318 protein-coding genes, 5 tRNA genes and 1 pseudogene are annotated in these 351008 nt (G+C 38.6%); 170 read left to right on the top strand and 154 right to left on the bottom strand.

Translation table 11 applies throughout. From position 1 onward, the window contains the following. Window positions 1–59 precede the first annotated feature (59 nt). The 7 genes from H3R33_RS05890 to cydD form a co-directional block, all read right to left on the bottom strand. Window positions 60–1460 carry a hypothetical protein gene (locus H3R33_RS05890; RefSeq protein ID WP_198185165.1) on the bottom strand — a complete coding sequence of 467 codons (1401 nt, stop codon included), beginning with the start codon at window positions 1458–1460 and terminating at the stop codon, window positions 60–62. Between the two features lie 268 nt (window positions 1461–1728). Further along, window positions 1729–1926 carry a hypothetical protein gene (locus tag H3R33_RS05895; RefSeq protein ID WP_110439310.1) on the bottom strand — a complete coding sequence of 66 codons (198 nt, stop codon included), beginning with the start codon at window positions 1924–1926 and terminating at the stop codon, window positions 1729–1731. A 16-nt stretch (window positions 1927–1942) separates the two neighbouring features. After that, the gene (gene cydB, locus H3R33_RS05900) at window positions 1943–3079 is read right to left on the bottom strand and encodes a cytochrome d ubiquinol oxidase subunit II (RefSeq protein WP_198185164.1); all 1137 of its coding nucleotides are present in this window, start codon (window positions 3077–3079) and stop codon (window positions 1943–1945) included. A gap of 1 nt (window position 3080) precedes the next feature. Beyond that, window positions 3081–4682 (bottom strand): cytochrome ubiquinol oxidase subunit I, encoded by a 1602-nt coding sequence (locus H3R33_RS05905; RefSeq protein WP_155571535.1) that lies wholly within the window; start codon window positions 4680–4682, stop codon window positions 3081–3083. A 190-nt stretch (window positions 4683–4872) separates the two neighbouring features. Then, window positions 4873–5343: a hypothetical protein gene (locus tag H3R33_RS05910; protein ID WP_155567547.1), complete on the bottom strand. Its 471-nt coding sequence runs from the start codon at window positions 5341–5343 to the stop codon at window positions 4873–4875. 115 nt (window positions 5344–5458) lie between these two features. After that, window positions 5459–7156 carry a thiol reductant ABC exporter subunit CydC gene (gene cydC / locus H3R33_RS05915; protein WP_198185163.1) on the bottom strand — a complete coding sequence of 566 codons (1698 nt, stop codon included), beginning with the start codon at window positions 7154–7156 and terminating at the stop codon, window positions 5459–5461. Beyond that, on the bottom strand, window positions 7153–8829 hold the full coding sequence (cydD, locus tag H3R33_RS05920; protein ID WP_198185162.1) for a thiol reductant ABC exporter subunit CydD: 1677 nt from the start codon (window positions 8827–8829) through the stop codon (window positions 7153–7155). The genes cydC and cydD overlap by 4 nt, the downstream gene beginning before the upstream one ends. A gap of 365 nt (window positions 8830–9194) precedes the next feature. Between cydD and H3R33_RS05925 the strand changes: the two genes are divergently transcribed. The 7 genes from H3R33_RS05925 to H3R33_RS05955 all read left to right on the top strand — a co-directional run bounded on the left by H3R33_RS05925 (window position 9195) and on the right by H3R33_RS05955 (window position 16299). After that, window positions 9195–10226 carry a sulfate ABC transporter substrate-binding protein gene (locus H3R33_RS05925; RefSeq protein ID WP_198185161.1) on the top strand — a complete coding sequence of 344 codons (1032 nt, stop codon included), beginning with the start codon at window positions 9195–9197 and terminating at the stop codon, window positions 10224–10226. An 18-nt stretch (window positions 10227–10244) separates the two neighbouring features. Further along, window positions 10245–11111, top strand: a complete 867-nt coding sequence (gene cysT / locus H3R33_RS05930; protein WP_198185160.1) for a sulfate ABC transporter permease subunit CysT — start codon at window positions 10245–10247, stop codon at window positions 11109–11111. Next, a complete protein-coding gene (locus H3R33_RS05935; RefSeq protein ID WP_198185159.1) occupies window positions 11112–11954 on the top strand; it encodes a sulfate ABC transporter permease in 843 nt (280 codons plus the stop codon). 1 nt (window position 11955) lies between these two features. After that, complete coding sequence (locus tag H3R33_RS05940; protein WP_198185158.1) at window positions 11956–12939, top strand: sulfate/molybdate ABC transporter ATP-binding protein; 984 nt, start codon at window positions 11956–11958, stop codon at window positions 12937–12939. 296 nt (window positions 12940–13235) lie between these two features. Beyond that, on the top strand, window positions 13236–13988 hold the full coding sequence (locus H3R33_RS05945) for a phosphoadenylyl-sulfate reductase (protein ID WP_198185157.1): 753 nt from the start codon (window positions 13236–13238) through the stop codon (window positions 13986–13988). 26 nt (window positions 13989–14014) lie between these two features. Further along, window positions 14015–14929 (top strand): sulfate adenylyltransferase subunit CysD, encoded by a 915-nt coding sequence (cysD, locus tag H3R33_RS05950; RefSeq protein ID WP_198185156.1) that lies wholly within the window; start codon window positions 14015–14017, stop codon window positions 14927–14929. Between the two features lie 38 nt (window positions 14930–14967). After that, window positions 14968–16299 carry a sulfate adenylyltransferase subunit 1 gene (locus H3R33_RS05955; protein ID WP_198185155.1) on the top strand — a complete coding sequence of 444 codons (1332 nt, stop codon included), beginning with the start codon at window positions 14968–14970 and terminating at the stop codon, window positions 16297–16299. A gap of 45 nt (window positions 16300–16344) precedes the next feature. On the opposite strand, the gene H3R33_RS05960 is transcribed toward H3R33_RS05955, so the two are convergent. Then, on the bottom strand, window positions 16345–17466 hold the full coding sequence (locus tag H3R33_RS05960; protein WP_198185154.1) for an alpha/beta fold hydrolase: 1122 nt from the start codon (window positions 17464–17466) through the stop codon (window positions 16345–16347). Between the two features lie 66 nt (window positions 17467–17532). Here H3R33_RS05960 and H3R33_RS05965 point away from each other — a divergent pair, with 66 nt between their 5' ends. The 3 genes from H3R33_RS05965 to H3R33_RS05975 are packed head-to-tail and all read left to right on the top strand — an operon-like array spanning window position 17533 to window position 21134. Continuing rightward, window positions 17533–17733, top strand: a complete 201-nt coding sequence (locus H3R33_RS05965; RefSeq protein ID WP_122122852.1) for a zinc-finger domain-containing protein — start codon at window positions 17533–17535, stop codon at window positions 17731–17733. A gap of 8 nt (window positions 17734–17741) precedes the next feature. Next, a complete protein-coding gene (polA, locus tag H3R33_RS05970) occupies window positions 17742–20522 on the top strand; it encodes a DNA polymerase I (RefSeq protein WP_198185153.1) in 2781 nt (926 codons plus the stop codon). Between the two features lie 3 nt (window positions 20523–20525). Further along, window positions 20526–21134 (top strand): SCO family protein, encoded by a 609-nt coding sequence (locus H3R33_RS05975; RefSeq protein WP_198185152.1) that lies wholly within the window; start codon window positions 20526–20528, stop codon window positions 21132–21134. A gap of 77 nt (window positions 21135–21211) precedes the next feature. Here H3R33_RS05975 and fghA read toward each other — a convergent pair whose 3' ends face one another. The 3 genes from fghA to H3R33_RS05990 form a co-directional block, all read right to left on the bottom strand. After that, window positions 21212–22048, bottom strand: coding sequence for an S-formylglutathione hydrolase (fghA, locus tag H3R33_RS05980; protein WP_198185151.1), 837 nt, complete (start codon window positions 22046–22048; stop codon window positions 21212–21214). A 27-nt stretch (window positions 22049–22075) separates the two neighbouring features. Continuing rightward, window positions 22076–23188, bottom strand: coding sequence for an S-(hydroxymethyl)glutathione dehydrogenase/class III alcohol dehydrogenase (locus H3R33_RS05985; protein WP_232342173.1), 1113 nt, complete (start codon window positions 23186–23188; stop codon window positions 22076–22078). Window positions 23189–23591: 403 nt separating this feature from the next. Continuing rightward, complete coding sequence (locus H3R33_RS05990) at window positions 23592–24362, bottom strand: energy transducer TonB (protein WP_198185150.1); 771 nt, start codon at window positions 24360–24362, stop codon at window positions 23592–23594. 161 nt (window positions 24363–24523) lie between these two features. Here H3R33_RS05990 and H3R33_RS05995 point away from each other — a divergent pair, with 161 nt between their 5' ends. Both H3R33_RS05995 and H3R33_RS06000 read left to right on the top strand, forming a co-directional pair. Then, window positions 24524–24973, top strand: a complete 450-nt coding sequence (locus H3R33_RS05995; protein ID WP_198198885.1) for a DUF2946 domain-containing protein — start codon at window positions 24524–24526, stop codon at window positions 24971–24973. Between the two features lie 74 nt (window positions 24974–25047). Beyond that, window positions 25048–27255: a TonB-dependent receptor gene (locus H3R33_RS06000; RefSeq protein WP_198185148.1), complete on the top strand. Its 2208-nt coding sequence runs from the start codon at window positions 25048–25050 to the stop codon at window positions 27253–27255. Here H3R33_RS06000 and H3R33_RS06005 read toward each other — a convergent pair whose 3' ends face one another. From H3R33_RS06005 to tkt, 9 genes are all read right to left on the bottom strand, one after another. After that, on the bottom strand, window positions 27256–27798 hold the full coding sequence (locus H3R33_RS06005; RefSeq protein WP_198185147.1) for a gluconokinase: 543 nt from the start codon (window positions 27796–27798) through the stop codon (window positions 27256–27258). It abuts the gene before it with no gap. Between the two features lie 12 nt (window positions 27799–27810). Beyond that, window positions 27811–28509, bottom strand: coding sequence for a ribose-5-phosphate isomerase RpiA (gene rpiA / locus H3R33_RS06010; protein WP_198185146.1), 699 nt, complete (start codon window positions 28507–28509; stop codon window positions 27811–27813). Between the two features lie 41 nt (window positions 28510–28550). Further along, window positions 28551–29303 carry a 6-phosphogluconolactonase gene (gene pgl, locus H3R33_RS06015; protein ID WP_198185145.1) on the bottom strand — a complete coding sequence of 251 codons (753 nt, stop codon included), beginning with the start codon at window positions 29301–29303 and terminating at the stop codon, window positions 28551–28553. A gap of 105 nt (window positions 29304–29408) precedes the next feature. Continuing rightward, a complete protein-coding gene (locus H3R33_RS06020; protein WP_198185144.1) occupies window positions 29409–30218 on the bottom strand; it encodes a Cof-type HAD-IIB family hydrolase in 810 nt (269 codons plus the stop codon). A gap of 196 nt (window positions 30219–30414) precedes the next feature. Then, window positions 30415–33990: a pyruvate:ferredoxin (flavodoxin) oxidoreductase gene (gene nifJ / locus H3R33_RS06025; RefSeq protein ID WP_232342172.1), complete on the bottom strand. Its 3576-nt coding sequence runs from the start codon at window positions 33988–33990 to the stop codon at window positions 30415–30417. A 49-nt stretch (window positions 33991–34039) separates the two neighbouring features. Further along, window positions 34040–35668 carry an NAD(P)-binding protein gene (locus H3R33_RS06030; RefSeq protein ID WP_198185143.1) on the bottom strand — a complete coding sequence of 543 codons (1629 nt, stop codon included), beginning with the start codon at window positions 35666–35668 and terminating at the stop codon, window positions 34040–34042. 257 nt (window positions 35669–35925) lie between these two features. Continuing rightward, on the bottom strand, window positions 35926–36909 hold the full coding sequence (gene gnd, locus H3R33_RS06035) for a phosphogluconate dehydrogenase (NAD(+)-dependent, decarboxylating) (protein WP_110439283.1): 984 nt from the start codon (window positions 36907–36909) through the stop codon (window positions 35926–35928). A 72-nt stretch (window positions 36910–36981) separates the two neighbouring features. Beyond that, window positions 36982–39822, bottom strand: coding sequence for a bifunctional transaldolase/phosoglucose isomerase (locus H3R33_RS06040; protein WP_198185142.1), 2841 nt, complete (start codon window positions 39820–39822; stop codon window positions 36982–36984). Window positions 39823–39892: 70 nt separating this feature from the next. After that, entirely contained in the window at window positions 39893–41947 is a 2055-nt protein-coding gene (gene tkt / locus H3R33_RS06045) for a transketolase (protein WP_198185141.1), read from the bottom strand. 392 nt (window positions 41948–42339) lie between these two features. Between tkt and H3R33_RS06050 the strand changes: the two genes are divergently transcribed. The 3 genes from H3R33_RS06050 to H3R33_RS06060 all read left to right on the top strand — a co-directional run bounded on the left by H3R33_RS06050 (window position 42340) and on the right by H3R33_RS06060 (window position 45587). After that, the gene (locus H3R33_RS06050) at window positions 42340–42873 is read left to right on the top strand and encodes an ankyrin repeat domain-containing protein (RefSeq protein WP_155564806.1); all 534 of its coding nucleotides are present in this window, start codon (window positions 42340–42342) and stop codon (window positions 42871–42873) included. Between the two features lie 31 nt (window positions 42874–42904). After that, window positions 42905–43975, top strand: a complete 1071-nt coding sequence (gene hisC, locus H3R33_RS06055) for a histidinol-phosphate transaminase (protein WP_198185140.1) — start codon at window positions 42905–42907, stop codon at window positions 43973–43975. Window positions 43976–44045: 70 nt separating this feature from the next. After that, window positions 44046–45587 (top strand): carbohydrate porin, encoded by a 1542-nt coding sequence (locus H3R33_RS06060; RefSeq protein ID WP_198185139.1) that lies wholly within the window; start codon window positions 44046–44048, stop codon window positions 45585–45587. Window positions 45588–45653: 66 nt separating this feature from the next. On the opposite strand, the gene dhaL is transcribed toward H3R33_RS06060, so the two are convergent. The 5 genes from dhaL to H3R33_RS06085 all read right to left on the bottom strand — a co-directional run bounded on the left by dhaL (window position 45654) and on the right by H3R33_RS06085 (window position 50569). Continuing rightward, window positions 45654–46298: a dihydroxyacetone kinase subunit DhaL gene (dhaL, locus tag H3R33_RS06065; RefSeq protein ID WP_155564803.1), complete on the bottom strand. Its 645-nt coding sequence runs from the start codon at window positions 46296–46298 to the stop codon at window positions 45654–45656. Window positions 46299–46303: 5 nt separating this feature from the next. Further along, window positions 46304–47302, bottom strand: coding sequence for a dihydroxyacetone kinase subunit DhaK (locus H3R33_RS06070; protein ID WP_155564802.1), 999 nt, complete (start codon window positions 47300–47302; stop codon window positions 46304–46306). Between the two features lie 35 nt (window positions 47303–47337). Further along, window positions 47338–48093, bottom strand: coding sequence for an SDR family oxidoreductase (locus H3R33_RS06075; protein WP_155564801.1), 756 nt, complete (start codon window positions 48091–48093; stop codon window positions 47338–47340). 18 nt (window positions 48094–48111) lie between these two features. After that, entirely contained in the window at window positions 48112–49389 is a 1278-nt protein-coding gene (locus H3R33_RS06080) for an MFS transporter (RefSeq protein WP_347400718.1), read from the bottom strand. 64 nt (window positions 49390–49453) lie between these two features. Then, complete coding sequence (locus H3R33_RS06085; protein WP_155564800.1) at window positions 49454–50569, bottom strand: alcohol dehydrogenase catalytic domain-containing protein; 1116 nt, start codon at window positions 50567–50569, stop codon at window positions 49454–49456. Between the two features lie 209 nt (window positions 50570–50778). On the opposite strand from H3R33_RS06085, the gene rpiB reads away from it, so the two are divergent. Continuing rightward, window positions 50779–51237, top strand: a complete 459-nt coding sequence (gene rpiB, locus H3R33_RS06090) for a ribose 5-phosphate isomerase B (RefSeq protein ID WP_155564799.1) — start codon at window positions 50779–50781, stop codon at window positions 51235–51237. Window positions 51238–51304: 67 nt separating this feature from the next. Here the strand turns inward: rpiB and H3R33_RS06095 are convergent, their stop codons facing one another. Then, window positions 51305–51628, bottom strand: a complete 324-nt coding sequence (locus tag H3R33_RS06095; RefSeq protein WP_110439274.1) for a DUF1971 domain-containing protein — start codon at window positions 51626–51628, stop codon at window positions 51305–51307. 71 nt (window positions 51629–51699) lie between these two features. After that, a complete protein-coding gene (locus H3R33_RS06100; protein ID WP_196424069.1) occupies window positions 51700–52755 on the bottom strand; it encodes a Gfo/Idh/MocA family protein in 1056 nt (351 codons plus the stop codon). Between the two features lie 288 nt (window positions 52756–53043). On the opposite strand from H3R33_RS06100, the gene H3R33_RS06105 reads away from it, so the two are divergent. Further along, on the top strand, window positions 53044–54087 hold the full coding sequence (locus H3R33_RS06105) for an NAD(P)-dependent alcohol dehydrogenase (protein WP_198185138.1): 1044 nt from the start codon (window positions 53044–53046) through the stop codon (window positions 54085–54087). 88 nt (window positions 54088–54175) lie between these two features. Continuing rightward, a complete protein-coding gene (locus H3R33_RS06110; RefSeq protein WP_232342171.1) occupies window positions 54176–55447 on the top strand; it encodes an MFS transporter in 1272 nt (423 codons plus the stop codon). Window positions 55448–55545: 98 nt separating this feature from the next. Here the strand turns inward: H3R33_RS06110 and H3R33_RS09075 are convergent, their stop codons facing one another. The 6 genes from H3R33_RS09075 to H3R33_RS06145 form a co-directional block, all read right to left on the bottom strand. Continuing rightward, window positions 55546–57093, bottom strand: a complete 1548-nt coding sequence (locus H3R33_RS09075) for a hypothetical protein (protein WP_232342170.1) — start codon at window positions 57091–57093, stop codon at window positions 55546–55548. A gap of 182 nt (window positions 57094–57275) precedes the next feature. Then, a complete protein-coding gene (pbpC, locus tag H3R33_RS06125; RefSeq protein ID WP_198185137.1) occupies window positions 57276–59606 on the bottom strand; it encodes a peptidoglycan glycosyltransferase PbpC in 2331 nt (776 codons plus the stop codon). Between the two features lie 84 nt (window positions 59607–59690). Further along, entirely contained in the window at window positions 59691–64469 is a 4779-nt protein-coding gene (locus H3R33_RS06130; RefSeq protein ID WP_198185136.1) for an alpha-2-macroglobulin, read from the bottom strand. Window positions 64470–64672: 203 nt separating this feature from the next. Then, window positions 64673–65335 (bottom strand): DUF421 domain-containing protein, encoded by a 663-nt coding sequence (locus H3R33_RS06135; protein ID WP_110439269.1) that lies wholly within the window; start codon window positions 65333–65335, stop codon window positions 64673–64675. Between the two features lie 151 nt (window positions 65336–65486). Next, a complete protein-coding gene (locus tag H3R33_RS06140) occupies window positions 65487–66464 on the bottom strand; it encodes a COG2958 family protein (protein ID WP_198185135.1) in 978 nt (325 codons plus the stop codon). 162 nt (window positions 66465–66626) lie between these two features. Then, the gene (locus H3R33_RS06145; protein ID WP_110439268.1) at window positions 66627–67373 is read right to left on the bottom strand and encodes an SDR family NAD(P)-dependent oxidoreductase; all 747 of its coding nucleotides are present in this window, start codon (window positions 67371–67373) and stop codon (window positions 66627–66629) included. A 131-nt stretch (window positions 67374–67504) separates the two neighbouring features. Between H3R33_RS06145 and thiM the strand changes: the two genes are divergently transcribed. Continuing rightward, complete coding sequence (gene thiM / locus H3R33_RS06150) at window positions 67505–68326, top strand: hydroxyethylthiazole kinase (protein WP_198185134.1); 822 nt, start codon at window positions 67505–67507, stop codon at window positions 68324–68326. Window positions 68327–68391: 65 nt separating this feature from the next. Here thiM and H3R33_RS06155 read toward each other — a convergent pair whose 3' ends face one another. Continuing rightward, the gene (locus H3R33_RS06155) at window positions 68392–69015 is read right to left on the bottom strand and encodes a glutathione S-transferase family protein (RefSeq protein ID WP_198185133.1); all 624 of its coding nucleotides are present in this window, start codon (window positions 69013–69015) and stop codon (window positions 68392–68394) included. A 47-nt stretch (window positions 69016–69062) separates the two neighbouring features. After that, window positions 69063–69692: a TVP38/TMEM64 family protein gene (locus H3R33_RS06160; RefSeq protein WP_196424189.1), complete on the bottom strand. Its 630-nt coding sequence runs from the start codon at window positions 69690–69692 to the stop codon at window positions 69063–69065. Window positions 69693–69889: 197 nt separating this feature from the next. Here H3R33_RS06160 and H3R33_RS06165 point away from each other — a divergent pair, with 197 nt between their 5' ends. Together H3R33_RS06165 and tldD are read left to right on the top strand one after the other, a co-directional pair. Continuing rightward, entirely contained in the window at window positions 69890–70930 is a 1041-nt protein-coding gene (locus tag H3R33_RS06165; RefSeq protein ID WP_155566184.1) for a COX15/CtaA family protein, read from the top strand. A gap of 40 nt (window positions 70931–70970) precedes the next feature. Further along, window positions 70971–72422 (top strand): metalloprotease TldD, encoded by a 1452-nt coding sequence (gene tldD / locus H3R33_RS06170; protein ID WP_198185132.1) that lies wholly within the window; start codon window positions 70971–70973, stop codon window positions 72420–72422. Window positions 72423–72508: 86 nt separating this feature from the next. Here tldD and H3R33_RS06175 read toward each other — a convergent pair whose 3' ends face one another. Then, window positions 72509–73111 carry a YigZ family protein gene (locus H3R33_RS06175; protein ID WP_198185131.1) on the bottom strand — a complete coding sequence of 201 codons (603 nt, stop codon included), beginning with the start codon at window positions 73109–73111 and terminating at the stop codon, window positions 72509–72511. Between the two features lie 205 nt (window positions 73112–73316). Here H3R33_RS06175 and H3R33_RS06180 point away from each other — a divergent pair, with 205 nt between their 5' ends. Both H3R33_RS06180 and H3R33_RS06185 read left to right on the top strand, forming a co-directional pair. After that, window positions 73317–75755, top strand: coding sequence for a DUF3772 domain-containing protein (locus H3R33_RS06180; protein WP_155564787.1), 2439 nt, complete (start codon window positions 73317–73319; stop codon window positions 75753–75755). A gap of 141 nt (window positions 75756–75896) precedes the next feature. Beyond that, window positions 75897–77345: a glycosyltransferase family 2 protein gene (locus H3R33_RS06185; RefSeq protein ID WP_198195057.1), complete on the top strand. Its 1449-nt coding sequence runs from the start codon at window positions 75897–75899 to the stop codon at window positions 77343–77345. A 70-nt stretch (window positions 77346–77415) separates the two neighbouring features. On the opposite strand, the gene H3R33_RS06190 is transcribed toward H3R33_RS06185, so the two are convergent. Both H3R33_RS06190 and H3R33_RS06195 read right to left on the bottom strand, forming a co-directional pair. Further along, window positions 77416–78009: a uracil-DNA glycosylase family protein gene (locus tag H3R33_RS06190; protein WP_155567513.1), complete on the bottom strand. Its 594-nt coding sequence runs from the start codon at window positions 78007–78009 to the stop codon at window positions 77416–77418. A 9-nt stretch (window positions 78010–78018) separates the two neighbouring features. Then, complete coding sequence (locus H3R33_RS06195) at window positions 78019–78732, bottom strand: NAD-dependent deacylase (protein ID WP_198185129.1); 714 nt, start codon at window positions 78730–78732, stop codon at window positions 78019–78021. A gap of 179 nt (window positions 78733–78911) precedes the next feature. Between H3R33_RS06195 and H3R33_RS06200 the strand changes: the two genes are divergently transcribed. After that, the gene (locus H3R33_RS06200) at window positions 78912–79739 is read left to right on the top strand and encodes an SDR family oxidoreductase (RefSeq protein WP_198185128.1); all 828 of its coding nucleotides are present in this window, start codon (window positions 78912–78914) and stop codon (window positions 79737–79739) included. A gap of 82 nt (window positions 79740–79821) precedes the next feature. Next, window positions 79822–80382, top strand: coding sequence for an adenine phosphoribosyltransferase (locus H3R33_RS06205; RefSeq protein WP_198185127.1), 561 nt, complete (start codon window positions 79822–79824; stop codon window positions 80380–80382). A gap of 4 nt (window positions 80383–80386) precedes the next feature. Here the strand turns inward: H3R33_RS06205 and accC are convergent, their stop codons facing one another. From accC to aroQ, 3 genes are read right to left on the bottom strand one after another with little or no spacing between them, the layout of a single operon-like run. Continuing rightward, window positions 80387–81742, bottom strand: coding sequence for an acetyl-CoA carboxylase biotin carboxylase subunit (gene accC, locus H3R33_RS06210; RefSeq protein ID WP_110439255.1), 1356 nt, complete (start codon window positions 81740–81742; stop codon window positions 80387–80389). A gap of 1 nt (window position 81743) precedes the next feature. After that, complete coding sequence (gene accB / locus H3R33_RS06215; RefSeq protein WP_198185126.1) at window positions 81744–82220, bottom strand: acetyl-CoA carboxylase biotin carboxyl carrier protein; 477 nt, start codon at window positions 82218–82220, stop codon at window positions 81744–81746. Beyond that, entirely contained in the window at window positions 82220–82672 is a 453-nt protein-coding gene (gene aroQ / locus H3R33_RS06220) for a type II 3-dehydroquinate dehydratase (protein ID WP_110439253.1), read from the bottom strand. The genes accB and aroQ overlap by 1 nt, the downstream gene beginning before the upstream one ends. 327 nt (window positions 82673–82999) lie before the next feature. On the opposite strand from aroQ, the gene H3R33_RS06225 reads away from it, so the two are divergent. Then, entirely contained in the window at window positions 83000–83515 is a 516-nt protein-coding gene (locus tag H3R33_RS06225; protein WP_196424188.1) for a septal ring lytic transglycosylase RlpA family protein, read from the top strand. 10 nt (window positions 83516–83525) lie between these two features. Here the strand turns inward: H3R33_RS06225 and H3R33_RS06230 are convergent, their stop codons facing one another. The 3 genes from H3R33_RS06230 to H3R33_RS06240 form a co-directional block, all read right to left on the bottom strand. Next, a complete protein-coding gene (locus H3R33_RS06230) occupies window positions 83526–84473 on the bottom strand; it encodes a YihY/virulence factor BrkB family protein (protein ID WP_198185125.1) in 948 nt (315 codons plus the stop codon). Between the two features lie 265 nt (window positions 84474–84738). Further along, window positions 84739–85341 carry a methionine biosynthesis protein MetW gene (gene metW, locus H3R33_RS06235; RefSeq protein WP_122122823.1) on the bottom strand — a complete coding sequence of 201 codons (603 nt, stop codon included), beginning with the start codon at window positions 85339–85341 and terminating at the stop codon, window positions 84739–84741. After that, window positions 85331–86518, bottom strand: coding sequence for a homoserine O-acetyltransferase (locus tag H3R33_RS06240; protein ID WP_198185124.1), 1188 nt, complete (start codon window positions 86516–86518; stop codon window positions 85331–85333). Before H3R33_RS06240 ends, metW begins: the two co-directional genes overlap by 11 nt. A 189-nt stretch (window positions 86519–86707) precedes the next feature. On the opposite strand from H3R33_RS06240, the gene H3R33_RS06245 reads away from it, so the two are divergent. After that, window positions 86708–87262, top strand: a complete 555-nt coding sequence (locus H3R33_RS06245) for a hypothetical protein (protein ID WP_198185123.1) — start codon at window positions 86708–86710, stop codon at window positions 87260–87262. Between the two features lie 46 nt (window positions 87263–87308). Here H3R33_RS06245 and H3R33_RS06250 read toward each other — a convergent pair whose 3' ends face one another. The 3 genes from H3R33_RS06250 to H3R33_RS06260 form a co-directional block, all read right to left on the bottom strand. Continuing rightward, complete coding sequence (locus tag H3R33_RS06250) at window positions 87309–88784, bottom strand: SulP family inorganic anion transporter (RefSeq protein WP_347401053.1); 1476 nt, start codon at window positions 88782–88784, stop codon at window positions 87309–87311. Window positions 88785–89098: 314 nt separating this feature from the next. Then, window positions 89099–90694 carry a lycopene cyclase family protein gene (locus H3R33_RS06255; RefSeq protein ID WP_198185121.1) on the bottom strand — a complete coding sequence of 532 codons (1596 nt, stop codon included), beginning with the start codon at window positions 90692–90694 and terminating at the stop codon, window positions 89099–89101. A 137-nt stretch (window positions 90695–90831) separates the two neighbouring features. Further along, window positions 90832–90905 (bottom strand) — tRNA-Gly (locus H3R33_RS06260). Window positions 90906–91060: 155 nt separating this feature from the next. On the opposite strand from H3R33_RS06260, the gene H3R33_RS06265 reads away from it, so the two are divergent. Both H3R33_RS06265 and folE read left to right on the top strand, forming a co-directional pair. After that, complete coding sequence (locus tag H3R33_RS06265) at window positions 91061–92269, top strand: PLP-dependent aspartate aminotransferase family protein (protein WP_198185120.1); 1209 nt, start codon at window positions 91061–91063, stop codon at window positions 92267–92269. 211 nt (window positions 92270–92480) lie between these two features. Next, window positions 92481–93080 carry a GTP cyclohydrolase I FolE gene (gene folE, locus H3R33_RS06270; protein WP_198185119.1) on the top strand — a complete coding sequence of 200 codons (600 nt, stop codon included), beginning with the start codon at window positions 92481–92483 and terminating at the stop codon, window positions 93078–93080. On the opposite strand, the gene H3R33_RS06275 is transcribed toward folE, so the two are convergent. From H3R33_RS06275 to fabI, 5 genes are all read right to left on the bottom strand, one after another. Beyond that, window positions 93081–93422: a hypothetical protein gene (locus tag H3R33_RS06275; protein WP_110439244.1), complete on the bottom strand. Its 342-nt coding sequence runs from the start codon at window positions 93420–93422 to the stop codon at window positions 93081–93083. A gap of 27 nt (window positions 93423–93449) precedes the next feature. Next, on the bottom strand, window positions 93450–94388 hold the full coding sequence (locus H3R33_RS06280) for a DnaJ C-terminal domain-containing protein (protein WP_198185118.1): 939 nt from the start codon (window positions 94386–94388) through the stop codon (window positions 93450–93452). Window positions 94389–94400: 12 nt separating this feature from the next. Continuing rightward, window positions 94401–94574 carry a hypothetical protein gene (locus H3R33_RS06285; protein WP_198185117.1) on the bottom strand — a complete coding sequence of 58 codons (174 nt, stop codon included), beginning with the start codon at window positions 94572–94574 and terminating at the stop codon, window positions 94401–94403. Window positions 94575–94700: 126 nt separating this feature from the next. Next, on the bottom strand, window positions 94701–95795 hold the full coding sequence (gene aroC, locus H3R33_RS06290; RefSeq protein ID WP_198185116.1) for a chorismate synthase: 1095 nt from the start codon (window positions 95793–95795) through the stop codon (window positions 94701–94703). Between the two features lie 27 nt (window positions 95796–95822). Further along, window positions 95823–96662 (bottom strand): enoyl-ACP reductase FabI, encoded by an 840-nt coding sequence (gene fabI / locus H3R33_RS06295; protein ID WP_110439241.1) that lies wholly within the window; start codon window positions 96660–96662, stop codon window positions 95823–95825. A 333-nt stretch (window positions 96663–96995) separates the two neighbouring features. Between fabI and H3R33_RS06300 the strand changes: the two genes are divergently transcribed. From H3R33_RS06300 to H3R33_RS06335, 8 genes are all read left to right on the top strand, one after another. Continuing rightward, window positions 96996–97871 (top strand): universal stress protein, encoded by an 876-nt coding sequence (locus H3R33_RS06300; RefSeq protein ID WP_155566172.1) that lies wholly within the window; start codon window positions 96996–96998, stop codon window positions 97869–97871. Between the two features lie 125 nt (window positions 97872–97996). Continuing rightward, on the top strand, window positions 97997–98317 hold the full coding sequence (locus H3R33_RS06305) for a DUF2849 domain-containing protein (protein ID WP_196424186.1): 321 nt from the start codon (window positions 97997–97999) through the stop codon (window positions 98315–98317). A 6-nt stretch (window positions 98318–98323) separates the two neighbouring features. Then, window positions 98324–100036, top strand: coding sequence for a nitrite/sulfite reductase (locus tag H3R33_RS06310; RefSeq protein WP_198185115.1), 1713 nt, complete (start codon window positions 98324–98326; stop codon window positions 100034–100036). Further along, window positions 100023–100508 (top strand): DUF934 domain-containing protein, encoded by a 486-nt coding sequence (locus H3R33_RS06315; protein WP_155566170.1) that lies wholly within the window; start codon window positions 100023–100025, stop codon window positions 100506–100508. Before H3R33_RS06310 ends, H3R33_RS06315 begins: the two co-directional genes overlap by 14 nt. A gap of 149 nt (window positions 100509–100657) precedes the next feature. After that, window positions 100658–101332 (top strand): lysophospholipid acyltransferase family protein, encoded by a 675-nt coding sequence (locus H3R33_RS06320; RefSeq protein WP_198185114.1) that lies wholly within the window; start codon window positions 100658–100660, stop codon window positions 101330–101332. Further along, entirely contained in the window at window positions 101329–102624 is a 1296-nt protein-coding gene (locus H3R33_RS06325; protein WP_198185113.1) for a 3-deoxy-D-manno-octulosonic acid transferase, read from the top strand. The genes H3R33_RS06320 and H3R33_RS06325 overlap by 4 nt, the downstream gene beginning before the upstream one ends. Beyond that, complete coding sequence (lpxK, locus tag H3R33_RS06330) at window positions 102621–103601, top strand: tetraacyldisaccharide 4'-kinase (RefSeq protein ID WP_198185112.1); 981 nt, start codon at window positions 102621–102623, stop codon at window positions 103599–103601. Before H3R33_RS06325 ends, lpxK begins: the two co-directional genes overlap by 4 nt. 100 nt (window positions 103602–103701) lie before the next feature. Then, a complete protein-coding gene (locus H3R33_RS06335) occupies window positions 103702–104646 on the top strand; it encodes a lysophospholipid acyltransferase family protein (protein ID WP_198185111.1) in 945 nt (314 codons plus the stop codon). On the opposite strand, the gene H3R33_RS06340 is transcribed toward H3R33_RS06335, so the two are convergent. Beyond that, a complete protein-coding gene (locus H3R33_RS06340; RefSeq protein WP_198185110.1) occupies window positions 104643–105926 on the bottom strand; it encodes a penicillin-binding protein activator in 1284 nt (427 codons plus the stop codon). The two genes, H3R33_RS06335 and H3R33_RS06340, sit on opposite strands and share 4 nt — an antisense overlap. 104 nt (window positions 105927–106030) lie before the next feature. Between H3R33_RS06340 and rsmI the strand changes: the two genes are divergently transcribed. After that, the gene (rsmI, locus tag H3R33_RS06345; RefSeq protein ID WP_110439232.1) at window positions 106031–106954 is read left to right on the top strand and encodes a 16S rRNA (cytidine(1402)-2'-O)-methyltransferase; all 924 of its coding nucleotides are present in this window, start codon (window positions 106031–106033) and stop codon (window positions 106952–106954) included. 3 nt (window positions 106955–106957) lie between these two features. Here the strand turns inward: rsmI and H3R33_RS06350 are convergent, their stop codons facing one another. The 4 genes from H3R33_RS06350 to H3R33_RS06365 form a co-directional block, all read right to left on the bottom strand. Continuing rightward, a complete protein-coding gene (locus tag H3R33_RS06350; RefSeq protein ID WP_110439231.1) occupies window positions 106958–107611 on the bottom strand; it encodes an outer membrane lipoprotein carrier protein LolA in 654 nt (217 codons plus the stop codon). Between the two features lie 33 nt (window positions 107612–107644). Then, the gene (locus tag H3R33_RS06355; RefSeq protein WP_232342168.1) at window positions 107645–108808 is read right to left on the bottom strand and encodes an iron-containing alcohol dehydrogenase; all 1164 of its coding nucleotides are present in this window, start codon (window positions 108806–108808) and stop codon (window positions 107645–107647) included. A 90-nt stretch (window positions 108809–108898) separates the two neighbouring features. Then, entirely contained in the window at window positions 108899–110284 is a 1386-nt protein-coding gene (locus H3R33_RS06360) for a glutamate--cysteine ligase (RefSeq protein ID WP_110439230.1), read from the bottom strand. A 53-nt stretch (window positions 110285–110337) separates the two neighbouring features. Continuing rightward, entirely contained in the window at window positions 110338–111072 is a 735-nt protein-coding gene (locus H3R33_RS06365; protein ID WP_110439229.1) for a 16S rRNA (uracil(1498)-N(3))-methyltransferase, read from the bottom strand. A 133-nt stretch (window positions 111073–111205) separates the two neighbouring features. Between H3R33_RS06365 and ubiA the strand changes: the two genes are divergently transcribed. Then, entirely contained in the window at window positions 111206–112123 is a 918-nt protein-coding gene (gene ubiA, locus H3R33_RS06370) for a 4-hydroxybenzoate octaprenyltransferase (protein ID WP_198185109.1), read from the top strand. Beyond that, a complete protein-coding gene (locus H3R33_RS06375) occupies window positions 112120–112770 on the top strand; it encodes a methyltransferase (RefSeq protein WP_198198887.1) in 651 nt (216 codons plus the stop codon). Before ubiA ends, H3R33_RS06375 begins: the two co-directional genes overlap by 4 nt. Here H3R33_RS06375 and H3R33_RS06380 read toward each other — a convergent pair. The 4 genes from H3R33_RS06380 to H3R33_RS09080 all read right to left on the bottom strand — a co-directional run bounded on the left by H3R33_RS06380 (window position 112767) and on the right by H3R33_RS09080 (window position 115062). Next, complete coding sequence (locus tag H3R33_RS06380; protein WP_110439226.1) at window positions 112767–113300, bottom strand: 6-carboxytetrahydropterin synthase; 534 nt, start codon at window positions 113298–113300, stop codon at window positions 112767–112769. The two genes, H3R33_RS06375 and H3R33_RS06380, sit on opposite strands and share 4 nt — an antisense overlap. Further along, window positions 113293–114024, bottom strand: a complete 732-nt coding sequence (queC, locus tag H3R33_RS06385) for a 7-cyano-7-deazaguanine synthase QueC (protein WP_110439225.1) — start codon at window positions 114022–114024, stop codon at window positions 113293–113295. Before queC ends, H3R33_RS06380 begins: the two co-directional genes overlap by 8 nt. Beyond that, window positions 114024–114659: a 7-carboxy-7-deazaguanine synthase gene (gene queE / locus H3R33_RS06390; RefSeq protein WP_198185107.1), complete on the bottom strand. Its 636-nt coding sequence runs from the start codon at window positions 114657–114659 to the stop codon at window positions 114024–114026. Before queE ends, queC begins: the two co-directional genes overlap by 1 nt. A gap of 250 nt (window positions 114660–114909) precedes the next feature. Beyond that, window positions 114910–115062, bottom strand: a complete 153-nt coding sequence (locus H3R33_RS09080) for a hypothetical protein (RefSeq protein WP_232342166.1) — start codon at window positions 115060–115062, stop codon at window positions 114910–114912. Between H3R33_RS09080 and H3R33_RS06400 the strand changes: the two genes are divergently transcribed. The 5 genes and pseudogenes from H3R33_RS06400 (at window position 115007) to H3R33_RS09230 (ending at window position 118402) form a co-directional block, all read left to right on the top strand. Further along, window positions 115007–115786, top strand: coding sequence for a LysR family transcriptional regulator (locus tag H3R33_RS06400; RefSeq protein WP_370552779.1), 780 nt, complete (start codon window positions 115007–115009; stop codon window positions 115784–115786). The genes H3R33_RS09080 and H3R33_RS06400 overlap by 56 nt on opposite strands. A gap of 255 nt (window positions 115787–116041) precedes the next feature. Beyond that, on the top strand, window positions 116042–116596 hold the full coding sequence (locus tag H3R33_RS06405; protein ID WP_198185105.1) for an alcohol dehydrogenase catalytic domain-containing protein: 555 nt from the start codon (window positions 116042–116044) through the stop codon (window positions 116594–116596). A 442-nt stretch (window positions 116597–117038) separates the two neighbouring features. Then, window positions 117039–117656, top strand: a pseudogene (locus tag H3R33_RS06410) (SDR family oxidoreductase). 153 nt (window positions 117657–117809) lie between these two features. Then, a complete protein-coding gene (locus H3R33_RS06420) occupies window positions 117810–118157 on the top strand; it encodes an SDR family NAD(P)-dependent oxidoreductase (RefSeq protein ID WP_198185103.1) in 348 nt (115 codons plus the stop codon). Window positions 118158–118312: 155 nt separating this feature from the next. Further along, window positions 118313–118402, top strand: a complete 90-nt coding sequence (locus tag H3R33_RS09230; RefSeq protein ID WP_370552734.1) for a hypothetical protein — start codon at window positions 118313–118315, stop codon at window positions 118400–118402. Window positions 118403–118454: 52 nt separating this feature from the next. Here H3R33_RS09230 and H3R33_RS06430 read toward each other — a convergent pair whose 3' ends face one another. The 3 genes from H3R33_RS06430 to H3R33_RS06440 all read right to left on the bottom strand — a co-directional run bounded on the left by H3R33_RS06430 (window position 118455) and on the right by H3R33_RS06440 (window position 120597). Beyond that, window positions 118455–119774 (bottom strand): MFS transporter, encoded by a 1320-nt coding sequence (locus H3R33_RS06430; RefSeq protein ID WP_198185101.1) that lies wholly within the window; start codon window positions 119772–119774, stop codon window positions 118455–118457. Window positions 119775–119987: 213 nt separating this feature from the next. Continuing rightward, window positions 119988–120260, bottom strand: coding sequence for a SemiSWEET family transporter (locus H3R33_RS06435; RefSeq protein ID WP_198185100.1), 273 nt, complete (start codon window positions 120258–120260; stop codon window positions 119988–119990). A gap of 64 nt (window positions 120261–120324) precedes the next feature. After that, window positions 120325–120597 carry a hypothetical protein gene (locus H3R33_RS06440; RefSeq protein WP_155564751.1) on the bottom strand — a complete coding sequence of 91 codons (273 nt, stop codon included), beginning with the start codon at window positions 120595–120597 and terminating at the stop codon, window positions 120325–120327. 226 nt (window positions 120598–120823) lie between these two features. On the opposite strand from H3R33_RS06440, the gene H3R33_RS06445 reads away from it, so the two are divergent. After that, complete coding sequence (locus tag H3R33_RS06445; RefSeq protein WP_198185099.1) at window positions 120824–121603, top strand: hypothetical protein; 780 nt, start codon at window positions 120824–120826, stop codon at window positions 121601–121603. A 78-nt stretch (window positions 121604–121681) separates the two neighbouring features. On the opposite strand, the gene hemJ is transcribed toward H3R33_RS06445, so the two are convergent. Genes hemJ through hemE form a run of 3 tightly spaced genes read right to left on the bottom strand, consistent with a single transcriptional unit; the run spans window position 121682 to window position 123947 of the window. Further along, window positions 121682–122131 (bottom strand): protoporphyrinogen oxidase HemJ, encoded by a 450-nt coding sequence (gene hemJ / locus H3R33_RS06450; protein ID WP_110439218.1) that lies wholly within the window; start codon window positions 122129–122131, stop codon window positions 121682–121684. Between the two features lie 2 nt (window positions 122132–122133). Continuing rightward, the gene (locus tag H3R33_RS06455; RefSeq protein WP_155564749.1) at window positions 122134–122868 is read right to left on the bottom strand and encodes an HAD family phosphatase; all 735 of its coding nucleotides are present in this window, start codon (window positions 122866–122868) and stop codon (window positions 122134–122136) included. Window positions 122869–122882: 14 nt separating this feature from the next. Beyond that, window positions 122883–123947, bottom strand: coding sequence for a uroporphyrinogen decarboxylase (gene hemE, locus H3R33_RS06460; protein ID WP_198185098.1), 1065 nt, complete (start codon window positions 123945–123947; stop codon window positions 122883–122885). A gap of 469 nt (window positions 123948–124416) precedes the next feature. Here hemE and H3R33_RS06465 point away from each other — a divergent pair, with 469 nt between their 5' ends. After that, on the top strand, window positions 124417–124857 hold the full coding sequence (locus tag H3R33_RS06465; RefSeq protein ID WP_110439215.1) for a carboxymuconolactone decarboxylase family protein: 441 nt from the start codon (window positions 124417–124419) through the stop codon (window positions 124855–124857). A gap of 216 nt (window positions 124858–125073) precedes the next feature. Beyond that, window positions 125074–125149: transfer RNA gene (locus H3R33_RS06470), tRNA-Ala, on the top strand. Window positions 125150–125395: 246 nt separating this feature from the next. Here H3R33_RS06470 and H3R33_RS09140 read toward each other — a convergent pair. Then, window positions 125396–125572, bottom strand: coding sequence for a hypothetical protein (locus tag H3R33_RS09140; protein WP_255520032.1), 177 nt, complete (start codon window positions 125570–125572; stop codon window positions 125396–125398). Continuing rightward, on the bottom strand, window positions 125523–130373 hold the full coding sequence (locus H3R33_RS06475) for a type ISP restriction/modification enzyme (protein WP_255520031.1): 4851 nt from the start codon (window positions 130371–130373) through the stop codon (window positions 125523–125525). Before H3R33_RS06475 ends, H3R33_RS09140 begins: the two co-directional genes overlap by 50 nt. A 280-nt stretch (window positions 130374–130653) precedes the next feature. On the opposite strand from H3R33_RS06475, the gene dalD reads away from it, so the two are divergent. The 8 genes from dalD (at window position 130654) to H3R33_RS06515 (ending at window position 138508) form a co-directional block, all read left to right on the top strand. Further along, on the top strand, window positions 130654–132030 hold the full coding sequence (gene dalD, locus H3R33_RS06480; RefSeq protein WP_232342164.1) for a D-arabinitol 4-dehydrogenase: 1377 nt from the start codon (window positions 130654–130656) through the stop codon (window positions 132028–132030). Between the two features lie 99 nt (window positions 132031–132129). After that, a complete protein-coding gene (locus tag H3R33_RS06485; protein WP_155564745.1) occupies window positions 132130–133032 on the top strand; it encodes a glycosyltransferase family 2 protein in 903 nt (300 codons plus the stop codon). A 142-nt stretch (window positions 133033–133174) separates the two neighbouring features. Continuing rightward, window positions 133175–134068 carry a BadF/BadG/BcrA/BcrD ATPase family protein gene (locus H3R33_RS06490; protein ID WP_198185097.1) on the top strand — a complete coding sequence of 298 codons (894 nt, stop codon included), beginning with the start codon at window positions 133175–133177 and terminating at the stop codon, window positions 134066–134068. Next, window positions 134068–134856: a glucosamine-6-phosphate deaminase gene (gene nagB, locus H3R33_RS06495; RefSeq protein ID WP_110439211.1), complete on the top strand. Its 789-nt coding sequence runs from the start codon at window positions 134068–134070 to the stop codon at window positions 134854–134856. The genes H3R33_RS06490 and nagB overlap by 1 nt, the downstream gene beginning before the upstream one ends. A gap of 36 nt (window positions 134857–134892) precedes the next feature. After that, on the top strand, window positions 134893–136194 hold the full coding sequence (locus H3R33_RS06500; protein ID WP_198185096.1) for a sugar MFS transporter: 1302 nt from the start codon (window positions 134893–134895) through the stop codon (window positions 136192–136194). A gap of 2 nt (window positions 136195–136196) precedes the next feature. Next, on the top strand, window positions 136197–137312 hold the full coding sequence (nagA, locus tag H3R33_RS06505) for an N-acetylglucosamine-6-phosphate deacetylase (RefSeq protein ID WP_198185095.1): 1116 nt from the start codon (window positions 136197–136199) through the stop codon (window positions 137310–137312). 159 nt (window positions 137313–137471) lie between these two features. Then, on the top strand, window positions 137472–137741 hold the full coding sequence (locus H3R33_RS06510; RefSeq protein WP_197037451.1) for a DUF333 domain-containing protein: 270 nt from the start codon (window positions 137472–137474) through the stop codon (window positions 137739–137741). 74 nt (window positions 137742–137815) lie between these two features. Beyond that, window positions 137816–138508, top strand: a complete 693-nt coding sequence (locus tag H3R33_RS06515; protein ID WP_198185094.1) for a pirin family protein — start codon at window positions 137816–137818, stop codon at window positions 138506–138508. 50 nt (window positions 138509–138558) lie between these two features. On the opposite strand, the gene H3R33_RS06520 is transcribed toward H3R33_RS06515, so the two are convergent. Then, window positions 138559–140490 carry a S9 family peptidase gene (locus H3R33_RS06520; protein WP_198185093.1) on the bottom strand — a complete coding sequence of 644 codons (1932 nt, stop codon included), beginning with the start codon at window positions 140488–140490 and terminating at the stop codon, window positions 138559–138561. 168 nt (window positions 140491–140658) lie between these two features. Here H3R33_RS06520 and H3R33_RS06525 point away from each other — a divergent pair, with 168 nt between their 5' ends. Continuing rightward, window positions 140659–141237: a DedA family protein gene (locus tag H3R33_RS06525; RefSeq protein WP_155568668.1), complete on the top strand. Its 579-nt coding sequence runs from the start codon at window positions 140659–140661 to the stop codon at window positions 141235–141237. Here the strand turns inward: H3R33_RS06525 and H3R33_RS06530 are convergent. From H3R33_RS06530 to H3R33_RS06555, 6 genes are all read right to left on the bottom strand, one after another. Continuing rightward, the gene (locus H3R33_RS06530; RefSeq protein ID WP_198185092.1) at window positions 141232–141984 is read right to left on the bottom strand and encodes a tRNA (guanosine(46)-N(7))-methyltransferase TrmB; all 753 of its coding nucleotides are present in this window, start codon (window positions 141982–141984) and stop codon (window positions 141232–141234) included. The two genes, H3R33_RS06525 and H3R33_RS06530, sit on opposite strands and share 6 nt — an antisense overlap. An 11-nt stretch (window positions 141985–141995) precedes the next feature. Further along, a complete protein-coding gene (gene metK, locus H3R33_RS06535) occupies window positions 141996–143183 on the bottom strand; it encodes a methionine adenosyltransferase (RefSeq protein ID WP_198185091.1) in 1188 nt (395 codons plus the stop codon). A gap of 97 nt (window positions 143184–143280) precedes the next feature. Next, window positions 143281–144078 (bottom strand): 4-hydroxy-tetrahydrodipicolinate reductase, encoded by a 798-nt coding sequence (gene dapB / locus H3R33_RS06540; RefSeq protein ID WP_198185090.1) that lies wholly within the window; start codon window positions 144076–144078, stop codon window positions 143281–143283. A gap of 34 nt (window positions 144079–144112) precedes the next feature. After that, on the bottom strand, window positions 144113–145249 hold the full coding sequence (gene dnaJ / locus H3R33_RS06545) for a molecular chaperone DnaJ (protein ID WP_110439202.1): 1137 nt from the start codon (window positions 145247–145249) through the stop codon (window positions 144113–144115). A gap of 129 nt (window positions 145250–145378) precedes the next feature. Beyond that, window positions 145379–147316, bottom strand: coding sequence for a molecular chaperone DnaK (gene dnaK, locus H3R33_RS06550; RefSeq protein WP_198185089.1), 1938 nt, complete (start codon window positions 147314–147316; stop codon window positions 145379–145381). A 234-nt stretch (window positions 147317–147550) separates the two neighbouring features. Then, entirely contained in the window at window positions 147551–148168 is a 618-nt protein-coding gene (locus tag H3R33_RS06555) for a nucleotide exchange factor GrpE (RefSeq protein WP_198185088.1), read from the bottom strand. Window positions 148169–148424: 256 nt separating this feature from the next. Between H3R33_RS06555 and H3R33_RS06560 the strand changes: the two genes are divergently transcribed. The 15 genes from H3R33_RS06560 (at window position 148425) to H3R33_RS06625 (ending at window position 163668) form a co-directional block, all read left to right on the top strand. Continuing rightward, complete coding sequence (locus tag H3R33_RS06560; RefSeq protein ID WP_110439199.1) at window positions 148425–149135, top strand: response regulator transcription factor; 711 nt, start codon at window positions 148425–148427, stop codon at window positions 149133–149135. 43 nt (window positions 149136–149178) lie between these two features. Beyond that, complete coding sequence (locus H3R33_RS06565) at window positions 149179–150939, top strand: ATP-binding protein (RefSeq protein ID WP_370552696.1); 1761 nt, start codon at window positions 149179–149181, stop codon at window positions 150937–150939. A 366-nt stretch (window positions 150940–151305) separates the two neighbouring features. Beyond that, window positions 151306–152172 (top strand): OmpW family protein, encoded by an 867-nt coding sequence (locus H3R33_RS06570; protein ID WP_110439197.1) that lies wholly within the window; start codon window positions 151306–151308, stop codon window positions 152170–152172. A gap of 18 nt (window positions 152173–152190) precedes the next feature. Continuing rightward, window positions 152191–153555 carry an oxygen-independent coproporphyrinogen III oxidase gene (gene hemN / locus H3R33_RS06575; protein ID WP_198185086.1) on the top strand — a complete coding sequence of 455 codons (1365 nt, stop codon included), beginning with the start codon at window positions 152191–152193 and terminating at the stop codon, window positions 153553–153555. A 14-nt stretch (window positions 153556–153569) separates the two neighbouring features. Further along, window positions 153570–154226, top strand: a complete 657-nt coding sequence (locus H3R33_RS06580; protein WP_198198889.1) for a 2OG-Fe(II) oxygenase — start codon at window positions 153570–153572, stop codon at window positions 154224–154226. A gap of 84 nt (window positions 154227–154310) precedes the next feature. After that, window positions 154311–155957, top strand: coding sequence for an electron transfer flavoprotein-ubiquinone oxidoreductase (locus H3R33_RS06585; RefSeq protein WP_198185085.1), 1647 nt, complete (start codon window positions 154311–154313; stop codon window positions 155955–155957). Window positions 155958–155996: 39 nt separating this feature from the next. Beyond that, complete coding sequence (locus H3R33_RS06590; protein ID WP_198185084.1) at window positions 155997–156746, top strand: electron transfer flavoprotein subunit beta/FixA family protein; 750 nt, start codon at window positions 155997–155999, stop codon at window positions 156744–156746. A gap of 2 nt (window positions 156747–156748) precedes the next feature. Further along, window positions 156749–157696 (top strand): electron transfer flavoprotein subunit alpha/FixB family protein, encoded by a 948-nt coding sequence (locus H3R33_RS06595; protein WP_198185083.1) that lies wholly within the window; start codon window positions 156749–156751, stop codon window positions 157694–157696. 97 nt (window positions 157697–157793) lie between these two features. After that, window positions 157794–157925 carry a hypothetical protein gene (locus H3R33_RS09145; RefSeq protein ID WP_255412377.1) on the top strand — a complete coding sequence of 44 codons (132 nt, stop codon included), beginning with the start codon at window positions 157794–157796 and terminating at the stop codon, window positions 157923–157925. Window positions 157926–157973: 48 nt separating this feature from the next. Beyond that, window positions 157974–158876 carry a metal ABC transporter solute-binding protein, Zn/Mn family gene (locus H3R33_RS06600; RefSeq protein ID WP_122124186.1) on the top strand — a complete coding sequence of 301 codons (903 nt, stop codon included), beginning with the start codon at window positions 157974–157976 and terminating at the stop codon, window positions 158874–158876. Next, entirely contained in the window at window positions 158876–159634 is a 759-nt protein-coding gene (locus H3R33_RS06605; RefSeq protein ID WP_110439190.1) for a metal ABC transporter ATP-binding protein, read from the top strand. Before H3R33_RS06600 ends, H3R33_RS06605 begins: the two co-directional genes overlap by 1 nt. A gap of 23 nt (window positions 159635–159657) precedes the next feature. Next, on the top strand, window positions 159658–160467 hold the full coding sequence (locus tag H3R33_RS06610; protein ID WP_232342162.1) for a metal ABC transporter permease: 810 nt from the start codon (window positions 159658–159660) through the stop codon (window positions 160465–160467). Window positions 160468–160557: 90 nt separating this feature from the next. After that, window positions 160558–161484 carry an RNase adapter RapZ gene (gene rapZ / locus H3R33_RS06615; protein ID WP_198185082.1) on the top strand — a complete coding sequence of 309 codons (927 nt, stop codon included), beginning with the start codon at window positions 160558–160560 and terminating at the stop codon, window positions 161482–161484. Between the two features lie 49 nt (window positions 161485–161533). After that, entirely contained in the window at window positions 161534–163108 is a 1575-nt protein-coding gene (gene purH / locus H3R33_RS06620; protein ID WP_198185081.1) for a bifunctional phosphoribosylaminoimidazolecarboxamide formyltransferase/IMP cyclohydrolase, read from the top strand. Window positions 163109–163122: 14 nt separating this feature from the next. After that, on the top strand, window positions 163123–163668 hold the full coding sequence (locus H3R33_RS06625; RefSeq protein WP_155566098.1) for a hypothetical protein: 546 nt from the start codon (window positions 163123–163125) through the stop codon (window positions 163666–163668). A gap of 29 nt (window positions 163669–163697) precedes the next feature. On the opposite strand, the gene H3R33_RS06630 is transcribed toward H3R33_RS06625, so the two are convergent. From H3R33_RS06630 to gmk, 4 genes are read right to left on the bottom strand one after another with little or no spacing between them, the layout of a single operon-like run. Then, window positions 163698–165203, bottom strand: a complete 1506-nt coding sequence (locus H3R33_RS06630) for a replicative DNA helicase (protein WP_347401051.1) — start codon at window positions 165201–165203, stop codon at window positions 163698–163700. A 4-nt stretch (window positions 165204–165207) separates the two neighbouring features. Further along, complete coding sequence (locus tag H3R33_RS06635; RefSeq protein ID WP_198185080.1) at window positions 165208–166419, bottom strand: AGE family epimerase/isomerase; 1212 nt, start codon at window positions 166417–166419, stop codon at window positions 165208–165210. Between the two features lie 34 nt (window positions 166420–166453). Then, entirely contained in the window at window positions 166454–167899 is a 1446-nt protein-coding gene (rfaE1, locus tag H3R33_RS06640; RefSeq protein WP_198185177.1) for a D-glycero-beta-D-manno-heptose-7-phosphate kinase, read from the bottom strand. A 7-nt stretch (window positions 167900–167906) separates the two neighbouring features. After that, the gene (gene gmk / locus H3R33_RS06645; RefSeq protein WP_110439182.1) at window positions 167907–168563 is read right to left on the bottom strand and encodes a guanylate kinase; all 657 of its coding nucleotides are present in this window, start codon (window positions 168561–168563) and stop codon (window positions 167907–167909) included. A gap of 67 nt (window positions 168564–168630) precedes the next feature. On the opposite strand from gmk, the gene H3R33_RS06650 reads away from it, so the two are divergent. Together H3R33_RS06650 and H3R33_RS06655 are read left to right on the top strand one after the other, a co-directional pair. Further along, window positions 168631–169431: an SDR family oxidoreductase gene (locus H3R33_RS06650; protein WP_232342161.1), complete on the top strand. Its 801-nt coding sequence runs from the start codon at window positions 168631–168633 to the stop codon at window positions 169429–169431. Between the two features lie 71 nt (window positions 169432–169502). Next, window positions 169503–170864, top strand: coding sequence for an MATE family efflux transporter (locus H3R33_RS06655; protein ID WP_231504029.1), 1362 nt, complete (start codon window positions 169503–169505; stop codon window positions 170862–170864). Window positions 170865–170873: 9 nt separating this feature from the next. On the opposite strand, the gene H3R33_RS06660 is transcribed toward H3R33_RS06655, so the two are convergent. Then, a complete protein-coding gene (locus tag H3R33_RS06660) occupies window positions 170874–172367 on the bottom strand; it encodes an oligopeptide:H+ symporter (protein WP_198185078.1) in 1494 nt (497 codons plus the stop codon). A gap of 145 nt (window positions 172368–172512) precedes the next feature. Here H3R33_RS06660 and H3R33_RS06665 point away from each other — a divergent pair, with 145 nt between their 5' ends. From H3R33_RS06665 to H3R33_RS06700, 8 genes are all read left to right on the top strand, one after another. Further along, a complete protein-coding gene (locus H3R33_RS06665; RefSeq protein WP_198185077.1) occupies window positions 172513–173277 on the top strand; it encodes a hypothetical protein in 765 nt (254 codons plus the stop codon). 76 nt (window positions 173278–173353) lie between these two features. Further along, window positions 173354–173665 carry an AtpZ/AtpI family protein gene (locus tag H3R33_RS06670; protein ID WP_198185076.1) on the top strand — a complete coding sequence of 104 codons (312 nt, stop codon included), beginning with the start codon at window positions 173354–173356 and terminating at the stop codon, window positions 173663–173665. Window positions 173666–173693: 28 nt separating this feature from the next. Further along, window positions 173694–174461, top strand: a complete 768-nt coding sequence (locus H3R33_RS06675; RefSeq protein WP_110439177.1) for a F0F1 ATP synthase subunit A — start codon at window positions 173694–173696, stop codon at window positions 174459–174461. A gap of 45 nt (window positions 174462–174506) precedes the next feature. Further along, a complete protein-coding gene (locus tag H3R33_RS06680; RefSeq protein WP_110439176.1) occupies window positions 174507–174740 on the top strand; it encodes an ATP synthase subunit C family protein in 234 nt (77 codons plus the stop codon). A gap of 13 nt (window positions 174741–174753) precedes the next feature. Then, window positions 174754–175365, top strand: coding sequence for a hypothetical protein (locus tag H3R33_RS06685; protein ID WP_122124174.1), 612 nt, complete (start codon window positions 174754–174756; stop codon window positions 175363–175365). Window positions 175366–175380: 15 nt separating this feature from the next. After that, window positions 175381–175890: a F0F1 ATP synthase subunit B gene (gene atpF / locus H3R33_RS06690; RefSeq protein ID WP_230873476.1), complete on the top strand. Its 510-nt coding sequence runs from the start codon at window positions 175381–175383 to the stop codon at window positions 175888–175890. Between the two features lie 23 nt (window positions 175891–175913). Next, a complete protein-coding gene (locus tag H3R33_RS06695) occupies window positions 175914–176639 on the top strand; it encodes a glycosyltransferase family 2 protein (RefSeq protein ID WP_122124173.1) in 726 nt (241 codons plus the stop codon). A gap of 33 nt (window positions 176640–176672) precedes the next feature. Then, window positions 176673–178358, top strand: a complete 1686-nt coding sequence (locus H3R33_RS06700; RefSeq protein ID WP_198185075.1) for a glycosyltransferase family 39 protein — start codon at window positions 176673–176675, stop codon at window positions 178356–178358. Window positions 178359–178453: 95 nt separating this feature from the next. Here the strand turns inward: H3R33_RS06700 and H3R33_RS06705 are convergent, their stop codons facing one another. Then, the gene (locus H3R33_RS06705; protein WP_110439173.1) at window positions 178454–178756 is read right to left on the bottom strand and encodes a YggT family protein; all 303 of its coding nucleotides are present in this window, start codon (window positions 178754–178756) and stop codon (window positions 178454–178456) included. Between the two features lie 109 nt (window positions 178757–178865). Here H3R33_RS06705 and H3R33_RS06710 point away from each other — a divergent pair. Then, window positions 178866–178941, top strand: a tRNA-Ala gene (locus H3R33_RS06710). Window positions 178942–178981: 40 nt separating this feature from the next. On the opposite strand, the gene H3R33_RS06715 is transcribed toward H3R33_RS06710, so the two are convergent. Further along, a complete protein-coding gene (locus H3R33_RS06715) occupies window positions 178982–179707 on the bottom strand; it encodes a helix-turn-helix transcriptional regulator (protein WP_122124171.1) in 726 nt (241 codons plus the stop codon). 379 nt (window positions 179708–180086) lie between these two features. On the opposite strand from H3R33_RS06715, the gene H3R33_RS06720 reads away from it, so the two are divergent. The 4 genes from H3R33_RS06720 (at window position 180087) to H3R33_RS06735 (ending at window position 187038) form a co-directional block, all read left to right on the top strand. Then, a complete protein-coding gene (locus H3R33_RS06720; protein ID WP_122124170.1) occupies window positions 180087–181256 on the top strand; it encodes an efflux RND transporter periplasmic adaptor subunit in 1170 nt (389 codons plus the stop codon). Window positions 181257–181279: 23 nt separating this feature from the next. Further along, window positions 181280–184441, top strand: coding sequence for an efflux RND transporter permease subunit (locus H3R33_RS06725; RefSeq protein WP_283949376.1), 3162 nt, complete (start codon window positions 181280–181282; stop codon window positions 184439–184441). A 4-nt stretch (window positions 184442–184445) separates the two neighbouring features. Further along, a complete protein-coding gene (locus H3R33_RS06730; protein WP_198185074.1) occupies window positions 184446–185975 on the top strand; it encodes an efflux transporter outer membrane subunit in 1530 nt (509 codons plus the stop codon). 163 nt (window positions 185976–186138) lie between these two features. Further along, window positions 186139–187038, top strand: a complete 900-nt coding sequence (locus H3R33_RS06735; RefSeq protein WP_198185073.1) for a DMT family transporter — start codon at window positions 186139–186141, stop codon at window positions 187036–187038. Between the two features lie 36 nt (window positions 187039–187074). On the opposite strand, the gene glpK is transcribed toward H3R33_RS06735, so the two are convergent. The 7 genes from glpK to trpB form a co-directional block, all read right to left on the bottom strand. Further along, window positions 187075–188574, bottom strand: coding sequence for a glycerol kinase GlpK (glpK, locus tag H3R33_RS06740; protein WP_155566088.1), 1500 nt, complete (start codon window positions 188572–188574; stop codon window positions 187075–187077). A 27-nt stretch (window positions 188575–188601) separates the two neighbouring features. Further along, window positions 188602–189390 carry an MIP/aquaporin family protein gene (locus H3R33_RS06745; protein WP_110439166.1) on the bottom strand — a complete coding sequence of 263 codons (789 nt, stop codon included), beginning with the start codon at window positions 189388–189390 and terminating at the stop codon, window positions 188602–188604. Window positions 189391–189415: 25 nt separating this feature from the next. After that, a complete protein-coding gene (glpD, locus tag H3R33_RS06750) occupies window positions 189416–190924 on the bottom strand; it encodes a glycerol-3-phosphate dehydrogenase (RefSeq protein WP_122124166.1) in 1509 nt (502 codons plus the stop codon). Between the two features lie 192 nt (window positions 190925–191116). Next, entirely contained in the window at window positions 191117–192421 is a 1305-nt protein-coding gene (locus H3R33_RS06755; protein ID WP_198185072.1) for a folylpolyglutamate synthase/dihydrofolate synthase family protein, read from the bottom strand. A gap of 5 nt (window positions 192422–192426) precedes the next feature. Further along, window positions 192427–193287, bottom strand: coding sequence for an acetyl-CoA carboxylase, carboxyltransferase subunit beta (accD, locus tag H3R33_RS06760; protein ID WP_198185071.1), 861 nt, complete (start codon window positions 193285–193287; stop codon window positions 192427–192429). A gap of 41 nt (window positions 193288–193328) precedes the next feature. Then, window positions 193329–194141, bottom strand: a complete 813-nt coding sequence (trpA, locus tag H3R33_RS06765; RefSeq protein WP_155572369.1) for a tryptophan synthase subunit alpha — start codon at window positions 194139–194141, stop codon at window positions 193329–193331. Beyond that, on the bottom strand, window positions 194138–195364 hold the full coding sequence (trpB, locus tag H3R33_RS06770; protein WP_198185070.1) for a tryptophan synthase subunit beta: 1227 nt from the start codon (window positions 195362–195364) through the stop codon (window positions 194138–194140). Before trpB ends, trpA begins: the two co-directional genes overlap by 4 nt. Window positions 195365–195749: 385 nt before the next feature. Here trpB and rho point away from each other — a divergent pair, with 385 nt between their 5' ends. Beyond that, window positions 195750–197021 carry a transcription termination factor Rho gene (rho, locus tag H3R33_RS06775; protein ID WP_110439160.1) on the top strand — a complete coding sequence of 424 codons (1272 nt, stop codon included), beginning with the start codon at window positions 195750–195752 and terminating at the stop codon, window positions 197019–197021. Between the two features lie 78 nt (window positions 197022–197099). On the opposite strand, the gene H3R33_RS06780 is transcribed toward rho, so the two are convergent. Both H3R33_RS06780 and H3R33_RS06785 read right to left on the bottom strand, forming a co-directional pair. After that, complete coding sequence (locus H3R33_RS06780; protein ID WP_198185069.1) at window positions 197100–197552, bottom strand: methylated-DNA--[protein]-cysteine S-methyltransferase; 453 nt, start codon at window positions 197550–197552, stop codon at window positions 197100–197102. A 106-nt stretch (window positions 197553–197658) separates the two neighbouring features. Beyond that, window positions 197659–197976, bottom strand: coding sequence for a hypothetical protein (locus H3R33_RS06785; RefSeq protein WP_122124160.1), 318 nt, complete (start codon window positions 197974–197976; stop codon window positions 197659–197661). A 199-nt stretch (window positions 197977–198175) separates the two neighbouring features. Between H3R33_RS06785 and mnmE the strand changes: the two genes are divergently transcribed. Genes mnmE through H3R33_RS06810 form a run of 5 tightly spaced genes read left to right on the top strand, consistent with a single transcriptional unit; the run spans window position 198176 to window position 203746 of the window. After that, window positions 198176–199510, top strand: coding sequence for a tRNA uridine-5-carboxymethylaminomethyl(34) synthesis GTPase MnmE (mnmE, locus tag H3R33_RS06790; RefSeq protein WP_155567422.1), 1335 nt, complete (start codon window positions 198176–198178; stop codon window positions 199508–199510). A 21-nt stretch (window positions 199511–199531) separates the two neighbouring features. Further along, window positions 199532–201427 carry a tRNA uridine-5-carboxymethylaminomethyl(34) synthesis enzyme MnmG gene (mnmG, locus tag H3R33_RS06795; protein ID WP_232342159.1) on the top strand — a complete coding sequence of 632 codons (1896 nt, stop codon included), beginning with the start codon at window positions 199532–199534 and terminating at the stop codon, window positions 201425–201427. Next, window positions 201417–202037: a 16S rRNA (guanine(527)-N(7))-methyltransferase RsmG gene (gene rsmG / locus H3R33_RS06800; protein WP_347400766.1), complete on the top strand. Its 621-nt coding sequence runs from the start codon at window positions 201417–201419 to the stop codon at window positions 202035–202037. Before mnmG ends, rsmG begins: the two co-directional genes overlap by 11 nt. Window position 202038: 1 nt before the next feature. Continuing rightward, window positions 202039–202827, top strand: coding sequence for a ParA family protein (locus tag H3R33_RS06805; RefSeq protein WP_198185068.1), 789 nt, complete (start codon window positions 202039–202041; stop codon window positions 202825–202827). 16 nt (window positions 202828–202843) lie between these two features. Then, on the top strand, window positions 202844–203746 hold the full coding sequence (locus H3R33_RS06810) for a ParB/RepB/Spo0J family partition protein (RefSeq protein WP_198185067.1): 903 nt from the start codon (window positions 202844–202846) through the stop codon (window positions 203744–203746). 96 nt (window positions 203747–203842) lie between these two features. Here the strand turns inward: H3R33_RS06810 and H3R33_RS06815 are convergent, their stop codons facing one another. Next, a complete protein-coding gene (locus H3R33_RS06815) occupies window positions 203843–205543 on the bottom strand; it encodes an alginate export family protein (RefSeq protein ID WP_198185066.1) in 1701 nt (566 codons plus the stop codon). 206 nt (window positions 205544–205749) lie between these two features. Between H3R33_RS06815 and H3R33_RS06820 the strand changes: the two genes are divergently transcribed. Further along, the gene (locus H3R33_RS06820) at window positions 205750–206502 is read left to right on the top strand and encodes a HesA/MoeB/ThiF family protein (protein WP_198185065.1); all 753 of its coding nucleotides are present in this window, start codon (window positions 205750–205752) and stop codon (window positions 206500–206502) included. Here H3R33_RS06820 and H3R33_RS06825 read toward each other — a convergent pair. From H3R33_RS06825 to H3R33_RS06835, 3 genes are all read right to left on the bottom strand, one after another. Continuing rightward, the gene (locus H3R33_RS06825) at window positions 206499–207155 is read right to left on the bottom strand and encodes a response regulator transcription factor (protein WP_198185064.1); all 657 of its coding nucleotides are present in this window, start codon (window positions 207153–207155) and stop codon (window positions 206499–206501) included. The two genes, H3R33_RS06820 and H3R33_RS06825, sit on opposite strands and share 4 nt — an antisense overlap. Window positions 207156–207173: 18 nt before the next feature. Continuing rightward, the gene (locus H3R33_RS06830; RefSeq protein ID WP_155580998.1) at window positions 207174–209063 is read right to left on the bottom strand and encodes a histidine kinase; all 1890 of its coding nucleotides are present in this window, start codon (window positions 209061–209063) and stop codon (window positions 207174–207176) included. A 62-nt stretch (window positions 209064–209125) separates the two neighbouring features. Further along, window positions 209126–211306 carry a TonB-dependent siderophore receptor gene (locus H3R33_RS06835; RefSeq protein WP_198185063.1) on the bottom strand — a complete coding sequence of 727 codons (2181 nt, stop codon included), beginning with the start codon at window positions 211304–211306 and terminating at the stop codon, window positions 209126–209128. 276 nt (window positions 211307–211582) lie between these two features. Between H3R33_RS06835 and H3R33_RS06840 the strand changes: the two genes are divergently transcribed. The 9 genes from H3R33_RS06840 (at window position 211583) to moaA (ending at window position 222854) form a co-directional block, all read left to right on the top strand. Continuing rightward, on the top strand, window positions 211583–212965 hold the full coding sequence (locus tag H3R33_RS06840; RefSeq protein ID WP_198185062.1) for a NarK family nitrate/nitrite MFS transporter: 1383 nt from the start codon (window positions 211583–211585) through the stop codon (window positions 212963–212965). Window positions 212966–212997: 32 nt separating this feature from the next. After that, window positions 212998–216696, top strand: coding sequence for a nitrate reductase subunit alpha (locus H3R33_RS06845; RefSeq protein WP_198185061.1), 3699 nt, complete (start codon window positions 212998–213000; stop codon window positions 216694–216696). A gap of 10 nt (window positions 216697–216706) precedes the next feature. Then, complete coding sequence (gene narH, locus H3R33_RS06850) at window positions 216707–218263, top strand: nitrate reductase subunit beta (RefSeq protein WP_198185060.1); 1557 nt, start codon at window positions 216707–216709, stop codon at window positions 218261–218263. Then, window positions 218263–218919 carry a nitrate reductase molybdenum cofactor assembly chaperone gene (gene narJ, locus H3R33_RS06855; RefSeq protein WP_155567413.1) on the top strand — a complete coding sequence of 219 codons (657 nt, stop codon included), beginning with the start codon at window positions 218263–218265 and terminating at the stop codon, window positions 218917–218919. The genes narH and narJ overlap by 1 nt, the downstream gene beginning before the upstream one ends. Beyond that, the gene (gene narI, locus H3R33_RS06860) at window positions 218903–219589 is read left to right on the top strand and encodes a respiratory nitrate reductase subunit gamma (RefSeq protein ID WP_155569702.1); all 687 of its coding nucleotides are present in this window, start codon (window positions 218903–218905) and stop codon (window positions 219587–219589) included. Before narJ ends, narI begins: the two co-directional genes overlap by 17 nt. A gap of 18 nt (window positions 219590–219607) precedes the next feature. Further along, window positions 219608–220384: a molybdate ABC transporter substrate-binding protein gene (gene modA, locus H3R33_RS06865; protein ID WP_198185059.1), complete on the top strand. Its 777-nt coding sequence runs from the start codon at window positions 219608–219610 to the stop codon at window positions 220382–220384. Between the two features lie 6 nt (window positions 220385–220390). Further along, complete coding sequence (gene modB / locus H3R33_RS06870) at window positions 220391–221068, top strand: molybdate ABC transporter permease subunit (protein ID WP_198185058.1); 678 nt, start codon at window positions 220391–220393, stop codon at window positions 221066–221068. A gap of 32 nt (window positions 221069–221100) precedes the next feature. Beyond that, window positions 221101–221733 carry an ABC transporter ATP-binding protein gene (locus H3R33_RS06875; RefSeq protein ID WP_232342158.1) on the top strand — a complete coding sequence of 211 codons (633 nt, stop codon included), beginning with the start codon at window positions 221101–221103 and terminating at the stop codon, window positions 221731–221733. 131 nt (window positions 221734–221864) lie between these two features. Beyond that, a complete protein-coding gene (gene moaA / locus H3R33_RS06880; protein ID WP_347401050.1) occupies window positions 221865–222854 on the top strand; it encodes a GTP 3',8-cyclase MoaA in 990 nt (329 codons plus the stop codon). Between the two features lie 10 nt (window positions 222855–222864). Here the strand turns inward: moaA and mog are convergent, their stop codons facing one another. Genes mog through H3R33_RS06905 form a run of 5 tightly spaced genes read right to left on the bottom strand, consistent with a single transcriptional unit; the run spans window position 222865 to window position 225963 of the window. Further along, window positions 222865–223431, bottom strand: a complete 567-nt coding sequence (gene mog / locus H3R33_RS06885; RefSeq protein WP_155569698.1) for a molybdopterin adenylyltransferase — start codon at window positions 223429–223431, stop codon at window positions 222865–222867. Window positions 223432–223455: 24 nt separating this feature from the next. Next, complete coding sequence (glp, locus tag H3R33_RS06890; protein ID WP_198185056.1) at window positions 223456–224664, bottom strand: gephyrin-like molybdotransferase Glp; 1209 nt, start codon at window positions 224662–224664, stop codon at window positions 223456–223458. Next, window positions 224648–225262, bottom strand: coding sequence for a molybdenum cofactor guanylyltransferase MobA (gene mobA, locus H3R33_RS06895; protein WP_198185055.1), 615 nt, complete (start codon window positions 225260–225262; stop codon window positions 224648–224650). The genes glp and mobA overlap by 17 nt, the downstream gene beginning before the upstream one ends. Continuing rightward, window positions 225255–225713: a molybdenum cofactor biosynthesis protein MoaE gene (locus tag H3R33_RS06900; protein WP_232342157.1), complete on the bottom strand. Its 459-nt coding sequence runs from the start codon at window positions 225711–225713 to the stop codon at window positions 225255–225257. The genes mobA and H3R33_RS06900 overlap by 8 nt, the downstream gene beginning before the upstream one ends. 1 nt (window position 225714) lies before the next feature. Beyond that, window positions 225715–225963 carry a MoaD/ThiS family protein gene (locus H3R33_RS06905; RefSeq protein ID WP_110439136.1) on the bottom strand — a complete coding sequence of 83 codons (249 nt, stop codon included), beginning with the start codon at window positions 225961–225963 and terminating at the stop codon, window positions 225715–225717. 56 nt (window positions 225964–226019) lie between these two features. Between H3R33_RS06905 and moaC the strand changes: the two genes are divergently transcribed. Both moaC and H3R33_RS06915 read left to right on the top strand, forming a co-directional pair. Then, window positions 226020–226493, top strand: coding sequence for a cyclic pyranopterin monophosphate synthase MoaC (gene moaC / locus H3R33_RS06910; protein ID WP_122124141.1), 474 nt, complete (start codon window positions 226020–226022; stop codon window positions 226491–226493). 77 nt (window positions 226494–226570) lie between these two features. Next, window positions 226571–226646 (top strand) — tRNA-Lys (locus tag H3R33_RS06915). A 193-nt stretch (window positions 226647–226839) separates the two neighbouring features. Here H3R33_RS06915 and H3R33_RS06920 read toward each other — a convergent pair. After that, window positions 226840–228168 carry an oligosaccharide flippase family protein gene (locus H3R33_RS06920; protein WP_198185054.1) on the bottom strand — a complete coding sequence of 443 codons (1329 nt, stop codon included), beginning with the start codon at window positions 228166–228168 and terminating at the stop codon, window positions 226840–226842. Between the two features lie 128 nt (window positions 228169–228296). After that, the gene (locus H3R33_RS06925) at window positions 228297–228956 is read right to left on the bottom strand and encodes a histidine phosphatase family protein (protein ID WP_198185053.1); all 660 of its coding nucleotides are present in this window, start codon (window positions 228954–228956) and stop codon (window positions 228297–228299) included. Window positions 228957–229114: 158 nt separating this feature from the next. Here H3R33_RS06925 and rfbB point away from each other — a divergent pair, with 158 nt between their 5' ends. Genes rfbB through rfbD form a run of 4 tightly spaced genes read left to right on the top strand, consistent with a single transcriptional unit; the run spans window position 229115 to window position 232553 of the window. Continuing rightward, on the top strand, window positions 229115–230170 hold the full coding sequence (gene rfbB, locus H3R33_RS06930) for a dTDP-glucose 4,6-dehydratase (RefSeq protein ID WP_198185052.1): 1056 nt from the start codon (window positions 229115–229117) through the stop codon (window positions 230168–230170). Beyond that, window positions 230167–231072: a glucose-1-phosphate thymidylyltransferase RfbA gene (gene rfbA / locus H3R33_RS06935; RefSeq protein WP_110439131.1), complete on the top strand. Its 906-nt coding sequence runs from the start codon at window positions 230167–230169 to the stop codon at window positions 231070–231072. The genes rfbB and rfbA overlap by 4 nt, the downstream gene beginning before the upstream one ends. 29 nt (window positions 231073–231101) lie before the next feature. Continuing rightward, window positions 231102–231662 carry a dTDP-4-dehydrorhamnose 3,5-epimerase gene (gene rfbC, locus H3R33_RS06940; protein ID WP_198185051.1) on the top strand — a complete coding sequence of 187 codons (561 nt, stop codon included), beginning with the start codon at window positions 231102–231104 and terminating at the stop codon, window positions 231660–231662. 12 nt (window positions 231663–231674) lie between these two features. Further along, window positions 231675–232553, top strand: a complete 879-nt coding sequence (gene rfbD, locus H3R33_RS06945) for a dTDP-4-dehydrorhamnose reductase (RefSeq protein WP_198185050.1) — start codon at window positions 231675–231677, stop codon at window positions 232551–232553. A 31-nt stretch (window positions 232554–232584) separates the two neighbouring features. Here rfbD and H3R33_RS06950 read toward each other — a convergent pair whose 3' ends face one another. The 5 genes from H3R33_RS06950 to H3R33_RS06970 all read right to left on the bottom strand — a co-directional run bounded on the left by H3R33_RS06950 (window position 232585) and on the right by H3R33_RS06970 (window position 238055). Further along, window positions 232585–233250 (bottom strand): RluA family pseudouridine synthase, encoded by a 666-nt coding sequence (locus tag H3R33_RS06950; protein WP_232342156.1) that lies wholly within the window; start codon window positions 233248–233250, stop codon window positions 232585–232587. Window positions 233251–233267: 17 nt separating this feature from the next. Continuing rightward, window positions 233268–235964 (bottom strand): DNA translocase FtsK 4TM domain-containing protein, encoded by a 2697-nt coding sequence (locus H3R33_RS06955; RefSeq protein WP_347401049.1) that lies wholly within the window; start codon window positions 235962–235964, stop codon window positions 233268–233270. A 70-nt stretch (window positions 235965–236034) separates the two neighbouring features. Further along, window positions 236035–236592 carry a 16S rRNA (guanine(966)-N(2))-methyltransferase RsmD gene (gene rsmD, locus H3R33_RS06960; protein ID WP_110439128.1) on the bottom strand — a complete coding sequence of 186 codons (558 nt, stop codon included), beginning with the start codon at window positions 236590–236592 and terminating at the stop codon, window positions 236035–236037. A 4-nt stretch (window positions 236593–236596) separates the two neighbouring features. After that, complete coding sequence (locus H3R33_RS06965; protein WP_198185049.1) at window positions 236597–237373, bottom strand: pseudouridine synthase; 777 nt, start codon at window positions 237371–237373, stop codon at window positions 236597–236599. Continuing rightward, entirely contained in the window at window positions 237354–238055 is a 702-nt protein-coding gene (locus tag H3R33_RS06970) for a gamma-glutamyl-gamma-aminobutyrate hydrolase family protein (protein WP_198185048.1), read from the bottom strand. The genes H3R33_RS06965 and H3R33_RS06970 overlap by 20 nt, the downstream gene beginning before the upstream one ends. 234 nt (window positions 238056–238289) lie before the next feature. Between H3R33_RS06970 and H3R33_RS06975 the strand changes: the two genes are divergently transcribed. Then, complete coding sequence (locus H3R33_RS06975; RefSeq protein WP_198185047.1) at window positions 238290–238721, top strand: nucleoside deaminase; 432 nt, start codon at window positions 238290–238292, stop codon at window positions 238719–238721. Between the two features lie 89 nt (window positions 238722–238810). Further along, window positions 238811–240364 carry a trypsin-like peptidase domain-containing protein gene (locus tag H3R33_RS06980; protein ID WP_198185046.1) on the top strand — a complete coding sequence of 518 codons (1554 nt, stop codon included), beginning with the start codon at window positions 238811–238813 and terminating at the stop codon, window positions 240362–240364. A gap of 143 nt (window positions 240365–240507) precedes the next feature. Here the strand turns inward: H3R33_RS06980 and H3R33_RS06985 are convergent, their stop codons facing one another. Next, the gene (locus tag H3R33_RS06985; RefSeq protein WP_155567399.1) at window positions 240508–240816 is read right to left on the bottom strand and encodes a TRL-like family protein; all 309 of its coding nucleotides are present in this window, start codon (window positions 240814–240816) and stop codon (window positions 240508–240510) included. Window positions 240817–241147: 331 nt separating this feature from the next. On the opposite strand from H3R33_RS06985, the gene H3R33_RS06990 reads away from it, so the two are divergent. The 4 genes from H3R33_RS06990 (at window position 241148) to H3R33_RS07005 (ending at window position 244238) form a co-directional block, all read left to right on the top strand. Further along, a complete protein-coding gene (locus H3R33_RS06990; RefSeq protein ID WP_198185045.1) occupies window positions 241148–242443 on the top strand; it encodes a radical SAM protein in 1296 nt (431 codons plus the stop codon). 111 nt (window positions 242444–242554) lie between these two features. Next, a complete protein-coding gene (crcB, locus tag H3R33_RS06995) occupies window positions 242555–242941 on the top strand; it encodes a fluoride efflux transporter CrcB (protein WP_110439121.1) in 387 nt (128 codons plus the stop codon). A gap of 91 nt (window positions 242942–243032) precedes the next feature. Next, window positions 243033–243479 carry an META domain-containing protein gene (locus H3R33_RS07000; RefSeq protein WP_122124129.1) on the top strand — a complete coding sequence of 149 codons (447 nt, stop codon included), beginning with the start codon at window positions 243033–243035 and terminating at the stop codon, window positions 243477–243479. 21 nt (window positions 243480–243500) lie between these two features. Then, complete coding sequence (locus tag H3R33_RS07005; protein ID WP_198185044.1) at window positions 243501–244238, top strand: dienelactone hydrolase family protein; 738 nt, start codon at window positions 243501–243503, stop codon at window positions 244236–244238. Window positions 244239–244302: 64 nt separating this feature from the next. Here H3R33_RS07005 and H3R33_RS07010 read toward each other — a convergent pair whose 3' ends face one another. Then, on the bottom strand, window positions 244303–244545 hold the full coding sequence (locus H3R33_RS07010; RefSeq protein ID WP_198185043.1) for a DUF3297 family protein: 243 nt from the start codon (window positions 244543–244545) through the stop codon (window positions 244303–244305). A gap of 133 nt (window positions 244546–244678) precedes the next feature. On the opposite strand from H3R33_RS07010, the gene H3R33_RS09235 reads away from it, so the two are divergent. Next, window positions 244679–248044 carry a S41 family peptidase gene (locus H3R33_RS09235; protein WP_198185042.1) on the top strand — a complete coding sequence of 1122 codons (3366 nt, stop codon included), beginning with the start codon at window positions 244679–244681 and terminating at the stop codon, window positions 248042–248044. A 124-nt stretch (window positions 248045–248168) separates the two neighbouring features. On the opposite strand, the gene H3R33_RS07020 is transcribed toward H3R33_RS09235, so the two are convergent. Next, the gene (locus tag H3R33_RS07020) at window positions 248169–248531 is read right to left on the bottom strand and encodes a hypothetical protein (RefSeq protein ID WP_155568589.1); all 363 of its coding nucleotides are present in this window, start codon (window positions 248529–248531) and stop codon (window positions 248169–248171) included. A gap of 130 nt (window positions 248532–248661) precedes the next feature. Here H3R33_RS07020 and H3R33_RS07025 point away from each other — a divergent pair, with 130 nt between their 5' ends. Beyond that, a complete protein-coding gene (locus H3R33_RS07025) occupies window positions 248662–249027 on the top strand; it encodes a copper resistance protein CopC (protein ID WP_198185041.1) in 366 nt (121 codons plus the stop codon). Between the two features lie 6 nt (window positions 249028–249033). On the opposite strand, the gene ccmB is transcribed toward H3R33_RS07025, so the two are convergent. Together ccmB and ccmA are read right to left on the bottom strand one after the other, a co-directional pair. Further along, a complete protein-coding gene (gene ccmB / locus H3R33_RS07030; RefSeq protein ID WP_155569685.1) occupies window positions 249034–249696 on the bottom strand; it encodes a heme exporter protein CcmB in 663 nt (220 codons plus the stop codon). A gap of 12 nt (window positions 249697–249708) precedes the next feature. Next, the gene (gene ccmA / locus H3R33_RS07035) at window positions 249709–250329 is read right to left on the bottom strand and encodes a heme ABC exporter ATP-binding protein CcmA (protein ID WP_155569684.1); all 621 of its coding nucleotides are present in this window, start codon (window positions 250327–250329) and stop codon (window positions 249709–249711) included. 183 nt (window positions 250330–250512) lie between these two features. On the opposite strand from ccmA, the gene acnA reads away from it, so the two are divergent. The 6 genes from acnA to rbfA all read left to right on the top strand — a co-directional run bounded on the left by acnA (window position 250513) and on the right by rbfA (window position 259525). Beyond that, window positions 250513–253197, top strand: coding sequence for an aconitate hydratase AcnA (acnA, locus tag H3R33_RS07040; protein WP_198185040.1), 2685 nt, complete (start codon window positions 250513–250515; stop codon window positions 253195–253197). 213 nt (window positions 253198–253410) lie between these two features. Further along, the gene (gene rimP / locus H3R33_RS07045; RefSeq protein ID WP_155568585.1) at window positions 253411–253953 is read left to right on the top strand and encodes a ribosome maturation factor RimP; all 543 of its coding nucleotides are present in this window, start codon (window positions 253411–253413) and stop codon (window positions 253951–253953) included. 61 nt (window positions 253954–254014) lie between these two features. Continuing rightward, window positions 254015–255544, top strand: a complete 1530-nt coding sequence (gene nusA, locus H3R33_RS07050; protein ID WP_155572340.1) for a transcription termination factor NusA — start codon at window positions 254015–254017, stop codon at window positions 255542–255544. 92 nt (window positions 255545–255636) lie between these two features. Then, window positions 255637–256221 carry an RNA-binding protein gene (locus tag H3R33_RS07055; RefSeq protein ID WP_155568583.1) on the top strand — a complete coding sequence of 195 codons (585 nt, stop codon included), beginning with the start codon at window positions 255637–255639 and terminating at the stop codon, window positions 256219–256221. Window positions 256222–256280: 59 nt separating this feature from the next. Further along, window positions 256281–259100 (top strand): translation initiation factor IF-2, encoded by a 2820-nt coding sequence (infB, locus tag H3R33_RS07060; RefSeq protein WP_198185039.1) that lies wholly within the window; start codon window positions 256281–256283, stop codon window positions 259098–259100. Next, complete coding sequence (gene rbfA / locus H3R33_RS07065) at window positions 259100–259525, top strand: 30S ribosome-binding factor RbfA (protein WP_198185038.1); 426 nt, start codon at window positions 259100–259102, stop codon at window positions 259523–259525. The genes infB and rbfA overlap by 1 nt, the downstream gene beginning before the upstream one ends. Window positions 259526–259530: 5 nt before the next feature. Here the strand turns inward: rbfA and H3R33_RS07070 are convergent, their stop codons facing one another. From H3R33_RS07070 to H3R33_RS07085, 4 genes are read right to left on the bottom strand one after another with little or no spacing between them, the layout of a single operon-like run. Further along, window positions 259531–260124 carry a membrane integrity-associated transporter subunit PqiC gene (locus H3R33_RS07070; RefSeq protein ID WP_155566041.1) on the bottom strand — a complete coding sequence of 198 codons (594 nt, stop codon included), beginning with the start codon at window positions 260122–260124 and terminating at the stop codon, window positions 259531–259533. After that, a complete protein-coding gene (locus H3R33_RS07075; protein ID WP_122124116.1) occupies window positions 260121–261071 on the bottom strand; it encodes an MlaD family protein in 951 nt (316 codons plus the stop codon). Before H3R33_RS07075 ends, H3R33_RS07070 begins: the two co-directional genes overlap by 4 nt. Further along, entirely contained in the window at window positions 261068–261859 is a 792-nt protein-coding gene (locus tag H3R33_RS07080; RefSeq protein ID WP_122124115.1) for an ABC transporter ATP-binding protein, read from the bottom strand. The genes H3R33_RS07075 and H3R33_RS07080 overlap by 4 nt, the downstream gene beginning before the upstream one ends. Before the next feature lie 3 nt (window positions 261860–261862). After that, complete coding sequence (locus tag H3R33_RS07085) at window positions 261863–263002, bottom strand: ABC transporter permease (RefSeq protein WP_198185037.1); 1140 nt, start codon at window positions 263000–263002, stop codon at window positions 261863–261865. A gap of 219 nt (window positions 263003–263221) precedes the next feature. Here H3R33_RS07085 and truB point away from each other — a divergent pair, with 219 nt between their 5' ends. The 4 genes from truB to H3R33_RS07105 all read left to right on the top strand — a co-directional run bounded on the left by truB (window position 263222) and on the right by H3R33_RS07105 (window position 268395). Next, entirely contained in the window at window positions 263222–264148 is a 927-nt protein-coding gene (truB, locus tag H3R33_RS07090) for a tRNA pseudouridine(55) synthase TruB (protein ID WP_198185036.1), read from the top strand. A gap of 19 nt (window positions 264149–264167) precedes the next feature. Next, window positions 264168–264437 carry a 30S ribosomal protein S15 gene (gene rpsO, locus H3R33_RS07095; RefSeq protein ID WP_110439101.1) on the top strand — a complete coding sequence of 90 codons (270 nt, stop codon included), beginning with the start codon at window positions 264168–264170 and terminating at the stop codon, window positions 264435–264437. 238 nt (window positions 264438–264675) lie between these two features. Continuing rightward, window positions 264676–266844, top strand: coding sequence for a polyribonucleotide nucleotidyltransferase (pnp, locus tag H3R33_RS07100; protein WP_198185035.1), 2169 nt, complete (start codon window positions 264676–264678; stop codon window positions 266842–266844). A 132-nt stretch (window positions 266845–266976) separates the two neighbouring features. Then, entirely contained in the window at window positions 266977–268395 is a 1419-nt protein-coding gene (locus H3R33_RS07105) for a nitronate monooxygenase family protein (RefSeq protein WP_198185034.1), read from the top strand. Between the two features lie 110 nt (window positions 268396–268505). On the opposite strand, the gene H3R33_RS07110 is transcribed toward H3R33_RS07105, so the two are convergent. Then, complete coding sequence (locus H3R33_RS07110; protein ID WP_198185033.1) at window positions 268506–270296, bottom strand: FAD/NAD(P)-binding protein; 1791 nt, start codon at window positions 270294–270296, stop codon at window positions 268506–268508. A gap of 183 nt (window positions 270297–270479) precedes the next feature. Here H3R33_RS07110 and H3R33_RS07115 point away from each other — a divergent pair, with 183 nt between their 5' ends. Beyond that, window positions 270480–271514 (top strand): nitronate monooxygenase family protein, encoded by a 1035-nt coding sequence (locus tag H3R33_RS07115; protein WP_198185032.1) that lies wholly within the window; start codon window positions 270480–270482, stop codon window positions 271512–271514. A gap of 164 nt (window positions 271515–271678) precedes the next feature. Here H3R33_RS07115 and purD read toward each other — a convergent pair whose 3' ends face one another. Beyond that, window positions 271679–272953 carry a phosphoribosylamine--glycine ligase gene (gene purD, locus H3R33_RS07120; RefSeq protein ID WP_198185031.1) on the bottom strand — a complete coding sequence of 425 codons (1275 nt, stop codon included), beginning with the start codon at window positions 272951–272953 and terminating at the stop codon, window positions 271679–271681. Window positions 272954–273005: 52 nt separating this feature from the next. Between purD and xseA the strand changes: the two genes are divergently transcribed. The 4 genes from xseA (at window position 273006) to H3R33_RS07140 (ending at window position 276716) form a co-directional block, all read left to right on the top strand. Beyond that, window positions 273006–274457 carry an exodeoxyribonuclease VII large subunit gene (gene xseA / locus H3R33_RS07125; RefSeq protein ID WP_198185030.1) on the top strand — a complete coding sequence of 484 codons (1452 nt, stop codon included), beginning with the start codon at window positions 273006–273008 and terminating at the stop codon, window positions 274455–274457. A gap of 158 nt (window positions 274458–274615) precedes the next feature. Further along, complete coding sequence (locus H3R33_RS07130) at window positions 274616–275053, top strand: YcgN family cysteine cluster protein (RefSeq protein WP_155566031.1); 438 nt, start codon at window positions 274616–274618, stop codon at window positions 275051–275053. A 163-nt stretch (window positions 275054–275216) separates the two neighbouring features. Continuing rightward, a tRNA-Leu gene (locus H3R33_RS07135) sits at window positions 275217–275303 on the top strand. Window positions 275304–275429: 126 nt separating this feature from the next. Further along, a complete protein-coding gene (locus H3R33_RS07140) occupies window positions 275430–276716 on the top strand; it encodes a RelA/SpoT domain-containing protein (RefSeq protein WP_198185029.1) in 1287 nt (428 codons plus the stop codon). 91 nt (window positions 276717–276807) lie between these two features. Here the strand turns inward: H3R33_RS07140 and H3R33_RS07145 are convergent, their stop codons facing one another. The 3 genes from H3R33_RS07145 to H3R33_RS07155 are packed head-to-tail and all read right to left on the bottom strand — an operon-like array spanning window position 276808 to window position 279470. Continuing rightward, window positions 276808–278322 (bottom strand): efflux transporter outer membrane subunit, encoded by a 1515-nt coding sequence (locus H3R33_RS07145; protein ID WP_370552695.1) that lies wholly within the window; start codon window positions 278320–278322, stop codon window positions 276808–276810. A gap of 11 nt (window positions 278323–278333) precedes the next feature. Then, window positions 278334–279245, bottom strand: a complete 912-nt coding sequence (locus tag H3R33_RS07150) for an HlyD family secretion protein (RefSeq protein WP_110439091.1) — start codon at window positions 279243–279245, stop codon at window positions 278334–278336. A 30-nt stretch (window positions 279246–279275) separates the two neighbouring features. Next, window positions 279276–279470 (bottom strand): DUF1656 domain-containing protein, encoded by a 195-nt coding sequence (locus tag H3R33_RS07155; RefSeq protein WP_110439090.1) that lies wholly within the window; start codon window positions 279468–279470, stop codon window positions 279276–279278. A gap of 668 nt (window positions 279471–280138) precedes the next feature. Between H3R33_RS07155 and H3R33_RS07160 the strand changes: the two genes are divergently transcribed. The 3 genes from H3R33_RS07160 to H3R33_RS07170 all read left to right on the top strand — a co-directional run bounded on the left by H3R33_RS07160 (window position 280139) and on the right by H3R33_RS07170 (window position 281735). Continuing rightward, window positions 280139–280396, top strand: a complete 258-nt coding sequence (locus tag H3R33_RS07160; RefSeq protein WP_198185027.1) for a hypothetical protein — start codon at window positions 280139–280141, stop codon at window positions 280394–280396. 30 nt (window positions 280397–280426) lie between these two features. Continuing rightward, window positions 280427–280864 carry a hypothetical protein gene (locus tag H3R33_RS07165; protein WP_122124104.1) on the top strand — a complete coding sequence of 146 codons (438 nt, stop codon included), beginning with the start codon at window positions 280427–280429 and terminating at the stop codon, window positions 280862–280864. A gap of 181 nt (window positions 280865–281045) precedes the next feature. Next, the gene (locus H3R33_RS07170; RefSeq protein WP_155566027.1) at window positions 281046–281735 is read left to right on the top strand and encodes a response regulator transcription factor; all 690 of its coding nucleotides are present in this window, start codon (window positions 281046–281048) and stop codon (window positions 281733–281735) included. Window positions 281736–281761: 26 nt separating this feature from the next. Here the strand turns inward: H3R33_RS07170 and H3R33_RS07175 are convergent, their stop codons facing one another. Further along, a complete protein-coding gene (locus H3R33_RS07175) occupies window positions 281762–282544 on the bottom strand; it encodes an NAD kinase (protein ID WP_198185026.1) in 783 nt (260 codons plus the stop codon). Window positions 282545–283025: 481 nt separating this feature from the next. Between H3R33_RS07175 and H3R33_RS07180 the strand changes: the two genes are divergently transcribed. Continuing rightward, window positions 283026–283529 carry a helix-turn-helix domain-containing protein gene (locus H3R33_RS07180; protein ID WP_122124102.1) on the top strand — a complete coding sequence of 168 codons (504 nt, stop codon included), beginning with the start codon at window positions 283026–283028 and terminating at the stop codon, window positions 283527–283529. 13 nt (window positions 283530–283542) lie between these two features. Here the strand turns inward: H3R33_RS07180 and H3R33_RS07185 are convergent, their stop codons facing one another. From H3R33_RS07185 to H3R33_RS07210, 6 genes are all read right to left on the bottom strand, one after another. Beyond that, window positions 283543–284205: a tyrosine-protein phosphatase gene (locus H3R33_RS07185; RefSeq protein ID WP_370552694.1), complete on the bottom strand. Its 663-nt coding sequence runs from the start codon at window positions 284203–284205 to the stop codon at window positions 283543–283545. Window positions 284206–284239: 34 nt separating this feature from the next. After that, complete coding sequence (locus H3R33_RS07190) at window positions 284240–285022, bottom strand: succinate dehydrogenase iron-sulfur subunit (protein WP_110439083.1); 783 nt, start codon at window positions 285020–285022, stop codon at window positions 284240–284242. A gap of 19 nt (window positions 285023–285041) precedes the next feature. Further along, window positions 285042–286853, bottom strand: coding sequence for a succinate dehydrogenase flavoprotein subunit (sdhA, locus tag H3R33_RS07195; RefSeq protein ID WP_122124100.1), 1812 nt, complete (start codon window positions 286851–286853; stop codon window positions 285042–285044). Between the two features lie 27 nt (window positions 286854–286880). Continuing rightward, window positions 286881–287294, bottom strand: a complete 414-nt coding sequence (sdhD, locus tag H3R33_RS07200) for a succinate dehydrogenase, hydrophobic membrane anchor protein (RefSeq protein WP_230873110.1) — start codon at window positions 287292–287294, stop codon at window positions 286881–286883. A gap of 64 nt (window positions 287295–287358) precedes the next feature. Beyond that, entirely contained in the window at window positions 287359–287811 is a 453-nt protein-coding gene (sdhC, locus tag H3R33_RS07205) for a succinate dehydrogenase, cytochrome b556 subunit (protein ID WP_230873473.1), read from the bottom strand. A 351-nt stretch (window positions 287812–288162) separates the two neighbouring features. Next, window positions 288163–289185, bottom strand: coding sequence for an aspartate-semialdehyde dehydrogenase (locus H3R33_RS07210; RefSeq protein WP_155568566.1), 1023 nt, complete (start codon window positions 289183–289185; stop codon window positions 288163–288165). 216 nt (window positions 289186–289401) lie between these two features. Here H3R33_RS07210 and zapE point away from each other — a divergent pair, with 216 nt between their 5' ends. The 6 genes from zapE to H3R33_RS07240 all read left to right on the top strand — a co-directional run bounded on the left by zapE (window position 289402) and on the right by H3R33_RS07240 (window position 297929). After that, complete coding sequence (gene zapE / locus H3R33_RS07215) at window positions 289402–290505, top strand: cell division protein ZapE (protein ID WP_198185025.1); 1104 nt, start codon at window positions 289402–289404, stop codon at window positions 290503–290505. A 134-nt stretch (window positions 290506–290639) separates the two neighbouring features. After that, the gene (locus H3R33_RS07220) at window positions 290640–293495 is read left to right on the top strand and encodes a 2-oxoglutarate dehydrogenase E1 component (protein ID WP_198185024.1); all 2856 of its coding nucleotides are present in this window, start codon (window positions 290640–290642) and stop codon (window positions 293493–293495) included. A gap of 44 nt (window positions 293496–293539) precedes the next feature. After that, a complete protein-coding gene (odhB, locus tag H3R33_RS07225) occupies window positions 293540–294745 on the top strand; it encodes a 2-oxoglutarate dehydrogenase complex dihydrolipoyllysine-residue succinyltransferase (RefSeq protein ID WP_198185023.1) in 1206 nt (401 codons plus the stop codon). A gap of 45 nt (window positions 294746–294790) precedes the next feature. Continuing rightward, window positions 294791–296515 (top strand): dihydrolipoyl dehydrogenase, encoded by a 1725-nt coding sequence (gene lpdA / locus H3R33_RS07230; protein WP_198185022.1) that lies wholly within the window; start codon window positions 294791–294793, stop codon window positions 296513–296515. Window positions 296516–296597: 82 nt separating this feature from the next. Next, window positions 296598–297608: a L,D-transpeptidase gene (locus tag H3R33_RS07235; protein ID WP_198185021.1), complete on the top strand. Its 1011-nt coding sequence runs from the start codon at window positions 296598–296600 to the stop codon at window positions 297606–297608. A 93-nt stretch (window positions 297609–297701) separates the two neighbouring features. Beyond that, entirely contained in the window at window positions 297702–297929 is a 228-nt protein-coding gene (locus H3R33_RS07240; protein ID WP_110439075.1) for a DUF3126 family protein, read from the top strand. 11 nt (window positions 297930–297940) lie between these two features. Here the strand turns inward: H3R33_RS07240 and H3R33_RS07245 are convergent, their stop codons facing one another. Continuing rightward, entirely contained in the window at window positions 297941–298471 is a 531-nt protein-coding gene (locus H3R33_RS07245) for a DUF2939 domain-containing protein (RefSeq protein ID WP_158523886.1), read from the bottom strand. A gap of 454 nt (window positions 298472–298925) precedes the next feature. Here H3R33_RS07245 and H3R33_RS07250 point away from each other — a divergent pair, with 454 nt between their 5' ends. Beyond that, entirely contained in the window at window positions 298926–299606 is a 681-nt protein-coding gene (locus H3R33_RS07250) for an SH3 domain-containing protein (protein WP_158523885.1), read from the top strand. 88 nt (window positions 299607–299694) lie between these two features. Then, the gene (pyk, locus tag H3R33_RS07255; protein ID WP_110439072.1) at window positions 299695–301140 is read left to right on the top strand and encodes a pyruvate kinase; all 1446 of its coding nucleotides are present in this window, start codon (window positions 299695–299697) and stop codon (window positions 301138–301140) included. A 31-nt stretch (window positions 301141–301171) separates the two neighbouring features. Here the strand turns inward: pyk and H3R33_RS07260 are convergent, their stop codons facing one another. The 3 genes from H3R33_RS07260 to H3R33_RS07270 all read right to left on the bottom strand — a co-directional run bounded on the left by H3R33_RS07260 (window position 301172) and on the right by H3R33_RS07270 (window position 304871). Further along, window positions 301172–302791 carry an ATP-binding protein gene (locus H3R33_RS07260; protein WP_198185020.1) on the bottom strand — a complete coding sequence of 540 codons (1620 nt, stop codon included), beginning with the start codon at window positions 302789–302791 and terminating at the stop codon, window positions 301172–301174. Between the two features lie 85 nt (window positions 302792–302876). After that, entirely contained in the window at window positions 302877–303779 is a 903-nt protein-coding gene (locus H3R33_RS07265) for a prephenate dehydrogenase/arogenate dehydrogenase family protein (RefSeq protein WP_155566012.1), read from the bottom strand. A gap of 39 nt (window positions 303780–303818) precedes the next feature. Then, a complete protein-coding gene (locus H3R33_RS07270; protein WP_198185019.1) occupies window positions 303819–304871 on the bottom strand; it encodes a flippase-like domain-containing protein in 1053 nt (350 codons plus the stop codon). A gap of 156 nt (window positions 304872–305027) precedes the next feature. Here H3R33_RS07270 and hpnA point away from each other — a divergent pair, with 156 nt between their 5' ends. The 7 genes from hpnA (at window position 305028) to H3R33_RS07305 (ending at window position 313230) form a co-directional block, all read left to right on the top strand. Next, a complete protein-coding gene (hpnA, locus tag H3R33_RS07275) occupies window positions 305028–306020 on the top strand; it encodes a hopanoid-associated sugar epimerase (protein ID WP_198185169.1) in 993 nt (330 codons plus the stop codon). A 49-nt stretch (window positions 306021–306069) separates the two neighbouring features. Further along, window positions 306070–307326 (top strand): glycosyltransferase, encoded by a 1257-nt coding sequence (locus H3R33_RS07280; RefSeq protein WP_155567364.1) that lies wholly within the window; start codon window positions 306070–306072, stop codon window positions 307324–307326. Between the two features lie 3 nt (window positions 307327–307329). Continuing rightward, window positions 307330–308217, top strand: coding sequence for a squalene/phytoene synthase family protein (locus tag H3R33_RS07285; protein ID WP_198185018.1), 888 nt, complete (start codon window positions 307330–307332; stop codon window positions 308215–308217). Window positions 308218–308345: 128 nt separating this feature from the next. Continuing rightward, window positions 308346–309221 carry a presqualene diphosphate synthase HpnD gene (hpnD, locus tag H3R33_RS07290; RefSeq protein ID WP_198185017.1) on the top strand — a complete coding sequence of 292 codons (876 nt, stop codon included), beginning with the start codon at window positions 308346–308348 and terminating at the stop codon, window positions 309219–309221. 11 nt (window positions 309222–309232) lie between these two features. Then, the gene (hpnE, locus tag H3R33_RS07295; protein ID WP_198185016.1) at window positions 309233–310522 is read left to right on the top strand and encodes a hydroxysqualene dehydroxylase HpnE; all 1290 of its coding nucleotides are present in this window, start codon (window positions 309233–309235) and stop codon (window positions 310520–310522) included. Between the two features lie 90 nt (window positions 310523–310612). Further along, complete coding sequence (gene shc, locus H3R33_RS07300) at window positions 310613–312577, top strand: squalene--hopene cyclase (protein WP_198185015.1); 1965 nt, start codon at window positions 310613–310615, stop codon at window positions 312575–312577. Continuing rightward, on the top strand, window positions 312577–313230 hold the full coding sequence (locus H3R33_RS07305) for a hypothetical protein (protein WP_198185014.1): 654 nt from the start codon (window positions 312577–312579) through the stop codon (window positions 313228–313230). Before shc ends, H3R33_RS07305 begins: the two co-directional genes overlap by 1 nt. A gap of 64 nt (window positions 313231–313294) precedes the next feature. Here the strand turns inward: H3R33_RS07305 and H3R33_RS07310 are convergent, their stop codons facing one another. Then, window positions 313295–313855, bottom strand: a complete 561-nt coding sequence (locus tag H3R33_RS07310) for a TIGR00730 family Rossman fold protein (RefSeq protein WP_122124083.1) — start codon at window positions 313853–313855, stop codon at window positions 313295–313297. 24 nt (window positions 313856–313879) lie between these two features. Beyond that, a complete protein-coding gene (locus tag H3R33_RS07315) occupies window positions 313880–315085 on the bottom strand; it encodes an MFS transporter (RefSeq protein WP_198185013.1) in 1206 nt (401 codons plus the stop codon). 63 nt (window positions 315086–315148) lie between these two features. Between H3R33_RS07315 and H3R33_RS07320 the strand changes: the two genes are divergently transcribed. Then, window positions 315149–316525: a dipeptidase gene (locus tag H3R33_RS07320; RefSeq protein ID WP_198185012.1), complete on the top strand. Its 1377-nt coding sequence runs from the start codon at window positions 315149–315151 to the stop codon at window positions 316523–316525. On the opposite strand, the gene H3R33_RS07325 is transcribed toward H3R33_RS07320, so the two are convergent. Beyond that, window positions 316522–317268: a methylenetetrahydrofolate reductase gene (locus tag H3R33_RS07325; protein WP_198185011.1), complete on the bottom strand. Its 747-nt coding sequence runs from the start codon at window positions 317266–317268 to the stop codon at window positions 316522–316524. The two genes, H3R33_RS07320 and H3R33_RS07325, sit on opposite strands and share 4 nt — an antisense overlap. A gap of 108 nt (window positions 317269–317376) precedes the next feature. Between H3R33_RS07325 and H3R33_RS07330 the strand changes: the two genes are divergently transcribed. Further along, a complete protein-coding gene (locus tag H3R33_RS07330; protein ID WP_232342155.1) occupies window positions 317377–317880 on the top strand; it encodes a lytic transglycosylase domain-containing protein in 504 nt (167 codons plus the stop codon). A 36-nt stretch (window positions 317881–317916) separates the two neighbouring features. Here H3R33_RS07330 and H3R33_RS07335 read toward each other — a convergent pair whose 3' ends face one another. The 6 genes from H3R33_RS07335 to H3R33_RS07360 all read right to left on the bottom strand — a co-directional run bounded on the left by H3R33_RS07335 (window position 317917) and on the right by H3R33_RS07360 (window position 322494). Continuing rightward, on the bottom strand, window positions 317917–318510 hold the full coding sequence (locus H3R33_RS07335) for a hypothetical protein (protein ID WP_110439056.1): 594 nt from the start codon (window positions 318508–318510) through the stop codon (window positions 317917–317919). 174 nt (window positions 318511–318684) lie between these two features. Beyond that, window positions 318685–319554, bottom strand: a complete 870-nt coding sequence (gene folD, locus H3R33_RS07340) for a bifunctional methylenetetrahydrofolate dehydrogenase/methenyltetrahydrofolate cyclohydrolase FolD (protein WP_198185010.1) — start codon at window positions 319552–319554, stop codon at window positions 318685–318687. A 51-nt stretch (window positions 319555–319605) separates the two neighbouring features. Continuing rightward, window positions 319606–320916, bottom strand: coding sequence for a dicarboxylate/amino acid:cation symporter (locus H3R33_RS07345; RefSeq protein ID WP_198185009.1), 1311 nt, complete (start codon window positions 320914–320916; stop codon window positions 319606–319608). A 68-nt stretch (window positions 320917–320984) separates the two neighbouring features. After that, a complete protein-coding gene (locus H3R33_RS07350) occupies window positions 320985–321587 on the bottom strand; it encodes an NUDIX hydrolase (RefSeq protein WP_110439316.1) in 603 nt (200 codons plus the stop codon). Between the two features lie 26 nt (window positions 321588–321613). Further along, window positions 321614–322117, bottom strand: coding sequence for a protein-export chaperone SecB (locus tag H3R33_RS07355; RefSeq protein WP_198185008.1), 504 nt, complete (start codon window positions 322115–322117; stop codon window positions 321614–321616). 77 nt (window positions 322118–322194) lie between these two features. After that, window positions 322195–322494 (bottom strand): hypothetical protein, encoded by a 300-nt coding sequence (locus tag H3R33_RS07360; RefSeq protein WP_198185007.1) that lies wholly within the window; start codon window positions 322492–322494, stop codon window positions 322195–322197. A 193-nt stretch (window positions 322495–322687) separates the two neighbouring features. Here H3R33_RS07360 and H3R33_RS07365 point away from each other — a divergent pair, with 193 nt between their 5' ends. From H3R33_RS07365 to H3R33_RS07375, 3 genes are read left to right on the top strand one after another with little or no spacing between them, the layout of a single operon-like run. Next, window positions 322688–323080: a LapA family protein gene (locus H3R33_RS07365; protein WP_198185006.1), complete on the top strand. Its 393-nt coding sequence runs from the start codon at window positions 322688–322690 to the stop codon at window positions 323078–323080. A gap of 52 nt (window positions 323081–323132) precedes the next feature. Beyond that, on the top strand, window positions 323133–323834 hold the full coding sequence (gene pyrF / locus H3R33_RS07370; RefSeq protein WP_198185005.1) for an orotidine-5'-phosphate decarboxylase: 702 nt from the start codon (window positions 323133–323135) through the stop codon (window positions 323832–323834). Between the two features lie 4 nt (window positions 323835–323838). Continuing rightward, complete coding sequence (locus H3R33_RS07375; RefSeq protein ID WP_198185004.1) at window positions 323839–324471, top strand: phosphoribosylanthranilate isomerase; 633 nt, start codon at window positions 323839–323841, stop codon at window positions 324469–324471. A 37-nt stretch (window positions 324472–324508) separates the two neighbouring features. On the opposite strand, the gene H3R33_RS07380 is transcribed toward H3R33_RS07375, so the two are convergent. Next, the gene (locus H3R33_RS07380) at window positions 324509–324700 is read right to left on the bottom strand and encodes a heavy-metal-associated domain-containing protein (RefSeq protein ID WP_155580912.1); all 192 of its coding nucleotides are present in this window, start codon (window positions 324698–324700) and stop codon (window positions 324509–324511) included. 109 nt (window positions 324701–324809) lie between these two features. On the opposite strand from H3R33_RS07380, the gene H3R33_RS07385 reads away from it, so the two are divergent. After that, a complete protein-coding gene (locus tag H3R33_RS07385; protein WP_198185003.1) occupies window positions 324810–327032 on the top strand; it encodes a cation-translocating P-type ATPase in 2223 nt (740 codons plus the stop codon). A 50-nt stretch (window positions 327033–327082) separates the two neighbouring features. On the opposite strand, the gene bioB is transcribed toward H3R33_RS07385, so the two are convergent. Then, window positions 327083–328090, bottom strand: a complete 1008-nt coding sequence (bioB, locus tag H3R33_RS07390) for a biotin synthase BioB (RefSeq protein WP_198185002.1) — start codon at window positions 328088–328090, stop codon at window positions 327083–327085. 209 nt (window positions 328091–328299) lie between these two features. On the opposite strand from bioB, the gene H3R33_RS07395 reads away from it, so the two are divergent. The 9 genes from H3R33_RS07395 (at window position 328300) to mltG (ending at window position 336773) form a co-directional block, all read left to right on the top strand. Beyond that, window positions 328300–329289 carry an enoyl-CoA hydratase/isomerase family protein gene (locus H3R33_RS07395; protein ID WP_198185001.1) on the top strand — a complete coding sequence of 330 codons (990 nt, stop codon included), beginning with the start codon at window positions 328300–328302 and terminating at the stop codon, window positions 329287–329289. A 101-nt stretch (window positions 329290–329390) separates the two neighbouring features. Next, window positions 329391–330218, top strand: a complete 828-nt coding sequence (locus H3R33_RS07400) for an acyl-ACP desaturase (protein WP_155565984.1) — start codon at window positions 329391–329393, stop codon at window positions 330216–330218. A gap of 34 nt (window positions 330219–330252) precedes the next feature. Then, window positions 330253–331014: a glycine betaine ABC transporter substrate-binding protein gene (locus tag H3R33_RS07405; RefSeq protein WP_198185000.1), complete on the top strand. Its 762-nt coding sequence runs from the start codon at window positions 330253–330255 to the stop codon at window positions 331012–331014. Next, window positions 331014–332267, top strand: coding sequence for a bifunctional 2-polyprenyl-6-hydroxyphenol methylase/3-demethylubiquinol 3-O-methyltransferase UbiG (locus H3R33_RS07410; RefSeq protein WP_198184999.1), 1254 nt, complete (start codon window positions 331014–331016; stop codon window positions 332265–332267). Before H3R33_RS07405 ends, H3R33_RS07410 begins: the two co-directional genes overlap by 1 nt. 24 nt (window positions 332268–332291) lie before the next feature. Next, the gene (gene fabD, locus H3R33_RS07415) at window positions 332292–333248 is read left to right on the top strand and encodes an ACP S-malonyltransferase (RefSeq protein WP_198184998.1); all 957 of its coding nucleotides are present in this window, start codon (window positions 332292–332294) and stop codon (window positions 333246–333248) included. 24 nt (window positions 333249–333272) lie between these two features. Beyond that, entirely contained in the window at window positions 333273–334016 is a 744-nt protein-coding gene (gene fabG / locus H3R33_RS07420; RefSeq protein WP_110439040.1) for a 3-oxoacyl-ACP reductase FabG, read from the top strand. A gap of 191 nt (window positions 334017–334207) precedes the next feature. After that, window positions 334208–334450 carry an acyl carrier protein gene (locus tag H3R33_RS07425; protein WP_110439039.1) on the top strand — a complete coding sequence of 81 codons (243 nt, stop codon included), beginning with the start codon at window positions 334208–334210 and terminating at the stop codon, window positions 334448–334450. A 48-nt stretch (window positions 334451–334498) separates the two neighbouring features. After that, window positions 334499–335779 (top strand): beta-ketoacyl-ACP synthase II, encoded by a 1281-nt coding sequence (gene fabF / locus H3R33_RS07430; protein WP_198184997.1) that lies wholly within the window; start codon window positions 334499–334501, stop codon window positions 335777–335779. 34 nt (window positions 335780–335813) lie between these two features. Beyond that, the gene (mltG, locus tag H3R33_RS07435) at window positions 335814–336773 is read left to right on the top strand and encodes an endolytic transglycosylase MltG (RefSeq protein ID WP_198184996.1); all 960 of its coding nucleotides are present in this window, start codon (window positions 335814–335816) and stop codon (window positions 336771–336773) included. Window positions 336774–336811: 38 nt separating this feature from the next. On the opposite strand, the gene H3R33_RS07440 is transcribed toward mltG, so the two are convergent. After that, window positions 336812–337672 (bottom strand): lipid-binding SYLF domain-containing protein, encoded by an 861-nt coding sequence (locus H3R33_RS07440; protein ID WP_232342154.1) that lies wholly within the window; start codon window positions 337670–337672, stop codon window positions 336812–336814. 70 nt (window positions 337673–337742) lie between these two features. Continuing rightward, on the bottom strand, window positions 337743–338531 hold the full coding sequence (locus H3R33_RS07445; protein ID WP_110439035.1) for an inositol monophosphatase family protein: 789 nt from the start codon (window positions 338529–338531) through the stop codon (window positions 337743–337745). A 166-nt stretch (window positions 338532–338697) separates the two neighbouring features. On the opposite strand from H3R33_RS07445, the gene H3R33_RS07450 reads away from it, so the two are divergent. After that, on the top strand, window positions 338698–338994 hold the full coding sequence (locus tag H3R33_RS07450) for a putative quinol monooxygenase (protein WP_110439034.1): 297 nt from the start codon (window positions 338698–338700) through the stop codon (window positions 338992–338994). A gap of 13 nt (window positions 338995–339007) precedes the next feature. Next, on the top strand, window positions 339008–339898 hold the full coding sequence (locus tag H3R33_RS07455; RefSeq protein WP_198184995.1) for a formyl transferase: 891 nt from the start codon (window positions 339008–339010) through the stop codon (window positions 339896–339898). Window positions 339899–339958: 60 nt separating this feature from the next. Here H3R33_RS07455 and H3R33_RS07460 read toward each other — a convergent pair whose 3' ends face one another. The 5 genes from H3R33_RS07460 to H3R33_RS07480 all read right to left on the bottom strand — a co-directional run bounded on the left by H3R33_RS07460 (window position 339959) and on the right by H3R33_RS07480 (window position 344780). After that, the gene (locus H3R33_RS07460; protein ID WP_198184994.1) at window positions 339959–340732 is read right to left on the bottom strand and encodes a nucleotidyltransferase family protein; all 774 of its coding nucleotides are present in this window, start codon (window positions 340730–340732) and stop codon (window positions 339959–339961) included. A gap of 17 nt (window positions 340733–340749) precedes the next feature. Continuing rightward, the gene (locus tag H3R33_RS07465; RefSeq protein WP_230873472.1) at window positions 340750–341574 is read right to left on the bottom strand and encodes a sterol desaturase family protein; all 825 of its coding nucleotides are present in this window, start codon (window positions 341572–341574) and stop codon (window positions 340750–340752) included. Then, window positions 341571–342668: an LptF/LptG family permease gene (locus H3R33_RS07470; RefSeq protein WP_155565976.1), complete on the bottom strand. Its 1098-nt coding sequence runs from the start codon at window positions 342666–342668 to the stop codon at window positions 341571–341573. The genes H3R33_RS07465 and H3R33_RS07470 overlap by 4 nt, the downstream gene beginning before the upstream one ends. Next, window positions 342668–343825, bottom strand: a complete 1158-nt coding sequence (locus H3R33_RS07475) for an LptF/LptG family permease (protein ID WP_198184993.1) — start codon at window positions 343823–343825, stop codon at window positions 342668–342670. The genes H3R33_RS07470 and H3R33_RS07475 overlap by 1 nt, the downstream gene beginning before the upstream one ends. Before the next feature lie 67 nt (window positions 343826–343892). After that, window positions 343893–344780, bottom strand: a complete 888-nt coding sequence (locus tag H3R33_RS07480; RefSeq protein WP_198184992.1) for a metallophosphoesterase — start codon at window positions 344778–344780, stop codon at window positions 343893–343895. Window positions 344781–344975: 195 nt separating this feature from the next. Here H3R33_RS07480 and H3R33_RS07485 point away from each other — a divergent pair, with 195 nt between their 5' ends. Together H3R33_RS07485 and H3R33_RS07490 are read left to right on the top strand one after the other, a co-directional pair. Continuing rightward, window positions 344976–345950, top strand: coding sequence for a diacylglycerol kinase family protein (locus H3R33_RS07485; protein WP_198184991.1), 975 nt, complete (start codon window positions 344976–344978; stop codon window positions 345948–345950). Window positions 345951–345966: 16 nt separating this feature from the next. After that, window positions 345967–346905: a hypothetical protein gene (locus H3R33_RS07490; RefSeq protein WP_198184990.1), complete on the top strand. Its 939-nt coding sequence runs from the start codon at window positions 345967–345969 to the stop codon at window positions 346903–346905. Between the two features lie 5 nt (window positions 346906–346910). Here the strand turns inward: H3R33_RS07490 and spt are convergent, their stop codons facing one another. The 3 genes from spt to H3R33_RS07505 form a co-directional block, all read right to left on the bottom strand. After that, window positions 346911–348110 (bottom strand): serine palmitoyltransferase, encoded by a 1200-nt coding sequence (gene spt, locus H3R33_RS07495; protein ID WP_198184989.1) that lies wholly within the window; start codon window positions 348108–348110, stop codon window positions 346911–346913. A gap of 12 nt (window positions 348111–348122) precedes the next feature. Next, window positions 348123–348365 carry an acyl carrier protein gene (locus H3R33_RS07500; RefSeq protein WP_122124053.1) on the bottom strand — a complete coding sequence of 81 codons (243 nt, stop codon included), beginning with the start codon at window positions 348363–348365 and terminating at the stop codon, window positions 348123–348125. A gap of 158 nt (window positions 348366–348523) precedes the next feature. After that, on the bottom strand, window positions 348524–350257 hold the full coding sequence (locus H3R33_RS07505; protein ID WP_347401048.1) for a fatty acyl-AMP ligase: 1734 nt from the start codon (window positions 350255–350257) through the stop codon (window positions 348524–348526). Between the last annotated feature and the right edge of the window lie 751 nt (window positions 350258–351008).

The raw sequence follows: 351008 nt of genomic DNA on the forward strand, positions 1-351008 counted from the left end.
TCTCAATGCCTGGTATACACAATAGCTGTTCAAAAAAAACGTTCGCATTAAATACATCGCTAACCATCCATGTCTATTTGAAAATTCGTCGTCAAATTCTTATAAGAGGGAGCAGGATTATTGATGATCTGAACAGAATTACAAAATGCACTATTTCGACTAAGAAAAGCAATACCATTAGACTCTATAAGTTCAAAATTAGGAAAACCACTAAGTTTTTGACCTGCCACTCTATCTTCTGTAATATCTAGATCCCATGTTCCTGTTCCCCAACTAAAAAATGCGCCTTCCGCAATACTTGTATCGAAATAAATGCTATATGTAAAAGATACTCGCATTGGAGCGGCCGCACCACCTCCAATAATTGGATGTAAATTTCCTATAGGCAATTGACCAAATACACATCCAGCAAATACAAAATCACCTCCTTGATTTAAGAAAGTAGTCCACATTGGTAAAGAAGAATCATTTAAATTATCTATATCTGGTATTATAAACTCAACTCCATTGAATACAATTTTATAGCGATCATATTGCCCTGTAAAACCATACATATAAACAAAATTTATATTTTGCCCGACAGCTTTTGTATTCCATAATAAATGAATAATTGGTCTTGTAATACCTATAAATGAATTAGCCCAGCCTGAATCTTGACCATTATTGGTCAATTCATTTTTTGCATTTTCGTAAAATACATCTCCATAGGATTGGAATGTAATATATCTTGATCCAACATTAAAATATTTTATATCATATCCAATCCATTCATTTTCAGGTTCTACATATGGAACTCCATTCAAAGACAAATTAAATATATCCCCAGATTTTAAATAAACAGTAATGCCCCCTCCATCAGGCGTCACAGATATAGCTTTTGTAATTGAAAAAAATGGCTTGTTTCTTGTCCCATCACCAGTATTATCATTCCCTTCAGTAGATGATACATAAACCTCAGTAATAACCGTAGGTGATGCAATTAGCATTTTACCATCATCACTATAATATAAAGTATTACCCTCTCGTTCTGAAATCACAGGATATCGTATCCAACCGTTTTGAGGGTTGATTATGTTAACTTTATTCTGGTTGGGATTAAATCTGTTATTATCCTCCAAACATTGCCATAAAACCCAAGGCCTGTTTGGATCATCCCCCTGCACGATGGTTCCTTTTGAATAACCATTGTTTTTATTACAAAAATCCTGGTTGAAACTTGGCAGACCTCCCGCCTGCATCCACTGTATAGCCTCTGTAATCTGGTATAAAATCCCGTTATGATCCTGTCCCCAAGGTGGAACACCACCTTTCAGGGCAGAAATCATAGTTTGTTTTGGAAAACCTTTTTCAATATCCGCACGTCCATTTCGATGATCTGCACCAGATTCAACAATATCAAAACGCTCGCCTTTTTCTGCCCATTTAGAGGAGAAAAGCTTTCCAGGTCTTTGAATAGACATATATAATCCCAACCAACTTTATTGTAAAATAACTAATTAATCATAATAAGAAATTAATTAATTACTTATTGATTGAATAGGGATTATTTGCCTTAGTTAATTAACTTATCAATATTATTCATTTACAAATTTTAATATATCACTTTATTATTTAAAATACATCTATTACATTAGGAAAAAATTCTTTTAGTAATAAAATAAAATATCAAATAAACAGCCAAATAAATAAAAGGAACACAAAATATGATTAATTCAAGATAACCACCCATTAGAATTCTCCTGTTGAATCACGTAAATCTGATTGGGCATCAAATAAAACTGCCCCTGCCACTGATATGAGAATAATCATCACTGTACCAATTAACCATGCAAAATACCAAGGTCCCTGATCACCCACAAAAACAGCGATTAATAATGCGACTATTAAAACCAAGCCTAGTCCAGTGAAACGTAGAAATGTAGACATAATAACACCTTATTATTCAATAACTGTGATGATCATTTATGATATTAGAAGTTTTAACCTTACCCCGCATGACATAAAAGCACCATGACGTATAAGAAAGGATAATAGGCACAAAAAGACAAGCCACAACAGCCATGCAAATTAGTCCGTATAAACTACCGCAACTGTTCCATATTGTCAGACTTTGATTTGGAATTGTTGTTGAAGGCATAAAAAACGGAAACATGGCAGCCCCAACCGTACCAATAACACCAATCCAGGAACCAAGCCCAATCCACCAGGCAGCAACAGGTCTATCAGATTTAACCATTAATGTTCCCAGTAACATACATAAAACACCCAGCAAAGGTAAACCCCATAAAATTGGATGTTCATAAAAATGATGTAACCAGGCCCCTTTATATAATGCAACATTCTGACCAAATAATGGATTTGAAGGCATTGCAGGATGACCACTGACTAAAACAAATCCTTTAATTTGCGTAATCCATAATCCTCCCAACACAAATAATATTATCGCTATCATCCCTGCAATAGTGGCATATTTTTTTGCCCGTAAATAAATGGGATCTTCACCACGTATCATCAACATGGCTCCACCTTGATAAATACTTAACGAAACCGATAATAAACCACATAAAACAGCAAATGGATTAATCAGATAACTCCAGAAAGATTCATCTTGAAAATACTGTCCATTCCAAATGAAATGATATCCTACACCTTGCAAGATATTACCAAAGGCTGCTCCACAGACAAACATTGGAAAGAAACCAGAAATCAAAAAAATCCAGTCCCAACTCGAACGCCATAATTTTGCATCAACTTTTGATCTAAATTCAAAAGCTACAGGTCGCAAAATCATGCTGAACAACAGTAAAACCATAACAACATAAAAAACAGAAAACGCCGTGGCATACAAGGTTGGGAAAGCAGCAAAAATGGCACCTGCTCCCAAAATAAACCATACCTGATTCCCTTCCCAATGGGGTCCGATAATATTAAGGGCTGTACGACGCTCAACATCATTTTTGCCAACAAAACGAAGAAGCATACCAACACCCATATCCATACCGACCATCAGGCCCAATCCAATAAGCAGGATACATAATAATGTTGCCCAGATTAATTTGAGAATTACATAATACTCCATATCAATCTCCCCAGCCTTCTTGATATGTAAACACTTTTTTCGATAAAGAATCCCTATCTTGATATTTTACCGGCCCAAGTCGAGCAAATTTAAACATCAAATAAAATTCCACGACAATAAATACACTGTAAAATAATAAAAAGCCAATCAAGGAAAAAACCATATATCCCGCACTATGTGTTGACGAAGAAACAACGGTCGGCAGAATTTCATAAACGGACCATGGTTGTCTTCCTACCTCTGCTGTGATCCAACCGAACTCGGATGCAATAAAAGGAAGCGGAATTGACCATGTAATTATCTTTAAAAACAAACGGTTTTTTTCAATTTGTCTTTTCAGACTTACATAAGATCCCATGGCAAAAATGACAAAGAAATAAATTGCAAGGAAAACCATAATTCTGAAGGCCCAGAATGTGACAAAGACATTAGGGACAATATCATTCTTGGTTTTTTCAACAATAGTCGATTTATACTCTGGCGTAATCTTTGCTATATCCTGATCCGGAGCATATTGACTTGCCAGAAAACCATATCCCATATCTTTTTGATGAGCCTTAAATATATCAAGATCGGCCTGTCGATGGTCTTCCCCATAACGTTTTAAAGCCGATACCGCCTTTATGCCCGACTCAATCCTTGGAACCGCCTGATTTTTTAATTCCTTAACACCAGGAATAGAGGTTGTAAAATCATGGGTTAACAAAGGGGTTAAAACAAAAGGAACTCCAACCTCCAAATGGTTTGTCTGCTTTTTATCATCGGGAATACCAAATAAAATCCATGGTTCATAAGGAGGTTTGCTTGTTTCCCACAACCCTTCCATTGCAGCAACTTTTGTCGGTTGATGCATATAATCCAATCGGCCAAGGACATCCCCAAGCGTTATGACTGCAATTGTTGAAATAATTCCAAATAATGCGGCCATACGAAAAGAACGTGCGGCAAATTCACGATGCTGTTTACGTAATAAATAAAATGCGCTGATCCCCATTACAAACATTGATGCGGTTACAAATCCTGCCACAGAAGTATGTACAGCTTTTGCCTGTGCATCAGGATTGAAAACCAGAGCAACAAAACTTGTTGAGGTTAATCGCATGGTCTCTGGATCAAAATGAGCCCCTGCAGGCATATTCATACATGCATTTGCCACTAAAATCCATAAGGCGGAAATATTTGACCCCAATGCGACAAGATAGGTAATTGCCAGATGCGCACCACGGCTCAACCGGTCCCATCCAAAAAACATTAGTCCAATAAATGTTGATTCCATAAAGAAGGCCATTAAACCTTCAATCGCAAGAGGTGTTCCAAAAATATCGCCAAAGAACCTTGAATACATTGACCAGTTCGTGCCGAATTCGAATTCCATGGTTAATCCTGTTGCGACACCAATCGCAAAATTAACACCAAATAATTTTCCCCAGAATTGTGTCATTTCCTTGTAAATTTCTTTACCAGTAATGACGTAGGCAGTTTCCATGGCAGCCAAGATAAATGTTAGACCCAGTGTCAAAGGAACAAACATGAAATGATACAAAGCTGTCAAAGCAAACTGAAAGCGGGAAAGATTTACAACCAGAAGGTGTATCCCATCCATTTTATATAACTTTCATTTTTTCAAAAAAATGTTCTAGTCTAATATCTGGCTAAAATAGAAAATCATAGAAAAAGACAGCAAAAAACCCTGTACCAAATAAAAGAATGATTATTTGATTGCTTTATAAACTATTTTATCAACGAGGTGTTTTCTATAATAGCCAAACACAAATATTGTTTGAATATTTTACTTATGAATATGTTTCATAAAATGGAGGCGCTCTTGCCCCATTTGCCTTGTAAAAAATATTGAGTGGAGCCTTAGCAAGATATATCCGATATAAATATGAAATAATGGATATTAAAATCGAAGGTAATAAAGGCTCATAATTAACAATCGATATTGGCAACCAAAAAATACTACAATAAAGACAGAAAAGTATCCCTTTTTGTTTTGAATGAGAAGTTGAACCGTGAGAAGAGGAAATTTTCTCATCCATTGGCATAATGGCGTTATTCATACTCAACATACTGTTCATATGTTGCATATGCATCATGGCCTTTGGCGCAAATTGCCCATTATGCATTGGGCAATGCCATATTTTCGTAAATGTCAGGGGCGTAGTGAATAAATGAAAAACAAAGAAAAACAAAACTGTCAGTGCTGTATAGTTACAAGCCCTATCTATATTTTTTTCTTCAATTTTCCGTTTTGGATACATTATCAGACAGCTAAAAACAATATTAATTCCTTATAACATATCCTGTTAAAATCGATTGATAAAAAAACTGTAATTATACGTAAAATATTCGTGTAATTTAATTTTGAAATTAAGATTATTTTTTATAGTCATCCATGATAACTTTATTAAAACATCCATTTTCCAGCGAAAAAACAAGATTCATCAAAAACAATATACTTGTTTCATGAGTAATGATTATTAGAGTTTTGTCAGCATATAGTTTCAATAATTCCTGCATCATTGTATATTTTGTTTGCTGATCCAAACCATCTGTTGGTTCATCAAGAATCAGCCAGGGGGTTTTACGTAAAAGAGCAATAGCAATAGCCAATCTTTTTGCCTGTCCTCCCGACAATTCTATTGCATTATTGCCTATATGACTGTGAATATTCTTTGGTAGTCGTTTAACAAAATCATCAAGTTGCACAATTTTTAACACATCATAAATTTCATTTTCAGTTGCATCCGGTACAATCAATCTAAAATTATCCATGATGCTTCCAGAAAAAAGATGAAAATCCTGGGAAACAACAGTGATAAAAGAAGATAAATTATCCGTATTCAAATTCTTGACAGATTCACCGGCAAACTTAATTTCTCCAGCCTGGATTGGATAAAACGAAAAAATCAAATTGATCAAACTACTTTTACCAGTCCCGGACTCGCCAATAATCGCCACTTTATCACCTTGTTTGATTGTTAAAGATGCATTCTGTAAAATCATTCTTGGGTTATGGGGATAACTGAATTGAACTTTGTCAAATACGAGACAGGTGGAAGAGGATACGGAATTGATGACCCTACTGCTTTGTTTCTTTTTCCCTGCATTTGATAGAATCTGTAACCGTTTTTGTGCCAGGCGTGCTTTTATATGAGCATGACAAGCCTGTGGTAAAGGAAGTATAACATCAAAAGCTGCCATTACACCCAAAACCAACATGGGAATTTCAGCTGCATTCAGTCCCATATCATGATGAGCATTACTGGCCTGAAACAAAACGGCAATAACACAAATCATCATAATAAATGTAATTAATGACTTGGCCACACTTTCAATACAATCCAGCATCAATCTGCTTTGATCAATAGATTTCTGAGCAGTCTGAATTTTTTTAAAATACTGATCAATAACCTTAAAAATATATAATTCACCAAAATGACGCAGAATTTCACCCAGATCAGCCTGTAAATTGTTTCTTGATTCAAGAATATGACAAATATACTTGTATGAACAACCGTAAACTCCAACAGAAACCAGACCGACTGCCATGATAAAAGCTATGGCCAAGGAGAAAGCCGCCACAGGCAAAAAGAAATAAAAGGTAACAATAAATATAATCCCACAACATAAAGCCCGAATAAATGGAAGCAATGCATCAGTATAATAATTTGCTATATTTTCTGAATCGGAAACAAATTGTCCCAGCAAGTCACCCCCTCTTTTATTCATAAGTCCTGCAGGTGTTAAGGGGATCAGACATTCATAAACCTTTTTTCTTGCCAGGCTTATAACCCTTAATGCGCCATCATGCGTGATCACACGTTCCAAATATCGTGTCACAATCCGTGTTATGGCAAAAAAACGGACCCCTGAGGCTGGAACAATAATATTAAATGCCTGAACGGCAATAATCCCGGTTAATCCAACTATGGCTGCACTAGCTATCAACCATCCTGATAAAAACAGCAACCCAAAATTACTCAGGGCCGCGATACAAGATAAAAATAGACCCAGCATTAAATGCCATTTAATCGGTTTAACCAATTGAAAAAAAGAAAAATTAAAATTCATAACGACTTGCCACCACCCCTTGAATTATGAAGCAGTTGTCCCCGATCTATTTGTACAGAAACCTCACCATAAGAGATTAAAAGGGGATTGTGCGTTGCCACAATAACAATCCTGTCCTTTTTAAGAAGTTGAATAGTCTGAATAATCTGCAAGGCATTTTTTTGATCCAACCCGGAAGTGGGCTCGTCAAGAATCAGAATATCTGGATTTTTTAACAGCGCTCGTGCCAACATAAGGCGTCTTATTTGTCCACCCGATAAATTCTGCCCTTCCTCCCCTATATGAGTTTCAAAACCCTGTGGTAGGGTTTCTATAAAAGACAAAATACCGACTTGATTGGCTACACTACACAATTGTTCAAGAGAAGGTTCAAAAGCTTTCAGGGATAAATTATCCCCAATCGTCCCATATAGCAATAAAGGTTCTTGAGGAACCCAGGCAATATCAACCATATTTATAGATTGCGACTGGTTTTTTAAATCAACCATTTTAAGCGTGCCTGATTGTACAGGTAAAAAACCAAGTAGAATATTTAATAACGTCGTTTTTCCAGCACCGCTATGACCAAATATAATATTGAGCCTATCTCTTAAAAATGTACAAGTGATATCCTGCACTAAATTTATATTTTCTTTATTCTTAACCGTTACATGATCGAGAATGATTTCCCTAATACATGTATCTGTTCTTTTATTTTGATAAGAAAATTTAATTAATTTTGGTAAACTATATATTTTTTTTAATTGATCCAAGGCTGCATTTGCATTTTGTCTGGCATGGTAACTCGATGAAAAGTCTCGTAAAGGCATGAAATATTCTGGCGCCAATAACAGGACAAGAAAAGCAGAGTGAAAATGCATGGTTCCATTTAACAAACGAATACCAAATGTCACAGCGACAACTGCAATTGATAAACTTGAAAAAAATTCCAACACCGCTGACGTTAAAAACGCAACCTTCATAACTGACAGCGTTGTTTTACGATATTCATCTGAAAGTTTTTCAATAAATTTCAGACTTTCACCAGCCCGTCCAAATAACCGTAAGGTCTTCAACCCTTTCAACATGTCAAAAAAGTTTCCGCTTAACAGGGATAACTGCCGCCATTGTCTATCCATAATCACCTGTGCCGTATATCCAACCAAAGCCATAAAAAGCGGAATTAAAGGACCCGTACATAACAAAATCACAAAACCCCAAATATCAAAGTTTAAAACAGTGGCCAAAATAAACAGGGGCAATATGACCATCATCACGGCACTGGGGATATAGCGTGCAAAATAGGGAAGCAGATTATCGACGGCTTCTGTTAGGCTGTTAACCATTTCCCCCAAAGAAATATGACTGTAGGAAATTGGACCTGTTCTAAACAGTGATTGATAAATCTCCAACCTTATAGCTTTTGTAATTTTTAATGCCGCTTTTATGCCAGTAATATCAGAAACAGATCTGGTACAAATTTGAAAAAATACACAACATATAAAATAAATAACTTCGTTATCAACAAAAGAAATATTCGCTTTATAAAATATGATTGAAGTAATGATTTTTGACAACAACACCAATTCTAATATTAATAATATTGATGAAATTGAAGATAAAAAAACAGTAATAACAAACCAATTTACTGATAATTTAATAAATTTGTTAAGCGTTATTGATATATTATTCATTTTTATAAAACATATAAAATTAATCTAAATTTTATACTAATCTAAATAATGATTATTTAAATTGGCGGCAACATGATGATAATGATATAAAATGTATTTTATATTGACCCCTAAAATTATAAAACAAACATTTTCGCGAAAATTGAAGTTTGTTGTAAAACAGAAATAATTGATATATATATCAAAATTAATGTCATCAAATTTATCTTCTAGATAAATCTGAAAATTTATATTTACACAGATTTAAAATACTTTATAAAAAAGTAATTTATTATATTTTTTAAAAATTAACTTTTATTTTTTGTTAAAATAGTTCATATTCACATTTACGCAAGTAATTATTCCCCTTTCAAAGCCATATCCCTATGTTTTTATTCAGATATATTACTCAAATATTACATTTATATATAGCTTTGATTATTGCAGTTTTTGCCGTCACAACATCCACCGCCCGTACTAAAACCATAACTCTATTGAATTCTTCCTATGATCCAACACGAGAATTTTTTCATCAATATAACCATTTTTTTCAACATTACTGGAAACAAAAAACAGGTCAGGATGTCATAATATACCAATCCCATAGTGGTTCAGGAAAGCAGGCCAGGGCCATTATTGACGGTATGCAAGCCGATATTGCCACACTAGCTCTTGCCGGAGATATTGATGCAATCAATAAATATCACCCCTTGCTGACCAAAAACTGGCAGGACAATTTTCCCAATCATAGTGTTCCTTATACATCAACCATTGTTTTTCTTGTTCGCAAAGGTAATCCCAAGCATATCCATGACTGGAATGATCTTGTCAAACCTGACATTGCTGTAATTACCCCCAATCCAAAAACCTCTGGTGGGGCAAGATGGAATTTTCTCGCTGCATGGCTTTACAGTTATACCAAAAATCATGATCCACAAGAGGCCTATGATTTTGTCAAACAGCTTTATAAAAATGTTCCCATACTTGATGCCGGGGCAAGGAACGCCAGTCTTACATTTACCCAACGCAACATTGGAGATGTACTTATTTCTTGGGAGAATGAGGCCTATATGGCAACCCGTGAATCAGGGGCAGGACAATTTGAGGTAATAACCCCATCCACATCTATCCTAACGGAACCCCCCGTTGCACTCATCGATACTGTTATTGACCAAAAAAAAACAAGGGAAGTAGCAAAAGATTATTTGCTTATGCTTTACAGCGATGAAGGTCAAAAAATTGCCGCTCAAAATTATTATCGTCCCATTAATCCACGTATAGCATCCCATTACATCATGTTTCGTTCCCTTCACCTTTTAAAGATCAATGATTTCTTCAAAAACTGGGCAGAGATTAACCAAGAGTTTTTCAAAGATCATGCCATTTTTGACCAAATCATTCACAGTATTAATCAATAAAGCCATAAGGAAAAAATTATGTCTTTTTCCCGATATTCAATTCTTCCAGGGTTTTGGCTTAGTTTTGGATACAGTCTTTTCTGGTTGTCCTTTATCGTTTTATTACCATTGGTTGGACTGATTCTTTACAGCACCCATATCAATAGTCATCAGCTTGTCATGATCTTAACCGATCAACGCTTATTAAGCGCATTAAAACTTTCTTTTTACACCTCTTTCTGCGCTTCTTTACTGTCCTCTATCCTGGGCGGTTTTTTGGCCTGGAATTTAATGCGTTACGAATTCAAGGGAAAAAAAATAATTGATTCAATGATTGATCTTCCCCTGGCATTACCTACTGCAATTGCAGGCATTGCATTAACAGACTTATATGCGCCCAACGGTTTATTCGGTACAATTTTACCCTTCAAGGTTGCCTACACACCCCTGGGAATTATTCTTGCCCTCATATTCGTTACAATTCCCTTTGTAATCAGAACCTTGCAACCCGTTATAAAAAAGTTCCCCCCCTCATTACAAGAAGCGGCTTACACACTAGGTGCAACCCGTTTACAAACATTTATATATATCTTTCTCCCCATTTTATTTCCTGCATGGCTTACCGGTTTTTCGCTTTCTGTTGCAAGAAGCTTGGGAGAATATGGCTCCGTTGTGTTCATTGCCGCGAATATTCCTTACAAAACGGAAATTTTACCTATCTTAATCGTATCAAAACTTGACCAGTTTGATTATACGAGTGCCACTGTAATCAGTCTCTTAATGTTGCTGGTTTCTTTTTCTTTATTATTTTTTTTCAACCTGTTCCAAAGACATTTTAAACCTTACCGCCTAATTCTATCCACATCCCAGCTTTCCCCTTTTAATATTTTTCAGAGGAATACATAAATGCCCCTTCATTCCTCCAAACCTTTTGTAAATTGGCAAAAAAACAGCCTTATCTTTATTACTTGGCTCATTTTCTTAATTATTTTTATCGCACCTCTTTCTATCATTCTAATTGAAGGTTTAGGCAAGGGTATTGTCTTTTTCTGGGTCACCTGTACTTCGTCAGAAGCCCTGGCGGCACTAAAATTAACAATAATAGCGACTTCCTGCGCCGTTTTTTTCAATGGAATCTTCGGACTGATGGCTGGATGGTGTTTATGCAAATATGATTTCAAAGGGAAAAATATACTTTTAACCCTCATCGATCTGCCTTTTTCCATTTCTCCTGTGATTGCAGGTTTGATTTATACCTTACTCTATGGATCGCAAGGTATTTTACATACTCTTTTAATGCATTATCACTTACAAATTATTTATGCAATTCCAGGAATTATTCTTGTAACCATTTTTGTGACTTTTCCCTTTATCGCACGTTCTTTGATCGCCTTAATGCAAACCCAGAGCAATCAAGAAGAGGAAACCGCCCGTTTGTTAGGGGCATCAGGATGGCAAATTTTTAAAAAAATAACATTTCCCAACATCAAATGGGCATTTCTGTATGGTATTGTTATGTGTACCGCCCGTGCCATGGGAGAATTTGGTGCAGTTTCAATTGTTTCAGGCCATATACAAGGCCTGACCAATACCTTACCCCTTCATATCGAGATTTTATATAATGAATATAATGCCGCGGCCGCATTCAGTATTTCCATTCTCCTTCTTATCATGGCCCTATTCATTCTCATTCTAAGATATTGGTGTGAGAAACAACTTAAACCGTCCCAAAAGAAGGGAAATAGTTAAAATGGGTATTCAGATATCTCATCTCAATAAATGGTTCAATCATTATCATGCACTCAATAATATAAACCTCACCATTGAAAAAGGTGAGCTTGTTGCACTCCTAGGACCATCGGGATGTGGAAAAACAAGCCTGTTACGAATTATTGCAGGATTGGAATTGCCCACCTCGGGACACATCTTTTTTGAAAACCAGGATATAAGCAAGGAAGATATTCGTAATCGACATATTGGGTATGTATTCCAGAATTTCGCTTTATTCCCACATATGAAAGTTATTGACAATATTGCGTTTGGTCTACGCATTAAACCAAAAAAAGTAAGGCTTTCCCCCAAAGAGATCACGAAAAAAGCTCAATTTCTTCTGGAAATGGTACAACTTGAACATGTGGCCAATCATTATCCACATGAACTCTCCGGCGGACAATGCCAAAGAATTGCCCTGGCGCGTACCCTAGCCATAAATCCCAAAATTCTATTACTGGATGAACCTTTTTCCGCTCTTGATACAAAGGTCCGAAGAGAATTACGACGTTGGCTAACCCGGTTTCATCAAGAAATTCACCTGACAACCATTTTTGTAACGCATGATCAGGAGGAGGCCATGGAAATTTCTGATCGTGTTGTCATCATGAATAGGGGTGTCATTGAACAAATTGGCTCCCCGATTGAAATCCTCAATAATCCGGTCAATGATTTTGTCTATAATTTTCTGGGCGATTCGAATAATTTACGCATTGGGGAAAAAAGCTTTAATTTTCGTCCCTATGAAATTGATATACAAATTAACGATATATCCCCTATAGGATACTATCCAGCAGAAGTCATTGATATACGACCTCTTGGTGCTTTAATGAAACTAGTTTTAAAACCTCAACAATGCACCTCTCACATTGAAGCCCAAATTCCAAAAACAATTCCAAAAATTCAGAATCTAAAAAAAGGCCAAATTATTTATTTTAAGCCAATTTTAGATTTTGAAATATGAATATATACAAGGAAATTATAAATTTTATATATAAATCAATAAATTACAAATAAAATATACAATATTTTATAGTTATTAATTGACTTTATTTACTTAAATAATACAAATTATATTGCTTAAATTGAAAATATTCTATATTTTACAGTTAATTAAAGTAATTTGAGGAATAGTTTTATCATGGATCAGCCCCCTATTGCAGATTATCCTGTTTAGTCATTAACACCAGAATTTCTAACCGCATCTTTTTCAAATTCCTAATAACAGAATTATTATATCAACTTAGGTAACAGTTTACGATGACACCACTTGAATTCTATTCCAAACATCCAAGCGAGCAATATGAACAGAAGCTGGAACAAACAAGATCATTCCTGCAAAAAATAAATCGGGATTATTCACCATTGGTTCAGGCAACCAGTTTAGGGGTGGAGGATATGGTAATCACAGATCTTATCCATCAGCTTGATTTACCCATTCAGGTTTCCATGCTGGATACACTAAAACTGCATCCTCAAACGCTAGCCTTAAAAAGACAAGCTGAAATTCATTATAGTATAAAAATAAAAAGCTACTATCCAAACAAAAGAACAATCCAGAATTATGTTCAAAAAAATGGTGAAAAAGCGATTTATCGATCAACTGAGCTTCGTAAAGAATGTTGTCACATCAGAAAACTGGTCCCCCTGACCGACCTTTTACGAAACTATAAAGGTTGGATTACAGGATTACGCAAGGAACAATCAAATTTCCGGGCCAATCTTCAAGCGGTTGAAACTGAAAACAAAGGGAATGATCAACCTGAAGTAAAGCTAAACCCTTTACTTGACTGGACAAATGGAGATGTGTGGTACTACGTTAAAACATATCGCGTTCCCTACAATACGCTTCATGATCATTTTTTTGTCAGTATTGGCTGCGAACCATGCACTCGCGCCATCACTCTTGGCGAAGATTTCAGAGCTGGACGCTGGTGGTGGGAACATGATGAAGCGAAGGAATGTGGTCTTCATGTGAGTGCACCCATTTCTTTCAACTCTCATCAGTCTTAACATATTTTAATTATGGTCATTTTATCATGAATTTTCTCATATCATCCTCGAACCCTGCCTTAAATGATCTGGAAGAAGAGGCCATATTCATTATGCGTGAAGTGGCTGGTTCCTTCGAAAAACCAGCCCTGTTATTTTCTGGCGGCAAGGATTCATGTATTTTATTAAGGCTGGCTGAAAAAGCCTTTGGGCAGGGACGCTTCCCCTTTCCGCTTCTTATGATTGATACAGGACATAATTTTCCAGAAGTCATCCAATTTCGTGATCAGAGAGCAAAAGAATTAAAGGCAAATTTAATCATTCGATCAGTAGAAGAATCAATGAAACGAGGTACGGTGAGGCTATCTCATCCTTTGGAAAGCCGTAATCCCCATCAATCAGTAACATTGTTGGAGGCTATAGAGGAATTTGGTTTTGATGCATTAATTGGAGGGGCCCGCCGTGACGAAGAAAAGGCCCGTGCCAAGGAAAGAATTTTTTCACACAGGGATTCTTTTGGTCAATGGCAACCCAAAGATCAACGGCCAGAATTATGGAACATATTCAATACCAGAATTCATCCGGGTGAAAATTTCCGTGTTTTTCCAATCTCTAACTGGACGGAATATGATGTATGGCGTTATATCGAACAGGAAAATATTCCCTTACCCAGCCTTTACTACGCTCATCAACGGCAAGTCATTCCCCGAAAAGGGTTGCTTGTTCCTGTAACAGAGGTGACACAGCCTAAACAAGATGAAGAAATTCTTACCAAAACTGTCCGCTTCCGCACGGTCGGTGACATGACCTGTACTTGCCCTATTGAAAGCGATGCAAAAACAGCACGCGATATTGTCAGGGAAACAGCTACCGTCACGATCAGTGAACGTGGTGCAACCCGTATGGATGACCAGACCTCAGAAGCCTCAATGGAAAAACGTAAGCTTGAAGGTTATTTCTGATCTCTCTATCCCCGTTTTTATTTCTTAAGGAATGCAACATGATTTCTTCTCCCGTAAATTCCACCTCTCATTCACATCATACATTAAAATTCCTGACCGCCGGAAACGTTGACGATGGCAAAAGCACATTAATCGGCCGTTTATTACTCGATAGCAAGGCAATTCTTGCCGATCAACTATCTGGTATACAACAACAGTTTTCGACAGACCGTTCCTATGATCTCGCCCGGCTTACAGATGGATTACAAGCTGAACGAGAACAAGGTATTACAATCGATGTGGCATACCGTTATTTTACCACACCAACTCGTAAATTCATTATCGCGGACGCACCAGGTCATGAACAATACACAAGAAACATGGTAACCGCCGCCAGCAATAGTGACGCTGCCGTCATTTTGGTCGATGCGACAAAATTAAACTGGGAGATGGAAAATGTTGACTTGTTGCCTCAAACCCGTCGACATACATTACTTGCCAACCTATTAAAAGTCCCTTCGCTGCTTTTCGCCATCAATAAACTTGATGCTGTCAAAAATCCCGATATTGCCTTTGTGCATATTAAAAAAGCACTGAAAAAATTCACTCAGGAAGCAAATATACCTGTTACGCACATCATACCCATTTCAGCATTAAAGGGTTATAATATCATCTCCACTATAGCTGATAACGAAAGATATCGCTTATGTGAAAATGTCTATCACGGTCCCTGTCTTTTAGACGCCTTGACCGAACTTCCCTCCCAACAACATATTGTCAAATGTCCTTTATATTTCCCTGTCCAATATGTACAAAAACCATCTGAAACCCAATCCAGCCCCACCCAACATGGTCAAAGAATTTTTTGGGGGAAAATAGCGGCAGGAACTGTCAAGCCAGAAAATGAAATTATTGTGCAACCTTCTGGACTAAAAGCAAAAATTGCTAAGATTTTTGCCGATGCACTACAAAACGAAATACCCTGTGCTGAAGCGGGTAAATCCGTTGGATTAATTCTTGACCGGGAAATAGACATTTCCCGAGGGGACTGGATAACCTCTCCTTCCATATCTCCATTACAAAAAGAGGTCCAAGCCACCCTGGCATGGTTGGATGACGAACCTTTGATTATTGGAAGACTTTATTGGTTGAAACATGGTCACCGCTGGATCAAGGCGAAAATCTCATCGATTCATAATCATCTAAATATACATAATCTGGAAAAAGAACCTGCCAAGGATTTACAGAAAAACAGTATTGGACAAGTTTCCCTAACCTTGCAACAGCCAATTCCGGTTTTACCCTATAACCAGGCAAAAGATGTGGGTGCAGCCATTTTGGTAGATACGGCCACCAATCGGACTGCTGGAGCTGTTCTCCTCCAAGGCTAGCCGGCAAGCTGTTATTGCACTATCACCCATAAGATATAGAGACTTTTATTTTTTAATAAAATTATCAACCTGGCTTGGCAAATAAACCGGTATTTTTTCCTTTCCCTCAATCGATAACCATGTGGAGGTTGAAATATCTCCACCTGATGGCAAAAACTGATCCGGACTAAAAATCCAGCTCAGTATATCCTGCACCACAATGTTTCTATTTCTACCACGCAACAATAAATGATATCCTCCAGGAATATAATCCTTTCTTACCCAAGAAGGAAATTGTCGCCAGACCTTTTTCATTGAAGAATCAGGGATGAGCTGATCCATATCACCATACATTACAAGGATTGGAGAATGAATATAAGGAGCAGCCTTTGCAGCCTTGCTCATCAAATTGACCAACCCATACAATGCCTTTACACGGGCTTTGTGCAATGATAACGGATCAAAATACAAACGTAACAGGGATTCATCATTATCACTTGCCCTGATGGTTACCGGGGCGCTTTTTCCACTTAACCGCCAATTCGGGGCGATCGTATTGATCATGCGCAAGATAACATCGGCAACCAGTCCCAGCTGTTTATGACCCCACACGGCTGGGGCCAGTAAAATATAACCATCGACTTTTGGAACATTGGGACGTGAGGCCAAACACATGGCGACAGCCCCCCCCATACTCTCTCCCATCACATACAAGGGTGTATCGGGATATCGAGTTTTTAAAAATGATATTTCCTCAATAATATCATCAATCATCCGACGGCTACCCGCCCAATTTCCTCTTAACGGTGCTTGTCCAAATCCTCTCTGATCCGGGGAATATAAAGTTACACCTGACTTAACAAAATGATCTGCTGAATCTTCCCACGCATCGCGACTATCATTAAATCCATGTAAGGCTAGAATAATTGCCTTTTGTTGTATTGCCCGCCATATACGCACGGGAATACGGGCATGATCCGACATTTCCCACCACAAATCAGGAGGAATCAGCTTTTTATAACGTGCATAAGGATCAGAACCGATAGAGGATGTATTCAAAACAGAACTATTCACTTTAACTTCTGCATAGGCTATATTACAATGTTGGGTCAGGAAATAAATTCCGATCAGAAAAAAATAGCAAACTTTATGTAAATAGACAGAACTTAAACGGTTTAAGAAAAACATATTTGTCCAAGATAAATTTTATTTTTATAAATGACAAGTTCTGAACCACTTAACAAGGGTATATTCATGAATTTAGAAAAAGATTCTACAACAACCTTACCGGCAAAACCTATTGAAACCATTTATACTTCTTCCCAAACCGTTGCTTGTGAGGGTAATCACACACTGTTCGGTCATCCACGGGTTTTTCTAAAACTAAAAAACGGACAGGCAACCTGTCCTTATTGCTCAAAATCATTTGTCTACAAACTATCTGAATCAAATTAACATCTTTCATGACTTCATCTTCTGCATCAAATCAAAAACACTTAATCCTCATTGATGGATCCGGGTTTATTTTTCGTGCTTTTCATGCCATTCCCTTAATGACTGATCCATCAGGAACACCTGTCAATGCGGTTTATGGTTTTACTAACATGATGATAAAACTAATCCGTGATCGTGTGGCCAGTCATATGGCTGTCATTTTTGATGCAGGAAGAAAAACCTTCAGGAATGAAATTTATCCAGCTTATAAAGCACATAGACCTCCTCCTCCTGAAGAGCTTGTTCCCCAGTTTTCACTTGTTCGGGAAGCCTCTGAAATTCTGGGATTACCAACAATTGAAATGGCAGGATGGGAAGCTGATGATCTTATTGCAAGTTACGCAAAAGCAATCGTGGCAGATGGGGGCAAATGTACAATTATTTCTTCCGATAAGGATCTGATGCAATTAATCAACGAACATATTCAAATGCAGGATCCCATCAAGGAAAAATTCATCAAGATTGAAGAGGTACGAGCTAAATTTGGTGTGTCCCCAACAGATATGATTTCCTTACAAGCATTGATGGGAGACCCGGTAGATAATGTCCCTGGAGTTCCTGGCATAGGTCCCAAAACGGCAGCCGCTTTAATTCATGAATATGGACAGTTGGAGGATATCCTTGCTGCCATTCCTATGATGAAACCCTCCAAACGGCGCGATAATCTTGAAACCAACAAGGAAAATGCACGAATTTCATACCAGCTTGTTCAGCTAAAAGATGATATTCCTCTACCCACCCCGATTGATCAGTTAAATTGTTGCAAGGCTGATCCTGAAAAAGTTACCGCATGGCTTCAAAAACATGGATTCCGCTCCATATTAAATCGCTGGACAAAAAATTCTCATAATACAGGCGACATTCCTCATACATCTCGCAGACAGGAAACACAGACCGGTCCCGAACCAAACAAAGCGGTTCTTGCCGCCCCGTATCATCAGTATGAGACCATTCTCAATAACACGCAATTACAGGAATGGATTCACCGAATTCAAACAACCCATTTTTGTGCCTTGGATACTGAAACCGACAACCTTAATGCATTACAGGCAAATCTAATCGGGATTTCCCTAGCTGTAGCCCCGGGTAAAGCCTGTTATATTCCCATCAATCATCAAATAGATGGAGAATTATTAAAACCAGAACAAATTTCATTAAAAAGCGTCATTCAGTATCTTGGCCCCATTCTGACAGATCCTTCCATCCTCAAGATTTTTCATAATGCTAAGTATGATTTTCTTGTTTTGGAACATAACGGGTTCCCGCAACCTGCCCCCTATGATGACACAATGATTATTTCTTACAACCTAGCGGCAGGAGAGCACAGACATGGAATGGATGAACTGGCAAAACGCTATTTGAATCATCAAACAATATCTTATGATGCATTAACCGGAACCGGTCGTAAACGTATCCCTTTTGCGCAAGTTTCAATTGAAGAGGCAACAACCTATGCAGGTGAAGATGCAGATGTCACTTTGCGTTTATGGAAAATATTGCGACCTCAATTAAGAACCGCACATGTTCTAGGTCTTTATGAAGAAATAGAACGTCCCCTAATTCCAATCCTGACCAGGATGGAACAAAATGGAATTATGATTGACGCTTCCCTTCTTCAAAAGCTTTCTACTACTTTCACCGAAAAAATGTCAGAAAAAGAAAAAGAAATCTATCATGTTTCCGGTGAAGAATTCAATTTGGCCTCACCAAAACAACTTGGGGAGATCCTTTTTGACCAGATGAAGTTGCCTGGTGGAAAACGTATGAAATCTGGTACATGGGGAACAGATGTCAAGGTATTACAGGAACTTAGCGATCAGGGTTACGAGATTGCTGAAAAACTGCTGGCTTGGCGACAATTGGCGAAACTTAAATCCACCTATACGGATGCCTTGGTTAAGGAAATAAACCCGGAAACAAAACGTGTACATACCAGCTTTAATATGGTTGGAACCGTTACGGGACGTTTGTCTTCCAATGATCCCAATTTACAAAATATACCTATTCGAACAGAAGACGGTGGAAAAATCAGGGAAGCATTTATTGCCAAGCCTGGCCATGTTCTTGTTTCCGCAGATTATTCACAAATAGAATTGAGGCTTCTTGCACATGTTGCAAATATTCCCCAATTAAAAGAATCCTTTATTCATAATGAGGATATTCATGCCCGTACAGCCTCAGAGGTCTTTGACGTTCCAATCAATGAAATGCAACCTTTGCTGCGTCGACAGGCCAAAGCCATCAATTTTGGTATTATTTATGGAATTAGTGCCTTTGGGTTAGCCAAACAATTGAATGTTTCATCATCTGATGCCAAACAATATATTGAGACCTATTTTAAACGTTACCCTGAAATAAGGGCATATATGCAAAATACCCAGGAAGAGGCAAAGGAAAAGGGATTTGTTCTAACACCTTTTGGCAGAAAATGCTGGATTGCTGGAATTAAAAATAGCAAAGGTCCACAAAAGGCTTATGCCGAACGCCAGGCCATAAATGCTCCTATTCAGGGGGGCGCCGCCGACATTATAAAATGCGCAATGCGGGATATGGACAAAATCATCACAGAAAAAAAACTCCCCGTAAGCATGTTATTACAAGTTCATGACGAGTTGCTTTTTGAAGTGCGAACAGATTATGCTGAAACATTCGTTAATCTTGTAAAGCAAACAATGGAAAACACTGTTAATCTTTCCATTCCCCTTGTTGTTGAGGCTGGAATAGGTAAAAACTGGGCAGAAGCACATTAAATCATGCCACAAAATCAAAAAAAATCTATTTGGATTATTTCATTCCTATTTATCGCTTTCATTATTGGCATGATGTTCCTCGGGATTAAATTCACTGCCAATCATACAGCCGTTGCGCCTGAAAATTCCAATGTAATCGGAGGGGGTTTTCAACTTATCAGCCCTGCAGGAAGTATCGTCAATGACGGAATATTCAGGGGAAAATGGATGTTGATGTATTTCGGTGCAACACGTTGCCCGCATAATCAATGTCGTAAGGATCTTATAAAAATGGGTGAGATCATTAACCATTTAGAGAATAAAGCATCTCAACTTGTTCCAATTTTCATATCCTTTGATTCTAACTATGATACACCCAGCCGTCTGATGTTAAGTATGAAAACCTATAATGATAAAATTATAGCCCTGACCGGTGGTGAACTGGCGCTTCGTGATATTTCAATTCTTTATCATGTTTCCATCAAAAAAGCGCCAATCAATAGTGATATAAGCCTTGTTGAACCTTATGATCAGTTCATTCTCATGGATCCAGAGGGAAAATATAGAACCTCCATTCAAACAGGAACAGAAACGCATCGGATTGTGGAGACCCTTGAATCAATAATCCATTAAATATAGTTTATACAAACTGTCCTCATTTCAAAAAACGTGAAACTGCATAAATTCTTGATATGATTATTCACATATATTTACTTTAAATATCTATAATGAAATAACAAATGATCACGGATAAAACTTGAAACAAAAAAATAGCTGTGGTCATAATCTTTCTGCCATCGCAATTGAAACGGCCAATTCTTTTTGAGGGCAACAGTTTCCAAAATTTCTGGTTTTAACTGTTTTAATAAAAATTCATCCTTTGTTCCCTGATCAATCAATATGGGAAAGGGTTGGTCAATATAATGCTCCATTAGAAAACAGCTATCATAGACTTGCCAAGTTTCCTTGCTATCTCCAAGATAATGACAAAATGCCTTCCGCCCAAACGGCACCTGCATTGGATTAACAATTGGTGCAAAAGCCGAAACCGAACAAAATCGACCAGGATGTTTTAGGGCAAACATCAAAGCACCATGACCACCCATTGAATGTCCAGCAATAGATTGCCTGCCATTCGATTTAAATTGTCGCTTGATCAATTTGGGAAGCTCAATGGAAATATAATCAAACATTTGATAATTTTGTTTCCAGGGTTCTTGTGTCGCATTAACATAAAAACTCGCTCCCTGTCCCAGATCATAAGAAGGCGCGTCAGGAATTATATCACCTCGGGGACTTGTATCAGGGACAACCAGTATAATTCCTAATTCTGCAGCATATTTTTGCGCCCCTGCCTTAGTCACAAAATTCTGGTCATTACAAGTTAAACCGGAAAGCCAGTATAATATAGGTAAAGTTGTATTCCTGTAATCAGGTGGCAAGTAAACTGAACAACTCATTTCGCAGTCCAGTGTGACTGACCAGTGTCTGAACCGTTTTTGCTGTCCACCAAAAGATTGATGAGTTTCCAATTCAACATATTTCATAATATTTCCTGTCAAACCTATCTGAAACTAGTAATGTAAAACAGTTCGAATAGACTTTCCCTGATGCAATAAATCAAAAGCCCTATTAATCTCATCAAATGCCAAGTCTTGTGTTATAAAATCCTCCAAAACAAATTTGCCTTGCAGATAATCATTTACAATAACAGGCAATTGTGAACGCCCCTTAACACCACCAAATGCTGATCCTCGCCATACACGACCCGTCACCAATTGAAAAGGACGGGTGGAAATTTCCTCACCTGCCCCGGCAACACCAATGATAACAGATTCTCCCCAACCTTTGTGACAACATTCAAGAGCAGAACGCATTACCTGAACGTTTCCTATACATTCAAATGAAAAATCTACTCCACCTCTTGTTTTTTCAATTACAACTTCCTGTATTGAGGCGGAATAATCTTTAGGATTTATAAAATCGGTAGCACCTAACTTCCTAGCCAATTTAAATTTTTCTGAATCAATATCAATTGCGACAATGCGACCTGCACCCGCCATATGGGCTCCCATAATGACCGACAAACCAATCGCACCCAACCCAAAAACTGCAACACTATCACCTTTTTGTACTTTTGCCGTATTTTTTACAGCTCCCATACCAGTTGTAATTCCACAACCCAATAAACATACTTTTTCCAAAGGTGCCTGTTTACTGATCTTTGCTACGGAAATCTCCGGAACAACCGTATATTCGGAAAATGTAGATGTTCCCATATAATGATAGATAGGTTCGCCGTCTTTGAAAAAACGGTTCGTACCATCAGGCATCAACCCTTGACCTTGAGTGACACGAATAGCCTGACAGAGATTGGTTTTACCAGAACGACAATATTCACATGTTCCACATTCCGGAGTATATAAGGGTATAACATGATCACCAACAGAAACACTTGTTACCCCTTCACCAACAGCCTGTATAATTCCCGCCCCTTCATGACCTAATATTGCTGGAAATATACCTTCAGGATCTTTTCCTGAAAGCGTGTATGCATCTGTATGACATACGCTGGTTGCAATTATCTTTATTAAAACTTCCCCTTTTTGTGGCGGCATTAAATCAACTGTCTCAATTGAAAGGGGCTGATTGGCTCTCCATGCAACAGCAGCCTTCGTTTTTATCATCTCCATCTATGATCACCCTTCTGATACAAAAATTAATTTATTCAATTAAATATTAAAACCCAGGATTTTATAAACCAAACAAACAGTTTCAAAGTAAAGATTATATCTATGAAATGGAATTTCATGACTCAATTCAAATTAAAATAATTTAATATAGTCTTCTGGTCCCAACATTTTGAAAATAATCAATCCATAAACCCCAAACAGGCATTGATAGAATTTTCTTTCTTGATATATTCTTACTTCAGATAATCTTCCCGAAAAAGTATTTTTAATTTAAACCTGTTTCAATTTATAAGTAAAATGGCAATAATCAAATAAACTATATAATATAAAAACAAATATGTTGGCTGAACCGATCATAAATATTATTCAATTACACATGAATACTACTCACATATTTTTAGTTGTATCTTAACTCAAAATGAACCCTGGTTGTTGTCTGAACAAGCGTATCATTATCTTCCAATGCACTGCATTTTATTTGTTGGACTGCCTCGATTGCAGCCCGATCCAAATCAACAAAACCACTTGTCTCAACAATTTTTACCTGACCAACCTGTCCATTTGACAAAATTTGCAATGCAACCTTTGCAACACCCTGTTCATGTCTTCTACGGGCAGCCAAGGGATAATTACCTTTTGGTGATGAGCAGCGTTGCAATGGAAAATTGTGGCTGACTAAAGGTATTGATGGTTTGGCTTTCTGCTCCATTCCCCTATCCTGCCTGTTCTGCTGTCCCATTGCTGATTGAGCAGCCATTTTATTTTTGGAAATATTACGATTACTCGATTGGTCTTTAGTGGTTGGTACTGAAATTTTTTGCAATGCGTTCATGGCTGGCAAAGCATTGACAGGACTTCTGGCCACGGGGATGGTTACTGCCTTCAGATCATCCGTTTTATTTTCTGCAATTGCATCCAATGAAGAAAGAGATTTCATCCCTTCTTGAAATTGAACCACAACCATTGAAGAGAGTGGGAAAACTTCTTTCTTTACATGTAAACAAAAAAACATTAGCAGGAAAACAATTATATTAAATAGAACAGCAACCGTACAGGCCAGCTCTATCCCTACTGAATTGACATGTTCGGAAAAAACCAACGTCCTTTTTGGAAATGATGATAAAATCGTTTTCTGTTTCAGAGAAGGACAGATAGGTTCCTGTTTCATAATCCTTGATGCCATATTTGCTCAAATATATTAAAGGTAAAGAGCCTTTATTCTATTCTATCTATAAAACAAAACATTCAAATACTAAAAAGAAATTTGACTTTATTCTTAATTTTAATCAAATAAATAATAATGATCTTCAATACTTGACCAAGGCATTAATGATTTTATCCTCTACAACAAATATATGGGTAAAAAAAAATAAAGATTCTTATCCTGTATCTTTATATTCTGTTATTATTGTCCTGTTTCTGTTTATAAGTCATTTAATTCTTTTACCTTTTACATTTACCTCGCTTTGGCATTGTCCAATGATGCAAAATCAGCATACATCCATGTCAATGACGATGTGTGACACTGTCACTTTCTCCCACTCTAAGATAAGCAAGAAAACGGATCAACATTCCAAACACAATCAACAACATCATGGAATCTTTGTTTGTCCCCTCTGTAATGGATTGGCTGTTCCAAGCCCCTTGTTAAATTTATTACTTATCTTTCCCCAATTGACAATTATTCATCTTTTTTTGAAGCGCAAGGTTTATCAGGCTCAACCTCCCCCGATATTACCCTTGAATACGCAGCTACCCCGTGCACCACCCCTTTATTAACACTGATAGTTCTAATGGTCATACAGATATTATGACCAAATTATTCCTTTGTCATTATTATATCAGGTTAATCTATGTCTTATCGATGGCATTGTACATGTAAATTTTACCTTTTTTTATTATTGTGTTCTCTTTACCCCTATAATGGAAAAGCACAAAAAAACATTACACAAAATAAAACCTCTCTTTCAAGAACCAATACCACTGCACCAGTTCCAGAAATACATATTGAATCAGAAGACATCCCAGACTTTTCCACAAATCCACCCAATTCAATTTTTTTAAAAAAGGATAAATTAAAGGATATTGTGAATAACAGTCCAAACCCAATGGATCTTTTCAAAAATCAAATGGGTATCAGCCAATATGGTGCGGGTCGTATTGCCTCTTTACCCGTAATTAACGGAATGGCGGATGATCGGGTGGCCACGTTCATTGATGGTATGCGTATCAATGGGGATTGTCCAAACCATATGAATCCTGCCATTTCCTATCTTAATCCCCATGATGTTGCAACAGCCAAAATCATGGCCGGTATCACACCCGTAAGTATGGGAGGGGACAGCCTGGCCGGATCAATTGATATCCAACGAAAAGATCCTCTTTTTGCAGAAAAAAACAAAAAAATTCTCATCAAAGGAGAAGCCTCAAGCTTTTATCATAGTAATGGTTCAGGCGTAGGAACTGCTGGAAACATTACTGTTGCCAATAAACATTTAAGTCTCCGCTATAACGGGTCATGGTCTCAATCCCGCAATTATCATGCAGGCAGCGAAGGTGGAAAAGTGTATTCTTCTGCTTATAAAACATTCAATCATGATGTGACCCTAGGTTATAAAAAGGATAACCATTTATTCTCTTTGACCTATGGACAATCTGACACACCCTATGAAGGTTTTCCCAATCAATATATGGATATGACCAATAATCGCTCCATTTTTGTCAATGGAAAATATAAGGGTGACTTCGATTGGGGAACAATTGAAGCAAGAGGCTATTGGCAACGTGTCACCCATGCCATGAATATGCTCAGCAATAAAGGCGGCCATTCCGCCACGAAAGGAATGCCCATGAACATTGATGGTCGTACAGCTGGATATAATGTTAAGGCAACGGTATTCATAGATAATCATAACACGTTACGGATTGGCAGCTCTTTCGATCATTCAGGTTTAAATGACTGGTGGCCCCCCCTACAAAAAAACATGATGATGGGACCTCATACCTATCACAATATCAATAATGGCCATCGGGATCGATTGGGAAATTTTGCTGAATGGGAAGCCCAATGGACCCCAAAAGTCACAACCCTTCTCGGTTTTCGAAATGATCTGGTCATGATGAATACAGGGAGAATATCTGGATACCAGGGCATCAATGGAATGAATGCCGAGGAACGGAAAGCCATTCATAATTTCAATACTGCAAACCGTGGCCATACCGATACCAATTTTGATGTTACAGCCATGGCACGATGGACAGTCAATAAATCCTTTACCTGGGAAGGTGGGTATGCCCGGAAAAGTCGTTCTCCAAATTTATATGAACGTTATACTTGGGGCACATCTCCTATGGCCATGCGCATGATTGGCTGGTTTGGTGATGGAAATGGTTATATCGGCAATCTCAACCTCAAACCGGAAGTAGGCAATACCGTCAGCACAACCTTTGACTTTCACGATCCACACCAGGATATATGGGAGGTCAAGGTTCAACCCTTCTATACCTATATTCACCATTACATCAACGTTAATTACCTTGGGAGTATGCGAACACGTCAAAATACAACTGTCTCAAAATTACAGTTTGATAATCATAACGCCCAAATCTATGGAATTAACACTGCTGAATCCTATAAATTATGGAACAATAAGAAATATGGTCAAGGCATATTGAAAGGAAATATCAACTGGGTTATAGGTCAAGATCGAACCAATCACAACAGCCTTTATCACATGATGCCATTAAATGGAACGTTAAGCCTTAATGAATATTTTGGCCCATGGGCTGGCAGGATCGAGGCAAATTTCGTCAATACAAAAAGTCAGGTTGACCCTATGCGTCGTGAACCGAAAACACCTGGCTATGTTTTGTTCAATATCGGGGGGAGTTATACATGGCGTATGCTTCGCCTGGACGCAAGCATAGAAAATATTGCCAACAAAAAATATTATCTTCCTTTGGGGGGAATGTCCTTAGGGGATTTAATCACAACTAACGAATTGCATGCCCTGCCTGGTCTGGGTCGTTCTTTTAATATCGCCCTAACTGCCAGCTTTTAACTAAAGTTGCTGTAATTTCATTAGTGTATCTCGAATAACCGTTTCAAGCGGATGGGACATGTCAATTTCTATATGAGGCTCATCCACCTGGAGCGGTTCAAAGCTTTTCAGCTGTGTATCCAGTAAACTTGCGGGCATAAAATGCCCTTCACGTTTTTCAATACGATGAAGAAGAACATCATATGGAACTTTTAAATTTACAAAATAGAAAGGTTTCCCAATGCCCTTGCGCAAAAAATCACGATAGGATCTTTTTAGGGCGGAACATGTTAACACCCCTTTCCCACCATGTTCTTCCGCACATGCCTTCAACCATGCATGACATTTTTCCAGCCATGGCCAACGATCGCTATCTGTTAGGGGTTTGCCTTCTGACATTTTCTGGATATTATGTTGTGAATGAAAAGAGTCCCCTTCCTGAAAAGGCCAGTCAAGATACTGATCCAAACCTTTTGCCAATGTCGTTTTTCCACATCCCGAAACACCCATTATCACCAATAAACAAGGTCTAATCTGTACATTATCATTCGTGGACAAAGACATTGATGTGTTCCTTTACTTATATAAATGCTGAACCCCGTTATAGCCTGCGACTAAAGCCTCATCCGTACAATTAATAAATAAACCGCTTTCGATAACCCCAGCAATCGAAATGATATCTTTCTCTAGCCGTACAGGATCGTCAATAATTCCAAAATCACAATCCAGAATCATGTTCCCACCATCCGTCAGGAAAAAATCAGGATGATCATTCTTGACCCGAACTTTTATTGATGCTCCAATTTTTTCCAAATGTTTCATTGTGGCTTCCCAACCGAAAGGGGTAACCTCAACTGGAACAGGTGTATGCTCACCAAGCTTATCGACTAATTTACGTTCATCAACGACTATAACAAATTTTTTGGCTGCATAGCGAACAATTTTTTCTCGTAATAAAGCGCCACCCAACCCCTTAATTAACTGTAATCCTTGATGCGTAACCTCATCTGCCCCATCAATAGCAATATCCAATTCTGAACATTCCCCCAATGTTGTCAGTTCAATTCCGTAAGATTCGGCCAGCTTGGCCGACGCAATCGAGGAAGGCACACCTTCAAAACGCAACCCTTCCTCTTGCCACCGCTTGCCTAAAGATCGGATAACACATGCAGCGGTACTCCCACTTCCCAATCCAACTTTCATCCCTTGCGAAACTAATGAAGCCCCTATTTTTCCAAGTTGCTCTTTATATTTAACGATTTGTTGTGCATCCATCTCTATCTAGTATTCTTTCGTTATCCAATTACCGACCTCTTTTATTCACCACCGGCCGCTTTATCCAAAATCCAGTGAACCTCTCCTTCCGTTTCAATTTTTGAAGAGGGATATATTGCATTCTCTTCCCTTACCTCACGGAAAATCTTAACCTTGTTTTCTCCACTCACTACAAATATAATCAAACGGCTAGAAGCAATTGCTGGATAGGTTAATGTCATTCTTCTATGAGGGGCGTCTTTTGGTTGACACCAAGAAACCCACTTCTGTTTTTCCTCCAAAACAGCTGTGTCAGGGAAAAGTGAAGCCGTATGACCATCTGTCCCCAGTCCCAATAAAACGATATCAAATAAGGGTTCCCCATTCTTCAATACCCTTGATCCATATTCATGCTGTAAATTTTCTTCGTATAATCGCGCAGCTTTTTCCACATCTTCTAAAATAGGCATCGGATGAACATTCCTAAATGGAATATTCACATGATTAAGCAAAGCCTCGGTAACCATACGAAAATTGCTGGCTTCATCCGTATAGGGCACCATTCTTTCATCACCGAAAAACAGATGCAACCGTTCCCAAGGCAGTCGATGACTGTAAGTCTCTCCCCCTAATAATTCGTATAATTTTTTAGGTGTGGATCCTCCTGATAACGCTATCCTGAAAACCGCATCCTTTTTTTCCTCAATCTGGTGCAAAATGATATCAGCCAGGTAATTAGCCTGTGCATTTGCATCGGGTAAGACAAGAACATATCCGGTTTTCGCATTATGCCCTTTTTCCATATTGTCTGTCATAGATAACTCGTTCTTTATAATTTTTATGTACCCTTGCCCGGGATTCAACAATTCAGGTTACAAAATTAAACCATTATTTCATAACTTAAAATATTTTCATTTAAATTAAAGTAAAAATTGATTAACAGCATAAGCCCATCCATTTTCCTCATTTGTACGTGCAATATGATGAGCATATTGTTTTACCCTTTGACTTGATTGTCCCATAACAATCGGCATTCCTGCAATTTTCAGCATCGTAATATCATTATCCATATCCCCTATACAGGCCGTTTTACTTAACGGAATTTTAAGTAATTCCGCTATTTTCTGAGCTGCAAATCCTTTATTTGCCTTTAAATGAGAGATATCCAGATAATTTTTTGAAGAATGAACTGCGGAAACTTCCCGGCCATGACGTCGTTTTATCTGTTGTGCTAGATTATCAAGTAAAACAGTATCCTGGGAAATACCCATGATTTTTATTGTATCCGTTACATGATCTTGAATGTTTTGAATAATTTTCGGCTGCAATTGCAAGGCTTTTTGTTCATGCTCCACAAAGGCGCTTTCAGTAGTAAATACGAACCATTCAAGACTACTATAAAGCCATATTTCAATTTTATGCTTCTGGAGCATATTGCATATATCGAGAATCAGGACAGGATTCATGCAAATTCTGGAAAGGATATTTCCTTTTACATCAAGAATTTCTCCGCCATTCAATGCGGCAAAAGGCAACTCTATTTTCAATTGCTCCAAATACAAACGCATACCCAAGGCAGGCCTGCTACTTACCAGGGACAATCCAATCCCTGCCTGTTTCATTTTATGAACAGCATGAATGGTTTCATTTGTGACAATTTTATTGTTTGGTATCAATGTTCCATCAATATCCGAAATTAACAACCGAATTGCTGGAGTTGTTTTATTCAAGATTGACACTTTCCAACTGTATTAAAATGTTTTAAAAGCATCCAAAAAGCCATTTTTGATTTTCTAATAATCAATTGGAAAAATATTATATTCACAAATTGATAAAAATATGACGATATATAATTATCAAAATATAAAAACACCCCTTGACCGCAATCGTCAAGGAGTATCATCAATCACATATTTTAATTTAGTCTCAATGTTTTAATCCCAATACAACAGGATTGACTTCATCCGTTTCAATTGATGCTAGGGCCTCATATTGTTTATAACGACGGTCAATTGCCTTTTGTGCATTTTCCATAATTTCCTCGGCATCATTCGGACGTATCCGTTTTAGATTCCGATATCTGATTTCATTACCCGCATATTCTTTTAAAGCAATACGTGGTCTGGCTGAATCCAGTTGGAAAGGATTTTTACCAATTTTCCGCATCATAGGATCAAAACGGAATAATGGCCAATAACCGGATGCTGTCGCCAATTTTTGTTGGGTCAATCCATGGCGCATATCTATTCCCTGTCCAATGCAGTGGCTGTAGGCAATGATCAACGATGGCCCATCATAAGCTTCGGCCTGGCGAAATGCTTTTAGGGTATGTTGCGGATTGGAACCTAGAGCAACCTGGGCAACATAGACATTATCATATGTCATGGCCATTAACGCCAAATCTTTACGAATTGTTTCTTTTCCCTTTGATGCAAATTTGGCAATTGATCCGAACGGTGTCGCCTTTGAAGCCTGACCTCCTGTATTGGAATACATCTCTGTATCCAGCACGAGGATATTGACATTTTCACCTGACGCTAAAACATGATCCAAACCACCGTAACCAATGTCATAGGCCCAACCATCTCCACCAACAATCCAGATACTGCGGCGGATAAAATAATCAGCCAATGCCAATAAACGTTTTGCATCATCACTGTTAAGGCGAGCTAAACGTGTCTTCAGCATTTTTACCCATGAACGTTGGGCCTGAATTTCAGATTCTTCTTTCTGTGATGAATTCAAAATCGCATCAGCCAGTTCCGTACCGACCTCTTCCCTCAATCGCTTCAATAAATGACTGGCCACTTCTAGCTGTTTGTCAACAGCAATCCTAAAACCCAATCCAAATTCGGCATTATCTTCAAACAAAGAATTGGACCAGGCTGGGCCCTGTCCTTCTCCATTTACAGACCAGGGCGTTACAGGCAGATTGCCACCATAGATTGATGAACAACCAGTCGCGTTGGCAACTTGCAAGCGATCTCCAAACAACTGAGTCAATAATTTCAGGTAAGGCGTTTCCCCACATCCGGCACAGGCACCAGAAAACTGAAATAAAGGTTCCAGAAACTGCACACCCCGTACATTCGAAAAATTAACTTTGCTACGATCATCAACCGGTAAAGTTTCAAAAAACAAAATGTTCTTTTTTTCTCTTTCAAGCAGGGATTCCTTTGCTGTCATATTGATTGCCTTGGTTTCGGGCTCAATAGGACTTTTCGCTGGACATACATCAACACACAAAGTACACCCTGTACAATCCTCCACGTAAAATTGCAAAGTATAATTAATATTTGGATATCCCCTAACTTTTAAAGGTGCCGTCTTAAATCCCTCTGGTGCTTTTTCCAGATAACGATCATGGTAAGTTTTGGAACGTATCACACTATGTGGACAAACATAGCTGCACTGACCACATTGCACGCACAAATCCTCTCGCCATTCAGGAACAAAATCCGAAACGTTACGTTTTTCATAAACGGCTGTTCCGGAAGGAAAAGTTCCATCGGCCGGGATCAAGCTTACTGGAATTTGATCCCCCTTGCCCGCAAACATAGGAGCAATAACTTTATGAACAAACTCTGGTGCATCTGCTGGAATAGGATATTCAAGATCGATATTGCTTGATACACGGTCTGGAACCCTTACTTGCTGTAAGCTATCGCAGGCTGCATCAACAGCCCTGTAATTTTGCTGTACAACATCCTCACCTTTTACAAGATAGGTTTTCCTGATCGAATGTTTGATATATTCAATCGCTTTATCCCTTGGAAGAATATCCGAAATCGCAAAAAAACAGGTTTGCAAAATCGTATTGGTACGCATACCCAACCCAACTTCCTGGGCAACTTTTGAAGCATTAACAACGTAAAATCTTAATTTCTTTTCAATAATACGCTGTTGTACCAAACGAGGTAAATGTTGCCAAACTTCATCTGCATTATAATGCGCATTCAGCAGAAAAACTCCACCTTCCACCACATGTTCAAGAATATCCTGACGATAAAGGAAATGAAAATGATGACACCCGACAAAATCGGCACGTTGAACCAGATAGGCCGCCTTGATCGGAATTTTACCAAAACGTAAATGGGACACGGTCTGCGCACCGGATTTATGAGAATCATAAACAAAATACCCCTGTGCATATTCCCCTGCATCCTCAGCAATAATTTTCACGCTATTTTTGTTGGCCCCAACAGTTCCATCCGCACTCAATCCAAAAAACATGGCGCGTTTAATTTGATCACTATCAATTGTAAAGGATGAATCATAAATTAAACTGTTATGGGTTAAATCATCCTGGATACCGACTGTAAAACCATGTCGAGGATTCTCTGTCTTTAACTCATCAAATACGGCCTTGACCATTGCAGGGGTGAAATCCTTGGATGAAAGACCATACCTACCACCGATAATCAAGGGCAAATCCCTTCTTTTCCCCCTTGAGACAGCCTCGGCCAAAGTCGCCATCACATCTAAATATAAAGGTTCCCCCAACGCACCTGATTCTTTTGTGCGATCCATAACTGCAATTCGTTTGACTGAAGTAGGCAGGAATTCGAGAAATTTTTCTGAAGGAAAAGGACGATAGAGACGAATTTTTAAAACACCAACAGATTCCCCCTGTTTTATGAGGGCTTCAGCTGTATTGTCAGCAGTTTCGGCAGCGGATCCCATCAATACGATAACATGTTCTGCCCGAGAATCCCCAACATATTCAATCAGATCATGGTAACGCCCTGTTAAATCCCCTAAACGCTTTACGTATTTTTCAACAAGTTTGATAACCCGGTTGTAATATGGATTAACCGCTTCACGTGCCTGGAAAAATGTGTCAGGATTATGAGCCGTTCCTCTAATAAAGGGTTTTTCGGGATTTAGGGCCCGTTCACGATGTGCAATGACAAATTCATCATCGATCATTTTAGCCATAATCTCATCAGATATGATATCCAATGTGTTTAATTCATGAGACGTACGAAAACCATCAAAAAAATGAATGAAAGGCACACGTGCCTCCAATGTAACAGCATGCATAATCAAAGCCAAATCATGGGCTTCCTGGACTGATGCAGAACAGCACATGCCAAAACCTGTCATTCTGCTTGCCATGACATCAGAATGATCCCCGAAAATTGACAGGGCAGAAGTTGCAACAGAACGTGCTGCCACATGAAAAACCGTCGAGGTCAATTCACCAGCGATCTTGAACATGTTTGGCAACATCAACAACAATCCCTGTGATGCCGTAAAGGTTGTTGTTAACGCCCCTGTTTGTAAAGAGCCATGTACTGCTCCTGCAGCACCACCCTCACTTTGCATTTCCTGAACAAGGGGAATATTTCCCCAAATATTTTTAATTCCCTTTGCCGCCCATTCATCAATATGCTCAGCCATCGGGGATGAGGGCGTAATCGGAAATATGGCACAAACCTCATTAACACGATAAGCAATATGGGCAACTGCAGTATTGGCGTCCATTATTGTATTAGTCATCTATAACCATCCTCTCTTGAGACGTTATCTGCATATAATATTAATATATTTAGATATTTTCAGCTGTCATATCAATTGCTTGGCATGGACAGGATTCAAAACAGACCGCACATCCCGTGCAACGATCCATATCCAGTAAATACCCTTTTCCCACTCCGGCTTTGGTTAAAGCATCCTCTGGACAAGCTGCCAGACAGTTATCACACTCATAGCAATTTCCACAGGAAAGACAGCGTTTGGCTTCATACAGAGCTTCCTTTTCATTAAAACCGATTAATGTTTCCGTAAATCCAACACGCTTTTCAACAGGCAATTCCTTTTGTAGGATCTGAGGTGTATCCTCCAATAAGGGAAGATGTAAATCCGTATAATAGGTAATCGGATTTTTTGGGGATACAATAAAGGGTTTATTATCCAGCCAAGCATTAATGAACCGAGCAGCCTTTTTACCAGAACCCACAGCATTCGTGATACTTCGAGGACCGTCAATAGCATCCCCGCCCGCAAATATGCCAGAAACCCCAGTCATCATCTGGGCATCAATAACCAGAGTCCCCTTTGAATCAAATTCTATTCCTTCAATATTTTGCAAAAAATGATTATCAGGTTGCTGTCCCAATGCCATAATAACGGTATCCATCTGTATTTCCTCCATCTCCTCGGATGGTTCCGGACGAGCATCCTGGCCAATGATCATTTTCCGTAAAATCACCCTGTCTTTAAAAACAGAATCAATTGTCCTCATACATTTAAATTGAGTACCTTCTGCCTCTGCATCCTTAATCTCAAATTGATGCGCCTCCATATGCGAACGATCCCAAAAGAAAATAACCGTTACTTTTTGCGCCCCTGCACGAAAGGCTGTTCGAGCGGCATCCATCGCTGTATTTCCGGCTCCATAGACCAAAACGTTCTTACCGATTTTTGGATTTTTCCCAGCACTGACATCACCCAAAAACTCTATGGCTGACAAAAGATGCGCTTCCTTATCAATTGGAATATTTAACAAACTTGGTTTTGTAGCCCCTATTGCCAAAAAGACCGCATCAAACCGTTCCTCCTGCTTTTCTTTCAATAAGTCCCTCACTGGATCATTACATCTGATCTTGACCCCCATCTGTTCAATCCGATAAATATCAAGCTTTAGAATATCTCTCGGTAAACGATAAGCGGGAATGCCATAACGCATCATGCCTCCAGGTTCAGGAAAAGCCTCACGTATTACAACTTCATGCCCCATACGACACAAATGATAAGCTGCAGATAACCCCCCAGGTCCAGCTCCAACAATTAAAATACGTTTACGATTAGGATTATCTGCAACGGAAACTTGCCATCCCCGGTCATTAGCCATATCCCCCAAAAACCGTTCAACAGCGTGAATGGTGACAGATCCATCCAATTCTTTACGATTACATGAACCTTCACATGGATGATAACATGCCCGCCCGTGAACTGCAGGCATGGGATTATTATCAAGAATATGTTCCCAAGCCTCTCTAAACTTTCCCTCTTGAGCAAGAGAAAGCCACCCTTGTATATCCTCACCGGCGGGACAAGCATAATTACATGGTGGTAAATGGCGATTATAAACAGGATATAATTTCCTTACCGGCCCACCAAACTGTTGTTGAGTCATATCAATGACCGGACTCATATCGTGATGTTTTGTTCCCATTAGATGATACCCTTAAATTATATCTTGTAGATTTTTATAATCTTTATGAAAAACCATTATGCTTATGTATGTTGTTAGAAAATTATTATGTCATAAACCATTCAATAGCGAATTTTGTTTAACGTAATGTTAGTAAAATAAATTTGATTTATTTCACTAACTCTATATATTCCTTATATATTTTGTATAAAATTTATAAAAAAAAAGCCTTAATCCTCACGATTAAGGCCTTTTCCAATAAAATTGGAAAATTTATATTATTTCTTTTCTACATGGCCACCAAAACCAAAACGCATTGCTGACAACATCTTTTCGCCAAACGTATTTCCTGAACGGGAACGAAAACGAGTGAATAAAGCGGAAGTTATAACGGGGGCAGGAACAGCCTCTTCAATTGCGGCTTCAATGGTCCAGCGCCCTTCTCCCGTATCTGCAACATCACCTTTAAAACCTGCAAGAGTACCATCCTTTGCAAGCGCATCCGCACATAAATCCAACAACCACGACGGAATAACGCTGCCACGACGCCATACTTCTGCAATATCTGCCATATTCAAATCAAAACGTTCATCTTCGGGTAAACGATCTGATCCTTTGGTACGCATGATATCAAACCCTTCTGCATAGGCCTGCATCATACCGTATTCAATACCGTTATGAACCATTTTAACAAAATGTCCAGAACCTGCGGGACCACAATGAAGGTAACCTTTTTCCGCACGGGGATTCAAATTGGCATTACGTCCCTTTGTACGTGGAATATCGCCCATTCCAGGAGCCAAAGAGTCCAAAATCGGATCAATATGGTCAACAGCTTCCTTACTGCCACCATACATCATGCAATATCCACGTTCCAGACCCCAAACGCCACCGGAAGTTCCAACATCAACATAGTGAATACCCTTTGCTTCCAGCATTTTTGCACGACGTATGTCATCTTTATAGAACGTGTTTCCACCGTCAATAACGATATCCCCTTTATTTAACATATCTCCAAGACTTTTGATTGCCTGTTCTGTCACTTCACCACAAGGCAGCATAATCCAAACAATTTTTGGGGAAGGCAATGCTTCTACCAAAGATTTCAAATCATCGACAATGGTACTTTTAGGAGCTTGATTATGAATTTCCTCACTTTTGCTGCGCGTACGATTTAACAGAACAACTTCATGACCATGACGAGCCAAACGAATTGCCATGTTACCACCCATTCTGCCCAAGCCATACATACCTAGTTTCATAGTTAATTTCTCCATTCTCATCACAATAAGTTTATATCTTGCGGTAATCGTAAGATATAAACGTTGATTAATCTACAGAATATTTAAAATTGATTGGCTTAATTTATCCAATCCAACTTTCATATTCCCTTTTACATGAATACGGATAACCCTTCTATCCCGTTCCGATAATACATCGAAATCACCACGAGCTTGTGCTTCCTTCACAATTCCAAATGTGTATTTTTCACCGGGAACAGGCAAATCATGATCATCATCGGCAGTGATCTGTAAAAATACACCACTATTGGGTCCACCCTTATAAGCCTGTCCAGTTGAATGCAAAAACCGGGGACCGAATTCAGCCGCTGTTGCAACCTTTTTTTTGTCTCTTATAGCCAGACGTAATTTCTGGATCCACTCCCGTGTTGCCAAATCACGTTCAATATAGGCCAAAACAGCAACATAATCCCCTGCAGCAATTTCATTGAAAAAACTTTTCAAGGCTTCGGAGATTGTGGAAAGACCTTTTAATTTTGCAATTTCAACCTTACCTGCATAAAGATCAAACCCTTGCTCTTGAACGATTGGGGTAATAACGGGAAGAGAACCTTTTTCATTATAAGCAGTTGTAATTTTCTTGGTTTCAATCTTACTGGCTTCAACATCGGGTTGATCAAAAGGATTAATCCCAATGAAGGCACCCGCCACAGCGGTTGCAAATTCAGTTTGGAAAAAAGTCTGAACAATCTGTGCTTTATCATGTAGATTTATTGTCACAACAGGCTGTTGAGCCGCTTTTAATTCAGCAATCGCTTTTTCCTGTTGAGGATCAATCTTATTCTCCAACCGTAAATAGATAAATAAACGATCCTTTCCATAGACAGATGGAACAGTCAAGGTTTCCTCATCTATAGGAATAATTCCTTTACCAACCTTACCCGTTGATTCTGCCAAAAGTTGCTCAAGCCATGAACCTAAGGAGCCAATATCAGGTGAGGCTATGATTGTAAATTTATCCCGTTTGAATTCAGCAACACCAACCCCGAAAATTGTCCCGAGTTGAGCTCCCGGATTTTGTGCCGGTGGAGATCCTGCAGAACAAGCTTTTTCCATTCGTTGGGCCGAATACAGGATTTCCTGTAAAGGCAATCCCGCCGCGGCTGCGGGAACAATTCCAAAATTAGATAAAACGGAATAACGCCCACCGATTGATTTCAAGCCGTAAAAGATTTTCCAGAAACCATCCTGCTTGGCCACATCTTCCATATGGGAACCCGGATCGGTGACTGCAACAAAATGCTGCCCCACTTTGTCACCCAGCACCTTTTTGGCTTCATTGAAAAAATACGCCTTAAGAATATTAGGCTCCAGAGTGCTGCCTGATTTCGAAGAAACAATAAACAGGGTTGTCGCAATTGTCACTTTCTGCTGGAAGCTGTGCACTTGCTGTGGATCAGTGCTATCCAGGACATGAAGACGCGGAAAACCAGCCTGATGTCCAAAAACCTCTCCCAGAACTTCAGGACCAAGACTTGATCCGCCCATACCTAGTAAAAGGATATCGGTAAAACCTCTATTCCTGACTTCTTTTTGGAATTCCTCCAGTTCAGCAAGATTTTCAACCTGTTGATCAACAATATCAAGCCAACCGAGCCATTTATTCTCATCCTTTCCCGTCCAGACAGAAGATTCACGATCCCACAGTTTGCGAACTGTGCCATTCTTACGCCATTTATCCAGACCAGTTTTTACAGCGGTTTCATAATCTGAAGGTAAATCAGACTGCAAATGAGTTAGCTTATTCCCCTGTAAGATCATCTGCTTTTCACCAACAGAACCCAATAATTGATCAAAAGCGTCGGCAAATGAATTAACACCGTCTTCCAATAACTGATCCGTAACTTTTTTTAAATCAAGGTTCAAATGTTCAGCCTCAGCCAGAATCTTTTTAGCTTCATCAATATTTTGTTCCAGGGTGTCAGCCACAGTACCATGATCTCTAAAAGCATCCATGGTGGCAGGTGGAATTGTATTGACAGTATCCCTACCAATCAGTTGATCAACATAAATAGTGTCTGGAAATGTCTTATCCTTGCAACTTGTACTGGCCCATAATAAACGTTGGGGTTTCGCCCCTGCAGCCTCAAGTTTTTTCCATCGGTCACTTTGCATCACTTCAAGATAATGCTGATAAGCAAGTTTTGCATTTGCAATGGCAACCTTGCCACGAATAGCTTTTAATGCACCGCTTTCCTTATCCCCTGCGGCGATCCTTTGATCAATTTGCTTATCAATGGCCGTATCAATACGACTAATAAAGAAAGAGGCCACACTGGCAATATGCGCAATATGATGCCCCTTGGCAAGATGCGCTTCAAGCCCCTTGATATACGCTTCAAGAACCTGTTTGTACATATCCAAGGAAAATAGTAAAGTTACATTAACATTGATTCCCTCGGCAATGGCCCCTTCAATAGCGGGAATACAAGGTGCTGTTGCTGGAATCTTGATCATAAGATTCTTTTCAGCAACCCTTTTCCATAATCGGCGTGCGTCTTCCAACGTTGCATGCCCGTCCATAGCGATATATGGAGAAACCTCCAAACTGACATATCCATCCAGTCCATGGGTTTTTTCCCATACAGGATACAATACTGAACAGGCCGCACGGATATCATCAATCGCCATTGTTTCATATAAGGTAACAACATCGGTGATTCCTGAAGAAATCAGTTGTTTAAATTGTTCATCGTAGTCAGTGCCATGCCCCATTGCCTTTTCAAAAATTGAAGGATTGGAAGTAACGCCCTTTAATCCATCTTCATCAACCAGTTTTTTTAACCCACCGCTTTGTGTAAATGAACGCTGGATAAAATCTAGCCAAGGTGATTGTTTATACTGTTCTAATTTAATGAGAGGGTTTTCAACCATTTCTATTTCTTTCCTTAAATATGCTGCGACAAAAAATCCTTCTTAATAAATTAAGAAGGATTCACAACATTTACCTTGTCAATTGTTCCTGTGCCGCTTGTAAAACAGCTTCAAGAGTAAACCCGAATTTTTTCTGTAGATCACTATAGGGAGCAGAGGCACCAAAACCACGCATAGCGATGATTGCACCGGTTGTTCCAGCATAACGATCCCATCCAATGGGAGATCCCTGTTCAACCGCGACACGTGCTGTTATATCAGGAGGCAAAACCTGATCACGATAAGACTTGGACTGTTCTTCAAAAAGTTCCCATGAGGGCATTGAAACAACCCGAATCTTTTTTCCGGATTTTGTTAAAACCTGATAAGCTTCCATAATCAAACCAACCTCGCTTCCTGTCGCCATGAGAATCAAGTCTGGCTTACCTTCACAATCCGCAACAACATAAGCACCCTTTTTAAGCCCTTCTGCCGAAGCATATTGATGGCGGTCAATTGTTGGCAAATTCTGACGACTTAATGCCAGAATGACTGGTTTAGAATTTTCCTGCATCGCATATTTCCATGCCTCGACAACCTCGTTTGCATCGGCGGGACGAAAAACAACAAGATTAGGCGTTGCCCTAAAGTGAACCAACTGCTCAACTGGCTGATGTGTCGGACCGTCCTCACCAACCCCGATACTATCATGCGTAAAAATATATATGACCGGCAAATGCATCAATGCAGACAAACGGATGGGATTTTTCATATAGTCAGAAAAAATGAAAAATCCTGCGGCATACGAACGCAAACCGCTTAAGGCCATTCCGTTGACAATTGCCCCCATGGCATGTTCACGAACGCCAAAATGAAAATTCCGTCCATCATATGTACCGCCATAAGCAGGATTCTGAAAAACCCCGGCCCCTTCAAAATCCAGATTGCTTTTATTAGAGGGGGCAAGATCTGCAGATCCACCGATTAACCAGGGCACATTCTTTGCAATGGCATTCAATACCTTTCCTGAGCTGGCCCGCGATGCAACCCCTTTGGCATCAGGCGCAAAAATTGGAATATCCTTGTCCCATCCCTTTGGTAGGCGATGATTTAAAATATCCTCGATCTCTTGACCCAACTCGGGATATTTTACCTTATAATCCGCAAACAGCGTATGCCATTTTTGATAGGCTGCAGCCCCTCTTTTACCAATATTGGCTTTAAAATGATCCATTACACCATCAGGGACAAAGAAATCTTTGTCTTCAGGCAAACCAAGATTCTTTTTGGTCGCTTTAACTTCTTCCACCCCAAGCGGTTCACCATGCGCTACTGATTTTCCCGCTTTATTAGGAGACCCATACCCGATAACACTATCAATGACGATGAAACTTGGCATGGCTTTATTTTGACGCGCTTGATTAATCTTATTTTGGAAATCATCAATATCGTTACCATCTTTCACATGATAGATTTTCCATCCTGCAGCTTCAAAACGTTTTTCAACATTTTCTGTAAAGGCAATATTGATATTGCCCTCGATCGTAATACGGTTCCGATCATATACCCAGATAAGGTTACCTAACTTCAAATGTCCTGCAAGAGAGGCCGCCTCATAGGAAATCCCCTCCATAAGATCACCATCACCGCAAAAGGCATAGACATGATAATCGAACAATGGAAATTCTGGTCGATTATAACGTGCAGCAAACCATTCCTGGGCAATCGCCATCCCCACAGACGTTGCAATCCCTTGAGCTAAAGGTCCTGTTGTGGTTTCAATTCCGGTGGTATGCAAATACTCTGGATGACCGGGCGTTTTTGAATTGAGCTGTCTGAATTGACTTAAATCTTCAAGGGTTAAGGCTGGTTTGTTTTCCACTTTACCTTGACGTGTCACTTCCTTAATACCGCTTAAATGAATCATGGCATATAAAAGGGAACAGGCATGACCACCTGACAAAACAAAACGATCGCGGGCCGGCCACAATGGATTCGCAGGATCATAATTTAAAATATTATTCCATAAGGCATATGTCGCGGGTGCCAAGTCAAGCGGCGTACCTGGATGACCAGAGTTAGCTTTCTGCACTTGATCAATTGCAAGTCCACGAATGGTATTAATACATACCTTATCCATATTCATTCAAGTCTCTCCATCAAACAACTTTTAAAATAACTTCGTTAATCATAAATTTAATCGTTTTTTTTAAATCAATTTATATCACCCAATAAAAAAGGAAAAAAAATCGATTGTTCAAATTACAAAAATTTTATCCTACAAAGCTATCAATTAACTTAAGATCGAATTGTTAATATTCCGATAAATTCTGACCCCTGCCAAATGTTCAATTAATAAAACATTTTATCTGTAATCAATTTTATCGATTATATTAAATTATATTAAAATCATACACTTTTATAAAACTTTCTCCTATAAAAGAAATCTTATTTTTCTTGATCTTTCTTTTTTATACGCGGCACTATAAAATAAAAACCAGATTTTTGTTCATTAACTCTCAATAATATGGCAATACCATGACGGTTTCATCTTCTCTTGATTCTAGTTCTTCCCCCGAATTCACTTCACAGGAAATAGAAACGCTTTATTTCAATTCTGCTAGAGAAGGTTCACTTCCTTTGCTTGAAGAATTCATCGCCGCGGGTATGAATATCAATCATCAAAATGAAAAAGGCTATACTCCTCTCATCTTAACCACTTACAATAATCATCATGATGCAACGGCTTTCCTATTAAAAAGCGGGGCAAATCCTAATCTGCAGGATAAAACAGGTGCAACGGCTTTAATGGGCGTAGCTTTCAAAGATCATGTTGAAATGGCCAATCTTTTAATTAAGGCTGGTGCCTCAGTTGATATTCCCAATAATCTAGGACGCACACCTTTGATGTTTGCAATCCTTTTTAACCGAAACGACATGACTGAAATTTTATTAAAAGCCGGGGCGAACCCTCTGCACGCCGATGGGGAAGGCATTACACCCTTAAAACTTGCAGAACAACAAGGAAATAAACATCTAATATACTTACTTGAAAACTATCAAAACATTTAAATTTCATAATTTTTTAAATAGGTATATCCTTATGCAAAATCGTTATTGGAGTTCTTTTGTCAAAAATTTAGTTCCTTACACACCTGGGGAACAACCCAAGGTAAATAATCTTATCAAACTTAATACAAATGAAAATGCGTATGATATATCCCCCAGCGTATTAAAAGCCATACAGGCAAATACCAACAATTTATTAAAATTGTATCCCGATCCTACATCCCAGGCCCTTTGTCAATCCTTGGCTGATTTGCACCATGTCCAACCAGACCAGGTTTTCGTCGGTAATGGCTCTGATGAGGTGCTTGGATTTGCCTTTCATGCCTTATTAAAACATGAAAAACCTGTTCTCTTTCCAGATATAACCTATAGTTTTTACCCTGTTTACTGCAATCTTTTCAATATTGACTATAAAACCATTCCCCTAACCGGAAATTTCAAGATTGACCTTGAACAATATGATGCAGAGGATGCTTGCGGGATCGTCATTGCCAACCCCAACGCTCCAACTGGCTTGCTGATTGACCAAGAGACAATCCGGCATTACCTTGAAACACACCCTGAACAAATTATTATTATCGATGAAGCCTATATAGATTTTGGTGGAAAATCGGTCATTCCCCTTATCAATCAATTTCAAAATCTTCTTGTTGTTCGAACTTTCTCGAAATTTCACGCCTTTGCAGGATTACGGGTTGGTTATGCAATTGGAAACACACAATTAATTGAGGGTATTAAACGTGTAAAGGACAGTTTTAATTCATATCCCTTAGATCGATTGGCACAAATTGGTGCGATTGCATCAGTAAAAGACATTCAATGGTCTGTTAATAATGCCCGACAGATTATCAAAAACAGAGATTACCTGATCAACGCCCTTTCTGAATTAGGATTCACAACTCTCGATTCAAAATCAAATTTTGTTTTTACATCTCATCCCGAGATATCTGGTGAAAAACTTGCAATTCAGTTAAGAAAAAATAAGATTTTGGTAAGACATTTTAATCTCCCACGAATTCAAAACTGGCTTAGGATAACAATTGGCACAGAAAAAGAATGTCAAATCCTGATACAGGTCATAAGCACAATAATATCAACTAATTGACAATACAAAATAAATAAGATTAACTTAAAATTTATATTAGTAACAATCATTTGAAATGAGGTGTGTTATAATGTCTCATCCCTATTCCCAGCTTTTTTTTTCAAAAAAAAATGATTTATCCAAAATTGTTTTAATTAATTTTGTTATATATCAAGCGCTGATTAATCAACATTCTGCATATGCGGTTGGAAATTCCCCTATTGTTAATCAGGGCGCATCTCCATCAACAAATATTAGCGGTGCAACCCCGGTAAAAAAATCCCCTCCACCAGCCACAATCCTTGATAAGGATACAGGTCAGGCACCCGAAAACAACGATATGTTATTGGGAAATATTTTGGGATTACGTTCCCTTATGGCACAATATGGTCTGACCCTCACCCTGGTGGATGTCAATGAGGTATGGGGAAATCCTTATGGGGGGATCAAGCAGGGTGCTGCCTATACAGGTTTGACCACAGTTACCTTGAACTGGGATCCCGAGAAAGTGACAGGAATTAAGAATGGTCTTTTTAACATTAGCGCCCTGCAACTTCGAGGACGGGCTTTTACGGCAGAAAATATAGGAGCCTATAACTCTACCAGTGGTTGGGAAGGCGATCGCTCGACACGCCTATGGGAACTATGGTATCAACAGGGGTTTTTCGATAATAAAATGACCATTCGCATCGGGAAATTAAGTTTGGACCAGGAGTTTAACATCAGCGATTATGCAACGCTATTCATTAACTCCTCTTTTGGATGGCCCATGATTCCATCAGTCAATACCTATAGTGGAGGAATTGACTATCCCGTTGCCTCTCCTGCAATCCGTTTCAGTTTTCAACCCAATGATCACTGGACGGACCTTTTTGCAGTTGCGGACAGTAATCCCAACAATGTTTCTTTTTGCAATCCATCCGGACCATTTACCTGTGATCCGTATTCCAAGCATCAATCAGGAACACATTTCAATTTTACCACCGGGGTATTCATAACCAATGAAATTCAATATCATCTGAATCCTGGCAATGAAGATGATGAAAAATATACAGCTTATCCTGGAACTTATCGGTTGGGAGCTTATTTTGATAGTTCAAAATTCCCGGATCAACGTTATAACAGGGATGGGGATCCATTAGGAAATCCGGACAATCCCCAAACAATGCTCAACCATCGCCATACCTGGTCAGTTTATGGAATTATGGATCAAATGATATGGAGAAACCCGAGAAACAAAAAAGAATCTCTTGGCATATTTGGAAGAATGCAAGTCAGCCCAACTGACCGCAGCCCCATCAATTATGCAGGAGATGCAGGGATTGTCTATAAGGGACTTCTCAATCGGGAACATGATTCCCTAGGTTTTGGCTGGGGATTTGCCCATACTGGCAACCGTGCCAGACATTATGACCGTGATTACCGCAATTTTGCGGATCCATACTGGTGTGTTCGAAAAACAGAACATCATATCGAGCTCGCCTGGCAAATACAGGCCACATCATGGCTAGAGCTAAAACCTGATTTTCAATATGTCTTCCGTTCCGGTGGAGGATTAAATCTTGAGGAAAATAGTAAAAAGAAAATTCCAAATGCCGCCATTTTTGGATTGAGATCTACGGTCAACTTTTAAAAAAAGGTTATATACATTATCGATAAATCGATAATGTATATAACTTGTATTTTATTTTTTTAAAATTTAGGAAATTCTTTTCGAAATACTGTCCGCAAGTTGCGTTAACAGCAAACAGCAAGAAGTTGCACCAGCATCCAAAATGCCTTTTGAACGTTCACCCAAACGACTGGCACGACCTATTTTTGCAACAAGATTGCGGGTTGATTCCTTACCATCATGTGCTGCCTGTTTCATAATAATCAAAGCTTCATGAAATGTTTTTCCGGATTCATTCGCTTTTTTGAATCCTTCAATTGCAGGCATTAAAGTATCAACCAAACATTTATCACCCTGTTTGGCAGAACTAATTTCCTGTAATTCATGCAACCCTTTTGAAAGCATTTCCTTGAATTCATTTGAATTCAAGGTATTTTTACCTTGAATTGCCTCAGCCCATCCAGCAAAAATACTGCCATATAAAGGCCCCATTGAACCACCAATCCCCTCCATCAGGGAATCACTTAATATTTCAAAGGCTTCTGACAATGAAAGATTTTTCCCATCAATACGATGTTTGCAAATGTTAAATCCCTTTGCCATATTGATCCCATGATCACCATCACCGATCGCACCGTCAATCTCACTTAAATAATCACGGTTATTCACGATACAGCTGATTAGATCATCAACAATCTCGGTACCATTTTCAATCTTAGCCACTTCTGTCATGCCATTTACTCCTGTACCAAACCCAAAGAACGTGCAGGAACATCAATCAGTTTTTTTAATTCCGCATCTAATTTCATAACGGAAAGCGTCACACCCATCATTTCAAGAGAAGTAAAATAATTTCCTACATAACAGCGATGGATCTTGACATTTTTAGCCTTCAAAAGACGTTCAACCTCTGCATAATAGATATAAAGCTCCATAACAGGTGTTGCTCCAAGGCCGGAAACCAGCACGACCACTTCAGATCCGGGTTCAAAAAGACCTTCCTCCATGATTGGATGAAGCATGGTTTCCGCCATCTCTTTTGCCGTTTCTATAGGAACAACCTTGATTCCAGGTTCACCATGATGGCCAATACCCAATTCCATTGTTCCTTTTTCAATATGGAAATTTGGTTTTCCAACTGCAGGTATAGTACAAGAACTCAAGCCAACCCCAATTGAACGACAGTTATTTATTGCTTTTTGAGCAGCGGCAATAACACCATCAAGATCATATCCTTCGGCAGCGGCAGCCCCACCAATTTTCCACATAAGGATTTCACCCGCAACACCGCGGCGTTTCTCTATTTCACTGGCCGGTGCGGAAGCGACATCATCATTGGCAACAACTGTTTTGACTGTAATACCAGCGGCTGTGGCCTTCTTTATTGCCATCTTGACATTCATATTATCGCCAGCATAATTGCCGTATAAACAAGCAACACCAGCACCTGAATCTGCGGCTTTCATCGCATCCAAAAATGCACCAGCAGTGGGAGAAGAAAAAATTTCCCCAATTGCAACCGCATCAACCATATTTTTACCCACATATCCCAGAAAGGCTGGTTCATGACCGGAACCGCCACCTGTAATAATGCCAACTTTACCTTTTTTTTCTGAACCTGAATATTTTAGAACTCTAGAATTATCCGTTTTTTCAAAAAATTCTGGATGGGCGACGACATATCCCTCGATTGCATCTTCAACGACTAAATCTGGATCATTAATAATTCTGTTCATTGTCATTATTTATTCTCATTATTTTTTATTTCTTTTTATTGAATGGTAAATCCACCATCAATGACTAAATTAGCACCATTCACAATAGATGCTTCAGAGCTGGCAAGATAAACAGCTGCAGCGGCAATCTGTTCGGGTTCAGCAAAACGGCGCATGGGAATTTGCGCCTTCATATCCTCACCAACTTTACCTGCCCATGCTTTTTTCCCAAGTTCCGTCAAAACAACGGTTGGAGAAATCGCATTAACATTGATCCCATGAGGTCCCCATTCCAATGCCAGTACATGTGTCAATCCAATAACACCTGCCTTACTGGCACAATAAGCAGCATGTTTTTGCAAGGCAATAACCCCCGCCTGTGAAGCCATATTAATAATAGATCCACTCTTTTGTTTTAACATCACGTTTCCCACTGCCTGGGCAACCCAATAGGTACCAGTTAAATTAATATTAATAGTCGCATTCCACATTTCCTCACTGAGCGTTTCAGCTGCATCAAGCAAAGCAACACCCGCACAATTTACAGCAATATCTATACGACCAAAATGATCAACAACTTTTTTTACTGCCTGATCAACCTGTTTTTTATTCGTTACGTCAACCTGGATACCAATAGCATTATCTGGGCCTAGATTTTTTGCGACCTGATCAATGGTATCAAGTCGATCCAACAACGCTACCTTTACACCTTTTTGTAAAAAAGTCCGAACAATCTCGTTTCCAATACCGGCAGCCCCCCCGGTAACAAGTGCAGTTTTACCTGATAAATCAAACATTTGATTTGTTGACATAAACCTCTCCTTAATAGGCTATAATGTTTCTTCTATTGCCACACCGACTTCTTGATCAATTGTTTCATTTTTATATTGTTGAACCTTGACAAAAATCATTAATGCTGCAGCAACAAAATAGAGCCCGATATAAATGTACATCACCCCGAAATTACCAATGATCCCTTGAAAAAGCATGACAATTGCATAACCAAAAAAGTAACTCATTCCTGCACCAAAATTAAGAATTGACATGGCCGCACCCTTATTTTCAGGGGCAAGATTTGGCATAATAGCTGATAACGGAACAAATGCTGCAAGCAATGCACCATATACAGCGGCGCATATTTTTATGGTGAAAAGATCCGCATGAATAGAAATGCAATAGGTATATGCCATAACGCTCAATGCACAGCCTATACAGCCAAACCACATAACAACGTTACGCCACCCCAATTTGTCACTTGCGGCCCCAAAGATAAGATTGAATACAACATTACCCATCCATAAATACACGGCAACCTCAAGCCACGCATTTTCAGCATATCCCATACCGAATAAAAAAGTTGGCATAAAAACTGAAAAACCGTATGCGGCACTTGTATTAATCATCCGGACAAGACCACCAATCCCCACTTTTGGTTTTTCATAAACAATCGTTAAACCTTTTAACAAATGTTTTAATGAATGGGTTTCATCATCTTCTGGATAATTATTTTGTGCAGATTTTTTTCCACTTAGACTCAGTGCAATAACAGCACCTACAGCAACAAAAATCAATGCCGTCCACAATAAATGAAGGTTTTCCATGTGGAAATAATAAAGCATAATATTTGAATAGCCAGTTCCCAGAACGGAAATCCCACCTGCATAAACAAGCCAGAACATACCGACAGCACCTCCCAACCGTTCACGGGGAGCCTCATATGCAACTGAAACTAGAAAACCATAAGCGAACAGAGGATAAGCAAGTCCCCGCACTGCATAGGTAGGCAATATAACGCTAAAATTATAAGTTGGAATACCAAAAACCAAAAAAAGAAATGACCCTACAAAAAAAAGGACAAGTCCAATGGTCATTACTTTCCGAACCCCGAAAATCTCTGCCAAAACACCTGAAAGCCATGATGAAATGGCAACCATCAATCCATAAACCGTGAAAATGGTAGAAGCCTGATGTGCAGTTAGACCATGCTGTTGTAAAAAGGGAGACAACCAGTTCTGTTCCAGCCCTTCACCAGCCATGAAAATTAATACTCCAAAATAACCCAACATCAATTTTGGAGAAATGAAAAGTCTCTCTATGACTTTGTTCACGCGCAGGCCTCCCTCTTAGTAAATAAATTACTTTCAAATAATTAGATGGCTAAAATTCAATAAATTATAAATTTGGATCGAGTACGACCTTTAAAGAACCCACTCCTTTTTTCATTATGTCAAAAGCTTCCTTAAAATCTTTCAATGGGAAAACATGCGTTACAACGCCCTCCGTTGGAAAATCGCCATTTTGTATTCCCTTGATCACCATGGGATAGCAATAAGGACCCAAATGTGATCCCAAGACATCCAACTCCTTACGATCGCTAATGATACTCCAGTCAACCGATACCGGATCTTTGAATACAGAAAATTCAACAAAACGACCAAGTTTGCGAATCATTGACAGACCCTGTTCTACTGATTTGCCTGCACCCGTAGCTTCAATATAAATATCGCAACCATATCCTTCGGTCATATCCTTAATTTTCTTGACGACATCTTCACGGGCTGGATTCATCACGATATCAGCACCGAATTTCTTAGCCAATGCTAAACGATCATCATTCAAATCAAGAACAACCAGTTTGTCGGGACCGGATTTTTTCAATGCGCCAATCATACCTAAACCCAGAGTGCCCGCACCAGATAGCACCACAAAATCTCCCAACTTAACGCTTGCACGTTGCACGGCATGTAATGAACAGGCATATGGTTCAACCAGAACAGCCTGTTTCATGGGAAGATCATCTGGCAAATGATAGTTAATCGCTTCTTTAGGCAATTTTATATATTCTGCCATGCCGCCATTAACGTTGTTTTGAAAACCGTAAAGATCGTGTTTTTCACACATCCAGTATTCACCACGTTTACAGAAACGGCATTCCCAACAAGGAACAATTTGTTCGGAAATAATACGGTCATTCAGTTTGAAATCTTTGATTTTATCGCCATAGGCAACAACATGCCCAATAAATTCATGACCGGGTATCATGGGAGCCTTAATATAGGCAGGTTGCTTTTCATCCCCCCAAAAACTTGGCGCCCCATCAAATGCTTTGGTATCCCCAGCGCAAATTCCACATGCCTCTACTTTAACAAGAATTTCTTCAGACCCAATTTGTGGTACAGGAACCTCTTCCAAACGGTAATCATGTGGCGCATAAGCAACAATTGCTTTCATTGTCTTGGGAATATTATCTATTTTCGTAATAGAAGATTTACCGTTTTTTTCCATCATTTTTCTCTGCTCATCTGTAATGTTTACTATGATGATCAGCCAGAATATATTCAAAAACAAATAAACTTCTTGTGATCTTTTAATCTAAATTACTTGTATATTTATTGGTGAAAAACTTTATAAAATACATGCCATAAATGGGAATCTTTAAAAATATTTTAATACACCAATACAATGAAATATTTTAAGAAATTTTAAGGAATATAAAAATGCCCTCTATTGCTATCGGCTGCGATGATGCTGCTGTTGACTTAAAAAATAAAATCGTAGACTGGCTTCAATCCAACAATATTGAAGTGACAGACTACAGTAGCGATTCCAATCGCGATTCAAATCTGTATCCGGATATTGCCTGGTCTGTAGGACAGGCAATCAAGTCCGGCAAACATGAAAGAGGGATCTTGATTTGTGGCACTGGAATAGGAATGGCAATTGTTGCAAATAAGATACCCGGCATTCGTGCGGCTCAATGCCATGATACCTATTCCGCCGAACGGGCCAGAAAAAGCAATGATGCACAAATCATCACATTGGGTGCCCGTGTTATCGGTGAAGAACTGGCAAAAACAATCCTTCAGGCCTGGCTTGATTCTGAATATGAAAAAGGTAGATCAGAGCCTAAGGTAAAAAGAATTGCGTATTACGAAGATAAAGCAATTTCCGAGTAATCCTACATAATTCCATAGACTATTAATTGGTATCGGTTAATAGTCTATGGAACAGGAGATACCCGTATCAATCATTTGACGAAACTGTATAAAAAGATAACTGACAGGTCATATCCTCACTGCAGGAAGCGATTTTATGATATTGGCGTGGCTTTATCATTTCAGGTTGATGCACAACTGAATATTCAGTTTCTTTTTCAATTTCTTTTTTATCATTCAAAAATTCCATTACCAAAGATCCTGATAATATCTTTAATTTTGCCCAGACACCCTCTTTTGTATTATGGCATTCCTTGAAAGATTTTGGTAAAGTTTTTACATTCCATATTGGCAAAGTTTTATAGCAAACCAATTTACCATCCCCATAATTCTGTTTTACAGCATTCATCATTTCCTCATTATCTATTAAAAATAATCATGATTTAGATTCTATACTTAAATATATTCCAATTTTTTATAAATTTACTCAATTTTATTATCAGACCTATAAAAATCGGGACATTTCAAGACGGGTATTGCAATTTCCTGACCTTTTTTCTGAGATTCAATACAGAATTCGGCCACATAAGTCGCCATATATCCCCGCCATGCGTCCGGACCTTGTAATTTTCCAACCAGACATTCATTAATGAATTCCTGTATTTCAATATTATAGGCTTCCAAAAACCAATCCTGCCAATTTGCCAAAATTTGATCATACCGTTTTTCATGCTGGCATATTGAAACAGCAGCAGGAGCGGGTAAGCTGGCCACACCTTCTTCACCCACAATTTCACATTTGATATCGTAACCATATTGACAGTTTACAAATAATTCCACATTAATTCTGATTCCTGATTGGGTTTCCAAAAGTGCAAACTGAGGATCCTGCAAGCCTTTTGGCGCTTTTGATGTTTTACGGATTGGAATCATACTTACGGTAACAAATTCATCGTTCAACAACCAACGAAATATATCCAGTTCATGAATTAAGGTATCCGTTATAACCATTTCAGATGTAAAATTCTCTGGACACTCCTGATTCCTATGTGCCGCATGTATCATCAGGATCTGGCCTAATTTTTTATCTTGAATGATTTTTTTCAGTTCTTGATATCGCCGATCATAAGAGCGCATAAATCCAACCTGAACTAAACGTTTTCCATATGTTTGCTCAGTCTCGATGATCGCTTGACATTCCTCGATTGTCGTTGCCAGCGGCTTTTCACAAAAAATGAATTTTTTTGCCTCAATGCCAGACAATATATATTCCGCATGGGTTTTACCTGAAGAGGCAATGATAATTGCATCCACCTCTTTCGCTTGAATCAAATCGTTCCCTGATTCATATGCTTTAGCATCCAATCCATATGTGGAAATGGCATTCTGTGCAGATTTTTTATCAATGTCACTGACAGCAACAACCTCGACTCCTGATAAAAAGTTCGTACATCGTTTGATATGATCCTGACCAATAGCTCCAGTACCAATGATTCCAATCTTTAACGTTTTGTTACCTGATATTTGTTTAATCATCATCGAACTCTTTTCTTGGATTTTTTATTTAAACAAAATGACAAAAAAATAAATAAAATATTTCTGTCATTATCCAATTAAATGTAATAGTTATATAAACTACTGAACTGTAATAACAATAAAACTATTTATAATTACGAACAAATATTTTTTTATTAAAAATTGCTATTTCAATCTTTTATAAATAGAATGAAATTACTTTGAAATAACACATTTGTTATTTTTCATACTTACGGAATACTGGTAACATAATTGTGTATTTTATATGTTTATTCCAGTAAGGAACATTTCATGGCTCAAGCTCTTGTACTTGAAGAAAAAGGCAAATTAAGTATCCGTAACATTGATTTACCCTCTACAGTAGGGGATAATGACGTTAAAATAAAAATACGTAATGTTGGTATTTGTGGAAGTGATGTACATTACTACACACATGGAAAAATTGGCCCTTTTATCGTAAATCAACCAATGGTGCTCGGGCACGAGGCTTCTGGTATTGTTATTGAGACAGGCAAAAATGTTGAAAATTTAAAGGTTGGGGATCGTGTATGTATGGAGCCCGGCATACCCAATCCACACTCACGCGCAACAAAACTCGGTATTTACAATGTTGATCCTGACGTCGTGTTCTGGGCAACCCCACCCGTTCATGGATGCTTAACGGAAACGGTGGTACATCCCGCTGCTTTTACATTTAAACTGCCCGACAACGTATCTTTCGAGGAAGGTGCCTTTGTTGAACCTCTTGCCATTGGCGTTCAGGCTGCCGTAAAAGCCCGATTAAAACCTGGCGATATCTGTTTAGTGACAGGATGTGGTCCAATTGGTATTCTGACCGCACTTGCCGCACTTTCCTCTGGCGCAAGCAAGGTTTTCATCTCTGATCTTGCTCAACCCAAACTGGATATTGCCAAACAATATCATGGCATTATCCCAATTAATTTGAAAAATGAATCCGTAGAGGAAAGAGTCAAGGCGGAATGCGGTAAAGACTGGGGGACAGATGTCGTTTTTGAGGCTTCAGGACATCCCTCCGCTTATGATACCGTATTGGCCTGTGTCCGCCCTGGTGGAACCATAGTATTTGTAGGGATGCCCGTTGACAAGATCCCCTTTGATCTTGTTACTGCACAAGCAAAGGAAATACATATGGAAACAATCTTTCGATATGCACATGTTTATGACCGGACCATTAATCTGATTGCTTCTGGAAAGATTGATATCAAGCCATTAATTTCTGGAGTTTATCCATTCTCAAAAAGTATCGAGGCTTTTGAACGGGCCGCATCAGCACAACCTGCTGATGTAAAATTGCAAATTGAAATGCCCGAATAAGATTCTTCTGAATTTTATTCCGATACAAAGCCCGAAATCAATTCAATTCGGGCTTTTTTTATAAACTTATCATGCTCAAAGATTACTTATGAATAATATCCAAACAAAATCACGTATGATGATGGGAATGCCAGTCTCTCTATTTTGGGGGTATATTGCCATTGCCCTTTTCATGATTGGCGACGGTCTTGAACTGAATTTCCTTTCCAAATACATTGTTACACTGGGATTCGCAGAAAAAAAAGTCAGCCTTATTTTTGCTGCTTATGGGTTAACCGCTGCAATTTCAAGCTGGCTTTCTGGCGTTCTAGCTGAAACATTTGGTGCAAAAAAAATCATGATGGTTGGTGCCATTACATGGATTGTTTTTCACGCAGCCTTTATGCTTTTCGGAGTTATACCTCATAACTATTACATGATGTTGCTTTTCTATGGTCTACGCGGTTTTGCTTATCCCTTATTCTTTTATGCATTTTTCTATTGGGTTGTAAAAGAAACCCCTGATAGCCAGCTTGCCTCGGCGGTGGGGTGGATCTGGTCCATGTTCACCATAGGGTTTGGCATTCTCGGAAATTTGTTACCGATTTATTCTGTCCGTTACTTTGGCGAGATCAACACTTTATGGCAATCCATAGGCTGGGCAACTGCAGGTGGTGCAATCGCCTTTTTCCTTCTCAAGGCGCCCGTTATAGAAAAGAAAAATCATCAGATTCATTCATTCGAACACAAATTTAAAGGTATTATCCAAGATCTCTCACTCGTTTTTTATAATCGTGATCTGGCAATTGCACTCATAACCCGTGCGATCTGTAACTTTTCCCTTTTTGGTATTCTTGCGGTCGTAATGCCTATTTTCTACACGTCTGAACATGGTGGACATTTTACGGATGAACAATGGAAAATTATCAGCCTTAGTATATATCCTATCCAACCTTTTACCAATGTTCTATGGGGCATTATAGGCGATCGTATCGGTTGGTTAAAGCAAATGCGATGGGCGGGATTTATAGGATGTGGAACGGCAACCATCCTGCTTTATTTTATTCCGGTCTGGTTTCCCGGAAATATATGGGCTAGCATATGCGGAATCCTGTTTTTTGCCCTGACCATTACAGCCTTTGTTCCAATGGGAGCCATTTTTCCAATGTTGACACCTGAACATAAAGGGGCAGCCGTATCCATTCAAAATCTTGGTGGTGGTCTAAGCAATTTTGGCGGACCCGCTTTGGTTTCTCTCATTCTTTTTACAGGATTGGGACATTTTAGCGTCTTCATCATTTTTGGTTTCTTATATTATTGTGCGGCAATCATGACCTATTTTATCCGCCTCAAACAACCTAGTGTTGATAAACCTTTTTAATTAAAATTAACGTAACAACAATCAGCAATCACCCGGACGCTATATAACAATATAACCATATTAGGTTAATACCCCTAATATGGTTAAACAATACACGACTAATTTATTTTACCTTTTTCCCTATAACGGTCATTACGAACATAAATGTAAGAATCCGTTGCAATATGGGTATAATCATTTTTCAAAACTATCAATACGCAACTCAAGAACTGATCTGGCATATATTTGCCCCATATTATTGATGGATCATAATAAATAAGTGGTGGCTTATTTTTAGGCAAATCTTTACAAAGGTCCCGTTCATAATGATGCCAAGGATGTGAAGCGTAGTCTGCCTCCCATGGTAAATAAGCGTGATATTTTTTTATGGGCAAACGGTTAGCCAAAATATAAATATCTGGATTATAAGGTATAGATAATATTCTTTCGTTTTTATCAGCGTAAAACCAAATTGCTTTCGTATCTTCATTATATCCTTCACGAAAGGCATGCCATTGATAGGCATTACGTTGTCGCTTGTCTAAAATATTGGGAGAGGTTACTGCATATTGATCAATGATAAAAAAGATGCAAAAAGTTGAAATGACAGAGAAAAACAGGGAAATATCCGGCTTGACTTCCGTTGATTTTACAAAAGCAACGATTATTAAGGTTACAGAAGCAATAAGGAAAGCACCATTTTGAAACAGGATACTTCCTCTAGCCTGCAAACCCAGAATCCCGCACAATACAAGACATGCACTTATTTTATATTTTCCTTTTGTAACCAGGATAATCCCCCCAAAACAAAACGAAAATAAAGCAAATGTTTCAACAATATGATTAGAGGAAAAAGATGGAATCAAACTTAGAAAAAAATTACTTAAATTGAAGGGAATGTATCGTGCATAATTCATTTGGTTGGTGATGAAATGAAAGGCAAACATTCCACCTATATCCCCATATATACCTAACCAGACAAGCATCACAATGATAGATGTCAAACACCCCGACAAACTTGTCGCGAATATCGAAACATATTTTCTATGATCTATACAAATTCCATTGATAACAACAAGAAATAAAATAAAGGCGGTTATTGCAAAAGGATAGGCAATAAAAGGCAAAAGCGTGATAAAAAATCCTCCTGTAAAGGCCTGTATCCGTGACGGCTTTATGTCATAAATCATGGGAATAACAAGAGTGACCAAACCAATAGCTGCAAAACACCCACCTAATGTCCAATAATTATCAAGATATAAACCCTGTATAAGCCAGACACTTGAAATGAAACCAAACCACAAAGCGGTTACGAGATAACGTTGCCAAAAATAATGAAAAATTGGGGAAAAAAATAAACACAGGGCAGCTAGCATTGCGCTAAACGAAGAAATAAGTCTCAACAGCCATACTTCTGAGAAACCAACAATTAATCCCATCATCCATGTCAGCATATAAATTACGGGACCATGATAATCTATATAGTCCCTGTAAAGTTTGTCGCCTCTATGAATGGCTTGTGCACCTACAAAATGACCTGATTCGTCTGTAAATCTTAAAAAACCTAAACCTTTTATATTTTCATATAAAAATAATACAAAACACAAAATTAAAAACAGGAATGAAATAATGGATGCCTTGTTTTTTTTAAAATGATTCGGATACATATCCAATAATTCTCTTTGAAATTATTACCTGTGTATAACAATTGTTTTCCACGATTATATAAAAAGATACAAGATATTTTCTTGAATGAAGATGGTCTATACCAAGGCCATAAATATGATTTCAAATCGTCAATGAATCCATTTATTTTTTACCTGATAGTATATCCTATGAATTCATGCCTTTAATTCAACGTAAATTCAGCAAGAGCCGTTTTTCCCATTTCATCCATTACCGTCAATTGTTGCTTTCCATGATTATAAAAAACATGATCAAAACTTTGATTTCCATCAGTTTCCTGAATAAGATAACCATTTAGGAACCACCATTTTTTCTTTGTCCCCCCAAGAGCAGATAATTTTAAAGTTAACGGATGCATATTACTGGGAGGCAACTGTAAATGATCTCCGTTTTTTACACCTATAATGGACAAGGAAGAAGATTCCATCATAGATAAGGAAGGACAGGATAAATCCTGTGTGGGCAGACGATTGTGACGCTGTTCTGTAAGGGGCAACCAAGGTTCAAGTGCAATTGGCCACAGATCAATTTTTTTTTCAATGGCTCCTGGACAATCAGACGATACTTGAAATCCTCGTTCATTGATCCATACCGTTTGACTGACACCCGTTCCTAACGGTTGATCGGCCATTTCCAAAGTGGGTGGAACTATATGGTTTATAATCCATGCGGTCCTTTTTTGTCGGCAATTTTGATCCCTATCCGGCAATATCTGTCCAGATGGCCAACATATCTGTGCAACGCTTACTGTTGCCGGCTCATGATCTTTAATACTATATGAAAACGTCTGTGAAGCTTGGTTTCTGACCATATCATATACTTGAAATAATAAGGGGGTTGCGGAAGCTATTCCATATTGGCCTGCCACAGGTGTGCCATCAGGTCTTCCAATCCAGACCCCCATTATATGATGTCTGCCAACGCCAACAGCCCAAGCATCCCTATATCCGTAACTTGTCCCTGTTTTCCATGCCAAATGATCCTGCTGAAAAATCTGCCGATCAAAATTACTGTCCAATGGACTTTCACCTTCCAGAATTTTCCGAATAACCCAGGCTGAACCTTCAGACAATAATGGCCGTTCACTCACAAGTTTATTATTCTGAAAACGTAGCGTTGCAACCCTCCCCTTTCTTGCGAACGCGCTATAAGCTGTAACAACATTTTCCAAAGACGTGCCAATCCCGCCAAGAATAATTGCCAAATTTGGTTCAACCATTTGAGGCAGTTTTAATCCAATGCCGGCACCTGTTAATTTGCCGTAGAATTTTCTGGCTCCATAAACTTCCAACACTTGTACGGCTGGTAAATTAAGTGATCTTCGCAATGCCTGGCTTACTGAAACGGGTCCAACAAATGAAGAAGAAAAATCCTCTGGCCTATAATGACCAGATTGTCTTGGTACATCCTGCAATAAGGATTCAGAATGGATAAGCCCTTCATCCATGGCCAATCCATAAAGAAAAGGCTTTAATATTGAACCGGGTGAACGGATAGCGGTTACCATATCCACATAACCAAAACGCTGTTTATCCTGCAAATCTACAGAGCCGAGATAGGCCTTAACCTGCATTGTCGCTGAATCCACCACCAAAATGGCAGCGGAATTATGAGGCGGCAAACGGTTTTTCCAATTTTCAAGAAGTTCCTCCAAATGACGTTGCATATCTATATTGATAGTGCTATGAATGACTGCATCTTTGTTCTGAAGTGATAATCGTCTCGCCAATAAGGGAGCCAATTGTGGTATCTGACGTTCACTTAATAAAACATTTTCCCCTTTAATTTCCTCAATATCCCTCTTTGACCATACCTTAAATTGAGCCAGCCGCTCCAGAACTTTGTCACGGGCCTTCTTGGCACGCTCAGGATAACGATCTGGTCTTAAACGGCTGGGCGCTTGTGGTAGAACAGCCAGCAAGGCTGCCTCTCCTTTGGTAAGTTGATCCGGTGGTTTACCAAGATATGTCCAACTTGCCGCCGCAATACCCTCTACCATCCCCCCATAAGATACATGATTTAGATAAATGGTTAGAATCTGTTCTTTATTCAAATGCCATTCAAGTTGCAACGCCCGGAAAATCTGCCCAATTTTTCCCAAATAAGTATGGGGACAGGGATCAACAATACGGGCAACCTGCATTGAGAGCGTACTACCACCCGATACGATATGATGATGATAAATATCTTGTCCAAAAGCCCTGCCCAAAGCGACAGGATTAATGCCGGGATGATGATAAAACCACCGATCTTCATAGGCTAACAAAGCCTGAATATAATATGGAGAAACCTGTTGGATGGTAACAGGATAACGCCAGACCCCTTTTTGATTGGTAAAACGCCATAAGGGCGTTCCATCCTCTGCCAAAACGACACGAGAAGAACTGATATTTGGTAAAGGAAGAGGGTTGGTTTTATCCGCTATAAATAACCCAATACAAATAAATAAACAGAATATTACCCCTTTTCGATAAATCTGACCTATCACACGCACTATACACACCATTTATTTCTAATAAAAAAGGCGTACACCATCATATATTGATGCACACCTGATTATGACCTTTTTATTAATTTTTTAACGTGCTTTAACTATTAATGTCATATTGCCACTGGTCCTTGCAAACCGACCTGGCTGATACATCGACTGTAATGTTGCCGGTGGTATGTGATACCTTCCAGGTGTCACCGCACGGGCCAAATAAACCAGTTCAGTTTTATTTGTAAGATCCAATTGGGCTACATAACGGTCATCACGATATTCTTGATGTTGAATGGATGCTTCCTGCATTTTTTTAAGAGATTTTTTAATTACCTCCCCTGCATTTTCCAAATTGACAGAAGCATTTGAAAGATCTTGATTTTCCAGCTCAAATCCAGCGGGCAGGAAATCAACCACCAGGGCATCATGCATTCTTGAAAACGAAAATATCTTAATTCTAACCAATATAAGATCACCCGTTTTGACATTTTTCAAATCCACTGGATTACCGTAAATATCAAGAAATTCTCTTTCTATGTTCAGTTCCTTTTTCTGAACCTGTACAGGAGCCCGTAACGGATAACCGGATAAACCGAGATTTGGATATAGATCAACATCTCCCGTTTTGCTGGCAAGGCGAAGCGTATTGATCTGTCTCATTTCCTGATCATTGAATTGCAAAAAAGATTTTTGGTTTGTCAGGTTATAATGATTCCCTGCCACGTCGACCTCAACCTTCCAGTTTTTAGCGGATTTTGAAACATAGCGATATCCTGCCAGAAAAATTGCATTCTTTTCCTGTGTAGACAAATATATTTTATCTTCAATTTGATGACTTAAAGCAAACAGCCTTTGTATTACAACGTCATCACTGACCAAATGATTATCCTGTAAAAGCGCAAGAATTAACGCATTATCACGAATATCACTTCCATAATCTCCTATCCACCAATCATGAACACGTTGCCCATAATGTAAACCTTCATTTAAGGTCTGTGCAGAACGTCCCTCATCTCCCATTAGCTTTAATGCTGCTGACAACTGAATTAAAGAAAGTCCTGATGGTGCCTGTTTACGATGATTGTAAAGATTTCTTAATGCGGCTAAAGGTACCTGTTTTGTTCGTGCCAATACATATCCAGCATAGGCTTGAACCGTAAAACGCGATTCATTAAAGTCACGACTGTAATAAGGGTCAATCTCATTGCCGTTTTGAACATATATTAACAAACGTTTTAAGGCATTTTGCAAGGCATCTTCAGGAATCATATAACCCCGGTCCCGTGCCTGAATAAGAAAATCCGTGATATAAACGGTTAACCAATATTCTTCTGGGCTGTCACTGCTCCATAACCCAAATCCCCCATTTGAACGCTGCATCGTTAGTATATGGAAAATCGCTGCATTAATCGCATCATGACGCTGTTGATCGGTTAGCTCGTTTTTAATATTAAGCTGTTTTAAGATATCCTTATTTACATAGAGGAAAGGATAAATTCCACTTGTTGTTTGTTCGGCACATTCATAGGGATAAGTTTGTAAATCCTCAATCTGTCTGGATAAATTCAAGGGTGGATAAGGACTTATGCTCAGTCTCCCCTCACGACCTGAAATCCCGATATTATGCAAGACTGATGGTGATATCTGCCAACTTTTTTTATTTAGTTTAGTCTGTTCTATTATAAATTGAGCAGCATAAGGCGGGCGTGTTCCAATTGACCATGAACGGCTCAATAATTGCTTTTTACCGTTGGAGACAATTCCTGAAACATCAACCCTGATTTTTCCTTCTCCTGATCCTGTTTTTGCCCGGACAGGAATTTTTAATGTTTTCCGTTCATTTGGTGCCAATATAACAGCTTGATCCCCAGAACGCGTTGCAAAAATAAATCCTTCTGTCTTGAAACGCACAGATAATTCCTGTGACTGTCTGGTCATGTTAGTAAGATCAAGTGCCAGAACCGTTTCATCACCCCCTGCCAGGAAACGTGGTGTGGACATTTCGGCAACAATAGGTGCGGCAACTGTTATTTTATTTTCTGCCATACCAAATTGACCAGCTGTCCAAACTTGCCCCATAATTCTTAATTCGCCGTTAAAATCTGGAACAGTAATTGAAATCTCGGCTTCACCCTGATCATTCACATGAATAGGCTTGGGTTGTAACGTAACAATCTTGATCTTGGTATCGGGCAGTTTCCCCCCCTTCACCATTGCATCCCCACCAAAAGCCAAACTTGCCAAAGGGTTTTGACCTGCCTCGATTAACTTGCCATAAACATCTAACTGATCAACATTATAAGCTTTGCTATCAAAGAAAGCCCTGAAAGGATCTGGAGTTTTGTAATCCGTAATATTTAAGACACCTGTATCCACGGCGGATAACAAAACCTCGGCATCCTTTACAGGTTTCCCATATGCATCCGTAACTTTGACCTTAACTTTCTGATCCGTTAAAGGCTCGATTTTTGAATTCATTTTCATTTGAAGTTTTAACTTACGATCCTGCCGATCAAGAGGTAAGTGTAATATTCCCACAGATCGTTTTGGAGTGGCGCCAACCTTACGGTCACCGGGTCGGATAATCAAAGTTGTAATATATACATCATGACGTAACCATTTTGAATTAATGGGAAGGGTAAAACTTGAACCTTTGGCAGAAGCCTGAATAGATTGCCGCCATAATAGCTGACCTGATGATTCTACCGCCAAATAACCCTTGCCATCAGAAGGAGGGGTCAAAGTGATTCGGGCAATATCGCCAGCTTTGTAAGCCGTTTTATCCAGCATGACCTTAACCTGATCGGGACGCAAATTCTCTTCTGAACCCGCTTCTTCAACTGCCCCCGTTTCAAAAGAATAACTGGATGTCAAACCGGTATCCGGATTGAACACTTCCAATCGATAGAATCCCCAATCTTTGGAAGGAAATGTCAGCATCGCTATTTTGTTTTGGCCTATGTTTAAAAGCTGTTCATCCTCTATAACATCTTTCTTATTAAAATGGCTGTCCCACCCTGTATCATCAGAATACGTCCAATAATAATCATGACGTTCATGAATAAATCTTGCTTTTAAATTTTTTGCAGGTAATTTATGCCCTTCGAAATCAGCCATGACAACCTCAAATCGAATTGGCTTGTCATGCGAGGTAACCGAATCAAAAAGGGGCCGGATACCAACCAATTGCTTGGCTGGCCATACAAATTGCGTCAAATGTCTCACCACTGGACGTCCTCCGGTTTCAAACAGGCTGGCCTCAATAATCAATTGAACAGGTGATCTGATCCCTTGCCATTGATTGGCCATTTTAATTTGGCCATAACCTAGCTGATCCAGATGAATCTCGTCAAAATCCATCCGTTTATCAAGATTTTTTTCTTGACTATCACCAAATTCAAATCCCTTTAATTGAGGAACCGCTTTTCTCAATGAGTGCATGGTAATTGAACCTGATAAAAGATTATGACTGGCCGGCGCCCCATACAGATACCAGCCATTCGCCTTGACATGCAAATCTTGCCGAGAGGTCAGAGGCACATTATTTTGCGAATTTTCCAGATTTTCCGATTGTAAAGTAAGACCCATACGTTCAGGCAAAAAATCCTCAACTGCAAATCGATACTGATTCAATTCTTTCTTCCCCGCTTTCACAACGACAGACCATTTGCCTGTTACAGCATTGGCGGGTAATTTTAACTGATATTGATAAAATCCTGTCTCTGAGGCTTTCCAAACAAAATTTTGAGCCTTTTTTCCCTCTGCATTATAAACAATAGCATTGACTGGAATATTTTGAACAGATTGCCCATCCGCATCCCTCAATAAAGCGTTCAATATTACGGTTTCTCCCGGACGATACAAATCACGGGGGCCAAAAACAAAAAACTGTAAATCATGCTGGATATCTCCATCAATTTTAAAATCTGATAAATCCAAAGCTGGAGACTTTAATTGGATAAAGGATGTTTGACCATTTTGTTTTGCCAGCAAAATTCTAGCTTTTGACATATTTGTCAAATTTGCATAACCGTCCTTATCTGAAAAAGCTGTCGCAATGATATGCCCTTTTTTATCCAAAGCACTGATATTTACGTTTGGTAAGACATCACCCGTTTCTAGAGACTGTGTAAAAACGTTGATCTGATCATTATCCTGATAACGATGTACGGAAATGCCAATATCAGAAATCGTAAACACTGTAACAGGATAACTGTAATTATACATTCCCGCGGAACGCATAACCGCAAAATAAACACCATTTTTTTGTAAAGGTTTAATGGAAGAAATCGGCAGTAAAATTTTCTGACGATGATTTTTATCTACATTTAGCTTAAAAGAACCCGTATATATCAGATCCGCCTTATCAACCAAAGCCGAGATCATGTCATTTGACAAGATTGAGGAAGATTCCTTATCTTCAAAAAAATTGACAAGCTGGTCATTTTTTATTCTGAAGAATTCAACATTTGCCTGATTTACATTCAATGTTATAACAGGCAAACCCTCGGCCAATCTTACGGGAAACAAAGAACCCTGACTGGCAAAGCTGATATTTGGACTTAAATCGTTTGTTGTGATTTTAGCCGTATATTCTTTTCTGAGAATTTTTGCGTCTTTACCCTTTAATCCAGCATCAACAGTTAAAACCAGTTTCCGGTTAGGCTCAAGATGATTAAAAATAAGTTCCTGATGATCTTCAGATAAAATCCAGGCGCCATCCACCTTGCCTTTTTTTGCATCAAAAAGATGCAATATCTCTTCAAAGTTCTGGTTTTCATTCAGGGGGGATGAAAAAGTAACCGCAAGACAGTCCCAACCATCCCTGTCTATTTCAGATACGTCAACAACCTTTAAAATTTGTTCATTACCCAAATTCTGAACATTTGAATTGCAATAAACAGTTTTAACAGATAATGAATTAAAAAAAAAACTACATATAAATAAACATATAAAAAAGGCAAAGAACCTTTGTTTTTCAAACATCTAAAAATCCAATAAAATAAAACATTTTTCAAAAACAAACTAAAAAACAAAAACTTAAATATTCAAATTAATTTATATAGCACTATAGATGCTCAATAAAATGGAATAGTTATTCTTTTACCGTCATATAAAGCAAACATGATCTTTTTATCGTAGTATTCGGCTAGATAAACATCCTCCAGTTTCAAAGAATATTTATCAAGTAAATGCTGGACCGTATCTTGACTTATATCCAACAAATGGGATGGACAATCCTTGATCTCGCTATCAAGGATTAAAATGACAGAAGGATCCTTTTCCTCTTTATTTTTAACAGTCAACGATCCATTAGGCTCAATTTGGGCATAATATATTTCCTGCATTGAACCAATGCCTCTGGAATGTAGGCTGGACATAATATTGATAATATCAATTTTATTTTTTTTATCCTGGATATTATCCATTAATAAAGAACCGTTTTTAATAAAAACAATCGTGTTACCCAAGGCCAAGGCACGGAAAACATCAAATTTCTTGGCAATATAATTTAGAAAATGCATTAATAGAGTGCCAATTATCAAGACAACAATATAACGAGACAGAGAAATACTATCTGTATAAATAACCCCCCCAATTATTCCACCCAATATAAAATTTCCAATCAGATCAATAGGGGTCATTTGGGAAAGCTGCGTTTTGCCGGACTGATTAAAATAAAAAATTACAACAGCAAAGCCGATAATAAATTTTACAAAAACCAACATATAAAAATTCATGAAAAATCTCTTATATGAATAAAACACTGAATAAATTCATTTTTACTCTGCAAATTATAACATATTGGAAAATATTTATATATTTATTTAAGAATTATTTTAATCAAATCAGTTTTTTATAGTTAAATTAATATATATTAATAATTTATATTTAATTACTCTCAACTTTTAGTAAATCATTACTCCATCCAGTTTTTTGTAACAAACCGCTTTTATAATAACTGGCAACTTTTTGAATAAACAATCTCATATCCGCATTTTCTTCAACCAACCGGTTTACCGAGCACCAATCCACCTCTGCTCTAAATGCCGCAGGAATCATTATCTGACTATCAATTACATTATCTGTTTTAAGTATAATTAACCCAATACCATGTAAAGCCGACAACATTCTCAGCTCATTCATCGTTCCATCATCTGGAATGCTTGCACTCACCAGATAACCGTAATTTGCCCAACTGGAATTACTAACGGCCTGAAAAAAATATTGACGAACTGTTGAGCGGGAAATCTGTTTTTTTACTTCAAAAGACCATAGATAAGCCATTTTAGCATCCCCTGACTGTACACAAGTTTTAACCAAACTATTCCAGTCTTCAGTCACTGCCTGCAAAGCAACAATATCCGGATGCAACCATTTGTTGCCATTTTCCCCTTTACCTTTTTTAGAAAATTTTTCATTGATTCTATCACATTTTAAACTATATTCCGTACCAAGATACTCAATCAATAAAGGATAAAGATCAGCTTCCGTGTAATTCATCTTTTTTAATGGCAAATTTAAAATGTCTTTACCTGCATTTTCTTCATCTTTCAGTTTATCTATAAAATTGCTCTTGAGCTTGGAATTACCTTTCCATTCGTAAACTCTTGGTCGAGGCTGGTCCTGAATCAATATTCCTGCATTTGATTGTTTCAACCTTTTAATACGTGAACCAATTTCAGCAACAATTTGAGAAATAAAAGAATTTTCTGAGGTAAAACGCTGCTGGCTATTTAGCCTTTTTTGCTTATAATAATCAGGATAAATTTTAACTAATTGGATTGCAATTTCACGCGCGGTAAATCGTTTACACGGATTATTTTTTAAAAATAAAACAACTTGCTGAATTAATGTATAATTTTTCATAATATTATAAATTGTTCAGATAAATTCATTATTTCTATCATATGATATTAAAATAATTGGTTAACCTTATTTAAAGAACATAATATATATAACCGGTTAAATTGCCCGATACCGCCTATTTGATTTTAAAAAGGCCTTGGAACAGGCAATATATCAATAATTTTACACGCGTTTTGTCATGCCACCATCAACAACAAGATTGCTTCCGGTAATAAAACTTGCCTGTTCACTTGTCAGAAAAACAACTGTTGAGGCCACATCCTCTGGTGTTCCCATACGACCTAACGGGTTATTCTTCAAGGCTGTATTATAAAGTTCAGGCTGCTCCCGTTCAATTTGATCCCATATCCCTCCCTTAAAATAAATTGTTCCTGGAGAAACAAGATTAACCCTTACATTGTGTTCTGCAACTCTTAGTGCAACCGATTTGCCATAATGATTCAAGGCAGCCTTTAAGGCACCATATGGTTCAGCAAATACGTCTATTTCAGAAGCGGAAACACTGGATATGATAACAATTGATCCGTTTTTCTGTTTGGTTAAATAAGGCAATGTCTCGTTAACCAGGGCAACGGTACCTAACAGGTCTGTATCAACCGCCTTTTTCCAGGTTTGCAGATCCCGTCCCGAGGCAAGAGCGCTTACATTCGCCACCACATGATCAAGCCCACCCATCTTTTTATGACTTTCCTTGATCCATCTTTCAACTTCATCCGCCTTGTTAATATCAACAGTCATGCCCATGGCCCGGTCACCCAATTGCAGAATAGCCTTATCGATACCTTGCTGATTTCTGGCACAAATACTGACAAACGCACCTTCATCAATAAATTTTTGGGCAATCGCCAATCCAATTCCTTTGGAACCGCCACTAATAAGCACTTTTTTATTTTTTAGACCAAGATCCACTTTATTATTCTCTCAAATTTTAAAAGACATTATTATCACTAGATTACGTAAGGCAGATATCTTTTGCAACGAAATAGTCTATAATCTCCATTCATAAACCATAACCTATAAAACAAAAACTTTGTATTATCATGATCGAACCCGATATCCTAATTTCCACTCTTCATGCCATACGCGCAAAAAATCCACTTATCCTCAATATAACCAATCAGGTTGCAACCCAATTTACCGCAAATATTTTACTTGGGCTTGGCGCATCACCCGCCATGGCCAATGCGGAGGAGGAAGTTGAGGAATTCGTTCAAAAATCCAACGCTCTGGTTATCAATATTGGGACTTTATCAACACCCCAATTACGCTCCATGCAGTTGGCCAGTCGTACCGCATACCAGCAAAACATTCCATGGATACTCGATCCGGTGGGCATTAGTGCCTCTCTTTATCGAGCCAAAACAACGCTCAGTCTTTTACAGAATTTCCCCAATGCCATTCGAGGAAATGCGTCAGAAATTATCAGTCTTTACCATTATCATCAAAATACATCTCCTCGAACACAGGGCCATGGAGTGGATAGTCTTGATTCCTCTCATGATGCACTGGAAGCCGCTAAACAACTGGCCTTATCTTATAAAACCACTGTGTCAATCAGTGGCCAAACAGATTATATCACCAACGGAAAAGAGATTGTCTCCGTAAGAAACAGCCACCCTCTTTTAACCAAAGTAACAGGATCTGGTTGTGCAGCAACCGCCATCACCGCAGCATGCCTGTCTGTTGAAAAAAACACCCTATATGCTTGTTCCGCGGCAATGGCTTTTATTGGCATTGCCGCCGATATCGCTATGCAACATATCAACGCCCCCGGCAGTCTGCAAATCGGATTAATTGACGAGCTTTATCTATTGAACGATGAAAAGATTATAAAATATGCAAAAATTAATCTTGTCAAATAATGGATAAAATAATTCTCCAAAATGATGAAAATGAGATTTCATTTTCATCATCCCTTATTTGGACATCAAACGAAATTCGGAATACCTTCCGCCTTGAAAACAGCAAGAACCCCATCATCTTTTTGCATTTTCATATAAAACTGCAACAGATTCTTATAACTCAAAATATCTATTTTTAGATTTTGAACCCAGGTCAAGGTCATGAATAAATATGGATCTGCCACACTACGGAAACCCGCGATCCATTCCTTTTCCGCCAGTTGTTTATCAACCTGACCGTATAATTTATGAAGTTTTTTACGAGCGGCAGTATCAAGGATTTCAATCACTTTTTGATCGCCGCTGATTTGTTGTCCTCCAAAAATCAAACCGAATACAGGATGAATATCGGAATTTACAAAAGCCAACCAACGCAAAGCCTCTGCCCTTTGTTGCTTACTACCATCTCCGAGCAGCTTCCCTTGTGGAAAAGAATCCGCAATATAATTCATGATGGCGACATTTTCAGTCAGCACAAACCGATCATCAACCAATACGGGCACCTGACCTGATGGATTCAATTTAAGAAATTCATCCTTTTTTAAACCATCATGATCAACAATTTCAAAGTCAAAATCAGCTTTGCACCAATATAGGGCAATATGACATCCTGTTGAGCAAGCACCTGGAATTGTATAAAGCTTTAACATCAATAGTCTCCTTGAAATATCCTAAGAAAATTATAATGCTTTTATAATTATTCAGGCAATAATAAATCATCTTTTTTGTTAAAAGAACGTTTCATTAAAATCAAACCAGCAAGTATTGAAACAGCCAATAAAAGTAAACTTAACGTAATTTGCCCAAAATGGCCAATCCGAATTCCGCCGCCGAGTAAAACAAAAACAACCGTTTGTGGAAAGCTTCCCAGAAAAGTCGCACAGATAAAAGGCATAACGGAAATACCAACTATACCAGCCATGGTATTCAGCAGAACGGAAGAGCCCACAGGCATCAAACGGCAGATAAGAACGGTATGAAAAGGGTTTGTCTGAATAAAATGATGAATTTTTTTTAGTTTTGCATGGGAAAGATATTTTTTCCCCCATTCACGTCCCAGCCACCGGGCCCAGTTATAGGCCAATAACGCTCCTATGACAGTCGCAATCGTGGCGTAAAAAATACCCAACCAAAAACCGTATACCACCCCAGCCGTCAGACAGACAAGCTGTCTTGGAAAACCGACCATGCACATAATGATGGCAATGGATAAGAAAATCAGGGGACCTTTTATCCCGCGCCTTAATAACGTATGATCATTTAAAAACAAATCAAAGCCGTGAAAATAACGAGCAAGTAAAAGAACAATAACAATTCCAAAAACCATACATAATGGTTTTATTACTTGACCAATTAGTGTTTTGTATTGAGTTAAATTTTTATTTCTTTTCATAACACAACTAAATTATTGACCTTATGAAAGGCTTGACTTGCAAAAACCTTCTTATAGGACTAAAAAAAACACAATATCTCACTTTTCTTTAAAACGATACCCTTTATCATTTATTTAGAATTTCTTTACTCATGCAAAACAATAAATCAATTTCAACGTGGCTGTTCCTCATCTGCTTTATGCTTCTTTGCATGATAGCCCTTGGGGGATATACACGACTAACGGGTTCCGGTCTGTCCATCATGGATTGGCGTCCAATCACTGGTATCATCCCCCCTCTAAGCCACGCAGAATGGGTTCGGGAATTCGATCTTTATAAAACCATTCCACAATATCAAATTCTTAACAATGGGTTTGGACTGGATGGATTTAAACAGATTTTCTGGGCTGAATGGAGCCATCGTTTTCTGGGAAGATTAATAGGTCTGGTTCTCATTTTACCCTTAATCTGGTTTATTTATAAAAAAATGATCACAAAACAACTGGCTCTGCGCCTGTTCATTTTTTTTATTCTCGGTGGATTACAGGGCGGTATTGGCTGGTTCATGGTTCATTCTGGATTCAGAGCAAACAGCACCGCGGTTGAACCGGTCCGTCTCGTTTTGCATCTAGCCTGCGCCATTATTCTCTATATCGCTATTTTATGGACAGCCCTTTCATTACGCCACCCTGTTCCCAATCCACTGACCCAAAATCCAGCCATAAAATTTATTAAAACCCTATTGAGAACTGATTTCATTTTATTGCTAGTCACCATTGTTGCCGGTGGTTTTACTGCAGGAACCCATGCGGGTCATTCCTTTAACAGTTTTCCCCTAATGAACGGCCACCTAATTCCTGCTGATTATAACAGACTATCCCCTTTCTGGTTAAACTGGTTTGAAAATATTTCAACCATTCAATTCAATCATAGGCTCCTGGCAACATTTACGGGCATAATGATTCTAATAACCGTTATGACAGGTCTGAAATCCTCATTGGACAAGGCGACCAAGGACAGCTTTATGGCAATGGGATGGGCTGTCCTTATCCAATACGCCCTGGGGGTTACAACATTATTGCTTGTTGTTCCTGTCTGGGCAGGCACCGTTCATCAAGCCTTTGCAATCGTTTTATTGACAACAGTTACGATTGCCCTACATCATATGCGTAAAAATAAATCATTATCATAACTAACATTTTTTATTTTGATCCTCTTGAAAGCTATTATTTATGACTGATCCCATCAATGCCTTGACCCTGACAGATTCTATATTTTTCAATCCACAGAAAACCCAGCTGGATCGGGATAAGACAGAAAAATCCATTCATCAGACCCTTTCTTCCATGGATGATGGAGAACTGTTTCTTGAATATCGCGAAAGTGAAATGATAAGTATTGATGATGGAACCATCCGAACCGCGACAACAGATATCACTTCTGGATTCGGCCTACGATCAGTCTTGGATACTCAAACAGGATTTGCTTTTTCCAATGAATTAAGTGATAAAGCCTTAAAACGTGCCAGTGAAACTGTCAGCCAACTGAAATCAGATCATGAATCTATAATCAGTGATAAACCTGTCCTGACCAATCATCAGCTTTATCACCCTGACAACCCACTTCATCAAGGTAAATTTGCCGATCGGGCTCATTTGCTTCATGAAATTGATGCTTATGCCCGTTCAAAAAGTCCTCATGTCGTTCAGGTAAGCGCATCCCTATCGGCAGAGTGGCAGGCCATTCAAATTATCCGGACCAGTCAGTTCCGTGTTGCTGACATCCGTCCCCTGGTTCGACTTAATGTTACCATCATAACAGAAAAAAATGGACGTCGAGAAATAGGTTCCTATGGATGTGGTGGACGCTATGGTTATGATCATATTACACAGGAAAATATTTGGAAAAATGCTGTTCATGAAGCCTTGCATCAATCCCTAATCAATCAGGAAAGTAAATCTGCACCTGCCGGTGAAATGGATGTCGTTCTCGGGTCTGGATGGCCTGGTATTTTGTTACATGAGGCTATCGGCCACGGATTAGAAGGTGATTTCAATCGCAAGGGAGCCTCTGCTTTTGCCGGTTTAATGGGTAAAAGAATTGCAGCTCCAGGGGTTAATGTCGTTGATGACGGCACCCTCTCTGAACGACGGGGAAGTCTTAATATTGATGATGAGGGAACTCCAACTCAACGGACAAACCTGATCGAGGATGGCATTTTGACAGGATTACTTTATGACCGTTTGAACGCCCGTCTGATGAATAAACCATCAACGGGAAATGGACGTAGAGAATCTTTTGCCTGTGCGCCAATTCCTCGTATGACCAATACATTTATGCTGGCTGGAAAAGATACGTTGGACGATATGATTAAAAGCACCAAAAAAGGTCTTTACGCTGTCAATTTTGGCGGTGGTCAGGTTGATATTACCTCTGGTAAATTTGTCTTCTCTACTTCAGAGGCGTATCTGATAGAAAATGGAAAGGTCACCCATCCAGTTAAAGGGGCCACCCTGATTGGAAATGGTCCAGATGCCCTTACCAAAATCACAATGATTGGCAATGAAGTTGAATTAGATAAAGGGGTGGGAACTTGCGGCAAGGCTGGTCAAGGCGTACCGGTTGGAGTTGGACAGCCATCCCTTAAACTTTCCGGCCTGACCGTCGGGGGAACAGATTTCTAATTTTTGTCAATACAAACGTAACTGATCCTTATACCCCAAGGATCAGGAAATCATCTCTCCTCCTGTATTTTATCACCGATCTTTATCTATATAATATCCTCTATCAATATCTGTCCCCTTGTCAGATCAAGTAAACGCCGCTTCAAAGCCAAATACTGTTCTTCAGGCACAACAAGATGACACTCCACATCCATGGATTCATAATTTTCCATGGCAATTTCTGCTTGATATTCTCCAATACGGGCTTTTACCAAAGCATAATCTGAAAAAGAACAGACAATTATAAATTCCTTTTTAGGAATATATAATTTGGAGGAAGACTGACGTAAACATTCAGCCGCAGTTCCACTATAGGCCCGAATAAGACCGCCTGCGCCTAGCTTAATACCGCCAAACCATCGAATAACTATTACTAGTGTACAATCAAAATTCTGTCTTTCTATAACTTGTAAAATGGGTCGCCCCGCTGTTCCGGAAGGTTCACCATCATCATTGCTTTTATAATTTTGTCCTATACGATAAGCCCAGCAATTATGTGTTGCCTCTGGTATTTTTAATCGTTGCAACCATTCCCCAACCTGCATTTCTGTATAGACAGGCACAGCATGTGCCAAAAATATACTTTTTCGAATTTCTTGCTGAAACTGATAAGGGGCGGTTAACGTATAAATCAGATTGTTTGCTATCATTAATTCATTCAGAAATTATGTTTTTATGTAATAAAGCAATGTTTGAGAATACATTTTACTAACAATTCCCATATAATTCATTCCAAAAAAATCATTTTCGCCTTATTTTGTACAAAAAAACAATATTTTTACATATTTTTATAGTTTACTTTACCAAGTCGTTATAAAATAAAACAAATTTGCCTTTAAACTTGGAGCTGCTTCTATGAAAATAGTGCAATACCTATTATTTAATCTTTTCCTTTCCTTTGGAATAATATCTATACAAAATACCCACGCGCAAGAAGCAGCCAACTCTCTTATTTCCTCATCAACCCCTTCAAATACACCTGTTTTTCTCAATATTCCCGATACAACAACTCAACCAATTTTAAATAAGCTTATAAAACAATTGGGAAATATTAATAAAAGCTTACAAAACCTTCAGCATTCTGAAGATTTTACACAATTCAAAAATCTGCTGAATCAAGCACGATCGATATCCACCTCGGCCGATGCGATTGTAACTGATTTGACCCCTCGTCTGAAGGGATATAATCAGGCTTTAAAGCTACTGGATAACGTTATCCAAAATACAGGAAGTGATAAAAATAAAGATGATATTAAAAATTTAAATGATCGACAAAAATCCTTTATTCAAAATAGAAATGATCTTAGCGCAAAAATTCAGCAGGCAACAATCATATCCTTGGAAGCCAATAGTCAGGTTGCACAAATTCAGCAGGCTTTATCCAAGATTCAACAGGTGCAGTTATTTACCCGCATATCCTCTCCCCTAGGTTATAATTTTTGGCATGAAATTGCCATTCATTACGATGATGACAGTTCCCGCATAAATAAACTATATTCTGATTTTGGCAGTTTATTCACCAAAACATGGCAAGATGGCTGGGGAAGCCGTCTTACAATGCTTGCAGGTTTTCTTGGCGCTATTCTATTAATTTTCATCCTACGTCCTCTTATTGAAAAAGGACTGGTACAGTTCACAGAAAAATTCATTCCCCCCACACGTCTTAGACGCAGTTTAATGACGCTGTGTTCAGCAATAATAGCCTCTCTTACCGCAGGATTATCTGCCACACTCATTTTGGTAACCATTAATAACCACAATACGATCAGCCCACAAGCCTATGCTTTTGCACAAAACATAATTCACCAACTTTATTTTTGCGGTTTCATCTTTGGACTTTATCGAGGTTTTCTTGCTGTAAAAAATCCACAATGGCGGTTATTGCCCATTGGTGATGAAGTTGCGCATTCAATCAATATTCTACCCAATATTTATATGGCCATTATCCTGCTTCTTGGAATTGTCCGTTATATCAATAATGTTAGTGGTGTAAGTATTATAGCACAGCAATTATGCAATGGTTTTTTTGCCTGTATCGCCTCAATCCTTTTTTTATCCATTCCCATAAAGCTTCGCGAAGTAGGTCAGAAAAGAATCAAACTTCATTCAGCACAAAATAATCAAAGTCCGGATATCACACTTCTTGTGGTTGCAATCGGGCTCCCATTATTCTGTATCATCTCTATTGTTGCCATCCTAACAGGATACATCCATTTGGGTTATTCAATGTGTGTATGGCTTAACTGGGTAATTCTGGTTTTCAGTACTTTAAGTCTTTTAAGAATACTTTTGAATGATATAACAAACCTCATCTTTGATCCGGATCGCTGGCTGGGTAAAAAAATACAGCTTTTAGGCATAAAACCTCAAAGCATGGAACAATTATCAACCATCATTACCGGTGTCATCACACTAACAACTGTCATTCTGACAATTGTTTCCATTATTTCCCCCGGCAATTTTGATCTGGTCGTCTTCATCCAACATTTAACAACCACCCTAACCAACCAAAAAATAGGTAACTTTACATTTTCCTTTTCAACAATCGCCGAGGCAATCTTGGTATTTTTCATTGGTATATATTGTATAAGAATTGTCAGAAACTGGTTAAATAAAAACTTCTTCCCAAAAACCAGTCTGGATAATGCAACCTGTAATTCAATTGATACAATTTTCAATTATTGCTGTTGGGTCGTTGTCGCCATTATTGATTTATCCATCCTTGGTGTAACAACTCAAAACATTACCTGGATTGTCAGCGCTCTTTCTGTCGGTATTGGTTTCGGTTTACAAGCCATTGTCCAGAATTTTGTTTCCGGTCTTATCCTTCTCGCTGAAAGACCCGTCCGCATAGGGGATACGGTTATCATAAATGGTGTTAAAGGAGTGGTAATGAGCATCAAAGTAAGAGCTACCGAAATTCGTTTGTCAGATTTTTCAACCCTAATTGTTCCAAATTCACAAATTATCACATCTTCTGTTCAGAATGCCACCCGTGGACGTCATATGGGTCTGGTTTCATTTAAATTACCTGTAATTACCATTCAACAATTGGATCAAGCACGCACGTTAATCATGAAAATCATGGAAAAACAAAAAGATGTTCTAGATGATCCGAAACCCTATATATGGGTTGATAACATTACAGAAAGCTCTTTAGTCATGACCATTGTTTGTTATACAAATTATCTGGCAAATACAGATGCAGTAAGAAATAACATCTTATCTGAATATCTAAATAATATAAGTCAGCTATCCAATAACAAACCCTCCTCAGAAAAGGGTGACAAATAGACAATATACATAAATATTAATAACTTAACATTAAGAAAAATTAAAAAATAATTAATTTTTTGCTATTTTTATATTATTATTTCGATATATTTATAATTTTAAATACGTATTATTGTTATTTTTCTAAAAAGTTATTTAAGTATGAAAATTTGTCTCGCTTTATTTCTTAAAAATGAAAATCCAAACATTTTATCATGGATTTCTTGGCATCTTGCTATCGGTATCGATAAATTTTTTATTTATGATGATCACTCAACAGATGGAACATATGAAATATTAAAAACTGTTTCTAATATATATAATATTGAAATTGAACTAACAAATCCTGTCAGTATTCCTTATTTTTATGATCGACAAGCTAATGCATTTGAAAGCGCTTGTCGAAAAGCATTGAATCAAGAATATGACTGGATTGGATTTTTGGATGCCGATGAATATGTATCACTAGAACACGATCTATCTATACAGGATTTTTTTAAAAGATTCTTACACTATAATGGTGTTTCTTTAAATTGGAGAATTTATGGAAATTCAGATAGAGTTTTAAAGAGCAAAATTCCAACCTATGAAGCTTATACTAAGCACTGTGATAAAAATTTTTCCGATACTTTATTAACAAAATGTTTTATAAGGCCTAGAAATTACTCGTTTGAATATGAGAATCCTCATTATTTCAAAACAATCCCTCAAAATTATGCAAATGCGTGTGGATTACCTGTTTCAAACAAACGTGCTGATAGTGATACTGTTATATGGGATAATGCATGTATCAACCATTATATTAACCGATCGATGGAAGATTATATAATTAGAATTCAATACCGTCTAAATACAGATTTGATAAATTCAGAAGGTCGATGGAAGCATTTCAATAGAAATGATATACAACACGAAGAAAGAAAAGATTTCATCAAAAAAGCCAATGAAATCTTAGTAACCCTTAAACAGGAATGTGTATATCGTTATATATTTGAAATTACGGGATCTTTTAACAAGAAAAAATCCAACAACAAGCAATCAAATTGTTTCAAACTTTGCTCAACAAAAGAACGGTATCTAGCTTTACATATGCGTGAAGGATATTTATTTAATTTTGAAAATATACAAAACATGATACCAATATATGGCGTTATATACAATCATAAACCAAATTTGATTTATCTTTTCTATAAAGAAAGCAATTCCATATCCACTATTCCTTTCATTATTAAATTTTTAAATAAATTTTCCTCTACCTATCAATTTTCAATTCAACCAGTTAATGATACACCATATTACTCATTACAAACACCTTATTCAAAAAAATTTATGTCATTAAATCCTGAATCAGGTTTTTTTGGAGATGTAGATGTCAACAAAAACATTTGTAAGGAATGGGAATACCTTCAACTGAAATCAAAGGATTTAGAAATTAATTTCAATGTTTCACCTGATTCTGTACATGATCTATACAGTTTTTATAATTACTTATATCAAAATAGTGAAGATATAACCTATGCAGATTTTATCTTGGCATATAATCTTTTATCCAAAAAAGAACAATCTAAAATACATATACATAATGTTGGAAAAATTATAAGTTGGCTATAAAAAAATTATTTTCAACTTCTGCCAATATGCAGTTTCCTTTATTTAATATGATAAGTTATTAAATAAATATTTAAGATTTCATGTTTAAACTCAAAATATCGCAAACCCTTTTTTTCAACTCTGGTAAAACTTCCGTTTCAAAAAAAGGGTTCTTTTTTGCCCAAATTCTTGTCCGCCATGAAGGATGAGGAAGAGGCAAAAAATTAGGTAAATAATCCCGAAAATTCTTAACTCGTTCTGTTAGGCTTCCTTTTCCCAAGACATAATTTTGTGCATAAGATCCAACCAGAAGGGTCAATTCAATATTAGGCAATAATTTCAAAAGTTTGGCTCTCCATTGTGGCGCACATTCTTTACGAGGAGGTAAGTCCCCACCCCTTTCATAACTGCCTGGATAACAAAATCCCATTGGAATAATTGAAATCAATTGATCATTATAAAATAAGGATCGGTTAATTCCCATCCATTCACGCAAACGATCCCCCGAAGGATCGTTAAACGTTATTCCCGTTTCATGTGCACGTGTACCCGGAGCCTGTCCAGTGATTAACAACCGCACTTTAGACGAACCTACCTGTAAAATGGGTTTTGGACCCAAAGGTAAATCCCTGCAGATATGACAAGCCCGAACCTCTTTCAAAAGACGGTTTAAAGAGTCAGTCATTCTTTTCCCTTATTTCTGATAGGCGCTTAATAAATAATTGACAAATTCGGGAACCAATTCTGTTGCTGAACCTTGCCAGGATTCATCAAAATTTGATGTGCCCATAGAAGGTTCCAGATTTAACTCGATTGTTTTCGCTCGCCCCTGTACTTCGTTTACAAACCCCGCAGCAGGATAGACTACACCGGAAGTACCAATGGCGACAAATAAGTTACAATCTGATAATGCCCTTCCAATTTCTTGCATATAATAAGGCATTTCCCCAAACCATACAATATCTGGCCGTAATGTCACAGCATGACAATATGGACAAGATGTATATGGAAAACATGACTTATGCCATTCCATACGTCGATCACATGTTGTGCATCTTATCTTGTACAATTCTCCATGCATATGATAAAGAAAACGGCTCCCGGCACGTTCATGTAAATCATCAATATTTTGCGTTATCAAAACCAATTCAGCTTCAATTTCTTTTTTCAAGACAGCCTGTTCAAGTTTCGCCAAGGCAATATGAGCGGCATTGGGTAAATATTTAGGCAAATTCGAACGTAACTGATTATAAAATTCATGTAATTTTTCAGGATTTTTCTTAAATCCTTCCAAGGTGCAAACTTCTTCCATATTATATTTCGCCCAGATTCCATTAGCATCACGAAACGTATCAAGACCCGATTCCTGACTGATCCCGGCTCCAGTTAAAACAACAATTTTATTCATTGCTCGATACTTCTTATAACATTTAATTCATAAAATTATTTTATGGTAAAAATAAACAAGTTTGATTAATTACGCTATATAAACCTAAATATCTTATATTTTAAAATATTATGTTATACTTAATTAAATAGTATTCTATAACTTAGTATAATGACCTTTTAAGTTTGAGATTTATCTAAATGAATTTAAATATTTTTAAACAATCTAATAAAATCGCTGTTCTTACTGGAGCAACCGGGGGGTTGGGCAAAAAACTTGTTTCTTACCTTTTAGAAGAACATTACAAAATTATTATGATTGCAAGAAATCTTGCGCAATTAGAACAAATTTCTCTCCATTATGGAGATAAAGTCATTATTCGTATTTGCGATATTTCTCATCTTAATGAAATACAGTATTTATGTGAGGATATTAAAAAACAATTCCATCATATTAATGCTTTAATCCATTGTGCAGGAAATATTTATCCAGGTTCATTTTCAAATTTAAGTGATCAATTAATACTTAACCAACTTCAGGTAAATCTTAATGGAGCCATTTTTTTGACCAAGGGCTTACTTCCGCTTATGCGTAAAAAAAGCTCAATTATTTTTGTAAATTCATTGGGAGGTATTTTCCCCCTAAAAAACAGCGCATTATATTCTGCCAGTAAATATGGTTTACGTGGATTTGCCTTGGCGTTGGCCATGGAGCTCCGTCCCCGGAAAATATATGTTTCATCCATTTTTCCTGGCGCCATTAACACGCAAATGCTTCATAATGAAATGCAAAATGGAGGGTCTTTGCTTAATTTCTGCTCTCCACCTCTTGAACCTGAAATTGTCTGTAAAACAATTATGAAAGCCCTCAAGGAAAAAGGATTGGAATATTACATTCCCAAATGGTCAGGATTGCAAACTAAACTTTTGATGCTAAAACCATATTTTATCCTACGATTAATGCCTTTTGTGGAAAAGTTTTGTGAAAAAAGAAAAAAAAACTGGCAGAAAAATAACCTACATTCATAAGATCAATAAATTTATTGCGTGACGTATTTGAACCTTTTAAAACATGAATGGTTTATGTTAAATTTATTAATGATTGTTAGAAATGAGCAACGCAGCTAATCAAACAGATTTCACACCGCCCACCAATATAGATTTAAAAAAATATATTCGTACTATTCCTAACTATCCTCATGAAGGCATATTATTTTACGATATCTCCACACTTCTACGCAATGCTGATGCCTGGCAGATTGCTTCTGCACGTATGGCACATGGGATTGCGGCTTGGCAACCCGATCTAATTGCCGGAATTGAATCAAGAGGATTTGTTAGTGCATCACCCCTTGCAACAGCATTAGGCTGTGGAATGATAATGATTCGTAAACCCGGCAAATTGCCTGGAAAAACGATTTCAATTGATTACGATTTGGAATATGGACAAAATTGTATCCATATTCAAGAAGATGCAATCAAGCCTGGACAGCGCGTTGTTATTATTGACGACTTGCTCGCAACTGGTGGAACGTTGCAGGCCGCTATTAAACTTTTACGTAAAACTGGTGCCAATATCATCGGAGCAGCTGCCTTAATTGAACTAAAAAATTTAAAGGGACGCGAAAAAATTGACGTCCCCTTATTTTCAGCAATCACTTATAATGAATAAAGCTTCAATTATATTCAGCTTTGTTTTTCTCAATAAAATGTTCCAGCCAATGAATGGTATAGTCACCTTTCTGGAACTCTTTATCTGCCAATATTTTCTGCTGTAATGGAATGGTTGTTTTTACACCTGTCACAACCATTTCCTCCAATGCTCTTTGCATTCTTGCAATTGCGGTTGCCCTGTCATGTCCATAGGCAATTAATTTGGCAATCATACTATCATAATATGGTGGAATAGTATAACCAACATATAAAGCGCTATCCAAACGAACCCCCAGTCCACCTGGAGAATGAAAAACTTCGATTTTTCCAGGATTGGGTACAAAATTTTCAGGGTCCTCGGCATTAATACGGCATTCTATTGCATGTCCTTTAAACTGAATGTCTTTTTGGCTTAATTTTAATTTTTCACCTGCAGCCACACGAATTTGCTCTGCAACAAGATCAACATCGGTAACCAGTTCGGTAACAGGATGTTCAACCTGTAAACGCGTATTCATCTCAATAAAACAAAATTGTCCATCCTGATAAAGAAATTCAAGCGTACCGGCATTTTTATATCCCAATTGCTGCATGGCATGGGTGGCAACTTTACCAATAAAATCACGTTCCTTTACAGTTAGACAAGGAGACAAAGCTTCTTCCAACACTTTTTGATGCCGTCTCTGCAAAGAACAGTCCCGCTCACCCAAAAATAAGACATTACCATGTTGATCGCCAATAATCTGAACTTCTATATGACGAGGTTTATCCAAATATTTTTCCATATAAACTTCGTCATTACCAAAAGCCATTTTTGCTTCAGCCCTTGCAACCTGCCACGCCTCTTCCAGCTCTGTTTCTGTAGAGGCAACTTTCATGCCACGACCTCCACCCCCAGCAGAAGCCTTGATCAAAACTGGATAACCAATCTTATTTGCAACCTCTTTTGCTGTAGCAAGATCTGACAGGGCCCCATCTGAACCTGGAACCAGAGGAACATTGAATTTCTTCATGGTTGTTTTGGCCTGGATCTTATCACCCATCATACGAATATGCTGGGCAGAAGGACCAATAAAAACAAATCCATGCTCTTCAACCAGTTCGGCAAAATCTGCATTCTCGGAAAGAAAACCATAACCGGGATGAATTGCTTCGGCTCCTGTGATGGCTGCTGCAGATAAAATTGCCCTCTTATTCAAATAACTGTCTGTGACTGAAGGGGGACCAATACATACGCTTTCATCTGCCAACCGCACATGCATTGCATCTGTATCCGCAGTTGAATGCACAGCAACGGTTTTAATGCCCATTTCACGACATGCCCGTAAAATACGAAGAGCAATTTCTCCACGATTCGCAATTAAAATCTTTGAAAACATTTTATTCAATTACCGCCAGAACCTCACCATATTCTACTGGATCACCGGAATTAACAAGCATACGCGTCAATTTTCCTGATTTATGGGCACGAATTTGATTAAACGTTTTCATCGCTTCAATAAGCATGATGATCTGTCCAGACTGAACCTCTTGTCCAACAGTTACAAAAGGGGGGGCAGAAGGTTCCGGCGTTAAATAGGCCACACCAATCATTGGACTTAGCAGCGCGCCAGGATGTTTAGAGAGATCTTCTTCCTGTTTGGCATCATCATTATTAACCGTTACAGGCACAGGCGCGGAATTCATGACAGAAGCCATGGAAACGGGAGCTGTTACTGGACTTGCGTTAACGGTAATATTCTTTACGACGCGAATATGCTGATCCTTTTCGGAAACCTCGATTTCTGTCAATCCTGTTTCAGTTAAAATATCAGCCAATTTACGAATAACTTCTACATCTACGAGCATTTTGCTCATCAACTATCCTCTTCCAATATAAGATTTGCCAACGCAGCCAAGGCCAAGGCATAACCCTGAATACCCAATCCACAGATTACCCCTGTCGCCGCATGAGAAACATAAGAATGATGCCGAAATGATTCCCGGCGGTAAATATTTGATATATGTACCTCTATAACAGGTAAATCAACTGCCAGTAAAGCATCTAAAATTGCTATAGAAGTATGACTATATGCTCCTGCATTAATGATAATTCCCTTTGCTTTTCCCCTACACTCCTGAATCCAGGAAACAAGTTCCCCCTCATCATTGGATTGGCGAAAATCAATTGCTATTTCGAGCTGTTCTGCATTTTGAATACAGATTTGTTCTACATCATCCAAGGTTGCATGACCATACACATTTGGCTGACGCATTCCTAACATATTTAAATTAGGACCATTCAAAACATATACGAGGGGCAATTCCATCACTAGTTATTCATGCCTTTAATCAGGTTTAACACTATATGAATTTAAAAAGCCTCTCTTATAAACAGTCAACAAATTAATTAAATTTTCTCTTAATTTTTTTGATAGACTATGTCTATTTATATCATTTCAGCCAGAAACAATAGATTAAACAAATTATTTGCCATATGTGCGTCAATTGTATTAGCGTAAAGTTACAAAAGCAAATCTTTTCATTTTTTTGCCATTTTTTTTCTCTAGCTTTTAACATGGTTTATATTAACTTAAAGGAATTATGGCAGTTTTCTTAATCATTATGATTAAAAAACGCTATAATAAACAGGGTATATGAAACGTCGAAATAAATTACTGGCTTTGTCACTTGTTATCGGATTAAATGTTCAATCCATGCAAGTATATGCTAACTCCGGTTCTCATAAGATCACCTCTCACCGGATTCGAAAATTAAAGAAAAGAGTGATGCCCTACACTCTTCACAAAAATAGACATCCTGCAGACATGATCATCAGTACGGATGAAACAGCTTTTCAAAGCGGTATTGCCAGCTGGTACGGTGGGCGACATACGCAAAGACGTAAAACAGCCTCTGGCTCAACATTCAACAACCAGAATTTTACCGCAGCTCATCCTACCCTTCCTTTGGGAAGCAAAGTGTTGGTTAAATCAGAAGATACAGGGCACTCAGTCATCGTCACCATTAACGATCGCGGCCCTTTCGTAAAACATCGCATTATTGATCTATCAAAAGCTGCTGCAGCAAAAATTGGCATGTTAAGCCGGGGAACTGCCCATGTAACAATTAAACCCCTGAATAATATCGAAGTTGCTGAAACTCCCCAATAATTTTCTATGACTATGGTATCTTGTTAGAAGCCTCGCTTCTATCTAAAATATATCCTTCTATCTGGGCATTGAACTGAGCGCCAACCAGAACAACATAGCAGGAAACCAGAAACCACATCATAACAGCAACCACGGTTCCCAATGGGCCGTAAGTACTTGTAAAATTTGCAAAATGGGCAACGTAATAAGAAAAAGAAAAGGCAGCCAACAACCATAAAATTGTGGCGATAAAAGCGCCTGGACATGTCCAACGCCAATGCACGTTGGAACGGCAGGGCCCAAAACGGTAAAATAAAGCAAAAGTCCACGTTGCAAAAAGAAAAACAATAATGTTACTACTTATTCTCACCATATTGTAAGCTGGAAAGTAATCTGTAAGAATATTTAGAAATTGATATGGCAAAATATTCAAAATTGCCGGTAAAGCAACAATAACCGCAAGGGTCATAATCGTTCCCAAAATAGCGCAGAATGTCAAAACAACAGATAGAACCTGAAATTTCAAGAAACTCCGTGTCTCATGCGTATTATAGGCAACGTTTAGCCCCGTAACTAAACCCTTTGTCCCAATGGATGCAGACCAAAGAGCGAACAAAATGGAAACAACCAATTGTATTGTTAAAGTGGAATGGGTTTGCTCGACAATACTGTTAATCATTTCCTGTAAAAAAACATAAACATTCGGGGGGAAAAATTGTTGTAGAAATTCCAGTTGTGGCTCAACCGTTTGTGGATCAAAAACCAGCCCATAAATGGAAATCAAGCTACTTATAGAAGGAAATAGTGACAAGGTAGAAAAAAATGCGCAACCAGCTGCGACCAGCATATATGGACCATCAATTAGTGTATGAATGGTCGCCATTATAATTTTTATCCATCCGTGAAATGATATCTTTAAAGGGGAATGATGTTTTTCAACAAAAATATGACTTTCAGAAGACCGATCCAAGTCTCGCATTACTTCTTTTAAACCTCAATCAAATATTAAAAAATTATTCTAAAAATTTTATTCGTACCCATAAGAAATATGACTCTACAAAACCATGATGTAATGTAAATGATAGAGTAATATTATCCAACCCCGTCAATTCTATTAATCAATTCATGACATAAAAATAGAAATCTAAAATACTCTGTTAACTAATCCAATGAATATCAATTTTGTTTATATATAATCAATATAATATCAGATATGTAACAGTTGCATTGATTGTCTCATTTAATCAACGTGTCAGCAAAAATAAGGCCTGTTCCCCAAAAAAATTGGCTAAACGTATTGAACGTCGCCAGGGGGCTTTTTCCCCCTCGCCATGATCATCAATAGCCATCCACTGACTAATATGATATCCCTCTTGTTTACATAGTGATACAAAATCTGTTAAGGTACAGGGATGAATATTCGGCGTCTCAAACCAATGGGTTCCCCATACTTTTGTCATGGGCATATGTCCCTTAAGAAGCAGTTGCATTCTTACAGTCCAATGGCCAAAATTTGGAAATGAAACAATAGCATACCGTCCTATTCGCAACATTTGTTGCAAAACTTCACGTGGGCGATTAACCGCCTGTAGAGTCCTCGATAATACGACATAATCAAAACCATCCGTGGGATAATTCTGCAAGTCAAAATCTGCGTTTCCCTGAATTACAGATAAGCCTTTACTTACCGCCTTGGTAACACAGGACATATCCAACTCTATTCCTCGTGCATCACATTGATGATTACAGCACAGATAATCGATTAATGTACCATCACCACATCCAATATCCAGTATTGTTGAATTTTGCTGAATCATGTCAACAATACAACATTGATCAAGACGCATTATTTTCCAATTGCCTCTGTCTTTTAATTCCTGCCAGAAAACCGCTGATTACATGATCAAGATCCGGTTCATCCAACAAGAAGGCATCATGCCCTTTATCACTTACAATTTCAACAAAAGAAACCTTGGCTCCAACACGATTTAATGCCTTGACTATCACTCTTGACCGTGAAGTGGGAAAAAGCCAGTCAGAAGAAAAACTGATAACACAAAATCTGGATTTAACCTGTGAAAATGCCTTGACCAGATCCCCATCATAAGCTTGGGACAAATCAAACCAATCCATTGCCCGGGAGATTGTCACATAAGAATTTGCATCAAAACGTCTCACAAAATTCGATCCCTGATAATGCAAATAGCTTTCTACCTGGAACATTTCCCCGAAAATTGGTGACGAAGAATCTATCATTGTTTCTTGCAATCTCCGTCCAAATTTTCGGTTTAATGCATCTTCTGACAAATAGGTAATATGTGCCATCATACGTGCTACAGCCAACCCTCTGGATGGGATAACACCATATCGCCAATAATCTCCATTTTGCCAATCTGGGTCTGAAAATATGGCCTGTCTTCCCACTTCATTAAATGCAATATTCTGTGCCGAATGAAAAGATGAGGTGGCAATTGGTATAGCTGCATAAACTTGATCTGGATAGCTTACCGCCCATTGCAATGCCTGCATTCCTCCCATTGAACCACCGATAACGGCAAATAACTGATCAATTTTGAAATGATCGATTAGAAGTTTTTGGGCATTGACCATATCCCTAATGGTAATTGCAGGAAAGTCTATTCCCCAATAGCCTATTTTCTGATGATCTGTTCGTATGGAACGTGGTCCTGTCGTTCCCATGCAGCTTCCTAAAACATTACTACAAATTATAAAATATTTGTCTGTATCAATAGGTAGCCCAGGACCAACCATTCTGCTCCACCAACCAGGTTTCTTGCTGATTGGATTAATACCTGCAACATACTGATCGCCAGTTAAAGCATGACAAATCAAAATTGCATTATCCTTGGCTGATGACAACTTTCCATAAGTCTGATATGCAATTTCCAAGTGGTTTAGTTTTTGACCATTTTCCAAAACAAGTCCTTCAGCAAAAAGTAATTTCTGAATAGATTCATTTTGTGTTTCGTCAGCTGCAACCTGTTTAATCCCTGAAGTTACCATAAATAATACAGGTATCCTTTTTACTATAAAATATGAAAATCCATCCCAAAAATCATCTCTTTGCCATAAACTGCACTATCTTATATAATCATTTGAAATTAAAAATGTTATCTCTGTATAAGTTAGGTTTTTTTAAAAGTTCATCTATTAATATCAAATATTCTTGTTTAGAAAAAGGCCTTAATAATTATGAATAAAAAACTTGTTGTATTTTGTATAATCAGTGCCTTTGCTTTTACTGTCCAATCCTCTTACGCAGTTTCCCGTCATACAAAAAAAAACAGAAATTATCAAAATCCAAAATCAGGAAGAGTCGTTTTAACTCCCCAACCTGCGAACAATTTTTCAACAATTGCATATAACTTGAATAAAACCGATATTAATTTTGCTGTTCAACATGGTGAGAAACCGCTTATCCTTATTGGCAATGCAAACCTCTCCAGCACAAAAAAACCGCAAACTGTTCTATTTACCCAGTTACAATCCGCCAGTCTTTGTGGGTCTGGAGGCTGTACCACCACAGCCTATCTTAACCGTAACAATCATTGGGTAAAAATACTCGATTCTGTTACTGGCAATATTGAAATAAAAAAAACATCCCACAAGGGAATGCATGATTTGATAGTTGAAGGTTCAGATGTCTGGATATGGAATAAAACAACTTATGTTGAAACCCAACAGGGACCCAATCTAAATGGATTAAAAAAATCCATTCATAAATATCAAAAAAATAGACCTGAATAAGCGATATAAACACATTAACTATATATATCGCCAAGAATGATCCTGATTAATAACTCCCGATAACCTTTTCAATTTCCTCTGGTTTATCATGGATGCCAAAACGGTCAATGATGGTCGCCGTGGCATCATTCATTCCCTGAACCTCCACTTTTATACCACGTTGGCGAAAATGAATGACAACCTTATCCAATGCCATAACTGAACTTACATCCCAAAAATGCGCATGGGTTAGATCGACTGTAACACTCTTAATCTCTTCCTTGAGATCAAAGCTATTTATAAAACGATCAACCGTTACAAAGAATACATGACCATTCACTTTATAAATACGAGACTGATCTTTTTTTTCTGATTTAATCAGCATGAAATGTGAAACCTTGCTTGCGAAAACAAGAGAGGCAACCAGCACGCCTGTTAATACTCCATAGGCCAGGTTATTTGTTCCAACCACAACACAGACCGTTAGAATCATGACAATATTGGTAGAAAGCGGATATTTTTTTAAATCAAGAATTGAACGCCAGGAAAAAGTACTAATAGAAACCATGATCATCACAGCCACCAAGGCGGCCATAGGAATCCGGGCCACCCATTCCTTTAAAAAAACAACAAGAATGAGCAAGAAAATACCAGCCACCAAGGTAGATAATCGTCCCCTTCCCCCGGACTTGATATTAATAACCGATTGACCAATCATGGCACATCCAGCCATACCGCCCAGAAAAGCAGTACAGATATTGGCAATTCCCTGCCCCTTACACTCACGATTTTTATCACTTGAAGTATCCGTGAATTCATCAACGATCGTTGCTGTCATCATGGTTTCAAGTAATCCTACCGCTGCCAGTCCAGCAGAATATGGCAAAATGATCATGAGGGTATGAAAGTCCAAAGGAATATCTGGAATAGCCAAAATTGGTAAAGAACCTGGCAATTTACCCATATCACCCACCGTTGGAATATTTAAACCATAACCTATTGAAATGGCGGTCATTATAATAATACATATCAAGGGAGACGGTATTAATTTCGTTAAATAAGGGAAAAGGTAAATAATTGCCAATCCACCACCAACAATCACGTAAACATGCCATGTCACATGCACTAATTGCGGAAGCTGTGCCATAAAAATCAAAATTGCCAACGCATTTACAAAACCAGTCACGACAGAATGGGAAACAAAACGCATTAATTCACCAAGTTTCAAATATCCGGCAATGATCTGAAAAATACCTGCAAGAATTGATGCAACGAGTAAATAACTTAATCCATGAGTCTTTACCAAAGGCCCCATCAGTAAAGCCATTGAACCCGTCGATGAGGATATCATTCCAGGGCGTCCGCCAAATAACGAAATGACACAAGGAATGGCAAAAGCCGAATAAAGTCCTACACTCGGATCAACCCCAGCAATAATGGAAAAAGCAATTGACTCTGGTATCAGGGCCAATGCAACCACAATACCAGATAGAATATCCGCACGAATATTTCCAAGCCATTCTTGTCGATTACAAGACAGCAACATATTATAATCCTATAAATATTTTTAAATTGAAAAATTAATCAATAACAGACTGATCGCATCAATCCTGTTTCTGTTTTTTTAAAAAAACAGAAATAATAAAATTAGTTACACAGTGCTAACTTAGGGCGGCGTTAAAACAAACATTCCGATTCAACAAAACAATAAGAATTTAGTTTTAAAATCAATCAATCTAGTAACAAAAACTAATAATTTATAATTAAAAATATTCACAGAATCAATACGTAAACGCTTTTTCTATAAAAATGCCACTTTCAGAATAATAAAATATAAATATCTATATCAGAAAATAATTAATTTCTATTCACCATTTCTGGATTGGGAAAAAATTCACCATAACGCCATGAAGTATGAAAGATTTCTGGCGGTCCATCCCTTCTAATATACAAATCATATAAATTCCTATCGGAAGAAATATATTCACATATTTTACACATGACCTGGTAATTATCCTGTAACAGGTTAATCAATTTCTCCAGGTCATTATCAGGTTCCGTCAAATAACTGTTTATTTTGGCAAATAGACTTTCAGAAAGATTGATAAATCTTGGTAAGTCCAAATTATTCTGCCTATTGTTTTCAGAAAATTTCTTGGTTTTGAGTATGGAATTCACCTTATCATATTCCATATAAATTTTATGAATTTTATCCCATATAATCTTTGCGTTTTTAAAATCTCTCATTCCCTTATTCATGAAACAGGGGCAAATTGATCCAAAATAAAATACGGAATCAACAACATATTTAACAAAAATATAATACCAATTATCTTTTTGTTCGTACATTTTATCAAATACGTTACTATAAGCAATTACCAGATCTGATATGACCGAATTATAAAATGCCATACGTTCTTTTATGTCTTGACCATTTTTTTCCTGTGCAAGAACATCAACTATAAACGTGTTTTCAATGCACATCAAATCTATACCACTTGAATAAACTGGATCCAAAAAAATGCATGCATCCCCTGTTAATGCCCAATGATTTTCAGAGATACAGGGCTGCGCAATAGATGCGTATTTTCTCAAATATTTAAAATCAAGAATGGAAAATTGTTTCTTCAGCAAATAATCATAAAAAACCCTTTCATGCGTTTTTAACCATTCAAAGGTTTTTTCCAAATCTGATAAACTGTCAAATTGATGAATATTCTCACTAAAACATATTCCCACACTGGTCATATGATCAGAAAGCCGAAGCACCCAGATCCAATATCCCTTTCCATCAATATGTAAGGAACTGTAGCTTCTATCCATGCCATAAAAAGGGTTATCTTCTTCTGCCGGATAGATTTCATCTACCAGAACAGCCCCCTTGACTCTAAACCAGACTGAAGAATTGGGTAAATTACCTTTGCTTGATAAATTATACTTCCTGGAAATAACTTTTTTCCGTCCGGATGCATCAACAATCCAACGAGAATTAATGATTTTCTGGACTTTGCTCAATTCAACTACGTGGATTTTTTTAAAATGCCCCTCATCTTCAACATCAAGAAAACGCGTATTTTGTAAAATATCAATTTTATCTTGTAATAATGAAAAAAAATGATTTTCCAGTTTGCCACGTTCAAATTGATAGGAATTTTTTTGAGGAAAATTTCTAATTCCCATTTCTTTATAGAGTTTATCATTTGTATAAATAAACCGCATTCCCATTTTTATAAAATGTTCCCGACCTAGATATTCATCTCCCAGCAATTCCCTAAGATAATACCCACCCAAATCAATTGTTGCCTCTCCAACTTTGAAAGCTGTCTCTTCATTGGGAAATTTTGCATCATGAATAAGACAAATGGAAATATCAGGTATATCACGCAGCAATTGACTGGCCAATGTCAATCCGGCAAGTCCACCCCCAATTATAACCACATCATAATTTTTCACTATATCCCTCAACTTAATATTTAAAGTAATAAATTATTTTATTTATGATTAAAATAAAACAATATTACTAAATTAAGTTGAATATCTAAATAATCAATTTTATAGATATTATATAGTTTAAAATAAATAATATTTCTTGGAGCGGATGAAGGGAATCGAACCCTCATGAACAGCTTGGGAAGCTGTCATTCTACCATTGAATTACACCCGCCAAAATATGAAAAACAACATTTCATATTAAAATAACCAAATTGAATAGAAAAATATATCTTTTTTGATAATTTTTAAAAAATAAAGAAATTACTAACCACTTTTCTTGCATTCCTCTATCATGAACGCTCCTTATGGTTATCAAAGAGAAATATTATGAACAAAACCTCTTCCCATCGTCTAGCCACCCGTTTACTTCATGATAATATTGAACGTTCTTCCTTTGCTGAAACATGTGAAGCTCTTTTTTTAACATCTGGGTTCATTTATGAAAGTGCAGAACAAGCAGAACGCACTTTCCAAAAAAAAGAAAGGCATTATCAATATAGCCGTGTTAATAATCCTACCATTACCAACCTTGAAAATCGACTTATTCATTTGGAAGAGGCTGAATGTTGTGTTGCCACCTCAACAGGAATGAGTGCAATTTTTGCTGCCTTATTTTCCAATTTGAAACATGGGGAACGTGTTATCGCATCTAAGGCGCTTTTTGGATCAAGTTACTGGATTGTTGAAAATTTTTTACCAAAATTAGGAATCGAAACCGCTTTTGTTGAAGGCACGAATATTCAGGAATGGAAAAAAGCATTATCCAAACCTGCAGCAGCTGTTTTGATTGAAAGCCCTTCCAATCCAATGCTAGACATTCTGGATATTCGGCAAATTGCTGACTTGACCCATCAGGCAGGCGGAATATTGATTATTGACAATGTTTTTGCCACTCCATTATATCAAAAACCTTTGAAAGTAGGGGCTGATCTTGTTGTCTATTCTTGTACAAAACATATGGATGGACAGGGGCGTGTCCTAGGAGGTGCTATTCTAGGTAGTAAAGACTTGCTTGAAGCCGATATTATACCTTTTGTTCATAATACAGGACTTACAATTTCAGCTTTTGATGCGTGGATATTGCTGAAAGGTCTGGAAACTTTTCCACTTCGTATGGAAAAAATGACCGAAAATGCAAAAATCTGCGCAGAATTTATTGAAAAATCTGATGTTGTTAATCTTATTCGATATCCCGGATTACACTCACATCCTCAATATGGCCTTGCCTGCAAACAAATGGATGCGCCAGGTGCCATGATCGCCTTTGAAGTCAAGGGGGGGAAAAAAGGTGCATTTACATTCATGAATGCCTTACAGCTCATATTAATTTGTAATAATCTTGGTGATAGTCGGAGTATTGTAACGCACCCGGCAACAACAACACATATGAAGGTCAGTCCAGAGGATCGTTTAAAACTCGGAATTACTGATGGCATTATCCGCTTTTCAGTAGGAATGGAGGATCCACAGGATTTACTTGAGGATCTGCAAAAAGGATTTGATGAATTAACAATTTTTTGCAAAAACAAACAATAAATAAGTAATCTTTTAAATTGAAAATATATTAATTTTTTCCATATATTTTAAACTGAAGGAAAATATAATAAAATCGTGTAGTTTCATTTTAAACAAAACCGTTAAATTTTCCCTTTACAAAATTAATATATATCTTTTTATATTGTCCAAAATTACTTCATACCGAACAGAAACATTGAACAGTTTTACTGGTTTAAAAGATTTATAGAATATGACTGATAAAAAAACTTCCGCACCCTCTCGTTCAGAAGCTGAAGAAGCGGTGCGTACCCTTATTCGCTGGGCTGGTGATGATCCGGATCGCGAAGGGTTAATAGATACGCCAAACCGTGTTATAAATGCCTATGCCGAATTTTTTTCTGGCTATAAGGAAAACCCGAAAGAAATCCTTGGCCGAACATTTGAAGAAGTCGGTGGATATAAGGAAATTGTCCTTTTACGTGACATTCGCTTTGAAAGTCATTGCGAACACCATATGGTTCCAATTATTGGAAAGGCTCATGTTGCCTATTTACCCAATAACTATGTCGTCGGCATTTCCAAACTGGCCAGGATTGTAGAGGTTTTTGCCAAAAGATTACAAATTCAAGAAAGAATGACAGCGGAAATCGCCAATATAATCCAAGAGGTATTACAACCTAGAGGGGTCGCTGTAATCATTGAGGCCACTCATCAATGCATGACAACCAGAGGTGTGCATAACCCAGGTGTATCTATGATTACATCAAAATTGCTTGGTGTTTTCCAACAGGATCAAAATGCAAGAGCAGAACTTTCAACTTTATTAAATCGTTCTGTTTCATTTATGTAACTAATTGATCTCAATCGTTGAATGATCATCTAGAATACGACGTAAAATTTGTTGAACATCAGGATATTTCTCCGTGGAAATCACTTCACATAAATAACGCATTTGTCGTCGCGTCGTATAAAGCTGGTCCAAAAGTTGCAGAACCAGAGACATTGAATCTTCTGCCACTCCTAAATGATCCCTTAATTCAAGAATTAATTTGGCCCTTGCCTCATCAATCTCCTTAAATAAATAATTTCCCTCTTTCTTTTCTGGCCTCAACCATTGATTGTTTATCCAGTGATAGACATCATTGGCTGTTATTTCAGGTAAATTATAGCATAACATTTCAAGGGTTATCATTTTCTTTCCCTTTTACATTTTTTAGATTTAATTGGATTGATCAATGGATTTACGTAAAAACTCTTCCAAAGCGGGATCGACTTTACCAATCGTAATTTGTAAATTTACATACAGATTCCCGGCCTCAAGATTTTTATGGGATGGAATACCCCGTCCACGTAACCTTAGTACAGTTCCGCTATCTGAATGAGCCGGCACATTTAACGCAACCTCACCGGTAGGGGTTGGAACAGTCAGCTTACCGCCCAAAACCGCTGTCTTTAGATCAACAGGCCACGTCATTCTTATATCCTGACCATCTCTTTTAAAATAGGCATGAGGCATTACCTGAATGGTAATCAAGGCATCCCCGGCAGGACCATTTTGAAAGCCAGGATCCCCTTTTCCGCGTAACCTTAAGGTCTGACCATCATCAATTCCAGGAGGGATTTTAACATCAAGTGTTCCCCCTTCAGATAAGGTAATTCTCGATGTTGTACCATTAACCGCATCCAGAAAACTAATTTTCAGACTATAGCGTCGATCCTGCCCTTTCTGTGGACCTCTACTGGATCTTCCTTGAGAAAAACCCCGACCAGAGAAGCCACCCCAGCCACCGCCGCCAAACCGGTTCAATATATCCTGCAAATCATCCTCGGAAAATTGATTACCGTGCATTCCTTCACCCTGACTGTACCGAAACCCTTGCGCTCCATCAGCATAATGACGATATCCGGCACCTCCCCCCGGAAAGCCCTGTTCCTGACCATGAATGTCAATCTCACCACGATCAAAACGGGCCCTCTTTTCTGGATCTGAAAGCAATTCATTCGCAACGCTAATCGCTTTAAATTTATCCTCAGCCTCTTTATTTCCGGGATTTAGGTCAGGATGATATTTTTTGGCCAATTTTCGATACGCTTTACGTATCTCATCCTGACTGGCTGTTTTCGATATTCCCAAAATGGTATAAGGATCTAAACTCACTGCACTTTTCTCTTAATTTTCTATCATTACGGCTTTGAAATCGATTTCATCGGATAAAGTAATCAACAACGCCTCAAACACATCTGCTGGAATGCCTTTTGCAGCAGAGTTTCTTGCCACCTTAATTAATTGATCCCTTACAAATTCTTTTTCAAAATCAGTATTCTGTTTTTTATTATCATCCATAGTCTGGCAGTCCCAATAAACTTTGAAACCAAAATTTATTTTTAAAAGTATAACCACATTTTCATTAAACTTGAAATCAAAATAGCTGATTATTTATAAAATACAGTTCATCAATATAATGTTCTATTATTTATGAATTATCTCCCCAAATTTTCCGATTTGACCGCGATGCCTTAACCAATGATCTGCCAAGACACAGGCAAGCATGGCCTCTCCAACTGGAACAGCCCGTATACCGACACAAGGATCATGTCGACCTTTGGTAATTACTTCAACAGATTCACCTTCTGAATTAATTGAGGGTTGAGGGACAAGAATTGAGCTTGTCGGTTTAACTGCAAAACGGACCACAATTGGTTGACCGCTGGAAATACCGCCCAGAATACCGCCCGCATGATTAGAGGCAAATGAAAGCTTACCATTTTCAAGATATATAGGATCAGCATTCTCTTCACCCCGTAGGGTTGCAGCGGCAAAGCCTTCACCGATTTCAACAGCTTTTACGGCATTGATACTCATCATGGCCTGGGCAATATCAGCGTCCAGTTTTCCATAAATTGGCGCCCCCAATCCTGCGGGAACCCCTTCGGCCACCACTTCAATCACCGCACCGATGGATGACCCAGCCTTACGGATTATGGATAATTCATTCCTCCAGATCTCGACCATTTGTGCATCGGGACAAAAAAAATCATTTTTTTTAACCTCGTCCCATGACCATCGGTCACGATTGATTTTTTTATCCCCAATCTGAATTAGGGCCCCACGAATAAAAATTGAATTTCCCAAAATCAAACGGGCAATCGCTCCAGCAGCAACACGCATGGCTGTTTCCCTGGCTGAAGATCTTCCTCCCCCTCGATAATCCCGTATACCATATTTTAAATCATAGGTAATATCTGCATGACCTGGACGGTAGGACTGAGCAATATTGGAATAATCCTTGGAACGCTGATTGGTGTTTTCAATCAATAATGATATAGGAGTGCCTGTCGTTTTACCTTCAAATACACCTGATAATATCTTCACCTGATCGGGCTCATTACGCGTGGTTGTAAATGAGGATTGTCCAGGTCTGCGTAAATCCAGCCAAGGTTGAATCAATTTCTCAGAAAGCGGAATCAAGGGAGGACACCCGTCAACAACACAACCGATTGCAGGCCCATGACTTTCCCCCCATGTCGTAACCCTGAACAAGCTTCCAAAACTATTACACGACACGTTACTGTTCACTCACTGTAAAATTGATTAATTATCTGACAAGGCAATATCAGGTGCATCGGGATTTTTCATTCCAACCAGATGATAACCACAATCAACATGATGTATTTCACCTGTGACCCCTCTAGATAAATCAGAAAGGAAATACAAACCCGCCCCGCCAACTTCATCAATGGTAACATTACGTTGTAAAGGAGAATTAAGCTGATTCCATTTCAGGATATAACGGAAATCGCCTATTCCACTTGCCGCCAATGTTTTGATAGGGCCGGCGGAAACCGCATTGACACGAATATTATCAGGTCCAAGATCTGCTGCCATATACTGCACGGAAGCCTCCAAAGCCGCCTTGGCTACACCCATAACGTTATAATGAGGCATCACACGTTCAGATCCCAGATATGTCAAGGTAAGAAGTGATCCACCATCTGGCATTAATCTTGCGGCCTCTTTTGCAACAGCAGTAAAAGAATAGCATGAGATATCCATGGCTGTTAAAAATGCCTCTCTAGGAGTATCAACATAACGTCCACGCAAATATTGTTTATCAGCCCATCCAATCGCATGAACAACAAAGTCTAGTTTTCCCCATTTTTGGGCAATATCTTCAAATACGTTGCTGATATCCTCATCTTTACTGACATCACAAGGCAAAAGATAGGTTGATCCCAAACTTTCGGCCAAAGGGGCGACCCTTTTTTTCAAGGCATCTCCCTGATAAGTAAAAACAAGCTCTGCCCCTTGTAACGCACAAGCACGCGATATTCCCCATGCTATCGAATGATTATTGGCCAAACCCATAATCAAACCGCGTTTTCCTTGCATTAAATTTCCCTTTACAGGCAAAACATCATTTTTCGTTATCATAACACCCCTTAATAGATTTTTTGTTTTTGTATGTCTTTTGACAATTAAAAAGTAGCCAGAACAATTCCTAAATTGGCGTTCATTTTAAAACAAAAAAAAAAGAAAAGAAATCATTTTCATTATGGATACAATCTTTAGAGATTAAACCCAAACATTATCAAATAATACCCCTCAACTTTTTGTTTTAATTAAGCTCCAGCATTCCTGTCACAAAAATGTGATTCTTTTCAGCGCTCTATTTCAGCCTAGAATTCATTTTATCTATTAAAAAATCAAATAAGCGATTAATATCCAAGATTATACCCCGTTTATTTTAAGGAAAGGGAATAAACAATGCTTAGCGTCAAGAAAATACTCATTCCTATTCAAGGCACCCCTTTATCTGAATCTACTCTAACCACTGCCTATTACCTCTCAAAAAACTATAATGCTCATCTTGCCGTTATCCATATTCAACCCGATAGAAAAGACCTCATTCCGCTTACTAGTGAGGGATTGTCCGGATCCATGATTGAAGAGGTCATGAATATTGCCGCCTCAGAAAATCAAAAACGGTTAAAACTTGCCCGAGAAATATTCGATAATTTTATCGATAAATACAATATCGAATTAACCGACCCAGACCTTACTGAACCTGCTAAGGAAAAAATTACGGCCAGTTTCACCAATATGGTTGGACGGGAAAATGAATTAATTACTTACTGGGCACGCTTGTCCGACATAACGGTGATTTCTCACCCCGATTCAGACAGTGAAATTTCCTCTTCCGAAGCACTTCATACCCTATTATTCGATAGTGGCCGCCCCATCATTATCGCCCCAAAACAAAAACCCCTGACAACCGGCAAAAAAATCTGTATCTGCTGGAATGGCAGCGCAGAATCAGCCGCTGCCCTGCATGCAAGTTTGAGATGGCTTCATTATGCTGAACAGGTCTATATCCTATATACGAATGATTATGAAAATCATGGTAAAAAAATTCAAGATGTTGTTAACTATCTCAAATTCCATAACATTCAAGCAACTCCCCATCAATTGGGCAATGACAGGGATGTTGGAAATACAATCCTTTCAACCTGTAATGAGATAGGAGCGGACATGTTATGCATGGGTGCCTATTCCCACCCACGTTGGCAGCAGCTGATTCTGGGAGGGGTCACACGTTACATGCTTGAAAACGCCAATATATCTGTCTTGATGAATCGATAAAACATCATCTTCATTTATCCTTATGGTAAAAGGATAATTTTTCCTTTTACTATTTTTTTTGTGTAATTATAAAAAATAATGTTATATATACACACTTGTATAGTTATAAAAAGGAATTATCTATTGTGGTTTCTCAAGACAGGCAGGCCGATCAATCTGATTATTATGTTTTAACCGCAAATCGTCTTCTGGATGGGCGGGTTGTGTGGTTCACCCCGCAAGAACATTGGGGAATAATGCTGGAAGACGCTCAACTTTTTTCCAATAAAGAAAATGCCGAAAAAAAATTGCAGGAAATCATCCAGTCTAATACTGCCCATTTTTTAATTGATTTACATTATGTAGAGTTAATAAACCCTTTCCATCCAGCATCAGCACGTGAAAATATTAGAGCGTTTGGTCCCAGTACACATCCTGAATTTAATCCACGCTCTATAATAAGATGATTATCAATGAAACAGTTTCCATCCCATGATACCGATTCAAACACCATAAAAGTCATTGGTCGTTATAACTATGACGAAATTGATTTTGATTTTTTAAAAGAAAGAATCAATCAATTCAGGTTACAGATTGAAAGACGGCTGAATGGTGAACTTTCTGAAGATGAATTTAAACCCTTACGATTGATGAATGGTGTATACCTTCAATTACATTCCTATATGCTTCGTGTCGCCATCCCATATGGTATTTTATCATCAAGAATGTTGCGTGGTTTGGCATATATTGCCCGTTACTACGATCGTGGATATGGTCATTTCACTACCCGTCAGAACATACAATTTCATTGGACAAAACTAGAGGAGGTCCCCGATATTCTAACGTATCTGGCATCTGTTGAAATCCATACCATCCAAACCAGTGGAAATTGTATCCGTAATATCACCAGTGATGAATTTGCTGGTGTGGCGCAAGATGAGATCTTGGATCCCCGTATTTATGCAGAAATTATGCGTCAATGGTCAACGCTTCACCCTGAATTTTCATTTTTGCCCCGAAAGTTCAAGATTGCTATAAGTGGCTCTTCAAATGATCGTATCGCTGCTTGTTTTTATGATATTGGCATATTAACCCGTCGCAATGAACAGAATAAACCCGTTTTTGAAATCTGGGTTGGTGGTGGCCTGGGCCGCATTCCGGTTAAAGGTAAAATCATCCGTGATGACTTGCCCCCTGAACATTTGCTTGCTTATCTTGAAGCCATTATCCGTGTTTATAATCTGCATGGAAGTCGAAATAATTTATATAAATCGAGAATCAAAATTCTTGTAGAGAATCTTGGTATAGATGCTTATCGCAAACAGGTTGATAAAGAATTTGATACCATGGATTTAGAACAATACCGTTTGTCTGACGATATCATAAATTCGATTCACAAACGTTTTGGTCATCCCAATCTTGCCGATATCCCAAACGCTTCTGAAACCATGAAAAAACATCAGCAAAACAATCCGGAATTTGACCGATGGGTAAAACATAACAGCCACCCTCATTTTCATAAAGATTATATAGCAACCGTCATTTCCCTTAAAAACATCGGGGAAACACCTGGTGACATGACTGCAGATCAAATGAGTGCTCTGGCCAATCTGGCGGAGGAATATTCTTTCGGGGAAATTCGTGTGACTCATTTACAAAATCTTGTCTTGGGGCATGTAAGAAAAGACCAATTATTTTTTCTATGGCAGGCTTTGCAAAAATATCGGCTGGCAATGCCAAATCAGGGATTAATTACAGATATCGTCTGTTGTCCCGGACTTGATTACTGCTCCTTGGCAAATGCGCGGTCAATCTCTGTCGCCAAGGAAATAATGTCTCTATTTCAGGATATCCGTTTACAGGAAAAAATAGGTCCCATACATATTGGAGTCGATGGATGTATCAATTCCTGTGCCCATCATCATATCATGAATATTGGTGTTTTGGGGGTCAATAAAAAGGGAGAGGAATTCTATCAAATAAAACTTGGCGGATCTTCCTATAAAGGCAGAGCCGCAATTGGTGCCATACTAGGAGCGGCACTTACTGCGGAGGAAGTGGTTGAAGCCGTTCGCAGGCTAATTGATTTTTATCTTGAGCAACGTCATGAAAATGAATATTTTATTGATACTTACAATCGCCTAGGTATCAGCCCATTCAAGGAAATTGTCTATGTTACTGCTTAAAGATGGTGAAATTATTGATAATCCCTGGATTGTAATTGAAAATAATTTACCAACATCGTTACCTGATTATCCGATCCTATCGCAAACGCTTTTATCCACGCTTGACAATATCGATAAAATTCATCAACCACTTGGTGTTTTATTGCCATGCGATCAAGATATTGAACACTTAAGACCTTATCTTGAAAAGCTCTCCCTTATTGTCCTGGAATTTCCCTCTTTTAAAGATGGCAGGGCTTTTTCACAAGCTCGCCAAATCAGAGAGCATCTAAAATTTACAGGAGAATTACGGGCAATTGGGCATATTCTTCCCGATCAATATCAATTTCTAACCAGGGTTGGTTTTACAACCATCTTGATCCCAGATAATGCCAATATAGCAAGTTGGAAAGAAAATAGACAGCATTTTACAATCGGTTTTCAGTCTTCCGTTTTAAAAGAGCCCAAACAGGGTTTGGTAAGAAAGCTTTAGGTCTCTTACAAGTAACGATATATTTTAAAATATACTGTTATCTAACTAATAAAATAAAATCTTGTTCAAATTGTACAATAGATTCCTATATCAATCATATGTAAATCTTTATCACCATCAGTTTCAAACAGCATTTTATCCATTTTCAAATGTTTGCCTCCATAAAAAAAATAATTCAAAATAGTTTAATCTTTATTTTAAGAGGTTATTTAAAACTGGCCTTACAAACAACATGTTGGCAATTTGATATTGACCCGCAAGCACGCTCTTTACTTACTTGTAGGGATGGTCAACCCGCCATTGTCATTTTTTGGCATGAAACCCTGATCCTTTCACCACGTTTGTGGTGGTGGGCCATACCTCAGAACCCTTATCTTACCCTATATGTACTTATTAGTAAAAATAATGATGGACGCCTCATCAGCAAAATTGTTAATCCGTGGCGAATATGGACAGTACAAGGATCTGCCAATAAAAATGGACAAGATAAAGGTGGGGCGACCGCTTTCCGCAAACTTCTAAAATTATCCAAAACAGGTCATCTAATCGCCATCATGCCCGATGGGCCAAGAGGCCCACGCCATCATTTACATCCGGGATTGATCAAGCTTGCCTTACTTGCCAAAACCAAAATCGTACCTGTCGGAGCTTATTGCAGCTCAATACGCCTAAACAACTGGGATAAATTGATCGTCCCCTTACCGTTCGGTAAAGGAAAAATGGTTTGTCGCACACCTATCAAGGTCACAAAGAAAAATTATGATACAATTGAAACAGAAATCATTAACCAACTACATCAAGCCAACCAGCTGGCACAATCATGAAAACCATAATTGAGGATCATTTTCTTTTATCAGCCTGGACAGCATTAACGAATTGTTTGTCTCCCTTTTTACCATTTTATCTTCAAAACCGTTGCAAAAAGGGTAAAGAAATTCCCAACCGCCTTAAAGAAAGGCAAGGTTATCCTACCCAATCCAGACCTGCCGGTTCAATCATACAATTTCATGCCGCAAGTGTTGGAGAACTTGTTTCCATTTTTTCGGTCATTCAAGCCATTCATATTCAGGATTCCAGCCAAAGTTTTTTAATTACAACAGGAACAGTTACCTCCTTTCGTATCTTAGAAAATTTCATATCGCATCATCCAATATTAGCCAGACATATTATTCATCAATTTATACCCCTCGATATTCCACAATGGATCAATCGTTTTTTAACTTATTGGCATCCATCCCTTATTGTTCTGGCAGAAAGTGAAATCTGGCCCAATCTTATCAAAGAGGCCTGCCAAAAAAAAATACCGCTTGCTTTAATCAACGGACGCCTTTCCGATCGCTCATTAAAAAACTGGAAAGTTTGTCCATCCCTTATCCAAAACATTCTATCACGTTTTCAATGGATCATTTCCCAATCTGAACATGACCAAAATAATTTTGCACATCTACAGATTACAACCGATTATTTGGGCAATTTAAAACAAACAGCACAAAAACTCCACTTTAATTCTCAAGAATTGGTCGAGTTAGAAAACTATTTTAATAATTCTCCAATCTGGCTGGCAGCATCAACCCATCCTAACGAAGAAACCCTTATTGCCAAAACGCATGCTGTATTAAGAAAAAAATGGCCCAACCTTATTACAATCATTGTACCACGCCATCCTGAACGAGGACAGGAAATCATTAATGAGATAGGAATGGTTGCCCAACGCAGTAAACATGAGCTTCCTTTTGAAAACGGTTTATGGCTCTGTGACACTTTAGGAGAGCTTGGACTATTTTACAGATTGGCTGACATTGTATTCATAGGCAACAGTCTTGATGTTGTTCATAAAGGGGGTGGACATAATCCATTTGAAGCTGCGCGATTAAATTGTACCATTGCAACTGGACCCAAAATACATAATTTCAGACAGGCTTATTATCATTTGCAGAAAGCGGTTACAATAATTCACACCATAGACGATCTGACAAACTGGGTTGATAAAATGCTGTCCAACCCACAATTGAGAAAAAAACAAGCCTGCCTGGCCTTGGAAATCATGGAACAAAAAAGCAATCTTGCTACGGATATTGGCACTCATCTTCTAAAATTAGCAAGGCAATCCATATGAAGGCTCCCTTTTTCTGGCAACAATATCCTCCCACACCAACAGCAAAAATTTTAACCCCCTTTTCGTTCATAACCTCACTTATCACCCGTTATCAAATAAACAAACCAGGATGGCATGCCCCTATTCCTGTTCTCTGTTGTGGAAATTTGACTATTGGTGGCACAGGAAAAACTACCGTAGCGCTGGAAATGGGTCATTATTGCCAACAACAATCAATTCCTTTCGCCTTTTTGATACGTGGCTATAAAAGAAAAAGCAGAATTGCAGAACCATTTATGGTTGATCTCAATCAGCATAATGCCAAAGATGTTGGTGATGAAGCCCTTTTATTGGCCCGACTTGCACCAACGTGGATTGGTGGCAATCGAGCCGCATCGGCCAAAGCAGCAATAAAGAAAAGTCCTGTAAAATTACTAATCATGGATGATGGTTTGCAAAACCCTACCCTGTATAAAGATCTATCCATCCTAGTTGTTGATGGTGTAACAGGTTTTGGAAATCAAAGACTTTTGCCTGCCGGCCCTTTACGACAACCTGTTATACAAGGGCTTAAAACAGTCAAAACCTGTATTTTTATTGGCAAAGATAAAACAGGGCTTTTACCCACGATTTCATCCCATGTACCCGTTTTCAGGGCAAATCTAACAATGAATCCTGCCATTCGACAGTTTTCTAATCAATCTGTTATCGCCTTTGCAGGCATTGGACGACCTGAAAAATTTTTTCAAACCTTAAAAGATAACCAACTTATCCTTTCAAAAACAATTTCATTTCCAGATCATCATCATTACACAAACAAAGACCTAAACAAGCTTTTATCACTTCATCGCCATTATCAATTGCCCCTGGTAACAACACCCAAGGACTATGTTAGGTTACCAGATCAATTCAGACCTTTGGCCACTCCACTAGAGGTTTGTTTGACATGGCACGATCCCGCATCTTTACAAAAGATATTCCATATGATTCATTTCTAACCAATTTACTTTTCAAGATTTCTCTATATCTTTTCTATGTAATCTTTTAGACTGTCATCCATTCCGTTTTAGTAAAATCCATTCAATAAAAATTTCCTTCATGTCCTTGCCCTTACCATCCCGTCAGATTATTTCCAATTGGTTGAAACAATGTTTATATTACGGTGAATATCTGATCACTGAAATTTGTATTAACCTCTTACAAAAACTTTCTCCAGAACAAGCCTCCAATCTAGGTGGATGGATTTGTCAAAAAATTGGCACGAAACTTCCCGTTTCCAAAATAGCTGATAGAAATATAAAATTTGTCATGCCTGATCTCTCCTTGCAGGAAAGACAAAAAATTATAGCAGGCGTATGGGAAAATCTTGGAAGAACGGTTGGAGAATTTCCACATCTTGCTAATCTTGAACAAAATACCAAACAAGGTGCGGGCTGGGAAATCATTGGGGAAAATTATTTAATTGGACAGGCAAAGCGTAAAGGACCGGTTTTATTTGTATCAGGTCATCTTGGAAACTGGGAAATGTTGCCACCGGGGGTTGCACAATATGGGGTTCCTTTTTCTTCTTTTTTCCGTGCAGCTAGCAATCCCTATGTAAATGAGCTTATCCTTCAATTACGATATCAAGCCATGCAACAAAAAATTCCCATGTTTGCAAAGGGAGCAAAAGGGGCAAAACAAGCATTAAGACACCTTTTACAAGGAAAAAGACTTGGTGTTCTAAGTGATCAGAAGATGAATGATGGCATTCGGGTTAATTTTTTTGGAAAACCTGCAATGACCTCTTCCGCTGTTGCAAACCTGGCCCTGAAATTACGTTGTCCCATCATTCCCGGTTATGTAAAACGACTTGGACCTGCAAGACTGCGCATTATTGTCGAAACACCCATTGATTATTCGGATCTGGTCGAAAACAATATAGAAAATGTTCGAATATTAACCCAACGCATAAATGACAAAATTGAAGAATGGATAAGGAAACAACCAGAGCAATGGCTCTGGCTGCATAAAAGATGGCCAAAAGAATACTATAAACCCTAATGTGTCATACTGCCCGATGTATTATCTTTTGGAGTTGAAATCATTTTTCCTCCACCAAAGGACTGAATTTCAAAAATCTGTAAATCACGTTTTACTGTTCCATCGGGATGCAGGGCAAAAAAGCCATCAATACCATTAAATCCATCCGGTCGCGTTAGATTTTCTATTGAGAAACCACCTGGACGTTTTCTCAAACTGTTTGCCAATGCAGCTGAATCATAGGTGAAGTCCGCTAGGGGTTTTGGGGTTTGTCCATATCTTGCCATATATTGCCGGATAAATTCCTGACGTTTGACCGGATTGGGCGCGACATACCAGGCCCCTTTTAATTTTCCCAATTTACCGGCAAAAGATGACCATAAAGTAGGTCCCATAATCCTGACCTGGCTTGTAGAAACCTGCACTTCATTCATCGCATTGATAACAGACTGCAACTGTAATCCTGTATCAGCCAAAAGCAAGGCGTCAAACGGAGGTTTATCCAGTTTCAGTTTTTTTGTCTCGACCTTTTTTTCAGGTTTTGAAGGAATAAGTTCATTTTGTAAACTATCTCCATCTTCCTTGGGTCCATTCGCTGCAGTGGTATCAGTTGAATTCTGGTTTTGAGAGTTTGTTTTAGCCGCTTCCGTTCTTTCATCAAAATTTGACATTGATTTCAATTTTTGTGTGATGTCAGACAGGTCAGCCGCATGATACACGATTGTGGGTTGCATCAATCCCTGATCAGAGCAGCTTTTAATTAATCCATCTGCCATTGCCCGACCAAAACTGTTATCAGGTAAAAAAGCCGCAAATTTCATTCGCCCTTCATTTTTGGCTGCTTTTACCAAAGTTTCAATTTGCTGATTTTGCGTAATTCCAAAAATCCACACATTTGAAGATGCAATTGAAGCATTACTGCTATAGGAAAGAACCGGAATATTGACCGCACCTGTCACTGCTGCAACCTCTGTTGTATCCTTAGCTGTCAAGGGACCAAGAATAATGCCATCACCTGCCTCAATGGCTTTATGGGCTGCTGCAGAAGCCCCACCCGTTTCTGCCGTATCATGAACGTCGAGTGCAGAGGGTTCATCAATGGCGAGCCGGGCGGCTTTTAACATATTGTTTCCCAATCCGCCATTTCTCCCCGTCAAGGGAAGAAGAAGCCCAATTTGTTTTTTGGAAGGTTGTTGCAAATTTTGAGTAGGTGTCGTAATAGGAGTATTATTATCACTATGACTAGAAGAACAAGCTGCCAGCAAGCATACAGGGATAGTGACCTTTAACAAATTTGCCATAAAAGAATTCAATCCCAAACAATTTTGTTTAAAAGGTATTTTCTGCTCTATCAATAGTATTCTCCTTTGATTTAATCAAAATCTGATTATCAGTTATTATTAAAATGCAAAAACAAAATATTCAATCAAATATTAACACAATCCAATCAAACAGGCTTTTACATAATCGTGGCATTGAAAATAATGCTCGATTTTTTCTGGTTTCGACACCAATTGGCAATCTTGGTGACCTAAGTTTTCGTGCCAAAATGATTTTACAGGAGTGCGATTTGATTTTGTGTGAAGATACACGAGTTAGTGCAAAACTTCTATCAACCTATGGTATTACAACCCCAACCGAATGCCTGCATCAACATAATGAAACCCATCGTATCCATCATGTTTTAAATTTACTTCACCAGGGTAAAAAAATTGCATTGATTTCTGATGCTGGCACCCCTTTGGTATCTGATCCAGGATATCAACTAACACATGCTGTCATAAAAGAAAATATTAAAATTACGGCCATTCCAGGCGCAAATGCAGCTTTAATGGCATTAACTTTATCAGGACTTCCACCACATCCCTATTTATTTATTGGTTTTCCGCCGCCAAAATCAACAGCTCGGCAAAATTCTTTTGCTATCTTAAAGGCAGTAGAAAATATAGGATTGACCCCAACCTATATCTGGCATGAAGCACCTCATCGATTGGTCGATATGCTAAAAGATTTGAAAGAGGTTTTTGGCGAAAATCGTGAGGCAGCCGTAGCTAGAGAATTGACAAAAAAATTCGAAGAAATTCAACGTGGTAATTTAAAATCTTTGCTTGATCAATTTTCCCAAATCTCACCAAAAGGTGAAATGATTGTATTATTGGCCCCTCCATCTTCAGAAAAAAATAACCATGATATGATAGATCTTGATGCAAATCTTATTGAGGCCTTAAAAACAATGTCCATTAAAGACGCTGCCCAAGTTGTGTCCACCGCTCTTCACTTGCCCAAAAAAATTGTTTATAAACGTGCGCTTGAACTGCAAAAAATATAATCCTTATTCATCATCCTTAAAATGAATGTTAAATAACTCATCAGAAACAGATTTTTTAGGATGAAGGTCATACAGGTCAACTTTGGTAACCTGACCCTGCGCATCAACGACCTCCCATCCTCTTAAAACCATATAATTTTGATTGAATATCAACGTCAAGCTTCCCTCTGAAGGAGAGGCCGTCCTGACAACCTTGACCTGAATTAAACCATTTTCCTTTTCATATTTAACAATCGTGACATCTCCGGAAAAATGAAGATCCGGCTTTAATAACAGTCCTAATGGATTTTGATCAATTGGAATGGTTGTTGTTTGACCAACAGCTCCATCATGAAAAACCATTTTTCCTTCATTCGCTACCAACAATAATTGACTGGGTTTATCATATTCAAACCTGATCCGCCCTGGACGCTTGATCCAAACCTGTCCAGTGCTTCGTTGACCATTCGGGGCAATCTGCTGAAAATTGGCTTTCATTATTGTCAGATTGTTGATCCAATTTTCCAACTGCTGAATGTTATTTAGCTGCTTGGACGTCAGTGTCACACCCGTCATTGCATTCCCTGTCTTATCCTGAGCAAGAGCAAGATTTCTTAAACCCACCATTTCCAAAACGGCAATAAAACAGCAAATGGAAACAACTTTCAACAATCGCATGGCCAAACCCTTTCAGCAGAAATGTAATTATTGTTAAAGACTTGCCTGCACAATACGATAACTTACATCAGGTGTAATATTTTTTCTTTCCCCCAATGCGGTCATATGATGTCTCTTTAATTGCTCAATTACCTTTTCCGCAGCATTATTATCAATATCATATTCGTGTAAATAGGTTTTTACACCAAAACTTTCAAAAAATTCCCTTGTTTTGCTGATTGCTTCATCAATAATCTTTTCATCACTATATCCTGTTAATCCCCATACCCTCTTACCATATTGAAGAAGTTTTTCACGTTTATCTTGACGCATTTCCTCTAATAAGGATGGGAGTACAATCGCCAAAGTCTGCCCATGATCAAGACCATACAAAATTGTCAGTTCATGTCCAATCATATGAGTGGCCCAATCTTCCGGAACCCCTGCGGCAATCAAGCCATTTAGGGCCATTGTTGCTGCCCATACAAAATTTGCGCGAGATTCATAATCCTCTGGATTATTATAGGTCTTTGGACCCTCTTCAATTAAAGTTAACAAAATCCCTTCAGCAAAACGATCTTGAATGGATCCATTAACTGGATAAGTCAAATATTGTTCTGTAATATGGACAAAAGCATCAATAATTCCGTTTGCAACTTGCTTTTTCGGTAAACTGAATGTTTTCGTTGGATCCAGAATAGAAAATACAGGATATAAAAGCTCGTTTTTAATCGGCAATTTATCTTCTGTTGTCTTCCGTGAGATAACAGCATTACTGTTCATTTCCGAACCTGTTGCCGGTAAGGTCAAAACAAATCCGAAAGGAACAATCTGCTGAATATCTTTTCCACCATCAAGTACCAATTTCCAAGGATCATCCTTGCAATGTACTGCCCCGGCGATAAATTTGGTCCCGTCCATGACAGATCCTCCGCCAACGCCCAATATAAAATCAAAATTTTCCTGACGAATTTTCTCAACAGCTTTCATGAGAGTTTCAAAAATAGGATTGGCTTCTATTCCTTCAAAAATCTCGACATGACGACCATCCAATGCCTTTTGTACCTCAGCAAGGGTTCCATTTTTGCGAACACTGCCCCCTCCTATAGTAATTAGTACTTTTGCATTTTTAGGAATTAAGCTGTTCAATTTTTCAATTGTATTTTGTCCGAAAACGATACGTGTTGGATTATAAAATTCAAAATTTTGAATCGACATGACTAAATTCCTTTTATAAAATCAATTTATTAATTTACAATATTCAACCTTAATGACTCAAAGAACAATAAAATTAATTTTTTATCTTCCCTAAATCATAGACTCTTTCATAATTCGCCTTACATCTCCCCCCCAAACCGTTTCATAACGGTGTAACCAATATTCAGACTGGGTTGGACCTCCCTCAGCAATTTCAAATAGGGGAATCAGATACTTGGTTTCATCATCATCATTCTCATCCTTAAAATTGCGATTTTTCAATCCTTGTTGAGCCAACTGAAGAAGACGCTTCATAAATTCCCTAAGGTTTTCTCTACCGATTGATGCTGACAATCCCTGTCCGATCACTTTATTTCTTAAAGCTTTATAGACAGACCATTCCTGTTCCCTGACCAGTTTTTCCACAGCCAGCAACGTTGAAGAATCATACAATAATCCCGTCCAGAAAGCCGACATTGCAATCATCATTTCCCTTGATCCTGCATCCGCACCCCGCATTTCAAGATATTGTTTCAAACGGACATCGGGAAAAGCGACTGTTATATGGTTTTTAAAATCTCCCATGGTCAGTTTCTCATGCTCCAAACCCGCAGGTGTTCTACCCTGTATCCATGCCCGAAAAGATGCCCCAGAAACATCAATCATCTTACCATGACGAATGACAAAATACATCGGCACATCCAACAGCCACTCGATATAGTGTTCGAAACCAAAATGATCGTCAAAAAAAACATCGGGCATACCTGCACGCTGATTATCCGTATCTGTCCAGATATATGCACGCATTGACTGCAACCCGCTCGGTTTTCCTTCATAAAAGGGTGAATTTGCAAATAGAGCGGTAAATATGGGCTGTAAAGCCAAAGATACACGCATTTTACGTGCCATGTCTTTTTCTGAAGAAAAATCCAGGTTGACCTGAACTGTACAAGTTCTTGTCATCATATCCAGGCCAAGTTTTCCAACCTTTGGCATATAGGCTTTCATAATTTCATATCGCTTTTTGGGCATCCAGGGCATTTGGTCACGTCGTGCAAACGGATGAAATCCCAAAGGAGAAAATCCCAATGCCAAAGAGTCAGCAGCACGATGCATATCCTGAAAATGCAAATCCATTTCCCGGCGCGTTTCATGCAAAGTTTCAACAGGCGCCCCAGATAGCTCAAATTGTCCAGCCGGTTCAAGGGAAATCGCACCCCTGTCACCATTAAATCCGATAAGGTTATTCATATCGTAAAGCGGCTGCCAGCTTTCATGCTGATCTTGAATATTTTTTAAAACATCCTCTATTCCATCCGGTTTATAAGCGGGAGGGAATAAATAATCACGATCATTCTGAGAATTAATGAATCCAAATTTTTCATGCTCAGTACCAATACGCCAATTTTGAACAGGTTTACATCCACCGGCCAAATAATCAGCCAATTGTTTTACGGAAGTTACTAGAGTCTGATCATGATCAATTAAACTGGACATATACAATCTATCTACATTTACATTTTTAAAAAAGAAGTAATTATTATACTATATTAAGCTTTTACATAAGGAAATAATTTTGCAAGTCCTGCAGCAATAGCTGTTTCCGCTTTTAAAACAAGATTTCCCAAGGATATAGGAAGTATAAATTTATAGGAAAGTAATTTTTCGATTTCACATTCATCAAACCCTCCTTCGGGACCAATAAGGAGCCCTTCGTTTCCATTATATAATGGTTGAAAAGTTGCATCAATCTTTCTTTCATTTCCACGCTCTAGCGCTATCAGCAAAGGCTTGTCCTGTGGCCAAACATCACAAATTTCGAATAGGGAACAAAGTGACCTTATTTCGGGAATGGTCAAACGGTTACTTTGTTCTGCAGCCTCTTTGGCGATAGCCAGTAACCTTTTATCTTTAATTCTTTGACTGTTTGTTCGCAATGTCTGAACAGGCTGAATAATTCTGACCCCCAATTCAGTCGCCATACGAACAGCCAAATCTGTTGCATCTCGTTTCAAGGGTGCAAAAAGCAAGGTTGGTCCATGAGCAAGAATGGGTAACCTTACCTGCTCCAACAGATGAACAACCCCTTTGTTTTTGGATATATGCTCTATTTCACCAATCCACTCTCCATCTCGGTTATTAAACAAAATAACCCTGCCACCTTTTTTCAACCGTAAAACATTTCCTAGATAATGAGCAATCGTAGCAGATAAATAACAAGGTTCATTTGCAACCAATGTTATAGATTGATCTAAATCAATATAGATACGCGGTACAAAAGACATTCATTCCACCGTTCTGTAACAAAATATTCAAACAATCTTTTTCTAGTAAAAAAACAGTTTTATACTATAAAATCCATAAAGCTTTTACGCCATCCTCGATATTCAGGCACAAATTTACCTTTTGGAATTAACTGTGAATCAAAAATCATCATATTCTGATATCAATTTATCAAGTTGGATTAATTTTTTACCGTCTTCCTTAAAACCTTATGTCATCTTATCCAGACTGGATCGCCCGATTGGAAACTGGCTTCTCTTTATCCCGGGGTTATGGGGAATCCTATTACCCCATCAAATCAATTGGGCAATACGCTTAAAACTCATATTTCTTTTTGCGCTGGGCAGTATCATCATGCGCAGCGCCGGTTGTGTTGTAAATGATATATGGGATCGTGATTTTGACCGTCAGGTTGCCAGAACACAACAAAGACCCCTTGCAAATAATACAATTTCCCTAAAAAAAGCAGTTTGTTTTTTACTTGTTCTCTTGACTCTTGGTTTTCTCATTCTATTACAGCTAAATCCGCTTTCATGGCTTTTGGGCGCTTCCTCCCTAATTCTTGTTGCTCTCTATCCTGGTGCAAAAAGAATTTTTGCCTGGCCACAACTTGTTCTGGGATTTACATTTGGATTTGGTGCCCCCCTTGGATATACCGCCGCTACAGGCTGTTTATCCTGGTCCCAATTTGCATTATATGCCGCAACTATTTTTTGGCAAATCGGTTTTGATACTATTTACGGATATCAGGATATAGAAGATGATCAACGAATTGGTGTCAAATCAACCGCCCGATGGGCCGGGGAGGCAGGAAAGATTTTCGTGGGTACAAATTATGGCTTTTGTATCATAATGTTATTGATTGCCATGATTTTAAATCAGAATAGCTGGGTTTCTTTCTGTGCCCTTCTCTTACCCTTGAGCCATTTTATATGGCAGCTTAAAAACTTTGACTTATGCAACCCAACCTGTTGCCTAATATTGTTCAAATCCAATCGTGATGCCGGTATATTGATCGCCCTGGCTTTATTAATGGGAAATATTTTTCAATGAATCCGGCACTATTCCAAAAATTTATTTCCGATTATACCATTTTAAAAGAAGTTGATTTTGTTCCGGAAATTTCACTTTATCAAGCCAGTGATATTACACCTATTTGGCAAGCGACTGAAAACTGGCTTGCCGAGCAAAATATTGAACCGCCTTTCTGGGCTTTTGTCTGGCCTGGGGGAAAAGCTCTCGCACGGTATATTATAGATCATCCTCAATTTGTTAAACAGAAAAAAGTCCTGGATTTTGCAGCAGGATGTGGAATTGCCGCCATTGCAGCGGGCAAAAACAACGCGCAATTTATTGAAGTCGCAGATATTGACCCTCTGGCACAGCAAGCGTGTGCATCAAATGCAAAGGCCAATCATATTCTTCTAGATAAAAATTCCAAAAATATTGTTGGACTACCCTGTCAATGGGATCTGATTCTTTGTGGTGACGTTTGTTATGAAGCCCCAATGACCAGGCATATCTGGCCCTGGCTAAAAAAATGTGCCGCCACCGGTGCACAGGTCATTATTGCAGATCCTGGACGTAATTATTTACCCAAAGAAGAACTTTTCCCTATTCATGAATATAATATTCCGACAACAATGGAACTGGAAGATTGTACCAGTCGTCACACGATATTATATCAACTCACCCTCTAGATTTCCAAATCAGAAATTGACATATCCGGCCGTTCCCACCAATGACCTTGTCCATTTTTCGATTGGGGAACAAAATCAAAAGGATTGCCCGAAAAACTGACCGTATTTGTCGGGGTTTCCTTGATATCGATTTTAAAACAATATAAGCCGGTTTTTTCTGCATCCAAAATTGTATTGACCTTGATCATTAATAAACAAGCCATTAATTCAGTTGTTGGATCACCTGGTGTCACGACTAAATGCCTTACACGTTTTGGTTCATTTTTGATAAACCAGGGCAAAAGGGGATCATCTTCTGAAAGCTGAAAAGAATGATCTATGGAACCATCCACAAATTGATGCCATTTCTTTTTTGCATAATAGAAAGGAAGGACCATATTTGCAGAACCATCCAGTCTTTCCGCTTCATGAGCCTTTAAATAAACGCTCACCTCTTCATTATGCCCATGCGGTGTGGCACAAATATCTCCAGCCCCGTGAATCAAACGATGCCCCATAGAATAACGACGAGTAAAAACCAAATCAAACACCAAACATTTCCTTTTGCCGCAAATAGGTCTCCCATCCAGCCTGACGTAATTCGCAGGCAGGACAATGACCACAACCATATCCCCATTCATGATAATGGGTACGATCGCCCAAATAACAACTATGCGTTTCCTTATTGATTAATTCAATAAGTGAATCATTTCCCAAAATTGCAGCCAATTTCCATTCTGCAGCCTTGTCAAGCCACATTAATGGTGTATGCAAAACAAATCGCGTATTCATTCCCAGATTAAGCGCAACCTGCAAAGCTTTTAACGTATCGTCCCGACAATCAGGATATCCTGAAAAATCTGTTTCACACATACCACCAACCAAATGCCGCAAATTTCTTCTGTTTGCAATAATCGCGGCATAAGTTAAAAAAAGTAAATTCCTTCCAGGAACAAAGGTCGAAGGTAATCCCTGCCTATTCCATTCAATTTCGGTTTCCCGCGTTAAGGATGTATCAGAAATCGCTCCCAAATCTGATAATTTCAAAATATGATCCTCTCCAAGACGCTCTTTCCATTCCGGTTGAATATTCAAGATCTTTTCGCGAATTACCGAACGGCATTCCATTTCTACAAAATGACGTTGTCCATAATCAAATCCTAGCGTCTCGACAATTGAGAAATGTGTCAAAGCCCAGGCCAAACAGGTTGTTGAATCCTGGCCTCCCGAAAATAAAACCAGGGCCCCTTCTGAAAAATCTGCTGTTTTTTTCATTATGGAATTCCTATTAATTTATGTGTTTGCAATGAAAGATACCATTTTGGGTGATCCTGACAGTATTGGATTGCCTGACGCAAATGTTTATCTCTCTGCTCATCATCCCTAGGCTGCAAACGAAAACTCTTAAAAGATAATGATTCAAATTTCTGGGGATTCATCGCTTCTTGTGGATACACTAATTTCAATTCATCCCCATGCATTTGCATTAGGGCAGCACCTTGTTTGGGACTTACACAAATCCAATCCACCCCTTTTGGTACAGGCATCGTTCCATTTGTCTCAACAGCAATAAAAAAACCTTTTTTCTTCAGAACATCAATCAAGGATTTATCTAGCTGCAACAAAGGTTCCCCTCCGGTAAAAACAACAAAACGATAGGAAGTGTCCCTTTCTCCCCAATGTTTTTCAATAGCTATGGCCAACGAATTTGCATCTTCAAATCGTCCACCACCAGAACCATCCGTTCCGACAAAATCTGTATCACAAAACTGACAAATCGCAGTAGCTCGGTCTTTTTCCTGTCCGGACCACAAGTTACAACCGGAGAAACGGCAAAAAACCGCTGTCCTGCCTGCAAAATAGCCTTCTCCCTGCAAGGTAAGAAAAATTTCTTTTACTGCATAGCTCATTATCTTAATTTCAAAACTGTTCAAACAATCAATGAAGTATTCTAGTACCATATAATTTTTTATCTTTTAAAGATAAAATTTATTACAGGTTTTCCTTGTATACAAAATTTGAAATTGTTTCGAATGGAAATTCGAATACACTATATATATGAAATAATTCTTTAATTTCTAACCAAACTTTAAAATTTATTCTTCAATTTAATATTCTTATTTTTTCAAACCTATGACAATAAAATGAAAAAAACGACACTTAATGCATTGCAATCATTTTTGGCCGTAGCACGAAATAAAGCTTTACAAAAGCTGCAGCTGAATTAGGAATAACTCCATCAACTTTAAGCCATATAATCAAAGATCTTGAAGAACAACTTGGTTTACGATTACTCGCCAGAACGACACGCAATGTTTCTCCAACCAAAATTGGTGAACAATTAATAACATCGGTTGGATTTCATTTAAATCAAATAAATTTGGAACTTGAAAAGCTCAATGAATTACGTGGTAAACCAGTAGTTACTATAAGAATAACTTGTACTGATGATTCTATTGAAATGTGTCTAAGACCTCTTTTAAAAGATTTTTTTATACAATACCCTGATATTATCTTAGAATTACATATCAATTATGAATTTATAAATATTATAGAACATAAATTTGATGCCGGTATTCGTCTTGTAAATTCCATAGACAAAGATATGATTGCTGTTCGTATAGGAACCAATTGGCGCATGGCTGTAGTCGGGTCTCCTGATTATTTTCAACAAAATTCATTTCCAACAACCCCATATGAATTGATCCATCATAAATGCATCAATATTCGACATAATAATTCCGGAAACATTTATGCCTGGGAATTCAGAAAACATAATGAAAAATTCACGGTCAAAGTTAATGGGCCTCTCATTTTAAATAGCAGTTTACAAATGTTGAATAGTGCCCTTGATGGAATAGGTTTGGCCTTTATTCCCCAACCACTTGTTGCACCTTATTTACACAATGGTCAATTACAAGAGACATTGAATGATTGGTGCCCTGTTTTCCAAGGATTTCACCTATATTATCCCAATCGTAGAAATATGTCGTTAGCCTTTTCTAATTTTATTCAAGCTATTCGATATAGAGATTAAATCAATTTCTATTAACAGTTTACTTGAAAAATTTGAATCAATATTAAGACATTCATACAGGTTATCTTGAAATTCAATATTTTTATTTGTGATTTTTTCTCATAACCACATAAAACTTATTAAATCTAATCACGTTAATCTATTCCCTTTATAATTAAATCCATCCGCAATTTTTAAATCATCCATTCTATTGATTTTATTAAAAAATCTACGACACGAATTGAAAATACATTTACAAATCTAGGAATACAGATAATGAAAGCCATACAAATTCATAATTATGGTGATCCAAATGTTTTAAATTATGAAGAGATACCTATTATTCACCCCAAAGCTGGAGAGGTTCTTATCCATAATCGAGCAATTGGAGTCAATTTTGTCGATATTTATTTAAGAAAAGGGATTTTTAATACACCACTTCCATTTATTCCAGGTAAAGAGGGGGCTGGCGATATTATTGCCATTGGTGAGGGAGTAAAAGATTTTTCCGTTGGGGATCGAGTAGCTTATATCGAAACCTTGGGTGCTTATGCAGAACAAACAATTGTTCCTGTACATTTTCTTATACCCTTGCCTGATAACATCTCTTATGAAACCGCAGCCGCATCCTTACTCAAAGGATTAACAGCCCGGTTTTTAATCCGACAAACCTTTCAAGTTAAAGCCATCATTCATGGTCAAGGATGCCATGTTGTTTATGATAGTATTGGTAAAATGACCTTTCCAGGTTCACGGGATTGTTTGCGTCCTTTTGGTTTTTTTGTTAGTTTTGGCTTTTTTCAGGACTTATTCCACCTTTTGATATTCTAACTTTATTAGAAAAAGGATCGCTTTATGCAACTTGGCTTGGCTTAACAACATATCTTTCCAAACGTTCCGACGTGCTTTCCATGAGTAAAGAGTTTTTTGATATTATTTCGAATAATATTATAAAAATTCAATCACCTCTTCAGTTATCTTTGGAACACGCTACTGAAGCCCATCAGAAACTTGAATCACGCAAGCTCACAAAAGACACTGTAATGATTCCCTAAACAAAAGAATAAATAATAATTTTCATTAAATTACTACTAAAAAAGAAATTAAAAAATGACTATAAATCAAAATAAACGTTTTACTGATAAAGTTACCTTTATTACAGGTGCCACAGAAGGTATTAGTTAAGGCCACAGCCCTAGCTTTTGCAAGAGAAGGAGCAAATATAATTTTAGTGGATCTGGACGAAATTAGGTTGTAGAAAACCGTAAACCTTATTGAAAAAATTGGGCAACATGCCTTGGCTATTACTGCTGATGTAAGAAATAGCCAACAGATAAAAAATACTGTCGATCGTGCAGTTGCCACGTTTGGCCATATTGATCTAGCATTTAATAATGCTGGTGTTGAACAACCTGTTGAACCGATTGGTGAGGTTATAGAAGACAATTGGTACCATTATATTAATATAAACCTAAATGATGTTTTCTTATGTATGAAATATCTTATTCCTGTTATGCTTAGGAACGGTGGTGGATCAATCGTTAATACTTCTTCCAGTGCAGGCATTATTGGTATTAAAGGGCAAGCTGCTTATGCCGCGACTAAATTTGGTATTATGGGTCTTACCAAATGTGCCGCACTTGATTATGCAAAATCAAACATTCGGATCAATGCCATTTGTCCTGGTATTATTGACACGCCAATGATTGAGCGATTCAGTGGTGGTACGCCTGAAGGAAAAGCTCGTGTAATTGCTTAAGAACCTATTGGCCGTCTTGGTAGACCTGAGGAAATCGCTGCTGCTGTATTATGGCTTGATTCCAAAGAAGCAACCTTTACTACTGGTTATGCCATGATTGTGGATGGTGGTCAGACTATTGGTATCAATTAAATATAATTGATTTTGTAAATCCTTATTTATAAAATCAAATAAAAAAAATTTAAAACACTATTTTATTGCCTGTAAATAAAATATCTATTTCAAAAAAAAGTAATTTTACGAAACTCAAAGGCAAAACAGCTACTATTACAGGAACAAGTAGCGGTGTCAGTAAAAAAAGAGGATATACAACAAATTCTGTCAACCACTCTCCAAAACTTTAATAAAGTTGACATTTTATTTAATGGCGCAGGAATTTTTGACATGCGACCTTTATTGGATGAATCATGGGATGTCTTTGATCAATTATTTACCGTTAATGTAAAAAAATCATTTTTTCTTATGCAAGCTGTTGCCAAACAAATGATAGAACAAAATGAAGATGGAAAAATTATTAATAAATCATCTCAGGCTGGTCGTCGAGGCCGAAGTCCTTGTTTCCCTTTATTGTGCAACCCAAGCCGCCATTATAAACTATACTCAATCAGCCTTCATGACTTTGGCAAAATATAATATCAATGTCAATACTATTGCTCCTGATGTTATAAATATCCCTATATGGAAAAAGTTGATGCTCTTTTTACGAAATATGAACATAGACCATCCGGAAAAAAAATCTGGTTGGTCAGGCTGTCCCCATGGGACGAATGGGATTACCAGAAGATTTTATGGGAGCAGCCGTATTTCTGGCATCTTATGACTCAAATTATATATCTGGCCAGACATTAAATATTGATAACGAGAATTATATAAATTAATTACAAAAAACCGTCAGAATAAATATTACTGACAGTTTTGTTTTATCATAATCTAATTTTCCAAAATAATCTGATCATATTCTGGTTCAATGCCATTTTCTCGAAATTTGATCCTGTCCTCTTTTGAAGGCTGTTTCACTTTAATCAATAACGTTAATAAGGCGGCAAAAACATATAGCCCCATATAAATTCCGATTGCTCCCCCAACCCCCAAGAAAGGTACCGCTGTAGTGGCAATAGCCGGTCCAAGAAAATTGCTCAATCCGGCTGACAAATTATATATTGAAACTGCCGCCCCTTTATGATGCGGTTCCAGAGTTGTAAAAATAGCAGTCATAGGCATAAAAGAAGCAACCGTAATCCCAAATAAAATTGCCGGTATCATTGCCATCCAAATATTATGACCATATGTTATTGGAATGTAATAAAAACTGAAACAGGCAAAAACACCACCAATGCAACCAACCCAGCGTACTTGCCGTAACCAACCAATATAATCTGCCAAAATACCCCATAAAATATTTGTAAAAATCGTAACAAACAAAAATAGTGTCCAGATATTTTGCCATTCAGTTTTAGAAAATCCCAATCCATGATCCTGGGATGTTTTTCCAACTAAAAACCAAGGCATTACAACAGCAAATCCAAATAAAGGTGTCGTATTAATGATACGAACCAGCGCAGCCATAAATATATTCTTGTTTCTGAATAAGATGGTAATTGCCTGACCTAATTCAGCTGTTTTCTCTTTAAAAGTCAGATTGGCTTTTTCCCTGTTGGTCCTTGCATTATGCAACGTAATTAATGCAATCAGTCCACCGACAATAACCCAACCCAGAGACATCCATAAAGTATTGTATTCCCCAATCACCGGATTTATAAATCCTGGCAAAAAACCACCTATAACACCAAACCCAACAGAATATGCCGCCCAAAACCATCCCATTGCATTAGAAATTTGCAATTTATCAACATTGTAAATAACAAGCACAACAAAAGAATATAAAAACAAAGGATAACCAAGTCCTCGAATGCCATAAAAAATCACCATCATCCAATAATTGTGATAGGTGAGGCCAAATATCATGAAGAATATATGCATGACTGCCCAAATGGCAAATCCTGCAAACATCGCTTTTTGTGGAGTAATAATTTCCGCAACAACCCCAGAACACCATGCGGACAAGGCAACCATTAACCCATAGACAGTAAAGACAAAACCTGACTGTGCTTCAGAAAATCCTATATCAGTTATATATTTCGATAAAAAAGCGGCCTCAAATCCATCACCGGCCATAAATATCGCGATTGCAATATATCCCCAAATCAAAGGAACCGTCATAAAACCAAATAAAGGCTTTTCTGTATTCATAAAAATAATCCTTTATCCATAAAGTTAAAGAATTATTATCTTTAATATTTATAATTATTATCAATTCAATTTATTGTTATTATATATTTACTTTCTTAATTTTCCACATATATTTGCCAATACTTTTTTATAATAATTTTATTATTTAAACGTTATATTGCTTTGCTGTTTAATAGATATACAAAGCAATATAATCAAGAATTCATGTGATAATCAGAATTGTATTGCGGTTATACAAGCAATCGCACCAAAAACAATACCTGGAGCGTTTGAGATTGCCACGGGCCAGTCTTTGATTTTAACAGCGTACCAAACCCATAATGCACCATTTACAGCAGCCACAGCCGGTTGATAAGGAGGTGTAATTTGACCATGAAGATTATCAATAATCTGAAAAACATATGAAACATACATACAACATGCTGTTATGGTGGCTATCCAACCCACAATATGAATGTGTTTGGGAATTTGATCTTTTTCTAACATTTTTATTCTTTACCTTAGAATTATTGCAAGTTTTCTATTACGAAAATTAGTTCGAAAAATTATTTTATTGATAAAACAATGCAGTAATCGCAGCGATAATTCCAAATAAAATTCCAGGAGCATTCGCGATCGCTACGGGCCAGTTTTTGACACGTACAGCATACCATACCCACAGTATACAGTTTAAGGCAGCCACAGCGGGCTGATAAGGTGGAGTTGGATGACCATTAAGATTATTGATAATTTGAGGAATATAAGATACATACATAAAACATGCCGTAAGAATTCCGATTGTGCTTACAATATGTAAATATGTGGGAATTCGTGTATTGGTCATTTTGCAACTTTCTCAATAATTAAGTTTAGAATTGTATCGTAGTATTCACCTTTATATATTTACGAAGGAAAGAAAAAACAATTAATAACATTAATTTATATTACAATAATAACTTTAATTAACAAATATTTTTTAAAATATAAAGATTAATTACTCTATATTTTTTATAATATTATTAAAATCCTGATATATTTCATTCTTTTTGTTATTTTTTAAAGGAAATTCTATGTTAAAAAAATTTTTATACATTTTTATATTTCTTATGATTATTTGCAATAGCTTCATTGCAAAAACCAATGCAAAGGATCCTTTTTTTATTCAAGAAGATCATTATGAAAACTGGTCGCTAACCAGAAATTACACTCGAACCTGGTTAACTTATACCGGACAGAATAATGATCTTGCAATAAGATTGCATCCTTACAGCTATTCATTAAGAATTTCCATTACCCTTAACAAATTACGGAGCAATCAACCCGTTATTGAACTAGATGTTGGTGATTTTACCTGTGAACTAAAGAAAGAGGAAACAGGCACTTACAAAACTGTCCTGGAACCTATTAGTACCGTTCAATTTATCAATAATCTGAAACAACAAAAAATATTCACATTAATTGTTGATGAACAAAAAAATTACACTATTCCCCTGAAGGGAATCAATAAGGCAATAAATGAAATGGAAAATTTCGCCAAAGATCATTACATTATTCTTCCCCCTCCATTTTCCTCAAAAATTGATGAATTCACGACAATGGATATACCCAATATCGTTCCTCCAGATCTATATCCCTTATTCAGACAACAGGCTGCACTGGCTAAAAAATGCAAAGAGGAAAAAAATGATAGGGAAACCTGCGAGAAAGAATATTCAACTGTTCTTGGTTTGCTAAAACAAAACAATATCTGTCAAAAAGAAAAAAATCAGTTCATGTTATCCTATAACAAATCCTCTCCAAAATCCTATCAATGGGTCAGTTGTAACGCTTCCCAGAAAGATAACGATTAAGGGCTGATCCTGTATGAACAGCAATTGTTACAAATATAAATTGTAACAATTGCTGTAATTATGAATATTTTTAAAATATTAAAAAGGCTGCACAATAACCATGATAACAATAATAATCATTAATATTGTAGGAATCTCATTCATCCAGCGATAAAATTTTTCAGAATGATGGTTGTTATTTGCAGCAAATTGCCGACGCCAACGTGAACAAAACCCATGATATCCTGTTAAGATCAATAAAGCCACCAGCTTAACCACCCACCATTTTGCATGCCAATCAATGATCCCAGGAGTCAAGGCCAATAAAATTCCAAATAAAAAAGCCGCCATCATTGCAGGATTAATAATATAACGAAGCAATTTATACTCCATTATTTTAAATCTTTCATTTTCATCTGTTTCTTTGTTTACCTGACAATGATAGACAAATAACCGGGGCAAGTAAAACTGACCTGCCATCCAGGCAATAACTGAAATGACATGCAAAGCTTTTATCCACAGGACATAAGGCAATAGAGAGGACATCATTACTAATGTTCCCTGTTATGCTGAGATTGAACAATTTCCTTTATGATATCAGTAGCTTTCTGAAGAGAATCAACACGGATGACCCCTTTATAATTTGGCGCTGCTTTATTTAAATCCCTCAATAACATACAGGCCATCCCCGCATCATAGGCAGCTTTTAAACCTGTATCAGAATCCTCGATAACCAGACATTCATCAGGATTAACCCCCTCTTTTTCAGCAGCATACAAATAAAGGTCAGGAAAAGGCTTTGAATTTCTAACCTCATAAGCAGAATGAATACGATCCTTGGGAAACCACTTCATCAATCCGGTTTTCTCAAATTTTGTTTTCATTTCCTCCTGTGAGGAATTCGAGCCGACACGATAAGGTATTTTCAAATCATGTAGGGTTTGCAGAATTGATTCAACGCCAGGAATTTTTTCCACATTGCCGAACATGCCTTCGACAACCTTTTTATGTGCTTCCTCAGCCCAGTTATCCGGTAAATTCCTTTTCGCATGCTTGGCTATCTTTTTTCCGATATCCACCATTTGCACCCCGGTAAATTCCTCACGGGCCTGTTTATCGGTTATGTTCCATCCGTATTGACGCGCTTCCTTTCCCATAATTTCTGCGACAATATGCTCACTTTCAACCAGAACACCATCGCAATCAAAAATAACCAATTTTAAAGATCCATTAGTATGAACTGCCTGCGGTGCCTGTTGAATGACCTGTTTTATTCTATCGTCCATTCCCAATCTCCCAATTATTTCAAATTATGTACAGTGTTAACCAATTCTTCGACATGTTCAATAGGGGTTGCAGGTAATATTCCATGACCTAGATTAAAAATATGCGGCCTGTTTTTCAATTCATGACATAAGCGATGAATTTCCTTCTGAAGCATGTTCCCGCCATATAACAGACACAAGGGATCAAGATTACCCTGGAATCCAACAGTGGGGGATACCTGACGGTTTAAGAAGGATATATCGTTATACTGATCCACTCCAACCGTATTTAAACCTGTCCGTTCAATATAGGTTAGCAGTTGTGTACCGGCCAACCGCGGAAAACCGATAATCGGGACCAGAGGATAGACCTGTCTGATTCTGTCAATGATTTGTCGGGTGGGATCAATGACATAACGCTGAAACAGGGTTGAAGGGAGCAGACCCGCCCAACTGTCAAAAAGCATAATGGCTTCGGCACCGGCCCTTACTTGATGACAAAGATAGGTTGCTGTTGTTTCTGCAAGAAGATCAATGATCTTATCAAACAAGTCAGGATTTTGATAAATCATTTTAAACACAGTTGAAAAATCTTTCGAGGATTTACCTTCAACCATGTAGCAGGCAACTGTAAAAGGCGATCCTGTAAATCCCATCAGGGTTACCGATCCAGGTGAGGCTTTTCCAATCGATTCACCATTATTAAGCAATTTATTAAGATTTTGCAGGGTGATCAGGACCGGTTCAATTTTTTCATCAATCTGTTCCGGATGGAGTTTTTTCAGATTCTCCTCCGAATAAATAGGGTGTAAAATGGGGCCTTTTCCTTCAACAAACTGTAATTTTTGTCCCATCGCCCATGGCAGGATTAAAATATCTGAAAAAAGGATGGCGGTGTCAAAAGCAAAACGTCTTATGGGTTGCAATGTTATTTCAACGGCAAGATCAGGTGTCAGACAACGTGTAAGAAAATCTGCCTGTTCCCTTAATTTTCGAAATTCAGGTAAAAATCTTCCTGCCTGTCGCATCATCCATAAAGGGGGTGGCCATATTTTTTCCCCTTTCAGAACTTTCATCAATTTTTTTTCAGATTTTAACATTCATATTCTTTCTTTTTCGTCTTGATAAAACAGTATCAAATTTTTTTTTCTTTTTCATGTCCTTTAAAATAAAAAGAAAATTTAAATTTTTTGATGTTTGTTTATAAATCCTGTTAGTACTGTGGTACCCGTTATTTAAAAAATGTACCCCATTTTTCCAACAGAGTGTACAGATTTTAACAAGTTGAATTCATTCAATAAATTTAGGTTATCCAGATATTGTTAAACCAAACCTGTGTACAACTCACTGAAAAATAAAAAAAGGGTACAATCCCCGGTACTCAGTACCTGACTGTTTTTCTTGAAATTTAATCCCCATGTACCTCATTGTACCCCAATCATAAAATCAGATGAAAAATTGTCGGAATCGATTTGGAGAAACCGATAATAAAATTCATTGTAAATACATCTTATAATAGGTATTCTTTATTATGGGAAACCAAAATTTATTTTAGAAAGGGAATTTGAGATGGTAGAAAAACGACTGAATTATTTTAAGGCCGCTCCTGAAATGATGAAGGCCATGTGGAATTTGGAAGAGGCTTCAAAAAAGTCAATCCTTCCCGTTTCATTGAGGGAATTGGTAAAGATAAGGGCTTCCCAGATTAATGGCTGCGCTTTCTGCATTGATATGCATACCAGGGATGCCCTGGCTGCAGGCGAGGATTTGAAACGGATCTTGACCCTCAGTGCCTGGCGGGAGACATCCTATTTCAATGAACGGGAACAGGCAGCCTTATTATGGACGGAAACACTGACGCTTGTATCGGAAAAACATGCCCCTGATGAAATTTACAGTCAGGTCAGAAAACATTTTGATGATCAGGAAATTGTCGAGTTGACGGTTACCATTAATGTTATCAATGCCTGGAACCGTTTCGCGATCGCTTTTGCGACCAAACCTGAATAATTGATGAAATCCGGGATGTTTGTTGTTGGTTCAATCAATAATTGCTGTTCGGATGATAGATATTTTCGGATTTTGTTTTGAATATCTTTCCTGAAGTGGGGATTATTCAAAGAAAGCCGGAATATTGTCTGAATTTTTCATCATTTGATAAAAATTAAAAGTTACCATTTTTAACTTGCCATCTACAGGTTTAACCGTTATATATTTTTTTCAAAAGGGGCCATAGCTCAGTTGGGAGAGCGTCTGAATGGCATTCAGAAGGTCAGGGGTTCGATTCCCCTTGGCTCCACCATTTAAACGGGTTGGATATTGCCAATTCCTGACAGATACCTTGTTTTTCCCAAAAAAATACATAATTTACCTATCATATTCTTGCCAGTTCATGACAGACTATGCGATAAAAAGTGGGTACAATATTTTGAATTATTAAATTCGCTTTCTTAATAGACAAGTTTCAACGATAACATTCTATCCGCATTACAATTGGTTTCGGAATGATATATGAGGATAGTTCCTTGAATATCATTTCTGTTGACTGTTACAGTTTCAGTTTAGGCAAGGCATTGACAATTTTACTTGTTGCCAGACTGACAGTTATGACACGAAGAAATAGTTCAAGCGGATATTTCGGATCATGCATGGTTTCAATGGCCCAGTCGTTGGCATCATTGGTAATGCCTGTTTTTTTGTCTGTCGTAACGGATTGGCGTTCCATAACCCACCAGGGCCGATTTTCCATTTACGATATAGTCATAGGCCTCCTCAGGTATGTTTCTGATGGTGAAACAGTCATTGTAAATGACTTCCGTTTTTTGGTTCCTTTGGGGAAACCTCATTTTGGTAACGTGAAATTCATGGTCTTTCCCCCCGACAATTCCTGATGGGGTAAGGGTTAACCCATCAATTTCAACCCCGGTGTAACAGTCAACAGTTTCATAATTCAGGTGCAGGTCGGCAAGCATGCGTCCCGCCTGTGTGAAGGCGGTAAAATCATCAAACGACTTGACACGGGGAATACGGGGAAGATCCTTGGTCAGATTGTCCTCATAACGGCTGCGGTAATCTTCACTGTGAAGCAGGCCGTAAATGTAATAGAAAATATCCTTCCTGGTAATGGCCTGATCGGGATAGGCGGCCTGAAAATGTTTTAGGGCATCATTGGAGATGGCGTCCCGTCTTTTGGGTGTTTCCTTTTCCAACAAATCATTTTCACGAGGGGAAATGTCATAGAGATATAGGGGAAAACACTGACCGTTGGCTTGTAATTGTACATCTGGAATAACATTACATATTATACAGCTGAATTTTTTTGTAACTCCCAAACCTGTAATACTGATAACTCGATTATCAGCCTGTGCAGTTGGAAAAATTAGCGGCATTTGATAAGTCATGTTATTTAAATCTTTGTTAAAATACAAGTAAGATTTCGTGAAGGGACGATATAGGGATTTATACAGGGAGGAAGAATCAAACTGATATTTTTTTCCTTTTTCTAAATCTTTTTTATTTTGACGATCCCATGAAAACCTGGTTGAATCAAAAATGACGAAATCTTCAGCCTTTATAATTTTGGTGGATTGGGGTTGGGCAAGATAACGATCAACCTCGTCATTGTAGAACTGAATGGAATTTTGGATATTGGCAATCAATTTTTTGGATGAGGCATTATAAACCCAGGCATCTCTACTTGTTGCAACGCCACGAGAATAGTTGTCAAATATACTTATTGTCTGCCTATCCTTTTTATCACCCATGGAGATATAGGCATTGAAATTTGGATCGCGCTGATTGATCCAGTCATTGAACCGGTCAGGAACAATATTGATCCAGCCATTGTGTCGGGTGATTCCATCGATATTGCCGAATTTCCGTATTGTTTCCAGTTTTTGCTGACGGGTGAGGTAATCGCCAATATCATGGAAATATATTTGTCCCCTCTGGTTTTGATTGGGGTTTTTAACCAGAATTGAAATGGCAATGGGGGCACGACTTCCTATATTAAATATATTATCTTTTTCTTTACGTCTTTGCTCTCCGGAAGTTCTTGCATTACCGCGTAAATGAAAAATATAAAGGCTGGTGAATTCTTCAGCCAGACATTTTCTCAAACCATCACAAGTGTTGCTGTCGATAAAGCTGGCATTGCTGACAAAACCGAGAATACCACATTCCCTGATTCGATCCGATGCCCAGCGGATGGCCCTTATGTAACTGTCATATAACGTGTTTTTATTGGTTGCCGTTGAATATTTGGCATAGGTTTCACGAATTCTTTCATCCAGGTCTGGATAGGAAAGATTGGCATTATTGTCATTGGCGGATTCCTGCCCCGCGGAATAGGGCGGATTGCTCATGATAACCTGAATATCAAGCGCCTGCTGGCGGGAAACCCGTTCATTGTTTTCCCTTAGCAGGATATCCTTTCCGATATCCTTTTGCCTGCCTTTCGCCATTTCGAACGTGTCGGTCAGACAGATTCCGGCAAAGGATGTATATTCCCCTTCTTTCTTTTCTGTTTTGCCAGCATCGTTTTGTTGCGTCATTATACTGTGATAGGTTGATTCAATATTGATCGTGGCGATATAATAGGCCAGCAGGACAATCTCATTGGCATGGATTTCACGTTTATATTTGTGGGGTAGTTTGTCCTTTGTGATAATGCCGCTTTGCAGCATTCTTGTGATGAAGGTTCCGGTACCTGCAAATGGCTCAAGAATATGGACATTGGGTTCGGCGAGACTGCTGCCAAATTCGGTTTTCAGGACATGCTCGATGCTGTGGATGATGAAATCCACCATCTCAACCGGTGTATAGACAATTCCCAACCTTTCGGTCATGCGGGGAAAGGCATTGCGAAAGAATTTGTCATATAGCTCGATGATGATGCGCTGTCTGCCCTGTACGCTGTCAATGCCCGTGGCACGCATTTTTATGGATTCGTAAAAGGCCTGCAGGGTTGCACGTTCCTTGTCCAGTTTTTCCCTGTCCAGCTGTTCAAGGATTTTCTGCATTCCCTTTGAAATGGGATTGTGCTCGGTAAACCGGTAATGTCCGAACAGGGCGTCAAAGACAGGTTTTGTGACCATATGCTGGGCCAGCATTTCAATGATTTCATGATCATCGAGATTTGGGTTGATATCGTCCCGCAACTCTTTGGCAAATTTGTTGAAAAGATGAATGGCCTTATGATTTTTCGGGTTGTCCAGAATGTGCTGGATGCGATCGATATGGGTTTGGGCAATTTTGGCGACATCATTTGCCCAGTCCTCCCAGTGATGCCGGTTTCCACATTTTTTAACGATTTTGGCATAGAGAGCCCGTTCAATTTCCCCAACCTCGAAGACCAGGTCTCCCTGCCGGTTCGATGAGGGTTGGGAAGCCTGGCCAATAATATGACTTTTCCTCGCCCTTGCCGCTATTTCCTGAGATCTGGTTTGCTTTTGTCTTTTGGGGCCGATCTTGTCGGCAACAGCGATCACCTCTATTCTTGAGGGGGCCTTTCCATTGAATTCCAGCTTGTTGATGGTTGCGTCAAAACGGTCATCATGGGAACGGAGGGCATTTAGAACCTGCCATACAACACGATAGGTCTGATTGTCATCCAGTGCCTTTTCAGGCTCAATGCCTGCCGGTATGACAATGGGCAGTATGACATATCCCAATTTTTTCCCGGGTGCCTTGCGCATAACCCGGCCAACGGATTGAACCACGTCCACCTGGGATGAACGGGCTGTCAGGAAAAGAACGGCATCCAGTGCCGGAACATCTACCCCTTCGGACAGGCACCGGACATTTGACAGTATGCGACAGGTATTTTCTGGTATTTCGGATTTCAGCCATTCCAGTTTCGTTTCCTTTTCCCCCGCATTCATTCCCCCATCAATATGTTCTGCCTCGCAAGTCATGCTCAAGGCCCTGTCCGGAAATGCGTCAGGATTTTCTTTTGAACGTTCTTCGGTTTCGTGATGTTGATATTGTTCAACAACCTTGCCAAACATCTCGGCGATTAGTTTGGAACTGACTTTGTGTGTCCTGCCCTTATAGGTTGCCTCAATGACCTGGCAAAAGGCAACGGCGCGTTGCATGGGATCCGCCGAATTATCGGGATTTTCATACAGACCCTGTTTAGACAGGGCTTTCCAGCAACCAACGATTTTTGCCGCATCATCAACCTTCAAGGCATTATCCTGATCCTTCAGCAATTCTTGCAGGCGTCTGTTGATGTGGCTTTCCTCCACGGCCAGAACGATGACTTTGTAATCAACCAGCAAGTTCCGTGATACCGCCTGGGAAAATGTGATGACATATAAATCCTCACCATAGATAGCCGGATCATCCATTGAATAGACGACAATAGATTCATCCCTGGCCTTTTTCTTGCTGGCTTCGGCATAAATCCGGGGGGTTGCGGTCATGTATAAACGTTTTTTTCCAAGAATATATTCATTGTCATGAATTCTGACAAATGCGGATTCATCATCCCCCTCATAGGTTGCACCCGTCGTACGGTGCGCTTCATCACAGATGACCAGATCGAATGCCGGAATGGCGTTTTCACCCTGTTGCGCCTGGTTAAGAACCTCGATGGAATGATAGGTTGAAAAAATGACCGTCATGGCTTCGGGATTATTATCAAGGGCCACGTGAAACGCTTTTTTCAAACTTTCGGCATGGGTTGTTGCCGGATATTGCAAATCACTGATTCCCGCAATGACACGGTCATCCTCCCTGGCATGTTTCTTGCCTACATCACTGTCTGAACAGACCGCGAAACTGTTTATTTCAATGGCACTCTCTTGCGTCCATTCTGTAAGGCTCTGACTGAGCAGGGAAAGGCTTGGAACCAGAAATAATACGGTTTTCCCCTTACCCGCCATGGTTTCGGCAATTTTTAGCGAGGTAAATGTTTTTCCTGTACCACATGCCATGATCAGTTTGCCGCGATCTGCGGTTTTCAGGCCGTATTGTACGGCTTCCAGGGCGGACGCCTGATGATCAAGCAGCTTTTTCTTGGGTTTTAAAACCGGTTTTTCTTCATGTAAGTATTTTGACCAGTCAATAACACTCTGTTCCAAGTGATGCAGATCGATCTTGCTGACCGGGGGATTCTGGTTTTCCAGGGCATTTTCAGCATTTTCTGTCCATTTGTCAGTCGTGGATATGATATAGCGATAGGTAAAATATTTCTTGCCCGAAGCGGTAAAGAAGCTGTCTATGTCATTTTTGCTGATTGTTCTGTCCGGATCATAGTTTTTGCATTGAAAGGCATGAAGTTCATTATTCAAAGTGACCCCGACCAAATCAATACCCGTGTCCTTTTTATCCGTGATGTTCAGGACCTTTCCATAACAGGACACCCAGTCAGAATAGGGTAAAATATCCTTGTATTTATTTTTATAAGCCGGTTCAGTTTTGAAATACTTTATCATCAGGTTTTCAAAACTGGTTCCCTTATCCCGTTCCGTTTGCGTTGTATGACGGAATTGTTCCAGTAAATTCTGTAATGCCGAGGTCATTTTAAATGATGAATACTAAAAAGAAATTAATAAATAATTCAAATTATTAAATTTGCTTATCTTTTTGAAGTGACATTGTTGCTAAATATCGTTCCACTCCATCAAATTATTTTGATAAATCATTAATTTATTAATAATTGGTCAATTGATTATGATTCGCATTGTCTAAAATATTTATTAATTATTTCAATTGGTTATATAATATGTTTTAATACAGAACATAATCTCATTCACAATGATCCTGCAATAATTAGGTATAATCATCTCAAGGGGTTCAGTCATGACAAATATATGGATGCATATTGGTATTGGTTCTTTTCAGCGTGCCCATCAGGCATGGTATCTTCATCGTTTGTTACAGGAAAATACCAGGGAAAAATGGATTGTGGCGGCTGGGGGGATACGCAAGGATACGGCTCCGTTGTTGGACACCCTGTCAAAACAGGATGGTCAGTATATATTGGAAACCGTCACCCCAAAAGGTGAACGGGATTATGAAAAAATCACATCTATTCAAAAAATTCTGCCCTATGATGATAAAATGCAAGGCCTTGTTGAACAGGGGATCAGGCCTGAAACAAAAATTATCGCTTTTACCGTTACAGAAGGTGGATATTACCTGGATACCAATCATCAGCTTGATAAGAGCAGCAGGGATATTCAGTCTGAACTCAAGGGTGAAATCTGCACGATTTATGGTGCCTTAAAGGCAATTCTAAAGGAAAGAATTAGAAAGGGTGGCCAACCTGTCACCCTGTTAAGTTGTGATAATTTACGTCACAATGGGGAACGTTTCAGAAATGGGTTTATCGAATTCCTGAAACTGTCTCGGGAAGACCAGTTGCTGGAATGGGTAAGGAAAAACACTTCCTCTCCAAATACTATGGTGGATCGTATTACCCCCCGTCCCTCAGCCGATTTACCGGAACGGGTATATGGGGCCACGCATTTCAGGGATGCCGCCCCCGTTATGGCGGAATCATTCATTCAATGGGTTATCGAGGATCATTTTATCGATGGTCGCCCCGAACTTGAGAAAGTCGGGGTTGAAATGGTAAAATCGGTTGATCCATGGGAAGAGGCAAAAATTCGTATCCTGAATTCAAGTCACAGTTGTGTCGCTTGGGCGGGAACCTTGGCAGGGCTCTCCTTTATTCATGAGGATGTGGCCAATGCTGAGATCAGGAAAATGGCATGGAATTATGTTACAGAGGACGTTATCCCTTGTCTGACACCAAGTCCCCTTGATTTGGCCAGATACAGGGATGTTGTATTGGATCGTTTTAGTAATCCGTATATAAAAGATACGAATCAACGCGTGGCTGCAGACAGTTTTTCCAAAATCCCGGGGTTTATTACGCCCACCTTAACCGAATGTTACGATCGGGGTAAAACACCTGATGCAACTGCCGTTTTACCGGCATTATTTTTTGTTTTCCTGGAAAATTATGTAAAGGATCTAATTCCCTATCAATATCAGGATGGTATTATGGATCAGCAAGCTGTTCACGAAATGTTCAAGGCAGGGGACCCCGTTGCGGAATATGCGGGAGACAAAATGCTGTTCGGGAAATTGGCAGGCAAACCAGAATTTGTAAAATTATTACACAACAAAATTAATTATTTGAGAGATTGGCAGAAAAAAGTTAATAATTAGTTATGAAACCCTTAACCAGCATTAAAGCCTGTTGAGTGTCAATTACACCAGAATTGAGGGTTATTTTAATGAATTTAATTTTGTGAAGTTGATAATTTTATGAAAATTGGTATTGCAATAACTACATTTAACCGGATTGAATATTTAATAGAACAAATACGCCTGATCCAAAAATTTTCCTTGAATGAATATGAACTGATTGTATGTGACGATGGTTCAACAGATGAAACGGTTGATGTTTTAAACAGGGAAAAAATAAATTACATTACGGGAAAAAACAAGGGTATCGCCTGGAATAAAAACAGGGGGATTTACTACTTGGCCAACTATACGCAAGCCGATATGTTTATTTTACTGGATGATGATATTTTCCCAACGATGTATGGATGGGATGTGGAATGGGCAAAGGCAGCCCAAATTCATGGACATGTCACCTTTGTCGTTCCAGAATGGAAGGACAAATTGCTTTATGGTGATTGTAATGCGCAGAATCCGGGCATATCCCCACTAATTGCGGGTTCATGTATCACGGTCAGCAGGGAGGCTTTTCCCCTGGTTGGTTATATGGATAACCGTTTTGGGCGTTATGGACATGAACATACGGATTATTCAACAAGATATGTTAAATCTGGATTTGGGGGAATTATCAGGGAAGATAATTCCATCGTTTATGCGGTTATGGATAGTGGATTAAAATTGATGCCCATTCCCTCAACAGGTTCCCCAGAAGAAGCAAGAAATAATGAAAAAACGCTAAATGACCTAAAAGAGGAGCCGCTTTTCCGGTACCCCTGGTTTTCACGAAATCAAAAACAGGAATTCCTGAATGATTTAAAAGATAAAAGTCAAATAGTTCATTTAAAAGAATGGGACATTATTCGTGAATTTGATCAGGATTTTTATCTGGAAACCTATCCTGATGTAAAAGCGGCAGGTATTAACCCTGTTCAGCATTATATTCTTTATGGATGTAAAGAAAATCGGAAAATTAAACCAGAATAATGAAACGTATTTATTATCTTCTATTGGAATTTTAAAAGTTAATAATTAATTAATAAATGAGGTGCTTATAAAGTAAATAAATTTTTTTTATTTGTTAAATTTTTTATTTGCTTAATCGACGAATAATCTAGATTGGGTGACTATGAAAAAAAAACAAGATTTATTAATCAGTATTGATGGTGGAGCCACTAAATCCATCATACAAATTTTTACAGCTGATGGAAAATTTTTATTAGAAAATAAAGGGGGGCCAGCGAATATTGCGAGTAACACGCAAGAAAGCTGGTTTTCTATTAAAGAAACTCTGGATAACAGTTTAAAACAATTGGATATTACACCAGAGGATGTTAATTTATATGGAGGTGCTGGTCTGGCCGGTGCAGAGGTTCCTGTTGCCCGTGAAAATTTTAGGAAATTATGCACAGGTTTTGAAAAATTTATTTTTGAAACAGATGCTCATACATCATGTCTAGGTGCACATAAAGGTAAAAATGGCGCGGTTATTGCCATTGGAACAGGGACAGTGGCCTATGCCATTTTCAATGAGAAACATAAAAAATTAAGCGGCTGGGGTTTTCCGCAGGATGATCAGGGAGGTGGAGCCTGGCTGGGATTGCAATTGATATCTGACATGTTGCAACGTATAGAGGGACGTAAGCCGGAAACCGATTTAAGCAGAAAATTATATAACCATTTAAAGCGGCAGGGAGAGGATCCAATGTTGTGGGCAGTAAGAGCGCAACCACAAAAATTTGGTTCTTTGGTTCCATGGCTGATTGAGCAAGCGGAAACAGGATGTTCTGACGCAAGTTTATTCTTGGATAAAGCAGCGGAAATTATATCTGATTTGGCTTTGGCATTACTAAAAGATGAATATGCGGATCTTCCTTTGTGTTTATTAGGGGGACTGGCGAATATTTTCTTATCTCGATTATCTCCAAAAGTGCGTGAATATATTATTCCTGCTCAAGGTCAATCTTTAGATGGTGCCTATTATCTGGCGCTTCAAGCATATAAAAATAAGGAAGTACATTAATGGAAGTCATTATTCGCCCAGATGCAGAGAAAACAGCACAGTTGGCGGCAACTTTTATTGCCCGGAAAATCAAAGAAAAACAAAAGATTGTTTTAGGACTGGCAACGGGTCGAACCATGGAACGGATTTATGCAATTTTGGTCCAGATGCATAAAAATGAAGGGCTGGACTTTTCCGGATGTCATTCTTTCAATTTAGATGAATATATTGGTTTGTCCGCAGAAGACCCCAATTCTTATCGTAGCTATATGGATTATCATTTATTCAGGCATGTGAATATTGATTTGAAAAATACACATGTTCCAAACGGTATGGCACAGGATGTGCATTCTGAAGGTAAACGCTATGAAGAAGAAATTCGTAAAGTGGGCGGAATAGATCTTCAATTGTTAGGTATTGGTGAAACCGGTCATATTGGTTTTAATGAACCCTTGTCCGCGTTAATGTCACGAACCAGGGATAAAAGCTTAACCCCTCATACACGTCGACAAAATGCAGAAATGTTTGGAGGAGATCCGGAAAAGGTTCCCAGTCGTGCAATGACCATGGGTGTTGGTACGATTTTGGAAGCGCGGTCAATCCTATTGGTTGCCTTAGGAGAAAGCAAAGCATCAATTTTGGCAAAGGCAGTTGAGGGACCTATCACTTCGATGATTAGTGCGTCTGCACTACAGCTTCATTCTGCATGTAGGATTCTGGTTGATGAAGCGGCAGCCTCTCAATTGTCAGGTCGCCAATATTATGATTGGGTTTTCCAAAACGAACCTGAATATGCCCAATATCGTTAAAAATAACAATTCAAGGCGTGGATAAAAGGAAAATATATGTCTAATCAGATATCGCCTAATGTTCCTCAGAATACGACAAAACCTCTTATTATTGTAGGTGTTCTTTTTTTTGTTATTGGATTTTTTACTTGGATTAATAGCCCTCTAATCCCTTTTGTAAAAGTTGCTTTTTCGCTTGATGATTTCAATGCTTTTTTTGTTTTATCTGCTTTTTACATATCCTTTTTTGTTTTTTCACTTCCCGCCTCATGGGTGTTAAAAAAGACAGGCATGAAAAATGGCTTGTGTATTGCATTGATTGTCATGGCAATAGGTGCATTAATTTTTGGCCAGTTTATAAAATCTCATTGGTATACTGGGGTTTTAATAGGTTTATTTATTATTGGGGTTGGATTGTCGTGTCTACAAACCGCTGTAAATCCTTATGTTAGTATTTTGGGGCCTATTGAAAAAGGAGCCCAAAGGCAGGCAATAATGGGTATTTGCAATAAGGGTGCTGGTATTCTTGCCCCTGTAATCTTTGGAATGTTTGTTACAAATATCAGTGGCATCCAGGAACGTATTGATGCCGCCAGATCCATTAGTGAGAAAACGCAAATTATATCTGTTTTTGCTGATAAAGTTTATTATCCATATATGGGAATGGCATTGATTTTGCTTTTGGTTGCTTTTGGAATTTATCGTTCGACTTTACCAGAAATCAACAATGAAAATGATGGACAGCAAAAAGGAAATAGTGGTGGAATTCCTACCTCTCCTCGTTTATGGTTTGGTGTTTTGTGTATATTTACCTATGTAGGTATGGAAGTTTTGGCTGGAAGTGCCATCGGTACTTATGGATCAGATTTTCATATTTCTCTCGATATTACCAAGTTTTTTTCTTCTTTTACCCTTTCTGCAATGTTAGCCGGTTATTTTGCAGGAATTATTATTACCCCTAAAATTCTTTCTCAAGAAAGTTATCTGGTTGTATCCAATGTTTTAGGCATTATTTTTGCTATTGGTGCATGGTTGACCACCGGATATATTTCAATTACTTTTATCGCTCTATTGGGATTTGCCAATTCAATGATGTGGCCCGCTATTTTTCCAATTGCCATACGTGGTTTGGGTGAACGAACAGCTAGTGGTGCAGCTTTAATGGTAATGGGAATTTGTGGAGGTGCTGTTATTCCGCAAATTTACAGTTATTATACGAAATTTATTGATTTCCAAACGGTTTTTGCAAGTATAGCCATTATTTGTTACACGATTATGGGTTTATATGGCATTTATGGTTATTTTGACCTGAAAAGAGGCAAAGCATCTCGACCTGTCATTATTAATGAGGGTGCATAGGGATGACCAATTTACAAGGACGTATTGTATTACGTGATCGGGTTGTTACAGGTAACATATCTTTTGGTAAGATAATTTCTGATATAGAGGCTGGAAATTTATCCAATAAAGATTCACAATATTATATTCTGCCGGGTTTTATTGATGGTCATGTTCATGGTGGAGATGGCGCGGATACAATGGATGGTGCGGAAGCAATTGAAAAGCTTTCAAGATTTCATATGCATCATGGCACGACAACCATTCTACCAACAACCATAACACGGCCATGGAAAGAAATTCTTGATTCACTTTGGGCAGTTAAAGAGGTGCGACAAAAGGGATTGGCGGATCTTCCCGATATTCGAGGTGCCCATTTGGAAGGTCCTTTTATCAGTAGCAAAAAACTGGGTGCCCAGCCTCCATTTAATATCATGCCAAAGGCAGAAGTGCTTCAGGAAATGATAGACTTGGATATTGTCAGAGTCATTACCATTGCCCCTGAAGTTGAATATATTGAACAGGCTGTTCCTTTATTAACCAAGGCTGGAATTCGTGTCAGTTTGGGACATACGGCATGCAGCTATAGCCAAGCCCAACATGCTTTGCAAATAACTCATACACATCATGGTGTTGTGGGGGGAACCCATTTATTTAATGCAATGGGTGGGATTGAAGGACGCGCTCCAGGCCTTGCCGGGGCCATATTAGATGATGATAAGGCATACGCTGAGATGATTTTTGATACCCATCATGTTCATCCTGTCAATTTTCGATTGGCACATCGTCAAAAACCAGATCATTTGCTGTTTGTGACAGATGCGATGCGTGGAGCTGGAATGCCTGAGGGTGAAAGTGAATTGGGTGGACAGAAAGTGATCATTAAAAATGGTTGTGTGATGGGAATGAATGGACATCTTGCAGGAAGTGTCCTAACGCTTGATCAAGCCTTTCGTAACGCTTTGGTTCATGGGGCAACACTACCGGAAGCGACACGTTTGGTAAGTACAAATGCAGCCCAATATCAGGGATTGACTGATCGTGGTGAGATCACACTTGGAAAAAGGGCAGATTTTGTTGTGATGAATGTCAATATGCAGGTTGAACAGGTTTGGATTGCAGGCAAAAGAAGAGTCTAGCTACAAATTGGGTTTAAATTCTGATATGGAGCCTAACCTTGTTTGAGGTTAGGTTTTTTTATTTGATATTTGGTGAGAGAATGGAGGTAAATAATTTGTTCTGAAATTATCTTAAACATAGTATTATAAAATAGTAAATACATTCAAAAGGGGTAAAACTTGAATAAATATTTTGTTAATATTGGAATATTATTATCGGTTTTTACTCTGTCCAATTGCCAGGCGGCCAATAAAAGTAATCATAAAACCTCATTTTCCTCCAAAAAAATAGGGATGCCCAATCCTGCCTCTGTTTATTGTCTAGAGTTGAAGGGAAAGCTGATCAAAAGACAAAATGATCTTGGAGAATATAATGATTGTCTTTTACCTGGTGGACAGGTTATTGAGGAATGGACATTATTTCGTAGAGACCATTCCGTTAAGAATTAGGAAACCAATGGTATTTATGAAACATTCTTGATTAATATCGGTTCCATTATCTTGAATATTTGAAAGTCTATAGAATGATTTATGTACGTAAGGCAAATGCAAGAGGGCATGCCAACCATGGCTGGCTTGAAACCTATCACAGTTTTTCGTTTGCAAATTACTATGATCCGGATTTTATGGGGTTTTCAGATTTAAGGGTAATTAATGAAGATCGGGTACAGGTGGGTAAAGGGTTTGGTCAGCACCCACACAAGAATATGGAAATTCTTTCCTATGTATTGGAAGGAACCATTGAACATCAAGATAGTATGGGTTTTAGGGAACGGGTAAAAGCCGGCGAGTTTCAGATCATGAGTGCCGGTACCGGAATTCATCATTCAGAATATAATCCCTCTGATCAGGAAACGTTACATTTTTATCAGATATGGATTAAACCAAATGAAATAAATATTAAGCCACGGTATGAAACAAGATATTTTCCTGAGATTGAGGGTAGGCAACTCATTTTATCATCAGACGCACGTGAAAATTCCCTAAAGATTTACCAAGACATGAATCTTTGGCGTTGGCGATTTAAGGCACAAGAAGATCATGAATATACAATTTTAAAAAGATACGGAAATGTATGGATTCAAGTTGTTACTGGTGAATTGAGAATAAATGGACAATTGATTCAAACAAGTGATGGCGTTGCTGTTTTTGATGAAGAAAATATTCAGATCACAACAGTTAAAGCTGCTGAAATATTGCTTTTTGAATTATTGTAAATGTTTGTAACCCATTAAAACAAATCCAAAAAAAGGATTTGCTTTTTTATCTAAGTGTGTAATGTTACCTTTTCAGAAATACTATCCGGTTTAAACCCAAGAATTTTACCAAAAAAAGCCAGCTCCAGCTCAAGAACTTTTTTTACGGTTGCCTCTTGTTTAAATCCATGCCCTTCTTCTTTAAATGTATAATATGCATGGGGAATATGGTTGTTTTTTAAAACTTTAATAATATTTTCTGCCTGTGATGGAGGGACCACCATATCTTTAAGGCCTTGAAAAAGAATAAGGGGACATGCAATTTGATGAATATGGGTCAAAGGGGAGCGTTCATGATAAAGCTCTTTTTCTTCTGGATAAGATCCGATAAGACCATTTAAATAGTTCGATTCAAATTTATGTGTTTCCTCAGCCAGGGCTGTTAAATCCCCCACACCATATAAACATGATCCTGCAGCAAAAATCTTGGATTTGACTAGGGCTGATAATACGGTAAAGCCTCCTGCGCTACTGCCTTTTATGACGATTTTTTTTGGGTCAACCTTTTGTTGCTTGATCAGATAGTTACAGGCATCAATACAATCCTGGACATCCAGGATTCCCCATTTTTTTTGTAATGCATTCCGGTAGGTTTTTCCAAAACCCGTAGATCCTCGATAATTAACATCAACAACCGCGAAACCTCGACTGGTCCAGAATTGTATCTTTGGATTGTAACTGTTAACAGTTTGACCTGTTGGTCCACCATGAGCAATGACCATCAAGGGAGGTAATTCATTTTTATTTGGTTGAAAATGCCGATTGGTTGGAGGATAGAAAAAACCATAAGCATATTGATGGTCCTGTGTTGGGAAACATATAGTATGTCCAATGGAAATGTCTTCCTTGTGTATATGAACTAGACTTGATATTTGAATAACCTGTCTATTGTGATGATTATCCTGGTAAATGATTTCCGTTGGTCGGGAAGTTGAGCAGTTTATCCAGGCAAATTCATTATTTTTTATGGGAACAGGACAATATTCAGGTTGATCTAGGGAGATTTTTTTGATTTTATTATGACTTATGACAAATGTTTCAGGAAATCCCTGATGAATAGCCTGGACAACAAAATTATTATTTGAAGCCGGATACCAGTTTTTTTGGCCAAAAATCCAATGTGGTTTACCAATTTCGGCATTCATCTGGGTAATGGCTCTTAAGTTATCAGCTTCGTCATTGTGCAAGTTTACATGGTAAAGATTCCACCAATTTTCACGGTCACTGCAAACATAGAGCTGATTATTTTCTGTCCAGCCTGGTTCAATCAGAGATTCAATTTGTTTATTACCAGCCAAGATCCTTTTATTTTTAATCGCTTTATCCTTAATATCAAAATCTGCACAACATAAATACGTTGATTCCCATGGCATGAAAGGATGATACCATTCAATCCAGGCGAGCTTCGCTTGATCCTTTGATAATGTTGGTGTGCTATAAAAATCAGCCTTTTCATCCAGTGTTATCATTATATTTGGATTATCCAATGAAAATAGAACAAGACTGTTTTTAACATTATTTGTTGAATGATCTTCACAAACACAGAAAACATGTTTATCAATCAAGTTAAAGCTGGCAAAACGCAAGGCTTTGTCCTGATACAGACAAGTAGCCTGCCGATCTTGTGAAACAGTCCAAATCCCACCTGTATAAAGATCGCTAAAAACAATACTGTTTTTATGAACGCTATAGGATCCTCCACCATATTCATGTACCTTATTTCCAACAGAAAATGATGGTGTGGTTATATCCTTTATACCCATGTTTTTATTCCATTGGACAAGAACGGTTCTGTTTTGTTCCTGTGGACGTCTTTCAAGCCAATATATGTTTTCCTCATCTATTTGTAATTCGGAAAAAATAACGTTCTTCCCTGCAACAGTTTCCGTTGTGAAAGGGGAGGGCCAACTTCCACAAGGGCCATTTTTTTTGAACATATTCATAACAAACTCGATAAAAATTAAATCTTTCTTAATTGGTTAGAATCGGTCATAAAGATAGTAAGATTTTTAGAAATGAAACAATATGGATTTTAAACACTGTTAGATTATATTTTACAATTTGTTCATCATTATGAATCCCATGCCTATTATATTGTTGGTCTTATCATTATGTTGGAAAGTATGGGATTAATCCTACCAGCTGAAAGCTTGCTGATTACCATATCCATTTACTGTGCCTCTCATTACAGTAGCCTCAATATTAATTATATAGCCTTATCCGCGATTGTCGGTGCGATTATGGGGGATAATTTTGGATATCTTATTGGTCGTATTGTTGGATATCCAGTATTGAAAAAATATGGTCCTAAATTCAAATTGACTCCAGATCGTTTATTATTAGGACAATATTTGTTTAAGCATCATGGGGGTAAAGCTGTTTTTTTTGGGCGTTTTGTTGCCATTTTAAGGTTTTTTACGGCTTTATTGGCGGGTGCAACACATATGCATTGGAAGGATTTTTTAATCTATAACGCTTTGGGGGGTATGTGTTGGGCAGGTGCCTTTACATATACCGCATATTTCCTGGGGCAGGAATTTCTTAGATTAAAAGGGACTATAGGCCTTGTTATAGGGATTATCTTTGTTGTAGTTGCTGTTCTGGTGTTTATATTTTTACGTAATAACGAACATAGGCTTGTCAAACGCGCAGAACAGGAACTAAAAGTTGATAATAATAAAAAATCATGATTTTTCAAATATCCAGAAAATTGGTGATCTTCCAGCCTTGTAGGCTTTTTGTTCGTAACGGGTTGGTGGCCAGTTTTCAGGACGTTTGTTCGTTTGCATGATTTTCTTGAAATAGGGTTGATTCTCCATGGTTTCTTCAACCCATGCCTGATAGGTTGGATCATCACTTGCAATATGCCATTGTCCTTTGGAGGTTAGAATACGATGAAGCAAAGGCAGACGTTCTGGATGGACAAACCGTCTTTTTGCATGTCTCGTTTTTGGCCAAGGGTCAGGAAAAAGCAGAAAAATCTTTTCAATTGAATTTTCCGGTAATGCACGGATCAAGATACGTGCATCTTCATTCCATATCCGAAGCATATTTGGAACAGTTGCTTCTGTTTCCTTAACATCTTCCCGAACAAGATTGGATAATAGGGAACAAATTCCGTTTTCGAATACCTCACATGCAATATAACCAATATCAGAATGTATTTGGTGCTGGGCAAGACTGTGCTCACCTCCCCCAAACCCAATTTCCAACCATAATGCCCTAGGCTGATTTTCAAAAGCCTCAAAGGGGTGTTTGATATTTCTGGTTGGGAATTTGATTCGGGGAAGATATTCTGAAAGAAGCCGTTTTTGTCTGTCGCGTAAAGGATGGCCACGACGACGCCCGTACAAACGGTCTTTGGGTAGGGATGAATCTGTTTTGGAAAAAGGCTCTTGAGTACTTTCTCCACAAGAACCTTTTTGAATTATGGTCATATACTTAAGTTTTAACGATTAAAAGCATTTTGCAAAGCATCAACAAGATCAGTTTTTTCCCATGTAAAATCATCTTTTACCGGGTCTGGATGGCGTCCAAAATGACCGTAGGCTGAAGTTTGTTTGTATATGGGACGATTTAATCGTAAATGTTTACGGATGCCTCTTGGAGAAAGATCCATTAATTCACGTAAAACTTTTTCAAGTTTTGCTTCATCAATGTCTTTGCCTGTTCCATGTAAATCAACATAAACAGAGAGAGGATGGGAAACTCCAATCGCATATGAAATTTGCAGGGTACAAAGATCAGCAAGACCGGAAGCTACAATATTTTTGGCAAGATAACGACAGGCATATGCTGCTGAGCGATCAACTTTGGTTGGATCCTTACCCGAGAAAGCTCCACCACCATGAGGGGCAGCCCCACCATAAGTATCGACGATGATTTTACGACCTGTCAGGCCACAATCGCCATCAGGACCTCCAATAACAAAAATTCCTGTAGGATTGACATAAAATTCTTTTTCTGGACACATCCAGCCTTCTGGCAATGTATTCGTAATCAGTTCTTTTAAAACGTCACGAATGTTTTCCTGTGGCATGGATTCCTCATGTTGGGTTGATAAAACAACAGAGGTTGCGCCAACAGGTTTACCGTGAACATAACGCAAGGTTACCTGACTTTTTGCGTCCGGAAGAAATCCTTTACCCTTAGGGTTACTTGATTTACGTAGGTCATTGAGATTTTTTAGGATCTTATGAGCATAATAAATTGGGGCAGGCATTAAGGTTTCGGTTTCAGACGTTGCAAAACCAAACATGATTCCCTGATCGCCAGCACCTTCATCTTTACTTTCATTACTGTCAACACCGACTGCGATATGGGGAGACTGTGCATGTAACAGGTTTAATATATTTGCGGTTTTCCAAGAAAAACCGTCCTGGTCGTATCCAATTTCACGTATGGTTTCACGGGCTTTTTCATTGAGCATTTCTTTGGTAATGCTTTTCGGGCCACGCAGTTCTCCAGCCAAAATTACCTGATTGGTTGTAACAAGAGTCTCACAAGCTACGCGCGCTTCTGGATCTGCGGCAAGGTAGGTATCCAAAATGGTGTCGCTGATACGATCGGCAACTTTATCTGGATGACCCTCTGATACCGATTCCGAAGCGAACAGAAAATCGCTATTGTTTCGCATAATTTTTCTGCTATCTCACTAATAAATAAAAAAACACAAGTATTGTAAACAGACCCTTTTGTGGTCTATCCGTCAAGTATTAATTTAAAAAAAATTATTATTTGACCGGATCCAGTCCCAAAACATGGTTCATGCCATATAAACCTGCGGGTTTATTGATACACCAAAAAGCTGATCGAACGGCACCTTTTGCAAAAATGCGACGATCAAAAGCTTTATGTGTAAGAACAATTTCCTCGACATCGGAGAGAAATATGGCACTATGTTCACCAACAATTTGCCCGCCCCTTAAGGAAGCAAATCCGATGGCATCTTTTTTCCGCGCCCCTGTAAATCCTTTTCTGCCAATTTCTGCAACAGATCCTAAATCCACCTTTCTTGCTTTTGCAATGGATTCCCCGATTGCCAAGGCTGTTCCAGATGGAGCGTCAACTTTTTGACGATGGTGTGTTTCCACAATTTCAGCATCATACTGATCGGCAGGCAAAGCTTTCGCCAGTTCAAAAGCCAGTCGGGTTATCAAGGTTACACCAGGTGAAAAATTAGCCGCCTGAACAACAGGAATGGTTTTTGCGGTTTCTTTGATAAGTTTTTGGACGGATTCAGATATGCCTGTTGTTCCTAAAATCCATGCTGTTTTACTATTGTTTAATGCTTTTGCATGTGTTTCTGTTGCTGTAGCATTTGTAAAATCGATAATTACATCACTTTTTTCGACCAGACTTGCAATGTCAGAGAAGATTTGAACAGAATCTGGCATATCATGAATGTCTTTTGAAAGTGATGTACCTCCAGATAAAACAGCATTATCTCTAGAGGTAATTTCTTCCATTAAAAGACGTCCAACACGTCCGGTTATGCCAGCAATACCAATATGTAAAACAGATATATTCATTCTAAACACTTTCATTTATCAAAGAATAGATTAATCAGGATTTTCCTTCAAAAAAATCTTTGACTTTCTTAAAAAAACTCGTTGTTTCCGGATTTCCCTCATTTTCTTTATTTTGTGCTTCTGCCTCGAATTCTTCAAGCAGCTCTTTCTGGCGTTTTGTTAAATGTTGAGGAATCTCGACTTTGACTTCAATATACATATCACCACGTGATGAAGAGCGTAGAACAGAAAAACCCTTACCCCGTAAACGGAATTGTTTACCTGTTTGGGTACCGGCAGGAATTTTCACTTTTGATCTGCCACCATCTATGATAGGTACTTCAAGTTCTGTTCCCAAAGCAGCCTGCGTGATTCGAATGGGGATACGACAGAATATATTTGCCCCTTCTCTGTGAAATAGATCATGGGGTAAAACAGAAACATATACGTATAAATCCCCAGGTGGATTTCCATTGCTGCCGGCCTCCCCTTCCCCCGAAATCCTTATACGTGTTCCATCTTCAATTCCGGCAGGTATATCGATTTCCAACTCTTTATCTTGATTTTCAAGCCCGGTTCCATGACATTTTTTACATGGGTTACTGATGACCTGGCCTGTTCCATGACAGGTATTACAAGGGCGTTCTACCAGAAAAAATCCCTGTTGAGCACGGATTTTTCCAGAACCATGACAGGTCGGACAGGTTTTATTTCCATTGGTTTTGTCTGTTGATCCTGATCCATCACAGCTTTGGCAAGGTTTTTTTGTTTTATATTTTACCTTTTTCTTAATGCCTGTAAAAGCTTCAGTTAACTGGATTTCGGTTTGAATTTGGATATCAGCACCAGAACGTTTGCGACTGTTACCGCCACGATTCATACCCATCATATCGCCGAACATGTCAAAGATATCGCTGAAGCCACCAGCTCCAAAACCACCGCCGAAACCATTACCGGCCCCGCCATTTTGGAAAGCATCGTGACCAAAACGGTCATAAGCGGCTTTTTTCTGTTCATCTTTTAGAACATCATAGGCCTCATTTATTTCTTTAAATTTGGCTTCCGCCTCCTGATCGCCAGGATTGCGATCAGGATGGTATTGCATTGCTTTCTTGCGATAGGCTTTTTTAATTTCTTCGCTACTTGACGTGCGACTAATCTCTAGAATTTCATAATAATCTCGTTTAGACATTGATGTCCTCAAATTATCTTCAAATAGATATCGTAACAAAAAGCAGCCCGCCTTTGTTGAAAGGACGGGCTTGACTTCTTACGACATATCAAATTGGTTAATATATCTTATTTAATAGGCATTGACCCATTAGCTAGATTTTTTGTCATTATGATTGACATCTTCAAAATCAGCATCAACAATGTCTTCTTCTGGTTTTGCAGAGGAACCTGCTTGATCTGCAGTTTCTGCTCCAGCAGCCCCTGCGGCTGCATTTGCATTATTGGTTGCTTTGTAAATGGTTTCACCGATTTTCATCAAAAGCTGGGAAAGTTTTTCAGTTGATGATTTTAGGGCCTCCAAATCATCACCTTCTTTTTTGCTTTTAACATCGGCTACGGCAGCTTCAATATCTGATTTTGTTGAGGCATCAATCTTGTCACCATGCTCTTGCAGGTTTTTCTCTACCTGGGCGACCATCATATCTGCCTGATTTCTACTTTCAACCATTTCTTTCTTCTGCTTGTCTGCCTCAGCATTCGCTTCAGCATCTTTAACCATTTTTTCGATATCGGCATCTGACAGACCACCAGAAGCCTGAATACGAATTTGCTGCTCTTTACCGGTTGCTTTATCCTTGGCGGATACAGAAACGATACCGTTTGCATCAATATCGAATGTTACTTCAATTTGTGGAACTCCACGTGGTGCAGGTGCGATTCCTGTCAGGTCAAAGTTGCCAAGCAACTTGTTGTCTGCCGCCATTTCACGTTCACCTTGGTAAACCTTGATGGTAACAGCACTTTGGTTGTCTTCTGCTGTAGAGAACGTTTGGCTTTTCTTTGTAGGAATGGTTGTGTTTCTATCGATTAAACGTGTGAAAACACCCCCGAGTGTTTCAATTCCAAGGGATAAAGGAGTAACGTCAAGCAACAGTACGTCTTTAACATCCCCCTTAAGAACAGCACCTTGAATGGCAGCACCAATTGCAACGACTTCATCAGGGTTAACGTTACGGGCGGGTTCCTTGCCAAAGAAGCTTTTGACGACCTCGATGACTTTTGGCATACGGGTCATTCCACCTACCAAAATAACTTCATCAATATTATTTGCTGATAATCCGGCATCCTTGATCGCTGCCTTACAAGGTTCTAGGGTTTTGGTGATTAGATCATCAACCAAGCTTTCCAGTTTTGCACGGCTTAGTTTAATGACCAAGTGTTTTGGACCGGAAGCATCAGCGGTTATAAATGGAAGGTTAATTTCCGTTTCTTTTGAAGAGGAAAGTTCGATTTTTGCTTTTTCAGCTGCCTCTTTCAAACGTTGTAAGGCAAGTTTATCACTGCGAAGGTCAATTCCTTGTTCTTTTTTGAATTCATCAGCCAAGAAATCAATGATTCGAGCATCAAAATCCTCACCACCAAGGAAAGTATCACCGTTGGTTGATTTAACTTCAATTACACCATCAGATATTTCTAGAACAGAAATATCAAAAGTACCACCACCTAGGTCATATACAGCAATGGTGCCGCTATTTTTCTTTTCCAAACCGTAGGCCAGCGCGGCGGCTGTTGGTTCGTTGATAATACGAAGAACATCAAGTCCAGCAATTTTACCGGCATCCTTGGTTGCCTGACGTTGCGCGTCATTAAAATAAGCCGGAACAGTAATGACAGCCTGTGTTACTTTTTCGCCCAGATATGCTTCTGCTGTTTCTTTCATTTTACCTAAAATGAATGCAGAAATTTGTGAAGGGGCGTATTTTTTATCTCTGGCTTCAACCCATGCATCGCCATTTTCACCTTTGACAATAGAATAGGGAACCAACCCCTTGTCACGGCTTACAGTCGGATCGTCAAACCGACGACCAATTAACCGTTTTACGGCGTAAAATGTATTTGTTGGATTAGTGACAGCCTGTCTTTTTGCTGACTGACCAACAAGCATTTCATTGTTTTCAGTGAAAGCAACCATCGAAGGGGTAGTACGGGCCCCCTCACTATTTTCTATTACTTTGGTTTCATTACCTTCACGGATAGCAACACAGGAGTTTGTTGTACCAAGGTCAATACCAATAACTTTACTCATTAATTCATCTCCTAATAGCAACTTTCACAAGACCCGAAGCGCCTTCTAAAAGTCCTTTTTTAAAAATCATGGTCATTAAACATTAACCCCCAATAATGGCGAGGTTACAGTTATGACTTGTTACCATTATATAAGTTTCTTTAGTGAAATCTTCAAGAAACCTTTTGAACAGCCCCATTATACACATTTAATTAATGGAAGTCAGCTAATTAATTTAGTTATTTAATATCTGCATTATGTGTTTTCAGGAGATTTGGCCACGACAACCATGGCTGGTTTTAACAGACGGTCATTTAGGGTCCATGTTGGGGTCCAGCTTTGAATAATGGTTCCCTGAGGGTGTTCATCAGATGGTTGTTCTGCCATTGCTTGATGTTTATTTGCATCAAATGGACTGCCTGTCGGATCTTCACATTTGATACCATTTTTTTCCAGAATTTTTAAAAATGAACGTTCAGTACTTTCAAAACCTTCACGCATTTTTGTAATCATTGGATCTTCATTCCCAGCTGGTTTTGGCAAGCTATCAATGCCGCGACGCAGGTTTTCGGCTGCCTCTACGATGTCACGAGCAAATTTCTGTACAGTATACAGGCGTGTATCTTCAAGCTCTTTTTTATGGCGATTGCGCAGATTCTGATTTTCGGCTTCTGAACGCATCCACTGATCTTTCATGGCTTGCAGTTCATTTTTCAACTTGTCAACTTCACTATTCTGGCTGGAAGAGGAATCTGAAGATTCCGTGCCGTTATCCTCTTGTGGGAAAATAGTTTCATGACCCCGTGAATCTTGTTCCTGATCAGGAACAGAGCTATTTTCTGTATTGGCGTGTAAATTTTCTTCTTTTGTCATAATAACCAAATTTGTTTTATTCTGTTAAAAAGATTGTAAAAGATATTGGATAAGATCGGTATCCTTACAAAATTTAAGACAGATCTATTTTAATAAACTTTTTGAAAGTTACAAGAAATACGAATGAAATAGAGCAAATAAGATATAGAAATTAACCTTTGGAATTGATTTTATAATTTATTTTCTATTTAACTTTATTCTAGCATATTTATATAAGATTTTGATTTATTTTTAATGGATTGGTGGAGTGTAACAGGTGGAAGCAGGGAAACATGTCATAGCATTGGTTGATGATGACCGTAATATTTTAACCTCTGTTTTTATGATGCTGGAAGCTGACGGTTTTATTGTTCAGACCTATACGGATGGTGAAAGTGCGTTGCAAGGTCTTTTATCACGTCCTGTTGATCTGGTGGTTTTGGATATTAAGATGCCTCGGATGGATGGAATAGAATTGTTGCAGAGACTGCGTAACCGTTCCCAAATTCCCGTGATAATATTATCTTCCAAGGATGAGGAAATTGACCAGTTAATGGGGTTGCGCCTTGGGGCAGATGATTATATCACTAAACCTTTTTCCCAGCGTCTTCTTCTGGAGCGTATCCGTGCTTTGTTAAGGCGTCATGAAGTCAATAAGGCTGAAAATGATGGTGGGATCAATAACGGTTTGGTTATTCGTGGTGCTTTAACCTTGGATGATATGCGCCATCAATGTCGTTGGCATGACCAGGATATTCAATTGACAGTAACTGAATTTTTATTGACCAAAGCATTGGCAACACGGCCCGGCCTGGTAAAATCAAGGGATCAGTTGATTGATGCTGCCTATGGTGAAAATATTTATGTTGATGATAGAACAATAGATAGTCATATTAAACGTATCCGCAAGAAATTTCGTCAGATTGATCCTGAATTTAATAAAATAGAAACGTTGTATGGCATTGGATATCGTTACAAAGAAGATTAGAAAAGTCTATAAACTCTTTGGTTTTTTTTATCGTCATTACCCTTTGGAGGATAGAAGATTCAAGAAACTTTTTTTCTCTCCTCTGATGAAAAGGATATTATTGGTTAATACGCTTCCTCTTGTGGTTTTGGTTGTTACACTTCTTTATTTGAATCAATTTCAGAATAGCCTTTTGGAAACAGAAATCAATGTTTTACGGGAGCAGGCAAAAATTTATGCTGGAGCACTCAGCCAAAGTGCAATCAAGAAGATTAAGGATGATGTTTTTTTTCGATCCTTGGATTTTTATGCTCTGGTGCCAGAACAGCGAAATAATCAATCTTTATCTGTTGAATTGGCCAGACCTCTTTTGTTAAGCCTAACAAACCCCAGTCCACGTGTACGTGCACGTGTTTATGCTGTTAATGGGAAACTGGTTATTGACAGTCAAAATGAAAGAAAAAAAATATATAGATCTCATAAAGATAATCGACTTGATAATTCAGTTTTTTCAAATACAGAACAAGATTCACAGAAAAAAATAACCGTATTTGGTGAGAGTAATAAAAATAAATATTTAAATTATGACGGCTTTTTAGAACAGATTTATGATCATCTTTTAAGTTGGCTTCCCTATACGAATGCAAGAAGAATTGAGTTTCTTGAAATGGGTGCTGATCCAGATAGTGTACCTTATGATAATCAGACATTTAAGCTGCATGAATTATCAAATAATTATGAAGCTCCCCCTTATATTCGTAGGACGGTTGATTATCGTTTGTTGATTACCGTATCTGAACCTATCATCCATCAGAAACAGCTTGTAGGTATTATTGAATTGACAAGAGAGGCACAGGATATTGATCAGGCGCTATTTTCTGTGCGTGCATCAATTTTGATTCTATTTTTAGTTGCCTTGGCAATAACGGTCCTATTATCTTGGTATTTGTCGTTGACTATTGCAAAACCTTTACTGAGTTTGGCTAATTCCGCTTACAGGATTCATAAATCTACGGGACGAAACAGAATGATTCCTGATTCCCTTTTGATCCGAAAAGATGTTATCGGTGATCTGGCAAGGGCAATTCAGGATAGTGCAAGAGAGTTATGGACCAAGATGGATGCAATTGAGCGTTTTGCGGCTGATGTCAGTCATGAGCTAAAAAATCCTTTGTCTTCTATTCGTTCTGCAATTGAATTGTTACCAAGAATAAAAGATGATAAACATCGTCAACAGTTATTATTCATCATTACCGATGATGTTAAACGTTTGGATCGTTTAATAACGGATATTGCCAATTCAAGTCGTATTGAATCTGAAATGTCAAGGGTGGCTCCAAAAGCTGTTGCTGTAGCGCCTATTTTTCGTTTGCTTGCTGATATCAATGCAGCCACACAGAAAGAAGATGATCCTTATATTGTTGTGGATCTGAAAAATGACGATATTAAATATCCGCTTTCTGTTTTGGCAATTGAAGATAGACTGGTACAGGTTTTAAGGAATTTAATTGGAAACGCATCTTCTTTTTCTCCATCAAAGGGAAGAATTATTTTGTCGGCTGTTGCAGTCAAAGATAACGTGGAAATCATGGTCAGTGATGAGGGGCCGGGGATTCCTGAAAACAAATTAAACAATATCTTTGAACGGTTCTATACAGAGCGACCTCAAGGAGAAAATTTTGGGCAACATTCAGGTCTTGGATTATCAATTTGTCGGCAAATTGTGGTTGCCTTGAAAGGGTCAATTCGTGCCTATAACCGGTATGATGATGCAGGAAAAGTTATTGGCGCCTCTTTTGTGGTTTCTTTACCAAGGGCAAAATAACTGATTGGATTTTGTTGTAAATTTAAAAATTTAATCAAACAAAAACCGATTCGCTCAAAGAATTTTCGAATATTTAATTACAATTAAAGATATATTACAAATATATATTTGTAATATAATATGTAAAAAAAATACTTATTAAAATAATGATTATCCTAATTTGTTAAGCTTTATCAGGAACTAATTAATTTTTTTGCGAAAGATTGCATATTTATTTGTTGTTATTTGGTCACATTATGTATTGTTTAAGTATATATTGTTAGAAACTGGTTGCCTGATCAATGGTTATGATCCTAATAAAAAAGAACATTTAACTATTTAATTTGATCATTTTATCTTTACTTTGATCAGTAAGGTTTCATCACAATGAAAAAATCATTAAGTCGTATTCTTACCTGTGCATTTTTGTTTACGCCAGTCGCAGGCTATGCACAACAACATTATGCTTCTCCTAATCTGACTCCTGCTGCCAATCCAGCATTGGCTCCAGCTTCAAGCACAACTGCCCCAGCAACGGCAATTCCTATGAGAAGAGAAGAAATCTGGGCTTCTGGCTGGAGTGGAAAAATCCAGTATCGTGAAGTTCCAATGTATGCTCCACCTAAAAAACCAAAACCTCATTGTGGTTTATTTAAAACATGTCCTGGTGTAACCAGAATTGGTTTGGGTAAAGGTGATTTTATCATCAGATTAAGTGCATTGGGTGTTATCACGAATAATACAAGTTCTAAAACATCCGTTGGAGGGCATGTCAATGCAACAAACCAGGTTATGCCTGAATTAAGTTTTGATTATTTTGTCACGGATAATTTGTCATTTGAATTAATTGCGGCAAGTACACGTCATGAAATCAAGGCACAGGGTGTCCCGGGTCTTGGTAAGGTGGATGTGGGCAGTGGATGGATTTTACCTCCTACCTTGACAGCACAATGGCATTTCCGTCCTCATAAGGCCTTTAATCCTTATGTAGGTGTTGGCTTGACAGTCGCTTTCTGGCATAATATCTCTCCTGCAGGGGGTATTGTCAAAAAAGTGGGGCTTGAAACAGCAGTTGGTCCATCTTTCAATTTCGGGTTTGATTATCAGATTGTTGGAAACTGGTTCTATAATGCTGATGTAAAACAGATTCTTTTACAACAACGTGCCCATATTAATGACAGTCCTAACAGAATTGATGCTCGTACTTCTTTGAATCCAACCGTTGTAAGTATGGGTATTGGATATCGCTTTTAATTCATTGCGGAGATTGGCATGAAACCCGAAGTTTCCTTTGACCGTCTTGCGCGGTATGAAGGAAACGTGCCGCGTTATACAAGTTACCCAACAGCTGTACAGTTTGAAGAGCGTGTCGGGTTTAATGAGTATAAACATTGGTTGCAGGCTTTTCCTGAAGAAGAGCCTGTTTCTTTGTATATCCATGTTCCTTTTTGTGATGAATTGTGCAAATTTTGTGCCTGTAACACACAAGTCGTTCATCAAGTTAATGTGCGGGTTGCTTATGGTAATCTTCTATGTGATGAATTGAAACGACTGGCAACCCTTTTAAAATCGCGTCGTAAAGTAAGTTTTGTTCATTTTGGTGGGGGTACTCCTACAACATTACCGATTGAAGCGATGAAAAAGGTAATGTCAACAATACGATCCTTATTTTATGTTCAGCAAGATGCCGATATTTCGATAGAATTAGATCCAAGACATATCTCCGAGGATTATCTTGTATTATTACCCTCTGTTGGGTTTACACGGGTTAGCCTTGGAGTTCAGGATATTGCTCCTGAAGTGCAAAAGGCTTGCGGTCGAATCCAGAGTTTTGAAATGATTTCTGATTGTATTGATCGTGTCAGACAGAAAAATATAAAATCGGTTAATTGTGATTTGATTTATGGTCTGCCCAATCAAACAGCTGCCAGTGTTCGAGAAACGATAGAAGCTATTGTGACGTTAAGGCCTGATCGTTTGGCTGTTTTTGGTTATGCACATGTCCCATGGAAATTTAAACGCCAAACTTTGTTGGAGGGGGAAATCTTACCCAATCCGGCTGAACGTTTTGAGCAGAGACAGATTATTGATGAAGTTTTAAAAAAAGCGGGTTATCGAGTTATCGGATTTGATCATTATGCTTTGCCTCATGATTCCATGAGTAAGGCAATGGAAAAAGGCGCACTTCATCGCAACTTCCAGGGATATACCGTAGACCAAGCCAAAGCACTGTTAGGAGTTGGTGCTTCATCAATTTCAATTTTACCGCAAGGTATTTTTCAAAATCAGCCATCTTCCTATGGCTATCAAAAGGCAATGCAGCAGTCCGATATCTTGCCCGTTGTAAGGGGAGTGCAGCGTAGTACAGCAGATTTGTTCCGTTGGGAAATAATTGAGCGGTTAATGTGTGACTTACATGTTGATTTAAAGAAAATGATTGGTCAATATAAACAAGATCCGTTTTTATTAGGTGAGTTTCTTAAAAAGCTACGCTGTTTTGAAGAGGATGGTCTGGTTATTATTCGTAATAATGAAATTACAGTGACAGAAGAAGGTCGTCCCTTTTTACGAAATATCGCCGTGGTTTTTGATGCTTATTACCGTGCAGCTCCCCATCGCCATGCGCAGGCGATTTAGGTGAAAGAAAAATTATGCAACTTGTAGAAGAGATAAAGCAAACCAAACAAGATATCAAAAACGTAATTGATCATGCTGATTATCATTCGCTGCCATATTCCTATTGGACAATGACGAATGTCTTGCCTTCATTTATTTGTGACTCTCTGTTGAACTGGATGCCTGATTCAAGATCTATTGCCGGTGATGTGAAGGGCAAAAGGGAAAATCATAATAAAGATCGTGTATTTGTAACCCAGCAAAAACAGAGGGAGGATCCCGCCTGTGCGGTTTTGGCGCAAGTTTTTGATTCAGAGGAAATTCGTTCTGCTTTCTCTCATTTAACAGGTGGTGACCTTTCCAATACTTGTTTAAGATTGGAATTATGCCTTGATACTGATGGGTTCTGGTTGGAACCACATACAGATATTGGGGCAAAGAAATTAACCTTTTTGCTTTCTTTGTCCACTGCAGAAGGGGCAGAGGGATGGGGGACCGATATCATGAATGAGGAAGGTCAGTCTTTGGGAAGAAGCTCAGGCGTTTTCAATTCAGCATTTTTATTTATTCCCGCTAAAAATACCTGGCATGGTTTTGAAAAGCGACCTATCAAGGGAGTGCGTCGTACCCTTATTTTAAATTATGTAGATTCAAGTTGGCGTGCAAAACATGAATTGGCATTTCCCTCGTAATTGAATAAAGTCTTTTTAATTAAGATTAAAGATATATATAATTTGCAACTTGATAAATATCAGCAGAAGAGAGATTAAGGAATTATGGGTGAGGTTGTGCGAGAGCAAATGGAATTCGATATTTTAATCGTTGGTGGAGGACCTGCCGGTCTTTCAGCGGCAATACGATTAAAGCAATTACTTCCATCTCTTGAGATCTGTTTGATTGAAAAGGCTTCTGAAATTGGTGCCCATATTGTTTCAGGAGTGGTGATCGAACCGACAGCGCTTAATGAGTTGATCCCAGATTGGCAGCAAAAAAACGCCCCTTTAGACACGTCGGTTCAGTATGAGGCATTTTTTTATCTGCCGAATGAAGACAAGTCTATAAATATCCCCATTATTAAATCTATTATGCCTCAAATGGACAATGAGGGAAATTATGTGGGAAGTTTGGGTGATTTTTGTCGGTGGCTGGCTGCAGAAGCTGAAGCAATGGACATTCAAATTTTTCCAGGATTTGCTGGTAGTGATCTCATAATTGAAAATAATCGAGTTATGGGTGTAGTGACTGGTGATATGGGACTTGAAAAAGATGGCAGCCAGGGAGGCAATTATGTTCCAGGTATGGAGCTAAGGGCAAAATATACGTTATTTGCAGAAGGCTGTCGTGGTTCCTTATCCAAAAAGCTCATGGGCTTTTTCAATTTACGTCAAGGTGTTGACCCACAAACATACGGAATTGGAATTAAGGAATTATGGGAAATTCCACAGGAAAAATTTTCGGCTGGATATATACAGCATAGCTTTGGTTGGCCCTTGGACAATCGCACTTATGGTGGTTCATGGCTTTATCATTTTGGCAGTAATCTGGTTTCATGTGGTTTTGTTTTGGGATTGGATTACGAAAATACCTGGCTTTCTCCATTTGATGAAATGCAGCGTGTAAAAAAACATCCCATTATCCGCAAATATTTAGAGGGAGGCAGAAGAATAGGATACTCTGCCCGTGCATTATCTGAAGGTGGATACCAATCCATTCCAAAACTGACCTTTCCTGGTGGTCTATTAATCGGAGACGCAGCAGGCTTTTTGAATGTTCCAAAAATTAAGGGAACGCATACTGCAATGAAATCAGGAATGATTGCCGCTGAGTCGATTGTTGAGGCATTAAATACACAACAAGCAGAACCTATGATTTATCAATTTCGTATCCGTAAATCCTGGGTTTATGATGAATTGTATCAAGTGAGGAATATTCGTCCCGCATTTGCAAAATTTGGTGCAAAGTTTGCAACATTGTATACGGGATTTGATTCCTTGGTTCGGGGGAAAGTGCCTTGGACCTTTCGCCATCGTTTGGCTGATAACGATAAATTAAAAGCGGCTTCTTTATGTGTTAAACCTGATTATCCAAAGCCCGATGACAAATTGACATTCAGTCGTGAATCTTCCGTATTTTTGGCGAATATTGATCATCGTGATGATCAGCCTGTTCATCTGAAATTAAAAAATCCTTCAATTTGGAAAACGGTTAATTGGGATATTTTCAAGGCTCCTGAAACAAGATATTGTCCGGCTGGTGTTTACGAGGTTGTTGATGCTGATCATGAGAATCAAGAACCCAAATTACAGATTAATGCGCAAAATTGTATTCATTGTAAGACTTGTGATATCAAGGATCCAACACAGAATATCGATTGGGAAACACCTGAAGGCGGCAGTGGTCCCAATTATTCAGGGGGAATGTAGAAATCATTTAATTATGTGTAATTATAGAGAAAGGTCATTATGAAAGTAATTGTTCCGGTTAAAAGGGTTGTTGATTCCAATATAAAACCGCTGATAAAATCAGATGGATCCGATGTTGAGATTAATGGTGTAAAAATGTCCATGAATCCTTTTGATGAAACAGCTGTTGAGGAGGCTGTTCGTTTAAAGGAGAAAAAAATTGTCTCGGAAATTGTGGTTGTTTCCATAGGAGAAGCGAAATGCCAAGATACATTGCGAACAGCTATGGCAATGGGGGCGGATCGGGGAATTCTGGTGACAACGGATAAGGCTGTGGAGTCTCTGACCGTTGCAAAAATTTTGCAACACTTTGTGGACAGGGAAAAACCCGACCTTGTGTTAATGGGTAAACAGGCCTCAGATGATGATATGAATGCGACAGGGCAGATATTAGCTGCCAAACTTGGATGGGGACAGGGTACTTTTGTCAGTAAACTGGAGTTATCTAATGGACACGCAAAAATTGCCAGGGAAGTCGATGATGGACAGGAAATTCTCGAGCTAACATTGCCAGCAGTCATTACAACCGATTTACGGTTGAATGAACCTCGTTATGCATCATTACCCAATATTATGAAAGCACGTAAAAAGCCTTTGGAAACGGTCGCTTTAAGTGAATTGGGAATTGAGGCAAAAAAACATTTGGAAGTTATTTCCGTAAAAGAATCCTCTTCGTCTCGTGAAAGCGTCATTGTTGATTCTGTTGACGCATTACTTGATAAACTTAAAAATGAAGCAAAGGTAATTTAAGAATGACCGTTTTAGTTTTGGCAAGCTATGAAAAAGGTGATCAAATTCGTTCCATTACCCGATCAGCGATTACAGCCGCATCCAAACTAGGGGAAGTTCATGTTCTATTAGCTGGGAAAAACCTAGAAGCAGTAACGAAAAAGGCTGTGGCGCTGGCTGGTGTTTCAAAGGTGCTGGTTGCCGATCATGAGGTGTATGCCCATATGTTGGCAGAGCCAACCGCAGATCTGATTGCATCTCTGGCCGATTCTTATGATACGGTTATTGTTCCTGCAAATGCTGAAGGAAAAGATATTTTGCCTCGCGTTGCTGGGTTGTTGGATATGCAGCCTGTATCTGATGTTATCGAAATTATTGATGCCTCCACCTTTGTGAGACCTATTTATGCTGGGAGCATTTTGGCAACGGTTAAGTCTCATGATTCCAAAAAGCTTTTATCTGTTCGTGGAACGGCTTTTGCTCCTGTTGCTGAAGATGGGGGGAGTGCCGAGATTGAGACTCTGGGTAATTTTCCCGGTTCGGAAAAATCATTATCCAAATTCTGTGAACTGCAAATTTCCCAATCGGACAGACCAGAATTGGAATCTGCCCGTGTTGTTATTTCAGGCGGACGGGGTATGCAAAGCGGTGAAAACTTTGTGTTAATTGAAAAGGTGGCGGATCAATTAAATGCCGCCATTGGGGCATCTCGTGCTGCAGTTGATGCCGGATTTATCAATAATGATTGTCAGGTTGGCCAAACAGGGAAAATTGTTGCTCCGGAATTATATATCGCAGTAGCCATTTCTGGTGCCATTCAGCATCTTGCGGGTATGAAAGACAGTAAGATCGTGGTTGCAATTAACAAAGATCCTGATGCTCCAATTTTCAAGGCTTCGGATTATGGTATTGTTGGCGACTTATTTGAAATTCTCCCTCAATTAGAGGAAAAACTTAAAGCATTAAGATAAAAGATATTCAATTGAGGCATGATTTTTTAACAATGTTTCAATTGAATGAATAAGGTTAAGTGGAAATATTAATATTAATAAGGTTAGGATTAGGGCGATGAAATGGGAATTACAGCAACCAAGAGATAAGTATTATGTTCCAGTTATAACCATTAAATGGTTGTTGATTCTTCATCTGGCCCTAATTGTATTGCTTAGTATTATGATTATTGGTGCCTGGGAATTATAGGAATTGGTGAGCAGTTTAATTTTAAGTTGGGGAATGGCATTCTAAATAATGAAAAATGGTGACATAATCAAGGGCAATTTTTTTTTCAGTATTTTATTAAGTATTTTTGCTTTGTTATTTTATGCTTGTCATGATGATGTAAAAGCCAAAGTTGTTCATATTGTTGCTGCTGAAAATATGTACGGGGACATAGCCCAACAAATAGGGGGTGATAACGTCAAGGTTGACGTGATTTTAAATAATCCTGATCAAGATCCGCATCTATTTGAATTGACCCCGCATATCAGCAGAATGACAAGTCAAGCTGATTTAATCATCATGAATGGTTTAGGGTATGATGACTGGATCAATCGGCTAATTTCCCGTGTTGAAATAAAAAACGGAAAGGTTATCTCCATTCAGGATTTGTTAAATCGTTCTGATGGTAGTAATCCACATTTATGGTATGATCTCCAATCAGTCAAGAAATTGGCTGGGTATTTGGAGCAAAAATTATCCGTTCAGGATCCTGAACACAAGAATTCTTTTTTGCATAATCGTGATCATTTTTTGCATGAAATCGACAGTATAGATCAGCGTATTCATAAAATTCGTGTTCAGCATCCTGATTTAAGCGTGGCTGCTACGGAACCTGTTTTTGGGTTGATGGCCAAACATATGGGCTTTAGGGTATTGGAAGAATCCTATCAATGGGTAATTATGAACGGTGGAGAACCGACCCCCCAGCAAACAGCCCAATTTATCCAGGATTTTAAAACCCATAAAATAAAAATCTTGTTTTATAATAATCAGGTCAGTAACGGCGCGACAGAGCGTTTGAAAAAAATGGCGTCAATATATAAAATTCCTGTAATTGGTGTTGAAGAGATTATGCCTGTTTCTCTTTCTTATCAAACATGGATTAACCAGACATTAGATAAAATTGAGGCGGTAACACAGAGCATTCCCTGATGACAATCCTCGCTTGCAATAAGCTGCGTATTCAGTTTGGTAACCGGCTTGTTTTGTCAGATTTAACCTTTAGCATTGATGAGCCCCAGTTTATAGGGGTTTTCGGTCCTAATGGGGCGGGCAAAACAAGTTTTATGAAAACAATTTTAGGTATTTTACCTGTTCAGCAAGGAACCTTAAAAATTTTTGGAAAACATCCAAGACAGGTAAGGAAGGAAATAGCCTATATCCCTCAGTATCAAAATATGGATAGCTTTCATTTGACGGGAAGATCATTCATTGCAAGTTCTGTCCATGGGAATCGTTTGGGTTTACCGTTTCTAGCAAGAAAAGACCATCAGGAAATAGATCGGGTTCTGGATGATGTGGAGGCAAGGGATCTGGCTGATCTATCCTTGATGGAAATGTCGGGAGGCCAAAAACAGAGAATTTTATTGGCACAAGCCCTTTTGGGGGAGCCAAGATTTATTATACTGGACGAACCTTTTAATAACTTGGATCCCAAATGGGTAAAAGTTATTTTAGCCCTGATAAAAAATATACAGCAGGAAAGAAAAATTTCTGTCTTATTGTCAACGCATGATTTAAATCCGTTAATTCATGTTATGAATCAGGTATTATGTATTGGTAATCAATCAGCAATTCTGGGCAAGGTTCAGGATGTCATTACAGCAAAGACTTTAACGAAGCTTTATGGTTTTCCAATACAGGTGATAAAGGCAAATAATACGTGTTTTGTAACAACATCCTTTAATTAAGAAATTCGAAAGTATATTCTTGGATGCTTACCCTTGAATTTATGTATCATGCTTTTGCCGCTGCAGGGATTGTGGCTTTATTGACAGGGTTTATTGGTTATTTTCTTTTATTGAGAAGAGAGGCCTTTGCAGGACATGCATTATCGCATATAGGGTTCGCTGGGGCGACAGGAGCGGGACTGTTGGGAATATCCCCTTTTGCCGGACTGCTTGTTTTCAGTTTATTTGCTGGTGGATTGATCGGTTTTATAGGCCCACAGTTGAGGGATCGTGATATCGCTATTGGCCTGGTTCTGTCAGCATCAATGGGTTTAGGTCTGTTATTTCTTCATTTTTATACCCATTACGCGACACAAGTTACGAGCTTGTTGTTCGGCAATATTTTTGCGGTTGATACAGTCATTTTATATGATCTTGTCGGTCTCGCATTATTTTGCCTGGCTGTTATGCTGTTTTTTATGCGACCTTTGTTATTTGCCACCTTGCAACCAGATTTGGCCGAGACACGAGGAATCTCTTTACGATGGGTTTCGATAGTCTTTCTAATGCTGGTTGCCTGCATAACTGTTGCTTGTGTTCAAGTGACCGGTATTCTTTTGACCTTTTCTTTGATGATTGGACCTGCTGCTGTTGCCAGGCAATGGGGTAAGACAATATGGCGGGCACTTATGGTTTCGGTTTTCCTGGCTGTATTTGAGGCCTGGAGTGGTATAGTGGCTTCTTGGTATACAGACTTGCCAGTATCTTTTTGGATCAGCTTTTTTAGTTTTGTCATTTATTCAATAAGTTTGCTTTTTTTCAAAAGAAAAATATCATTTCGAAAGTATTTATAAATATCATATTGTATAAAGAGTAAGGATTGCTTAACATAACCCTTTATGGGGTATTTGAAAATTTTTATTTAAAAAGTTGATTTCTTCAGAATGCATGATTTCACGTCAAGTAAGAAATTGGTAATTTTTGTAACGGGATTATCAGGAGCTGGTAAAGCGTCCATTCTTCGGGTTTTTGAGGATCTTGGATATGAACTGGTTGATAATGCGCCTTTACAGCTTATTGCGGATGTTGTTGGGCGTGTTCAGGGACCTATTGCAATAGGCATTGATTCCAGAACCAACGGGTTTGAGGTGAATGCATTTCTAGAGGTTTTAAATAGTTTAAAGCAGAATTCATCCCTTAAGGTTGAACTAATTTATGCCACGGCAGAGTTGGACGTTTTGTTGCGACGTTATACAGCAACCCGTCGTCGTCATCCAATGGCTGCCAATGGTACGGTTAAGGACGGGATTAATGCTGAAATAGCCTTGATGAATCCATTACGAAATGTTGCTGATCTGGTTATTGATACATCGGATCTTCCCCCTACGGAATTAAGGTTGCTTGTGGAAACAAGGTATAACTTTAATCATCTGGATACTAAAAACCGCTTTACCCTAACCTTGATGTCTTTTGCCTTTCCTGTTGGAATTCCGAGAGAGGCGGACATGGTATTCGATGCACGGTTTTTGCATAATCCTTATTATATATCAGAATTATCAGCACTGACGGGACTGGATACGTCGATCCAGGATTATGTTAAAAGTGATCCTGATTATGAGAAATTTGTTGATCAGATTTATCAGATGCTAAGTTTGATTTTTCCCCGTTTTGCGATAGAAGGAAAAAAATACGTCACAATTGCGGTAGGATGTTCTGGTGGACGTCATCGTTCAGTTACCGTTATAGAGGACCTTGCGCATCGTATTGTTAATTCTAAAGATAAAGAAATGCGTTTCCCTGCATTGGTTATCCATCGTGAACTGGCGCGGCAGGGAATTCAGACATGGCGATGGGTTGCCCATCCTCAATAAAAATTATAATAAGTGTAAATTGTTAGAATATTAGGTTTGGAATATTAATATGGATCAACAGATTATTCCTGTTCGTCGGGCTTTGATTTCTGTTTCTGATAAAACAGGTTTAATTGATTTGGCCAAGTTATTGGCTGAAAACAGCGTGGAAATCTTGTCAACAGGTGGGACAGCCAAAGCACTTCGGGATGCCGGAATAAAAGTGGTGGAGGTTTCGGATTTTACAGGATTTCCGGAAATTCTGGATGGTCGAGTTAAAACACTGATGCCTCAAATTCATGGTGGGTTATTGGGACGACGTGATCTGGCCAGTCATCAGGAACAAATGAAACAGCATAATATTTTGCCGATTGATTTGTTGTGTGTCAATTTATACCCTTTTGAGGAAACAGTCGCGTCAGGCGCCGGTAAAGAAGATATTATAGAAAATATTGATATCGGTGGTCCAGCTTTAATCAGGGCTGCATCTAAAAACCATAGTCATGTCGCGGTGTTGACGGATGTTCATCAATATGCCGTTTTTAAAGAGGAAATGAAGCAGAATGGTGGAACAACAATACAGCAGCGGCGAAAATTGGCCCAGGCGGCTTATGCCCGGACCGCTGCATATGATGCTGCGATTGCCAGTTGGTTTGCAGGTCAGGCAAAAGATATATTTCCAGAACGCCTAAATTTAAGTGGCCAACGGAAACAGATTTTGCGATACGGGGAAAACCCTCATCAACAGGCTGCTTTTTATACGAATGATGAACAACGTCCGGGTGTTGCAACAGCCCAACAATTACAGGGTAAAGAGCTTTCCTATAATAATCTTAACGATACAGATGCAGCTTTTGAAGCGGTGGCTGAATTTGATAAACCCTCTGTTGTTATTGTCAAACATGCAAACCCTTGTGGTGCAGCAAGCGCATCTTCTTTATCAGAGGCTTGGGATTTGGCTTTACGGTGTGATCCTGTTTCTGCTTTTGGAGGAATTATTGCGGTCAATCGTCCATTAGATAAAGAAACCGCACAAAAAATTATAACTATATTTAGTGAAGTGATTATTGCTCCAAAGGTCAATTCAGATGCATTGGAGATCCTTTCAAAGAAAAAGAATGTAAGGATTTTAGAAACAGGGGCAATGCCTGATCCATTGGCACAAGGTATGACGGTTCGCACTTTGGCGGGTGGGTATCTTTTACAAAATCGTGATAATGGACGACCTTCCGATTTTAAGGTTGTAACTAAACGCGAACCTACTGAAAAGGAAATGGAAGATCTGATTTTTGCCTTTACGATTGGCAAGCATGTTAAATCAAATGCAATTATTTATGTTAAAGATAAAGCGACTGTAGGGATAGGTGCGGGTCAAATGAGTCGTGTCGATTCAGCCAGGATTGCCGCCCACAAAAGTGCGGAAGCAGCTCAAGCCGCCGGTTTAGAAAAACCCATGACCCGGGGAAGTGTTGTTGCTTCAGATGCTTTTTTTCCATTTGCAGACGGTTTGCAGGCTGCCGTAGCGGCAGGAGCTACTGCGGTTATTCAGCCAGGTGGTTCAATGCGTGACAATGGGGTGATTGCGGCCGCAGATGAGGCTGGAATTGCAATGGTTTTTACGGGAATGCGCCATTTCCGTCATTAAAAGGTCAAGGGAAAATGAAACGGATAGGTTTGTTCTGTATTTCTTCTTTATTTCTGTTTGTGCAGTTTGTTTATGCGAAAGAATATCGCTTGAAAAGTCAATTTGATCCAGCTTCGGTTCAATGGTCTAAAACAACAGGAAATGCAGCGGTCGCAGGTATGGGTATCTATCGATTATCCGATGGTACGATGAAAAGTTGTGCAGGACAAACCGTCTATTATTATCCCTATTCTGATTATGTAATGGAACAGTTGCAGTTTAGAATGCGAGGTATTACCAATATCAAGAATTTAAATCCACAGTCTGTTCAATACCGTTTTTCCGTAACTTGTGATCAAGAAGGTGATTTTCACATTGCCTATTTGCCGGCAGGAAAATGGATTTTTGTAATGAATATTCCTGTGGTTAAAAATGATGAAGACTATTCTTCTTACAATCAAGAATCAGATTTAAGTGGTGTCGCTGGGGAAGGAAATGGCATTATTTATCGGATTGTAACCCTTACCCCTCAAAAAGTCACGCAGGTTCCCTTGATTCAGGGGGATGTTAACAGCCATTAACATGAATGGTTTTGTTAATTTTTATTGAATTAATAATCGTGAATTTCGTCAAGATCGGTAAAGCGTGTAAATTCTCCTTCAAAAAAGAGGTCAATTTTACAGGTTGGGCCGTGACGTTGCTTTTCAAGAATGAGTTCTGCTTTATTATGAACCTTATTCATATCTGCTTGCCATTTTTCCAAGGCAATTTGATATTTATCCTCATTTTCAAATGTGGTCGGTTTCGGCATGCGTTGCTGTAAGTAGTATTCATCACGATAGACAAACATGACGCTATCGGCATCCTGTTCAATTGAGCCAGATTCTCGTAAGTCTGAAAGTTGCGGACGTTTATCTTCTCGGCTTTCGACTTGTCTTGAAAGTTGTGAAAGTGCAATAACGGGAATGTTAAATTCTTTTGCCAGAGCTTTTAATCCTTGGGTAATTTGTGAAATTTCCAAGACCCGACTTTCAGGTTTACTGCCAACGGATGGACGCATCAGTTGTAAATAGTCGACGACAACCAATCGCAACCCTTTTGTTCGAGATAATCTCCGGCAGCGTGTTCGCATGACGGATAGACTGATTGCAGGTGTATCATCAATATAGAGAGGAAGCTGTGATAATTCTCGGCTGACTTGAACAAAGCGATCAAATTCCTTTTGTCCAATTTCTCCACGACGGATGCGTTCACTTGAAACGCGTGATTCCTCGGAAAGCAAACGGGTGGCCAATTGTTCAGAAGACATTTCCAAAGAAAAAATGGCAACAGTTCCTATTTTATGATAATTTGTATCCGATTGAATTTGTGATTCTTGTAAAAGATTCCGTGCCGCATTAAAAGCGATTTTAGTTGCCAGGGCAGTTTTTCCCATGGCAGGCCGACCAGCCAGAATAATTAAGTCAGAAGGATGCAATCCCCCAGTTCTTTTGTCCAAGTCACGTAATCCTGTGGTGAGTCCGGCGATTCCGCTACTGTTTGTAAAAGCCTTTTCAGCAATTGTAATGGCTTCTGTTAATGCATTTTCAAAGGTGACGAAACCACCCTCTTGCCCTTTATGCGTGGCAAGCTGGAAAAGCTTTTCTTCGCCCAAAGAAATCTGATCAGTGCCATTTATTTCAGTATTTGATTGAAAAGCTTCGTTGACAATATCCTCGCCAATATCAATTAACTGTCTTCTTATCCAGGCATCATGAATAATTTTACCATAATCCTTGGCATTAATAATTCCCACCATGGATTGTAACAATTGTCCTAGATAAGCTACTCCGCCAACCTGATCCAATTTTCCCGAATGTTCAAACTCAGCTTTCAAAGTAACGGCATCCGCTATTTGACCAGCTTCAATACGCTTTACAATAGCATCGTAGATTTCTTTATTGATGGGATCTGAAAAATGTTCACCAATCAAAAAATCGGCGATTTTATCATAAGCTTTATTGTTGGTCAGTAAAGCACCAAGCAATGACTGTTCTGCTTGAATATTGGTTGGAGGCAGTCTTTGTGACATTTCCAACAAAGATGATTTACTAGAACTGGATTCTTTATTACTCACGTTTTTATTGTATCACTTTTTGTTGATTAATGGGGTTGTTAATTGTGGGGAAATCTGTGGATAATGTGGATAAATTGATTGTTTTATGAAGTTGTATATAGGCACTCATGATATGATAAAATGAACTGGTGGGTATTTTATCGTTTCTATAATGATAGTGATCATCTAATTGATCTTGCCATGTGCCTGACGGGCAGTGGGTAAAATAACGATATAATAAGTTATGAAGAATTTGGACAAGATGGTGGCAACTCGTTTCATCTTGATTATGAATTGTCGCCCGTAAAGCTTCTGTCTGAACCCATAATCGGGCAGATTTATGGGTTAGTGTCCCGTCTCTTCTTACTTTATCCGCAACGAGTCCGGTTTTTTGATCAATGGCATGTAAACGGTTAAAAAGAAATAGACGGTCAATTTCGTTTTTATAACTGATTCCAGTCAAGCGTTGATATTCGTAAAGTAGCCAAATCCATTCATATTGATGTCCCGGCTCGATGCTTTCCCGAGCCATGCAAGGAGCATTAAACCACCCTTCAGTATAATATTCACCTAAAACACCAGCTTGATGATCAAAAAAATGATTTTTAAATAGAGAAATAAGTTTGTGGGCTAAAAGAAGATCTCGTTCATTTTGGGTAACTTCGAACAAGGCCAGCGTTGCTTCCAGGAGATGCATATGCGGGTTTTGTTGACGATATCCGGCAGTCAAGGGGAGAATATTTTTAAAACCACCATCAGGATAAGCCATAAATTGCAGGATCCATTGTATGGTCTGGCGGGCCTGTTGAATGGGTCTGGGATTATTACTCAATTTTCCATACCAGGCCAGAGAGAAAATGATAAAGGCTAGATCATATAAATCAGAAGCTTTATCTAGAATTTTTCCTTTTCGTGTTAGGGATTTTGCCCAATGTCCCTCACCTTGAAGGGCATTTTGCATAAAAACATATATTCTTTCAGCAATTATGTTGCCCTTTGTCCATCCCAAAAGTCCTGCTTGACTAAAGGTATAAAGTTGACGTGCCTGAACACGCATTCGTTTGTATCCAGGAAAATCAGGTTGTCCATCAAGCTTTAGTTGTTCATGAACTCCGTAGAGAAAAGGGTTTTCTGCGGTTCCATCACATCCTATTGTTCCCCAATATGGTAAGGCCTTATCAAATAACCAGGAAGTAAAGAGGATATAGTATCGGGTTATATTTTGGGAGATAGGCATAATACTTGACTTTTTAGACTCAAATTACATTGATTTATAAATGTTTTATTTTATCAATAATATTGGTGGTTGAAAAACCTTTCTGCAATTCTGTCAAAATAACTTTGCCGTTATATTGTTCAACGATATCCTGTCCAACAACTTCTTTTCCAATATAATCTGCCCCTTTGATTAGAATATCAGGTTTTATATGTTGAATAAGATTAAGGGGGGTATCGTCGTCAAAGGCAACAACGGCATCGACATACCGTATGGCAGAAATGAGTCTGGCGCGTTCTTTTAACGGATTAATAGGTCTTTTGGGTCCTTTTAAACGTTGAATACTTGTATCTGAATTCAGTGCAACGATAAGCCGGTCACATTGTGTGCGTGCTGATTGCAAAAGCGATATATGACCTGTGTGGAGGATGTCAAAACATCCATTGGTAAAACCAATAGTAAGCCTCTGTTTTTTCCATTTATTGACTTGAAGGGTCAAATCATTCAGTGAAATTAGTTCAGGTGTAACAAGAGGAAAAGCCTCTTCTGAGGATTGTGCTTTCAGTTCATTTTGAACTTCTGCAATGGTGGCGGTGGAGGTTCCCGCTTTTCCGATTACGACACCAGCAGCTGCATTTGCAATATGCATTGATTCCCTTATGCATAATCCCGAGGCGACCCCCAATGCCAAGGTTGCAATAACTGTGTCGCCCGCGCCAGAAACATCAAATACCTCCCTAGCTCGGGAGGGTATATGTTGGGTGTTTCTGTTTTTTTCAATTAATGTCATTCCCTTTTCTGATCGCGTGATCAGAATGGCTTGTCCCTGGGTGATATCTAAGAGTTCCTGTCCTGCCTTTTCAAAATCGGTATCAGTTTTCAGGGACATCTGCACAGCCTGGCTTGCTTCAGCAATATTGGGTGTGATACAGGTTGCATGTCTATAAAGGGAAAAATCCCTAGATTTAGGATCAACAAATACAGGCAGGCTATAATGCTTGGCCCTTTGTGTGATAAACTGAATGATCTCAGGGTGACAGACCCCCTTTCCGTAATCAGATATGATAACAGCCTGAACAGATGGAATATTTTTTTCAATATTTTCAATCAATAGGGTGATTTCTTCGGAATGAAGGGGAATAAGACTTTCTTCATCTGCACGAATGATTTGTTGATTTGCAGCGATAAAGCGCGATTTACAGATAGTTGGGCGATAGGGAGAGGAAATAATGGAATCTTCGGGAATATATTTCGAACGCATTATTTTTTTTATTTTCAATGCATATTCATCATTTCCGACTAATCCAACCAGAACAGCCTTACCATTTAGGGATAAAATATTATTGGCAACATTTCCAACACCGCCCAGCATTTCTTTTTGGCTGTTTAAATGAAGAACAGGTACTGGTGCCTCGGGTGAAATACGCTGGACATTTCCGTAAATAAAGCGGTCCAGCATAATATCGCCTATGCACAGGATGGTTAAGGCTGAAAAATCCATTTTAGTATTATCGCTCATGTTGAAAATTTTGAATGAAAGGGTCTAAAAATAATTGTCTGTCTGTTTTTAATCGTTCGCTGGCTAAAATAGATTCAATTTCTTCAATAGCCTTGTTTAATTGATGATTAATAATAACATAATCGAATTCATTCCAATGGGATATTTCATCCATTGCCTTGTTCATTCTATTGTTAATTTCGTCAATATGGTCTGACCCTCTCAGTTGAAGGCGATTTTTTAGTTCATTAAGTGAGGGGGGCAAGATAAAGATACCTACAACATCATGGGGTAAAGCCTTACGAATCTGTTGATGTCCTTGCCAATCTATGTCAAAGATAAGGTCTTTGCCTTCCGACAATAGTTTTTCAACCGGAGCCCTGGGTGTGCCATAACCTCGACCAAAGACGGTTGCCCATTCCAGTAACTCATCATTTTCTGCTTGTTTTTCAAATTCTTCTTGACTGATAAAATGATAATGAACACCGTGTTCCTCACCGGGTCGAGGGTCACGGGTTGTTACTGAGATCGAAGGAAACAAATTGGGTTGAGTCGCCCGGAGAGCATTGGCAATTGTTGATTTTCCAGCACCAGAAGGAGCGGAAAGAACAAAACAGATTCCTCTTTTTCTTGGAGTTGATATTGATTTGGCTTTAGATTCAGACATACCTTGATATTCCTTGATAAGCAGTAATTATTCAAGCTTATAACAGAAAAGTAAACAATATATGTATATGAAATTACGATCAGTTCTAATCACGGGGGCATCATCAGGTATTGGGTATGCCTTGGCTATTCGGCTTGCCAAATCGAGGGTCACATTGCATTTATCAGGCCGGCGTTCGGATGCTTTGGCAGGATTGGCTGAAAAATGTTGTCAACTGGGTGCCAATGTTCATACGAAAATTATTGATGTCTGCAATCATCAGGAAATGGATGAATGGATTAAATCTGTTGGACAGCTTGATCTTGTATTGGCTTGTGCAGGAATTTCTTTCGTTCCCCATGTTGAGACCCATGCGCATGTTATTCCAGAACCAATTGCACAGTGCTATAAAATCATGCAGACCAATATGAATGGTGTCCTCAATACAGTTCTTCCCGCAATTGAGGTGATGCAAAGACAGGAATGCAATTCAGAACATATACGAGGAAGAATAGCTGCTATTGCCTCAATTGCAAGCTTTTTCACTTCGGCCTGGGCTCCATCTTATTGTGCGTCAAAAGCGGCTGTGGATCGGTTTATGGTGGCGAGTGGTATGGGTTGGTGGAAAAAATGCAGAATTCAGTTAACGAGTGTTTGTTGTGGTTTTGTTGAAACACCGATGACACAAAAAAACAAATTTTATATGCCAGGGAAAATATCGGCGGATAAGGCGGCACAATTGATATTGGAAGGGATAGAAGGGCGAAAAAGGCGTGTTATTTTTCCAGTTTGGCTTGCCATTATCGCAAGAATCCTTGATTTGTTTCCTGTTTCTTTTTTGGAAAAAATCTATTTGCCTTATCTTCAGGAACAGGATCGTCATAAATAAAAGATTTATGAATCAATGATCTGTGTGTAAAAGTTTCTATTATTTCTTTAAAATTAAGACCGTGATTTATTATGATAATTTCTGCCAAAGATCCATCAATACATAAACCCCGTTTTTGTGAAGGGTCTATTATGCGGCATGTGATCGTTATGGCCGGAACCGGAACAATTGGGTTAATGGCTGTTTTTCTGGTTGATTTTCTGAATCTTTTTTATATTTCCAGATTGGGGGATACACGTTACACGGCAGCTATTGGTTTTGCCAATGTAATTAACTTTTTGCAGGTGGCGATCTGTATTGGTATGTCTATTGGAATCACGGTCGTGACTGCACGGCTGATTGGGGCCAAAAAACATGATTTGGCAGGTCAGATTATAAATTCGTTTTTATTATTGATGACGGTAATTATGATTGTAATTGGTATTGCGATCATGGTTTTCCGATATCCAATTTTATCTTTGTTAGGGGCACAGGATTTAGTGCTTGAACAAGCCGGTCAGTTTATAGCTATTACTTCCCCTTTTTTATGTTTTATAGGGTTGGGAATGGCATTGTCTGGATTGTTAAGGGCGGTGGGTGATGCAAAAGGATCCATGTATATCACAATTGCAGGAGCCCTGGTTACGGCGGTTTTGGATCCTTTGTTCATTTTATATTTTGGTTGGGGATTGGAAGGAGCGGCAGTAAGTACCGTTTTTTCACGAGCGGCTGTTGCCGTTTTTGGTTTTTATAGTTTGAGGAAGTATCAATTAATTCATAAGCCAGTTTGGAAAAAGATCTTTTCTGATTCTTATCCTGTTTTTGTAATTGCATTTCCTGCGATTTTAACCAATCTAGCGACACCAGCAGGAAACACTTTTGTTATCAAAACAATGGCATCTTTTGGAAGCGATGCAATTGCGGGACAAACCGCGATTGATCGTATCGTTCCTGTAGCATTTGCGTTTGTATTTGCTTTGACAGGTTCGGTGGGGCCGATTATTTCGCAAAACTTCGGTGCCGGGTTTAGGGATCGGATGTGTGAAACTTTGATGGTCTCGCTAAAATTGGTATGTTTATGTGTTTTATGTGCATGGATCCTTTTTTTTGTTGGAGAGGAATGGATCGTCAAAATGTTTGCGTTAAAGGCGGCAGGTATTGAACTGATGCGGTTATTTTGTCACTGGGTTATTTTAAGCAATTTATTTTTGGGGATGTTATTTGTTTCCAATACGGCTTTTAACAATTTGGGATATCCCTTATTGTCGACCCTGTTTAATTGGGGTAGAGCCACGTTGGGGACAATTCCCTTTGTCTGGTTTGGTGCAACCTATGGCCCGAAAGGAATATTGGTTGGTCAGGCAATTGGGGTTATGCCTTTTGGATTTTTTGCGGTTTTATGCGCTTTTTATGTCTTGCGTAATATTAAAATAAACATGGTTTCGTATCAATGAAATCTCATTTCATATTTGATTGGTTTTAAAATTACGATCCCATTTTTGAATAAGGGGATATAAAACAACCAGCAAAATCAAGACAATAATGGCAGCGATAAAAAGATTTAAAAATAAATTTTGATATAATTGAAGTGTAAGATGGTCAGTTGCTGTATTGATATTTTTTGAGGCTGCAAGATTTGCGATTTTACTGCCTATGTAAAGGGAGATACCTGAAGCCATGAAATAAGATCCGGTCATAAACCCATTCATGGATGCCGGGACATAGCGGGCAATGACCGCCAAACCGAGACCACTGGTTAAAAGTTCTCCCAGAGAAAGGAAAAAATAACCATATATCATAACCCAGGAGGATAATTGTGGAGTTGTGCTTCTAAAACAGGCAAACCACCAAATACCAAAGGCGAAGGCGACAAAACTGAAACCGGTAATGAATTTTGTGGCAATGGAAATATCATATGATTGCCTGTTTATATAGTCATATAGTTTTGCCAGAATGGGGCTGAGAATGATAATCGCAATGGGATTGAGCGCCTGAAACTGTCCCGAAGACCAATTGAAAAGATGATATGATCCGATATAAAAAGCGGGATTTATATTCCGTTGCGCGAACAAGGTCAAAGATGTTGACATTTGTTGATAGAAAATAAAGTAAAGCATTCCTTCCAGAGTTAGGATATACATTATTTTTAGACCATAACGATTTGATGAATCAATCCTGTAATACATGATGATCCATAAAAGAAAGATCAGTATAGCCGCAGCCCACATACATGCAGCAATCAAGGTTGCCGATTGAATCAGAAAGGTCATTCCGGAAATAAAGGTGACAATCCCTAGAAAAATCAGACCTTGAACCGGCCAGGATAATGGATCCTGATCTTTCTTGGGCAAATAGGGATTTAATCTTTTATGTGTGGCAAAATAATTGAGAATGCCAAGGACAAGTCCTATAAAACAGGTGATGAAGGCAGCGGACCATCCATAATGGTCTTTAAGAATTGGACAGAGAAGCATGGAAACGGTCGAGCCAACATTGACTGCCATATAATAAAGGGTAAAGGCAATGTCCAGTTGATCATCGTTTTGATCATAAATGCGTCGAACCAGCGTTGCCGCATTGGGTTTAAAAAGACCGTTTCCTGTACTGATGACAGCCATGGTAAGATATAGAATGGCTGTATCATGGGTTGCCTCTGCCAATAAAAGATAGCCCATTGCAAGAATTATGCTGCCATAAAGCATCGCTCTTCTGTTTCCAATGATTTTATCGCCAATCCATCCCCCAAGTACTGGTGCGGCATAAGTCATCGCTGAAAATGCACCGATTAGAAGATTGGCGTTCTGATCATTGAAATGCATTCTGTTAATGAGGAACAGCACTAAAATGCTTTGCATACCGTAATAGCCAAAGCGCTCCCATAATTCGATGAAAAGGACAACGGAGAAAGCTCTATTTTTCTCCCTGAAAGGATGGATGGTTACAGAAGAGGTATGCACATGTGTCTCGGTCTAAAAAAGGATATCATTATAAAAAAATTGATTGTTTCTCATTTTGAAGTAAACAGTATATAATTACAGAAAACCACAAATATGTGTATATTCGTATTAAATTTATTAGATTTATTTAGGTTTGTGATCGTTTATGAAAAACAATCAATGGAAATTAGCCGGCTGTTTTTTGGTAAGTTCTGTCTTTGTTAATGCCAATCTGTCAGAAAGCCAGGCCAGGCCAGAAAATGGAAATATACATCATATACGGAAGGTTGATCCGGTTCAGAAAAATAATCGGGTTGCAAAAACTGTTCTGGATTTTTCAGTATTGCCTGTTGTTAAGGGAAATGTTGCACAATATCTTCCTACCCCTTATGGCAATTTGGGTGGATTGTTATTAACGGATGGAACGCAAATCATGTTTTCCACAATGTTTGGGGAAATTGTGAAATCCTTTGTTCATCCGGGTCAGGACGTGGTGATTCGTGGGTTGAAAGCCTATTCATTACCTTTTGTCCAGGCTTTTGAGATTATCAATCAACGTGGAGAACAGATTGAGGAGGATAGTCCCGAGGCAAACTTTTCACCTGTACCTATTACTGGACCAGATTTGTCTGTAAATGGTACAGTCAAGCAAGTTTTATATAATTTGCAAGGTGAAAAAATGGGTGTTGTTTTAAAGGATGGAACAGTTATTTATATTCGCTCTTCCGATGTTAAAAAACTTGATTTTATTTTGAGTGTAGGTCAGAAAATTTATGTTAGCGGGATGGGAAATGTCAATTCTCTGGGTAAAGCGTTACAGGCAAGGATAATCGGTAAGACGGGAAATACCATGGTGGAATTGTCGCAATTTAATGTTCCACCAGCTGGTGCCCCTGCAGGAAGTCCATCGTATGATTATATTCCGCAGTAATTTTCTTTGAAACTGGTTTTTGGAGAAGTGTTTGTATCAGTTATTGATTTCGGTTTGGAGGTTTGAAGCTATAACAATGAATCAGGAAAAGAATCAGTTTGATGCCTTTGATCAGAAATTGAATGGTTTTGAAGATCGATTAAATCCACGCTCTTCAAAAAAACGAGAAAAAAAAACAGAATATGGCGCTAATCCTTGGTTTTTTGCCTGTCGTGCTGGTGTAGAAGTAGTATCTGCCTTTATTGTCGGTCTTGTAATAGGATATGGATTGGATTATTGGTTATCAACAAAACCAGTTTTTATTCTTATATTTTCAGTTTTAGGAATGATTGCGGGCATTTTTAATATCTGGCATCTTGTTAAACCTAATGATATAAGGTTAAAATAAATGCTATTTTTGGTAAGATTCGGTTTATATTGGGAGAAAATTAGTGGCCGGTCATAATATAGACGCGCTCGGTCAATTTGAGTTGCATCCAGTTTTTGGAACCTTGGGTGAAACAATCCGTTTCAGCCAGTCAGAATTAATGATGGTGATTGCAGCAGTAATTGTCCCGGTCGCTATTTATTTTGGCATGCGTCGTAAGGCAGTGGTTCCCGGTCGTTATCAGGCGGCAACAGAGATACTATATGAATTTGTATATAGTATGGCTGTGGGAACCATGGGTGAAAAGGGCAAAGGATTTTTCCCATTTATATTCGCATTGTTTTTCTTCATCCTGACGGGGAACTATCTTGGGCTTTTGCCTTTTTCTTTCGCTTTTACCAGTCATATCGTTGTAACGGTCAGCTTAGCCTTGATGGTGTTTGTCTTGGCAATCATTGTTTCCCTCAAAAATCAGGGACTGAAATTTTTTGCCCATTTCATGCCTGCTGGAGCGCCAATTTTAATGGCCCCGTTATTGGTGCCCATTGAAATCCTGTCCTATTTGTCGAGACCTGTCAGCCTGTCTATTCGTTTGTTTGCGAATATGGTTGCTGGTCACGTCATGTTGGAAATGTTTGCTGCTTTCACGATTATGTTGGCTGCTGGATTGGGATTGGCTGTTGGCGGTTTTTTAGGTATATTTCCTATTTTGCTCAATATAGCCTTATTTGCCCTTGAACTATTGGTTGGTGCATTGCAAGCTTATGTATTTACAATCCTTACCTGTATGTATTTACAAGAAGCCGTTCATCATTAACTTTGGGTTTCGTTTACTTTATTTTTAATAACAAGGAAAAAACAAATGGATCATTCGCTTCTTTTGGCTGCAAAACAGATTGGTGCCGGCCTCGCTGTTATCGCTCTTTCCGGTGTTGGTATTGGTATTGGTAATATTTTTGCAACTCTGGTAAGCAGTATTGCTCGCAATCCAGCTTCCCGTTCCCATGTATTTGGTTTGGGAATGTTGGGCTTTGCTCTCACAGAAGCTGTTGCCCTTTACGCACTCCTGATCGCCTTTCTTATTCTGTTCATGTAAAGGGTTCTTTTATATGAGACGCTTTTCAGTCTTTTTTACCCGTCTGGCGGCGTCTCTCGTGGCGGGGGGATGTGCAAGCCTGTTGCTGGCACCTGTTTTTGCTACGAATGCCAGAGCTGCTGGCATGCCCCAGATGGACTTTAAAAACCCATTGGTAATGGGTCAATTTTTTTGGGTATTGATTATTTTCTTTTGTTTATTTCTGGTGGTGAAATATTTTTCAATTCCTCAGGTTGAAAATGTCATTTCCCATCGTCGTTCAAAAATTGATCAAGACTTGAATTCCGCACGTCAGGCTAAGGCACAGGCTGATAAAGCTGTCGCTGCATTAAATAAAACACGTCATGATGCCGCCTTGGAAGCGCAAAGACATGTTGATGCTATTTTACAGGAAACCAAAGCGGATTCTGCGAAAAAAATGCAGGAATTGCAAGGTAAGCTTGATCAGGAAATGAAGATTACTGAAAAACGCATCATTGAAGCTCGAAATAAAGCCCTGACCCAGGTTGATCAAATGTCAAAAGAGGTTGCGTATCTTTTGGTGAAGAAAATGCTGAATGAAGAGATAGATAGCGGCGTTATTGATCAAAAGATCAGACAGTTTGTCCCTTCGTCTTCACATTAAACAAGCAGAGAGAGTATGATGCTTTTTTTACAAGAACCACGTTTTTGGGCTGCTATTGCATTTATTTTATTCTTTGTCCTGTTTGGTAAAAAGATTTGGCGTCCCTTGGCTGCAATGATGGATAAACGGTCTGCACAGATACAGGCGGCACTGGAAGAGGCCAGCCGTTTGCGTCGGGAAGCTGAAGAAATATATACGAATGCCAGAAAAGAGCATGAGGCTGCCAAAGAAGAGGCAGAGAGAATGCTGCAAAATTCCAAGGAAATTGCAGCCCGTATTGCTGCCAAAGCAAAAAAGGATGCAGAATTTGCGGCTGAACGTCATGAACAGCTTATTCGTCAAAGAATGGCTGCTTCTGAACAAGAAGCCATTTCAGTTGTTCGTAAAGAGGCTGCTGAAATTGCTGTAAAAGCTGCAAGAGAAGTAATTGCATCTGTTATGACTGAGGAAAAAGATAAGTCCTTAATTGATCATGCAATTGCTGAAGTTCCCAAGATGTTGGCCAAAGACCAATATAATGCCTAATTTTATTCGTCTCGTTCATGCACATGAATTATAAACTTTCAATTGTAGTTGCTGTTTTAAACGAGGCGGATAATATTTTACCTGTCTGTCAGGAAATTGCTTCTGTTTTGCCAAAGTTGCCTGATAGTGAAGTTATTTTTGTTAATGATGGAAGTACTGATCATACGCTGGATCAGTTAATCGAAATAAAAAAAACGATTCTTCCCGGGCTTGTTATTTTATCTCATCCCAAATGTTGCGGTAAATCAGCTGCATTATTGACTGCAATCAAAGTTGCAAAGGGGGAATGGATTGCAACTCTGGATGGGGATGGTCAGGATGATCCCATTGATATTGTTGCAATGTGGGATGTAATGCAGCGACATCAAGGAAAACCCCCGTTAGTTGTAGGGGTAAGATTAAAGAGACATGATAATTTTTCCCGTCGGTTTGCAACGCGGTTTGCAAATGGGTTAAGACGCCGTTTGTTGAATGATGGCTGTCCAGATACGGGTGCGCCAATGAAATTGTTTATGAAAAACGATTTTCTTTCCTTACCGCAGTTTGAAGGGTTACATCGTTTTTTACCGGCTTTATTTGCCCATTATGGCGTTCCTCTATTATGTTATCCTGTCCATCACAGGCAAAGACTGAATGGATTTTCTAAATATACCAATTTAAATCGTGCCCTTGTGGGAATAAGGGATTTACTGGGGGTAATGTGGTTGTTAAATCGTATTCATTTGCCTGGTAATATTAGAAAGTCTTAAGACCGAAACAGATCAAGATAAAAAGGGATAAGCATGAGTATTTCTCATCTCTCGGAACCGTCTTTTCGTTTGAAGGCAAGTCATTATTTGTGGCTTGCCTTGTTTGTTTTTGTGTTGTTTTTACCTGGTAGAGCAAGCCTTCCACCACTGGATAGGGATGAGGCCCGGTATATGCAGGCAACATCTCAAATGCTGGAGAGCGGTAATTATGTTGATGTTCGGTTTCAGGACAAGCCTCGTTATCTGCAACCTGCCGGAATTTACTGGTTGGAAGCGTTTTCTGTTAAGGCGGCATATTCCATCAGTCATAAAGAGGTTTGGCCATATCGCATTCCTTCCCTCTTTGCTGCGGTTGGATCTGTTTTACTGACTGTATGGATAGGCAGTCTATTATTTGATTCATGTGTTGGTTTATTGGCGGGTATTTTTCTGGCAGTTTCGGTAATACTTACTGCGGAAGGTCGTATGGCCACAATAGATACGACTTTACTGTTTTTCATTTTGCTTGCCCAAACGAGTGTTGCAAAAGCGTGGTTATCCCGTTCATCTGTGGAAAAATCACCTTTTCACATTGCCGCAATCTATTGGGGCGCAATTGGGTGTGGATTGATGTTGAAGGGGCCAGTTATTCTCATCCCAACCTTATTGACTCCCTTGACTCTAGCCTGGGTTCAAAAGGATAAATCATGGTGGAAACAATTAAGGCCCGGCTATGGCTGGTTAATTTCTGTAATGATTGCCCTACCCTGGTGTATTGCCATTGCCTTGATAAGTCATGGACAGTTTTTCACAAATGCAGTTGGTACGAATTTTTTAGGGAAGGTTGCGTCAGGACAACAGGCGCACGGATTACCACCAGGGTATTATCTTCTGGTTTTTCTAATTGCATTTTGGCCGGGTTCCCTGTTTACGGCATGGTCGTTACCTTTTATATGGATGGAAAGAAAAACTGAATCAGTAAAATTTTTGTTATGTTGGATTATTCCCCATTGGATGGTCTTTGAGGTTATTGCAACCAAACTTCCCCATTATGTATTGCCTACATATCCTGCGATTGCAATTCTTACATCTGCTGCATTATGGAAAATTTCTGAAAGGTGGTATGGTCCAATTTCTGTCTTAGGAAAGGGGCTGTTTTATTTTTATATGATTTTATGGTGTTTGGTTGGAGTCATTCTGGCTGTTGGAAGTGTTATCTGGGCACATTTCATGACAGGGGAATGGTATTATGCCGCGATGATCGGGGCAGTCACTGTATTATGTCTGATTGGGTATGTTATTTACTGTTTCTACAAACGAAATGTTCAAAGGGCTTCTCTTTTTTCCATATTGGCCGCTCTAATTGTTTATATTCAACTATTCGTAATCTTGATTCCTTCTTTACAACCAGAATGGTTGAGTTATAAAATCGCACGAACTGTTCATTTTCTTAAACCCTGTCAGGAAACGGTTTTGGCCTCGGCCTCTTATTCAGAACCAAGCCTGGTTTTTTTAGTTGGGAAAGAGACACAGCTGATCAACGTGATGAAAACAGCTGCATTTCTTGAAAAGAATAAGGTGTGTGGAATGGCTTTGGTTGATCGGAAAGATCAGAAAGCATTTAAAGAGTATTTGGATAAAGATAATATTTCCGTCGATTTATTGGGAGAAATCAAAGGATTAAATTATTCGACTGGAAAAAAATTGAATTTGGGTCTGTATAAAGTTCATTCATGGTAATTAAAAGAGATTGATACGAAATGCTGTTTTTGAAAAGCAAAGATAATGATTCATTATTGGGTATTGTTTAATTTTGAATAACGGCATTTTTTAATTTAATGGGTAAAAATTGATAAGTTAAAAAAAATACGAAACAATAATGGACGAATAAGATAATCAATAATTAAAAACACAATGATAGGACTGATATCTATACCACCAAGATCCGGTAAAATTCTTTGAATGGGTCGTAAAATCGGCTCGCAAAGCCTGCTTAGGAAAGTGCCGATTACATAAACGGCCCGTGCGTTAGGATTAATGATGTTAAGTGCAAATAAAAAACTGAAAATACAATAGGCAAGCAGGATGAAAGAATAAAGGCTTAATAAGGTTTGAAGTAATTGATATAGTTCAAACATATCTAATTCCTTGATAACGGATTCTGATGGTAAATTATGGTATAAATTATATAATTCTTTCTTGACAGTTTTTCTAGGAATAGTATCAATGAATTAGATTTTACTTTAGGGGGTTATAGCTCAGTTGGGAGAGCGTCTCGTTCGCAATGAGAAGGTCAGGGGTTCGATTCCCCTTGGCTCCACCATAGATGTTAAGACCTGAATTGATTCTCTGGTTTCAATGAATTAAAGAAATCTTGCAACGACGGTAAAATAATTCTGCCACGTTTTTTTACAGATTTTTCTTTCCTTTTCAGGATTGTAATATTTTATTAACCAGAAATTCTGGTGATCCTCTATTAGTTCTCCCATTGTATAGATGTGGAGATTATTATCCACCTTTAAAAAAAGACAGATATTTCCTTTCTTGGCAATTTTACGGGGATGTAAAATTATAATGTCGCCAATTTTAAAGATAGGTTCAATATTACGGTTTGCGATTGAAATACCGAAAGCATCTTTTTCAAATGTTACAACATGGGGACGTTTAACATACTCAATGGGCGTATCCGTCAGAATAAAATCATCATGGATCAAGTTCATTGTACCGAAAACAGGTATTTCTTCATCCAGTTTAAAGTTATCAAAAGAATGATCACTAAAATCAGAGTTATCTTTTTTTGAGTTAACTTTAAAATTTGAATTGAAAAATTGAGTTATTTTTGGGGTAAGTTTAATCTGACTTTTTAATTTCCCCTTGCCGATATTTGGGTTTAGATGGTCGAGTTTAACATTCAGAGCAAGTGCAACATAAGGTAAAAGAGAGCTTTCACGAATATTGCCATTTTCAATATTCGCTATGGTTTGTTGGGAGCATCGACCCGTTAGCTTTCTGACTCTTTCTGCTAATTGGGACTGAGAAAGTTTTAAATATTTTCTAATTTTTTTGACGTTGTTACCAATGGTGGTCATTCTTTTTTTTAAAATAAAATGTTGGAGTTGTATATTTTTACTTTATAAGTTTTAATATTAAAATCAAAACTGGCTATATAGCTTATAAAAATATACGGTAAATAAGATTATTTTTAATAGTTAAATTTATTGGTTAAGTTTTCCAATAATTTGCTGAAAATGAAAAATTTGGATTCAATTTTTTTGTTTGTTGAAAAATAACTGTTGTTTATTCGAAGCATACCGATATTATGGGAAGGCTTTTAATAAGAATATACAATATTATGTATATTATTAAGTGAATAAGCTTAAATTGTTCATATTATAATTTAAAATTTACTTTATTTATAGATAATCAACAGTAAATTTATCTTGATTTTTAAGGAAATAGGGAAGAGAAGTGACAATAACAGATTCTTTCTTTACAAAATGGCATAAAGAATATGCTTTATTATTTGCTTTATTATTGCCACTTAATGCATGTAAAAAACAGCAACCTGCTCGACCCATACCTAGTGCGAATTTTGTAACGGTTCATACTCAAGAAGTTGAGAATTTAGTTGAGCTGACTGGACGTGTTTCTCCGATGCGCGTTTCACAGGTTCGTCCTCAGGTAAATGGATATCTTTATAAAAGGTTATTTGAAGAAGGTACGGATGTTATTAAGGGACAACAGCTTTATGAGGTTGATCCTCGACCCTATCAAGCCGCTTTAAATGAGGCGCGGGGTAAGCTTAACCGTGATTTGGCGACATTACGCACCCAGACTTTGAAGTTAAAAAGATATGGCCCATTGAAAAATATGGATGCTGTCAGTCGTCAGGATTATGATGATACACTTGCTGCACAAGAAGCAACTAAGGCTGATATTGAAAGTGATAAAGCAACAGTAAGACAGGCTGAACTGAATCTTGAATATACGGGAATTAATGCCACCATTTCAGGAAGGATAAGTCGTTCTATCCAAACGCAGGGCGCATTAATGTCTGTTAATCAGGCCGATCCAGTCGCTGTCATTACGCAACTTGATCCAATTTTTGTTGATATTATTGAACCTACCGCAGAACAGTTGCGTTTACGTTCAAGACAGGAAAATGGAAAATTACAGACCTTACGTGGGGCAGCCCATGTTCCTATTGATTTGATTTTAGAAGATGGTTCTCGTTATCCCTTACAGGCGAATTTATTATTTACCGAAGTTGTGACGGATCAGGAAACAGGATCTGTTATTCAGCGGGCAATCATACGTAATCCTGATAAATTATTGTTATCAGGCATGTATGTTCGTGCTGTTATGCATGAAGGATATGAGAAAGGGGCCTTTTTAATCCCTCAGGAAGCTATTATGCGTGGTTTGGATAATGCTCCCTATATTTATATTATTAACAAGGACAATGTTATTGAAAGACGTAATGTAGAATTACAACGTATTCAGGATACATACTGGGTTGTTACAAAAGGTCCAGTAGATGGTGATCGTCTTCTTGTTAGTAATCCAACTTCATACAGGCCAGGTCAAAAAGTCGTTCCTAAAGAAGGACGGACGATTACGGCAGAGGTCCCTAATTAAAGTGTTATAATTGGAATTTTTACATGTCATTGTCGCGTTTTTTTATTGACAGGCCGATTTTTGCTTGGGTTATTGCTATTCTTGTTTCACTGATTGGAACAATTTCTATTATAAGCCTGCCTATTGCACAATGGCCTTCAATCGCCCCTCCACCAATTACATTAAGTTTTACCTATCCAGGTGCTACCGCAGATACGGTTCAAAGAACGGTTGTTGATCCAATCAGTCAAAATCTATACGGTTTGGATAACCTAGAATATATTTCCACTTCCGCTAATGCTGATGGAACCGCATTAGTTACCCTCACCTTTGCACAGGGTACCAGTCCGGATATTGCACAGGTTCAAGTACTGAACCGTATTGATGTTGCCCGTTCATTGTTACCATCAACGGTTGCGTTGCAAGGAATTCGTATTTCGAAATCCAATAAAAGTTACATGATGTTTTTTGCCGTTCAATCTTCTGATCAATCCATGGATGAGGGAGCTCTGGGAGATTTATTGGCAAGTGATATACAGAACCCCGTTACCCGATTGAACGGGTTGGGAGATTATACAGCCTTTTCATCAGAATATGCGATGCGTGTCTGGTTGGATCCAGATAAGCTGCATGATTATCAGCTTAATGCAACGGATGTGATGAATGAAATTGGTTCGCAGAACTCGGAACAGCCTTTGGGTGAATTTGGAAAATTGCCAGCTTTGCCTAACCAGCGTTCTGATATTTATACAGGTGGTGTAAGACGTTTGGTCACACCAGAGGAATTTCAGAATATAGTTGTTAAAACACAGGTAAACGGTGCACGTATCCGATTGAAAGATGTTGCCAGGGTTGAATTGGGACCAATGACTTATCAGCCAATTGGTATGATTAACAATCAGCCTGTTGCTGCTTTTGGTGTCAAGCTTGCTTCTGGGGCTAACCAGTTGGCGCTGTCAAAAGATATTCATAATAAGATTGCAGAATTATCAAAGTATTTTCCAGCAAATACAACCTATTTATATCCACAAGATACCTCGACATATATTATTGAATCAATGGAGGAGGTTGTTGAAACTCTTGTTATTGCGATTTTGCTGGTTATTGTTGTGATGTATGTTTTCTTGCAAAATTTTAGGGCGACGTTTGTACCTGCAATTGCCGTTCCCGTAGTTTTGTTGGGAACATTCGCAATCCTGTTTTTTGCTGGATTTTCGATCAATACTTTGACAATGTTGGCTATGGTGCTTGCCATCGGGTTGCTTGTGGATGATGCGATTGTGGTCGTGGAAAATGTTGAGCGTGTTATGGAGGAGGAACATTGTTCTCCTAAAAAGGCTACTCAAATTTCCATGGATCAGATTAGTGGGGCCTTGGTTGGTATTGCGCTTGTTCTATCCATTGTTTTTATTCCCATGGCTTTTTTCAGCGGTTCTGCCGGGGTGGTTTATCGGCAATTCTCAATTAGCATTGTTGCAGCGATGGCTCTTTCTGTTGTCATTGCATTGATTTTTACCCCCGCTTTGTGTGCAACGGTTTTAAAACCTAAGGAAAAAAAGGAACGGCACGGTTGGTTCTTTACGAAATTTAATAACGGGTTTGATAAAATGGTCGATGGGTATATTCGAGGGGTGAAGCATATGATTCATCATTCACGTATAACCATGATTATTTATGTATTCATTACGGTTGCCGGATTATGTGTTTTTTATATTTTACCCGAAGGGTTCTTACCTGATGAAGATCAAGGGGTTGTTTACATGCAGGCAACATTGAGTCCTGGATCTTCAGCCGCAATGACATCGAATGTCACCCGGAAAATGACAGATTACTTTGTTAAGCATGAGAATAAATATATCAAGTTTGTTTTTACGGCGATTGGGTTCAATTTTGGTGGTCAGGCCCAGAGTGCAGCTTTTGGTGTTGCCCGTTTGAAAGAATTTGATGAAAGGGGCAGCGATTCCAGGGCAACCGCTCAAGCTATCGCAACAAGGGCGATGCATGCATTGTCTTCTATCCCCGGCGCCAATGTGTTGGCATTTCTTCCGCCTCCCGTTATGGATTTAGGATCGTCAACCGGGTTTGACTTTGAATTGCAAAATCGTGGACATCTGGATACCATTACCTTTATGAAGGCAAGGGACGCTTTGTTAAAAAAGGCCAGTGCGGATCATCGTCTCGTTGCCGTTCGCCCGAATGGGTTGCCTATTGCCCCGCAATATTATTTCAATATTGATCGTGATAAAGCACATGCCCAGGGGGTTAGTATTGACAGTATCAATCAAACTTTATCCATTGCTCTGGGATCTTCTGATGCGGGATTATTTAACTTGCGTGACCGTGTAAAACACGTGTTTGTACAAGGAGATGTCAAGTCGCGAATGAAGCCTGATGATCTAAGGCGTTGGTTTGTCCGGAATAGCAATGGCAAGATGGTTCCCTTAACCTCGTTTGTTGATGGTGAATGGAAAATGGCTCCTCAGAAAGTGGAGACCTATAACGGTTATCCATCTTTTGAAATCATGGGGCAGGGAGCTCCTGGTATCAGTAATGGTACAGCGATGAAAATCATTGAGGGTTATGCAAATGAACTTGGCAAGGGAATAGGCTATGAATGGACGGGCATGTCATATGAACAGGAAAAGTCCTCTGGACAAGCTGGAAAACTATATGCTGTTTCTATTTTGGCAGTCTTTTTATCTTTGGCGGCTTTGTATGAAAGTTGGGCTATACCTTTTTCCGTTATCCTGGTGGTTCCCTTGGGAATTATTGGAGCGGCGGCAGCGGTTTATCTGCGTGGAATAGATAATGATATTTATTTCCAGGTTGGGTTGTTAACAACCGTGGGGCTTGCGGCCAAGAATGCTATCCTGATTGTTGAATTTGCTAAGGAACATTATGATACTGGTACAAAAACATTGGAAGAATCAGCGATAATGGCTGCACGTGAACGTATTCGGCCTATTCTGATGACCTCGCTGGCATTTGTGATCGGAACTGTTCCTCTGGCAATTGCAAAAGGGGCCGGTGCTGCAAGTCACGTGGCCATTGGTACAAGTGTGGTGGGTGGTGTTATTACAGCCACTTTGTTGGCCCTCTATTTTGTCCCTGTATTTTTTATTGTCGTTCTGGGATTATTCAAGGTGCGTCCTCATCCATTAAATAATAAGAATGTTGATGCAACCGCTGGACAGACAGGAGAGTAAAATAATGATGAAAATAAGAAAGTCATTTCGGTCACCGCTTATATCCATGACTTTAGTTTTAATGATATTTTCAACGACCTCCTGTAATCTTGTTCCAGATTATAAACGCCCAGATGCATCAATTTCTCAGCAATGGCCGATGGGCCCCGCTTATGGGCCTCCCTTGCCCAAGGATTCAAATTTGCCACAAGCCTATAATGTCGGTTGGAAGGTTTTCTTTCGGGATCCAGTCTTGAGTGAATTGATTTCCATGGCTTTGGCTAATAATCGTGATTTACGTGAGGCAATCGAGAATATTACGGCTTCCCATGCCAGTTACATGCGTCAAAGAGGTGATTTATTTCCAACGGTAAATTATTCTGCGGGGGCTTCCTATCAAACGAGTCCGGGAAAAACTTTGGGCGGTATGCGGGGCTATACGCATTGGAACCAATTATCAACGGGATTTGGTGTATCAAATTATGAAATTGATATATTCGATCATGTTCGGAGTTTGACCAAAGCGGCCAGGGAAAGTTACTTGCAGCAGGTAGAGAGTACTTTATCTGTGCAAATTTCGTTGATTAGCGAGGTTGCTAATACATATATGGCCTGGCTTGCGGATTGTGACAGTCTTCGTACTGTTCAGGAAAGCTTGCATAATCGTGAAAGGAATTTACAATTAATTCAAGGAATGCATACCTATGGTCAACAAAATGCCCAGGCTGTGGCACAAGCAACAGAATTGTTGCAAGAAGCCCGAAGTCAGGAGCAGGTTTATCAAAAAACGGTTGCCAATGATCTGAACAGCCTTACTTTGTTGATTGGTCAGCCTATTCCACAATCTGTCTTGCAAAAGGCCGGTCCTAATCCCTCTCTGGATAATTTTGTTTCAATGCCAGAGGTGGCGTCGGGTATGCCATCGGATCTTCTCGAACGTCGTCCGGATATTTTATTGGCAGAACATCAGCTTAAAGAAGCCAATGCGAATGTTGGATATGCCAGAGCCGCTTTTTTTCCATCCATTCAGCTAACAACATCAGGCAGTACGGCAGGAGCAACTTTTGCACAAATGTTTGGGCCATATTCTGCGGCTTATACATTTATGCCGAAAATTACCGTACCTGTAATTGATGAGGGGCAAAATCTGGCACAATTGAGAACAGCAAAAGCTAAAGTACGTGCCGCCGCCGCTCATTATCAGAAAGTGATACAATCTTCTTTTAAGGAAGTTGCGGATGCTTTGGCAGCCAGAACAACATTAAAAGAAAAGTGGAAAGCTGAATCTGACAATGTCAAGGCAAGCCAGACAGATTACCGTTTGTCTTATGCCCGGTTCAGTAATGGAATTGATAGTTATATCAGCACATTAACAGCGCAAAGAACATTATTGACCGCCCAAGTTTCATCTATTCAGGCACGTCTTCAATATATGCAGAGTCTTTCAACTTTGTACAGAACGTTGGGAGGAGGATGGAGTGCAGAAAATGCTTTTCAGACCTATCAATCCAATGGAAAGAAATTGAATACTCAGGTAGATAAGAGCAAACAATAAATTTATTATGAATTAAATCGGTTTGCGATTAGAGATTATCTGAAGAGGATAATCTCTTTTTTTTATCCATATGAATTTTATTTTTATTTTGAAAAATTGTATTGAACAGGTGCCGAATTGCAATGGATAGTAAAATCAATCAGTTATCGGTAAAAAAACGGATATGAATATTGGAAAAAAATATATAGGGATAATCTCTATTTTAATGGCTTCTGTTTTATGGGGGACAACAGGGGTTGCCGCTCAATTTGCACCTGAAGTGAGTGCGCTTGCGATTGGGTCAGGTGCTATGGGTATCGGTGGGTTGTTGCAATCAGTGACTGCCTTGCCATGTCTAAAAAATTATCAGGGGAAATTATATAGTCAAAAAGGTTGGATTATATTGGGTGCCCTTGCCGTTATGTTTTACCCTTTGGCTTTTTATGGTTCGATGCGGGTTGCCAGTATTACGGTTGGAACAGTTGTTTCAATTGGTTCAGCACCATTTTTTTCCGCTGTAATTGAAAACATAATGGATCATATCAAAGTCACCCTACAATGGGTCATTGGTGCCTTTATGGGAGTATCGGGTATCATCTTGCTTTGTTTTTCTGCCCAACATACCCTATATAGCCCAATATCCTTTGCAAGAATCAGTCTGGGTATTTTATTGGGATTATTGGCAGGGTTTACCTATGCATTTTATACATGGGTTGCAAGACATTTGATACATCATGAAATTCCATCAAAGGCAGCGATGGGAAGTATTTTCGGGGTTGGTGGTCTTTTGCTGTTACCAGTTTTATTGATAACGGGCGGAACATATTTGAATTCATGGAGCAATTTATCTGTTGGAATTTATATGGCGACTATTCCCATGTTTATTGGTTATCTTTGTTTTGGTTACGGCTTGTCCTTTGTTCCAACAAGCATGGCAACTTTGATAACCTTGTTGGAACCTGTTATTGCAACATTTCTTGCCGTAATAATTGTAGGGGAAAAATTTTCAGGTTTTGGCTGGTTAGGAATTGGTTTGATTTTTTTATGTCTGGTTTGTATCTCAATTCCCAATAATAAAAAATGAAAAATGCCTTTATAAGGATAAAGGCATGAGAAAAAATTATTCTTTTAGTAAAGCTTTTTTAAAGGCTAGTCGCCAACCTTTGAGTTTTCTTTCCCGTTCTGCTTGTTCCATTGCCGGTTTGAAAGTGCTACCTTCGGACCAGTTGGTCGTAATATCTTCGATATTGTTCCATATACCGCACCCAAGACCAGCAAGATAGGCAGCTCCCATTGCGGTTGTTTCAATATAAGCGGGTCGTTCGACGGTTGTATTCATAATACTGGCCAGGAATTGACAATACCAGTCATTCGCTGACATTCCGCCATCAACACGGATGGATGAAATTTCTTCAAGACTGTCCTTTTTCATTGCCTCGGCAAGATCATAGGTCTGATAGGCAATGGATTCTAGTGCGGCACGGGCTATATGGGCAGCTGTCGCATTGAAGGTTAATCCAGTAATGATTGCCTTGACATCAGGTTCCCAATGGGGGGCACCCAATCCGACAAAGGCTGGAACCATATATACTTCATGGTTGTCGTTAACCTTGGTTGCCATATCATTGGTTTGTGAGGCATGGGTGATGATTCCGATACCATCCCTTAACCATTTGATTGCAGCACCAGCAACAAAGATGGATCCTTCAAGTGCATAGGTTGGTTTACCATTTAGGCGATAGGCCGTTGTTGTGAGCATGCGGTTTTGGGAGGTTACGATTTTGTCCCCTGTGTTTAACAGCATAAAGCATCCCGTGCCATAGGTTGCCTTAACCATGCCGGGTTCAAAACAGGCTTGACCGATTAATGCGGCTTGCTGATCCCCCGCCATTCCCATAATGGGAATTGAATTACCAAACAAGGCAGGGTCTGTCGTGCCGAACAAAGTACTGTTATCTTTTACCTCAGGTAAAATAGAGGCGGGAATATTAAAGATTTTGAGTAGTTCCGGATCCCATGATTGTGTTTGTATATTAAACAGCAGGGTTCGACTGGCATTGGTTGCATCTGTTGCGTGAACCTTGCCTCCAGTTAGACGCCATAAAAGGAAACTGTCAATTGTACCAAAAGCCAGTTCACCGCGTTCTGCTTCAGATCTTACATTTGGGATGTTATCCAATATCCAGGCAATTTTTGTCGCGGAGAAGTAGGGGTCAAGAAGTAAGCCTGTTTTTTCATAGATTGTTTTTTCCAGCCCTTCTTCCTTTAAAGCTCTGCATGAATTTGCTGTCCGTCGATCCTGCCATACGATGGCATTGTAAACAGGTTTGCCCGTCTTACGGTTCCAGATAACAACTGTTTCACGTTGGTTGGTAATGCCTATGGCGGCAATTTCACTGGTTTTACCTTCAAGAGAAGCTTTGGCAATGGCGTTTTTAATTGTATATACAGTATCACTCCAGATGTCCTCCGGATTATGTTCAACCCATCCAAGTTGAGGATAATGCTGGGTAAATTCATGTCGGCTGAGCGATATTTCTTGGCCCCGTGTGTTGAAGATAATTGAACGTGTAGATGTTGTGCCCTGGTCAAGGGCAATAATATAATGAGCTTTATTCATGGAAATTATATCCGCTTTGTAATTAGGTTATGATGTACGAGATAAAAAGGGTTTAATGAATAATTGATAGGCACCTCCACCCATGACACCGCCTAGGAGTGGGCCGAAAATAGGACCCCACCAATAAGAGGGTAAACCAGGAAAGGCAGAAGGTCCCCAGCCAGCCAAATAGATGAATATTCTAGGACCAAGATCACGTGCGGGATTGATCGCCCATCCTTCAAGATATCCTGCCGATGCACCAATAGCAGCAACTACAAAACCGATAATCAGTGCACCACTGTTTGCTTGTGGGGCAATGGTATTGTATTCATCAGTAATGGCAAAAATACTGAAAACCAAAAATGCAGTTAAAAGGATTTCGTTAAAAAAAGCATGGATAGGTGTGACTGTTAATCCGGGTGATGTGACAAAAACACCAGCCCCACCGCCCAATGGGCGGGTCAGGTGATGGACAACATTATAATGGTCAATAACTGAATAATACATGCAATAAACAAGAACTGCACCGCAAATCCCGCCAAAAACCTGGGCGATTATATAGGCGGGGACTTTTTTCCAGGAAAAATTCCGGAATAAGGCAAGGGCTAGTGTTACAGCAGGATTGGCATGGGTGCCACTTATGCTGCCAGTAACATAGATCGCGAAAGTTACACTTAATCCCCAGGAAATCGCAACACCCCAATAGGCATTTTGATAAGGACTTGGATCATACATAAGAAGCATTGCTGCTGCTGAACAACCAATAAATATGATAATTGTAACTGCAATCGCTTCAGAAATGAGCTCTCCTATAAGATTTTTTGTATTTTGCATATGTTATTGACTTTCTGGGGGGAGGTTATTGAGACTTTTGCAAATATTGAGCCAGTTTTCCTTGCTCTTCTTGGGTGAAATATAATCCCAGTTTTGTTCTTCTCCATAAAATGTCTTCTACAGTCATGGCCCATTCCTTTTCGACAAGGTAATCAACTTCATGTTGTGTCAAACCATGGCCAAAATCAATACCCATATCCGTCTTGCTTTTGGCATTGTGAATAATGTTTATGGCATCTGTTCCATAACTGTGTGCAATGCGTTTGGCAGTGATTTCATCAAGGAAGGAAACAGTATTGCGAAAATCTTTATAAAATAAATCAAAATTGCCATCGGTAATATTTCCGCCTGGCAAAGGTTCTTTGTCCGTCCAATTTTGGCGGGTATATTTGAAAAACTTGGCTAGTTTTTCCATGCTATGTTCTGCAAGACGGCGATAGGTTGTAATTTTCCCGCCAAAGATTGAGAGTAAAGGTGCCTGACTGTTTTCCTCATTCAAATCGAGGTGATAATCTCTGGTTACTGCTGAAGCATTGCTGGAAGCATCGTCATATAATGGACGAACGCCAGAATAATTCCAGATTACATCTTTTGGAGCAATGTTCTTATTGAAATAATCGTTCACCGATTTACATAGATATTCGGTTTCATTTTCATCAATCCCAGGTAAAATATCTGGAGATTGATCCCAGGAAATATCTGTTGTGCCAATCAATGTGAATTCTTCGTGGTAGGGAATGGCAAATACAATCCGTTTGTCATCATTTTGTAGAATATAGGCTTGAGGACCTTCATAAAGTTTTTTGACAACAATATGACTGCCCTTGACAAGCCGAACATTCATTTTACTTTGAACATGCAGTTTGTCTTGTAAAAGTTCTGCAACCCATGGTCCGGCTGCGTTCACAATTACTTTTGCTGTTATGGTTGTTTTTTTCTGGGTTTTATTATCTTGGATTGTTGCACTCCATTCATTTGTTGAGCGTTTGGCATCCACAAATTTTGTTTGAGTACGAATGTCGGCACCCAGCATAGAGGCCCCTTTTGCATTTAATACAACAAGGCGGCTATCATCAACGGCGCAATCTGCATAGGTGAAGCCTTTTTTGATGTCATTTCGTAAAGGTTGTCCATATGGAGAGGTTTGTAATGAGATTAATTTGGAGTTAGGCAATTTTGGGTGGCTTGCCAAATGATCATATAAAAATAATCCGATTCGAATCATCCAGGCTGGTCGAATGGAATTTCGATGAGGAAGAACAAATTCAAGAGGACGTATAATATGAGAGGCCAGGTTAAGAAGACGTTCACGTTCCTGTAAGGCCTCCCGAACCAGGCGAAATTCATAATATTCAAGATAACGTAATCCGCCATGAATTAGTTTTGTGCTTGCAGAAGAAGTATGGCTTGCCAGATCATCTTTCTCAACGAGTAAAACTTTTAATCCTCGTCCTGCTGCATCGCGAGCAATACCTGTTCCATTGACGCCACCACCAACAATTAAAAGATCATAGGTTGTAGGCTGGGTGTTCATTAGTAATCTCCTGAAAGAATATTTTATTTATTTAATTTTATTTTTTTAATATGGTTTCAGGAGATATGAAATATCAAGCAAGAAATGGCCCTATTTGGGCTATTTCTGGTAAAGTATAGTTGTACTAAAAGTAAAAATCATATATTTAAAAGAAAATAAAAGTTTAATTATAAATAGTTATATAAATAAACCTTAAACAGGTTTCCATCCATCTTGACGTAAAACACTTCCTGCTAAATAAAGACTTCCACAAATAAGGACTCTGTAAGGTTTTTTTTCTGTTTGTTGAAGATGAATTAAAGCATTCTTAATCGTTCCACCGCTAATGGCATGATTTTTAGAAGCCTGGATAATATTATCAATGGACATGGCCATATGTTGATCAGGTTCAATTACAGCCTGTATAGAGGTGCATAACGGGATAAGAGGGGCAAGAAATGCACTGGAATCTTTATTGTTTTTCATGCCAACAATGAGGTGAAGGGGCCTGTCCTGCCATTTAGACTTTATAAATCGGGCAAGGATTTGCCCGGCATCGGCATTATGTCCTCCATCCAGCCACAACTCTGTTTCTGGAGTGATATACCTGGTCAATGTTCCTTGTAAGCGTTGCAAACGTGCCGGCCATTGTGCCTCTGCAATACCTTGCCATGCATATTCTGGTACGGCAAGTTGGGTTGCACGTAAAGTGGCAATCGCCAAACCTGCATTATTAACCTGATGAAATCCCATTAGACTGGGTAGAGGTAATTGAAGCGTTCCCTTGGAATCATTATAAACTAGATAATCCCTTTGTCTTTCAATAGTCCAGTTTTTTCCCTGGATAAATAGTGGGGCATTCTTGGCTTGAGCTTCTTCCTGTAAAATGTTCAATACTTCTGGGGATTGATTATAAGTTATAACAGGTATGGATTTTTTGATGATTCCAGACTTTTCTCTAGCAATTTTTACCAGACTGTTGCCAAGAAAAGCTTCATGATCCATTGAGATGGAGGTGATGGTGCTGGCAATGGGATATATTACATTTGTTGCATCAAAGCGCCCACCCAAGCCTACTTCAATAATTGCCAGATCAGCTGGATATTTTGCGAATAGACAAAAATTGGCGGCTGTTAGAACTTCAAAAACCGTGATGGGTTGTTGATTATTAACTTTTTCAATGTAGGACAAGGTATCTGATAATTCTGCTTCATCAACCAGATGGCCTGAAATTCGAAAACGTTCTGTGACATTGATCAGATGGGGTGAAGTTGAAACATGAACATTCCATCCCGCTTTTTCGCCTATGGCACGCAAAAAGGAACAGGTGCTGCCTTTTCCATTCGTACCGGCCACATGAATTGTTGGGGGAAGATGCCGCTCTGGATTTTCCAGATCGTTTAGCAACCGTTTCAATCGACTGAGGGATAGATCAATCAAAGAGGGATATAGTTTGTTAAGTCGCTCGAGTATTTGACCTGAGCGTCCAGTAAATTCGGTTAAAACAGGAGAATTCATAAAAGCTAGGATGTTTGTGTATTTGTGTTACATAACAGGCTGATGAGATTGGCAAGCGTTTCTCGCATATCTGTTCTTTTAACAACCATGTCAATCATGCCGTGATCAAGAAGATATTCTGAGCGTTGAAATCCTTCTGGCAATTTTTCATGAACAGTATTTTCAATAACACGTGGACCTGCAAATCCGATTAATGCATTGGGTTCTGCGATGTGGATATCCCCCAACATTGCAAAGGAAGCAGTCACCCCGCCTGTTGTTGGATTGGTAAAGACGACAATATAGGGAATTTTGGCCTCTTTCAGCATTTCTACAGCGATGACGGTACGGGGCATCTGCATAAGGCTAATCATTCCCTCTTGCATTCTGGCCCCCCCTGATGCGGTAAATATGATTAAAGGAGATTGTTGTAAAAGGGCAAGACGGGTTGCCGCAAGGAAACCCTCACCAAAGGCGGCCCCCATTGTGCCAGCCATAAATTCAAAGGCCATAACGGCCACCACTGCTTTTTGTTCCAGAATGGTACCATGTGCGACGGCAATTGATTCTTCAAGTTGTGATTTTGCGCGGTTTTCCTTTAGTCGATCGGTATAACGTTTTTTATCCCTGAAATTTAAGGGGTCTACAGGCATTTTGGGGAGCTCTATGCAAGTATAGGAATCCTGGTCAAAAGTCCATTCCAAACGCTGTTTCACAGATGCACGCATATGATGTCCACAATGTGGACAGATATTCATGTTTTTTTGTAAATCCTTGATTAACAGCATTTGGTCACAGGCATCGCAATTGGTCCACAGATTATCAGGTATATCTTTTTTTAAAAATCCTTGAATTCTGGGACGTACATATTCCGTAAGCCAACTCATAACTGATCTTTCATTGATGATGATTAATTTATAAACCTGTTTTACAGGGTATTCGCTGACAGGAGCGCAACATGCTGGATAACTTTTTCAATGGTTGTATCAGTAGAATGATAGTCCTGATTTAAGGTTGATTCCAGTGTTTTTAATAAAGCTGAGGCAACAACGGCAGCATCTGCATGTTTTATAGCGTTTTGAACATGTTCAGCTGTTGAAATTCCAAACCCGATTGCGATAGGGAGGTCGGAAACGGAACGAATGATGGGAATGGTTTTTTCCAGATCTTTCTGGGACGCGGTTTTGGTGCCTGTCACTCCCGTAATACTGACATAATAGATAAAACCACTGGCATCTTTAAGAATTTTTTCCAAACGGTTTTTGGGAGTGACCGGGGTTACCAGTCGAATAACATCAAGATGATGTTTTCCCGCATATGGTAGAATACAGCCTAATTCCTCATGAGGCATATCAACAATGATTAGACCGTCAACACCAGCCTGTTCGGCATCCTGACAAAAACGTTCGTATCCATAATGTTCGATTGGATTAACATATCCCATTAAAATGATAGGGGTTGTTTGGTTGTCCTGACGAAAATCCCGAACCATTTGCAATGTTTTATGCATATTGGTTCCAGCTTTTAACGAACGGTTGGCAGCTGCCTGAACTGTTGGACCATCTGCCATGGGATCACTAAAGGGGATGCCAATTTCAATCAGATCCGCGCCTGCATGTGGCATGGCCTTTAGAATATTTAAGGCGGTTTGGTAATCAGGGTCACCAGATTCTATATAAGGAATAAAAGCTCCACGTTTTTTTTGTCTAACAGTTTTGAAACAGGCGGCAATACGGCTCATAATTTTACTCCTAAATAATTTGCGATATTATCAATATCCTTATCGCCTCGACCCGATAGATTGACAATGATGATATCTTCTGACTTCATGGCAGGAGCAATTTTCAATGCATGAGCAAGAGCGTGAGAGCTTTCTAGGGCCGGGATGATTCCCTCTTTGGTTGTGCATTTCTGAAATGCGTCAACTGCTTCATCATCATTGATGGGAACATATTCCACTCGTTTCAGATCATGTAACCAGGAATGTTCAGGACCCACTCCGGGATAATCCAGTCCGGCACTGATACTGTAAGGTTCAGTAATTTGACCATCATCATCTTGTAACAGATACGTACGGTTACCATGCAATACCCCTGATGATCCCCGTTCAATAGAGGCTGCGGTTTTTCCACTATCCAGCCCCTTTCCTCCCGCTTCAACACCAATTAGGGATACGGTAGGATCATCCAGAAAAGGGTGAAAAATACCAATTGCATTTGATCCGCCGCCTATTGCAGCAATAATTTTATTGGGTAACTTCCCTTCCGCTTCCAAAACCTGTTTTTTGGCTTCATTGCCAATAATGCATTGAAAATCTCTGACCATCATGGGATAAGGATGAGGTCCGGCAGCTGTACCCATAAGATAATAGCTGTTATGAACATTTGTTACCCAGTCTCTTAACCCCTCATTGATGGCGTCTTTTAATGTGGCATTGCCAGCGGTGACAGGAATGATTTTTGCGCCCAACAGTTCCATGCGGAAAACATTTGGTTTCTGACGTTCAATGTCAACCTTACCCATATAGATTACACATTCCATATTAAATAGTGCACAGACTGTGGCTGTTGCAACACCATGTTGGCCAGCTCCGGTTTCAGCGATTATGCGTGTTTTGCCCATGCGTCTGGCCAGCAAGATTTGACCCATGACATTATTAATTTTATGGGCCCCCGTATGGTTGAGATCTTCACGTTTCAGGTAGATTTTTGCACCATTGGCAAGATTTGTTAATTGTTTTGCAAACCATAATGGGCTGGGTCTTCCAACATAGTTTTTTAAATAGTAGGTCAATTCATTTTGGAATCCAGGATCTTTCTGAATGGATTGATAAGCTTTTTGCAAATCAAGGATTAAAGGGACAAGTGTTTCGGCAATAAACATTCCCCCATATTTTCCAAAATGTCCATGTTCATCAGGACCCTGTCTTAAACTATTAAAGGATGAACCTGTTTGGGACCCCACGTTTCTCTCCTAAAAACTTGATTGAAATAAAAAATCAACAAAATTATCGTTTGGTTGAGTTTAAATGATTCTGGATTTTACAGCAAATAAATGGAATTGTAACTTAAATGGCTTTTTGAAAAAAAAATAGTTATTTTTCAATTTTATTTAAAAATTAAAGTTCTTGACGTTTTTGATCTTTTTATCTATAAATCCAATCTTATATTTGATATATATATATCAAAATTTCCTTCGTATGAAATGTGTATTTTATTTTTACGTTTTTGTTTTGAAATGTATGAATAAAGGATCAATATACAATTTGGTAAATGTTTAAGTATTTGATCGCCATATTTCCTTTCCTTATTTATATGATTTAATTTTCTATTATATAGAGCCTCCATCTATGCAACTTGCCGAACTCAAGGCGCAATCTCCAGCAGAACTGCTCAATTATGCAGAAAGTTTGCAGATTGAAAACGCGTCCTCACTCCGTAAACAAGATATGATGTTTGCCATCCTTAAAAAGCTTGCTGAGAACAATCAAGCTATTTATGGAGAGGGAACTCTGGAAATTCTACCAGATGGTTTTGGATATTTACGTTCCTCTGAATCCAATTATCTGCCAGGACCGGATGATATTTATGTTTCTCCCGCACAGTTACGCCGTTTTAGTTTGCGGACAGGGGATACTGTTTCTGGTGAAATACGCGCTCCAAAAGATGGGGAGCGTTATTTTTCCTTGCTGAAAGTTGATACAATCAATTATCAGGATCCGGAAGTGGTTCGTCATCGTATCAATTTTGATGATTTGACCCCCCTATTTCCAAATGAACGGTTACAGATGGAAATTCCATCATTAATGGAAAGCAAGAATCCAAATAAGGATTTTACACCCAGAGTTATTGATTTGGTAACACCCATTGGTAAGGGGCAGCGTGCGCTTATCGTTGCCCCGCCGAGAACGGGTAAAACCGTGATGTTGCAGAATATAGCAACAGCAATTTCAACCAATCATCCCGAGGTTGTCTTAATTGTTCTTCTGATTGATGAACGTCCGGAAGAGGTTACGGATATGATTCGTTCAGTCAAAGGTGAGGTTGTTTCCTCAACCTTTGACGAACCTGCGCATCGTCATGTTCAGGTTACGGAAATGGTTTTGGAGAAAGCAAAAAGACTGGTTGAACATAAACGCGATGTTGTGATTTTGCTTGATTCCATTACGCGATTGGCTCGGGCTTACAATACTGTTGTTCCTTCATCAGGTAAAGTTCTGACTGGCGGTGTGGATGCCAATGCGTTGCAACGTCCAAAACGTTTCTTTGGTGCAGCGCGTAATGTTGAAGAGGGTGGTTCCTTAACCATTATCGCAACGGCACTGATCGATACGGGTAGTCGTATGGATGAGGTTATTTTTGAGGAATTTAAGGGAACCGGTAACGCTGAACTTGTTCTTGATCGTAAGCTTGCTGATAAACGAACCTTTCCTGCGATTGATATTACTAAAAGCGGTACCCGTAAGGAGGAGCTATTGGTGGATCGTTCGAGCTTGTCAAAAATTTGGGTGCTTCGTCGTATCTTGGCGCCAATGGGAACGATGGATGCAATGGATTTCTTGCTTGATAAGTTGAAATACAGCAAAAACAATCAAGATTTTTTTGATGCTATGAATACTTGATCGTAAAAAGTATTGAATATTAGGAAATAGAATAAATCCTATGTATTTATTATATTTCCTGAATTATAGAGATATTGATTAAGGTGTGTTAAATAATTTTTCAATATTCAATAAATATTCTTTGGTTTTAATCCCTTCCCCTCCAGAATATCCACCTAAAGTTCGTTTACCAATGACACGATGACATGGAATGATAATGGGAATTGGATTTGCGGCGTTTGCATTTCCAATGGAACGGGCACTTCCTCCTATTATTTTGGCGAGTTCGGAATAGGATTTTGTCGTACCAAAGGGAATAGTTTGCAAAAATTCCCAGACTTGTTGTTGATAGGCTGTTCCAGGCGATAGAATGGGTAAATCAAATTTTTTTAGTTTACCATTGAAATACGCGGCAATCTGGTTTTTTGCCTCCTCCAATAAGGGTGTTTTTTTTTCAAGACTACCCCAGCCCCAATCAATTGAGACGATAAGATTATCATTTTCAGCGATACTAAGATCACCGACTGGAGAATGAAAAGATATAAAACCCATGGTGTTATAAAAATCTGAAATTTATTTTTGTAAATGTAGCAATTTACAAAATTAAGATAATTTATTTTATTTATCAATTTATTCTATTGGGGATTGTCTCTAAAATTTAAGCGGGAAGTAAAATCTTCAGATCATTAAGACTATTCGTCACGGCTGCATTAATAAGTTGAGTGATACCTGTTTGAGTGTTATTCCATGCATCCCCCCAAACAGATCGATTATTAAGATTATCCAGAAATTCACCGATTCCATAACCTATATTTATTGCACCTGTTATATATGATTTCTCTGGCTCTTTTCCAGAGATATTTTTACTTAGCTGATTTAGTCCATTACCAATTCGAGAACCAATTAACGAACCAATTGCGGTAAATGAAGCGGCACCTGATACATTGTTAATTTCATTATCTGTTAGGTCACGCATATTATATCCCTTCAATTCAGTTGCATAATTATAATTATTATAGGTAGCGTACAATGATGTGTGTAGTAATATTTAGTTTATTGATTTGAAGAAAATTGATTTTATATGAATGAATTTATCTTTTCGTATGTATTAAAAGATTTTTTTATGTTACGACCATATAAAAAATATATATCTTAAGTAGATAAGTTAATATTGTATGGAAAATATTTCATTAAATTCAAATACGACAATTTTTGCCTTGGCAACTGCAATGGGCAGGGGTGCTGTTGCGATCATGCGTTTGAGTGGGCCTTTAACTTATTCTATTTTACACAGAATGTGTCATCAAGTGCCGCAACCACGTTTGGCGTCGGTTCGTAAATTATGGAAAATTCAGGAGGGTCAGAAAGAATTACTGGATGAGGCTTTGCTGCTGTGGTTCCCGGGCCCTAATAGTTATACGGGTGAAGATAGTGCAGAACTGCACTTGCATGCAGGTCCTGCTGTGGTTGATGCTGTTGCGGAGGTATTGGTTTCTTATGGTGCCATTCCTGCCCAGGCAGGTGAATTCACCAAGCGAGCGTTTTTGAATGGCCGAATTGATTTATTACAGGCGGAAGGTATTGCCGATCTTGTTGAGGCGGAAACGCAGGCGCAAAGAAAACAGGCTTTGGAACAAACGGAAGGTGGATTAAGTGACCTTTATCATGGCTGGGCAAAACAATTGCGCGAAGTATTGGCATTTCAAGAAGCATTAATTGATTTCCCGGATGAGGATTTGCCGCAAGAGATTGAGGAGAATGTGAAGAGGATAATCGTTGATTTGCATTCTGAAATGATTGACCATCTGAATGATCAAGGACGAGGGGAACGTTTGAGAAAAGGACTGACCTTTGCAATTGTGGGGCCACCAAATGCTGGAAAATCTAGTTTATTGAATTATTTGGCTGACCGTGATGCGGCGATTGTGACCGAACAGGCTGGAACAACACGAGATGTTATTGAGGTCAGGGTAGTATTGGGTGATGTTCCTGTAACCTTGGTGGATACCGCAGGGTTACGTGAAACAGAAGATGAAATTGAAAAAGAGGGGATAAAGCGAGCTTACAAGATCGCTCAAAATGCAGATTATGTAATGTGTTTGATGGATGCTGCGGATAAAAATGATTGCCCTGAATTATCTTGTGATCTGTTGGTTCGAACAAAAATTGATTTAAATGTTTCACGTGAAACATTATTAAGTCAGTCAGATAAAACCGTGTTAATCAGCGTTAAATCGGGTGAGGGGATGGATAAATTCAAAAGTTTATTGGTTCAGAAAACCAAAGAGTTAATATCCCGTCAGGGGCCACCCCCTTTAACACGGGTAAGACATCGATTGGGTATAACAGAATGTGTTCAACATTTGCAAAAAGCTCAAGAAATGGAATGGGCTGAATTGCGTGGTGAAGAATTGCGGTTAGCTATGCAGAGTTTGGGTAGACTAACTGGTGCTGTAGGTGTGGAGGATCTGTTGGATACCATATTTGGTCAATTTTGTATCGGTAAGTAAGGTCGAGTTGAGAAAAGATTAATGATAAATGTAAAATACGATGTAATTGTCGTTGGTGGAGGACATGCTGGAAGTGAAGCGGCTGCAGCTTCTGCCCGGATGGGGGCAAGAACTTTATTGCTGACCCATTCTCTTAACACGATTGGGATCATGTCATGTAATCCTGCAATTGGTGGAATAGGCAAAGGGCATCTTGTTCGGGAGATTGATGCTTTTGATGGTATTATGTCAAAAGCAGCGGATCGGGCGGGTATTCATTTCAAGCTGCTTAATCGTTCCAAAGGTCCAGCAGTACATGGACCTAGGGCTCAGGCGGATCGGATGTTATATCGTAATGCGGTTCAACAATTTTTAAAAGAATTAAGCAATCTGACTATTGTGGAGGGTGCGGTTGCTGATCTCAATGTCGATATTGGCAATAAAATATGTGGTGTTATTTGTGAGGATGGTCGTGAATTTCTGTCAGGAGCGGTTGTCTTAACGACGGGAACTTTTTTGCGTGGAGTTATCCATGTTGGCAATAAAAGTCAGCCAGCTGGAAGAGTTGGAGATAAACCTGCCACAATATTGGGAAACCGATTGGAGGCGATGGGACTGCGTATGGGTCGCTTAAAAACAGGAACCCCTCCAAGGCTGTTGCGATCAAGTATCGATATGGAGCGGTTGACAGAAGATAAGGGGGATGAATCTCCCGAGTTTTTTAGCCGATTGACTGATAACGCTTTTAATGAATTTGTTTCCTGCCGGATAACTGCGACCACTCCTGAAACGCATCGGATAATAAGGGATAATATTCATACTTCTGCAGTCTATGGGGGTGCAATTACTGGAAAAGGACCTCGTTACTGTCCGTCAATCGAGGATAAAATTGTCCGTTTTGCTGATCGGGAGCGTCATCAGATTTTTATTGAGCCTGAAGCATTGCCTGGACATGAAGGTGGGGATTTGGTTTATCCGAATGGAATATCAACCAGTCTTGCAGAAGATGTTCAGGAACGAATGGTTCATTCAATTCCAGGTCTGGAAAATGCCGTGATTGTCAGGCCAGGTTATGCCGTGGAATACGATTATATTGATCCGAGATCCTTGAATCCGACCTTGGAATTGCCAAATTTTTCCGGATTGTTTCTTGCCGGACAAATCAATGGTACAACAGGGTATGAGGAAGCCGCAGCTCAGGGTTTGTTGGCTGGAATTAATGCCGCAAATCATGCTTCTGGATCAGAAAAAATTATAATTGATCGTAGCCAGGGTTATATTGGTGTCATGATAGATGACCTGACAACGCAAGGGGTGACTGAACCTTATCGTATGTTTACCTCACGGGCAGAATATCGCTTGACTTTACGGGCAGATAATGCAGATATACGGTTAACCCCTTTGGCTGAACAGTTGGGGTGTTTGGGGGCTGAACGATTGGCTTTATATCTTCAGGATATAGATCATATCAAAAATTCTGTTCAGAGAGCGAAGGGAGAGAAATACCTGCCTAAAACCCTGAATGGTTATGGAATGCAGATTTCGTCCGATGGACGCTGGCGGTCATTATTTGAAATTTTATCATTATGCCCTTCTGAGGAGGTAATTGAGAAAGTCGCTCCTTGGTTTCATCAATTAACATCAAGAGTTCAACAATATATTCGTACCGAGGCCCGTTATGAAGGTTACCTTGTTAGACAGGCCAGGGAAATCAGGCAGCTTGACCAGGAGTCCAGAATCAATTTGCCATTGGATCTTGATTATAGGAAAATTGGCGGGTTAAGTCGTGAAATGCAGGAACGTTTAGAAGCGGTTCGCCCTGTTTCTTTTGGTGCTGCCCAAAGGATACCGGGGGTAACACCCTCTGCATTGATGGCTATATTGGCATATATTCGAACCCTGCAAAAAGGGGAAAAGGATAATTGTTGTGAATCTTGACGGTTATATAAAAAATTATCCGTTTTTAAAAAGTGTTTCACGTGAAACAATAGAGAAACTGGAAATTTATATCTCTTTGCTTCAGCAATGGAACAAAAAAATAAATTTGGTATCGCAACAGGGTATGGATCAGGTCTGGAAACGTCATGTATATGACAGCTTTCAATTGATTCGGTATCTTGATTCATCTGTAAAATCTATTGCTGATCTTGGATCAGGTGGAGGATTTCCCGGTCTGATCCTGGCATTGTCAACAGATATTCCTGTAATATTGATTGAATCTGATATGAGAAAGACAATTTTTTTAAGGGAAGTTCTGCGACAGACCAAAACACAAGCAACTGTGCTTTGCCAAAGGATTGAAAATGTGAATGCTATCAGTGCAGATGTTGTGACGGCAAGGGCATTGACTTCATTGACTCAGCTTTTGAAATTTTCAAAAAATATTTTAAATAAAAATGGTTATTGTTTATTTTTGAAAGGCCGGTCTGTTAATCTGGAAATTGAAGAGGCACAAAAAAATTGGAAAATAAATTATAAAACCTTTTCCAGTCAAACGAATGCCGATGGGGTAATAGTTAAGATTAATCAATTTGAACGTGTTGAATAAAATGGCGCTTAAAAAGACAAAATCAAAAAATACTTATATTTTGGCAATTGCAAACCAAAAAGGTGGGGTGGGTAAAACAACGACAGCAATTAATCTTGCCACCGCATTCGCTGGAAAAAAGAAGGTTCTATTAATTGATCTTGATTCTCAAGGAAATAGTTCAACTGCATTGGGAATTGAATATGACGATCGTGATAAAGGAACCTATCATTTATTAATTAATGGCAAGGTGGTTGATGGAATGATCAAGGAGTCCATGATTCCAGGATTATCGTTGATTACAGCTGATGGCAACCTTGCGGCTGCAGAGCTTGAGTTGATTGATATTGAAAAACGTGAATTTCGGCTCAAGGAGGCAATTAAGCAATTTATAGGTATATATGATTATATTTTGATTGACTGTCCTCCAAGCCTTGGACTGTTAACGGTAAATGCCTTGGCGGCTGCTACTGGTGTTATTGTTCCGTTGCAATGTGAATTTCTGGCACTTGAAGGAATAAGTCATCTGGTTAAAACGGTTACACATTTGCAGAAAAAGGTAAATCCTGATCTGGATATAAAGGCAATTGTTTTAACGATGTATGACAAACGCAACAGACTTTCAGAGCTTGTTGCTGAAGATACCAGGAATTTTTTTGGGGATAAGGTCTGTAAAACAGTTATTCCACGCAATATCCGTATTTCAGAGGCACAAAGTTATGGAAAGCCAATAATGGTGTATGATCCTAAATCAACTGGAGCGCAAGCCTATATAAACTTGGCTAAGGAATTGAATCGTCGATTTGCTTAATTTGAGGGTAGGAAATATGAAGGATAAGAAAAGGGATCAGGGTAAAATTCGTTTGGGAAGAGGACTTGCCGCTTTATTAGGGGAGTCGGTTAAAGATGAGGATAATCAGAAAGATATCGGATCCGATCTTGGGATTTCAGATTTGAAAATGCAGATTTTACCTATTGACATAATTGAGCCTGGTCCTTTTCAACCTCGACAAATTATGCAGCCTGAAGCTTTACAAGAGTTGGCGGACTCAATCAGACAACATGGTATTTTACAACCTCTGCTGGTTAAGGAAAAAGATACCCAAAAGGGTCAATACCAAATTGTTGCTGGGGAACGTCGCTGGCGTGCTGCCCAACTGGCCATGATTGATGAGGTGCCGGTTAGGATCTGCTCTTTTACTGACAAAGATGCAATGGCTGTCGCATTAGTGGAAAATTTACAGCGTACGGATTTAAATATTATCGAAGAGGCTGAAGGTTTTTCAAGATTATTAAATGAGTTCAATCTTACTCAGGATGAGTTATCTTCTGCATTGGGTAAATCACGTTCACATATTGCTAATATAATCCGCTTATTGCAATTGCCGGATGAGATTATAAATTATTTGAAAAACGGGATATTAACTCCAGGACATGCAAGAGCCTTGCTTATGCATCCCGATCCTGTATCAGCGGCAAAGGAAATTATTCAAGATGATTTAACGGTAAGACAAACAGAAGCCCTAGTTAAAAATGCCAAAGCGGTTAATAAAAATTTACACTTGAAAAAAAAGCCAATCGATCCTGAGATAGAGTCACTTGAAAAAGATTTGCGTGGCAGATTAGGGTTTAATGTCAAAATTCAATTTGATGGTAAAGGTGGGTCCTTAAAAATATTTTATAAATCCCTTGAACAGTTTGATGAGATTTTAACGTTGTTAAAAAATTAAATGAAATATTGATACTTCATAGACTCATAATAAAAAAAGTCGCTTATTATTAAAAATAAGCGACAAAATAATAAGTAAAGTATAGAATGAAAAAGGTTAAAACCTGAAGTCGAGTGTTTCCATAAGGAAAGCACTGTCATTGCCACCAGCTTTTTTTATGGATTGTGAGGCTAGAACACCGCCAAAGTCTCCAGTTAAAACAAGATGGGGAGCAATTGCATAAGCGAGAGTAAACTGGGGAATTGCACCAACAAATCCACCAGAATAATTGTCACGCAAAGGATAGTTGAATCCGACACCGTAGATCGTATCATTGGTATTGGCTCTCCAAATTACAGGTGCGTGCAATTTGACAAGTGCTTTTTTTGTTGGATTGTAAGTAATTAAAGGACCTGTACTGACTGTATTGGAAGTTGCCAGATATAGCGTCATATCCTGATAATTTGCTGTTGTAAAATAGGGAACAGCAAAATTTCTGACCGCGCCGTGATCTTTGTGATAGTTACCACCAGAAAAATAGTCGCTTTGCAAGCCCAATGACAAATTTCCCGGCACGTTTTTAAAGTTATAAGCAAAAATCGCATCAAATGCATAGGCTCTGACTGGACGTGTTTTACTACCAGAATTTGCGGGACGGAATTCACCACCCTGATATATACCTGTAACATCAATGGTGAAATTGCCAATATTTCCGTTTAACCTTCCACCGATATTATCACGTCTTGTAGAGCCTTGACGGTTTTTCCCGGGTGTTGGTGTGGGAAGACCTGCAGCATTACCGTTATAAAGGTAACCAATATAAAAGGCATCAAGAAATAATTGGCTATTCACATTCTGCACTTTAAAGCTGGGAAGAGCATAACTGGCCAAACCACCAAACATGCGAGCATTATAACTGGGTCCTGCACCAAAAACATGATCTTTGGAAAAGTCAGTTTGCCAGAAGTCAAAAATGTCGACTCTGAAATTTTTCCAGAATGCATAGCCTCGGAATCCATCCCAACTGTAACGAATATTAGTCAGTTCCCGTGCGGAAGTCATGGAGAGTGGGGCATCAACAAAATATTGACGTCCTCCCATTGCTCCCATTTTTGCACCAAGCAGGTTCCCCTTTATTTCTAAAAAACCTTGCTGCATATCAAGTCGTTTACGTTGAAAACCTGTTTGATAGCCAAAAGTGTTGCTGCCACCAGCAACACCATTAATGAGTTCGGCATAAGCTCTTACGTGGGAACCAATATGCAAATCAGCACCATAAACGCTACGAATCAATAAACGGTTGGAATTTGTTTTGGCTCCAAATCCCATATATGGTTTGCTGTCGAAAACATGACGAAACCGCTCATTGCCGTTTAAACTCAGCCAGATATCCCCAGAATCATTCAGGGGAATATACTTGAGTCGGTTAAACCAGTCATCATTTTTATGGGGATCATTGCATAATCCGCTCCAGTCTTCTGCCCATCTTGCTTGTGCGTATGGGGCGTATTGTCCGAAAGCATACCAAGAATAATTACCAACGGGTCCAAAACCGCTGTGTTTGTTGAAGACACCCCAATCCGGATGTCGTGTATTTCCATATTTACCAGCCGCTGTGACAATTTTTGTACAACGGTTATTAAGATTTGAGTAATCAGTAAATGTAGAATCGGTTTTATTTTGAATTTTTGAATCTGTTGGAAGTAATGTTTGTTTTGTTTGATCTTTAGCGTAAGTATGTATTGAAGTTAAAAGTAGTAATGAGAAACAAATATGATTAACTACTTTTAAACTAGCCAGAATAGTTGATTTATTCATAGTTTATCATTCATACTAATATTATTGTTTTATTTAATTATATTATTCTTTTAAGAAAAGAATTTATATTATCCACATGTATAGTATTATTTATATTAAGAATAAGGTTATATTAATCTTTGTGAATATTTTGTTGCTAGTCTTATGGCTAGTATTCTTTATGACGCTTATCATTATATGGTTATTTATTTGGGTTATTTCAAATAATGCATGAAGATCAATTGGTAAGATACAGTCGCCATATCCTTTTGCCGCAAATTGATTTGGATGGACAAAAACGGTTTTTAAATAGCCGTGTTATGGTTATAGGATGTGGGGGACTGGGTTGTGCAGCAATTCCTATTCTTGCTGCTGCGGGTATTGGCAGTTTAATGCTGGTTGATAATGACAGGATCGAACTGTCTAATTTACAACGACAGACATACTATACACCTGATGATATTGGTAAATTCAAAAATCATGTAATGGCTGATTTTATTCATAGACAAAATCCGGATATTACTGTTGATACTGTGCCTTACCGTTTATCCGAGGATGAATTATCTTCATTAATTCATGATTATGATGTGATTTTGGATTGTAGTGACAATTTAAAAACCCGACAAATGATCGGGCGGGTTGCATATTCTAGTAAAATACCTTTAATTTATGCCTCGGCCATACGGTTTGAAGGGCAATTAAGTGTATTTGACTCAAATAATGATCGATCACCATGTTACGCCTGTCTATTTGATGGAGCGGAAACAGAACAGGACCGTTGTTCATTTACCGGTGTTTACGCCCCATTGGTCAATACAATGGGAGCTATGCAGGCTTCAGAGGCTTTGAAGGTAATATCCAGGATGGGTCAAGCTCTTACAGGCAGGATACTGCATTATAATGCTTTGAATTTTTCTTTTCATATGCTGGAATGTGATCGCAATCCGCATTGTAACGTGTGTGGTTGTTTAAGGAACTAGGGTGTTTTGTCAAAACCATGTTCTAGGGCATAAATTGCTGCCTGAACCCTGCTGTGTAAATTAAGTTTTCGTAATATGTTCTGAACATGTAATTTGATTGTACTTTCTGACACGCTCAAAAAACGGGCAATTTCTTTATTACTTATTCCCTTGGTCAGCCAAGCCAATATTTCTTTTTCCCTTGGTGTTAAAGAATCATAGAGATCTTCGTCCTTTTCCTTTTCATTGGGTCGGAATTGATCGATAAGGGTTGATATCATGGCTGGGGAGAGAATATTATTCCCTTCATAAACTTTGTGAATACTGTCCAATAGGAAATCGGTATTGATATTTTTCAAAAGATAGCCTTTTGCTCCAAGTGTCATACATTGAATAAGGTCATCATTATCTTCCGAAACAGTTAAAATTAGGATATTAAGGTCTGGATTAATATTTAAAAGGTTTTGGAGCGTTTCCTTTCCACCCATTCTTGGCATATCCAGATCAAGGAGGATGATATCAGGGTTAAGTTTCTGGGCCAGTTTTATACCTTCTGATCCATTTTGCGCCTCTCCAATAACCTCTATATCTTCCTGATTGTTAAGAAGAAATTTCAATCCTGAACGAAATAAAGAATGATCGTCAATAAGCAGAATTTTAATTTTTGTTTGCATTTTCTTTATACTACCGTTCTATAAGTTTATCGGAATAGTGAGTTCCAAGGTTGTACCATGATTAGGTGTTGAGGTAATGTTTATTTTTCCGGAAATATTTTCTGCCCTCTCTTGGATAATTGATAAACCGATATGGTTCTGTTGTTTTTTTTGCAAGGTATTAAGGTCAAATCCGACACCATCATCATGAATACGCATCATGAAAGAATTATTATAACTAAATTCAATTGTTGCAAGCTTGCATTTTGAATGTTTACGAATATTGGATAAAGCTTCTTGAAGAATAAAAATGATCTGTAATTGCTGTTGTTTTGTAATAAATAAAAATTTTTGCAGATTAATTAATTTTACAGGTATTTTTGTCTGGGCTTTGAAACGGTTCACGACTTTCTTAACAACAGTCTCAAAATCTTCCTTGCCAATCTTGGTTCGAAAATTCATCAACAGTTCACGAACATCGTCATAGGATTCTTGCACGCCACGCTGAATAAAATCCAGATTTTGCTTGGCTTTGTCAAGGTCATTCTTATTGATTGCCTTTTCAAGCATTTGAGCTTGCAAGTTAAGAAAGGACAATGCTTGTGCTATGCTATCATGCAACCCCTGTGCAATTAAGTTGCGTTCCTCCATAATGGCAAGCTGTTTTTCTTTGGCGGTTAATTGGTAATTTTCAATGGATACACCAAGTTGACAGGTCAATGTTTCAATCAAGTGGTAGGTTTCTGGAGAAAAAGTAGATTCCCTTTTTTTAAAATATAGAACCATTAACCCTATTTCATTTTTATTATGCCAAATAGGAAAAATGATAAAATGACTAAATAATTTTTTAACGCACGAGGGTATAAGACAGTTTTCCTGCTGATCAGTTTTGACGCAAATAGGATAGGAATTTTTGGGCAGGGAAGAAATATCAAAAAAACAGTTGGCAGAAAAATAACATTGTTCGATGGTGTTTAATTGTGCTGGAAAACCTTGGCTACAAATAAAATTCATGGCGTCTTTCTCTTCGTTAAGAAAGCCGATAAATCCGGCGTCCGCTTGACTTAAATCAATAATTTTTTCAAGGAATCTCTCGGTTGCCATATTGGGAGTCAGGCAGGTATGTAAAAAGGTGATCATGTCATAAAGAATAGTTAATTCATGATTCTTTTTCTTTAATGCAAGTGTTTTATCTGAAACTTTATGTTCAAGGTTATTGTATAAGTCCTGCAAATTATGTGCCATCTGGTTAAAACCGGAGGAGACAATATCAAATTCACTATTGCCATTTACAGGAATACGTCTGGATAGATTACCCTGACTTAGGGCTTTGATACTTGATTCAAGATGTTTCAACGGATTGATGACTGATTTATATAACAGGGATATGCTCGAAAAGGCAGTTATTAGTATCATCAGGATAATTGTTGTGATTATGTATCGAAGCCAAATGATGTCTTGCGTATTTTGATTTTCGATCAGTTTGACTAAAAGATCAATGTCTTCTACGAATGTGTTGAGATGATAATAATTTTTGTCAGTTAGTCTATGATATCCAGAGGACTGGTTTATAAGCGGCAATATCTGGTTATTATAGGTTTTTTCAATATATTTTATTTGCAGGTTTATTTTTTTATTATTTGAAAAAATTAGGGTATTATTATCGTATTTTTTTAATTTATTAAGGATTGTAATAAATTTCGTTTGTTCATGCTGCAGGTTTACATAATCGTTTTGATTAGAAAGTAACATCATGTAATAGACACGCATGCGCAAACTGCCTGTATAATTGATGGCAATTCCAGCATTTTCAAGCTGCCAAAGCAGGGAGAGTGCATATCCCGTAAAGAATATGGCACATACAACCCATGCGATAGTACAGGTAAGCAGTTTGGTTGAAAGCTTGTTAAAATACCGCGTGATTTTCATTATTTGATAATTGTTCGTAAATATTATGATAAGATTATTTTAACATATATTTGAATTAAATATTAGAAATCAACTGCCAATGAAAATTGATATGTTCTGGGTAATCCGGCATAAGCACTGTTATTTGCGGTGCCTCCGTTAATTGAGGATGGATATACAGACATCCAATAATGTTTATTGGTTACATTATTGACATTAAATCGTGCCGCAAGTGGGGTGTTAAAGACATTGAAGGCGTAGCGCATTCCGACATCTGTCGTAAAATACCCTTTGGCAAAAGTGGTATTGTAATTATTGGCAGCCCGACGATCTGTATAGTGAAGATTGATGTTGAATGCCATACCATACAGGATGTGATCTTTTGCGACAGGTAATTGGTAGTCAATCAGCAGGTTGGCCTGAACAGGGGGGACACCAACAATTTGTTTATGAGAGGTGGCAATATTTCCTGTTTTTCCCAGTTGTGCATCAAGCCATGTAACACCTCCAAGAATAGACAGACTATTCCATATCTGTCCTGCGACCTGAAATTCAACCCCATAATTGCGCTGTTGTCCTGCGACGGCAAAAATATGGGTTGTTGGATTGATAAATGCATATGGACGTGTCATACGGAATGCAGCAACATTTAACCACAGGCGGTTGAATTTGACCTTATAGCCTACTTCATATTCTTCACTACGATAGGGAGCCATGATCTGGTTTGGATTAATTACTCCCGTCGCTGGGGCAATATCTCCCGCCTGCAGACTTCTTGCCCAAGTGAAATAGGCGGTATGACCTTCAAGAGGATGATAAATCAGGCTTGTTGTTGGACTAAATGCCGCATCATGTGAATTGTGTGCGGTTTTCTTTCCTTTCATGTTCCAGCTGTCATTGCTTAACCAGCTCCAACTGAAAACACCCATAATGGCCCATTGTTGATTAAAATGGATTGTATCGCCTGCAATCAGGGCTTGTTGCTGGATTAAGGCCGATTGATAACGTCCCCATCTTTTTGGTCTATGACCCGGTAATGGACGAGGATTGTGTATGTTGCTGGTTCCAAGATTGATTGTTTCAGTATGAGTGGGGTTGTAATTACCTCTCATATATCCATTGGTGCCCAAAACAAGTTCATGTTTTACAAAATCTGTATTTACTTCTCCATTCACATAGGCAAAATTGCTCCCTACCTGAAAAACGTTTGCCTGACCGGCTACCGAAATAGATTGTTGATAATCACCCTTGCTGTTTAGGAGTCGATTGCTGTTGTTGAACATCTCTCGTTTGGCATCCTGATAGAGCCCTCCCGCAGTAAATCTCCATTTTTTATTGATTTGGTGTTTGATTTTTCCGAGAAAGGTATTTGTTTCCGTATTAAATCCGGCATATTTTTGCCCAAGATAGGCCTTGCCCATATTGGGTGCGGATGGCAGCTGAATGGAATTATCAAACGAAAAATTCGTCGCTGTTCCCCTTTCATTATAGGTATAATGGCTGGCATCTATCTCAATAACGGTTTTGGAGGAAAGATGAATATCAAAATCACCACTGACCAGATTACGTTTTAACTGACTGTGTTCCACATAGGCGGTACCTTCATCATGCAGAAGGTTTAAACGATATCCAAACCACCCATTTTTACCGACTCGACCAGATACATCCGCATATTCCGTCACGGCACCAATTGAATCGTAATTGACTGAAAGATGTTCCGTACGACGGTCAGTGGGACGTTTGAGCTGGTAACTGAAAATGCCGGCTGGATTTTGTGGGCCATACATAGCCCCGGCCAACCCGTTCAGAACCTGCAAATTTTCAAACATTTCAGTTGGATAGGGGGTGGTGGTTGTCATATTGAGCCCGTCAATACGGCTGTTTGCTGTTACGTCCCCCTCAAACCCTCTGGATTGCGGCCTGGCCATGCCTGCAGATCCACGGGCCTCGAGTTGTACGGAAGGAAGGTATTTCATTAGATCATTAACGTTTCTTGCCTGTTGATTGGCAATAACGTCATGAGGAACTGACAAGATTGAAAAAGGCGCGTCTTCAGATTTCATGGAACCCAAGGGGCCCAAGGTAACGTCTGGAGTACTCATTACAGCAACTGATCCGTCAGCCCTTCTTTGCCCCCTTACTGTAATTTTTTCGGATTTTTCATCATCTCTTTCCATATTGGTCGAGGTTGAAATCTTTTGTGCCATTGTTTGAAGAGGGAAAAGAAGAAGCAGAGGTAGAATATATTTTTGTTTTCTATTCATGCAAATTCTTCATGGATTAATAATTCAAGAAATTATTCTAATAATGGAAATGAATATGATATATTAATAGTAGGAAAACGACTAATTATACTTAGCCAAATGGCTATAAACAACCTAGCCATTATTCCAGATTTCTATAAGCTTTTGACTAATTGGTTCGATCTTGCGGAAGATGTAAATATTATTAAAACAATTATGCGTTTTATTTAACTTATACAATAAAGATCAAAAACAATACAGATATAAACGTATTGGTTCATCAACCAAGGAAAAAAAATGTCTCATTTACTAACAAAATGGGAACCGGAAAATCAACAGTTTTGGGAAAAGCAAGGACGTGTTGTTGCTTTACGGAATTTATGGATTTCCGTTCCTGCTCTTTTACTTGCTTTCGTTGTATGGCAATTATGGAGTGTCGTTGTTGTCTATCTACCAGAAGTTGGGTTTAAATATACTCAAAATCAACTAATGCTTTTAACGGCATTGTCTGCATTGTCAGGGGCAACCCTGAGAATCATCTATGCCTTTATGGTTCCCATTTTTGGTGGAAGAAGATGGACGGTTTTTTCAACAGCCACCCTTTTGATTCCAACCATTGGTTTTGGTATATGCATACAAAATCCAAATACCAGTTTTGCAACAATGGTGATCTTGGCCCTGTTGTGTGGATTTGGTGGAGCAAATTTCAGCTCCTCTATGGCAAATATCGGATATTTTTTCCCTAAATCAAGAAAGGGATTTGCCACGGGGGTAAATGCTGGACTGGGAAATCTTGGTGTACCGTTTGTACAATTTGTTACCTTGTGGGTTATTGGCGTCAGTATCTTTGGTGCTTTGGGGGGTGGACCAGAAACACGTATTCATAACGGTCAGCAGAGTCTTGTCTGGTTACAGAATATCACCTATATTTGGGTACCTTTTATTGCGGTAACCGTTATCGCTGCCTGGTTTGGGATGAATGACCTTGCCACGGTCAAGGCATCTTTTTCAGAGCAATCAATAATTTTCAAGCGTAAACATACCTGGGTTGCCTGTTTGCTTTATCTGGGTACATTTGGATCCTTTATCGGTTTTTCAGCGGCATTGCCCCTGTTGATAAAGCATGAATTCGTTGATGTTAATCCAATAAAATACGCCTTTTTAGGCCCTTTGCTGGGGTCCATATTTAGAGTTGTTGGGGGAATTGCCTCTGACAAATTCAAGGCGACACGGGTAACTCAAATCAGTTTCCTGGGTATGATTGTTTTTTCCTTATGTATCGTTTTCTTCATCTCAGCCCCGGAAGAATCAAGAAGTTTTGTCGGCTTCCTGATAAGTTTTATGATCCTGTTCATTTTTGTTGGATTGGGAAATGGATCCGTATTTGCCCAAGTTCCCGGAATATTCACAATATTTTACCAGAAATACCTTAAAAAACAAAAAGCTGAATCTGAAGAGCAGATGGATGAGGATGCTGCCAAGGAAACCGGTGCGGTTCTTGGTTTTATGGGGGCTATTGGTGCCTATGGTGGATTTATAATTCCAAAACTGTATGGAACCTCTTTAAGTTATACCGGATCGTATAATTTAGCTTTTTATATTTTTGTGGGATTTTACGTATTTTGCCTTTTGATAAACCGTTGGTACTACCTTCGCAGAAATGCTGAAATACGTTGTTAAGACAAATTTGATTTAGAATTTGGAAATTGATTATGAGCCATATATTAGATCGTTTAAACTTTTTTAAAAAAACGAAAAGCAGTTTTGCTGACGGGCATGGCGCTGTTGTTAACGAGGACAGAAAATGGGAAGACGCGTATAGACAACGTTGGCAACAGGATAAAATCGTAAGATCAACTCACGGTGTGAATTGTACTGGATCCTGTAGTTGGAAAATCTATGTTAAAAGTGGATTGATTACCTGGGAAACCCAACAGACAAATTATCCGAGAACTCGTGCGGATCTACCCAATCATGAACCCAGGGGATGTCCTCGCGGGGCATCTTACAGCTGGTATGTTTATTCTGCCCAACGTGTTAAATATCCAATGCTGCGTGGACAGCTGGCTAGATTATGGCGTGATGCACGTCAGAAGATGGATCCGATATCCGCCTGGGAATATATCAGTCAAACACCAGAATTGGCCAGTTCTTACAAGAAAAGACGTGGATTGGGCGGTTTTGTCCGATCAACCTGGCGGGAAGTCAACGAGCTTGTTGCCGCGGCAAATAACTTTACCATCAAAAAATATGGTCCCGACCGTATTATTGGATTTTCTCCTATTCCGGCTATGTCGATGGTCAGCTACGCTTCCGGATCCCGTTATCTTTCTCTTATTGGGGGTGTTCCGCTATCTTTTTATGATTGGTATTGCGATCTGCCACCAGCAAGCCCACAAGTATGGGGCGAGCAAACCGATGTTCCGGAATCAGCCGATTGGTATAATTCAACCTATTTACTAGTGTGGGGATCAAATATCCCCATGACTCGCACGCCAGACGCTCATTTTTATGCCGAAGTTCGTTATAAAGGTACAAAAACGGTCGCTGTTTCATCAGATTATGGTGAAATGGTAAAATTCAGTGATATATGGCTCTCTCCCAAACAAGGTACGGATGCTGCCTTGTCCATGGCGATGGGGCACGTAATCTTCAAAGAATTTCATCTGGACCGTCCCTCTGAATATTTTACGTCATATTGCCGTCAATATACAGATATGCCAATGCTGGTTATGCTTGATGAAAAGAATGGCCAACTGGTTCCCGGATATTTCTTGCGTGCCAGTCATTTGGCAGATCAGCTTGATGAAAAAAACAATCCTGAATGGAAAACGCTTGTTATTGATGAATTGACGGGACAGATTGTAACCCCCAAAGGATCAATTGGTTTTCGCTGGGGTGAAACAGGTCAATGGAATCTTAAGGAACAGGATAGCAAAGGACAGACCGTTAAGGCCCAACTTAGTCTGCTGGGTAAGCATGATAATGTTGCGGAGGTTGTGTTCAATTATTTTGCTGGAGAAAGCAAAAATGAACAGATGCTCCGAAAGGTTCCGGTTAAAACCATTACCTTGGCTGATGGCAATCAGGTAAAGGTTACTACAGTTTTTGATTTAATGGCTGCCAATTACAGTATTGACCGTGGTCTAGGTGATGGCGCTAGAGATTATATGGATGATGTTCCCTATACTCCTAAATGGCAGGAAAAACATACTGGTGTAAAACCAGAATTGGTTATTCAGGTTGCTCGTGAATTTGCCCAAAATGCCGATAAAACTCATGGTAAAAGCATGGTCATCGTGGGTGCCGGATTAAATCACTGGTATCATATGGATATGTCCTATCGTGGCATTATCAACATGTTAATGCTTTGTGGATGTATAGGTCAAAGTGGAGGTGGCTGGTGCCATTATGTTGGTCAGGAAAAACTGAGGCCACAAACCGGTTGGGCTCCATTGGCATTTGGATTGGATTGGAATCGTCCATCTCGTCAGATGAACGGGACATCCTTCTTTTACAATCATACGAGTCAATGGCGCCATGAAAAGCTGGCTGTCAATGAAGTTGCCTCACAAAATAGCCTGAGTGAATTTGAAGGTATGGCGCTGATTGATTGTAATGCCAAGGCTGAACGGATGGGATGGTTACCTTCTGCACCGCAATTGTCAATGAATCCGTTGACGTTGACACAAAATGCAATTGCTCAAAATAAAGATCCCATTGACTATGCGGTTGAAGGGTTGAAATCAGGTGCAATTGACATGTCTTGTAATGACCCTGATAATCCAGCGAACTTTCCACGCAACATGTTTGTATGGCGTTCCAATATTCTTGGTTCTTCAGGTAAGGGACATGAATATTTCCTTAAATATCTTTTGGGTACTCAGAATGCAGTTTTAAGTGAAGAGCAAAATTGTATTAAACCGAAGGAAATCAAGGTAAGAGAAGCCGCAGAAGGTAAACTGGATCTTCTGGTCGTCTTGGATTTCCGTATGTCAACGACTTGTTTATATGCAGATGTAATTCTTCCGACGGCCACCTGGTACGAGAAAAATGACTTGAATACATCGGATATGCATCCCTTTATTCATCCTTTAAGCGAGGCTGTACAACCTTTATGGCAAAGTAAAAGTGATTGGGAGATTTTCAAAGGACTGGCTGGAAAATTTTCTGAACTCGCCGCAGGATATCTTGGAAATCAAAAAGATCTTGTCTTGACACCCTTAATGCATGACACTCCACAAGAGTTGGGACAGCCTTTTGACGTTAAAGACTGGAAAAAGGGTGAATGTGATCCTATTCCTGGTAAGACAATGCCAGCCATGAAAGTTATCGAGCGAAATTATGGAGCAATTTATGAACAGTTTACATCAATTGGTCCTTTACTTGAAAAACTCGGTAATGGTGGTAAAGGTATAAGTTGGGATACCAAGCATGAGGTTGATCAATTACGTAATTTAAACAAGGTTGTTGGTCAGGGTATTGCAAAGGGACAGCCGAGACTTGATACTGCTATTGATGCGGCTGAAATGATCCTGAATCTTGCTCCTGAAACAAATGGGCATATCGCTGTCAAGGCATGGGGAGCATTATCAAAAGTAACAGGTATTGACCATACGTATTTGGCCACTCCTCGTGAACATGATTCCATTCGTTTTCGTGATATACAGGTTCAGCCACGTAAGATTATATCTTCCCCAACCTGGTCAGGCCTGGAAAGTGAAACGGTAAGTTATAATGCTGGTTATACAAATGTTCATGAATTGATTCCTTGGAGAACCCTGACCGGTCGGCAGCAGTTTTATCAGGATCATCAATGGATGCGTGCATTTGGTGAAATGTTGTGTGTCTATCGTCCAGCGGTTGACTTGAAAACAACTCAAAAGGTTTTGGGACAGCATGGTAACGGAAATCCAGAAATAGTCCTGAATTTTATCACACCACATCAAAAATGGGGCATTCATAGTACTTACTCCGATAATTTACGGATGTTGACATTATCGCGTGGCGGGCCACATGTCTGGCTTTCCGAAATTGATGCACAAAAGGCTGGTATCGTTGATAATGACTGGATTGAGGTTTTCAATCTAAATGGAACTTTAACGGCCAGAGCAATTGTAAGTCAGCGCGTTCCAGAAGGAATGACCTTGATGTATCATGCTCAGGAAAAGATCATCAATGTTCCCGGTGCAGAAGTTTCAAAAAAACGCGGCGGAATTCATAATTCTGTAACAAGAACAGTCTTAAAACCGACACATATGATTGGCGGTTATGCGCAATATTCCTATGGTTTTAACTATTATGGAACAGTTGGTTCAAATCGTGATGAATTTGTTGTTGTCCGTAAAATGAAGCATGTCGATTGGCTTGAAGAGACTGTTAGCGTTAATTACCCAAAAGTTGAGGCATAAGAGATTACCAATGAAAATTAGAGCTCAAATTGGCATGGTGTTGAATCTGGATAAATGCATAGGATGCCATACTTGTTCCGTGACATGTAAAAATGTATGGACCAGTCGAGATGGTGTTGAATATGCATGGTTCAATAACGTTGAATCAAAACCAGGGGTTGGATATCCCAAGGAATGGGAAAACCAGGATAAATATAATGGTGGATGGGTTTTAAAAGGTGGCAAGTTGCGTCCCCGTCAGGGTGGCAAGTTGCACATTATGGCAAATATATTTGCCAATCCCAATCTTCCGCAAATTGATGATTATTATGAACCCTTTACATATGATTATGAATGTTTGCAAAATTCTCCGGATGTAAAAACCCCCCCTGTTGCCCGACCAGTTTCGGTCCTAACCGGACAAAAAATGGAAAAAATACATTGGGGACCAAACTGGGAGGATGATCTTGGTGGAGAGTTTTCAAAGCGTGCAAAAGACAAGCTTTTTGATGGTATTCAAAAGGATATGCTGTCAACTTTTGAAAATACATTTCTTATGTATTTACCAAGATTGTGCGAGCATTGTTTAAATCCAGCCTGTGTTGCAAGTTGTCCTTCAGGTTCAATTTATAAACGTGAGGATGACGGTATTGTCCTGATAGATCAGGATAAATGTCGCGGCTGGAGGATGTGTGTCTCGGGTTGTCCCTACAAAAAGATATATTTTAACTGGGTTTCTGGTAAAGCAGAAAAATGTATATTCTGTTATCCACGTATTGAAGGTGGACAGCCAACCGTTTGTTCCGAAACATGTGTAGGGCGTATTCGTTACCTGGGTGTTTTACTTTATGATGCAGATAAAATTAAAGAGGCTGCATCTACGGAAGATACTCAGGATTTGTATGAATCCCAACTTGATGTTTTTTTAGATCCCAATGATCCGGCAATTATTGCGGAAGCTCTTAAACAGGGTATACCCCAAAGCTGGCTGGATGCGGCAAGAAATTCACCGGTCTATAAAATGGCGGTAGAATGGAAAGTTGCTTTCCCCCTGCATCCAGAATACCGCACCTTACCAATGGTTTGGTATATTCCACCTTTATCGCCTATTCAGTCTGCAGTAGCGAATGGCATGATTGGCAAGAATGGAATTATTCCTGGTATTAAGGATTTACGTATTCCAATTCGCTATTTGGCTAATTTGCTTACGGCGGGGAAAGAAGAACCCATTATTAATGCCTTGGAAAACATGATCGCGATGCGTCGTTATATGCGTAGCAAGTCTGTTGATCAATGTCCTGATCGTTCTGTCTTGAAAGATACGGCTTTGACTGAAGTCCAGATTGAAGAAATGTATCAGATTATGGCGATTGCGAATTATGAAGATCGTTTTGTCATTCCATCATCCCACAAGGAAATGGTTGAAAACGCATTCCAGGATAAGGCTTCCTGTGGATTTACTTTCGGGAATGGATGCTCTGACGGGGTGAATAAGGCAAGTCTTTTTGGCAAAAAGGTTTCTCCAATTATCTTTCACGACGCTGTAGAGGATCGTGAACAGAACAAGGCAAAAGAAAGCAATAGCTGATGGAAATTTTCAAGATACTTTCAGTTTTATTATGTTATCCAGAGCAAGAATTGGTTGATGCACTCCCTTCAATTTTGGGACGTTTAAAAACGCTTGAGATTGAATGGAGCTTGCTTTCTCCCTTATTGGAACATTTGCAAGAAAAAGATTTGATTGATTTGCAAGAAGAGTATGTTTCACTTTTCGATCGTAATCCATCATGTTCATTGCATTTATTTGAGCATATTCACGGTGAGGACCGTCTAAGGGGGCAAGCCCTAGTCAATCTCATGTCAGAATATAAGGCAAACGGTTATGATATTTCAGTAATTGATGAATTACCAGATTATTTGCCTTTATTTTTAGAGTTTTTATCTGTCTGTAATGAAGGTGAAGCAAAGGATTTACTGGCGGCATCAATTGACGTGATTGATCACATCGGATCAAAATTGCGGGAAAGTCAGTCTGTCTATGCGGGTATTTTCACTTTACTTGTTAATTATTCTTCTGTTCAACCTCAACCTTTAAAAGTTCCCCCAGTTAAAGATATGGAGGAGGCAATGGAGAAATTTGGCCCAAATATTGAGGGAGTTGAACCTCTTTTACAAACGAATGCCTGTAATCTCTGTTCTGTAGACAATAAAAATAAAGGGGCAAGTCATGCATTATCTCGATAAATTTATTTTTGGAATTTATCCGTATATCGTATTAACAATTTTTGTTGTTGGATGCTTGGTACGTTTTGAACGTGAACAATATTCATGGAAAAGTGATTCCAGCCAGATTTTATATCGTGGACAATTAAGATTTGGAAATATCTGTTTTCATATTGGTATTTTAGGTCTGTTTTTTGGGCATCTTTTCGGTCTTTTAACACCCATCTGGGTTTGGGATACACTGGGAGTTACCCATTCAGCAAAACAGATTTTCGCTATGATGGCTGGCGGCATCATGGGCAGTATCTGTTTGGTTGGGATTTTGATTCTTATTCACAGAAGATTTGCTTCAGCCCGTATATTGGCAAATAGTACCTGGCGTGATAAATTGTTGTTGGTCTGGTTATTATTGACTTTGTTACTTGGTTTATCAACAATTTTTGTTTCGGCTCAGCATACGGACGGTCATGAAATGGTTCAACTTATGACATGGGTGCAGCATACAATTACCTTTCAAGGTGATGCCGTGGCCTATATCATGAATGCGTCACCAATCTTCAAATTCCATCTTTTTATGGGAATGACGGTATTTGCTATTTTCCCATTTACCCGTTTGGTTCATGTATTTAGTGGCTTTGCCATGGTCAGTTATGTAACTCGACGCTGGCAGTTGGTAAGACCACGTTCATGAACGTGAAGATGTGAACTGATGAAAAATCCCAAAATACTGGAATTAAGATTGCTTAAACTATTGGCTGTTGTTCTGGCTTGTTTTGGATTTTTTCATTCCGTTCAGGCAAAAGAGATTGTTGTTTCTGCGGCGGTTAGTTTAAGCGATGCTTTTAAAGATATAGCTAAAATCTATGAAACATCGCACCCTCAGGATAAAATTTTATTTAATTTTGGTTCTTCGGGCAGTCTGTTAAATCAAATAGCACAGGGTGCCCCGGTTGATCTTTTTGCATGTGCCGATGAAAGCACAATGGATATGGCAGAGCAAAAAGGATTGATTCTTCCTGGATCAAGACAGGATTTTATTAATAATCATTTGGTTCTTGTGACTTTTATTCATAGCAAGTTACAGATACGTGAACTGGCAGATTTAGATAAACCCTTGATTAAGTGGATCGCGTTGGGACAAGTTGTAACTGTTCCAGCGGGTCGTTATACAAAACATGCATTGCAGGCTGCAGGTTTATGGCATAAATTACAAGATAAATTCATTCCTGCGCAAAATGTCCGTCAGGTTCTGGATTATGTTGCCCGTAATGAAGTGGATGTCGGTTTTGTTTATGAAAGTGATGCAAAACTTTTTTCAGATAAAGTTAAAATACTTTATCGGGTTCCTTTGCCAAAACCCGTTCAGTACCCAGTTGCCTTGGTTAAAAATACTCAAAACCCGAATCAGGCTAAGGCATTCATGGACCTGTTATTTTCAGTTAAAGGTCAGAGAATTTTTAGACAATACGGTTTTGCTGTTCGGTAATTGTTCATGGGAATAAATTTTACCTGGCCGGCTCTTTTTCTATCCTTGAAAATTGCCGTTTTCGCAGTCGCGATCAATATGTTTCTGGCAATACCTGCAGGATATTTTATTGCTCGATATCGTTTTTATGGTAAGGAATTTTTAGATATTGTCTTTACATTGCCAATGGTTATGCCGCCGACTGTATTGGGATACTATTTGTTAGTATTGTTTGGACAGCATGGTTGGATAGGACAAATATTGGGAAAATATTTTCATCTTAGTCTTATATTTACGTGGCAGGGGGCTGTTTTAGCCGCTATTGTCGTGACTTTTCCCTTGATATTCAAACCTGCCAGAAGTGCCTTTGAATCAATCAATCCTTGTTATGAACAGGCTGCACGGGTATTGACTATTTCTGATATGGCGATTTTTTTCCGTATAACCCTACCTTTGGCTTGGCGTGGTATTATGGCAGGTTTATTACTGGCATTTGCCAGAGCTTTGGGAGAATTTGGTGCAACCCTGATGATTGCCGGAAATATTCCCGGAAAAACGCAAACCCTATCTTTGGCAATCTATGAAGCCGTTGAGGCGGGACAGGATCATGTCGCAAATATATCCGTCTTGATTTTATCCGCTGTTTGCATTTTTGTTTTATTTATGGCTAAACGGCTGAATATTACGCATAATTCAATTAATTGATCATGATATTTCAAATAAACCTCAAGAAATTAATGAAAAATCATCATCATATGTTTCAGCTCAATGTTGATTTTTATTCTCAAAATCGTTCAGTGGTGATATTTGGCCCATCTGGATCTGGAAAAACAACATTGCTTAAAATAATAGCGGGATTAAATTCACCAGATTGCGGGTTGATAAAAATTGATAATAAAATCTTTTTTGATCAGAAACGTAAAATCAATCTGGTCCCCCAGAAGAGAAAACTTGCTTATCTTTTCCAAGGTTATAGTCTTTTTCCGCATTTAACAGTTAAACAGAATATTTCCTTCTCACTTGTCAAGGGAATATTTAATCCCCGTGTCAGTCAGGATTTTGCAATTGTTAAGGACTGGATGAATCGCTTGGAAATCCTGAACTATGCTGAATATTATCCATATCAATTGTCGGGGGGGCAACAACAGCGGGTTGCATTGGCCAGAGCATTGGTTGCGCAACCCGATTTGTTGTTACTAGATGAACCGTTTTCAATGCTTGATAGTCGCTTGCGACGCAAATTGCGGTATGAAATAAGAGATATTCAACAACGGTTGCAATGCTTGATGATGGTTATATCGCACGATGATGAGGATGTAGAGTGTTTTGGTGAGGATATTTTACATTTGGGAAAAAATAGTAATTATTAGATGAATTAATAAATAATAGTTTGATTGTATTTTATCTATAATGATTTTTTAGAAATATTTAAGTCTTTTTTTTTGATTTTTAAACACATATATAAAATTCATAACTACAAAGTCTTTATTGCAATTATGACGTGGCTGAGCTTCTGATGCTGATTGATAAATTTGGTAGAACAATTGATTATTTAAGAATTTCTGTTACGGATCGCTGTAATTTAAGATGTTCTTATTGTATTCCTAAAGGATTTAATGATTTTGAAACTCCAGACCATTGGCTCACTTTTGATGAATTAATGCGTGTTGTTCGTGCGTTTGTAAGATTAGGTACAAAACGTTTTCGCTTGACTGGTGGTGAACCGTTGGTTCGCAAAAACCTAACAGATCTGGTGCATCGAATTAAAAAAATTGATGAGGTGGAGGATTTATCCATTACAACGAATGGAACCTTGCTGACATCCCATGCCAAATCATTGTTTGAGGCTGGCTTAGATCGTTTGAACATAAGTCTTGACTCCTTGAATCGTAAAAATATAGAGGATATTACAGGTCTGGATTGTCTAGAGCAGGTTATGGAGGGTCTGCGAACAGCAAAACTACTGGGTTTTCATAAAATAAAGATTAACATGGTTGTATTGCCAGACAAGAATATGGCAGAAATTGAACGAATGCTCGAATTTTGTATTGAACACGGGTTTATTCTGTGTTTGATTGAAGTCATGCCAATGGGAAAAACCGGGCAAAATATGACAACTGTCTCGTTACAACCCATTATACAAGAATTAAGGAAACATTACGATTTGCGTTCAACGATGAAGATAATAGGAAATGGTCCGGCGCGTTACTGGGAAACATCAACAGGTAATGTATGTCTGGGATTAATTACACCGTTATCACAGCATTTTTGTGCGACATGCAATCGGGTTAGATTGTCGGTTGATGGAACCCTTTATATGTGTTTGGGACAGGATAACAACTTTGCGTTAAGGCCGTTATTAAGAAATCATTGTAGTGATAAAGAACTGGATCAGGCCATTCAAGAAGCGATAGAACTAAAGCCAAAAGAACATGATTTTTTAAAACAGCCCAATAAAATTATGCGTATTATGTCAAAGACAGGGGGATAGGTTGACAGTCCTATTTTTTAGGTAAAAGAGCTTTTACGACTTTTTCATCTGTTTCAATCCTGGGTCCACCAATTACATCGATACACATTGGAACCGCGGCAAATACTCCATGTATAAGAACCTTGCCATCTTGATCTTTTACCCCTTCCAACGTTTCACGAATGGCATTCGGACGTCCGGGCAGGTTTAGTATCAGGCTTTTTTTACGGATTACGCCCACTTGTCGTGACAGAATGGCGGTTGGTACGAAATATAAACTGACTTGACGCATTTGCTCACCAAAACCGGGCATAACCTTATCTGCGATGGCCAGAGTTGCATCAGGTGTCACATCTCGGATGTAAGGGCCTGTACCGCCCGTGGTTAAAACAAGGGGACAATCTTGATGATCGACCAGATCAATTAATGTTTTTTCAATCAGATCCTGTTCATCAGGAATTAAATGCTCAATATATTGTTTTTCGTTAAGAACCGCTTTATCCAGCCAATTTTTCAAGGCAGGTAAACCTTTATCTTCATATATACCCTGACTGGCTCTATCACTGACAGAAACCAAACCAATTTTTATTGCTGTCATTTTATATTTTCCTATCAATAAAGACTAAAGAGAATAGTCAAGTGGATAAATTTTTATAAAGTCTCCTTTATGAACAGGGGTATTTTCCGGAATTTCTGCCAATCCATTTGCCTGGGAAAATGTTGCCAACATGGCAGAACCCTGATTATTTAAAAGACTAACATGAGCAGGTGATTGAGAATAATCAACCCGCACCCGTAAAAACTCCCGTCTTGCTTGGGTTTTCCTTTTTTCAAATTGGGCTTGAGCAAGAATAGTTTTTGGCAGGCAATTCTGTAATGTTTCGCCGGCAAGATGTCGTAAAGCGGGAATAACAAGTTGTTGAAAGGTGACGAGGGTGCTGACAGGATTACCGGGTAACATAAAGAATATTTTGCTATTGATTTGTCCCCAGGCAAAAGGTTTGCCGGGTTTAATGGCAAGTTTCCAGAAAATGAGTTGGCCAAGCTGTTGTAAGGCGGCATGAACGTGATCCTCTTCACCAACCGAAACTCCACCAGATGAGATAATGATGTCTGCTTCTTTACCGGCTTTTTTTAATGCGATTTCAGTTTTATCCCGATTATCGGGAAGAATGCCTGCATCAATGACATGATGTCCTGTTTTTTGAAGCCAGGTTAGCAAAAGATAACGGTTTGCATCAAAAATCTTGCCAGAAGATAGAGGCTGACCTGGGTTGATCAATTCATTTCCTGTGGAATAAACCCAAATGGTTAAAGGTTTATATATTTTGACATTTTGATAGCCTTGACTTGCCAGTAAGGCAACACTTGCGGGCGTAAGCCTATGGCCTTGTGTAAGCAGTATATCACCTTTTTTTAGTTCTTCCCCTTGATAGCGTATATTTTGTCCTTTTTTGATCTGCAAGGTAAGAGTTAGGGTGTTGTTTTCAATTTTTGTATTTTCTTGCTGGATTACAGCGCTGGTTCCGGGGGGAATTGGAGCTCCGGTAAAAATTCGGGCGGCTTCACCAGTTTGAAGGGTGGCATTGGACAGGGGATCTCCTGCTGCAATCCGGTTTGTAATTTGCCATTCAGAACATTGACAAGGATCACCACCCAGAGCATAGCCATCCATGGCACTATTGCTGAAAAAAGGTGTGTCATATTGAACATAAATATTTTCAGCAAGAACTAGATGATTTGCCTTTAAAAGGGGATAATCTTCTATGGGTTGTTTAATAGAGGTTCTTTGCAGAAGTTCTTCAAGGGCCTCATCATAGTTTTTTAGCATGGTGCCTGCCTTGTTGATAACGGGTTAATGTGTCAAGGTCGTTAATATTGGTAAATTCATGTTCATCATGAAAATTCACTTTTATATTTGGGTGTGCAGATATCCATGATTTAAGGCTATAATGCTGATGATTTAAATGATTGGCAAGATAGTCATTCGTACAGGGTTTGCATAAGAAGATACTTGGATGAATCTGTTTTGGTGTCGCTGCGTACGCAATTAGCAAGTCTGGATTTGATATCAATGCGTGATAAAGTGAGGAAACTAGATTCGCGGGTAAAAAGGGAGTGTCGCAGGGAACAACCAATATGTAATCTGTATGAGCGGGAATAAAGGAATAAAGACTGACAATGCCAGCCAGGGGACCTTTTCCTTTCCATTGGGGGAGATCCTGGTAGACTGGAAAACCAAAAGATTGGTAAGTTTCAATATGATTGTTTGCGCTTATCAAAATGTTTTGAACATGCGGTTGAATACGTTGGATAACATGATTGACAAGGGAATGACTATTAAGAGAAAGCAATCCTTTGTTTTGACGTCTTACACGCCGACCTTCCCCACCTGCCAGAATAAAGGCGGCAATATTTTTATCATTCATGACTGGACCATCGTTCTTTTTCTTTTAAATCGTATGATTTAGCCCTGACCCATCTTGACTGTCCGTTTCTAAAAAATTCTTTTTTCCAGAATGGAGCTTCTGATTTTAAATAATCCATTATGAATTCAGCGGCTACAAATGCAGCCTTTCTATGACTGGCCGCTGTCAGAACCAAAACGATTTCTTCTCCTACCCGTAAATTTCCCACGCGGTGTATAACCTGACAACCCTGTATATCCCATCGTTTTTTTGCCAAATGAATTATTCGTTCAATTTCTTGTTCAGTTACAGACGGAAAATGTTCAAGATAAAGATAATCAAGCGGTTCTTTTTCATCAAACCCCCTGACGATACCGGTAAAGCTGACAATTGCGCCGCAATTGAAAGCGTGAATCTTTTTTCGGAATTCCTCTTGTGAAAAAGGTTGGGTTTGTATTTTGACAGAGAACAATTCAACCTCCTGTAACAGGAGGTAGAATGGCAACTTCATCATCAGGATGAAGGGGGGTGGGTTGATAGATAATGCGTTGATTAATGGCCAGGCGGAAAATGTTTTCTTCTGCCAAGGCGTCCGACCAAGAGGCATTGCGGCTTCTTAAAAAATTAAGTAAATCTTGTGAATTACCGTTGTCCCAGGTAATTTCTTCCTCTTCAATTTGTAAAATATCTTTAAGAAAACCAAAATAACGGATTTTTATCATATTATATATATAGCATCTGCTAGAATGAGTTTAAAGATTAATATAGGAAGAATATCATGAGTAAATTGACGCATTTTGATGAGTCTGGGCAAGCTCACATGGTTGATGTCGCAGATAAGAAAATCTCGAAAAGAACTGCCATGGCTGGGGGGTCAATCCAGATGTCTCAGGAAGCTTTTGAACTTTTGAAAAAAGGAAACAGTCATAAGGGTGACATACTAGGTATAGCAAGAATTGCCGCCATACAGGGCAGCAAACAGACTTCAAATTTGATCCCTTTATGTCATCCATTATCGCTAAATCATCTAAAAGTGGAATTTGAATTGGAAGAAAGCAAACATATTGTGCATATGCGGGTTACTGTTGATACAGAGGGCAAAACAGGAGTTGAAATGGAAGCGTTGACAGGGGTTTCTGTAGGATTGTTAACCGTTTATGATATGCTTAAAGCGGTAGATAAAAGAATGGTCATGCATAACATTCATCTTGTTTTTAAAAAGGGTGGGAAAAGCGGAGAATTTAATTTTTAAATTTTATAAGGAAAGTTCAGTCTAATTACTGAATTCATCTTGTATTTTTGATCGCTTCTTGATAAAAGTTCTGTGTGGGGCGCATAGCTCAGTTGGTAGAGCAGCTGACTCTTAATCAGCGGGCCCAAGGTTCGAACCCTTGTGCGCCCACCATTTTCTTGATACAGAAATTTTTATTTATCAAATATAATTTTGAGAAATATGTATTTTTAAGTTAAAAGCCCATATTATGAGCTTAAAATTCATGTTTTAGAATTTTGGTTATTTAAATAATAAAAAAATTAATGAGCATTAAACAATATTATAATATTTAATAAGAATATTATTCATAATAATGCAGGATTTATTATTGTGTTATAGTTTTCTTTTTATATTTTATAACAAAAAGGATTTGGGAAATAACCAGTAATACAGATGAAATTAGGGTGGCTGGTCCAATCCCCTGTATCCCCCATTTTTGAATAAAAATAATCAACATTGGTATATAAATGAAACTGTTTATTCCACGAGAAATGGATGCCCCTTTGGTATTTCCTGTTGTGATTAAAATGGGTTCCAAGGAAATCCCCCATAGGATAACTGCTTTTGCACCAGCCAACCAATATAGTAAATGAAGGGTTTCAGGTGTGGTGGATTTATGAAGTAATAATGAAATGATATATGGTGCAATATAAGGTAGAATGAGAAAAATAACGGAAATGATACCGCCGGTTAAAAGAGTGATTTGCAAGGCCATTTTATAAAGGTGCGATGGTTTGCTGCCCTGCCATGAGCGGGTCATTTCCGGATATAATGTAGATTGTAGCATAATGACAGGTTTTGCAATCGCTTCTGAAATTTTATTGGCAATCGAATAGCGTGCATTTTGAACAGTACCAAGCATACTTCCAATAATTTGAGCGGTTATATGGGCGGAAACAAGGGAAAAAGTCATGTTTATATTGGTATTCCAGGCAAATTTCCATATCCCGGGTAAATCTTTGGTAAGCCCATCATTAATACGATTGAAAAATCCTTTTAAAAAACCTTGCTTGTAAAGTTGGTACAAAGCGGTGATCAAAATAGTAATAAAATTCATGAAAGTGGCAAAAGTCCAGACAATAACTGCTCCCAACATACCACCATGAATAAGGGTAAGAAAAGCGATGCCCAAGAACCGAACTGTTGTTGTTGTTGTCCCTTGAATGGCCAGTAAATCATAACGGTTCAATAATAATAAAACGCCATTGGCTGTTGCACTTGTCGTAAATAAAACAGAAAAACTGAAAATGATACCCAGATAATGCCATTCAGGCGGCCATCCCAAAATATTGCTGAAATTTATGGCAATCAGAACACTGACGACCAAGGCAAAGGTAGCACTGCATGCATCAAGTAAAAAAGAAAATCGCAACACTCGTTGAAAAAGGGGAAGATCTTTATTTTGATAGGGTTTAAGACCGTAATGCAAGACAGTCTGCCATGATTGAAATTCTGCCACATCGCCCACAAGCTGGCCAAAAGCGTATATAAGAACCAGAAAACCGTATCCTTTATCGCCAATGAGTCGGGTTGTTAAATAAATTTGGGCTAAACCAAGAGGAACATTGATGATCTTTCCGCTTAATAATTTTAATACGTTATATCCTGACCGCCTTAAACTGCCTCTGTAGGAAGGGATTTTATTCTTTGGCACTCTTTATTCCATAGTTTCAAGTAAACAGATTTTGTTATTTTCAGTTTTTCAGGGCATTAAAGAGATAATGCCTTAGCAATTTTTTTTAAGTTAAAATATATAGTAATTTTTTTTAGAAAAATAAAAGGCTAAATCATATCATTTACCGTAATAATATGCCAATGTTCACGTGTTTTTTCTATCAGAGTAATGGAAAGGTTATAAATGGCAAAGGATAATGCTGAATTAACCGGGATTTTTGAAGCATAGGCAAGGGCAGCCCGAATAGCCCCGCCATGAGATATGACAATAATATCTTTATTTGTGTATATTCTGCTAAATTCCTCCATTTTGCAACTGACTCTTTGATGGACATCATTCATGTTTTCACCTTTGGGTGGAGTTTCTTCGGCTGAGAAGGGCCAAAAAGGATGCGCAGAAAATTTTCGGTGTTTTTCAACTGTAACATGTGATAGACCCTGCCAGGCTCCAAGATTCTGTTCCAGAAAAGCATTTTCGACTTGTAAATTCTCAGATCCATAACCCGCCTTTTGAATTTGTAAGGCCGTATCTCTTGTACGGGACAGGCTGGTAATGAACCAAAGTTGTGTCTTGGGTAATTTATTGGCCAGAAACTGATAGTATGTTTGTTGTTTTTTTAAATGTGTAGGACAGATTGGAACATCTTTAGTACCATAAAGGTAAGAACGATCCTTTTCATTAACAATTGCATGACGAATAAACCAGAAACGTGTCGTATCACCAATAGCATCAGGATGGTCTATGAAACTAAAATTATTGTTAGACATAAGCAATGATATACTTTATATAGTCAAAAAATATGGGTATTTATATCATAAATTGCAAATTGGTTTGATTTAATTATTATAAATTTTTAAGATATTTTGAAGATATTCAATAAATTTATAATATAAAATACAAAAAAATTATTTAAGGTACATTAATAATGTTGATTTTAGTCACTGGAGGATGTGGTTTTATTGGTTCAGCTGTGATTCGACATCTTATAAAAAATACGCAGCATGAAGTGGTTAATATCGATATCCTAACGTATTCGGCTTCTCTTGATAATGTGGCAGAAATAGCCGGAAATAGCCGGTATTCTTTTTGCAAAACTGATATTACTGATTTTATTTCATTAAACAAAATATTTAATCAATTCAAGCCTGATGCAGTAATGCACCTGGCTGCAGAATCTCATGTAGATCGTTCGATTGATGGTCCAGAAGTGTTTATTCGGACCAATATTCATGGAACATATTGTTTATTACAGGCTGCTTATGAATATTGGAGAGCAATGTCAGTAGATAGACAAAGAAAATTCCGTTTCCATCACATTTCAACAGATGAAGTTTTTGGCGCTTTACAGTCTGGAGATCTTCCATTTACAGAACAAACTCCCTATGATCCGCGCAGTCCTTATTCTGCTTCAAAAGCAGCTTCAGATCATCTGGTTAGGGCTTGGTTTCATACATATGGGCTTCCAACTTTTGTGACAAACACAACAAATAATTATGGCATTTGGCATTTTCCAGAAAAGTTAATCCCGTTAATGATTATCAATGCCTTGGAAGGCAAGGCTCTACCAGTTTATGGTAAGGGAGATAATATAAGAGACTGGCTGTATGTTGAAGATCATGCTGAAGCGCTTGTAAAAGCTATAGAGCTTGGAATTCCGGGAGAAACTTATGCAATTGGTGCCCAACAACCCAGAACTAATCTGGAGGTTGTGCAAACGATTTGTCATATTCTTGATGAACTGAAGCCTGATCCTCAGGGAAAATACGAGCGGTTGATTCATTTTGTGACGGATCGTCCAGGCCATGATTTTAGATATGAAATAAATCCAGTCCATGCCCAAACCGAATTAAAATGGAAAGCAAAACACAATTTTGAAGAAGGAATTCGTAAAACGATTCAATGGTATTTGAATCATGAGGATTGGTGGAAGAATATTCGTCAAAAACATTATGCTGGACAACGGTTGGGAATAAAACAATGACAAATCAGCATGAAAAATCGATAAAGGGTATATTACTGGCTGGTGGATCAGGTACACGGTTATATCCTTTGACAGCTGTTTCCAGTAAACAACTATTGCCTATATATGACAAACCCATGATTTATTATCCGCTGACAACATTAATGCTGGCAGGTATTCGGGAAATCATGATTATTTCTACCCCTCATGATATACCGCAAATCAAAAGATTATTGGGAAACGGTTCTGATATTGGAATGAAATTTGACTATTGTGTTCAACCCAAACCTGAAGGTATTGCACAAGCCTTTGTTTTAGCTGAAGAGTGGTTGGATGCTTCCCCTTGTGCCCTGGTGCTGGGGGATAACTTGATCTTTGCTTCACATTTAAGTCAGCTGTTGCAAAAAGCGGTTCAACGAAAATCCGGTGCAACGATATTCAGTTATCAGGTTAGTGATCCTGAACGGTACGGTGTTGTGACATTCGATGAAAATGGCAAGGTAACCCAGATTGTAGAGAAACCGAAAGATCCTCCTTCAAACTGGGCTGTTACAGGACTGTATTTTTATGATTCAAGGGTTACAGAATATGCAAAAAAAATAAAACCATCAGCACGTGGTGAATATGAAATCACGGATTTAAATAAAATTTATTTTGAAAATGACAATTTACATGTAGAGCGTTTGGGTCGGGGTTGTGCTTGGTTGGATGCCGGTATTCCCGCCAGTTTGATGCAGGCGGGAAATTTTGTGCAAATGATTCAGGCAAGACAAGGGATTTTGGTGGGATCTCCTGCTGAGGTGGCCTACCATAGAGGATTTATTAATGCGGAGCAATTACGTGCAATTGCAAAAAAATTGAATAAAACAGACCTTGGGAGAATGTTGATGGATGTTGCGAACGAAGGTTTTAATCAAAAGTAATTAATTATTAAAAGTAAGAAATATTTGTCATGAAAATAGAAAAATTAGCCATTTCAGAAGTATTATTGATAACACCTCCTCGCTTTCGGGATAATCGTGGATTTTTTTCAGAAACCTATAATGCACAGCGATTAAAAGAAGTCGGGATTGATTTGCCTTTTGTGCAGGATAATCAAAGCCTTTCTGTTCAGAAAGGTGTTGTGAGGGGTTTGCATTGTCAGTTGGGCCCTTATGAACAAGGGAAGTTGGTAAGATGTACGCAAGGTTCGATTTGGGATGTGGCTATTGATGCGCGAACGGGTTCTCCGACATATGGGAAATGGGTTGCTGCGGAATTATCAGCTGACAATTGGTCTCAATTGTGGATACCACCAGGATTTTTACATGGTTTTTGTACGTTAACAGAAAACGTTATGGTACAATATAAATGTACAAATTTATATAATAAAGCCAGTGAGCGTGCTGTTTTATGGAATTGTAAAGAAATTGGCATTGAATGGCCAATCGCTGTAAATGATGCGATTTTATCAGAAAAAGATATGCAAAATCCATCATTTTCAGCAGCAAAGAATTGGTTTTCATATTCATAAAAGGATAAACTGGTGACAATTCTAGTAATTGGCGGGAAAAATGGACAATTGGCAGAATCTTTACGGAATTTGCATGATAAACGCTTAAAGTTCATCGGCCGTCCACAGTTTGATTTTACACAACATAATACGATTTGCGGAGTTTTTGAGCAAGATAGACCTGACCTTGTTGTAAATACGGCAGCATGGACGGCTGTTGACGCGGCAGAGGATCATCGAGATGAAGCCTATTTGGTCAATAGCGATGGGCCTGCCTATTTAGCTGAATTATGTGCAGGATGTAATATTCCCATGATTCATATTTCAACAGATTATGTATTTTCTGGTGAAAAGGGGACTCCTTATGTTGAAACGGATCCAATTTCTCCTGAAACAGTATATGGGGCAAGTAAGGTTGCAGGAGAGAAGGCTATTTTACAGGCTCATCCTCATGCAATTATATTGAGGACAGCTTGGGTTTATTCGGAACACGGAAAAAATTTTGTTCGTACTATCATTAATGCGGGAGCCAAAAATCCAGCGCTTCGTGTTGTAGGGGATCAGAAGGGAAATCCAACCTGTTCTGATGATTTGGCTTGGACGATTATGAAAATAGCAGATCGGATTGTCGGTCAAAAATGGCAGGATAATTGGAGCGGTATTTATCATGCTGTTGGAACGGGTGATGCGACTTGGTATGATTTGGCTGTATATGCATTGAGACAGGCAGAGTGTTATGGACAAAAAATGCCTTCCATTACTTCTATAAAAACTGAAGATTGGCCAACTCCTGCAAAAAGACCGCAGGATTCAAGGTTGAATACGGACAAACTTTATAAAACTTTTGCCATACGGCTACCGGATTGGCATAAAAGTGTTGATAATGTCATTAAAAAAATTTTCTCGACATAGAATTTAAATATAAAGGTCTTGATCTTGAGGGTTAAGACTTTTTATATATGCTGAATTTATTTATGTAATGTAGCATATGTTGTGGTGGCTGAGCCGTAGCAGAAATGGCTGTTTCCAATTGAAGCGTTAGGGTTCGACTCAATAGTGATAATGGAATGGATGAATATTTCTTGGCACCATATATTGTATCACCGATAATTGGATGTCCCATAATGGAACAATGGGCTCTGGCCTGATGGGTTCTACCCGTTTGTAAATTAAGTTCAATTAAACTGCAAGTATTATCGCCTTTCAAAAATTTCCATTTTGTCAGTGCATTCTGACCTTTATTATCTTGTATCATTTTCCATTGGCCCTTTTGTGTTATTTTTAAAAGGGGTGATGTAATGATACCGGAATATTTTTTCGGTCTACCCTGAACAATGGCCCAATAGACTTTATTTACTTTATGTTGCGCAAAACAGGCTTGGGCCTTGATTAGGGCTTGCTTGCGTAGGGCTATTAATAAACATCCAGCTGTATCCTGGTCTAAACGGTGCACTAGCCATGGCCCTTCCTTTCGTCTTGATAACAGGGGAAAAAATTTTTCGACAGAGGGAATGGAATCATTTTTATCGCTCGAATACACAGGCATTCCAGCAGGTTTGTCAATGATAATATAATGGTTATCTTGATAAAGAATTCTAAAAGGAAGCAAGGTAAAGAATCTTCCCCTTATTCTGATCTTTTAATAAGGATCTCACGTTTACCAACATGGTTGGCAGGACTGACAATCCGTTCTTTTTCCATTTGTTCAATAATTTTGGCTGCTCGATTATACCCGATGGATAAATGACGTTGAATAAATGAGGTGGAAGCCTTTCCCTCTCTTAAAACAAGATTGATTGCCTGGTTATATAATTCATCATTATTGCCGCCTGAACGTCCATTATTATCTTCCACAGGGTCAACGGTAACATCTTCAACATAAATCGGTTCACCTTGCGTGCGTAAATGCTGAACAACCCGTTCAACTTCTTCATCAGAGACAAAGGGACCATGAATGCGTTCAATACGTCCACCCGCCTGCATGAATAACATGTCTCCCTGTCCCAATAATTGTTCGGCTCCTTGTTCACCAAGAATAGTTCGGCTGTCAAATTTGCTGATTACCTGAAAAGAGATACGAGTGGGGAAATTGGCCTTAATGGTCCCGGTAATTACATCAACGGAAGGACGCTGTGTTGCCATGATAACATGTATTCCGGCAGCTCGAGCCATTTGCGCAAGACGTTGAACGGCAGCTTCGATATCTTTGCCGGCCACCATCATGAGATCAGCCATTTCATCAATGACGATAACGATATAGGGAAAATGTTCAAGGGGAATTTGCTGTTCCTCAAATGTTGGTTTACCAGTTTCAGGATCAAAGCCTGTTTGTATGCGTTTTGTCATGACCTTGCTTTGATTTTTTGCATTGGTTATGCGCTGGTTATAACCATCAATATTCCTGACTCCAAGCTGGGACATAAGACGATAACGTCTTTCCATCTCCCTTACCGCCCATTTCAAGGCAGACAAGGCTTTGTGTGGATCGGTGACAACAGGGGTCAAAAGATGGGGAATACCTTCATATACAGAAAGCTCTAGCATTTTTGGATCAATTAGGATCAAACGGCATTCATCAGGGGATAGGCGATATAATAAGGATAGAATCATGGCATTAACGCCCACTGATTTCCCTGAACCGGTGGTTCCAGCAATTAATAGATGTGGCATTTTTGCAAGATTTGCATAAATTGGCTCACCAAAAATGTTTTTCCCCAAAGCCAGACATAAACGTGCAGAATTTCTGTACCAGTTTTCTGTATTAAGCAGTTCGGAAAAATATACAATTTCACGAATATTGTTGGGAACCTCAATCCCGATGATATTTCTGCCTGGAACGGTGGCAATGCGCACTGATATAACGGAAAGAGAGCGGGCGATATCATCGGACAGGCCAATGACACGAGCAGACCGGATACCTGGAGCCGGTTCCAATTCATATAAAGTTACTACTGGGCCATGTAGAATATTACCTATAGTTCCTTTTACCCCGTAATCATCCAAAATGGTTTCCAGCATGCGAGCATTGGCATGAAGCATTTCAGGTGTAGGTTTATTGCTTTCGTGATTTAAATTGGGTTTTAACAGGGAAAGGGAAGGAAAGGACCAACTGTTTCCTGATTGTTCTTCAAATGAGGGAGGGTAAGATTCAGATGCATTATTGGAAGATACAAAGTGTTCCTTAAGAGGTTTATGAAGCAGGGAAAAAATGCCTTTATTTTTTATGGGCGTAGTTTCCCTTTTTTCATAAGGTTTGTCAGGTTGCCGGGTATCTCCATTTTCTATTGATTCGGTGGGTTTTGTTAATTCTCTCAGAGGTTGTTCGTTTTTATTAACTGTGGTGGATACTGTTGTTTCTTGTTTTGTTATCAAGGACTGCGATGCCGGCCGATAATTATTCTGGGCATCTTCCTGATCGTCCTCCGGGTTGAAAATAGGTGTGTTGTCTGGTGCCAGTGAAGAGGGTTTCTGTTTTTTTGCATAAGGCTGAATGGCATGGGTTGTTTCCCTGACAGAATCCTGATAGGCGGGAGGGGTATAGGTTTGTTCTTCCTTCAGGATATCTGGATTGGATTTAAAAGGCGAATGGTTGTAGGTTCGTGGAGGGACATTAGGAGGGACATTATAAGAATTATTGATATAATGATCAGTTTCTGGTTCGGCAGGTTTAGATTTCCTGAGTAAAGTATAATAGAAAAATTGAAAGATCTTTTTGAAAAAACCTATGATTTTTTTCCATTCCTGTTTTGACAATCCCATTGTTAGAGGGATTAACAGCAAACAAAATATGGCGCTTAAAACCCAGATCAAGATTTTTCCCATAATGCCAAGTGTATCCTGAGCCGCTATCAAAGATGTTCTCGCGATCACGTAACCAATTGATCCCCCCAATCCAGGTGGAATAACAAGCGTAGGAACTTTGTTGCCTGAAAATAGCAGGATGGTAGCCACAATTAGCGCAGCCATGACTGGTATGGCAATAATCATGGCTATAAAACGGATAATTATTCCTTTTAAATATTGAAATCGTATGATGCGCCAACCCCATGCAATAAAAACGAGCACTGGGAAAAAACTGGCTATTCCAACCCATTGAATTAAAATATCTGACAAATGGGATCCAATATAACCGAGCAAGTTGCTGGGAGGCTGGTTTGACGAGGTATTGAATGAAGGGTCATAAGGATTGTAACTGATCAATGCCAGCATAAGTAACAAGGCAAATATCCATAGAATCCAGCCGCTTGCCTGTATCAGCCTTTTACTGAATGAAGATTGAAATTTTGAAGTCGTGTTTTTTCCAATTTTATTCTGGTTAGGCACAGTAATTATCCAAATCCTTACAGGGGTTTATTTATTATTATAGGGTTATAAAACTGAAATATACCTTTGGTTATTTTCTTTTTACCCAAAATTTTAGGCATGTATTTTTGAAATTTCGTTCAGCTAACATATGATAATTATCATTTAGCATAAGATTTTCATCTTGTGCAATTTCTGTAATGATAATGGATCGGGTGGAAAGCCAATTTTTATTTTCTAGCGTCTGAAGTGTATAAGGTATAAGGTTTTTTCGATATGGGGGATCCAAGAAAACCAGGTTGCAGGGGTGTTCAGTTATTGGCAGGGCCTGATAATCACTGTAAATTACACTATTCAAATGGCAATGACAACGGGTCAAGTTTTTTTCTAAAACCTGACGAGTTGATTTATTTTTTTCACAAAAAAAACCTTTTCTTGCCCCCCTGGACAAAGCTTCAATACCCAAGGCACCCGTTCCGGCAAAAGCATCGAGAACAAGGCTGTCCTGCAAAAAATATTGTCCTCCCCATTCTGCATGTATAAGCATGTCAAATAATGTTTGTCTTACACGATCGGCCGTTGGACGGGTTTCCAGACCAGCAGGGGGGTACAAATGTGTACCCTTATATTTACCGGCAATAATTCGCATGTATCTATTTATTTCTGGATAAAGGTATGTGTTTACCCGTTTGTTCTCTAATGACTTTTCCCGAAACCTCATCAAGGCTATTTTTTGGTAATGAACCCAGCTGGAAAGGTCCATAGGCAATTCGGATTAGACGATTAACTTGTAAATCAAAATGTTGCATAACACGTCTGATTTCCCGGTTACGACCTTCCTGTAATGAAACTGTAAGCCAAGCATTCATTCCTTTTTGTGAATCGATTTTGGCAATGATTGGGGAATAGTGTATTCCTTCAACTGTAATGCCATCTTTTAGCTGATCCAGTTTTGCTTGTACGATATGACCAAATACCCGGACCCGATATCGACGCACCCAGTGATTGGAGGGAAGTTCCAGCTGCCTTGCCAGGGAGCCATCGTTGGTGAGTAGTAGAAGGCCTTCACTATTTAAATCCAATCTACCTACACTGATAACACGTGGCATGTTAGGCGGGAGTGCACCGAAAACAGTGGGTCGTCCTTCTGGGTCTTTGTGGGTGGTTATCAGGCCAACAGGTTTGTGATATCGCCACAAACGAGAATGTTCTGGATAAGCAATGAGTTTTCCATTAACATAGACATTGTCATTATTCGAGACAAAGGTGGCGGGTTGGGTGATTTGCTGTTGGTTAATAAAGACTTTACCTTCTGAAACCAGTTTCTCAGCATCTCTTCTGGATGCCACACCTGCACGTGCAAGCCATTTGGCAATGCGTTCTCCTTTTGAAAATGAGAGATTGGGAGAATCAGGATCTGTTTTGGGCATAGGTTCTGGCCTTGGCAATTAGTGCTGAAAATAATTTGCGATCAGTATAATCAACAGCAAATTCAGGATGCCATTGTACACCAACAAAAAAAAACCTTGAAGGATCTTCAATTGCTTCGATAGTGTTATCTTTGGCAAGGGCACTTGGGATCCCTTTTCCTGCAGATTTTATTCCAGATTGATGAAAAGAATTTACCATCCATTTTGTTCGCTTGGTTAAAGAATATAAACAGCTTTTTGGCTGAAGTTGAATGCAGTGACTTCCTTGATAGGGAGAATTTATTTGAATATGGGGAAGGCTTTCAGGCAATTCCGTTTGAATATTTTTATATAATTCCCCTTGGAGAAAAAAGGTCATGTGACAGGCCCCACCTGCAATAGCCAGAATGGGAATGTTTTTTCCCCAAGCATATTGAAGAAGATTTTGTTCAAAGGGATCATGATTTTTTGAAGAGTCGGAAAATTTATTTTTATAAAGGATAAGCCCATCCATTTTGTCAAGAATCATTGATAAATTCTTTTGATTGACTGGAAAAATACCCAACGGAATTCCACCTGCCTCAAGAACACTTGTTTTTAAGTTTCTGTCCAGAATATAGGAACAAATGTTGTGATTATCTGTAAAGGGAATTGTACCACTATCCAGCGTGATGCCAATCAAGGGTAAAGAAGAATTTGTCATACAAGAATCATGGAGGTGGTGAATGTTAAGGGAGAATAAATTGGATAGACGTTTTTAATAAGAAAAAGATATTTTTGTCAAAGTATCTTTTAACTAAAGATGAAAATAGTTCTTCTAATTGAAAGAATTGGTGATTTAGATGACATATTCTATATTCAAAATTTACTATAGAATTATAACATGTATTAATTTTAAGATATGATATCATTATATTCTAAACAATCTTACTGGAGAATGGATCAGGCTCTGCATCTTGCGAGGAAAGCATATCAGCGGGGAGAGATTCCGGTTGGAGCGCTTGTTTTGTCACCGGAAAACAAGATTGTTGCGCAGGCTTTTAATCAGGTAGAGGTGCATCAAAATCCTTTGGCGCATGCCGAAATGATCGTTTTGAAAAAAGCTTGTCTAAAAGTCAAGAGTAAACGGCTTATGGGATATAGTCTGGTCGTTACATTAGAACCCTGTCCTATGTGTGCCGCTGCTGCAATGCATGCTCGGATCGCAAGAATTGTATTTGGAGCATATGATTCAAAAGGTGGGGGAATAGAGCATGGGGCGCGTATATTTTCACACCAGCAAACGATGTATCATCCCGAAATAATAGGAGGTGTTCGGGAGCATGCCTGTCAAAAATTATTAAGAAATTTTTTTATGAATTTACGGTAAAAAATTTTTAATTTTTGCCATAATTGATCATCATATTATTTCTTAAATAATTAATTTTATGTAAAAATAAAGAAATTACGAGGAATTTTATGGATAAATATTCTAAAAAAAAGCAAACGGTTCTAGAGCTTATAAATCATGTTTGTGGAAAAAAAATTAAACAGGGTTTATTGGCTTCTTTAGTGCTGGGCAGTGCAGTCACAGGTTATAATTCAGCCCAGGCAACAGATTTGTTAAAGGATCATTCTGATGCGATCAAGCCGGTAACCTCAACGCAAAATCTGCCTAATTTTGTAAATTTAGTCAAACAGGTCAAACCTGCTGTTGTATCCATTACTTCACGGGTTGTTGTCGGAGACAATGATGATTCAATGATGGGAAATGGATTTCCCAATGGCGATGATAATATGAATCCGTTTCCGTTTCCTTTTCCCTTTCCCATGTTTCCACAACAAATGCCCAAGCAGGTGGCTGAGGCACGTGGATCAGGATTTATCATTTCGCCTGATGGTTATATCGTAACCAATAATCATGTTGTTAAAGGGGCGAAGAAAATAACGATTGCCCTGGAGACTGGTGCGAAATATCAGGCAAAAATTATTGGAAGGGATTCAAAAACAGATTTGGCGTTGTTAAAAATCCAGTCTGAAAAATCTTTGCCATTTATCCAGCTTGGAGATTCAAATGGTATTGAGCCTGGTGAATGGGTAATTGCAGTTGGAGATCCATATGGTTTGGGGGGTACCGTTACCGCAGGGATTGTATCTGCCCGGGGAAGGGATATCGGTGATACTCCTTACGATTCCTTTATCCAGGTTGATGCTCCAATCAATCGTGGAAATTCGGGAGGACCTCTTTTTTCTCAAGATGGTAAGGTTATCGGTGTTAATACAGCAATTTTATCTCCTTCAGGAGGATCAATCGGTATCGGGTTTGCCATTCCATCAAATACGGTGAAAAATGTCGTTACTCAATTGGAAAAGACAGGACATGTTACCCGTGGTTATTTAGGGGTTATGGGCCAGATGATCACACCTTCAATGGTGAAAATGTTAAAATTGCCTCCCTCTGAGCATGGTATTCCACCGAAAGGAGTTTTGATTGCATCTGTTGCAAATAATAGTCCTGCTGAAAAGGCCCAATTGAAGGTTGGGGACGTCATTCTTTCTTTGAATGATAAAAAGGTTGAAAATCCGAGGGATCTTGCCAATCAGGTTGCGGCTATTACTCCAAATACAATGATTGATCTGAATATTTTGCGAAATGGCACGCGGAAAGTTGTAAAGGTTCAGGTAGGTAATCTAAACGAGGATACCAAGAGTAAAAAAACACCAGCGCCTGCTCCTGGCAGTTTGGGTGTCTCCTTATCATTATTAACCCCTGAAATAAGGCAACAGGCTGGTATTGATGAAAAAATCAAGGGGGTAATTGTTACCTCGATTAAAAACGATTCCCCAGCTGATCATGCCGGATTGCAGAACGGTGATGTCATTGTATCCGTTAATAACCAAGATGTTGATAAACCGGAAATGGCGAACCGGTTGATTAGTTCATCTCTAAAAACAGACAAAACTGTTTTATTGAGGATTTTAAGAGATGGCCAGTCCATATTTATCGCTGTCACACTCGGAGATAATGATTAAATCGCAATGATTGTCAGCAAATTAAAAGTGATCGCAAAGTGTTGTTTCTTATTTATAAAGCGAAAAAAACACTTTTTAGAAATTGTTTATATTAATAATTCATAAACAACTTCCAAAAAAGTTAATTATTTATATAAAGGAAGTTATTCCCCTTTTATATTGACACAGGTTTTTCCATAAAAAGGGAAAATACCTGTGGTTTTATAATCAACAGAAGAAACTTTTGTTATGCCTGCCTTCTTTTTGGCAGAATCAATTGATGCATCCCCGCTTGCAACAATACCTAGTAGATTGTGGGCACAACTTGCGCCTTTTTTTGAGGTGACAGTGTGATCAGTTGCTGAAATAGGGCCTTTTACATTACTGATTAAAGCTAGTCCCACGGGTGATTTACCACCCGCACATCCGGCTAGTAATCCCGTGGTTGCTAGTAAAAAAAACAGTTTTTTCATTATAAATCCAATAATATATTAAAATAAGTACTAAAATATGTAATTATTTATTAATAAATTAATTACGGGTTTTTAATAGCGGTTCTTTTATTGAATTTCAATCATAAATATTGCATATTATAAATATAAACATTATGAAATTATTACTGGTTTTGTACAGGATTGATCAATCAAATTGAAGATCATATATAACCGTTCATGAAATTTTATAAATAATTTATTGTTTTTTATGGCTCACCAATTTTATTTCTGTACAAATATATTTTATTTATCGTAATTTTTTCGAATATGTATTATATAAAGCCAGCCTTCATTTTTATGAATCTGCATAATGTATAATATTTCTAAAAAACTATTAAAGAAATTAAAATCCTTATTTACAGTTCATGAGCCTTTTATAGGATTTGTAGATGAATTGAGTGATTCATATGCATATGGTTGGGTATGTAATCAGGATTTTCCTAATCAGCGTTTGATTTGTGAAGCAATTTTGCAGAAGACAAATGAAATACTGGTCTCTTCTGTAGCTGATAAATTGCATTATGAAACGATTAAAGAAATTGGAGATGGGAGCTGTTATTATGCATTCTATATGAAATTCCCACGTGTACTCAGTGTGAAAGAGCATGAAAATGTTGTTATTCGAGTAAAAAATTCAAATTATAAAATACCTTTTGCATCAAATATTAGATTGGAATTTCAACCATTTGTACATATGGCAATGGATATTGTTAATAATTGTAACTTACGCTGCCCATTCTGTTTGTATGATTATACCTCGACAAATAAAACATATTTTATGAGTGAAGAGGTTATAGAGTCAGCTTTACGTTTTTTGCCTTATATTCGGAACAGTGAATTTTGGTTTTCATGTCTGCATGAACCTACTCTTCATCCCAAATTAAAGGATTATATAGAGAAGGTTCCTGAAATTTATAGAAATAAAATTTTTTTTACAACTAATCTGGCCAAGAGAATGTCAGATCAGTTTTTTAATTGGCTTGTTAATTCCGGGATAGATCATATCAATATTTCTCTTGAATCCTTTGATTCTGTAATTTATGAACAATTGAGAAAAGGTGCCAAACAATATGTTTTTTTGGAAAATATGGAGAAGTTGAAAAAAGCGGTCCTGACATCTGTTCATCCAATTAGAATACAATTTATAGTCATGGCATATCAGTCTAACTTGAAAGAATTGCCAGATTTATTTAATAGGCTTGTTAAGGATTATAATGCTTCTAAAGTGGAAATTCGCAATACATTCGATACCCCTTATCTTTCAAAGGATTTCAAAGAGAGAGAATTTTTAAATGATAGTGATTGGGTGAATTTAAGAAGGTTGTGTAAGACCTTGCCAAATAATGACAAGTTATTTTTTTTACAGGATCTTCAGGTTGAAGAGGCAGATCAAAGGAAAATATCAGTAAATAGATTTGTCGGTCAATTTATGCTTAGATTATCATGGGATGGTCATCTAAAGGTATTTGTTGAGGCCTATTCAAATATACAGGGAAAAAAAGTGGAGAGAAATATCTTTGAAACTAATATAAAAGATATTATTAATATTCATGATTTTTATGATCAGTTAATTGAAATAAGTAATAATATGATAATAAAAAAATAAATTATATCAATTTGATGAATAGTTTTATTTATGATTATCAAATTATTATTAATATTTTGAATGATTTATTTATAGGATTGATTCAATAAATTGTATGAACAAGGTAAATGAATGATCAATTCAATTATGATGGTCAGTATAGGTGGGGCTTTGGGCTGTCTGTTGCGCTGGTGGTTGGGGATTGCCTTGAACGCTTTTTTTCCTTATTTACCTCTTGGAACTTTGGCTGCCAATTGTCTTGCTGGTTATTTTATTGGTATTGCCGTGGCAATTTTTGTGGTAATTCCAGTCCTGCTACCATGGCGCCTCTTCATTATTACGGGTTTTTTGGGTGGTTTATCAACCTTTTCATCTTTTTCTGCAGAAGTTGTTCTTTCCATGCAAGAAGGGCGTTTTATGTGGGCAGGAATTATAGTGTTTACGCATCTTATTTGTTCAATAGGATTGACCATTCTCGGAATTGCAACGGTTTATATGATGAGATCTTGTTTTCATTGATTGTTTTGCATTCATTTTGTTTACTTCAACTCATTCGTATGATTAGGTAGATTTACTTGAATGGGAAAGCGCAATAGAAGGATAAATTTAAATGAAAAAAATTATTGTAATGATTTTCGGTATGGGGTTATTGGGGGCAGGAATAAATTCAGCTTTTGCCCAAGATTCAAAAAGTAAAGCTCCTTTTGATGAATCAATATGGCGTGTTGAACATTTAAGTCATCAAAAAACATTTATTAAATCCTATCAAAATGATCAGAAATTCACATATTTAAGTTTTAATCCTTATACACATCGAATTAATGGAAGTGGTTTATGTAATAAATTTCTTGGATTTTTTCAAAACAATGGAAACCAAATTACAATCAGTAAAATTGAACGTCAGCAAAATACCTGTTTGGATCCCCAGGTTAATGCGCAGGATGAATTTTTCTTTGACAAGTTAAAATTGGTTAAATCAGTTTCCATTGGTGGAAAATATCTAAGGTTGCTTGATGAAAATAATAAGATATTAATAACCGCAAAATATTTTAAATAATGATAACAAAAGGATGAATGGGTGATTATTTATTCGAATGAGGCAGAGGATCTTAACACGCCAACAGGCTTGATGCGTTGTCATATTTTCCGACCTGTCAAAGAGGGAAAATATACGGCGATCATATTTTACTCCGAAATTTATCAGGTAACTCAGCCAATTCGTCGTTTGGCATCTTATATAGCAGGGCAGGGTTATATTGTTATTGTTCCAGAAGTCTATCATGAATATGAAAATCCAGGTGTTGCCTTGGAATATGATAAGGAAGGAACGAATCGGGGTAACTGTTTGAAATTTGAAAAACCTGTTTCCGCTTATGATTCCGATACGACGTCAGTTATTGAATGGTTAAAAACCTATCCTTATTCTAATGGCAAGATTGGATCAATGGGGGTATGTTTAGGAGGGCATTTAGCGTTAAGAGCTGCCCTGAACCCTGAAATATCAGTAGCTGTCTGTTTTTATGCCACCAATGTGCATGATGCCACCCTTGGTAAGGGGCAAAGGGATGATACCTTGAAACGATTTAAGGATATCAAGGGAAAGGTTATGTTTACATGGGGAAAACAGGATCCCCATATCCCTTTTGCGGGTCGGCAATTGATTCGTGAAGCCCTGGAAAAAGCAGAGGTTCAGTATGAATGGCATGAATTCAATGCCCAGCACGCTTTTTTAAGGGATGAAGGGCCACGCTATGATCCCGCCCTGTTTCAAACGTGTATGGGGCTTGTCATTCGGTTTTTAATGGATTCTTTTTAGATTGTTGTCGATATAAAGTAACGTATGAATGATATTTAAATTTACGTTACTTTAATTTTTAATATTATTTTTCCTCTTTGAGGTATGCTTCAACAGGACCGTTGAGTTTCATGCTCATGGGCTTGCCACTGCGTGTCAATGTATTGCCGATGGATACCTTGACCCATTGTTCGCTCAGACAATATTCAATAACATTATCTTTTTCCACTCCTTTAAAGCGAATACCAACTCCACGGTTTAAAAGCTCTTCATTATAGTATGGGCTTTGTGGATCGGCAGAAAGGCGATCGGGAAGCACGTCTGACATTTTTAGGTTTCCTTGTTGTGATTTTAGCGATAAGTTTTTAACTTATTACAAAAAAATGATTCGGCCTGACAAGCAATTTTGCTATTGAAGATTTTAATGGCTGAAAAGGGCATGAACAGATGGAGATAATAAAGTGCGTGGATTTGGCATGAACAGATGGAATAGGTTGTTAGTAAATACGATATTGTTTCATGTCGGAATGATCGGTTGTGCAGGAACTTTTTTTCCAGGTCTTGCCCAGGAAAGTCAAACTTTAAACAATCAAGTTCTCATGCGTTATCCAACTTTACATGGGAATAAAATTGTTTTTTCGGCACGGGGTAATCTTTGGCAGGTTTCAAAATCAGGTGGAACGGCTGTTCGGTTGACTTCCGAACAGGGTGAGGATTTGATGCCGAGATTTTCACCGGATGGTCAATGGCTAGCTTTTACAGGAAGCTATCAAGGCAATAGAGACGTCTATCTCATGCCCGCTGCGGGTGGAGAGGTCAAACGATTAACCTATCATTCTGACATTGTTGCTTCTGCACCGGAACGTTGGGGGCCTGATAATATGGTTGTCACCTGGACACCGGATTCGAAATCAATCGTATTTTTATCTCGTCGCAATGCGTGGAACAGCTGGATGAGTTTGCCTTTTTCCGTATCCATAAAAGGTGGTCTGCCAAAAGCGCTTCCCCTGGATCGTTCTGGATTTTTAAGTTATGATTGTGATGGAAAAAAAATTGCTTATACCCGTATCTATCGTGATTTTCGAACCTGGAAACGTTATGATGGTGGTCTGGCACAGGATATTTATATTTATGATTTTGATACAAAAAAACTGGAACAAATAACTCATTGGAAAGGCACAGATACCATTCCGATGTGGTATCAGGACAAAATTTATTTTTTATCTGACAGGGATGCCAATCGACGCGTTAATTTATGGGTTTATGACAAAACGACAGGAAAAAAACGCCAGGTAACGCATTTTACCGATTATGATATTGATTTTCCGTCATTGGGTGATCAAGGCATTGTCTTTCAACAGGGCGGTCATTTATACGTGCTTGATCTTCCATCGGAGCACCTGCATGAAATCCATGTTATTGTACCGGATGATGGTATAAAAATCATGCGTCGTTATGTGTCTTTGACTGATGATGTACGTAAAACTGATTCTGCCCAACAATCTGATTTCTCGATTGCTCCAAATGGAAAACGGGCCGCTTTTGCCGCAAGGGGAAATATATTCACCGTTCCTGTTGAAAATGGAGCTATCCGAAATTTGATTAATGCAAGTAATGTAGATGCAGATCATCCCGTCTGGTCACCGGATGGGAAATGGATCGCCTATACAACAGATAGTGATGGTGAACAGAATATTGCTGTTCGTCCATCTCTGGGAGGTGCCGAACGGCTTTTAACCCATTTCAAGTCAGGTTATTATTATGCTCCGCATTTTTCTCCGGATGGAAAACAGCTTGCCTTTTCAGATGGCAACCATAATTTATGGACAGTTGATTTTGAGGGTAAATCCGTAAAAAAAATTGCTACCGATATTCATGCGGAAATACATGATTTTAGTTTTTCTCCTGACAGTCATTGGTTGGTTTATAGTTTAACGCAATCCAATCAGCAACGGGCAATTTGGGCTTATAACTTTGCTACGAATAAGATTGTTCAGCTAACATCCGGAAACAATAATGATTATTTGCCATTATTTTCTGCTGATGGAAAATATTTATATTTTGTTTCCAATCGTCATGAAAATACTGTTTTTGCTGACAATGAGATGAACGCCATGACGGTTAAAAGCGCGGGAATATATGTGGCAACCCTACAGGTTGCAACCCCATCCTTATTCGCCCCTCGTTCTGATGAGGGAATTACAGATAAAGATAGGGTTATAAGAGAGAAGAATAGAAAAACGATCTCTTCAATTCAGATCGATGAAAAAGGATTGGAAGATCGAATTGTTCCCCTACCAATTGAAGGTGGCATGATTACAGATATGCAGATTGCAGGGGATAAGGTTTATTACTTGATGAGTCCTCCACAAACGATTTCTAGTGAATTTCCGGGTGAAAAACCTGCGTTGCATGTTTATGACATTAAACAGAGAAAAGATACCATAATTGAACAGGGTATTCAGAATTATAGTCTTTCGTATGACGGTCAGAAATTTTTATATAACAAGAATAACCAGTGGGTTATTAGTGATGCCAAGGAAAAACATACGGAAGATAAATCATTAAAGCTTGAATCATTAACAAGTTTTGTCATTCCATCTGAAGAGTGGCGGGAAATGTTTGATAATGCCTGGCGTCTACAGCGTGATCTTTTCGTTAATCCCCAAATGAATGGACAGAACTGGCATGAAATTCATGATCGTTATGCCAAATTATTGCCATTGGCTGGATCAAGATCGGATATCAATTATCTTATTGGTCAGATGGTTGGAGAAATCGGCAATTCACATACATATGTTGGAGGTGGAGATCAACAGAATTTGATAAAAATAGTTCCTACAGCCTTATTGGGGGTTGACTTTGCTTATGATGCACAGAAGCAGCGTTATTATTTGGCAAAAATATATTCCGGGGATAATAGTCGCAAAGCCTATCGCAGTCCTTTATCGGAACCCGGATTTAATATTCATGCAGGTGATTATCTGTTAAGGGTAAATGGTCAAGAGGTAAAAAGTGATATCAACCCTTACCGGTTTTTTGTCGGGCTCGAAAATCCTGTTCAACTCTCTTTTGAGGATCGGCAAACAAAAGCCATGAAAAATGTAACAGTCAATACGATTAAAAGTGAACTGTCATTAAGAGAGAAAGACTGGATTGAACATAATCGTCGACTGGTTGATCGTTTATCAGGTGGAAAAATAGCCTATATTTATCTTTCAGATATGGAAGAGCTTGGATTGCAGCAGTTTATTCGTCAGTTTTATGCCCAGCTGGATAGACAGGCAGTTATTATTGATGATCGCTGGAACGGTGGTGGTTTTATCGATGAAATTCTTCTTGAGCGTTTAAGGAGAATTTTGGTGGGAATGACCACGAACCGTGAAAAAATGGCTCATTCCTTGCCTGAACAGTTGATTGTTGGACCTAAGGTTACGTTAATCAACCAGTATTCTGCATCTGATGGTGATATCTTTCCTTATTATTTTCGTAAATATGGTTTGGGTAAACTGATTGGCAAGCGGACCTGGGGTGGCGTACGTGGTATTCGCGGTTTTTGGTCTCTAAGGGATGGGGGGTATATTACTATTCCAGAAGAAAGCTTGTATGGATTACAATCAGAATGGATTATTGAAAATCACGGGGTCGATCCAGATATTGAAATTGAGAATACTCCAGATGAATTACAGCATGGGCATGATAGACAATTGGAAACGGCAATAGATTATTTGCTAAAAGAGTTAAGGGATCATCCTGTATCTATGCCTCAGTCTCCTTCCTGGAAAACCGCTTATCCTGAGAACGGTATCCCCTTTAACAGGAAATAGGGTTCAAACTGTATGGTATCTTAATATAAGCCATACAGTTATCATTTTTAGAGTTTATATAAGCAGTAAGAAGAGATAACAGCCGTCACATTGATTTTTGAACATTCAAAATGTTGAAAGATCGTTAGTCTTTTAAAAAAGTTTGATGCAGTTTAATAATCTGGTATCCGGAAGCCAAAGTACAATGATCCAATTTTTTACCTTGTTGTACGGGACATTGATACCAATGATAATTTTTATAAAATAACCCATAACCATCTTCTATATTACAGGATTTTTCTAAACTACCTGCAACTATTGGACATTTTTTATATATATTTTGTTTATTTATGAAAAAATAACCATCAGCAGGGGCGCAGTTGATAGTAACAACACCATTTTCCAGCCAGCATCGTTTATATTGGGCGACAGCTTTACAGGTAAACAGGATATTTAGGCTAATTCCAGCAATTATGGTTACAGCCAAAGAGCGCAGATGAAAGATCATTTATCTTTCCAGTTGAGTATTAATAGGTAAGTGATCGCAGTCATTATTGTAAGGACTGGTTTTAACCATTTTATAGGGCTATAGTTTTTTTTGAAAGATTTGAAAGAATAAATTTAAAAGGGCTTTCAAAATGAGTATAAAACAAAATAAATTAATTTTTATGGCCTGCTGTACTGCCTTGTTATTATCGACTGGTACAGCTAAAGCAATCGGTTTAAAGTTTTCCAATCCTCAGCCACATCAGAAAATTAAGGCTGGGAATCAAGAAATTCATTTGATTTATGACCATGAATTTGATCCTTTCCGCAGTCGTTTGTTGTTGATAAATCAATCTGGACAACCTGATTTGATTCCCGCAACAACTGCTTTAAATCACAGGGAAGTTAAAACATCATATCCGTTAAAAGCGGGGCAATATATCTTGCAATGGCATGTTTGGAATTGGAAGGGGGAGGAAAGTACAGGTGAAATTCCTTTTGAGGCTGTTAATCCCTGATTTTGTTCATTCTATTGCCAATCGTAAACCTGCCCCAGCAGCAAGTGGGCAAAAAGGTAGAGCAATAGCAAAACATGCCCCGAGTAATTGAAGATTGGGTAGGAATGCGAGATTATTTAATTTTGCATCAATAAGCATGGTGCCAAAAATAAGGACGGGGGTTAACAAGGGAAAAGTTAATAAAGGGAGCAAAAAAGAGTTTTTCTTGGCTCCAAGGGCAATAGAATTTGTCATTCCCCCAACAAGAGATTGACAGGCGGTTCCAAGTGAAAGACTGATAATAAAAATGGGCAGGATTGATATGGGTAAGTTATATAAAATTGTTAAGGGGATACTGGCGCAGAGAAGAGGGATCCCTGTACATAACCAGTGGCCTGTCATTTTGGTGAAAGCCAAGGTAGAGGGAGATATTCCAAGCAAAAAAAATTGATCTAGGGATCCATCCTCATAATCTTGCTGGAATATGCGTTCCATAGGCAACAAAGCGGCCAACAGGGCGCAAACCCACAAAATGGCGGGGGCTATTTGCTGAAGTCTTTGAGGTTCTGGTCCAAGCGCAAGTGGGAAAAGAGTCGATGTCAAAATAAAAAACAGGATTGTTCCAACGGTATCACTGGCATGCCGGAAAGAAAGTAATATTTCTCGTTGTAAAAGAAGAATGAAAGGCATGGGAATGATCTCTTAATGTAAGGAAGGGAGTGAAAGATTAAGAGATCTTGCGTTGATCAACGGAAGATCTGTATGTGTACTGACTAAAATCATGCCACCGTTTTTTTGAAAGGAGGCAAATATTTCAGCAAGATTGATCATGTTTTCTCTATCCAACCCAACGGTTGGTTCATCTAGCAACCAAATTGTTGCAGGTTTAAGCAAAATGCGAGCCAGAGCTGTGCGACGTTTTTGACCAGCAGATAATAATCGAACGGGAGTATCAATTAAATGGTATAAATTAAATTTTTTCAAACAATCGTGAAGATTGGTTTTGTAAAATTTTGAATATAACTGCAGGTTCTCTCTCACAGTCATAATTGGTTTTAAGGCGTTTGAATGACCCAACCAGGCAATAGTTTGAAGATAATTTTCATAAATTTCATGATGTTCAAAGATGTTTCTGGAATTCCATAAAACATTACCTGAATCTGGTTTTCTGAACCCTGCGAGAATTCTTAATAACGTACTTTTGCCAACGCCATTTGGACCATGGATACAGAGACTTTCCCCTGCAGATAGAGAAAAATTGATATTGTTCAGGACCAGTTTTTCATTTCGAAATGTGGTTAGATTGACAATAGATACGGTCATGAAAAGGGTTTCAAAAATGATTTTAAGTTACAAAAGTACACTGTTTAGTGAAATTGTAAAAGCCCATGAATAATTGCTTTTATGATATTCAAGATATAATAAGTATAGTGTAATTGGCGAGATAACAAATATAAAATGTTGTTTATACACGATTATCTAACGACATAATTTAAGGATATCATTATGAAACTGATTGGTCAGGATAATTTAAAAACATGTAAAACGTTGGAAGTCGATGGAAAAACCTATCATTATTTTTCACTGGTTGAAGCAGAGAAAAAATTGGGTAATTTTCGTCGTTTACCAAATACCTTAAAAGTATTGCTGGAAAATGTTTTACGCTTTGAAAATGGTCAATCTTTTACGGTAGACAATGCCAAGGCAATTATAGAATGGCAAAAGAATCATCATAGCCAGTCCGAAGTGCCTTTTCGTCCTTCCCGTATTTTGATGCAGGATTTTACAGGGGTTCCAGCTGTTGTCGATTTGGCTGCCATGCGTGAAGGAATGACCCAGTTAAAAGGTGATCCGCAAAAGGTTAATCCACTAATTCCGGTAAATCTGGTGATTGATCATTCTGTAATGGTCGATAAATTTGGATCTGATGCGGCACTGAAAGAAAATATAACGCTTGAATTTGAACGAAACGCTGAGCGGTATGCTTTCCTTCGTTGGGGACAAGAAGCGTTCAAAGGTTTTTCTGTTGTTCCACCTGATACTGGAATTTGTCATCAGGTTAATTTGGAACATATTGCTAAGGTTGTTTGGCTTCGTGATGAAGATGGAAAAACCTATGCCTATCCAGACACTCTTTTTGGAACAGATTCTCATACAACAATGGTCAACGGATTGGGTGTTCTTGGCTGGGGTGTTGGAGGTATCGAAGCTGAAGCAGCCATGTTGGGGCAACCGATTACAATGTTAATACCGGATGTTATCGGCTTCCGGTTAACAGGAAAATTGGCAAAGGGTGTAACTGCAACAGATCTTGTTCTGACAATTACACAGATGTTACGTAAGAAGGGTGTTGTTGGCAAGTTTGTTGAATTTTATGGTCCGGCTTTGGATCATTTACCACTTTATACACGAGCTACAATTGCAAACATGGCACCTGAATATGGTGCAACATGTGGGTTTTTCCCGGTTGACCAGCAAGCTTTGGATTACCTCAAATTAACCGGTCGTGACGATCATCAGATTAAGTTGGTGGAAGCTTACCTTAAAGCACAGGGTATGTTCCGTGAAGCGAATGCGGAAGAACCAGAATTTACTGATACTTTGGAACTGGATATTGGTAACGTTGTTCCCTCTATTTCAGGACCTCGTCGTCCACAAGATCGTATCAGCCTCAGCGATGCAACCTCTGCATTCGTCAAAGAGCTGTCTTCAGGATTCCATGTTGAAGGTAAAGATCAAGATGTCGCTTGTGCCGTTGCCGGTAAAGATTTCAAACTCGAACATGGTTCAGTTGTAATTGCGGCAATTACTTCATGCACCAATACCTCTAATACGGAAGTGATGATTGCTGCTGGTTTATTGGCAAAAAAAGCACATGCTTTGGGATTGAAGCGGAAACCTTGGGTTAAAACGTCTCTTGCACCTGGTTCAAAAGTTGTTACTGAATATTTAGAAAAGGCCGGGTTAATTCCATCTCTTGATGCGCTTGGATTCAATATTGTTGGATATGGTTGTACAACCTGTATCGGAAATTCTGGTCCTCTGGCACCAGAAATTGTTGATACTATCGAAAATAACAATTTGGTGGCAACAGCAGTTCTTTCGGGAAACCGTAACTTTGAGGGACGTATTTCTCCAAACGTTCGCGCAAACTATCTGGCAAGTCCACCGTTGGTAGTCGCTTATGCTTTATTGGGAACCTTGCGTAAGGATATTACAAAGGATCCTATTGGTGTTTCCAAGGATGGTAAGGAAATTTATCTACATGATATTTGGCCTTCAACAGAGGAAATCAAAGAGGTAATGGCAGCAGCGATTACGCGTGAAGAATTCCGTAAGGGATATGATAATATCAGTAAAGGTACGGTTGAATGGCAGAGATTGGCTGTGGCAACTGGATCTCAGACTTATGATTGGGATTCAAAATCAACCTATGTTCGTAATCCTCCCTATTTTGAAGGAATGAAGCAGCATCCTGAAGCCCGTCATGATATTAAAGGGGCAAGAATATTGGCGTTATTAGGGGATAATGTTACAACAGATCATATATCTCCAGCTGGTTCCATTCGTAAAGATTCCCCTGCCGGCAGATATTTGACTGAACATGGAGTCAGGGTAGAGGACTTTAACTCGTATGGTTCACGTCGTGGTAATCATGAGGTCATGATGCGTGGCACTTTTGCCAATATCCGTATTCGTAATGAAATGGTTCCAGGAGTTGAAGGTGGATATAGCAAGCATTATCCTGATGGTAAGGAAGGGGCAATCTATGATGTTGCCATGGAATACCAAAAAGAAAATACACCATTGGTTGTTTTTGGCGGTAAAGAATACGGAATGGGTTCCTCCCGTGACTGGGCGGCAAAAGGTACGACGTTGTTGGGAGTAAAAGCCGTTATTGCTGAAAGTTTTGAACGTATTCATCGTTCTAATCTTGTTGGAATGGGTGTATTGCCACTCTTATTTGAAGAGGGTACAACACGTAAAACGTTGGGATTGAAGGGTGATGAAAAAATCGATATTTTGGGTATCGAAACTTTAAAACCGCGTCAAAAAATGATTATGAGAATAACTCGCAATGATGGTTCACATCAGGATATTCCTGTGATCTGTCGTGTTGATACACAAGAAGAGGTAGAATATTATCGTAATGGTGGCATTTTGCCTTATGTTCTCAGACTAATGGCCTAAGTCTTAAAATCTGTTTTAAAGTGTAAGTGACCTGTTTATTTGTTAAACAGGTCACTTTTCATTTGTAATATATCCAAACATAACGTGTCATTATCATGGAATTATAAATATTTGGATTTGTTACTTGTAAAGCATTTATAAGATTGTTAAATTAATACAAAATTGTCTTCCGTTAGATGTGGGGGGTGGCCTTAGTCGGCCGCCTTTTTTATTTTGGAATCCGTAGAAAATATTTCTGATGTACGTATTGAACAACGTGTTATCGCTTTGATTGAACCCATTTTGATTGATATGGGATATGAGTTGGTTAGAGTGGCTTTGTTGGGCAAACAAGCTTTGACTTTACAGATTATGGTGGATCGGGCTGATGGTAGTCTGATTAATGTTGAGGATTGTGAACAGATCAGTCATGCTGTAAGTGCTGTAATGGATGTTCATGATCCTATGGAAGGTCCCTGGACATTGGAGGTTTCCTCCGCCGGAATCGATCGTCCCTTGGTGCGTGTAAAAGATTGGAACCGTTTTGCGGGTCATCTTGCCAAAGTGGAAATGATGATTCCAATTGAAGGCAGAAGACGGTTTTCCGGGATTGCCTTGGGAGCGGATGAACAGAATGCGCGTATGCGTTTAGATACAGGTTCTGAAATTGAATTGCCTTTGTCAGAAATACGCAAGGCTAAATTGGTGCTGACTGATTCTTTAATTGATGCATGCAGTCATATGGTCAATGCTTTATCTGGGTCGGAAACTGAATAAAGTATAAGTGAAAATAAAATCAAAACCGGTTTAATCTGGTATAATAGATTGTGAGGTTAAAATGGATACGTCTGTTGCTCGTCCTGAATTGTTATTGGTTGCTGATGCTGTTGCACGTGAAAAAGCCATTAGCCGGGAAGAGATTCTCGAAGCGATGGAACAGGCCATTCAAAAGGCTGGACGCGCTAAATATGGTCATGAAAAAGACATTCGTGCGATAATTGATCGTAAGACGGGAGAGGTGCGCCTTTCCCGATGGACAGAAGTCGTGGAGGAAGTTGAAAATGAGGCTTCACAAATTCCATATAAAATTGCTCTCAAGATACAGCCTGATATCAAGATTGGTGAATATCTTATTGATCCATTGCCACCCATAGATTTTGGCCGTATCGCTGCACAGACTGCAAAGCAGGTTATCGTGCAACGTGTTCGTGAATGTGAACGGAATCGTCAATATGAGGATTTCAAGGACCGTATTGGTGAAATTGTGAATGGAACAGTGAAACGAACTGAATATGGCAATCTGTTGGTGGAAATTGGCAGTGTCGAAGCTTTGTTAAGGCGTGATGAATTGATTCCAAGAGAAAACTTTCGGAATTCAGAGCGTGTAAGAGCCTATATTTGTGATGTCCGTAAGGAGCCACGTGGTCCACAGATCTTTTTATCTAGGACGCACCCCGCATTTTTGGCGAAATTGTTTGCACAGGAAGTGCCTGAAATCTATGATGGTATTATCGAGATTAAGGCAGTCGCCAGAGATCCGGGTTCCCGAGCGAAAATGGCTGTTATTTCAAAAGACAGTACCATTGATCCTGTTGGTGCTTGTGTTGGGGTCAGGGGGTCTCGTGTACAAGCTGTAGTACAGGAATTGCAAGGGGAAAAAATTGATATCATTCCTTGGAGCGGTCAGGCGGCCACCTTTGTCGTGAATGCCTTGGCACCGGCGGAAGTTACAAAAGTTGTCATGGATGAGGAAGCTGGGCGTGTGGAGGTTGTGGTGCCAGATGATCAATTGAGTTTAGCTATTGGACGTCGTGGACAAAATGTTCGTTTGGCCAGTCAATTGACACGATGGGACATTGATATTCTGACCGAAACAGAAGAATCAGATCGTAGACAAGAAGAATTCCGTCGCAGATCCGCTATTTTTGCCGAAGAGCTGGATGTTGATGATGTGATTGCCGGCCTGTTGGTTACAGAAGGTTTTCATACTATTGAGGAGCTTGCTTTTGCCGATCCCCAGGAATTGGCTGAAATTGAAGGTTTTGATGCAAATATCGCGCAAGAGCTTGTCCAGAGGGCAGAAGAATGTTTGGAAAAACAACATCGTTCTCTGGATGAGAAAAGGCAGGCTCTTGGGGTTTCGGATGAGCTTGTGGAACTTGATTGCTTTACACAACAAATGTTGATCTTATTGGGTGAAAAAGGGGTGAAAACGCTCGATGATTTAGCTGACCTTGCCAGTGATGAACTGATCGAGATTCTTGGTGCAGATGCAATTGATGAAGAAACAGCCAATGCAATTATTATGCAGGCCAGAGAACATTGGTTTGAAGAAGAGGGAAGCGAGGAAAGTCAAGATAAAGAATAAAATTTGATAATGATATTTAAATGATTAGGCTTCATGGGAGGCCTAATCATTTTGATTTATTATTTTCTTTTAATTTTGAATAGTTTACGCTAATGAATAAAAGGCCTGATAGCTCGGCGAATCGTCAACGTTTCTGTGTGGTTACAAGGGAAAGAGATGATCCTGAAAATTTAATTCGTTTTGTTTTGTCGCCAGATGGATATATTGTTCCAGATTTGACAGAACGGCTTCCTGGAAGAGGGATGTGGTTGAAAGCCGATAAAAATATCATACATAAGGCGATAGAAATGCGTTCGTTCTCACGTGCAATGCAATGTCAGGTTACAGTTCCGGAAAATTTGGTGTCAATAATTAGGGATGGTTTGCGGAATAAAATTAAGGATACATTTGGTTTTGCGAGACGTGCTGGACAGATTACGTATGGTTTTGTAAAAGTAAGAGAAAAGATTTCTCAGAATATTGCTGGATTGATTATACAGGCTATAGATGGTAGTGAAGAAGAAAAAAAGCGTATATTATCAGGAACGGGTCTTTTACCTGTCATGGCAGTTTTTACGGCAAAAGAATTGGGAATGATTTTTGGTCGAGAATATATAGTTCATGCAGCAATTTACAGGGGACCGTTTGTAAAACAAATTCTTTTTGATAATAAACGGTTATCAGGAATAATAAATTAGGGTATAAATCGATGGAATAAGTCAACCCATCGAAAATGGATTTAAGAACAGGCAGGTATATGAGCGAAGGCAACGATCAAGAACAAGGACAGGGTAAAAAACGTTTATCTTTACGTTCATCAGTAAAAAGGGACGTGGGGCAGACTGTCGATGCCGGATCTATTAGGCAAAGTTTTAGCCATGGACGCAGCAAGGTTGTCCAGGTTGAAGTACGTAAAAAGCGTAGTGCGCCTGGCAGTAAGGAAAAACAGGTTAATAGTGTCCGTAAACCTGCGGCAAAAAAAGCATCTGCTGGTTCGAGTAAACGCTCCTTGACAGCTGCAGAATTAGCCATCAGACAGCGTGTTCTGGAAGAACAAAAGCTTGAACAGCAGCGTAAAAATCTTGAACGTCAAGAACAGGAAAAAATATCTATTCTTTCAGAAGCGGAGAGATTACGTAAAAAACAGGAAGAAGAGAAAGTTCTAGCCAAGGCTCAGGCAGAGGCTGAAAAGGCTGCGCAGGAAGAAGGCAAGGAAACTGTTGAGCAGGAAAAAATTGCTGTATCTGAGACAGAAGAAGAATCTAGAAAAACTATAAAATCCAAAAAAACGAAAACTGCATCTGAACCTCCATTACGTCGGGTCAAGGTTTCCAAGGTTCCTATTCCTGGTGAAATTACCTTGGCACCAGAACCTGTTCCTGTGGAACCTTTGGCAAAAAGGGCTATTTTGCCTGAAAAACCTGTGGTGGGTGAGTCTGTTAAGAATGGAGAATCCGTTTCTGGTAAAACCTCAGTAAAAAATTCAGGTGAATCTGTTCTCAATGTCAAAACATCTGAAAAAGACGGAAAAATAAATAAGAAATCTGTTGAATCTTCACGCAGGATTAATGTTCAGGATGATATCGATTCTGATGAAGGGGATGGTCGTCGTGGTTCATCCCGTCGTGGAAGCGGTGTAAATCGTAAAAGCAGTAGTCGAGGCAAGGGGGATGGTCGTCGTTCTGGTAAAATAGATATTCAGGCAGCGATTGAGGGCGAGGATGATAATAAAGTTCGTTCGTTGGCTTCGGTACGTCGTCAAAGAGAACGTGAACGCCGTCAAGCAGAGTTGGAGAAATTACGTACGGATCAGGTAAAGGTTGTTCGTGATGTCACTCTTCCAGAAACAATTACCGTACAAGAACTTGCCAATCGTATGGCGGCACGTCAAGGAGTCGTTATTAAAGCCCTGATGAAAATGGGTGTGATGGCAACAGTTAATCAGTCATTGGATGCAGACACGGCCGAATTGATTATCGAGGAATTTGGTCATCGTGTGCATAGGGTTGCCGATAGTGATGTTGAACTTGGTATTGAAGGTGTAGAGGATAAGGATGAGGATAAATTGCCCCGCCCACCTGTTGTAGCGGTGATGGGACATGTTGATCATGGTAAAACCTCTTTGCTGGATGCTCTGCGGACAACGGATATTGCGCATAAGGAGGCTGGTGGGATTACCCAGCATATTGGCGCCTATCAGGTTAGAATGCAGTCAGGTGCTAAAATCACCTTTTTAGATACGCCTGGTCATGAGGCATTCACGGCGATGCGTTCCAGGGGAGCGTCAGTGACGGATATCGTGGTGCTTGTTGTTGCTGCGGATGATGGGGTCATGCCTCAGACAATTGAGGCAATTAAACATGCTAAAGCTGCAAATGTTCCAATTATTGTCGCCATTAATAAATGTGATTTACCTGGAGCCAATCCTGACCGTGTAAGACAGGAGCTTTTGAATCATGAAATCGTCGTTGAGAAAATGGGGGGTGATACTCAGGATGTTGAAGTTTCGGCTAAAAAACATATCGGTTTGGACAAACTGGAAGAAGCAATCATTTTGCTGGCTGAATTGTTGGAATTAAAAGCAAACCCGAATAGAGTGGCAGAGGGTGCTGTTATTGAAAGCCGTTTGGACAAGGGACGTGGACCTGTTGCGACTTTATTGGTTCAGAAAGGAACCTTGAATAAAGGAGATGTTATTGTCGCTGGTTCTGAATGGGGTCGTGTTCGTGCGATGCTGGATGATAAAAGCAAGAATATGAAAAAAGCTGGACCTTCCACACCCGTAGAGCTTTTGGGTTTAACGGGTGTACCTCGTGCTGGTGAGCCTTTTGTTGTTGTGGATAATGAAAGTAAAGCTCGTGAAATTTCTGAATTTAGGCAACGTAAGGCTCGTGAAAAACAGGCAGCGGTTAGAATGGCTGCACGTGGAACCTTGGATCAGATGCTTGCGCGTATTCAAGCAAATGAGCAAAAAGAAATTGCTGTCTTAATCAAGGCTGATGTTCAGGGATCTGCTGAGGCTATTCAGGCAACAGTTCAGAAACTTGAACATGAGGAAATTAAAGTTCGCGTTTTATCCGCAACAGTTGGTCAGATTACGGAAAGTGATGTTCAACTTGCCAAAGCATCACAGGCTATCATTATCGCCTTTAATGTAAGAGCAACAACGCAGGCTAGAGAACTTGCACAGCATGAAGGTGTTGATATTCATTACTATTCAATTATTTATCAGGTGGTTGATGATATTGAACAGATTATTAAAGGACGTATTGCACCAAAACAGCGTGAGAAATTCTTGGGTTATGCAGAAATTCGTAAAGTCTTTACCATTAGTAAAACTGGTAAGGTTGCAGGATGTTACGTAACACAGGGCGTGGTTCGTCGAGGCTGCGGTGTTCGGTTGTTGCGTGATAATGTTGTTATTCATCAGGGTAATTTAAGCCAGCTTAAACGTTTCAAGGATGATGTCAAAGAAGTGGCACATGATTATGAATGTGGACTTTCTTTTGCGGGATACAATGACTTGCGAGAGGGAGACGTTGTTGAATGTTATGAAATTGAAACAGTACAGGCTTGATGGATAAATTTATAGTAACTGGGAAGGATTTTTTGAAAAAGGATTCAAAAGGCCCTTCTCAACGGCGATTGCGCGTTGCTGAAGAAATCAGGCATATTTTGGCAGATTTATTCATCCGGATCGAATTTCGTGTGCCTGAACTTCAGGGACAGAAATTTACAGTAACGGAAGTGCGCATGACACCTGATTTGCGTCATGCAATTGTATATATTTCTCACTTAGGGAAAAGTGATGTAGGGAATTTTTTACCTGCATTAAAACGAGTTGCACCTTATTTGAGAAATCAGCTGTCACAAAAAATTAGACTTAAATTTTTACCTGATTTGAGATTTCAGCCTGATACAACTTTGGACTATGCAGCTAAGATTGATGCAGTGCTGAATAGTCCGGAAGTTTTGAGAGACCTTGAAAAAGAAAATCAATAATCAAGTTAGTACAAAGGATTTTTACTGATTTGATTAACCAGTTGGATTAATAGAGCCTGTTCTATTTTGATTACATCACTGTCAGAAGCAATGGAACCCGATGCAAAAAAGGTTCCTTTTTGTTTGTTGATGGGTAGATGTTCATTTCTGGGAATAATGGACCAATCAGCTTCCAAGATTGCTGAGCCATTTTGATTCCCCAGATTTTGTACATCCAAGTGGCTGATATTGATCAGGATCTGACTTGTTGGCATACCAACCTGTCTTTGATTGGTTATGAATAGAGTTGGATTTTTTATGGATAGCAAATGTGTAACATAATCGGTTACGGCAACGGATAAAACGCTACTCATTCTTCCGTTGACACTATGATGAAGACTGCTGTTTTCTCGGGTAACAATATCGGTTGTGTCAAGGTAATCCGGTACTGTGATCGGTGTAATGATAATAGTGGGGGAAGTTTCAGAATATTGTGTAATTTTGTTTGTCGACTGATTTATAATATTTTCATTGAAAGTGTAATATTTAAGAGGGGGAGCACTGCATCCCCCGAGAATAAATAAGGTACTTAATGAGGATAAAGCGATAAATTTATTCATTGTTTTCGACCAATCAGTAATAATTTAGGATTACGTTCTATTTCCCGCGAAAATCCTCGAAGTGAAGTGGAAGCATCAGCAAGGTTCTTCAGGATAATTTCAAGATTGTTTCGTGAAGGTGAACGGGATGAGGTAAGCGTTTTCACATTATCAATCATTTCTGATGCTGATGACACGGCTTTGTTTGAATTGTTTAATAAAATGTGAAGCTCTTTTCCGCGTGAACGAAGTTGGACATCTCCATCAACAAGCAATTTATTAAAGTTCTTCAATAAACCATCTATGTTTTTGTTGATATGAGTCACCAGAATATTTGTACTATCTGATGTTTTCTTGACGCTATTAATAAGATCAGGGGTTTGCTTGTTTAAAGTTTCGGCAAGTTGTCCTATTTTTTGCGCAGTGTCATTTAGGTTTCTGGAAAGTTGTTCAAGTTGTAGATTCATTAATTCGGATTTGATTTTTTGAAACGTAGAGGGACGGGAAGGTATTTCTGTAAGATTTTTTGCAATCACAGGATGAAAGTGAGGGGCATTCTGCAAATCAAAATCAAGAAAAATATTGGACGTACCGGTAACGAAACTTTCTGTGCTAATTTCTGCACAAAGTCCATTTTCTATCATTTTTTCCAATAGTTTTTTAAAATTATTATATTTATATCCTATGCGGATTTTTCTGGGATCAATATTGATTACTACAGGGATATAGGCTTTGTGACTACCTTGATCGAATTGGAGATTAATGGAATCAACGGTTCCTACCTGTACTCCTCTGAACGTAACAGGCGCTCCAATGGATAATCCTGATATTGAGCTTGGAAAAACGATTATGGCATGCTCTTTTTTTGAAAAAAGATTAAAATTACTGAAAAAAATAACAGCACAAAGAGCAAGAATTATTCCTCCCAATACAAAAGCCCCGATTGTGGTTTGTTTATTAATGGTCATCTTTGTTCTTCTTTCTCTTCTGCATTTTCATAACGTTGTCTATGCATAAAATCGTATACCAATTGACAGGATGGATGATCGTGCATTTCTTGTGGTGAACCATGGGCAAGGGGTGTCTTTGATTCCGCGTCAAGGAATATACCATCATCTGCAATTGTAAATAAACTTGATAATTCGTGACTGACTATGATGATTGTGGTTCCCAATCCATTTCGTAAGGTGAGAATTAAATCATCAAGTCTCTTAGAAGTGATGGGATCAAGTCCGGCTGAGGGTTCATCAAAAAATAGGATTTCTGGATCAAGGGCAAGAGCTCTAGCCAAGCCACACCGTTTTCTCATTCCTCCGCTTAATTCAGAGGGATACAGGTTAATGGCATATTCCATTCCAACCAGCCCCAGTTTTAATTCTACCAATCGATGAATCATTTCTGGAGAAAGGTTGGTAAAAAGTTGCAATGGAAGTGCAACATTTTCACCTACTGTCATAGAGCTCCATAGAGCAGCATTTTGAAACAAAATACCAAAATTATGCGCGATTTTTATGCGATGTTTTCTCGAAACTCTCCAGTAATTTTCATTCTTGACAAGATAATCACCCGCTATTGGTTCTAAAAGCCCTATCATGGATTTAAGAAGTGTACTTTTTCCACATCCACTACCACCCATTAGGGCAAAAATGCTGCCTTGCTTAACGTCAAAATTAATGTTTTTCTGGATAACCTTTGTACCGTAACCAATGGTGAGATTTTTAACGGATAGAAGTATATTGCTGGATTGGTTACTCATTATTTATATTCCAATCATGTCAGCAATAACGGCAAATATGGCATCAATAGCGATCACCCCTACAATGCCAGTAACCACAGCTTTGGTCGCAGCCAAGCCGACATCAACCGCACTTCGTCCTGATTTTAACCCGATGTAACAGCTGCTTACCCCTATAAATATTGCAAATGAAACGGTTTTGAGACCACCAAACACAAATTGGTTGAAAGCAACCGCTCCGAAACTTTGTTGTAAAAATCCTATGATTGAAACTTTTAACATGAAAATGGAAACAATCAATCCGCCAAGAATTCCCATAAAACAGCCATAAAGATATAAAATCGGCATGGTGATTACAAGTGAGAGCATTGATGGAAGAATAAGATATTCCATAATGGAAACACCCATGACTTTTAACGCATCGATTTCCTCATTGCCCTGCATTGTTGAAATACGGGCTGCATAGGCCCCACCTGTTCGGCCTGAAATAACAATAGCACTCATGACGGCAGCCATTTCCCGAACAGTTGCAATGCTGACCAAGTTTGCCACATAAGCGTCAGCTGCAAACCTGCGTAATTGTACTGCACCGACAAAACCAAGAATTGCCCCGACTAGAAAATTAACAACACTGATGATTAAGAGGGCAGACGGACCAGCGTTCTGGACATCAGAAATCAAATCCACAATTCGCATGTAAGAACGGCCGGTGAGGGATTTTAAAATACCAATAATAACTTCCTTAAGCATCTGGACAGTTATGCCAAGATTGGTCAGTCCGTTGATAGTCCATTCACCAATCATATATAACGGACGAAAGGGAGATGAATGTTTAACAGGTGCCTCATCTTTGCTTTCATGCAAGAGGGAAAGAAGTTCTTGTGCGGAAGCAGGCAGATCTTTGTCAGAGAATTTTATGGAATGTTTGGTGGCCTGACATTTGATATCCCAAAGAAAGACAATCAATCCACTATCCCAGTTTTTAAGATTTCTAGCATCAAAATAAAGCGTTTGATGAGCAGGGATCCTTTCTAGATTTTTTGGAGAAAATCGGGGAATGTTATTGTTTTTTGCTAACCATTGCCCACTTAAGGAAATAACATAATGATTTTCTTGCTGCTCTAGTTTCCACTGAGGCTGCTGATCTGAATTTATATCGCTCATGCTTTGTCTGAATAATGTTGAATAATTTTATTTCATAAAATTATACTAAAAAGGTAAATATATAAAACATTATATACTTATATGAAATGTAGGTGAATTTATTATCATTTTAATTTTTTATATAATATGGTTTTTTTTGTAAAAAGTAACTATGTAAAAAAGAGAAGTATTGGTAATATAAAAGTTACTTTTCAGAGAAGTAGGATTTTTGATTGATTGATGCATACAAAACGTAAACAGAAGTTGGATGGATGGCTTCTTGTTGATAAACCATTAAATGTGACATCTGCTTACGTTGTAAATAGGGTGAAATATGCTTTTAATGCTTGTAAGGTAGGGCATAGTGGTACCTTGGATCCATTGGCGACAGGGTTGTTACCCATCGCTTTTGGTCAGGCAACCAAAACAATCCCTTACATTATGGATAAGACAAAAGTTTATCATTTTGAACTTACTTTTGGAGAATCTCGTACAACGGATGATGCTGAAGGTGAGGTTCTTGACCATTCAGAGTTCAGACCGGGTGATGAACAAATCAATAAGGCTTTACAGTCCTTTCAAGGAGAAATATATCAGGTACCTCCTATCTACTCAGCGGTAAAGGTGCAAGGTAGACGTTCTTATGACTTAGCACGTCAAGGGGAAAAACCTCAACTAAAAGAACGGTTGGCACGTATTGATTCTTTTCGAATGATAGAACGGATTGATAAAGATCGTGCAAAGTTTGAAGTTGTTTCTGGTAAAGGCGTTTATATGCGTTCTTTAGCCAGGGATTTGGCGGTTGCCTGTAATACAGTTGGTTATGTTTCTGAATTACGCCGCCTTCGCGTGGGTCCATTTGATATTGCAAATGCTTTTTTACTGGACAAAATCGTTGAAAATGGCAAAAAAGGAGTTGTTTCTTTAGATATGCTTCTTCCCGTTCAAACTGCGCTGGACGACATCCCGGCTCTAGCTGTGACTGAAGAGGAGGCTGAATCCCTGAATTTTGGCAAATCTATTGATCTGACCGAGATATGGAATCGTTTTGCACTGGATGTGAATTCATATGATGGCATTGTTCGTGCAATGAAAAAGGAGCATTTTATAGGATTGTGCCATTTAAACAATAAATGGCTGCGTCCTGTTCGTATTTTTAATATTTAAATTGATGAAAGGATATACGATGTCGATTACACCGGATCGTCGTACCCAGCTAATTAAAGAATACCAAACCAAAGAAAATGATACAGGGTCTCCTGAGGTTCAGATTGCTTTGTTAACAGAAAGAATTAATAATTTAACTGAACATATGAAAGAACACGCCAAGGATTTTCATTCCCGGCGTGGGTTATTGAAATTGGTTGGTCAACGTCGTCGTTTGCTGGCCTACATCAGTCGGGTTAATAAAAGCCGTTATGAAAACCTGATCAAGCGTTTAGGTTTGCGTCGTTAAAAAATAAAGACTGGTTTATCTATTAAACCAGTCTTTATTTTATAAATTAAGAATATTGAGTATATTATAATCAAAACAGGAAAGTTTTTTGAAATCCAGCTTTACAGCGTTTCAGGCCACATGGTGTGAAAATAACAAAATATAAATGCTCCATGCCGTCCGAAACGCTGTTATTTACAGCATTGAATGTAATGATGGTTAAAAAAATTTTCTTGCGTATAACTTCATAGGATAAAAAATGTTTAAATATTATCGTAAGGAAATTGAATGGGGGGGACGTCCTCTTATTCTGGAAACAGGTAAAATAGCGCGTCAGGCAGATGGTGCAGTGATGGCCACTTATGGCGGGACCACAGTATTATGTACAGCTGTTGGAAATAAGAAAGCCAATCCAGATCAGGATTTCTTTCCATTAACCGTGCATTATCAGGAAAAGGCTTTTGCAGTTGGAAAAATTCCTGGCGGTTTTTTCAAACGTGAGGGGCGCGCTTCTGAAATCGAAACATTGATCTCTCGACTTATTGATCGGCCTATTCGTCCATTATTTCCTGATAATTTTTGTAATGAAGTGCAGGTTATAGCGACTGTTTTAAGTCATGATATGGAAAATGATCCTGCCATTGTTGCCATGATTGGCTGTTCTGCAGCGCTGACCCTGTCCGGTATTCCTTTCTTTGGACCGATTGCGGGTTGCCGGGTTGGATATATTGATAATGAATATGTTCTAAATCCGGTTTTGGCGGAGATGGATCAAACCAAATTGGACTTGGTTGTGGCGGGTACTTCCGAAGGGGTTCTGATGGTTGAATCCGAAGCCCAGGAATTAAGTGAAGAAGTAATGTTGGGGGCTGTTAATTTTGGTCACGAGGCCTGTCAGCCTGTTATTGATGCAATTATCGCTTTGGCCGAGCATGCTGCCCGTCAACCTTGGGAATTGTCTGAACCTACTGCAGAAGAGAAGAAATTAAAAACTCGTATTGACAAGATTGGACGCAAACCTTTGGCGGAAGCCTATAAGGAAAAGGAGAAGCAAAAACGTTACACTTTACTGGATGCGGCACGTACCAAAATTATTGATAAGCTTGTTGAGGAAGAATTTGATACAGCCAAGGCGGGTTCCTTGATTGATAAATTGGAAGCCGATATTGTCCGTAATTCAGTGTTAAAGACAGGATTGCGGATTGACGGACGTGATTTAACCACGATTCGACCCATTATCAGTGAGGTTGGTGTTTTACCTAGAACACACGGATCCGCTCTTTTTACCCGGGGTGAAACGCAAGCTCTGGTTGTGACAACTTTAGGTACAACTCAAGATGAACAGGTTGTGGATGCGTTAGAAGGGGAATATCGTTCTAATTTCATGTTGCATTATAATTTTCCTCCTTATTCTGTGGGGGAATGTGGACGGTTGGGTTCACCTGGGCGTCGTGAAATTGGTCATGGAAAACTGGCATGGAGAGCTATTCATCCTCTGTTGCCAAGCAAGGAAAAATTTCCATATACCATGCGTGTAGTTTCTGAAATTACGGAAAGTAACGGTTCGTCCTCTATGGCTACGGTTTGTGGAACCTCTTTATCCCTGATGGATGCAGGTGTGCCACTGGAACGTCCTGTAGCGGGAATTGCCATGGGATTGATCAAGGAGAAAAAGGGTGTTGCTGTATTGAGTGATATCCTTGGTGATGAAGATCATTTGGGAGATATGGATTTTAAAGTTGCTGGTACTGAAGTTGGTGTCACCGCTTTACAAATGGATATTAAAATTACATCCATTACACCAGCAATTATGGAACAGGCCTTGGAACAGGCTCGTGAAGGAAGAATTCATATTTTGGGTGAAATGGCAAAAGCCTTGACAGAAAGCCGTAATGACATTGCAGAGAATGCACCACATGTCATCATTATGAATGTGCCCAAGGAAAAGATCAGGGATATTATTGGATCTGGCGGTAAAACAATTCGTGAAATTGTTGAATATGCAGGTTGTAAAATTGATATTGATGATGATGGTACAATACAAATTGCTGTTACATCGAATGAACAGGCGGAAAAAGCCAAGGAGCGTATCAATGCAATCATTGCTGAACCAGAAGTTGGCCGCATTTATACAGGAAAAGTTGTAAAGGTTGCCGATTTCGGAGCATTTGTCAATTTTATGGGGGCTCGTGACGGGCTGGTTCATATTTCTGAATTATCAGCCGGGCGTGTCGGTCGTACAAGTGACGTTGTCAAAATGGGGGATACTGTCAAGGTAAAGGTTGTAGGTTTTGATGATCGAGGAAAAATCAAGCTTTCCATGCGTGAGGTAGATCAGGAAACAGGTGCTGACATCAGTGAAGTCGTTGGAGTCAAAAACAGCTCGTCATCTCGTAATCGCAATGATAACCAGTCCAAACGCTCATAGGTTTTTATGTGTATCATTTTTTCAATAAAAAGATGATTCTTGATTTTTTTATTGGAATAAATATAAGTGGGCTATTCAAAGTTTTTTTTGGTTTAGATTGTTTAGTCCACTGCATATAGAGCAGGAGTAATAATGAAAGCAGTTAATTCAATTCGTATGGGAAATAAAGAAGTCCTCCCTTTGATTGAAGGGGGTAAAGGGGTTTCTGTTTCTACAGGAGTATCTGCTGGTCATTGGTCTGCTGCGGGTGGAATTGGAACCATTTCCATTGTAAATGCTGATAGTTATGATGAAAATGGCAATGTTATTCCCCAGATCTATCATGCAAAAACACGGCGTGAACGACATGAAGAACTCATTCAATATGCAATTAAGGGCGGAATAACCCAAATAAGGGTTGCCCGTGATATTGCGGGGCCAAAAGTGCCTCTTCATGTCAATATTATGTGGGAAATGGCAGCAAGTGAACTGATTGCATCTCAGGTTTTGGAACAATCAAAAGGTTTGATTAATGGTGTTACCTGTGGAGCGGGAATGCCCTATCGTTTATCAGAAATTGCTGCAAAACATGCATTATATTACTATCCCATTGTTTCCTCTGGACGTGCTTTCAATGCGTTATGGCGTCGATCTTATAGAAAAACGCCAGAATGGCTTGGTGGGGTGGTTTATGAAGATCCATGGAGGGCTGGGGGGCATAATGGGTTATCAAATAGTGAAAATCCATTGGAACCGCAGGATCCTTTTCCACGCGTTGTAGAGTTGAGAAGAGTCATGCGCCAATATGGACTGGATCATGTTCCAATCATTATGGCAGGTAATGTCTGGTGGCTTTCTGAATGGGAAGATTGGATTGATAATCCAGATTTGGGTATGATTGCATTTCAGTTCGGTACAAGACCTTTGTTAACGAGGGAAAGCCAAATCCCTCAAGCTTGGAAAGATCGTTTGCGGACATTGAAAAAAGGTGATGTATATCTTAATCATTTCTCTCCTACAGGTTTTTATTCATCGGCAGTTCAAAATAGTTTTCTTAATGAATTGAAGGAACGGTCTCAAAGGCAAGTTCCTTTTTCAAGGGAAGCTACAGAAATGATGAATGTTCCATATGAATATGGGGCTAGAAAACGTTTGATTTATGTTGCCCAGACGAGTTTTGAAAATATTAAGAAATGGGAAAGCGAGGGATTTACTCAGCCTCTCCGGACTCCAGATCATACATTCATTTTTGTAACTCCTGAAAAAGCAGGAGAGATACAACAGGATCAGAATAACTGCATGGGATGCCTGTCAATGTGCCAGTTTTCAAATTGGTCACAGGTTGGTCCCGGTTATACGACAGGAAATCGACCCGATCCCCGCTCTTTTTGTATCCAGAAAACATTACAGGCAATAGCTCATGCGAATGGTCCTGACGCAAAGGAGGTGGTTGATCATAATTTGATGTTTAGTGGAACCACAGGGTGGCGATTTGGATCTGACCCATTTTATGATAATGGGTTTATTCCAACAGTTAAACAGTTGGTTGATCGAATTATAACCGGATATTAATGATAAATTTATCCAGTATCGAATGTTAAATTCTAAATTACTGTTCAAATAATTTAGAATTTTTTGGATTAAACTAGTTTTTAAAAAACTATTGAATATTTGTTAAAATATTATCTGGCAATTTGCGATAACAAATTATTGGTACAGACTTCTGCATCAAATAAAGCTGTCGAATTAACAAAAGGTCTTGGTAAAATATAAGTATAAAATTTACTGCCTTCAGTGGGAACACCTAGAGCATAAATAGACTTGATTATCTGATTGTTTTGATTGATCAAATTGAAGTTTGCATTGACATTAAATTCTCCTAGAGCATAATTGCCAATATGGAATTGACAGCCTATATTGTTTTTTAGGATATTTTGAAAAAGAATGTCTTTGCTTTCCTTTGCAATGGGTGCATTGACCATGGCAACAATATAATAATCAGCACGAATGACTTCGTTAAATTGTGTTGTTAGGTAAAAGCTTTCCTCTTTTTCTTCTACTTTAACATTCGGCCCCAAATCTATGCGCAATATGTTGGCCTTGATTAAAGCGATCATTTGCTGAATTCTCTCAAGGGGTGGACCAACACAAATTCGGATCATGATAGGTTTAAATACTTCATTGAACCAGATAGCACTTTTTTCCGACAGGCCACAATGGTCAACGGTTAATCTGATCCAATCACGTACATCCCTTAAAATATCAGTGCTTGCCTTGGTGGGATTGTCTATATTGCCCTGTAAAGCGTTATGTATATCTTCCTGTAAATAGTTTAAAAGCCATTCATGAAATTCTCTCTGGCTTTTGAAGGAAGTATGGGCAAGCGGATCGCTAATTTTTTCCCATGAGAATCTTTCTTTTTCATCGGGAATATAGGCTTTTACAATCGCGTTTCTTTGTGATTTGTTTCTTAGGTAGTCGTTAAGGAAATTATAAGCCTTGATTATGTCTTGATTTTTGAGGTAGGTAAAACTGTAAACACATTCCATTTCTTCAATCAATAACGGTAGATAATCTTTTTCAAAATCAATTTTTTTATTGTTTTTTAACTCAATTATTTTTTCTTTGGTAAAAATTTGGGGCTTGTATTGTTCTCTTAATTCTTTTTGCGTTATCCCCCGTGCATTCAAGGGTAATCCTGATCTGGAAAAAGCTATAATTTTAGGTTCCTTTCCAGAGGGTTGATAGATTAGGTGGTCTTTTTCCTTAATGAATTTCCCTCCTCTGTCTTCAGTCAATTTGGAAATAACGTCAAATGTGGTCAAGCCAAGTCCCTGTATTGCAACGGTTTCTTTATTCGTAATGATATGGTCTAATTTTTCCAAAGGATATGCATATATTTTTTTCTTATTTGGAAATTCGCAATTTTGGGTATCGTGACCGGTGGTTATACAAATAATATCAGATGAGTAAGTATTATTTTTCGTAACGATACTCCATTTTTTTTTATCACTTCCGGAAATGTTTATAACTTTTTCTTGTATTTTGATGATCTGAAGGTTTTGTACCTTGATAGAACATAAATAATTAAAGACCCAGCATAGGTATTCGCCAAGATCCTTTCGTGAATAATAGTTTAAAGGGTTGATTGTTTTATTTTGTGATTTATATTTGATTTTTAACCATTCATAAAAGGTTGGTCCCCGGATTGCATATTTGTAGTTTTTAACCGTATCATCAGGGAAAACAGTAATCTGACTGCAAATAGTGTTAACTAATAAATTTTCTGATTGATTGATATCATGACAACCGGCACCATAATCTTTATTTTCGTTAAATAGTTGTAAAATAATCTGCTTATCTTTTAGTTTCTCATCCCAAATACAATGGGATATAATTCTTTCAAGTACGTTGAGGCCTCTTGATCCCAATCCTATTATAGATATTTTAATCTTATTATAATCATTATTCATAATTTTTTCTTCTATTAATATATTAATATTTTTAAATAAAATTAATGCATTATTAATATAATTATTATGTTATAATAAATAACACATTGAAACGAAATATAATACAAATTAAAATAACTAATAAAGTTATAATTTAATTGGTTTTATTAAGAAGTATATTATTAGTATTTAAGTGTATAAAAAATGTTACGAAAATTTTTGAATATTCAATATCCTATTTTTCTTGCACCAATGGCGGGTGTATCAACACCAAAACTGGCAGCTGAGGTTTCAAATTCTGGTGGATTGGGATCATTGGGACTGGGATCCTGCAATCATGAAGAGGCGAAAAAGCAAATTGAACAGCTGAAACAGCTGACCTCCTTACCTTTTCAGGTCAATTTTTTCTGTCATCAACCAGAGAAATCAGATGCTACACTTGAAAATCAGTGGGTTCAATATTGCTGTTCAAAATTTGGCAGGATAGATCTGATGAATAATTTTAGTCAGGCTTTTTCCTGTCTTTATTCCAGTTTTTTAGAGAATGACAATTTTCTGGATTTAGTAATTCAAGAAAAAGTTCCCGCTGTTAGTTTTCATTTTGGAATCCCAAGCAAAAGTCAAATTTACAGATTGAAACAAGCCAATATTGTTACGATGGCTTCTGCGACAAATTTGATAGAGGCTTCATACATAGCAAGGTCTGGTATAGATATAATAATAGCGCAGGGTATAGAAGCGGGTGGTCATCGGGGTGTTTTTAATCCAAATATTGATTCAGCGATACCAACACTAGAACTGGTTTTTCTGATTAAAAATAATTTATCAATACCAGTTGTGGCTGCCGGTGGTATTATGGATGCGCGAGATATTCATGATTGTCTTAGAGTGGGGGCAAATGGTGTTCAGTTAGGAACGGCATTCGTCCAATGCAGTTCGTCAAAAGCGAGTGAAACCTATAGACAATCATTGTTTAATTCTAAAGTTACGCAAATTACCGCGACCATTTCTGGTCGACCTGCCAGGGGGTTGGTCAATGATTGGCATTTAAAAATTGATTCACCAGATCGGCCTTTAACACCACCTTATCCTTATACTTATTATTTTGCCAAGAAAATTTACGAATATACTAGACAGCCTCAGTATGCCGCATTTTGGGCAGGATCAAAGGTTTCAAAAATTAAAAAAATGGAAGCGCCAGATTTAATGAAGTCTTTTATTGAAAATGTTGATTTTTGATCTTAATCATTATTTAGAGTATGAAGATAGAGTTAAATTAAATAGCAATATTTTTTACTATAATTTGTAGAAAATAAAATGCATATTTGCTGAATTGTAAAAATTGAACGTATTTTAAGATACATTCAATTTAACCTGTTTTGAAATATCGTTTTTATATTATTCTACTGTTTTAAAGCTTTATTACCGATATCCGTGCGCCAGATACCATCCTTCCAGTTAATTTTGTTAACGGCATTATATGCGGTTGTCTGTGCTTGTTTGAGTGTTTTATCAAAAGCGGCAACGCATAAGACACGACCTCCTGCTGCACAAAGTTCTTGTTGAGCGTTATAATTGGTTCCAGCATGAAAGACTTTTACATGGGGTATGGATTCAGCTTGGTCAATATTTTGGATAATTCCGCCTACAACTGGTGTTCCCGGATATCCTTTTGCCGCCATAACAATACAAATCCCTGCTTGATCAGAGAATTTGATTTCTGATTTTTTTAATTTTCCCTGACTGAGATTATAGAGAATGTCTAACAAATCTGTTTCCAGTCGAGGAAGCAGAACTTCTGCTTCCGGGTCTCCAAAACGAACATTATATTCAATTAGATAGGGCCCATCATTTGTAATCATCAGTCCGGCAAAAATAATGCCACGGAAAGGAATTCCACGTTTTACCATTTCGCGCAGCATGGGTCTGACTGTTATATCCAACGCTTTCTCTTGGGCTGCGTGATCAAAAAAGGGTGGTGGGGATATTGCACCCATTCCGCCAGTATTGGGTCCCGTATCATTATCGCCAATGCGTTTGTGATCCTGAGCCGCCCCGATTAAAACCGCATGTTCTCCATCGCAAAAGGCAAATAGGGAAATTTCCTCTCCTGTCAGAAATTCCTCGATAACGATTTTATTGCCTGCTTCGCCAAAACGGTTATCTTGCAGGATTGTTTCGATCGCTTCTTCAGCTTCCTTAAAGGTATAGGCGATAATAACGCCTTTTCCTGCCGCCAAACCATCTGCCTTGATGACAATCGGAAAAGAATGGGTTTTCAAATAAGCAACCGCTTGTTCACTATCTGTAAACTCTTTCCATGCTGCAGTTGGGATTTGGGCGGCATCGCTGATCATTTTTGTGAAACTCTTGCTTCCCTCCAGCTGTGCAGCCGCTCGGCTGGGACCTGCACAGAGGATCCCGGCGTGCTCGCAAGCATCGGTTAATCCTTTAACCAAAGGTAATTCTGGTCCGGGAATAACAAGATCAATATGATTGTCTTGTGCAAATTTTACTAAATCGGTAATATTATCTACCTTAATGTTTATATTTTTACCATATTGTGCAGTACCTGGGTTTCCTGGTGCGATAAAAAGCTCGGTAAGATTGGGTGAGCAAGCAAGAGCCATGGCAAGGGCGTGTTCTCTTCCCCCAGAACCGACGAGTAAAACGCGCATAGAGATTTCCTTTACTGATGTTTCTTTTTTGGGATAAGGCTGTATCATATTTATGTCGATAGATGAGCAACTTTCTGATCGAATGACGGATAATATACCAGAATTTAGTGTAGGGGATATTTCTACAGCGATTAAGCGCGTTTTGGAAGGAAATTTTTCTCGGATTAAAGTGAGGGGGGAAATTACCGAGTTAAAACAGTATCCGTCTGGACATATTTATTTTTCCCTAAAAGATGAAAATGGAAAACTGACAGCAATTATCTGGCGGTTCAAGGCGGCAAAACTTACTATAAAACTCGAAAACGGTATTGAGGTTATTGCAACAGGCAAGATTTCTTCTTATGGGGAACGTTCATCATATCAGCTCATTGTCGATCAGATTGATTATGCCGGCGAAGGTGCTTTATTGGCCCGTATCGAAAAATTAAGAAAGAAATTGGAAGCTGAAGGTTTATTTGACCAGGAAAAAAAGCGTCCTTTTCCTCTATTGCCAAAAGTAATAGGTGTGATTACATCCTCTAAAGGCGCGGTTTTGCACGATATTCGCACAACAATTCAACGACGTTTTCCCAGAGATATCTTGGTCTGGCCAGTGGCGGTTCAGGGAGAGGGGGCAAGTGAACAGATTGTCAGGGCTATTATTGGATTTAATACTCTTTCTGTTAATGGTAAAATTCCACGTCCTGATATCTTGATTGTTGCACGAGGGGGTGGATCACTGGAAGACTTGATGGCCTTTAATGATGAGGCTGTTGTAAGGGCCGCAGCAGAGTCGAAAATTCCCCTGATCTCAGCAGTTGGACATGAAACAGATACAACCTTGATTGATTTCGCATCTGACCGTCGGGCCCCGACTCCAACTGCAGCTGCGGAAATGGCTGTTCCTTCGCAGGTTGATCTTGCTGCTGGAATAATGCAGCTGGTTACGCGTTTGAATAAAGCATTAATACAGATTATTCAATCTTATCAACTGCGTTTGAACAAGGCCATTACCAGATTGCCGGACGTTCCCACTCTATTGGCGCAAAACCGTATGCGCCTGGATGACCGTTCCTATCGTCTGGATTTGGCGCTTCCAGCATTGGTTCTGAAAAGGAGACATCAGCTTTCTTCCATTCAGGCTGTTGATCAATATCTTTTGGGACTGATTGATCGTTTCAAGAGACAACTGGCCTTTAATGAAAAACAATATGCAATTTCTTGGCTGCATTATATGCGTCAGTTGGAAAATAATTTACCCCTGTTCTCCATATCGAATGTACGTAATTTATTGAGAGAAAGGCAGTTGAAATTGGAAAGTGTCACGGCAAGATTGGAAGCCCTTTCCCCCAAGGCTGTATTGGCACGGGGATATGTCTTGGTACAGAATAAGAAAGGTCAGGCTGTAACTGAAGCAAGAGGATTGAGAGCTGGATCTGATTTGATCTTAACTTTTTATGATGGGCAGAAAGACGTGCGTGTTTTGAAGCGGCAGGAAAACCGTCAGGAAAGTTTTGATCTGTAAATTGATTAAACGGTTTATAATCAATCCTGTTTAATTATTCAATTTAATTAAATCGTAACCTGAATTATATAAATTGAGATGAATGTTGATTTATTGAAAAATTGAATTTTGAAATATTGTAAATCATTTTTTTTGACCAGAATATTATATTGGTTGTTATGGTTACGGATCGTTATTGGGAAAACTTGTCACTTCAAGAAATGAACAAGGAGCAATGGGAGGCTTTATGTGACCGTTGCGGTCGGTGTTGCCTGCATAAATTGCGGGATGATGATACGAATGAAATTTATTATACAAATGTTGCCTGTTGGTTGCTGGATATAAAAACAGGGCAATGTTCGGATTACTGTCATCGTAAAATCAGGATTCCGGACTGTATCCAATTGACCCGAAAGAATTTATCAAGGATTGACTGGCTGCCCTCCACCTGTGCATATCGTTTAATAGCGGAAGGCAAGACACTTTATCCTTGGCATTATTTGATTGCCGGCAATTTTGAAGCCATGCATAAAGCCGGTATTTCCGTGCGGGGAAAGGTTGTGAGTGAACATGATGCAGGGGAATTGGAGGATTATATAGTGGAATGGATCGATTGAAAAACACAATGAGTTGTTTTCTTTCTCCATTGTAGGCTGTATATTTACTTGTATTGGAGAATTTTACATGGATTTGAAATCTTTTATCAAATAATTAATTTTTTTTAAATTTATTCTTTGACCTTTTCGTTCTTCATGCTATTAATCCTTTTACAAAATATGGGCGAGCTTGGCGGAATGGTAGACGCTCAAGACTTAAAATCTTGTGTCCGTTTTGGACGTGTGGGTTCAAGTCCCACAGTTCGCACCACCTGAATAATTTATTGATTTTTCCCTTTTTTTAAAATTTTAGAAATTTAATTAAAATAATACAATAATTTTTTGTTACGTTTTATATATAATTTGAAATTAATGTTAACTGAAAACGGGGAAAAGGATGGAACAATTAAATCAATTAATTGAATCTTTTCTAAGTCATTATAAACAAAAACGTGTTTTTTTTAATGAGCTTGCCCGATTAGCAGCTAAACAATGTGAAAAAGCATTAAAGAGTGATGGTATCAAAGCCATTGTTACATATCGTGCAAAAACATCTGAGCGATTAAAAGAAAAAATTATTCAACGCTGCAAAGAGAAACGTTACCAAAATGAAGAAGCTATTAGTAAAGATATTATTGATTTGTCTGGTGTTCGAATAGCACTATATTATCCTGCAGATCGTATGAGAGTGAGTCAGTTAATTGAGAAGAATTTTAAGATTATTAAAGATAAAAAATTTCCTAATGAAGTAAAACTGGTCAACAATAGATTTGATGGTTATCATGCAGATCATTATCGTGTTGAAATCAGATCTGATACTTTAGAAGAGAATAAGGAATATTCTGATCATATTGTTGAGATTCAAGTTGCTTCAGTATTAATGCATGCTTGGTCAGAGGTTAATCATGATCTAGGCTATAAGCAATTTAATGGTGAATTGTCTCAACAAGAAAAATCAATCCTGGATGTATTGAATGGGCTAGTACTAGTAGGAGAGGGATTGCTTGAACAATTGCAAACTGCTTTTCAAAATCGTGTTTCATATCAAAAACAGCCTTTTATTAACCAATATGAATTGGCAGCATATCTTTTTGAAAGAATAAAAAAAATAAAAGATATAGATAAAGGAATTGAGCCTTTAATGGAAAATGTTGATGAATTATTTTATTTGCTCCAAGATACAAAGTGGAATAATGCAAATGGATTGGATCAATTACTAAATGAAAAATTAAATGGAAATATTATTAATTTTCCTATTTGTGAGCAAATATTAGATATTATTTTTGAGAAAAATATAAATCAATTTGATAAATATTATAGTTTATTTGATGATGATCAAACGTATAAAAATATTTGTAAGGACATAGTAAAGAAAAGAATTTTATTTAAACGTTATATCACTTGTATTGCTTATTATAAAAATTTTAATACAAATCATATTTTAAAACAAGTTAAACAGTTACAGGGATTATGGGGTAGTTTACATTTTATTTCATTAGTTTATCATTGGATTTTAGATAATAATATTTATTCGGATTATTACAATGTTATAAATGACTTAGATACAGTTAAAGGTGATTTTAATTTAATATTGACGAAAATAAAAAATTTTAAAGATTCAGATTCAAAAAAAGCGTTAGAGTGGGCTAAAACTGGACAATTGAAATTACCAGAGAAAGTATAAATTTCAATAAATTTTAAATTAAAACTATAAAATTGGATCAGGTTATACGTTAATATAATTAAAGTATAATTTTTAAAACTGCTTTCGAATTTTATTGTTTGACCAGTTTCGCTAACAGATTTTGTTGTTCGATGGTCATGGGAAGTTCCGTTTTTGTTATATCCACACCCTGCCAGCCGGCTCCAAGGGCCGTGAACAAATTGATGGAATCCTGGAAACGTTCCAAAATGGCCACAGCCTCTTCATTGGCGGCATTTGTGGCTGTTCGTTGCGCGGTCAGGACATCCAGATATCCTGTAAGTCCTGCCTTATAGAGTTTTTGGGCACGGATAAGGGCGGTCTGGCTGCTTACTTTGGATTTGTGCAACAGATCAACATGTTCGGAATCATCACCCCAGGCCGCGATAACATCCTCGATCTCCTTCAGGGATGTCAGGATTGTTTGACGGTAATTTAACCGTGCCTCTTCTGCCTGAGCCTGCGCTTGCTTAACCGTGGCACTAAGGCGGCCACCATGCAGACCTGGAATGGAAAGATTGATAAAGCTGCTGGATACCAGACTGGCAATATTGGCCATTTGACTGGTAAAAGAAGTCGTTGGCATCGCACTCATGTCAATGGTGAATTGTGGATAGAGTTCTGCAACCGCAACACCGATATTTGCCGTTGCCATGGCGTATTGCCTTTCGGCTATACGTATGTCTGGACGATTGGCCAGGGCAATGGAAGGAATGGAGGGTGGAAATGGGGGTAAGTCTGGTAAAGGCTGTTCTATCTTAAGAAGTGTTTCCGTGGTTCCCGGCGTTTGTCCCAGCAAAACATCAATTGTATGAGTAATCTGGGTAATGCTGGTTTTCAAGGGCTCTCGACTTGCTCGCTGGGTTTCAAGCTCGGCTTCTGCCTGGGCAGTGCTTAGAGTCGTGCCTGTACCCTCAATATACTGTTTTTGTGCCAGATTATAGATATATTGGGCGATCGCAACATTTTCATCCGCTATGCGTAACCGTAGCTGCATGGTGCGGAGGGTTACATAGTTATTGGCCAGTTGAGAAAGCATGGCTAAAAGGACGGCTCTTCTATCCTCGATCGAGGCCTTTACAGCCTCTTCTTGGGATTGAACCATTCGTCTGATCAAACCGAATGTATCCAGTTGCCAGCTGAATGTCGCGCCATAACGACGTATAACGGCATTATTTGGATTTCCTTTTGATATCGAGATATTGCTGGATAAGGTATTGGAAGATGTCTGATATCCAAATCCGCCAGAACCATCCAGTTGGGGATACCATTTAGACGCCTGCTGATCACGCAAGGATTGAGCGGCCAAAATCCGTTGTCCCGCCATCTGAAGGTCATAATTGTTCTGGATGGCCTTTTCAACAAGTTGATTTAACAATGGATCATGAAACTGTTCCCACCAACGACGCATGTTGTTCGCTGCCTGGACAATCTCTTGGGCTGTGGCTGGTCTTTTCCATACTTTTTCAGTCCATTGTTCCGGAATTTTCATGTGATCCCGATGAAAATTGGGGCCAACCGTGCAGGCATTCAATCCAATCAAGGAAAATGTAATTGCTTTCTGCCAGATAGATTTTAGACGGAACATGTTTGAAATACTCATAGATGATCTTGTAACCAGGTGGCCAGTTTTCCTTTTCTGCCACTTGTTTGTGGGCCGACACTGATTGTGGCGGTCATGCCGGCGGAAAGATGGATCGTGTCTGGAATATGATCAATATGAATTCTTACGGGAATACGTTGAGCCAAACGAACCCAGGTAAAAATGGGATTAACATTTTGCAAACCAAAATTATCAGCGTTGGCATTAGAGTCATTGATACCACGGGCAATACTGACAACATGTCCGGGCAGTATCTGTTTATATCCCATTAACTTGATCCGGGCGACATCGCCGACATGAATGCCCCACATTTTGGTTTCTTCAAAATAGCCATAGACCCAGAAAGAATCGGCATCAATAACGGATAAATATGAATTGCCTGTATTGACGTAATCACCAACCCGTAAATTTAGATTTGTAATATAGCCATTGACAGGTGAATAAAGTATGGAACGCTGCAAATTTAACTTGGCTTCTGTCAGGGCTGCTTTTGCTGTATCTACACTTGCCTGTGCGGTTCTAACCTTTGTATTGAAATCTTCTTTTTCTTCTGTTGAAACAATGCCTTCCAATCCTTTGCGACGCATTGCATTACGACGTTGTAAGGCAAGATTGGCCTCCGCATTTTCCAAATTTGCCTCTGCCTGTTGAATGGCGATTTTAAAACGTAAAGGGTCAATTACGAAAAGGGGATCACCCTTGCGAACAAACTGGTTGTCCCTGACAGGAACCTGTACAATGGTGCCCGAAATTTCCGGGGCGATTTTAACGACGTATACTCTGACACGACCATCACGGGTCCATGGGGCAATCATGTAAGTGTCCCACAAGGCTACCCCTAGAATTATAGCCATGGCTACAATGATTAGGGTCAAGATGATGCGGATGATATTACTAATGGGTGCCATGATTGAAAAACAAATTCTTAAAGTCAGAAGTTATACATATAAGATAAGCAAACATAGGATACTGAAATATAAAGCTACTTCAAATAAGGCAAGATGCCAAAATAATTTTATTAAACCTGTTTTCCACAGGAAAGAACGGATAATAACAGTTAAGGCGAATGCAAATAAAGCATAAACAACAAAAGGGGCGATATAGACACCAAAAAAATCAAATTCTGCGATCATCTTGTTGCACTCAGAAAAAAGGAAACATTTTTACTAATTTTTAATGGATAGTTTGTAAATTCCCAGAAAAATAAAAAAGAGTAATATAAATTTGTTTTTTTTATGGACAAAATTTTCTTTAAAGCACAAAACATGAATCAATCAATTTGATTTAAAAAATTAACTCTAATATTGTTTATAATATAATCCATTTATGATAGAAACGGATAATGATATGGATAGCATTTAAAACATATTTAAGTAAGGAAATAAATCAAGAATTATTAAATGCTCTCCGTGCGGATTATGCCTAAATTATTTTCAAGTCAAGATATTTTCATTGTATATGTACATTAATTTTATTTTACAATGCGTTTTGCAGTAAATAAAATTTAGGTTAAAATAGAAAGGAAATATTTGGTCCATAATTGGAAAATTTGAATAGAAAAAATTAAATTGCATATTAAAATCAAGTAATTTTAATATGCAATTATAGATAAAAAAAGCATTTTATGAGTTATATCATTTATTAGTAATAAATCTAATTGTATGTTTAGATCTTGTCATTAAGTCTTATTACATTATTCAAAGTAAAATAAATAATATTTCTTGTCTTTTTTTATTATTATTAATTTAAATATATATTAAACTTGGAAACAAGTTTTATCGGATATGTAGAAGGAATTAAAATGTTTTTTTGCAAGAAAAAAAAAACAAATTTAAAGCAAAATAAAAATCAGGTTCAAAATAATGTCATTGCTTCAAAAGAACAGCTTAATCCTGCTCTGGCTGAAATGGCAGATAAAGCAGATAAGATTAAGGATGATATGAAGGATGTTGCAGAAGAACAAGTAGAGCAGCTTTCTAAAAAAGTTCAATCCAAACCGATCAAAGCGGTTTTGATCTCCACGATTATAGGTTTTGTACTGGGTCGGATGACGCGCTAGTAATATTTGTTGTAGAAATGGTCTATATACATGAAGATTGTTGAATTTGGCAAAGCAGCAGTGAATGCAGAGCTCCTGCTTTTGAAAAAAAAGTCAATTAGAGTAAGCAAGCAAATCCTGTTATGCTGTATAGGCGCAGTATTTGGATTATTTGTTTTAATTTCCTTGCATGCTGTTTTGGCGGCGCTGTGTTGCTGGTTGTTTCATATTGGTTTTTTGGGATCATCATTAATTATCCTAATTTTTGATATTTTGTGTGCTGGTATCTTTTTCTATCTGGCCTTGCAGGCAAAAATTGGTGAAGAAGAGATAGAAGCCAAGGTGATTCGGAACCATAATTTAAAGCAATTGCGTGATTCAATTGCCCTGACAACTTTAATTACTGCACTTACAGGGCCGTTGGGTGGATATTTACGAAGTTTTATATGGCAGTTTATTAAAAAGAAATTTAGAAAAAAATCTGAATAGATTTTATTTATAATGTTGGGGTTTTTATAATAAATACTTCAACATTATTTACGAAGTTGTTGAAAAAAAATTGTTTTTCCAAATTTATCATTATCATTATTAAGTTTTTGTTGATTTTTTTTATAAACTTATGCACTTTATAGTAGTATTTTAAATTCATTTTATAACCTGGAGTAGAAGTATGCACGTTCTTCTTATGGGAGAAATCTTTTTTTTAGAGCATGAATTCTACCAAAAACTTAAAGTAACAGACTTTTCTATCGATAGGGTATCGTTTGATATTGAGGTATTATCAACGGCTCATCTGTATGAATATGATCTTATTATAGTTGAAGGAAATAATTTGGATAAATTGTTTTTTTCGACCATTAGAGAATTGCGCGCATTAAATGAAAAGATTTCTATTATTGTTGTTTCCAGACAAAATAATCTGGAAAGTAAGATAAAAGCTTTTCAGGCAGGTGTGGATGATTATGTGTTAATTCCATTTTATGAGGATGAGCTGATTGCAAGATGCAAGGCGGTTTTGAGACGTGTCCAAAAAGTATTTTCCAAAAAAATTATTCATATTGATGCATTAAGTATCAATTTGGAAACACATGAAGTATTCGTTAATAAAGCATTGGTTCATTTGACAGGCAAGGAATATCTTATTTTGGAATTGCTTATTTTACAACGGGGCACTTTAATTACAAAGGCGGCACTTTTAAACCATTTATACAAATGCAATGTAGAACCCGATATTAAAATTATTGATGTCTTTGTATGTAAATTAAGAAAAAAATTACAAGATGCTGGTGCGGAAGATTTTATTTCAACAATATGGGGACAAGGTTATATCTTCCGTAAATCAACAATGGATAGTGAATGAAAATAGATATTACGTTTCACCAATTTTTATTCGGAAAATTGTTCTGAAATAATCCGTTCTGACAAACTTTGATTTGGATTGAATAGTAAACAAGATTTTATAGATTTGTTTTCTTTGACAGTAATCTCGATAACGTCACGTATCTCTGTGAAATCGGCTACAGCTGCTATAGGGCGTTTATTTTCTTCCAGGGTCAAGAATTGAAAAAGAGTTGTTGAAGGAAGTAATGCGCCTCTCCATCGGCGTGGCCGAAAAGGACAAATAGGAGTTAAGGGTAACAAATCAGAATTTAAGGGAACGATTGGTCCATGTGCTGATAAATTATAGGCTGTCGATCCTGCGGGTGTTGAAAGAATGATACCGTCGCAAATCAGTTCGGATAACCTGATCTTATGATTAATTATCACCTTTATTTTGGCTGCCTGTCTGGTTTGCCGGTATAAAAATATATCATTAAAAGCTAGAGCTGTGTGTGTTTTACCATCAACTGTTTTAGCTGACATGGCCAAAGGATGAAGACAAGTTGGTTGGGTTTTTTGAAGTAGTGATGGAAGATCCTTCTTGATCTTGGGATTTGTAAGGAAACCAACAGAACCGAAATTGATACAATAAATTGGAATCTGATAATTAATATAAGTATGAAGTGTTTCTAGAACAAAACCATCACCACCAATACAGATAATGACTTCGGCTTGGTCGATACTTGCGTTTCCATATTGTTTTACCAGGTCATTTTTATATTGAATTGCCTCGGGTTTATCCATGGATAAAAAATGAAACTTTGTGGGTGGATTATCAAAAAACCTCATAAATAGTTCTCGGCAATTATACAGATTTCATTAATTATAAACATTACGCAACATATAAACAATATTGTTTTAGTTTAATTAATTTCTTTTTTAATCAATCAAAATTATTAAATCAAATATAATTTATTATTAAAATTTTACTAGAACTACTGGATTGAATAGATAGATTTGTAAGCTGAATAATACTTAAAAAAGGATTGATATACCAAAATTTAAAATTTATTTGCTAATTTTAGGTAAACAATTTAATTATTTATTAATATTTATAAATTAGGTAAAAATTATGCAATTAGAGATAATGGTGTTGAATTAAAATTATATTTCATGGCTGAATGTAAATATATATATATTTATTAGTTTAGAATAATGTAAACAATCATATTTGTCTAGTAATATATAATGTTTTGAAAGAGTTATTTAATATAAATATTTATTGTGGATATGATTTTACAAGTATTTTATTGTGAAAGTTTATTATTTGATGAAAGCAAATGAATTGCTATCAAACTGTATTTCAAAAGAAAAAAAAATTCCTCCCAATCCTATAGATAAACGAGTAGGAAGCCGTATCCGGTTAAGAAGAAAGTTATTAGGCTTTTCCCAAGAAAAACTTGCTATAGCTTTAGGTCTATCATTTCAACAGATTCAAAAATATGAAAAGGGATTTAATCGTGTTGGCGCTTCGAGACTTTATTATATAGCACAGTTTTTGCAAGTTCCGATTAATTTTTTCTTTGATGAGTTTTTGACCGGAAACGAAGAAAATAAAAGTCAGGTTCCTCCATCATTTTCAACGGCATTAGATGTTAAAAAAATATTAATTACCAAGGATAAGGAAAATGCCATTAAGGAGGAAATTAAAATTACAGATTTGAATGTTATGAATAATAAGGAAACGGTTGATTTGTTAAAGGCGTATTATCATATTAAAGATAAGGAAATCAGGAAAAAGTTGCTACATCTTATTAAGGTTATGGCAGAATGATTTAAAAAATATTTCATTCTCTATGTAAAACGTTATCTGTAATAAAAGAGGAGATTTTTTTCGATTTGAAAGAGTCTTTTAATTGCTTTTCATTATATTGGGATTGAAGCCAATATAAAAATTTCACTTTTCCATGCGTTTGCTGAAGATATTGGGTAAAAAAAGCATCAAGAATTCCTGTTCTGGAATATTTAAAATGACCGTATTTCCATGAAAGCTGTCGCATTGCAGAATGAATATCGTAGTTTTCAAATAGAAGAATTAATGCGGAAACTAAACCTGCACGATCAGCTCCAGATTTACAGTGGATTAAAAGAGGGAATTCAATAGTTTTGTAAATATTTGCAAGATTTAGAATTCGATCAATATGTGGTGCTCCACGGCTTTCAAAAGGGAGGTCGTAATGTTTTAAATTTAATTTATGACTGATATGGCGGGATAGCGCATCAGAACCACAATTTCTTTTCCCCCGTAAATTGATAATTGTTTTAAGATGATATTTTTTTGTTAAATTCAATAATCTGGTTGGAGTGGGATGGTTGCTGCGATACACTTTACCGGGAATAACCGTCTGAAAATTTGACCATAATAAACGAAAAATCGCATGGTCAACAAATAGGCTGTTGAGCCATGCGATATGATAGTCCCGACGATTTGGAAAAGATGAGTCAAAAATATATTTCTTTTTCATGACTCATCTTTTAGCTTATTTAAAGTTTACGTTCAATTTGTAATCTTTTCAATTCAGCAATTGCATGAGCTGGATTAAGACCTTTTGGACATGTCTGTGTACAGTTCATGATAGTACGGCATGCATACAAACGCATTGAATCCTCTAATTCATCAAGGCGTTCGCCTTTATACTCATCACGGCTATCAGCAACCCAACGCATGGCAGCCAATAAGACGGATGGGCCTAAATATTGGTCCCCGTTCCACCAATATGAAGGGCAAGAGGTTGAACAGCAAAAACACAGGATACATTCATATAAACCATCCAGTTTTTTACGCTCCTCAATGGATTGTAACCGTTCTTTATCGGGGGGGGGGGGAGTATCAGCTTTAAGCCATGGATCAATTTCCCTTAATTGTGCATATGGACCATTAAGATCAGGTATCAAATCCTTAATGACGGGCATATGGGGGAGAGGATAAATTGCAATATCCCCCTCATATTCATTAATGTGTTTTGAACAGGCTAAGGTATTTAATCCGTTAATGTTCATGGCACAAGATCCGCAAACCCCTTCACGGCAAGAACGACGGAATGATAAAGTCGGATCAATTTCATTCTTAATATGAATTAACGCGTCTAAAACCATTGGGCCGATTTTGTCCAGATCCACCTCGTAAGTGTCGATAACTGGATTTTTGTTATCATCAGGGCTCCAACGATAGATTCTAAATTTCTTAATATTTTTTGCCTGTGAAGAGGCATAAAATACTTTTCCAATTCCAATTTTACTGTTTTTGGGTAGTCTTAATTCAACCATTAGTCATCACCTTCTCTGATTAATATACCCGTTTTTTAGGAGGGAAAACCTGAACTTCATCGGTTAAAGTTCTCATATGGACTGGGCGATAATCAAGTGAAACCTCTCCCTTGTCATTAAGATATGAAACAGTATGTTTCAACCAGTTTTTATCGTCACGTTCAGGATAATCATCATGGGCATGTGCGCCACGACTTTCATGACGTGCGGTTGCACTTACCATGGTTACGGTACCATTTGCCAATAGATTCTCGAATTCCAAGGCTTCCATTAAATCTGTATTCCAAATCAGGGATTGATCGGAAACAGAGATGTCCCCCAGACCAGACCAGATATCCTTAATCTTTTCAACGCCCGCTTCCATGTTTTTAGTATTCCGGAAAACGGCTGCATGACGTTGCATGGTTCTTTGCAGGGTGTCACGCATTTGAGCCACACGGGTTCCACCTTTGGCAAATCTTAGTTTATCTAAACGGCCAAGTGCATTTTCCCCGGCATTTTTAGGGAATGGAGCAACAGGAGCGCCAGGTTTAAGAATATCTTTTGCACGTAAGGCAGCTGCACGACCAAATACAATCAAGTCAAGTAATGAATTCGTGCCAAGGCGGTTTGCACCATGAACGGAAACACAGGCACATTCACCGATTGCCATTAATCCCGGAACGGTTGCATCTGGATTGTCTTTGGTAGGTCGAATAACTTCGGCCTGAAGATTTGTTGGGATACCACCCATATTATAATGGACAGTTGGTAATACAGGAACGGGTTCCTTGGTTACATCAATTCCGGAGAAAATGCGCGATGTTTCAACAATACTAGGTAAACGTTCGTGTAAAAGGTCTGCCCCCAGATGTTCAAGATGTAACATGATGTGATCTTTATTGGGACCACATCCGCGTCCTTCATTGATTTCCACAATCATGGCACGAGAGACAACGTCACGAGAAGCAAGGTCCTTTGCATGTGGCGCATAACGTTCCATGAAACGTTCACCTTCACTGTTTGTCAGATAGCCGCCTTCTCCGCGACATCCTTCTGTTAACAAACAGCCGGCTGGGAAAATACCGGTTGGATGGAATTGAACGAATTCCATATCCTGTGTTGGGATTCCGGCTCGCATGACCATGGCATTTCCATCACCTGTACAAGTATGGGCAGAAGTACAGGATTGAAAAGCACGTCCATATCCTCCTGTCGCCAGAACAACCAGATTTGCACGGAAACGGTGTATACTGCCATCCTCCAGACACCATGCCGTAACACCGCGACATGTGCCATTTTCATCCATAATAAGATCAATAGCAAAATATTCAACAAAGAATTCAACATTATGTTTCAAGCATTGTTGATAAAGTGTATGCAATATAGCGTGACCAGTTCTGTCTGCCGCAGCACAAGCGCGTTGAACGGGTTCCTTTCCGAAGTCGCGCATGTGTCCACCAAATGGACGTTGATAGATTTTACCATCTTTATTCCTAGTAAAGGGAACTCCCATATGTTCCAGTTCATAAACGGCAGGAACCGCTTCACGGCATAAATATTCAATTGCGTCCTGATCACCAAGCCAGTCAGAGCCCTTTACGGTATCGTACATGTGCCATTGCCAGTGATCCTCTCCCATATTTCCAAGTGAAGCCGCAATTCCCCCCTGGGCTGCTGTTGTATGACTGCGGGTTGGAAATACTTTTGTAATACAGGCTGTATGAAAACCGGCCGCACCCATTCCCAATGTTGCCCGCAAGCCAGAACCGCCAGCCCCTATGACAATGACATCATAGGCATGATCCACGATACGATACGTATCTTTTAATGATAAAGTAGTATCAGTCATTACGATATATATCCTTTAAATGCTGAATTATTTACTGGCGGATGCAGTAAAAAATAATTTTAATATAGAAATTACGGATAGAATTCCTAAAAATAAGGCCCCACCTTTAATACAGTAATTAAGAGCCAATCTTTTTCTTTCACGTGCGTAATCTGATGTAATGACTTCCAAGCCGAGTTGCATATGACGGAATGTTAGCAAGACAAGTGTGAGTAATAAAATTGTATTCGTAGGTTTTCCAGCCCATTTTACAACATCCTTATGATCTGCATCACCCAATCTTAGCATTTGGATAATAAACCAGATTGATAAAGGGGCACTGCCTGCCGCGGTTATGCGTTCGGTCCACCAATGTTCGAAAATATTGTGTCCTGTCCCCAATCCACGCATACGTCCAAGATAAGAGCGTAGAATGGTGGGGCGTTCTACAGAGGTATTCATTGGAGTTTCTCCTAATTGTTTATAGAAAATTATTTTGATATTTTTTAATCAATACGAAGGTTGTCTATTTTTTTCTTTTTTTGATTTTTTTACCAAGAATAATAGTCCATAAAGCTAAAGTTAAAGCAGCAACACTGATAACCTCTGATTTACTGTCTTGATTAATTTCAGGTTTTTCAAGACGTTTGCCACTTAAATCCCAAATAAAATGACGAATACCGCCAATAAAATGGAGAAAGAATGCTGATGAAAAACCAAATAAAATAATTTGTCCTAGAAAACTTCCTGTAAATTTTTGAGTTTTTTGAAAAGATTTTGGTCCTTTTGCGGCTGAAACCAGCCAGGCAACCATTAATGCACTTCCTGCGGAAAGTGCACCGCCTGTAATGCGGTTACTGATTGACAAGACCATTGATAAAATGGGTTTGTAAACTTGTAAATGGGGCGACATTGGTCGGTTTCGATATGATCCGTCACTTTTGTAACCTACATAAAAAGTTTTGCGTATATCCGACATTCTTGATTTCCTAATTAATCCTTATAACACGGCTGATACCGATTTAAGTTAATTGCACTTTATACCCCACTAAAAGATTGATCCAGTCAATTTTTGGACATTCAATTGATTGTGTATGAAGTATTCGGGGTCTTTGTTATTTGATGACTAAACAGTTTTTTGTTTTATTTTTAAAGTAACAATAAGAATATGATAATAACAATTTTCAGGATAATAAAATAAATATCAAATTAATTTGTATAAATTGGATTAATGGATATAGAAACGTGAAATTGGTAATTATTTAATTTATTATGTTTTTAATTTGAATACCAACAAATCATATCAATTTTATGATCTGTTGGTTAAAAATTACCGTTTAGAAATTAGATTCATTTCTATTAATTTTTCGGCAATCTGTACTGTATTCAATGCCGCACCCTTACGTAAATTGTCGGAAACGCACCATAGTCCTAAGCCATTTGAAACTGTTGGATCGATACGGAGTCGTGAAACATAGGAGGCATCTTCTCCTGCCGCCTCAATCTGGGTAATATAGCCGCCATCTTCCTGTTTATCGAATAGAATGACACCTTCAGCGTTGCGTAAGGCTTTTTGTGCCTTGGCAAGATCAACGGGACGTTCACATTCAATGGTAATTGCCTCGCCATGTCCAATAAAAACAGGAACCCGAACACAGGTTGCAAAAACATTGATATCTGGATCAAGAATTTTTTTGGTTTCCACATTCATTTTCCATTCTTCTTTTGTCGATCCGTCTGGCATGAATTTATCAATATGAGGTATACAGTTAAAGGCAATTTGCTTGGTAAAATTGTTTATTGAAATGGAATCCCCAACCAATGATGATTTGGTTTGGATATATAATTCGTCCATTCCTTTTTTGCCTGCCCCGCCTGTGGCTTGATATGTCGAAACAACAATTCTTTTAATTTTGAACAAGTCGTGCAAAGGTTTTAAGGCAACAACCATCTGAATGGTTGAGCAGTTTGGATTTGCAACAATATTCCGCTTGATTTTCTTTAAATCTTCCGGATTAACCTCTGGAACCACTAATGGAACATCAGGTTCCATACGGAAATGGGAAGTATTATCAATCACGATACAGCCTGCCTTGGCTGCTTTAGGTGAATAAACGGATGATATGGATGCGCCAGGAGAGGATAAAGCGATATCCCATCCTTTAAAATCAAAGGTTTCAAGATTTTGGACTTTTAGAATTCTTTTGTCACCAAAGGATATTTCTTTTCCTGCCGAACGTGGAGAAGCCAAGGCAACAATTTCCTTAATTGGAAAATCACGTTCCGCCAGAATTTTTAAGATTTCTCTACCTACCGCCCCTGTTGCTCCAATAACGGCTATGCGATATCCCATAGTATATAATCCTTAGATAATAAAGTTTAATAAATTTTAAAGAAGTCTTTAGAAACCAGCCAAATATTTTAACTCTTTTATTATTTATGTAAATAAATTTTATCAAAATTGTTTGAAAATAAAGAAAATTATTAGGAAAAAAAAAGAAGCTATGTTCTTCTTAGTAATAATTTAAAAGGTCTTTATACTAATTGTTAATCAGGGTTTTTTTTATTTATGAGTCGTTTAAATGTGTTGTATGCACAAAAAGTAAAGAATGGTGAGCTTAAACCAGACAAGGCACAGGAACAAATTGCAGACCGACTGGATCATCTTTGTGTTGAATTGTCTGATTATGTGCCAGAACAGACTAACGTTGGCGGGCTTTTGAATTCATTTAAAAAATTATGGAAAAAGCCCATTGTAAAACCCAAGGGTATATATCTTGTAGGGCCTGTTGGTAGAGGTAAATCAATGTTGATGGATTTATTTTACAGTCAGGCCCCTGTTGAAAAAAAGATGAGAACACATTTTCATGTTTTCATGCAGGAAGTGCATAAGAAATTTCATGCGTTGGAAATACAGTATCCAAAGGGTGAGGACCCCATTCCAAAACTGGCTGAGGAAATTGTCGAAAAGACATGGTTGCTTTGTTTCGATGAATTTCAAGTCAATGATATAGCTGATGCAATGATATTGGGACGACTGTTTGAATATCTTTTTAAATTAGGAGTTATCATTGTTGCCACTTCGAATGTTCACATCAGGGATTTATTTCAAAACAGACCGGGAGCTGATGCTTTCAAGCCGTTTATTGCTTTATTATCACAAAATATGATTGAACTTGAATTATGTTCGGCACATGACTATCGATTGGGTCGCAAGGAAATTGAAACCAAATGGTTGATCGGCTGTAATCCGGAAAACCATGCTGTTCTAGATAAAGTATTCCTACAGGAATCAGGTGGCAAAGAGGGCGAAAAAACAATCTTAACCGTTATGGGACGTCAATTTACCATACCTTGCGCAGCAGGAAAGGTGGCCCGGTTTCAATTTGAACAATTATGTGATGCGGCACTGGGAGCTGGTGATTATTTGGTTTTGGCTCAAAAATATGAAGTATTGATTATTGATAACATACCGATATTTAATCCTGAAAATATGAATGTAATTGAACGGTTTACCACTTTGATTGATGTATTGTACGAACGGCATACAATTCTCTATGTATCTGCGGAGACGGATTGGGAGCATATTTATCCTGAGGAAAATAGGGCGGCTTTTTTTGAGCGTACTGTATCACGTTTGTATGAAATGCAAAGTCTAGATTGGACAAAATAGGCATTCGAGAGTAAAGATTCTCTGACATTTGTTAAAGAAAAATTGAAGTGGCTTATAGGTGCACTTGTTATATTAATAGGTAAATTAAACTCTGAATAGTGAGTTTTTAGTAGAAATAATTAAGGGGAAATATTATGGCGATTGCTGATCAAATTGCCAGTGTATTCAGTGGATCGAATGCTGCGTATCTTGCGGAATTATATGCAAAGTGGAGGCAGGACGCTAATAGTGTTGACCCGTCATTTGCACAGATTTTTTCTGCGATGAATGATGATAAGACAGTTGTAATGGATGATGTAAGGGGACCTTCATGGGCCCCTCGCAAACCTGTAAAAATTGAATTGGAGCCCGATGACAAGCCCGCTTTGACGAAAGAGGGAAAAGTAACAGCCAAACAACTTTATCAGGCCGCGAATGACAGTCTACGAGCCGTAGAGCTTATAAATGCATATCGGAGCTTTGGTCATTTTAATGCTGTATTGGATCCCTTGTCCATTCATAAGCCTACAGAGTGCAAGGAATTAAATCCTGAAACTTATGGATTTAAAAAAGAGGATTTGGATCGCCCAGTTTTTATGGGAGATGTTACTAAGAATTTCCTTCCAGGTGAAATTCATACTCTTGGTGAAGTCATTCCTGTATTAAGGCGGATTTATTGCAGTTCAATTGCCTGGGAATATACATATCTGCAAAATAGTGAACAACAGCAATGGTTTCGTGAAAAGGTTGAAAGTCAGAAAAACCATGTTCTGAATGCGGATGATAAGAAAACAATCTTACAGGAACTTGCAGAAGCTGTAGGGTTTGAAACTTTTTGTCAAAAACGTTACGTTGGTGTAAAGCGGTTTGGATTGGATGGCGGGGAATCACTTATTCCTGCCTTACGTACCCTTATTCGACATGCAGTTGCAAATTATGATATTCAATCTGTGGCGATGGGCATGGCACATCGTGGACGTTTAAATGTTTTAACCAATATCGTTGGCAAGTCTTTTCCTGCCTTATTTAGTGAATTTGCAGGAAAATCTTATAAATCTGACGATATTCCTGGTGTTGGAGATGTGAAATACCATCTTGGATATCGAAAACAGGTTCAAATGAATGGACAGGATGTCGATCTTGTCTTGGAATTTAACCCGTCCCATCTTGAGGCGGCTGATCCTGTTGTAGAGGGAAGGGTTCGTGCCATGCAAGATGCTAATGGTCAGAAACATCTGGCTGTTTTAATGCATGGAGATGCTGCCTTTGCCGGACAGGGTGTGGTTTATGAAACTTTTGCCATGTCCAGGCTTCCCGGATATAAAACAAACGGGACAATTCACGTTGTTACAAATAACCAGATTGGATTTACCACATCTACAGAATATGGACATTCTGGATATTATTGTACGGATGTCGCTAAAGTTGCTAAAGCTCCCGTCATTCATGTCAACGGGGATGATCCTGAGGCTGTTGTTTCAGTCATGCGGCTTGCCGTTGATTATCGGGAACGTTTTGCAACGGATATCGTTGTTGATATTGTCTGTTATCGTCGATTTGGACATAATGAAACGGATGAACCGACATTTACCCAGCCAATCATGTATCAGGCTGTTCATAAACATAAGGATATTTATCAGCTTTATGCAGCGAAATTACAAGATGAAGGAGTGATTTCTGCTGTAGAAACGGAAAAATATTGGTCTGATTTCCAGAATTATTTACAAAAATCCTATGAAGAGGCTGATAATTATCATCCAGGAACTCCAGAATGGTTAAAAGGTGACTGGAAAAAAATGCAATGGCGTGGAAAAAATCGTAAAGATTTTTCCACGGCAGTTTCAATTGATGATTTAAAGCGGATTGGTAAAGCGATTAGCTCATACCAAGCAGGGTTTAATTGCCATCCGAAATTGGTTCGTCAACTTGAAGCTAAGGCCAAAATGTTTGAAACAGGAAAAGGGTTTGACTGGGCGACTGGTGAAGCCTTGGCCTTTGGTAGCCTTTTATTGGAGGGGCATCCGGTTCGTCTTTCCGGCGAAGACTGTCAACGGGGTACATTCAGTCATCGTAATGCAATGCTGTTTGACCAGAAGACGCAGCAACCTTATATTCCTTTAAATCATATTGCCACTGATCAAGCGAAATTGGACATCTATAATTCATTGCTGTCTGAATTTGCGGTTCTGGGATTTGAATACGGTTATTCTTGTGAAAATGCAAATGCCTTGGTCTTGTGGGAGGCGCAATTCGGTGATTTTGCCAATGGCGCACAGATTATCATTGACCAGTTTGTTTCGGCTGCTGAAAGTAAATGGCTCCAGCAATCGGGGTTGGTGCTTTTATTGCCACATGCCCAGGAAGGACAAGGGGCTGAACATTCATCTGCCCGACTTGAACGTTACTTGCAGCTATGTGCAGAGGAAAATATGCAGGTTTGTAATTTTACAACTCCCGCAAACTATTTTCATGCCTTGCGTCGGCAGTTGAAACGGAATTATCGTCAACCGTTGGTTGTCATGTCCCCGAAATCTTTATTAAGACATCCTCTTGCACAATCAACATTGGCAGAATTTGCGGATAAAACAGAATTTTTACAAGTTATTGATGAAATAGATGCCTCTGTAAATCGTCAAAAAGTCAAACGAGTCGTATTCTGTTCTGGTAAGGTTTATTACGATTTGTTGATAGCTCGTCGTGAAGCCAAGAAAAATGATGTGGCTTTGGTTCGTGTCGAACAATTATATCCATTCCCAATCGATATTGTTAAGAAATTGATACAATCATATTCTGGGGCACAGGAATTTGTATGGTGCCAGGAAGAACCTCAGAACATGGGGGCATGGCAGTTTATTTCTGGTAAGATTGAAGCGATTGTGCAAACGGTTAAAAATAGTCCAATCAAAATTGAATATGCCGGACGTACGGCTCAGGCAAGTCCTGCAGCAGGGTTGATGTCTGTTTATAAGGCAGGTCAGGAACAATTGATTAAACAAGCCTTGAATTTATAAGAACTATATTGAGAAATAATAAGATTTAATTAGGAAAAACAAATATGTCCATTGAAATTAAAGTACCGCAATTAGGCGAAAGTATCAGTACGGCCACAGTTGCCAGGTGGTTAAAAAAACCTGGTGAGGTTGTGAATATGGATGAAGCGATTGTAGAGCTTGAAACAGATAAGGTCAGTGTAGAGGTTCCGTCGCCTAAAACAGGTGTGATGGGTGCACAGCTGGTACAAGAAGGGCAGGAGGTCAGTGTTGGGACCTTATTGACTGTATTGGAGGATGGGGCTTCGGTTATTGAATCAGCTCAATCCAAAAGTGTGTCTGTACAGGATGCTAAACAGGCAGAACCCTCGGTTTCAGTGGCTGCTGATAATAAGCCAGTTTCAATGCCGGCTGCCCGTAAAATGATGGAAGAAAAAAATATTACGGTTGATCAGGTGGCTGGTACGGGACGGGGTGGCCGGATTACACGGGATGATGTGGTACAATTTCTGGATCAAAAAGAAAATCCGGCCAAGGCATCTGGTCCTGTTGCGCCCCGTCAGGATGATCCTCGTGAAGAGCGTGTCAAAATGACCCGGTTACGTCGTACGGTTGCACGTCGCCTTAAAGAAGCACAGGAAACAGCGGCAATGTTGACGACCTTTAATGAGGTTGACATGTCTGCCGTCATAAATATGCGGACCCTGTATAAGGAAGCCTTCAATAAGAAACATGAAGGTAGCCGTTTGGGATTTATGTCTTTTTTTGTAAAGGCAACTGTATCTGCCCTTCAGGAATATCCTGCAATCAATGCACAAATTGATGGTGAAGATATTATCTATCGTCATTTTGTGAATATGGGAATTGCGGTTGGTGGCCCAAATGGGCTGGTTGTTCCCGTGCTCAAAGATGCGGATCAAATGAGTTTTGCTCAGATTGAGGGGCAGATCATTGATTTTGCAAAACGTGCACGCAGTAATACGCTGAAATTAGCTGACCTTTCAGGGGGTACCTTCTCGATTACAAATGGAGGAATTTACGGCTCTCTGATGTCCACCCCAATTTTAAATATGCCGCAATCAGGAATTCTGGGGATGCACGCGATCAAAGAGCGTCCAGTTGCAGTCAATGGACAGGTTGTTATCCGTCCAATGATGTATCTTGCTCTTTCTTATGACCATCGTATCGTGGATGGTAAGGAAGCGGTCAGTTTCTTGGTTCATATCAAGGAACGTATTGAAAATCCAGAACGCTTGTTGTTGGATGTTTAAGGGGTCGTGTGAAATTTATTATAAAGGATAGGAAAGGTAAAAAACATGACCATAAATATTGTCGTACCTGTTTTGGGGGAAAGTATAACATCTGCTGTTGTTTCAAAATGGTTGAAACAGCCAGGCGATCAAGTTGCTGCGGATGAGGCGATTGTTGAGCTTGAAACGGATAAAGTAAATGTTGAAGTGCCGGCCCCCTCTGCGGGAATTGTCGGCAAACATGTTGTCGAAGCGGGCAGTGAGGTTTCAGTAGGTGCATTATTGGTGACATTGGAACCATTGGGAAAAGGAGAAACAGTCACAAGAAATGATACAAGAGTGTCATCTGTTTCGGGCTCAAATCCTGAGCAAAAACCAGTTGACGCTTCCGCGCCAGCAAGTGAATATGATTATGATGTTCTTGTAATTGGTGCGGGACCAGGAGGATATGTTGCCGCCATTCGTGCCGCACAACTGGGCATGAAAGTCGCATGTGTAGAAAAACGGAAAACATTGGGTGGAACATGCTTGAATGTTGGCTGCATCCCTTCAAAAGCTTTATTATATGCTTCCGAGCAATATGAAGCTGCCCGGCATCAATTTGAAAAATTGGGGGTTGTTGTTAAGAATGTCTCAGTTGATCTGAAAAAAATGCAGGAGCACAAACAGTCAGTCGTTGAGGCGAATGTTAATGGGATCGAGTTCTTATTCAAAAAGAATAAGGTAACGCGTATTGAGGGCGAGGCAACCATTGTTGCCGCAGGAAAAGTTTCCGTTAATGGGCAAGAGATTAGCGCGCGTTCCATTATCATTGCAACTGGCAGTGAGACGGCAGGATTGCCGGGAATTGAAATTGATGAAAAACAGGTTGTAAGTTCAACAGGAGCCTTGGCTCTTTCTGAAATACCTCGTCATATGGTCGTTATTGGTGGTGGTGTGATCGGGGTTGAACTTGGAAGTGTTTGGAAACGTTTAGGTGCCAGGGTTACTGTGGTTGAATACTTTGATCGGTTGGTGCCTGGTTTTGATCAGGAAATTTCATCTACATTAGCCCATCTTTTGATCAAGCAAGGTTTTGAACTAAAACTGTCTCATAAAGTTAGTAAAATTGACAAGATAAATGGACAGCTTGAGATCGCAATTGAAGCCGCTCAAGGAGGGAATCAGGAAACTCTTGAGGCAGATGTAGTCTTGATGGCAGTTGGTCGCCGTCCTGTAACTGCAGGTCTGGGACTAGATAAAATTGGTGTGGAATTGGATGAAAGGGGAAGAATTAAAACAGACGCTCAATTCCAAACCAATATTCCGGGTATTTACGCGATTGGAGACGTGATAGCTGGTCCAATGTTGGCGCATAAAGCAGAAGAGGATGGTGTGGCAGCTATAGAATTCATTGCAGGTAAAAAGCCGCATGTTGATTACAATCTTGTTCCAGGTGTTGTTTATACAGAACCTGAGGTTGCCATGGTTGGTAAAACAGAAGAAGTATTGAAAAAAGAAAATGTAGCCTATACGGTTGGCAAATTTCCATTCAGCGCTAATGGTCGTGCCCGTGCAATGGGTAAAACAGACGGTTTTGTAAAAATTCTGGCCGATAAACATACCAACAGAATTTTGGGTGTTCATATGATTGGTCCAAATTGCAGTGAAATGATTGCAGAAGCCGTATTGGCAATGGCTTTTGGTGCTTCTGCCGAAGATATTGCCTTGACTTGTCATGCGCATCCCACCTTGTCCGAAGCGGTTAAAGAGGCGGCCTTGGCAACACAGAACCAGGCAATCCATATGTAAACTAAATTATTCTGTTTTTATTTGTAAAATATTATATATAATTAATGAATAATTGTAATATTTTACATAATAAGGAGAGAGGATGAAGCTTTATCGATTAAGGGTTTGCATATTATTGTGCTCTTTAATCTTTATTATGCAGCCTTTTGCTAAACCATCTCTCTCCTCTTTCAATGTTACTGATCAACTGACTTCTTTGAAACGACATTATTATTGTCCAATTGATGATCGTGATTTTTCTCCAATTATATATGACTATTTTTCAAGTCTGACAGGGAATCAATGTCATATTGATTATACTCAGTTTGAAAATAAATTCTCGATCTTTGGTAATAAACATTTTGTCACTTTACCTCCTTTACCAGTCCTTACACCGGATAAGGCCTATTTTGAGGCCAGAAGGCTTCAGCGTTTATTAAGCAAGAATGTTCCCCGTGCACGAATTTATAGCAATAAACAAAATATGGAATGGATTAGACTGGCCAAAAAAGAAGTTGAAAAATCAGGTATTCTCTTGAAACGGGCGCAGATTTTAGTTGTGGTTGATCGCAATCCAAAGGTTCAAGCTTTATGTTTTGTGCTGGCGTTTCCTCAAGGTATGGGTCAATGGATGGCATTTGGGGGAGGACATGTATCTACAGGAAAAAAAGGACGTAAATTATATTATGTCACACCGACAGGTGTATTCATGAATACTACGGAAAGGTTGGGATATCGCGCGTTGGGTACCAAGAATAAATTAGGGATTCGTGGTAACGGAACGAAAGGAATGCGAGTATGGGATTTTGGTTGGCAATGGGCCGAAAAAGGGTGGTTGCCTAATCATGTAAAAGGTCAGATTCGGTTGGAAATGCATGCAACAGATCCTGTATATTTGGAACCAAGACTGGGCAATTCTGCATCTGAAGGATGCGTTCGTATTTCTGCCCATATGAACCGTTTTATAGATCATTATGGTATCATAGATGTTTTATATGAGCAGGCTGCAAAACAGAATAAACGGTTTGAAGCTATTTTATCTAGAAATCGCCAGGTTACACCAATTGCTGGTGACCTGTTGGTTGTTGTTGATTCTTCAGAGAAAATTAAATGATAATTTCAAATAAAGAACTGGTAATTTGGTAAAGGGTTGGTTAACTAATATAGAATTATTTTCAATTTTCGATTTCAAGATAAGGTAAAGTCTATGAATATTACTGAAAAAGAAGGCAAGTCATTACAGTCATATTTACAGAAAAAATTAGGGAATAACAATTTGAAGGTTATTTTGCCTAAACGTCAGGGACAGCCTGTTGAATTATGTATTCAAGAGGGAAAAACACTTGAGTCAATTGGAACAGTTTATCGTGATGAGGATGAAGGTGAAATTTCTTATGCGATCTCAATGACAATATTAGAAGAAGATCTTGTATAATCAGAACTAGTCTATTTATTCTGTTGGAAAAGTTGGGCAATAACCTGATCAGGTAAAGATATGTTTGTAATTTTCCAACGCCATCTTTGTAATTTCATTGTCAGGCTTAAGGGTGGCATGTTTTCACCAGGAATGATAATTCTTGCGTGCATTGTAAAAGGCGAAGAAAAATAGATATGGCTCGACATATAAATTTGTAATGCATTCTTCTTATTTTTCAAAGAAGAGGATGATGGCAATGTAGGCGGGGATATATAATCAAGTAAAACATGTAAACTATTGTGATTGATATGATGATCAATAGCATTACTTATCGCTTCAGTCGCAAAAGACGTTCCAAAATCCGGTAATTCATCCAGGTCTTCTTTTGAAGGGCTGTGAAAATCCTGAGTGAGATATTTTTTTAAGTGATCTTGAATAGAATGCCAGTTCAAACTTTTGGTTAGATATTTAGTATCGTGGGTCTGTATCGCCTTAGAAATTGACCATAGGGTCAAATATGGATAAGCAACGTATATCGTACATAATACAATTATAACCATTAACCATTTTATATATAAAAACAGATTTTTTCTATATTTTTTTAGGGATATGTATAAAAAAGTCATATTCTTGTTATTTAACCTGTTTGAATAAGATTTATGGTAATATGTCTTTTGCCTTTTTGAAAGAAAGCATTGAATTTATTATAACATAATTATTATTTTATATTATAGTAACGATTTGATCCCTTGATTTATATTTGAAAGACAAGATAAAATGCAATGCGGTTTTTTAGATCATCTTATTAAAAAAAGCTTAAATTGTTTTTTATACATTTCATTTTTTATATCAATATTTTGTTTAAATATTTTATGTTTTTCCTCGACCGCTTTTACTCAGGAAAAAAATCAGCATAAACAGCTTGTTCATAAAAAAAGTATCAGGAAAAAAAGTCACCCAGTTTCTCACAAGAAAAAAAAGGTTCATATACAGGAAAACTCTCAGACTCAATCTGTGAATAATAATGAGGGGGGGGGCACAGCTGCAGCTGGAACAGCAGTGGGAGTCGCAACCGCTTCAGCGGCCGCAATCCCTGCTGCAAGCAGCATTCCATCTCAGGAACCAGAAAAGGGTTCTGTAACAGGTTTGCCTATTCCTCATTTTCTTTCTTTACGTGCGGATGTGGTGAACATGCGAGCAGGTCCTGGAACCCGTTATCCTATTATCATGATTTATCACAGACGTCATATGCCAGTAAAAATTCTTAGGGAATTTGATGTCTGGCGTCTTATTGAGGACGTGGATGGACAAAAAGGATGGATCCAGCAGGCTATTTTATCCAGAGAGCGTTTTTTCATTACAACTGGAATGCCGCTCAGTGTCATGGATGATAAAGATAAATTACAAGACGAAACAAAAGAGAAATCAGAAGTAAAAAGCACAGACAGCTATATTTCAGAATATGTATCCAAAACACAAAATTCCCAATTATCGGGTCAGGGTATTATTGTAAGAACTGTTCCACAAGAGTCGGCTGATCCAGTTGCGATTTTGAAACCCGGAGTTGTTGGAAGTATAAAAGAATGCCAACCCAACGCCAGTTGGTGTAAAGTTAAAATTAATACCTATATAGGATGGATACCAAGATCAAATATCTGGGGCTTGCTTCCCCAGGAAATTATCCAACCTCATTAATTTTCTTATTGAATAATGATATATAGGAATAAAGAATTCAAATTTGATACGTTTGAATTCACAATTAAAAATGTAAGGAACTAATATTATGAAAGATAAATCATTAATCTTAAGAGATCGTCGGGCAAAAATTGTATCAACTTTGGGACCCGCTTCCTCAACAAAAGAAATGATCAAGGCTTTGTTTTTGGCCGGGGTTGATGTTTTTCGTTTGAATTTTTCCCATGGTACACATGAGGATCATGCAGAACGATATCGTATTATCCGTGAAATCGAAGAGGAAACAGGTAAGGTTATTGGTATTTTGGCCGATATTCAGGGACCTAAACTGCGCGTAGGGAATTTTGCAAATGGTAAGGTTACTTTAAAAAATGGAGCAATTTTTCGTTTAGATTTAGATCCGGCATTAGGTGATGAACATCGTGTCTGTTTACCTCACAAAGAGATTATCCAAAGTGCAAAGCCAGGGGCAAGATTATTGCTTGATGACGGTAAGTTACGTTTAACGGTTCGGAATGTTGGTGCAGATTATTTGGAAACCGAAGTTACCGTCGGCGGTGTTTTATCTGATCATAAAGGTGTGAATGTTCCTGATATGGTTTTGCCCATTCCAGCATTGACAGAAAAAGATCATAAAGATTTACGTTTTGCATTGGATCTGGGTGTTGATTTTATCGGGCTTTCCTTTGTTCAGCGTCCAGAGGATGTTCAGGAAGCCAAGGCTATTTCCAATGGTAGAGCCTGGATTATCACTAAAATGGAGAAACCACAAGCAATTGAAAATCTTGATTCAATTCTTGAAGTTACGGATGGTGTAATGGTTGCCCGTGGTGATCTTGGTGTTGAAATGCCTCCTGAAGAGGTACCCTTAGTTCAAATTCAGATTATTCGCAAGGCACGCAGTCTTGGTAAACCAGTGATTGTGGCCACTCAGATGTTGGAAAGCATGATTTCATCACCAACACCTACCCGTGCTGAAGCTTCTGATGTTGCAACTGCTGTATTGGAGGGCGCTGATGCGGTCATGTTGTCTGCTGAAAGTGCGGCAGGTCAATATCCGAAAGAAGCAGTTTCCATTATGAACCGTATTATTACACGGGTTGAAAAAGATAAAGAGTGGACAAAATTAATGGAAGCCACGCGTGAACAACCTCAACGTAATATTGCTGATGCTATTGTTGCCGCTGCCCAGAAAATTTGTGCGACTTTGTCTGCACCCGCTGTTGTTGCCTATACGCATAAGGGAACAACTGCCCTGCGCATGTCGAGAGAACGTCCAAACAGTATGATTTTCAGTCTAACGCCAAGTGTTGAGGTGGCTCGTAGGTTGGCATTGGTTTGGGGTATTCATCCATGTACAACAAATGAGGCTTGCATACCTTCCTGTACTGTTGAACATATTGTTGATGAAGCCCGTAAAACGACGCAAGAACACAATATTGTCAAAAAGGGTGACCAAATTGTTGTTGTTGCCGGTGTTCCTTTTGGTCAGACAGGCAGCACGAATTTGATTCGTGTTACGGAAATCAACTAGTATTTTAATAAAAATAAAATAATTCAATTTTTTAATACGGGAAATTCTTTTCCCGTATTTTTTTTATTGTTTCAATTTGATCGGCAAGAAGAGAATACGTTATCGGTTGTCGAATAATAAAATTTTTCTCGTCTGTAAAATCGGATAAATTTACAAAGTTCTTTTCATAACCGGTAATGAAAAGAATTAGTAGATCTGGATAATTGTTGTGAAGTGTTGAAATTATATTTTGATTATTGAATTGCTGTAATATCCTGGTATCAATAGTGATAAAATCGAAATTTGAGCTATTGTTTAGTAATGTTGTCGCCTCTGGATAAGTTTTAACCATGGTCGCTGTATAACCAAGATCTTCAAATGCCTCGCCTAAAAGTGTACGAAGATGGTAATCTTGTGAAATAATTAATGTTTTATAGCATAATTGCCGGGTATCATTTGTGAAAAAATTTTCCACAACCAAAGGGCGTCGATATCGTGGAAGATATAAATCAATAATAGTGCCTTCCATATACCTGGAATGCAGCTTTAAGTATCCGCGTGACTGTCTGGTAAAACCATAAGCCATTGAAAGGCCAAGTCCGGCTCTTTTTCCCAAGGGTTTGGTTGTAAAAAAGGGATCTGTAACACGGTCAATATATTCAGGCTTGATGCCTTTACCATTATCCTTTATACTTATTTTTACGTAGTCATCAGGTTTAATGGAAAGCTGATTGGCAAGAGTATGGTCAATAGATAAATTTTTACTGGATATATTTATTCTTCCTGTCAGGGATTGTATCGCTTCACAAGCATTTGTAAAAATATTGATCAGTGCAGTTTTAAATTGTTCTGGATCGCAAAAAACAGGCCAAATATCTTGACTCAAAGAACAATCAAGAAAAATGGTTTTATCTGAATTCTTATGAAGTATATTTTGAAAAACATCAGTCAGAATTTGAATGATGTGATTGGGGTTCGTAACGTGCGGAATGAGAGTTTGCCTTCTTGAGAAGGAAAGAAGCTGATTTGTAATGACTGAGGCTTGGGATGCCGCTTGTTGGGCAGCATTGATATAAGCGGGTAATTTTTCCAGTTTTTTTTGTTGAATTCTCAATTCCATTAATTCCAGATTTCCAATTATTCCACCAAGCAGAGTGTTGAAATCATGAGCTATGCCACCGATTAAATGCTCGATTGATTCTGTTTCTGGTTTTTTGTGATCAGTTATATTTGTAATGATTCCAAGGATACCGCTTATTTTATTATGTTCATTATGAACAGGATTAAAGGTAATGGTAATTTTTTGTAAGGGATGAGAGGATGAATTTTTGGCGTGCTGCTGTTGAAATGTGTAACTGAAGGATTCTCCTTGATAAACAAGTTTGATGATTTTATTGAAATTCTTGTTCTGTTCTGGCCAAACCTCCAGTAGAGGACGCCCCAAAAGGGCAGGATGTTTAAAATCAATAAAGGGAATGTAGGCTTCATTATAAAACGTGATATATTTTTCTCCCCAAAAAAGAATCATGGGAAGTGAAGAATTCATTAACAGGGAAATTGTTGTATGTAATGTGGACGGCCAATTTTTTTGTTCTCCCAGTGTTGTATGTTTCCATTCAAATGTATTCATCAGTTTTTGAATCGATGGGAGTTTTGATGGCAATACGTTCATTTTATGATTATCTTATTTTAGGGTGCTGAGGAAAAAGCCGATAAATTAAAATAAGATATCTTAATGAATAAGACCAATAAAATGATTATGCTTGCTTATTATTGATAAGGGATTTACGAATTTCCCGTCCTTTTTTAATTGTTTTTACAATATAGTCCTCATCTTGCCAGCGAATCGCTTTTGCCATTGCCTGGGCATCTTCGGTAAAGCGAGCCAGCATTTCCAGAATGGCTTCACGGTTATTGAGAAAAATATCCTTCCACATAATTGGATCAGATGCTGCAATCCGTGTAAAATCCCTAAATCCGGATGCCGCATAATCCAATACCTCGGAACGTGTTTCATCGGCCAGACTATCTGCTGTATTGCAGATAGTAAAGGCAAGTAGATGTGGCAAATGACTTACAATTGCGCAGATTTTATCATGATGTCTTATATCAAGAATGCGCGTATTCGCCCCCATGGCTTGCCAGAATCGCTCGATCTTATAAACGCTTTCTTTTCCGGTTGAGGTGGTGGGCGTTATCAGGCACCAACGATTTTCAAACAGAGATTCAAAACCAGCATCAGGACCGGAAAATTCTGTTCCGGCCATGGGATGTGCTGGAACAAAGGAAATATCAGAAGTTAGGTAGGGAGTAATGGCGGCGATGACAGAAGCCTTGGTGGATCCTGTATCAGTAAGAATGGCTCCTTTTTTCATATGTGGAATAATTTGTTTGGCAACTTCTTGCATGGCACCAACAGGTATTGCGAGGATGACGCAATCTGCATTTTTAACTGACTCAACAGGGTCTGAACTGACTTTGTTGGCGATTTTTAATTTCTTAACGCGATGACAAACTTCAGGGTGATTATCAACAGCAACCGTATATTCTGAAATAGTGGGATCTTTTTGAATGCGTCGAAGAATTGAAGAACCGATTAATCCCGGGCCAATGACGGTGATATTTTTAAAAATTGGAATTGATGTAATTTTATTGGTCATAATGTTAATTTGTTTACTTGAAATTATTCAGAAGAGGGATCAACAATTTTTTTTATTTTTTGAATATTTATTCAAATAATGAATTTCAGTAATTTGCCATAATAGAAGGGTTGGCACCCCAATTAAAATATCTCTGGCCCTGCGCAAGAGAGAGAGGCTGAAGGATAAATGGGGATCAATGCCAAATATACTGCCTAAAAGAACGTATGCGCCTTCTTGTATACCAACACTAGCGGGAACAAGAAACCCGATAGAAAGGGCAACACATACAAAAGCCTCGATAATGACGGCCTCCTGAATGTTGATTGAAGCTCCCAGGAATTTATAACAAAGCCATGTTCCAACTGCACCAGCCAACCAGCCTATTAAATGGATAATACAGCTTAACAGAACATTTTTTGGATTCGACCAGATTTGATTGATTGAATTTTGAAAGGAATCTGCATTGGCATTAACTTGATCCTCCCATTGTTGGGCAATATTTTTGCTGAGAAAATTGACAAGTTTTTTAATTAAGGCGCTTCCTTGTCGTTGGGACCAAATAAGGGAAATGCTGCCTATCAACAGAAAAAAAATTCCAATGATGATAAACCATTTAAGATTGAGTTTGGTGCCGGGAACGGTAATATTTTGTAAGGTCTCATGATATTGTCCAATTATCAGGAAGCATATGCCAACAATGATAAAAACAATTTGTCCAAGTGTCTCGGTGGTAATATCAACGATATTCGAGCTGACGGCATGGGCAATTGAAAGATCTTTAGGGTTTTTAATATAACGGTAACCTCTAAAACATACGGCGCGGATACTTAAAAGAATTCCGCCGACTTGTGAAAAAGGTAGACAGGTTGCCGCAGATTCCCGTAAGAAACGGGCCCATATCAAGCGCAGCATGCCTATATCAGGACAGATGACATGCCAGGCATAACTTAGTAAAAGAATGACAATAACCTGCCATGAAGAAAGAATGAGTAATCCTTTTATTCCCACCGAGGAAAAAGATTGAACAATACTGTCCATACCAACCCAGACAGCTCCGCCAATGAGAAGGGTAAGTCCGAGAAAGAACAAAATAATTGAGATTTTTTTCAAAACAAACCGTATGTTATTTTATTAGAAAGTTATTTTATATTATTAAATTATTTGCATACTAGTTAGAAATAGAGCTAATTACAATACACGTTCCTACGTATCTTAGTTATTGATTTGCAAAACTTAAAAAATATAAACATGATGAATGAGGTCGAGATGGTCGCGCCAACGTTTGTGACAGGAGCAACAGGCTTTGTAGGTTCTGCCGTAGCCCGCAATTTAATTGCCCATGGACATCAACTTAAATTATTGGTTCGGGCGAATAGTAATCGTCAAAATGTGCATGGATTGGAGGCTGAATTGGTCGAGGGGGATCTGGCTAATCCCACAAGTTTTGCCGATGCGTTGCAAGGGTGTCGATATCTTTTTCATGTGGCAGCTGATTATCGGTTATGGGTACCGGATCCTAACAGAATGATGTATATTAATGTCGAAGGCACACGTCAGCTGATGCTGGCCGCAATGGAAGCCGGTATTGAAAAAATTGTTTACTGTTCTTCTGTGGCGGCCCTTGGATTGCTTGGGGACGGCAGTGTTGCTGATGAAACAACACCTGTTCATCATATAATTGGTGCATATAAACAGTCCAAATATCAGGCTGAACAGGCTGTGTTGGAGCTTGTAAAAAACAAAAAATTGCCGGCGGTGATTGTTAATCCCTCTACCCCCATTGGTCCTGGCGATATAAAACCCACTCCTACGGGAAAAATGATTTTGGACTGTGCCTCTGGAAAAATGCCCGCTTATGTTGATACAGGCTTGAATATTGTGCATGTTGATGATGTTGCCAATGGGCATCGGTTAGCTTTGGAAAAAGGACGTATTGGTGAAAAATATATTTTAGGTGGTGAAAATATGTTATTACGAGAACTCTTTTCGATTGTCGCTGAAATTGCTGGTGTAAAACCTCCCTTAATAAGACTTAATCAGAAGGTTTTGTGGCCGGTAGCTGTTATTTCGGAGTGGTTGGCTCGTACACTTAATATAGAGCCACGGGTTACGCGTGAAATGCTGATGATGTCTTATAAAAAAATGTTTTTCTCTCCTGCCAAGGCAGAAAGGGAACTCGGTTATACATTCAGGCCTGCAAAAGAGGCCTTGAAAGATTCCCTGTTATGGTTTTGGAAGCAAGGATATCTTAAACAATAAAATAATTTAAAGACTTGAAATTTAAGATGAATATAAATGGTGCAATATTATGTTAGTATTGGCAGGTGTTTCTTTTGCAATCTGGATAGGATTGATTTTTTTTCATGGTCGTTTTTGGAGTAGGGGACCGATTTTATATCCTCTATCTCGGGAAGAGCAAAAGAAGCAGGATTGTTGGCCAGAATTGCATGTTATTGTCCCGGCGCGTGATGAGGCGGAAACAATCGAGAACGTTATTTTATCCTTGTTAAATCAGGATTATGCTGGACGGTATGATGTTACATTGGTTAATGATGGAAGTACTGATGGAACCGGAACACTGGTCAGGAAACTGAGGGAGACCTTGTCGGAAGATCAACGTGAAAAACTACAAATTGTTGATGCATCTTTTCGTCCCGATGGATGGAGTGGTAAATTGTGGGCCTTGTCACAAGGAATAACAAAGGTTACCCAACAGAGGTCAATGAAAAATTCTTTTTTCTTTTTTACTGATGCCGATATTTTTCATGAACCGACTCATCTTTCCTCTTTGGTAAATAAGGCTTTACGGGATAATTTGAATTTAGTATCCGAAATGGTAAAGCTTCGTTGTGAAAGTTTTTTTGAAAAAGCCTTGATTCCAGCCTTTATTTTTTTCTTTTGTATGCTTTATCCCTTTTCAAGGGTGAATAAGGCTTCGAGCACTGTTGCGGCAGGGGCGGGCGGAACAGTTTTAATTCGAAAAGAGGCCTTGGATCGGATTGGTGGTATTGCAGCGCTGAAAGATGCATTGATTGATGATGTAACCTTGGCATCTTTGGTTAAAAGAAATTGTGGAAAAATTTATCTGGGACATAGTTCTCAAGCTGTTTCATTAAGGCCTTATGAATCTGTTGAATCCATTTGGAACATGATTACACGTTCTGCTTATGTTCAGTTGAATTATTCATTGGTTTGGTTAATGGTAACCATTATCTTGATGACGCTGATTTGGTTCACGCCTTTTTTACAGGTTGTTTTTTCCCAGGGACGTGTGCAGCAACTGGCATTTATCACCTATATGATGTCAATTTTGTCATTTGTTCCGACCTTATCTCGTTTTCAAATTTCCTATTTATGGATTTTGGTTTTACCATTTATTGCTTTGTTCTATTTGTTTGCGACAATTGGTTCAGCAATTAATTATTACCGGGGGAAGGGAATGGTCTGGAAAGGCAGGGCTTATACAGACAATTCCGGTACAGCTCATGAACAGGAAACCGGTATGGGTTTAGGAGATCTGGTTTCAGTACGGAATGGGCACAAAAATGCAAAACAGAAGGATTAATTTATGCGTTCAGTGAATAATCATTGTGATCTGTATGATTTTTCAATTTGGGGGAATGAAGATGTTTCTTCTGGCAAGGGGGCAAAAGATGAGAATTTTCCAGTAGGATCTTTATTGATTAGCCGTAAATTGAGACCTCATGTACAGGCATATTATAATTTCGCAAGGGTTATTGATGATATCGCTGATTCCGAAATGTTAAGTTCGGAAGAAAAAGTTAAACGATTGAATGGAATGCAGGCTGTTTTATGTGATGATGTACCGGCACCCGATCGGGCTGATGTCCAGTCTGCAAGATATTTACGTAACAGTTTGTTGGAAACGGGTGTATCTTTTGATACTGCAACGGATTTATTGATTGCATTTCGTCAGGATGCAGTAAAAAACAGGTATGAAACTTTTGCCGAGCTTCTCGAATATTGTCGATATTCTGCCAATCCTGTTGGTCATTATCTACTTGATCTTCATAAAGAAAATGCTGATACAAAGCCAGCTGCAGATGCGTTATGCACCTCTTTACAAATTCTTAATCATTTGCAGGATTGTAGGTCTGACCTCATTCGCCTTGATCGCTGTTATATCCCGTTGGATATGCTGCGTGCAGAAAATGTTGATGTGCAGGCGGTTAAAGACGAGGGAACAATAAGCGGATTAAGGAATGTATTTGATTATATTCTTGACTATATTGATGATTTAAACAGGGAAGCTGAACAATTAATACGATTGACGTCCAATCGACGGTTAAGAATGGAGAGTTCTGTAATTCTTACGCTTGCATGTTCCTTGACTGAGCATTTGAGAAAAGAGGATCCATTGGCAACAAGAGTGAAACTGAATTATAAGGATGCGATCAAGGCTGTTCTATATGCTTGTCCACATATTTTAAGATAATAGTCCTGAAAAAGATAAATTATTGATATAGGGTAATAGATTATCCTATTATTTAATTTGCTAATTTTTGTTTTCTTGCTTAAAACTGTCTTAATTTATTTTTAACTATGGAAAGGTCCGATCAAATTATGCAAAAGCCGCTAGCTGAAACTGCACAGATAATGGGATGTAGCGAGCTTGATTTGATCTTTGTCGAGGCAATCGTTCGTCATGCCAAGACATCTTTTGCCGCAGGCATGAAAATGTTATCCCCTGAGCGTCGTTACGGTATGTTCGCCTTGTACAGTTTTTGTCGCATTGTTGACGATATTGCGGACGATATGGGTGAACCTGAGGTTAAACAGAAACAATTGCAGAAATGGCGCGATAAGATTGAGCTTCTGTATAATGGAAAGGCTGATGGTTCCGTTGAGAATGTATTGCTGGGCTCAATTCAACAGTTTGGATTGAGGAAAGAAGATTTTCTTGCCATTATTGATGGTATGGAAATGGATGTATTAAATCCTGTTATTGCTCCTGATGAAGTCAAACTAGATTTGTATTGTGATCGGGTCGCTTCGGCAGTGGGTCGTTTGGCAATCCGGATTTTTGGGGATTCATCAGAAGCGGCTGAAAAAGTCGCTTATCATTTGGGCCGGGCACTACAGATAACAAATATTTTGCGCGATCTAGAGGAAGATATCGAACGAGGGCGCTTGTATTTACCGAAAGAATTGTTGGAACGTTTTCATATTTCCCTGATTCCTGAACGATGTATGGAGAATCCCTCAATTCAAGAAGTTTGCAATATTATGTCATATCGTGCCCTGGATCATTTTCGTTCTGCCGCGAACTATATGAGGCAATGTGAAGTTGATGCCATTCGGCCTGCAAAAATTATGGCAGCTACTTATCGCTTTTTATTGGGTAAACAAAAAAAATTAGGGTGGAAAAAACCTTTTAAAAGAGCATCCTTATCGACAGGGGAAAAAGTTATTGTTGGTATGGCTGGATTGATGGTATAGCGTTCAATAATATGGCAAAGAAACATATTCATATTATTGGTGGGGGGCTGGCTGGCTTGTCTGCCGCTGTCTTTTTATCTTCAAGGACAGATGCGCAAATCGCGCTTTATGAAGGAAGTCCAACATTTGGTGGGCGGGCCCGTTCTTTTTATGATTCAAAATTGGATCGTTTGATCGATAACGGTAATCATTTAATTCTTTCTGGAAATGATGCCGTTTTTGATTATTTGAACAAAATAGATTCCATGAATAGTCTGATCAGTTCAGGAATTCCCCTATTTCCCTTTTTTGATCTTGATGAAAACAAACATTGGGATGTTAGTTTATCAAATGGAAGATTCCCTTGGTGGCTATTTAGTAAAAACCGTCGGGTTCCAGGTTTTAAATTTCCAGAATTGATGGCTTTGTGGCATTTAATTAAGGCCAATCATAGTCAAACTGTTGCCGATTGTTTGGTAAATGGTGAATTTTCCCGCCGTCTTCTGAAACCGTTTGCCATTTCTGTTTTGAATACTTCTTGTGAGGTTGGCAGCGCAATTTTACTGGGTTCTGTTGTGCGTCAGTCTTTGTTAAAGGGAGGAAAGGCCTGTGTTCCTTATTTTCCAAAGGAGGGATTGTCAGAAACCTTTGTAAAACCGGCTTTATCTCTGATAAAATTGCAAGGTGGCAAAATTCATGCGACATCTCGCCTTTCTGAATTGCATCGGCAAGACGGATATGTTGATTATTTTATCGTGAATAATGAAAAAATAGAACTTAGTTCAGAAGATCAGGTTATTCTTGCGGTTAATCCTTATACGGCAAGACAGGTTTTATCTCCGATTTTACCTGACATTCCCTTGCCAGATGAATTTGAAAGTATATTGAATCTTCATTATAAAGTTGATTTTGCCTTGCAAATGAAGGGGAGTGTCGAAAAGGCAAGGTTTATCGGTGTTATTGGTGGAATAAGTGAATGGATTTTTGTTAAAGACGGGGTGATTTCGGTAACTGTAAGTGCCGCCAATCGTTTTACGGGGTCCGATCCTGAAAATTTATCAAAATTAATTTGGCAGGAAATCAGGAAAACCCTTGAACCTTTTCTTTTTTCCCCTTTGCCTGAAGACGTACCGACCTATCGTCTGTTGTGGGAAAAAAGGGCCAGTTTTGCTGCAACGATAGAACAAAATAAACGTCGTCCTTCCTGTTATACGATATGTCCAAACCTGTTTTTGGCAGGAGACTGGACCGCTACAGGTCTTCCCTCAACAATTGAGGGGGCTATCCGTTCGGGATATAAGGCGGCTCAGGCGATTTTATAGCTTATAAACTCGGGATAATTAAGGTTAGATTTTTTATCAAAATTCAAATAGTAATGGTTTATTTATAATAAAATAAGGAAATATTCAATTATGCTAGATCATACTGGTGATTTGGGAAAGGGAATAGATAATGACGATTTGGACGCTGCAATTTCTCGAGCACAGCATGTATTAACTGAACATCAGAATGAAGATGGACATTGGGTATTTGAACTGGAAGCGGATGCAACTATTCCTGCTGAATATGTATTGTTGGAACATTTTCTGAATCGTATAGACCGGGATTTGGAAAATAAAATTGGCGTTTACTTGCGCCGAATCCAAGGGGATCATGGTGGATGGCCTCTTTATTATCAAGGAAAATTTGATCTTTCGGCTTCCGTAAAGGCTTATTTTGCTTTAAAGGCTATTGGGGATGATATTGATGCACCCCATATGAAACGTGCCAGAGAGGCCATTCTTGCGCATGGCGGTGCGGAAAGAACCAATGTTTTCACACGTATTCAAATGGCGTTGTTTGGTGAGGTTCCATGGAATGCCACTCCTGCAATGCCGATTGAATTGATGCTGATGCCCAAGAAAGCATTGTTTTCCATTTGGAATATGTCATATTGGTCCAGAACAGTTGTTGTTCCTTTATTGATTCTGGCCGCTTTGAAACCCAAGGCGATTAACCCTCGTAATATTCATATTCAGGAATTATTTGTAACTCCGCCTGATCAGGTCAGCGATTGGATTAAGGGTCCGTTCCGGTCTTATTGGGGACATGTCTTTAAAGGACTGGATAAAGTTGTAAGACCTGCTGAAAAATATATTCCATCTGTTTTACGAAAAAAATCCATTCAGAAAGCATTGGAATTCGTTGATGAACGATTGAATGGAGAAGACGGGCTGGGAGCAATTTACCCAGCCATGGCAAATTCTGTGATGGCATATCATGCGTTGGGAATTGCCGATGATGATCCACGCGCTGCGATTGCCTGGCGTTCTGTGAAAAAATTATTGATTGAGACGGATACAGAAGCCTATTGTCAACCTTGTGTTTCACCTATTTGGGATACTGCCTTGACTGGGCATGCCGTAATTGAAACCATAAGTCATAATCGAGCAGTGGATCGAGAGGTAACCTCACAAAAATTGGCGAAAAGTTTGAAATGGCTGAAAGATCGCCAGATTTTGGATGTAAAGGGAGACTGGATTATTAACTCTCCCGAAACAGTTCCTGGAGGATGGGCATTTCAATATAGAAATGATTATTATCCAGATGTTGATGATACGGCTGTTGTCGGTATGTTGCTACATCGTGATGGTAATCCGGAACATGCAGAATCAATTGAACGTGCCCGTCAGTGGATAATTGGCATGCAAAGCTCGAATGGTGGTTGGGGGGCCTTTGATATCGACAATAATAAAATGATCCTGAATCATATCCCTTTTGCTGATCATGGCGCTTTGCTGGATCCTCCTACGGCTGATGTAACGGCGCGTTGTGTTTCTTTCCTGGCACAGCTTAATTATCCCGAAGATAAAGCGGTAATCGATAAGGCAATTCAATATTTACGTTCTGAACAGGAAGATGCAGGTTGCTGGTTCGGGCGTTGGGGAACGAATTATATTTATGGAACATGGTCGGTTTTATGCGCCTTAAATGCAGCTGGAGTTTCTCATGAAGATCCAATGGTAAAACGTGCGGTTAAATGGTTACTTTATGTACAGAGACCGGAGGGAGGATGGGGTGAAGATGAAGCCTCCTATGAGGATGCGCCAAAAGGCGTTTATAATCAAGGCATGCCTTCTCAGACTGCCTGGGCATTACTCGGATTAATGGCAGCGGGACAAGTCAAACACCCAGCGGTGCAAAAAGGAATGGCCTGGCTGATGAGCGTCCAGAAAGAAAATGGTCACTGGGAAGAAAACCCTTATAATGCCGTGGGATTTCCAAAAGTGTTTTATCTTCGTTATCATGGATATAAACAGTTTTTTCCTTTATTGGCCTTATCACGTTTTCGCAATCTTCAAGCGAGTAACAGTGGAAAAGTCGAGGTTGGGTTTTAATGATATACAACCGCCTTGGCATTTTGGTTGGAATGGATTTTGAGGCAAGATTAGCCTCAACTTTAGCTCCCGCTGCTGTTGAAGCGAGCGGGGCGACCTATCTGGGTGCAAAAAAGGTCCTTGAGCGATTGTCGGTGGAAAAAATTGATTCAATCGTATCTTTTGGATTTGCTGCCGGTTTGGATCCCGTTATTAAGGCAGGTACAATATTATTGCCGTATAGTGTAGTTGCCGAGAATAGGGAATATCATGCGGATGCCGAATTAAGGAGCTGGTTGGGGGCGGAAAAATCAGAAGTTAAGCTCGGAAGTTTATTGCATAGCAATGAAATTGTGACCTCTGCCCAAAAAAAAGAAAGGCTTTTTAAAGATTCGGCCTGTTTGGCAGTTGATATGGAAAGTGGTCTGGTTGCGCAGTTTGCTCAGGAGAAACATATTCCGTTTGCTGTTTTACGTGTTGTATGCGATACGGCAAGTCGGAATCTTCCACCTCTTGTTTCTTCAGTCTTGACACAGGATGGCAAGTTGAATTTTTCCAGGATTGCCGGAAGTCTGTTAACCTGTCCATTCCAGATTAAGGATTTGTTTGGAGTGGGTATGGATATGGCTCGAGCATACTGGCATTTAAAACGGTATCTTGCCAATTTTCATTAGAAAATATTGTATAATATGTGAAATCCCTGTTACAGAATTTTATGGTAACAGGAATATTTATTTTCTAGAATTTCATCTGTTTTTTCAAAGATTCTATTGCTGAAGGTACATCAGGAACAACTTCAAAAAGTTTCAACAAGGACTTATCTGCAAATCCCTGTTCGATGGTATTGTTTAATTGATCATGAATGCCCCTAGCCCAATTATCGACATTTACAATGATGATCGGTTTATTGTGGAGCTTTAGATAGCGCCAAGTAAGTATTTCAAAGAATTCGTCAAAAGTCCCGATACTTCCAGGCATAATCAGATAGGCATCTCCTTCGTCATAAAGAATCTTTTTTCTGGAATGCATATCTTCGGTAACGGTTAAATCATTTACACGAGAATGTTGTCCCTCTTTTTTGATAAGGAATTGCGGGATAATACCTTTGACGGATCCACCAAGGTCAATCATGGTATTTGATATTATTCCCATCAAACCCACACTGCCACCGCCAAAGACAAGTCGTAATTGATTGTGAACAAAATGGCTTGCCAATTCTTTTGCCGCCTGAATGTAGATGGATTTGTTTCCGCATTTTGAACCGCAGAAAACGGTAATTGAGTAATTGTAATGAGTCATGAAATTTTCTTTAATATATCATCGTTAAATAGAGGCTGTTTTATTCTGATAATATAGCCCATAGGTTAACAGAACACTACAAAAAGCAAAAAAACTGGCTGACAAATAAAGATAATCATATCCAAGATGACTTTGGATTAGACCCAGTAGGGGACCGGAAATAAAAAGGGCCATATCCAGAAATAAAGAAAATGAGGCAAGGGCCGCTCCTTTATTTTCACTACTGACTTTTGATATGGCAATAACACCCAAGGCTGGATAGATGAGTGAAAAACCACATCCTGTCAAGGCCGCTCCAATATATGCACCAATTATTGAGGTTTGTGTGGCAAGCAGAAGAAGACCAACGGTTTCTGTAATTAGGGAGATGATAGAGACAATATAACCACCATATTTTAAAAGTGAATTTTTGAAAATAAATCGGATCATGACAAAGGAAACGCCAAAAATTGTCAAGGCAATGGCAGATCCTGTCCAGTGGTTGCTAATAAAATATAAGGCAATGAAAGTTTGAATACTGCCAAATCCGATAGTTGATAAACCAAGACAGCAGCCGTAAGCTGAAATTCGTTTGAAAACCTTGGTAAAAGGTAAACGTCTAGCGGTTGAAACGGGAATGATGGCTGGATAGGTTGATGCTAGAAGCATTGATGCTGAAGCCAGAATGACAGTAAGAATAGAAAATCCAGATAACCCTCCAATAAAACCGATGGGTTGTGAAGCAAGATAAACCCCTAAGGGGGCACCAATAGCCATGCCGCCATAAGTGGTTACGCCATTCCATGATATGACATGGGTTGCGTTTTCAATTCCTACCCTGCCGATATTCCAGACATTAACACCTGTTGATGCCCAGCTTTCTGAAATACCCATGCAAAAGCGGCCTAGAAGGATGATTATTAACGCCATAAGAGGTTGATGGATAAAAAATAAAGCCAAAATTGTCAAAAGTCCCCCGCATGCACTAATTCCCAAACCTATAATGACTGCACTTTTGGCCCCTTTGGTATCCAGCCATTGACCCGCTCCCGGGCGACTTATAAAGGTGGCAAGATAGGCTGCGGAAACAGCAATTCCGGCAATTATACTATTATATCCGAGTTGTCTGTGAACAAATACAGGTATTGTAGCCAAAGGCATACCGATATTTATGAAACATACAAGATTAAAAATGGCCGCGGCAAGAATCTTTAATGTAATGGGTTTTGGTTTCAGATAGGATAAAATCATTATTGGTTATTAAATAAAAAAGTATCTCTTTAAAATAAAATTTTATAATAATAGGAGTTTATTTTGCAATCAATTCTTTGCAATGTTGATCATAGGACAACAGAATCTCTTGATCGTTTATTCGAATTTTTACGCATTCCAAGTATTTCAGCTATTCCAAGCTATAACAAAGACTGTCGAAAGGCAGCACAGTGGTTACATGATTACTTGCGTAATATGGATTTGGATGTGCAGATTTGTGAAACTGGGGGACATCCAATCGTCATGGCAAATTCTCCTGAAATAAAGGGGGTCCCGCATGTTTTATTTTATGGACATTATGATGTACAACCTGTCGATCCACTGGAATTATGGGAAATACCACCTTTTGAACCTTGTATCCGAACCGACGCAACAGGAAAAGAGGTTATTCATGGGCGTGGATCATCAGATGACAAAGGTCAAATTCTTACTTTCCTGGAAGCCTGTCGAGCGATTTATATGAAAGACAAGCAATTTCCATTGAATATCACCTTTATTTTGGAGGGTGAAGAGGAAAGTGGAGGAGAACATTTACCTACCTTTTTAGCGCAACAGAAAGAAATCTTGCATCCTGATATTGCTTTTATTTGTGATACGGATATGGCTACTCCGGATGTGCCAGCAATCACTGCCATGGTTCGTGGCTTGGTTGGGGAAGAGGTTACCGTTTATGCGGCTAATCGGGATTTGCATTCGGGATTATACGGAAATGCCGCTCAAAACCCTATTCAGGTTTTGTCTGAAATTATTGCAGCATTACGTGATAATACAGGAAGGGTCACCATTCCAAATTTTTATGAAGGGGTGCCTGAAATTGCTGAAACGATTCGTCAAAAATGGCAGGAAATTGGTAAAACCGATAGTGAACTGCTTCATCCAATCGGTTTGCAATATCCGGCGGGTGAGATTGGATTCAATGCCGTTGAACAGACATGGTGTCGTCCTTCGTGTGAAATCAATGGAATTACGGGGGGATATGAAGGACCTGGGTTTAAAACGGTTATTCCAGCTCAGGCTTCAGCCAAAATTTCTTTTCGCTTGGTTGGGGAACAGGATCCAATTCAAATTCGGAAAAATTTTCGGCAGTTTGTAAAATCGAGAATACCCGAAGATTGTAAAGTTGAATTTGTCTCTCATGGTGTTTCAAATGCAAGTATGGTTTCCCTTGAAGGAAAGAATTTAAGTAAAATTAGTCAAGCCCTCGAAGATGAATGGCTTCATAAAACAGCCATTATTGGCAGTGGAGGCGCCATACCTGTGGTTAATGATTTACAGCGTGAATTCGGAATTGAATCTTTTTTAATCGGGTTTGCAAATGCTGATGATTGCATTCATTCCCCGAATGAAAAATATAATCTTCGTTCATTTCATAAGGGGATACGATCTTGGATTCGAATTTTATATGCGTTGGGAGACTAGTTTTGAAAAATTTTCTGTAATGGTGATAGATAGGTGGTTAATTTGACGCGTAAAGGCATTAAATAAGCATTTTGGTTTGTTTTTTTGATCATTTGTAAGGCTTTTTTTGCAAAATCAATGTTGGCCTGTAAACTTGTTTCAAAATTATGTGGAAAGACAACTTTGTTGGTAATTTCCCAATATGATTTCGATTTTGGTCCAATGACAGGTGACAAACCCCAAAAAACGGTTTTGTTGTGTAACCAATCCATACAGAGTTCAAGCATTTTCTCATCAAAAATGGGTTGTGTAAAAAAACCACTGGCTCCCGCTTCTTTTTTTGACAGGACATGTTCAAGTTCTTCCTTGGGAGAACGACGGTATGGGTCAAAGGCGGCATACAATTTCAGATGCGGGAGTTCCCTTCGATATCGTCTTAAAATGCTTTCAGTTGAATTGGGATATGTATGTTTGTTGAAATCGGAGGGAGGGTCTCCCTGAATAACCAGAATTTCTTGTAAATTATTGATATCATGGCCGGGCAATGGAAGGTCGGGATTTATATCAATTGCTCTTATATGAGGAATGGAACGTGTATAATATGAAGAGGTAATCTGAAAAGCGTTCCAGCTTCTTAAAGAAAAACGCATGAGATCTGGAATATTGATACTGTCGGCAATTGGAAAACATTCCTTGACTTGTTTCATATCATTAATGATATGATTTCTATCTCTAGGAATTAATTCTACCGAGATTCGTGTCATAACGAATTCCTTGTAATGAAATAAATGGATTTGAAATAATAGATTCTATTTCTTTAATGTTTAAACTGTTAATATAAAAATAAAATAGAATAAAGTTAATTTAGTTAGATGGTTGCGACATATTTAAAATGTATGATGATGGTTGCTGCATTTCATCATTTGCCTTCCTCTGTTTTACCGGCAATACAACGTGTGGAGGGTGGGGCTCCTAATCTTGTCTCCAATAACAAGAATGGCACGCAGGATTTGGGGGTAATGCAGATCAATACACGTTGGATTGTTCCATTGATGGAAACAACGCATGAAACTGGTCAAGTCATCTATCAACGATTAAAACAGGATAATTGTTATAATATAGCTGTGGCGGGGGCGATTCTTAAATTGTATCTTGCAGAGACAAATGGAGATTTAATGCAGGCGATTGGCAATTATCATTCTCATACACCTGATCTAAACAATCATTATCAGTTTCAAATCATTCAAGCCTCTTATTTGAACAATAATTTTTCAATAAGGAGAAAAAAAGCTGGAAAATATCTCTCTCCTTATCAGCATCGTTTAATGAATGTAAAAAAAAGAAGAAAATTTAAAAAGAAAACCGTTAGAAACTGATTATTTATCTAGTTTTGAATTTATACAAAAATCAGCCTATCTGCTTATACTATTACCATGTGCTACGCGTTGAGTTTTGACTCTCGGACTTCGTTTTCGAGAGGATGCTACCGATGAGTTTTTTGGTTTTACAGTTGTTTTCTTGTTTGGTAATTTTGTTGTAACCTCAGATGCGGCATTCAAGGTTAATTTATCATAGGATGCGGTTTTTTTATCTTGTAATTGCTGGGGAGGTTCTGAATCACTGATTTTAAAACTTAAATTAATTTCAGATTTAGATTGTGGGTTGGGTTCGGTGGCAACCATATACGGAATATCGGTCCCGGTTGATAATTCCGTGCTTACCGTTGTAGAAGGTATAGGTGGTTGATCAGAAGCCCTGGGCAATCTCCCTTCCGCGGCACCATACATTATATAATGGATAAAAGGGTTAATAGTGCTTGCGGCAACGTCAGGATAGGTATTCAGATAAAAGGTGGTATTAAAAAAACGGTTAGGATTTCGTCCCTCTCGAAATCCGAAAAACAGATAATGTTCAACAGGATCTGCATTGGCGGCTGCAATATCTGGATAGGTTTTTAAATACCAGGCTGAATCAAACAGTAAAGAGGGAAAATCAATTTCAGTCATTTTAATTGTTCACTTAAATATTATATTAGCAAGTTTTAGTTTCGTTTATAGAAAACAATCTAATAAATTGTAAACCGCTTTTAAATGATTTAGTTATTAATATTAATCAAGCGGTTTAAGAAATTATTGTTATATTATTGCAATAATTATAATAAGAAATAGTTCTGGTGTAAATTATTTTATCGTATTTCTTGCTGCTTGTAATGTATTATGCAACAAACAGGCAATAGTGACAGGACCGACACCACCAGGGACAGGTGTAATTTTTGCAGCTTTACCCAAAACTTCTTCAAAAGCGACATCACCTATCAGTTTGGTCTTGCTATCTTTTGTCTTGATACGGTTAATGCCGACATCTATAATAGTCGTACCTTCACTGATCCATGATCCCTTAACGAGCTCACTGCAACCAGTCGCAACAATAAGAATGTCTGCTTGACGGGCAAGTTTTTCAGGATTGCGTGTATGAATGTGGGCAATAGTTACAGTGCAACCTTCTTGTAATAAAAGTTGTGCCATGGGTTTGCCCATCAAGTTTGACGCTCCAATAATGACTGCATGTAATCCTTTCAAACTGGAAAGTTCTTTTTGCAATAACATTAGACATCCAAGTGGGGTGCAGGGTATAAATCCGTCTTTATGTCCAAGCGCAAGTTTTCCTGTATTATAGGCTGTCAAGCCGTCAACATCTTTATGAGGGGTGATTGCCTGAATAATGGTGTCTGCATTCAACCCTTTTGGAAGAGGTAGCTGTACGAGAATTCCATGAATATCAGGATCTTTATTCAATCTTGCAATTAGATTCAGGATTTCTTCTTGTGTGGTTGTTTCAGGAAGAAGATGCATGAACGAACGCATTCCCACCCTGTGTGTCTGTTTTGTCTTGTTTCTGACATATACCTCGCTGGCAGGGTCATTGCCGACCAAAATGACGGCAAGACCAGGGGTTACATTTTTTTCCTGCTGCAGCAGCTTGACTTCCAGAGCTATTTTCTGGGTCATGTTTGCGGCAAAGCCTTTGCCATCAATTAATTGCGTTTTCATAAGATATCAGTGACCTTTATTATATTCAACTGGTTTTGGGGAAAGATAAAATCATATTGTTTCTTTTGTATTGTTTGCCCTGATGTCCCATTCATTAGCGATTGCTGCAATAATTCCATTACCCAAAACACTTGTTGCAGTTCTTGCCATATCAAGAAACTGATCAATTCCGACAATTAATAGCAGTCCAGCTTCGGGTATTCCAAAACCTGGCATGACAGCGGCGAGCATTACCATTGAGGCGCGTGGAACTCCTGCGATGCCTTTACTGCTGATCATCATGACCAGGAGCATCATGATTTGTTTTTCAATGGGCATATGAATACCATAGGCTTGTGCGATGAAAATGGCGGCAAATGAAATGAACATCATGGTTCCACAAAGGTTAAAGCTATAGCCTAAGGGAACGACAAAGCTAGATATTTTGGGTGGAACACCGAATTTTTCAAGCTGTTCAAGTAATCTTGGAAAGGCAGACTCACTACTGGCGGTTGCAAATCCTACCATTACAGGTTCGGCTATGAATGGAAGAAGTTTAAACACTTTTTTTCCCATCATGAAATAACCAGTTCCGATCAAAATAATGAACATGACGAGAATGACAGCATAAAACTCGATCAAAAACAGTCCATAGCTTTCAATTACATGTAATCCATTACGGGTTGCTATTGAAAGAAGTGAAGCAAAGACAACCAATGGTACAATAATCATGACCATATCGGTGACTTTTAGCATAACTTTGCCTACACCATCTGTTACATCTCTTACCAGTTGACATTGTTTGTCAGGTAAAGCGGCTAAAGACAAACCGAAAAAGACAGCGAAAACTACCAACTGTAACATATCGTTATGGGCCATTGCGTCAATGACACTATCAGGAACGATATGGAGTGTAAATTTAATAAGGTCAAAATGATAAATTGTATGAGACTCAGAGACAGGTGGTAAATTATGCGTAAAATTCTTGCCTGGCTGGATGATATTGGCGGCAAGCATTCCAACACCCAAGGAAACGATAGAGGCACCGATAAACCAAAAAATAACCTTGATCCCGATGGTTTTTATGGTTTTAGTATCTTGAACGTTCCCAATCCCGGCAATAAGCGTGGCCAGAACCAGAGGTGCCACGATCATCTTTATCAGGCGCAAAAACAAATTGACAATTAATTCAGACAAGGTCAGAATAAAATTTGATAACGTTATTGAGCCATTTGCTGACTTATAGATAATAACATCTCCAAAAGCATGACAGATCAACCCAAAAACAAGTCCCAAGATCATGGTGGAACCAATTGTAACCGCATGTTTGACAAGGGTACGTGATGTAGAAGGGTTATTATATTGGAGCTGGGTTTCTGCCATACTTTATATTTCCTCAAGTCATAAATTACACGATTAAATCTTTTTTTAGGTAGCGAAGGAAGAGAGAGTCAAACTAATTTTTTACTACGTAACAAACAGAATGCAGCGATTGTGACCATACAAGTTATTTGTCCGTTTTGAATCATTTCCTCAAATTGAGTTAACGGGATTGTATGACAGGTCATATGCAGTTCTGTCTCTTCGCGTTTCGGGGAATGTTGTGTTAAATCAGTGGCAAGGAAAACGTGACCTTTTTGGGTTGAATAGCCTGCCCCCTGATATAATATACCTCCATGTACCATATTGGCGGCACGCAAACCTGTTTCTTCTTCCAGTTCTCCGGCAGCAACCATCTCGGGGGTGGCATCTGGTTTTAATTCCCACATTCCCATCGGCAGTTCCCACATAAATTTACCCACAGGATATCGGTATTGTCGAATAAGGGTGACTATTTTAATTCCCTCATTATTAATATGCAGTGGTAAAATAACAGCGAATTCGTTTCGTTCTACAACACCAAACATGCCTTTTAACCCGTTGGGATAGCGTATGATATCCTCACGGATTTTTAGCCAACGGTTTTCATAGGCAATACGTGATGATTCCGGAACAATCCCGCCTGGATCTGCTTGACCAATAATTTTTTTGTCCGTGTCTAGTTTTTGGGGCATTGTTGTATCCATTTTTGTAGGGTTTCTTAATCTTTGTTTTTCATGGTGGATTTTTTTTCTTTCCATAATTCTGCGAAATCAATGGGTTGCAAAAGAATAGAGGGTAGATTGGATGTGCGACTTATATTCAGGATGATATTGCGAATTTCTGGAAATAATAATTCTGGAGCATGTATCATCAACAATTCTTCTATATTGGCAGCCTTTAAAGTGGGAAGGGTCACAACTGCACCATATTGCAAGTCAATTTCAAAAATAGAAGTTGGTTCATCATCATCTTCAAGTTGTTTTTGGCTGGTACAATTTAGGATAACGATAATTTCGAATTGGGGGTAATCCTTTTCAATTTGCTGGGCATTGACATTAACGGTTACGGTAATGTCGGATTTTGGAGATACCTTAAGAAAAACTTTGGGTGTATTAAAAATTTTTACGTTTAATTCTCGAATATATTCAATGTTGGTGACTAAATCCTTAACTGGGATGATAGGTAAAAAAAACGTTTTTTCTTCATGTTGTTTATTAGACATTGAGCATTCTCTTTTAAATTAAATATTTATAGGTATAAAATTATTAATAAATTGAATCGAAGGACCTGTTTATAAAATCAAATTGTTTTTTTTGAAAGTTTTTTTGAGGAAAGTAAAAAACCGAATACAGGCAAAGGTTGCCAATTTTTTGGAATCTCTGATTGGTGAATCGGGATTGTCAAATATTGTGGTACGGGTTGTTCATGATTGATTAGTAAATGTCTGTAGGCAGTAATTTCCTGTTTCCGCCATTTACAATCCTGATATGCTTTTTCATAAGAATGATAAATATTAGCGATGTATCGTTTGTTTCCGATATAAAAAATGTTGGCCCATATTTTGTTCTTTATTTTTTTAAATGAAACAACTTTATGCATAGCTTTTTGATTTATATAAGAAAAAACGATTTATCATTTTATAACTATATGGTTATTTTTTGTTTTTTTTAAATTATTATTTTAAATGTTTTTTTTATCTGGATTAAAATTCCTTATTTATGTAAGGGTTTGTGTATTATATACTGGTCATATTCATAATGTTTGATTATGGTTGGGTTAGGGAGATCATATCGTGTTGCGATTAATTATCGTTGTACCATTCCTGGTACTTTTAATTATCTTTTTCTTGTTAAATATGACGCCTGTGCCAATGAATTTCTTTTCTGCTAATTGGCAAAGTTCTGTTGGAATGATTGTATTGCTGGCTGGAATCATTTCTTTTGCAATAGGAGCTTTAACAGTTTTCACCTCCTTGGTCAGTCAATGGAAAAGAGCCAGAAAGGCAGAACAGAAGATACGTGATTTGGAAACACAGTTAAATGAATTGCGGGCCCAGTATATAGCCCTGACTCAACAGAATACAACGCAGCAGGGAACAGGACAGAATGGGACCCCAGTTCCAACAGCAACGTCTGCCCTTTCCCCTGCCGGGGTTGAACCTTCGCAACAGAATTCAGAAGAATAGATTTATTTCCACATATTATAATAAATAATTGATAGATCACTTAAGAAGAATAATGACAAAAACAGGCTTGATTCTTGCGATTGACACAAAAGATTATGATTTGGCTGAGCAATGGGCTCAAATTGCTGATTTAACAGGGCAAATGATTAAAATAGGTATGGAGTTTACCTACGCTTGCGGATTTGATGCGGTAAGGAAACTGGCTAGGGGTCGGCAAGTTTTTCTTGATCTGAAACTGCATGATATTCCCAATACCGTTGCATCCGCAATTGCCAGTTTGGTTTCTGTAAAACCAGCCATGTTGACTGTTCATACGTTAGGCGGAAAAGACATGATTAAAGCCGCACGTAAGGCAATAGATGTCAATTTTCCTGATAATCAGAAACCGTTATTACTTGGGGTTACGGTTCTGACCAGTATGGATCAGGAGAATTTAAATAGTGTAAATCTTCATACGACACCTATTGAACAAGTAATGAAACTGGCAGGAATGGCTTTGGACGCTGGTGTCGATGGTCTTGTTTGTTCACCCGAGGAAGTTGCAAATTTGCGTAAGATTTATGGAGATCAAGTTGTATTGGTGGTACCGGGAATAAGGTTGGAAAATGCCAAAACAGATGATCAAAAGCGAATCATGACACCCGCGTTGGCACATAAGGCGGGTGCAAATTGGATTGTAGTGGGTCGGCCAATAACACAGTCAGCTAATCCACAACAGGCGGCTAGGGAAATCATTTGTCAGTTACAAGATTAATTTTATGGTTTCTATCAAGATATGTGGTGTAAGAGAAACGGCGACTTGTGATTTATTGTTAAAATTACGGGTCAATTGGGTGGGATTGGTTTTTTATCCAGCGTCTCCGCGTTTTTTATCTGTTACCCAGGCAAGACAGTTGCCTGATTATGGTAAGGAAGGTCTGTTAAGGGTTGGTTTGTTTGTTAGGCCAAAATTAGATGATATAAGAAGAATTCTTGACAAGGTTCGGCTGGATATTCTGCAGCTTTATTGTTCTGACAAGCAGGCGGCAATTATTCGAGAGGAAATCGGTCTGCCAGTTTGGTTGGCAAAGGGGGTTAAAACGCGTGATGATTTGCTTGAACCTTGTCAGGTTGATGGAATGGTGATTGAGGCGCCATTTTATGAATCGGATACAAGACCGGGCGGTAATGGACGCAAGTTTGATTGGTCCCTTACTAAAAACTGGAACTCGGCAAAGCCATGGTTGCTGGCAGGTGGATTAACACCCGATAATGTGCAAGAAGCCATTCAGCAGTCAGGTACAGAGGCAATTGATATCTCATCAGGGGTTGAATCTGAACCGGGGAAAAAGGATCCAATCCTAATTCAACATTTTGTAAAAAATGCCAGACAAGAATATAATTGCGAATAATAATTATTGAACCTGAAATGCCCATTATGGGATTATTTCAAGAGAGAGTGTATCCTTCCTTTTCAATCGCTTTTTTGAGTTCATTCTCATTGACCGAACCGGTGATTTTTAATGTTCCGGTTTTCAAGTCGACATTGGCCTCCTGAACATCTGGAAGGGCTTCAACGGCTTCTTTTACAGCGTGGACACAATGTTGACATGTCATTCCTTCGACATGATATATTTTCATGATGAAAATCCTATTTAGTTAATGACTATGAAAGTTAATTATTATAGCATGTTTTATATTTTATACTAATTCTTATTTGCATACCGATAAAGTGTAGGATTGGTCGATCATGTCTGCAGCATTGGAAAATAAAGGAATTGATTTTGTAATTCGTGGAATGACATGTGCATCTTGTGTCAGACGTGTTGAGAAAGTCATTAAGCGTGTTGCGGGAGTTGAAGATGTCAATGTGAATCTGACATTGCAACAGGCCAGGGTCATTCCAAAACCAGCTATCCAACAACAAAATTTAATCGCTGAGATTGAGACGGCTGTCACAAAGACTGGTTATCATGCGGAATGGCTTGATCCTGGTCATGCAGCTATCAACCTGAATGGGGATCGTGATGAAAGGGATTTATATCATTGGATTATCGCGGCCTTATTTTCCGCACCATTATTGGGTTCAATGATTGCTGGCGGTTTCAACCATCATTGGATGCTTCCAGGCTGGGTTCAGTTTTTATTGGCAACTCCTGTGCAATTCTGGTTGGGAAAACCATTTTATATTGCTGCTTATCGTGCGGTAAAATCAGGAAATGGAAATATGGATTTGCTGGTGATACTTGGTTCAGGTACCGCCTGGATTCTGAGCACATGTTTATTGTTTTCCTGGTTGTTGGGTTATTGCAAGGTTGAGCCTGATCTTTATTATGAAAGCGCCTCATTGATTATAACCTTTATTTTACTGGGACACTGGTTGGAAAAGCGGGCAAGATATAAAGCCGCCGATTCAATTAGGGCATTACAGGCTCTGCGTCCTGATACAGCTTGTAAACTTGTTGATGACAAAGAAATATCAGTTCCCCTCGATCAATTAATGGTTGGTGATCAGGTTGTTGTTCGTCCAGGTGAAACAATTCCTTGTGATGGTGTGGTCATACAGGGTGAAAGTGCGGTTGATGAGTCGATGCTGACTGGGGAAAGCCTGCCAATCGAGAAAAAAATTGGGGATAAAGTTACTGGTGGTTCATTAAATGATAATGGGCGTTTATCAATCAAGGTTGAAAAAACCGGGAGACAGACAAGATTGTCCGCTATTATCCAATTGGTTGAAAATGCACAAGCCTCCAAGGCGCCAATCCAAAAAATGGTGGATCGGATAAGCAGTATTTTTGTACCTGTTGTTATTGTTCTAGCATTATTAACCTTTCTGGGTTGGTGGTTGATAAACGGTCTTTTTGTAATAGGGTTAATGCATGCCGCTGCCGTATTGGTGATTGCCTGTCCTTGTGCATTGGGTTTGGCAACGCCGACAGCTTTAGCCACTGGATGCGGGGCAGCAGCTCGTTCTGGTATTTTAATTCGTGATGCTGAAACTTTAGAGAGAGCGGTGCATGTCAAAAAGGTGGCATTTGATAAAACAGGAACCTTAACAGAAGGAAAACTGTCAGTCGTTTCAATTGTTTCCTTATCCGATTTTTCAAAAAAAGAAATTCTCTATCATGCAGCCAGTTTGTCTTTATCAAGCGAACATCCCTTGGCAAAGGCACTGCTATCTGAAGCCTCCTCTTATACTATTTCTTTGAAACAACCAGAAGAATTCCGGGTTATAAAAGAACAGGGACGTGGTGTCATGGGAAAGATAAAAGAACGGGTTTTCTTATTGGGCAATCAGCGGATGGTTGAATCGCATGGGTGTAAAATTCCTGATGTGCCGTCAGAAATTCGATCATCAACTTTATCCTGGCTTCTTGAGAAGATGCAAGATTCCTATCGTTTATTGGGTATTGTAGCTTTTGAGGATCATGTACGGTCTGGTTCGGTAGAGGCGGTTCGACGATTGAAAGAGCATTCAATCCAATCAATTATGTTGACGGGGGATAATGAAGCTGTCGCCAAAAAAATTGGTAATATATTGAGAATAGATGACGTTAAAGCGAATCTGACACCAGAAGATAAACAACAGTTTATCAAGAAACATGGTTCAAAGGGTATCGATCATCAGTCAATTGCCATGGTTGGAGATGGAATAAATGATGCTCCGGCCTTGGCAGAGGCGGATCTTGCCATTGCAATGGGCGAGGGGACGGATGTGGCGGCCGAGGTGGCTGGGATCGTATTGATGCGGAATAATCCTGAATTGGTCGCTGATACGTTGGACATTGCCAAAAGAACTCGTCAGCGTATCAAGGAAGGGTTGTTTTGGGCGTTTATCTATAATATTATCGGTATTCCTTTGGCAATGCTCGGATTTTTAAATCCGGCTATTGCAGGGGGCGCCATGGCTTTAAGTAGCGTATGTGTTGTTATGAACGCTTTAAGGTTATTACGCTGGAAAGCAAGAGTCTAGATAAGATCTCCAAAATTCAAAATCTTAATTCTTATAGTAGTGTTGTTAATTTAGGATATGGCCCGGTTTTGCTGGTTGGCAATTTGCAGTCCTAATTTGTTGAATAAGGTCAAATCACTGCTTTTTTCTGGATTGGGACAGGTTAGCAAACGTTCACCCAGAAAAATAGAATTGACTCCAGCCAGATAGCACAAGGTCTGCATTTCATTACTCATCTCCGTTCTGCCGGCTGCCAATCGGACATAGCTTTCAGGCATCGTGATTCGGGCGACAGCAATGGTACGAATAAAATCAATGGGATCTATGGGGTCTGCATTACCCAAAGGTGTTCCTTTGACGCGGATAAGCATATTGATAGGCACGCTTTCCGGATGTCTGGGTAAATTGGCAAGGGTTGCAATCATGCTGACACGGTCTGCTTCATCCTCATTCATTCCGAGAATACCCCCACAACATACTTTGATACCGGCATCACGAACAAAAGCGAGGGTATCCAGACGATCCTGATATGTACGGGTTGAGATGATCTTTTCATAATGTTCTTCAGAAGTATCAAGATTATGATTATAATAATCCAGCCCAGCGTTTTTAAGTTTTTCAGTTTGTTCCAGATTAAGCATTCCTAAGGTTACGCATGTTTCCAGCCCAAGATTTTTAATGCCTTCTATCATGGCACAAACGGTCTCGAGATCGTGATCTTTCGGGGAACGCCAGGCGGCACCCATACAAAAACGTGTCGCACCTTCCGCTTTGGCAGCTCGTGCTTTTTCAAGCACTTTTTCAACGGACATGAGACGGTCTGCCTTAATTTTTTCTTCATGTTTTGCACTTTGTGGACAATAAGCACAGTCTTCGGGACATCCTCCACTTTTGATCGAGAGCAAGGTTGAAACCTGAATTTGTGTTGGATCGAAATTTAATCGGTGGGCAGTTTGTGCTTGGTAAATAAGCTCGGGCAACGGGAGCTGAAACAAAGAAGCGATTTCCTCCTTGGTCCAGTCGTGACGAATTGGAAAATGATATTCTGTCGCTAGTTTATGGCCTTGCTTATGTGACATTCATAAATCCTTGATGAATAAATTAGATATATGATTATGAAATTAAAATCATTATATATCGTATATTGTTGTAAAATTATATGAATATATATATGGAAAAATGGGATAAAAAAGGGTTTTGAACAAGGATAAGTGATTTTTGGGTCGTATAATTCCTGATTATATTCATGTGTAAGGATCGTAACTAAAAGTGATATAAGAGATCTTAAATGGATGAATGGATTATTACACAGAAACAAAAAGGGATAGGAATTTTAATATTAAATCGTTTCAAAGCTCTGAATGCAATTAATGATTTATTTCAGAGACAAATAATAACAATTTTAAAAAAATGGCAAGATGACCCTTCCATTCATGCTGTATTAATTAAAAGTAGTCAAAAAAAAGCTTTTTGTGCAGGTGGTGATATTCGCCAGATTGCCAATTTTGTACGAGAGGGAAATTATAAAAAAGCATTAAGTGTTTTCCAGCATAATTATCAGCTTGCATGTTTTGTTGCCCATTATGAAAAACCGATAATTTCCTTGATGGATGGAATTGCGATGGGGGGTGGGATTGGTCTGGGGTCATATGTTCCATATCGTATTGTTACTGAATGTTCAATTTTGGCAATGCCAGAAGTCATGATAGGGATTGCACCGGATGCAGGAACAAGTTTAATTTTTCAAAAAGCTCCAGGTTTTACGGGGTTGAGAGCTATGCTTACCGGGCAGCGTTTAAATGCAGAGGAAGCGATTCAGCTTGGTTTTGCTGATTATTTTATTTATTCGTCTGAATTGGAAACCGTGTTATCAGAATTGGAAAGTAATAATATAAAGCAAGTTTTGGCTCCTTACAAAAAAGAAAACCGAATTGATCATGGATTTCTGGGACAAATAAAACGAGTGTATGATGCCTCTTCAGTTGATATGATAATCGAAAGATTAATGGGGAGCGTGTATGAATGGTCAAGAAAAGATTTATTCTCTATTTTAAAGGCCTGTCCTTTTTCTTTAAGAGTTGCGTTTCAGGCATGGCATCGTAAATTATATAATTTGGAATCTGTTATTAAGCGTGATGAATGTGTGATAAACCATCTTATTCAACGGGCCGATTTTTTAGAAGGGGTGAGGGCTGCAGTTATTGACAAGGATCATAACCCAAGATGGAATCAGGCGCCAATTTCAGAGTCCGAGATTAATTCCTGTTTTGACTATTGAATTTAATAAAAATATCTAGTCATTTTCTCATACTACGGTTTACTATAGTCGTTTTATAATTTCTTAATTAAAAATAAAATTGATAAGGAAAGCGTGGCACTATGAAACATTGGGATATTGAACAGGTTAACTGGGATAAATTTGACCCTTCATTAATAGATGCTGATATTGTTCCTTTGATAAAAACAGCTGCTGTTGTTGAACGAAATAGTGTAGACTATACGGTTTATTTGACTAATGTATTTGGTCATGATCCTGAATTGACAAAGCTTTTCAGGAAATGGGAAGATGAAGAGGTGCAACATGGTGAAACATTGGGACGATGGGCCATGATGGCTGATCCTGCTTGGGATTATCAGGAAAGTTATAAGCGTTTCAGAAATTTTTATAAAATTGACTTAAAGACGGATCACTCAATCCGTGGATCACAGGCGGGAGAATTTATCGCCCGGGCTATGGTTGAGGTTGGCACTTCATCTTATTACAGTGCCTTGGCAGATTATGTAAAGGAACCTGTCCTGAAGGAGATATGCAGACGGATTGCTGGAGACGAATATCGTCATTATAAATTGTTTTATGATTATGCTAAATTATATTTGAAATCTCAAAAGCTCTCCAGGTTGCAACGAGCCAGGATTGCCTTGGGTCGTATAATTGAAAGTCAGGATGATGAGCTTGCCTCGGCCTTTCATGCCACCAATGAGCCCCATGGAATGCCATATAATCATAAACGATGTATAGCCCTTTATATGGAAAAGGCCATGTCATTATATAAAATCCATCATATTGTCAGGGTGGTTAATATGGTTTGTAAGGTTATTGGGTGGATGCCTTCAGAAAAATGGCAAAGATATTTGTCTAAATTGATACTAATGATTATTAATAAACAACAGAAAGCCTATACCAAACAAGTTTTATCTATAATATAACAATTTTCTGAACAAGAGTGGGACATTAACAGGGATGGATTCTTTAAAGCTTGGTTTTTTTGATAATTTGATACATGAAGCAACAGCAGCGGTTATAACACGTGTGTTAGAGGCCCATGGAATAACGGATATAGAATTAATTACCGGTGAATGTAGGGATTTGACGCAGGAGCTGACTGCTGGGAAAATTGATTTGTTTGTAAGTGTATGGTTGCCTGATATTCATGCCGATATCATTCAATCCAATCCGAATTTCAAGATGATTGGAAATCTTTATCAACCCTCTATCTCTTTTGCTTTGCCAAAAAAGTTTCAAGAACATGTGGGTTCTATTGATCAACTTATAACAGCTTCATTTCTTCATCGTGAAATCACGGTTTGTGAAACTTTGCAGGTTTTCGCGAATAAAATCATGAAAGAATATGGTTTGATCGAGGCTGGTTATCAATTGAAACCTATTGCAGATGAAGAGACGTTGACTCATTATCAGGAAATAATCCACTCACAAGAACCCGAGTTAATGATGCTTTATGAACCGGCATTGTTCACGGATTCAGGAAATTTTTATCGTCTGAGGGAATCCGAGAATATTTTTATACGGAAACAAAAAGCGGCCATGCTATTAAACCCCAATTGGATTCAGCGATTTGGGGGTGACTTGATTGATGAGCTTGAGGAAATGATGTTGGGTAATCAGATTGTTCAGTTCATGGAAAATGCAATACGCAATCAGGGGATGAGTGCCGATGAGGCGGCAGAAGCTTGGCAGCGTGGTAAATTGGTTGTAAGAGCATAATGGCCCATAAAAATGATCAGCAAGATTTGGGGTTGGCAAGGCAATATGAGGCCTATCCATATCCCGAACGCAATCCAAAGGATGAAACCAAACGCTTATTAATAGGCAGTCCAAGCCATTTGAATGAAATTGATTATTGGGTATTTGGAGGATATCGTTCTTATACGCAACCATTAAGGATTTTGATTGCTGGTTGTGGAACCGGTGATGCAGCAATCATGGTGGCTCAACAAATGGCACGACACCAACGTTCTGGTGAAGTGATCTGTTTGGATCGGGCTGAGGCAGTTTTGAAAATTGTTAAAGAACGGGCAGCTACACGGAAATTGAGTAATATCCGTTATGTTCAGGGTTCAATTCTTGAATTGCCAGATTTAAATCTCGGGTTGTTTGATTATATTGATTGTTGTGGTGTTTTGCATCATTTGCCTGATCCTGCTGCTGCCCTGCAAATATTAAGGGAACAACTAAATCCTGGCGGCGGGATGGGATTGATGGTTTATGCTCCCTATGGTCGTACTGGCGTTTATATGGTGCAGGAAGCATTATCCAAACTGACCTCTTTGTCAGATCCACCAGTAAAGCGTTTGGATGTTGCAAAAAGAATCATGAAGCATCTTCCATCGACTGCCTGGCTCAGATTTAATGGAAATTTTGGTGATCATTTAACTGGAGGTGACGCTGGTCTGTATGATCTTTTATTAAACCCGCGTGACCGATCCTATAAAATTGCTGAATTATGGGATCTGTTGGATAAAAATGAGTTGGCGGTAAACTGTTTGGTGGAGCCTGCGCGTTATGATCCTGCTTATTTAATAACAGATCCAAAGATCAGAGAAAAATTCAGGCAGTTTGATATAAGAACACAGGCTAGTCTGGCTGAATCTTTGGCTGGGAATATGTCAACGCATGTTGTGTATGTGCGTCGCGCGGAAGATAATATACAATTTGCTGATCCATGTGCCTCTGATTCAATTCCTTTTATGCGGGAAACGCCTGGAGAAATACTTGCCAATCAGATTTTACCATCCAATCTGCTTCCTTATTCTTTTGGAATGTTGACGATTATGCTTCCTTTACCTGCACAGGCACGCGGGTTTTTGGGACTTGTTGACAATCGCCGTTCGGTTGGAGAAATAATTGAGATTGTCAAAAAACGGGGTATTGAGGAACACCGTATTTTACCTTTGTGGAAGCAGACTTTTGAAATTTTACAAAGTATTAACCAGCTTTTTGTAAGATCTGCCGTTTAATTTATTTTATTGGAATCATCTATTATGAAATGTGTATTTTTATTCCCCGGTCAGGGAAGCCAATATGTTGGTATGGGTAAGGCATTGGCTGAAGCATTTCCAATTGCCAGAGAAGTCTATGAAGCGTTGGATGAAACGTTAAAGCAGCCATTATCCAAAATTATGATGGAGGGGCCTGTGGAAGCGTTGACTTTAACGCAAAATACACAACCTGCATTAATGACACATTCCATGGCCGTAATCAGGGTTTTGGAAAAAGAATTTAATATTGATGCCAATCATCTGGTTTCAATGGCAGCAGGACATTCCTTGGGTGAATATTCTGCTCTTTGTGCTGCCAATGTGTTTGATTTTGTTACAACTGTCAATTTGTTACGGACGCGCGGCAGTGCAATGCAAAATGCGGTACCGGTTGGTCAGGGAGCAATGGCTGCACTTATAGGCGTCACGATTGGACAGGTTCAGGATTTATGTAAACAGGCCACGCAGGGAAATTCGGTTGTTGTAGTTGCCAATGATAATGGTGCGTCTCAGGTTGTGGTTTCTGGTCATATGGACGCGATTGAACGGATTATAGCCATAGCCAAGGAAGCTGGTATCCGTAGAGTTGTTGAATTGCCTGTGTCAGCACCATTTCATAGTCCGTTAATGGAACCCGCTGCCCGGGAAATGCGGGATGCCTTGGCTAAAACAAATCCCAAACCATTTAATTTTCCTGTTATCGCAAATATAACCGCCTGCCCTTATGAAAATTCTTCTTCTTTTGTCAGGGATTCATTGGTTAGACAAATAACAGGTTCTGTAAGATGGGCAGAAACTATGCGATATATGATTGATCAGGAAGTTGATTTTTTTGTTGAAGTTGGTGCAGGTAAGGTTTTGTCTAAAATCATGCAGCGTACTGCACGGGATAGCAAGGTTTGTTCTGTTGATACACCTGCAGATCTTGAAGAATTTGCAAAAATTCTTTCTGCTTTTTAAAAGAACACAAGGATTATGAAGATTATGTTCAGACTAGATAATAAGGTAGCGTTGGTTACTGGTGCCTCGGGTGGAATTGGTCAAGCGATTGCCAAGGCATTTGTTCAGCAAGGGGCAAGGGTTGTTTTGTCGGGAACCAGGGAAAACGTTTTAAGAGAGGTTCAAAAAGAGTTGGGTGAACAGAACGCATTTGTTCAAACAGCCAACCTCAAGGATCAGGAATCTTTAAAAGCGCTTATCCCGAATGCAGAGAGGCAGGCAAATGCACCTGTCGATATCCTGGTTAATAGTGCCGGATTAACGCGGGACAATCTTTCAATCCGAATGAAGGAATCGGAATGGTCCGAGGTTCTGGATGTGGATTTGTCTGTGCCCTTCCAATTATGTCAGATTGCGTTAAAGGGAATGGTTCGCCGGCGTTCAGGACGCATTATCAATATCGCTTCGATCATTGGGTTTATTGGTAATGTTGGTCAGGCCAATTATTCAGCTGCAAAAGGCGGATTAATCGCTATGAGTAAAAGTCTGGCGTTAGAAGTGGCGAAAAAAGGCGTTACCGTTAATGTTATTGCCCCCGGTTTTATTGAAACACCAATGACTGCCGTATTATCAGAAGAGCAACAATCTAGATTATTACAAAGAATTCCAAGAAATAGAATGGGACAGGTGGAGGATGTTGCATCCGCAGCTGTCTATCTGGCTTCTGAAGAGACAGATTGGGTTACTGGAACATGTTTGCATGTTAACGGTGGCATGTATATGGTGTAAAGATCCTTGCTTTGTGAACCATTTGAACATTTTATAAAATTATAATATTGCTTTTGCTTGGTTATTTGGGGGAAATGTGATATTTCCCCAATACCATTGTGATAAAATCGTATAAAGTTCTAAAAATTCTTTGGAACTTTGGTAATATAGTATAAACATGTAAGCTTTATAGCTGTAAAAGGACGAATATAATGAGTGAAATTGCTGACAAAGTAAAAAAAATTGTTGTTGAACATCTTGGTGTTGAAGAATCAAAGGTAACGCCTGAAGCTTCCTTTATTGATGACTTGGGTGCGGACAGCTTGGATACAGTTGAACTTGTTATGGCTTTTGAAGAGGCTTTTAATGTGGAAATTCCTGAGGATGCCGCAGAAAAGATTGCAACAGTCAAGGATGCTATCGATTATATTGAAAAACAGAAACAGGCATCTTAATTAAAAGTCTATAACATTATCGATTCATAAAACTTACAGGATAATTTAATGACGAGTACAAGTTCATGGCCACACCGCAGGGTAGTTGTTACTGGAATGGGGATTGTAAGCCCTCTTGGAATTGGTATCGATAATGTTTGGAAAAGACTTGTTGCAAGTGAAAGCGGCATTGACAAAATCAAAAGTTTTGATGCTTCACGTGTTGCTGCACGTATTGCCGGGGAAGTTCCTGAAGGTTCAAAGGGAGAGGGCAGGTTAAACCTGTCTGAATGGATCCCCGTTAAAGATTTAAAGAAAATGGACCGTTTTATTCAATTGGGTTTAGTGGCGGCTATTCAGGCAGTGGAGGATTCTGGCTGGACACCCAAAAATGAAGCGGATCAAATGGCTACCGGTGTCATGATTGGTTCAGGAATTGGTGGGCTGCAAACCATTTATGAAACCTCAATCAAGGTTAATGAAGGTCAGGCTCGAAAAGTTTCTCCGTTCTTTATTCCATCTGCCTTGATTAATTTGGTTTCAGGATATGTTTCCATCAAATATGGCTTTAAAGGGCCTAATCATGCGGTAGTGACAGCCTGTGCAACAGGAGTGCATGCTATTGGAGATGCAAGCCGTTTGATTGCGCTTGGCGATGCTGATGTAATGATTGCCGGAGGAGCGGAAGCGGCTGTATGTGAATTGGGTATTGCAGGGTTCTGTTCTGCCAGAGCATTATCCACGGGGTTCAATGATACACCTACAAAAGCGTCAAGAACCTGGGATAAGGATCGTGACGGATTTGTTATGGGAGAAGGTGCCGGTGTTCTTGTGTTAGAAGAATATGAACATGCGAAAGCCCGTGGCGCAAAAATTTATGGTGAGGTGGCTGGATATGGCATGTCAGGTGATGCGTATCATATCACTGCTCCAGCAGAAGGGCATGAAGGTGCTTATCGTGCAATGGCATCGGCCATTAAGCATTCAGGATTATCATTGGAAGATATCCATTATATTAATGCACATGGTACATCAACCATGGCGGATGATCTCGAACTTGAAGCTGTCGAGCGGTTGTTTGGGGATGCAAGCAAACATTTGGCAATGTCTTCAACAAAAACGGCTATTGGTCATTTATTAGGTGCAGCAGGTGCGGTTGAGGCGATCTTCTCTCTATTATCAATATGTAATAATGAGGTACCTCCCACTTTGAATCTTGATAATCCATCAAGGGAAAGTGTCATTGATCGTATAGCTCATACTGCCCAGCAAAGAAAAGTTGATGCTGCCCTATCCAATAGTTTCGGTTTCGGTGGCACGAATGCGAGCCTGATTTTTAAAAGAGTATGAAAATTTACTAAGATATATCATGGGTTAAATTGTAATGCGTCGATTGTTATATGGGGTCAGTGCATTACTTGTATGCCTGCTTGCTGTATTCTTTTACGGAAAATATACCTATTTTGCTCCCGGTCCTTTGGATAATGCTAAAAATGTGGTTATTGCCAAGGGAAATGTCGCGGCAATATTAAACCAACTTCAGAAAGAAAAGGTTGTCACTCAATCCTATTGGGGCAGTTTTATTTTTCGTAGTGGCATAAAGCTGACAGATAAGGCCGGGACGTTACACGCGGCTGAGTTTTCTTTTCCGAAGCAGGCATCGATTCAACAGGTTATCGATATCTTGCGGTATGCAAAACCTGTACAGCATAAATTAACCATTCCAGAAGGGCTGACAGCCTATCAGATTACGAATTTGGTTAATGATGCCCCCTATATGACAGGACAGATACAGCCACCAGAAGAGGGAACGGTATTGCCCCAGACCTATGCCTATGAATGGGGTATGTCTCGTGAAAAGATGATATTCCGTATGCAACAGGCAATGCAGAAAAAACTGCAAAAAATCTGGGGTGAACGACAGGTTCTTGCTGAGATAAAAACGCAACAGGATTTGGTTACCCTTGCCTCAATTGTTGAGCGGGAAACCGCTTTAAAACGTGAGCGTCCCATGGTTGCCCGTGTATTTATCAATCGTCTGCATCTTGGCATGCGATTACAATCAGATCCCACAGTGATTTATGCCCTGACTGATGGAAAAAATGATTTTGATCGCAGGCTAACTCGACAGGATCTGGAAATTGTCAACCCATATAACACTTATTGGACCAGCGCTTTACCGCCTACACCAATATGCTCTCCTGGTGAAGCCGCTATGGAGGCTGTTGCACATCCTGCAGAAGGAAAAATATTATATTTTGTTGCAAATGGAACGGGTGGACATAGTTTTTCAACAAGTCTTGCAGAACATAATCACAATGTTGCCGCGGAGAAAAAAAGATAGTTTTTAAAAACTATCTTTTAAAATATAGAATAGGTTTTTTATTTTCTGGATTTTGAAGGGGGGGGCAAATTTTCAGATTTAATATTATGTGATGAGGAGCCTTTTTGTGGGGCAAGGTCAATCGCACCTGAATCATCGTTGGTATTGGTATCGCCATTATCATCCTCTACATTATGATTTTTGGATGATTTTTTGTCAGGTTGGACAGTTTTTGCCATATTTGAATATTTGATCAGGATTTTACGCAGACGGTTTGCCGCTGGATTGTTAACGCGCATTGCCATGACAATATCTTCTGGTCCCACAATCTGGTTATAATATTTATGATTGGCACTACTGTTAATTTTTAATTTAGATCCTTTTAGAGAGGCTCCGACAAATAATCCTGATGCTTTTTGCAGGTTATAAATATCTGCTGTATCCTTGTTGGCATCGCTACTGGATTTTGCTGCTGTTGCAGAGGCACTGGCTCCCATTGTAAATTGGCTGTCCAACAATTTGCGCAAACTGCGTTCGTTCATGATGAAAAGCATGACTTCTGTATTTTGTACACCAAGCTGTATACCAAAAGAGCCACTTGACATTTTGTAAAAAGCAGGACTGGACCAAGAATTTCTTGCATCCCTAGAAAGAAGCACACAATCTCCCCCGGAGCCTCCAAACACTAGGGAGATATGTGTAATATTTGGGCAAATCATCACTGCCCTGGCGTTTTTTAAACGGGTATAGACACGGCTGGATGTGGGAATATTTGCAAAGACATCCTCAACTGTTAAAAGAGAATGGTCTACAATAGATTGTACTTTGTCAGTTTTGGCCTTGGCATGCTGAAGAGAAAATATTGACAGCATTGAAAAGCAAAACATCGTACCATATTTAAAGATGAAATTATTTTTCATAGGATTAAACAATATAGTTCAGGTTTGACGAAAAAGAAAAGACAGATCGGTAGTTTAACATAAAAGCGATTTATGATAAGGACATATGAAGTGTTTTCGAGAGGATATCCGAAATTCCTGGAGCTGCGGTTAAAATAGGTGTCATTTGATGAAGGCCACCATTTTCCAAGAAAGGTGAAATACAGGCACCAGCTTCTCTAAGTAAAACGAGTGCTGCCGCCACATCCCATAAATTAATGGCCATTTCAAAATGTCCATCCAGTCTACCGCTCGCAACATCGACGAGGGACATGGTGCCTGAACCCAAAGTGCGAATCATTGCGCCAGTTTTTAAGATAGCTTCTGCATTTTTTAGAAATTCATCGATTTTACTGACGTGACTCCAGCCCAGTTCAATCATGGATATTTTTGGATCTTTAACATCGGAAACATGAATGGGCTTTTCATTCATGAATGCCCCTTTTCCTAGACGGGCAGTATAGAATTCGTTTACGCATGGAGCTGCAATAATACCGAGAGTGGGAACATTTTCTTCCATAAGGCCAAGAGAAATACACCACCGATTTCTGCCACGTGCATAGTTTGATGTTCCATCGATAGGGTCGACAATCCATCTTAACGACCCTGAACGTGTTTTCCCCTTTTCCTCTCCTTGAAAACCATCTTCGGGAAAGAGGGATTGAATTGCTTTTGAAATATAGGTTTCGATCTTGCCATCTGTTTCGGTCAACCAGTCTTGGGCATGTTTAAGGGATCCTTGGGGTCCCCCTGGACTGGGCCGCATTTGTAAGGCAATTTCAGATGCATTTTTGACAATTTCTTGTGCAGCTATAAAACGACGTGAAAGTGCGTCACTCATAATTGGTCTTAACCTTAAATGATTGAATGAATTTAAATCATATGATTATAGTGAATTTTATCAGAAATATTTAATTTTTTATAGAATCAGATTGTTTACTATTTTAAGATAAAAATTTGATAAAGATGAAACGTATTATTTTTATTTAAAAAATAAGGAACGAATTATGTCTCAGGAAGTTAATTTGGTTGCTATACTGGAAATTGATGAAGGGGCCTGGTCAAAAATTTCAGATGCTGTGAATGTGTGTGTTTCTCGTTCAAGAGAGGAAAAAGGAAATCATAGCTATACAGCCTATTTTCAAAGTGACAAGCCTAATAAAATTGTTTTTATTGAATGTTGGGCAAATCAACAGGCTTTGGATGCGCATTGCGAAACGGAACATTTCCAGAATCTGATGCGCGTGGTAAAACCTTTTGCTGTGAAGCCCCTTGAATTACTGAATTTAATACCCGCAAAATAAATTTGTATTTCTGATGTCGATTTTTGAAACGGATATATGGCGCATTGGTATTGTCAAGGCACCGGTTGAGGATGTGATAGCTTGTGATATTTGCGATATTCATTGGATAAAAGAGGAGGATACGTTCAAATTTCTTGCTGATCCTTTTGGCCTCTATAGAGATAATAAACTATATGTTTTTGCGGAAGCATATGATTACAGAGATCGTCATGGCCGTATAGAGGTATTAATTCTTGATCAACAGCTTTCACTTATTGATCGAAAAATTGTATTGGAGAAACCCTGGCATCTATCCTATCCAATGTTAATTGAGGATCAGGGGTTGGTTTACATGCTGCCAGAGGCATACAAATCAGGTGAAACCAGTTTATATAAAGCAGTTGAGTTTCCATTTCATTGGGAGAAGGTATCCTCTTTTTCTTTTCCTGAAGTGGCCATTGATCCGACTGTATTATTTTATAATGATTTATGGTGGATGTTTTATACTCCTGTAAGGGAAGGGTTAAGTCGGCAAAGCGTTTTATCTGTTGCCTGGTCGGAAAGTCTCGCAGGAACATGGCATTCTCATTCACTTAATCCCGTAAGGATTTCCCCCTCAAGTGCACGTCCTGGTGGTAATGCAGTCATTACATCTCAGGGTATTATTTTACCGACACAGGATTGCAGCTTGACTTATGGAGGGGGACTGACATTTTTAAACATTATTGAATTAACCCCTGATCAATTTGAAGCAAGAATTACAGGCCAGTTCAATAAAGGTTCAATATTTGGCGAATATAATCAAGGGGTGCATACATTAAGTAAGGCTGGCCCCTATAGTCTGATAGATGGTAAAAAAATACTTAGACAGCCTGTGAGGCGTTTCTTGATTGACAGGCGATATCAAATACATGGAATATTTTAAAAAGCTTGGAATATTTATTGATTTTTTGATTTTAAACCAATGAAATGTGTAAGAATTGATTTAATTTGATCGGTCAGACATCAAATTATTAACCAAGTGGAGATCATCAGGTTTATCCACATCCACGGCAGCCTGCCCCCAAGGTATAATTACAAAATCAATCTTAACCTTGGTTAATTTGAAAATTCTTTTTTTAAGTGCTTTTCTAGTCAAGCGATGCAGGATATATCGCAAGATTATTGAATATCCCAATAGCAAGCCCATTTTTACTGGACTTTTGCGATAACTTTCCAATTTTTGCCAAAGTTTTGCGACTTGAATGGACCTTGGTGTTCGAAACATAAAAATATTGCAACCAGAAAAAGAACCGTCAGCCAATTTGATGTAAGTTCTTTTTGTGTTTGGAACATCTTTTTCAATCTGTTCCTTTAGGGCGATACCAACAGCAAGGTCACATTGTGAGGCCTCCGCTTCCTGTATGAAATATTCCACCCATTCCGGTTGAAGTAAGGGGTTATCAGCGGTTGTTATTAATAGGGGGGTTCCCAATGCTTGAATGGCTTGGATGATGCTTGCACTTGGACCAGGACAGGTGGAAAGATACTTAATAAAGTTGGGTAGAATATCCCTAACAACCTCGAACTTTTCAATTGAAACAGCAATTTTATTAATGGATTCTATTTTTGCAAGGGTTTCGGTAACATATTCGATCATTGGTTTTCCCAATACGGGAATAATCGCCTTGTGCGAAACGTGAGCATGCAAAGCCAAAGGATCTTGTTTCCCTTGCCTTGACCCAGCCAGAATTAAAGCATTGATGGGTTCACGTTCCATAATGGCCCCAATTCCTTTTAGGCTGCTTTTTGAGTGTGTTGGGTGCAATCTTTTTTATGCTCCCGAAAATTAGATCCTGCGGGACGATCACGTGGAGGAGCCCCGGTTTTTAGCATAACCCAAGGATAATGTTCAGCTTCTTTCACAGTATATCCCATGTTAAATACAGTTGGGCTCCGTGGGCGTGCCTTGGCATCTTCATAATAGGTACCGAAGACTTTATCCCAAAAATAGTTGGTAATACCAAAGTTTCCCTTTTCATAATGAAAGTGGTGTAAAACATGAACCTGTTTAATATGACTTACATACCTGGATTTTGGTTTATAATTCAAATGTTGAATGCAATGAAAAAATTCATAAAAACATGACATGTACACAGCTGTACCAATAGAGGCAAAGAAACCGCAAAATCCACCAACTAAATATCCCAAGCCGCCCCCAATGATAATGATGGTTGGTATGGTATTCAAGGGTGATCCAAATAATACATTTAAAAGATGGGGATCCTGATGATGATCAAAGTGAATGCGTTTCCATAGTGAAGCCGACCATTTCATTCTGTATAGTAACGAAACATGCATGATCCAGCGATGGATAATATACCAGATTAATGGAAAGCCAAATATCATGACGATAATTGAACTTAAGACAGGAACCCATCCATTGAACGTGTAGCAGACAGCGACAATACATCCAATAATAAGGCTGAAATATAATAGGATGGTTGGATGCGTCAAATAGGCCACCCATAATTGTTTTAGTCCCATTTTACCTAAATCGTAACTACGTCCGGAACGTAGGTCTTGATTGCGCATAATTTGAAAGATAGATTGGTTGCTCATTGTTTTTCTTCAACTGATAGAATGATAGTGCATGTAGCTAACATAAAGACAAGGAAGGCAGAAAGTGAAGCCACTGGGGCGGGTATGGTTCCTGCTTTCCCCAAAGCATGCAGGACTTCTTGGAATATAATAAATAACAATCCATATCCCAAACAATAGATGGGGATCCAGCTACGTAACCCGGCACGTGGCGGGATGTAGGTCACAAGTACAGTAATAATTAGCATCATGATAAAAGTAAAGGGTAAACACAATCTTCCCCAAATTGTTGTTTTTATATAATTCGTAGGCATTTTGAAAGGTTGTTGATATGATAATTCTAGAACCATATTATGGATGGATTGTGGCATTGATTTTGAAGATAGTCTTATAAGGGTATGTGGTGTCAGGTTAATATTCCATATTCTTTCTTTTTCATTTGTTAATTCATGAAATTTTAATGGAATATCCGGTTTGTTTTGCAGGAATTTTGCATGAGAGAAAATCCATTGGTGGTTTTTATGAATGACTTCATCAGCAATAAGCACCGAGTCAATATGAGATAAATCACGACGCTTGATGATCGTCAGTCCTGTAATTTTATTTCCTCCATAGGCAATATGATCAATATTGATGATATCAAGATTGCTGTAAAAATAGAAATTATTTTCTTTTTCGGGATGCGGGTTGGTTTTGTTCCACCATGTTGCCAGATCCAGTTCCGTTTTGGGTGTAATTTGGTCAGACATAATAAAACATAGAAAACTTAGCAATAGCGTAACAGGTATTAATTTTTTTATCAGTCCCCATGTCGATAGGCCTATGGATCGTAGGATGGTTATCTCATTGTTGATTGTCAATTGAGTGAGGGCGATCAAGAAACCGATAAGGGTACTTAAGGGTAAAACAGAATTAAAAAGTAAAGGTAATTTCAGCATCATGAAATGAACAACCCCTTTTAGCCCAAGTTGTCGTTCCAAAATAGAAGAGGTTTGTTCCAATAGGGTTAAAACCTCCATGATTGCTGTTAAAATAATGACAGTAGTAAAAGTCGTTGCTAACAAGCGACTGGATAAATAAAAGGTTAACACATAACGTTTCAATAATTTTTTCATTATTTATCCGAAGACTTTGAAAAGTGTCTTAACAAATTGCGAGAGGTAAGGAGAAAAGGATTGTTTTTTAAGAATAGACAGCCAAAGCAAAAAAACAAGAATATAAAAAATGGTAGCCATAAAGCGACAAAAGCATTGTCATGTCCGTGTGAAACAAGGGTTAAACCCAGTTGTTGAATATGATCATAGGCAACAAGAATGATTGCCGCGATTCCAAGACCTAAATTTCTTTTACGACGTTTTGGTGTAATGGCTAAGGCGACAGCAAGAAAAGGAATGGCAATAATTGATAAGGCGCGGACTAAACGAAAATGAAATTCAGCCTTTATATCTAAAATTGGGATGTCTTGATAGGTATGGTGCTGAATTTGTTCATAGAGATTTGTTAGGGTTAGTTCGCGTTCATCGCTGCCTCTTTCCCTAAAAATGTTTTTCTTGTTTGTGTTTTGTATTATTCGTGAAGCATTGGAAAAATCTGTTATATTATTGTTGTTATTCGGGTTTAATGTAAGATTTTGACCATCATAAAGGGTCAGCATTATTTTTGAATGATCGGCCAGTGAATAAAAATTCCCTTTATCGGCCAGAATAATTTGTTCAACCAGTTGTTTTTTATCATTTAATTTTGTTTGTCTTATGAAGATTCCTGAAAGCTGGGTTCCGTTTTGGCTAGCTTTGTCAACGATCATAACAGTGTGGTTATTGGGTTGAACAATCATATGGCTTTGAATATGGGGTGCCCATCCAGCATGAGAGGCATAAAAAAAAGCTGCGCGAAAATCATATCGGGCATATGGCTGAATATAACCATATAATATTATACAAAAAAAACTGACGGCAATACCACTTATGATGTAAGACCGTGTACATTGAAAAAGGGATTTTCCAGCATTTAATAGTGCATCAATTTCATTATTAAGATTTAACTGACGAATACTTGAAAAAATTGATACGCAAAAGGCTGCCGGAATGGCAAGACCAAGATAATGAGGGATCAGATCAGCCAGTAAGCCAAGAAAAGTACTGAGGGGGCTGCTGTCTGCCGCTAATAGGTCAAGTAAAACAAGCAATCTTTCCAGCATCAAGGCGGCAAGGATAACTCCAAGAGAAATAATAAAACTTGGTAGAGCTTGCGCAAAAAGGTAGGAATCCAACATCTTGATGTGGATCGTTGATAAAAATCTGGTCAAACTCTGGTTTTTTAAATGAAATTTCAACAAGGATTTACTGAAAATAGTGATCTATATAAAAGGAGTGGGTTTGAGAAAAATCACCATTTTTGTCTATAAAGCGTACCGTTGAAAATGTATGAAAGTGATCATCCAATTTTTCAATTACGATTTTACGCCAAGCGGCTTGGTGATACGGACGGTTTGAATTGGAAGAGGCAGAAGCAATTCCCAGCATCGGTATATTGGTGTTAAGAAATTTTCGGGTAATGGTACGATGGACATGCCCAAAAAGAATAATTTCGACACCCTCTTCATATAATATTTTTTGCAATTTTTTCCTGTCTTTTAAGGCCTTTCTTTCCGAAACAATTCCTGATACAGGGGGATGGTGCAAAATCACAATTCTGAATAAATTATCTTTTTTAAGTTGTTGGAGTGCATATCTGATTTGATTCAGCTGATAATTTCCAACCTGGCCATTTGCAAAAAAGGGAGGCGTGGGAACAGCTGTATTAATGCCAATGACAGCGATAGAACCATAACGGGTTATGATAGGGTAATCGTCATGATTGTAAGCCTGTGACCAGGGTGACCAGAAAGCGTAGCTATTGTGCCATTGTGTTTTAACAAGCGCATCATGATTCCCTGGGATAATATTTATATTTTTAAAAGGAAGATGATGCAACCAGTCAGCTGCCTGTTTAAATTCCTCAGGCAGAGCCAAGTTGGTGAGATCTCCCGATATTAATAAAAGATCGGGAGATTCTCTGGAAATATCGTCAATAATGATATCAAGTCTCTTTTTTTGCAAAGAAAGGCGTCTTTTTTTCCAGGACAGAAAACTTAAAAATCGTTTATTGACAAGGGATAATTTCGGAAATTGAATGCTTTCCAAGGGAAGATGAATGTCCGAAATATGGGCAATTGTAAAGCGTTTCAAAAGAGACTATCCTTAAATATATTCTATGCTATTTTATGTAACATACTTGAAATCATGATAATATAGTTGATTTTTGCACAATTTTTTTCATAAAAGAAGCAAATGGGAAGGAATGATAACATCAAAACTATACAAACGTTTATTACTCCTCATATTAAATTAAAACAAGATACTATAGAATGTTAGAAGCAATCCGTGAATCAGAATATTGCCTTAATTAAAAATCCTGTCAGTCGATTAAATCAGAAAGAGGATAAGGAATTTACAGATTTTGCCTTGAACTGGTTAGGTGAAAATTATTCTACGCCACGAACTGTTGATGATATGATGCAAACGTTAAATCGTTTTGTCGCAACAGGGGTTGATTGTATCATTATAGATGGTGGAGATGGCACGATTAGTCATGTCATGACAGCTATTTATAGCTGTTATCCACATGATAAATTGCCAAGCCTCATTATTCTTCCTTCAGGAAATACAAATTTAATAGCCAAGGATATTGGATTCGGTATTCGGGGAATCAATGCTCTTAAGCGTATCAGGACTTTGGCAGAACGTCAGCGATTGCATTTTATGGTTCAGCATCGTCATGCATTAAAAATTGAATGGTCTGATCCCTCTCGCCCGCCTGTTTTGGGAATGTTTCAAGGTGCAGCGGCATTTACGAAGGCTATTCAGATTGCACATAACCCGACGATTTTAAAAAATTTTCCTCATGATGGTGCTGTGGCAATCACCATTATAACGTCTTTACTAAAATTATTTTTTTCAAAAACACGGGATTTATGGCTTAACGGCAATATATGCTCTTTTTTCATTGATGAAAAGAAATCATATCAGGAGAATTGCTTTTTGTTTTTATCGACGACTTTACAGAGCCTATCTCATGGAATGTGGCCGTTTTTTAACCGATATGTAGGGGATGATAGTCTTCATTATTTGAATGTTAAGGCACATCCTCCACATCTGTTGGCGGCATGTTTCGCCTTATTAAGAGGTAAAACGCCAGAATGGTTATTAAATGATCCTAATTATCTTAGTGGTACCGCCAATAAAATAAAACTGTCAATCAAAGAGGATATTATTCTTGATGGAGAACAGTTTGATACAGGCGAGGATCATTGTATCCTTCTTTCGACCGGTCCCAAATTTTCGTTTGTCCGTTTATAGATAATGTCGGCTGTTTATGTCATCATCCTTGTCACAATTATTGGCTACTTCATTTGATCAGCATTCTGTTCCAGAATCTGTTACCGCCTTCGTTAAACAGATCATAGGAGATCGGCAACCCATAGGTGTTATCTATTACGGTTCTTCTTTATGGAAAAAAGAACTGACAGGTTTGCTTGATTTTTATGTTGTTTGTCAAAATTTGTCTGATTGGTATCCGGAAGATTGTTTTAAAATTGTGATTAATTATTGTCTACCTCCGAATATTGAATATCATGAATGGAGTGAGGGGAATGTTAATTTAAGGGCCAAAGTTGCGATATTATCAATAGATCAACTTCAAAAAGCTACTGCTTTACAATCCATTGATACAACGATGTGGGCGCGTTTTTGTCAGCCTGTTAAGATTCTTTGGTGGAAAGATGATAAAGGAAAACAGGCATTGTTGGATTGTCTCATAAGAGCGGTAAATACAGCCATATGGTGGGCCACTTTTTTGGGACCAGAATATGGGACTGCGGAAAAATATTGGTGTTCATTATTCCGTCATACTTATGATGTCGAGCTAAGGGTGGAATCAAATAATCGTCCAATGTTGATTTTGGAAAATAGAGAAGATTACTTTAAGCAACTTTTAAAGCTGGGCTGGCAAAAAGCAGGAATATCCTATAACGAGACAAAAAATTATTTTCTATTTCCATCTGTGTCAAAGGATCAACGAGAATATGCTAGAAAACGCTGGAAGATTCGGAAAATATTGGGTCGACCCTTGAATATTTGCCGATTAATTAAGGCCGCTTTCACGTTTGAAGGGGGGGCGCAGTATATTGTGTGGAAAATTAATCGACACCGTGACATTAATCTTGAATTGACAGCGTTCCAAAAAAAATATCCCCTTATAAATGCACCCTGGATATTATTCAAATTATATCGACAGGGTTTATTCAAACGATAAAGATTTTAATTAAGAGTTAGCCCTACATCTTTAGCCGCCTGAATGTAGATTTGAACTAGTCGGTCAATCTGTTCTTCTGTATGGGCCGCGGCGATACTCGCTCTTAATAAAGGTCTGTTATCCGGTGTAGCGGGAGGCAGGCTAAGATTAATATAAGCCCCCAATTCTAACACCCTGTTCCAGAAATGAGCAGCCTGAGGTAATTCATTCAAGATGACAGAAACAACAGAGCTGATATCTGGACCAGTTTGAAAACCAGCATTCTGTAATGCATGATAAAACCGGGAGGCATTATTCTTTAGTTTATTTCTCAATTCAGGACGGTTAGCGATGATTTTCAAGTTTTCACGTGTTGCGGCGATTACTTCGGGAGGTAAAGAGGCCGTAAACATGTAGGGTCTGGTACAAAGACGTAATCTATCCATTTGTGGATAATCGGAAACACAATATCCTCCAACAGTACCCAAGCTTTTAGAAAAAGTTCCCACGATGAAGTCAACGTCTTGTTCCACGTTTTCACGTTCTGCAATTCCTCGACCATGTTCACCAAAAACACCAAAAGAATGTGCCTCATCAATCATGAGATAAGCATTTTCCTCTTTCTTGACCTGGATAAATTCTTTGAGGGGAACGATATCTCCAAACATGGAGTAAACCCCTTCCACCACAACCAGTTTAATACCATTTATATTGCCAACTCGGCGTAATCTCTTACGTAAATCGTCAGCGTCATTGTGTCGGAAACGTATAATTTGTGCCTGACTGAGTCTGCTGCCATCATAAATACTGGCATGACAGTCCGCATCCAAGAAAAGGTAATCATCCTTACCGGCAAGAGTTGATACCATGCCGAGGGTTGCTTGATATCCTGTTGAAAAAACCATGCAGGAACGACGGTTGAAGAACTGGGCCAGTTCTTGTTCGAGTGATTGATGTAAGGAATAAGAGCCATTGGCAATTCTGGATCCCGTTGTTCCAACACCATATCGCATAGCTGTTTCAGCAGCTGCTTTTCGTGCCTCTTCGGATTGACTGAGGCCTAGATAATTGTTTGTTCCAAAAAGAAGTGTTTCTTTCCCGTTGATAGTACCAACTGTTGCAGAAAGTGTTTTCTCGATTGTAACCCCAAACGGATTGTGCGGGGCAAAGGAAATAAGTTGGTTGAAAGCAGTTTCAAGTGGCTTGAATTTTGTAAATATATCCATAGGAGAGAGCTTTTATTTAAGGGAAACGATGGCATCTGCAAGATCACGAATCGTTCTTACGTCTGTCAGGCGATCCAAAGGAACGGATACGTCTAGTTTATCTTCAATTTCCATGACGAAATTCATGACAGCTAGAGAATCGAATTCCAAATCTTCAATAATTTTGCTGTCTGGTGAAATGTTTTTGGGAACTTTTGGGTTTTCTAATAATGTATCAATAATTATTTTTGAAATTTCTTCAACCGTTTCAGTCATAGTGTTACCTTGTTAAATATCAATATTTGAACGATTATGACTGATTGGATGACATTTAACGCAATCAGTCGCATATCCTAAGGAAAGAATTGATTTATTGTAAATAGCTTTTAAATTCTGTTCAAGAGGCCATAAAATTTCATTTCATACCTGAATTTTTAAAAATGAAATCCGAATTCTCCTTTTAAAAGCATTTGTCTTGCTTTTGCCCGTGTCAATTTTCCAGAGGAGGTTTGCGGCAGGCTATGTGGAGGGACTAACAGGACAGATACTTCTACACCATTTTGTCTTCTAAACAGACTGGTCATATCTTCTTGAAGTCTTTTTCTTTCAGACTCATCAATGGCACGGCATTGGACAAGTGCAACGACAGTTTCCTGATTATTCTTATCAACCGAGAATACAGCGACATCGCGGCTTCTTAGCGAGTTAAAAGCATGTTCAGCCGCCCATTCCAGATCCTGGGGCCATATATTTCGCCCATTAATGATAATCAAATCTTTTTCGCGTCCAATTATGACAATTTCGTTATTTAGAATATAACCTAGGTCACCTGTTTTTAACCATCCTTTTTTGTCAAGAACGGCTTCTGTTTCTTTTTCTTTATTGAAATAACCTTTCATAAGGCTTGGGCCTCGCACGTAAATGCTGCCCGCTCTTCTTTCGGGAAGAATATTTCCATTTTCGTCCCGTATTTCAATTTCATGATCAGGAAGTATCGGACCACAAAGAGTAAAAGTTCTGGTTGTAACGCAAGGATCATTGGAAGGTTTTGCTATACCTGTCGTTTCAAGAAGGGGCAAATCAATAGTATCGGTTTTAAGTCCCTCTCCCAAAGGTGCGAATGAAAGGGCTAATGTCGCTTCCGCCATACCATAGCTTGCGACAAAAGCTTTTGAATCAAAACCATATTTTTGATATTGTTCGGCAAATTGTTCTAAAATATGAGAACGTATCATATCTCCGCCAATACCTGCCGCACGCCAAGAGGATAAATCAAGTTCCAGGGTTGAGGAAGGCATACGGCGTGTACAAAGTTCATACCCAAAAGATGGACTATAAGATAGGGTCCCTTTATTACGACTGATCAGATCCAACCAGACATGTGGACGCCTTGCGAAATCCCTGGTAGGCAAAAGATCAATGGTTAACTGGCATGTCATAGGGGTTAGAAAAAATCCAACCAGCCCCATATCGTGATACAAGGGTAACCATGAAACGCATCGGTCTCCTGTTTCTTTTACTGCCAATCCATAATATGAGATTGCATGAGCATTGGCCAAACAGGCTTTCTGGGTGACAGCAACCCCCATAGGAAAACGAGTGCTTCCTGAAGAAAATTGAAGATAAGAAAGATCATCAGCCTGAATAACTGGTAATTCTATGGCGCTATTAACTTTTATTTCTTTTAGCTGGGCAGGACTTCCTCCGAACAATAAAGGAAATTTTTCAATAATTTCCCGCGTCCAGCTTTGAATTGTTTGTGGAATAATAACCGCTTTTGCGGAAGAGTTTTCAATCATTCCCCGCAAGGTGTTGATATAAGAAGATTTTCCAGCAAAAGCAACAGGCAGAGGCATTGGGGCGGGAACAATACCTGCATATTGGCAGCCAAAAAAGATACGGCTAAAGTCACTGTCACTTTCTGCAACAATGGCCAAGCGATCGCCTTTCTCTAGTCCCAAGGTCAAAAGTTGCTTGGCAACATGTATAGCTTGTTGTCGCAGGTCAGAATAGGGTAATGATTCTAATAAAACTCCCTTGGCTGAATAAAAATTAATACCGCTTTTTCCTTGAGCGGCGTAATCTAAAGCCTCAGAAAGAGAAACAAAATCACCAAAACGTCGTTTAAGACCAGAATCCGTTGGTGTTGGATGTTTGTTTATGTCCACAATTAAAATTCCACCAAGTTTTTTACAAAACAGTATATATAAATTGCTTTTGTTAAGTATACCTAAAGATAAATAATAATCACTTCATTATGATTATAAAAGAGCAATCCTGTTTGGCTGTTGCCAAACATATTGTGTATAGAAGCTTTCTACAAATGAAGAAAGTATTTTTTGCAACATGTAAAAACTCATTGTTATGGTTATGTATTTACGTTTAATAGGGCTTATAATAAAAAACAATCTTGTTTTTAAAAAAAAATAAAGATTTCGCAAGTTTTTTATGCAAATATATATTTATATGAAACAGTTTTTTTAAAACCAGATCTGTTTTGGACTGATTATTGTTTTGTTAATTAAATCCCATTATTGCAATCAGTTTAAAATGAATGAACAGCGTTTTATGTATGTATAATACTTATATATTAACAAGTGGGAAATATATTTCATTTTCAGTATGAAAATAGTCAATTTTTTAAATAGAAAAGAAGTAAACCTGATATCTTATTTTATAAATTGTTAAATGAGCGGATTTACATTGTTAATTAAAAACGGTTTTTTAGAATAAAAAAGGATTTAAAATTAAAAATAAAAAAATAAAATTTAGGGGTTGATTCTTAGATTTAAATTGTATAGATAAGTTCACACAGACATTGAGAGAACAAAAGGTTTTTGATGTGTTTTACGATTTTGTTCATTGACAATTGTATAGGATGAGAAGGGGATATGCTGGTGGCGTATTGGTTGTAGTGCT

It is taken from the genome of Commensalibacter sp. B14384M2, assembly GCF_016101865.1.
GTDB classification, from domain to species: Bacteria; Pseudomonadota; Alphaproteobacteria; order Acetobacterales; family Acetobacteraceae; genus Commensalibacter; species Commensalibacter melissae.

Excerpts from the sequence above, each read along its gene's own strand:
- H3R33_RS06465 (WP_110439215.1), top strand. The coding sequence starts at position 124,417 with ATGGTAGAAAAACGACTGAATTATTTTAAGGCCGCTCCTGAAATGATG.
- H3R33_RS06735 (WP_198185073.1), top strand. The coding sequence starts at position 186,139 with ATGAATATTGGAAAAAAATATATAGGGATAATCTCTATTTTAATGGCT.
- H3R33_RS07155 (WP_110439090.1), bottom strand. The coding sequence starts at position 279,470 with ATGATCGCAGAATTTGATTTTTTTGGTGTCTATATCGCCCCTTTTGTT.
- hisC (WP_198185140.1), top strand. The coding sequence starts at position 42,905 with ATGCAAAATCGTTATTGGAGTTCTTTTGTCAAAAATTTAGTTCCTTAC.
- dalD (WP_232342164.1), top strand. The coding sequence starts at position 130,654 with ATGACAAATATATGGATGCATATTGGTATTGGTTCTTTTCAGCGTGCC.
- H3R33_RS05905 (WP_155571535.1), bottom strand. The coding sequence starts at position 4,682 with ATGGATGGGATACACCTTCTGGTTGTAAATCTTTCCCGCTTTCAGTTT.
- tldD (WP_198185132.1), top strand. The coding sequence starts at position 70,971 with ATGACTGATCCCATCAATGCCTTGACCCTGACAGATTCTATATTTTTC.
- H3R33_RS06195 (WP_198185129.1), bottom strand. The coding sequence starts at position 78,732 with ATGAATAAAATTGTTGTTTTAACTGGAGCCGGGATCAGTCAGGAATCG.
- H3R33_RS06745 (WP_110439166.1), bottom strand. The coding sequence starts at position 189,390 with ATGCAAAATACAAAAAATCTTATAGGAGAGCTCATTTCTGAAGCGATT.
- hemN (WP_198185086.1), top strand. The coding sequence starts at position 152,191 with ATGAAACCCGAAGTTTCCTTTGACCGTCTTGCGCGGTATGAAGGAAAC.
- H3R33_RS05990 (WP_198185150.1), bottom strand. The coding sequence starts at position 24,362 with ATGAAACAGGAACCTATCTGTCCTTCTCTGAAACAGAAAACGATTTTA.
- H3R33_RS07180 (WP_122124102.1), top strand. The coding sequence starts at position 283,026 with ATGAAAGCAAATGAATTGCTATCAAACTGTATTTCAAAAGAAAAAAAA.
- H3R33_RS06490 (WP_198185097.1), top strand. The coding sequence starts at position 133,175 with ATGAAAAAAAAACAAGATTTATTAATCAGTATTGATGGTGGAGCCACT.
- H3R33_RS07010 (WP_198185043.1), bottom strand. The coding sequence starts at position 244,545 with ATGTCAGACGTGCTTCCCGATCGCCTTTCTGCCGATCCACAAAGCCCA.
- hemJ (WP_110439218.1), bottom strand. The coding sequence starts at position 122,131 with ATGATGTCCTCTCTATTGCCTTATGTCCTGTGGATAAAAGCTTTGCAT.
- cysT (WP_198185160.1), top strand. The coding sequence starts at position 10,245 with ATGTCTTTTTCCCGATATTCAATTCTTCCAGGGTTTTGGCTTAGTTTT.
- cydD (WP_198185162.1), bottom strand. The coding sequence starts at position 8,829 with ATGAATAATATATCAATAACGCTTAACAAATTTATTAAATTATCAGTA.
- H3R33_RS07380 (WP_155580912.1), bottom strand. The coding sequence starts at position 324,700 with ATGAAAATATATCATGTCGAAGGAATGACATGTCAACATTGTGTCCAC.
- H3R33_RS06985 (WP_155567399.1), bottom strand. The coding sequence starts at position 240,816 with ATGAAAAAACTGTTTTTTTTACTAGCAACCACGGGATTACTAGCCGGA.
- H3R33_RS07325 (WP_198185011.1), bottom strand. The coding sequence starts at position 317,268 with ATGACACGAATCTCGGTAGAATTAATTCCTAGAGATAGAAATCATATC.
- H3R33_RS06455 (WP_155564749.1), bottom strand. The coding sequence starts at position 122,868 with ATGGACGATAGAATAAAACAGGTCATTCAACAGGCACCGCAGGCAGTT.
- mltG (WP_198184996.1), top strand. The coding sequence starts at position 335,814 with ATGCGTCGATTGTTATATGGGGTCAGTGCATTACTTGTATGCCTGCTT.
- rfbA (WP_110439131.1), top strand. The coding sequence starts at position 230,167 with ATGACAAATCAGCATGAAAAATCGATAAAGGGTATATTACTGGCTGGT.
- H3R33_RS06245 (WP_198185123.1), top strand. The coding sequence starts at position 86,708 with ATGAATAAAAAACTTGTTGTATTTTGTATAATCAGTGCCTTTGCTTTT.
- H3R33_RS06240 (WP_198185124.1), bottom strand. The coding sequence starts at position 86,518 with ATGGTAACTTCAGGGATTAAACAGGTTGCAGCTGACGAAACACAAAAT.
- cydC (WP_198185163.1), bottom strand. The coding sequence starts at position 7,156 with ATGAATTTTAATTTTTCTTTTTTTCAATTGGTTAAACCGATTAAATGG.
- mog (WP_155569698.1), bottom strand. The coding sequence starts at position 223,431 with ATGACAGCAATAAAAATTGGTTTGGTTTCTGTCAGTGATAGAGCCAGT.
- H3R33_RS07150 (WP_110439091.1), bottom strand. The coding sequence starts at position 279,245 with ATGGCACCCATTAGTAATATCATCCGCATCATCTTGACCCTAATCATT.
- H3R33_RS06140 (WP_198185135.1), bottom strand. The coding sequence starts at position 66,464 with ATGAAAAATTATACATTAATTCAGCAAGTTGTTTTATTTTTAAAAAAT.
- hpnA (WP_198185169.1), top strand. The coding sequence starts at position 305,028 with ATGGTCGCGCCAACGTTTGTGACAGGAGCAACAGGCTTTGTAGGTTCT.
- H3R33_RS06440 (WP_155564751.1), bottom strand. The coding sequence starts at position 120,597 with ATGACCAATACACGAATTCCCACATATTTACATATTGTAAGCACAATC.
- H3R33_RS05995 (WP_198198885.1), top strand. The coding sequence starts at position 24,524 with ATGATTTTATCCTCTACAACAAATATATGGGTAAAAAAAAATAAAGAT.
- rpiA (WP_198185146.1), bottom strand. The coding sequence starts at position 28,509 with ATGGATGCACAACAAATCGTTAAATATAAAGAGCAACTTGGAAAAATA.
- modA (WP_198185059.1), top strand. The coding sequence starts at position 219,608 with ATGAAAAATCCCAAAATACTGGAATTAAGATTGCTTAAACTATTGGCT.
- H3R33_RS06375 (WP_198198887.1), top strand. The coding sequence starts at position 112,120 with ATGAATCCGGCACTATTCCAAAAATTTATTTCCGATTATACCATTTTA.
- hpnE (WP_198185016.1), top strand. The coding sequence starts at position 309,233 with ATGGCAAAGAAACATATTCATATTATTGGTGGGGGGCTGGCTGGCTTG.
- H3R33_RS06030 (WP_198185143.1), bottom strand. The coding sequence starts at position 35,668 with ATGGGAACAAAACATCACGATATGAGTCCGGTCATTGATATGACTCAA.
- H3R33_RS05910 (WP_155567547.1), bottom strand. The coding sequence starts at position 5,343 with ATGTATCCAAAACGGAAAATTGAAGAAAAAAATATAGATAGGGCTTGT.
- H3R33_RS06165 (WP_155566184.1), top strand. The coding sequence starts at position 69,890 with ATGCAAAACAATAAATCAATTTCAACGTGGCTGTTCCTCATCTGCTTT.
- H3R33_RS06110 (WP_232342171.1), top strand. The coding sequence starts at position 54,176 with ATGAATAATATCCAAACAAAATCACGTATGATGATGGGAATGCCAGTC.
- H3R33_RS06070 (WP_155564802.1), bottom strand. The coding sequence starts at position 47,302 with ATGAACAGAATTATTAATGATCCAGATTTAGTCGTTGAAGATGCAATC.
- nifJ (WP_232342172.1), bottom strand. The coding sequence starts at position 33,990 with ATGACTAATACAATAATGGACGCCAATACTGCAGTTGCCCATATTGCT.
- H3R33_RS07055 (WP_155568583.1), top strand. The coding sequence starts at position 255,637 with ATGAATAAAAGGCCTGATAGCTCGGCGAATCGTCAACGTTTCTGTGTG.
- H3R33_RS06500 (WP_198185096.1), top strand. The coding sequence starts at position 134,893 with ATGTCTAATCAGATATCGCCTAATGTTCCTCAGAATACGACAAAACCT.
- H3R33_RS05935 (WP_198185159.1), top strand. The coding sequence starts at position 11,112 with ATGCCCCTTCATTCCTCCAAACCTTTTGTAAATTGGCAAAAAAACAGC.
- H3R33_RS06085 (WP_155564800.1), bottom strand. The coding sequence starts at position 50,569 with ATGATGGAAAAAAACGGTAAATCTTCTATTACGAAAATAGATAATATT.
- H3R33_RS07375 (WP_198185004.1), top strand. The coding sequence starts at position 323,839 with ATGGTTTCTATCAAGATATGTGGTGTAAGAGAAACGGCGACTTGTGAT.
- shc (WP_198185015.1), top strand. The coding sequence starts at position 310,613 with ATGCTAGATCATACTGGTGATTTGGGAAAGGGAATAGATAATGACGAT.
- pnp (WP_198185035.1), top strand. The coding sequence starts at position 264,676 with ATGTTTAAATATTATCGTAAGGAAATTGAATGGGGGGGACGTCCTCTT.
- H3R33_RS06810 (WP_198185067.1), top strand. The coding sequence starts at position 202,844 with ATGAAGGATAAGAAAAGGGATCAGGGTAAAATTCGTTTGGGAAGAGGA.
- H3R33_RS06205 (WP_198185127.1), top strand. The coding sequence starts at position 79,822 with ATGAGCAACGCAGCTAATCAAACAGATTTCACACCGCCCACCAATATA.
- H3R33_RS06715 (WP_122124171.1), bottom strand. The coding sequence starts at position 179,707 with ATGACCACCATTGGTAACAACGTCAAAAAAATTAGAAAATATTTAAAA.
- atpF (WP_230873476.1), top strand. The coding sequence starts at position 175,381 with ATGATGCTTTTTTTACAAGAACCACGTTTTTGGGCTGCTATTGCATTT.
- H3R33_RS06590 (WP_198185084.1), top strand. The coding sequence starts at position 155,997 with ATGAAAGTAATTGTTCCGGTTAAAAGGGTTGTTGATTCCAATATAAAA.
- H3R33_RS06975 (WP_198185047.1), top strand. The coding sequence starts at position 238,290 with ATGGATCAGGCTCTGCATCTTGCGAGGAAAGCATATCAGCGGGGAGAG.
- narH (WP_198185060.1), top strand. The coding sequence starts at position 216,707 with ATGAAAATTAGAGCTCAAATTGGCATGGTGTTGAATCTGGATAAATGC.
- H3R33_RS07280 (WP_155567364.1), top strand. The coding sequence starts at position 306,070 with ATGTTAGTATTGGCAGGTGTTTCTTTTGCAATCTGGATAGGATTGATT.
- H3R33_RS06155 (WP_198185133.1), bottom strand. The coding sequence starts at position 69,015 with ATGTTAAAGCTTTATACAATTCCAGGTGCTTGCTCAACAGGATGTCAT.
- purD (WP_198185031.1), bottom strand. The coding sequence starts at position 272,953 with ATGCGCGTTTTACTCGTCGGTTCTGGGGGAAGAGAACACGCCCTTGCC.
- H3R33_RS09230 (WP_370552734.1), top strand. The coding sequence starts at position 118,313 with ATGGGAGCAGCCGTATTTCTGGCATCTTATGACTCAAATTATATATCT.
- nusA (WP_155572340.1), top strand. The coding sequence starts at position 254,015 with ATGGATACGTCTGTTGCTCGTCCTGAATTGTTATTGGTTGCTGATGCT.
- zapE (WP_198185025.1), top strand. The coding sequence starts at position 289,402 with ATGAGTCGTTTAAATGTGTTGTATGCACAAAAAGTAAAGAATGGTGAG.
- H3R33_RS06530 (WP_198185092.1), bottom strand. The coding sequence starts at position 141,984 with ATGACCATAATTCAAAAAGGTTCTTGTGGAGAAAGTACTCAAGAGCCT.
- gnd (WP_110439283.1), bottom strand. The coding sequence starts at position 36,909 with ATGAAACTAGGTATGTATGGCTTGGGCAGAATGGGTGGTAACATGGCA.
- H3R33_RS06335 (WP_198185111.1), top strand. The coding sequence starts at position 103,702 with ATGTCCTTGCCCTTACCATCCCGTCAGATTATTTCCAATTGGTTGAAA.
- H3R33_RS07450 (WP_110439034.1), top strand. The coding sequence starts at position 338,698 with ATGTCTCAGGAAGTTAATTTGGTTGCTATACTGGAAATTGATGAAGGG.
- dapB (WP_198185090.1), bottom strand. The coding sequence starts at position 144,078 with ATGAATATATCTGTTTTACATATTGGTATTGCTGGCATAACCGGACGT.
- H3R33_RS05890 (WP_198185165.1), bottom strand. The coding sequence starts at position 1,460 with ATGTCTATTCAAAGACCTGGAAAGCTTTTCTCCTCTAAATGGGCAGAA.
- fabD (WP_198184998.1), top strand. The coding sequence starts at position 332,292 with ATGAAATGTGTATTTTTATTCCCCGGTCAGGGAAGCCAATATGTTGGT.
- mnmG (WP_232342159.1), top strand. The coding sequence starts at position 199,532 with ATGATAAATGTAAAATACGATGTAATTGTCGTTGGTGGAGGACATGCT.
- H3R33_RS06990 (WP_198185045.1), top strand. The coding sequence starts at position 241,148 with ATGTATAATATTTCTAAAAAACTATTAAAGAAATTAAAATCCTTATTT.
- H3R33_RS06785 (WP_122124160.1), bottom strand. The coding sequence starts at position 197,976 with ATGCGTGACCTAACAGATAATGAAATTAACAATGTATCAGGTGCCGCT.
- fghA (WP_198185151.1), bottom strand. The coding sequence starts at position 22,048 with ATGAAATATGTTGAATTGGAAACTCATCAATCTTTTGGTGGACAGCAA.
- H3R33_RS05945 (WP_198185157.1), top strand. The coding sequence starts at position 13,236 with ATGACACCACTTGAATTCTATTCCAAACATCCAAGCGAGCAATATGAA.
- H3R33_RS06355 (WP_232342168.1), bottom strand. The coding sequence starts at position 108,808 with ATGTCGATTCAAAATTTTGAATTTTATAATCCAACACGTATCGTTTTC.
- accD (WP_198185071.1), bottom strand. The coding sequence starts at position 193,287 with ATGAGTTGGCTTACGGAATATGTACGTCCCAGAATTCAAGGATTTTTA.
- H3R33_RS06555 (WP_198185088.1), bottom strand. The coding sequence starts at position 148,168 with ATGACAAAAGAAGAAAATTTACACGCCAATACAGAAAATAGCTCTGTT.
- H3R33_RS06060 (WP_198185139.1), top strand. The coding sequence starts at position 44,046 with ATGTCTCATCCCTATTCCCAGCTTTTTTTTTCAAAAAAAAATGATTTA.
- H3R33_RS07070 (WP_155566041.1), bottom strand. The coding sequence starts at position 260,124 with ATGAATAAATTTATCGCTTTATCCTCATTAAGTACCTTATTTATTCTC.
- H3R33_RS07310 (WP_122124083.1), bottom strand. The coding sequence starts at position 313,855 with ATGACTCATTACAATTACTCAATTACCGTTTTCTGCGGTTCAAAATGC.
- H3R33_RS06925 (WP_198185053.1), bottom strand. The coding sequence starts at position 228,956 with ATGTCTAACAATAATTTTAGTTTCATAGACCATCCTGATGCTATTGGT.
- H3R33_RS05895 (WP_110439310.1), bottom strand. The coding sequence starts at position 1,926 with ATGTCTACATTTCTACGTTTCACTGGACTAGGCTTGGTTTTAATAGTC.
- H3R33_RS06050 (WP_155564806.1), top strand. The coding sequence starts at position 42,340 with ATGACGGTTTCATCTTCTCTTGATTCTAGTTCTTCCCCCGAATTCACT.
- H3R33_RS06875 (WP_232342158.1), top strand. The coding sequence starts at position 221,101 with ATGAAAAATCATCATCATATGTTTCAGCTCAATGTTGATTTTTATTCT.
- H3R33_RS07360 (WP_198185007.1), bottom strand. The coding sequence starts at position 322,494 with ATGCATAAAGTTGTTTCATTTAAAAAAATAAAGAACAAAATATGGGCC.
- H3R33_RS06600 (WP_122124186.1), top strand. The coding sequence starts at position 157,974 with ATGAAAAATGGTGACATAATCAAGGGCAATTTTTTTTTCAGTATTTTA.
- fabG (WP_110439040.1), top strand. The coding sequence starts at position 333,273 with ATGTTCAGACTAGATAATAAGGTAGCGTTGGTTACTGGTGCCTCGGGT.
- H3R33_RS07165 (WP_122124104.1), top strand. The coding sequence starts at position 280,427 with ATGAAGATTGTTGAATTTGGCAAAGCAGCAGTGAATGCAGAGCTCCTG.
- glpK (WP_155566088.1), bottom strand. The coding sequence starts at position 188,574 with ATGAATAAAGCTCATTATATTATTGCCCTTGACCAGGGCACAACATCT.
- H3R33_RS06780 (WP_198185069.1), bottom strand. The coding sequence starts at position 197,552 with ATGGGTTTTATATCTTTTCATTCTCCAGTCGGTGATCTTAGTATCGCT.
- trpA (WP_155572369.1), bottom strand. The coding sequence starts at position 194,141 with ATGAGCCGTATTGCCGCCTGTTTCAAAACTGTTAGACAAAAAAAACGT.
- H3R33_RS07285 (WP_198185018.1), top strand. The coding sequence starts at position 307,330 with ATGCGTTCAGTGAATAATCATTGTGATCTGTATGATTTTTCAATTTGG.
- folE (WP_198185119.1), top strand. The coding sequence starts at position 92,481 with ATGACTGATAAAAAAACTTCCGCACCCTCTCGTTCAGAAGCTGAAGAA.
- purH (WP_198185081.1), top strand. The coding sequence starts at position 161,534 with ATGGATCAACAGATTATTCCTGTTCGTCGGGCTTTGATTTCTGTTTCT.
- H3R33_RS06520 (WP_198185093.1), bottom strand. The coding sequence starts at position 140,490 with ATGAATATGTTCAAAAAAAATGGCCCTTGTGGAAGTTGGCCCTCCCCT.
- H3R33_RS06820 (WP_198185065.1), top strand. The coding sequence starts at position 205,750 with ATGCATGAAGATCAATTGGTAAGATACAGTCGCCATATCCTTTTGCCG.
- H3R33_RS05965 (WP_122122852.1), top strand. The coding sequence starts at position 17,533 with ATGAATTTAGAAAAAGATTCTACAACAACCTTACCGGCAAAACCTATT.
- H3R33_RS06485 (WP_155564745.1), top strand. The coding sequence starts at position 132,130 with ATGAAAATTGGTATTGCAATAACTACATTTAACCGGATTGAATATTTA.
- H3R33_RS06625 (WP_155566098.1), top strand. The coding sequence starts at position 163,123 with ATGAAACGGATAGGTTTGTTCTGTATTTCTTCTTTATTTCTGTTTGTG.
- H3R33_RS07210 (WP_155568566.1), bottom strand. The coding sequence starts at position 289,185 with ATGGGATATCGCATAGCCGTTATTGGAGCAACAGGGGCGGTAGGTAGA.
- H3R33_RS06840 (WP_198185062.1), top strand. The coding sequence starts at position 211,583 with ATGTCTCATTTACTAACAAAATGGGAACCGGAAAATCAACAGTTTTGG.
- odhB (WP_198185023.1), top strand. The coding sequence starts at position 293,540 with ATGTCCATTGAAATTAAAGTACCGCAATTAGGCGAAAGTATCAGTACG.
- H3R33_RS07465 (WP_230873472.1), bottom strand. The coding sequence starts at position 341,574 with ATGAGCAACCAATCTATCTTTCAAATTATGCGCAATCAAGACCTACGT.
- H3R33_RS07025 (WP_198185041.1), top strand. The coding sequence starts at position 248,662 with ATGAGTATAAAACAAAATAAATTAATTTTTATGGCCTGCTGTACTGCC.
- accB (WP_198185126.1), bottom strand. The coding sequence starts at position 82,220 with ATGAGCAAAATGCTCGTAGATGTAGAAGTTATTCGTAAATTGGCTGAT.
- H3R33_RS06430 (WP_198185101.1), bottom strand. The coding sequence starts at position 119,774 with ATGAATACAGAAAAGCCTTTATTTGGTTTTATGACGGTTCCTTTGATT.
- H3R33_RS06905 (WP_110439136.1), bottom strand. The coding sequence starts at position 225,963 with ATGATAAAAATCCGTTATTTTGGTTTTCTTAAAGATATTTTACAAATT.
- metW (WP_122122823.1), bottom strand. The coding sequence starts at position 85,341 with ATGCGTCTTGATCAATGTTGTATTGTTGACATGATTCAGCAAAATTCA.
- H3R33_RS06965 (WP_198185049.1), bottom strand. The coding sequence starts at position 237,373 with ATGCCCAAAACAGATCCTGATTCTCCCAATCTCTCATTTTCAAAAGGA.
- H3R33_RS05960 (WP_198185154.1), bottom strand. The coding sequence starts at position 17,466 with ATGTTTTTCTTAAACCGTTTAAGTTCTGTCTATTTACATAAAGTTTGC.
- H3R33_RS07490 (WP_198184990.1), top strand. The coding sequence starts at position 345,967 with ATGTCATCATCCTTGTCACAATTATTGGCTACTTCATTTGATCAGCAT.
- rfbB (WP_198185052.1), top strand. The coding sequence starts at position 229,115 with ATGTTGATTTTAGTCACTGGAGGATGTGGTTTTATTGGTTCAGCTGTG.
- H3R33_RS07115 (WP_198185032.1), top strand. The coding sequence starts at position 270,480 with ATGTTACGAAAATTTTTGAATATTCAATATCCTATTTTTCTTGCACCA.
- H3R33_RS06580 (WP_198198889.1), top strand. The coding sequence starts at position 153,570 with ATGCAACTTGTAGAAGAGATAAAGCAAACCAAACAAGATATCAAAAAC.
- H3R33_RS06635 (WP_198185080.1), bottom strand. The coding sequence starts at position 166,419 with ATGCCTATCTCCCAAAATATAACCCGATACTATATCCTCTTTACTTCC.
- H3R33_RS06000 (WP_198185148.1), top strand. The coding sequence starts at position 25,048 with ATGTCTTATCGATGGCATTGTACATGTAAATTTTACCTTTTTTTATTA.
- H3R33_RS06610 (WP_232342162.1), top strand. The coding sequence starts at position 159,658 with ATGCTTACCCTTGAATTTATGTATCATGCTTTTGCCGCTGCAGGGATT.
- H3R33_RS06595 (WP_198185083.1), top strand. The coding sequence starts at position 156,749 with ATGACCGTTTTAGTTTTGGCAAGCTATGAAAAAGGTGATCAAATTCGT.
- H3R33_RS07455 (WP_198184995.1), top strand. The coding sequence starts at position 339,008 with ATGTCGATTTTTGAAACGGATATATGGCGCATTGGTATTGTCAAGGCA.
- moaC (WP_122124141.1), top strand. The coding sequence starts at position 226,020 with ATGAGTAAATTGACGCATTTTGATGAGTCTGGGCAAGCTCACATGGTT.
- dhaL (WP_155564803.1), bottom strand. The coding sequence starts at position 46,298 with ATGACAGAAGTGGCTAAGATTGAAAATGGTACCGAGATTGTTGATGAT.
- accC (WP_110439255.1), bottom strand. The coding sequence starts at position 81,742 with ATGTTTTCAAAGATTTTAATTGCGAATCGTGGAGAAATTGCTCTTCGT.
- nagB (WP_110439211.1), top strand. The coding sequence starts at position 134,068 with ATGGAAGTCATTATTCGCCCAGATGCAGAGAAAACAGCACAGTTGGCG.
- pgl (WP_198185145.1), bottom strand. The coding sequence starts at position 29,303 with ATGACAGACAATATGGAAAAAGGGCATAATGCGAAAACCGGATATGTT.
- H3R33_RS07245 (WP_158523886.1), bottom strand. The coding sequence starts at position 298,471 with ATGGTTATAATTGTATTATGTACGATATACGTTGCTTATCCATATTTG.
- metK (WP_198185091.1), bottom strand. The coding sequence starts at position 143,183 with ATGCGAAACAATAGCGATTTTCTGTTCGCTTCGGAATCGGTATCAGAG.
- lpxK (WP_198185112.1), top strand. The coding sequence starts at position 102,621 with ATGAAGGCTCCCTTTTTCTGGCAACAATATCCTCCCACACCAACAGCA.
- H3R33_RS06475 (WP_255520031.1), bottom strand. The coding sequence starts at position 130,373 with ATGACCTCGGCATTACAGAATTTACTGGAACAATTCCGTCATACAACG.
- H3R33_RS07305 (WP_198185014.1), top strand. The coding sequence starts at position 312,577 with ATGATATACAACCGCCTTGGCATTTTGGTTGGAATGGATTTTGAGGCA.
- H3R33_RS07350 (WP_110439316.1), bottom strand. The coding sequence starts at position 321,587 with ATGCCCCAAAAACTAGACACGGACAAAAAAATTATTGGTCAAGCAGAT.
- H3R33_RS06815 (WP_198185066.1), bottom strand. The coding sequence starts at position 205,543 with ATGAATAAATCAACTATTCTGGCTAGTTTAAAAGTAGTTAATCATATT.
- H3R33_RS07175 (WP_198185026.1), bottom strand. The coding sequence starts at position 282,544 with ATGAGGTTTTTTGATAATCCACCCACAAAGTTTCATTTTTTATCCATG.
- dnaK (WP_198185089.1), bottom strand. The coding sequence starts at position 147,316 with ATGAGTAAAGTTATTGGTATTGACCTTGGTACAACAAACTCCTGTGTT.
- H3R33_RS06265 (WP_198185120.1), top strand. The coding sequence starts at position 91,061 with ATGAACAAAACCTCTTCCCATCGTCTAGCCACCCGTTTACTTCATGAT.
- H3R33_RS06200 (WP_198185128.1), top strand. The coding sequence starts at position 78,912 with ATGAATTTAAATATTTTTAAACAATCTAATAAAATCGCTGTTCTTACT.
- rbfA (WP_198185038.1), top strand. The coding sequence starts at position 259,100 with ATGGATAAATTTATAGTAACTGGGAAGGATTTTTTGAAAAAGGATTCA.
- H3R33_RS05940 (WP_198185158.1), top strand. The coding sequence starts at position 11,956 with ATGGGTATTCAGATATCTCATCTCAATAAATGGTTCAATCATTATCAT.
- aroQ (WP_110439253.1), bottom strand. The coding sequence starts at position 82,672 with ATGGAATTGCCCCTCGTATATGTTTTGAATGGTCCTAATTTAAATATG.
- gmk (WP_110439182.1), bottom strand. The coding sequence starts at position 168,563 with ATGTCTGAATCTAAAGCCAAATCAATATCAACTCCAAGAAAAAGAGGA.
- H3R33_RS06075 (WP_155564801.1), bottom strand. The coding sequence starts at position 48,093 with ATGTCAACAAATCAAATGTTTGATTTATCAGGTAAAACTGCACTTGTT.
- H3R33_RS06180 (WP_155564787.1), top strand. The coding sequence starts at position 73,317 with ATGAAAATAGTGCAATACCTATTATTTAATCTTTTCCTTTCCTTTGGA.
- sdhC (WP_230873473.1), bottom strand. The coding sequence starts at position 287,811 with ATGTCGGATATACGCAAAACTTTTTATGTAGGTTACAAAAGTGACGGA.
- H3R33_RS07460 (WP_198184994.1), bottom strand. The coding sequence starts at position 340,732 with ATGGAACGTGAACCCATCAATGCTTTAATTCTGGCTGGGTCAAGGCAA.
- thiM (WP_198185134.1), top strand. The coding sequence starts at position 67,505 with ATGATCGAACCCGATATCCTAATTTCCACTCTTCATGCCATACGCGCA.
- rpiB (WP_155564799.1), top strand. The coding sequence starts at position 50,779 with ATGCCCTCTATTGCTATCGGCTGCGATGATGCTGCTGTTGACTTAAAA.
- H3R33_RS07355 (WP_198185008.1), bottom strand. The coding sequence starts at position 322,117 with ATGTCTAATAAACAACATGAAGAAAAAACGTTTTTTTTACCTATCATC.
- H3R33_RS06300 (WP_155566172.1), top strand. The coding sequence starts at position 96,996 with ATGCTTAGCGTCAAGAAAATACTCATTCCTATTCAAGGCACCCCTTTA.
- ccmB (WP_155569685.1), bottom strand. The coding sequence starts at position 249,696 with ATGCCTTTCATTCTTCTTTTACAACGAGAAATATTACTTTCTTTCCGG.
- H3R33_RS07400 (WP_155565984.1), top strand. The coding sequence starts at position 329,391 with ATGAAACATTGGGATATTGAACAGGTTAACTGGGATAAATTTGACCCT.
- H3R33_RS06340 (WP_198185110.1), bottom strand. The coding sequence starts at position 105,926 with ATGGCAAATTTGTTAAAGGTCACTATCCCTGTATGCTTGCTGGCAGCT.
- sdhD (WP_230873110.1), bottom strand. The coding sequence starts at position 287,294 with ATGAATACCTCTGTAGAACGCCCCACCATTCTACGCTCTTATCTTGGA.
- hemE (WP_198185098.1), bottom strand. The coding sequence starts at position 123,947 with ATGTTAAAATCTGAAAAAAAATTGATGAAAGTTCTGAAAGGGGAAAAA.
- tkt (WP_198185141.1), bottom strand. The coding sequence starts at position 41,947 with ATGAATATGGATAAGGTATGTATTAATACCATTCGTGGACTTGCAATT.
- H3R33_RS07425 (WP_110439039.1), top strand. The coding sequence starts at position 334,208 with ATGAGTGAAATTGCTGACAAAGTAAAAAAAATTGTTGTTGAACATCTT.
- H3R33_RS06445 (WP_198185099.1), top strand. The coding sequence starts at position 120,824 with ATGTTAAAAAAATTTTTATACATTTTTATATTTCTTATGATTATTTGC.
- pyrF (WP_198185005.1), top strand. The coding sequence starts at position 323,133 with ATGACAAAAACAGGCTTGATTCTTGCGATTGACACAAAAGATTATGAT.
- H3R33_RS09145 (WP_255412377.1), top strand. The coding sequence starts at position 157,794 with ATGAAATGGGAATTACAGCAACCAAGAGATAAGTATTATGTTCCAGTT.
- H3R33_RS06325 (WP_198185113.1), top strand. The coding sequence starts at position 101,329 with ATGAAAACCATAATTGAGGATCATTTTCTTTTATCAGCCTGGACAGCA.
- mobA (WP_198185055.1), bottom strand. The coding sequence starts at position 225,262 with ATGAATGATAAAAATATTGCCGCCTTTATTCTGGCAGGTGGGGAAGGT.
- H3R33_RS07315 (WP_198185013.1), bottom strand. The coding sequence starts at position 315,085 with ATGATTTTATCCTATCTGAAACCAAAACCCATTACATTAAAGATTCTT.
- H3R33_RS07080 (WP_122124115.1), bottom strand. The coding sequence starts at position 261,859 with ATGAGTAACCAATCCAGCAATATACTTCTATCCGTTAAAAATCTCACC.
- narJ (WP_155567413.1), top strand. The coding sequence starts at position 218,263 with ATGGAAATTTTCAAGATACTTTCAGTTTTATTATGTTATCCAGAGCAA.
- H3R33_RS06160 (WP_196424189.1), bottom strand. The coding sequence starts at position 69,692 with ATGGTTTTTGGAATTGTTATTGTTCTTTTACTTGCTCGTTATTTTCAC.
- H3R33_RS06835 (WP_198185063.1), bottom strand. The coding sequence starts at position 211,306 with ATGAATAGAAAACAAAAATATATTCTACCTCTGCTTCTTCTTTTCCCT.
- H3R33_RS06970 (WP_198185048.1), bottom strand. The coding sequence starts at position 238,055 with ATGACAAATTCTTCTTTACCCTTGATTGGCATCACGCTGGATAGTGGT.
- narI (WP_155569702.1), top strand. The coding sequence starts at position 218,903 with ATGCATTATCTCGATAAATTTATTTTTGGAATTTATCCGTATATCGTA.
- H3R33_RS06515 (WP_198185094.1), top strand. The coding sequence starts at position 137,816 with ATGATTTATGTACGTAAGGCAAATGCAAGAGGGCATGCCAACCATGGC.
- H3R33_RS06730 (WP_198185074.1), top strand. The coding sequence starts at position 184,446 with ATGATGAAAATAAGAAAGTCATTTCGGTCACCGCTTATATCCATGACT.
- H3R33_RS06365 (WP_110439229.1), bottom strand. The coding sequence starts at position 111,072 with ATGTCTTTTGTACCGCGTATCTATATTGATTTAGATCAATCTATAACA.
- H3R33_RS07260 (WP_198185020.1), bottom strand. The coding sequence starts at position 302,791 with ATGAACGTATTGCCATCAAAACTCCCATCGATTCAAAAACTGATGAAT.
- modB (WP_198185058.1), top strand. The coding sequence starts at position 220,391 with ATGGGAATAAATTTTACCTGGCCGGCTCTTTTTCTATCCTTGAAAATT.
- lpdA (WP_198185022.1), top strand. The coding sequence starts at position 294,791 with ATGACCATAAATATTGTCGTACCTGTTTTGGGGGAAAGTATAACATCT.
- ccmA (WP_155569684.1), bottom strand. The coding sequence starts at position 250,329 with ATGACCGTATCTATTGTCAATCTAACCACATTTCGAAATGAAAAACTG.
- H3R33_RS06525 (WP_155568668.1), top strand. The coding sequence starts at position 140,659 with ATGTTGGAAAGTATGGGATTAATCCTACCAGCTGAAAGCTTGCTGATT.
- H3R33_RS06805 (WP_198185068.1), top strand. The coding sequence starts at position 202,039 with ATGGCGCTTAAAAAGACAAAATCAAAAAATACTTATATTTTGGCAATT.
- H3R33_RS07190 (WP_110439083.1), bottom strand. The coding sequence starts at position 285,022 with ATGGTTGAATTAAGACTACCCAAAAACAGTAAAATTGGAATTGGAAAA.
- mnmE (WP_155567422.1), top strand. The coding sequence starts at position 198,176 with ATGGAAAATATTTCATTAAATTCAAATACGACAATTTTTGCCTTGGCA.
- H3R33_RS07405 (WP_198185000.1), top strand. The coding sequence starts at position 330,253 with ATGGATTCTTTAAAGCTTGGTTTTTTTGATAATTTGATACATGAAGCA.
- H3R33_RS07110 (WP_198185033.1), bottom strand. The coding sequence starts at position 270,296 with ATGAATAATGATTATAATAAGATTAAAATATCTATAATAGGATTGGGA.
- dnaJ (WP_110439202.1), bottom strand. The coding sequence starts at position 145,249 with ATGTCTAAACGAGATTATTATGAAATTCTAGAGATTAGTCGCACGTCA.
- glp (WP_198185056.1), bottom strand. The coding sequence starts at position 224,664 with ATGCTAAAAAACTATGATGAGGCCCTTGAAGAACTTCTGCAAAGAACC.
- H3R33_RS07145 (WP_370552695.1), bottom strand. The coding sequence starts at position 278,322 with ATGTTCCGTCTAAAATCTATCTGGCAGAAAGCAATTACATTTTCCTTG.
- nagA (WP_198185095.1), top strand. The coding sequence starts at position 136,197 with ATGACCAATTTACAAGGACGTATTGTATTACGTGATCGGGTTGTTACA.
- H3R33_RS06320 (WP_198185114.1), top strand. The coding sequence starts at position 100,658 with ATGTTTGCCTCCATAAAAAAAATAATTCAAAATAGTTTAATCTTTATT.
- H3R33_RS07440 (WP_232342154.1), bottom strand. The coding sequence starts at position 337,672 with ATGAAAAATAATTTCATCTTTAAATATGGTACGATGTTTTGCTTTTCA.
- rho (WP_110439160.1), top strand. The coding sequence starts at position 195,750 with ATGCAACTTGCCGAACTCAAGGCGCAATCTCCAGCAGAACTGCTCAAT.
- H3R33_RS07475 (WP_198184993.1), bottom strand. The coding sequence starts at position 343,825 with ATGTTGGATTCCTACCTTTTTGCGCAAGCTCTACCAAGTTTTATTATT.
- fabF (WP_198184997.1), top strand. The coding sequence starts at position 334,499 with ATGACGAGTACAAGTTCATGGCCACACCGCAGGGTAGTTGTTACTGGA.
- H3R33_RS06605 (WP_110439190.1), top strand. The coding sequence starts at position 158,876 with ATGACAATCCTCGCTTGCAATAAGCTGCGTATTCAGTTTGGTAACCGG.
- H3R33_RS06315 (WP_155566170.1), top strand. The coding sequence starts at position 100,023 with ATGTTACTGCTTAAAGATGGTGAAATTATTGATAATCCCTGGATTGTA.
- H3R33_RS06670 (WP_198185076.1), top strand. The coding sequence starts at position 173,354 with ATGAATCAGGAAAAGAATCAGTTTGATGCCTTTGATCAGAAATTGAAT.
- H3R33_RS07470 (WP_155565976.1), bottom strand. The coding sequence starts at position 342,668 with ATGAAAAAATTATTGAAACGTTATGTGTTAACCTTTTATTTATCCAGT.
- H3R33_RS06845 (WP_198185061.1), top strand. The coding sequence starts at position 212,998 with ATGAGCCATATATTAGATCGTTTAAACTTTTTTAAAAAAACGAAAAGC.
- H3R33_RS06095 (WP_110439274.1), bottom strand. The coding sequence starts at position 51,628 with ATGATGAATGCTGTAAAACAGAATTATGGGGATGGTAAATTGGTTTGC.
- H3R33_RS06275 (WP_110439244.1), bottom strand. The coding sequence starts at position 93,422 with ATGATAACCCTTGAAATGTTATGCTATAATTTACCTGAAATAACAGCC.
- bioB (WP_198185002.1), bottom strand. The coding sequence starts at position 328,090 with ATGTCACATAAGCAAGGCCATAAACTAGCGACAGAATATCATTTTCCA.
- H3R33_RS06405 (WP_198185105.1), top strand. The coding sequence starts at position 116,042 with ATGAAAGCCATACAAATTCATAATTATGGTGATCCAAATGTTTTAAAT.
- H3R33_RS06360 (WP_110439230.1), bottom strand. The coding sequence starts at position 110,284 with ATGTCCAGTTTAATTGATCATGATCAGACTCTAGTAACTTCCGTAAAA.
- H3R33_RS07240 (WP_110439075.1), top strand. The coding sequence starts at position 297,702 with ATGAATATTACTGAAAAAGAAGGCAAGTCATTACAGTCATATTTACAG.
- H3R33_RS07345 (WP_198185009.1), bottom strand. The coding sequence starts at position 320,916 with ATGGCAGAAACCCAGCTCCAATATAATAACCCTTCTACATCACGTACC.
- glpD (WP_122124166.1), bottom strand. The coding sequence starts at position 190,924 with ATGAACACCCAGCCTACAACCTATGATCTTTTAATTGTTGGTGGTGGC.
- cysD (WP_198185156.1), top strand. The coding sequence starts at position 14,015 with ATGAATTTTCTCATATCATCCTCGAACCCTGCCTTAAATGATCTGGAA.
- H3R33_RS06100 (WP_196424069.1), bottom strand. The coding sequence starts at position 52,755 with ATGATGATTAAACAAATATCAGGTAACAAAACGTTAAAGATTGGAATC.
- H3R33_RS06665 (WP_198185077.1), top strand. The coding sequence starts at position 172,513 with ATGAAAAACAATCAATGGAAATTAGCCGGCTGTTTTTTGGTAAGTTCT.
- H3R33_RS06655 (WP_231504029.1), top strand. The coding sequence starts at position 169,503 with ATGATAATTTCTGCCAAAGATCCATCAATACATAAACCCCGTTTTTGT.
- H3R33_RS06225 (WP_196424188.1), top strand. The coding sequence starts at position 83,000 with ATGAAACGTCGAAATAAATTACTGGCTTTGTCACTTGTTATCGGATTA.
- H3R33_RS07085 (WP_198185037.1), bottom strand. The coding sequence starts at position 263,002 with ATGAGCGATATAAATTCAGATCAGCAGCCTCAGTGGAAACTAGAGCAG.
- H3R33_RS06040 (WP_198185142.1), bottom strand. The coding sequence starts at position 39,822 with ATGGTTGAAAACCCTCTCATTAAATTAGAACAGTATAAACAATCACCT.
- H3R33_RS07330 (WP_232342155.1), top strand. The coding sequence starts at position 317,377 with ATGGTTGCGACATATTTAAAATGTATGATGATGGTTGCTGCATTTCAT.
- H3R33_RS07335 (WP_110439056.1), bottom strand. The coding sequence starts at position 318,510 with ATGACTGAAATTGATTTTCCCTCTTTACTGTTTGATTCAGCCTGGTAT.
- H3R33_RS06695 (WP_122124173.1), top strand. The coding sequence starts at position 175,914 with ATGAATTATAAACTTTCAATTGTAGTTGCTGTTTTAAACGAGGCGGAT.
- H3R33_RS06705 (WP_110439173.1), bottom strand. The coding sequence starts at position 178,756 with ATGTTTGAACTATATCAATTACTTCAAACCTTATTAAGCCTTTATTCT.
- hpnD (WP_198185017.1), top strand. The coding sequence starts at position 308,346 with ATGCAAAAGCCGCTAGCTGAAACTGCACAGATAATGGGATGTAGCGAG.
- H3R33_RS05975 (WP_198185152.1), top strand. The coding sequence starts at position 20,526 with ATGCCACAAAATCAAAAAAAATCTATTTGGATTATTTCATTCCTATTT.
- rpsO (WP_110439101.1), top strand. The coding sequence starts at position 264,168 with ATGTCGATTACACCGGATCGTCGTACCCAGCTAATTAAAGAATACCAA.
- H3R33_RS07160 (WP_198185027.1), top strand. The coding sequence starts at position 280,139 with ATGTTTTTTTGCAAGAAAAAAAAAACAAATTTAAAGCAAAATAAAAAT.
- H3R33_RS06980 (WP_198185046.1), top strand. The coding sequence starts at position 238,811 with ATGGATAAATATTCTAAAAAAAAGCAAACGGTTCTAGAGCTTATAAAT.
- H3R33_RS06685 (WP_122124174.1), top strand. The coding sequence starts at position 174,754 with ATGAGACGCTTTTCAGTCTTTTTTACCCGTCTGGCGGCGTCTCTCGTG.
- H3R33_RS05955 (WP_198185155.1), top strand. The coding sequence starts at position 14,968 with ATGATTTCTTCTCCCGTAAATTCCACCTCTCATTCACATCATACATTA.
- H3R33_RS07410 (WP_198184999.1), top strand. The coding sequence starts at position 331,014 with ATGGCCCATAAAAATGATCAGCAAGATTTGGGGTTGGCAAGGCAATAT.
- queE (WP_198185107.1), bottom strand. The coding sequence starts at position 114,659 with ATGAGCTATGCAGTAAAAGAAATTTTTCTTACCTTGCAGGGAGAAGGC.
- rsmI (WP_110439232.1), top strand. The coding sequence starts at position 106,031 with ATGCAAAAACAAAATATTCAATCAAATATTAACACAATCCAATCAAAC.
- H3R33_RS07000 (WP_122124129.1), top strand. The coding sequence starts at position 243,033 with ATGAAAAAAATTATTGTAATGATTTTCGGTATGGGGTTATTGGGGGCA.
- H3R33_RS06135 (WP_110439269.1), bottom strand. The coding sequence starts at position 65,335 with ATGAATTTTTATATGTTGGTTTTTGTAAAATTTATTATCGGCTTTGCT.
- H3R33_RS07130 (WP_155566031.1), top strand. The coding sequence starts at position 274,616 with ATGGTTACGGATCGTTATTGGGAAAACTTGTCACTTCAAGAAATGAAC.
- H3R33_RS06755 (WP_198185072.1), bottom strand. The coding sequence starts at position 192,421 with ATGAATTCTCCTGTTTTAACCGAATTTACTGGACGCTCAGGTCAAATA.
- H3R33_RS06725 (WP_283949376.1), top strand. The coding sequence starts at position 181,280 with ATGTCATTGTCGCGTTTTTTTATTGACAGGCCGATTTTTGCTTGGGTT.
- H3R33_RS07265 (WP_155566012.1), bottom strand. The coding sequence starts at position 303,779 with ATGACCAATAAAATTACATCAATTCCAATTTTTAAAAATATCACCGTC.
- H3R33_RS06005 (WP_198185147.1), bottom strand. The coding sequence starts at position 27,798 with ATGTCTTTGTCCACGAATGATAATGTACAGATTAGACCTTGTTTATTG.
- H3R33_RS06190 (WP_155567513.1), bottom strand. The coding sequence starts at position 78,009 with ATGACTGACTCTTTAAACCGTCTTTTGAAAGAGGTTCGGGCTTGTCAT.
- H3R33_RS06230 (WP_198185125.1), bottom strand. The coding sequence starts at position 84,473 with ATGCGAGACTTGGATCGGTCTTCTGAAAGTCATATTTTTGTTGAAAAA.
- H3R33_RS05925 (WP_198185161.1), top strand. The coding sequence starts at position 9,195 with ATGTTTTTATTCAGATATATTACTCAAATATTACATTTATATATAGCT.
- rsmD (WP_110439128.1), bottom strand. The coding sequence starts at position 236,592 with ATGCGAATTATTGCCGGTAAATATAAGGGTACACATTTGTACCCCCCT.
- H3R33_RS07500 (WP_122124053.1), bottom strand. The coding sequence starts at position 348,365 with ATGACTGAAACGGTTGAAGAAATTTCAAAAATAATTATTGATACATTA.
- H3R33_RS07075 (WP_122124116.1), bottom strand. The coding sequence starts at position 261,071 with ATGACCATTAATAAACAAACCACAATCGGGGCTTTTGTATTGGGAGGA.
- acnA (WP_198185040.1), top strand. The coding sequence starts at position 250,513 with ATGAAACTGATTGGTCAGGATAATTTAAAAACATGTAAAACGTTGGAA.
- H3R33_RS06185 (WP_198195057.1), top strand. The coding sequence starts at position 75,897 with ATGAAAATTTGTCTCGCTTTATTTCTTAAAAATGAAAATCCAAACATT.
- infB (WP_198185039.1), top strand. The coding sequence starts at position 256,281 with ATGAGCGAAGGCAACGATCAAGAACAAGGACAGGGTAAAAAACGTTTA.
- H3R33_RS06570 (WP_110439197.1), top strand. The coding sequence starts at position 151,306 with ATGAAAAAATCATTAAGTCGTATTCTTACCTGTGCATTTTTGTTTACG.
- H3R33_RS07385 (WP_198185003.1), top strand. The coding sequence starts at position 324,810 with ATGTCTGCAGCATTGGAAAATAAAGGAATTGATTTTGTAATTCGTGGA.
- H3R33_RS06700 (WP_198185075.1), top strand. The coding sequence starts at position 176,673 with ATGAGTATTTCTCATCTCTCGGAACCGTCTTTTCGTTTGAAGGCAAGT.
- H3R33_RS06830 (WP_155580998.1), bottom strand. The coding sequence starts at position 209,063 with ATGAAAATCACGCGGTATTTTAACAAGCTTTCAACCAAACTGCTTACC.
- H3R33_RS07140 (WP_198185029.1), top strand. The coding sequence starts at position 275,430 with ATGGAACAATTAAATCAATTAATTGAATCTTTTCTAAGTCATTATAAA.
- H3R33_RS07105 (WP_198185034.1), top strand. The coding sequence starts at position 266,977 with ATGAAAGCAGTTAATTCAATTCGTATGGGAAATAAAGAAGTCCTCCCT.
- H3R33_RS06310 (WP_198185115.1), top strand. The coding sequence starts at position 98,324 with ATGAAACAGTTTCCATCCCATGATACCGATTCAAACACCATAAAAGTC.
- H3R33_RS07220 (WP_198185024.1), top strand. The coding sequence starts at position 290,640 with ATGGCGATTGCTGATCAAATTGCCAGTGTATTCAGTGGATCGAATGCT.
- truB (WP_198185036.1), top strand. The coding sequence starts at position 263,222 with ATGCATACAAAACGTAAACAGAAGTTGGATGGATGGCTTCTTGTTGAT.
- rfbC (WP_198185051.1), top strand. The coding sequence starts at position 231,102 with ATGAAAATAGAAAAATTAGCCATTTCAGAAGTATTATTGATAACACCT.
- H3R33_RS06350 (WP_110439231.1), bottom strand. The coding sequence starts at position 107,611 with ATGCGATTGTTGAAAGTTGTTTCCATTTGCTGTTTTATTGCCGTTTTG.
- H3R33_RS06105 (WP_198185138.1), top strand. The coding sequence starts at position 53,044 with ATGGCTCAAGCTCTTGTACTTGAAGAAAAAGGCAAATTAAGTATCCGT.
- H3R33_RS07170 (WP_155566027.1), top strand. The coding sequence starts at position 281,046 with ATGCACGTTCTTCTTATGGGAGAAATCTTTTTTTTAGAGCATGAATTC.
- queC (WP_110439225.1), bottom strand. The coding sequence starts at position 114,024 with ATGAAAAAAACAGCAGATTTTTCAGAAGGGGCCCTGGTTTTATTTTCG.
- pyk (WP_110439072.1), top strand. The coding sequence starts at position 299,695 with ATGAAAGATAAATCATTAATCTTAAGAGATCGTCGGGCAAAAATTGTA.
- cydB (WP_198185164.1), bottom strand. The coding sequence starts at position 3,079 with ATGGAGTATTATGTAATTCTCAAATTAATCTGGGCAACATTATTATGT.
- H3R33_RS06175 (WP_198185131.1), bottom strand. The coding sequence starts at position 73,111 with ATGATAGCAAACAATCTGATTTATACGTTAACCGCCCCTTATCAGTTT.
- H3R33_RS06825 (WP_198185064.1), bottom strand. The coding sequence starts at position 207,155 with ATGCAAACAAAAATTAAAATTCTGCTTATTGACGATCATTCTTTATTT.
- H3R33_RS06650 (WP_232342161.1), top strand. The coding sequence starts at position 168,631 with ATGAAATTACGATCAGTTCTAATCACGGGGGCATCATCAGGTATTGGG.
- rapZ (WP_198185082.1), top strand. The coding sequence starts at position 160,558 with ATGCATGATTTCACGTCAAGTAAGAAATTGGTAATTTTTGTAACGGGA.
- fabI (WP_110439241.1), bottom strand. The coding sequence starts at position 96,662 with ATGATAACGAAAAATGATGTTTTGCCTGTAAAGGGAAATTTAATGCAA.
- H3R33_RS06680 (WP_110439176.1), top strand. The coding sequence starts at position 174,507 with ATGGATCATTCGCTTCTTTTGGCTGCAAAACAGATTGGTGCCGGCCTC.
- H3R33_RS09075 (WP_232342170.1), bottom strand. The coding sequence starts at position 57,093 with ATGTATCCGAATCATTTTAAAAAAAACAAGGCATCCATTATTTCATTC.
- H3R33_RS09140 (WP_255520032.1), bottom strand. The coding sequence starts at position 125,572 with ATGGAACGCCAATCCGTTACGACAGACAAAAAAACAGGCATTACCAAT.
- H3R33_RS06435 (WP_198185100.1), bottom strand. The coding sequence starts at position 120,260 with ATGTTAGAAAAAGATCAAATTCCCAAACACATTCATATTGTGGGTTGG.
- crcB (WP_110439121.1), top strand. The coding sequence starts at position 242,555 with ATGATCAATTCAATTATGATGGTCAGTATAGGTGGGGCTTTGGGCTGT.
- H3R33_RS07445 (WP_110439035.1), bottom strand. The coding sequence starts at position 338,531 with ATGAGTGACGCACTTTCACGTCGTTTTATAGCTGCACAAGAAATTGTC.
- xseA (WP_198185030.1), top strand. The coding sequence starts at position 273,006 with ATGTCGATAGATGAGCAACTTTCTGATCGAATGACGGATAATATACCA.
- polA (WP_198185153.1), top strand. The coding sequence starts at position 17,742 with ATGACTTCATCTTCTGCATCAAATCAAAAACACTTAATCCTCATTGAT.
- sdhA (WP_122124100.1), bottom strand. The coding sequence starts at position 286,853 with ATGACTGATACTACTTTATCATTAAAAGATACGTATCGTATCGTGGAT.
- H3R33_RS07395 (WP_198185001.1), top strand. The coding sequence starts at position 328,300 with ATGGATGAATGGATTATTACACAGAAACAAAAAGGGATAGGAATTTTA.
- rfaE1 (WP_198185177.1), bottom strand. The coding sequence starts at position 167,899 with ATGGATTTTTCAGCCTTAACCATCCTGTGCATAGGCGATATTATGCTG.
- H3R33_RS05985 (WP_232342173.1), bottom strand. The coding sequence starts at position 23,188 with ATGATAAAAACGAAGGCTGCTGTTGCATGGAGAGCCAATCAGCCCCTT.
- H3R33_RS07235 (WP_198185021.1), top strand. The coding sequence starts at position 296,598 with ATGAAGCTTTATCGATTAAGGGTTTGCATATTATTGTGCTCTTTAATC.
- H3R33_RS07020 (WP_155568589.1), bottom strand. The coding sequence starts at position 248,531 with ATGATCTTTCATCTGCGCTCTTTGGCTGTAACCATAATTGCTGGAATT.
- folD (WP_198185010.1), bottom strand. The coding sequence starts at position 319,554 with ATGAAAACGCAATTAATTGATGGCAAAGGCTTTGCCGCAAACATGACC.
- H3R33_RS06585 (WP_198185085.1), top strand. The coding sequence starts at position 154,311 with ATGGGTGAGGTTGTGCGAGAGCAAATGGAATTCGATATTTTAATCGTT.
- spt (WP_198184989.1), bottom strand. The coding sequence starts at position 348,110 with ATGGATATATTTACAAAATTCAAGCCACTTGAAACTGCTTTCAACCAA.
- H3R33_RS06285 (WP_198185117.1), bottom strand. The coding sequence starts at position 94,574 with ATGGATGATAATAAAAAACAGAATACTGATTTTGAAAAAGAATTTGTA.